This is a genomic window from Novipirellula aureliae (genome assembly GCF_007860185.1).
GTDB lineage: Bacteria > Planctomycetota > Planctomycetia > Pirellulales > Pirellulaceae > Novipirellula_A > Novipirellula_A aureliae.
Map to the genome: position 1 here is coordinate 980,417 of NZ_SJPY01000001.1, position 362,736 is coordinate 1,343,152.

293 protein-coding genes, 1 tRNA gene and 1 pseudogene are annotated in these 362,736 nt (G+C 53.3%); 163 read left to right on the forward strand and 132 right to left on the reverse strand.

All coding sequences use genetic code 11. From position 1 onward, the window contains the following. Nucleotides 1-24: 24 nt before the first annotated feature. The 4 genes from secA to Q31b_RS03700 all read left to right on the forward strand — a co-directional run bounded on the left by secA (nucleotide 25) and on the right by Q31b_RS03700 (nucleotide 7,256). The gene (gene secA, locus Q31b_RS29470) at nucleotides 25-3,741 is read left to right on the forward strand and encodes a preprotein translocase subunit SecA (RefSeq protein WP_146598264.1); all 3,717 of its coding nucleotides are present in this window, start codon (nucleotides 25-27) and stop codon (nucleotides 3,739-3,741) included. 31 nt (nucleotides 3,742-3,772) lie between these two features. After that, nucleotides 3,773-5,104 carry a 3-deoxy-D-manno-octulosonic acid transferase gene (locus Q31b_RS03690; RefSeq protein ID WP_146598265.1) on the forward strand — a complete coding sequence of 444 codons (1,332 nt, stop codon included), beginning with the start codon at nucleotides 3,773-3,775 and terminating at the stop codon, nucleotides 5,102-5,104. A gap of 219 nt (nucleotides 5,105-5,323) precedes the next feature. Further along, the gene (locus Q31b_RS03695; protein ID WP_146598266.1) at nucleotides 5,324-6,448 is read left to right on the forward strand and encodes a serine/threonine-protein kinase; all 1,125 of its coding nucleotides are present in this window, start codon (nucleotides 5,324-5,326) and stop codon (nucleotides 6,446-6,448) included. A gap of 13 nt (nucleotides 6,449-6,461) precedes the next feature. Further along, nucleotides 6,462-7,256, forward strand: a complete 795-nt coding sequence (locus Q31b_RS03700; RefSeq protein WP_146598267.1) for an inositol monophosphatase family protein — start codon at nucleotides 6,462-6,464, stop codon at nucleotides 7,254-7,256. Between the two features lie 334 nt (nucleotides 7,257-7,590). Here the strand turns inward: Q31b_RS03700 and Q31b_RS03705 are convergent, their stop codons facing one another. From Q31b_RS03705 to Q31b_RS03720, 4 genes are all read right to left on the reverse strand, one after another. After that, nucleotides 7,591-9,762 carry an efflux RND transporter permease subunit gene (locus Q31b_RS03705; RefSeq protein WP_146598268.1) on the reverse strand — a complete coding sequence of 724 codons (2,172 nt, stop codon included), beginning with the start codon at nucleotides 9,760-9,762 and terminating at the stop codon, nucleotides 7,591-7,593. 41 nt (nucleotides 9,763-9,803) lie between these two features. Then, nucleotides 9,804-10,607 carry an alpha/beta fold hydrolase gene (locus tag Q31b_RS03710; protein WP_197170855.1) on the reverse strand — a complete coding sequence of 268 codons (804 nt, stop codon included), beginning with the start codon at nucleotides 10,605-10,607 and terminating at the stop codon, nucleotides 9,804-9,806. A 189-nt stretch (nucleotides 10,608-10,796) separates the two neighbouring features. Then, nucleotides 10,797-13,001, reverse strand: coding sequence for a S9 family peptidase (locus Q31b_RS03715; protein ID WP_197170857.1), 2,205 nt, complete (start codon nucleotides 12,999-13,001; stop codon nucleotides 10,797-10,799). Nucleotides 13,002-13,033: 32 nt separating this feature from the next. Further along, nucleotides 13,034-13,384, reverse strand: a complete 351-nt coding sequence (locus Q31b_RS03720) for a hypothetical protein (protein WP_146598271.1) — start codon at nucleotides 13,382-13,384, stop codon at nucleotides 13,034-13,036. Between the two features lie 266 nt (nucleotides 13,385-13,650). Here Q31b_RS03720 and Q31b_RS03725 point away from each other — a divergent pair. Beyond that, nucleotides 13,651-13,734 (forward strand) — tRNA-Leu (locus tag Q31b_RS03725). Nucleotides 13,735-15,708: 1,974 nt separating this feature from the next. Beyond that, nucleotides 15,709-16,503: a polysaccharide lyase family 7 protein gene (locus tag Q31b_RS03730; RefSeq protein ID WP_146598272.1), complete on the forward strand. Its 795-nt coding sequence runs from the start codon at nucleotides 15,709-15,711 to the stop codon at nucleotides 16,501-16,503. A 72-nt stretch (nucleotides 16,504-16,575) separates the two neighbouring features. Here Q31b_RS03730 and Q31b_RS03735 read toward each other — a convergent pair whose 3' ends face one another. Together Q31b_RS03735 and bioD are read right to left on the reverse strand one after the other, a co-directional pair. Next, the gene (locus tag Q31b_RS03735; RefSeq protein WP_146598273.1) at nucleotides 16,576-18,045 is read right to left on the reverse strand and encodes a TonB-dependent receptor; all 1,470 of its coding nucleotides are present in this window, start codon (nucleotides 18,043-18,045) and stop codon (nucleotides 16,576-16,578) included. Between the two features lie 241 nt (nucleotides 18,046-18,286). Continuing rightward, on the reverse strand, nucleotides 18,287-18,976 hold the full coding sequence (bioD, locus tag Q31b_RS03740; protein ID WP_197170859.1) for a dethiobiotin synthase: 690 nt from the start codon (nucleotides 18,974-18,976) through the stop codon (nucleotides 18,287-18,289). A 34-nt stretch (nucleotides 18,977-19,010) separates the two neighbouring features. Here bioD and Q31b_RS03745 point away from each other — a divergent pair, with 34 nt between their 5' ends. Continuing rightward, a complete protein-coding gene (locus tag Q31b_RS03745) occupies nucleotides 19,011-19,898 on the forward strand; it encodes a carbon-nitrogen hydrolase (protein WP_197170861.1) in 888 nt (295 codons plus the stop codon). 98 nt (nucleotides 19,899-19,996) lie between these two features. On the opposite strand, the gene Q31b_RS03750 is transcribed toward Q31b_RS03745, so the two are convergent. Then, nucleotides 19,997-21,061, reverse strand: coding sequence for a sigma-54 interaction domain-containing protein (locus Q31b_RS03750; RefSeq protein WP_146598276.1), 1,065 nt, complete (start codon nucleotides 21,059-21,061; stop codon nucleotides 19,997-19,999). A 230-nt stretch (nucleotides 21,062-21,291) separates the two neighbouring features. Between Q31b_RS03750 and glgB the strand changes: the two genes are divergently transcribed. Continuing rightward, nucleotides 21,292-23,283: a 1,4-alpha-glucan branching protein GlgB gene (glgB, locus tag Q31b_RS03755; protein WP_146598277.1), complete on the forward strand. Its 1,992-nt coding sequence runs from the start codon at nucleotides 21,292-21,294 to the stop codon at nucleotides 23,281-23,283. Between the two features lie 171 nt (nucleotides 23,284-23,454). Here the strand turns inward: glgB and Q31b_RS03760 are convergent, their stop codons facing one another. Further along, nucleotides 23,455-23,715, reverse strand: a complete 261-nt coding sequence (locus Q31b_RS03760) for a DUF4404 family protein (RefSeq protein WP_146598278.1) — start codon at nucleotides 23,713-23,715, stop codon at nucleotides 23,455-23,457. Nucleotides 23,716-23,920: 205 nt separating this feature from the next. On the opposite strand from Q31b_RS03760, the gene Q31b_RS03765 reads away from it, so the two are divergent. Next, on the forward strand, nucleotides 23,921-25,096 hold the full coding sequence (locus Q31b_RS03765; protein ID WP_146598279.1) for an aldose 1-epimerase family protein: 1,176 nt from the start codon (nucleotides 23,921-23,923) through the stop codon (nucleotides 25,094-25,096). 28 nt (nucleotides 25,097-25,124) lie between these two features. On the opposite strand, the gene Q31b_RS03770 is transcribed toward Q31b_RS03765, so the two are convergent. The 4 genes from Q31b_RS03770 to Q31b_RS03785 all read right to left on the reverse strand — a co-directional run bounded on the left by Q31b_RS03770 (nucleotide 25,125) and on the right by Q31b_RS03785 (nucleotide 32,215). Then, nucleotides 25,125-26,480 carry an SAM-dependent methyltransferase gene (locus Q31b_RS03770; protein ID WP_146598280.1) on the reverse strand — a complete coding sequence of 452 codons (1,356 nt, stop codon included), beginning with the start codon at nucleotides 26,478-26,480 and terminating at the stop codon, nucleotides 25,125-25,127. A 77-nt stretch (nucleotides 26,481-26,557) separates the two neighbouring features. Next, nucleotides 26,558-29,275 (reverse strand): bifunctional acetate--CoA ligase family protein/GNAT family N-acetyltransferase, encoded by a 2,718-nt coding sequence (locus tag Q31b_RS03775; protein ID WP_146598281.1) that lies wholly within the window; start codon nucleotides 29,273-29,275, stop codon nucleotides 26,558-26,560. Between the two features lie 136 nt (nucleotides 29,276-29,411). Beyond that, nucleotides 29,412-30,632, reverse strand: a complete 1,221-nt coding sequence (locus Q31b_RS03780; RefSeq protein ID WP_146598282.1) for a molybdopterin molybdotransferase MoeA — start codon at nucleotides 30,630-30,632, stop codon at nucleotides 29,412-29,414. Then, nucleotides 30,629-32,215, reverse strand: a complete 1,587-nt coding sequence (locus Q31b_RS03785; protein WP_146598283.1) for an MBL fold metallo-hydrolase — start codon at nucleotides 32,213-32,215, stop codon at nucleotides 30,629-30,631. The genes Q31b_RS03780 and Q31b_RS03785 overlap by 4 nt, the downstream gene beginning before the upstream one ends. 307 nt (nucleotides 32,216-32,522) lie before the next feature. Between Q31b_RS03785 and Q31b_RS03790 the strand changes: the two genes are divergently transcribed. Together Q31b_RS03790 and Q31b_RS03795 are read left to right on the forward strand one after the other, a co-directional pair. Next, a complete protein-coding gene (locus Q31b_RS03790; protein WP_231617279.1) occupies nucleotides 32,523-33,521 on the forward strand; it encodes an NAD(P)-dependent alcohol dehydrogenase in 999 nt (332 codons plus the stop codon). A gap of 356 nt (nucleotides 33,522-33,877) precedes the next feature. Continuing rightward, nucleotides 33,878-34,168, forward strand: a complete 291-nt coding sequence (locus Q31b_RS03795; protein ID WP_146598284.1) for a hypothetical protein — start codon at nucleotides 33,878-33,880, stop codon at nucleotides 34,166-34,168. A 263-nt stretch (nucleotides 34,169-34,431) separates the two neighbouring features. Here the strand turns inward: Q31b_RS03795 and Q31b_RS28855 are convergent. From Q31b_RS28855 to cobA, 6 genes and pseudogenes are all read right to left on the reverse strand, one after another. Beyond that, nucleotides 34,432-34,758 (reverse strand): annotated as a pseudogene (locus Q31b_RS28855) (transposase); the annotation flags it as partial. 119 nt (nucleotides 34,759-34,877) lie between these two features. After that, nucleotides 34,878-36,218 carry a lipopolysaccharide biosynthesis protein gene (locus Q31b_RS03805; RefSeq protein ID WP_146598286.1) on the reverse strand — a complete coding sequence of 447 codons (1,341 nt, stop codon included), beginning with the start codon at nucleotides 36,216-36,218 and terminating at the stop codon, nucleotides 34,878-34,880. Between the two features lie 298 nt (nucleotides 36,219-36,516). Continuing rightward, on the reverse strand, nucleotides 36,517-37,806 hold the full coding sequence (locus tag Q31b_RS03810; RefSeq protein WP_146598287.1) for an NAD(P)/FAD-dependent oxidoreductase: 1,290 nt from the start codon (nucleotides 37,804-37,806) through the stop codon (nucleotides 36,517-36,519). Continuing rightward, on the reverse strand, nucleotides 37,803-38,837 hold the full coding sequence (locus tag Q31b_RS03815; RefSeq protein ID WP_146598288.1) for a proline racemase family protein: 1,035 nt from the start codon (nucleotides 38,835-38,837) through the stop codon (nucleotides 37,803-37,805). Before Q31b_RS03815 ends, Q31b_RS03810 begins: the two co-directional genes overlap by 4 nt. Nucleotides 38,838-38,948: 111 nt before the next feature. Then, the gene (locus Q31b_RS03820; RefSeq protein WP_197170864.1) at nucleotides 38,949-39,542 is read right to left on the reverse strand and encodes a molybdenum cofactor guanylyltransferase; all 594 of its coding nucleotides are present in this window, start codon (nucleotides 39,540-39,542) and stop codon (nucleotides 38,949-38,951) included. A gap of 92 nt (nucleotides 39,543-39,634) precedes the next feature. Continuing rightward, nucleotides 39,635-41,155, reverse strand: a complete 1,521-nt coding sequence (cobA, locus tag Q31b_RS03825) for a uroporphyrinogen-III C-methyltransferase (RefSeq protein WP_146598290.1) — start codon at nucleotides 41,153-41,155, stop codon at nucleotides 39,635-39,637. 144 nt (nucleotides 41,156-41,299) lie between these two features. Between cobA and rpsT the strand changes: the two genes are divergently transcribed. Next, complete coding sequence (gene rpsT, locus Q31b_RS03830; protein ID WP_146598291.1) at nucleotides 41,300-41,572, forward strand: 30S ribosomal protein S20; 273 nt, start codon at nucleotides 41,300-41,302, stop codon at nucleotides 41,570-41,572. Nucleotides 41,573-41,798: 226 nt separating this feature from the next. Here the strand turns inward: rpsT and Q31b_RS03835 are convergent, their stop codons facing one another. After that, on the reverse strand, nucleotides 41,799-42,836 hold the full coding sequence (locus Q31b_RS03835) for a ferrochelatase (protein ID WP_146598292.1): 1,038 nt from the start codon (nucleotides 42,834-42,836) through the stop codon (nucleotides 41,799-41,801). Nucleotides 42,837-43,088: 252 nt separating this feature from the next. Here Q31b_RS03835 and Q31b_RS03840 point away from each other — a divergent pair, with 252 nt between their 5' ends. Together Q31b_RS03840 and hemB are read left to right on the forward strand one after the other, a co-directional pair. Next, complete coding sequence (locus tag Q31b_RS03840) at nucleotides 43,089-44,699, forward strand: glycine--tRNA ligase (protein ID WP_146598751.1); 1,611 nt, start codon at nucleotides 43,089-43,091, stop codon at nucleotides 44,697-44,699. Between the two features lie 124 nt (nucleotides 44,700-44,823). Further along, nucleotides 44,824-45,828 carry a porphobilinogen synthase gene (hemB, locus tag Q31b_RS03845; protein WP_231617280.1) on the forward strand — a complete coding sequence of 335 codons (1,005 nt, stop codon included), beginning with the start codon at nucleotides 44,824-44,826 and terminating at the stop codon, nucleotides 45,826-45,828. A gap of 126 nt (nucleotides 45,829-45,954) precedes the next feature. Here hemB and Q31b_RS03850 read toward each other — a convergent pair whose 3' ends face one another. The 3 genes from Q31b_RS03850 to tsaD all read right to left on the reverse strand — a co-directional run bounded on the left by Q31b_RS03850 (nucleotide 45,955) and on the right by tsaD (nucleotide 48,616). Beyond that, the gene (locus Q31b_RS03850; RefSeq protein ID WP_146598293.1) at nucleotides 45,955-46,824 is read right to left on the reverse strand and encodes a 1,4-dihydroxy-6-naphthoate synthase; all 870 of its coding nucleotides are present in this window, start codon (nucleotides 46,822-46,824) and stop codon (nucleotides 45,955-45,957) included. A 105-nt stretch (nucleotides 46,825-46,929) separates the two neighbouring features. Continuing rightward, nucleotides 46,930-47,556 carry a futalosine hydrolase gene (locus tag Q31b_RS03855; RefSeq protein ID WP_197170866.1) on the reverse strand — a complete coding sequence of 209 codons (627 nt, stop codon included), beginning with the start codon at nucleotides 47,554-47,556 and terminating at the stop codon, nucleotides 46,930-46,932. A gap of 4 nt (nucleotides 47,557-47,560) precedes the next feature. Continuing rightward, complete coding sequence (gene tsaD / locus Q31b_RS03860) at nucleotides 47,561-48,616, reverse strand: tRNA (adenosine(37)-N6)-threonylcarbamoyltransferase complex transferase subunit TsaD (RefSeq protein WP_146598753.1); 1,056 nt, start codon at nucleotides 48,614-48,616, stop codon at nucleotides 47,561-47,563. 307 nt (nucleotides 48,617-48,923) lie between these two features. Between tsaD and rpmA the strand changes: the two genes are divergently transcribed. The 4 genes from rpmA (at nucleotide 48,924) to Q31b_RS03880 (ending at nucleotide 53,881) form a co-directional block, all read left to right on the forward strand. Further along, nucleotides 48,924-49,169 (forward strand): 50S ribosomal protein L27, encoded by a 246-nt coding sequence (gene rpmA / locus Q31b_RS03865; RefSeq protein ID WP_146598295.1) that lies wholly within the window; start codon nucleotides 48,924-48,926, stop codon nucleotides 49,167-49,169. A gap of 179 nt (nucleotides 49,170-49,348) precedes the next feature. Beyond that, nucleotides 49,349-50,830: an IMP dehydrogenase gene (gene guaB, locus Q31b_RS03870; RefSeq protein ID WP_146598296.1), complete on the forward strand. Its 1,482-nt coding sequence runs from the start codon at nucleotides 49,349-49,351 to the stop codon at nucleotides 50,828-50,830. After that, nucleotides 50,763-52,523 carry a hypothetical protein gene (locus Q31b_RS27860; RefSeq protein WP_197170868.1) on the forward strand — a complete coding sequence of 587 codons (1,761 nt, stop codon included), beginning with the start codon at nucleotides 50,763-50,765 and terminating at the stop codon, nucleotides 52,521-52,523. Before guaB ends, Q31b_RS27860 begins: the two co-directional genes overlap by 68 nt. 377 nt (nucleotides 52,524-52,900) lie before the next feature. Next, a complete protein-coding gene (locus tag Q31b_RS03880) occupies nucleotides 52,901-53,881 on the forward strand; it encodes an SDR family oxidoreductase (RefSeq protein WP_146598297.1) in 981 nt (326 codons plus the stop codon). Here Q31b_RS03880 and Q31b_RS03885 read toward each other — a convergent pair. Beyond that, nucleotides 53,851-54,300: a hypothetical protein gene (locus Q31b_RS03885; RefSeq protein ID WP_146598298.1), complete on the reverse strand. Its 450-nt coding sequence runs from the start codon at nucleotides 54,298-54,300 to the stop codon at nucleotides 53,851-53,853. The genes Q31b_RS03880 and Q31b_RS03885 overlap by 31 nt on opposite strands. Nucleotides 54,301-54,607: 307 nt before the next feature. Here Q31b_RS03885 and Q31b_RS03890 point away from each other — a divergent pair, with 307 nt between their 5' ends. Then, nucleotides 54,608-55,663, forward strand: a complete 1,056-nt coding sequence (locus Q31b_RS03890; RefSeq protein WP_315860379.1) for a prenyltransferase/squalene oxidase repeat-containing protein — start codon at nucleotides 54,608-54,610, stop codon at nucleotides 55,661-55,663. A 9-nt stretch (nucleotides 55,664-55,672) separates the two neighbouring features. Next, nucleotides 55,673-57,547: an adenylate/guanylate cyclase domain-containing protein gene (locus Q31b_RS03895; protein ID WP_146598300.1), complete on the forward strand. Its 1,875-nt coding sequence runs from the start codon at nucleotides 55,673-55,675 to the stop codon at nucleotides 57,545-57,547. 92 nt (nucleotides 57,548-57,639) lie between these two features. Here Q31b_RS03895 and Q31b_RS03900 read toward each other — a convergent pair whose 3' ends face one another. After that, nucleotides 57,640-58,485, reverse strand: coding sequence for a hypothetical protein (locus Q31b_RS03900; protein ID WP_197170870.1), 846 nt, complete (start codon nucleotides 58,483-58,485; stop codon nucleotides 57,640-57,642). 233 nt (nucleotides 58,486-58,718) lie between these two features. On the opposite strand from Q31b_RS03900, the gene Q31b_RS03910 reads away from it, so the two are divergent. Together Q31b_RS03910 and Q31b_RS03915 are read left to right on the forward strand one after the other, a co-directional pair. Further along, nucleotides 58,719-59,516 carry an SMC-Scp complex subunit ScpB gene (locus Q31b_RS03910; RefSeq protein ID WP_146598303.1) on the forward strand — a complete coding sequence of 266 codons (798 nt, stop codon included), beginning with the start codon at nucleotides 58,719-58,721 and terminating at the stop codon, nucleotides 59,514-59,516. A 187-nt stretch (nucleotides 59,517-59,703) separates the two neighbouring features. Then, nucleotides 59,704-60,372 (forward strand): HAD family hydrolase, encoded by a 669-nt coding sequence (locus Q31b_RS03915; RefSeq protein ID WP_146598304.1) that lies wholly within the window; start codon nucleotides 59,704-59,706, stop codon nucleotides 60,370-60,372. Between the two features lie 141 nt (nucleotides 60,373-60,513). Here Q31b_RS03915 and Q31b_RS03920 read toward each other — a convergent pair whose 3' ends face one another. Beyond that, nucleotides 60,514-60,765, reverse strand: coding sequence for a hypothetical protein (locus Q31b_RS03920; protein WP_146598305.1), 252 nt, complete (start codon nucleotides 60,763-60,765; stop codon nucleotides 60,514-60,516). Between the two features lie 119 nt (nucleotides 60,766-60,884). On the opposite strand from Q31b_RS03920, the gene aroH reads away from it, so the two are divergent. From aroH to Q31b_RS03935, 3 genes are all read left to right on the forward strand, one after another. Beyond that, the gene (gene aroH / locus Q31b_RS03925) at nucleotides 60,885-61,331 is read left to right on the forward strand and encodes a chorismate mutase (protein ID WP_146598306.1); all 447 of its coding nucleotides are present in this window, start codon (nucleotides 60,885-60,887) and stop codon (nucleotides 61,329-61,331) included. A 67-nt stretch (nucleotides 61,332-61,398) separates the two neighbouring features. Beyond that, the gene (locus Q31b_RS03930; RefSeq protein WP_146598307.1) at nucleotides 61,399-62,367 is read left to right on the forward strand and encodes a hypothetical protein; all 969 of its coding nucleotides are present in this window, start codon (nucleotides 61,399-61,401) and stop codon (nucleotides 62,365-62,367) included. Between the two features lie 131 nt (nucleotides 62,368-62,498). Next, nucleotides 62,499-64,355 (forward strand): sigma 54-interacting transcriptional regulator, encoded by a 1,857-nt coding sequence (locus Q31b_RS03935; protein WP_449289925.1) that lies wholly within the window; start codon nucleotides 62,499-62,501, stop codon nucleotides 64,353-64,355. Between the two features lie 894 nt (nucleotides 64,356-65,249). Here Q31b_RS03935 and Q31b_RS03940 read toward each other — a convergent pair. Both Q31b_RS03940 and Q31b_RS03945 read right to left on the reverse strand, forming a co-directional pair. Further along, a complete protein-coding gene (locus tag Q31b_RS03940; RefSeq protein ID WP_231617281.1) occupies nucleotides 65,250-68,564 on the reverse strand; it encodes a UTP--glucose-1-phosphate uridylyltransferase in 3,315 nt (1,104 codons plus the stop codon). Continuing rightward, nucleotides 68,561-69,418: a sugar phosphate nucleotidyltransferase gene (locus tag Q31b_RS03945; protein ID WP_146598310.1), complete on the reverse strand. Its 858-nt coding sequence runs from the start codon at nucleotides 69,416-69,418 to the stop codon at nucleotides 68,561-68,563. The genes Q31b_RS03940 and Q31b_RS03945 overlap by 4 nt, the downstream gene beginning before the upstream one ends. 273 nt (nucleotides 69,419-69,691) lie before the next feature. Between Q31b_RS03945 and Q31b_RS03950 the strand changes: the two genes are divergently transcribed. Both Q31b_RS03950 and Q31b_RS03955 read left to right on the forward strand, forming a co-directional pair. Further along, on the forward strand, nucleotides 69,692-70,114 hold the full coding sequence (locus tag Q31b_RS03950; protein WP_231617282.1) for a sulfatase-like hydrolase/transferase: 423 nt from the start codon (nucleotides 69,692-69,694) through the stop codon (nucleotides 70,112-70,114). Nucleotides 70,115-70,141: 27 nt separating this feature from the next. Next, on the forward strand, nucleotides 70,142-72,397 hold the full coding sequence (locus Q31b_RS03955; protein WP_146598312.1) for a sulfatase-like hydrolase/transferase: 2,256 nt from the start codon (nucleotides 70,142-70,144) through the stop codon (nucleotides 72,395-72,397). 66 nt (nucleotides 72,398-72,463) lie between these two features. Here Q31b_RS03955 and Q31b_RS03960 read toward each other — a convergent pair whose 3' ends face one another. The 6 genes from Q31b_RS03960 to Q31b_RS03985 all read right to left on the reverse strand — a co-directional run bounded on the left by Q31b_RS03960 (nucleotide 72,464) and on the right by Q31b_RS03985 (nucleotide 78,029). Further along, nucleotides 72,464-74,830: a hypothetical protein gene (locus Q31b_RS03960; RefSeq protein WP_146598313.1), complete on the reverse strand. Its 2,367-nt coding sequence runs from the start codon at nucleotides 74,828-74,830 to the stop codon at nucleotides 72,464-72,466. A gap of 220 nt (nucleotides 74,831-75,050) precedes the next feature. Beyond that, entirely contained in the window at nucleotides 75,051-75,596 is a 546-nt protein-coding gene (locus Q31b_RS03965) for a carboxypeptidase-like regulatory domain-containing protein (protein ID WP_146598314.1), read from the reverse strand. Continuing rightward, the gene (locus Q31b_RS03970; RefSeq protein ID WP_197170873.1) at nucleotides 75,574-76,230 is read right to left on the reverse strand and encodes a carboxypeptidase-like regulatory domain-containing protein; all 657 of its coding nucleotides are present in this window, start codon (nucleotides 76,228-76,230) and stop codon (nucleotides 75,574-75,576) included. The genes Q31b_RS03965 and Q31b_RS03970 overlap by 23 nt, the downstream gene beginning before the upstream one ends. A 4-nt stretch (nucleotides 76,231-76,234) precedes the next feature. Further along, nucleotides 76,235-76,486 (reverse strand): hypothetical protein, encoded by a 252-nt coding sequence (locus tag Q31b_RS03975; RefSeq protein ID WP_146598316.1) that lies wholly within the window; start codon nucleotides 76,484-76,486, stop codon nucleotides 76,235-76,237. Nucleotides 76,487-76,543: 57 nt separating this feature from the next. Beyond that, nucleotides 76,544-77,638 (reverse strand): M56 family metallopeptidase, encoded by a 1,095-nt coding sequence (locus Q31b_RS03980; protein ID WP_146598317.1) that lies wholly within the window; start codon nucleotides 77,636-77,638, stop codon nucleotides 76,544-76,546. A 4-nt stretch (nucleotides 77,639-77,642) separates the two neighbouring features. Further along, nucleotides 77,643-78,029 carry a BlaI/MecI/CopY family transcriptional regulator gene (locus Q31b_RS03985; RefSeq protein ID WP_146598318.1) on the reverse strand — a complete coding sequence of 129 codons (387 nt, stop codon included), beginning with the start codon at nucleotides 78,027-78,029 and terminating at the stop codon, nucleotides 77,643-77,645. A 688-nt stretch (nucleotides 78,030-78,717) separates the two neighbouring features. On the opposite strand from Q31b_RS03985, the gene Q31b_RS03990 reads away from it, so the two are divergent. From Q31b_RS03990 to Q31b_RS04015, 6 genes are all read left to right on the forward strand, one after another. Continuing rightward, entirely contained in the window at nucleotides 78,718-79,209 is a 492-nt protein-coding gene (locus Q31b_RS03990) for an RNA polymerase sigma factor (RefSeq protein ID WP_261343832.1), read from the forward strand. After that, nucleotides 79,206-80,033, forward strand: coding sequence for a hypothetical protein (locus Q31b_RS03995; protein WP_146598320.1), 828 nt, complete (start codon nucleotides 79,206-79,208; stop codon nucleotides 80,031-80,033). The genes Q31b_RS03990 and Q31b_RS03995 overlap by 4 nt, the downstream gene beginning before the upstream one ends. Further along, a complete protein-coding gene (locus Q31b_RS04000) occupies nucleotides 80,030-81,082 on the forward strand; it encodes a hypothetical protein (RefSeq protein ID WP_146598321.1) in 1,053 nt (350 codons plus the stop codon). The genes Q31b_RS03995 and Q31b_RS04000 overlap by 4 nt, the downstream gene beginning before the upstream one ends. Then, nucleotides 81,079-82,098, forward strand: coding sequence for a CsgG/HfaB family protein (locus tag Q31b_RS04005; protein WP_146598322.1), 1,020 nt, complete (start codon nucleotides 81,079-81,081; stop codon nucleotides 82,096-82,098). The genes Q31b_RS04000 and Q31b_RS04005 overlap by 4 nt, the downstream gene beginning before the upstream one ends. A 39-nt stretch (nucleotides 82,099-82,137) precedes the next feature. Further along, a complete protein-coding gene (locus Q31b_RS04010; RefSeq protein ID WP_146598323.1) occupies nucleotides 82,138-85,212 on the forward strand; it encodes a CsgG/HfaB family protein in 3,075 nt (1,024 codons plus the stop codon). Between the two features lie 495 nt (nucleotides 85,213-85,707). Further along, nucleotides 85,708-86,868 (forward strand): DegT/DnrJ/EryC1/StrS family aminotransferase, encoded by a 1,161-nt coding sequence (locus Q31b_RS04015; RefSeq protein WP_146598324.1) that lies wholly within the window; start codon nucleotides 85,708-85,710, stop codon nucleotides 86,866-86,868. Between the two features lie 478 nt (nucleotides 86,869-87,346). Here Q31b_RS04015 and Q31b_RS04020 read toward each other — a convergent pair whose 3' ends face one another. Then, a complete protein-coding gene (locus tag Q31b_RS04020) occupies nucleotides 87,347-88,678 on the reverse strand; it encodes an MFS transporter (protein ID WP_146598325.1) in 1,332 nt (443 codons plus the stop codon). Nucleotides 88,679-88,918: 240 nt separating this feature from the next. Here Q31b_RS04020 and Q31b_RS04025 point away from each other — a divergent pair, with 240 nt between their 5' ends. Next, a complete protein-coding gene (locus Q31b_RS04025) occupies nucleotides 88,919-90,355 on the forward strand; it encodes a RecQ family ATP-dependent DNA helicase (RefSeq protein ID WP_146598326.1) in 1,437 nt (478 codons plus the stop codon). Here Q31b_RS04025 and Q31b_RS04030 read toward each other — a convergent pair. Together Q31b_RS04030 and Q31b_RS04035 are read right to left on the reverse strand one after the other, a co-directional pair. Further along, entirely contained in the window at nucleotides 90,352-90,564 is a 213-nt protein-coding gene (locus tag Q31b_RS04030) for a hypothetical protein (RefSeq protein ID WP_146598327.1), read from the reverse strand. The genes Q31b_RS04025 and Q31b_RS04030 overlap by 4 nt on opposite strands. Nucleotides 90,565-90,645: 81 nt before the next feature. Beyond that, entirely contained in the window at nucleotides 90,646-93,375 is a 2,730-nt protein-coding gene (locus tag Q31b_RS04035) for a hypothetical protein (protein WP_146598328.1), read from the reverse strand. A gap of 392 nt (nucleotides 93,376-93,767) precedes the next feature. Between Q31b_RS04035 and Q31b_RS04040 the strand changes: the two genes are divergently transcribed. Then, entirely contained in the window at nucleotides 93,768-94,055 is a 288-nt protein-coding gene (locus tag Q31b_RS04040) for a transcriptional regulator (RefSeq protein ID WP_146598329.1), read from the forward strand. 32 nt (nucleotides 94,056-94,087) lie between these two features. Here Q31b_RS04040 and Q31b_RS04045 read toward each other — a convergent pair whose 3' ends face one another. Together Q31b_RS04045 and Q31b_RS04050 are read right to left on the reverse strand one after the other, a co-directional pair. Beyond that, the gene (locus tag Q31b_RS04045) at nucleotides 94,088-94,519 is read right to left on the reverse strand and encodes a hypothetical protein (RefSeq protein ID WP_146598330.1); all 432 of its coding nucleotides are present in this window, start codon (nucleotides 94,517-94,519) and stop codon (nucleotides 94,088-94,090) included. Between the two features lie 38 nt (nucleotides 94,520-94,557). Further along, complete coding sequence (locus tag Q31b_RS04050; protein WP_146598331.1) at nucleotides 94,558-95,694, reverse strand: M24 family metallopeptidase; 1,137 nt, start codon at nucleotides 95,692-95,694, stop codon at nucleotides 94,558-94,560. 400 nt (nucleotides 95,695-96,094) lie between these two features. Here Q31b_RS04050 and trhA point away from each other — a divergent pair, with 400 nt between their 5' ends. The 7 genes from trhA to rimO all read left to right on the forward strand — a co-directional run bounded on the left by trhA (nucleotide 96,095) and on the right by rimO (nucleotide 103,080). Next, nucleotides 96,095-96,754, forward strand: coding sequence for a PAQR family membrane homeostasis protein TrhA (trhA, locus tag Q31b_RS04055; RefSeq protein ID WP_231617284.1), 660 nt, complete (start codon nucleotides 96,095-96,097; stop codon nucleotides 96,752-96,754). An 18-nt stretch (nucleotides 96,755-96,772) separates the two neighbouring features. Beyond that, complete coding sequence (locus tag Q31b_RS04060; RefSeq protein ID WP_197170877.1) at nucleotides 96,773-98,128, forward strand: tetratricopeptide repeat protein; 1,356 nt, start codon at nucleotides 96,773-96,775, stop codon at nucleotides 98,126-98,128. Between the two features lie 226 nt (nucleotides 98,129-98,354). Next, on the forward strand, nucleotides 98,355-99,158 hold the full coding sequence (locus tag Q31b_RS04065; RefSeq protein ID WP_146598333.1) for a hypothetical protein: 804 nt from the start codon (nucleotides 98,355-98,357) through the stop codon (nucleotides 99,156-99,158). Between the two features lie 251 nt (nucleotides 99,159-99,409). Continuing rightward, nucleotides 99,410-100,087 carry a 50S ribosomal protein L1 gene (rplA, locus tag Q31b_RS04070; protein ID WP_146598334.1) on the forward strand — a complete coding sequence of 226 codons (678 nt, stop codon included), beginning with the start codon at nucleotides 99,410-99,412 and terminating at the stop codon, nucleotides 100,085-100,087. A gap of 98 nt (nucleotides 100,088-100,185) precedes the next feature. Then, a complete protein-coding gene (gene rplJ, locus Q31b_RS04075) occupies nucleotides 100,186-100,710 on the forward strand; it encodes a 50S ribosomal protein L10 (protein ID WP_146598335.1) in 525 nt (174 codons plus the stop codon). A gap of 57 nt (nucleotides 100,711-100,767) precedes the next feature. Continuing rightward, nucleotides 100,768-101,181, forward strand: coding sequence for a 50S ribosomal protein L7/L12 (gene rplL, locus Q31b_RS04080; RefSeq protein WP_146598336.1), 414 nt, complete (start codon nucleotides 100,768-100,770; stop codon nucleotides 101,179-101,181). Nucleotides 101,182-101,664: 483 nt separating this feature from the next. Further along, on the forward strand, nucleotides 101,665-103,080 hold the full coding sequence (gene rimO / locus Q31b_RS04085) for a 30S ribosomal protein S12 methylthiotransferase RimO (RefSeq protein WP_146598337.1): 1,416 nt from the start codon (nucleotides 101,665-101,667) through the stop codon (nucleotides 103,078-103,080). Nucleotides 103,081-103,311: 231 nt separating this feature from the next. Here the strand turns inward: rimO and Q31b_RS04090 are convergent, their stop codons facing one another. Further along, nucleotides 103,312-103,515, reverse strand: coding sequence for a hypothetical protein (locus Q31b_RS04090; RefSeq protein WP_146598338.1), 204 nt, complete (start codon nucleotides 103,513-103,515; stop codon nucleotides 103,312-103,314). A gap of 204 nt (nucleotides 103,516-103,719) precedes the next feature. On the opposite strand from Q31b_RS04090, the gene Q31b_RS04095 reads away from it, so the two are divergent. The 5 genes from Q31b_RS04095 (at nucleotide 103,720) to Q31b_RS04115 (ending at nucleotide 108,369) form a co-directional block, all read left to right on the forward strand. Further along, nucleotides 103,720-104,925 carry an aminotransferase class V-fold PLP-dependent enzyme gene (locus Q31b_RS04095; RefSeq protein ID WP_231617285.1) on the forward strand — a complete coding sequence of 402 codons (1,206 nt, stop codon included), beginning with the start codon at nucleotides 103,720-103,722 and terminating at the stop codon, nucleotides 104,923-104,925. A gap of 326 nt (nucleotides 104,926-105,251) precedes the next feature. After that, a complete protein-coding gene (locus tag Q31b_RS04100; protein ID WP_197170879.1) occupies nucleotides 105,252-106,115 on the forward strand; it encodes a 3-keto-disaccharide hydrolase in 864 nt (287 codons plus the stop codon). After that, nucleotides 106,112-106,534 (forward strand): carboxypeptidase-like regulatory domain-containing protein, encoded by a 423-nt coding sequence (locus Q31b_RS04105; RefSeq protein WP_146598340.1) that lies wholly within the window; start codon nucleotides 106,112-106,114, stop codon nucleotides 106,532-106,534. The genes Q31b_RS04100 and Q31b_RS04105 overlap by 4 nt, the downstream gene beginning before the upstream one ends. A 2-nt stretch (nucleotides 106,535-106,536) precedes the next feature. After that, nucleotides 106,537-106,980 (forward strand): YkgJ family cysteine cluster protein, encoded by a 444-nt coding sequence (locus Q31b_RS04110; protein WP_146598341.1) that lies wholly within the window; start codon nucleotides 106,537-106,539, stop codon nucleotides 106,978-106,980. A 432-nt stretch (nucleotides 106,981-107,412) separates the two neighbouring features. After that, on the forward strand, nucleotides 107,413-108,369 hold the full coding sequence (locus tag Q31b_RS04115) for a lysylphosphatidylglycerol synthase domain-containing protein (protein ID WP_146598342.1): 957 nt from the start codon (nucleotides 107,413-107,415) through the stop codon (nucleotides 108,367-108,369). 161 nt (nucleotides 108,370-108,530) lie between these two features. Here Q31b_RS04115 and purL read toward each other — a convergent pair whose 3' ends face one another. From purL to proC, 4 genes are all read right to left on the reverse strand, one after another. Further along, on the reverse strand, nucleotides 108,531-111,473 hold the full coding sequence (gene purL / locus Q31b_RS04120; RefSeq protein WP_146598343.1) for a phosphoribosylformylglycinamidine synthase subunit PurL: 2,943 nt from the start codon (nucleotides 111,471-111,473) through the stop codon (nucleotides 108,531-108,533). A gap of 20 nt (nucleotides 111,474-111,493) precedes the next feature. Continuing rightward, nucleotides 111,494-112,336, reverse strand: coding sequence for a prephenate dehydrogenase (locus Q31b_RS04125; RefSeq protein WP_146598344.1), 843 nt, complete (start codon nucleotides 112,334-112,336; stop codon nucleotides 111,494-111,496). Between the two features lie 153 nt (nucleotides 112,337-112,489). Further along, nucleotides 112,490-112,735 (reverse strand): hypothetical protein, encoded by a 246-nt coding sequence (locus Q31b_RS04130; RefSeq protein WP_146598345.1) that lies wholly within the window; start codon nucleotides 112,733-112,735, stop codon nucleotides 112,490-112,492. A 66-nt stretch (nucleotides 112,736-112,801) separates the two neighbouring features. After that, nucleotides 112,802-113,629, reverse strand: coding sequence for a pyrroline-5-carboxylate reductase (proC, locus tag Q31b_RS04135; RefSeq protein ID WP_146598346.1), 828 nt, complete (start codon nucleotides 113,627-113,629; stop codon nucleotides 112,802-112,804). A 96-nt stretch (nucleotides 113,630-113,725) separates the two neighbouring features. Between proC and argB the strand changes: the two genes are divergently transcribed. From argB to Q31b_RS29560, 6 genes are all read left to right on the forward strand, one after another. Continuing rightward, nucleotides 113,726-114,589: an acetylglutamate kinase gene (gene argB / locus Q31b_RS04140; RefSeq protein ID WP_146598347.1), complete on the forward strand. Its 864-nt coding sequence runs from the start codon at nucleotides 113,726-113,728 to the stop codon at nucleotides 114,587-114,589. Between the two features lie 143 nt (nucleotides 114,590-114,732). After that, nucleotides 114,733-115,914 (forward strand): aminotransferase class III-fold pyridoxal phosphate-dependent enzyme, encoded by a 1,182-nt coding sequence (locus tag Q31b_RS04145; protein WP_197170883.1) that lies wholly within the window; start codon nucleotides 114,733-114,735, stop codon nucleotides 115,912-115,914. Then, nucleotides 115,889-116,824, forward strand: a complete 936-nt coding sequence (gene argF / locus Q31b_RS04150; protein WP_146598349.1) for an ornithine carbamoyltransferase — start codon at nucleotides 115,889-115,891, stop codon at nucleotides 116,822-116,824. The genes Q31b_RS04145 and argF overlap by 26 nt, the downstream gene beginning before the upstream one ends. 951 nt (nucleotides 116,825-117,775) lie before the next feature. Further along, a complete protein-coding gene (locus Q31b_RS04155; RefSeq protein WP_146598350.1) occupies nucleotides 117,776-118,921 on the forward strand; it encodes a DUF1559 family PulG-like putative transporter in 1,146 nt (381 codons plus the stop codon). A 107-nt stretch (nucleotides 118,922-119,028) separates the two neighbouring features. Continuing rightward, nucleotides 119,029-119,271, forward strand: a complete 243-nt coding sequence (locus Q31b_RS04160; RefSeq protein WP_146598351.1) for a hypothetical protein — start codon at nucleotides 119,029-119,031, stop codon at nucleotides 119,269-119,271. Further along, nucleotides 119,268-119,411, forward strand: coding sequence for a type II toxin-antitoxin system RelE/ParE family toxin (locus Q31b_RS29560; RefSeq protein WP_146598352.1), 144 nt, complete (start codon nucleotides 119,268-119,270; stop codon nucleotides 119,409-119,411). Before Q31b_RS04160 ends, Q31b_RS29560 begins: the two co-directional genes overlap by 4 nt. A gap of 20 nt (nucleotides 119,412-119,431) precedes the next feature. On the opposite strand, the gene Q31b_RS04170 is transcribed toward Q31b_RS29560, so the two are convergent. Continuing rightward, the gene (locus Q31b_RS04170; protein ID WP_146598353.1) at nucleotides 119,432-122,395 is read right to left on the reverse strand and encodes a carboxypeptidase regulatory-like domain-containing protein; all 2,964 of its coding nucleotides are present in this window, start codon (nucleotides 122,393-122,395) and stop codon (nucleotides 119,432-119,434) included. Between the two features lie 500 nt (nucleotides 122,396-122,895). Here Q31b_RS04170 and Q31b_RS04175 point away from each other — a divergent pair, with 500 nt between their 5' ends. From Q31b_RS04175 to Q31b_RS04205, 6 genes are all read left to right on the forward strand, one after another. Beyond that, the gene (locus Q31b_RS04175; RefSeq protein WP_146598354.1) at nucleotides 122,896-123,162 is read left to right on the forward strand and encodes an FAD-dependent oxidoreductase; all 267 of its coding nucleotides are present in this window, start codon (nucleotides 122,896-122,898) and stop codon (nucleotides 123,160-123,162) included. Between the two features lie 9 nt (nucleotides 123,163-123,171). Further along, nucleotides 123,172-124,833 carry an alpha/beta hydrolase gene (locus Q31b_RS04180; protein WP_146598355.1) on the forward strand — a complete coding sequence of 554 codons (1,662 nt, stop codon included), beginning with the start codon at nucleotides 123,172-123,174 and terminating at the stop codon, nucleotides 124,831-124,833. A 449-nt stretch (nucleotides 124,834-125,282) separates the two neighbouring features. Continuing rightward, nucleotides 125,283-126,464, forward strand: coding sequence for a DUF2786 domain-containing protein (locus tag Q31b_RS04190; protein ID WP_146598356.1), 1,182 nt, complete (start codon nucleotides 125,283-125,285; stop codon nucleotides 126,462-126,464). Between the two features lie 180 nt (nucleotides 126,465-126,644). Next, complete coding sequence (locus tag Q31b_RS04195) at nucleotides 126,645-127,130, forward strand: ATP-dependent zinc protease family protein (RefSeq protein ID WP_197170888.1); 486 nt, start codon at nucleotides 126,645-126,647, stop codon at nucleotides 127,128-127,130. Further along, nucleotides 127,130-128,335, forward strand: coding sequence for a RimK family alpha-L-glutamate ligase (locus tag Q31b_RS04200; RefSeq protein ID WP_146598357.1), 1,206 nt, complete (start codon nucleotides 127,130-127,132; stop codon nucleotides 128,333-128,335). Before Q31b_RS04195 ends, Q31b_RS04200 begins: the two co-directional genes overlap by 1 nt. A 31-nt stretch (nucleotides 128,336-128,366) precedes the next feature. Continuing rightward, nucleotides 128,367-129,467 carry a succinylglutamate desuccinylase/aspartoacylase family protein gene (locus Q31b_RS04205; RefSeq protein ID WP_146598358.1) on the forward strand — a complete coding sequence of 367 codons (1,101 nt, stop codon included), beginning with the start codon at nucleotides 128,367-128,369 and terminating at the stop codon, nucleotides 129,465-129,467. 149 nt (nucleotides 129,468-129,616) lie between these two features. On the opposite strand, the gene Q31b_RS04210 is transcribed toward Q31b_RS04205, so the two are convergent. Next, complete coding sequence (locus Q31b_RS04210) at nucleotides 129,617-130,384, reverse strand: superoxide dismutase (protein ID WP_449289926.1); 768 nt, start codon at nucleotides 130,382-130,384, stop codon at nucleotides 129,617-129,619. A gap of 400 nt (nucleotides 130,385-130,784) precedes the next feature. Here Q31b_RS04210 and Q31b_RS04215 point away from each other — a divergent pair, with 400 nt between their 5' ends. Beyond that, on the forward strand, nucleotides 130,785-131,150 hold the full coding sequence (locus Q31b_RS04215) for a hypothetical protein (protein WP_146598359.1): 366 nt from the start codon (nucleotides 130,785-130,787) through the stop codon (nucleotides 131,148-131,150). Nucleotides 131,151-131,202: 52 nt separating this feature from the next. Here Q31b_RS04215 and Q31b_RS04220 read toward each other — a convergent pair whose 3' ends face one another. The 14 genes from Q31b_RS04220 to Q31b_RS04285 form a co-directional block, all read right to left on the reverse strand. Beyond that, on the reverse strand, nucleotides 131,203-131,784 hold the full coding sequence (locus Q31b_RS04220; RefSeq protein WP_146598360.1) for a sigma-70 family RNA polymerase sigma factor: 582 nt from the start codon (nucleotides 131,782-131,784) through the stop codon (nucleotides 131,203-131,205). A 66-nt stretch (nucleotides 131,785-131,850) separates the two neighbouring features. Further along, nucleotides 131,851-133,227, reverse strand: coding sequence for an adenosylmethionine--8-amino-7-oxononanoate transaminase (gene bioA, locus Q31b_RS04225; RefSeq protein ID WP_146598361.1), 1,377 nt, complete (start codon nucleotides 133,225-133,227; stop codon nucleotides 131,851-131,853). Nucleotides 133,228-133,494: 267 nt separating this feature from the next. Then, nucleotides 133,495-137,481 carry a hypothetical protein gene (locus tag Q31b_RS04230; RefSeq protein ID WP_146598362.1) on the reverse strand — a complete coding sequence of 1,329 codons (3,987 nt, stop codon included), beginning with the start codon at nucleotides 137,479-137,481 and terminating at the stop codon, nucleotides 133,495-133,497. A gap of 92 nt (nucleotides 137,482-137,573) precedes the next feature. Next, the gene (locus tag Q31b_RS04235) at nucleotides 137,574-138,584 is read right to left on the reverse strand and encodes a hypothetical protein (RefSeq protein WP_146598363.1); all 1,011 of its coding nucleotides are present in this window, start codon (nucleotides 138,582-138,584) and stop codon (nucleotides 137,574-137,576) included. Beyond that, on the reverse strand, nucleotides 138,584-139,603 hold the full coding sequence (locus tag Q31b_RS04240; RefSeq protein ID WP_146598364.1) for a vWA domain-containing protein: 1,020 nt from the start codon (nucleotides 139,601-139,603) through the stop codon (nucleotides 138,584-138,586). The genes Q31b_RS04235 and Q31b_RS04240 overlap by 1 nt, the downstream gene beginning before the upstream one ends. Continuing rightward, entirely contained in the window at nucleotides 139,597-140,553 is a 957-nt protein-coding gene (locus tag Q31b_RS04245; protein WP_197170890.1) for a vWA domain-containing protein, read from the reverse strand. The genes Q31b_RS04240 and Q31b_RS04245 overlap by 7 nt, the downstream gene beginning before the upstream one ends. A gap of 89 nt (nucleotides 140,554-140,642) precedes the next feature. Further along, entirely contained in the window at nucleotides 140,643-141,521 is an 879-nt protein-coding gene (locus tag Q31b_RS04250) for a hypothetical protein (protein WP_146598366.1), read from the reverse strand. Beyond that, nucleotides 141,518-142,408 carry a DUF58 domain-containing protein gene (locus tag Q31b_RS04255; RefSeq protein WP_146598367.1) on the reverse strand — a complete coding sequence of 297 codons (891 nt, stop codon included), beginning with the start codon at nucleotides 142,406-142,408 and terminating at the stop codon, nucleotides 141,518-141,520. Before Q31b_RS04255 ends, Q31b_RS04250 begins: the two co-directional genes overlap by 4 nt. Before the next feature lie 260 nt (nucleotides 142,409-142,668). After that, nucleotides 142,669-143,724: an AAA family ATPase gene (locus Q31b_RS04260; RefSeq protein ID WP_146598368.1), complete on the reverse strand. Its 1,056-nt coding sequence runs from the start codon at nucleotides 143,722-143,724 to the stop codon at nucleotides 142,669-142,671. Between the two features lie 56 nt (nucleotides 143,725-143,780). Beyond that, on the reverse strand, nucleotides 143,781-144,950 hold the full coding sequence (locus tag Q31b_RS04265; protein WP_197170892.1) for a redoxin family protein: 1,170 nt from the start codon (nucleotides 144,948-144,950) through the stop codon (nucleotides 143,781-143,783). A gap of 240 nt (nucleotides 144,951-145,190) precedes the next feature. Further along, nucleotides 145,191-146,126 carry a histone deacetylase family protein gene (locus Q31b_RS04270; RefSeq protein WP_146598370.1) on the reverse strand — a complete coding sequence of 312 codons (936 nt, stop codon included), beginning with the start codon at nucleotides 146,124-146,126 and terminating at the stop codon, nucleotides 145,191-145,193. Nucleotides 146,127-146,140: 14 nt separating this feature from the next. After that, the gene (gene thiD / locus Q31b_RS04275) at nucleotides 146,141-146,917 is read right to left on the reverse strand and encodes a bifunctional hydroxymethylpyrimidine kinase/phosphomethylpyrimidine kinase (protein ID WP_231617286.1); all 777 of its coding nucleotides are present in this window, start codon (nucleotides 146,915-146,917) and stop codon (nucleotides 146,141-146,143) included. A gap of 30 nt (nucleotides 146,918-146,947) precedes the next feature. Then, nucleotides 146,948-147,493 (reverse strand): hypothetical protein, encoded by a 546-nt coding sequence (locus tag Q31b_RS04280; RefSeq protein ID WP_146598372.1) that lies wholly within the window; start codon nucleotides 147,491-147,493, stop codon nucleotides 146,948-146,950. A 79-nt stretch (nucleotides 147,494-147,572) separates the two neighbouring features. Beyond that, entirely contained in the window at nucleotides 147,573-149,150 is a 1,578-nt protein-coding gene (locus Q31b_RS04285) for a SpoIIE family protein phosphatase (protein WP_146598373.1), read from the reverse strand. Between the two features lie 371 nt (nucleotides 149,151-149,521). On the opposite strand from Q31b_RS04285, the gene Q31b_RS27865 reads away from it, so the two are divergent. From Q31b_RS27865 to Q31b_RS04295, 3 genes are all read left to right on the forward strand, one after another. Next, nucleotides 149,522-149,698 carry a hypothetical protein gene (locus tag Q31b_RS27865; protein WP_197170894.1) on the forward strand — a complete coding sequence of 59 codons (177 nt, stop codon included), beginning with the start codon at nucleotides 149,522-149,524 and terminating at the stop codon, nucleotides 149,696-149,698. 73 nt (nucleotides 149,699-149,771) lie between these two features. Further along, nucleotides 149,772-150,299, forward strand: coding sequence for an SET domain-containing protein (locus Q31b_RS04290; RefSeq protein ID WP_146598374.1), 528 nt, complete (start codon nucleotides 149,772-149,774; stop codon nucleotides 150,297-150,299). Between the two features lie 122 nt (nucleotides 150,300-150,421). Continuing rightward, a complete protein-coding gene (locus Q31b_RS04295; RefSeq protein ID WP_146598375.1) occupies nucleotides 150,422-151,183 on the forward strand; it encodes a PIG-L family deacetylase in 762 nt (253 codons plus the stop codon). Here the strand turns inward: Q31b_RS04295 and Q31b_RS04300 are convergent. Together Q31b_RS04300 and Q31b_RS04305 are read right to left on the reverse strand one after the other, a co-directional pair. Next, nucleotides 151,164-152,426, reverse strand: a complete 1,263-nt coding sequence (locus Q31b_RS04300; protein WP_146598376.1) for an aminotransferase class I/II-fold pyridoxal phosphate-dependent enzyme — start codon at nucleotides 152,424-152,426, stop codon at nucleotides 151,164-151,166. The two genes, Q31b_RS04295 and Q31b_RS04300, sit on opposite strands and share 20 nt — an antisense overlap. 116 nt (nucleotides 152,427-152,542) lie before the next feature. Continuing rightward, a complete protein-coding gene (locus tag Q31b_RS04305; protein WP_231617287.1) occupies nucleotides 152,543-154,030 on the reverse strand; it encodes a deoxyribodipyrimidine photolyase in 1,488 nt (495 codons plus the stop codon). A gap of 122 nt (nucleotides 154,031-154,152) precedes the next feature. Between Q31b_RS04305 and Q31b_RS04310 the strand changes: the two genes are divergently transcribed. Next, on the forward strand, nucleotides 154,153-155,424 hold the full coding sequence (locus Q31b_RS04310; RefSeq protein ID WP_146598377.1) for a hypothetical protein: 1,272 nt from the start codon (nucleotides 154,153-154,155) through the stop codon (nucleotides 155,422-155,424). On the opposite strand, the gene Q31b_RS04315 is transcribed toward Q31b_RS04310, so the two are convergent. Both Q31b_RS04315 and Q31b_RS04320 read right to left on the reverse strand, forming a co-directional pair. Next, on the reverse strand, nucleotides 155,421-156,077 hold the full coding sequence (locus tag Q31b_RS04315) for a hypothetical protein (protein ID WP_146598378.1): 657 nt from the start codon (nucleotides 156,075-156,077) through the stop codon (nucleotides 155,421-155,423). The two genes, Q31b_RS04310 and Q31b_RS04315, sit on opposite strands and share 4 nt — an antisense overlap. Before the next feature lie 30 nt (nucleotides 156,078-156,107). Further along, nucleotides 156,108-156,665, reverse strand: coding sequence for a hypothetical protein (locus tag Q31b_RS04320; protein WP_146598379.1), 558 nt, complete (start codon nucleotides 156,663-156,665; stop codon nucleotides 156,108-156,110). A 492-nt stretch (nucleotides 156,666-157,157) separates the two neighbouring features. On the opposite strand from Q31b_RS04320, the gene uvrA reads away from it, so the two are divergent. Next, nucleotides 157,158-159,845, forward strand: coding sequence for an excinuclease ABC subunit UvrA (gene uvrA / locus Q31b_RS04325; RefSeq protein WP_390622299.1), 2,688 nt, complete (start codon nucleotides 157,158-157,160; stop codon nucleotides 159,843-159,845). On the opposite strand, the gene Q31b_RS04330 is transcribed toward uvrA, so the two are convergent. Further along, nucleotides 159,830-160,063, reverse strand: coding sequence for a hypothetical protein (locus Q31b_RS04330; protein WP_146598380.1), 234 nt, complete (start codon nucleotides 160,061-160,063; stop codon nucleotides 159,830-159,832). The two genes, uvrA and Q31b_RS04330, sit on opposite strands and share 16 nt — an antisense overlap. On the opposite strand from Q31b_RS04330, the gene Q31b_RS04335 reads away from it, so the two are divergent. Next, complete coding sequence (locus Q31b_RS04335; RefSeq protein ID WP_146598381.1) at nucleotides 160,062-161,285, forward strand: hypothetical protein; 1,224 nt, start codon at nucleotides 160,062-160,064, stop codon at nucleotides 161,283-161,285. The two genes, Q31b_RS04330 and Q31b_RS04335, sit on opposite strands and share 2 nt — an antisense overlap. A gap of 170 nt (nucleotides 161,286-161,455) precedes the next feature. After that, nucleotides 161,456-161,806, forward strand: a complete 351-nt coding sequence (locus Q31b_RS04340) for a hypothetical protein (protein ID WP_146598382.1) — start codon at nucleotides 161,456-161,458, stop codon at nucleotides 161,804-161,806. Between the two features lie 61 nt (nucleotides 161,807-161,867). Here the strand turns inward: Q31b_RS04340 and Q31b_RS04345 are convergent, their stop codons facing one another. The 3 genes from Q31b_RS04345 to Q31b_RS04355 all read right to left on the reverse strand — a co-directional run bounded on the left by Q31b_RS04345 (nucleotide 161,868) and on the right by Q31b_RS04355 (nucleotide 164,626). Beyond that, the gene (locus tag Q31b_RS04345) at nucleotides 161,868-163,145 is read right to left on the reverse strand and encodes a hypothetical protein (protein ID WP_146598383.1); all 1,278 of its coding nucleotides are present in this window, start codon (nucleotides 163,143-163,145) and stop codon (nucleotides 161,868-161,870) included. Between the two features lie 123 nt (nucleotides 163,146-163,268). Continuing rightward, on the reverse strand, nucleotides 163,269-163,847 hold the full coding sequence (locus Q31b_RS04350; protein ID WP_146598384.1) for a pyroglutamyl-peptidase I: 579 nt from the start codon (nucleotides 163,845-163,847) through the stop codon (nucleotides 163,269-163,271). Nucleotides 163,848-163,951: 104 nt separating this feature from the next. Beyond that, on the reverse strand, nucleotides 163,952-164,626 hold the full coding sequence (locus tag Q31b_RS04355) for a methionine-R-sulfoxide reductase (protein WP_231617288.1): 675 nt from the start codon (nucleotides 164,624-164,626) through the stop codon (nucleotides 163,952-163,954). Between the two features lie 179 nt (nucleotides 164,627-164,805). On the opposite strand from Q31b_RS04355, the gene acs reads away from it, so the two are divergent. Then, nucleotides 164,806-166,797, forward strand: a complete 1,992-nt coding sequence (gene acs / locus Q31b_RS04360) for an acetate--CoA ligase (RefSeq protein ID WP_146598386.1) — start codon at nucleotides 164,806-164,808, stop codon at nucleotides 166,795-166,797. Between the two features lie 127 nt (nucleotides 166,798-166,924). Here the strand turns inward: acs and Q31b_RS04365 are convergent, their stop codons facing one another. From Q31b_RS04365 to sthA, 3 genes are all read right to left on the reverse strand, one after another. Next, complete coding sequence (locus tag Q31b_RS04365; protein ID WP_146598387.1) at nucleotides 166,925-167,416, reverse strand: hypothetical protein; 492 nt, start codon at nucleotides 167,414-167,416, stop codon at nucleotides 166,925-166,927. Between the two features lie 97 nt (nucleotides 167,417-167,513). Beyond that, nucleotides 167,514-167,933, reverse strand: a complete 420-nt coding sequence (locus tag Q31b_RS04370) for a PGPGW domain-containing protein (RefSeq protein WP_146598388.1) — start codon at nucleotides 167,931-167,933, stop codon at nucleotides 167,514-167,516. A gap of 298 nt (nucleotides 167,934-168,231) precedes the next feature. Further along, nucleotides 168,232-169,704: a Si-specific NAD(P)(+) transhydrogenase gene (sthA, locus tag Q31b_RS04375; protein WP_146598389.1), complete on the reverse strand. Its 1,473-nt coding sequence runs from the start codon at nucleotides 169,702-169,704 to the stop codon at nucleotides 168,232-168,234. 62 nt (nucleotides 169,705-169,766) lie between these two features. On the opposite strand from sthA, the gene Q31b_RS04380 reads away from it, so the two are divergent. Continuing rightward, entirely contained in the window at nucleotides 169,767-170,585 is an 819-nt protein-coding gene (locus tag Q31b_RS04380) for a carbon-nitrogen hydrolase family protein (RefSeq protein ID WP_146598390.1), read from the forward strand. A 388-nt stretch (nucleotides 170,586-170,973) separates the two neighbouring features. On the opposite strand, the gene typA is transcribed toward Q31b_RS04380, so the two are convergent. Beyond that, entirely contained in the window at nucleotides 170,974-172,839 is a 1,866-nt protein-coding gene (gene typA / locus Q31b_RS04385) for a translational GTPase TypA (RefSeq protein WP_146598391.1), read from the reverse strand. A 429-nt stretch (nucleotides 172,840-173,268) separates the two neighbouring features. Between typA and Q31b_RS04390 the strand changes: the two genes are divergently transcribed. The 9 genes from Q31b_RS04390 (at nucleotide 173,269) to Q31b_RS04430 (ending at nucleotide 182,154) form a co-directional block, all read left to right on the forward strand. Then, the gene (locus tag Q31b_RS04390; protein ID WP_146598392.1) at nucleotides 173,269-174,615 is read left to right on the forward strand and encodes a Na(+)-translocating NADH-quinone reductase subunit A; all 1,347 of its coding nucleotides are present in this window, start codon (nucleotides 173,269-173,271) and stop codon (nucleotides 174,613-174,615) included. 447 nt (nucleotides 174,616-175,062) lie between these two features. Beyond that, nucleotides 175,063-176,340, forward strand: coding sequence for an NADH:ubiquinone reductase (Na(+)-transporting) subunit B (locus Q31b_RS04395; protein ID WP_146598393.1), 1,278 nt, complete (start codon nucleotides 175,063-175,065; stop codon nucleotides 176,338-176,340). Next, nucleotides 176,327-177,202 (forward strand): Na(+)-translocating NADH-quinone reductase subunit C, encoded by an 876-nt coding sequence (locus tag Q31b_RS04400; RefSeq protein WP_146598394.1) that lies wholly within the window; start codon nucleotides 176,327-176,329, stop codon nucleotides 177,200-177,202. The genes Q31b_RS04395 and Q31b_RS04400 overlap by 14 nt, the downstream gene beginning before the upstream one ends. A gap of 2 nt (nucleotides 177,203-177,204) precedes the next feature. Further along, a complete protein-coding gene (locus tag Q31b_RS04405; protein ID WP_146598395.1) occupies nucleotides 177,205-177,816 on the forward strand; it encodes an NADH:ubiquinone reductase (Na(+)-transporting) subunit D in 612 nt (203 codons plus the stop codon). A 4-nt stretch (nucleotides 177,817-177,820) separates the two neighbouring features. Next, on the forward strand, nucleotides 177,821-178,462 hold the full coding sequence (gene nqrE / locus Q31b_RS04410) for an NADH:ubiquinone reductase (Na(+)-transporting) subunit E (RefSeq protein ID WP_146598396.1): 642 nt from the start codon (nucleotides 177,821-177,823) through the stop codon (nucleotides 178,460-178,462). A gap of 79 nt (nucleotides 178,463-178,541) precedes the next feature. Continuing rightward, the gene (gene nqrF / locus Q31b_RS04415) at nucleotides 178,542-179,765 is read left to right on the forward strand and encodes an NADH:ubiquinone reductase (Na(+)-transporting) subunit F (RefSeq protein WP_146598397.1); all 1,224 of its coding nucleotides are present in this window, start codon (nucleotides 178,542-178,544) and stop codon (nucleotides 179,763-179,765) included. A gap of 2 nt (nucleotides 179,766-179,767) precedes the next feature. Beyond that, the gene (locus tag Q31b_RS04420; RefSeq protein WP_231617289.1) at nucleotides 179,768-181,099 is read left to right on the forward strand and encodes an FAD:protein FMN transferase; all 1,332 of its coding nucleotides are present in this window, start codon (nucleotides 179,768-179,770) and stop codon (nucleotides 181,097-181,099) included. Between the two features lie 105 nt (nucleotides 181,100-181,204). Further along, the gene (ppnP, locus tag Q31b_RS04425; RefSeq protein WP_146598398.1) at nucleotides 181,205-181,483 is read left to right on the forward strand and encodes a pyrimidine/purine nucleoside phosphorylase; all 279 of its coding nucleotides are present in this window, start codon (nucleotides 181,205-181,207) and stop codon (nucleotides 181,481-181,483) included. 152 nt (nucleotides 181,484-181,635) lie between these two features. Further along, nucleotides 181,636-182,154, forward strand: a complete 519-nt coding sequence (locus Q31b_RS04430) for a gamma carbonic anhydrase family protein (protein WP_146598399.1) — start codon at nucleotides 181,636-181,638, stop codon at nucleotides 182,152-182,154. Nucleotides 182,155-182,279: 125 nt separating this feature from the next. Here the strand turns inward: Q31b_RS04430 and Q31b_RS04435 are convergent, their stop codons facing one another. Further along, entirely contained in the window at nucleotides 182,280-183,527 is a 1,248-nt protein-coding gene (locus tag Q31b_RS04435) for an FHA domain-containing protein (protein WP_146598400.1), read from the reverse strand. A gap of 182 nt (nucleotides 183,528-183,709) precedes the next feature. Here Q31b_RS04435 and Q31b_RS04440 point away from each other — a divergent pair, with 182 nt between their 5' ends. The 3 genes from Q31b_RS04440 to Q31b_RS27870 all read left to right on the forward strand — a co-directional run bounded on the left by Q31b_RS04440 (nucleotide 183,710) and on the right by Q31b_RS27870 (nucleotide 189,815). Beyond that, nucleotides 183,710-188,650 carry a vWA domain-containing protein gene (locus Q31b_RS04440; RefSeq protein ID WP_146598401.1) on the forward strand — a complete coding sequence of 1,647 codons (4,941 nt, stop codon included), beginning with the start codon at nucleotides 183,710-183,712 and terminating at the stop codon, nucleotides 188,648-188,650. 359 nt (nucleotides 188,651-189,009) lie between these two features. Continuing rightward, nucleotides 189,010-189,198 (forward strand): hypothetical protein, encoded by a 189-nt coding sequence (locus Q31b_RS04445; protein ID WP_197170896.1) that lies wholly within the window; start codon nucleotides 189,010-189,012, stop codon nucleotides 189,196-189,198. A gap of 452 nt (nucleotides 189,199-189,650) precedes the next feature. Next, on the forward strand, nucleotides 189,651-189,815 hold the full coding sequence (locus Q31b_RS27870; protein ID WP_197170898.1) for a hypothetical protein: 165 nt from the start codon (nucleotides 189,651-189,653) through the stop codon (nucleotides 189,813-189,815). A gap of 68 nt (nucleotides 189,816-189,883) precedes the next feature. Here Q31b_RS27870 and Q31b_RS04450 read toward each other — a convergent pair whose 3' ends face one another. Then, nucleotides 189,884-190,924 carry an acrylyl-CoA reductase family protein gene (locus tag Q31b_RS04450; protein WP_231617290.1) on the reverse strand — a complete coding sequence of 347 codons (1,041 nt, stop codon included), beginning with the start codon at nucleotides 190,922-190,924 and terminating at the stop codon, nucleotides 189,884-189,886. 112 nt (nucleotides 190,925-191,036) lie between these two features. Beyond that, nucleotides 191,037-192,833 (reverse strand): translation elongation factor 4, encoded by a 1,797-nt coding sequence (gene lepA, locus Q31b_RS04455; protein ID WP_146598402.1) that lies wholly within the window; start codon nucleotides 192,831-192,833, stop codon nucleotides 191,037-191,039. A 317-nt stretch (nucleotides 192,834-193,150) separates the two neighbouring features. Here lepA and msrA point away from each other — a divergent pair, with 317 nt between their 5' ends. Next, complete coding sequence (gene msrA, locus Q31b_RS04460) at nucleotides 193,151-193,660, forward strand: peptide-methionine (S)-S-oxide reductase MsrA (protein WP_146598403.1); 510 nt, start codon at nucleotides 193,151-193,153, stop codon at nucleotides 193,658-193,660. Between the two features lie 166 nt (nucleotides 193,661-193,826). On the opposite strand, the gene Q31b_RS04465 is transcribed toward msrA, so the two are convergent. Then, the gene (locus Q31b_RS04465; RefSeq protein ID WP_146598404.1) at nucleotides 193,827-195,218 is read right to left on the reverse strand and encodes a hypothetical protein; all 1,392 of its coding nucleotides are present in this window, start codon (nucleotides 195,216-195,218) and stop codon (nucleotides 193,827-193,829) included. Between the two features lie 296 nt (nucleotides 195,219-195,514). Here Q31b_RS04465 and Q31b_RS04470 point away from each other — a divergent pair, with 296 nt between their 5' ends. Together Q31b_RS04470 and Q31b_RS04475 are read left to right on the forward strand one after the other, a co-directional pair. After that, on the forward strand, nucleotides 195,515-196,480 hold the full coding sequence (locus Q31b_RS04470) for a ferredoxin--NADP reductase (RefSeq protein ID WP_231617291.1): 966 nt from the start codon (nucleotides 195,515-195,517) through the stop codon (nucleotides 196,478-196,480). 129 nt (nucleotides 196,481-196,609) lie between these two features. Continuing rightward, the gene (locus Q31b_RS04475) at nucleotides 196,610-197,896 is read left to right on the forward strand and encodes a glucose-1-phosphate adenylyltransferase (protein WP_146598405.1); all 1,287 of its coding nucleotides are present in this window, start codon (nucleotides 196,610-196,612) and stop codon (nucleotides 197,894-197,896) included. Here the strand turns inward: Q31b_RS04475 and Q31b_RS04480 are convergent. After that, nucleotides 197,886-198,962 carry an acyl-CoA desaturase gene (locus Q31b_RS04480; RefSeq protein WP_146598406.1) on the reverse strand — a complete coding sequence of 359 codons (1,077 nt, stop codon included), beginning with the start codon at nucleotides 198,960-198,962 and terminating at the stop codon, nucleotides 197,886-197,888. The two genes, Q31b_RS04475 and Q31b_RS04480, sit on opposite strands and share 11 nt — an antisense overlap. A 273-nt stretch (nucleotides 198,963-199,235) precedes the next feature. On the opposite strand from Q31b_RS04480, the gene Q31b_RS04485 reads away from it, so the two are divergent. From Q31b_RS04485 to Q31b_RS04495, 3 genes are all read left to right on the forward strand, one after another. Then, on the forward strand, nucleotides 199,236-200,249 hold the full coding sequence (locus Q31b_RS04485) for an AAA family ATPase (protein ID WP_390622306.1): 1,014 nt from the start codon (nucleotides 199,236-199,238) through the stop codon (nucleotides 200,247-200,249). After that, complete coding sequence (locus tag Q31b_RS04490) at nucleotides 200,236-201,594, forward strand: DUF58 domain-containing protein (protein WP_231617292.1); 1,359 nt, start codon at nucleotides 200,236-200,238, stop codon at nucleotides 201,592-201,594. Before Q31b_RS04485 ends, Q31b_RS04490 begins: the two co-directional genes overlap by 14 nt. Nucleotides 201,595-201,677: 83 nt before the next feature. Further along, a complete protein-coding gene (locus tag Q31b_RS04495; RefSeq protein WP_197170900.1) occupies nucleotides 201,678-203,774 on the forward strand; it encodes a transglutaminase-like domain-containing protein in 2,097 nt (698 codons plus the stop codon). 401 nt (nucleotides 203,775-204,175) lie between these two features. On the opposite strand, the gene Q31b_RS27875 is transcribed toward Q31b_RS04495, so the two are convergent. Further along, on the reverse strand, nucleotides 204,176-204,325 hold the full coding sequence (locus Q31b_RS27875) for a hypothetical protein (protein ID WP_197170902.1): 150 nt from the start codon (nucleotides 204,323-204,325) through the stop codon (nucleotides 204,176-204,178). Nucleotides 204,326-204,367: 42 nt separating this feature from the next. Here Q31b_RS27875 and fba point away from each other — a divergent pair, with 42 nt between their 5' ends. Further along, a complete protein-coding gene (fba, locus tag Q31b_RS04500) occupies nucleotides 204,368-205,381 on the forward strand; it encodes a class II fructose-bisphosphate aldolase (RefSeq protein ID WP_146598409.1) in 1,014 nt (337 codons plus the stop codon). Nucleotides 205,382-205,740: 359 nt separating this feature from the next. Further along, the gene (locus Q31b_RS04505; protein WP_146598410.1) at nucleotides 205,741-207,201 is read left to right on the forward strand and encodes a class I adenylate-forming enzyme family protein; all 1,461 of its coding nucleotides are present in this window, start codon (nucleotides 205,741-205,743) and stop codon (nucleotides 207,199-207,201) included. Nucleotides 207,202-207,369: 168 nt separating this feature from the next. On the opposite strand, the gene Q31b_RS04510 is transcribed toward Q31b_RS04505, so the two are convergent. Continuing rightward, the gene (locus Q31b_RS04510; protein WP_146598411.1) at nucleotides 207,370-208,770 is read right to left on the reverse strand and encodes an undecaprenyl-phosphate glucose phosphotransferase; all 1,401 of its coding nucleotides are present in this window, start codon (nucleotides 208,768-208,770) and stop codon (nucleotides 207,370-207,372) included. A gap of 57 nt (nucleotides 208,771-208,827) precedes the next feature. Next, nucleotides 208,828-209,751 (reverse strand): carboxylating nicotinate-nucleotide diphosphorylase, encoded by a 924-nt coding sequence (nadC, locus tag Q31b_RS04515; RefSeq protein ID WP_146598412.1) that lies wholly within the window; start codon nucleotides 209,749-209,751, stop codon nucleotides 208,828-208,830. 457 nt (nucleotides 209,752-210,208) lie between these two features. Between nadC and Q31b_RS27880 the strand changes: the two genes are divergently transcribed. The 3 genes from Q31b_RS27880 to Q31b_RS04525 all read left to right on the forward strand — a co-directional run bounded on the left by Q31b_RS27880 (nucleotide 210,209) and on the right by Q31b_RS04525 (nucleotide 210,930). Next, complete coding sequence (locus Q31b_RS27880; RefSeq protein ID WP_197170904.1) at nucleotides 210,209-210,448, forward strand: ComEA family DNA-binding protein; 240 nt, start codon at nucleotides 210,209-210,211, stop codon at nucleotides 210,446-210,448. 123 nt (nucleotides 210,449-210,571) lie between these two features. Beyond that, nucleotides 210,572-210,748, forward strand: coding sequence for a hypothetical protein (locus Q31b_RS27885; RefSeq protein WP_197170906.1), 177 nt, complete (start codon nucleotides 210,572-210,574; stop codon nucleotides 210,746-210,748). A gap of 14 nt (nucleotides 210,749-210,762) precedes the next feature. Beyond that, nucleotides 210,763-210,930, forward strand: coding sequence for a DUF1328 domain-containing protein (locus tag Q31b_RS04525; protein ID WP_146598414.1), 168 nt, complete (start codon nucleotides 210,763-210,765; stop codon nucleotides 210,928-210,930). A 203-nt stretch (nucleotides 210,931-211,133) separates the two neighbouring features. Here the strand turns inward: Q31b_RS04525 and Q31b_RS04530 are convergent, their stop codons facing one another. Next, nucleotides 211,134-211,601, reverse strand: coding sequence for a DUF4430 domain-containing protein (locus tag Q31b_RS04530; RefSeq protein WP_197170909.1), 468 nt, complete (start codon nucleotides 211,599-211,601; stop codon nucleotides 211,134-211,136). Nucleotides 211,602-211,712: 111 nt separating this feature from the next. Between Q31b_RS04530 and dgt the strand changes: the two genes are divergently transcribed. Next, complete coding sequence (dgt, locus tag Q31b_RS04535; RefSeq protein WP_146598416.1) at nucleotides 211,713-212,855, forward strand: dGTP triphosphohydrolase; 1,143 nt, start codon at nucleotides 211,713-211,715, stop codon at nucleotides 212,853-212,855. A gap of 8 nt (nucleotides 212,856-212,863) precedes the next feature. On the opposite strand, the gene Q31b_RS04540 is transcribed toward dgt, so the two are convergent. Beyond that, on the reverse strand, nucleotides 212,864-214,060 hold the full coding sequence (locus Q31b_RS04540) for a hypothetical protein (protein WP_146598417.1): 1,197 nt from the start codon (nucleotides 214,058-214,060) through the stop codon (nucleotides 212,864-212,866). A gap of 152 nt (nucleotides 214,061-214,212) precedes the next feature. On the opposite strand from Q31b_RS04540, the gene ligA reads away from it, so the two are divergent. Continuing rightward, nucleotides 214,213-216,276 (forward strand): NAD-dependent DNA ligase LigA, encoded by a 2,064-nt coding sequence (gene ligA / locus Q31b_RS04545; RefSeq protein WP_146598418.1) that lies wholly within the window; start codon nucleotides 214,213-214,215, stop codon nucleotides 216,274-216,276. Nucleotides 216,277-216,398: 122 nt separating this feature from the next. Here the strand turns inward: ligA and Q31b_RS04550 are convergent, their stop codons facing one another. The 3 genes from Q31b_RS04550 to Q31b_RS04560 form a co-directional block, all read right to left on the reverse strand. Beyond that, nucleotides 216,399-220,241 (reverse strand): serine/threonine-protein kinase, encoded by a 3,843-nt coding sequence (locus tag Q31b_RS04550; protein WP_146598419.1) that lies wholly within the window; start codon nucleotides 220,239-220,241, stop codon nucleotides 216,399-216,401. Nucleotides 220,242-220,314: 73 nt separating this feature from the next. Then, a complete protein-coding gene (locus Q31b_RS04555) occupies nucleotides 220,315-222,099 on the reverse strand; it encodes a S41 family peptidase (protein WP_146598420.1) in 1,785 nt (594 codons plus the stop codon). 449 nt (nucleotides 222,100-222,548) lie between these two features. Further along, on the reverse strand, nucleotides 222,549-223,265 hold the full coding sequence (locus tag Q31b_RS04560) for a hypothetical protein (RefSeq protein WP_146598421.1): 717 nt from the start codon (nucleotides 223,263-223,265) through the stop codon (nucleotides 222,549-222,551). 37 nt (nucleotides 223,266-223,302) lie between these two features. Between Q31b_RS04560 and Q31b_RS04565 the strand changes: the two genes are divergently transcribed. After that, nucleotides 223,303-225,279 carry an esterase/lipase family protein gene (locus Q31b_RS04565; protein ID WP_231617293.1) on the forward strand — a complete coding sequence of 659 codons (1,977 nt, stop codon included), beginning with the start codon at nucleotides 223,303-223,305 and terminating at the stop codon, nucleotides 225,277-225,279. An 18-nt stretch (nucleotides 225,280-225,297) separates the two neighbouring features. On the opposite strand, the gene csrA is transcribed toward Q31b_RS04565, so the two are convergent. The 3 genes from csrA to prfB form a co-directional block, all read right to left on the reverse strand. After that, nucleotides 225,298-225,825, reverse strand: coding sequence for a carbon storage regulator CsrA (csrA, locus tag Q31b_RS29565; protein WP_146598422.1), 528 nt, complete (start codon nucleotides 225,823-225,825; stop codon nucleotides 225,298-225,300). Between the two features lie 362 nt (nucleotides 225,826-226,187). Continuing rightward, nucleotides 226,188-226,526, reverse strand: coding sequence for a histidine triad nucleotide-binding protein (locus Q31b_RS04575; RefSeq protein ID WP_146598423.1), 339 nt, complete (start codon nucleotides 226,524-226,526; stop codon nucleotides 226,188-226,190). Between the two features lie 33 nt (nucleotides 226,527-226,559). Then, a protein-coding gene (gene prfB, locus Q31b_RS04580) for a peptide chain release factor 2 (protein WP_390622300.1) occupies nucleotides 226,560-227,664 on the reverse strand; the annotation gives its coding sequence in 2 pieces (ribosomal slippage) (nucleotides 226,560-227,594 and nucleotides 227,596-227,664; 1,104 coding nt in all). A gap of 90 nt (nucleotides 227,665-227,754) precedes the next feature. Here prfB and mnmA point away from each other — a divergent pair. The 6 genes from mnmA to Q31b_RS04610 all read left to right on the forward strand — a co-directional run bounded on the left by mnmA (nucleotide 227,755) and on the right by Q31b_RS04610 (nucleotide 239,561). Next, the gene (gene mnmA / locus Q31b_RS04585) at nucleotides 227,755-228,903 is read left to right on the forward strand and encodes a tRNA 2-thiouridine(34) synthase MnmA (protein WP_146598424.1); all 1,149 of its coding nucleotides are present in this window, start codon (nucleotides 227,755-227,757) and stop codon (nucleotides 228,901-228,903) included. Beyond that, nucleotides 228,904-230,805, forward strand: coding sequence for a RecQ family ATP-dependent DNA helicase (locus Q31b_RS04590; RefSeq protein ID WP_146598425.1), 1,902 nt, complete (start codon nucleotides 228,904-228,906; stop codon nucleotides 230,803-230,805). Between the two features lie 448 nt (nucleotides 230,806-231,253). Continuing rightward, complete coding sequence (gene dnaG, locus Q31b_RS04595; protein WP_231617294.1) at nucleotides 231,254-233,263, forward strand: DNA primase; 2,010 nt, start codon at nucleotides 231,254-231,256, stop codon at nucleotides 233,261-233,263. 244 nt (nucleotides 233,264-233,507) lie between these two features. After that, nucleotides 233,508-235,172, forward strand: a complete 1,665-nt coding sequence (locus tag Q31b_RS04600; RefSeq protein ID WP_146598426.1) for a sigma-70 family RNA polymerase sigma factor — start codon at nucleotides 233,508-233,510, stop codon at nucleotides 235,170-235,172. A 4-nt stretch (nucleotides 235,173-235,176) separates the two neighbouring features. After that, nucleotides 235,177-235,665 carry a cell division protein FtsH gene (locus tag Q31b_RS04605; RefSeq protein WP_146598427.1) on the forward strand — a complete coding sequence of 163 codons (489 nt, stop codon included), beginning with the start codon at nucleotides 235,177-235,179 and terminating at the stop codon, nucleotides 235,663-235,665. Between the two features lie 254 nt (nucleotides 235,666-235,919). Next, entirely contained in the window at nucleotides 235,920-239,561 is a 3,642-nt protein-coding gene (locus tag Q31b_RS04610; RefSeq protein ID WP_146598428.1) for a hypothetical protein, read from the forward strand. Between the two features lie 95 nt (nucleotides 239,562-239,656). Here Q31b_RS04610 and Q31b_RS04615 read toward each other — a convergent pair whose 3' ends face one another. From Q31b_RS04615 to Q31b_RS04625, 3 genes are all read right to left on the reverse strand, one after another. Beyond that, nucleotides 239,657-240,178, reverse strand: coding sequence for a hypothetical protein (locus tag Q31b_RS04615; protein ID WP_146598429.1), 522 nt, complete (start codon nucleotides 240,176-240,178; stop codon nucleotides 239,657-239,659). 259 nt (nucleotides 240,179-240,437) lie between these two features. Further along, nucleotides 240,438-240,947: a hypothetical protein gene (locus Q31b_RS04620; protein ID WP_146598430.1), complete on the reverse strand. Its 510-nt coding sequence runs from the start codon at nucleotides 240,945-240,947 to the stop codon at nucleotides 240,438-240,440. After that, nucleotides 240,944-242,290, reverse strand: a complete 1,347-nt coding sequence (locus Q31b_RS04625; RefSeq protein WP_146598431.1) for a redoxin domain-containing protein — start codon at nucleotides 242,288-242,290, stop codon at nucleotides 240,944-240,946. Before Q31b_RS04625 ends, Q31b_RS04620 begins: the two co-directional genes overlap by 4 nt. 323 nt (nucleotides 242,291-242,613) lie before the next feature. On the opposite strand from Q31b_RS04625, the gene Q31b_RS04630 reads away from it, so the two are divergent. The 10 genes from Q31b_RS04630 to Q31b_RS04675 all read left to right on the forward strand — a co-directional run bounded on the left by Q31b_RS04630 (nucleotide 242,614) and on the right by Q31b_RS04675 (nucleotide 255,089). Next, nucleotides 242,614-243,057 (forward strand): helix-turn-helix domain-containing protein, encoded by a 444-nt coding sequence (locus Q31b_RS04630; protein WP_146598432.1) that lies wholly within the window; start codon nucleotides 242,614-242,616, stop codon nucleotides 243,055-243,057. Then, nucleotides 243,054-243,749 (forward strand): IS630 family transposase, encoded by a 696-nt coding sequence (locus Q31b_RS04635; RefSeq protein WP_146598433.1) that lies wholly within the window; start codon nucleotides 243,054-243,056, stop codon nucleotides 243,747-243,749. Before Q31b_RS04630 ends, Q31b_RS04635 begins: the two co-directional genes overlap by 4 nt. A 40-nt stretch (nucleotides 243,750-243,789) precedes the next feature. Further along, nucleotides 243,790-246,066 (forward strand): DUF1592 domain-containing protein, encoded by a 2,277-nt coding sequence (locus Q31b_RS04640; RefSeq protein ID WP_146598434.1) that lies wholly within the window; start codon nucleotides 243,790-243,792, stop codon nucleotides 246,064-246,066. Between the two features lie 84 nt (nucleotides 246,067-246,150). Beyond that, entirely contained in the window at nucleotides 246,151-247,548 is a 1,398-nt protein-coding gene (locus Q31b_RS04645; protein ID WP_146598435.1) for a DUF1552 domain-containing protein, read from the forward strand. A 358-nt stretch (nucleotides 247,549-247,906) separates the two neighbouring features. Next, nucleotides 247,907-248,413: a hypothetical protein gene (locus Q31b_RS04650; protein WP_146598436.1), complete on the forward strand. Its 507-nt coding sequence runs from the start codon at nucleotides 247,907-247,909 to the stop codon at nucleotides 248,411-248,413. A gap of 54 nt (nucleotides 248,414-248,467) precedes the next feature. Continuing rightward, nucleotides 248,468-249,673, forward strand: coding sequence for a DUF58 domain-containing protein (locus Q31b_RS04655; RefSeq protein ID WP_231617295.1), 1,206 nt, complete (start codon nucleotides 248,468-248,470; stop codon nucleotides 249,671-249,673). Further along, entirely contained in the window at nucleotides 249,654-251,873 is a 2,220-nt protein-coding gene (locus Q31b_RS04660) for a DUF3488 and transglutaminase-like domain-containing protein (RefSeq protein WP_146598437.1), read from the forward strand. The genes Q31b_RS04655 and Q31b_RS04660 overlap by 20 nt, the downstream gene beginning before the upstream one ends. Before the next feature lie 8 nt (nucleotides 251,874-251,881). Then, a complete protein-coding gene (locus Q31b_RS04665) occupies nucleotides 251,882-252,811 on the forward strand; it encodes an AAA family ATPase (RefSeq protein ID WP_231617297.1) in 930 nt (309 codons plus the stop codon). Further along, the gene (locus Q31b_RS04670; protein WP_231617298.1) at nucleotides 252,811-253,305 is read left to right on the forward strand and encodes a hypothetical protein; all 495 of its coding nucleotides are present in this window, start codon (nucleotides 252,811-252,813) and stop codon (nucleotides 253,303-253,305) included. Before Q31b_RS04665 ends, Q31b_RS04670 begins: the two co-directional genes overlap by 1 nt. Continuing rightward, on the forward strand, nucleotides 253,302-255,089 hold the full coding sequence (locus Q31b_RS04675; protein ID WP_146598439.1) for a permease: 1,788 nt from the start codon (nucleotides 253,302-253,304) through the stop codon (nucleotides 255,087-255,089). Before Q31b_RS04670 ends, Q31b_RS04675 begins: the two co-directional genes overlap by 4 nt. A 127-nt stretch (nucleotides 255,090-255,216) precedes the next feature. On the opposite strand, the gene Q31b_RS04680 is transcribed toward Q31b_RS04675, so the two are convergent. Beyond that, nucleotides 255,217-255,675: a hypothetical protein gene (locus tag Q31b_RS04680; RefSeq protein ID WP_146598440.1), complete on the reverse strand. Its 459-nt coding sequence runs from the start codon at nucleotides 255,673-255,675 to the stop codon at nucleotides 255,217-255,219. A 949-nt stretch (nucleotides 255,676-256,624) separates the two neighbouring features. Between Q31b_RS04680 and Q31b_RS04685 the strand changes: the two genes are divergently transcribed. After that, the gene (locus Q31b_RS04685; protein ID WP_146598441.1) at nucleotides 256,625-257,413 is read left to right on the forward strand and encodes a transposase; all 789 of its coding nucleotides are present in this window, start codon (nucleotides 256,625-256,627) and stop codon (nucleotides 257,411-257,413) included. Nucleotides 257,414-258,072: 659 nt separating this feature from the next. Here Q31b_RS04685 and Q31b_RS04690 read toward each other — a convergent pair. The 6 genes from Q31b_RS04690 to Q31b_RS04715 all read right to left on the reverse strand — a co-directional run bounded on the left by Q31b_RS04690 (nucleotide 258,073) and on the right by Q31b_RS04715 (nucleotide 266,626). After that, entirely contained in the window at nucleotides 258,073-258,384 is a 312-nt protein-coding gene (locus Q31b_RS04690) for a hypothetical protein (RefSeq protein ID WP_231617299.1), read from the reverse strand. A 52-nt stretch (nucleotides 258,385-258,436) separates the two neighbouring features. After that, on the reverse strand, nucleotides 258,437-261,613 hold the full coding sequence (locus Q31b_RS04695; RefSeq protein ID WP_146598442.1) for an efflux RND transporter permease subunit: 3,177 nt from the start codon (nucleotides 261,611-261,613) through the stop codon (nucleotides 258,437-258,439). Between the two features lie 22 nt (nucleotides 261,614-261,635). Continuing rightward, on the reverse strand, nucleotides 261,636-263,093 hold the full coding sequence (locus tag Q31b_RS04700) for an efflux RND transporter periplasmic adaptor subunit (protein WP_231617300.1): 1,458 nt from the start codon (nucleotides 263,091-263,093) through the stop codon (nucleotides 261,636-261,638). A gap of 43 nt (nucleotides 263,094-263,136) precedes the next feature. Then, nucleotides 263,137-263,832: a potassium channel family protein gene (locus Q31b_RS04705; protein WP_146598443.1), complete on the reverse strand. Its 696-nt coding sequence runs from the start codon at nucleotides 263,830-263,832 to the stop codon at nucleotides 263,137-263,139. Nucleotides 263,833-263,949: 117 nt separating this feature from the next. After that, entirely contained in the window at nucleotides 263,950-265,020 is a 1,071-nt protein-coding gene (locus tag Q31b_RS04710; protein ID WP_146598444.1) for a radical SAM protein, read from the reverse strand. Between the two features lie 592 nt (nucleotides 265,021-265,612). Further along, nucleotides 265,613-266,626: an NAD(P)H-dependent flavin oxidoreductase gene (locus Q31b_RS04715; protein WP_146598445.1), complete on the reverse strand. Its 1,014-nt coding sequence runs from the start codon at nucleotides 266,624-266,626 to the stop codon at nucleotides 265,613-265,615. Between the two features lie 168 nt (nucleotides 266,627-266,794). Between Q31b_RS04715 and Q31b_RS04720 the strand changes: the two genes are divergently transcribed. Next, nucleotides 266,795-267,217 (forward strand): RrF2 family transcriptional regulator, encoded by a 423-nt coding sequence (locus Q31b_RS04720; RefSeq protein WP_146598446.1) that lies wholly within the window; start codon nucleotides 266,795-266,797, stop codon nucleotides 267,215-267,217. Between the two features lie 155 nt (nucleotides 267,218-267,372). Here Q31b_RS04720 and Q31b_RS04725 read toward each other — a convergent pair whose 3' ends face one another. Genes Q31b_RS04725 through ric form a run of 3 tightly spaced genes read right to left on the reverse strand, consistent with a single transcriptional unit; the run spans nucleotide 267,373 to nucleotide 271,299 of the window. Continuing rightward, nucleotides 267,373-269,769: a nitric-oxide reductase large subunit gene (locus Q31b_RS04725; protein WP_146598447.1), complete on the reverse strand. Its 2,397-nt coding sequence runs from the start codon at nucleotides 269,767-269,769 to the stop codon at nucleotides 267,373-267,375. Nucleotides 269,770-269,818: 49 nt separating this feature from the next. Next, the gene (locus Q31b_RS04730; protein WP_231617301.1) at nucleotides 269,819-270,574 is read right to left on the reverse strand and encodes a YwiC-like family protein; all 756 of its coding nucleotides are present in this window, start codon (nucleotides 270,572-270,574) and stop codon (nucleotides 269,819-269,821) included. Next, nucleotides 270,571-271,299, reverse strand: coding sequence for an iron-sulfur cluster repair di-iron protein (gene ric, locus Q31b_RS04735; protein ID WP_146598449.1), 729 nt, complete (start codon nucleotides 271,297-271,299; stop codon nucleotides 270,571-270,573). The genes Q31b_RS04730 and ric overlap by 4 nt, the downstream gene beginning before the upstream one ends. A 603-nt stretch (nucleotides 271,300-271,902) precedes the next feature. Here ric and Q31b_RS04740 point away from each other — a divergent pair. Beyond that, nucleotides 271,903-272,340 (forward strand): RrF2 family transcriptional regulator, encoded by a 438-nt coding sequence (locus Q31b_RS04740; RefSeq protein ID WP_146598450.1) that lies wholly within the window; start codon nucleotides 271,903-271,905, stop codon nucleotides 272,338-272,340. Between the two features lie 32 nt (nucleotides 272,341-272,372). Here Q31b_RS04740 and mobB read toward each other — a convergent pair whose 3' ends face one another. The 9 genes from mobB to Q31b_RS04785 all read right to left on the reverse strand — a co-directional run bounded on the left by mobB (nucleotide 272,373) and on the right by Q31b_RS04785 (nucleotide 284,273). Next, nucleotides 272,373-272,879 carry a molybdopterin-guanine dinucleotide biosynthesis protein B gene (gene mobB, locus Q31b_RS04745; RefSeq protein WP_146598451.1) on the reverse strand — a complete coding sequence of 169 codons (507 nt, stop codon included), beginning with the start codon at nucleotides 272,877-272,879 and terminating at the stop codon, nucleotides 272,373-272,375. An 81-nt stretch (nucleotides 272,880-272,960) separates the two neighbouring features. Then, entirely contained in the window at nucleotides 272,961-274,184 is a 1,224-nt protein-coding gene (locus Q31b_RS04750) for a quinol:cytochrome C oxidoreductase (RefSeq protein ID WP_146598452.1), read from the reverse strand. Between the two features lie 497 nt (nucleotides 274,185-274,681). Then, entirely contained in the window at nucleotides 274,682-275,374 is a 693-nt protein-coding gene (locus Q31b_RS04755; RefSeq protein ID WP_231617302.1) for a transposase, read from the reverse strand. 413 nt (nucleotides 275,375-275,787) lie between these two features. Beyond that, the gene (locus Q31b_RS04760; RefSeq protein WP_146598454.1) at nucleotides 275,788-276,516 is read right to left on the reverse strand and encodes a c-type cytochrome; all 729 of its coding nucleotides are present in this window, start codon (nucleotides 276,514-276,516) and stop codon (nucleotides 275,788-275,790) included. A 3-nt stretch (nucleotides 276,517-276,519) separates the two neighbouring features. Next, nucleotides 276,520-277,089 carry a DUF3341 domain-containing protein gene (locus tag Q31b_RS04765; RefSeq protein ID WP_146598455.1) on the reverse strand — a complete coding sequence of 190 codons (570 nt, stop codon included), beginning with the start codon at nucleotides 277,087-277,089 and terminating at the stop codon, nucleotides 276,520-276,522. A gap of 248 nt (nucleotides 277,090-277,337) precedes the next feature. Beyond that, nucleotides 277,338-278,810, reverse strand: coding sequence for an NrfD/PsrC family molybdoenzyme membrane anchor subunit (nrfD, locus tag Q31b_RS04770; RefSeq protein ID WP_146598456.1), 1,473 nt, complete (start codon nucleotides 278,808-278,810; stop codon nucleotides 277,338-277,340). Continuing rightward, nucleotides 278,807-282,034: a TAT-variant-translocated molybdopterin oxidoreductase gene (locus Q31b_RS04775; RefSeq protein ID WP_146598457.1), complete on the reverse strand. Its 3,228-nt coding sequence runs from the start codon at nucleotides 282,032-282,034 to the stop codon at nucleotides 278,807-278,809. Before Q31b_RS04775 ends, nrfD begins: the two co-directional genes overlap by 4 nt. Next, on the reverse strand, nucleotides 282,022-282,726 hold the full coding sequence (locus tag Q31b_RS04780; protein ID WP_146598458.1) for a cytochrome c3 family protein: 705 nt from the start codon (nucleotides 282,724-282,726) through the stop codon (nucleotides 282,022-282,024). Before Q31b_RS04780 ends, Q31b_RS04775 begins: the two co-directional genes overlap by 13 nt. A 413-nt stretch (nucleotides 282,727-283,139) precedes the next feature. Next, nucleotides 283,140-284,273 carry a c-type cytochrome gene (locus Q31b_RS04785; RefSeq protein WP_146598459.1) on the reverse strand — a complete coding sequence of 378 codons (1,134 nt, stop codon included), beginning with the start codon at nucleotides 284,271-284,273 and terminating at the stop codon, nucleotides 283,140-283,142. Nucleotides 284,274-284,578: 305 nt separating this feature from the next. On the opposite strand from Q31b_RS04785, the gene Q31b_RS27890 reads away from it, so the two are divergent. From Q31b_RS27890 to Q31b_RS04790, 3 genes are all read left to right on the forward strand, one after another. Beyond that, nucleotides 284,579-284,716, forward strand: a complete 138-nt coding sequence (locus Q31b_RS27890; RefSeq protein ID WP_197170913.1) for a hypothetical protein — start codon at nucleotides 284,579-284,581, stop codon at nucleotides 284,714-284,716. Between the two features lie 159 nt (nucleotides 284,717-284,875). After that, nucleotides 284,876-285,034 (forward strand): hypothetical protein, encoded by a 159-nt coding sequence (locus Q31b_RS27895; protein ID WP_197170916.1) that lies wholly within the window; start codon nucleotides 284,876-284,878, stop codon nucleotides 285,032-285,034. A gap of 60 nt (nucleotides 285,035-285,094) precedes the next feature. After that, a complete protein-coding gene (locus Q31b_RS04790; RefSeq protein WP_146598460.1) occupies nucleotides 285,095-285,376 on the forward strand; it encodes a hypothetical protein in 282 nt (93 codons plus the stop codon). Nucleotides 285,377-285,407: 31 nt separating this feature from the next. Here the strand turns inward: Q31b_RS04790 and Q31b_RS04795 are convergent, their stop codons facing one another. Then, nucleotides 285,408-286,208: a PEP-CTERM sorting domain-containing protein gene (locus tag Q31b_RS04795; protein WP_146598461.1), complete on the reverse strand. Its 801-nt coding sequence runs from the start codon at nucleotides 286,206-286,208 to the stop codon at nucleotides 285,408-285,410. Between the two features lie 438 nt (nucleotides 286,209-286,646). Here Q31b_RS04795 and Q31b_RS04800 point away from each other — a divergent pair, with 438 nt between their 5' ends. The 4 genes from Q31b_RS04800 to Q31b_RS04815 all read left to right on the forward strand — a co-directional run bounded on the left by Q31b_RS04800 (nucleotide 286,647) and on the right by Q31b_RS04815 (nucleotide 293,681). Next, on the forward strand, nucleotides 286,647-290,204 hold the full coding sequence (locus Q31b_RS04800) for a molybdopterin-dependent oxidoreductase (protein WP_146598462.1): 3,558 nt from the start codon (nucleotides 286,647-286,649) through the stop codon (nucleotides 290,202-290,204). Nucleotides 290,205-290,671: 467 nt separating this feature from the next. Continuing rightward, entirely contained in the window at nucleotides 290,672-291,799 is a 1,128-nt protein-coding gene (locus tag Q31b_RS04805; RefSeq protein ID WP_146598770.1) for a 4Fe-4S dicluster domain-containing protein, read from the forward strand. Nucleotides 291,800-291,894: 95 nt separating this feature from the next. Next, the gene (locus Q31b_RS04810; protein WP_146598463.1) at nucleotides 291,895-292,929 is read left to right on the forward strand and encodes an ethylbenzene dehydrogenase-related protein; all 1,035 of its coding nucleotides are present in this window, start codon (nucleotides 291,895-291,897) and stop codon (nucleotides 292,927-292,929) included. After that, the gene (locus tag Q31b_RS04815; protein WP_146598464.1) at nucleotides 292,926-293,681 is read left to right on the forward strand and encodes a molecular chaperone TorD family protein; all 756 of its coding nucleotides are present in this window, start codon (nucleotides 292,926-292,928) and stop codon (nucleotides 293,679-293,681) included. The genes Q31b_RS04810 and Q31b_RS04815 overlap by 4 nt, the downstream gene beginning before the upstream one ends. Before the next feature lie 260 nt (nucleotides 293,682-293,941). Here the strand turns inward: Q31b_RS04815 and Q31b_RS04820 are convergent, their stop codons facing one another. Continuing rightward, on the reverse strand, nucleotides 293,942-294,133 hold the full coding sequence (locus Q31b_RS04820) for a DUF542 domain-containing protein (protein ID WP_146598465.1): 192 nt from the start codon (nucleotides 294,131-294,133) through the stop codon (nucleotides 293,942-293,944). A gap of 273 nt (nucleotides 294,134-294,406) precedes the next feature. On the opposite strand from Q31b_RS04820, the gene Q31b_RS04825 reads away from it, so the two are divergent. The 3 genes from Q31b_RS04825 (at nucleotide 294,407) to Q31b_RS04835 (ending at nucleotide 296,002) form a co-directional block, all read left to right on the forward strand. Then, nucleotides 294,407-294,775, forward strand: coding sequence for a putative zinc-binding protein (locus Q31b_RS04825; protein ID WP_146598466.1), 369 nt, complete (start codon nucleotides 294,407-294,409; stop codon nucleotides 294,773-294,775). A gap of 112 nt (nucleotides 294,776-294,887) precedes the next feature. Beyond that, nucleotides 294,888-295,457, forward strand: a complete 570-nt coding sequence (locus Q31b_RS04830; RefSeq protein ID WP_231617303.1) for a c-type heme family protein — start codon at nucleotides 294,888-294,890, stop codon at nucleotides 295,455-295,457. Between the two features lie 2 nt (nucleotides 295,458-295,459). After that, a complete protein-coding gene (locus tag Q31b_RS04835) occupies nucleotides 295,460-296,002 on the forward strand; it encodes a DUF309 domain-containing protein (RefSeq protein ID WP_197170922.1) in 543 nt (180 codons plus the stop codon). A gap of 56 nt (nucleotides 296,003-296,058) precedes the next feature. Here Q31b_RS04835 and Q31b_RS04840 read toward each other — a convergent pair whose 3' ends face one another. The 6 genes from Q31b_RS04840 to sdhB are packed head-to-tail and all read right to left on the reverse strand — an operon-like array spanning nucleotide 296,059 to nucleotide 300,225. Next, a complete protein-coding gene (locus Q31b_RS04840; protein WP_146598467.1) occupies nucleotides 296,059-296,370 on the reverse strand; it encodes a Rieske (2Fe-2S) protein in 312 nt (103 codons plus the stop codon). Nucleotides 296,371-296,384: 14 nt separating this feature from the next. Next, entirely contained in the window at nucleotides 296,385-297,047 is a 663-nt protein-coding gene (locus tag Q31b_RS04845; protein ID WP_146598468.1) for a c-type cytochrome, read from the reverse strand. Then, nucleotides 297,044-297,664 carry a cbb3-type cytochrome c oxidase subunit II gene (locus Q31b_RS04850; RefSeq protein ID WP_197170924.1) on the reverse strand — a complete coding sequence of 207 codons (621 nt, stop codon included), beginning with the start codon at nucleotides 297,662-297,664 and terminating at the stop codon, nucleotides 297,044-297,046. Before Q31b_RS04850 ends, Q31b_RS04845 begins: the two co-directional genes overlap by 4 nt. Beyond that, the gene (locus Q31b_RS04855) at nucleotides 297,661-299,163 is read right to left on the reverse strand and encodes a cbb3-type cytochrome c oxidase subunit I (protein ID WP_146598469.1); all 1,503 of its coding nucleotides are present in this window, start codon (nucleotides 299,161-299,163) and stop codon (nucleotides 297,661-297,663) included. Before Q31b_RS04855 ends, Q31b_RS04850 begins: the two co-directional genes overlap by 4 nt. Further along, nucleotides 299,163-299,333, reverse strand: coding sequence for a hypothetical protein (locus tag Q31b_RS27905; protein ID WP_231617304.1), 171 nt, complete (start codon nucleotides 299,331-299,333; stop codon nucleotides 299,163-299,165). The genes Q31b_RS04855 and Q31b_RS27905 overlap by 1 nt, the downstream gene beginning before the upstream one ends. A gap of 31 nt (nucleotides 299,334-299,364) precedes the next feature. After that, the gene (gene sdhB / locus Q31b_RS04860) at nucleotides 299,365-300,225 is read right to left on the reverse strand and encodes a succinate dehydrogenase iron-sulfur subunit (RefSeq protein ID WP_146598470.1); all 861 of its coding nucleotides are present in this window, start codon (nucleotides 300,223-300,225) and stop codon (nucleotides 299,365-299,367) included. A gap of 197 nt (nucleotides 300,226-300,422) precedes the next feature. Between sdhB and Q31b_RS04865 the strand changes: the two genes are divergently transcribed. The 3 genes from Q31b_RS04865 (at nucleotide 300,423) to Q31b_RS04875 (ending at nucleotide 303,141) form a co-directional block, all read left to right on the forward strand. Further along, a complete protein-coding gene (locus Q31b_RS04865; RefSeq protein WP_146598471.1) occupies nucleotides 300,423-300,746 on the forward strand; it encodes a cupin domain-containing protein in 324 nt (107 codons plus the stop codon). A 320-nt stretch (nucleotides 300,747-301,066) separates the two neighbouring features. Then, on the forward strand, nucleotides 301,067-301,693 hold the full coding sequence (locus Q31b_RS04870; RefSeq protein ID WP_146598472.1) for a transposase: 627 nt from the start codon (nucleotides 301,067-301,069) through the stop codon (nucleotides 301,691-301,693). A gap of 296 nt (nucleotides 301,694-301,989) precedes the next feature. After that, complete coding sequence (locus Q31b_RS04875) at nucleotides 301,990-303,141, forward strand: cytochrome P450 (RefSeq protein ID WP_146598473.1); 1,152 nt, start codon at nucleotides 301,990-301,992, stop codon at nucleotides 303,139-303,141. Here Q31b_RS04875 and Q31b_RS28860 read toward each other — a convergent pair. From Q31b_RS28860 to Q31b_RS27910, 3 genes are all read right to left on the reverse strand, one after another. Continuing rightward, the gene (locus tag Q31b_RS28860; RefSeq protein WP_231617305.1) at nucleotides 303,118-303,456 is read right to left on the reverse strand and encodes a hypothetical protein; all 339 of its coding nucleotides are present in this window, start codon (nucleotides 303,454-303,456) and stop codon (nucleotides 303,118-303,120) included. The genes Q31b_RS04875 and Q31b_RS28860 overlap by 24 nt on opposite strands. Then, nucleotides 303,425-303,634: a hypothetical protein gene (locus tag Q31b_RS28865; protein ID WP_231617306.1), complete on the reverse strand. Its 210-nt coding sequence runs from the start codon at nucleotides 303,632-303,634 to the stop codon at nucleotides 303,425-303,427. Before Q31b_RS28865 ends, Q31b_RS28860 begins: the two co-directional genes overlap by 32 nt. Nucleotides 303,635-303,705: 71 nt before the next feature. Continuing rightward, nucleotides 303,706-303,876 carry a hypothetical protein gene (locus tag Q31b_RS27910; RefSeq protein WP_197170929.1) on the reverse strand — a complete coding sequence of 57 codons (171 nt, stop codon included), beginning with the start codon at nucleotides 303,874-303,876 and terminating at the stop codon, nucleotides 303,706-303,708. A gap of 23 nt (nucleotides 303,877-303,899) precedes the next feature. Here Q31b_RS27910 and Q31b_RS04885 point away from each other — a divergent pair, with 23 nt between their 5' ends. Next, a complete protein-coding gene (locus Q31b_RS04885) occupies nucleotides 303,900-305,180 on the forward strand; it encodes an NAD(P)/FAD-dependent oxidoreductase (protein WP_146598474.1) in 1,281 nt (426 codons plus the stop codon). A gap of 200 nt (nucleotides 305,181-305,380) precedes the next feature. Here the strand turns inward: Q31b_RS04885 and Q31b_RS04890 are convergent, their stop codons facing one another. After that, on the reverse strand, nucleotides 305,381-305,572 hold the full coding sequence (locus Q31b_RS04890; protein ID WP_197170931.1) for a hypothetical protein: 192 nt from the start codon (nucleotides 305,570-305,572) through the stop codon (nucleotides 305,381-305,383). Between the two features lie 251 nt (nucleotides 305,573-305,823). On the opposite strand from Q31b_RS04890, the gene Q31b_RS04895 reads away from it, so the two are divergent. The 5 genes from Q31b_RS04895 (at nucleotide 305,824) to Q31b_RS04915 (ending at nucleotide 310,736) form a co-directional block, all read left to right on the forward strand. Further along, entirely contained in the window at nucleotides 305,824-306,189 is a 366-nt protein-coding gene (locus tag Q31b_RS04895; protein WP_146598475.1) for a hypothetical protein, read from the forward strand. Next, nucleotides 306,186-306,467: a transketolase-like TK C-terminal-containing protein gene (locus tag Q31b_RS04900; protein ID WP_231617307.1), complete on the forward strand. Its 282-nt coding sequence runs from the start codon at nucleotides 306,186-306,188 to the stop codon at nucleotides 306,465-306,467. Before Q31b_RS04895 ends, Q31b_RS04900 begins: the two co-directional genes overlap by 4 nt. Nucleotides 306,468-306,841: 374 nt before the next feature. Further along, complete coding sequence (ovoA, locus tag Q31b_RS04905) at nucleotides 306,842-309,001, forward strand: 5-histidylcysteine sulfoxide synthase (protein WP_146598477.1); 2,160 nt, start codon at nucleotides 306,842-306,844, stop codon at nucleotides 308,999-309,001. A 62-nt stretch (nucleotides 309,002-309,063) separates the two neighbouring features. Continuing rightward, nucleotides 309,064-310,290: an ATP-grasp domain-containing protein gene (locus Q31b_RS04910; RefSeq protein WP_146598478.1), complete on the forward strand. Its 1,227-nt coding sequence runs from the start codon at nucleotides 309,064-309,066 to the stop codon at nucleotides 310,288-310,290. A 227-nt stretch (nucleotides 310,291-310,517) separates the two neighbouring features. Then, on the forward strand, nucleotides 310,518-310,736 hold the full coding sequence (locus tag Q31b_RS04915; protein ID WP_146598479.1) for a hypothetical protein: 219 nt from the start codon (nucleotides 310,518-310,520) through the stop codon (nucleotides 310,734-310,736). A 45-nt stretch (nucleotides 310,737-310,781) separates the two neighbouring features. Here the strand turns inward: Q31b_RS04915 and Q31b_RS04920 are convergent, their stop codons facing one another. After that, nucleotides 310,782-311,450 carry a hypothetical protein gene (locus tag Q31b_RS04920; protein ID WP_146598480.1) on the reverse strand — a complete coding sequence of 223 codons (669 nt, stop codon included), beginning with the start codon at nucleotides 311,448-311,450 and terminating at the stop codon, nucleotides 310,782-310,784. A gap of 159 nt (nucleotides 311,451-311,609) precedes the next feature. Here Q31b_RS04920 and Q31b_RS04925 point away from each other — a divergent pair, with 159 nt between their 5' ends. Beyond that, the gene (locus Q31b_RS04925; protein WP_146598481.1) at nucleotides 311,610-311,987 is read left to right on the forward strand and encodes a DUF488 domain-containing protein; all 378 of its coding nucleotides are present in this window, start codon (nucleotides 311,610-311,612) and stop codon (nucleotides 311,985-311,987) included. A 122-nt stretch (nucleotides 311,988-312,109) separates the two neighbouring features. On the opposite strand, the gene Q31b_RS04930 is transcribed toward Q31b_RS04925, so the two are convergent. Continuing rightward, on the reverse strand, nucleotides 312,110-312,535 hold the full coding sequence (locus Q31b_RS04930) for a YbaN family protein (protein WP_231617308.1): 426 nt from the start codon (nucleotides 312,533-312,535) through the stop codon (nucleotides 312,110-312,112). A gap of 118 nt (nucleotides 312,536-312,653) precedes the next feature. Between Q31b_RS04930 and Q31b_RS04935 the strand changes: the two genes are divergently transcribed. From Q31b_RS04935 to Q31b_RS04995, 13 genes are all read left to right on the forward strand, one after another. After that, entirely contained in the window at nucleotides 312,654-313,394 is a 741-nt protein-coding gene (locus tag Q31b_RS04935; RefSeq protein ID WP_146598483.1) for a DUF542 domain-containing protein, read from the forward strand. A gap of 357 nt (nucleotides 313,395-313,751) precedes the next feature. Then, entirely contained in the window at nucleotides 313,752-314,804 is a 1,053-nt protein-coding gene (locus Q31b_RS04940) for an MFS transporter (protein WP_146598484.1), read from the forward strand. Between the two features lie 84 nt (nucleotides 314,805-314,888). Beyond that, complete coding sequence (locus Q31b_RS04945; RefSeq protein ID WP_146598485.1) at nucleotides 314,889-317,117, forward strand: molybdopterin oxidoreductase family protein; 2,229 nt, start codon at nucleotides 314,889-314,891, stop codon at nucleotides 317,115-317,117. A gap of 31 nt (nucleotides 317,118-317,148) precedes the next feature. Then, nucleotides 317,149-317,442 (forward strand): hypothetical protein, encoded by a 294-nt coding sequence (locus tag Q31b_RS04950; RefSeq protein ID WP_231617309.1) that lies wholly within the window; start codon nucleotides 317,149-317,151, stop codon nucleotides 317,440-317,442. Between the two features lie 89 nt (nucleotides 317,443-317,531). Then, nucleotides 317,532-318,179, forward strand: a complete 648-nt coding sequence (locus Q31b_RS04955; RefSeq protein ID WP_146598486.1) for a 4Fe-4S dicluster domain-containing protein — start codon at nucleotides 317,532-317,534, stop codon at nucleotides 318,177-318,179. Nucleotides 318,180-318,289: 110 nt separating this feature from the next. After that, nucleotides 318,290-318,823, forward strand: coding sequence for a QcrA and Rieske domain-containing protein (locus tag Q31b_RS04960; RefSeq protein WP_146598487.1), 534 nt, complete (start codon nucleotides 318,290-318,292; stop codon nucleotides 318,821-318,823). Continuing rightward, nucleotides 318,820-319,050 carry a DUF6755 family protein gene (locus Q31b_RS04965; protein ID WP_146598488.1) on the forward strand — a complete coding sequence of 77 codons (231 nt, stop codon included), beginning with the start codon at nucleotides 318,820-318,822 and terminating at the stop codon, nucleotides 319,048-319,050. The genes Q31b_RS04960 and Q31b_RS04965 overlap by 4 nt, the downstream gene beginning before the upstream one ends. Continuing rightward, nucleotides 319,047-320,111, forward strand: coding sequence for a tellurite resistance/C4-dicarboxylate transporter family protein (locus tag Q31b_RS04970; RefSeq protein WP_146598489.1), 1,065 nt, complete (start codon nucleotides 319,047-319,049; stop codon nucleotides 320,109-320,111). Before Q31b_RS04965 ends, Q31b_RS04970 begins: the two co-directional genes overlap by 4 nt. A 308-nt stretch (nucleotides 320,112-320,419) precedes the next feature. Further along, nucleotides 320,420-321,448 (forward strand): LssY C-terminal domain-containing protein, encoded by a 1,029-nt coding sequence (locus Q31b_RS04975; protein ID WP_231617310.1) that lies wholly within the window; start codon nucleotides 320,420-320,422, stop codon nucleotides 321,446-321,448. Nucleotides 321,449-321,491: 43 nt separating this feature from the next. Further along, a complete protein-coding gene (locus Q31b_RS04980; RefSeq protein WP_146598490.1) occupies nucleotides 321,492-323,024 on the forward strand; it encodes a hypothetical protein in 1,533 nt (510 codons plus the stop codon). Nucleotides 323,025-323,447: 423 nt separating this feature from the next. Beyond that, a complete protein-coding gene (locus Q31b_RS04985; RefSeq protein ID WP_146598491.1) occupies nucleotides 323,448-324,386 on the forward strand; it encodes a YybH family protein in 939 nt (312 codons plus the stop codon). A gap of 66 nt (nucleotides 324,387-324,452) precedes the next feature. Next, nucleotides 324,453-326,069, forward strand: a complete 1,617-nt coding sequence (locus Q31b_RS29315) for a protocadherin (protein WP_197170933.1) — start codon at nucleotides 324,453-324,455, stop codon at nucleotides 326,067-326,069. Nucleotides 326,070-326,572: 503 nt separating this feature from the next. Continuing rightward, nucleotides 326,573-328,216 (forward strand): alkaline phosphatase, encoded by a 1,644-nt coding sequence (locus Q31b_RS04995; protein WP_146598492.1) that lies wholly within the window; start codon nucleotides 326,573-326,575, stop codon nucleotides 328,214-328,216. Between the two features lie 628 nt (nucleotides 328,217-328,844). On the opposite strand, the gene Q31b_RS28875 is transcribed toward Q31b_RS04995, so the two are convergent. The 4 genes from Q31b_RS28875 to Q31b_RS29320 all read right to left on the reverse strand — a co-directional run bounded on the left by Q31b_RS28875 (nucleotide 328,845) and on the right by Q31b_RS29320 (nucleotide 331,826). Further along, nucleotides 328,845-329,033, reverse strand: a complete 189-nt coding sequence (locus Q31b_RS28875) for a hypothetical protein (protein ID WP_146598493.1) — start codon at nucleotides 329,031-329,033, stop codon at nucleotides 328,845-328,847. Between the two features lie 309 nt (nucleotides 329,034-329,342). Beyond that, on the reverse strand, nucleotides 329,343-330,794 hold the full coding sequence (locus Q31b_RS05005; RefSeq protein ID WP_146598494.1) for a sensor histidine kinase: 1,452 nt from the start codon (nucleotides 330,792-330,794) through the stop codon (nucleotides 329,343-329,345). Beyond that, nucleotides 330,791-331,480: a response regulator transcription factor gene (locus tag Q31b_RS05010; RefSeq protein WP_146598495.1), complete on the reverse strand. Its 690-nt coding sequence runs from the start codon at nucleotides 331,478-331,480 to the stop codon at nucleotides 330,791-330,793. Before Q31b_RS05010 ends, Q31b_RS05005 begins: the two co-directional genes overlap by 4 nt. 217 nt (nucleotides 331,481-331,697) lie before the next feature. After that, entirely contained in the window at nucleotides 331,698-331,826 is a 129-nt protein-coding gene (locus tag Q31b_RS29320) for a hypothetical protein (RefSeq protein ID WP_261343815.1), read from the reverse strand. A 333-nt stretch (nucleotides 331,827-332,159) separates the two neighbouring features. Here Q31b_RS29320 and Q31b_RS05015 point away from each other — a divergent pair, with 333 nt between their 5' ends. The 7 genes from Q31b_RS05015 to Q31b_RS05045 all read left to right on the forward strand — a co-directional run bounded on the left by Q31b_RS05015 (nucleotide 332,160) and on the right by Q31b_RS05045 (nucleotide 342,917). Further along, nucleotides 332,160-333,677: a DUF1254 domain-containing protein gene (locus Q31b_RS05015; RefSeq protein ID WP_146598496.1), complete on the forward strand. Its 1,518-nt coding sequence runs from the start codon at nucleotides 332,160-332,162 to the stop codon at nucleotides 333,675-333,677. Between the two features lie 372 nt (nucleotides 333,678-334,049). Beyond that, on the forward strand, nucleotides 334,050-335,492 hold the full coding sequence (locus tag Q31b_RS05020; RefSeq protein WP_146598497.1) for a DUF1254 domain-containing protein: 1,443 nt from the start codon (nucleotides 334,050-334,052) through the stop codon (nucleotides 335,490-335,492). Nucleotides 335,493-335,586: 94 nt separating this feature from the next. Beyond that, on the forward strand, nucleotides 335,587-336,702 hold the full coding sequence (locus tag Q31b_RS05025; protein ID WP_197170935.1) for a DUF1254 domain-containing protein: 1,116 nt from the start codon (nucleotides 335,587-335,589) through the stop codon (nucleotides 336,700-336,702). A 58-nt stretch (nucleotides 336,703-336,760) separates the two neighbouring features. Next, complete coding sequence (locus tag Q31b_RS05030; protein ID WP_197170937.1) at nucleotides 336,761-338,227, forward strand: DUF1254 domain-containing protein; 1,467 nt, start codon at nucleotides 336,761-336,763, stop codon at nucleotides 338,225-338,227. A gap of 91 nt (nucleotides 338,228-338,318) precedes the next feature. Continuing rightward, nucleotides 338,319-339,362 carry a DUF1214 domain-containing protein gene (locus tag Q31b_RS05035; protein ID WP_197170939.1) on the forward strand — a complete coding sequence of 348 codons (1,044 nt, stop codon included), beginning with the start codon at nucleotides 338,319-338,321 and terminating at the stop codon, nucleotides 339,360-339,362. Between the two features lie 326 nt (nucleotides 339,363-339,688). After that, on the forward strand, nucleotides 339,689-341,197 hold the full coding sequence (locus Q31b_RS05040) for a DUF1254 domain-containing protein (RefSeq protein WP_146598498.1): 1,509 nt from the start codon (nucleotides 339,689-339,691) through the stop codon (nucleotides 341,195-341,197). 103 nt (nucleotides 341,198-341,300) lie between these two features. Beyond that, nucleotides 341,301-342,917 (forward strand): DUF1254 domain-containing protein, encoded by a 1,617-nt coding sequence (locus Q31b_RS05045; protein ID WP_197170941.1) that lies wholly within the window; start codon nucleotides 341,301-341,303, stop codon nucleotides 342,915-342,917. Nucleotides 342,918-343,193: 276 nt separating this feature from the next. Here Q31b_RS05045 and Q31b_RS05050 read toward each other — a convergent pair whose 3' ends face one another. After that, nucleotides 343,194-343,559 (reverse strand): hypothetical protein, encoded by a 366-nt coding sequence (locus Q31b_RS05050; RefSeq protein ID WP_146598499.1) that lies wholly within the window; start codon nucleotides 343,557-343,559, stop codon nucleotides 343,194-343,196. A 465-nt stretch (nucleotides 343,560-344,024) separates the two neighbouring features. Between Q31b_RS05050 and Q31b_RS05055 the strand changes: the two genes are divergently transcribed. The 5 genes from Q31b_RS05055 to Q31b_RS05075 all read left to right on the forward strand — a co-directional run bounded on the left by Q31b_RS05055 (nucleotide 344,025) and on the right by Q31b_RS05075 (nucleotide 350,658). Then, the gene (locus tag Q31b_RS05055; protein ID WP_197170943.1) at nucleotides 344,025-345,362 is read left to right on the forward strand and encodes an APC family permease; all 1,338 of its coding nucleotides are present in this window, start codon (nucleotides 344,025-344,027) and stop codon (nucleotides 345,360-345,362) included. Nucleotides 345,363-345,617: 255 nt separating this feature from the next. Beyond that, nucleotides 345,618-345,830 carry a hypothetical protein gene (locus tag Q31b_RS05060; protein ID WP_146598500.1) on the forward strand — a complete coding sequence of 71 codons (213 nt, stop codon included), beginning with the start codon at nucleotides 345,618-345,620 and terminating at the stop codon, nucleotides 345,828-345,830. 67 nt (nucleotides 345,831-345,897) lie between these two features. Then, nucleotides 345,898-347,574 carry a YiiX/YebB-like N1pC/P60 family cysteine hydrolase gene (locus tag Q31b_RS05065; protein WP_146598501.1) on the forward strand — a complete coding sequence of 559 codons (1,677 nt, stop codon included), beginning with the start codon at nucleotides 345,898-345,900 and terminating at the stop codon, nucleotides 347,572-347,574. 285 nt (nucleotides 347,575-347,859) lie between these two features. Next, on the forward strand, nucleotides 347,860-349,830 hold the full coding sequence (locus Q31b_RS05070) for an esterase/lipase family protein (RefSeq protein ID WP_146598502.1): 1,971 nt from the start codon (nucleotides 347,860-347,862) through the stop codon (nucleotides 349,828-349,830). A 261-nt stretch (nucleotides 349,831-350,091) separates the two neighbouring features. Next, nucleotides 350,092-350,658, forward strand: coding sequence for a hemerythrin domain-containing protein (locus tag Q31b_RS05075; protein WP_146598503.1), 567 nt, complete (start codon nucleotides 350,092-350,094; stop codon nucleotides 350,656-350,658). Nucleotides 350,659-350,680: 22 nt separating this feature from the next. Here Q31b_RS05075 and Q31b_RS05080 read toward each other — a convergent pair whose 3' ends face one another. Both Q31b_RS05080 and hmpA read right to left on the reverse strand, forming a co-directional pair. Beyond that, nucleotides 350,681-352,543, reverse strand: coding sequence for a chloride channel protein (locus Q31b_RS05080; RefSeq protein WP_146598504.1), 1,863 nt, complete (start codon nucleotides 352,541-352,543; stop codon nucleotides 350,681-350,683). 84 nt (nucleotides 352,544-352,627) lie between these two features. Beyond that, nucleotides 352,628-353,869, reverse strand: coding sequence for an NO-inducible flavohemoprotein (gene hmpA, locus Q31b_RS05085; RefSeq protein ID WP_146598505.1), 1,242 nt, complete (start codon nucleotides 353,867-353,869; stop codon nucleotides 352,628-352,630). A 346-nt stretch (nucleotides 353,870-354,215) separates the two neighbouring features. On the opposite strand from hmpA, the gene Q31b_RS29570 reads away from it, so the two are divergent. After that, on the forward strand, nucleotides 354,216-354,317 hold the full coding sequence (locus Q31b_RS29570) for a hypothetical protein (RefSeq protein ID WP_390622307.1): 102 nt from the start codon (nucleotides 354,216-354,218) through the stop codon (nucleotides 354,315-354,317). On the opposite strand, the gene metH is transcribed toward Q31b_RS29570, so the two are convergent. Next, nucleotides 354,271-357,981 carry a methionine synthase gene (gene metH / locus Q31b_RS05095; protein ID WP_146598507.1) on the reverse strand — a complete coding sequence of 1,237 codons (3,711 nt, stop codon included), beginning with the start codon at nucleotides 357,979-357,981 and terminating at the stop codon, nucleotides 354,271-354,273. The genes Q31b_RS29570 and metH overlap by 47 nt on opposite strands. 275 nt (nucleotides 357,982-358,256) lie before the next feature. Here metH and Q31b_RS05100 point away from each other — a divergent pair, with 275 nt between their 5' ends. The 3 genes from Q31b_RS05100 (at nucleotide 358,257) to Q31b_RS05110 (ending at nucleotide 361,473) form a co-directional block, all read left to right on the forward strand. After that, complete coding sequence (locus tag Q31b_RS05100; RefSeq protein ID WP_146598508.1) at nucleotides 358,257-360,053, forward strand: NADPH-dependent assimilatory sulfite reductase hemoprotein subunit; 1,797 nt, start codon at nucleotides 358,257-358,259, stop codon at nucleotides 360,051-360,053. Between the two features lie 73 nt (nucleotides 360,054-360,126). Continuing rightward, the gene (locus Q31b_RS05105) at nucleotides 360,127-360,561 is read left to right on the forward strand and encodes a GyrI-like domain-containing protein (RefSeq protein ID WP_146598509.1); all 435 of its coding nucleotides are present in this window, start codon (nucleotides 360,127-360,129) and stop codon (nucleotides 360,559-360,561) included. A gap of 147 nt (nucleotides 360,562-360,708) precedes the next feature. Then, complete coding sequence (locus tag Q31b_RS05110) at nucleotides 360,709-361,473, forward strand: hypothetical protein (RefSeq protein WP_146598510.1); 765 nt, start codon at nucleotides 360,709-360,711, stop codon at nucleotides 361,471-361,473. Nucleotides 361,474-361,527: 54 nt separating this feature from the next. Here Q31b_RS05110 and Q31b_RS05115 read toward each other — a convergent pair whose 3' ends face one another. Then, on the reverse strand, nucleotides 361,528-362,070 hold the full coding sequence (locus Q31b_RS05115; protein ID WP_146598511.1) for an FKBP-type peptidyl-prolyl cis-trans isomerase: 543 nt from the start codon (nucleotides 362,068-362,070) through the stop codon (nucleotides 361,528-361,530). Nucleotides 362,071-362,736: the final 666 nt, after the last annotated feature.

The following is a 362,736-nucleotide window of genomic DNA, read 5'->3' on the forward strand; positions in this document are numbered from 1 at the left end:
TTATTTATTTAACGACAGAAACTCATGTCAATCTTCGAACAACTGTTTGACGTTCTTGGCGTCATCTTCGGCGGCTTTGCCAAAGGTGCCAATCGCGTCGTGACCGGCATCTTCGGCTCCGCGAACGCTCGAACCGTCGCCCGCCTACAACAACGTGCCTCGCGTATCACCGAGCTCGAGCCGAAATATGAGGCGATGAGCGACGAGGAATTACGCGCTCAGACCGAGATTTTTCGCCAACGACTGCGGGATGGTGAAACCTTGGACGATATCCTCGACCAAGCCTTCGCGGTATGCCGTGAAGGTGGAAAACGGTTCCTGGGGATGAGGCATTATGACGTCCAACTAATCGGTGGAATGGTTTTGCATAATGGTGATATTGCCGAAATGGTCACCGGTGAAGGGAAAACGTTGGTCGCCACGCTACCGGCCTACCTAAATGCGCTTGAGGGCAAAGGCGTGCATGTCGTGACGGTCAACGATTACTTGGCACGTCGTGACATGGAATGGATGGCGCCGCTCTACATGAATTTGGGTCTGACCGTCAATGCTATCCAATCGGGTATGGCCACGGCCGATAAGCAAGCGGCTTACCTGTGCGACATTACTTATGGAACCAACAACGAATTTGGTTTCGATTACTTACGTGACAACATGCGTCCAGCGGCGAAGGGCGACGATCGATATCCGAAAGAAGCTCAGCAGTGCCAAGGGCCGCTCAATTTTGCGATCATTGACGAAGTCGACAACATTCTCATTGACGAAGCACGGACTCCGTTGATCATTAGTGGGCCTGCCGATTTGGATCTCGGGCGTTACGCCGAAGCGGATCGTGTTGCGCGGCAATTGCAAAACGAGACACACTTCAAAGTCGACGAAAAACAGCACAACGTTTCGCTGAACGATGAAGGGGTTCGCGAAGCCGAACGATTGGCGGGGGTCGAAAGTTTTTATACCGCTGGGAATATGGAATGGCCCCACTTGATCGACAATGCATTGAAGGCGCATTACTTGTACAAGCTTGACGTGAACTACGTCATCAAAGATCGCCAAATCATCATTGTCGACGAGTTCACCGGTCGCTTGATGGAAGGTCGCCAATGGAGTGATGGACTGCATCAAGCTGTCGAAGCAAAAGAGGGCGTGCCGATCAAACAAGAGACGCAAACGTTTGCCACCGCGTCGCTGCAGAATATCTTCAAGATGTACAAGAAGTTGTCGGGGATGACTGGTACGGCGATGACCGAAGCGACCGAATTCATGAAGATTTATGGGCTCGACGTCGTTGCGATTCCAACCAACCGTGAAATGGAACGGATCGAACATCCTGACTTGATCTACTTGACCGAAAAGGACAAGTACAAGGCATTGGCTGAAGAGGTCGAACGAAGCAACAAATGGGACGTCATCACCTTGAAGAACGGTGACGAGATTTGGGGCAAAATCCAAAGCGAAAATGATGAAGAGGTCACCTTCCTGCGGAAAGACGAAAAGAAAGCCGAAAAGATCTCCGATGCGAAGATCGTCCGTATCGAACGCGCCGGTCGACCGGTTCTGATCGGGACGGTTAGTATTGAAAAGAGCGAACGCTTGTCGGCCTTGCTCGAACGACGCGGCATCAAACACGACGTCTTGAACGCGAAGAATCACGGGCGTGAAGCAGAGATTGTCGCTCAAGCAGGCCGGGTCAACTCGGTCACAATCGCGACCAATATGGCGGGCCGTGGTACGGATATCGTCCTCGGGGGGAATCCCGAAACGATGGCTTGGGCTCAGCTCCAACACAAGTACCCAACGCGTTTGGAAGTGCCCGATGACGAATGGAATGCTCTCGTCCAAGAGATTGACGATCGTGAAAAGATGAGCGAAGAGGGCGACATCGTCCGAAAGCTTGGCGGTTTGTATGTGCTGGGGACCGAACGCCACGAATCTCGACGTATTGACTTGCAACTTCGCGGTCGCTGTGGACGTCAGGGCGACCCTGGTTCAAGCCGGTTCTATCTGTCTCTCGAAGACGACTTGATGCGGATTTTCGCTGGTGATTTCGTCAAGAGCATGATGGAACGATTGGGAATGCAAGAAGGCGAAGCGATCGAGTCCGCCATGGTGACCCGTCGTATCTCGGCAGCCCAAAAGAAAGTCGAAGAACGTAACTACGAAATCCGTAAAAGCTTGCTCGACTATGACGAAGTCATGGACGAACAGCGTAAACGGGTTTACCGCTACCGCCAAAACTTGCTCGATGGCCATTCCTCTCGCAACATGGTCTTGCAACTGATCCGTGGCCAAATCGATAAACACGTCAGTCTGTTCTTGGATCCCAAGTATGGTGTCGAATCGTTCGCTGCGTTTGCCGGTAACCAACTGAATTGCAAATTGGAAGCTCGCGATTTCGTGAATATGGATTTCGATATGGCCAAGTCCTATTCGGTCGATCAGGCCGAGCGGGCAGCGGAGGTGATGGTCGAAGAAATCGTCGAAGAGAATCTGCCGCAGTCGATGGAGGATGAATGGAATTGGAAAGCGTTGGTCAATTGGGCGAACACTCAATTGGGAACCAATTACCAAGAGCATCAACTCAAGGCATTGGAACGGGACGAATTGGTCAGCGAGTTGATCCTCAAAGCTCACGAACGAATCGCAAAGGTCGACTTGAGCGAAGGGGAACCGCTTCTCGATGCCGATTTTTCTCTCCGTACCCTGTGCGGCTGGATGCGGCACAAGTTTGGAATTGAAACGACGCCGGATGAGTTCCGCGATGCCGAAGATCTACGCAAGGTGTCCGATTCGTTGATGCAGCGAGCCGAACAGGCTTACAACCAGAAGGAAGCGGAATATCCGGTGATTGCCGGCATTTCACGCTTCACGGAAAAACAAGGGGCTCAAGTTTCGCTCGATCGCGAAGGCTTGGTTGCTTGGGTGAGAAGTCGATTCGAGGTCGATCTTAGCCCTGAAGATGTCCGACTCAATCGTGACGACCTGAAAGCCCAACTTGTTGAATTTAGCCGCAAAGCAGGGGATGCAGCCGAAACCAAACACAAATTGGCGGAGACGAAGATCGAAGAAGTCTTCGGTGACGCCGATAAAAACACGACGGCGATCGTTGCAAGTGGAAATAATGGCAACTTGGATGCGTTGGCTGTATGGCTTCAAAAAGAACTCAATCATCATGCCGACAAAAACGATTTGGCTCGAAAGGATCGCGAAGCGATTCGCCTAGTCGTCGATGGTGCTGTCGATGACCGCTTCTATCCCGAAATGCGACGAATGGAACGGCAAATTTTGCTCAGCATTGTCGATGAAGGCTGGAAGAACCATTTGCTGACAATGGACCACTTGCGGAGCAGCGTCGGCTTGAAGGGCTACGCCCAAATGGACCCCAAAGTGGAATACAAACGCGAAGGGATGCGGTTGTTCGATACGATGTGGGAATCGATCGGCGAACGTGTCACCGATCTGATTTTCCGTATGGAATCCTTTAACGAAGATTTCATCCGTAGCACTTGGGTCGAAGCAAAGACGCACCAAGATGATCCAAGATCGGCCAGCAATGCGGGAACGATGCGAGATGCCAATACACCCGCCCAGCAAGCGGCTGAACAGAGCAATCAAGAAGAAACGTCGCGGCCCGACCCGATTCGGCACGCCGAACCTCGAATCGGTCGCAATGACCCATGTCCATGCGGAAGCGGTAAAAAGTACAAATCGTGTTGTTTGAGAAAACGCGATCAAGTTATTTGATTTTATTAGAGATCCTTCGGAAAGGATTCCGATGTTCGCCAATTTGATTTATCTATTCGCGCTGCTGCTCGTTTCGCCGTTGGTTGCGTACCGCATGATTCGGTATGGCCGCTATCGTCGCGGATCACGAGAAAAGCTGTTCGGATTATCGAAAAATGCTGCGTTGTCGCTCAGCAACGGCAAACGCTGCGTTTGGTTGCACGCAGTTAGCGTTGGCGAAGTCAATTTGGCGAAAGGGATCGTCGGTCGTTTGCGAAGTCGCTATCCTGACGACACGATCGTGATTAGCAGCTCAACCGATACAGGGTACGACCTAGCGATCCAGCATTTTGGAGCCGATAAAGTCTTCTTTTGCCCGCTCGATTTTTCTTGGGCGGTTAGCCGGACGATCCAAAATCTGAACCCAAAACTTCTGTTGTTGGCCGAACTCGAACTTTGGCCCAACCTCATTCGAATCGCCAAAAATCACGATTGTCCCGTGATGGTTTTTAACGCGCGATTGAGTGAGAAGAGTGCATCGGGCTACCATCGGTTCGGGCCATTTACCCGGCGGACCTTTGCCCGCTTATCGTGGGTTGGGTGCCAGAACGAACACAATGCAGAACGATTTCGCCGTTGTGGAACTGTAGCGAATCGAATCACGATTACAGGCTCGATCAAATTCGATGATGCGCCCACCTCTCGCGAAACAATGGAAGTGCGTTCAAGAAAAGAATGGGCAAATATCGATCCGTGGCATCGAATTTGGGTCGTCGGCAGCACACAGCCTGGTGAAGAGAAGATGGCCTTGGATGTCTATCAAACGCTCCGCCATGAGCATACCGAATTGCGATTGATCCTGGTTCCAAGGCACCCGGAGCGTTTCGATGCGGTCGCAAAACTGGTCGAGTCGTCTGGGTTGAATGTGCGGCGAAGAAGTGCGGCCAAAATAAGCCACGAAAAAGACTGGAATACCGACACGGTGATCCTCGTTGATACCATCGGTGAGCTGCGACATTGGTGGGGGGTTAGTCAGATCGCGACGGTTGGCGGCAGCTTTGCCGATCGCGGTGGCCAAAACATGCTCGAACCGGCTGGCTACGGCAGTGCGGTTTCGTTCGGTCCCGACACCCGAAATTTTAAAGAAATCGCCAATCAACTAGTCGTCAACGATGCCGCCGTCCGCGTCGCCGATCAAGCCGAACTCACCCAGTTCGTTCGCCGCTGTTTGACCAACATCCCAGCAGCAGAGGAACTCGGCATGAATGCTCAACGACTGATCCACAGCCATCAGGGAGCGTCCAGCAAGACGATCGAGGCGATTGCTGCGGAATTAGATCAAGGCGGCGAAACGAAAATCGAGCAAACGAAAAAATGTGCTTAGTGGTGGGCTGATGGAGACGTCGGGTTGTTTCTCAATCCTCTCGGGGCTTGCAATCGCCCGTAAAAGATTGCCTACATTTCCCTTGGTGACAATCGGTTGCCCAATCGGTTAAGATACCCTTCGAGGCTCCTATTCCTTTCACGGTCGTTTTAGCGGCCCCGTCCTGCTCGTCAGGGCGGTCATTCTTGCGAAAGCGGGTCATGCTTGGGCACCAATCGAATGCACTCTACGACACGATTTGAACCGAATCCGACGATAACGCTACATGGTTCCCCGCATGGAAAAACCGATACGGAATTGGTGCGCCGATACGATGATTTGCTGCAAAAGCGCAAAATAAGCTGGACCGGTCACCACCATTTGCTGCGACTTCTTGGTCGTGGTGGACAGGGTGAAGTCTATTTGACCGAGTATCGCGGCACGGATGGATTTACGGTTCCCGTCGCCATGAAAGTATTTTCACCCGAGCGATATCCCGACAGCCGATCTTATGACGAAGCGATGGCCCGTGTCGCCTCCATCGCTGCTCGCGTGGCTCTGATCCAGCACGATAATTTGCTCGATGTCCAGAACTTTTTCGAGCGGCATCGAATTCGAATCATGATGATGGAATGGGTCGATGGCTACGATTTGCGGCAACTCGTCTCCCCACAATGCTTGGAGTTGCTTGGGCATCATGTTAGCCAACGACGTTGGTCTTATATCAACGAAGTGATTCTAACCGAGGGACCGGTGCAGTCGCGATTCAAAGCGGGGGTCGCGGTCGCGATCGTCCGCGAATGCTTGGCGTCGCTTGCGGCACTGCATCGCGAGAACATTGTTCACGGTGACGTAAAACCATCGAACATTATGCTTAAACGATCCGGCCATACCAAGTTGATCGACATGGGATCGGCATTCGACTACACCGATCCACCTCGCGACTGCGAATGCACACCGATTTACGCGGCTCCCGAAGTCCTCGAAAACAATCAAGTGACTCCCCGAAGTGACCTCGCCAGTGTTGGCTACGTGTTAATTGAACTGCTTAGTGGGACCAGCCCGTTTGCGGGCAAAGAGAGTTTGCGGCAACTTTTGCAAGCCAAACGCGAATTGCCTTCACGATTGCATACGGTCTTACCCGAAGATGTTCTGCGTAACGAATTGCTGATGAATTTTTTGCTTGGCTTGATTGCCCCCGACCCCAACCGTCGTTTCCCCAGCGCCGAAGCGGCAGAGCATGTCGAACAAGGTGCTGCAGCTTTTCATCGTCAATTGATTCGCAGCGACATGGCGACGGAGTACGATAACGATATTCGAGTTTGGCTCGAGGAATTACGACAGCTGGAAAGTTTCGAAGCTTAGGAAGTCAAACGAGATGGATCAACAACACTTGGATGTAGCGATTGCGGCTGCTCGAGCCGCCGCGGTTGAATTGATGGCCCGGCGAGATGACCGCATTGTCCGCGAAAAAGCCCCCAAAGATTTGGTGACCGACGCGGACTTGGCTGCTCAGCAGGCCATTCGCTCGATCCTCTTCGACCGTTTTCCCGAGTATGCTTTTGTTGGTGAAGAAGAAGGCGAGAACGAACCACCCCAAGCGGTTCGCCGCGGTGAAGTCGATGCGCCACCTTGCTGGGTCGTCGATCCGCTTGATGGAACGGTCAACTACGTTCATCGACTACAAAACTTTGCCGTGTCGATTGGTTTGTACGTCGCAGGCAAGATGCGGCTTGGCGTCATCTTTGATCCCGTCTACGACGAGTTGTTTACGGCAATTGATGGCGGCGGAGCGATGGTCAATGGACGCTCGATGAGACCTAGCGGCTGCCGGAAAATTGATGAATCCCTCTATTCCTGCAGTTTCTCCGCAGGCGTTCAGGGGGATGCACCCGAGGTGCAAAGGTTCTTGCGGGTGCTCGAACATTGCCGTGCGCTACGTCGACTTGGGTCCTGCGCGCTCAATATGTGCTACGTCGCCGATGGCCGACTCGATGGGTACTGGGCCACTAGTGTCCAGCCTTGGGACGCTGCGGCAGGAATCGTGATTGCTCGTGAAGCGGGTGCCATCTTGTCTCAGTACGATGGCGCACCGCTCGACGATTGGAACCCAATGTTCTGCCTGAGTGCCTCCGAGGAACTGCAACACTCGATGCTTGAGTTGTTGAAGTAGTTGCCTTTTTTTTAACCGCGCGTACCAAGCAGTTCGCGTTAGTATCGCGAATCTTTGTATCGCGAATCACGCGGTCTGATGAGCACGCGGTTGACCAGTAAAACAACACTTCCAGCAGAACCTCCTTTTGCCGTTCCGTAGGGCCTTTTGGCATGAATTCCATGCACGGTCACCGCCAGGTTTCTGAAGGAATCGATTTTTCATCCACATCGAAAGCCGTCCGGTCTCACCCTGAAATCAAAGATTGATAGGCACTCGTGGTGTATCAAAGCCTCGTTTTCGAGTAGTGGACGAGGTAACGAGTCCCTTTGGATCGCTTCCAACGTCCAAACGGCTAAGGTTGCGAAGCGGGGGCGACTGATTTCTCAAACGGTTTTCCGAGCGGTCCTGCCAAAATCGAGGGTAATAGAACCAAGTCGCCCACCAACGCGGAAAGCAACAAGGCCACCATCAGGCATGAAAAGTGCAAGATCGGCACGAACGAACTGACCGTAAACACCAGCAAGCCGCCCGCACAAATGAACGTCGTGTGCATCATGGCACCGGCACAACGTTCAAATGCATCCTCCAGGGCACTGGATCTCGGTAAACCGTTGTGCAACCCTCGACGGAACCATGTGAGAAAGTGAACGGTGTCGTCAACCGCAATGCCCAAAGCGGCGCTGGCCGTCATCACAGATCCAATTTGAATCGGTACGTTGATCCACTCGAGTCCGCCGAAGACCACGACAGCAGGAAAAAGGTTAGGGATCATCGCCAAAGCCGCTGCGGTGAAACTGCGCAGAACAAATACCAAGACGACCCCGATCACAGCGAATGCGGCTAAGAAGCTTCGAAACAAATCTTGCAACAGTTGACGCTGAGCCTTGTAGATCAGCGGGATCACTCCTGTATACATTCCTCGTGCATTTTCCTTTGCCAATAAGGGGTCAATCCTATTTTTTAGCCGCTCGGCAAAACGCCCATAATCCAAATCGCCAATCGCCTCGGCGCGTACTGTGATCCGCCAAAGCTGCTCCGTTTCAGTCCGTGCAAAAAAGTGAGCCTCCATCAATCGCTTAAGCGTTACAGGGCTATTGATTATTTTTCGCTCCAAAATATCTCGAATGCTACTTCCGCTTGGCAATGCAGATGAAAGATTCACAGCTGACATCGTCACAACCTGTTCTTCGGATGATTGGATCTCGGCTTGTACTTTGGCGACAACGTTCAACTGTTCGGACAATTCTCGTGGATCATCCTTGTCGAAACGGACAAGCACTTCGAGTGGAACCATGGGGCCGATGTTCGATTCAAGCCACTGGTAATCCTGAATGGCATCGCTATCGGGTAGGAATCGATCTTGTAGTTTTACCGTCGATTTGACGTACGGTAGCCCCCAACCGAAAAACGCCATTGCGGTTAAGCATACGATTAAAATCGGCAGGTGTCGCGAATTGACAAAAGCGATATAGCGTGAAGAAGCATTCAAGTGAGCAACGGTGGTTTTGGGATTCGCTTTCGTTGCTTCGTCCGGGTTGATCTTGGGTGGAAACAAATGAAGGGCTGCAGGAAGCATCGTAAACAACACCGTCAAGCTGCTGAGCACTCCGGCGGCGGCATAGAGCCCGAACTCTTGGATCGGTTCGATTTTGCTCATCACCAACGAGATCAAACCAATTGCCGTCGTCGTCGCCGCTAAAACGCAAGGCATGAAGCCATGCGAAATCGCTTTTCTTAAGGGGTCGTTACATTTCGAGTCCAATACGGAATCGCGGTAATAGTTCGCGAGGTGAACCGCCGACGAAATACTGAGGACATAGATCAATGGCGGTAGCATTGTCATCAGCAAATTCATCTTGCTGCCGCTGAGATACAAAATGGCAAGTGCGACGGCGGTGCTGTAGCCCGCGACAACCAAGACGATCATGGCGACGCGCAGACTCTTCATGCGAAGACTCGCAATGACAAACGAGATCAATGCGGAAAAACCTGCGAGTTGAAAGAGCAATCGCCGGCTTTCCCTATCGATCGCGGCTGCGTCGACCGTCGGACCACCAAGCCGCAATTCGCTTCGGTCTAAATCGGTCTCCGATACCGTGACCTGTTCGATTTGCTCAACGGCAGCGACTCGGTCCGCTTGTCCGGCAGCAGACGTTGACAGAACCAGACAAGTCGTTTCGAGGTCGGGACCGACTAAGATACCACGCAGTCGACGAAGTGCGGATGACCGCGACATGCCGTTCGGGGATTCCGTCATCTCCGCCAATACACTTGGCCCACTTAGCACCGTATCGAATAACGGAGACGCTTCAAGCTTTGCAGACACCTCGCTGACACGCGAGTCGTCAATCGTGCAGCCTGGCCAGCTAACAACTGCAATTTCATCGCTGCCAAATTGCTCGCCAAACCAATCGTAGTCGTCGGTTTCCGCAAATGACTTGGGTAACCATTGACGCGGATCGTTCGAGGTGCTGCGCAATGCTGACACCGCAGCGAAAACAATGAATGGCGATGCAAGTGCCAAGAGAAACAGAGTGAGTTGGGCAATCCTTGTCCGTCGCACGTTCACGCAAAGCAACTCGGCAAAAATTCTTCAAGTAACTCAGCGAACTCGGCTGGCTTTTCCCAATTCGGGGCGTGACCACACTGGTCAATGAACTTTAACTGTGACCCTCGGATGAGACGCTGGAATTCTTCGCCAGTCGCCGGAGGAGTGATCTCGTCTTCGCTTCCCCAAATAATAATGGTCGGCAAATCGAGCGACGCTAGCTCACGCTCGACACTACGGTCACGTGTCGCCCTCGATACCCGAAGCAGAAACCTTACATAGTCGCGATCCATCACCGCAGAGTGCCAATGGTCAATCAATGCCTCCGAAACCAAGCTGTGATCGTATAAGATGCCTGTCACCGTTTTTTTTACAAATTCGCGAGTTGGACGCGAACGCAAACCGCGAATGGGGCTGCGTTCAAACAACCCAGCACTACCAGCTAAAACCAAACCTTTTGCATGTCCAGGCTGGCGAAGACATAAATCGATCGCAATCAAGCCACCAAGCGAATTGCCGCACAGCACAAACTGGTCTAGCTCCAAGGTCTTAATCAAATCCTCGATCGTCTCGCTCAAGTCTGCAACGGTTTGCATCCCGTTAAGACGCCGACCCGGTTGCGGGTCAATGGGAAGCTGAGGTGCAATCACCCGGTAGTGGTCCGACAATCGGTCCATCACCTCCGCATAGTGCTCAGGCGTACCGAATAGACCGTGAAGAAACAAAACGGTGTTTGGCCCCGACCCCTGATCAACCAATCGATCAAGATCGACGGAGGGGCGAGAATCACGGTCGTTTTTAGGTTTAGAGCTGAAAATCACGGGCGAACTTTGAATAGAACTCAGTTGGACGAAAATCGCCCATCGAACACGGTCGGTCTAGAATCTTGTCTATGTATTAGCCCACCATTCTATCTACCGAGTCGTAGCCCGTCTAACACCCAAAGGGCAGAAAAATCCACTTTCACTCGCAAGTATCGCAAAAACCACCCATTCGGGCTATCGGTAATGCTATGGTTTTTGACAATGTTGATCGAGCCAATCAAAGAAGACGCGGCCCCAAACAACCCCATTTTGTGGGCTTAAAACCCAATGACCTTCGTCTGGGAAATACAGGAATCGGCTCTCGACGCCTTGCACCTGTGCCGCCGTGAACGCTTCCATGCCCTGAGTGACTGGGACGCGAAAATCTTTCTCGCCATGAATGACCAGGAGCGGCGTTTTCCAATTCCCTGCAAATTTGTGGGGTGAAAACCGCTCGTAATCAGCAGCAACTTGCTCACTCTTCCAATACGGGCCACCTAAATCGTGATTCACAAAGAACAGTTCTTCGGTCGATCCGTACATCGATTCCAAGTTGAAGACACCGCAATGAGCGATCATCGAACAGAAGCGATTTGCACTATTACCCATCAACCAATAAACCGTGTATCCCCCGAAACTGGCCCCGATCGCCGCGACGCGACTCGGGTCAATCTTCGGATCGGCGATCATCGCATCGGTCGACGCCAAGATATCCTGCATCGCCTGCCCGCCCCAGTCTCCGCTAATTTGGTCGTTCCACTCTTGCCCAAATCCTGGCATCCCGCGGCGGTTGACCGCTAACACGACGTACCCCTTGGCAGCCATCATGTGAAAGTTCCAACGGTAAGAGAACCATTGACCGATCTGTCCCTGCGGCCCCCCTTGGCAATACGTCAGCATCGGCCATTGCTTTGCTGGCTCCGACTTTGAATCCGATTCCCCTCGATAGCCTGGTGGCAAGATGACCCAGTTGTGAATCTGCTTTCCATCGGTGGCGGTGAAGAACCGTTCTTCAATCGTCGGCAATTCCAGTTTTGCAAAGATCGTTCCATTCACATCGGTAATCGTTGTGACCTGCTTGGATGTTGGTTCGATGATTCCTAACTCGGTCGGACGTAGCATATTTTCTTGCGCTACAATCACTCGCTCCGATGCAGCGTCTTGCTCGGAACCGCCCGTCGTTCCGATAACCTTAAAGTTGAACCGACCACTTGAAACCGGAGTCAATTGCCGATTGGTTAGGTCGATCGAGAAGACTTGGTGCGTGCCATGCGTTTCACTGTCAAAATAAACTCGCTTGGAATCGGCACTCCATGTCGCGCGGTGCGTGGTTTGGTCGATCCCTTTGGTTAACTCCTCCATCTCGCCACTGTTGCGATCGTAAAGCATGATACGATTCCGGTCCGCTTCGAAGCCGGCCCGCTCCATCGAATGGAAAGCGATAAACCGTCCGTCGGGTGAATAGGCCGGGTCCATATCGTAGCCCGCCATCCCAGGTGTGATGTTTCGGAGCGTCCCGCCATTCGTATCGACCAGAAAAATACTGCTGTCGGTACTTTCCGCTGGATTGTTCACAAGCTTAATTGTCAAAGCGACCTGTTTGCCATCGGGCGAAAAAGTGAACTGCTCGCGGCCGCCGAACGGAGGTAGCGGACAATCCGCCTTTAGCGATGGCATCAAATCAATCGGCTCGGATGCATTGCCCGAATCGTCGATCATCACCGTATGCAGATGGCTGTAGGCGTAATCATGCCAAGCGTTCCAGTGCCGAAACATTAAGGAATCGATAATCCGAGCATCCGCTTTCGGCAGATCTTCAAATATCTCCGTCACCTTTTTATCCATTTTGACGTCGACGGTAAAAGCGATGGCATCGCCGCTCGGCGAAGACTTCAAATTCGCGACCCCATTTTCAACCGATGTCAATTGCTTCGGCTCACCACCACTCGGATCGAGCATCCAAACTTGAGGCTTCGGTTTTTCGTCCTTCCCCTCCTCGGATTCGCCCGCTTTGGATTCGCTACCCTCAGCTTTCTCCGCCTCTTTCCCAGGTGCAATGTAAACCAGCTTGGCACCCGTCGTGTGATCAAGCCAAGCGAGTGACCCGAGTCCCTTGATGTCTTTTAGTAGCGTCTTGGCTTTCGCGGTTTGGAGCGGTGTGTCGAACGCGGTGGCTACCTTTCCGTCTGGCTTTGGCGGCGTTTGGGGAAGCGGTTGCAGCAACAAACTAACCGTGCCTTCGTTTTCCGCTAAATCGTATCGGGTCACCAAGTAGGCAATCGATTTCCCATCGGGCGAAACGGCGGCATCGCCGATCCGAGCTAAATCCCAAAGTCTTTCAGGAGTCAGTGTTTCAGCACGAGCGTTCGTCATGACGACGAGGATCGAAAGTAAAATTGGAAAAGCTCGCATGGGTAAGTTTCTCAGAGTTGTGGTAGGTTTTCTCAACATTCAGCCATTTTATACGCTTGTGACGATCGTTCCCAGTCTCCTACCTGGAAACGCAATGTTTCCAAGGTCCGCCACGGTGCGAGCGGCTCGAGCCAATCGGCGATCCCCAAAGACCCGGCCCAAGAAGTGGCCGCGGCGATGTCACGACTGTCAAAATCGCCCTCCAGCCGATCTTCGATCTTGGCAGCGTTCAGCCCCGCGCCCGGCGAGTCTTCCTGTTGGGACAGATCGCCGGGCTCCGTCACCGAATCGTCCAACCCAGGACTAGCGAATCCAACGGAAATTCCTAGCAGAATCAAGGCGATGCAGGCCAATCGTCGGGGCAGCGAATGGGGGACTCGCATGGTTGTATACCTCCTCAAGGTAGCATAGCCGCAATACCATGGGGCAGGTTTTTAACCCGTCCCCCCCAAAAAAAACAGACAAGATGCAACCCTGCTTCAAGAACAGCAACTGCGGCAATCGCCAATGGAGTGAACGGTAGGATATAGCCCACCGTGTACGAGAAAATACGGGCTTGCAAACAATGGCAAACTAATAGATACTCTGGCCCTGAAATTATCGGCCCGGTTGCTGCAAAGCGAGCGGGACCGTAAATTAGTGAAGAAGAGCCGAAGTGGCGGAATTGGCAGACGCGCTGGATTCAAAATCCAGTTCTCGCAAGGGAGTGAGGGTTCGAGTCCCTCCTTCGGTATCAGTGGTCAGAAATGGCCACGACTGGCCTGGAACGGACAAAATCCGTTCCAGGCTTTTTTTTCGCACTCTCCGATCGATCTGCACGGCGCTGTGTGAAATTGTTCGCGATGTCCACCCAAGGTCATCCGGGGACATGACCGGACACCCCGCGTTGCAACAAATCCTTGTCCTTCTCGGGCTGTCGCGGTGCTCTCTTGCCACTGTTGGCGTAGAGGAAAACACCTGGAACACAACTGTGTAAAGCAATTTTGGCAGCAAAGGGACATTGGCAGTCCAGGGACAGAGCATCATCTCAGGTGATACAGCAACACATCGAACAGAATTCATTGGTATTCTTGTTTGCCTATCGTGTTTGATTATCAACAATCAGGCATGCAAACTCGTGAGATAGGCTCCTTCCCCCGGAATGGCCGCAAGGGGTGCGTACCTTCCTGCTGAGTGCTTAAAGACACGGCTTCGAGAACATTGACTTGCATCTTTTTTTTCTCTACGCCAACGGCGTTACATTGCGCAGCCCAGGGTTAAAGCTGGCAATCGCTTTTGCGATTGACGCTGCAACCCTGGGGAGACTTGCATCGTTTTTTTTTCTACGCCAACGGCGTTACATTCCGCAGCCCAGGGTTAAAGCTGGCAATCGCCTTTGCGATTGACGCTGCAACCCTGGGTAGACACGAAACGCCCACCCCGTGCCCCACCCCGGTTTTGGCGGCGAAGCCGCCGAAACCGGGGTGGGGCACGGAGAGGGGGGGAAACCAAGCAACCCAGGGTTGCGGTTTGCTGCGCTTGCGCTGGCAAAGCCTTAACCCTGGGCTATGTTATGTAACGCCGTTGGCGTAGAGGAAAACACCTGGAACACAACTGCGTAAAGCAATTTTGGCAGCAACGTACGGCAGCAAAGGGACAGAGCATCATCTCAGGTGATACAGCAACACCCGAACAGGATTCATCGGTATTCTTGTTTGCCTATCGGGGGCAGTCCAGGGACAGAGCATCATCTCAGGTGATACAGCAACACCCGGACAGAATTCATTGGTATTCTTGTTTGCCTATTGTGTTTGATTATCAACAATCAGGCATGCAAACTAGTGAGATAGGCTCCTTCCCCCGGAATGGCTGCAATGAGTGCGTACGTTCCTGCTGAGTGCTTGAAAGACACGGTTTCGAGAACACTGACTTGCATCGTTTTTTTTCCTACGCCAACGGCGTTACATTCCGCAGCCCAGGGTTAAAGCTGGCAATCGCCTTTGCGATTGACGCTGCAACCCTGGGTAGACACGAAACGCCCACCCCGTGCCCCACCCCGGTTTTGGCGGCGAAGCCGCCGAAACCGGGGTGGGGCACGGAGAGGGGGGAAAACCAAGCAACCCAGGGTTGCGGTTTGCTGCGCTTGCGCTGGCAAAGCCTTAACCCTGGGCTATGTTATGTAACGCCGTTGGCGTAGAGGAAAACACCTGGAACACAACTGCGTAAAGTAATTTTGGGCAGCAACGTACAAGGTCACGCGCACCTGAATCTTTGCTCTGACACGCTCAATTTCGATCCATACAAAACGATGTGTTTGCGAGTGAGGTGCATCCCATGTTAAAATGCCCGCACTGATTCGAATTGCAGAACTCCCGGCGATCGTGGCATTCCTTGGCGTCACGCATCGCGCGTGCCGGAGGCGCAGCTAGGGGGAGCGTTAGGCCGTATGCTGTTGGATCTCGTCACCGGTTGACCGAGGTTGTGTGGGGCAAACCGCTTGATTCGGCAAGGACAGACCACGGGCCAAATCGTTTCAGGGCCAAATCGGACTCCGGATGTTTCGCATCGTTTGGTCCTGGGGCGACAATTGTCGGTAGGCCAGAAGGTGTCGAGCGGTCGGCAAGCAGTGGCGAAATCAAACCGGGATAGCGGCGAGCGGCTATGAAACATCATCTCGATAAGGCCAATCAGTATTCAACTCGATCAACCCAAATTAGCGAGACAACGAATGGTGAAGTGGAATTTTACTCTTGGTTTTGCGATCGCATCTGTATTTGCGATATCGTCGGCGACCGCTGCTGAGCCGAACCGCCCAATCGATTTGAGCCACTGGAAGTTGACGCTGCCTACCGATGCTTCCAATCAGTATGGCGGTCACGCGGCGGAGGTGTCAGCGGCAAAACTCACCGCCGGATTCCAAGATCCGCATTTTCAAACGGATGCAAAGGGGCATCTGGTTTTCTGGTGTCCCGTCAACGGTGCAACGACCGGAGGGACCAAGTACCCGCGATCCGAGCTTCGCGAAATGCTCGACGTGGACAGCTCGAGAGTGAATTGGCCGATGCCGGGAACTCACGTTCTAGACGCTCGTTGCCGGGTGACACAGGTCCCCAGCAACCCAAAAGTGATCATTGGCCAGATCCACAGCTACACGGGAATGTCCAAGCCGCTGATCAAGCTGCAATACGTCAAGGGCCGCATCGAAGCATTGATAAAGGAGAGCCCGACAAAGGACAAGGATCAAAAGCAAATTTTTGCCGGAGGCGATTTGAACACGGACATCGCTTATCAAATCAAACTTCAGGACGGAGTGCTGTCAATTACCGTCAACGGGGAGACGCAGTCGCAGAACGTTTTGGAGAATGATGCCGATTGGGCGAACCAGACATTCTACTTCAAAGCAGGCGCGTATCCTCAAGACAATGAAGGCGACGAAAGCGAAGGGGCGCGGGTTGCGTTTTCTTCGCTAAAGGTGAGTCACGTTCAAGTGATTGCACGTGATGGATCTAGCCAAGGCCGTTAGGATTACCCGTTTCGATTGGTGCCAACCCCGTGCCAATCCAAACGAGCCATTTTGCTAAAGCACTTGTCAATTTTACGCCAACGAGCCTAGTGGTTTGGAGTGTCTTTCGAGACGCTTCATGACACTGCTTTGTGACGCAGCACTTGACTTGCATCCGAAGAAACCACGGTCCTGAATCACTTCGGCAACCTCTTCTGGAACGTGCTCGGTCCAGCTCGAATCGCCAGCTTGGATCATTCGCAAAACCTCGCGTGAAAATGTTTCGAGATGCAAGGGATTGAAATTGTCCAATTGCTCAATGCATCCTTTTTCTACCAAGTACTGATACAGTTTGCGGATTTCGGGTGCAATTTGCAGATTGTCGACCATGGTCAATTCGCCCGTCTCGCGATTGAGCAGGGGATAGATGTAGAGTTTTAGATCGTTTTTGAACATCCTTCCAAAGGATTCAAGGATACCACCATCCAGCTGCGTGTAGTACTTTTCGTCAAACAATTCGCAAAGCGAACCGGCACCCATCGTGATGCCAATTTTCTTCTTGGTGTACCGTGCCAAGTAGGCTGCCAAGCGGTAGTACTCAAAGTAATCCGAAATCAGGACTGTCATTCCACACGCGGCAAGCGTATCGGCTCTCGCTAAAAAATCTCGCAGATCGATATCGCCGTTGGCTTGCAAATTACGCATCGTGATTTCCGCCAACGTGACAACTTCCTCTTCCTCGACATCCACTTCGTGGGTGAATTTCTCGTGAGCCGCCTCGAGCATATCGAGATTGACGTGGGTGATCGGTCGAAAGCTGCCTCGTTGGACGAGGATGGGCTTTTTGTAAAGAACTTCCGAAGGCTGCATCACTTCACCGCTAGCCGAAAACATCGCCGAATTGCTCAATCCTAATTGGACCAATCGCAAACTCATGACTCGATTGTCAACGTGTCGGAAGGCGATGCCTGAAAACTCGATCATATCGATTTCGATTCGCCGAGTGCTCAGGTCATCGAGTAGCGATTCGATCAACTGGTCCGGTTCGTGATTGAGGAAGAACGCACCGTAGAGCAAATTGACGCCGACAATCCCGAGGGCTTCTTGCTGGAGCGAGTTTTCGGTATCAAGCATTCGTACGTGGATAATGATTTGGCTGTCTTCGTCACGCGGGTGAGCTTGAAAACGAATGCCCATCCATCCATGGCAATCGTTGGTCCCATGAAAATTACGAGCCGAAACGGTGTCGGCGAAAGCAAAGAATGCGGTTGTGTCGCCACGCTTTTCTTTGAGTCGTTCTAGATTCAGGCGGTGCTCGTGGTCGAGCATGTCTTCCATTCGTTGCCGGCAAACGTAGCGCTCGCATTCGCCGTAGATGGCATCACTGACCGACATATCATAGGCCGACATGCTCTTGGCAATCGTCCCGGCTGCCCCCCCGGCACGAAAAAACCAACGCACAACTTCTTGTCCAGCACCAATTTCAGCAAACGAGCCATAACGCCGCGGATCGAGATTAACGGCGAGAGCTTTCTGTGCGGTATTGGCTTGGACGGATGTCATAGAAATTGCCCCAGAGGTCGTTACAAATGAAATGTCTCTGTTAGATATGAGTGACAGACCACTCCGAGGCGGGGAGAAAGACGCCAAGTCGTTCAGGTTTTCTGGATATAAGGCCCTGCAAGCATCATTGCCGGAATGATCGGCCATTTGCTCCGTCTATCCGAGACGTCGTCTCGGTTTCTTGCCGGGTCTGCCGTTGGTTGCCCCAGCCCATTCAAGACGCTGGCAACTCAAGAGGCTTTTACAAGCGGTCGGCCCAAGTGGCGACATCACTCCGGGTTGCTCCGTAGGGAACGCGGCCCAGAACAGGAACGTCGCTATATCTCGAGATCTCCGCTGCGTTTTCGTCAGCCGATGGGTCAAGCGAGTTGCTGACATCGCTCAACACGATTCCGATGGGTGTGATCCCGATCGCCTTTGCGGCGGTACAGGTCGCTAGCGTTTGATGGATCGTACCGAGTCGGTTTGCTGCGACGATGAGGACGTCGATCGTTCCCAGGGAGCGGGCCAATTGCTTGATGAGATCTGCATTGAGAAATCCATCCGCTAGGGGACTAAAGAGGCCACCGGCTCCCTCCACAATCAAGATATCGTACCCTTGCTTCCAAGGATCGACCCCGCTGACGAGCAGCTCCGCATCAACCGTCTTGCCCTCGGCTCGCGCGGCATTGGGTGGAGCAAGCGGTGCTAAAAATTTCTGGGGGCAGACATCTGCCAAAACGCCCGGTTTTCCTGCTGCATTCCAAAGTTTCCGTGCGTCATCGGCGATCCGTTCACCCGCTTCGGCATGGCAATCGCTCGCTACCGGCTTGTAGACTCCAACTTGGCTGCCAGAATATCGGAAGGATTCGGCAACTAAACATCCGACAAACGTTTTGCCGACATCGGTGTCGGTTCCGGCAATCATCAGTCGTTTTGGCGATCGATTCATTTCGTCCACTTTCTTACCATCAGGATTTTTTGTCGTGACACGCAGCGTAAAATTAGGCCTTGTGCAGATGAAAGATGCCGGCACAAAAGCGGCCATGATCGAGAATGCCTCCAAATGGATTCGCGATGCAGCGGGGCGTGGAGCCCAAGTTATCTGTCTACAAGAATTGTTCAACGGGCCTTACCCCTGTCAGAGTGAGGATCATCGCAATTTTGACCTAGCCGAACCGATCCCTGGCGAATCGACCGAAGCGATGTCCAAGTTGGCGGCGGAGCTTGGCGTGGTGATCGTCGTCCCGCTATTCGAACGCCGAGCAGCCGGTTTGTATCACAACACGGTTGTTGTCATGGACGCTGACGGATCGTTGGCAGGCGTTTACCGAAAGATGCATATCCCGGATGACCCATTGTTTTATGAGAAGTTTTACTTTGCGCCTGGCGATTTAGGTTTTCGCCCGATCCAAACGAAGTTCGCCAAACTCGGGGTGGGAATTTGTTGGGATCAATGGTACCCCGAAGCTGCTCGTTTGTTTGCCCTTTCCGGCGCTGAGATTTTGCTCTATCCGACCGCGATTGGTTGGATTGATGAAGAGAAGGACGAGTTCGGTGCGGGGCAGCTTGATGCTTGGCAAACGACAATGCGTGCTCACTCGATCGCGAACGGCTTGTGGTTGGGCGCACCCAACCGCGTCGGAGTCGAAGGTCAGTTAGAGTTTTGGGGGTCCAGTATAATCGTTTCGCCTCGCGGCGAAGTCGTTTGCGAAGGCAGTCAAGAGGAAGGCGTTTTTATCGCCGATTGCTGTCTCGACGAGATCGATCTGGTGCGGACCCATTGGCCGTTTTTACGCGATCGTCGAATCGATGCCTATGGTGGATTGCTCCATCGATACAACGATGAACCGATTCCGTTTCCGAAGCCCTGATCGCCGTAGTCGAAGTTGCCAGACTTTGGGCGGAATTGATTGCGCGGGTCCAGTCTTTGGCGAGATCGGCTACTTCCAAATCAAATGTCGCAGAGCCACTAACTATCGGAATCATCGAGGCCGTAGTCTTTGATTTTTTTGTGCAGCGTATTGCGGTTGATCCCCAGCATCACAGCTGCTTTGGTTTGGACGCCACCGCAAACGGTTAGCACTTGCGAGATCAGCTCCTTCTCGACTCGCTCGACGACTAAGCTGTGCACGCCCCCTTCTTCCAAATTCGCTTCGCCAATGCCGCGCATGACGACGTCGCGGGTCAACGAATCAATGTCTCCGGAAGATCTTTCGACACCGACAGGGACTTCGTTGTTGGTGACGCACAATGGCAATAAGCTAGGTGTCAACTCATCGGTCTCGGCCATCACAACGGAGCGTTCGATGTAGTTTTGCAACTCACGAACGTTACCGGGCCAATGGTAGTCTTGGAGAGCTTCGAGAGTTCCCGGCGCGATGTGCACAACATAACGATCGTTGATTTCGTTGTAGTATTCGAGAAAGAATGAAACGAGCGCGGGGATATCTTCACGGCGTCGGCGGAGCGGTGGGATTTCAATGGGTACGACATTTAATCGCCAATACAAGTCTTCACGAAATCGTTCTTCGTGAACTTCGTTCATCAGATCGCGGTTGCTTGCCGCGATGATGCGGACATCGGTGCTGAGTGTGGTCGTATCACCGACGCGCTCAAATTCTTTTTCTTGCAGCACGCGAAGTAGTTTCACCTGCAAGGTCAGCGTTGTGCTGTTGATTTCGTCCAAAAAAATGGTACCGCCCGCTGCGGCTTCGAAACGACCAGCCCGGTTGGCGACCGCACCGGTAAAAGCTCCGCGAACGTGTCCAAACAATTCGCTTTCCAGCAAACTTTCACTCAATGCACCGCAATTCACTCGCACAAACGGGCCGCCGCTACGGTGACTCAGGCGGTGGATCGCCCCGGCGATCAATTCCTTGCCGACTCCGGTTTCGCCAAGGACCAAGACGGACGCATTGCTGCCAGCGACGCGGCGGGTGATGCGATAAACCTCTTGCATCGCTGGCGAATTGCCGATGATCCCCGCAATGGGAGCGTCGCTGGTGCCGTTAGGGGAGTTACCGAGAATCGCCATGAAATATTCTTGCGTGTCTGCAAACCCTATCTTTCCTAATTAAATCGACTCATCCTCTGCGAACGTCTTGGATCGCCGAATCACTCACAAAAATAGTCTTTAATTACCCATTCGGGTACCCGCCAATGATTTGATTTCTGCTCGCTAATACCTTGCAGTCGTCGTCTAAACAGAAGATAACAAAATGAGCCGTACCAAATTTTGCGCCTCTTCAACAGAGAAATCAGATAATGAAGCCCACTCGCCCAAATGCGTCAAAAGACTCGGTCACCCACAAAGTCGCCTCACCCGAAGCAAAATCATCCGCTGGAAAATCGTCGGGCACCGCGAACGAGGCGAATTGCGAGGCCAAGAACGAACGTTATCATTGGCTTGGTGCCCATTTGGAAACTCGCGACGGCGTCGAAGGGGCTCGTTTCGCAGTATGGGCTCCAAATGCGACTGAGGTCAGTGTGTTGACCGACGGGAACGGTTGGCAGCACGGAAGTGATTGGCTTTCGGGCAGCGATTCGGGCGTCTGGTCCGGTTTTATTCCGGGTGTAGTGGAAGGCACTAGCTACAAATATGGTATCCGAACGAAGCAAGGCGAACTGCTTCACAAAGCAGACCCGTTCGCCTTTTCCGCCGAGCATCCGCCGGCGACCGCGTCGATCATCCACAGCCTTGACAATTATCAGTGGAATGACTCCTCGTGGATGAACGAACGAGCCGAATCCAACTGGCTGACCCGCCCGGTATCCATTTATGAAGTCCATCTCGCTTCATGGAAACGCCCTTGGGATGGACGTCCCTACCACACCTATCGAGAACTTGCTCCGATGCTTGTCGACCATGTCAAGTCGTTGGGGTTCACCCATATCGAATTGATGCCGATCGCCGAGTTTCCATTCGATGGCTCGTGGGGCTATCAAGTAACCGGCTACTTTGCTCCGACGAGCCGTTTTGGATCGCCCGACGATTTCCGTTACTTTGTCGATTATTGTCACCAGCATGGGATTGGTGTCATCATGGATTGGGTTCCCGCTCACTTCCCCTATGACGCGCACGGGCTAGCCCGATTCGACGGGACGGGGCTTTACGAGCATGATGATCCGAAACAAGGATTCCACCCCGATTGGAAAACGCATGTTTTCAATTATGGACGAAACGAGGTGTGTGATTTCTTGCACGCCAATGCGAGATTTTGGCTCAAGGAATACCACATTGATGGACTTCGTGTCGACGCCGTCGCATCGATGTTGTACTTGGACTATTCACGGAAAGATGGTGAGTGGATTCCGAATTGTTTTGGAGGGAACGAAAATTTCGAAGCGATCGACTTTATGAAACAACTCAATACCCATTTGCACGCCGACTTTCCTGGTGTGATGACTTTGGCCGAAGAATCGACCTCTTATGGCGGAGTTTCGCGGCCAGTCTATACCGGTGGCCTTGGCTTCGGTTTCAAATGGGACATGGGTTGGATGCATGACACACTGGAGTACATCAAGCGTGATCCAATCTACCGCAAGTACCATCAAAACGAATTGACATTCCGTTCGGTCTATGCCAACAGCGAAAACTTTGTGTTGCCGCTATCGCATGACGAGGTGGTTCACGGCAAAGGGTCGCTGCTTTCGCGTATGCCGGGTGACGATTGGCAAAAGTTCGCCAATATGCGACTGCTTTATGGATACCAATACACCGTGCCAGGCAAAAAGTTGTTATTTATGGGGTGTGAGTTTGGGCAGCGGGGTGAATGGAATCACCACAGCCAACTCGATTGGAAGCAGCAGGCGGAACCGCTCAACAATGGGCTACAGTTATTCCTCGGCGACTTGAACCGAGTTTATAAGGATTATCCTGCACTGCATGAACTCGATTGCACACCAGGCGGTTTTTCTTGGATCGCTGCGGATGATGCGGCCAAGAGCATCTATACCTACTGCCGCACGTCAAGCGATGGCCAGCAAGTCGTGGTCGTGGTCAACTTTACCCCATCGCCTCATTTTGATTATCGCATTGGGGTACCAGGCAAGGGATCGTACATCGAAATTGTCAATAGTGATTCCGAGCTCTACGGTGGTAGTAACATTGGCAATTTGGGGCTGCGCCAAACGGACGACCAGCCGAGTCACGGACGCCCCTACAGCCTCGAACTAAACATTCCACCCTTGTCAATCGTGATGCTAACGCTCGATTCGGCCGCCGCGACTGAAAAAGCAGACGCCAGCAAAGCGTAGCCAGAATCGACCAACGGAAGACCTAGCATCCACCGCGATGCAACTTGCAAAGATCGTTCCGCTTTCTTGCATCGTTGCTTATGAATGTAGGCTGCAGGAATTACATTGGCGGCTGGACATGGGAGCCAGGTTGAAAACAAACGGGCTTATCGTTAACGACCCCTAGGTAACCTAGATGCCCATTTGCTGGAGCATATCAGCGATCCGGCCAAGGGTGTTTGTCAACAAGGGGTGTGATTCTTCGAAACTTCGCGCTGACTCATGCACTTGTTTGCTAAGCTGAGTTCCCCCTTTCGCTTTGCTTTCAATGACTCGTTCAATTTCCTGCATCGTGTTTCGTAGTCGTTCAACTTGTTCGGGGTCGAGGTGTTCAGCTTCTTCGAGCTCTTGATGAACCGAGCGGAGCGCCTTTAGTAGATCGTCTTGGGGCATAGCTATTTCCTTTTGGTTTGGTTGTCGACAACAAGGCGGTCGGCAAATGTATTTGAGCAGATACTCTATCCTATATGGATTCTATCAGAAATCGGTTCGCCCACCATTTCTTTCAGGCGATCGGGAAGTCACTTCACGAGACCGATTCTTCGGTGTATCCTGACCCTTCAGGAACTGGAAAGAAACGAATAGTGACAAAGCGACGATGGTAAATACAAAATATGCTCGTGTTTTAGACCACCCGGAATCCTCTATTCGTTGGGATCAAGAGTCCCCGTTGACGATGACGGTTGAAACGCGTGAAGGCGAAATTGAAACGCGATATGGTCGATTCGTTGGTGGTCCAGCGGATGGGGTCGAAGTGGTCGAAATCGATACGGGTGTGATGCGAGTCGTGGTGTTGCCAACACGTGGCATGTCGATTTGGAAGATTGAATCAAAAGGAATTCGTTTTGGATTCGACTCCCCCATCGCTGGACCGATTCACCCATCGCTCGTGCCTATCGATGACCCGAGTGGGCTCGGGTTTTTGGAGGGTTTCGATGAGCTGGTCGTACGTTGCGGACTTGAAAGTAACGGAGCCCCGGAGCATGACGAGCATGGGAACTTGGTTTATCCCGTGCATGGACGGATTGCAAACTTGCCTGCCGACGCATTGTCGATCGAATACGATGAAGCGTCGGGACGTTTGGAATTGATCGGTGAAGTGATGGAGGCGCGATGGTTCGCCAAGCGACTTCGTCTAAAGAGCCGATTACGCGTGCGAGCAGGCAGTTACCGCGTCTACCTACTTGACGATGTCACCAATGAATTGTCGAAACCTGCCACGATGCAGCTCCTCTATCACATCAATATCGGTTCGCCCGTTTTAGACGATGGTGCGGTACTCGAAGCTCCCATTGAGGAGCTTGCTCCGAGAGACGAATTGTCAGCGGGCGAAATCGACGAGTGGAACCAATTTGGTGCACCGCAGGACAACTATGTAGAACGGGTCTACTTCACGAAGTTGTGTGTGGACGATTCGAATGAGACGACGACGATGGTTCGCAGTGGCGACGGATCATGCGGATTAGCCGTCACGCACAATGTCAATCATTTACCCTATTTCATTCTTTGGAAAAACACGGCTGCCAAGAGCGATGGGTATGTCGTCGGCATGGAGCCAGCAACGAACTTTCCCAACAAGCGGTCGTTTGAAACCGAGCAAGACCGATTGGTGACGATTGAACCAGGCGAGACAAAGTCGTTTCGATTGTCGTTGTTGCCGCTGATCAATGAGCAAGCGGTCAACAAGACCAGCGAGCGAATCAAGTCGCTCAGTGAAACCTTTGAAGCAACCGTTCACCGGCAACCCAAAGCGGGTTGGTCCGATATGTCTTAGGGCGGCGTGTCGCAATGTCGCTCGAGCATCACGCTACCTTTCGATAGCTCGCTTGATCGGTATCGATGCGATACAAGTGCTCTCGGGTTGGCGGCATCCCCGACAATCCTTTGGATGCCTTTTTCGTCGCGACGACTTGAAAAATCTTGATCGAACCTGCCGTGAAGCCGCCCGAGGCACCGGCCAGATAGGCGACCCATAGTCGGTAACGTTCTTGGCCCACGAGTTCGATCGCCTGTTCCTTATTCGCCGATAGGTTTTTGCACCAAAACCGGGTCGTCAATGCATAATGCTCACGCCATGATTCGACATCGTGGACTTCGAAACCACTTTGTTCCATAAAATCGGTGGTCATCCCGACGGGGGTCAATTCAGAACCTGGAAAAATGTACTTGAGCAAGAACTTTCGTTCGGGTCGGATTTTTGCCGCATGCCGCTTCGACTTTTTCGAACTTCTAGCGATCGCGTGATTGAGTACAACGCCTCGATCGCGAAGCATTGAATTGATCTTGTCGAAATAACGCGGGTAGTTTGCGACGCCGATATGCTCGGACATTCCAATACTGGATATCTTATCATAGGTACCGACATGGTCTGCGTAGTCACAGATCTCGACGCTAACTTGATCGGTTAGCCCGAGTTCGGCGATTTTGGCTTTGGCGTAATCATGTTGCTGCTGCGACAACGTGATGCCATGGGCTTTGACGCCAAAATGTTGGGCTGCATGACAGATCAACCCACCCCAACCGCAGCCGATGTCGAGCATCGTATCGCCGGGTTCCAGCCGCAGTTTACGGCAAATCATATCGAGTTTGTCATGCTGAGCTTGATCGAGCGAGTTGTTCCAGTCACGGAAATAGCCACACGTATAAATCATTTCTTTGCCCAGGAACAATTTATAGAAGTCGTTCCCGACATCGTAGTGAAATTGGATGTAGTCGGTGTTTTTGCGTTTCGATTCGTCGCGTCCGACCATATCGTCGCGGAAACCGGCGTCAAGATCGGCGACTTCCGTCTTCGCAAACAGGAAAGGCAACGTCCGTTTGGCAACCATCCATTTGCCAATTTCTTTTAGCCGTTTTCGGTTGGATCGTTTTGTTTTGAGAGCCTCGGAAAAATCGATCAAATCGCCGCCTTCGAAATCGATATGCCCGGTCGCATAGAGTCGTACGAGGGTTTCGAGCCCCGGTTTTCGCAATAATGCACCGATCACCCCCGGCCCGGATAGACTGATGATAAACTTTCCATCGGCTGCCGCACCTAGGGGAATAACGTCGCCATCCCAAAGTCGCACCGATGCATTCAGATCGAGTGGTTCGGCAACTTCACGGAGAATTTCTTTAATTGAACGAAGTTGCGTTTGCGCTGAAAATAGGTGTCCCATCCGTGGAACCTCCAGAGGTAGGAAAGGTAAGTTTTTCGGGAAGCGGGTCGATCCTACCAAAAACAGTGCAAAATCACTTAGACCAATTTTTTCCGGGCAATCACCACATCTTCGGCGATATTCCGACTTAATTTGAAATCGCGATGCGAAAAGATATCGATCATCCGTTGATTGGCTGGGGACATTTCCGCAACCACACTTTGGATTTTCCAACGTTTGCAGAGTTGTAAGCAATAGTCCGTCAAAATCGCACCGATTCCATGCCCCTGCCATTTGTCGCTGACCAAAACCGCAAACTCGGCTTCACGGTGATCGACGTCAGCGACGAGGCGACCGACGCCCACAAAAACGGGTTTGCCTTCGTGTTGAATCTCCGCTGCGATTGCCAATTCTCGGTCATAGTCGGTAAAGCAAAATCGGGTCGCCATTTCATGCGTGGTCGCTTTGAACATATAGCGAAACCGCATCCGCAGCGTTTCTGGCGAGCAAGACGCCACCAAATCACACCACTGTGGTTCGTCTTCCGGTGCGATCGGACGCAATAGGAGTGGCGTATGATCGGACAGCGTAAATTGCTCACGGAATTCGGACGGGTAAGGCCGTATCGCCAAGTGGGGGTAAAGCGATTGAGACTCTCTGGCCGATCCGTTTCGCGAATCGAGATTCCCTGGATCGCGACGATCGAGAATGATGCGGCAATCGAGAGCCACAGCGTCTTCGGGGGTCACCAGCAACGGGTTGATGTCAAGCTCTTTGATTTGAGGATGATTGGCAACCAAATAGCTAATTCTCATTAGCACTTCGACGAGCCGATCGAGATGGACTGCCGGTTTGCCTCGGAACTCACCGAGCATCGGCCACGCTCGTAGGGATTGAATCATACGGCGAGCGAGTGTTTCGCTCAGCGGAGGCAGTTCAAGCGAACTGTCTTGCATGATCTCAGCCATGGTACCGCCAGCACCGATGAGCAAGACGCTGCCGAAGACCGGGTCGCGCTTGGCTCCGACGATCAGTTCCCGCCCGTTGGGGGATGTGACCATGCTTTGCAGCGTCACTCCTTCGATACACGCATCTGGCCTTCGTTGCTTGGCTTGCAACGTGATCTGACCAAAGGCATCGGCAACGCCTTGAGGGTCGGTCAAATTCAAGATCACGCCACCCACTTCGCTCTTGTGTGTGATTTCTGGTGAAAAGATTTTCATCACGACGGGGTAGCCAATTCGTTTAGCCAATGTGACAGCATCATTGCTGGAACGAGCGACTAACGTTTTGGTGGTTGGCACGTTGTAAGCTTCGAGTAGCGTTTTCGATGCGACTTCGCTGAGTGTGTCGCTGCCTTCGCTGCGCAGTTTTTCGAAGACGGATCGCATTTTCGTTTGGTCCAAGTGAAAACGAACGGGGATCGAACGAGGCGTTTCATACAAAATCTCTCGCCTACGTGCGTACTCGACCAAATACATAAAGGCGGAGACGGCTTTTTCGGGAGTTCGATAGACAGGAAGACCCGCATCGCTCATTAGCTCCATACCCGGTCGAACACGGACGCCTCCCATCCATGCGGCAAGCACCGGTTTGGAAGTTTTCTTTGCTGACGTCAAAACCACTTTGGCTGTCTCTACTGGAGCGGTCATCGCTTGAGGCGAAAGGATGACCAAGAGGCCATCGACGTTGTCGTCCTGGAGTACGATTTCGATCGCGTCCTGGTATCGCTGTGGTGGCGCATCGCCGAGGATGTCGATAGGATTGCCATGGGACCAAGCCGATGGCAGGATCGCAACAAGTTTCTCAAGCGTTTGTTTGGACAGCGTTGCGAGTGTGCCCTGGCGTTGTAGCAGGGCATCGGTCGCCATCACGCCTGGGCCTCCTGCGTTGGTAACAATCGCCAAACGCGGGCCTTTCGTTTCGTTCTTTCGTGCTAGCAGTGCAGCACAATCAAAGAGATCCCCTACTTCAAAAACGCGGACAATCCCTGCTCTCGCAAAGGCGGCCTCATAGACGCTGTCGACTCCCATCATCGCCCCCGTGTGTGACGCGGCAGCTAGAGCCGATTCGGTGAACCGGCCAGCTTTATAGGCAATGATTGGTTTGCTTCGAGTGAATGCTCTCGCTGCGCTCATGAATCTGCGTGCATCCGTGATCGACTCGACGTACAAGATGATCGAATCGGTGTATTGGTCCATTGAGAAATAGTCGATTAAATCGGCCATTCCGACATCGAGCATATTGCCAACGGAGACAAAGTAAGAGAAGCCGATTTTCTTTTCGATTGCCCAATCGAGCACTGCAGTGCAGAGCGCCCCCGATTGAGAAATAAAAGCAATGCGGCCCTTGGGCGGCGAATCGCTGGCGAAGGAGGCGTTCAGTCCTCGATGCGGCGAGATGATTCCAAGACAATTTGGCCCGACGATCCGCATGTTGTCGTAGCGTTTTTTTACCGTCAAGATTTCCTGCTCGAGCTCTTGGCCCCGCTTACCGACTTCGCGGAACCCGGCGGACAGGACAACGATGCCACGAATCCCTGCTTGTCCGCAGCGGTCGATCGCATCGGGGACGTTCGCAGCCGCTATCGCAATTACCGCCAAATCGGGTGTTTGCGGCAAATCGTCAAACGACGAATAACAGCGTACACGCTCAATCTCTTCAAAGCGAGGATTGACCGGAAAAATTTCGCCTTGATAGCCGCCCGCGATTAAATTTTGAATGACCGTGCGTCCGACACTCGATTCACGCGGCGTTGCCCCCACGATTGCAACGTGCCGCGCAGCAAAAATCTTGTCGAGGTTACGAATCGACATAACTATCCTATCATCGCTAGTACAAAAGTGTTCGGTTGACCATTTGCCATTAGAGCGTATGAACCAAAGAAGAACCTAACCGATTCGCGATGGATCCTTCCATGCAGTAACGATCGCGACAGTATGCCGCATGTCTTCACCATGCGAAAAACGGCCACGGGCCCTCACCCGAATGACCAGGAGGGATTTCCACAAAGCCAATGCTTTGGCCTAACGATACGAGGTCGCCCGACCCGAGACTCGGAACCGCTGCGACCACCGCATTCTCCTTACCCTGTTCAAAACTGTTTTCAACATGGCGGACTAACCGCATGACGTGAAGCGGCAGTGACTTGCTTGCCGAATCATGTAGTCGAACTTGCGGTGGATGCTCTCGCCAATCGTTTTGACCCGACATCTTAGCCAGTAGAGGGCGTGCGAAGCGTCTCGCTCCGACCGTCGCGCTGACGGGGTTTCCAGGCAAACCTAGGATCAACTTTCCTGCTCTCGTTGCCGCACCTAGGATTGGCTTCCCCGGGCGGATCGGTAATCCATGAAAGACGATCTCGGCACCGAACCCGGGAATGATCTTTGGCACGTAGTCGTAGTCGCCTTGGGAGACCCCGCCGGTCAGAAACACCGCATCGGATTCAGACAAGCATTTTTCTAAACTTTCAGCAAGCGAGAAACGATCATCTCGGCAATGATGATGATCGATAAACCGGACCGAGGCGATCGATCGCAACATCGATTCGATCGCCGCTGCATTACTATTTCTTAGTTGCCACGGCCTAGGCGATTCCTGTTCGAAACGATCAACTTCGTTCCCCGTTGTAATGAGCGACACACGAACTTGGTCAAATACGTTTGCCGAATAGGATCCAAAATTGACCATTGTGGCGATCGAAGCAGGGGTGACAAGCGATCCAGCAGCCAAGACACAGTCATTCGTCTTGGCATTCTCGCCCGCTCGACGAATATGTTCTCCTGGTGAGGCATTCCTAGCCGAGGAGAGAAACTCGATCGAGTGCTCGTGTTCAATCGTATCTTCTCGTTTCACGACCGCTTCACAGCCGTCGGGTACGACGGCCCCGGTAAAGATCCGGAGCACGGCATTGGGAATCATTGGCGGAGGAGCCTCGCCCGCAACACATTCCCCGGCAATCGGAACGGCAGAGCGTGAACCGAAATCGCTCAGACGAATTGCGTAGCCATCCATTGCCGACACGTCCGCAGCTGGACTGTCTCGATCAGCCAACACGTCACTGGCTAATACACGACCTACCAGCTGGTCCGATTCAAGTTGATGAGTTTCACGGCGTAACAAGCGTTCTGCCAGCGCATCGATCGCACGATTGGGATGATTGAAATCCGTCACTTTTGAAGTGTCTCCGCTAAACGCCGGATAAGATCCTGTTTTTCATGCGCGTTTTTGGCCGCGTTTAGTTTCGCTCCCAGGTCGAGCATGAATTGGGCGTAGTCGTTATTCCAATCCCTGACACGTTGGCTGGCGTCGAGTCGCGGTTGTTGAGCGGCCACAGCGGTCGGTTTTGAGCCAGCGATTAACTTGAAGCGTTGGTCAAATTGAGGCAAGAAGATTTTTTCTTTATCGATACCACGTTCATGGAGTTTCTCTCGCATCACGCTACGAACATCGTCTTCCCCATGATTCAAGAACAGTGCGGTCTTGACGGGGCCACGTTCGACGACCCAATCGAGTAACTCTCCTTGATCGGCGTGAGCGGAATAGTTGCCCAGGCGTCGGATCGCCGCTTCGACCTTATATTCTTTGCCATAGATTCGAACCCGTTTCGCACCGCTCGTAATGATCTGCCCCAACGTTCCTGGAGCCTGGTATCCGACAAACAGAACCGTAGAGTTCTTTTTCCAGATATTGTTTTTGAGGTGATGCTTGATTCGACCCGCAGTACACATGCCGCTGGCCGAGATGATGATCGCTCCCTTGGCAACATGGTTGATCGCCTTGCTCTCTTCGACACTTTCGACGATATGGAAGCGTCGATGGCGAAAAATTTTTGCTTCATCAATCTCAATGTCCTCGAGTTCTTTGGAATGCTTGACAAAGACTTCGGTCACCTTTTTCGCCAATGGTGAATCGAGGTAAACATCGCATTCGGGGATAAGTCCTTGGCTGAGCAATACACCGATGTCGTGGAGTAATTCTTGGCTGCGTTCCACGGCGAAGGATGGGATGACAACATTCCCCCCTCGTTTCAGACCGGCTGTCAATTCCTCTTGCAGCATTTCCCGTCGTCGCTCCAGAGTGTAGTCATCGCGGTCTCGATTGCCGTAGGTGCTTTCGCAAACGACGTAATCAAACCCAGCCGGTGCATCGGGTTCAGGATGAAAAGCCTTCTCGTCTGGCCCAAGATCACCGGAGAACAGCATCCGAATTGCTTGGTCTGAATCGGCATCATCAAGACGCACTTCGATCGATGCCGAGCCGAGCAGGTGGCCAGCGTTCCAAAGCCGGCAGCGGATTGAGGGATCCGGCGCAAACCATTGTTCGTACCCAACTTGCTCCAATTGGGCAAGTGTTTGCTCGGCGTCCGCCAAGGTGTAGATCGGCTCGACTAGGTCTTCGCCCTTTTGTCGTAGCTTGCGATTAAGACGTTCCGTGTTGCTTTCTTGAATGTAAGCGGAATCGCGGAGCATGAATTCAAGCAGATCACAGGTGGCTTCCGTCGCATAGATTTTTCCTGAAAATCCAGACCGAACGAGCTTGGGAAGTAAGCCCGAATGATCGATGTGCGCGTGAGTCAGAAGCAAAAAATCGACTTTGGATGCATCGAATGGGAATGGTTGATAATTGAGCGATTGAGTCGTCTTGGTCCCTTGAAACAATCCGCAATCGACAAGAAACCGTTTATCGCCGCTCTCGATATGGGAGCAAGATCCTGTGACGGTGCCGGCAGCACCACAAAAAGTTAATGACGCCATCTTTTAGATTTGCTCTCACGAGGTCCGAGGAAAATGTATGCTAAATGTTGTATCATAATCGACAGCAGAAGTCGCCAAGACTATCGTCGATTCACCTTGTGGACCAAAACGCTTCTCGTTTTTCCGCTCCGAACACGGCACGCGGATTGCACCCGTCTGCTCAACTGGGTTATCTACCATACACAAGATTTTCGCCCCCATTACATCTCCGACTTTCCCAATGCAGCCCACTCACACCCGTTCTGAAAAACGCCACGCAAAACACCACGCACGAAACGATTCGACTCTTGGATTTGACGACACTGGAATGATGACTTCGAGGGTATTGCCGGAAGAACAGGAAGTTCGTCAAAATTTACCGGTCAACATGCGGGCGATCGTGTACCGAGACTACGGTGGTCCTGAAGTGTTGGAGCTTGCCGAAACCAAAACACCTTTTCCCGATCCAAAGAAAGTCATCATCCGAGTCGAAGCGGCGGGAGTCAATCCAATCGACTATCGACTTCGTGCCGGCCAAGCTCGTTATGTATTGCCAGGCGGCTTCCCGAGAATTCCTGGCTATGACGTCGCAGGAACGATCGTGTTTGCCCCCGGCGAAAGCGGTTTCTACCCCGGCGATCGTGTCATGGCATTCTTGGACAATAAGTATGGTGGCGGTTATGCAGAGTACGCACGGTGTCGATCCAATAGTGTCGCCAAAATCCCCGAAGACATGTCTATCGAACACGCGGCGGCAATTCCTTTGGCGGCCACCACGGCACTCCAATCGCTGCGCGATCACGGAAAACTAAAGGCAAAGGATCGAGTGCTGATCAACGGGGCAAGTGGTGGGGTCGGAGCCTTTGCCGTTCAGATTGCCAAAGCCTACGGAGCACTTGTTACAGGAGTCGCGAGCGGTGCCAATGAATCGTTTGTGATGTCACTCGGTGCCGATGAATTCATCGATTACGAAAAAGTCGATTTCACCCGGGCGGGTCAAGCCTGGGATCTGATCTTTGATGCCGCTGGTAAAAGTGGTTACCTCAAAGCTCGCAACGTGATGACCCAAAAGGGCCGCTTCGTTTCAACCGAGCCGAATTTGTCAGGTGCCATCATGACTATTTTAACCAAATTTTCGTCCAAAGGTGGTGTGATCATGTTGGCAACACCTTCACGTGATGATTTGCGCGAACTCGTGCAGCTGTATACTGACGAGAAGCTGACGGTGACGATCGATCATCTCTTCCCACTCGCGCAAGCAAGCGATGCACACAAGCGGATCGAAAAAGGTGTTGACCGAGGAAAAATTGTCCTGACAACCAAGTAGCAGCGTCTCTCCGAGCCGTTGAACGCACGCATCTTTCACACCACCAACAGTAGCAGCGTCTCTCCGAGCCGTTGAACGCACGCATCTTTCACACCACCAACAGTAGCAGCGTCTCTCCGAGCCGCTGAACGCAACGCATCTATCACACCACCAACAGTAGCAGCGTCTCTCCGAGACGTTGAACGCACGCATCTTTCACACCACCAACGGTAGCAGCGTCTCTCCGAGACGTTGAACGCAACGCATCTTTCACACCACCAACAGTAGCAGCGTCTCTCCGAGACGTTGAACGCTATCCCGGATGATTCATGTGATGGCTCGTCATTTGAGTAACTCATTAAAGCGAAAGGGTTTGTGTGAATCCTTGGAGAAACACTCTGCGAATTAGCCATTTTGGCGTTAGCCGACTGCTGATTTCGTCGCGAAACCCATTGCCACTCTTGCTCGACTCTCTCGATGCCTCGGAGCAAGAAGCAACGCAGATCGAACATCACCATGATGACCGCGAACGGTGTTTCGCCGAAATGATGGCGGCGGCTGTACGCGATACTGGACTCATTCTTCTGCATCTTTGCTCGGTGCCGATGACGGGTCGATTCGTGAATATCATCAAAATCACTTCTCGACCGACGTCGCATTGTTTTTAGGCTCGGAGGGCGATACATCATCGCTATGTGTCGCGCTCCGGGCTATTGGTTCGGTTGTCATCCATTCCGGTGGCTTACCGGCCTGTCGATTTAATCGTTTAACGCTTAGCCGAAGGCGTCAGCTTTTTCATAAGCGGTCGCCTATGGCTTGGCGTTAAACAATAAGTCGAGTCAAACCGATTAAATCGACAGGCCGTCACGCCACCGGCAGCGGATGTTTCGGCCTCCGGCCTCGTGCTTTGTCAATCTTTGATTTTGCCTCGTCAGAAGAATTTGTGGGTAAATTTGGGTTCGGGAAGATCGCCAAGGTTGTGATACAACGCAATTTCGTAGGCGTTTTGAGTCCGAAAGCCATAAGGTTTTCTGGTAATCGGTTTTAGTTTGTTGTTAAATCCCTCGACACCTCCTGATGACAAGGCCTCATCGGCTCGCCTTGCTCATCTTTTGCATCACATGAAAGCGGTCGAGAATGTGGGTCGCATTGGCACTTATTGGGCGATGACTTTCAGGTAAGCCTGCCACATATCACTGCAAACAAATTGAGTTTTCGAACAGCGATCTTTACCAAGGAAACGAAAGAAACGAAGCAACGGATTGGCTTCCAAGCGGACGACGGTTATGAGACGCGTCGGGTGAGCCACCTTTGGGCCAGGTCTTCGGATCAGCATACTGGCCATCATCAGTCCATTCTACTTGGAGCAATGCGTTTTCAGGTCTCGCGGAGGTATGCCCAATCTTGAGCTAAATTCTTGCTGAGTCGGCGCAGTCGGCGCATGGAGAATGCAACGACGCTTGCGGAGAGAGAGAGCAGCGGAATAGTAAAAGCGATCGCTGCTCCGAGAGGGCCATAGGCGGGGAACAGCCACGCCATAAAAGTAAACGTCGCCAAAATATGCAACCCCGCCAAAGTCACGAAGATTTGGTTTTTCCCTGTATACAAAAGGCAACTCGACGTGAACGAGCACACCGTCCAGGCACTCGAACCAATCCCGATGATCAGCATCCACCCATAGCCCACCGTATACCTCTCGCCATACAAATTCAATATTGCAGGCCCGCCCAGAAAGATTGTCAGCAGGTAGACCAGGACGACGGCCCAAACGATTCTCCCCCGGCGAGCCATCAGGACTCGCACATGCCGCCAACGGCACCGTTGAAGATGCTCAGCTAGAATCGGTTGGTAGTACTTGTCGGTCGCCTTGCCGATCAGGGAGACTAAACAGCCAAGCTCGAACGCAGGGGCAAGGTGTGCTACATCGCCTGCTGCGTGCGGCAAGTAACTGGCGATTACCAAAGGCGACCGCCAGATCACGATGATCAATAAGTAGTATTGTAAATAGGAAGAGCTGATTTTGATCCATGACCACCATTGTACGAAAAATCTTGCTATCGATTTCTTTTCGACATGCGATTTCGGTTCCGTTGAAGCTTGGTTTAGCACGTTGGATTGCCAAATGGCCAGGGCGGAAACGACGAGCACCGCTACGGAACCTGACAGGTAACAACCAACCGCACCCATAGGCGACAGCAGGTCTTGGTAGATGCAAGTAATCAACAAACCGAACGTTGTCGCAGGCATCACGATCCGAGCAAGAACGACACCGAACAGCGGATGAAGAAAGGCAAACCACATGTCAATCGCAACGGCAGCCAGAGCAATAAGTGGCATTCCCAAAAATGCCAATCGAAGGGTTAGTGGATGCGGCGAATCGAGTAGGCGAATTGCGATCGGGTATCCTACCGCCGCAATCAACGCACTGAAGATGATAACGCTAAATACGGACAAAGCCACGTAGAGACGAACATGATAGGCTTTGCCTTCGCCTCGGTACGCTGGAATGATTCTTAGAGCATACTTCCCAAAGCCGGTTTCACCGAGACTCGAGAGTAAGCTTAAGGTGGCAACCGCTGTAATGTAATGCTCGAATGCGACTGGCGCAAGCGAATTTGCGACGATCATGGTCGCGCCATAACCGAGCAAAACGCCAATGACATTGATCGAGATCAAAATCAAAGGTATGCGAATACCGATTCCGACATGCCGATTCATTCGGACAATTCATTTCTATTGTTGTTTTATGCGATTCAAAAGACGATGCAGGAACCAATATACTTGCAGCAGTGTCAACACAAGCTCAAAACTCGATGAGATAATCAACATAATGCTGTTCTCTGAATCGCAATCCGCACGGAGTGGGCGATGGTTGCAACGCGTATTGTTCATCGGCGACCGAGGAGGCTGGGGGGGATTTGATGTTGTGGACAATGCGCGTTTTACCCGACCCGCCTTTCCCCGAAACAGACGGACAAGCATCTGACGAAAGCGTAGCGAAGATGTCAGTCGTACGTCAAAATCGATCGGCTCGGTAGGGCTCGACGGCTAGATGCGTTGGTTTGCCCGAGATCATTTCACCGATCAGTTTGCCCGTGGCGGGAGCCATGCTGAGGCCTAGCATGTTATGTCCGGCAGCGATGTAGACGTTCGAGAAACTTGGGCACCGATCAATGACGGGAGTGCTATCGTAGGTCATTGGCCGCCATCCACACCAAGTTTCCGAAAACTCGGTCGGCAATTCGCTCTTCAAGTATCTTCGTGCAACTTCGGTGAGCAAGCGTAGGCGTTTCGGATCGATTCTCGAATCGAAACCGATGAACTCCATCATCGAGCCGAGCCTCAGTTCGGATTGCCAGGGGGTGACCGCCACCTTGTGTTCGGGAAAAATCATTGGCGTTTCAGGGCAAACCTGTGGTCGTGGCATCGTCACCGAATAGCCTTTGCCGGGTTGGATCGGAATCTGGTAACGCAAGATTTTTTCTAGCTGGGGCGTCCATGCACCGGTAGCAATGACGAATTCGTCGGCATCGATTGTTTGAGAGGAAAGCAAAACGCGATCAGCGGCACCATCCTGCTCATTGATTCCGGTCAACGCTTGTTGTTCAACAAATTCCACACCACGTTCGAGTAGTGAGTCCCGCCAAGACTCCAGTAATCGATCGGGACGCAAATGGGCATCGTGTTCAAAGTACCAAGCGCCAACGACGTGTTCCCGAAGCGAAGGTTCGAAGTCCAGCAATTCTGCTTTTGTGAATCGCTTCGCCGGTTCGTTGAAATCGCGTCTTAGCAGTTCGTCCGTTGAAGCGTAAGAATCGAATGCTGATTGGTTCTCGTACACGAACATCAATCCTTGGCGGGTCCATTCACAATTCAAATGGAACGAATCGACAAGCTCTTCGTAAAGCTGCATGGCGGAGGTCAGCAGCGGATGGATCGCACGCCCTGACTGGTTGCAATCGTTTGCATTGCAGCGGAGCGAAAACTTGAGTAACCATTTCCAGAGCGATACGTTCAGGCCAGGGCGAATTCGCATCGGCGAGTTCGGCTTCAGCATAGCCTTGAACGTTTTCGTTAGAGCGCCCGGTTCGGCAAGGGGCAATGCGTGGCTTGGGCTGATGTAGCCGCAATTGCCATGCGAGCATCCGCTTCCGATGCGGCTTTTGTCGACGACGGTGACCCTAAATCCACCAAGGTTCAAGTAGTGAGCACAAGCGATTCCGACCACTCCCCCGCCAATGACGACGACGTGCCGTGATTCGGCCAACGGCTCAGATTGCCGAACCGAATCATCCGAATCGGTCATACAGGGATTCCGTAGCAGAATGGGTCTTCAGGGTCAAGAATCAATTGTGCTTCGGCGGTGACCGAAGCGGTGCCGGTGATGCTAGGGACAATCACGCCGCCCGAGTCGGCGACATCGTCAGCTAACGCCGCGCCACCTTGCACTCCCGTATTACCGAGTTTCTTCAGTTCGGATTCCGTCGGCAGTCGATATCGAGCTTCGAAATGGGTGCCGATGATGCTCTCTTGGTGCCAGAGCTTTCCTGGAGCAAGGAGTCCATCGGCAGCCAAGCACGCCAACTTTGCACTCGTCCCGGTACCGCATGGGGACCGGTCCCATTGCCCGCCAGGGCAGAGCACAAAATTGCGTCCATCGGCAGTTGAGGTTTCGGCGAAGACTTCCACATGGTCAATCGTTTTGCCTTGGTGCCCGGTGATTTTCTGTTCGTCCAAGGCATTGCGAATTGCGCGGGTGTAAGTGAGTAAGTCCTCCAGGTGCTGAGGCCGGATTTGATCCGGCTCGCTGCGAACTAAGAAGAACCAGTTTCCGCCCCAGGCGATATCGCCGACCACGCTACCAAAACCAGGGACTTCAACCGCCACTTCTTTGCGATAGCGATAGCTTGGGACGTTTTGAAACGTCACCCGGCGCAAGTCTTCATCGAGCTTGAATCCAATGGTACCGACCGGCGTTTCGATCTTGTGCTGACCGGGATCGATACGACCAAGATGAGCCAAGGTGACTGCGACACCAATGACTCCATGACCACACATGCCTAGCGAGCCAACATTGTTAAAGAACATCACGCCAGCGACGCAATCGGCGACGGAAGGTTTGCAAAGCAACGCACCAACCATCACGTCATTGCCACGAGGTTCATTGACGATGGCGCTGCGAAAATAATCAAACTCATTCTCAAATCGCTGCTGCCGCTGCAACAGGCTCCCTTTACCCAAATCGGGACCGCCCGAAACGACCAGCCGAGTTGGCTCGCCACCAGTGTGAGAATCAAAAACCGAAATACGCTCGAGGCGTGGGGCTATATCTTTCATTTTCGACTAAAAAGGGAGGCAACCAAGTTGATAAAAACTCGCCCCGACCGCAGCCGCCTGCTACAAATCCAAGATGCGAATTGCACCAACAAAAATCAGCAAAAACGAAGCTTAATCGGCATCTGCTGCTCTGTAAATGGAGGTTTGGTTTGTTTCATGGTCGGCTCTTGTGTTTATATTCTGGCAATCGATGGCGGAAAGTTCAAAGATGCGGTGTGGACGAGTCGAGAACCAGGAAACCAAACCGCGTCGTTCGCTTTCTGCTAACGCACGAAGCGAATCGGCAAAACCGGCCGGATAGATCGCCACCAATGGCTGCAATTGCCCGTCCTCTGCACTCATCGCCACGATTAATTCGCCAGGCGATTTCAGCCACTCCTGACGCAGTCGCATCAGGTGTTTTGACGTCAGGTTTGGCATGTCGACGGGCGTTACCAAGCAACCCGCAAAATGCTCGTCCGCAGCACGGGCAACGGCCGCTGCGATACCAGTCGCAGGTCCTCGAAAGGCAACGGGATCGACAATCGTTGGGCAGGTTGCACCCGGCCGAGCGTAACCGGACAAATAGACATCCTGACTCACTTCCTTGGCTCGATCTACGGCATGGTGGAGGAACGTTTTGCCAGTTGGGTGAATCAGTTCCGCTTTGTCGGTGCCCATTCGCGATGAGCGACCGCCACACAGGACGACGCACAAAAGCTTCATGCGATCCCATTGTTCTGTAAAGGATTGGCTTGTCTTTAGCCTTCCCTTTTGCTCGCAATTGGCGGAGGAAGCGGAGTTGCTTTCGGGCGTTATCATGTCGATGGATGCTCCCGAACCGCCTTGATCAATTGGTCAATCGTATAGGGATCGGCTTCCGCATCGACTTGATAGCCCAGCCGTCGCAGTGCCGCTGACGTAATCGGGCTTAAACTCGCTAGCTTGCTCCGTTTCATCGCGGGCCCGAGCATGCGATGCAAACTCTCCGCCGTGGCACTGCTAGCAATCGTTATCCAATCGATTTGCCCCTCGTTGGCCATTTCGAGAATGTCCGGATCGGGATTGGTGACGTCCGAATGGGAATAGGCAATCGTTTCGTCAACGATCGCTCCGTCCTGCTTGAGCCGCTCTTTGAGCAGATCCCTCCCGCGGCTGGCACGGATCAACAGCGTCCGTTTTCCGCCGACCGAATCCGCCAAAGCATCTGCCAACGATTCTGCGCGGAAATCAGGGGGCGTGATATCCGACTGGAGCGAAAACTCTCTGAGCGCCTGTTCGGTTTGTTTTCCTACACATGCGATCGTGCAGTTACCAAGCCTTCGCATGTCGAAGCCCATTTGAAGAAGTCGCTGCAGAAAGAAGCGAACACCATTTTGGCTACTAAAAACGACGAAGTCTTGCTTGGGCAGGTCGATAATCGCCTGGTCCAAGTCGCGGCATTCGGCCAACGGGGCAATTTCAATCGCAGGCTGAATGAGTACGTTTGCACCCAGATCTCGTAGCGAAGCCGCCATCGTTTCAGCCTGATCGGCAGGCCGTGAAACCAGGATCGTTTTCCCGTAGAGAGGCTGTTGCTCCAACCAATTCGGAGTATCGGCCAGTTCGGCAACCGGTCCAATGATGACGATAACAGGGGGGCGGATTTTCGAAGCTGGGGTCATCCGATCGGCTACTTCGTCGAGCCGACATCGAAAAGTCTGCTGGTCTGGATAGCTGCAGCGTCGGACGATTGCCACGGGCGTGTCGGACGGTTTGCCTGCTTTGATCAGCGAATCGGTCCAGATTTTCGCCGTCGTAACCCCCATATAGATGACAAGAGTTCCAGGAAAACAAGCCAAGGCGTCCCAATCAAGCGCCGATTTCGTTTTGCCGGGCTCTTCGTGTCCTGTCACCAAAGCGACCGCCGAAGCGAGCTTTCGATGGGTGATCGGAATGCCCGCGTAGGAGCCTGCCGCCAACGCCGCCGTGATGCCTGGAACGATCTCGTAGGGGATTTTTGCTGCAGAAAGCGCGTCGACCTCTTCCGCAGTGCGAGCAAAAACCGCTGGATCGCCACCTTTTAACCGAGCAACCCGCCTGCCAACGCGAGCGTGGCGGAGCATTTCTTCAATGATCTCATCTTGGTGCCAAATCCTTTGTTGCCCATGCTTGCCAACGCAAATATGCTCTGCATTGGGGGCGTGTTTCAGTAGCTCAACGCTGCTTAACCCGTCATACAGCACCACGTCACTGCCGCTAAGAAGCTCGGCGCCACGCAACGTGATCAGCCCTGGAGCGCCGGGGCCAGCGCCAATCAGGTAGACTTTTCCGTCTTCGTTCCTTTTATTACCATTCATCTGCCCATTTTTGTCTGAAAAGTTGACTATGGACAGATGGCATCGATGTCGGCATAATGTGGGCCACTGAAAACTTTCTAGAACGACAGTTATTGCAGCCACACCGATCCGTACGAATATTCCGAAGCGAAATTAGAACCGAAGATGCCAAATACCCAAAGTGCCAAGAAACGTCTGCGTCAAAGTGAAAAGTTACGTCTACGCAACCGAGCAACGCGAAGCAACATGCGTTCAACACTGCGTAACGTTCGCGAAGCAGTCAAGGAAGGCGATACCGATAAAATGCAAGCGGCATTTCGTTTGGCAGTCAAGAAACTAGACAAAGCAGCCAGCAAAAACATCATTCATCGCAACGCAGCCGCACGGACCAAGAGCCGTTTGAGCAAATTGGTCAAAGCCGCAGGCTGCAAAGCCTAAGGCGAGGAGCGTCGCAGGTTCGCTCAGCTCTCCGAACGGATGGCTCATGCCGATCGGCTCAAACCCGCTTTCCGCTCAAAAAAACTGTGAGTTCGTAGCGAAACTCGGCGAGAGTTTCGGCGATAGGCGAGAGCCACGATTTAGCTTGTTTTTTTGAAAAACACACACGCACTCGGAGAACAGGGCGATCTGGTCGCCCGCAGGAGGGGCTGCGCACCTATTGGTCTCAACCCTCGGATGGGGGCCGCACTGGATTGTACAAGCAACAATCCACTGGACATACGTCATGTCCCGGCCCGAGTTCGCCGAGTGCCGCTCGCTCGCGGTCGCCATGCAACCGTTCTTCGACCAATAAGCGAATCATCTTAATGAACTTTGGCGATACGCCGGCCGTAGCCGCTCGCGCCATTTTGATATTCTTGGCTTTGCAAAGGTCGGCTGCTTCATGGTCGAGATCGTAGACGACCTCCATGTGATCGCTGACAAAGCCGATCGGCACGACAATCAGTGATTCAATCGACTGATTTTCGCTGGCGGCCTCAATGGAATCGCAAACATCTGGCTCGAGCCAAGGTTGATGAGGTGGTCCCGAACGGCTTTGGTAGACAAGGGACCAGTTCTCGATGCCAGCCATCCCGGCTACCAATCGGCAAGTCTCGGTAAGCTGTTTGACATAATCGGAATTATCGGCCATCAACATCGGGACGCTGTGGGCAGTGAACATCACCGTTGCGGAATTCAGGTCGGTATCAATCAACCTTGCGGCGGCTTTGACATTGTCTGACATCGTTTCGATGAACAGCGGGTGATTAAACCCCATCCGTAGTTTTTCGACCACGGGGGAGTCCTTGCCGACTTCCGCTTGGGCCTCGATCAGATTTTCGCGGTACTGGCGGCATCCACTGTTGCAGCTGAACATGCTGGTGAAAAATGCCAATGTTCGCTTGCATCCATCGTCACGCATTTGGCGAAGCGTATCGGCGAAGTAGGGGTCCCAGTTCCGGTTCCCCCAATAGACGGGCAAATCGACCCCGTTCGCTTTGAATTCCTCCTTGATCGCCGCTAGCAGTTGGCGGTTTTGTTCGTTAATCGGGCTGACGCCACCAAACGCCTGGTAGTGCTCTGCAACCTCCAACATCCGCTCGTGTGGAACCGGTTTTCCACGCAGAACGTTTTCCAAGAAGGGGATCACATCATCGGGGCCTTCTGGGCCGCCGAAGGAAACAAGCATGAATGAATCGTAGGCAGGGTCAGGGGATTGCATGAATACAGGCTGTTGAGGGAATAAATTCGAACGAAGACCGTATGGATCTTGTTAATGATCCTTTGCAGCAGGATCTTTAACAAGATCCACTACGGAAATGCTGTCGCGACAGTGTATCATTGCAGCAAGCGAATCGCATCTTCGCTACTCTCCCCAATCGAGACAAAAAACGATACATTCCTCTTTTCTCGACATCTTTGTCCTCTCCAAGTTCGTTCCCAAAAACTCGTTAAAGAAATCGCCATGAAGTCGATGGATAAAATTGTATCGTTGTGCAAACGACGAGGATTCTTGTTTCAATCAAGCGAAATCTACGGTGGTATTCAGGGTTTTTGGGATTACGGCCCGTTGGGTGTTGAGCTGAAGCGCAATTTAAAAGACGCTTGGTGGCACGATATGATTGGCGGGCACAATGAGTTGGTTGTCCCCGAATCTGCGCCAGGTGCCTTTGAAATGGTCGGTCTCGACTGCACGATCATCATGCATCCGCAAGTTTGGAAAGTCAGCGGCCATTACGACCTCTTTCACGACCACATGGTCGATTGTCGCGAAAGCAAGAAGCGGTACCGCTTCGATCAAGTTCGCGGGCGATATGTAACGTATGCCGATCGTGATCAAACCATTTTTGTCACGACGCTTGCTGATATCGAAACGGAGCTCGATGAGGTTCGTCGCCGCGGCATGAAATTCTTCAAACTACGGAACAAAGACGCTGATAAAATCACGATTGGCGATGAGTCGATCACAATCGACAAGCTCGATTCGACAAAAGAGGTTTTGGCGCCCGATGCAAAGAACCTTGACACGTTGACCGAGCCGCGTGAATTCAACTTAATGTTTAAGACGACGCTCGGGGCTTTGGGGGGCGACGAGGACACGACGTTTTTACGTCCTGAAACCGCGCAGGGGATTTTTGTCAATTTCAAAAATGTGGTTGACAGCAGTCGTGTGAAATTGCCGTTTGGTATTGGCCAAGTCGGAAAAAGCTTCCGCAACGAGATCACTCCACGGAACTTCACGTTCCGATCGCGTGAGTTCGAGCAGATGGAAATCGAATTCTTTTGCCATCCGGATCAATCCCAACAATGGTATCGATATTGGCGTGATCGCAGGTTGGATTGGTACACGAATCTTGGGCTATCGAGCGAGTCGCTGATCATGCGCGAGCATCATCAGGAGGAATTGGCTCACTACAGTGTCGGGACGGCGGACATTGAATATGCGTTTCCATTTTTGCCCGAAGGCGAATATGGCGAGCTTGAGGGGATCGCCCACCGAGGCGACTTTGATCTCCGCAGCCACATGGAAGGCAAACTCAATCCCGCGACCCAGCCGATGCAGGTCGAGCTTGGGGAAAATGGCAAGCCAAAGTATCGCGGCAGCGGTCGCGACATGAGCTACCGTGACGAGGCGACCAACGAAAAGTATATCCCACATGTCATCGAACCCTCTGCGGGGGCTGACCGGGCAGTCTTGGCGTTTCTTTGTGAAGCGTTTACCGAAGACGAAGCTCCCGATGAGAACGGTAAAATGCAAACGCGGACGGTGATGAAGCTGCATCCACGCCTTGCTCCGATCAAAGCGGCTGTCTTCCCGCTGGTCAAGAAGGACGGGATGCCCGAAATTGCTCAAGAAATCTACGGCGAGCTCAAGAAGCACATGAACGTCTTTTACGACGAAAAGGGAGCCGTCGGACGCCGTTATCGTCGCCAAGACGAAGCGGGAACTCCGTTTTGCATTACCGTCGACACCAATTCGTTGGAGGACAAGACGGTTACCATTCGTGACCGTGACACGCTCGAGCAATGGCGAGTCAAGATCGACGACGTCGTCAGCGATCTCTCCAGCCGGATCATGGCATGATGGGGCCAATGCCAATTGCAAAATGAAACAAAAGTGGCTCCCTTGATAGGCATATTTCAAGTTGATTGTTCCATCTGTCGATTGGCAATCTTTTTCAACCTCCCACTTACGACCTCCCGTAAACATGAATCCATTATCCCGTGGCCCGTTTCCCGCGACACGAATGCGGCGCGTCCGCCGAGTTGAATGGTCGCGGCGAATGGTGGCCGAACATCGCTTGAGTACCAATGACTTGATTTGGCCTGTCTTCGTTTTCGATGGCAACGGACGCACGCCGATCCCCAGTATGCCAGGTGTCGATCGGCTAGGAGGTGACCAAATCGAATCGATGGCGGAAATGGCCGTTAGCCTTGGTATCCCGGCGATCGCCTTGTTCCCTGCGACACCGTCTGAACTGAAAACAGAGGATGCCGCGGAAGCGATCAATCCTGGAAACTTGATTTGTCGAAGTGTCCGCAAAGTCAAGGAAGCGGTTGGCGATTCGCTCGGCGTCATATGCGATGTCGCCCTCGATCCTTATAGCAGCACCGGACATGATGGTTTGATACGTGATAACTATGTCGTTAACGATGAAACCGTCGAGGTATTGGCCAAGCAAGCGATCGTGCAAGCGGAAGCCGGATGTGACATTATCGCTCCGAGCGACATGATGGATGGGCGCATTGGCGTGATTCGCGATGCTCTCGACCGTGCCAATTTCAGTCATGTCCAAATCATGTCGTACGCGGCGAAATACGCCAGTGCATTTTATGGACCCTTTCGTGACGCAGTCGGTTCGTCGGGGAACCTTGGCGGTGCTTCGAAGAGTACCTATCAACAAGCTCCGAGCCAAAGTGACGAAGCGCTTCACGAAGTGGCTCTCGATTTGGCGGAGGGAGCCGACAGTGTGATGGTCAAACCGGGGATGCCATACCTCGATATCATCCAGCGGGTGAAGACGACGTTCGGTGTGCCCACATTCGCCTATCAAGTCAGCGGCGAGTACGCGATGCTGGCTGCTGCATCGGAGCAAGGTTGGCTCGACCGCGAACGCGTGGTGATGGAAAGTCTGCTGGGATTCAAGCGTGCTGGGGCGGATGGAATCCTCACCTATTTTGCTCCCGACGCGGCGAAGTGGTTAGGGCAATAGACCGATCTGGCGTGGCGTAGGCTTCCAGCCTGCGATCGTGATCAAACGCAGACTGGAAGCCTACGCCACTCGGGCCGTTTGGAAATCGAAATCGACAATCTCTTTGGCACGGCGCGTGCCAAGGCCCTACGCTGGCTTAAAAACCTCGATCTTTCGAGACGCGATGACTCCCGCTTGTGCCGCTCGCCGCGACAATTCATCGAGCGCTAATCGCCCTTCCGCCCCGAGATCGATTGTCCAATCGTTGACATAAAGATCAACGTGCTGCATCAGTACGCAATCGTCAAACTCTTGAGCGTACTCTCGCATCGTCGGCAACGCTGACTCCGGTGTTTGACGCGCGTATTCAATCGACGATTGAATTACCTGCTGTATTCTTGAAAGCACGTCGAAGGGAAGTGTCCTGCGAGCGACCATGCCACCGAGCGGCAGCGGAGCATGGGTCTTGGCTTCCCAAAGGACGCCGAGATCTTCGACAAGTCCAAGTCCTTGTTGCTGCCAGGTAAAGCGGCCTTCGTGAATACAGACTCCATAGTCGGCCTCGCCACGAAGTAGTTTCGGCATGATATCCGAAAACACACCGTGCTGAATTTCCGCCGTACCGCCATGGAAAATTTTGAACAATAGCGTCGCTGTTGTCTGTTCGCCTGGACATAAAACAACCTGCTTGTCTGCGGCCGAGCGCTCACAGCTCGGCGGCTTGGTATTGTCCGCTGATGCAGAAAGTAGCAATGGACCGACTCCGAAACCCAGCGCTGATCCGCTGGGCAGCACAACGGTTTGGTCCGCCAACAACAGCGCCGCGTGGAAACTGGTCTTGGCAACATCGAACTCGCCACGAAACAAGCCTTCGTTTAACTCTTGAATGTCGAGCAACCGAACTTCAAAATCGAGACCTCGCCAGCTTACAAGTCGATGCATCAGAGCATGGAAAGCGAACGTGTCATTGGGGCAAGTTGAAATCGCGAGTTGGATCTTGCAAGGATTTGATTTCATGTTTTCGCTGCCAGGGGGGCGATGGAATGAATCCCGTTGGCTATGTTTTGGGGCTTCGTCACTAAGGGAAACAGGCAGCAAACGACGAGCTGCCACAAACGCAAACTACCGGAGGTGTTCTAGCAGCATTGCCGCCACCGAATGAAGGGCCGCTTCGATTTGCCACATGGAATGGTCGCGGTTACCGGCTTGGTTTGATATTCCGCGAAAGATCTCCAGTGGCTTACCCGCAATCTGGCAGGCCGCGGCAACCGCAAACCCTTCCATATCCTCAGCGACCGCAGCTGAGTGACGGGTCGATCGGTAATGAGATTCTTCGAGTGAACTTGAGGCCGCTGCGACACTCAACAGTTGCCGATTTGTGTCGGTAGCGAATGTGATGCGGTCGGCAATCCATACGCCTGTGTCGTCGTCGTGATAGTGGTTCCATCCTGCGTCACCCGCCGATTGATGATCGCGTCCGATTCCAATGCCGATTCCGTCGCAAGCCACTTGCCCGAATCGATAGGCTGATCCGATCGCGCATTCGCTCGCCAAGGTTCCTGCGATACCAGCTAAGATCACTTGTTGGGGATCATGTTCAGCGATTAGCTGAGCCGTTCGAGCCGCTGCCGCGATAAGCCCAAACCCACACCGCTCCGTCCGATCGAGTGATCGGGAAACGGGTTCGACGAGTAGCGGATCAAGGATTCGATACTCGAGCTCACTGGGAATCAAGATGAGGTTACGCAAGTCTTTAAAACCCTCGTTGAAGTCCAGGCGTGATATCGAGGCTGAGCGATGCAAATTCACCACGGCGAATTTTCTCTAGTGCAATCGCGCCCATCACCGCATTGTCGGTACACAAATCGGGTGGTGCAACCGAAAGACGAAACCGATCTTCTGACGCAGCCTCTTGCAAACGTTCACGCAAATACAGGTTCGCTGCGACCCCGCCGCCCACGATCAATTGATCACATGCGTACTGTTTGACCGCACGCCTGCATTTCCGCACAATCACATCGACCACGGCTGCTTCGAAGGATGCACACACGTCCGCCTTCACCGTGTCGCTAAGCTCGAGCCTGGAAAAATCTTGTTGTCCTGGCCCGACGATCGCGTAGCGTACCGCAGTCTTCAATCCACTGAAGCTGAAATTGAAATGCTCCTCGTGGATCATCGATCGAGGAAAGGAGTAGGCATGACGGTTGCCCTGGGCTGCCATTTGGGAAACCGCCGGACCGCCCGGGAAGCCGAGGCTCAACATCGCTGCGACTTTATCAAACGCCTCGCCTGCGGCGTCATCAATCGTGCCCCCAAGGTAGTCTAGATCGAGGGGGCTGGTGCAATGATACAGCGACGTATGGCCGCCGCTGACGACCAAGCCGATACAGGGGTAGATCGAACCGGAATGTCCAGGTGATTGTCGGTCGGATGATTGCAGGGCACTTAATTGGCAGGCATACAAGTGAGCGTGCAAGTGATTGATCGCAACGAGCGGTTTTTGCCAAGCGATCGCCAGTGTCTTGGCGGCGATCACCCCGACGAGCAGCGAACCTGCCAAACCGGGGCGATCGGCAACGGCAATCGCATCCAATTCCGAGGGTGACACGCCCGATTCAGAAATGGCCGTATCGACAACCGGCAGGATCCGCTCCAAATGAGCGCGGGCGGCAATCTCGGGGACAACGCCTCCGAATCGCTCGTGCAACGCTTCTTGGGTCGCAATGCACTCGCCGAGCACTTGGCAGTCATCACCGATCACCGCTGCAGCGGTTTCGTCGCAAGTCGATTCGATTGTTAGAATGGGCAAAGGGAGTTGGGAGTTGGGAGTTGGGAGTTGGGAGTTGGGAGTTGGGAGTTGGGAGTTGGGAGTTGGGAGTTGGCTACCATACTGGTTAGCCTTGATTGCGGCAAATGGCCCCGAGCATTCTGTCCAACCGCGTGCCAAGAGGCCTCACGTCTCAATCCGCGATGATGAGGACCCAATGACGAGGAACAAACCCAAAACCGATGCCTTGAAATATATCGGGCGAGTCGCTATCCTGCGGAGCCTCGAAAACAACTCAAGCGGCAATATGCGGCGAAAATCTAGCAAAAAACTCATAAAGGGATCTTAAATGGCACATAAAAAAGGGCAAGGTTCGAGCCGTAATGGTCGCGATTCGAATGCACAACGCCGAGGCGTGAAGAAATTTGGTGGCGAAGCCGTTCGTGCTGGCAACATTCTCATCCGCCAGGTTGGCACTAAGTGGCACCCCGGAAAGGGGGTGGGTCAAGGCAACGACTACACCCTTTACGCACTCGTTGATGGCAAAGTCATGTTCGACCGCGAAGGGCGACGGATTAACGTCGTTTCAGCGTAACGATCGATCTCCCAGAGGATCTTTTACGAGATTCACGATAAAACCCCAGTTGCACCGTTCGTGCGATTGGGTTTTTTCATGCGCCCTACTCGAAATCGCCTCCCTCAGGCATAATTGTGCGCCACTTTTAAAAACGAATAACACGCCCAAAAATCGACTGGAAAATAGGTAAAGCGAAGATGGACAACAAAATTGAAACGCTCGGCGTCACGTTTGATGACGTCCTCCTGCTGCCGCGTTACAGCGAGGTTGTTCCCAACGAGGTCGATGTGACGTCCAATTTGACCAATCGCATCACACTGCAAATCCCCCTGCTTTCCTCGCCGATGGACACGGTCACCGAATCGGAGATGGCAATCGCGCTAGCAAAAGAGGGCGGAATTGGAATTGTTCATAAAAATTTATCGCCCAAGGCTCAGACGCAGCAGGTATTGAAAGTCAAGCGTTCGGCGAACGGCATTATCGTCGATCCGGTGACTTTGCCACCCGAGGAAAAAGTGGGCCGGGCTGCGGAATTAATGGACCAGGCCAACGTTTCGGGCATACCGATTGTCCAGCCTGACCGCACCTTAGCTGGGATCCTGACCCGCCGCGACCTGCGGTTCCTAGAGGACCCAAATCTCCCAGTTTCCGAGGTAATGACTCGCGAGAACTTAGTGACGGCGGTAGGAAATGTGACGCTTGAGGAAGCTGAGAAGATTTTAACGGCAAAAAGGATCGAGAAACTTCTCCTGATTGACGAAGATAGAAGACTGACGGGGTTAATAACGATTCGTGACATCGACATGATGAAACGATTTCCTCGTGCTTGCAAAGACCCGCAGGGTCGATTGCGAGTCGGAGCGGCCATCGGAGTTGGCGATTTTGATCGAGCGGAAAGCTTGATTCGTCAAGGCGTCGATTTGTTGGTTGTCGATTCGGCTCACGGGCACAGCAAGAATGTGATCGAAACCGTCCGAGAGATTAAGCATCAGAAAGGTTGGGACATTGACGTCGTGGCAGGGAATGTGGCCACGGGCGAAGCGACTCGCGAATTGATTGAAGCGGGTGCGGATGCAGTGAAAGTTGGCATCGGCCCTGGTTCGATTTGCACGACACGAGTCATTAGTGGCGTCGGCGTTCCACAGATAACAGCGATTTTGGAAGCGGTGAAAGTCGCCCAAGATCGAAACATTCCTATCATCGCAGACGGCGGCATTCGCTTCAGCGGTGATATTACCAAGGCGATCGCAGCGGGGGCGAGCACGGTGATGATCGGCAGTTTGTTTGCCGGTTTGACCGAAAGCCCTGGAAAGCTGATTTTGTACCAAGGCAGGACGTTCAAGTCGTACCGCGGTATGGGATCGGTCGGGGCGATGGGAGAAGGAAGTAGTGATCGGTATCGGCAAAAAGGCACCCCAACGGACAAGCTTGTCCCCGAAGGTGTCGAAGGCCGCGTGCCGTTCAAAGGTCCACTTAGCGATTACGTCTACCAGTTGGTCGGCGGATTGCGAGCGGGCATGGGTTACGTTGGAACACGGACGATTGAAGAGCTACGTCGGGACGCCCGTTTCATACGCGTTTCGGCTGCCACGGTTAGGGAGAACCATCCGCATGACATTGCGATCACTCAAGAGTCACCGAATTACAGTCCCGATGTACCATCGGGCGAAACGCTTTAGCTTGGTTTGTACGATCTTCGCTGCGAGCTCTGCTACCCTAGCGATGCCGACGGTTGCACCTGCTCAGCAGAGTTACGCTCAGCAGGGTTACGCTCAGCAGAGTTACGCTCAGCAGGGATTTTCCCAACCTCAGCCGGGAACCCTTCGTCCGGTTCCACAAATGGGGCACGAGCAACCAAGTCGAACCGCTGAAAATCGAACGCACGATCCTCAGCGGGACGGTTGGGACCTGAAGTGGCGTAAGAGTTCAAGCGTCACGCCACCGGCAAGTCGCGAATCGGTAGAGCAGCGGTTCGCTCAGGAGGACCCATTCGCAGAAGATTCCCGTCTGCGAGCACAGCCATCAACGGCTCCACAAATTGTCGCCCACGGAACCATGCAAGTCGGTCATCTCCAAGTCGCTGCATCGGAGCCCGACTTGGCTCGGTTGAATTCGCATGCCAGCAACCGTACCGCAAAGACGGCACTCGTCGCTTACCCTCAGGCGGATGGTGGCTTCCAGTTGCCTGCACCCAACCCATCGGCACCGCAGCAAGCTGCTCCCGTGCAAGCGGAAACGCCCGACTTTTTCGAAAATCCGTTTGGAAGTGTTGATCAAGCGACGCCATCGCAGCCTGCCGCACCTCGATCAACGGACGGTGGAGCGAATAATGGGCTTCGCAGCGTGGAGCCGATTGAGCCGTTGCCGCCCCCTTCTTCGCCTGCGTTAAACAGTCCACCCGATCATTCGTTTAGCAAACCTTACGACGGTCCTTCGCTTGGCGACATGCTGCGAGAAGACCCGCCAAAAGCCGAAGAGCCACCACGCCGAGATTTCGACGAGAGCGTCGAGTCGCTTCCCGATCCACGTGGCGAGCGAGTCGAATCGCCATCGGATCGCCCGGGGCCATTTGAAAACCCGTTCAACCGGGATCGCGATGCAGAGGTATCCGAACATGAACGTGTCGAATCGTTGAGTGAGGATTCGATCGGTGATTACCGTGGCGGTCAAGACGAGCTCAAAAAGGATCTTGGATTGACGTGCGAAGAATTTCGCAATCGGATCGCCAGCCAAACCATTGACAAAGTATCGCTTGACATTAGCCCACCGTTCCGGCCAGACGTGATTAGCGAAACCGAATACGAGAAGCTGAAAAGCAAATTCGATGAAAACCAAGACGATCGCCAATGGCGTTCGATCGAAGGTCGCCCGTTGGCAGCGGGCCGCTTGGTCGATTTGGCCTATGAAAAGGCTGTTATCGAAACCGCTTACGGAACGACCGAAGAATTGTCGATCAATCGCCTTAGCGAACCCGACTTGGCATACATTTCCGAAAATTGGGGACTCCCCAAAGAATGCTTGGTCGAACAAGTGGCCTACACGCCTCGCCGTTGGCAAAAGACAACGATGACTTGGAAGGCTTCGAACCTGTGTCACAAGCCGTTGTACTTCGAAGACGTCAATTTGGAACGCTACGGACACACTCGCGGTCCTCTGTGGCAGCCAGTTGTTTCGTCGGCTCACTTCTTTGCCAACATCGCTGTTCTGCCATACAAGATGGGCGTCCACACACCGGGTGAATGCCAGTATGCCCTCGGATATTACCGACCTGGCAATTGTGCTCCCTGGATCAAGCCACCTGTACCAATCAGTTTAAGAGGCGGCTTGACACAAGCCGCCGTGATGACCGGGGCGTTTTGGTTGATTCCGTAGTGCGACTTTGCTGCAAGGTCGCGATCCGCTCTCCGAGCTGATCGCGGCCACCGATTGACGCAGGTATAACTCTTGTGCTCTCGATCCCCTATCGAACATACTTTTCGCTCGCGGGGCGGAGCGACATTTGCCGCAAAACGCGACCTCGTACTTCGTCACGGCTTGATTTTAGGCTTGGCACAAGAGTGGCTGGGGCATCGTGCCCCCGTAAGCTGCGGCTGGTAGCCACAGCCACGAAAGATTCTTATCTTCATGCTTAGTGGCATTCTTAGTGGTGACAAACGGCTAATCCCCAAATCAAATCTGGTTGATGCACTCGTTTTAATCCTTTCAGGGTCAACTTTACCCTTCATCACTCCTGCAATTTTGGCGTATCCATGACGAAATCTCTTGAAAAGCTCCGCGGTCGTTTGTGTTTAGTCACGGGCGGGGCGGGGTTCATCGGCTCGCACCTGGTCGATCTGTTGCGTGGTGCAGGAGCTCGAGTCCGTGTACTCGACAACTTTAGCACCGGATTCGAGGACAATTTGAAGCACACTCAATTGGACAAGGACGTCGAATTGGTTCGCGGCGACGCATCGGATTCTGGCGATGTCTCCATTGCGATGAAGGGTGTCGATTATGTGTTTCACCATGCGGCGATGGCGAGTGTGCCACGAAGTATTCGCGAGCCGGGGTTGTGTCACGCATGGTGTGCAACCAGTACGGTGGAGCTCTTGCAAGCGGCAGCTTCGGGTGGTGCGAAACGATTCGTGTTGGCTTCGACCAGTGCCGCTTATGGTGATTCACCATTTGTTTCGAAACGAGAAACAGACCCGACCGATCCGTTATCGCCATACGCATCGGCAAAGTTAGCGGCGGAAGCCTACTGCAAAGCGTTTGGGCGTAGCTTTGATATCGAAACGGTTGTGCTCCGTTACTTTAACGTCTTCGGTCCTCGCCAAGATCCTCAAAGCGAATACAGCGCTGTGATTCCTCGGTTTGTCGCCAAGATTCTGGCGAATGAAAAGCCGATCATTTACGGGGATGGTCAACAATCGCGTGACTTTGTTTTTGTACGTGATGTTGCCACCGCCAATCTGTTGGCTGCAACCGTTCCTGAAGCAGCGGGTGGAACATTTAATATCGGACGGGGGCAACAAACAACCTTGCTTGAATTGCTAAGTACCCTGCGAGATATATTACAGCAGGGAATCGATCCGGTTCACGAACCCGCTCGCGTGGGCGACGTCCGCGATTCTCTTGCCGACATCAACGTTGCGCGAAACCGGTTGGGATTCGAGCCTGCCGTCGGGATAGAAGAAGGGCTACGGCTTAGTATCGACTATTACCGACAATTGGTCTCGAAAGCCAACTGACGGGCTTTTCGCCGCAATTCACTCTCTCTTTTCTCCGCCGCGAGCTGTTTTTCTTTCAGCTCAGCGGCGATCCCTTGCTGGGTCATTCGGAATTGTCTTTCGCGTTGATCTTGCATCGCAGCGCGATGGTTTAATTGGACTTCGCGAGCATCCAGGTCGGCGGCCCACGCTTGCAAACGTTCAATCAAATCGTCGCTGTGAAGCGAAAGCCATTCTGGGTGTGCTTCGACGTCACACGGTTGGTGGGCTGCTAAAGCCGCCAATTTGACGTTCAACGCTGGCGATCGCATCGCGTTTGCTTGGGTTTCAACGGGCGGCGCGTGGTGGTGAGCCGAATCGATTCGCTGATAGGTGCGGTTCTGGCCCGCCTTTTGCACCATTCTCGGTTTTTCGATGCGGCAAGATCGATAGGAGAGCATGACGACTTAAGGGTCCGAGGAAGAATCCGTAATCCAATGAGTGCGATACCTAATCCATTCGGGATTTTCTGGCTTGCCCCTGCATCGAACCATGACGACTAGGTAAAATGAAGTGCCATCTAGCGACAATGATGTCAATTAACCGGGTAGAGCCGATCACACCGTCTTTTGTTCCTCCAAAAATAGAGTTTTGAATATGAATTGCTTGGTAAAGGTCCCGTCTTGTTCGAGTCTTCTGTATTCGAGTGTTCTGTGTTCGATTTTCGTCTGTTCGAGTTCAGGATTGTCCGCCATTGCCGAGACGCCAATGGATGCGGAGCCCGACAATCGGGCGCTCGATACGCGGATTGATGAGGCGACGGCGAAAGGGATTGAGTTTCTGAAGAGTCGCGGCCAGGCGGATGATGGTTCGTTTAGCGGCGAAACGGGCGTGGCTGTCACGGCTTTGTGCGTCAATGCAATCTTGACGCATCGTCCACAAGCGATCAACGATCCCGCGATTCAAAAGGCCCTCGCCTACATCGAAAAGCGAATCCAAAGTGATGGCGGTATCTATGCGGAGGGGTCGTACTACCGAAATTACGAGACGTCGGTCTCCGTCAGTGCTTTAATTTCCGCCAATCGTGACGGAAAATACGACAGTGTGCTCAAGCGTGCCGAGAGTTTTCTGAAGGGATTGCAGTGGGATGAAAGTGAGGACATTGAACCGTCGGCCCCAGAATACGGGGGTGCTGGTTATGGTAGTCACAAGCGGCCCGACTTGTCCAATACATCGTTTTTTATCGAGGCACTGCATGAACTCGGCAACGGACCCGATGACGAAGCGATCCAAAAGGCGTTGAAGTTTGTTGTTCGCACGCAAAATTTGGCGGATGAGGGGAACGACACGGAATTTGCCAACAAAGTGAACGATGGAGGGTTTTACTACACACCGGCGGCGGGCGGGCAAAGTCAAGCGGGTGAAGCGGTCGGTGGTGGCTTGCGAAGCTACGGGTCGATGACGTACGCAGGGCTAAAGAGTATGATTTATGCTGGATTGACCCCCGATGATCCTCGCGTGCAAGCCGCCATGACGTTCATTCGTGATCACTACACGCTGGAAACGAATCCTGGCATGGGGCACGCGGGTTTGTATTATTATTACCACACCTTTGCGAAAGCACTGGATGCCGCCAACGTTGAAATCATCGACGATGCCGACGGCAATCCAAGAGTTTGGCGCAAAGATTTAGTCGATCAATTGCTTGGCGAACAATTGGCCGATGGGTCATGGGTAAACAATGAAAGTGATCGTTGGATGGAAGGCGATCGTCAACTTGTTACAGCTTATGTTTTATTAGCACTTGCACATTGTCGCCAATAGGTCTCCTCCATGCTCGATCTGATTGCCCAAGGCCCTGCCGCTTCTGATCGCTGGCGACGTCCGCTTCCGGAACCGACATCAGGACGAGAGATTAGTCTGGGGCGGTCCGAGAGCGATTGGATCGTTCCTTGGGATGGAATGATCTCGCGCAAACATGTCAAGCTGCGAACACTAGCCGATAAACAACTTGAAGTCGTTCGCAGTATGTCGGCACGCAATGCCGTTTTTTATCGTGGTCAGCAAAACCAGCGATTTAAGCTAAGCGTGGGCGAGCACTTTGTGATCGGTGAAACCACGTTCACGTTCGCCAATCGGCCTGGAGTGGTAACGCCGGATGGCATCGATCCGAATAACAATGATCCGGCATCGCGTTCACTTTCTGAACACGCCTACAATCATACGGAACTGCGTGAACGGAAGTTTCGTGATGGTGCATCGCGAATCGAGATGCTTACCTTTCTGCCCGACTTGATAACCAGCAGCGAAGCGGATGAGGAATTACTGGTCCGGATGACCAACGTGCTCCTTCAAGCGACACCCTCGGCCACGTCGGTTGCAATTGTTTCGCTCGGAGATTCGTCTCCTGGCGCTTTTGCAAACCGCTCGCCGAATCGTTCCGCTGTCGAGGTCCTGCACTATGACAGCCGCAATCTGAACTTGCGAGATGCTGCCGTCAGTACAAAGTTGGTACAAAACGCGATCACGAAGGGCGAGTCCATCTTGCAAATCTGGTCCCATCCATCCAAACCGATTGATTCGGCGCCCAAGCAGGAGCCCGATCAGGAGATGGGTCAGGAGACCGCTTGGCCAGCCTACACGACTCAGGAAGGTGTCGACTGGGCCTATTGTGTACCGCTTCGATCGGAGGCTTGCCGTGGATGGGGGATTTATGTCAGCGGCGAATTCTTGACAAACCCAGGTCCTGAAGAATTGCAAGACGACTTAAAGTTCGCGGAATTAGTTGGCTCAATGGTTGCCAATCTCCGCCAAAGTCATCGTCTTGAACGGCGCCAAGCCGCGATCCGCCAATTCTTTGCACCTGTCGTCATGGACGCGCTGGCCCGGCGTGTTCCCGACGAGGTTTTAGCTCCACGTGAAACGATGTTGACGGTGATGTTCAGTGATCTACGTGGATTTTCGCGGCGAAGCGAACAGCACGCCGACGCGCTTTTGGAATTGTTGGGGAGAGTCAGCGAATCATTGGGATTGATGACTCGAGCGATTCTCGAAACGGGCGGAGTGATTGGGGACTTTCACGGTGATGCTGCGATGGGATTCTGGGGATGGCCGCTTGAGCAATCTGATCGTGCCCTGAGAGCCGCACGGGCGGCGATGCAAATCCGCCATCAGCACGCATCGAAAGACAACGGCAGCGATTTGCTGCAATACGGCATCGGCATCGCAAGTGGTCCAGCGGTCGCAGGCCAAATCGGCACCGCCGATCAGGTCAAGGTGACCGCTTTTGGGCCAGTCGTAAACTTGGCGAGCCGTTTGGAAGGGTTGACGAAGAGCTTTGGAGTCAACGTGATCGTCGACCAAGCGACGGTCAACGCGTTGGCTGATTCCGCCGAAAGTGATTTCCAATTTCGCCGACTCGCACGCGTCAGGCCAGCGGGATTCTCTCAGGCATTTGACCTGTTTGAGCTCTTGACGCCGTTGGTTGCGAGTGCGGGTCAGAACCGGGCATTTTCCGCAAAGGAACGAATGGAATATGAAAAGTCGCTATTGCTCTTCATTAAGGGCGATTGGGCACAAGCCCAGGTTGGATTGGAGCCTTTGGCGGTTCATGATTCCGCGAGCCGACTATTGCTGCGATTCATTGAGGGACAAAATGCAATCGCCCCCGACGATTGGTCGGGGGCGATCGATATTGGAAAAAATTGATGCTCGTTCTACCGCGTGCCCATCAGGCTGCGGTCTTCACGACGCAAACACGCGGCCCGTTGGGCACGCGGTTTTGCGGAAGAAACTCGCTCTTATTCAGCAGCTTGACGGTTGCCGCGACCGCCACGGGTTTGTTGACCACCCTGGGCGTCAGCACCACGACCGCCACGGGTTTGTTGGCCACCCTGGGCGTCAGTGCCACGATTGCCACGTCCAGCACCTCGCGTTTGCTCAGGCATTTCAAAAGCCGTGCCTTTCATGTCACTAAAGGCCTTTTGTTGCTCGGAGGTCAAGACCTTCATCGCTGCCTCTTCCATCTCTTTGCGGACATTGGCAAACGCTTCTTGCATTGCAGCGCGGTCTCCACGATTCTGCATTGCTTCCTGCATTTTCGTTCGGACATCCGCGTTAACGGTTTCGAGCTTTGTTTTTTGAGCTTCGGTGATCCCGAGCTTGGCTTGGACTTCAGGATTCGACAATGCGGCAACGCCCTGAACTTGAATTGCGATTTGATCGAGACGGGTCATTTGCTCGGGCTGCAATATTTTTTCGAGTTCTCCTCGAATTTTCTTGGTTTGCTCAGCTTGCTGTGCTTGCATCTTTTCGACGTATGCTGCTCTTTCTTCTTCGGTTGCATTACGATCGGGACGTTCTGCCCGGTCACCGGTTTCGATTTCTTGAATTTTTGCGACGTTGTCAGGTGACAACTGGAGTTCTAATTGAACTTCTTCCACTGCCAGCAGGCTCAGCAACTGGTTGGCGCCGCCTCTGGTTCGGCCGCCCATCATCCCAGCAGCTCCGCCGCGACCACCAGTGGCCCCTTGTCCGCCTTGTCCGCCACGGCCGCCGCCGCCACCGCCTTGTGCGCTAGCATCGCTGACAATCAGTGCCATCGTCGCAACGACGAAAAGACTTGCTACGAAATGTGTGAGTTTCATCAACTTGTTTCCTGTTAAGAAGAGATGTGGTATTACCGTCGACATAGTACGGGAGTATTTTTATCAACGACGGCTTGTTGATATGTGACTAAACCTTGCAAATCACCAATGGTTTCGCAAAAGAACTTATATTTCACTTTTTGTTAAGAAACAATCATCTTGTTTCCCAATATGCGTTTCACTAGAAGTCGTGTAAAATAAACTCAAACGGACGAAACGAGGCGAAACGGGCCATGAGCAGTCATTTGAATGGCAAATCCGATCAAGATTCCGATCGGGAAGTGGATTCCGATCGGGAAGTGGATTCCGATCGGGAGAGTGAAGAAGAGCTTTCATTGGACGATCTTGGGGCTGCCTACGCTCGTGCCGCCGCCAAACATGATCCGGACGCATTTGCATCGATTGATCCGGCGAGCGAAGCGTCCGCTACCGACGATGAATTGGCCGACGAACTCGCCGCTCTACCAGATCCATCGTTCGAAGAAGACGAGTTGGTGACGCCCGAAGCGATCATCGAAGGTGCTCTTTTCGTCGGCCATCCTGAGAACAAATCACTCAGCGAGCAGCGACTTGCGTCGCTGATGCGGGAGGTCGCTCCCGAAGAGGTGGTTGCATTGATCGATCAACTCAATGAATCCTACCGTCAAGCGGACCAAGCGTTGCGAATCGTCCGCAGCGACGAGGGATACCGGATGACGATATCGCCCCAACAAGAGAAAATTCGTCGGTCTTTCCTAGGCAAAGTTCGCGAAACAAAATTAACTCAGGGCTTGATCGAGGTCTTGGCGTTGGTTGCCTACCAAAACGGGATCACTGCACAAAAGTTAATGGATCAACGAGGCCGAGATTGTGGGCCGCTGCTCAATCAACTAGTCCGTCGTCAACTGCTAAGCATCGAACGTAAAGCACCATCGGAAGGGGGGAAAGCAATTCCCCATTACTATACAACGGAACGTTTTCTCGTTCTCTTCGAGCTGGAGTCGCTTGACGATTTGCCGCAAGTAGAAGAAGGTCTTAGAGGTGTCACCTAGTTGACAGGGCTATCGCCAATCCTCCCCTGTGCGACGATCCCTGTGCGACGATCGAAAACCCTGTGCGACGATCGAAAGCCGCACTTCAAAACGCGTCTGCGGGGTACGGTCCTTGCTTACGCGTCGGGTTTAGGATGGGCAAATCCTTTGTCCGCAAACCATTTTTTCGAAATCCCCTTGCAGCTTCATGTCAAACAATCCCATTCTTCCGCCGATCCAAGGCGTTGCGCTCGATATGGATGGGCTTTTATTTGATACCGAACGTTTGTACTGGCAGGTAGGTGACGAGATACTCCGACGGCGAGGGTTCCGCTTTGATGAGGAACTGCAAACGCGGATGATGGGCCGCGTTGGCACCGCAGCGATGCAGCAGATGATCGACATGCACAAGCTCGATGACTCACCTGAACGTTTGCTTTTGGAATCGGAAGACCTGTTCGGAGCGCTGCTCGTCAAGGATCTTCAGCCGATGCCAGGTTTAGCCGAGTGGATCGATCTGCTCCAGCGGTCTAAATTGCCTTTTGGGTTGGCCACCAGTAGTCGGCGGATGTTTGTCGACGTGATTTTGGCCCGCTCCGATTGGAGGGGCTCGTTATCGTTTGTCTTGACCGGGGACGATGTCGTCAACGGAAAACCCCATCCCGAGATGTATCAATCGGCGGCTGCAAAGATGGAAATTGCCCCCGCGTCGATGCTGGTCTTAGAAGACAGCGGCAACGGGTGCCGCGCCGCCGTTGCAGCGGGGGCTCAGACCGTGGCGGTACCGAGCGAACATACGAAAACGCAGGACTTTGGTGGAGCGATCTTGATTGCCGAATCGCTACGTGACCCAAGATTACATGCTCTAATCAAGTAGACATTCGTTCTCAGACTTGTTGAACCGCGTGGGCATCGCCCCATGTGTGTCCGTGTCAAGCACTCAGCCCGATGGGCACGCGGTCATGCCACGAAAGGAATGGGGGGCGAGGCAGCGACCAGGGAGCCAGCAAGCACAAAATCAAACATGTTTTTCGAGCAACTTAGCCACTTTGGCTGGGTCGTCGTCCTCCTGCAGTTGCTGAATTTGCTTCGCGGAAATGCCTATTTTCTCCAGATGGCTGGCCAAACGCTTCCAGATTTGGACGCGTTTTTTTCCTTCACTCAAATACAGGTCGGTAACCGCCTCTTGAGCTTTCTGAAGCCCAATGACATCTCGGTTCTGATAGTAATTTTTGATGATTTTTTCTTGGTGACGGCTGTGTTCTGCCATTGCGGTCCTTAAATGGTTATGTTGTTGGGAAAGTTAGCCTCGAATTCATCATCTTAGCGTAACGCGGATGAATTCAAGCCCCGTTCATTTCTATTCTTTATCTCGAAAGTTCGTTGACAATGACCGCATGCCGTGGAGTTCGAGGAGCGACAACCGTTGATATCGATGACCGCCATGAAATTCTCAAGGCGACTCGACAACTACTTGCTCTGATGATTCGTCAAAATGGGATCGATTCGAGTGACCTTGCCAATGCCCAATTTACCGTCACCGAAGACCTGCGAGCCGAGTTCCCGGCACTGGCTGCGCGGCAACTCGGGTGGGTAGAAGTCCCGATGATCTGCGGCTATGAGATCTCCGTCGATGGTTCGCTTGAAAAATGTATACGAGTCATGTTGTTGTGGAATACCGACAAGGAGCAGTCCGAGATCCAGCACGTCTATCTACACAACGCGAAACGCCTGCGTCCTGATCTGGCCGAGTACCCCCCCATCGACTTCGCGGAACTCGAAGAGTGGATCCAAGACCATTTGCAGGAAAACCCCGCGCCGCCTTCGAGTTCGTGAACTGTGAACGTAAAACGGAATTCATTCCGTTCTGCAACCCTCCTTCGATTTTTGAAAGGTATCATTGATGGCATCGGTAGCACGAATTCGTTGGAAAACTGATTCGGCCCTTAGCACGCTTCATGCAGCCCGTTGCGTCGCGATGGGATTCTCGATTACAGAACGGAAACTCGAAGAATCGCTGATTCCTTTCGTTACGGCCATCAACGAGCGACTTCTGTCAGCTTCGGTCGACGTGCCGCAATTTTGGCAAGGTATGGTGCAGGAGACAGTGCGATCGCAATCGCTCGCCAACGATTCGCTTGTGGCTGCTGCCGAAATCGTGCTCACCCACTCGGGGTGCAACGAACTGCAAGTGGACCAAACCGGGCGTGCCATCGTACGCAAAATTGACGATTGCCGGCTGGTGATGACTCAACGGTTTCCTCGATTAGAAGACCAATTAGAACTACGAGCGAGACCGCTCCGAGACCATTGGGATTCGGTGGGGCCTGGCTTGCTCCATCAAATCGCGAAACAGATTTGGCAAGATACCGTTCCAAAAACATGGTGGCCACCGCGGGTCAATGCATTGCTGGTTCAGCCGATGCGCGGTGGTGATGGCGGATTCGATTCGGGCGGATCGAAAATTTGGATCGAAGCGATGTTAACGAATGCCGATCCAAGAATTCCCGAAGTGTTGAGAGTCGCTTGGCTCGTCACGCGTCTTGCCATCGAGCAGCATTTAAGTGAAAAGCCGGTCACGCAGGTTGGTTTGTGCGAGGCTTGGAGTTTTGCAGCCGTAGCGATCACACTCAATGCCGCTGCTGAATTGGAATTGATCGCCGCCAAACCGTTGTCTGGCAAACCGTTGTCTGGCAAACCATTGTCTGCCAGCCCGTTGCCGATTGCCGATGCCGTTTCGCTGTGGCGGATTTCCGATCATTCGAGTCTCGGAAACCTCATTGACCATTGGTGGCAACAATTCGCGTCAAACCCCACACCCTTGCCTGTGGCACTGAAATCACTTGCTCATTCAATCAATCAAGTAAATTAAATCGCAAAATTATTGCTTTTGACGCTGGAAACCTATCTTTCGAAGCTCGTCAATGAGGCCAGGATGTCTTATTATGAGACTTGCGTTTATTCAACCCTGTCGACCGGTCCATTTGAACGATGTCAGCTTTCTTGAAAATTTGCAGTGGCCCCGAAAAGGGACGCCAGTTCTCGCTCGACGAGAATCGACCCATGCATATCGGTCGCGGCAAAAGCTGCGAAATCATGTTGACCGATCCCATTAGCAGCCGCTTTCACGCCGTCGTCTATTTCGATGAAAGCGGTTGGCAATTACGCGATACAAGCAGCCGCAACGGGACGATGGTGAACGGTCAAAAGACGGACCACGCTCGTTTGATCCACACGAATACCGTCACGATTGGATCGACAGAACTTGAACTTATCGAAGAGGATAGCGGGCCGGGCGGCAGCGAGTCCGAAGAAACGAACTTGACGGAAACGTATAGCGTCGAAGATTTCAAGACTGAGAAGAGCTGGCTCGCCGAGGCCGAAGATCCAATCTCGACCGTCGCGGCGACCGGCCATCTGATCGACCTTTATAGCCTAAGCCTGAGTCTACTTCGTTGTCGCGATTCCGATGGAGTCATCGACACACTGCTTGAACTGTTGCGGGATCGAACGGAAGCGGACATCGTCGGTTTGACGTTTGATTCGGGAGACAATCAATTCAAACCGCGCAGAGTCCTGCCCGCTGGTTCCGAAGGATCGGTTATCATCGAAAAGTCTCTGGTGCGACGAATTGTTAGTGATGGTGAAGCAATTTGGATAGGCGATCGGACGTGTGGCCAGAAAAACAGGAGTCGTTCGAAGGGGATCGATTTCGAAGTCGATCGTATCGATGACAATTGGGCTGACATTATCTACGCTCCGCTCGTTTGTGACGGCTCCAACTTAGGTGTTCTACACCTTTACCGCCGAACACCCAAATTTACGCAAGCTCATTTCGAATTAGTCGTGGCTGCTTCAAGACTGTTGGCGGTAGGGCTAAGCCAAGCCTTTGAAAGAGACTCTCTCAAGGCAGAGCGGAAGCGTATCGCCGACCGCAATGCCGACTCCGATGAAATGATTGGTTCAAGTCCCATTATGGTGAAATTGAAGGAACGCATCGGTCGAGTGGCGGCGGCGAGTGGCTCCGTTTTAATTCGTGGCGAGAGCGGGTCCGGTAAAGAGTTGGTCGCCCGAGCCGTCCATCGAGCAAGCCGCCGGGCGAAACGCCCCATGTTGACGGTCAATTGCGCTGCGATTCCCCATGAGCTAATTGAAAGTCAACTGTTTGGGCATCGCAAAGGCTCCTTCACCGGTGCCGACAAAGATCATATTGGATGGTTCCAACAAGCCCACAGTGGCACATTGTTCCTCGATGAAATTGGTGAATTGACGCTGGAAGGGCAAGCGAAATTACTGCGGATTCTTGAAGGACATCCCTTTCTACCCGTCGGTGCGACCGAAGAGGTGTTGGTCGATGTTCGCGTCATCGCAGCAACGAATCGAGACCTGGCCGAGTTCGTGCGTGAGAAACGATTTCGCGAAGATTTGTTTTATCGATTGAGCGTCTTTGAATTATTCGTTCCTCCACTACGAGACCGAGGCGACGATATTGATTCTTTGGTTAGCCATTTTCTGGATCATTTTCGCCGTCAACATGGCCGACCCTCTTTGGCTTTGACCGAAGAGGCTCGCCATCGACTGCTGCAATATGCTTGGCCCGGGAACGTTCGCCAGCTTCGCAACGTGATCGATAGTGCCGTTGTGATGGCCGACGATCCCGCCATCGAAGCATCGGACCTTGGACTTCGTGACGCGGGGCTTAGCCGACTCGATACGCTGCGAATCGACGAATGGGAAAAACGACTTATTCGAAAAGCGATTGAGCGAACGAGTGGCAGTATCCCTGAAGCTGCGAAACTACTTGGTATTAGTCGTGCGACCGCCTATCGAAAGTTAGCCGAGTATGAAATTGAACGTTAATTTAGCGTTAGTCGCTCGCCGTCTCCGTTTGAACAACATGTTCTTTTCGTCTTGCGAAGATTGGGATTCTGTCGGTCGATCTTTGCCTACTCACCTGCCGAGTGGTCGGTAGACGCGGTTTCTGGGGATCCGTGTTTTTGGATGCGGGTAGGAAGATCGAGAACCCTTGCGTGTTGGCACAGCGGGTAATCGCTCAAAAGTTCTTTTAGGCTAGTTCGGTCCCATTCAAATAGATGGCGATCCCTTCCATTTTGCCAACAGGAACCTTTCGGTTCTTGTTGTATTGGGCCGTGAAAGATTGGAACGATCTCTTGGGATCGCCGGCGGACTCAAGAATAGACGTAATCAGGGGAACACCACGAACAAGGTCGAAGATATCTAAGTCGATGCAGCAATATTCGACCTCGTTTCCTCCCCGGCAACCGTTGCGAGCCACCGCCAACGATGTCCGCAATCACGCCGCCATCCAATGCATCAAGGAGCGGATCCTCGTAGCGTTCCCCTCGATCCATCGGGCGAAGCCTTGCGTTCAGTGTTGCGAATGCGGTTAGGGGCATCGATCGAGCTCCAGACGATGCCGCCTTCGTGGACTCCACAAACCCTTTGCAGAATCAATCCACTTTGCGTTCGGAAAACATGCCCCTCGTATAGCAACCGTGCCTTGGGACGTGCGGTGGATAACTTGCGTTTTTGTGTTTCAGAGGGGTTGGCTCAATCGAATAGCTTAGCCGCTGGCATGCTGATATTTTTCCAAACGGATGGGTGTCGGAGTCCAGCTAGTCGTTTGTCTCCCTTCGCTTGTTATTTTCTTTCGCTGTGCTGAAATCATCTACTCTGGGATCTTCTACCAATCGTTTTGTTTGGAGGAGTTCAATGGGGTGACAGGCTTCGCCTTTACCAACAACACAGCGAATCGATGTAAGCGGCGCTGCCGTCTCGCCGCCATGGATCAAGTTGGGCTTGAGCCTTCAGTTGTTGACCGCGTCTTAGCGGGACCGCAAAGAACGCGTTGCTGATTTCGGGCAGTGCGGTCATGTCACCCCAAAGCTTTTCAAACTGAGCCACCGGGAAAACATCTTCCTGGGCGTTGCCCCAGCGTTTTTTTACGTCTTTCAACGTGATGTAAGTCGGTAGCCGGAGAGCCATTTTTCGAACCGCTTGGTCGACTCGTGTTTGATTTGACAAATCCTTTCGCACCAACCCGAACGCTTGAAGCAATCCATCGACATCGATCCATGTATTCATCGAGTTATAGAATGGAAGATCGAACTCGATTTGTTCATTCGGCATCGCTAATCCTTCGACCAAACGGGGGCGACCGTTGACCACCGCAAGTCCACCGCCACGGTCTTCCAACCGTCGTGTAATGACTTCAAAGGTCAGCGTTTTTCTTGCATCGATAAACCGACCTAAGAAACCTGGGTCGATGTTCGCACCAAGTGTATCGATGTTATGAAGCAACAGGTAACGAAGATCCTTGTTGGCTTGTAGCAATTGGTTCAAGACACCGCTACGGAGTAAATTGGGAACTTCATACCAATGGCCGACCGGATGGATACACTGGCTTGGCACGTTGTCCGTATAGTCACTCGCCTCGCCAACGGACTTGGCCCAATCGATCAGCGCCGAACGAGCGCTCTCGCGAACCTTTTGCTGTTGTTCGTCAAGGATCTGCTGTGACGTTTCCTCCCATAAAAATCGCAAATCGCGAACGGTGGGAACCATTCGCAAACCGACACTTCGTCCTGTCGACACCACAAGTTCGTCCCCAAAGCCAAATGAGTCGTGTCGGTCCAAGTACTGCCTGATCGGTTGGTCCGTCAAATGGCTGGTGGTAAACACGTGTGGGATGTGACCACCGTATTTTCGTGTGATCGCTCGATTCTTTGCCAAGTGAACTTCGAGGAAACTACGGTGTCGCCCAGCAAACCGGCAAAAGGGGTGAAGGGCCTTGCAAACGCCTGCACCCTCGGTCCATCGACTACCGACGCCAGCAGCCAAGGTTACCACGGCCACCGAGCCGTTTTGAATCGCTTTTCGACCTAAGTCAATATACTTTTGCTCGACGCCGTCGCGCAAATCAACCACTTGTTTGGGGCGAACGTCCTCGATCATCGTATTGACTGGCAAACGATTTTGAGCCAAACCGATTCGTCCACTCAGCAAATCGGATCGAATTTGTTCGTGTTGGACACGATCAAAACCAATCTCTGATAGAACCATTTGCAACGACGATTCTTGGTGGGCATCGCTCGATACCGATGGCAGCACGCTAGCGAGCAGCAAACTAGCTGTCTGGCGGCCTGAATCGGCATCGCGGCATCGCTCGCTAATGCGTTCAAGTTCACTTCGCGTCCTCCGCGACAACTCACGCAGCGGTGTACGTAGCAGTTCTGGCAAAACCAATGCATAATACCGATCCGGCAACATCGCCGATTCGCCCGTCATCAGCTCCGCAAAGGTTCCTCGGTCGTTGATCGAAAAATCATAGACAACCGGGTCCATCGCAAAGGGAAGCGATGTTGACAGCGTCTTTTTGGTTTCGACCATTGCTTCGCCGAGCCACGCCTGTGCTTCAGGCTTCACTTCGGGGTCAAAAATGAATCCCATTCCGCCGCCGGCCATGCCGCCGAGCATCCAAAAGCCCCAGAACTTATCGCCGTAGCGGTCGCGGCATTGCTCGATCAAGAGATCGGTAAAGCGATTGGTCGCCCACGGAATGATCGTTTGCAGTGGCCCCTCGAAGTTGCGCGTCGTCACATCACCGACTCGCTTGAGGTCGCCGGCTTGGAGCGCGTCGACCACTTCGTCAAGAATCAGCATCGCTTCTTTTCGGCCTTGCCATTCCTTTTCGCTTCTTAAGAGGTAATGCTCCGTGACCATTTCCAAAATCGGGCCGACATTTTGTGCCATTCCGCCGTGAACCAAGACGAGACTTTGTTGGATTTTCTCTCGTGTTTGATCGCTGATCGTCTCGTGATCGAGAACTTGGTGGACCGGCATCAGTCGCCCGCGGCTAATACCGAACTCGGGGTCGCCATCTTCAGCCGTGGTCCCGCAAATCAATTTGATACCAGGCCACACACCGCCGGAATCTTGCCACCCACCACCGCTACCACCAATCCACTCACCCAAGATGGCCCGTGCTGCGACCATTCGTCGATCGTTCTCGTCGAGCGCTCCGACGAGCGCACCAACTTGTCCGGTCGCTCGCATCAAGATTGAAATCAGCGAACCGAGTAAATTGGTTGAAACCGCTAGCCGTGAACCTTTGGGAATGTCGTTGATCTTGCTAACCAATTCCAAGCCGCGACCGGGCCCGAGCATCACGCCAAGCAGATCGGAAATCGATTCGCGACACCCTTCGAGCCCAGGCGGAACGATACCCGAGGCAATCAATGCCGCTTTGAGTAGGCCCAAGTAGTCGCGAGCAAAGTCAAACGTGTCTGAGATCGAGTGCAGCGTCGTCGTCGCACCGAGGTCCACACTGACCAGCCGAATCACCGGTTCATCGATCACACGCAAATAGGTTTCAATCGGCGGTTTGGTTTCGTGGTCGCGACCGCGAACACCGAGATCGACCGAGACATTCAAAACCCGTGCCCCTTCAGGAAAATCCATTCCCAGGAAGAATATATCGCTCCATGCACTATGCGAAAAATCCATTCGCACGGCGGTTGTTTCTTTCAATAACGGCGTGGTCTGACTCGACAGATCGACGGCGGTTAATTCGGGCCGGATTCTCAGTGGATGGTCATCGGGATGACCCACGCGAAACATCCATTGATTTCCGCGTACCGTTCGCACGCTTCGCCGCACTTGATCCGCCAAGGTTTGAAAACCAAGTTGGTGATAAGCGTGCGACAAAGCACTCGCTAAGCCATCACTTGGTCCACCCGATTGCTGGGCTGCTAAGAAAAAATCGATCGCTTCTTTGAAACGGCGAGATAGCAGATGTTCGTAACCCTCAAACGGAATTTGCCCCGATGGGCGTACGGGCAATTGGTCAGGTACGTGATATCGATAGATTGCCGATAAAAAGAAAAGTGCGCGAACTCGCCAATACAGATTACTCTGTTCACGCCGAAAGGTATCAAGCTCCGCTGCATCGTTTAGTAATTCCGCCAGGGTCGCGTTTTTGCATACCGATTCAAGTGACTGGTCGCGTAGGGAGTCGTCTGACGTGATGATCTCGATAAGTCGGTTCACTCGGTGGGTACTCCTTCGGTCCGGCTCGCGAGCAGTTCCACAAGTTCCGTTAGAATTTGATCGCGATCCTTGCCTGACAATCCGATCGCCAACTGGGCATTTAGTAGCCCGTAAGTCAAGCCCAAGTTGTACCGCGATCCATGAACTTGATAGGCCAAGTATCGCTGGCGTGATGACAAAATCTCCATCGCATCGGACAGTGTCGCCTGTTCGGTAGACGGCACCGAAATCAATGATTCGATCGCCGCCATCACTTCACTGGTCAACACGTGCATCCCAAAGAAACCTAGATAATGTCCCGCCCGGAGTCCCGGCGTTACTAATTCTTGTTCGGCGAAAGTGGGGGTCGGCTTTTCGACGACCCGTTCGACTTCGTAAATGTCGCTGCGGCGAGGAACCAGCGGACCGCTGACAATCCCAAAGTAGGGCAATTTATTCTCGCGGGTTGATTGCACGGCGGATACCGAACACTCAAATTCGGCCGCAATTTGAATCAATTGCTTCGCGCAGGGCACCTCGGTCGAACTGAGGTACAAGTGATCGCCAACGAGATGCAAGAACGGATCGTCGCCGACGAAGCCCTTCGCCCGGTAAATCGCATCGGCGTAACCTTTGGGCTCGGGTTGTTCGACAAACAGGATGCTGCCCAGGTGGGTGCCCGCTGCTTGCTCATAAGCTTCTTGGTCACCCGGTCGAATGACCACACAAATCTCTTCGACTCCGGCTGCGAGCGTCTCCGCGACGATCAATTGCAACGCCGTTCTTACTTCGCCACCGCGATCGACGAGTTGTTGTAACGGCAGTGTATTTTGACTGGGGGCCGCCGCGGTAATGACTGCTTTTTGGACCTGCATATCAATTGATTACAAATGGGAAAGTTAGGGCCGGAACGTTCACTAGCTTAACAGAAAAGAACCATCCCGCCATCGGATTACCTGATCGGCATCCAGCAAGCCAGCGTTCGAGGTCCACGACCTTCACGACGACCCGCACAAAATTGACGAGATAGACGAGATAGACGAGATGATGGACACAAAGTATGCTGAGATCAACGAAAGCCACGAACAAAATCAACGGAAGATCAGGTCGTCATGAGTACATGTTAGATACGAGTTGCGACACTCTGTGTGTTACCGTGTGTCGCGTTTCCATCGGCAAGTGATGCCGAATCGCTGGAAGAGGCAGGATATGCGACGGGGCATTTTGGCAAATGGCATCTGGCCGGCAAGGACCGTTCGTTCCCGAGTCATCAGGGCTTTGACGAGACCTACGATTCGTTTGGCAACGGTGAACTTCAAGAAGGCGCGAAAGGCAATAAGAAAGGGCCGCAGGAAGATCCCAAGGGTGTGTTCACGCTTACTCGCAAAGCATGCGACTTCATTGAACGAAACCATTTGGCTGAAACAAACACCGTCAAGCGAGACGAACGGATCGACGATCTATTGGCCTGGTTTGACTCAGCCGATGCACTGCTGCCTGAAAAGGCGAATCCGAAAGATGGCGCAGAGGCTCGTCGGAAAGCGGACCAGAAAGCACGCCTCAAGAATTAGTCCCATCGTAAAGCGAATTCAGTCACCATGAAAACACACTTGCTCTTTCTCGTCCTGGCTCTCGCGACGATGCCGGTCACAAAACTTGTCGCCGCTAAACCCGCGCGTCCGAATATCCTCTATTTCTACGTTGATGATATGGGTTGGGGCTCAATCGGCCCAAATGGTCAAGCGGTGCGCAAGGCCAAAAACTTACCTTATGTGCGAACGCCTAACCTGGATCGACTCGCGAAGCAGGGTGTCAATTTCACTCGCGGCTACGCCTGTCACGTCTGCTCGCCCTCCCGCTCGTCGCAACAATCGGGCTTTCACCAGGGGCATACATTCGCGGATGACAATGATCCCAATAACGCCAGGAAAGCCATGCGTGCTGACGACGTCCTGATTGGCGACGCACTCTCGACTGCCGGTTACGTTACGGGCTATTGGGGCAAGTGGGGCTACGGTGGTTCCAGCGACCGTGTCAATCCAGTGATTCAAAATGTCCAGACTCTTCCAACCTCGCACGGTTACCAGCACGTCCTCGCCGAACTCCACCATGTCCGCGCTCATACGTTCTTTCAGCCGACACTTTGGAGTGCTCCAGCAGGGCCCCGAGCTGTAGGCGGATTGCAGCTCACGCCGAACTCGATGGCTCCCTATCAAAACAACACGGCTTATCCCAACCAGCCGGCTTTGCAAAACCACGCCGACTATCCCAAAACAGCGTACTGCGATGATGCCTACGCCTTTGCTGCTCTCGATTTTGTTCGCAACCAGGGGCAAAACTACAATCTGACCAATCAGCCTTTCTTTGGCTTACTCGCGGTACAGATACCTCATGCGCCTTTCGGAGAAATCTCGGAACTCCCGGACTGGGACAAAGTGTACGCGGCAGACCCGCTCTTCGCATCACTCTCCGATCAAACGCGTCAGTGGGCTGCGATGGTGACACGCATCGACGCTCACTTTGGCAATATTCTTGCCGCGCTCGAAGACCCAAACAACGACGGCGACAAGTCTGACTCCATCGCCGACAACACACTTGTCATCTTTCAGTCCGACAACGGTGGTCCCGGCGGAAAGAATAATGTCGAACTCGACGCAAACGGCGGACTGCGTGGCACCAAAGGCAAGATTCAAGAAGGCGGAATTCGCATCCCGCTTGTAATGCGATGGCCAGCTAGAATCACGGCGGATTCATCGCTGAAGGCAGGCACCGACTGCGACAGGGTCGTTGACATAACAGACTTGTTGCCCACTTTCTGCGAACTTGCCGGCACTGCCGCCCCGCTCGGAATCGACGGCGTGTCGATCGCTCCCACGCTTGTTGGTAGTGGCTACCAGCGGCCTCGCGACTTCATTATTCACGAGGCGAGTAATGGCGAATCGATCATCCGCGGAAAGTACAAGCTCGTTCGCTCGAAGAAATCCCCATACACACTCTACGACCTCGAATCAGATCATACAGAAGCGAACGATATCGCCACCGACCATCCGCAACTCGTCAGCGAGCTCGAATCGTTGCTGCTTGGAGAACGAGTTGCCGAGCCAAAAGGCTTTGCCAACACCTACCATCGCTGGACCGGAGTGGATGGTGCCGATACGTCTGACCCTGATCATTGGTCCGATTACAAGTACACCAATGCTGGGATCACGTACATGAACGACGACGGTGCTCCGCGACTGTCATGGGTCGCATCCATCGAAAACACGAGTCTCGAATCAAGAACCGCTCAGGCTGACACCGACCTGGAATTCCTTGGTCTTGAAATTCGAGGCAACGCCAGCCGAGATGCCAATCAGACGCTCGATCTGGGCCCAAGTGTGAACCTCATCGGTCGAAATGAAATCCGCTTGGCTGGTGGCGCGAGCCTAACGGTAGACAACGGAACCGTTTCGTCGCTCCGCTGGATCGACATTCAGCCCGGCGCCACACTTAGTGGCCATGGTACGATCAACGCCATCGTCTACAACAACGGATCCGTCGCTGTTGACGGCGGCGAGGATTTCGCTCTCCGCTTGAACAGCGACTACTATCAGTTCCCCAGCGCCGAGCTAAGCCTCACGATCACTGGCAAGATGCCCGCATTCAAAGTCGCCGACGAAGCGAAACTCGCCGGAGTACTTGCAGTCGTCAATGCCAGAGGGTTCAAGCCGAAGACCGGAGCGTCTTATACGGTGCTCATCGCCAATCAAGTAACGGGCGAATTCTCAAATCCAGATAGCGAAGTTGTGGCCAGCGATGGTTCTCGCTTCACCATCGGCTATTCGAAATCCAGTGTGACACTCACAGCGAAGTAGCAGAGCTCTTACCGACTTGATATCCCCTTAGCTTCATCGCCTCGACCTCGTAGGCAACGGGTCTGCTCACTCAGCTTTTGCCGAGAGATGCTTGTTGGACTCGAGAACGTAAACCGGCCCGAGTGTGATGAATTGCACCTTGATATCTGGTTTTTTCGAACCCTTGCTTGAGTCTGTGGTCACCGTGTTCGCGCCCTTGTTGACGGTGAACGACATCGTGTGTGCCGGTAGGGTGCGCAGCCTGTTCCAGTTGTTATCATAAACCTGAACGGCATCGCCCCCTTCAAACGTCATGTATTCGCCGGGTTGGATCTCCCCCTCAACGGACAGCATCCCTTTCTTGTTGATCGTTATTTGCGGATTTGCCAGAGTCGAGGAGGTTTCCTCGACGCGGATCACTACCTGCGGTTGCTGCGCGTCATAGGGATTCAACAACTCCATTGTCGTCCCGGCCTTAATCTGCTGGTAACGCGGTATCGCTCCCCATTCCTGGTCGATATGAATGAGAGGATCTTCCCCCGAAGTCCGGCCCATGACGCGGTGGGGCGTATAGATATAGCCGTCCCTAGGGTCCTTGCTGAGCACCACAACATCCTCGCCATGGTAATGATTGCTGCCGGGCCGTCTCTTCATCTTGGTTTGAATGTAGGCGACGTCGGCATCATCATACACCGGCGCAAGCTCGATCCAGTATTTGAAGAGCTCAAGCGCCTCATCGATCAAACCGTACTTCTCGAGAATGTTCATGGTCAGGATGCCGCCGCTCCGGCCCCCCGTAAAGTTGGGTCGGCGACCGCCGAGCACAATCCTGTCCGCCACATCAAAGTGAATATCCAGCATATTGGGTGAGAAATTCCGTTGCTCCTTCGCGGAGCCGCTCCCCATCCCGTGCAGGCGGGGACCAATCCGAATCCCCCAATACCCCGTGGCCATCTTCGCGCGTTCGGCGATACTGAACATCTTTTCAAAATTGGCTGGGATGCCTCCTCCCACTCTGCTGCCCGTCACCGGCTGGTCCACCCGGCTGTACACGTAGTCGGTGTAATCGCGGAGATACCACGGCGCTTCGACCTTTTGACCAGTGCCGTCGAAGTGCAAATGCCCTACGTTCACCTCGTTCAGAAAATCACCGTAGGCATTTAAAACCGCTTCGGCCAAACTGTTGGGTTGACCAAAGTCGTCCGCAAAATGAACGAAACCATAGGAGTGGACCACACCCGCTATCTCAGCTCCGGCACGGTGAGATTTGGGCGTGGTTGCGAATTGCCCGCGTTCACAATCGGAAAAGATCCACACACCGCGATCGGCGTCGATCGTTATCTTATTCGCTTTGATGAGCTCGTTCCCGATACGGAGAAATCCAGAATCTCTTTTCCATACGTAATCTGGACCGGGTTTGAAGAGAAGGGTGGTGTCAGTCGTATCGATCTCTTCCACCAGCGTACCAGTCCCCCAACTCAGCAACCGAGTCTCACAGTAGGTATCCGAAAAGTAGCGTTCGTCATCGTGCCCCAACTGAGGAACAAGACTCTTGAGCTGCAAATGGGCGCCATGCTCGGCCAGGTAGTTGGAGTATTTAAGCAGGTCTTTTTTTCCATTTGGAAAGGCGTCCGCTGCAACACTTTCGTTGGAGAGTTTTCTAAGGGTGTACTCGCCTCGCCAGTCGGTGGAAAACATATAAACCCGATTGGCTCCACAGGGGATGACTAATTTTTCCGTCATCTCGTAGAGCTCCTTCTCATTTTTTGGTGAAATCCCCACCACAACCATCGTTTCAAACTTCTCCACCCAATGCTCCACCCAGGCCATCACATCGGCTTCGGACCACGTCTCCTGACCAGCCGGGCGCACCATGTGGCCGGCCGTCCCCTGGGCCGACCAGATCTCAGCCAAAACCGCATCTCGCTCGGTCCCGCTCAGCCTGCCATCGAAGAGCACCACACTGCCACGCGTCCCGTTAGGGCGCGGCCACCCCCAGAGATAGGGCCAATTCAGTACGGTATTTTTTCTTCTTCGATTATCTGTATTGGCCGTCATTAAATCATTAAGCGTATAAGCTGCGACGTCTGTAGAATTGAGCGTCAAACTCAAACTATAATTTCGGCCCGTTCCGATGCCCTCAGCGTCCAGTAAATGTATCGCCAGATGATTGGGATAGGTGTCGATTTGAAAGATAAAACTCGGCTTCCCGTCCGGATGGGATACCTTGATTGTATTGCCCGAGGTTGCAATCTTACTGAGAATGGTCTTCGTCACGTCCTCGCCATCGGTATAGCTGAGGTTAAACCCGGCGGAAGAACCGGACCGAAGCACATTCTTACCGCCCAGCACCAGTTTCGAGGGTCGTCCGGAAGTATCGAATGTGAGCTCCGATGCGGATAAGACCATTCCCGGCAGAACCAAACACAACAGGCAACAAATCTTTTTCATCATTAAACTGCTATTTATATTCACTATTTGTGTAATGTCTCAAAATCGAATGTTTTTCTAAGCATCCACCAAAATAGGATTGGCAAACTGCTCAGAACGCATCCGCAGGACGTTAAATCTGGCGTGATAACTGATGCTAGAACGAATACCCTGTCGTAGCAATACTCGGCACCCATGAATGTAAAGCTGTTGGGCCAGTTGAGTCATCCAAACCGAGGGACTGCTATTTTGACCGCATCGGGATAACAAGTGGCATTTGACGGTCGCTGCGAAGTCGCATGCCAAACTGTGATGCGCCAGTCAGTTGATAACGAAATTGTGAAGCATCAATATCGAAACCGGGGGCATTCACGCTGACACGGTAAACCTCCGACGGCAAGCCGGTAAAGCTGAATTCACCACGGTTCAGAACACGCGTCTCGCACCAGTCCCAAGCCGGATCGCGGCTCAGCCGCACTTTTACTTCACTAGGTCGTTGTGCGTCCGCAGGGAACGTCACTCGACCGGTCAGCGATAGACCGGCAACCAGCGTCAATTCACCCAATTCTGTCAATCCGCCGGAGTCGGTTGTTTCCAGCGATAGAGTCTTGAGTACAGGTGGATTTTGGATTAACAAATCCTCGCTGCGCGCCTCTTGGTTTGGTTCGCATAGTGTGTAGAGCACGTACTTCTGATTCGGTTGCAAGTCATTGAACTGGAAACTGCCTGTGTGGTCCGTCACAACCACGCTCTCGCCAACGAAGGATTCAACATTTCGATATCGTTGCACGATCCCAACGGATCGGTTCGCGACCATCGAGATCAAAAAGTTGCGAAGGAAAGTCAGCAAAGCCTGGCGACGTAACTTCCAAATCAAGCCCAAGCTTAGCATCCTGGCTGGTGATAACGAAACGACCCTCTGCATCCGTCACGGAAGCTTCATCGACTCCCGGCAAACTTCCCCACCAGCGTTTTTCGCTGGTCTTCGCTCCAGAAGGAGAGACAACTGCACCGGCCAGCGGTTCGCCCTGGTCGTCTAGTACGCGTCCGTTGAGTATCCGGTCGATCGGGAGGTTTGTGGGGATTGGTTCGAGCTTGACATCGAGCTGCGTCGTTTGAGGATCAGTCAATCTTGTCAATTGTGGCCGTCGTCCTGGAGCCATCACCAGCACACGAAACAGCAGACCCGAATCGAGTTCGTTAAATGAAAACCGTCCCTCGGAGTCCGTCGTCGTCGACTTCGCGCAGTCACGGTAGCATGAAGGACAGGTGAGGGCGGCTCCCACTCGGGGCCGCGCCGTGTAGATGTCGACGATGGCGCCCGCAATGGGACTTCCATTCTCATCCTGAACTTTCCCTGTGAGCGCTGCGTTTCTAGGGGCAACGGCAGCGACAGCTAGCATAATTATCATCAAAGCGGACATGTTGTTACTCCTCATCTTCTTGTAGTGATGGATCCAGCACGATACGAATATCCTGCTGATGGAGGTCGACGTCAAGTTTCGCAGGAAAGCGAATGGGGCCGCCTTTGGGGTTCGCGAAATAGGCCATGATCGAGAGCGGTTCATCAGGAAGTTCTTTCAAACTGAATCGACCTTGATGATCGGACTTCGTCCACGGTGGCGGTCCCGATCGTGTCATGCGAGCGAGATGCTGACCACTACGAAGTTGAGCGGTCACCGAAGCACCTTCGACCGGATTGCCATCGGGATCGACAACAACGCCCGCGAACGGTTTTCACTTCCCTTTCATCAGCGGCTTGCTCGTCAATGCTGCTGATCGAGTCGCATCGTCATTTTGGATCGCCGCCGGTTTGTTGAACACTCCTTCATCGGCTCGAGCAGTACTTAGTCGAACAGTACCAACCAACAACGAAGCGATTAGCATAAAGAGCCCGGACAGCAATAAGAATACGCGTGGCGATCGTTCACGCAGGGATTGTTCTGAATTGAGCAACATCTTGATTCTCCGTGAAAGTTGGCTGGGGCGATCATAAAAACCGATGGCACCCGCGATATTTGGGCTGCTCGTGTTTTTGGCAATAGACAAAAGAAGCTCTGAATACTCAATGCGATCAAGAGGATCGCCGGTAACTCCAGCGGCTCGATCATCGGCAACCAAGTCCTGGCAAATTCGCAGTTCGCGGCGGAGTATCCAGAACAGCGGCTGATACCAAAGTAAATACTGCCTCCAACCGAAAACCATCGGGGCCGTAATCTGCGGAGTCACATGTAGGCGCACGGAGTCACCTAGATCACCCGAAATTTGAGTCCAAATATCCAACACCGATGAGCCCGGCGACGGTGCATTCCGACATAGCTTTCGCAAACGAATCGCTCCAACGATCCATTCAAAGATGAAGTAACTTATTGCGAGACCGTGGCTCATCAACAAAATCGTAGCGGTAATCAACCAGACATCGAGTCGGTTTGAAGTCAAACTATCCGGCGGAGCCGCGATTCTCGCAATCTCGTTCACTTCACTTAACGGTTGCGGTGAAATGGTCTCCTCAAGTTGCTCGGTGGGACGCCTCGCGGTGGTGCGTGGCACAGAGACCTGCGGCGGAATGGCCACGTCAGTCGTGCTCGCTACTTTAGTGGCAGCGAGGAGTTCTTGGTCAGTCGAAAAAAGTCCCAGATGCCAGCCTGGCAGCGACGCAAAACAGACCAGCAACGGCACGAAGGTGCTGACAACAAGACTCATCACGATAAAATTAACGCGGTCAACCGGTTGCCCCAGCCGTCCGAGGATCGTTTTGGTCGCGATCAGCAGGATTGTTCCCGCGGTGGCGCACTCGATCCATCCAATCACCAATGGTTGTGAAGAAATCATCGAACTAATCCTTTGCCTTCTTCTTTGCAGATCGGGCTTTCGCGATCAATCTTTCGAGTTCACGCATCTCGTCGGTGGAAACGTCCTCGGCTTGCAGCATATTGAGAACGAGTTTATCGAGCGAGCCATCGAAGACGCGATTCAAAAACCGCGAGCTAACTTGCTCGATCGTGTGTTTGGGAGAATAGTACAGCACTCGCCCCACCGCTCGGTGCTTCACCAATCCCTTTTCGGCCATGATCCGCAGCAGGGTTTGCACGGTGGTAAACGCCGTTTTTTGTTGAGCATTCAATGCCTCATGGACATCTCGCACTTTCGATTCGCCAAGTTCCCAAAGCACCTTCAGGACGTCGAGTTCTCGCTCACTAGGATTCACATCTGCCGATTTCATTTTGCCCTCCCCTTTTGTATAACTAAACTAATAGTTCAGGTGTTTGGCGATGACTGTTAATGCTGGTAGTGAAATTCCCGCGTAAAAGGACCCGTCAGCAGTTGATGTTTTGAAACCTGTGAACAATCACAACTTCTTCTGTATCGATTCCTTGCCCCGCCGTCGACGCGGCTCTTCATACGACATATGCAAGCTTAGGGCGTTAAAAAAACAACTTCCGTATCTGACTTACTTGATAGAGGAAAGTTGTTCGTGAGGGACGCATCGAGAAAAGCCAATTCTTTCAGTTAACGTTATTTCGCGTCCGTCTCGAACAGCCTTCTTCGATCAATGCGGCAGGGGGCTCCTCAGCACATTGAACTACAGAGCCAACTTGACAAAATCTTCATTATTGCACTGTTTTGACCAAAACCAGAATTGACGCGAAAGGAATTGCCAGCCACGCCAGACGTCGGCACCAGCTGGCTAACCTTGGTGGCGATTAGCGAGAAGTGTCAAATTTCGCTCGTTTTTTATCCAAGCAATCCCCGCCGGCAGAGTCTAAGGTAACAAATACGAGAGTTTTCCTAATAGCTAATAGCTCCTGATCCGCTTTCACCCTGCCAGGTTTCCAAGTTTGACCTCGACAGACGAACCACCCGCACTCGAACAGGCAAATTCGGCGCACGATCCGTGCGCCGATGAACTGGTGCGCCGATGTTTGCCTCGAGTGCGAAGAATCGTCTTTTCGATGGTTTTGCACCACCAGGAAGCCGACGATTTGACGCAAGAGATCATGCTCAAGGCGATTCGTAGCCTTGGCGGATTCAAGGGCCAAGCAAGCCTTGCGACTTGGACGACTCGAATTGCACTGAACACGACTTACACGTTTTTGCAGAGACGCCAGCGACGATCGGTTGAACCGCTGCTGAGCGACCCGGCGGACCGATCGACAATTCGTTCGCCTGTCAATGTGATCATCGGGAAAGAACTCGATTACGAGATTCAAAAGTCGCTTAACCAACTGACACCCAAACTAAGAGCCGCGATGGTGTTGACGGCCATCGACGGTTTAACGCCCAATGAAGCGGCCGAAATCGAGCAGTGTTCCGCCTCAGCCATGCACAGCCGAATTCATGAAGCGAGAAAGCATTTGCGAAACGATCTTAAAGAGTATCTGCCCAGCGGTGACAAAAAATGAACGAGAACCAAGTTGATGATGTCGACGTGCTTCTTAACCAATGGGCGGAATTGCAACAGCCATCGGCGGAGCATTTGGAAGCTGTAAGGCAGCGAATCGAGGACGCCTTAAAAAATGATCCGGCGCATGCCATCGTCCTGCCTGCTGCAGAGCCGTCTCGCTGGCGTTCTGCGGCACCGTTGCTTTTGGCGACCGCTGCTGCATTGGTTGCGTTGATTTCGGCAGCCGTTTGGATCGGCCGTGATATCGATTCCAATGTGGGATCTAACCGCACAAAAATAGCGGCTGCCCCCGAGACGGACTCAATCGCCGAACCGATCGAGCGGTTCTCTGACGAACAACGCGAGCAGAAGTGGATTCTGCTTTGTGAGCTGGACCGCCTGTTCGACGGAAAACGTGTTTGGTTTGCTGAAACAGAATCCGATGTCGTGCTCGGGGGTGACGACAGGCCGCTCGCCAGCGATGTGGCGGCGGAGACGACGGTTGCGATGCGCATGGTGTTGGCGAAACGAACCTCCGCGACGAATCCGTGGGAACGAGTTTGGGCTGCGGACGTGATCTCACGATCCGATCAGGTGGTGCGATTTTTGACAGACGATCCGCAGCAACCGACGGCGTCGTTTACGGCATGGGCACACTTGTTGCCGGACGGACTCGTCGCTTGCGACGTGGATTTGAAGTGGGACAACGGAATTTCCGCACAGTTGAGCGACAGCTTATTGCTTTCGCCCAACGACACAACGCCCGGAGCATCCTTAAGCATCGATGGTGTGGAATACCGATTGTTTCATGCGGTTTCATTGTTAAAGGAGCCCCAAACGTGAGAGATTTGTTGCGTTCGATCCACCAACCAATCTGCGTTGCTCTGTTGTCGCTCTCGGCCTTTTGGTGCAATATTGGATGGACCGAAGAGTCGCTCGTGGCGAATCCGAATTCGGACCAAACCAGTTTCTTTTCGGACGAGAATGTCTCGTACCAAATTGATTTCGGAACGGAACAACCGATTGAGGGCGTTATTCAGTGGCAGCTAACGGTTCTGCATCGCACGTTTGGTCGCGGCGACATTCAAATTGATCTGAAGCCAGAGCAACGGAAAAGCGTGACGCTGAACTTCCAGATGCCGCACGTTAAAACGCATGTCATCCAAGAGTCAACGCTGTCACTCCGTCTCGCTCAAGCTGGCAACGGCGATGCGGTCACGATCTTTCAACGCGGTCTATGGGCTTTTCCTCGCGATGCATTCGCGGATCGCAACGCATGGCTCAACCAACTTGACCTGAGGCTTTATGATCCCGTTGGCGATACAGCCAAGGTTCTCGATGAAGCAGAAATCCCGTTCCAAGAGATCCGTTCGATAGCTGCTTTGGCCACGATCGAAAATGGGATCGTGATCATCGGCGAAGGCATCGAGGTGCAAAGTAACTCGGGATTGGCGGAAACACTCTTTTCGCTCTGTGCCGATGGCCAACGAATTCTGTGGTTTAGCCCAGCCAATGGCCACTTTGGAATTCCGGGTATCGGCGACGATTCTGAAAAAAAAAGACCGGACCATTTATTGTTAATGGGGTCTGACAGATTGTGGCAGTTAGACAAGCGGCTCGATACGTTTGCATGGACCGCAGAGGATCATCAAGGGGTTGGTTTGCAACTTGCCGACGAGGGTGGCCGGATCGTGATCAAGTTTGTAGAACCGCCCGATGGTTGGACGTGGCTGGAAGCCACATTCCGTGACACCGATGGACAGCTGATTCTATGCGGGCTGCAGCTGGCTGAAGTTTGGAATGTATCTCCGACGCCACGATACATGCTCGCACGACTGCTCGAGCAATTGGACAACTCTCAAAAACCCGAAGAACAGGAAACGGAAAAATGATCTCCCGGAAATCGATTGTGAAGTCAATATGGACTAGAGGTCTGCTGGGTCTCTTCTCGCTCGTTTGTTTATTGCCAGCCACTGCGCAGGACAAACCGGCAAAAAAGGCTGCGACGCCTATTTACCCCGTTGCTGTGTTTCCGTTTCAGGAACGAGGTCGCGAGGTTAGCGAGGTGGGGAAGCAGGTGACGGATTTGCTATTTGCGAACTTGGTCGTCAACCCCGAACTGTATCTCGTTGAACGCGAGGATTTGGCGAAAATTCTCCAAGAACAAGAATTGAGTGTTTCCGGCGTTGTCAATCCGGCATCCGCGAACAAGGTTGGACAATTGACGGGGGCGAAAATTCTAGTGACTGGCTCGGTACTGGAAGTGAACGGAAAACTTTACCTGGTCGCCAAAGTGATCGGAACAGAAACCAGCCGTGTATTGGGCGCATCGGTAAAAGGAAACGTTGGCGACGACTTGGATAGGCTCGCTGAACAACTCGGCGCCGAAGTAGGTAAGACGATTGTCGACCGAGCGAGCGACTTGGTTGCCCAGACCGTTTCGCGTGAGGATCGAGTCGCTGCTCTTAAGAAAGCGATGGGTGGTGCAAAGTTGCCTTCGGTCTTTATCCGTATCGATGAGCGGCATGTCGGGCAATCGACGATCGATCCGGCTGCGGAAACCGAGATCGCATGGTTCTGTCGAGAACTTGGCTTCGACGTGATCGATTCGGATCGAGGCAGCAAGGCGGATGCAGACGTGCTGATTGTTGGTGAGGGAGTGAGCGAATTTGCGGCGAGCAACGGGAACCTAAAATCAGTGAAGTCGCGATTAGAGGTGAAGGCTCTTGATCGAGAAACGGGTGCCGTCATCGCAATTGATCGTGACGTTGCGATTGCGATTGACCTGACCGAGCAGATCGCGGGCAAAGCGGCACTTCAAGACGCCGCCGCGAGTATCGCGTCACGTCTGCTGCCAAAACTTGCCAGCGACAAAAAGGATGTTCCTAAGCAAAATAGACGGAAATAACTAAAACTCCGACGCGGATACTTTAGAAACACAACGATCATGAACCGTCTTCCGTTTATCTATTTGATCTTCATTGGTGCATTGTTGTGCGGTCGCTTGCCAACGCTGCATGCACAGGACAATGAAACGCAAACGTATCGGTGGGCGATAATTGCTGCGGATGATGAATCACAATCGGTCGCCGACCTCTTGACCGTTCCCCTGTCGACGACCGACCGCGTGCAACTGGTCGAGCGTGATCAAATCCGCAAGGTATTGGACGAGCTAGCTTTGAACGCCAGCGGACTTGTTGCCAGTGGAACTGTTGATCGTGACCATGCGACTCAATTCGGCAAACTCATTCAAGCCGACGCACTGGTGATCATCAATTCGCCACCGGACCCGACCGCAAGTCGGCAAGATCTGCGAGTCAGGCTGATCGACACGCGTACGTCAATTCGTCTGTGGGATGCCCTGTTGCCTCGCCGCAGTATCGACGAAGAGATTCCGGCCATTATGACCGAGTTGCAGTCAGCGAGCGTGAAACTTTCTATTCCTCCCGAATCGATACGAGCCATTGGCATCACACCCATCATTAGTGGTGAGGCAGGGCATTTTTTGAAACCGTATTGTCGAACGCTTACGGCATTGATTGCGGCGGAGTTGTTTCGTGTACCGGAGGTGGTCGTACTCGAGCGAAGCGACCTGCAACGACTCACTGCCGAAAGCCAGCTCAGTGGAATGGAGCTGCAAATGCGAGGAGCGACACAGTTGCTGGAAATCAGTGTGCATCGCAACACAAACGGCGATGGCATCGTCGCTTCGTGTCGAATCTCAACGCCTGGGCACGGAGAATCGGTGGGCACCGAGATCGACATCGCAACTCGCGAAGCCGTCGATGCTCGAAAACCGATCGTCGATTGGGCGATTGAGAACCTAGACGTTGACAAAGGTAATCGCCAATCAGCTTCACCCGAGCAGGAGGCTCTCCGTTTTGATCACCGTGTACGCTGGACTCGCGGCGAGGATGCGGTTGCGTTTGCCGATGCCGCATTGGCGTTGGCACCGAGTCGAAAGCGGTTCGAGACAGCCGTCAACGGTAGAATGAAGCTCGCTGGTGAACATCGAGTCGCAAAACGGACTCTGCCGACGTTAATCGCCTACCAAGACTGGGCGGAACGACGACTGCAGTACCTGCAACAGTATCAACATGAATTTCGAGAGCCGACATATCGACCAATCTATTGGAACTTCGGCAGTCCAAACAAAGCCAGCACCGATGAGGAAAAGCGAATACTGGTTGAGAATAGCGATCTTGTAAAACGCATTCGACGATCCGAATATCAGCATGCTGCCGACAATCCTAGGGCGCGACTACTTGCCGTGCTGCAGTTAATCTATGTCGAACTAGAATGGACGCCTTCCGCATCCGACGGAGCAATGCAGGTACGCGATTTGCTAAATGAGGCGTTTCAATTGCGAGAGTCGGCAGGTGTGCCGCAGGATTTACACGACCCCTATTTCAATGAAATGATCCGCGTTTTGATGGTCGCGATTGCCCGTGTGCATGATCATACGATGAAAAAGAGCGGTCATTTACAAACAAGAGACTTCGACAGCTGGGCAAATGATTTGCTCAGCCTGAATGAAACCTTCGCAAAGGCAGCCATCCTGCGAACACGGACGTTTCACCCCGGCTCCGACGGGAAAAACGCAGCTCGCGAACTCGTGGCGTATCTGGACGAAATTCCGCTGGTCGACACCAAGCATGTTGACCTACCTTTACGTATCGCCGCACTTTCGAAAATTTCAGACGAGGAACTCTTTGCGTTTTTCAAGCGAATGCTTGACCAATCCGAAGCACTTGAGAACCCCAATCGAGTACTGGTGTTCCAAACCAACATCAGCGACCTACTAACGCGATTGACAACCGACCAAGCCACGACGATCGCACGCCGGATGATAGGATTGCTAAAGTTGGAACACGAATCAAACACCATGTTCACGACAACACAGATGCTAGCGTCACTCACTAAGTTTGTGCCAAGAGAAGAATCGCCATTCCAGCCGCTACCAGTGTTTCGTTTAGCCGAGGAGTCGGCGCCATGGCAAAACTATCGAACCGTGCCAATACAACTTGGTCGCTTTGGCAGATTGCCAGCGGCAATTGCGATCGATGGTTCTGCTAGTTCGAATCAAAAAAATGTTTATCTTGTTTGGTCGACGGCTGACAATATGGCGTCAATTCAACGTGTCGGCATTGACACCGGACTAGCCGAACCGTTTGGCCAGGATGTCCCCGGTTTTCGTCGTCACAAGCCGATAAAGATGGTGATCGGAAATGGTGCGGCTTTCTTGGTCGGCAATCGACCGGGGGTGACGATGGTTACGGCCAACTCAGTCAAACATTTCACGGAAGCTGACGGCGCTGCATCCGATCAAATCAAGGAGATCGCTTGGTGCAAAGACAGACTGTTCATTGTTTATGAAGCAGCGTTGGGAAGCTACGATCCGAAAACAGAACGGTTCGAACTACATGTTTCGTCCTCTTCCGTCGCCGCTGGCAACCCACTCGATTCACGCGGCTATTTTCAAATTCGACGAATGCTCACTGACCAAGACGCTGTTTGGCTATCGATCCATGATCGCACTGAACCGAAAGATCGCACTGAACCGAAAGATCGCACTGGCGTTTGGCGGTGCGAACCGTGGAACAACCAATATGAACAAGTCACCCACTATCCGGGCGATCTATCGTTGGGTGACGGCGGGATTTTGATTCACAGCAGCGCTGAGCCGCGTGTTTCTTGGGTCGACGGAGAGTCGTTGAAAGTCACAGCCATGCCCGATTTTGGATTTGCCAGCGCAACGAAGGGGCCTGGTCCGCCGAATTTTGTCAGCCCTTACGTCGGGCAGCCGATGCCGGAATACTCGTATCCCGGACCCCATTTGATCAAGGTTGGCGATCACCTGATCGGCATGAACTGTACTCTGTTCACTCGTGACGGCGAATCGCACAGGCTGGACTGTATGCCATCTTGGATGCATTGGCTTGGGTTGCAACGATTGGGCAAGGGCTTCATCACTCACTACGATTCATCCCGACGAGTTCTTTGGTACGTCGAACCGAAATAGTGATGCCGAGCGACGAACGTAGGCACCCCCTCTGGGCTATCTTCAATCGTCTTTCTTCATTCCATGAACGGTTACCGTTTGTCCCGGATGTTGCTGTATCACTCGAGATGATGGTCTGTCCCTTGTCTCATGTCCCTTGTCTCATGTCCCTTGTCTCATGTCCCTTGTCTCATGTCCCTTGTCTCATGTCCCTTGTCTCATGTCCCTTGTCTCACCCGTTCCTTGGCTCAACTGTTCCTTGGCTCCCCCCTCTGTCCCTTGGCTTCCCCCCTCATAGACATTATTTAAGTATTCATCAAGAGCTATCTCAATAGCCGTTGACAGCGGGTTTGCTCATTTGATAAACCGAGAGCTAGTCAAACCGAGCTTGGTGAGCCGAGCTCGGAAATCTGAGCATGGCGTCTAAATGCGTTTCGAATTCCCGCAAACGAGTTCTTTCGCCGTTCCCGCCGTGTTCTCCTTACCTCACAAGCTCAACCATGGAAGGTTGCTCTTATGGCCGATCCTAGCTCCGGCGTCCCTTTGTTGGACGTCAATCGTGATAACCGTCCTCTTCGGGATGAATTTGTCGAAGCGTTAACTGGAGTTGTCGACAGTGGTCGATTCCTTTTCGGTCCCGACGTGACGTCACTTGAAAGTGAAATTGCTGCCTATTGCCAAGTCGAAAACGCCATCGGATGTGCTTCTGGCAGCGACGCGCTGCTACTGCCTCTGATGGCACTCGGCATCGGGCCTGGCGACGAGGTAATCGTGCCAAGTTTTACCTTTTTCGCTTCGGTAAGCTGCATCACTCGACTCGGTGCAACACCGATTTTTGCCGATATTTGTCCTGATACGTTCAATGTTGATCCCGAATCGATTCGCGGATTGATCACAGACCGCACTCGCGCGATTATCCCCGTTCACCTGTTCGGTCAATGTGCCCAGATCGATCGGATCTGTCAAATTGCGGGCGATGACGATATACCTGTGATTGAAGATGCCGCCCAAGCGATTGGTGCAGCTTATCATTCTCGCCCCGCCGGAAGCTGGGGGGACGTTGGCTGTTTTAGCTTTTATCCAACCAAGAACCTTGGCGGGATGGGCGACGGTGGCATGATGACGACCACCAGCGCGGGCATGGCCGATCGGCTCCGCTTGTTCGCAGGACACGGCATGCGACCTCGCTACTACCATCAAGTCGTTGGTATCAACAGTCGTCTGGATACCTTTCAAGCTGCGGTACTTCGTGTCAAGCTACGTCATCTTGCCGACGCGGTTCACAACCGTCAAGCCAATGCCGATCGTTACACCCGGTTGCTGATGGAAGCAAACTTGGTGGCTGCCGATCAGGTGGTCGTACCAGCGGTCGACAAGAATGCGTTCCACGTTTGGAACCAGTATTCGATTCGAATTGGCGAAGGTCGCCGAGATGCCCTCAAGGCTTATCTGTCCGAGCGTGGGATCGGAAGTGAAATCTATTATCCGGTTCCGATGCACCAACAAGAGTGTTTTAATTACTTAGGGGTCGATCCGTCGACAATGGTTGAAACCGAACGGGCAAGTCGCGAGATTTTGAACCTGCCGATCTTTCCCTCCTTGACCGAATCGGAACAACACCAGGTCGTCAAAGCGATCAAAGGTTTTTATGCGGCTGGTGCGAAAGCCGCCGCATAGTCGCGGCACGCTTCGCGAATGCAACCGATATTCCCGATGGGGGAACTCTCTGCGAGTTCCTCTAGTGGACGGATCTGGCATCGCCCCCCTCGAGGTACATCAAGGTCTCGTTTTCGGGTCGTGGACGAGATAGAGTAGCCGCGTCTCTCCGAGACGCGAGGTACGTCAAGGTCCCGTTTTCGGGTCGTGGACGAGGTAGAGTAGCCGCGTCTCTCCGAGACGCGAGGTGCATCAAGGTCCCGTTTCGGGTCGTGGACGAGATAGAGTAGCCGCGTCTCTCCGAGACGCGAGGTGCATCAAGGTCCCGTTTTTGGGTCGTGGACGAGATAGAGTAGCCGCGTCTCTCCGAGACGCGAGGTGCATCAAGGTCCCGTTTCGGGTCGTGGACGAGGTGCCGAATCCTCTTGGACCGCTGTGCAGTCAGGGACTCGTAACCTCGTCCCCTACGACCAACGCTGATTTTTTATCTGACAAAGCACTAGCCGATCCAACGCTGCTCGGCGGTCACTCGGAAACGCGATCCGAAATAGATCGTTGTGGCACTGAGGCAGACGACTCCGACCGTCGCGAAGAGGGCAGGAAACCCATAGCGTTGGCCAAGCATCCCGAGCACCGGTGCTCCGATAATCGTTCCAAGGTCCAACATCATGAGTGCCAGAGTCGATCCGGTACCATGTGCGGAGGACGGAAAGCGAGCGAGCGTTAGCGAGACCATCGTATGGAACATCATCGAATGCCCCACGCCTCCGAGTAATGCGGGAACAACCAACATGGTCGCCCGCTGGGGTGTCACCAGGGCAAAGGCAAACATCCCAAGCGACATAAACAGGGAACCGACAATCAATACTTTTGCGGGTCCAATCAAGTCGGGTAGTCGGCGAAAACCAACGCGAACGGTAATTGCGACTCCCGCATAACACCAAAAATACAATCCGATCACCGAAACGCCGTCAATGCGCAGCGCTGCGGTATCAATAAAACTAGCGACAAAGATCATCGGTGCAGTGACGCAGATTCCAAAGGCAAAGTCGACAAGCAGAATGGTACCGGGCCAATAGCGAAATACGGTCGTAGCAAACTCACTCAACCGCGCCGGTCGCCGGTCACCCACACTGTTGGGAGCATGCAAAAAGAACAGCATTCCGGCGGGGATCAGATTGGCGACCGTTGCTGCGGAGAACAGCATTACGAAGTCAAAACGAACCCGATGATCGCTGCCAAGAAACAGATCCCCGAGAGCGGGCCCGAGCAGCATCCCCATAAACCCCCCAACGCCCAGAATGCCGATCGCTTCGGTTCGCCGATTCGCAGGCGCGGTCTGTGATACGAAAGTCAATCCACTGGCAAACACGATCGCGGCCCCCAATACGACGCCGCCTCGTAAAAGATAAATGGCTGGGCCGATTTCATCGACCAACAAGTTGCCGAGCGAGCTGAGAGCAAACACCAGATAGCCGACCGCCCACATTGCTCGAGCCCCAATCCGATTGATCCACTGAGCCATCCACGGGCGCAGAATCAACCCCATCAACGCCGCGGTTCCCATGATCAATCCCACTTGGCGAAGATCGCCGCCGAGAAATTCGATCCAGCGGGCGTAGTGGGCCATCAACGTGTTTGCCAGTACAAAACTCGTTTGACTGGCGACCGCCAGCAAAAAATCGCGGTCATAGAGACGCGTTTGCCCGGCAACGGAGACCCCGGCAACGGAGCCCCCGGCAACGGAGGGGGGGGCTGGAGGGCTAACCGCAGCTTGACACGGCGACTGTGAGCACAAGGGCTGCGAACGACGGGATAAAGTGGATGACATAAGAGCCAGGGACGATCAATCGAGGGGTTCAAGGGGGACGAAAAGAATAGCGGCAAATTGGCCGACTTGCACGATGGCTACTCGGCAGCTACCAAATAGTGGAAGGGGCGGGGGGAGTGGATCTTGTGAAAGATCCCCGTCCCTCAAGATCGTTAGCAAGATCCACTACCCCAAAACGGCACTCTAACCAACCCCCCTTTTTCGCTTCGCTTGTCTTCGACCGCAAACGCTTTGAGCTTCATGACATCGCCTTCTCCTCTTGATCTCCTTCGTCGCCATTTCGGCCACGATTCCTTTCGCCCTGACCAGCAAGCGATCATCGAACACGTGCTTTGTGGGAGGCATGCGATGGTGGTGATGCCGACCGGGATGGGGAAGTCACTCTGTTACCAAATCCCTGCTTTAACGATTCCTCCTGACAACCCTCATCGCGAGCTGGTATTGGTCTTGTCGCCATTGGTGGCCTTGATGCACGACCAAGTTTCGTCGCTTCAGAGAAAGGGGGTCGATGCGGCCTACATCAATTCGTCCCTCGACCGCTCAAGCCGCAACGACCGCTACCGTGAAGTCGCTGAGGGAAAGTACCGACTGCTTTATGTAACCCCCGAGCGTTTTCGCAAGGCGGAGTTTCGTGAAGCAATCGGCAAACGGTGCGTCAAGTTGTTGGCGATCGACGAAGCTCATTGCATCAGCCAATGGGGGCATGATTTTCGGCCCGATTATTCTCGCGTGATGGAGATCCGCGATAGGGTTGAGCATCCTCCGACGATCGCGTTAACCGCCACAGCGACGGCGGATTGCCGAAGTGATATCTATCGCCAAATTGGGATCGATGAATCCGACATTCGATTGTTTTATCAAGGTATTGAACGGCCGAATCTGACACTTGACGTGCAAAGCGTCCTCGGCGATTCCGAAAAACTTGAAGCGATGATGGAGTGTTTAAATGACCCCGCTTACTCCGGCGGCAGCGTCATCGTTTACTTTTGCTTGATCAAGACATTAGGCCGGTTTAGCGACGACCTAAGACGACTCGGCATCGATCATGATTGTTATCACGGCGATTTGTCGAGCCAAGACCGCAGACGAGTTCAAAATCGATTCCTGTTCGAAGACGGCGACATCGTCTTGGCAACGAATGCGTTTGGCATGGGGATAGACAAAGGGGACATTCGGATTGTCATTCATGCCGAAACCCCAGGATCGATCGAATCGTACTACCAGGAAGTCGGACGTGCCGGACGCGACAATCAACCGAGTCGTTGTTTGTGGCTCTATGACCAACAGGATTTGATGACTCAGATGCAGTTTATTGAATGGTCGAATCCAGACGCCGCGTTTTACGGTCGTTTGTACGACACCCTGGTTGAGCACAATGAATCGTGCCGAGCGTTCGGGTTGGAATGGCTTCGCGGTCGTCTTCAGCGACTTAGTCGTCACGATCACCGGCTCGCCACCGCGATGGCAATCCTTGATCGTCTGGACGTGGTCGCCGGTCCCCAGCCGCCCGAGTGCTTTGAGGTTACAGGGGCGTTACCGAACCAGCTAAAAAGTGACGAGGTACTTTCCGAGAAGAAACGCCGAGACCAGCAGCGGCTCTATGCGATGGTGCAATTTGCTGCAGCAAGCGGAGACCGGAAGGCGTTTTTGGCACGGTACTTCGAAGGAACGCACTAGCCCGGCGGATCGATCTGATACAACACGACGAGCAAAATGTCGCTGGCGGCAAACGTATTGAGCGGGCCTGCCGATGCATGGGGCGAAGACGCGAGGTTGCCCGTGATCGAGATGACCTTGGCACCGCTTTTTCGCATCCAGCGATTGATTTGCTGCTCCAAGTCGGCTAACTCGGTGTCAACGCTTTTGAAGATTTTTACTTGTTGCATTTTATTCCGCAGGGATGTTTTTCAGGGACAAAGGAGGCTCGAAACCCGTTTTATTGGCCAGCCCGTTCATCATACCGCCGGTCAATCAGGCTGCCAAACACGAAGTTCTACTTCGTCAATCATCGCTTCACCATCGCCCATCAGTTCGAACATCACACTGACTTCCGTCTCATCGATCGCCTGCCGGTACAAGCGAATCGGTGTCCAGGTTGGTCGGCCGCGAACGAGCACGCCCATCTCTTGGCCGCCTACGGTATCGTAAACGAGGACACCTTGATGAGCCCCGCCGAAGCCGATGGTACGAACGAGAGCATCAATACGAATGGCGGTATTCGCAGCCACTCGCACGGCGGGGCTGCGGACCTGCAGCACGGTTCCTTCAAATCCGCCGGAAAGCGGTTCATCGACGAGTGATACCGTGCGAGCGGTCAATGCCCCTGGTCCCTCATACGAACCTCGGTCAGCGAACAAAACTTCGCTACGGGCTTTGTCTTCGAATCGTTTTCCAAACGTCCAGCGATCTGCGGCAATCATATCACGGCTATCGAGCGATCCGGTCGTCAAATAATTGTGGCTCCATCCACGGTCACGCATCAATGGATACCAAACCGCTTGGACCTCGGCAGCCCCACAATCAATTGGTGGACAACTCGTCGGGCGGGGCCAATCGGGCATTAGTATTTCGCTCAATTGCCATTCACTACGAAGCGCCCAGGCGTCGGCACGGCGAGCCATTCGAATGCTCGCGTCGGCATCGCCTGCTCGGTAGAGCGGTTCCGCATCGGCAAGCGTCTTTTGGGCGACCGCGATCAAATCGCTTGGCGGCGGACGACTGGTTACCCTCGAAACGACCGTCGTTTGCCATTGGTCTTTCGTGCGGCGGACCAAATCGCCAGCCAGCTGCCAGCGATCAAGGGCTGCTTGTTTTGCGAACCGCGATGCGGATCGACTTAGATTTGCTCCGATGGCCGGATCGCTGCTAACGACAATCACCTCCGCCGCATCGGGCGAAACGATTTCAATCCGCGTTCCGGTGGTCGTTGTTTCAGGTGTTAACCGCTCGGCAGAGAAATGAGTCATGCGCCAAAACGTTTTGGTTGCATCACTTGGCGAAAGCTTCAATTCGATCGATTGACCATCTCCCGCTAGGACCTCGCTGCCGCGCATCGTTGATGATGTCAGAACCAGCACCTCCACACCATTCTTGGTCAATCGTGAACAGTGATAAGAGGCACCAGAGATTGCGATGGGTGGCGATGACGTTGCACCGGCAATCCACGGTTCGAGCATTGCAATCATGCGGTTGACGTAGCTGAGAGCCATCGAACGTTGGTTCTCAATTTCGGAGCCCGCGACCAGGGAACGTGTGGATCGATAGAGGATTGCGGAAGGAGCGGATTGTAGACTTCGCATCGCTTGCAGCCACATCGAGTGCCAGCGAAATCCGTTTGGCCGCGGTGCTCCGATCGAATCGGCAATCGACTCGGTTTGCCGCATCACAACTTCGGGTGACATGCTCATCACAGCGGCTGCGATCTGCATCTGGTCTCCCACCCGCTTTCGAAGACTTGCAAACTGTTCGACTTCTTCCGCGTCGGTGACCCCGCGCAATCGGATGGGCAGGTCATAAACGATGCCGTCAAGTGATTTTGCATAGCGAGGAAAGCTTTCCGACGGTGCGGCGATAAGCGGCCTCCGCCAAGCTGCCGGGAAAGCTCGCAGTCGCTGCGTCGCCGCCTCCACGTTTTCGACTTGTAACGAATCCAAGGCTTCGCCATGACCGAGATACCAGCCAGCAATCGGTTGCAGTAGCGGCGTTAACGCCGGATCGGGGGCCGTCGGTGGCGGACAATAGAGCGCAACGCGAGCATGAATTGCTTCGCTGAGGATCTCGGAGTTGGGCGGACGCGACAACAAGACCGCATCAAAGCCGAGCGAGCGGACCCATGACAATGGTTCGCCGTTGTGTTGGAGGATGCGTGTTACACGGCCAAACGGAAACGCGTTGCTTGGTCCGTCGCCAATCGAGGAATCGAGATTGCTAGAAAGGTCATCGATTCCGTTTTCCAATTGTCGGCGGGTTTGAATTCGATCCGATGCCGATACAATTTTTGTGGGCGATACTTCGCTCACGCTGACCAATCCGTCGACTCGCAATTCGTCGATCCGCAGCGACCGCAAACCGGCACCCATGTAGGCGTCAACAATCACCGCATCGACGTAAGGATCTTTCAAATTGGCGGCTGAGCCATATTTTTGGCGGAGCGAGAACTCCTTTGTCATCAGCGGAGCCTCGATCATGCCGACACCGATCGAAGCGAAACGACCGGGATCTTTGTAACTCGTGCCAAACACCACCACGGAAACCGCTTGGCGAGAATGATCTTCACGCAAATATGGAAAACGGACACGGAATCCAATTCGTGCTCCGGCCATGGCACTCATCACGGAAACGTTTGCCGTCAATCCATCGATCGGTAGGACAGGTTCAATCGGATAAGCAAGCAAAATCTCGCTACCGTGCTTGGCATCCACTGTCAGAATTTCACAAGGGCGTCCGTCCACTCCGCCATCCACCAGATGCTTGTGTTCGACGACGCGTGCGTCGCAATCGGAACTGTCCAAGTGCCAACGGGGGGGATAAGCATCAAGCGAATCGTAGATTTGGGCCGACGTTGTTGCGGGCTGGAAAAACGAGAGGCAAAGCAGCGTTATGATCGTAAAAAGCGTACTCGAGGCCGTAGAACGTACCGCTTGCCAAGTCCGAGCGACCGGCGGTATTTCGGTTAGGCTTTGATTCGCAGCAGACATTTATCGTTGACCTAGGGGATCGATTACGAAACAATCACATGCTCAGTCGTTGCTCGTGGAGTGAATCGCTCCTACACTGGCAAACTGCAGCGAGCGTGCGGTAAATGCGACGTTGTGTTGAAAAAAATCCACAACCGGTCGCCAGCCGCCTCAGTAGCACGTAACACCTTTGCATACCAAGATTTAGATCGCCAAAGCTAGGCGAATTTGTGTTCTTTTTTGCAACATTGCCTTTTGACAATCTCGATAAGGTTTCTGTCGTAACGTCTTGTCTGCAAACAGTTTGCGTTATCTACAACCAACTCCGCCAAGGAATCGGCACCTCAAATGCAATGGATGGCAAACAACGAAAATCGAACAACTTGCTGTTTTTTCCTCGGAGTAGACCCACGATGCCAAAGACCATCAAAAACGCTGACACGACCAACGAGCAAACCCCGGTTGAGCTTCAAGAAATGGCCGAAGCAATCAACGCGTTGCCCGCACGTTACCGCGACGCCGTCACGCCAGCTTTGACGCGGGTGATTGAGTGCAGCACTCGTCGTCGCCGAATTTTGAATTTGGTTCAAGAAGCATTGTCGCAATTGCGACTCGACATGAAGTACTTGATTTTTGATCTCGAAGCGACACGCCGCGAACGAGACAGCTATCGCGAGCAGCTTGAAGAACAAGGTGAGTAAAAGCGTGGGACAGGCTTCTAGCCTGTCGTCCCTCACAACCAGGCTGGAAGCCTGTTCCACAACAAACAGACGTGGGACAGGCTTCTAGCCTGTCGTCCCTCACAAACAGGCTGGAAGCCTGTTCCACAGTCAACAGACGTGGGACAGGCTTCTAGCCTGTCGTCCATCACAAACAGGCTGGAAGCCTGTTCCACAGTCAACAGGCTGGAAGCCTGTTCTACGGCCAACAGGCTGGAAGCCTGTTCCACAGTCAACAGGCTGGAAGCCTGTTCCACGGCCAACAGGCTGGAAGCCTGTTCCACAGTCAACAGGCTGGAAGCCTGTTCCACAGTCAACAGGCTGGAAGCCTGTTCCACAGTCAACAGGCTGGAAGCCTGTTCCACGGCCAACAGGCTGGAAGCCTGTTCCACAGTCAACAGGCTGGAAGCCTGTTCTACGGCTAACAGGCTGGAAGCCTGTTCCACGGCTAACAGGCTGGAAGCCTGTTCTATGGCAAGCCGTCTTAGGACCAATCGAGCCCGTAGGGCAAGCGATTTAAATTCTTGGACTCGGTTTCGCCGGCGACCAGCATATCCTCGACACGGACTCCGCCGTCGATTCGTCCGTAGAGGCCTGGTTCGATTGTAAAGACTTCTCCCTCTAGCATTTCACCACCTCCCTCATCGAGCAGGATCGGTTCGTGTACATCGAGCCCGATGCCGTGTCCGGTACCATGTTGGATGCTCGGCGCGTCGGTCAACGTACCACGTGATATCGGGTAGCCATGTTCGATCAGTACCGCTTCGGACGCTTGATGCACTTCGCTGGCTAGATTGCCAGCGACCAACTTTTTGTCGGCAGCTTGTTTTGCCGCGATGACGGCGGCATGCATCGCCTTGACTGTGTCGGAAGCTTCGCCATGCACAACCGTCCGCGTGCAGTCTCCGTTGTAACGAGTCGAATCGTCTCGCGGGTACAAGTCGACAATGACCGGGTGGCCTGTCGAAAGCGGCCCGGTACCGGAGTGATGGCAGTCGGCAACATGGGGAGCCGTGGCGATGATCGCACCGTGAGTCATGCTAAATCCACGCTGTAGAAATTCGATCGCGGCAAATCGCTTCATGTTTTCACTGGTCAGTACTTCACCATCGACGGTTAGAAAACCGTCGGCATTTGCATTTGCTCGAGCGATACGGCGAAGCATTATCTCCATCACCTCTTCGGTCGTCGCCTGAGCTTTGGCTAACGCCTCGATTTCCTGGTCGCTTTTTGATCGCCGATCGATCACGCCGAGCTCTTCGTCGTAAGCCAGTTCCATCTCGGCTTGTTGTAGGTGCCAAGCAAACAGGTAGGGCAACGACCGATCGGTCACGACTCGCTCAATTTTCTTGGACCGTAGCAGTTGGACGACCGCCTGAGCGGTTGCGGTTTCGCGATCGGCACTTAGGCCCAGTGGCGCGGGATGTTCGGCTGGACAAGTCACGTGGTCGGTATGGCCGGCTTGGCGAACTCGGTCCATTTCCAAGTCACGGACCAACGCCGTGGTATGCCCCTGAATGTCAACCCAAGCCGCGGGATCGCCAAGCGGAACTTGGATACGCCGAAACAGAGATGCGTTTTTGTCAGGATAGCCAGCGAGCAATATCGCAGTCGTGTTCATCAAAGCCTCAGGGTCGATCGTTAAATGGAGTAAGTGTTGGAGTCAAGTCTTTAACCGATTCGCACGTCGCAAGGAATCGTCTGAAGGCTGCACTCCAAGCTTTGTGACGATTGATGATGTCGGAACCATCTTAGCAGAATATCCCCATCAGGGCATAGATCCCGCGCAAACGGACGAAAGCTGCAAATGGGTAAAGAGCTATCGCAGTCAATCAGAATGTCGCCATCTAGCCAATTTTGCGGAGCTCCTTTTTAGGCGTCTTGCCTTGTCCTATACTAAGGTGCTGAAAAATAAGTGGCGTAAGCTTCCTGCTTGCGAATTATCAGAACCCACGACTTGCGAATATTAGGTCACGCAAACGGAAAGCTAGCGCCACATGACGCGGGAGACACCAGGAAAAGTGAGTGCAATTACAAATCCACCCATGTTCAACGGCGGAGACGCTCCGGTCAAATGGGACCAGGAATGGGCCAATGCGTTTACACACGGACTTGCAGCAATCGTGTCGATCGTGGGCCTGTTTTTCTTGGTGGCAAAAGCGGGAAGCGTCGATGTCGGATTGGCGATCGCCTGTACCGCTTACATGTCAGGTGTGATAGGAACATTTATTTGCTCCACATTGTCGCACACGATTCTTCGGCAACCGCTGCTCGATACGCTTCGGGCATGGGATCAAGCGATGATCTATGTGATGATTTCGGGAACCTACACACCGATCGTTTACGTTTGTGCCGCCGATAGCGTCCGGATTCCGCTGTTGGTCGCGATTTGGATTGCCGCAGGAGTAGGTTTTTTCCACAAGGTTCTGGCTCGCCACCGAGTCAACTCGATTGGGACGTTATCCTATCTTATGTTAGGATGGCTGCCGGCAATCCCGCTTATCGGTCAAGTTCCCGGCGCAGTCATTGCGGCGATGTTTTTGGGCGGCGTGCTATACTCGCTGGGTACCATCCTGCTGGTCAACGATGGCAGAATCCGTTATCTGCACGCTGGATGGCACATCAGCGTGATGTTGGCCGCAGCGGTTCATTTCTTCGGCATCTATCTTTATCTAATCTGAATGATTGGCGGCAAATTGATGAACAAAAGCAAGGCGGACCGATCCGTCAAACGCAATCTCGTTCGCTGGCTCATCGCAATGCTTTGCTTTTTGCTGCTGCTGCCTGATGCGGTCGAAACCCGCTCCGCTTGCGCCGACATTTTGACCGACATGCCTGCCGACGGCGGCTTGGCGGTCGATCAGGCATTCTTGAAGGAAGCTCAAATCTATGTCCGCGAAAACGAGATCGAAAAAGCTCGTGAATCGCTCAAACGGTACGCCGAAAAGAAACCTGATTCGCCGCATCCTGAAATCATCTTAAGCCAATTGCTTGCGGGGGCCGGTCGCGGTGCGGAAGCGGGTGAGGTGATCGAGTCGTTAGCAGCTGAAAATCCAGACCGGATGGATGTCCGGCTATTCTTTGCTCGAAATGCCATCGCTCAATCGCGGTGGTACGACGGTTGGACCCATTTGCAAATGGCGGCGGCAGCCAAGAAATCAGAGCGATGGAGCGAGGAGTACAAGTCGCAATTAGACGACGACCGAATGCGGTTGCTGGCGGCCTATCACGAGGATCGCGGCCAATTGGAAAAAGCGGATGCAATCTACGAATCGCTTGCTCGAAAACCTGACGTTTCCGCTGATGCGCTAACGGCATTCGGTCGCGTTCGTTTCCGCTTGGACGACAAGGTAATGGCAAGAAAAGCGTTCGATAGAGCATTCGAGCTCGACCCGACTCGCGAGGTCCCCGCCTTGTCGATGGCCCTGCTCTACGATCTAGAAAAAAAGTCAAATGAAGCCGAAAGACAGTTTCGCTCCGCAATCAATCATCCCAATCAAAAAGGAGCCGAAAGAGCAAAAATCGGTTTCGCACGGTGGTTGCTCTGGAACAACCGACCCGCTGATATTCTCGACGTGCTCGCCGGTCCGTTTGAGAGCGCCGAAGCCAACGGGGAGCGGCTCGTGCTACAAGCGATGGCGAAAAGAATGAATGGCGATTTTTCGGGAGCGATTGAAATCCTCTCGCCTATTCACCAGCAAAACCCGACACAACTCACGGTGGGCAACGAAATGGCGCTTGCGATGATTGAGTCGAAAGACGAACGGCTGCGAAGTCGAGCTCTTCAAATCGCCCAGCTCATGGTCCGAAACAACCCGAACCGTACCGATTGCTGGGCAACCCTTGGCTGGGTCCAATTTCGACTCGGCGACATCACGTCAGCCAAGGATAGCTTTTCACGAGCGGTTTCCGGCGGCGGGATCTCTCGTGATACCGCCTGGCATTTGTCCCAGCTTCAAAGCCAGCTTGGAAACCAAGAACAAGCTGAACAACTACTCGAAAGTGCCAAGGTATCCAAGGGCCCCTTCTTTTCGGAGGCCCTCATCAAGGACTAGCTTGCGGTTTCATTATGAAAGACATGTGACATCATAATGACGTCACCCTGGGTTTCCTTCTGGTTGCGTGATAGTGTCGGAAATACCGTGAAACACGTCGTAAAACAGAGGCGGCTTGCTGTCATTGCCGTATTGGCACACCCGATGCAATTACTGACGAGGTAGAGATGGCTCATTCTCAGAGCCCTCCAATCAACCTCCTCCTGCAGTAAAAAGAAGAGCAGCCATGAAACGACGATTCACAAAGAGCCTTGCATTCGGATTCGCCACCATATTTGCTGGCGTGATGTTCACGAGCACCGCGAGTGCAAGTTCTCGCGGCCCGCTCTACGAAGCATCAGACAATTATCGCGATGCGGTATGCGACTTTGAGGGGCACGTGCTTCGCCTGCGGTATATCGAGCGAGAAGACCGGCGATTGGTCGATCAATTAGAGGATGCAACGAGTCGATTGCGGTCGGATGCAAGGCGTGCGAGTGATTTGGACCTGCGAGCTCTTGAGCGTTTGAACGGCACCTGGGCAGAAATCGAAAGTCTGCACCACACGGTCGAGATCGCATTGTTCGACCAGCCCAGCTATCCGTGCAACCCAACGCTCGAAGCATGTTGGGCTCGCGTCGACATGGCCCACCGTCAATTCGGCTTGGTTCTCGGAAGGGCCAACGCGATTGCGGCGGAGCAGCAGGCATCGATGCACAATCACGCCATTTCACGTTTATCGATTTCGCCGCCAGTCGCCGCTCCGATTCATTATGAAAGTTATCGTCAAAGAGTGGCTCCGATTCCCAGCTATCGTAGCCCATCGTCTCCAACGCCCACTGATCGTTTTCGTAGCACACCAATTCGTAGCACACCGAGCTCTGGGTTCGACCATTCACGCAACCAAGTGTCTCCCTATGGTGAAGCAAGTTTGGGCCAAGAACGCTACATTGGGCGGCAAACCTATCGCCAACCGGGTCTCCAGCGAATCGAATCGCGAGACGTGGGCGCGGCATTGGTTGGAGCGTTATTATCGCGAGTGTTGCAGTAGTCCGAAAGAAATCTTGGAAAAAGTGGGGTGAAAAGGCGTGTTTGCCGTTGACGATTCGGGATCAATTCGCGACATTTCCGCTTCGCAATCGAATTGATTGCGACCAACAAGTGGGAGAGCTTGCCGCTGAACATCAGCAAAACGCCTATACTTCTTCATTCGACGGTTGAATGGAAGAGAATTGGGTGTGATGTTTCGGGCCAGGTGAGTCTCGCCAAACCACCCGACAACACATTAAGTCGTGACAAAAAATGGGAAAAAAATCTAAGCGCTATCGCGCCGCACTTGAGAAGCAACCATCGAAAGCATTGCCTTTGGGCGAAGCGGTCGAAGTCCTCAAGAAATACGATTCAACAAAATTTGACCAAACCGTCGAAGTTCACATGCGTTTGGGTGTCGATCCAAACCAGGCGGACCAGATCATTCGCGGTAGTTTGGTATTGCCAAACGGTATCGGCAAGACTCAGCGAGTCGTTGTTTTCGCTAAGGGCGATGCAGCCAAGGTTGCTGAGGAAGCGGGTGCGGACGAAGTTGGCCAAGAGGATCTGGCAAAAAAGATCAAAGATGGTTGGACCGATTTCGATGTCTGTATTGCTGCCCCCGACATGATGGGCTTGGTCGGACCGCTCGGTCGCGTCCTCGGACCTCGCGGGTTGATGCCTAGTCCTCGAGCCGGCACCGTCACGCCAGACGTTGGCAAAGTTGTCGGCGAGTACAAAGCGGGGAAGGTCGAATTCCGAAACGACAAGGGTGGTAATGTCCACGCCATGGTCGGTAAGATGAGCTTCGATTCAACCAAGCTAACCGAGAACATCTCTGCATTCCTTGAGTTTGTCAACGGAATGAAACCACAATCGGTCAAGGGTACCTATGTTAAAGGCGTTGCGATTTGTGCAACGATGAGCCCCAGTGTGAGGATCGCGTTCTAAGTCGGCTTGCGGATGACGCAAGTTGTTTGTTTTCACCGCATGTCTACAAGTTAGAATGCTCACAATCGCAATCGACCGCACCAAAGTGAACCAAAACGATGAGTAAATTTGTAAAAGAGTTGGTAACTCGCGATATCAAACGTCAACTCGACGGTGTCGAAGACGCTGTGGTTGTCAGTTATGTCGGGATGGATGCCAACACCACCAACGAACTTCGTGGCGAGCTTGATGCGAAGAACATTCGCATGATGATTGTCAAAAATTCGCTCGCACGTCGAGCAACTGAAGGATCTTCACTGCATCCGGCTTTCGAAGGGTCATCGGGTCAAACGGCTGTTTGCTGGGGAGCAAGTGACTTTGTTTCCCTCGTCAAAGAGTTGGTTCGACTTGACAAGGACAGTGAGAAGTATGAAAAATTCATCGCCGCTGGCGGTGTCATGGATGGCGAACGGCTAGACGCTGACAAGTTGAAGGAAGTCAGCAAGTGGCCAAGCCGTGAAGAGCAAATCTCGATGCTTGTGGGTCAAATCCTGGCACCGGGAGCCAACTTGTCGGCTGCACTACTTGGGCCTGGTAAGAAGCTTAACAGTCAAATTAAGAAAATTTCAGAAGGCGACGAGTAGTTGCTCTTTTGTTAGTCGTTCCGTAACAAATCACCAACTGTTTTTGAGGTATTAGAAATGTCCGAAGAAGGCACTGCAGTCGCAGAATTTAGCGCCGAAGCGAAAGAAATGGGCGATAAGATCGCCGAAATGACCCTAAAGCAAGCCAAAGAGCTTAGCGATTACTTGAAGGACGTGCACGGCATCGAGCCTGCCGCAGGCGGGGGCGTGATGGTCGCTGCTGCTGGTGGTGATGGTGGCGCAGCAGCAGTCGAAGAGCAAACCGAATTCGATGTCGTTTTGACTGGCTTCGGCGACAAGAAGCTGAACGTCGTCAAGGTCGTCAAGAATTTGACCGGTGCTTCACTGATGGAAGCCAAGAAGATGGTCGAAAGCTGCCCAGCTACCTTGAAGGAAGGCGTTTCCAAAGAAGATGCCGAAAAGGTCAAGGCCGAAGTCGAAGAAGCCGGCGGTTCGGTAGAACTCAAGTAGTTCCGCTTTCAAGCTTATTGATATATCAATCGAAAAAACCTTGCTACCGTTGTAGCAAGGTTTTTTTGTGGGCGCAGGATAGGTTTGTAGCGACGAAACGTCGAGTCGCCTCACGCCCGGCGGCATGCGGCTTTTTAACTCCTGCTAAGTCAATAACTTAACAACCTCTCCCAAACGCAGAGGTCGTGCCGCTTTTCAGTGCAACATGGCTAACAACATACAACCTCCCTCGCGAACGCCTGAAGGGCGTCCCTTGACCTCCCCCGGCTGTGCCGGGAGAGGTATAACTAGCATAAACACTTGTGAAACAAACACTTCATTGCCGCACGACCTCTTCGCCGGGAGAGGTAAACCAATGAAAATGCTCCTTTAACACTAGCTGCAATTCGCTTTGTCCGCTTAAATCTGAGTACAAGTCACTCGTTTATTTCGCATTTTTTCCTGTTTCACGAATCCTCTTTTCTCACAGCATCACCCAACCTTATGCAGCTTCCCATTATCTCGGACACTCCGACCCGTTCGCCTTCGCATTCGATTGGTAATGATCCGAACGCTCGAGGCCGGTACGCCGTCATTAGCCTTGGATGCCCAAAAAACCTGGTCGATACCGAGCAAATGCTTGGACGACTTGACGAGGATGGCTACAACATGGTCGGTTCAGTCGACGATGCTGACTTTGTCGTCATCAATACTTGCGGGTTCATTGATTCGGCTCGCGAGGAATCGCTTGGGGCGATCGACGAGATGTTGGACCTTAAGCGTCAGGGCAAGATTCGCAACGTGATTGTCACTGGATGTTTGGCCGAGCGCCAGCAGGGCAAGCTACTTGAAGCCCGTCCCGAAATCGACGCAATGATCGGCGTGTTTGGACGCAACGAGATCGTCTCGGTCATCGATCGATTGCAATCGGGTATCGAAGAACAGCAGAAAGTGTTCCGCCCCGCCCCGATCAAGCCGCTCAGTGATGCCGTCCGCAGTGCCGTTACGCCTCGACACTTTGCTTACTTAAAAATCAGTGAGGGCTGCGATCGGTTGTGCACCTTTTGTGCGATCCCCAAGATGCGAGGCAAGCACTACAGCAAACCGATCGAGCAGGTCATCGACGAAGCAAAGCGGCTAGGCGACAGTGGTGTGAAAGAGATTGTCGTCGTTGCTCAAGACACGACCTATTATGGAAAAGATCTCTATGGCGAACCTCGCTTGACGCAGTTGCTTACCGAACTCGATAAGATCGATTCGGTGGGTTGGATTCGTTTGATGTACTTTTATCCGATGTATATCGACGATGCCTTGGTCGACACCTTGGCAGGCGCCGAGCGGATATTGCCCTATATCGACATGCCACTGCAGCACGCCAGCGATAAGATGCTCAAGCGGATGGCCCGCAAGACGACTCGTTCGTTACAGGAGGATATCCTTGGTCAATTCCGATCGCGGATCAAGAACGCTGTCATGCGAACGACCATGATTGCCGGTTTCCCTGGAGAAACGGAAGAGGATTTTGCCGAACTGATGGACTTTGCTGAGCAACAGCGGTTTGAACACTTGGGCGTCTTTACTTATTCGATTGAAGAGGACACCCCGGCGGCGAAGTTACCCGATCGCGTCCCCAAGGAGGTTGCCGATCGCCGGCAAGGTGAATTAATGGCCTTGCAACAAGGGATTGCCTTTGAGTGGAACCAAAGCCGTGTGGGGACAATAGAAGATGTGATCATCGATTCGCCGTTGCCGGATGAGCCAGGTGTATGGATCGGACGCACCCGAGCCGAGGCTCCCGATATCGATGGTATTGTCTACGTGACCGCATCGGATGAAGAGCAATCGATCAAAGTTGGCGATATGTTGAAGTCGGAAATCGTTGCTGCCGAAGGGTATGACTTGGTTGCCGTGGCGCTATAGTTCCGTTCCCAGGGTTGGCGGCGTGGTCTGACGGCTGACGCCACGCCCATGGCGAAGACACCTTGCGGAAAAAAAAGCATGATTTCGACGAAGCTCCCTATCCTTTCTTGACCAGAGAGCGGTTGTGGTCGATGTAGGAAGTCCCGATCGCTATACAGCGGTGGCGTCACGACAGGTCGTGTGGAAGATGCGTTATGAGCCGCACAGGGCAATCTTGATGGCGACGGCGGGCTAGCGTTGTTCGCGATAAGTCTTCCAGCTCATATAGACCATGATCCCACCTACGATTGCGAAGGTAATGTCCATCAGTAGACTGGCAGCGCCAAGTGGAGCGAAGTCCTGCATCCCCAAAATGCCCATCGCGGCATCGGCTAAAAACAGGACTAGGACCAAAATCGACGCAACAAGGCTGGTCAAACAGAGAGCCTTGGGCATCGAAAACCTCGCGTTTTAGAATAAGAAGTGAAAGTCAACGGTGTAAATCTAACGTGAAGAACTTGAGAGTATAGTTGCTAGGCGTCTCGTTCCCCAGACCCAGCCGTGATAGCTTTTGACAACTTTTCGTAACAAATTCCGGTTGTAGGGGTCGGGACGAAGCAATAGTCTATTCGGATTGAGTCGCAAGAGCAAAACGAGCTTATGGAAAATATCAAAAATTGGCAAAATGGTGTTGAAAACGATCCTTGGCAGTGGTGGCGAGGACTGATGCCGATCACCGAATCGTTCGCCTATTTCGACCATGGTGCGGTCGGAGCGTTGAGTTTTCCAGCGGTTTTGGCAATCGAAAACTACGCTCGGCAAGCGTCGACGCTTGGCGATACCGTGTGGCCCGAGTGGGCTGCAGCAAATGAGGGGCTGCGAAAAAATACCGCATCTTTAATGAATTGTCACGAAGATGCGGTCTGTTTGATCCCCAATACGTCGACCGGTATCAACTATGTCGCCGAGGGTTGGGATTGGAAACCGGGAGACAACGTGGTCATCCCCGAAGGCGAATTCCCCAGCAACCTGTTCCCCTGGAAAAACCAAGAAGCAAAAGGGGTTGAACTTCGCATCGTTCCGCGGCGAAAATTGCCCAGTGGCGAAGCGGGGGAAGTGCGGATTGCCGACTTGGTCGAGGCGATGGATGAATCAACAAAGATGGTGGCCGCGAGCTGGGTGGGTTATGCGACCGGTTACCGATTGGATATCGACGAGTTGGTTCGTGCAGCCCACAATCGCGGTGTATTGGTGTTCCTCGATGCAATTCAAGGATTAGGAGTCTACCCGCTCGATTTAGCAAAAACGCCCGTCGATTTCCTCGCGGCTGATGGCCATAAGTGGCTGCTCGGCCCCGAGGGCGCAGGCGTCGCGATGATTCGCACGGAGCATTTGCCGAAGCTTCGCCTTCGCAATATTGGATGGGGAAGCGTTCGGAATTCGTGCGATTTTTCCGCCCCTACGATGGACTTGAAAGACGAAGCCGCACGCTACGAATCCGGGTCTGCCAACATGGTCGGGCTCGCCGCGCTTTCGGCAAGCATGCAGATCTTCTTGCTAGTCCAAAAGCATCACGGACGTGACGCAATCGAAAAGCGTGTCGTTTCGCTTACCGATGAGTTAGACCAAATGCTAAAGGCGTTGGGAGTGACCACATCGATTGCCGATCAACGATCCAACCGAAGCGGTATATTGAATTTCAGCTTGGCGGGGGTCGAGCCGACCACGATTCGCAGTCGCGGTCTCGAGCGAAACGTGGTCCTGAGTTGCCGAGGCACGGGAGTGAGGGCAAGCGTCCATGCGTACAATAACCGAGACGATATGAACCGTCTCGTCGATCTGGTCAAGGCATGCCTGCCTAGGTAGCGGAAAAGTGTGATAGGTTCATTGCAGAAGATTGGGGGGAGGCTGAATCGATTTCCCCAACGAGAAATTGTCATCTGCCGCTTGCCGAAGAATCTTGGCTAACGGCCTGCTGATTTAATCGGTTTGACTCGACTTATCGTTTAACGCCAAGCCGTAGGCGACCGCTTATGGAAAAGCTGACGCCTTCGGCTAAGCGTTAAACGATTAAATCAGCAGGCCGCTAACGGCCAAACGGCCAACAGGAGACTATTTGTTATGCGGGCGTTCTCATAGTAGAATCAACGCTCCTCCGTTCTTTCGCTCTCCCTGCCATGCAATCAAAACCAATGAACACCCTTCTTCGCTTCGCTATATTGCCCGTCGGCCTCATCGTGTTTGGGTTGACGGCGTTTGCTCAATCGCCTGACCGAAGCCAATCTGTTGCCGCATCGCAGCCGACTGGAGAGTGGATATCGTTATTCAATGGCAAAGACCTCAGCGGTTGGATTCCGAAAATTCGCTTTTTCAAACTTGGCGAGAATCATGCGAATACTTTCCGCGTCGAAGATGGGCTGCTAAAAGTTCGCTATGACGGCTACGAAGCGTTCGACCAAAAGTTCGGGCATCTCTTTTATGAAAAACCCTTTTCGAACTATCGGTTTCGAGTCGAATATCGGTTTGTCGGAGACCAATGCAAAGATGGCCCAGGCTGGGCGACTCGCAACAGCGGGGTAATGATTCATGGCGAAGCACCTGAAAAGATGGAGATCGATCAACGTTTTCCTGTTTCGATCGAAGTCCAGCTGCTTGGCGGCAACGGAACCGATGATCGAACGACCGCGAACCTTTGCACTCCTGGAACCAACGTTGTCAAAGATGGGAAGCTTTATAAACCCCATATATTTAATTCGACTTCAAAAACCTACCATGGCGAGCAATGGGTGACGGTTGAAATCGAAGTTCATGGAAACCGTTTGATTAAACACCTCATCGATGGTGAGACCGTTCTCGAGTACACTCAGCCTCAACTCGATCCCAGCGATCCGATGTTCGAACACTTGAAAAACGATCCGCAAACTCCGAAAGACTTGATGCTTCATGGTGGCTCCATCTCGCTGCAATCCGAAAGCCATCCCATTGACTTTCGCAAAGTCGAAATCATGATTCTCGACGAAGTTGATTCGGCTGCTGACAGTACGGTCGCTGAATGAGCTTATTCAAATCGTTTGTCCTGATTTGGCTTGCCATTCTGAGCAGCTTCTGTCTCGGATGCTCAGGTGCAAGCTCTGACAAAACACTTGTTCCTGTTTCGGGGGTTGTCCATGTCGACGATGAACCGGCAAGCGGGGTCACGGTAACGGTGCATCCCCTGTCCGGCAGCGGTGCGGTGTCATCGGCAACGACACTCGATGACGGCAGCTTTCAAATCTCCACTTACGAACTGAATGACGGGGTACCACCGGGCGTCTACAAGGCGACGTTTGCATGGGGGCAATTTGACCTCATGTCCCGAACGCAAGTGGGGGATCGACTGGACGGTCGCTACGCTTCTGCAGACGATTCCACCATTGAGTGGACGATCGATGGAGGGTCCCCTGTCGATGTCGGTATCATCAAATTAAGGAAATAGAGTTGGCAAAGAAACATTCGAAAGCGAAGAAGGAAACGGACAAGTGGTACCAAGACGGACTGCGATTCGAATGCACTCAGTGCGGCGATTGTTGCAGCGGAGCACCTGGTTTCGTTTGGGTCGAGGAAGACGAGATCGATGCGATGGCCGATTCGATGGATCTCGACATCGATTCGTTTGAGTATCGGTTTGTCCGCCAAGTTGGCCGCAACAAAAGCCTGAAAGAGTACCCTGATGGCGATTGCATTCTGCTCGATCCCGATACCCGAAAATGCAGTGTCTATGACGCTCGCCCCACTCAATGTCGAACGTGGCCGTTTTGGGATAGCAACCTAGCGACTAAGCAGGAGTGGAAAGAGACCTGCAAGGTGTGCCCGGGATCAGGAACAGGCAAATTGATTTCGTTCGAGGAAATTGAGATCCAAAGGAAAAAGAAATCCGTGTGATTTTGGAACCGTTGGAGAGATTGGTTCGGCGTCGCAATGCTGGCGTGGGCTGGGACAAGTAAGAGTCCAGCAAAGGCACTTAAAACGACAATCCACATCCGTCCATCATCAACCTTTGGCCCCGCCGAGGCAACACAGATGCTACCACCAGCAAACACGAGGGTTGCAAGCAAAAGCAAGCGTCTCGATCGCTGGAGTCGCATCCGTTTGCCGCTGTTGATCATGGTTGCTCGTTGGGTGCCGAGTCTTCGCTGCACCCTAATGAATTTAACGAGGATTATGCTAAACGTCAGGGGCTTGCCGAACGATGCGAAGACGGGACAATTGGCCTTGAGAAAGATCCTCTTCCACCTGGATCTTTAACAAGATCCACTACCAAGGCAGACTTTCTCGCTCCTTCCTCCGTAACCATACTGACCCGCTAAATCCACCTTGTCAAAGTCGAAACTCCGCAGAATCGCCGGCCCCACTTTGGCAGTGGTACTATTCGCTTTGGCGATGAAGTTGTTGTGGCGGGAGGCACAAGAGGTTACTTGGGATCAATTTGTTTCCGGCTTCACGGGTGTGCCCGCGGTTTATTTAGCAATTGCCGCTTTTCTGATTGCCCTCAATTACGGGTTGTTGATCACCTATGACTTGTTGGCACTTCGTTACGTGTGTCGTTCGTTGCCGCTCAGGCGAGTCGCGTTGGTGTCGTTTCTTGGTTTTACGCTAGGCAATAATCTAGGGACCTTTATGGCGGGTGCTCCGATCCGGTTTCGCTTCTACACCCGTTGGGGGCTGACACCGCGACAAATCGTGGTATTGATTTCGATTTGTGGGCTGACGTTTTGGAGCGGTTTATGGATTTTGGGCGGCACCGTGCTAGCGTTTGTTCCGATCGAATTGCCCGTCGAATTGGCTGAGAAGTTGCCTTTGGGCACGAGGACGTTAGGCGTTGTGTTGCTAATGTTGGCGTTTGGTTATGCGGCCGTTTGCGGATTGTGGCGAAAACCTTGGCCGATTGGTGAACTTCATCTTCGGCCCCCTGAACTTGGTTTGATGTCAGTGCAAACTTCGGTCGCGGCAGTCGATCTGCTGATTTCGGCAACCGCACTTTACTTGGTGTTACCGGTGGATGCGAACGTTCCGTTTGCCCAGGTCTTGGCAGCCTACTTGTGCGCCATTGCGGTCTCTTTGTTGACGCAGGTCCCCGGCGGATTGGGGGTCTTGGAGGTGATCCTCGTCAAGCTACTCAAGGGGACCGTCGGCGATTCCGTGCTGGCGTCCGTCTTGATCTTTCGCATTCTTTATTACGTTTTGCCGCTGCTGATTGGCATGATCGCGTTGGTTGCCCACGAAATCTACGGTGGTGCTGTCGAAGCCCGCGAAGCGAAGAAGGAACCTTAGGGCGGCTTTGCCACCTTCACCCCCCACAAACTTCGGAGGTCGTGCCGTTTTCAAATGCTCCCTCGCTCCGTTTGAAGCTGCTGAAGTAGTCGCATTGTTTTCAGGTCGGAGGCGGTTCATAGAACGGTCGAAAGTCTTGACGACCGCTACCTTGAGCTTGCTTACCAATTCAGTGGCGTCAGCCATGCTTGCTTGGCTTCGGCTAAATCAGCATCGAGGATGGCCTGTCCTTCCGATTGAACGACTAACCGCTCGGATTGGTCGATGGTGCCCAAGCGAGCGACGTGGACGGAGGCGTCGGCAAAGGCCGTTTCAAACTTCTCCGCAAACTCGGCGGGGACTTCGCAGAGGAATCGGGTATTCGATTCGCTAAACAGCGCTTCGGTCGCCGACAATCCCGTTTGAATCAGCGTCTCAATATTCAAGTTCATTCCCAAACCGCCCGCCATGGCCATCTCGGTCGCAGCGACCGCTAAGCCGCCTTCACTTAGATCGTGACACGATCGGACGAGTCGTTGTTTGATCACATCGTGCATCGTCTCAAACGTTTTCTTCGCTAGCGGTTGATCGACGGTGGGAACTTGGCCGCCACGAATACCGAGTGTCATCAATAGGTGCGAACCGCCTAGTTCCGACTTCGTTTCGCCCACTAAGAACACAATATTTCCTGCCGCCTTGGCGTCCATCGTAACGGCCGTCGAAACGTCCTCCATTTGCCCCATGGCGCTGATCAGCAAACTGGGCGGAATGGCAATCGTTTGACGGTTTCCATCGGCATCGTTGAAGCTAAATTCGTTATTCAAACTATCTTTCCCGCTGACGAATGGTGTCCCTAAAACGGTCGCCATGTCTTGGCAAGCGATGGCAGCGCGGACGAGTGAACCGAGTGTTTCGCTGCGGTCGGTGTAGCCCCAGCAGAAATTATCGAGAATCGCGATCTTGCGAGGATCGGCACCGACGGCAACCGCGTTTCGCATCGCTTCATCGATCGCCGACGTTGCCATATGGTAAGTATCGAAATCGCCGTAGTGCGGATTCATACCGCATGACATGACCAATCCACGGCGACTTTCGTGCCTTGGCTTCACAACGGCTGCATCGCTCGGGCCGTCACAAAGAGGGCCGACGAGCGGTTTGACGACGCTGCCGCCTTGGACCTCATGATCGTATTGGCGGATGATCCAATGCTTGCTCGCAACGTTCCACTCGGCCATGATCTTTAGCAGCACCTCGCCGTGGCCTTGCGCATCCAAATCCGGCAAAGTCACTGGCTCGGTCGCGGCCGGATGATAGACCGCATCGCGGATGATGGGCGGACGGCCGTCATGCATGAACTCCATCGACAAATCGCCAACGACGTTGCCATGGTAGGTTAATTGCAAACGTCCGGTTGGTGTAAAGCGACCTAAAACCGCCGCTTCCACTCCTTCGCTTTCGCATAGCTGACGCAGTTCATCCCACGATTCGGGTGGCACTGAAAAGACCATTCGCTCTTGAGCTTCGGAGATCCAAATTTCGGTATAGGACAAACCTTCGTACTTCAGCGGTGCCTTATCGAGCCAAACTTCGGCACCAATCTTTTCACCCATCTCGCCAACCGCACTCGAAAAACCGCCTGCTCCACAATCCGTAACCGCCGTAAACAATCCTCGGTCGCGAGCTTGGATGAGAACGTCGAGCACCATCTTCTCGGTGATCGCGTTGCCGATCTGCACGGCACCGCCAGACAGCGATTCGGATTCGCTCGTTAATTCGGCGCTACTAAACGTTGCACCATGAATTCCATCCCGGCCCGTTCGTCCGCCAATCGTGACAATCAAATCGTTTGGCATTACCTCTTTCTCTTCCATGCCGACCGGAATCATTCCGACGTTGCCGCAGTAGACCAGGGGGTTGCCGAGATAGCGAGGATCGAAATAGACCGCTCCGTTTACCGTTGGAATCCCCATTCGGTTTCCGTAATCACGAACACCCGACACGACTCCCTTCATCACGCGACGAGGATGCAGAACTCCGGGTGGTAGCGTGGTGGGATCGGTATCGGGTGGTGCGAAGCAAAACACATCCGTGTTGCAAACGGGCTTGGCCCCCATTCCTGTTCCCATCGGGTCACGAATCACGCCACCGAGACCCGTGTTCGCTCCGCCGTAAGGCTCCAGTGCAGACGGATGATTATGCGTTTCGACTTTGAAGCAAACATGGTAGTCCTCGTCGAAGGTGACCACACCCGCGTTATCTTTAAAAACACTGACGCACCAATCATCGCCGCCGAGCGTTTTACGGATCGTTTGCGTTGCGGCAAAGATCGTTTCCTTTAGCATGTTGTCGTATTGCCGCTCGTCCGCTTCCGGTGTGCCGTCGGTACCAGGGCCTCGGTAGTGAATGCGGCCAGCCAACGTTTTGTGGCTACAATGTTCGGACCAGGTCTGGGCAATCGTCTCAAGTTCGATGTCGGTGGGATCGCGACCGATCGAAACAAAGTGATCGCGAATCGTTTCCATTTCGACTAGCGTTAGGTAGAGTTGCCCTTCACGCGAAAGCCGCTCAAGCTCGTCACCCATGAGCTCTCGAATGGGAACGGTAATGAGATCGAAATCGTGCGTTTGACCAACATCCAATTGGTCCATTTCGAGGGGGCCGACGACGACTTGCTCGATCGAGTCGTTTGACAATGCGCGGCGACAAATGGAATCGAGTACCGGTTCGTCGACATCGCTGAGCCAGTACTTTCGCAGGGTTCGGACGGCATGAACGTTGAAGCCGATATCCTTTGCAGCCGCAATCGTACTCTCGGCAACCGGGTCCATCACGCCTGGCTTTGGCAGGACATTGACAAGCGTCATGTTTTCGCCAGGTGGTTCACAAAGCGTGTCTTCGCCAGCGATTGCGACGACCGACCGCTCGGTCACATCATCGGCCAACAAGCTTGTCGCCAATTCGACCGCTTGTTCGTAATCAAGATCGCCTTGCACCAGAAAACCACGTGCGAAGTCGATCTTCAACGTATCGTGTAAACCAAGCTCGTGAATCTCTTCTTGCGTTCGCAACGCTTCGCGATCGAGTTGTCCGTCAGCGGGGTATATATCAATTTGCCAGAGGGGCATCGTTGTCATTCCTAGAAGAGTTAAATGTTATCGCGAATCGTTTTTGCTTCATCGAGCCAACGCAGGAGCGCTGCGTCATCATTTTCAATCAGCATTCGTCTGCAATCGTTGATTGAGTCCACCAATTTCGCAAGCTGTTGTTCGATCGCCGAGCGATTCTCTTTGCAAATGGCCAACCACATACCGGGGTCACCCGCAGCAACACGTGTGATGTCGCACCAACCGCTGCCGATGAAGTCGGCTGAATCCTGATTCACCAACCTCGCAACCGCAGACGAAGCCAAGTGGGGCACATGACTGACTGCCGCCATGACGAGGTCATGTTCGTCAGGTCGAAGCAGCGAGGTGCGGCTACCGGTGAGCTGCCAGAACGTTTCGGCTTTTTTGACAAATTCAGCTGGAGTTTTTTCGCTCGGTGTCAGAATGGTGACCTTGCCATCAAACAGTGTCTCGATGGCATGATCGGCCCCCGTTTTTTCGCTGCCCGCGACCGGGTGGGCGGCGACAAACTTACCGGTTGCCAAAGCATTATTGATGACCGCATCGACAATCCCCTGCTTGGTACTGCCGACATCGGTAATCAAGCACTCGGGGGGCGAGTCGGCGGCTGCACCCTGAACGAAGTCAGCAATGCGGTCGACCGGGGTCGCTACGACGACCACATCGGCATCGCGGCAACCTTCCGAGAGCGAATCGGTGGCCGAGTCGAGAATGCCGGAATCGACCAGCCAATGCCGTTTTTCGGGGTTGCGAACGACGCCAACGACATGCATGTCTGCAACACGACGGCGAATCGATTTTGCCACGCTCGCCCCCAGCAGACCGACGCCCACGATCGCGATTCGAGATGGCCAAACTTGCATGGCGGAATTAGTCGTCAAGGAAAATGGAAATCGGTTGTTTATAGAGCGAGAGTGTAGCCTTTGTACCGCTTTTAGGAAACGTGGTGAGAGTCCAGGCTTTAGCCGATTCAAGCGGCACAGCAAATCGCCTCAAGGTTGGGCGGCAACGATACCCTACCACCCAGGCTCTTCGCCGCGTTCCTCGCCGCGAGGATCGCTGCACCAGCGGGTCAAGGCTTGGACGACTTCGTCGCGTTCGATCGCGTTGGTCCACAAGGAATCGTCAACATCGAGCCGGATTTCATAATCGCCTTCGTGCATGCAATCGGGCTCACCGCAGAAATGTGGTACATCACTGGCCCAAACAATGCGGTAAAGGGGCACGTATTTGTCGTCTACTTTAACGATAGGTGAATCCATCAATTTATCGGGATTAGAGTAAAAAAGTCGCCACGGACCACAGGCTGGGAAGCCTACGCCACGCCCCTAATGTAGCTCTTTGCTGCGGCGTGCGGCAGTAGCGACGGCATCGATCAAGGCGGCCCTTAGTCCATTTTGTTCAAGGACTTGCAAAGCGGCAATGGTTGTCCCCGCAGGACTGGCCACTGCGTCTTTCAGCTCGGCCGGGTGACGTCCCGTTTCCGCGATCATTTTCGCGGTGCCCAATACCGTTTGGGTTGCTAATTTCAAGGCCAAATCGCGAGGCAGCCCGGCCAAAACGCCTCCGTCTGCCATCGCTTCGACGATCAAGCAAACGTACGCCGGGCCGGAGCCACTCACCGCCGTTAACGCATCCATTTGCGAATCCTCGATCTCGACCGCTAAACCGACGCTGCCAAGCGCGGTCTCGATCCACTGTTTATCGCTGGGTAAAACGTCTTTTGCGGCGCAAAAACCAGCGGCACCCGCACCGACGAGACTCGGCGTATTGGGCATGACGCGTACAACTCTTTGATGCCCAACCAATCCACAGAGCTTTTCAAGCGTAATCCCGGCGGCAATTGAAACGACCAATTTGCCGTCCCAAAAGCCGGCTGGCTGCTTAGCGACCTTTGCCACCAAGTACGGTTTGACGGCAAATAGCACGATGTCGCTGTCGACCGACGCTGCTTCCAAAGTATCGCGAACGGCAACCGCAGGCCGGTTTTCTTGCCACCACGCTTGGCTCGCCTGCCCAGGATCAATGACTCGAATGTCATTTTCCTGGATGACGTCCCTGTCGAGCATCCCACCGATCAGCGCTCGGCCCATTTGTCCGCCGCCGATGAGTGTCAAAGTCGACAACGACTGATTACGGGTTGGTTTTTCTTGCATTAGTTTTCCTGATAGTAGCGTGATGTCAATTGACCCTCTAGCGTACCGCCTCTAAATTGATCGGTTTTTCCGTTCCCCATTTCTGGAGATTTTCGCATGGAAGAAGCGATTGCCAAGGCGAATACCCTCATCGAAGCGATGGGGTGGATCCGTCAATTCCGAGGCACGACAACGGTCATCAAGATCGGTGGCAGTGTTTTGGACGACGAACTAGCGCTCATGCACATTCTACTCGACGTCATCTTCATGGAGTCAGTAGGGATGCGTCCCGTGTTGTTACACGGTGGCGGCAAAGCGATCAACCGTGCTTTGGCAGAATCAGGGATCGAGCCAAACTTCAAACGAGGGCGCCGCGTCACCGACGAACCAACCCTCCAAGTCGTCGAGAAGGTACTGGCGGGCGATTTGAACATCGCGATCACCAAAGAAATTGAACGTCTCGGTGGCCGAGCGATCAACTTGTCGTTCCTCACCACCAATGTCCTGTTTGGCCAGAAATTGCCAACGCCCGAAGACGAAGACCTCGGCTATGTCGGCGAAGTCACTCGCGTCGACCGCAATGTGATTGAAGGCTTGACGTACACGGACCAGGTCCCCGTCATGCCCTCGATGTGCGAAGGGGAGGATGGCCAGCACTACAATGTCAACGCGGATACCGCGGCGATGGCTGTCGCTCAAGCACTCGGAGCCGAGAAACTTATCTTTTTGTCAGACGTCAATGGGGTTCGCCGCGATAAAGAGGATCCCGATACCATCATCCATTCGCTGTCCTCGGACGAGGCCAGGAACTTAATCAAGACGGGCGTGATCGATTCAGGAATGATTCCCAAAGTCGAAGCCTGCTTAGAGACACTCGGTCGTGGTGTCAAAAAAGTGCATATCATCGACGGGCGTCTACGCCATTCCTTGCTTTTGGAAATTTATACCACGAGTGGAGTGGGCACCGAGATCCACCAATAGCGTGGCACAGGCTTCTTGCCTGTGCTGCCGGAAAAGACACAAACTAGAAGTTTTCCTGAAACCCACAGGCTAGAAGGTTGCCAGAACCACAGGCTAAGAAGCCTGTGCCACTGTTCAAGATGCCCTCAACCAGAAAGTATGTCATGCAAGAATTACCGAAGGGTCTACATCGAACCTTGCGGGACGGTTCGCGGATCACCGACGCCGTCGCGGGTCGCGCTTCGGTGCTTGGCTTTGGCAACGAAACAATCAGCGAAGCAATTCGTCAAACGGCGTCGGGGTACCTCGGCGATGCATGCGATCTTTCGTTGCTCGAAGGCGTCCACCGAGAGATCGACGGTGAAGATCTGCGTTTGCTCGAATCCGTTCAATCGCTGCTCGAAACAAGCGGCGAATCGTCTGCCTTCCAGCCCGAGTCGGTTTCGCTATATCCATCTGCCGACGAAGGGGTCGAATCGATGATCACGATCGCCCGAACCCAATCGGACGATTCACGCTATCGCACGATCACGCTGGCTCGAAGCGATCATGGCCGTACGGGGATGTGTCGATCGGCCAGCGGTCGCCCTGAACTGCAAGCGAAGTTTGGCCCGATGATGGCAGGCTTTGACCATGTCGAACCTGGCGACGTGGCGGGCTTGAAATCAGTGATCGACGAATCCACAGCCGCAATCATGTTGTCACCAATCGATTTCACGGATGCTGCGAAACCAATCGATGCGGATTATTTGCTCGAAGTTCGCCAATTGTGTGACGAGTATGATTTGATGCTATTATTCGACGAATCAAGATTATGCATCGGAGCGAGCGGTTGGCTGTTAACTTTCCAATCGATCGCCAACATTGCTGCCGATGCCGTTGCCCTCTCCGCTGGCCTGTTCGGGGGGTTGCCAGGTGGGATGCTATTGGCGTCGCCTCGTTTTACAATGGAACGTCTGAACGGTGTAAACCGATATCCGCTGCAAGCCAATGTCGCCGCCGCCACGCTGTCAGCATTGAACGAGCATTTGTCGGCCGTCTCAACGAAGGAAGAAGCCGCCGCCTTGGCTGTAGCGATTGCCGAAAAGGTGGCTCCGTACGAGTTCATTCGTGACATCAACGCATCAGGGATGACGATTGGAATCGAAACCGATTTGCCTGCCGAATCGCTCGTCGATGCCGCTGCAAAGAACCAATTGCGGTTCGTGGCTGCGGGTGAAACTTCGGTGATGCTACAATTACCTTTACGAATCGAGCCGAGTGAGCGCGACGCCCTGCTCGATCGACTTGCTGAAACCATGAACACAATGGAGCAAAGCCATGCAACATCTACTGACTCTGTTTGAACTCGAACCGCACGACTTGGTTCGCATTCTCGACACATCGCTCTCGTTGAAAAACCGTCTACAAGTTGGCGACCGACCACCGATCTTGGAACGGCGTGTTCTTGCTTTGCTGTTTCAGAAACCAAGTTTGCGAACAAGGGTTAGCTTCGAAACGGGCATGGCTCAGCTCGGCGGTTCAAGTTTGTTCCTAGGTGAAGAAGTTGGCTGGGGGAAACGGGAATCAACCTCCGATTTTACTCAAGTGCTCGGCCAATTCGTCGATGCAGTGGTCTGTCGAGCTAAGCGACATGAGCACGTTGAAGCTCTCGCGAAGTTCAACGCGATGCCGATCATCAATGGCTTGACCGATCTTTGTCATCCTTGCCAAGCAATGGCCGACGTGCTGACCATGAAAGAAGCCTTTGGTGAGACCAAGGGAAGGCACTTGGTCTTCGTGGGTGATGGCAACAATGTGGCCCAGTCGTTGGCGCTGATTTCCGCAATGCTGGAAATGCGATTCACATTGGCATGTCCGGAGGGCTACGAAATGGATTCGGATTGGCTCGGTCAAGTAGCCAAGCGTTATCCAAATGCGCAAATCGAAACGGTCAACGATCCGAACAAGGCGGTTGCCGATGCCGATGCAATCTACACCGACGTTTGGACGAGTATGGGCCAGGAGGCCGAGATGGCAGCACGCCGAGAAGCGTTTGCGCCCTATCAAGTCAACAAGTCATTAATGGCCGACGCACCGTCGCACACGCGAGTGCTACACTGTTTGCCAGCGGTCCGAGGCGAAGAGATTACCAACGACGTGATTGATTCGGAGCAAAGCGTCGTCATCAACCAAGCCGGCAATCGCATGCACGCCCAAAAGGGTTTGTTGGTATGGCTATTGAATCGCGAATGGATCGACCTCAACGTCGGCTAAGATGTCGGTTCGTTTCACTTCGTGCCCAGCGGGATTCACACAAACAAACGCAACAATCGGAGATCGGAAATTGCAAAACACAAAGTAGCTCCGTTATCCGTAATCGCCGCTACAGCCGTTTTTGCTTTTGCCGCCGGATGGTTTGCACGAGGAGCATACTTCGAGTCCGCAGTTGACGCCGAAGCACGTAAGATTGTTCGCGAAGTCGAGGGGACTTTCGTTCCTGAACTTGACGCAATTGTTGGCGGAGCCGATGCCAAGGCGAGATAGGACGAAATCGAAGGTGAAAGCGAGCATGACACCCAGCGCCGAATTGACTTCTTTCGCCGCTTGCGTGATGATCCAAATAGTGCAAATCGATGGCCGGCGGACGACAACGCTAGAAGCAAAATGGAATAGTCATTGACATTGGCTGGGGTGCTCAGAATTCGGTTTTGTTACTGTCGCCGTGAGCATTCGTTTTGTTCCACAGTTGCCTCTCTCCCTATTTAGAATTCGTGCAACTATTACGTTTAGCTGAACAACTTCACCACCGCTCCCAAGCGAAGAGATCGTACCGCTTTTAAGTCCAACATGGCTAACAACATACAACCTCCCTCAAGCGAAGCTTGGGGGAGGTCGAACGGGCGTATGCCTCGTTCGGGAGGGGGGGGTACGCGATCTGCTTCGTGCAAGTGCCGCACCGGCCCCCTCCCTCGCGAACGCCTTAAGGGCGTCGCTCGACCTCCCCCGGGCTGCGCCGGGGGAGGTGTAAAACCGCCCAAGCTATGATCGCCTCAACACCAAGCTTTTGAGCACCCTAGGCTGGATCGACGGACGGAAGACCCGGCATCCGCAGTTCAGCCAATCGCAAACATCTTTACGGTTTCTTGCCGGGTCGGCGACGCTTCTGCGACTTGAAGACAGCCTACCACTAACCTGCTAAAATGTTTTTCTACGGAGGCTGCTGAAGTGAAGAAACGTTTTGCTTTAACTCGGGTCGAACTGCTCGTCCTGCTTGGCTCGGGTATCATCATCTTGGGGTTGTTGATTCCAGCGGTGTCTACTGACCACCACGGTACTCACAGGCGCAACCAATGCAGCACCCAACTCAAGAACTTTGCGTTGGCTGCGATTCAGTATGAGAATACGAAAGGGCAGCTTCCTGGCTACTTGGAAGATTTTGGTACGTTCACTGGTTCGACCGATCCAGTGTATCCAGACGTTGCACCCGAGTCACTTCACCCCCATCGAAAGATTGGCACGGTGTTTGTTGCCTTACTACCTTGGCTTGATGCCCAACCAACTTACGAACGTTGGACCGAAGATCGATATCCGGTCGTGCATTATGGCGATGGTTCGTGGTTGAGTACCCCGAGTGGTTTTGTAGCTGAAGCGGCTCCCAATCTTGCGATTCTCCAATGCCCAAGCGATCCACTTAATGACGAAGATTACGGTCGCAACAGTTACATTTCCAACAATGGAATGCATCACCGATCAAAGGATGGAGCAGACCAATGGACGCTGCGACGCAGTGATGGTAGCGAAGTGACAATCGACTTTGCTCGCTCGATGTCAATTGCCAATGGCGTTTTCAATAACAAATTCGCTGGCTTAGATGCGGACGGCAAGCCAGTCGCGATTGGACCAGCGGTCCGGCTTGATGACTTTAAGGATGGTATGAGCAACACGATCCTGTTTAGTGAAAGCTTGCAAGCAGGGCCTTGGCATCAAGCAGGGTTTGCAACTGCGGATGATTTGCGAGTCGAGGTCCCTGAGTCAGAAGTCCGCTATCCACCCGAGGCCCGATTTACCCAGGGCATGGTGTGGCATTATGAAGACGACGAAAAAATTGACGGGGCTAGTGCTCTTCTGCCAATTCACCGAATCGATGGCGGCGATCCGTTCACGACCACAATGAATCGCCAAAACGCAGGCGACTTGGCCCGCCCCTCATCCGCTCATGTGGACGGAGTCAATGCCTCAATGGCCGATGGTGGCACACGATTCATTTCAAACTCGATCGACTACCGAGTCTACCAAGCCTTGCTGACGCCACGAGGAATCAAGAGCGACGTACCCAAGCAAGATTATGTTTTGGATGGGGAAGATATGTAGAGGTCTATTCGTTGCCAATGGATCGGATTAGCCTATGATGGAGGTGCGTCGAAGACCGCATATTGGACGCGTGAGCGTGGTGTCAAACGATAATGCCGGAGAAATGCATGAGTATTCAATTACCGCCAAGTGAGCAGAGTGCCGCAGAGCAATTAGTGGCCCTTGGAAAATTCGCGTCGGTTGAAGAAGTGGTTGTTGAAGGCGTTCGTCGATTGGTCAGCAGCGAACAGTTGCGAGAGCAGGTGCAAGCAGGAATTGAACAAGCGAACCAGGGGGACTTGGTCGACCACGACACGTTATTCGCAAAACTACGCGACCTAGCGACTGCAAGTAATGCTGATGCCGAATGAGAAAGCCGTTCTATACCACGTCTGCATCGGAAGACTTGGCAGGAATTCTTGCATTCATCGCCCGTGACAAGCCGCAGGCAGCGGTTGATTGGGTTGCTAAAATTGAGGCAAAGTGTAGAGCGATTGCGAATGCTCCCTGACCCAACCTACGACTGCGACCCTACGACTTCAATTTTTCGACGAAGGCTTCTACTTCTTCTTCTGTCATCCGTTGGCGTGTTTCATTTATCATCTTGAAAAAGTGTTTTTGACCTGATTCGCTTGATGGGTAGCCAACGTTGTCGCCAGATTCGGACTCATTGGACGTGATCAATTTTTCGCCCTCGGTGTCAAGAATCGCAAGCCAGGGGATACCGCCCTCGGCACCGTCACGAATCTCTTTCATCAATTCACGTGCTCCCCCCAAGCGATGGTCCATTTTGACCAAGATGTAGTCTTTCTCCCACTCTCGGTTGGCATTCAAAAACCGGGTCAGCAATTGACAAGGTCCACACCATGTCGCGGTTTCTTGGACAATCAATCGCTTGTCCTCTTCGCCCGCTTTCCGCAGCGCATCCTTTAAAACCGTACGAGCATCTGGCATTTCGGGTTTGTGATTGCGAAGTGATTCGAGCAACTTTTCTTTGGATAACTCACCGTCGATGCACAGAGCATGTGAGTCCAGAACGTCGACCTTCTTGCCATCTGCATCCAAGACCACCAACAAAAAGTTAGCTCGCTCGTCATCGATTGATTCTTCAATTTCTTCGGCCAATGCGTTTGCCGACTCTTTTCGTTCTTCGTCCGTTGGAATTGCCATGACTCGGAACTCGTCGCGAAGATCGCGAAAATCGCTATCTTCAAAACGGATTTCCATCAAACGATTGATCCTCGGATCTTCAGGTTTACCGAAGACGATTAACAGGTGTTGATTCACCAGCTTGATCGATTTTTCAGACCGCTGAAGTCGTTCGATCGGTGTGCCTTTGACCTCAAACGCTTGAGTCGTCCGCTGCTCGAGCGTTAATGGGACGTAAGGCTTCGGTGCGGGTGGCGTTTGTACGTCACCGAGGTCTTTCGACTCGCCCGCCTCCACCGAGAAATCGGGCAACGCCCAATAATAGCCGTCGTCCGTTCGGCCGAGGTTGACCGAATAATCGCGTCCACCGACGAGGCCATCGATTTCGAAATTGCCATCGACATCCGTTATCACCCTGCCACCGAATCGAGTGCTCCAAGTATTTCCTTTCACACTCGGCACATCGATGCCGTAGTTGATTTCCTGGTTCGGCCAAGGCTCCTTCGTCTCATCAGTGAACAATTGGCCTGTCACCGATCCGGTGGGTTTCAATTGGACATCAAGCTGCATTTGGTCGGGTGTGACAATGCTGATCGCCCCAAGATCCTGATCGCGATTGGTCACATGGACGTAGGTTGAGTCGCTGGAGCGCAGAACGCGGAACTTGCCTTCGTCGTTCGTCGTCGCAGTCCAATCTTTACCGCTGAAATTCTGTGACACACCCGCCAGCTTTGCATTCGCGATTGGTTCGCCAGTTTCCTCCTCGGTCACCATCCCTGTCAATTCGACCGTTTTCTGAATGACTGTCGTTATGTTGATTTTCAATTCAGACTGACCCGCGATTTCAAAAGTTTTGCTTTCCCCTCTGTGTGGCGGACGAATGTCGAATTGGCCATCGCCGAGCGAAACTTCGAATTGGCCATCCGCATTCGTCATTTCACTAAACACGGTCATCGGCCTAACCCAACGTCGTGAATTCTCGGGATTGGCGAGTTCGACACCATCAAGTGAATGTAAGTCCGTGCCATATTGGTAGACGACTACTCTTTCGTTCGGAAGCAACTCGCCACTCTGTTCTTCGGTTAACGTTCCGAAAACTCTGGTCGCATCACGCAGCACGAAATCCTTGTTCTCGATCGATTCATTAGCACGAACGGCGAAACCGGTATGCGGAGCGGAAGCGAATTGGTCATCTTTCGCAACGACCAAATAGACCTGCTCGGGAGCAACCTTTAGTTCGTAGCTGCCCTCCTCGTCGGTTGATGTCGTTGCACGACAGTCGTCCATCGTGTACCCAGCTCCTGTTGCGACGATGTTGATACCCTTGACAGGATTGCCGTCGGTATCGGTAACTTGGCCACGAATGGGCACGAGACGCTCGAGTTTGATTGTTGTTGTTCCATCGCCGGCCGACGGATCGTAAGTGCCTCGCGAACGAACAAAGTCATCGGTATTCGGCCAGATTTGCAGGATTGATTCTTGCCACGATGGAATCCAGTTGAAAACGACCTCACCATCATCGTCGGTATCTTGGGCAAAGTTTTCGGTGAAATAGCTAAGGTTCAAGTAATTCGCTTCGCTCTTTTTTTGTAGCAGCCAAACGTAAGTCGAAACGTTAGCGATCGGCTCCCCACTGTCATCGACCACTCGAACTTTCAGAGGCGACGTTCCTTCGAGCGTGAGTGTTTCGCTAGCGTCACTCGGAAACTCTGGAATTTCTGCCAAAGCATCCGCTTGCTGCAATCGCGAAAGCGAATAGACGCGGTAGTCCAGGCCAACATTATCTTTCCAAGCGACAATGGATTCGATTCGCTCGGTCTCGGGATAGCGAAACTCGGCGACGCCCGATTCGTCGCTACGGATGTCCGACAATGTACTGGGCCAATTCAATTGGACTGCGACCGATGCGTCCTCGATCGGTTTGCCGCTGGCGTCAACTACCTGAACGCGTCCTGTTCTCGCTTGGATAAGTTGTATTTCGATGCCTTCCGTCTTTACCGTTTCTTCGGCACCGCTGAAGCGATCGACCGATAGTTGTTCACCGTCAGCACTTTGGCTGCGGATGACAACTGCTGGCAGAGCCGCTTTGATCACTTCGATCGACGTGCTGAAGTTGCCATCGTCTTCCGTACTGACCTTTGTATCCAGTTTCCCAAACGGCAAGCCAAAATGAACGTTGGCATTGGCTGCGGGTGTCCCGTCGACGGAAACGACCGTCCCTGAAACGGGAACTAAGATCGTTGCAGGCTGTTTCGCAGACGAGTCAGCCGTGACGTTGGATGCGACAATGAAGCTGAGGGAAATGTTCGCGACCAGAATTGCCAGCGTTTGAATTGGCGTTTTCATGTTCTTGACCAAGTAACGATGTTGGGATGGTATCGAGCCCGTAAGTGTAACACTCGACTTATTGTAACGCAGGGTCGGGGTCGGTAGGCAACCCGCGTACAATGTCTTTCAGCAGCAGAATTTGATAGACTGACGGGCTGTCCAAAGAAGAGAACGATGAGTGAAACGATCTCCAGCTCCAGCGAAGGAGATCTGGTCTTGTACGGAGTTAGAGCGCAGTTTTCGTCCCGATAGCGACGACAGGAAAACACCGATATCCCTGAAGCATGCCGGAAACCGCGATGACAACCGGTCCTCCTGCCATCCCTTCAGGACTTCAATGGCAACGGATTTCTCGCCCCCCGGACTTGCGTCCGGGGCTTGACCCTAGCCTGGCTTCGCCACTGCCCGACTTGACCGCTACTACGTTAGCGTTTACACCAACGAGGTTGATTTTGTGCCTTTGCCTGAGACCTCATTGATGCTGAACGATTCTTCCACGAACAACTCTTTCATGGGCGATGTTGACATCACAATTGGTTTCTTGGTTTGGCGACGAGGTTATCGATTGGCGGCGTCTAAACGTTTATCATGTTCCTTCTGGGTTACCGAAGTTATCGCTTGATCCGGTTGAGCAAGAGAAGCGGAAAGCCGCAAGCTGGAAGCTAACGCTGCATCCGAATGTTTGGGTGTGTGGGGACCATTGTGAAACGGCTAGCACCCAAGGGGCGATGCATAGCGGTTTGAGGGTGGCCGAGAAAATTCAAGAATCAGTATCTCGTACTTAGAGTAAATAGATGAACGGAATCCGAACTCAGTTAAGATCGTGGTCCAGGCGTTATTGGAACTCCTTTTCATTCGTCGGCCTCGTTTTTGCAACGTTGTTTTTCGCTGGCTCGGTGACCCCTTCGCTGTTGCCACGCCCGTACGTGGTGCAAGGCATCCTGTCAGGGTTTTCGCTAGCGATTGGCTATGGGGTCGGCGTTTTCTTTGTCTGGCTTTGGCAATTTCTAGAGCTTCGTCAACCTACGAACAAGTTGAATACATGGTCGAAGCGAGTGACGACGGTGATCGTGTCGATCGTGTTTGTCTTGTTCATTCGCCAGAGCACTGCGTGGCAGAACTCGATCCGCGAGTTGATGGAGATGCCGCCCGTGGAAACGGCGGATCCCTATCGGTTCTTTGTCATTGCACTTGTTGTTGCTGTTTTGCTCGTCGCCGTTGCGAGATCGTTGATACTGGCTGGCCAGGTGTTGTCTCGACGTCTCGGGCGTTACATCCCACGTCGAATCTCGATCGCGCTCAGCACACTGGTGGTTTTGACGATCGCCATTCTGGTCTCGAACGGTTTAATTGCGAAAGGTTTACTAAGGTCCGCCGATCAATTCTTTTCGAAGCTTGACGAGGTGACCGATGACGGGATCGAACAACCGTCGGATTCGCTGATCTGCGGTAGTCCCGATTCTTTGGTTTCTTGGGATATCATTGGTCGTCGCGGAAAGGAATTCATTGTCGCTGGACCGACCCAGGAATCGATCTCCGAATTCACGGGGAAAGACGCCAAACGTCCCGTTCGAGTTTATGTCGGCATGAGCACGGGCTTAGAGGATGCGGACAAAGCGAAAATGGCATTGGCCGAGTTGAAACGTGTTGGCGGTTTTGATCGCCAGGTGTTAATCATTGCGACGCCAACCGGTACGGGGTGGCTCGATGAAGGTGCGGTTGATCCGATTGAGTATTTGCATAATGGGGATACCGCGATCGTCGCGACTCAGTATTCTTACCTGCCGAGTTGGATGACGATTTTGGTCGAACCGATGCGGGCACGCCGTTCAGCAACGCTGTTGTTTAACGAGATCTATGACTATTGGACAACGCTCCCCGCAGAGGAACGACCTGAATTGTACCTGTTCGGTTTGTCGCTGGGGTCGTTCGGTAGCGAAGGATCGGCTGAGTTAATCTCAACGTTCGAGGACCCGATACAGGGTGCGGTCCGCAGTGGTCCACCGTTCCCGAGCGGTGAATGGGCATCGATTGTTGCAGCACGCCAAGAAGGCACGCCGATTTGGATGCCGAAGTATCGCGATTCCTCGATGATTCGCTTTACGGCACAACAGAATCATTTGGAAACCGACGATCGTTGGGGGCCGATTCGAGACGTCTATATCCAATATGCAAGTGATCCGATGGTCTGGTTCTCGCCCCGCTTGGCTTGGCAACGCCCGGAATGGTTAGATCATCCGCGCGGTCCCGATGTGTCCCCAGACCTACGTTGGTATCCGATCGTCACTTTTTTGCAGGTAGGTTTTGACCTACCGATGGCGACGAGTGTGCCGATTGGCTATGGCCATAACTACAGCCCATCAAATTACATTGATGCTTGGTTCGCTGTGACGCAGCCCGATGATTGGACCGATCAAGAACTAATGCGTCTGAAAAAGCATTTCATGCCTGAATAAGCCGTCTTTGTTAGCCACGGTTCGCATGGAAAATTACAGAACCTTGGCGAGTTCCAGAAACCTTAAGTTCCGTCCCTTTTTCTTCACCCTCCCAAACGCAGTGGTCGTGCGGTTGTTTGTTCAGCCAAGTCAATAGCTCAATCACCTCCCCCCAAACGGAGTTTGAGGGAGGTCGAACGCGGCCTAAAGCCGCCGTTCGCGAGGGGGCCTACCCGATATGAATCCTGCAGGCCCCCTCCCTCGCGAATGCCTAAATGGCATCGCTCGACCTCCCCCGGCTGCGCCGGGAGAGGTACAACATACGGAGACACTTTTGAAACAAGCACCTCTTTCAACCGGACGCAACAATGGCTTGAAGTCGCGAAAACCCGAAAGTCTTGACGATTCCCCCTATGGCAATAAACTGGGGCAAGAAGGGATGAACCGTAACTCGATTCAAAGCAGGGCAGATGGAATTTATTTGGAACGATGGAGGCCGCTCGAGTTCGGGGTATGTCGGGTTGGCGGGCGATTGTGTCACGCGATCGATCGCCATCGCGACGGGACTTAGCTATCGGGATGTTTATCGCGATCTTGGAGTCGTTTCCAATAAAACGCCTCGCAATGGAGTCGTCACCGTTCACTCGTCGGAGTACTTGGCAAAGCTGGGATGGAATTACACGCCGGCTGACGGACGAGAGTTTTCGAGTTCTTGGTTGCCCAAGGGGGTGGTTATCGTTCATTTAGCAATGCCGAAGCAGCGAGCGTCGGGTCACTTTTGCACAATGGTCGATCACATCATTTACGATACGTGGAACCCCAGCGAAGAGGAGGAGTATTGCGTGGTCGGCTATTGGATGCACCCGAGCCACGATCGCGAGACAACGGCGCCGATACGGTCATCGAATCGGAAGCCTGACGCCGAACAAGAGATGACGCAAAAAGAGTTCGATAAAGTTCTTCACCGTTTGCGAGCTCTCGACAATACCGCCAACAACAATGCAAGCACCGACGGCGAAAAGCGCAACGCGTTGCGAATGATGCAAAACTTGATGCTTCGACACAACTTGTCGCGTGAAGATATCACAGACGAGGATAATATCGATAGCGTTTGCTTTACTCGGATGGCATGTCCAGTAAACGGGCGGCGTGCTTGCCAATGGGAAAAAAGTTTGGCTTGTTATCTGACGCGCGAGATCTTTCCGATGGCGATGTGCTACTACGGGACAAAAGGCCATCGGACGATGCTGTGGTTCTACGGGCCTCGCGATGACGTCCAAAACTGCATCGCGTTATACCGTGAATTGCTGTTGACGATTGCGACGTCAGCCAGACTGCGATACGGCGGGCATTCTCGTGGGAGCGGAGCGTCGTATGCGGAAGGCTATGTACATGGTTTACCAGGCTATGAGTCACCATCGGACCCCGCCGAGGAACAAGTGGTTAGCGAAACGGCACTCATTCATGCCCGTACGTTAGCGGTTCACAAAGCGGCTCGCGATTGGTTGAAACTTGAATGCGGCGTCTCCCTAGCGAGTGGTCGTGGCTACGGCCGCAGCCAACACGATCCCGCTGCCGCCAGTGTCGGGAAGCAACACGGCTCGAAACATGATATTACAGCAAACGGCACGAGAAAGCGAATTGCGAATTAAAATCGGTTTCGTTGTGAAGATTGACTCTATCCGAAAAACGCAGGTATCGTAGGGGATCGCGCAGAACCCCTTGCGTTAGGATCTTTAACAAGATCCACTACCCGATACGTTAAACCACGTTGAGCCACGAGTGTTTCATCTTTAGACCTGCCTTTGCTTGAGAATAGGGAGTTAATTGACGTGCATCATTCGACGAATCCAGCTGATCCGTCGCACCTAGGGCAATCGGTAATCGGTTGGAGGGAGTGGGTTTCACTACCTGATTTGGCGATTCGACACGTGAAAGCAAAGATTGACACGGGCGCCAGGTCGTCATGTTTGCACGCATTCAATATCGAGGCATTTACTCGTGGTGGGATTTCGATGGTCCGTTTCGAAGTTCATCCGAACCAGCGATCGGAATTGCCTGTTATCGCTTGTGAAGCCCCCATTCACGATATCCGCCGGGTACGCAGCAGTAGCGGGATTGCGACGAAACGATTTGTCATTTTAACGAAAGTTCATTGGCTTGACGCGACTTGGGAAGTCGACTTGACTTTGGCCGATCGATCATTAATGGGATTCCGCATGTTGATTGGACGTGAAGCGGTTCGCGGACGCGTGTTGGTAGACCCCAGCCAATCGTATATTGGCGGACGACCTCGAAAGAAAAAAAAGAAAAACTGATGAAGCTTGGAATCCTCTCCTGCAGCCCCAATTGCTATAGCACACGCCGTTTGAGAGAGGCGGCCGAAGGACGGGGGCATGATGTCAAGGTGCTCAACACGTTGCGTTTTTCGATCGATCTGAAACAAGGCGAACCCGATCTCTATTTTCGATCCAAACTGCTGAGCGATTACGATGCGGTAATTCCCCGGATCGGTGCGTCGATTACCTATTATGGCACCGCAGTGGTCCGCCAATTCGAGCAAATGGACGTGTTTACGACCAATTCGTCTGCTGGAATTACCAATTCACGAGACAAACTTCGTTGTTTGCAAATATTGAGTCGGCATCATATCGGGATTCCTCAAACGGCCTTCGTTCGCGAAAAACGTGACGTGCTGCCAGCGATTGAGCGAGTTGGCGGGACGCCGATCATCATCAAATTGCTCGAAGGCACGCAAGGCGTTGGCGTCATTTTGGCTGAATCGGTAAAGACCGCCGAAGCGATTATCGAAACCTTGCAAAGCACACGGCAAAACGTACTGGTGCAAAAATTTGTTGCCGAAAGTCGTGGCCGCGATATTCGTGCCTTTGTCGTCGGTGATCGTGTGATCGCGGCGATGAGGCGTGTTGCCGAAGGTGGCGAATTTCGCAGTAACGTGCACCGTGGTGGACGAACCGAATCCGTGATTCTCGACGAAGAATACTGCGAGACCGCCGTTCGCTCCGCGCAAATCATGGGACTACGCGTTGCTGGCGTCGATATGCTCGAGGGCAAAGATGGACCGCAGGTGATGGAGGTCAATTCCTCGCCCGGACTTGAGGGCATTGAGAACTGTACCCAGCTCGATATCGCGGGAGCGATCGTGGATTATATTGCTGCTCAAGTTGATTTTTCGGAAATCGACGTGAGACAACGGTTGACGGTTAGCCGCGGTTATGGAGTGACCGAAATCCATATTCCCGAAGGCTCCGAAATTATCGGTAAAACGATTGATGAATCAGGATTGCACGAACGCGACATCAATGTGTTGACACTTTACCGTGGCACCACCGTGATCCCCAATCCACGCTTGAAACGGACGCTCGAACCAGGTGACCGACTGCTTTGCTTTGGAAAACTCGAGGCAATGCGGGGCATGATTCCCGAAAAAACACGACGCAAACGACGTCCAAAAGTCAAACAACTCGATACCGAAATTGGTGCGGAAGGAGTCGATCTTTGATCGGCCTCTCCCCCCCCCAGGATGACAACGAATGGCCAAACGTGAAAAAGCAACGATCGATCATTGGCAAGGACAAGAGGTTCCGATTGGGCAAAGTACCGATGTGAAGTTGGCCGTCAGCGAGAGCTATACCGGTATTTCACTGAAAATCCCAATCCGAATCATTCGCTCGCAAAACGAAGGACCGACCGTCTTTATCACCGCGGCATTGCATGGTGACGAACTAAACGGCACCGGCGCGATCCGGCAATTGCTTTGCGACGAAACGTTGTCGCTAAAGTGTGGCAATCTGATCCTGGTCCCCATTTTGAACCTATTGGCATTTGATCGCCATAGCCGCTATCTGCCCGATCGACGTGATTTGAATCGCTGCTTCCCCGGCTCTGAGTCAGGTTCGTTGGCATCTCGAATTGCTAGCCAGATATTTTCCGAGATCATTGGTCGTTCCGATTACGGCATCGATCTTCATACCGCGTCGGTACGACGGACCAACTATCCGAACGTGCGCGCCGACTTGAGAAACCCTGAAGCGAAACGGTTGGCGTTCAGCTTTGGCACCGAGGTGATCCTCGATGCTTCGGGACCGCTCGGCTCACTGCGCCGTGAAGCCTGTCATGTCGGTTGCCCGACAATCGTGCTCGAGGGTGGCGAAGTCTGGAAGGTCGAACCACGAATCGTCGAAACCGCCGTTCGAGGAATCAAGAACGTGCTGGTGAAACTGGAAATGATCGACGGCGAAATGGATCGACCCGAACGACAAGTTGTCATCACTCGGTCTCAATGGATTCGCGCCGATCGAGGTGGCTTTCTACAATTCCATGTGCACCCGGGGCAAATCGTCGAAACCAACCAACCGCTCGCAACCAATACCGATCTACTTGGACGCGAACAAAGTGTCTTGCTGGCACCCTATGAAGGGGTTGTGATAGGAATGACCACGCTGCCCGCGATTAGCCCCGGGGAACCGGTTTGTCACATCGGGAAATTCCAAAAATCGACCGCTGGAGAAGAATTGTTGGAATCACGTTCCGATTCCGACAATAGTCTCGAAGAACGATTGGTGGAACACTTGGCCTCCAACGTGATGGTTACCGAGCGAGAGCCGGAAGGCGACTCCCCCGCACAACCGTAGGACAGCGGGTTGTCGCTTCGCTCGACAAGCGAATAGCGCCTTCAGCCGGAAAACGCCTTCCGTCTGAGCAGGGGGGGGGAAATTGCTCCAAGCCAATCGATGGACGCGCTCAGCTCCGAGAGCTGAGCGACATCGCGGCGTTCACAACGTTAAGCCTTATTCATGTACGCTGCGACTTGGTCCCAATTGACCAACTTCCAAAACGCTTCGATGTATTCAGTGCGACGGTTTTGGTACTTCAAATAGTAAGCATGCTCCCACACATCCAATCCCAAAAGGGGAGTCATGCCCATCGAGAGGGGGCTATCTTGGTTGGGAGTGCTAAGCACTTTCAATCCCTCGCCGTCTTTGGCCAACCAAGCCCAACCGCTACCGAACTGAGTTGCCCCGGCGGTGCTAAACGCTGTCTTGAAGTTATCGAACGAGCCGAACGCCGAATCGATTGCTTCCGCTAATGCACCACTCGGCTTTGATTCGTCCGCGGATGGTTTCATGATCGTCCAAAATAGAGAGTGGTTTGCATGCCCACCGCCGTTGTTCCGGACCGATGTACGAGCCGATTCGGGTAATTGGTCCAAATTGGATAAAAGCTGATCAAGGGTCATCTTCGACAAAGTCGGGTCCGATTCGACGGCTGCATTCAATTTGTTAACGTAACCTTGATGATGCTTGGTATGGTGAATCGTCATCGTTTCGGTGTCGATGACCGGATTGAGAGCATCGTAAGCATACGGCAATGGGGGGAGCGAAAACGGAGCACTCGTGCCAAGCGCTTCCTGACCTACCGCTGTTTTCTCGGTCGATAATCCGAACGAAGCACTGGCGGCGATCGCCGACGAGGTCGCCAAAAAACCGCGGCGAGTAAAGAAGTTGTTCATCGTTGCCTTATCTTGTGTGAAAATGTCTTTTTTGGACATGGTTAAGCCTTAATCAGGTTGGTAATGGAAGCATACGAACTGTTGACATTGTAGCAAATCGTCAATCCGGCTGTAGGGCTATTCGCATTGTAAGACAATGGGTGTGATCAATAGGATGACACTCTGTGTGGTGTCGGGAGCGATGTTCCCCTCTACCAAACGGCGTCCCCAATTTCCTGTTTTTCGCGTAAGTTGTTTTCAGGAAAGACTTTAAGGTGATATATGTGCCGCGATTCTTGTTGGGGGCGAGCCCAAAGTTTCATGCGTTGTTTCATGGTATGGACTTAGCAACTTAGAACACCTGTCGCCAGCAAAGGCGACCTTCTGATCGGCAAGCATGCTGGTCGGAATGCACGTTTTCGCTTTCCAAGCACACACTCTACTCGAAGGACAATTCACGATGTTTAAGCTAGTAAAATGGGTCGCTGCTCCGGCGGTCGTTGCTGCCATGACGTTTGTATCCGATGCGCCAACCGCTGAAGCGGGTTACGGTAGCTTTGGTCGCGGCGGTGGCATCTCGATCAGCGTTGGGGGAGTCAGGGGAGTCAGCAGTTACCGCGGCGGCTACGGTTATGGCAGTGGTTACAGCAGCCCGTACAACCGATACCGAGCGGGACTTCATAGCGGGCAGGGGTATCACGGAGGGGGACACTATGGTGGTGGACAATTCCGCTATCACCCAACCGAGGTGATTCGGCACCGCAACCACTTCCATGTGCAACCGGGGCACTACGATTATTACCGCAGCCCAGGTTGTCGGTACTAGCACGTGCCCGCTCCGGTGGCGACTTGCACTCTAAAACACGGGTATGAAGAAGTCAGGCATGAAGTTGCTCGCGGAGCGACTTCATGCCACGGTGTAGCAATCCGGCGACCGCACCGGTTGATTTGTCAAGCGAAGCGGCAACTTCGCTGAGTTTCAAACCTTCGAGATAGTGCATTCGAACAGCATCGCGCTGTGTCTCGGGCAGCCGCTCGATCGCGGCTGCGATTTGCAGAAGATTTTCACCGAGTGCGACATTTTGACTCGGCGTTGGAACATCCCCAGCCAGAATCCCTTCGAGACGCATCGATGACTTCGCCAATCGCTGCTCGATCGACTGTTCTCTGCGAACGTCTCGTTTGTCGCGATGCATATCGCGATCAAGATGGGAAAGACATCTGGCCAATATCTGTCTCAGCCAGCCTCGGAATTCCGCATCACTTGATCCGCGAAACTGGTCAATGGCTTGGACCGCCTGCATCATGGTTTGCTGGACAATATCGGAAGCCCCGACTTTGGCTTGCAAGGCTCGTCGCATTTGAACGCGAGCCAACATTCGTAGATAGGGTTCATATTTGGCAATGATTGCGGGATCGCTAACGTCAATTGGATCGTTGTTGGAAATTGAATCGCTCATTTCGTCTCGTCACCTTGCTCCGAGTTTATTCCGAAAGGGGGCTGCCCCCCTGGACCACTACCCCTCTTATCCCTTTTCCGTCACGTCGGCAATCGCTTGACAAACGATCTTTCCCACATGCTCTAATTCTTCGTCGGTTGCAGCCAACGGCGGCATCACGATCACCACATCACCGAGCGGCCGAATCCAAACGCCCAAGTCGGTTGCCCGTTTGCACACTCTAGCTCCGACTAATTCCGCGGCGTCAAACGGCGTTTTCTTATCGCGGTCTTGGACGAGTTCGATGCCGACCATCATTCCGCGTCCGCGAATATCACCGACGTGTTGATTCTGATGGAGATTCGTAAACTCGCCACGAAGTTGCTGCGTCTTTGCTGCTAGAGCATGGATCAGATTGGTTTCTTCGAACAAGTCGATCGATGCAATTGCGGCGGCGGCGGCTAAGGGGTTGCCACCAAAGGTGTGGCCATGAAAAAACTGCTTCGATTCAGAAGTCTTTGCCAAGAAGGCTTCAAAAAGATGAGGGCGGGCAACCGTCGCTGCCATCGGCAGATAGCCGCCCGTTAAACCCTTCCCTAAGCACAAGATATCAGGCGTTACCGATTCATGCTCACAAGCAAATAATTTTCCCGTACGTCCAAACCCAGTCGCAACCTCGTCACAAATCAAAAGCACGTCGTAATCGTCGCAGAGCTTTCTCACTCGAGACAAGAAGCCGTGCGGATGCGTGATCATTCCCGCCGCACCTTGGACGAGCGGCTCCATGACAACGGCGGCGATTGTTTCGTGATGCCGTTTCAACAGCTGCTCGACTTCATCCGCATAGGCATCGCAAGCGGTTTCGGGTGTCACGCCGGGGGGCAAGCGATAACTGCATGGCAACGGCCCTCGAATCGGACGAAACACAATCGGAGCGAACAGTTGATGAAAATACTTAATGCCTCCGAGCGAAACCGCACCGGTTGTATCTCCATGATAGGCGAGTGACAGCGCCAAGTACTGAGTTTTATTCGGCCTCGGATGCTGTCGCTGATGCCAGTACTGGAGTGCCATTTTCAAGGCCGCTTCGACCGACGACGATCCATCACTACTAAAAAAGACGTGCCCCAGATCGCCGGGCGTGATCTCGACAATTTTCTCGGCCAATTTTTCGGTCACATCGGCGGACATGCCCAACGTGGTGATATGAGCGACGCGGTGCAACTGTTCTTCAATCGCAGCATTGATTTTGGGATGGCGGTGCCCGTGGACGTTGCACCACAAACTCGACACGCCATCAAATACTCGGTCGCCTGACGTCGTCGTTAACCAACACCCTTCCGCTTCGGCAATCACCAATTTTTCGTACTCCGACATTTGGGTGAAGCCCTGCCAATGAGCTGAACCGGTCAGTGTGTCGAATCGTGAGACATTCTTTTCGGGGTAGGCGGTTTGCGGAGACATAGTCCTAAGTGGGGTTTGCAGTGAAAGTCGCAATTTAGACGGTCGCTAGTACGTGCTTAGCCAGTTAGCTTATAAACGATTGCTGAATTTTCTTCTAGTGCTTTGTCACCGTATGATTTTAGGCTTGGCCGAATCGTGGCCGGGGCATCATGCCCCAGTATGCGGCGGCTGGAAGCCACAGCCACGAAAGATTCTTACCCTGATTCTTCGTTGAGACAAAGCTCGTCGGCGTCCCTTGAAAGAAACGCTTTGGCTCATTTACATTTCCTACTTTGACGCTCGCTTGGCCCACTGTTCGACGGTTCCTCTTAGCGAATTGCCATGGTTCTTCGCATCAAGGGCGGCACCGTTGGCGAAATATCTTTGTTGCAGCGCATCAATATCGGCGCGCAGTTTCGACAGATCGCTGGCGGGCCATTCAGAGGCTTGCGATTGTTCGATCCGCCGCAGCATCCACGCCGCTCCGGTCGGAGTCAATGTCTCTGGGATTGAGAATCCATTTGTTTCAGACGAAATCTGCGAGCCATCGCGTCGCGACCACCATGCAACCATTGCTGCAAGCAGCAGCAGCGTCAAGAAACCAACGCCCCACGCGAAACCCGATACGCCAGACGACTGGAAGCTCAGAGTCCGTTCGTCGACGGAAACAAGATCGTAATCGTCATAGGTGAAACGCGTGATGGAGGCTGGCTTGATCGATGCCGTTTCACCCTCTGGGACTGCCGAGGAAACCAACGTTGGAGCTGCGTTCTCTTGGAGGATGGGAAAGTCGAAGCGATCAGGTTTCGGGGTCGCAACGGAATTCTCTGGCTCAAAGGTCACCACCCATTTTCGCATTGTGCCGAGCCGAAACAAACCATCGGAATCAGGGTCCAAATTGGGCATCGATTCCTGATTGAATGCGTAACGGCTCTTTGCCGAGGCTGTTTTCTGCTCGGGTTGAGAACGGTAGGACTGATTGACAAGCATGGGTTCCGCAACCAATTGGGCAGCATCTGGTTTATAGCCAGGCAACGCGGTTTCTAATCCATCCAGTAACCGATCGACATCAGGCAACACGCCAGTTGCTCGAGCGACAATCTCGAGTTGGACCGGCTTCTCTTTGTTGCCTTCGGCAATCGCTCTAGCATCAAGTGTTTGCTCGATCACCAGATCGGCAACCGGACGTGCGACGGGCTCACTCGACGCATCGACCAGGACCGTATTCGATAAAATTGGCAACACAATCGGTCCGGTGGAATCGTTGAAGTGCATATCCATTTGGATCGCTGGCAAGCGGTCGACACTGGGGTCGGTGGCCCGCAAAACGATGTAGGCCATCGGTTTTTCCTGCCATCCTGTTTCGCCTTCCATTCGGATCGGCACCGCTGGATTCATCGGTTGAAAAAAGCCGATACCGAGCAGTTCGACTTTGCCGCCAAACGATTCTTCGATGCTTTTGCGCAATCGTTCTTGATAGTTGATTCTCTTGTATTGACCGGCACTGAACTCGGCAAAGCTGTCCATCAAATAGCGTGCAAAACCGCCTGACGAACGATCGATCGATGCCGTGTGTTGCAAGGTTAGAATGGCCCCAAATGGCTCGGTCCCGACACAGTCGCTACCATCGATCGCCAGCCGAAGATGAATCTCATCTTTGACCAATTCGTTGTATAGATTGAGCGTCCGTTGGATGGGGGCACCCGCTGGGTGATCGCCAACGACACGAGCTGCTGCTTGCAGGAGTCGCGGCTTAACCTCGGGTTTGGTTTGCGGCAATCCGGCCATGACGTTGCGAGCGAACTCGCCGATGTGATAATTCGATTGCTGAGGTGACATTTTCAAAAAGTCAGCACGAATACGATCGATTTGGTCAGCATTCTCAAGTCCCTCGGTCATCAAGTCTTCAAGGGTTAAGGCTCCCAAATCACTCGCTCCGAGGGCCAGGCTGAACCAGACGTTGTAGATTTGCATATTGGGACGAACGCGGCCATCGGCAAGCGCATTTCGGTAGCGTGACGTGGCATCGGCAAATGACCCAAAAACCAATTTCCGTGCTGCATGATACGCCGCCGCATCTTGTTCTCGCTCACCACGGAATTGCATCCGGTCAAAGCGAAGGGCCGCCTTCAGAATTGCAGATTGCCAAGCGTCCTGTTCATTTTCGCTGTTGGCGACCGCGGTATCGGCTAACGCCGTGGCGAGGTCGTATCCATCTTCGACAATCTTTCTTAATTCGGACTCCGTGCGTTCGAAACCTGCGTCTTCCTGAGCTTTGCGACTCCGCCAATCGCCGCTGAGTCCTTGCTGCATCGTCGACGCAAGCCGTACAGCAACGGGGGCGCTGATTTGGTCAATTGGCCCAAGGATCTTTTGGATGGTTTCACGTTCATAGGCTTGTGTGGGTCCATAGCAAGCCGTCAGCGCCGTCACGACACCTGGAAGTCGCCGACCATCGATACCGATGGAAGCAAGCACATCAAGCAGCTCTGACAAGCGGTCCAAGTTGCGTTGTTGCCAACCGCGAGTGACTGGCGTCGAAGGTCGTACCGAGCGACTGTAGGAATAGAAGAACGCATTGTTCGTTGGCCGTCGGCTCATCCTAGCTTGCATCCGCTTGACCCACAGATCCAAAAAGCTATTGGCCAACTCTTCACTCATCGCTGGCTGACGTTTAACGCCTTGTTCTAACAGTTCGATCGCAAGATCGGTTTCGTCTGCAATCAATGCGACTCCGATGAATGCGTTGTAGGCGCGTCCAACCAAACTAGGCTCAATTTTTTGCCGCCACGCTTCATTGGGCATCGACCGCAGGAGTAGCGCCGCCACTTCGGAAACACCATTCTTTTGGGCATCTGTCTTGATCGCGTCTTCGGCGCGAGAAAGCAGACCGATTGTTAGCATCCGTAACGGAATGGTAAGCTGATCTAGTTGTAGATTGCGTTGTTCGAGCAACGTATCGACGGCTTCTTTCATTGTTAAAATTGCTTGAGCACGTACCGCTTCCGACAACTTTTCGTCTTCCAGTTTTAGGGCTTTCAGCGCAACCGCTTGCAACCCGGCAGGAGCGAGCGATGGGTTGGCAAACAAACTGCGCAGCCAGGTTAGTCCAGGTCCCGGAGGCACACGTGGTAACAGGTCGACCGCTTGATTGAGGCACTCGCTTCGAACGGACGATTCGGCTTCCTCGAGCAGTGCGATTTCGCCCAATAACGACCAAGCGGTTTCGACCATCCGGTCACTTTCGGCACCAGTTGTTTCGCTTGAGCGGGCCATTTGGTATTCGGCGTGGCCAAGCATCACGGCTGCGTTCTTTTCATTTCGGGCGGTTTCCAGCGATGGCATAAATTCGAATGCCTCGATCGGCAATCCCGCCGCCAACAACAACCGCACGGTACGATCACGCTGAGCATCCGTTTTTGTTCCAAACCAAGTCGTTCCTTCGCGAAATCGCTCGACCAATGGACGGGTGCTCGTCTTTTTTGCCGACGCCTTCAAGAGACCAGCCAACGCATCAACCTGCCAATCGGTTGGCTCGGCGGGCGCGGCTTCGGACAGCCCCAAAACGTCTTCGGGGATCAGTTCTGACTCAAGGTGATTTGTGCCTTGGATCAGAGCCGAATACATGCCTTCGGCCTCGCTGCCAGCGCGCAAAATCAAGAGGGCTTTGACGGCATCCCACTCGCCCGCCATCGCGTGCCGGTGAAACCAATTGACGATTTCCGCGTCATCCGCATCCTCCGCAGGTAATGATGCCATCTCCAAGCCAATCTCCGCGCGAGCACGAAGGACCGCTTCGGGGCGTCTGACAAAATTGAACCCTCGCATCGCTCGGACAAGTTGTCGGCGACGGGTGCTTGACGACTGCGGTTTGACACCGTCCAGCATCCAAGGGTTCAAGTCAATGCCGAGATCTTTGTAGTAGGCGACCATCGCACGTCGTTCATTTTCCGGAAGCGTTTTAAGCGTGTCAATGATCTGCTGCGTGTCGGCATCCGGTTTGGAAACGGGCTTACTTCCAGCGGGACTCGATGTCGCTGGATTCGTTTGTACCGTCTCCGTCTCCGCCTCCTTGGACTCCTCGGACGACGCAGCCATTCCCGCCTCCTTCACGACGATTTGTTCCGCCTTGATCGTCTGCGTCGCCCCATTTTGCACAACGACACGAATGCCTTTGGGCATTGGTGGGTTTTGAGCGGTGGCCGCAGATTGAGACACAATGCACATCGACAAACATGCCGCCGCCAATAGCGTAGCGGTGCGGTTGGTAGTCACTGAATGGATAGATTGATTCATAATTAAGCGGTTGGTGGCAATTGGGTTTTGACTGCGAACGTTCCTGACGAATGAATGGAATGGAATGGGCGTCACCATCCGGATCCCATAGGGCCAGCCATTCCGGCTCCATTCATGGGGGGGCCTTCTGTATTGGGTGGACCTTTTCCAGGGTTGTTTCCTGGCTTGCCCTCCCCGGGGGCACCGTCACCGGGACGACGAGCAAGCGGTGCGGTTCGAGGCAGCGGGACTCCTTCGAGTTGATCAGAAACACTTTGTTCAAGGTTAAGGACCTGTTCGAGATTGCGTTGCATTTGCGAACCGCGATCGAGCGAAGGCAATGCGACCAAATTCGCATCCGACGGCGAGGCTTCGGATGACGCCAGGTATCGGTAGTGCTGGCGTGCCGCATCGGAAACCGGCCGCCATACCTCGGGCGGCCGACCTTCTTCACGAAGCAATCTTGCGCCGACGTACTGAGCTGCCGCCAACTCCTCGCGAATTGCATCGGTCGGCAACGTATGCCCAGTCGGGGACGTATGCCCAGTCGGCTTCGTTCGACCGTTCATCGTCCGTTCCACCATGCGAAGCTCTAGCAGTGCTTGGAGTTGCTCGATACCGTTAAACACTTGGCCCGCACGAACCATCGCCCGCGCTTCGGCCCAACGAAGTGACTCCAGTAGCTGTCGGTCCGTCGCGGGTATTTCGATTCCACGACTGCTCGTTGAGGAGGCTTCTTTCAAAAGCGTTTCGGTTGCCTGTCCATATAGGTCGGCTGCTTGTTGCCAAAGATCGCCCGCTCGGTCGTAGGCCGCATCTTGCCGAGCGGTCGCATCCACCACGGATCGAGCCAGTGGATGGTCGCTCTGGGTCTGCCAATCGATACCTGCGGCAAACGACGCACGCCGAGCATCAAGCAAATCCAAGTGCAGCTCATAGGCCGCTTCTTGAGCAGCGGTCGCCGATGCCGATTGCGCTTGCGCCTTTCGGATCAACGTAGCTGCTTTGTCTCGAGCCAACCAGGTTTGGCCAGGACCATAATGGTAGGCCAACACAAACACCGGCAGAACAAGCCATAGTAACCAAAGTAGCGAGCGACGCATTAAATTGCCTCTCCTGGAAATTCGACTCGTCCATGACTCGGATGGCGACTGGATTTTGACAAACCCCACAAAGAGAGTGCTGGCAACAACATCGCTAACAACAGAGCTCCGAAACAAAACGCGACAACCGCCGCTTCACGGAGCCCCACACGATCGGACACTCGTGGTTGGATGATCGACAACCGACTCAATAATTCACTTGGCAAATGTCGAGTATTGGCATCAAAGTAGGTTCCTCTCAGTTGGCTGGCCAACTCCCGCAGCGACTGCGAATCCTGTCGTGACGGATGCCCCGCAATCGTTATGGCCTGGGCGGTTTGACCAAGACCAATCACCAAGCAATCGGAAATGGATGGTGGGATCGCACGAATGGGGGTCTTATCGGTACTGTCGCCATCGCTAAGCACGACCAACAACGTCGAGCCGGCAGGCCATTGGCGGGCATAGTCGATCGCCTCGGCAATACTCGTCGATAGCTGGGTAGGCCCCGGTTCAAAAGCGCTAAACACCGGCAAACCATCAAACAAATTCTGCACGACCGCTTTGTCGAAGGTCTGCTCGACAATTGGAACGGCTCTTGTGTAGACGCCGAATACCGTAATGCGTGTGTTTTCGGCGTCCAAACGATCCAGTACCGCTTGCATGACTTCACCACCGCGCACAATACGCTGCTGCTGTTGATTCGAATCGATTTTTCGCACCCCCGCATCCTTTAGAAACATGCTCGGTGAGGAGTCCAGGCAAACCAATACATGTTTGGAGGCCTCCGGTGCTGGTTCGAGATCCGCAAAGCTTGAAGGCAGCAGCAACAGAATCATCGATCCCCAAGCCATCATTCCCATCGACAGGACTCGCAAGAGTGGCACAACACGAGCCCAGGCAGCAGGACGCCGTGTTGGCCCGAATGCCAATCGTGCCACACGTTCGATCCGCCGCAACTGCAACCATTCAGCCATCGAGACGACAGCGACAACGACCAATGCGGCTACCGCTGCGGTCGTTAAGGGATTGTCTACCATGGTGTGTACCTCCACTTCAACAAGCTTATGGCATAAAGCAACAACCCGATTGCGGCGATGAAAACGAACGGTTCAAAGTAGTCGACCGGCACCGATGCGGTCGGTTGAAAACGTGCTGGCTGCATTTGGTCAATGTGGCTGAAGATCATCCGCAAACCATCCGAATTCGTCGCCAAAAAAGCGTCGCCGCCCGTTTCGCGGGCAATGGTAGACACTGCCGATGGGATCGCGTCGTTACCGATATGAATGTGATACATCGTGATCCCAACGTCATTCAATTGCCGAGAAACGTCGTCAATCTGCTCTTGGCCATTTAAGTCGCTACTCATTCCGTCCGACACCAAGATCAACAGCCGATCGGTCGGCGCGGGCTTGGCAAAACCAGTCGTGGCTCCACTGCTTTTCATCGAAGCTGGTCGAAACAATTGCTCTGCCGCTTGTTGTTGCTTCCATTGGTCAGCGTTTTGTGGGCCTTCATTGACGCCGTCGAGACGCATCCCCTCGCGTTGCATATTTCCCGCGCAGTACTGAAGTGCCGAGCCGATCATCGTTCCTCCCATCCCTGTTGGTTGGTTCCTAGGATTGGCAAAGGATAGTGCATTGCGAATCGCCTGAAGATCTTTTGTCAAAGGAACCCATCGCATTGGCCATGACCCAAAAAGTGTCAAGCCCATTGCGTCACCTTCTCGGGCATGGGTAAACGACTCGATCGCATCGGCTGCGACCTCGTACCGACTCTGACCTTCGAGGCTGATCCCCATGCTACCCGAAACATCCATGCAAACGGTGATGTGGGTTGCCACTCGATCTTGCTCCGGTACTCGCAGCACTTGTGGTCGCGCAATCAACACCACCGCAACCGCCATCAACAATGCCGGAAACAACTCGGATCCACGAAGTAGCATCGCCAACCAAGGACGTGAGGTATGCGTTTGATGATCAAACGGCATCCGCAATCCTAAGCTTTGACGACGGATCGACCAAAAGCCGAGTGCAAGCGGGATGGCCAAGAGCATCAAATAATTTGGATGGGCAAACGTCAAACCGCACCTCCAAGAGCTTCGCTCTCTTGATAAGGAGCTAACAAACTTTCGATCGCATCCGCATCCAAATCGATACGAGCCGATTCGTCCGCATGGAGCCATCCCTCTAAGGTTCTCAGCAAGTGCCCCGCTTCGTGGTGACGACGCAGTACGGGCAAAGCACCGACAACCGAATCAGAAAGTCCCAACCGCTGCCGCCAATACGCATACAACAATAGTTCCAACTGACCTTGCTGCTGAACGGTCAATTCACCTCGGCTAGCCTGTTGGATAAGCGGGCGAAGTCGATCGGAGAGGGTCGGTTTGTATTGCACGATCGATGGCGACTCCGGTCGACGTGACCACCATCGGGAAAGAACCCATACGACAGGAACGCAAGCCCACAAGAGAGCGAACGTCAGCAAGATCGCGCGGTAGCCACGGGGTGCCCGCAAAATAGGATCGTCGATCTCATACAGACTCGTCCCACGATCAGGCGGCAAATCAGATACCACCTTCACCGGCATCGTGGGCAAAGCGTCGGCGTCAGTCAGTGGCGAGCCGTCGTGTTTTACGACCAAGCGTGACAAATCGTAGTCGCCTGCCACAGTCCCGAAAAACCAAAGTGTGTAATCATGTGGTTGATCAGGTTGACGATCGCGATTGAGTGGATCCACTCGTTCAACGCGAACGAGGACTTCCGCGTCCATTTTTTGATTCGGCATCGCTTGCAACGTGCCACTAGGATGCGAAAACGCCAGTCGTCCTGTTAGCCCACGCTTGACGGTCAGGAGTGCATCGTCAGCCGCGATTGCATCCGCAGGGGGAATCGTCAATAGAATCGCCAACAGGATGTGCAATCGAACGAACCAACGAATTAGCAAACGGCATCTCATCGTTGGCCTCGCATTCGCGTCGCGCGAGTCGATAAGAATTGTCTAAGTGGCGAGATCATCGGTCGGTTTGTCAGCAGTTTTAGATAGCTAACATCTGCACCTGCTAAGTCTCGTTCGATCGTGCAATCTTGACGCCATCGTTGTCGCCCGTCACCCAAGAAACCTTGTCCCGATTCCGCTTCGCCGCCACGGAAGTATCCGCCGTCCAGGCCGCCACGTTCTGCGGGATCTTCCAAATGCAGTACCACAACGTCATGTTGATGGCCCAGTTGCCGCAGCGCAAAAATCGCATCGGGATCATGCAAATCACTAAACACAAACAACAAACTGCGCCGGCTCAATTGGGCTGACAAGGCATTCAAACGCTCGCCAAGTTCGGTGGATTCATGGATGTCGTGGGCTCGCAGTGGTTCGAGATCTCGCCACAACTTGTCAGGAGATAAACTAGGGGAACGATCTTGTTGGGAACGGCCGTGACGTGCTCCCGCGCTCAGCACGCAAACAGGACTCAAACGCCGCACGGCGACCAATCCAATCGCTGCTGCCGCCCAAACCGCCAAAGCGTGTTTGCTCAAAGAGGTAGAAGAAACGCTCATCGAACCTGACGTATCGACGATCAAATAGATGGCGACTCGCTTGAGTGTCTCGTGTTGTTTGATGTATGCCACGGGCATTCGGGCGCTTAGCTTCCAATCAATTTGGCGAACCGGGTCACCCGGTTCATACGGTCGCGATTGAGCATACTCTAACCCCGACCCAACAAACAGCGAATCGTCTGTCCCAAACGCAATGTCATCCGCGATTCGACGCACCACCAACTCGAAGTTAGCTCGCGACAAAATGTCAGGGTTAGGAAGCGATTGGTTCAAGTAATTCGATGAATTCATGCAATTGGCATTCGAGTATTATCCGTGGCACAGGCTTCTAGCCTGTGATTTTCTCCTTCCAGGCTTCAAGCCTATGATTTTCTCCATCCAGGCTTCAATCCTATGATTTTCTCCATCCAGGCTTCAAACCTGTGATTTTCTCCATCCAGGCTTCAAGCCTATGATTTTCTCCATCCAGGCTTCAAGCCTATGATTTTCTCCATCCAGGCTTTAAGCCTATGATTTTCTCTTCACAGGCTAGAAGCCTGTGCCACGTGTTTCTACAGCATCTCGCCGAGTAATTGATCGAGCACGGATTGTGGCGTTCGCCCGTCGGCGATTGCTTCATAGCTAAGTCTTACCCGGTGTAAAATCACATCTTCCGCTAACGTGAACAGATCCTCTGGAATCACATAGCTGCGACCGTAGATAAACGCTCGTGCTCTGGAAGCGTTCACGAGACTCAGTGCGGCCCTCGGGCTACAGCCGAGCACAATGTCTTTGTGAGACCGCGTTGCGCCCACTAACTTGATGCAATCGTCAACAAAAACGTCGCTGACGTGAACCGTTTGAACCTCGGTCATCGCTTCGGTCAAATCCCTGACACTTAGCGTATGCTCGTCTCCAATCGCATCAAACATTGACTGCGGAACCGCACCGTCACCTTGCCGCTCGAGCTTTAGTTTTAACGCCCGCTTGACCACTTCGGTTTCTTCGCTCGGCGTTGGATATCGCAAGCGGTGGCACATCATGAATCGATCCAATTGTGCTTCAGGTAACTCAAACGTCCCTGCCTGCTCGACCGGATTTTGGGTAGCGATGACTAAAAAGGGCGCAGGCAATGCGTGCGTCTCATCCCCGATTGACACTCGACGTTCCTGCATCGCTTCGAGCAAAGCGGACTGTACTTTTGGTGAGGCACGGTTGATTTCATCGGCCAATAACAAGTTGGTAAAAACCGGTCCCTTATGGATATGGAACTGGCCCGATTTCTGGTCCAAAATCTCGGAACCCAAAATGTCGGATGGCAACAAGTCGATCGTGAATTGAACGCGTTTAAACTGTAAATCGATCGCTTTGCCGACCGCTTGCACCAACAAGGTCTTGGCAATTCCCGGAACGCCTTCGAGCAACAGGTGGCCACCTGTTAATAACGCAATCAAAACGCGTTCAACCACTTCACTTTGTCCGACCACCGTATGGCCCACTTGCTCGATCACTGAGCGTGCGAACGGCGCACTCGCGGGCGATTCGTCTGGTGCCCATTCACTTGATACACGTTCGTTCGATAGAGCAGGGCTAGAATTAGGTGCTGGCTTGGCGGAGGTGTCTGTCATGTTGGAAACTGTTATTAGGAATAGAAGGCGATGCTAGATTGCTGTCTTTGTGAGTGCTACTGTGATCTTTCCGCCAACAATCGATCCAATGCGTTGCTGAGTTTTTCTATCTTCAAACCTGTCGCTCGGATGCGACCATCGCGATCGATCACCAAGGTTACCGGTGCAACTCGGACGTGGTAACTCTGTGCCGTTTTACCAGCTTCGCGTGGTTTCGTGATCGACTCTGGCTTCGCCTGATCAAGAACGGAAGCCTCATCGCCCCCCGCTTCCTCTATTGGTTGATCGAGCACCAACGGGACGGACAAGTCAATCTCCGCGGCAAACGCTCTCACTGAATCCCAATCGCTTTCTTGGTCACAAACAACGGCAAAGTCGACTCCTTGCGGAGCATACTTGCCTGCTGTGTCGTTTAGTGATTTCAATTGTGCATCTGTGATCGCCAATCCAGGCCGGGTAAAGTGCAAGACTCGAACAACTCCCGTCGGCCGTTCTTCTTCAAACGCCTCCAACTCGTCCGATTGCTCGACATCGTCGGGATTCCACCATGAACGTCCTCGAATGGGTTTGGCAGGTTGCCCGAGTTGATCTTGCCAAGTCGGCATCCGCAGCGACCCGTTGTAAAACCAATCGCTGTCCAAACCAGGCAGCGATGTTGCCCAAGAAGTCGGCCCCGACTCTTCCACCAACTTCGAGACGATCGATTTGACGTGGGACGGTTGAACCCCTGCGGCACGAACGGTGCCACTGCGGTCAATGATCACATAGGTGGGGTAGGCATTGACCCCATAGGCATCGGTGGTTTCGCCACTATCTAAGGCCACGGCGTAATTGATCTGGCGATCCTTGACCATTTGATCCGCTTTGTTCCAACCCGATGCTGCCGAATGCATTCCGATAAAGACAAGCTCGTCTGGATAGGATTCAACCAATTCAATGTTTTTGGGAATCGATGCCACGCAAGGGCCGCACCAAGTCGCCCAGAAATCGATGACGACCACCTTGCCGCGGCAATCACTTAGCGTCGTTTCGTCACCAATCCAGGTATCGGTCGACCACTCAATCGCCGCAGAACCTTCCAAGTTGGATCGCAAGGTTTCTTGACCACTAAAATACCAATCGTCAGGAAACTCCGCTTCCGCCGCTTTGCCTGGCGTGGTATTCGCGATGAATAAAAACGAAAGCAACAAGCAAAGACCAGCAGGTATTCGACATTGGATCAGCATTATAAGAACCGCGAGTTGTGGGCAGAGAGGAACAGAATGGAAATACAGGCAGGCCAACCGCGTCAACCTGCCCATCGTAATAGTAGGCTCGACAGCAAACAAGGCTTTTAAAATTTCGTTTGCCAAAGGAGGCAGGGACGACCAACGGTAGTCCCGGAATCCACCCCTTACCAAATTGTAAACGGCGTCTTGGCTTCTTGCCGGGGCTACGTCGCCAAAGGACAGCCCACTCCATCGATATCAAGCTTTCTGCACGAGCTCTTCGACATGTTGGCCGACGCACTCCGCAAGGACAAGTGGATTGTAGCCACCTTCGAGAACACTGACGACTCGACCTTCCGCGTACTTTTGTGCAATCCGTATGACCTCATCGGTGATCGTGGCGAAATCCTCGCTTTCGAGCCCCAGCGACCCAACGGGATCGAGTCGGTGGCTGTCAAACCCAGCGCTGACCAGAACCAGTTGTGGCGACATGCGTTTCGCAAATCCGCCGAGTGACAAAGCAAACGTTTCCAATTGCTCCTTTCGCGAGGTCCCGAACTCGATCGGCACATTCCGGGTCGCCCCCCCACCTGCACCTGCGCCGATTTCGTCCTTCAAGCCTGTATGCGGGTAGAATGGGGAACGATGAATCGAAAAGAAGCCGACGCGGGGGTCTTCCCAAAAAATGGCTTGTGTGCCGTTTCCATGATGGACGTCAAAATCAACGATCAAAACGCGTTCAAGCCCCAAAATCTCGGTCGCCACTTTGGCAGCGACGGCAACATGGTTGAACAAACAAAAACCCATGCCTTTGTCAGCTAACGCGTGATGTCCGGGTGGTCGCGACAGGCAAAACGCGCTCGTATCTTCGCCTCGAACGACCCGCTCCACCGCATCGACGACCGCCCCGGTCGCTTGCAACGCCACGTCATAGGAGCGACTCGAAACGATGGTGTCGGGATCGACTTGTCCACCACCCGCAAGAGCCAGTTGGCGTATCGATTCGATATATTCGACGTGGTGAACCCGTTCCAGACGCTCCGATGTCACCGGCTGCCAAGAGGGACGTTTACAGAGTTGGTCGAGTGAAACGAAGTGCAGGTAGCGAATGACCGGCATCAACCGTGCCGCACATTCAGGGTGATCGCCGGTTTCATGTTCTTGGAAAACCGGATCCGAATAGAGGAGTGTCACGAGCGGATTCCTGTTCAAATTGGCGAATGAAAGTCGACAGGACGAATGCCGTTTCCAACGCCGGAACCACTTTGAATCGCGGTGCTAATGAAACGTTTTGCGGATTCAATGGCTTTGGTAAGCGTCAACCCGTTGGCCAGGTTTGCGGTAATGGCGGCCGATAGGACACAGCCGGTTCCATGCGTATGTACCGTGTCGATCCGCTCAGCTTCAAAAAGTGAAAAACGCTTGCCATCATACAACACATCCACCGCCTGGTCATTCATTCCGCCTCCCTTGACGAGAACATTTCTTGCTCCCATTGCGAAAATCGTCGAGGCAGCTTGCATCATTTGGTCAATCGTCACAACGTTTTGATCGGTTAATCGAGCCGCTTCCAACCGATTCGGCGTTAGCAAAAAAGCTTTGGGAATGAGCTGGTCTCGAAGGGAGGAGATTGCCTTTTTATCGATCAAGGATGCGCCGTGCTTACTAATCATGACGGGATCGACGACCAGCGGAAACACAAAGTCAGCAGCCCGAGCGGCGACCGCATCAATGATTGCCGCACTGCCAAGAGCCCCTGTTTTCGCCGCGGTTGGCGGCAGATCCGAGACGACCGCATCGAGCTGTGCGGTTACGAAATCGATGTCGATCGTTTGCACTGCGGAAACCGCGTGCGTGTTCTGCACCGTCAACAGCGTAACAATGCTGGTTCCATAGACACCGTGCTGATGAAACGTCTTCAGGTCGGCTTGTAATCCCGCACCGCCGGATGGATCCGATCCGGCGATCGTCATAGCGATTGGCAAAACTTGGCCTCAGACGTTTCGTGTTGTAAACTAAGAAACCAGCAAATGATTCCCGCTGTCACCCTCTTCCCATTCGCGGCGGACCTCTCGAAGACCGTAGGCACACAATTCAAATTGCTCACTCAATCGCATCAGTAAATCGGACGAAGGGCGATCATCGCCTCCTTCGATCTGCGCTGCGATTTGATAAGCGCGTTTGCCTTGTTTGCAGTAGTCAACAAAACCGTCACGCGACTGGTCGGGTTTTATCCGCCGCAGACTTTCAGGGTACATACCGGACCAGAACAATGTAAAGTCCCCGATATGACGATGGACTTCACGGCGAGCGAGTCCAACACGACGATCCGCTTCGACAACCATTTGGAAGACTTCGGTTGCGGGTGTGCCGTTCGGTTTGCGAACGCGGTGCAAAGCTTCCGTTCGTACAAAGCGAAGCATTAGCTCGCTCAGATAGTCGACGAGCTGGACGTCGGCAACGCCCAACTTGGACAAGAAAATACACTCGTTCAAACCGGCCAAGAAACGCTCGATCGTCGAGCGTTCCTGAGGCGATCTCTCGTTTGAATCTTGCTTCATCACTGCCTCCACAACAAAGGGTTACTATCCACAACTACTGTGAATCGACGGCAGAGTCAATAGAAATTTTTAACAAACGTTATTTTTGCCGAAGCAGTGTCATCGCAGCCCGTTCATGTTTTAACGGTCGGTCGGCGATGTTCCGGCGAATGGCCGCCAGCGGATTTGTGTCGCCCATCGTCATGCTCGTCCGTAGCGAATCCCCCAGCAACGATTGCGTTGCACCGTCCAATAGCATGCCGCGATTGACGCACAGCAATGTTTCCGAAGGTAGTACCGAAAAACGACCACACATTGGATGCGCATCGATCGATGTCCCCAGCGGTTCGCTCGATCCATCAACGAGCGGACGGTATCCATACCGGCTACTAATCATCGCGGTGAGGTTGCCCGCCGACGCATAGCTACCGTCCCCTGATTCTGGGTCGAAGTGAAAGTAGATCATCGACATCAATTGATCACCGCTATTGGTCTGCCAAAGCGTATCGGCGATTCGGCTGAGCATTTGCTTTGGATTGTGACGATAGTTGCTATGGGCCGTTAGTGCGGAACGAGCAACGACGCTGCCGATCGAACCACGTAAATCCGACTCGATGGCTTCCGCCATCGCCAACATGATCGTACCATCGGGTAAAATGTCCCAAGAGTGCCAACCCGTTGCAACGGAGTTTGGTGATTCCAGCATCCCGTCGACCTTCCAACCGTCGGCGATTCGATTCCCTACTGGCAAACTGAGGTGCTGCCACTCGGCCAGATCTTGAATCGAGTTCGTTGCCAACTGGGCCGCTTTGGGACTGGCAAATTCGCTTGCTGCAGCGGTCGAGATTTCGGTTGCGATTGCCTTGGCAGCCAATCGTGCGACCGCGGATTCCGCCGCTGTGAAGGTCACGCCTTCTTCACTGAACAACCAAAGCGTGCCGATCGGAACGGAGTCATTGAGGATGGCTGCACAGATACCACCAACAAAGCTCTCCGGACGATTCCATGTGTCGATGTCACCAGCCAAAAAGTCGTCGACTGTGACAACGCCCTGCACCATCGCTTCCAAATCGCCGCGGCTCCCTTGCAAAGGTCTTGCCAGCTGCTCTAAACGCTCGAGCGTGATTCCGCAACTGGCTCGAGCGGTCAGGCGTTCCGTGTTGTCGTCGAGCAGATAGATGACGGCGACATCGCAGCGTGTCGCTGCGATAGCGTCAAGCAGAATCCCTTCCATCCGATCGGCCAACGCACCACGTCCTGCGACAGTCGGTAGAATCGCAGCGCGGGCAGCCAACTCCATCTCTTGGTTGCGAAGCGTTTCCCGAAGACGGATGAGCTCCTCCGACATTCGCATGGCAGCTTCGGCTAAACGTTTTGCATCCGGTTTTGCGATCGAAGCGGTTCGATCGTTGGGATAGGTGAGGCAGTCGGAATTGACGCTGGGCAACAAGCTAATGGTAGCGTCAATTTTTCGCTTTGACCTATCGATTCGCCAACCGGTCGAGTCGCCGAAGACCTGCCAAAACCTCTCGATCGGTTCCGACCGATTGGCATGCTCGGCGAGCCGAGTTTTCGCAGGGTTGCCGCCCCGCTGCTTGACAGCCTGATCGGATTGGCCAGTACGCGTCGTCGCTGGCCCATGATGAATACGCAGATAGCTTGGGTTGTTTTTAGTCACGCTCGTTCAATGCTCGTGTTTCAAGGAAAGGATCGCTAGTTCGCTTTTTGCCTAAAGCCGGGAGGGGGGGAGAGGCGATCCGTGCCAGAGCAAGCGGTCGTGGGCGGACCAAGCGGGCTATTGCATCCGAATCCATCGTCGATGCTAAGAACGTCATCGGCGGCTCCGTACGCTTTCGCTAACAGGAATGAGCGACAAAGTCACGGAATTTTACCACGGTGCTAGAATGTCGATTACAATCGGTGCTGTCCGCACGACCACACCATTTGCCAGTCTCGACTGCAGCGAAAGTCGTCAAGACTTTCGGTCTTCAACCGACGGAGCTCTTGACGTGTCTTCGCGACGGGGAAGTCACTTTTTTGAGTAACAAAATGAAAGACAAAAAAAAGAAGAAAGAGATCTGCAAATGGGATCGCGATGAAATTGAATCCTCGATCGATTTCCTGCTCGAGCAAGCTCGAAATGCGAACTATGCGTGCAAGAAATGCGGCCGCGTCGCCGAGACAAAGGCGCTGCTCTGCAAACCTCTTAGCGAAAACAAGGCATAGCGATTTTTTACGAGCAAGGTATAAATAGTTATTCAACAAGCCCATTCTACTTTCTCCAACTTGACTTACACCCATGTCATTGATCATTCCCCTTTCAGCCCGGCGCCGTAAAAAACTGCAAGCCAAACTCGACCAGGATTACGACTACCGGAATTATGAAGATGACGACATCATCGTCAAAAGCGGCGGTCCCGCTGGCCGCGGCGTGTTTGCTCAGAGGCAATTCACGCCAGGCGAGTTGATCGTCGAAATCAAGGGCCAAGTGCATCGAAAGTCCGCTTATGAAGGCTCCACCTATGTGATGGACCTCAGCGAAAAATGGCTTTTGGAACCGGCGATTCCGGGTGCGTTCGTCAACCATTCCTGCAACCCGAATGCCGAGCTGATCGTCGCGACGAAGAAGTCGATGGCTCTGATCGCGATTTGCAACATTGAAGAAGGTTCGCAAATCACGTTTGATTATGGATGGATGGCCGCCGATTGGATCCCAAAATGCCATTGCGGTGCCCCCAATTGCCGTGGCTGGGTCGTCGATCAAGATGAGGTCGAGAAAATGAAAAAGTTCGAGAAGAAAAAAAAGAAGAAAAAGAAATCTCGCTAGTCGTTGCCGATCCCACCCTCCCGGCAATGCTGGGGAGGCTAAAGTGCCGGTGCGATCAGCCAAACGTGCCAGCAAATTAACAGCAAATAAACTCTTGCTAGATCGAAAGAAGAAGAGGGACAATGAATTCGAAGGATCTTCCCGAACCACTCGATTTGATAGCGGTCGGCGCTCATCCCGATGATGTCGAAATCGCTTGCGGTGGCACGCTGGCGAAATTGGTCAGCAAAGGCTACCGGGTCGGAATCATCGACTTGACCGATGGTGAACCAACCCCAAATTCCCCTGGCCCGGATGTGCGGTTGCGCGAAGCGGATGAGGCGGCTAAAACGCTAGGTGTTCACAAACGAATCCAGCTCGATTTGCCCAATCGCCGGCTATTTGATTGCTTTGAAACTCGCGTTGCATTGGCGGCCGAGTTCCGTCGCTATCGACCAAAGTTAGTGATCGGTTTCGGTGAAAAAACACCGATGGCATCGCCTGATCATTGGCAAGCGATGCAGATTACCGATGCCGCCGTCTTCTATAGCCGCTTGTCGAAATGGGATGACCACTTCCCAAACTTGCCCGTGCATTTGATTCGACGCCAATTGTACTATCGACTCGCCGTCGATCCGGACACGATTACAGGCAACCCGTATCACCAAATTGTTGACATTAGCGATACGATCGAACAAAAGATTGAATCCATATTGTGCTACAAAACCCAATTCGAGCACAAACCGAATATCGTCACGCGGGTACGTGCTGCTGCGACGGTAACAGGTGCCGCAGCTGGCGTGACAGCTGGCGAATCGTTCGCAGCTGCGAAACCGTTCGCCGTTGACGATTTGATGATCACACTGGCGATCGGCAAAGCGGGCATCAACCAAGGCATTTGCTGATCTGCCGAACCGCTTGCCGAAGTCGTTGTTCGTTTTCTACCAAGGACATTCGCAGAAAACCCTCGCCACCTTGCCCAAAGCCGCTACCGGGACTGACCGCGACGTTACCTTCTTCGAGTAGTTTTAAGGCAAAATCCATCGTGCTCATTGAACTGGCCCACGGTTCAGGGACTTTGGCCCAAACGAACATGCCTGCTTTGGGCGGTGTCACATCCCAGCCCAATCGCCTTAGGCCACTGACCAAAACGTCTCGACGCCCTTGGTAAATCCTCGATTGTTTTTCAACGTTCGTATCGGTTTCTCGAAGCGCCACGATCGCTGCAATTTGAACCGCTGCGAACATTCCGTAATCGTAGTAGCCTTTGACCGTCCCAAGACCTCGAATCATTTCGGAATTGCCAGCACAGAAACCGACTCGCCAACCGGCCATATTGTACCCTTTGCTCATCGTCGTAAATTCGACACCGACATCCTTCGCCCCTTTGGCTGCTAAGAAACTCGGTGGACGATAGCCATCAAACGCAACGTCCGCGTACGCGAAGTCGTGAATCACCATGAACCCGTACTTCTTTGCCAGCCGGACGACCTCGACAAAAAACTCAGGTTCAATCACCGCCGAAGATGGGTTGTGGGGATAATTGACAATCAACACCTTGGGGGTCGGCGCCATGTGTTCACACGTGTAGGCCACATTGCGCAAGAACATTTCAGAATCGGCGACATCGAGCGCAACGACGTTACCAGCGGCCAGAATGACGCCGTACATATGAACGGGAAAGTAGGGCGACGGGATGATTGCCGTATCGCCTGGCCCCATCAAAGCCAAACACATGTGCGAAAACCCCTCCTTACTGCCCAAGCATGACATCACTTCGGTATCGGGGTCGAGCCGCACTCCATACAACCGGTAATATTTGCTAGCAACCTCTCGTCGCAGATTTGAAATGCCATTCGATTTGCTGTAGCCATGGTTACCAGGATCAGCAGCTGCGTCAGCCAATTTTTGAATGACGGAAGGATCAGGTGGATCGGACGGGTTGCCCATGCCCAAATCGATCACATCATCCCCGGCTCGTCGTTTTTGATAAAGCGAATTGTTGATTCGACCAAACATATAGGGAGGCAAACGATCGACCCGCGTTGCAAATTTGACTTCAAAAGGCTGCGGGACAGGGTCCGTTGTCGGCGGCCCGATCGCAGGAGCATCAATATTGGGAAGATCGGAATCAAAAGGTTGATTCATGGCAAAACCGCAAGAGAAAGGATAGAAAGGTCTTTAGTTTTCGTTTTCGAATGTGTGACCATTGTCGACCAGAGACCGACAATCGCCCAGGGGGTTATCCGAGACAATTCTTCTGCCTACGTGAACAAATCTTTGGGTGGATTTTTGGCGAATCGCTTTAAATACTCGTCCATTCGTAATTTGCGTTTAGCACTTTTGCTCGTCATGTAGCGGACGTTTCCGAAAACCGGTCTCTCTGGTCCCCAGGCTCGGTCAAAGCGGCCCAGGACCCAGAAAATGCCGTTGTAGGAATTTGGGTCGCGTCCGTCGAGTCCATACTTATTGTTTATCTCGATCATGATTCGCAATGCATCGCTCGGTGATTCCGACCAGTGCAGAATTTTTTTGCCCCACAGCATTCGCATGTAATTGTGCATCACCCCAGTGCGAACGATCTCACGCTGAGCGGCATTCCAAATGGGATCGTCCGTCTCGGCACGCTCAAATTGTTCGAGACGGTAGATCACAGGCCGCTTATCGGGTTTGTGTTTCATTAACGAATTGAATGCCCACTCCGGTAGCGTTTCCAACCTGTCGTATCCGTCTGGATCACGAAAGGTTCGATTGAACCCCATTTCACGCCAAGTCAACACTTGATCCAAGAACGCTTCCGCCGGTTCACTGGTGTTCCAAAACCCGTGGTTTTTGCCATTTGCGGCCGATGCTTTGTCGGGGGTCCAGTCTTGATTCTCTAACGTTTCGAGAACGATCTCATGGGCCGAGATGTGCCCAAAATGCAAGTGGGGACTGAGGCCGCTCGTCACATTTTCATTAGGATGGTTTCGATCGACGTCGTAGCGTTGCATATCGTGTTTGATAAAGTGCGTTAACCGTTTGGCGGCTGCTTTCGAGCCGCCTTCGATTTTATCGCATGGTGATACCGAATGATCGATCGGTATCGAATCAAGTCCGCCCACGCTGAGCAGCTTTTCGAGATCGGCAGCGGGCCAACGTTTCAAAATCGATGCTGGCAGCGATTGGAGAACGGGAAGCTTGCTCCGAAGCAGCGGATCGGTTTTCGGTATTTCCAGCAGCGCGTCAAAGATGTTTTTTTGCATCCAGCGGCGGTAGCTGTGAGCGACGGTGAACGTACGGTCGGGTCGGCGAAGCGGCATGACGCAGTTGCCGTCGATCAGTTCCAACCTGGCAGGAATCTGGTCTTTGACGGCATCGATCATTGTCGGCAGGAAAAAGCAGGGGTACTCATCTGCAATGACGCTACACGCCTTTTTGGCCAACTGGTGTAGCAGCGGAGTCCCTGCACCTGGCTTGGGCTCGACATAGGGATAGTAGGTCACCGGTTTGTCCGCCAGTGCTTCGGCATTGGCTCGCATCCCTGCAATGGCGAAATGATGCATTCGATCATTCGCCCATTTGTAGCGCACACGAAGCGGTTCGAAAATCAATAGTGGCTTATTGAGTTGTTTTGCGAGGTCCACCGCGTGCTGGAGTGCAAAATTGTATCGCGTTCGCCTGGCAGCGATCATCCAATACAAGACGTAATCACCCTCGATGCGAACTGGATGTTGGTTTGCAAGGGAATGGCGAATTGGAGGAATAAACATGCGACGGTGAAATTTGGAGGTTTGCCAGAAATATCGGATCTTGTGGTACAATGAGTGCGTTCGATCGAATCTCCATCTTCGACTTCCTTTTCTGGAAGACCCATTACCTAAAGGTATGCGAAATGATGATGACAGCAACGCGGCATTGGCTACTTGGTCCCTTGCTTTGTACGGGACTGGCAAGCGCTGGCTGGACTCAGACGTTTGAAGCGGTGATGCCCGACGGAAATGTCACCGCGAAGATGGAGGTTCACGAGGGGAGATTGTTGATTCGACAGCAAAACGGCCCATCGTTTCTCTACGAGCGGGAACCGCAGTTCGATTCGGTTGACGGAAGTTTCATCGGCTACTTCCATCCAAAACTCAATCGAGTGCTGCGAATGCCGAGGTCCGGCAACGGTTCGATGATGATGGCAGACTTGGACGACGTGCATCCACGTTACCAAGCATCCAACTTTGTGACGAGGCCGGTTGCAGTCGCAAGTCCGCCCGATCGTCTACGCGAAGAGGGGGCCGCACATCTCGGGCAAGCTCTCCAGCGTCGACCAAATCAAGGTTTCCGCCCCGGTGCCGGGAATCGGCCCAACAATCAGCCTAGGCAAGGTGACGGAAAATGGCACGCCCAACCTCCCCACTTTGCACGCGGACAGGGTCGAGCGTATCGACATCAAAACGGGTACGGTCATCACGGCTTTGTTCCGATTTACACACCCAATGTCTATTGGCTGAATCCGTTACCAGGGTTTTGGCCCGGCGGTAGTTTTTACAGCAGCAACGTTTACGGTCATGGGTACTACGGTGGCTTCTTTTCAGGAACCGTGCTGAATGTTGGCAATGTGTACGCCAATCCGTCCCCGATGTTCTCACCACGATTCGCCCCTCAGTCGGTTGTCGTGGACACTCGCGTTGTTCCTGGGACGCCACTTCCGCCAGTCAAGCTGGGGCTTCGCAACGGCAGTGACCGTGAGTTGATCGTCACCATTCTCGACACCAAAGCAGGGGGGCAGCCGCATCAAATCCGCATCCCTGCGGGGGGAGTCTCGGAGCAAACCTTTGAAAGAGATTCCACCGATAAGCGGATTCAAACCTATGAAACGATTTTGCCAAATGGTGAGTACGACGAGCATCAAGTGACGACTCTCTTGCCGCCCGCCGTTCGCTATGAACTCGTCGTCCACACTCGCCAAATCCAATCGATCGCCATCGATCGAACTGGCAAGAGTCCAAACGTGATCGAGGACGTTAACTACCAAGGCAAAGGGGTCGGGCGATTCACGTTGCCGCCCGGCGATCAGTTACGATCCGCAACGATTGACGTTTATCGAGTGGCTCGAAGCCGCAACCAACCACCGGGAATGATCGAACCGCTTCTCGACCCAACCATGTTTGACTAGCCATCGATATACTCCACCACGATTGGCTTTCTCAAATAACGGTAAGCCCAAGTGATTAATCCAACCTTGACCAAAGCCCATGCCAAGAAGAAAACGATCCCAACCACGGCGGCGATGGAAGTAAATTGGGCCACCATTTCGCCACCGCCTTGTTTTTCTGCAAGCTTTCGCATGTAGGCTTCGTTGATCGGAGCGATCTGTAATTGCATCAACCCATAGACGGCGTTTCGCAAACACTCAAACACGATCGCGAAGAGCAATGTTCGTCTCATCAACACACGGCTCCATCGCTTCCGCAAAATCAGCCCCACGCCACCCGAAAGGTACAGAACTGCGAGCAAGAGTCCTGTCACACCTATTAGCACGCTGGGAATCAAGAACCTTGCCATCACCGCGTTGATGTCTTGCTGCATTTCAGCCTGCGCTTCTTCGAATGGCCCACCTTGATTCATCATCGTCATCAGCTTGTCACCGACTAAAAGCTGTATGCCGATCATCAACGAACCGAACAAGCCAACGACTCCGGCCAAGATTGCCAATACCGAAATGACGGTCACACCCGTTGGGCGGACGACTGCGGTGTCAGGTGATCCAGCCATCCGTGCTTGAACGTAAGGATTGCCCGAGGGTGATGCGTTTGCAGGATCGTTCATGGTACGATTTCACTTGGTGGATCGTTCGATTTAGGGTATCGAATAAAAGGCTCGTTGAATCTCATGTGGCGAATGGCCTTCTTCGGCAAAGCCGAATGCAATCACCACGGGGCGATTGAATAGGACAATCATACCGTAAATCGAAAGTGCGATTTGCGTTGGTAGACAATAACAAGTCAACATCGTCACCATTCCGACGCAAAGCATCACGATACTCATCACTCGACCGCGAAAACGCAAGGTCCGCACTCCGCAGATGATCGTGAAAACCGCGATTGCGATCATCACCAAACCAGCGATCACGCCAAGTACCAGGAACCAAGTATCCGCTTCAGGTGGCATCGCATTCGCGTTTCCACTCTGTGCCGCGTCGGCTCGTATTTCACGAAACACCATTGGCATTAGCGATGCATAAAACGTGATCGCCCCGCCCATTAGCAGAATAAAAACCCCTTGAACGATCATGAGCACGCCGAGGATTTGGACTTGCCCCACCAGTCCCCGCGAATGCAAATTCGCTATATCGATCGTCCCATCGCCAGGGATTCTCGGTGGTTGCACCGTCGGCGAGTACGGATTCGTAGGCATGGAATCTGAAAAAGGATTATCCGATGACATGTTGGTGACTCGCGGTTTAGTCGACGTATTGCTAAAGTTTGTGACGAGTGCTTCGTCAAAATATAACTTTAGCGTTGCTTTTTTTGTGGCTGTGGCTGTGGCTGTGGCTGTGGCTGTGGCTTCCAGTCGCAGAATGGGGGCTGGAGGCCCCCGTCACGTTGTACCGCACCCTAAAGTTAAATCTGGACAAAGGACGAGTCGTTTTGTGTTTTTTTGTTAAACCGTGTGCCCATCGTGCCGCACGCGGCCTGCTGATTTAATCGGTTTGACTCGACTTATTGTTTAACGCCAAGCCATAGGCGACCGCTTATGGAAAAGCTGACGCCTTCGGCTAAGCGTTAAACGATTAAATCAGCAGGCCGCACGCGGAGTATTGCAAAACGTGTGGGCGTTGCCCACACGACTCAATGGCTAATCCTACCGTAAAGATCTATCACCTACCATCAACAGGACACCCCATCTTTGTCTAAGGTCGCCAGCAACCGGAAACAGCGAAAGTCGGCGAGAGCGAAAACTCGCTCTGCCGCTAACACGATCCAAATTCGCGGCGCACGTGAGCATAACCTGCAAAATGTTGATGTCGACATCGCTCACGACAAGTTGACCGTTATCACTGGCGTTTCAGGGAGCGGCAAAAGCTCATTGGCTTTTGACACGCTCTTTGCTGAGGGACAACGGCAATACATCGACAGTTTATCCGCTTACGCTCGGCAATTTCTCGATCAGATCCCACGTCCTGATGTCGATTCGATTAGCGGTTTGGCTCCGACTTTGGCGATTGATCAAAAACCCGGCTCCTCACACGGACGCAGCACCGTCGCCACGATCAGTGAAATCTACGACTTTCTACGTCTCCTTTACGCTCGTGTCGGCACACCGCATTGTAGCCATTGTCAATCGACCATTGCTCGGCAATCCCCCGACGCCGTCGTCGAATCATTGGCATCGCTGCCCGATGGAACCAAAGTCGTCATGATGGCACCGATGGTACGCGGGCGCCGTGGAGTTCACCGCGAAGTGTTCGATTCGATACGCCAAGCGGGTCTACTAAGAGTGCGAACCGACGGAGAGACCTACTTGCTCGATGATGTCCCCGATCTCGCACCTCGCAAAAATCATACAATCGAAGCGGTCGTCGATCGGTTGGTGATCCGCCACCCCCAATCGATCCGTTCCTCTGAAACGACGACTGCCGAGTCCAAGCAACTTGACTCCAAACGCATTGACTCCAAACGCATTGACTCCAAACGCATTGACCCACGACTGCGTGAAAGTGTCCTCTTGGCTCTGCGACTCGGCAACGGATTGGCCTCTTCCTTAATCCAAAAGCCCGCAAGCACAGGCGAACCGAGCGAGTGGACCGAATCCATTTTCAGCACGGCGATGGCGTGTATTGAATGCGGGGCAAGCTTTGAGGAAATCGAACCGCGAACCTTCAGTTTTAACAGCCCCTACGGAGCTTGTCCAACGTGCGACGGACTCGGGCGAATCGATCAATCCGACCAGACGATTGTTTGTCCTGATTGTCATGGTGGACGCCTGCGTAAAGAAGCCTTGAGCGTCACCATTGACGGCGTCCCGATCAACGAACTCGCCTCGATGCCCCTACACGACGCAGCCGATTGGTTCGCAAAAATCGGTGACTCACTCAGCGAAGTTCAATCCGCAATCGCAGCTCCGATCACCAGGGAAGTTCTCAAGCGTTTGTCATTTTTGAGCCGCGTCGGTGTCGATTATCTAACGCTCGATCGGTCCGCCAGTTCACTCAGTGGTGGTGAGTTGCAGCGGGTTCGCTTGGCGACCAGTATCGGCAGCGGATTGGTTGGCGTGTGTTATGTATTGGACGAACCATCGATTGGCCTTCACCCCGCCGACCACGATCGGCTAATCGATTGCATCCTCGATTTGCGAGATCAGGGCAACACGGTGATTGTCGTCGAGCACGATGAAGCGACCATGCGGGCGGCGGACGACTTGATCGACATGGGAGAAGGAGCGGGAAAGAACGGCGGTAAGATTATCAGTCATGGAAAACCAAAGCGGGTTGAAAAAGACCCGAATAGTTTAACCGGACACTATCTCGCCGGACGGAAACGCATTCCGATCCCAGCTGAACGACGCAAGCCAAAACGATCGCAATGGCTGACGCTATCCGATGTGCAAACCCATAATCTAAAAAAAGTGACCGCAAGATTTCCGCTCGGGTTATTGGTCGGTATTAGCGGTGTATCGGGCAGTGGTAAAAGTTCGCTCGTCAACGATACACTCGCTCCTGCCCTGGCAGCTCATCTTGGTTTGCAAGCGGATGCACCGGGGCCGTTTACGAAAATGACAGGCGCCGAACAGATCGATAAGATGATCGTGATCGATCAGTCACCTATCGGCCGAAGCCCACGAAGTTGTCCCGCAACCTACAGTGGCGTTCTCGACGAAATCCGCAAGGTTTTCGCAAAGACTCGCGAGGCAAAAACTCGCGGGTTTACCACCAGCCGGTTCTCGTTCAATGCGGCGGCAGGTCGCTGCGAGCTTTGTAAAGGCCTGGGGGTCGAACGAATCGAAATGAACTTTTTGAGTGACTTGTTTGTTACTTGCACACGCTGTGGTGGCAAACGATTCAATCGACAAACGCTGCAAGTCCGCTTTAAGGGAGCTTCGATTGCAGACGTGTTGGCGATGAGCATTGACGATGCCGCATCGTTCTTTGAGAACGTGCCACGAATCGAGCGGCAACTTCACTCGCTACAATCGGTTGGACTTGGCTACGTCCATCTGGGACAATCGAGCACAACGCTTAGTGGTGGCGAAGCCCAGCGGATCAAACTGGGGACCGAACTCGCGCGAGTATCCACGGGGCGAACATTGTACTTGCTCGATGAACCAACGACGGGACTTCATTTTCAAGACATCGAGCGATTGGTAAATGTACTCAATCAACTCGTCGATGCGGGCAACACGGTCCTCGTTATCGAGCACCAATTCGACTTGCTGGCAGCCTGTGATTGGATCATCGACCTGGGACCTACCGGTGGAGTGGAAGGAGGCCAGATTGTTGGCACGGGATCGCCGGAGCAACTCGCCAATGATCCGACCACGGCCACTGGCAAATACCTCCAACAAACGCTTGGTCGATTTTCTCACACTTCGTCCTGATCGTCCGCTGGTCGACTTCCGATCGACTCGGACTCACTGTCAATCTTGGGCGGATCAATGACGGATTCGATGCCTTGAGAGAAGCCTTGATAGATTTCGCGGACAAATCCAATGTCCGTATGCGGATACGCCGGCGCGGATACGTCGGCGCGGATACGCGGGCGCGGATACCAAGGTGGCTTATCTTCGTAGCATGGAGATGCTAGATTGCAATTCATGAGTGCCTCCAATCTCGAACCGAAACCCGAACGCGCTCTGATCGAGATTGGGGTCATCGTTGCCGGGCCCCTCGACTTCGTCGATTCACGAGCAATCAAGTTGGCGGTGGAACAAGCCGACGATCGGCTGAGCGAACTGTTTCCCGAATTTCACTTTGATTTCTTTGAAAACCGACGTCCTGAATTGATGGGAGCTGGACGAGTCGAACCGAGCTTGCTGCTACGTCAAGCGGTGGAGGAGCGTGATGCCAAGCATTGGGATTTTGCGTTTGTATTGACAGCCGCCGAGTTGATCGGCAACTACTCACCCTATTGTTTCGCCGCCCTCAGTCGTCCACTTGATGCGGCGGTGATCTCGATGTCGTTGATTGATCCACAAGCCTTGGGGGTCGAAGTCAATTCGACGGAACGAATTGAGCGAATTGCCCGCCGCTTGAGCCGGCTGATGCTACATAGCCTTGGCCATTTATCAGGGCTTCCCAAAAGCGATCATCCAAATGATTTACTATACCACCCGCCCAATGCAGCCGCTCTCGATTTGATGGCGGGTCTCGATTCAGAGAACTTGGAGCGGCAACGCAGCGCATTGGCTGAAATCGCTGACCAGCGTCTCGAAGAACGTTTTGGCAAACGGAAGCTAGGTGCGGTCAACTTTATCCTGCGAGCCGTTTGGATTAATCGACGCGAAATCTACCAAGCCGTCTTTGCGGCGCGTCCATGGGAATTTCCAAAACGACTGAGCCGTTTAACGATCGCGTCGTTTTCAACGCTGGCAATTTTGCTGCTAACCGCGGAGGCCTGGGATTTGGCATTGGCCCAAGGAACGGTCCGTGTCATGGCGTTGGTCGCCGTTTCACTGGTCGCGACCACGGCCTACGTCGTCGCCCGCCAACAATTGCTCATTCGCCGTGGCACTCGCCGTACCGAACAATCCGTGATGACCAGTGCATCGGCAATCGGCACCGTTTTCGTCGGCATGTTGACAACTTGGTTGACGTTGGTTGTCGTTGGTTTGTGCTTGGCACACTTGCTCTTTCCGTCTCAGTTAATTGCGACCTGGGCCGCGTCAAGTTTTGAACAACCGCGAGAACTTGGTTCGACGACCCGCCCCCAAATGGCATTCTTCTGTTCCTCGCTGGCCCTTCTTATTGGTTCGCTCGGTGCCAGTTTCGAATCGCAATATTACTTTCGCCATATCATCTTCGTCGATGAAGAGATTTAGGTCGGGCCGTAGCCAACCTCGCCAGAGATGGGACGCCATCCAATACACCGACCCAATCTCTGCGAGATCGGCCTCTGGCGAGATCGGCAGACGATAGAGCATGGCACGAGGTTTGCACCTCAGCACCCGCGTCGCTGAACCATCAAACGCTTTCCCCACTCGAGGATCGAATGACTCCAACCAATCCCCAAATCGAAAAACAGCTCAATGAACTGGCCAATCTATGTTGTGAAACGCTCGATGGAGACGAGGCGGGACTGAACGCACGTAGCAAGCCGATCCTCAAGGCTTTGCTGATGAGCGGCTACGTTCGCAAACAAGGAAATAACCTGCGATCCGAAGTCGAATCGAGAGCGAAATCTCGATGCCGTGATGCCGCGATGCACCGCGGCGGTGCCCTGTCGGGAATTACCAGGAAACTACAACAACAATTCGATGACTTGGTGCGATTCGAATCTCAACAGCCAACCGATCAGACCGACGCAAAGGCTGCCAATATCAGTTCAGCGACCGACGCATAAGGTCGTCAAGAAAACAGCTGCACCTTTTTGACTTCTTCGATCAATGCAATGGAAACCGAAACTACTGTTTCGAATACTTCCGATTGAACAATTCAGGGTCAAACGGGTTGCCAACTTGAGGTAGTCGTGCGGGCTGTCGTTGCGGAGCGTCCAGGGAGTTTCCGACCGCGCCTTCAGTTTCCTCCTCCCGCTGCATCTGCGACCCTTCCCGCTGTATCTGCGAATTGTCTTCACCCGATGCGTCAACTCGAGAGGTGTCGAGTTCCATGGTATTGCCAAGATCTGCGAATTGGCCTAACGACTGAGCATCCATCTCGGCAATCTCTTGAACTTCACTGCGCAAATGCTGGGTCGTCCTTCCGACGGACGCGATCCATTTTTGCAGGGCATCTGCGGTCGTCTTGCGGCGATTCGCTGCGGCGTGAGGATCGATCTCCGTTTGCTCGTCGCCATGAGCGACCGCAGCTTTTGTCAATATCGTACTCTCCGATGGCGAAGCCAGGTCAACCTGTGCAAGCGTCGCTTTCAGGTTCTCCTTGGTCATGCGGGCGGTCGCACGTTGCCCCGTCGCAGGCGTCGTCAGACGCCAAGTTCCACCGGATGACGCGTTCCAATGGTTGTGGCATTGACCACAATGGCTGATCAGTAAAGGTTGTACGTAGCGAGCAAAATCCGATAGTCCAGTCGATGATTCAACCACGGCATCGTACACGTTTGAAGCATGCGTCGATGTGGATCTCTCGGCCGCAGGTTGTTGAATTTCAGCCGGGACCACTTCCTTGGCGTTGGTTACCGCGTTCTGCGTTTGCTTGGCCGTGTCACGCAAGCGTTTCTCTAAACGCTGAGCTTCCCGATGCTCTGGCGCAACGGCGTACACTTCGATGAGTTCAAGTGCTGCGAGATCAAATAATTCGTATCGCAGACACCAGCGAATGTCTTCGATGCGAGCCTGTAGCAGCGTTTGCTGATCATACTTTGATCGTTGGTTCACACGATACGTGTAGAGATCGCGAACGGAAGCGGCCCAACAGGCGACATCGGTTCGAGACAACCTGATCTCGGAGTGGTCCTCGCGAGCGATGACAACAAACTCGCCGAGCTGACTCGCGGTTCCGAAAAGAACATTTCCGTTCTTCAGCAGTACGCACGGTTGAGGCCGATTCGGCTCGGGTGTTTCAGGTTCCGTCGCTTCGGTCTGGCCCGACTTCGAAATACCCTGCTGCGAAATTTGCGGCCCTTGCAACTTTTGCTTTTCTTCCGGCTCGAAATTCGTCTTCGCGTTGACAATACGCAGCACCGACGGTTCGCCACAAAAGGCGACGCCGAAAAGGCATATCATTATCAGCAATCCAAAAGGAATGGTTGCTCGTCGAAAAAGTCGGTTGCACATAGCACTGGACATACCAGCAATCGATCGAGCAAGTCAACCTCGTTCGCCAACACTCAATCACCGGTCGCCGGGCTAGCTTGATCGAAGTTTCTCGATCATTAACGCCAATGCCGCGCTAACCATTTGTGTGCTCATGCTAGCCAATTTTCCGCTATCTTTTGCCGCTTGGGACGGCGCCAGCGGTAGATGAACAAATACGCTTTTTGTCTTCATCCCGAAGGTGGACGCGTAATGCTGGCTCAAATACAAGGCAGCATTACAGAGATAAGTTCCGGCATGATGTGAAACTTCGCACGGAATGCCAGCATCGACGAGCGTTTTTTGGCTCTCGTCCAGTGGCAGCGCCGATCGGTAGGCGGCAGGTGAATTGGCTAGCAATTCGGTACCATCACTACGGATATTCAAACCGATCGCTTCGAGTTTAATGAGAGTTGATCCGGGCGATTGGCCAAGATGGATCGCTAAATCGTAGTTTTCCTGCAGATCCGCTCGAAGTTTTTGGCTCATCTCCGTCAACTCGACTGGATAGCGGCGTGTGACCAATTCAGCTGACCCGTCGTACCAACGTGTCAATTCGATCAAGGCCATCCAACTACTGTTTTCAGGCCATCGATCGTAAGGTTCAAATGCCGTTAGCAGTACGCGAGTCACAAATAGAATCCAATGGGAAGCCTAACGGCAAGAAATGAGAAGTTTCCCAAGCATAGCTCAAAAAAAAGGGAAGGCTAGATTTTTGTTGCACGCTCGCCTTTGGCTCATTTGGTTTTGAGCTCGGTGGCCGTTTTCGATTTCTCCACTACTGCTTTTGCTGGATTGACGATCATCGGTGGCAGCTCCTTCCCTTCGGGAACAAACCGCATCGAAATCGAGTTGACGCAGTGCCGAGTGTTTTTCGGGGTGAACCGTTCTCCTTCGAACACGTGGCCCAGGTGGCCCTCACAATTGTGGCATACGATCTCAATTCGACGTCCATCCGCGTCCAAATGTCGATCGACTCGGCCATCGATTTCATCGTCAAAACTAGGCCAACCACAATGACTCTCAAATTTGGTATCCGATGTGTACAGCGGTGCATTGCATTGTCGGCAAATATAGGTTCCCGGATCCTTTTGGGTTGTATATTCACCGATCCCCGGTCGCTCGGTACCTTTACCGAGGATGACGCGAGCTTCCGCCCTGGTCAAAGTGTTGTATTTAGGTTTCTTTGCAGTGCTCATTCGGGAACCTTGTCGTTGGGTTACTGTTACTGATCGTTGGGTTGTTTGTTGTCGCACCGTATTTTTAGCGGGTGCCTGTGACGTTTGATCCGTGGCAACGCTAGCATTCTCGCCAGCTGGTAAAACCGTATCGGGCGAATCGGCAAACGAGAAGTTACTCAGCAGCATCGATGGGCTGCACAGCAGAGCCAAAAGGAAGTTGTGATATCGCAATAGATTGCTCCTGTTTCGGGTTTTCAAGTGATGGGATCAGCCGGCAAGAGATTGTCGGCTTGAGCCGCTCTGATATATTCTAGCGGCTTCATCAAGTCCCATGCCAATGGATGCACAAATTCAGGTAGAATTGGAGGGGACAAAGCTATTATTTTCTCGACTCTTAGGAAATTTAATCAATGACGGACGCGAATTCCGGACAAATGGGTGCTGGTCAAACGGATTCTGGCCAAATCGACAACGTACTCATCGAAGATCGATTGTTCCTGCCGCCTGCCGAGTTTACCAAAAAAGCAGTCTTTTCGACACAACAGCAGTACGAGGAGATGTACGAGCGGGCGAAGAACGAGCCAGATGGGTTCTGGAAGGAAGAGGCGGAGGAGCATTTGCATTGGTTTGAACCCTTTGGCGAAGTGTGCCAATGGAACGCACGGCATGTCCAGTGGTTCGTTGGCGGAAAAACAAATGCGAGCTACAATTGTTTGGACCGAAACATTGATGCGGGGCGTGGCGATCGAACGGCGATCATCTGGGAAGGCGAGCCCGGCGATGAGCGAACCTTGACCTACAACGAGCTTCGCCACGAGGTCTGCAAATGCGCCGCTGGCCTCAAGCAACTTGGCGTTTCGGCTGGCGATGTCGTTAGTATCTACATGCCGATGACGCCTGAGTTGGCGATTGCCATGTTGGCGTGTGCCCGGATCGGTGCCATTCACTCCGTTATCTTCGCTGGATTTAGTGCGGAATCGATTGCAGACCGCAACAACGATGCCAATGCCAAGCTGATGATTACCGCCGACGGACTGTACCGACGCGGTAAGGTTTTGCCGCTCAAGCAAACCGTCGATGAAGCCCTGGCAAAGTCGCCTACCGTTGAGCACTGTTTAGTCCTCCGCCGTGTCAACGACGAGAGCGTCTCCATGACCGAACCACGGGACGTTTGGTGGCACGATGTCGTCGATCCCCAGTCGGGTGAGCTGGCCGCGACCCCGCTCGACAGCGAAGCACCGCTGTTCATCCTCTACACCTCGGGTAGTACCGGAAAACCGAAAGGCATTCTACACACCACCGCTGGCTACAACCTATGGGCTAAGCGAACGTTCGAATGGGTCTTCGATCATCGCGACGACGATATCTATTGGTGTACCGCCGATTGCGGGTGGATTACTGGCCATAGCTATATCGTGTACGGACCCTTGTCCGCAGGAGCGACCTGCCTGATGTACGAGGGAGCACCCAACTATCCTGCCGAGGATCGATTCTGGGATCTAGTCGAAAAGCACAAAGTCACGATTCTTTACACAGCGCCAACGGCCGTTCGAGCGTTCATCAAGTGGGGGGACCAACATGTCGATAAGCATGACCTGTCGAGTCTGCGGTTACTCGGCAGCGTTGGCGAGGGTATCAACCCCGAGGCGTGGATGTGGTATCACAAGAAGATCGGTGCCGAGCGGTGTCCAATCGTCGACACTTGGTGGCAAACGGAAACGGGCGGTATCATGATGAGTCCGCTGCCTGGGATCACGGCAACCAAGCCCGGCTCCTGCACCCGTCCGCTACCAGGTGTCGTGCCGATCATCGTGGATGAAACGGGCTCCGAGGTACACGACCATCACGGTGGCATGCTGTGTATCGACAAACCTTGGCCAGGAATGCTGCGAGGAATCTGGGGCGACGAACAACGCTTCATCCAGCAGTACTGGGCCAGTGTTCCGGGCAAGTACCTGACAGGCGACAATGCGCGGCGAGACAAGGATGGGTACTACTGGATCATGGGCCGCATCGACGATGTGATCAATGTCTCGGGGCATCGGCTTAGCACGATCGAGGTCGAAAGCGCCTTGGTCAGTCATGAAGCGGTTTGTGAAGCGGCCGTCGTCGGACGCCCGGACGAGTTGAAAGGACAAGCGATTGCAGCATTCGTCAGTGTCCGCGACCGGGAACCGAACGACGAACTGCGCCAGGAGCTATTGATGCACGTCCGCAAACAGATTGGAGCACTAGCTCAACCCGATGATTTGCGGTTTACGGCAACACTTCCGAAAACACGAAGTGGTAAAATCATGCGGCGTCTTTTAAGAGACATCGCCTCAGGCAAAGAGATCGCAGGGGATACATCAACACTCGAGGATTTATCGGTCCTCGCAAAGCTTCGCGAAGAAGAGAGCTAAGCAAAATCGTTCCATGCAGTTTGGGACTCTGTGGCGAAACCACGGTGGGTTTTGCCCCAGACACCCGTCCGAATGGCGTGAATGCTTTCGTGGTGAAAGTCGTGAAGGGACGACCGAAATGCTGGTCTTACTCGCTAGCAACAAACCGTCCAAGATCGATCTCGGGATAGCCGTCGTAAAAACGGCGTATCCAATGGCGGCCAGCCCAATCTTCGAGATGCGGTTGCCAACCACATCGACGCAGAAACCGGTCGCTAATCGAACCGTTGCTGATGTGTGCGACAATTGCCAATGCGCCACGAAGCCGAGCGATTTCGCTGAGAATCTCTAGCGATCCGATAAACGATTGGTATCCAGCACTCTTGCCCGCATGCACATAATCGAGAGTCAAAAAGGCAGGCATCCCGAGCGGCTGATGATAGTCAAGATAACATGTGTCATTGCGCATGCGGCCATGCTTTGCCTGCCACCAAACCTTGGCGATCGAAGGACGTGATGCCATCAAACGATGCTCGACACTCACCAATCGTCCGGATTGCATACGAATACGCCCACAACGCCAACGGCGAAGTTGGTTTGCACCGGTTGTCAGGTTCGTAACGGTTCCAATAGTTAGCATCAGAGAACAGACAGTATCTTGCGGTAGGTATCAGACGATTCATCTAAAACCTAGCACACAGAAATCCCCGTAGCGAAACTCGCCAAGCGTTTCAGAGTCACCGAGAGTTGGACCTGAACTCCGGTTGTCCGGCTTTCCGGCGGATCCAATTCATGGATGCCATGACTGGTTTTTGGCGTACGATCAAACGTTCAATTTGATACTTGCCGGGAAAGTCCATGAGCGATAGGCCGATCAGAATGCTCAAGATTCCTTGGCCGGGTAGAACGAGCATTGCGATTCCCATAAACACAAACACGATGCCACTAAAATTTTTCAATATCATCCAGCCATAGTAGAGTCCAGGCCCATGAGGGGCGAATCGTGACCGATGACGCCTTGAATGCAGAAAATAGTCCACTGGCAAGCGAACGATGATTGCCGGAATGGCCATTAGTGACGCAAGGAACATCACGACCGAAACCGCGACCATCCACCAAACCCATTGGTCATGAAGCAGTGCTATGGAGGCGGTCATCGTCAGCCAATAAAGAGGAAGTGGATCTACCGACCACCCAAGAAAATCAAACGCTATAGCGAAGTCTAATCAACAATCCGCAACCCGAGTTCAAAAAAATGCGATCGGCTTTTCTTGAGTGTTGCGGTTGTCATTGTGGGACGACATTTCGCGTCTCGGAGAGACACGGTAGCTGTTTGAGGAAGGGATTTCGCGTCTCGGAGAGACGCGGCTACTGTTTGTAGAAGGGGGTTCGCGTCTCGGAGAGACGCGGTGGCTGTTTGAGGAAGGGATTTCGCGTCTCGGAGAGACGCGGCTACTAGAATAATCGGTTCATTCCGTTGAGGGCGGCAACTCGGTACGCTTCCGCCATCGTGGGATAGTTGAACGTTGTCTCGGTGAAGTACTCTAATGTGTTTCGGCCGTTGGGCTGATTCATGACCGCTTGACCAATATGAATGATCTCCGATGCGTTGACACCAAAACAATGCACGCCAAGAATTTCCAGGGTATCGCGGTGGAACAGGATCTTGAGCATCCCTGTGGTCTCGCCCGTAATCTGGGCCCGGGCGAGTGAGCGGAATAGGCTGTGCCCAACCTCGTATGGCACTTTCGCTGCCGTCAACTCACGCTCGGTCTTGCCAACGGAACTAATCTCGGGACTGGTGTAGATCCCTGTGGGAATATCGTCGACTCGCAAATTGCCATCGACTTGACCGAGCATGTGCATTGCTGCCGCACGGCCTTGCGTATACGCGGCGCTGGCGAGCGATGGGAAACCAATCACATCGCCAACGGCATAGATATGAGGCACCGAGGTTTGGAATTGTTCGTCAACCTCGATTTGGCCGCGAGAATTCGCTTCGAGCGGAATGTTATCGAGCCCGAGCTTGTCGGTGTTGCCCGTCCGTCCATTGGCCCAAAGAAAGACATCGGTTTTCACTCGTTTGCCACTTTCGAGATGCAACACAACACCATCCTCACAGCCTTCCACTCGTCGCATCGTTTCGTTGTGTCGAATGATCACGCCTTGATCGCGAAGGTGATACGAAAGGGCATCGGTGATCTCATCGTCGAGAAACTCCAGTAACTTCTCGCGAGTATTGACCAAGTTGACCTTGATCCCCAAATTGCGAAACATCGAGGCGTATTCGGTACCAATCACCCCCGCGCCATAGACCGCCATGCTCTGTGGTCGTTCCTTGAGCATGAGTACCGAGTCACTGTCGAAAATGCGAGGATGATTGAAGTCGACCCCGTCAGGATGAAAAGGACGCGACCCCGTGGCGATGACAAAATGCTTTGCCCTGAGCGGTTCGCAACCGTCGACCGAGATCGTTTGCTTGTCCAAAAAGCGGGCTTCGCCACGTAATACCGGCACCCCATTGCGTTCGTAAAACGATTGACGCATCGAGACTTGTTTGCCGATGATGGTTTGCGTACCCTGGCGCAATTGTTCGAGCGTAGGGCTGACGTTCACGCCCATTTGGCGGAATGTCGGATTCTGCAGCGCCTTCATCGTCGATGTGATACAGTAGCGAAGAGCTTTGCTGGGAATGGTCCCCCAGTGAGTGCAACCGCCGCCGATTTGCGTATAACGTTCAGCGATGGCGACTCGCATTCCACCTTTGGCGGCTTGCATCGCGGCGCCTTCGCCTCCTGGGCCCGATCCCAGGACGATCAAGTCGAAATCGAACTTTTTGGGCCTCGATGCGTTTTGGAGCGTCTCGTTTTGGCTAGCCCCGTTTTCATTGTCTTCCAATTGTTTATCTTTCTTTTGCGAATCGTTCATTTGCAGAGGACTATCCCTTTAACCTGTCCGGTTTTACTTCCTATCATCAGGCTTGTTTTACGATGTTGATCGCTTGTGTCCAGACGGATATCGCATTTGCCGATTTTGATGAAAACAAAAAACGAGTTTTTCGTGCGATCGAAGAGGCTGGGAAACAGAACGCCGATTTAGTGGTAATGCCTGAGTGTATGCTGTGCGGCTATGCCTATGAAAGCCGTCGATCGGCATTGGAGCAGGCAATCACGGACGAAAACGATGCATTCAAGCAGATCGCCGAGGCAGCCCAAAAAGCGAATCTGCACATCACACTCGGTTTTCTAGAGAAACAAGGCGACCAACTTTTCAATGCATCGGTATTGGTCGGGGCAAGCGGTGTGGTCGGCAAATACCGCAAGATCCATCTGCCACATCTCGGTGTCGACCGCTTCGTCGATCGCGGCGATATCCCCTATACCGTTTACCAAGCCGACGATGTGAGAATCGGCATGGCGATTTGCTACGACAGTTCTTTCCCAGAACCGATGCGGGTGCTCGGCTTGGCCGGCGCCGACGTGATTGCGCTGGGGACCAATTGGCCGGTGACGGCCATGCGGACCGCTGAAGTCGTTCCGCCTGCCCGTAGTATGGAGAACCATTTGTTCTTTGTTGCCGCCAATCGAATCGGTAGCGAGGGCGGATTCGATTTTTGTGGACTTAGCACTATCTGCGGCCCCGATGGTGTCGTGCTCGCTCGCAGCGATAACGATCGCCCAGTGATTTTGTATGCCGACATCGATCCCGAGGAAGCGAGAAACAAGACGATCGAGCGGACGGCCGGAACACACGTGATCGACCGCTTCAAAGATCGACGACCCGAATTCTACGGTCCCATTGGCAAGTAGGCCCAATGGAGAGAAGGCTGAGCCGGGGGGCTCAAAATCGGGTTTTCAGTGCAAATCCGTTATGCATTTTGATGCTGGCTTCCTCGCGATAGCGACGACAGAGTCTGATGGGCAGGCAAAACCCGGAGCGATGAACACCAGTCGTCGCTTTGCGACTCACCGGCCCAACCGAATTTTGAAACCTGGGAACTGCGCCCCAGTCTTGTGCCCATCGTCCCTGTCGGGACGAAAGCTTGCTGTCTAGGTGAAAATGGATTGACGCAGATTTTGTTCCAGATCTCTTTTCTGCGCCAAAGGCGTATTTGACGAATGCAGGAACGGAAAGGAGATAGCCTCAAGCGGCTCAAAAGCGGCGTTTTTGAGCCGCTTGAGAACCAGCTTATCAACGCTAGCGGTTGCGACCGAGGCGGCGGCGGGCCGATTCGGTTAAGACGATCTTTCTCAAGCGAATGCTTTCTGGCGTAACCTCGACGATTTCGTCTTCTTCGATATACTCGAGAGCCGCTTCGAGCGACAGATCTCGCGGGGGTTTCAGGATCACGTTGTCGTCGCTACCGGCAGCACGAATGTTGGTTAGCTTCTTCTCTCGGCAAGCATTGACGATCATATCGTTGTCTCGAGCGTTCTCGCCGACGATCATGCCCTCGTAAACTTCGACACCAGGGGGCACAAACATTTCGCTGCGGTCTTGCAGTAAGAACATTGCATGCGGCATCGTTTTGCCGGAGGTCATCGAAACCAAAACCCCGTTGGCTCGCTTGGGCAAGTCACCTTCCACTTCTCGATAGCTTTCGAAGCGATGGTGAATGATCGCGGTTCCTCGCGTGGCATTGAGCAGTCGCGTCCTCAACCCGATTAAACCTCGAGAGGGGATCAGGAATCGCAACAAACTGTACTCGCCACGTTGGGCGATTTCTTCAATTTGCCCTCGGCGGTTACCGACCAATTCCATCACGGGACCCATCGACTCGGTTGGTACTTCGACTCGCAGGGTCTCAAACGGCTCGTGTTGCTTGCCATCGATTTCGCGAAAGATCACGCGAGGTTTCCCGACACTCAGCTCGAAACCTTCACGGCGCATCGTTTCAATGAGGATGGCTAAGTGCAGTACGCCTCGCCCTTTGACCGCGTACGCCTCGGTGCCTTCGACCATCTCGACCCGTAGAGCGACGTTTCGTTCGAGCTCCTTTTCGAGTCGCCCTTTGAGTTGACGCGTCGTCACGTATTTGCCTTCGCGGCCAACCATCGGTGATGTGTTGACGCTAAAAACCATTTCCAGGGTCGGCTCGTCGACCGTTAGACGCGGCAACGCTTCGCCGACATCGACGGCGGTGATCGTGTCACCGATCTCTACCTTTGCCAATCCTTCGATGGCAACAATGTCACCGGCACCTGCTGATTCGGCAGCGGTCCGTCCCAGTTTATCAAACACGTAAAGGTTCGCAATCTTTTGTTTCGTGACGCCCGATTTTTGATGCAAATCGATTGTTTGCCCCGCCTTGATGCTGCCGCCCGAAATCCGGCCGATCGCGATTCGCCCGACATACTCACTCCAATCAAGCGTCGTAACCATCATTTGTAGCGGTGAATCCGTATCCACTTCTGGCCCTGGAAGGGCATCGACCAGCAAATCCAATAGAGGGCGCATGTCGGTCGTCGGCTTGGCTGGATCGAGCGTCGCGTAGCCTTCCTTGCTGCTAGCGAAAACGAAAGCGGCCTGGTCGAGTTGCTCTTCGCCGCCGAGTTCAGCGAGCAGCTCCAACGCCTCGTCGAGCGCCTCGTGAGGCCGCCCGTCGGGACGATCGACTTTATTGACAACCACGATCGGACGACAGCCTGCTTGCAGTGCTTTTTCAAGGACGAAGCGAGTCTGAGGCATTGGCCCCTCGGCAGCATCGACAAGCACGAGTGCTCCGTCAGCCATTTTGACGACCCGCTCGACCTCGCCACCAAAATCAGCGTGACCGGGCGTGTCGATTAAATTGATTTTCACACCGCGATACTCAATTGCGATGTTCTTGGACAAAATCGTGATCCCTCGTTCACGCTCGAGATCGTTCGAATCGAGAATCTGCTCTCCTCGCAATTCCGTATCGCGAAATTGTCCACTTTGTCGAAGCAGGCAATCGACGGTGGTGGTTTTGCCATGATCGACGTGGGCGATGATGACCACGTTGCGAATATCGTTTCGTCGCACAGGTTCTTGCAGTGAGTGATTGGTTTCGTCGGCGGCCGCGAGAATAGATGATGTCATCGAGAAGGTGGGTGGTTTGTATTTGGTATGAAAGAATGGTTACCCACCTATCAAACCCGCTAGGCACGATTTAGTCGAGATGAAAAGTTCGCGTTTTAATGTCACGCCCCCTTGCAACCGGCTACGGGGGCGACGATCATCTTTACCCTAATTCAAAAATAGAATTTTTTGAAGCTCCCTACTTCGCCGTTGCCAGCGTTGCTATGGTATGCCATAGTTTGGCGAAGCAGAAAACGGCCCTATTTGAATCTCCATCTTGTAACCACCCCCGCTTCAAGTCGTTTTTAGTGGGGTCTTTAGACCATCTCAGTTTGTGAATTTTTTCACAATCTCGAGTGTGCGGTCGGTTGCGGAGGAGCGTTTTTGTTTCCGACGGATGATGCTTTCGACAAAGGCATTCGAACTTTTTCAAATCGATCTTCAATACCTATGACAACGATTAAACAAGGGCTGGATCTGCCGATTGCAGGTGCTCCCGAGCAGCATATTGACGGGGCCAAGCACGTCAGCCGAGTTGCACTTTTGGGCGACGATTACATCGGCATGAAACCCACCATGCTGGTCGCCGAAGGGGACACGGTCCGGCAAGGCCAAGCAGTCTTTGAAGACAAGAAGAACCCTGGTGTTTTGTTCACGGCTCCTGCGTCGGGTAAGGTTGCCGCGGTCAATCGTGGAGCCAAGCGACGTTTTGAGTCGTTGGTGATCGATGTTGAGGGCGATGAGCGGACCGAATTCAACGATGCGAAGGGTGTCGACCCGCTGAGCCTTGATCGCGAAGCGGTCGAGAAGCATTTGTTGGCGAGCGGCCTTTGGACTGCGATTCGTACTCGGCCATTTGGCAGGGTTCCAGCCCCCGGTAGTTTGCCCCACTCGATTTTCGTTCAAGCGATTGACACCTCGCCACTTTCAGCTGACCCTGCCGTTGCGATCGCAAATCGCAAAGACCCGTTCACGCTTGGTTTGGCAGCGTTGACGAAGCTAACCGAAGGAAAGGTTTTTTTGTGTAAGGCCGAAGGTGCAGAGATTCCTGGTTCGGGCATCGATCGCGTCCAGGTCGAATCCTTTGCTGGCCCGCATCCTGCTGGTTTGGTTGGCACACACATTCATTTTCTTGACCCCGTCGGACCGAACAAGACGGTTTGGTATATCAATTACCAGGACGTTTGTGCAATCGGCAGCCTGTTTCAAACTGGTTTGCTCGACACCAGGCGTGTCATTTCGATCGCGGGACCGATGGTCAAGCAGCCAAGGCTTTTGGAGACTCAGTTGGGCGTCGAAATTGCCCCGCTAATCGAAGGCGAATTGAGTTCGGACGATCCTTCGCGAGTGATTTCCGGTTCGGTGCTATACGGACGCAAGTGCGAAGGGAACGTTGGCTTCTTGGGGCGATACCACAATCAAATCTCGGTGATTGCCGAAGGGTATGAGCGAGAGTTTTTAGGTTGGCAAATGCCAGGATTTGACAAGTTTTCGACGACTCGCGTCTACGCGTCAGCCGCCACGCCACATAAAAAATTCAAGCTTACGTCATCCACTCACGGCAGCGTGCGTGCGATGGTGCCGCTGGGGACTTACGAAAAAGTAATGCCCCTCGACATTTTGGCGACTCAATTGTTGCGTTCACTTATCTACCGCGACACCGATGAAGCTCAGCAATTGGGCGTCTTGGAACTAGAGGAGGAAGATTTATCGCTCTGCACGTTCGTGTGTCCCGGGAAGTACGACTACGGCTCACTCATCCGTGAAAGTTTGGCAACGATTGAGCGAGAAGGATAGTATCGGCATCTCCTCCAAGACGCTCAGGAAAAAACAGTAGCAGCGTCTCTCCGAGACGCTGAAGACACAGAAACAGTACCAGCATCTCTCCGAGACGCTAAAGACACAGAAACAGCAGCAGCATCTCACCGAGACGCTAAACACAGAAACGGTAGCAGCATCTCTCCGAGACGCTGGAGGCATAGAAGCAGTAGCAGCGTCTCTCCGAGACGCTGAAGACATAGAAACAGCAGCAGCATCTCTCCGAGACGCTGAAGACACAGAAACAGTAGCAGCGTCTCTCCGAGACGCTGAAGACATAGAAACAGCAGCAGCGTCTCTCCGAGACGCTGGAAACCCCGCGTCTCGGAGAGACGCGTCTACGAGACACTAAGCAAGACGCGGCTACGATACGCGGTTGACTATCACAATGTTTACTACGAACAATCCCATTGGTGGGAAAAACTTATGAAAGCACTTCGCTACGCTCTCGACAAAGTCCATCCTTGGTTCGCCAAAGGGGCTCCGTTAGAAAAGGCGTATCCTGTCTTTGAAGCACTCGACACGTTCTTGTACACGCCAGGCGACGTTACGACTGGGTCCACACACGTTCGCGACGCGATTGACCTGAAGCGAATGATGACGACCGTCGTTGTGGCTCTGATTCCGGTCACGCTCTTTGGTATGTGGAACGTTGGTTATCTGGCCAACAGTGCCTATCAGGAAATGACAGCGGTCGGGATGGACGCTTCGGGTTCTTGGCAGTACTGGGTACACGAAACTCTCGGTTTTGGGCACGATCCAGGCAACTTTCTCGATAATTTCCTACTGGGGGCGATCCATTTTATACCCGTCTATGCCGTTTGCATGTTTGTCGGCGGGCATATCGAAATGGTATTTAGCGTGCTTCGCGGTCACGAGATCAACGAAGGGTTTCTCGTGACTGGATTACTGTTTCCGCTGATCCTTCCACCGACGATTCCGCTTTGGCAAGTCGCCTTGGGAATCGCCTTTGGCGTTATTGTAGCCAAGGAGGTATTTGGCGGCACGGGCCGAAACTTCTTGAATGTTGCCCTCACTGCTAGAGCGTTTTTGTATTTCGCTTATGCCGCTGAAATCAGTGGTGAGAAGGTTTGGACCGCCGTCGATGGATTCAGTGGTGCGACAGCTCTGGGGCAAATGGCAAGTGCGGCGCCGAGCGATACAATCGCCAATCCCGCCGTGGCTTCGCTCGGATCAATCTCCTACGTTTGGGGTGAGACAGGTGCGATCACTTGGATGGATGCATTTTTGGGGACGGTTCAAGGCTGCTTTGGTGAAACGAGCACTTTGCTTTGCATCGTCGGTGCCGCCATTTTGATTGCAGCAGGAGTCGGGTCATGGAAGGTGATGTCAGGTGTTGTGCTAGGTGCGATCGGAACGTCGCTTTTGTTCAATGCAATCGGTTCGGAAACCAATCCCATGTTAGGCGTCCCATTCTATTGGCACTTGGTTGTCGGTGGCTTGGCGTTCGGTTTGGTCTTTATGGCAACCGATCCGGTAAGTGCTTCGATGACAGAGAAGGGCAAATGGATCTACGGTGTTTTGATCGGGTTCATGACGATTCTAATTCGAGTCATCAATCCAGCGTTCCCCGAAGGGATTATGTTGGCGATCTTGTTTGGTAATGTGTTCGCCCCCTTGATTGATTATTCAGTTGTTTACTTCAACGTTCGTCGGAGGAACCTACGCTATGCTACAACGTAATTCGACTCTTTACACAATTGTCGTTGCCACCATTCTATGCGTGGTTTGTTCGTTCATGGTCAGTGCCGCTGCCGTTGTGCTGCGACCCTACCAGGAAGCCAACAAGCGGCTCGATCGTCAGCGAAACATTCTCGATGCGGCCGGGTTGGCGATCGGTGAGTTTGGCTTGCCTGCGAGTGAATTGACCCGAAAGCAAGTTGACGAACTGTATGATCGCGTCAGCGAAAAGCTGGTTGACTTGGAAACGGGTGAATACAACACCGACTTGGATCCGAAGACCTACGACCCGCGTGAAGCGATCGACAATAAAGATCAAAGCATCGCGATCGAAGACGTCAAATACAACCCTGGCGAGCGACGTCGTGAAAAGGTCGCTCGCGTTTACTTCGTGAAGAAACCTGGCAGTGAAAAGATCGATCAGGTTGTTTTGCCAATCTATGGCAAAGGTTTGTGGTCGACCCTTTATGGATTCATGGCACTCAAGAGCGACCTAACAACGATTAGTGGATTGACATTCTACGAGCATGGTGAAACGCCTGGTCTTGGTGGCGAGGTGGATAACCAAAACTGGAAACAGCAATGGAATGGTCAAAAGTTGTACAACGAAAAAGGGGAGCCTGCGGCATTTGTCTACAAGGGTGCGGCTCCTCCCGACAACCCCTACGCCGTCGATGGGCTTTCGGGGGCAACGATTACATCTAACGGCGTCACGAATTTGATGCGTTATTGGGCGAGTGACGATGGGTATGGTCATTTCCTTGACAAGTTGGCTGGTGAACTTTCGAGTGAGTCCGATTCGGATCAAGTGGATTCCTCGACTTCCGCTCAAGTGGACAACGACATTCCAAACGGAGACGCATAACGATGGCAACAATCAAAGCGAAAGAGGCCCTGTTTGGGCCGGTGATCGACAACAATCCGATCGCTCTTCAAATTCTGGGAATCTGTAGTGCACTTGCGGTCACGACGAAGATGGAAACATCGGTCGTCATGGCGATTGCCGTGATTGCGGTAACCGCGTTTAGCAATTTAGCTGTCAGCGCGATTCGGCATTACATTCCCAGCAGCATCCGAATCATCGTCCAAATGACCGTGATTGCATCGTTGGTGATCGTCGTTGATCAAATACTCAAAGCATTCTTGTTTGACATTAGCAAACAGCTTTCCGTTTTTGTCGGGTTGATCATTACGAACTGCATCGTGATGGGACGAGCCGAAGGGTTTGCGATGAAGAACGGCCCCGGGATCAGTTTCCTCGATGGGATTGGCAATGGTTTGGGGTATGGTTTTGTTCTTTTGTTCGTCGCTTTCTTTCGAGAACTCTTCGGTGCCGGATCGCTATTTGGTGTTCGGATCATGCCCGAGTTTTACGAACCCAACAATTTGATGTTACTGCCGCCTAGCGCGTTTTTCTTGATCGGCTTTTTGATTTGGGCGATTCGCACCATCAAGCCAGAACAAATTGAAGAGGCTTAATTCGATGGAACATTACTTTAGCATTTTGATGAAGGCGATCTTTGTCGAGAATCTTGCGTTGGCCTTCTTTCTCGGCATGTGTACCTTCTTGGCGGTAAGCAAGAATGTTAAAACCGCGCTTGGACTTGGAGTCGCGGTCGTTGCGATCTTAACGATTACGGTTCCGGCAAACCAATTGATCTACTCGCTACTGCTCAAAAAGGGAGCGCTCGGCTGGGTCAATGAAACGTTTGGCGTTGCCACTGCGACCATGGACTTTTCCACCGTCGACTTGACGTTTTTAGGGTTTATTAGCTACATCGGCGTGATCGCGGCAATGGTTCAAATCCTAGAAATGACGCTCGATAAATTTTTTCCACCACTCTACAACGCACTCGGGATCTTCCTGCCATTGATCACCGTCAATTGTGCAATCCTCGGTGCTTCGTTGTTCATGGAACAGCGAAAGTACGACTTTGTTGATAGTTGTGTCTATGGATTCGGTTGTGGAATCGGTTGGGCGATCGCGATCGCCGCATTGGCAGGGATTCGCGAGAAGATGAAGTACAGTGATGTGCCACCACCCCTGCGTGGACTAGGGATCACGTTTATTACCGTCGGCTTGATGGCGTTGGCCTTCATGTCGTTTGGCGGGATTCAATTGTAGAGAAGCGATGCAGCGATGTGGTGCAAACCCTGCTGAGAATTAACCATTACCTTTTTGTTTTCGGACGAATTTAACAAAGATGAATACCATCTTACTTGGCGTCGCGATGTTCACAGTCGTCGTGCTCGCGTTAGTTTTGATTATCCTTGCGGCGAAGAGCCAATTAGTCGCTTCGGGACCCGTCAAGATCTTGATCAATCATGAGAAAGAGATAGAAGTGCCGGCGGGTGGGAAATTGCTCGGAGCGCTTGCAGATGCAGGCGTCTTCGTCTCGAGCGCTTGCGGCGGCGGCGGTACTTGCGCCCAATGTAAAGTAAAGGTCGAATCGGGCGGCGGCGATATCCTGGCCACCGAAAAAGGTCATATCAACAAGAAGGAAGCCGCCGAAGGCGAACGACTCAGTTGCCAAGTGGCGGTCAAACAAGACATGGTCGTCGAGGTGCCTGCCGAAGCGTTTGATACCAAAAAATGGGAATGCACCGTCCGTAGCAACAATAACGTTGCAACGTTCATCAAGGAGTTCGTGCTAGAACTTCCCGAAGGTGAAGAGGTTGATTTCCGAGCGGGCGGTTATATTCAAATCGAGTGCCCACCACACGAAGTCCACTATAAAGATTTTGTCATCGAAGATCGCTTTCGCGAAGATTGGGACAAATTCGATGTCTGGCGTTACGTGTCGAAGGTCGATGAACCCGTCGTACGTGCGTACTCGATGGCCAACTACCCCGGCGAAAAAGGCATCATTATGCTCAATGTGCGTGTGGCATCACCACCGCCTCGAGCACCCGAAGGTACTCCACCTGGAAAAATGAGTAGTTGGATCTTTAGTTTGAAGCCTGGCGACAAGGCTACCATTAGCGGGCCCTACGGAGAGTTCTTTATCAAGGATACCGACGCCGAAATGGTTTACATCGGTGGGGGTGCCGGAATGGCTCCGCTGCGAAGTCACATCTTTGAACTGTTCAAGCGAAAGAAGACCAACCGAAAGGTCTCGTATTGGTACGGTGGTCGATCTAGCCGCGAACTGTTTTATGTCGATCATTTCCGTGAAATTGAGAAAGAGTTCCCGAACTTCCAATTCAATATCGCCCTTTCCGAACCCCTTCCGGAAGACAATTGGTCGGGGTATCAAGGCTTCATTCACCAAGTCTTGCTTGAAAACTACTTGTCCAAACATCCGGCTCCCGAAGACATCGAGTACTACATTTGTGGACCGCCGATGATGAACCAAGCGGTCTTCAAAATGCTTGATGACCTTGGTGTGGAACCTGAAAACATCGCCTATGACGATTTCGGCGGCTAAACATGTTATGCAAAACCATTCGCCAAACGGTCCTGGTAACGCTTTGTCTTTGTAGCGTCGCGGTCCCGATTGGCGAATTGCATGCCGGTGATGCGGAGATACTTGAACTTCGCGGACCGACGATGGGGACGACCTACATGGTCAAAATCTACGATCCCCCGGCGTTCAAAGAACCGATCGCTGAAGAAATCGATGCGGAACTCCGTCTGGTCAATGACCAGATGTCGACCTACTTGAAGTCGTCCGAGCTGAGTCGTTTTAACGACTCCGATTCAACGGATTGGTTTGAGGTCAGCCGCGACACGGCGCTCGTGGTGCAGATGGCTTTGGAAGTTGCCGAAGCGACTGGCGGAGCGTTCGATCCGACGGTCGGACCACTTGTCAATGCGTGGAGTTTTGGGCCAGACCCCAAGACACAGGAGGTTCCATCGGAACAAAAGCTTGCCGAGCTGCGCAAATTGGTCGGTTACAAGAACCTCTCCGTGCGAACCGATCCGCCCGCTCTAAAGAAGTTGATCCCGAGTTTGCGAGTCGATTTGTCAGCAATCGCCAAGGGGCATGGCGTCGACCGTGTTGTCGAACTGCTCGCACAAGCGGACGCGAAAAATGTCTTTGTCGAAATCGGGGGAGAAGTCCGCACGGTCGGCAGGAAGGGGGATGATCGATGGAAAGTTGGTATCCAGAATCCTGAAACCCGCTTTGTAACGACTGGACAAACATCTGCGATGCCTCCATCGATCGCTGCAGCTCATCCGCTAACCAATCAAGCGATGGCGACCTCGGGCGATTACCAGAACTACTTTGAAGTGGATGGAAAACGTTATTCTCATACAATCGACCCCAGAACGGGTCGACCTGTCGAACATGGTCTAGCGTCCGTCTCCGTCATCTCGGATACTTGTATGAAAGCGGATGCTTGGGCAACCGCGATCGATGTCCTCGGCATGAAGGACGGACTTCGCGCAGCCCAAGAACAATCACTCGACGTTTTTTTGATTTCACGAAACGAATCGGGAATTGTGAAAGTTGGTACGGGGGCGCTCAAGCAGTATGCGGAAGGAAAATCGCTAGATGAAGTGACTGTCACGCAGCAAGACATTCCTTGGCTGACCCGGTTCATGCCAACCTTGGTGGTTACGATAATAGGCTTCACGGTCTTCTTGATCGCCATGGCGATCGGCGTGCTGCTCGGCGGAAAGCGAATCAGCGGATCGTGTGGCGGTTTGGCGGGGAAAGAGAATCCGGACGGCAGTATCCGTTGCTCGATGTGCGGAACTCCATCCGAGGGCTGCAAAGAATTACGCGAAAAAATGCAGAACAGTACATCCAAATAATGGTTTCGTCGCGAGAGTTGCCAAGACTTTCGGCAGCAAGCAGGAACGGAAGTACAGGCAGAACATCACAACACGGAATTCCAGAAAGCGAATATGGGTACGGCGATGAAAGTAAACGAATACTTCGACGGCAACGTCAAATCGATTGGTTTTGAAAACAGGGAAGGCCGAGCCACGAGCGGCGTGATGGCGGTTGGGCAGTATGAGTTTGGCACCAGCGAGAACGAGCGAGTAAAAGTCGTTTCGGGTGAGTTGATTGTCAAACTGCCGGGCCAAAGTGAGTATGTGGCCTATCCATCGGGAAGTGAATTCCAGGTAGCCGCGGATGAGAAATTCCAATTAAAGGTCGAACAGCCGACCGCGTATTTGTGTTTTTATAGCTAGTGCTTCAACCAGATTAAAATTTAGGGTTGGTCGTAGTGGACGAGGCTACGAGTCCCTTACGGCACAGCGGTCCAAAAGGACTCGTTACCTCGTCCACCACCTTTGATTTCAAGGCAGACAATTTCTATCCCTCTCCATTCGATTTGTACAACATGAGCATCATTAAATCCGTCCGTGGTTTTACCCCTCAATTTGGTGACAATTGTTTTCTTGCCGACAATGCGGTCGTTGTCGGGGATGTCGTCATGGGCAATGAGTGCTCGGTTTGGTTCGGGGCGGTCGTTCGCGGCGATGTCAATTCGATTCGAATTGGCAACAAAGTCAACATTCAAGATGGGGCGGTTCTACATACGTTGTATCAAAAGTCGGTCATCGAGATTGATGATAATGTTTCGATCGGGCACAACGTCTGTGTTCATGGTGCGAAGATCGAAAAGAATTGTTTGATTGGAATCGGTTCCGTGGTTCTCGATCATGTCGTCGTCGGTGAAGGCTCCATCATTGGTGCAGGATCGGTCGTGTTGCAAGGCACTCAGATTGAGCCTGGCAGTTTGTATGCGGGTACCCCGGCGAAACGCATCAAGGATGTCGATCCTGAACAGGCGAAAGAGATGATCGAACGAATTGCAAACAACTATGTCTTTTATTCAAGTTGGTACAAAGAATCGTAAAACGTCTTCGCCGGTAGTGGATCTTGTTAAAGATGCCCCAGCGCCGGGACCTTTGGCCCGATCAACGACGCATGGATGAGAATGCAAATAGAGTCAAAAGACTCAAGGTTCCGAGCGTCCGACAATTAAGACTTATCGACCTGGACCGGGATTTGGCACTGAGTTAAAAAAGCTTCGAGCCTATCGTTCCCAAACAATCTCCATCCGCCCGGTGATTGGTTACACTGGAGCAGAATGGTTTCACACGGTTCGGCGATCTCCGCAGCAAACTCTGGTTTGCCATTGTTCAAAACCGTATCGAGAACGCTTGGCCAACAGAGGCCGACAAAAGAACTCGATTTTCCCGTGTCCGTCTTGGCGGTTCCCATCAATCGTTGATAGTGCTCGAGAAGAGGGAACACGGGGACTTGGGAAAACAGGACGATCATCCCGTTGGATCCCCATCCATTTTGAACCCATTCGACTCGCTGCTGAGGATCGACAATGGGTACCATCCGTGGCGAAACCTCGGCGGCAACAGCAGGCGGGATGTTCGCCAACAAGTAATCGGGCATCGTCTCGTCGACGGCTTCGGTAGCAGCAAGCTGAGTGCGTCCAAAGTCGACGATGAACGTCGTCGGGCATGCGAACGCTAATCGTTCGACGATCATTGACGGATCAGCCCATGCCGAAAGTTGGGTGGCACACATCAATCCCGACGGGCAACGGTGAAGTTGCAGTTCCAAGTGCCCCAGCGGGGGAGATGGCTTCTTTTTTATTTTTGGAATTTCAGGGACGTTCGTATCTGAAATGTCCGTTCTCGGAACCTCAAACGCGGGTGGTGACGTAGCGGGTTCGGTCGCTCGGGTTTCAAACTCTGAAAATTCGTCCTCCGGAACGGTATCCTGGTTGGAGAGCGTTTTTGGGGGAGTTGTCTCGGCAGGGGCGGTAGGTGGCGATTGCCACTCGGGCAGATCGGCTGGAGCTAAATCGGCTGGAGCTAGATCGGCTGGGGGAAGCGGTATCTCTGCCGCAGCGGAATGAGGATCATGATCGGTCGTGATTGGGGATGGGACGATCGGATGGGTGGCATAGGAGGAGTCGAACTGGAACGCGAATACAAATTGGCCTGCCCGGATGCGATCACCATCGTTGAGCACGATTGATCGAATCGGTTCGTCGTTCATCCACGTGCCGTTAGTCGATTGCAAATCCTCGATGACGCACGCATCGCCCTCGATCGAGACGTGAAAGTGCCGCGACGACAAACTAGGATCTTCACCGAGAATCACATCGGCGCGTTCGGTTCGTCCAAAAACCATCGTTTCGCCTGGCCTCAGCAGCCAACGGGCGCCCGGTCGTGGGCCTGACTCGACAATGATGACAACCCGCAATGTATTCTCCTTGTGAAATAGGACGACGTCGTATTATAATCAAACTGCAGTGTGGCGGGGGGCGATCAATCCGCTCGAGTTGTCGGGGCGATTCTTTACGCCACGCAAAATAGGCTTGAGCAGAACCGAATCGCGATATCGGCTTACTTGATCTATGTTAGCGAAAAAAGGCACGAGTAACGATGCGGGGTAATCATTCACGCGAAGAACGCAGCGGATGGCGGAAATCGACTCGAAAGTCAGCAGCCCCGATCGCCAACGCGGGTGGTTTCGGATCGCGAGGTCGTGATCGTCGGCAGCTTGTCTTTCGAGTCAGTGCGTTGGCGACGCTGGCAATCGGGCTGGTCGTTATCTTCATTGTTTATCTGCTTCGGCAACCCGACCGCGACGTTCCGCTGATCGCCATTGCGGTTTCCCAATCAGCACCTCGCAACGATTCGGACCCGCTGTCGGCTCCGCCGAATCCGTTTGCATACGAAGACGTTGAGTTGTTTAACAAGTGGTTCAATGCTGACTCCAACCAACACGTTTTGTTTCACGGTCGAGTCGCTGAGCATACTGGCCCGATGGAGCGATCCACGGGAGACGAAAAAACGCTCGTCAATAAAGTGACGCGAGCTATTGCAACGGCCGTCCCAGGTGGCCCAGGCGATGACATGATCGCGGTGTTCCTAACCGCTCATGGCTTGGTCCATGAAAACATACCCTACTTTTTAGTCGGCGACAGCGTTCCCGACGATCCATCGACTTGGGTTTCCGTTAAGTCGCTACTCGATGGAATCGATCAAGAGCTGAAACAACATTCGACGCCAGATTGTCGAGTCATTCTGTTTATCGACGCAATGCGTGGTGGCGATATCTGGGAATGGGGTAAGTTCGATGACTCGTTCACACGAAGATGTCGTGAAGTGACCGAGGATGCAAAAGTCGATCGAATTGCTGTGTTCCTCTCCAGCGATAAGGGCGAGCGAAGTTGGTGGAATCCCGGTCGTGGATCGAGTTTATTTGCGGGAGCGATCATTCAGGCATTTACTGGGAAAGGGGACTTGAACGATGACGGATATGTTACGGTCGGCGAGATTGCCGAAAAACTTCGCTCGCAAGTTTCGACCGAAGCGGAAGTGATTTGGTCAGCTTCTCAGCATCCGTTGTTACTCGGCGAAGCAGCGAGATCATGGAAAGTGATCCAGCAGCCTCGAGAACTGCCTTCCCCCGTGATCGATCCCGTCGATACCGATCGCTTGGCTAAGACGTTTGATCGCATCGATCGTTTATGGCAACGTCACAATCAACTCGAAAAACACTCGCATCCTCCATTGGCGACCAATCCGGTCGCGTGGTCCGTATTGGAGAAGCACTTGGCGAGACTCGATCAATTGGCGTTGTCGGGTAAGCATTACATGAGTGAACAAGAGGACTTGCTCGGCAGTTGCGATAAAGTGCTCAGCGAATTTGAAAGCGGCTCACCCGCTGCACCGAGCCCAATCGATTTACCCGAACTTCGCTTGGTCGACTACTTCCATGACCCGATGCCAATCAGCGAAGCTCAACGCGAATTCTACAATGCTTGGGCAAAAGAACCTCTCGCCCAGAAAATTCAAGTTCCCGAGGGGGTGGATGAAGAGAGCATCATCCGACTTCTATGGCCTTGGCTTGAAGAGCGATCGTTCCAGCCCGAAGCGATGCAAGCTGCGGTCCAATTGATCGACAAGTCAAAGGTTGCCGAGAATACTCCTGCCCGGTTTTTGGAAACGCATCTAATCCGACTGATGACTGCAGATGATCTTTCAGGCGTTGAACCTGACGTTGCGAAGTGGGTGGCCGAGACGAATCGTGCCAGCCGTGATGCCATCTTGACGCCCGATCTACGTGCCTACTTTTGGATTCGTCAACCTTCGATACAGGCGGATCTGCTTCGCATGAATGACGTTGATCGCGTCTTCTCACCAGGTGCGAATAAAGGGGCCGGTGATCGACTTGAACGAATGCGAGGCAGTCAATATGCAGAACTCGTCCGCCAAGGGGAATCGGTTTCAATGGCGTATCGCCTGAGGGATCAAATGCTGCACGAGATTCCGCGTCTATCGCAAACGTTGCTTTCGGATGTTGGTGCGTTTCTCGACGAAGAAAAAGCAAGCCGATCGATCCCGTTGATCGTAAACGCCACCCGTGAAGCGAATTGCTTGGCTGCGAAATTGCGTCTCGCCGAAATCGGTAGCTTGACGAACCCCTCGACCGCCGTTTCCGATGTCGTCATCCAGACCGAGCAAGCGTCAAAAGCCTTTGAAAAATTACGCGGCCGATTGGACGAACGAGTACGGTCCGTTTCACAGAATGTCGCTGGTGACGAACGAGGACTTCGGCAATCGGTGGCACTGCTCCATGGGGCCGCTGTCAATCATGCAGACCAACGCCGTAGCATCCACACTCGAATCCTCGAAATGGTCAAGCCACTAAGCGTTCGCTCAAGCGAGTTGGTTGTGACCGCTGGCAGCGAATCCGCGAAGAATGGCGATCACTCGGGACAGGCGATCGAAACCGATGAACTCGACCGCGTCGTGATGATTGAAAAGACCCATCCGTGGGTTTATTGGCTGAATCAATGTCAACAGTGGACTTGTGACGATCAACTGCCTCCAACCAGCGACAAGAATACGCTCGCAAGAGCCAGCGCCGTCAGCGACACTTCGCTCGTCGAGCAGGGTGGCGTCGTTCGCGAGACCTCTCGTCGATTGACCACCGACAATTACCTTCCGACTCTCGAGCAGCCCGAGATCTTGACGAATGAGGGCAAAAGTATCGCCGCCGTACGGCAATCGGTTGATGACTTGGATGCGCGTTTAAGATCGCAAACGTTCTTGTTGACTTACCGAAACCAGAATGTGCAACGAGCTGGACAAGCTCGCTTTGATCTCGATGTTCGCTTGTTTACGCTCGAACACGCAGCACGCACACTGAATGAATTTTGGTGTGAAGCAAGACCAAGCGAATTTGCTTTTTGCGTCTCTGCTGCGACTCGGCTTCTACAATCGGGAGGATTCCGCTTGACGCATCGCATCGATAACGTTGATTTGGACGATCGCGTCCGAAACTGTGAAAAATCGATCGATGATCGCTCAACGCTTAAGGCCAAACCGATTGGTGAGTTTGCCAATGGGGCATTGTTGAATCTAGTGAGTGACAAGCCAGTCGACTTTGAATTCGAATGCCCAGCCGTTTTACCGAGCGGTAGCATTAGCATTCGTACTCGGGCGCAGTCTCCGCTATTGGCGAATGAACCATCCAAGGGCGGGCCGTTGTCGACGTCAATCGTCGTCCCGAGTGACATGCAACCTGAGGATGATTTTTTCGAAGTGAAGAGCTTCTTCCGAGGGTTAAGGCGAAACGGTGGAATGTCACTCCGACACATGGGGCAAGCTCAAACGGTCGTATACGAGTTACCTCGATATGACGCTCCAAAAGCCTTCGTCAAAACCGATCCGAAAGCAGCCGAAAGGATTGTGTTTGTGTTCGATTGCTCGTTATCGATGAACAAGTCGTCGGGCAATATGTCTCGGCTCGATGATGCAAGAGAATCCTTAAAAGCTTTTCTGAAAGTCTTGAATGCGCGTCGTGCTAATGTCGGGCTGATCCTATTTGGAAACCGCTATGGATGGGTTCAAGACGAAGATGATCGCTTAGTCAAAGACGCGGCGGCAAGCGGACGCAAATATAAAACCGTGACGATCCGTAATCGGATGCTTGTCCCCCTACCGTCCCTAGCGCTGACGGATACCGATGCTAGACATCACCCCGACACCGACGTCCAGGTCGTTTCGGAGCTATCGCAAATGGATAATGCTCACCTTAATGGATTGATTGGACAACTCAACAATACCAACGCAATCGGTGTCACACCCACCTACTTGGCAATCGACCAAGCCTATGACGTGATCGGTCGTGACCCGGGACACATCATCGTCCTGACCGACGGAAAACCGTTCCTGACCGGCGGACGCCCTTCGCCCGATCGAGCTCGCGCTATCGCAAAATTTCAACAAAGATCGAATAGTGTTCGATTGAGCATCGTGAGTTTCGCGAATACTGACAAACAGCTCGATTTGCGCAGCGACTTCAAGGGGTGTGTGGTCAACGCAAAAGACGGGCGAGAATTGTCCGATTTGCTGGAAAAAACGTTGGCCGAAACGGGGGTGGTTTGGAAAAAGGACAATGAAGCCGCCAGCGACCGAGTCGAGCTGGGGCGAACCGTCGCGATTAAGCGTTGGCCGCCAAGCAACTCGAAAACACTGCCCGGTCAATTGGTTCGCCAGCCACTGCGATATGATGTCCAAGCGACAAGCGGTACAAAGGAACCTGCAAATGCGGCCGTGCGGGTCACAGGAGGCGAGGCGTTTCAATTCGAAGTCCAAGGTGAACAACTAGAGCATATCCCCTTTCCTCGCCATCAACATGTTTTCGAAGAACTAGCGATTGAGGATCAAAGTAGCCGCTTTACCGTCCTGGCATTGCCGCCTGACTTGTCAAACAATCGTGAGTTGACACTCAGGCTAGTCGTCGAAAACGAAAACCGATCGGCCTTTACTCCTCGCCCAAGTGATGTGTGGATTGATTTGGTTGGCTACAATTCGCGAACATCCGAAAAAGCCACGTATTCGATCAGCGTAGCAGAGTTTGAACTGAATCAGCCCGTGCCCGTACTGATATGCCGCGTCCGCGATTGGCCACTCTGGGCAACACGTGTCCAAATCGATCTGGCACTGCGTTTTGCTGACCCCGAAGCACCTCGTAGTTCTCTATCGCTTGATCGAGCCGGTAGCTTTTCGCTTGCGGAAGTAAAGGATGTCTCGTTCCGCGTTACCAGATCAAGGGGCCAGACACAGCGTTTTACAATCACTGAAACGCATTCACCTGGGGTTGCGACTGAGCGGTTGCGGATCCAGAGCGACCCGATGCCCGACGAACTCGAAACGCGATACTACCCCAATGATGGAATCGTTGTTCGCGATTTTAGCTATTCACAAACGCCAGACGATTTGCAAGTCTTCGTAACCGAGAAAGACAAGATTATCGAAGGGGCAACCGTCCGAGCAAGAGGAAGCATCGCGGTCAGCCGAGGACGCTAACTCGCTCGTCTATCTATCAAGAACTTGAAACCTAGATAGTGGAAGATTTTGAGTGAATCGATAGGGAAGTTGCAAAGCAATAATCCACTACTTACTATTTCGGCCTGATCAAATTTCGGCCTGATCAAACAATACGCCCCCAAAACCGGTTGATATGGCCCTCGCCGTTGACGCAAATGAAAGTATTGTCCAGCCGGCAGTTGAGATAGGGCCAGTCTTGGCCAACAACAGCAAAGCACCATGTCAGTACGATTTCCTAGATGCCAAGTATCTGTCATGCCTTCCGCATGTATTGCCTCAGCTGAATCTGGAGTTTGCCGCTGATCGGATTATTCGATTGTCCGAAGGAGGGCTTTACGATGACACGATCTCGACGAACATTTGCCGCCCATGAAAAAGCCGCGGTTGTGAAGCGATACTTGGTCGACAATGTTCCCGTTTCCGACCTCTGCGACGCTCCTTGGGCTACAACCCATGCAAATCTACTAATGGCAGAAGCAGCTCTTTGGCAACGCGAAAGACAAAAAGATCGAGGCCCTCGAAGCTAAGATCCAGCTCAAAAACGAAGTCGTCGCTGAACTTCTTCAGGAGCACGTTCAGCTAAAAAAAGGGCTCTAACCCGGATGATTCATGGGCTTGCAAATTGTTTTGCTAACGTCTACGCCTTCAAGCGTTTACGTTCATTGCTCGAAAAACAGTCTGCGTATTAGCCGTTTTGGCGTTAGCGGGCTGTCGATTTAATCGGTTTGACTCGACTGATTGTTTAACGCCAAGCCATAGGCGACCGCTTATGGAAAAGCTGTCGCCTTCGGCTAGGCGTTAAACGATTAAATCGACAGGCCGCTATCGCCAAAACGGCTAATGAATAATCCGGGCTAAGCAAGTTACTCCTCAGCAGAGCCAGGCCGGAGGCCGAAACATCCTTGCCGGTGAGCGTGAGCCACCGGGATGGCGATTAACGCTGCTTTGCTCGGTCGAAGGTCGGCCACGGATTTCACGAATGGACACGAATTACCGCGAGGTTCCCGGAATGGTGTTCATTCGTTCGATTCGTGGCTTGTTTCTTGATGCTTTCGTGGCTGATGAATGCCGCGTTGTTTGCTACGTTGGAGGTCGTTCGCTCGATCTTGCTTGCCGCTGCCAATGCCTAGCTTCCACCGCATAAGCCTGGTTCCAATTCTCCGGTTCTCTGACGCGTGGATGCAGGCACTGAAGTGTGGGGGCCGTGACAACCTATATTTCGACGACGATACGGCCCGAGACACCGCCTGCTAGAATTCGCTCAACCCATGCAGGCATCTGGTCCAATGATGCTAGCGTGGCTAGCGATTCAAGGCCATCGAGTTTCCAATCGCCCGATAGTTTTTCCCACACGATTTTTCGTTTTGGCATCGGGCACATCGCTGAATCAATTCCGGCCAGCGTAATCCCACGAAGAATAAACGGATGAACGGTCGTGTTGAGTTCCGCGCCTCCGGTCACGCCCATTGCCGCTACACAACCACGATAGGAAATCATCTTCAAAACGGTTGCCAACATCGATCCACCGACCGTGTCGATTGCACCAGCATACTTGCCACTTAGCAGCGGTCGTTTACTGTCGTCAATAAAGTCGCTGCGGTTGAGCACTTCGCTGACACCACGATCGATGAGCGATTGATGGTGATCTTTCTTGCCAGTCACCGCTGCGATCTTAAAACCAAGTTTCCGAAGGATCTCGATCGAAACACTTGCGACACCACCCGTAGCACCGGTGACAAGAATGGTTCCTGATTCAGGCGTGACTTCATGGTTCAAGAGTGCCATGACCGACTGCGCAGCCGTGAAGCCTGCGGTTCCGAGCGTCATCGCCTCGGTAGGAGAGAGAGTATTGGGCAATGGCAATACCCACGACGCGGGGACATCGATGAACTCAGCCCAGCCGCCGAAGTGGCCAACGCCGAGGTCATTGCCGGTAACGATAACTTGATCGCCAACCGAGAACGTTGCATCGTCGCTCGCAATGACCTCTCCGACCGAGTCGATCCCAGGGATGTGAGGAAACTTACGGACGATTCCTGGGTTACCTGTCGCCGCCATCGCATCTTTGAAATTCAGTGAAGACAATTGCACGCGGATGCGAACGCGGGGTATCGTTTCGCCTGGCTTCGATTTCGCGGCGCAGTAGGCTGCCGCCGCATCGTCTAAAACAGAAATCGGCTTTGATGTCACGCCCGCTATCAGATTGCCTTGGTCGTCCTTGTCGACGAAGTAACATCGCATTTGGTCACTCATGTCATTTTCCTTTTGTCGTTGTTGTGTTGATGTTCGTTAAATCACGTGGGCAACGCCCCGCGAGTCACCGGTAGAAACATGCGACCCGACGGGCACGCGGTCAAACGGAAACTCAATCCTTATCGGCCCGCAGCACGGAGATGAAGGCCTTTTGAGGGATGTTGACCGTTCCAAATTGTTTCATCTTGGCCTTGCCCTTTTTCTGTTTATCAAGCAACTTGTTCTTTCGCGTCACATCGCCACCGTAAAGCTTTGCGGTGACATCTTTTCGGAACGGTTGAATGGTTGCTCGCGCAATGATCGTGCCACCAATTGCGCCTTGGATTGGGATTTTGAACTGGTGACGCGGAATCGCTTCGGCAAGTTGTTCACAATAGTGCAAAGCACGCGCTCGTGATTTCTCGCGGTGGACGAGGTACGACAACGCGTCGACCGGTTCTTTATTGACCAAAATATCGACCTTCACCACATCGGTTTTGCGGTATTCAATTGGCTCATAGTCAAACGATCCGTAGCCGCGAGTGATCATTTTTAGTTTGCCATAAAAATCAAAGAGGACTTCACCGAGTGGCATCTCACTGCTGACTTCCACTCGTCCGGCAGACAAGTAGTTCATCGTCGGATTCTCCGAACGATGTTCCCGACAGAGTTCCATCACGGGACCGACATATTCTTCGGGAGTCAAGATCGAAGCCTTAATGTAGGGCTCACTCGCGGAATCAATATTCGTCGGATCCGGCCAATAGGTAGGGTTGTCCACTTCGATTGTTGAGCCATCTTTTAAGTTGAGCTTGTACTTGACCGAAGGAGCTGAGATGACCAACCCCAAATCGAACTCTCGCTGCAAGCGTTCTTGAATGACATCCAAATGGAGTAGTCCTAAAAAGCCACAGCGAAACCCGAACCCGAGTGCCGCCGAACTGTCTTTCTCGTAGGTCAATGCAGCATCGTTGATCGCCAACTTGTCGAGTGCTTTGGTTAGGTCGCCGTACTCGTCGGTGCTCATCGGATAGACCGAGGAAAAAACGACCTGTTTGGCGGGTTGATAGCCAGGGATCGGCTCCGAAGCGGGGCGATCGACGAGCGTAATCGTATCACCGATTTCGATATCTTGAACACTCTTTACACCCGCTACGATATAGCCCACCTCGCCGACGCTAAGCTGTTTTTTCGGTTTCAATTTGAATTGGTTGTAGCCAAGCTCATCGATCTTGTAGTCTTTTTCGGCGTGCATGAAGTGAATCGTTTGCCCTGTCTTGAGCGTTCCTTCCATTACCCGGCACTGCAAAATAACGCCTCGGTATTTGTCGAAATGCGCATCGAAAACCAATGCCTTTAGCGGAGCATTTGGGTCGCCTTGCGGGGGCGGAAGATGTTTGACAATGCCGGCGAGCACATCCTCGATACCGACACCTGTTTTTGCAGAGACGGGAATGGCGACAAAGGGGTCAAGTCCCAAGTCCTCATCAATCTCCTCGCGAACCCGGTCAACGTCAGCCGCTGGTAGGTCAATCTTGTTAATGACTGGCAACAACGCCAAGTCGTACTCTAACGCCAGATACAGATTTGCCACCGTTTGTGCTTCGACACCTTGCGAGGCATCGATGACGATCAAAGCACCTTCGCAAGCCATCAACGAGCGGCGAACTTCATGCGAAAAGTCGACGTGGCCAGGAGTGTCGATCAGGTTCAACAAGTATTCTTGACCATCCGGTGCGGTGTAGTCAAGCGTGATCGTATTGCTCTTGATGGTGATCCCCCGTTCTCGTTCGATATCCATCGAATCGAGCATCTGGTCATGGAACTCTCGCAGCGAAACACCACCACAAGCCTGGATTAAACGATCAGCCAATGTTGACTTTCCGTGGTCGATATGGGCGATAATGCAAAAGTTGCGAATCGGTTTCATGCAATATAATCTTTGAGAACTGGGGTCACCTGGAGCGTTTATCGTAGTAAACTACCGATGATTTTGACAGGGACCGTAGGCTAGTGCTTTGTCACAACTTGATTTTTGGCTTGGCAAAAGAGTGGCCGGGGCCTCTTGCCCCCGAAAGCTGCGACTGCAAGCCACTGCGACGAAAGACCGTAACCCTAAATTCTTAGTTGTGACAAAGCACTCGTTGAGGCTTTCGTTGAGCCGCACGCCCCTCGGGACGCGTGTGATGTCGGGCATCGCAAGGCGTTGCCCATGCGGTTTGATACAAATGGACAGGAGAATCGAGAATGTCACAAAGAGCTGTATTAGCAGGCGGATGTTTTTGGGGAATGCAAGATTTGATTCGAAAAATGCCTGGAATCGAGAGCACTCGCGTTGGCTACACGGGGGGCGAAATTCCCAACGCAACCTATCGCAACCATGGAAATCATGCCGAAGGCATTGAGATCCTCTTCGATCCTGAGATCATTTCCTATCGAGAATTACTGGAGTTTTTCTTTCAAATCCACGATCCCACCACTCCAAATCGTCAAGGCAACGACCGCGGGGCATCCTATCGTTCCGCAATTTATTACGTGGATGAACAGCAGAGGCAAATTGCGATCGATACGATTGCGGATGTGAACGCGTCTGGGATTTGGCCGGGGGAAGTGGTCACCGAAGTCGAACCGGTCGGCGATTTCTGGGAAGCGGAACCCGAACACCAAGACTATTTAGAACGAATTCCAAATGGGTACACGTGTCACTTTGTGCGGCCCAATTGGGTTTTGCCAAGACGGTCTGCTAGACGTTGGTAAGTCGCCTCGCCGTTTGGTGTCCTTTCGTCGCCTTGGCCGCCCTGCTCTCCGAACGGATACCCTCTTCGCCTGGGGAGCGAAGGTTGGCCTGGGCTAAGCGGAGGGCACTATCCGCTCGGAGAGCTACCCGACGTTGCGACGATGCTGCGACAAACGTCAATCGCGACTAATAAAAATCGCGGTCTCGGTCTGATCGCGAAGCTTCGGGAAACCAGTCTTTCAGGATCGGAACCGATCGTAAAAATGGTATCAGTATGCCTCCGACCGAAGTAACTCCTGTCAATTGCTGGTCGAGCGCCTGGTGGAATTCGGCTTTCGATTCGATCGTACTCAACCGTTCAATTTTGGGCTGAACAAACAGGCTCAGCCCGCTGAGTGCCGAATTGTTTAGCATCGCCATTATCCCCGATTGATCACTGATCGACTTTTCGAGCGATTCCATTCGCGTCGCCCAATTTTCAGCCAGTTCCTTTTCGACCCAATATCCATCAACCAACTGGTACGTGGCCGTCTGCTGGTTTTCGTTGAGCGATCGAGTAACAATCATTTCTTTGGCCCCTTCGGGCTCCGCCTCACCCGATTGATTGCTATTCTCATCTGGGTCCATCGGTTCGTCCATTTCATACTCATACATATCGTCATCGTCCATTTCGTCATAGCCATAAGGCGAATTGCTCCTCGCTGCTCCTAATTGGTAACTCGGTTGCACAGGCTGCATCACCTCCGCGACCTGTTTCCAATAGGGAGCCAACTTCGCGTCACGGGCGACCAACCAATCGCGAAACGGTTCGCTACGAAGCGATTCGATATCGAGTGTATCGGGTGAGAACGCCGTTTTGAGTAGACCTGCGGAAGCTAACAAAAGATCTCGAAAGTAGGATTCCGTGGAATCATCGAGCGACTTGACTCGAGGATGACTAAGCAGATAGTTTTGATGAGACAGAACGAAATCGCCGAGCGAATACAGCGGAGCAAAGTTCGACGGAATGGCCGCAGGATCCATTTTCTCCGCCGCCGCTTTGACAAGCGAATCGATGTCCTTTCGATACTTTGGCGGAAAGGAATCGTATGCTGCAAGGAGTGCGTGGCCGCTGGCCGCTTGAGTTTCATAGTGCTGCAACGCAGTGATGGCATCCGCACCACTCCCTAGCGGTTCATACGCGGGTGCCGCAGGTGGCGAAGGAATCGGATCGGGAGCGGGCGCATTGGCTTGTTCCACTTGCCCTTTGAGTTGAACGATTCGCTCTTGTAACTGACTCGCTTTGTTGTTTCCTAACTTTTGTGCTTGAATACGGCTATCGCTTCGCAGATTCGTCAATTCGACCGAGACACGGCGTCCGTCACCGAGCAATAGGATCGCGTTGTCCTCCCAAATGCCGAGCAGTTCGGCCTCGACTTGATAGTTGCCCCGTAGCCCAACCCACGTTTCCGCTTGGGCACGGCTAGCATGGAGTGCAACCGATAGAAAAATGAAGAGAAAGCCCCAAACGATCGTCGCGATCGAAGGAGTACGTTGACTTGGTAGACTTCGGATGAAAATAATTCTCGGGTTGGACATTGTTAAAGCAGCAAGAATGAAGGGTGAAGATAGGCGGGAAAAAACCAAGCTACGGTAGTTTTTCGTGTCATTAGGCAACACGGGCTACCTAGAAAACGATTATATTAGAGATCGCCCTGCTTTGCTTGAGGCATCTGCAGCGAACGATAGTTTATTTTTTTGGGCCTCTGTCGTGGCTGGGGGCATCCAGCCCCGGCAGACAGCTTAAGCAAGGGGGGGGAGAGAAACCCCAGCCGCACCGAAGCGTCGCGCCCAGTTATTACGATCCCCATTTGGCATGCTGCAAGGAGCAAATTTTGAGTGAGATTGTTGAAACGGTACCGTTTGATGCTAAACGAATCGGCGAATTAAAAAACAAATACTACAACGCGACGGTTGTTCACCGCATCGATACCCATCCCGATCTCGCTCGATTCCGAATCCGGCCTGACAAGCCGTTTCCGCCCTTCGAGCCAGGCCAATTCGTCTCCTTGGGGATCGGGAATTGGGAAAATCGCGTCGAAGATACGCAAGAGGAAGCGTTAACCGAAAAGGATTGGGCCAAGTGTATTCAGCGGGCCTATTCGATCTCTTGCCCAATGCTCGATGAGCACGGCAATCTCGCGACCGTCAATGACGTCGACTACTTGGAATTCTACGTCACGCTTGTCCGGCACGCCGATCCCGGCCAGCCGCCTCCGGTCGTGACGCCCCGGTTGTTTGGCTGTGGCATTGGCGACCGCTTGATGATTGGCAAAAAAATCGTCGGTCACTACACGATCGGCAGCATTAACCCCGATGATACGATTCTAATGCTCAGCACTGGAACGGGCGAAGCGCCGCATAACGCAATGGCTGCTCATTTGTTGTCCAACAACCACCGCGGGCGGATTGTCAATGCGACATCGGTTCGCAATCGTATCGACTTGGCCTATACCGCAGAGCACGCGAGGTTGATGGACCAGTATTCCCAATATTGTTACCTACCGTTCTCAACACGTGATCCCGAGAACATCGACGCCAACCATCCTGGCTATGTTGGCAAGCAATATTTGCAAGAGCTTTTTGTCTCAGGCAAGTTGGCCGAAATGGCGGACGATCCACTCGATCCAAAGAACACGCATGTCTTTCTATGTGGCAATCCTGCGATGATCGGCTACGTGCCGCCGGGAGCGGAGCCACCCTCGGCAACTGGCATGCTACCCCTGTTAAAAGAAGCTGGATTCAAAGACGATCACGATTATGAGGGGCCCGGTTCGATTCGTTTTGAAAAGTATTGGTGACCGATTGCCGCACTTACTTTTCACTGTCCTTTAGACCCGGTACAACGTCAGGATAACAACCGTAATACAAATGAACGGACGATACCGTCCATCTCTAACATTTCAACCACTTAGGCGAGCAACGCGATCATGAATCTTAACAAAACTATCGCACTTATTCTTGGCGGCGGGCGAGGAACTCGATTATTTCCGCTGACCAAAATTCGTGCCAAGCCTGCTGTGCCTCTGGCCGCAAAGTATCGTTTGATCGATATCCCCATCAGTAATTGCATCAACAGCAATCTGAACCGCGTGTACGTGCTGACTCAGTTTCTTTCCGAAAGCCTGCACCGACACCTTCGGCAAACCTATCACTTCGATCATTTTAGTGGCGGTTTTGTCGAGTTGCTGGCGGCGCAGCAAACGGTCGAAGAGGGAACCGATTGGTATCAGGGCACCGCCGATGCCGTTCGCAAAAACTTGGTCCACCTCGAAGAGGATTGGATCGAGCATGTATTGATTCTATCGGGTGACCAATTGTACCGAATGGACTTCCGCGAAATGATGCAAACCCACATCGATTCGGGGGCGGACGCTACGATTGCCGGGATCCCCGTTTCGCGAAAAGATGCCTCCGCCTTGGGCATCATGCAAGTTGACAATGAAGGCCAAGTTCGCGGCTTTGTCGAAAAACCACAAACCGATGAAGAATTGGCGACCGTTCGCATGGACCCCGCTTGGATCGATGCGCATGGTATTCCCAGCCACGGTCGAGATTGCTTGGCAAGCATGGGACTCTACATTTTCAATAAAGACGTGATGGTCGATCTGCTCAAGAACACCGAGCATGAGGATTACGGAAAAGGCATTTTTCCCGAAGCGATCAAGTCGCACAAAGTGCAATTGCACCTGTTCGATGGTTACTGGGAAGACATTGGAACGATCCGTGCGTTTTACGAAGCGAACCTTGGATTGGCAGGCAAAAACCCACCGTTTGATCTTCGCAACAAAGATGCTCCGATCTACAGTCGACCACGCTACCTGCCTCCGACCTTGATGGGCAAAACAACGATCCACAACAGCTTGATTGCGGATGGATGTAAGATCGGTGACAACGTCACGATTGAGAATAGTGTAATCGGGCTGCGGACGGTGATCGGTGATAACGTCACGATCAAGGATTCCGTCGTGATGGGAGCCGATGAAATCGAAAAGGATCTCAGTTTGCTACCCCCCGGTATGCTGCCAACCGGGATCGGCAGCAATAGTTACATCAGCGGTGCGATCTTGGACAAGAATTGTCGGATCGGCGAAAACGTTCGCATCACCAACGAAGCGGACCAAGACCATCAAGGCGAAGACACTCCGCTACAGATTCGTGATGGCATTTCGATCGTGATCAAGAATGCCCAAATCGAAAATGGGTTTAAGGCGTAGCGGGTTTCTCCTGCTTCCCATTCTTCTCGCTGGCAGTTCGGTAGTCGACCACATCCCAAACCAATCCGGTTGCTCTTAGTAGCCGGATCGCTTGCCACGTGATGTCGAATTCCCACCACTTATGACCATGTTTGGCCATTCTCGGGTAAGCGTGGTGGTTGTTGTGCCAACCTTCGCCATAAGCAACGATCGCGACCAACCAATTGTTCCGGCTGTCGTCGCTCGTCTCATAATTCTTGTAGCCCCAAATGTGCGATGCGCTATTGACCATCCAAGTTGCATGAAGGACTAACACAAGTCGTACGAACATCCCCCAAACGACAAGCGATGTACCGAGTTGGACGCCCTCCAAGGCATAGCCGATTCCGAACAGGATAAAACCTGTGAGAATGTGTAGCGGCAAAAACATGACGTCCAAAATTCGCATTCCGCGTTGCTTATACAAATCGGGGACCCATCGTTTCAGGTACGCTGCTCGGTTGCCGTTATGGGTATGGAAGGCGAGCCAAAAGACGTGCGACCACCATCCGCCATCATGCGGCGAATGCGGGTCACCTTCTTGGTCGCTATGCGCATGATGTTTACGGTGGTCCGCAACCCAATCGAGCGGTGACCCTTCGCCCGCCAACGTTCCAATGGTGGCAAACGTGTAACGCACCCAGGGATACGTTTTCATCCCCGTATGCGTTAGCAACCGGTGGTAGCCCAAGCAGATCCCCAAGCTGCCGGTGACCCAGTGCAAAAAGAACATGGTCGCGATACCTGCCCACGAAAAGGTGTAAGAAAACGTGAACGGAACACTCAAGACGACCAAATGAGCGACGGTCAACCAGCCGATTGCCCAAGGACTCAAATTGTTCCAGCGGCGGCGGTCGGCAGCATTTGCATTGGTGTTCGTTTGCTTCGCAGCCGATGGGGCATCGCTGGCATTCTCCACTCCAGCACGGATCGTGTCACGACTTGTTGGCTTTTCAAATTTCGAAGCCTTGCCGGCAGTCTTGCTAGCAAATCGCTTGGATTTCTTAGGACGATTTTGTTTTGTAGGTGGCTGAATGACCGAAGCCATAAGGGTCTCCCGAACGATGTTTCATAGTAAAAAGGGGAACGGATAGTTTCATTCAAGCTCGATTCTAGCGATGACGGCAATCGCTTCTGTCACACCCCGACCCAGGTTTTGTAACGAAAACGTAAAACTTGGCGATTGTCGTTGAGGCTTGATTTTTCCGCTCAGGCCACATCCTTTGGCGATTTCGTTTAAAATGCGAATCTTGCGGTTTAGCGAGAAAAGAGACGTCACCGCGTTGCCAAGCGGCTAATACAAAACATTGAAACGCCCGCGATCAGGAATCTTGTGCCAACCACTCCACCACCTCCGGCTAGAAACCGTACCCCAACCGAGACCTCAGCCGCCGCGGTGGGGGAATTGGCAAAACGAGTGATCGGCAATGTCGAATTGGCGATCGTCGGCAAACGTAAGCAGTTGGTGTTGTCATTGGTGGCCTGGCTTAGCGGTGGCCATCTTCTGCTCGAAGATGTTCCTGGCGTCGCAAAAACGATGCTCGCCCGCGCTCTGGCTCGAAGCTTGGGATGCCATTTCAAGCGAGTGCAATGCACGCCTGATCTGTTGCCAAGTGATGTCACAGGCACTTCGATTTTCAATCAGAAGACGAGCGAGTTCGAATTCCGAGCGGGGCCCGTCTTTACTCAAATCCTGTTGGCCGACGAAATCAATCGAGCCACGCCACGAACGCAGGCGTCGCTTTTAGAAGCGATGGCCGAATCTTGCGTCACGGTCGATGGGACGACGCATTCGTTGGCCAAACCGTTCCTGGTCATCGCCACTCAAAATCCCGTCGACCATGAGGGAACGTTCCCGCTTCCCGAAGCCCAGTTGGACCGATTTATGATGCGGTTCACTCTTGGCTATCCGTCGATGCAAGAGGAACTTCGGATGTTGGAATTGCTCAAGGATGTCCATCCGATCGACCAGCTTCAAGCGGTTGCCAAAGCCGAAGAATTTGTGATGGCCCAATCCGAGATTCGCAAGGTCCACGTCGACCCGAGAGTGCGAGAGTACTTGTTGCAAATTGTTCATCAAACCCGTATGCACAACGACTTAACGCTCGGTGGTAGTCCTCGGGCAACGATCGCATTGTTTCGTTGTTCGCAAGCAATGGCGGCGATACGTGGGCGAGCCTTTGTCTTGCCAGACGACGTGAAACGAATTGTGGCTCCGGTGATGAACCACCGTTTGATCGTGCGTCCGGAAAGTCGGTTGCGAAAGGTAACCGCCGAGAACGTGCTCGAAGAAATCGTCAGCGACATAGCGGTGCCAACCATTGACGCATCCTAAACCAACCATCGAGACTTCATCGGAACGGTTCTCTAAGTTCACGCTCGTCGCCAGCATTTCAGCATTGCTTCTGTTGGGAATGTTGTTCGGCGCTTCGCTTTGGTTGCTGGTCGGAATGGCAACGGCGCTGCTCGTGTTTGCCAATTACTACCTGGCGATCCTGTGGACACGGTCGGTCGTTGCGACACGTCGCGGTGGTGATTGCGAACTCAAGATCGGATCGACTGTATGCATTGAAATCAAACTCAGCAATCGCAGCCGGCTACCGGTGCTATGGGTATTGGTAGAAGATCTATTGCCACGGCGGGCTTTGATGTTCAATCCGCCAGCGCTTGGCGTTGACGGCACTCGAATTCAAGTGATGTTCTTATGGGGGAACCAAACAAAGCACTTGAAGTATGAAATGCAGCTCAATCGTCGTGGCTACTTTCAAATTGGGCCGACGGTTTTAGAAACGGGTGATTTGATGGGTTTGTATCGCCGCTACCGGGTTGGTACCGATCCTCAATACATCACCGTGCTGCCAAACATCATCCCATTGGCTGCTTATGAAATAGGATCGCGCCGACCGATTGGCGAGATAAAGATGCGGGCGAATGTGATGGACGATCCGACCCGACTTCGTGGCATCCGACGTTGGCAACCAGGCGATCCGATGCGCAGCGTTCATTGGGCAGCTACGGCACGAACGGGCACGCTGCATAGCAAAATCTATGAGCCATCCTCAATCGCGGGAGCGACGTTGATCCTGGACCTCCACACGACCAGCAATCCGCAGCAGCATGAGCCGGTCCGCAGCGACTTGGCCATCACAGCAGCAGCTTCGATTGCACACGCATTGCACGACCTGGGTGAACCGTGTGGGTTAGCCACCAACGGGCGAGACGCAGCGGACCGAATTCGCAGCGAAGGTTGGGTAGGCGATTACCGCGTTCGAGGGCAAGCGAGCGAAGCGACGTCGATGCTGGAAAAGAGTGACCGGCTGAGGCCTATCGTCAAGATGGCATCACGAGACACCGCAAACCTGCGTGAAATCGTTTCGACACTTGCTCGTCTCGAACGCAGCGATGGACTCACTCTGTCAGAATTGCTCATCGAATCCGAATCAAGGTTGTCGAGCGAAACCACCATGTTGATACTGCTTCAGCAGTGTGCTCCTGAATCACTTGCAGCGATTCTAGGTTTATCGCGTCGTGGTTGGGCGGTTGCGGTCATGATCAACACGTATGATATCAATGATTACTCCGCAATCGCGGGCCCACTTATCGCGGCTCGCATCCCGACGTTTTATTTATCGTCCGCCGAATCGATTGCCGAAGTATGCCGGCAATCGATATTACGTTAGAATGGCTGCGAATCCCACGTGATTCGCCATTAGCCTATAATTCGAGTAAACGTCCGTTTCACTGGAAAGTAAGAGTATCGACGATGATGTCGCGTTACGGTTGGACCCTCATTGTTCTGATCATGCTGCTTTGCGGTTTTTCGGCGCAAACTTTCGATTCATGGCCAACCGTTTTGGTGCTAATCGCTTTGGCATTGTTGGTGGTTGCTACCAGAAGAGTCGGCGGGCAACCGGCTTCGACACTTTTTCGACGGCTGCTGGTGATGCTTTTGGGCACGATCGTGGCCGTGATCGTTTCATCGACCCGGGTGACACCCTATCTTCGTCAGGATGCCGTCAATTTCCTGTCGGCGGGCGCAGACTTGGTTTGCCATGCTGCCCTTACGCTCATCCTGTTCGTATGGTCGATCCGAAATGCTTCGGGGCACCCCATCATGCTGGGGTTTGGGTTGCTCGTCGTTTTGATGTGCTCGATTGCGGGTGGGGGGAGCCAAACCATTAACGGCCAAATCACCGTCGCATTTTGTACATGTGTAGGTTATCTGTTTGCTTCCCAAGCAATTCTAGGACCTCGGTTCGAAAATAAGAAAAGCCATACCGAGCCAACCGATGGAGCACGTCCATCAAAGCTTGGTTGGAGCCGCGCATCTTTTCTGCTTTCAACCTTGACCGTTTCAGCCATTCTGACATGCACCGGTTTGCTCGGACAAGCGACGGGACGATCGCTCGGGGATATCCAAAAGGCCGTACACGCTTCGCTAAAAGATTCTTTGGATCAGGCGATCGATAAGTTTGCGATTTCAGGGACGAGGTATGTTTACGGTGCAACGATCGGTTCGGTAAAAAAACGGATCGTCGATAATACCAACGAGGTTGCTCTGCGTGTTTGGGCCGATTCGACCCCCGGTTATCTTCGTGGCAACGTTTTCGATTTTTACGAGCGGCGCCTTTGGCGCACCACTTCGGGACGCCGTTATAGCGGGGAATGGAATTCACCGTTGATGCGAGACACGGTGCTTGAACCTGATCAAGTAGGCACTTCAGCATTGAAGAGCAGTTCGCAAATCGAACTCAACCGGTTCTATCTCCGAGGCGAACCTCGACGCAAAACCACCACATCGATTGAGATTCGAAATATTCCCCTGAAAGGGACGACTATCTTTACACCACTATCAACCGAGTGGATTGAGGGGAATAGCAGCAGCATCACATTGTCGCATCAACAAGCGGTGTTGCATGGCGTTAACGTGACCGCTCCTTACGTTCTTGGAATAGCACGCGAGCCAGCTTCCGAAAAACTGGAGGGCCTGCGAAAAAATGCTTTGTTATTCGTCTCTCCAACCGAAAAGGAAGTACTCGATCCGATTGCAAAATTCATTTGTGATGGATCAGAAACGGCACCCCAAAAAGCAAGGCAAATCGAACAGTTCTTTCATCGCAACTTCAGTTATTCCTTAGAGGTGCCGAGTGCGCCGTTGTCTCAAGATCCAATCATTCATTTTGTCGAAAATCAATATCCAGCGCACTGTGAGTATTTCGCATCAGCAACATGTTTGCTTCTACGCTGTGTCGGTGTGCCAACTCGATATGTTACAGGCTACGTTGTCGATGAACGCGAACCAGATGACCGCTACTGGATCGCTCGAAATGGTTCCGCTCATGCTTGGGTTGAAGCTTATGACGCGGATTCTCAAACATGGTTCTCGGTCGAATCGACGCCTGGACGAAGCTATCAATCAATTGGATCCACGGCACCCACTGACGCATTGGTTGCCAATCAATGGGAAGATGACTTTGTTTCCGACAGCAATGGTTCTAACTGGATCTTGGCCTTCATCGCGACGATTCGCACGTCGGATCCCATCGGGTTCATCTTCAAACTCGCTCAAGCACCACTATTCTTGCTCATCTGTTTCCTCTTTTGGCGGCGTTATCGCTACTACCAAGGGGCATCGGGGAGCGAAGTCGATCGATACAGCTACAAGCTGCTGAAGAGGATGGATCGAAGAATGAAACGCGTTTCTCTCGTGCGAGAGCATGCCGAAACGATGCACCAGTTCGCCGACCGAATGGAGCGAAGATATGTGAATGAGCCCAAGGAGACACAAGTTTGGGTTCAATCTACAGCCGATTGGTATCGAAAATTCGCCGAAGCTCGCTATCAAGGCATCCGCCCTTAGCTGGGAGGTACTGCAAAAAGTTGGTGCCAGTTTCGTTTCTTAGCGATCCTTTGGCCGACCCGCTTCGCGATGCCGCCAGTAGGAAGGTACGCACCCATTGCGTCCATTCCGGGGGAAGGAGCCTATCTCACGAGTTTGCATGCCTGATTGTTGATAATCAAACACGATAGGCAAACAAGAATCCCGATGAATTCTGTTCGGGTGTTGCTGTATCACCTGCAATGATGCTCTGTCCCTTGGCTGTGTCTGTCCCTTGGCTGTGTCTCTCACCTGCAATGATGCTCTGTCCCTTGGCTGTGTCTGTCCCTTGGCTGTGTCTCGGTTGGGTGGACGTCGCAAAGCTTTAAGGCGTCGTCACGGGCACTGATTCTACCCTAGCGAAGCGTGTCAAAGTTCGTGCTTTAGGTGGTCGATAGGAACCATGATCGGCGACATTGGTCGTCACTTTTCGCATTCTCGTCAAATCGAATGCCCACTTGTTTGGTGAAACCTGGAACGGTCCATATTGTCGCACCTTGCGGGTTTTCCAAAGACGGGGATAATTCATTCATTCACCCGTTTACCCTCCTTCAGGATAGTTAGGTAATTTCAACATGGCCTTAGTTCCCCTTCGCGTTGTCCTCGACCACGCAGCTGAAAACAACTACGGCGTTGCAGCATTCAACGTCAACAATATGGAACAGATCCAAGCGATCATGGAGGCGGCGAAAGAGACCGATTCGCCAGTGATCGTCCAAGCATCTCGCGGCGCACGATCTTATACTCAAGATAACTATTTGCGTCACTTGATGTTGGCTGCGTCCGAGCTTTATCCGCAGATTCCAACGGTCATGCACCAAGATCACGGCAACAGCCCCGAAACCTGCGCGTCGGCAATCGACAACGGTTTCACTAGTGTAATGATGGACGGCTCGCTCGAAGCGGACGGCAAGACTCCCGCTAGCTACGACTACAACGTCAAGGTAACAGCGGAAGTCGTCAAGCTGGCTCACGCTCGCGGCGTCAGTGTCGAAGGCGAACTCGGATGCCTAGGATCGCTAGAATCAGGCGGTGGCGAACAAGAGGATGGGCATGGTGCCGAAGGCGTCTTGAGCCACGATCAATTGTTGACCGATCCCGACGAAGCGAAGCGATTTGTCGAAGAAACAGGCGTCGATGCGCTGGCTGTCGCGATTGGAACCAGTCACGGTGCGTACAAGTTCACCAAGAAACCAACCGGCGAAGTCTTGGCGATGAGCCGCATCGAAGAGATCCACGCCAAGATTCCTAATACTCACTTGGTCATGCACGGCAGCAGCAGCGTGCCGCAAGAACTTCAAGACATCATCAACAAGTATGGTGGTCAAATGAAGCAAACCTACGGTGTGCCTGTCGAGGAGATCCAACGCGGTATCAAGAGTGGTGTTCGTAAGATCAACGTTGATACCGATTGCCGCATGGCGATCACCGGAGCGATCCGCAAGGTGTTTGCCGAGGATCCAGCCGCGTTTGACCCACGCGCCTACTTGAAGCCCGCTCGCGAAGCGATGAAAGCCGTTTGCGTAGCTCGCATGACTTCATTCGGTCAAGCCGGCAACGGCGAGAAGCTTCGCAAAGCTCTTGGCTAGGGCACGTTACCAAAGCTCAGGGCTATCGCATTTATTGGATGGATAAGTGATGGGGCCGTGACTTCGGCTATCCGAGTACGGAGGACGGGCTGTCGATTTAATCGGTTTGACTCGACTTGTCGTTTAACGCCAAGCCGTAGGCGACCGCTTATGGAAAAGCTGACGCCTTCGGCTAAGCGTTAAACGATTAAATCGACAGCCCGGTGAACCACCGGCCCACAAATGTGCGTACTTACTTGCCCTGAGAGGTTGTGACTTGTTTAACGCCAAGCCATAGGCGACCGCTTATGGAAAAGCTGACGCCTTCGGCTAAGCGTTAAACGATTAAATCGACAGCCCGTCACGCCACCGGCAAAGACGTGGCTGCCTCCGGCCTGTTAAGCAGGAACAAAGACATCATCCTCTTCGACTCATTCGAAAACCACGTCAAACGTCGTCCTACCTCGACTGCTTTGGTCGTTGATGATGCCGGTCGCGCCGAATCATTTACCTGGTCGGAGCTAGCCAGTCTTGTCGATCGTACCGCCGGTTATTTAAAGAAGCGACTGGTCACATACACGTCTGAAAAGACGTACGTTGGTTACCGAAGTGGCAACACGCTCGATGACATTCTGTTAACGCTTTCGTGCGCGAAAATCGGTGCGGTCAACGTACCGCTCAACCAATATGCCGGTGACAAAATGGTGGAAGCATGTTGGGATCGGATCGATGGACTGTGGATTGAAACAATCAGGGAAAGCCAACCCCCGTGGCGATCCTTCATCGACTCTGTTTCATCCGATCCGCCCGCACGCGTTGATCCCTTTGAACCGGCATTGATTCTTTGGACCAGTGGCACAAGCGGAACAACAAAGGGCGTTGTCCTATCGCATGCATCGCTAAAAAGTAACGCAGCTGCAAAACTAGCCGCCGTCCCACAAACTTGCGACGACGTTCGCTTGACATGTCTGTCGCTCGCGCACGCTTACGCACGAACATGCGATCTTGGGACTTGGCTCTTGTCGGGCTGCACATTGGCACTGACTTATGGTTTTGATGGCTGGAACCGTCTGGCGCCAATTGTCAAACCGACGATTGCAAACGTTGTCCCTTCAATCGCTGAGCGATTACTAGGCTTAGAAGCGACTACCGCTGGGCTGGAACGTTTGCGAGTTCTTGGTGTTGGTGGCGCAGGCTTGTCCGAGCAAGCGTTTGAAGCGTGGAAATCGAGAGGGGTTGTTGTGACTCAAGGCTACGGATGCAGCGAGACCGCTCCAGTGATTTGCAGTGCAACTCCCAATGATGCTCGGGCAAATTTGGTTGGCAAACCGGTACAAGGTTGGCAAACCGATATCCGTGACGGGCGATTGTTTGTCAAAGGGGAGCATTTGATGATCGGCTACTTTAATGATCCCGAGGCAACCAAGGCGAAAATCGACCCCGACGGTTGGTTCGATACAGGCGATCTTGTCGAAGTGGATGATCTGTCGCAGCAATATCGAATCCTAGGTCGGACCGATGAAGTGATCGTTTTGCCCAACGGGCACAAAATCTTTCCGACGACAATCGAACGGCTCGTCAACGCGTTGGCGAACGTCGAACATTCAATGCTGCGCTACGATGATGGTCGACTGCAGCTTTGGCTTGATTTGAAATGCGAATCCGATTTTGACTTGCAGTTGCAAATTGAAAACACATTACAGAGCCAACCACATTGGGCTCGGCCTCGATCGATCGATCAATTCAGCATCCCATTGAGCATTGATGAAGGTGAACTCACCCCAAAAGGAACGTTGTGTCGCAGCCGGATTGAAAAGAATCGCTTTCGCCATCATCGATAAGGCGGGTGATCCTGCAATTTCGCTTATCTTTTCAAGCTGGCCGTGTCCACCGACTGGATCGAATCAACCTTCGCTGTCCACGCCAAAGACGGTTAGTGCTCGGAGTGCAAAGCGACAAATATCAATAAACGGCGTGATCGGAGAATCTTTGAGGGGCAACCAGCACGCCTAGTAGGCTTCGGGTTGTCCCCAGACAACCCGCACGGTTTTTAGTAGAATCTTTATGTCTAACCACAGCGACCAGCTGCGGATATATCGATGATCCCAGTCGACGCGTTGTTCCATTTTTTCGATCGTGTCGGTCTCGCCTCGGCAACCGTTCACCTGGGCGAGACCTGTAATACCTGGTTTGACTTTGTGACGAAGCATGTAGCCGCGAATCCGGCTTCGGTACTGCTCGTTATGAGCGGACGCGTGCGGTCGGGGGCCAACCAATGACATCGAGCCTTCGATCACATTGAACAATTGCGGTAGTTCATCCAAGCTGGTTCGCCGCAGTATCCCGCCGATTCGTGTCACTCGAGGATCGTTTTTGGTCGCTTGTTTCACGACCGGGCCGTTGTCGCAAGTCCGCATGCTGCGGAACTTCCAAACCAGAATTTCGCGTCCATCGAGACCGTAGCGTTTTTGCCGAAAGAAAACGGGGCCAGCCGACGTCGCTTTGACCACCGCGGCAATTAGCATCATCGGGATTGCCGCGACGACAAGTCCTGCAGTCGCTAGCACGACATCGGTGACTCGCTTCATGACTCCATCGACGCCAAACAGTGGGTTTTCGAAGACGCTAACCGCTGGGATTCCTCCCATGCTGGTCCAGCGTGAATGCAAAAGCTCAAACACAAAAAAATCGGGAACGATGTAAACCGAGACCGTCGAATCGCTCAATTGATTTAGCAGGTTTCGGATTCGTTCTTCGGCACGCATGGGGAGCGTGATGAAGATCGTGTCGATTTCGCCGGCGCGAGCCAGTTTGACCATCTCGGTCAAATTGCCTGTCAGCGGTGTCGTATCCCTACGAGTCGACTCGAATCGCTTCTCGATCCGATCATCAAAAAAGCCTTTTAGCTGAAAACCCAACGAAGGGTCTTGCTCAACATTTTCAGCCATTTGTAGGCCGAGTTCGTTGAGTCCCGCGATTGCAATTTTCCGGGTACCGACTCCTTGGCGAAGCAATCCTTGTTGGACGATTCGTAAACACATGCGGAGTAGTCCGACGAGAGCGGGGGCCGAGACAATCCATGCTAACATTACCGAGCGAGCAAATTCTTGGCTGTAGCGTGTCGCAAATCCGAGTAGCGCGAGGACCAGAATGGTGACGCTCCAGGTTGCCGCAATGCTCGATATTTCGTTGTTAGCGGAACCCGCATGGTTTCTTCGGTACAACCCCGTCAACTGGCCTGTCAATAAAAATACAACGACCGCGATCAATCCCATCGCTTTCGCTGCATCGTCCACGTAGCCTCGAGCAACCCATTTGACGGCCACCAAAGACACGAAAACAGCAGCAGCGTCAAGAGTCGGATGTATGAGATCCCAGCAACGGCGGTGATGATTGATTGGAAGTTGCATGAGCTGAGTTCAAAGGTGTACTTGGTGCGAAGAATCTAACCACACCCTGAACTTAGCTTAGTGTTCACCAATCCAATCCAATCCAAGGTCTAAAGAAGTCGCTTGGTGCGTCAATGCTCCGCAGCTGATTCGTTCTACACCCGTCGTAGCGATTTCAGCGATTGTGTCGAGGCGTACGTTGCCCGATGCTTCCAATTCGATGCGGACGTTGGCGGCATCGCGAATCGCAACCGCCTCACGCAATTCGTCCACAGAAAAGTTGTCAAGCAAGACGATATCGGGTCCCGTTTTGATCACGTCTCGAAATTGGTCAAGCGAATCGACTTCGATTTCGATAATCTCGGGAGCCACCAAATGTTCGACCCTCGCCCCCCGCCATGCGATCGCTTTTTCCGCTCCTTCACGAGCCGACAAGGGGTGACTCGATTCGCCAGCTAATGCCAAGTGGTTGTCTTTGATCAAAAATCCGTCGTACAAACCGCTGCGGTGATTGTGGCCACCGCCGCAGTGGACGGCATACTTTTCAAGTAACCGCCATCCGGGCGTGGTTTTACGAGTGTCGTACAAGCGAGCTTTGCTTGAACCGATCGCCTCAACGTAAGACCGGGTCAATGTTGCGATGCCGCACAACCGGTTGAGAATGTTAAGCAAGGTTCGCTCACATGTCACCAAGTCACGGGCATTTCCGCTTAACCGAGCGATCGGACGACCCGGTAAAAGCTCCGATGTATCCAACTGCAAACACTCAGCCTCGAGATCGGCATCAAACTCGTCCACAATCCAAGCCACGGTTGCCAATCCCGCGCAAACACCGATCTCTCGCGGTACAACCTCGCAAATACCCCTTCGATCGGGATCGATCAAGCAAACCGTCGTCCAATCGACCGAACGACGAAGGTCTTCGGCAATCGATAACCGAACCAAGGCGCGAAGATCATTTTCGAGGAGTGAGTTTGCCGTAACGGTCGTGTAATCAGTCATCAATCGTGCAACCCAAAGCAAGGTAGATGTCGTGTTTTGCTGGCAAAACACTGTTGTTTTTTCAAGGAAACTGCGATCCGTCACCGGGCAAACGGTTGATCGGATCGTTCGCTCGCCATGATAATGCACTGAAACGTTTACTCATACGCCACTGTTCGAGGCACTGCCTCGAAATGTAACGCAAGTCGCCAAGTCTTTCGCCCGCCGGAGGCTTTTGTCGAGGCAGCATCGATCGTCCTGACGGCTTCCGCTACGACCAAGCAGCATCGGGCAAAATCGAAATCGAAATGGAACGTGATTCATGGCTGATTTTTCACAAGCCCATCGCGACGCATCCCCGCTTGCTCAATCAAGAGTCCAATGGACTTTGGTGACTGGGATTTCTTTGGCTTTTGTGATTTTGAGTTTCGCGTTGATAACCCTCCCGACGAATGCCCCCCGCGTTTCATTTCCTAGCATGACTTCTCGATCGATCGTGCTGGACTTGAATATCGCCAAGTCTCATGAATTGGCTTTGCTGCCGAGCATTGGTCCCATCTTGGCGGAGCGAATCGTTGAGGATCGAGAACATCATGGGCGTTTCGATTCCGTCGATGATCTGAAACGCGTACCAGGGATTGGCCCCAAGAAGTTAGTGGCGATCGCTGACTACTGCCGCGTCACGCCAATCGACCGAATTGCCTTGAGCAGACATTGAAGGCCAACAGGAATTGGAAGTTTGGAAGCCAATTTGCTTTGTTGCCGCTCAGGTACTCGCTTTTGCAAGTACCTTTGATCGCGAACAAGCGGTCTTGCCAATTCGCAGCATGAATTTTACTCGATGCGTAAAACGCTGATTTCCATTGCAAAACATCAAACGTTTCGATGGCAAATCCGTATCGAACCGCCCATGCTGAACGATTTGGCATACCAATCGCTACGTCTATCGATCAGTCGCGACAATTTGGACGCGATTCGCAGTCGATGCGATGTTTGCACCTGCGTCACACTCTTTTAGACTTGGAGAAAACCATGTTAGGTTGGGCTGTCACTTTTTTGATTATCGCATTGATTGCTGGCGTCTTGGGATTCGGCGTCGTAGCGGGGACCGCAGCAACGATTGCGAAAATATTGTTCTTCGTATTTTTGGTGCTGTTCGTGATCGGATTGGTCATGGGCCGCCGCGGCCCCGTGGTCTAAGGCCCCGTGGTCTAAGGGCCCGTGGTCTAAGGACCTGTTGTCCACGTATACGGCAATGTCGCTCCGCTCTCCGATCCGTCAGCGTCGTTTAATCGGTTGGGGCTGATTGGTGGAAGTAACGATTGCTTTCCATGTGGAAACGCTTTCAGGTCGGAGATCAGAGCGACAATCACCAGGCTTAGAACGGAATAAGCCCCGTTCTACTATTCCGTCTCTCCCTCGGCGACCTCTTCACCATTGTCGGCTTCGACGGTCTCATTGTACGAGCCGTAAGTCCACGTCAAAGTCGCTGGGGGGACGATCATCGTGCTTCCGATTCCTTGCTTTGCAAAATCGCCATTCACTTTAAATGTCCAGCCTTCGTTGGAACCCGTTTCAATCCCGTCGATCGAATGGACGAACGCGGTCATCCCGGAGCCTTCGATTACAACCGGTATCTCATCTACCGCCCGCATGACTGATTCGACCGTTGCACCCGGTGCAATTTCTGTTCGTTCGAATTCTTTCTCGCCTCGTTCCGATTGGATAATGATGGTCACGGATCCAGCGTCCGCAGAAACCTCCTGATCCACCGTGTTAACCGTCGTTTCGACGTTTGAGGCGCCGCAACCGCCGAACGCTACGGCGACGATGCAGAATAGGGGGTAGAGTTGTGATCGATCGACATTCATTGGTAAATTCCATTGAGTGGTGTTGGGGTGGCTGTTTGAAAAAAAGTCGTTTTCACCGTTTTGACTTTGCCCCATTTGACTTGGCACAGATCAATCGATCAAGATACCGGTATGAAATCAACTCGCCTTTACGACCAACGCGAACATTTGCTGTTAGCCAGTTATGCAATGCATAGTTGCGACAGTGAAGGTCGGAAACATCCTGAACCACGGCACCCTTACCGTGGCCCGTTTGCACGCGACCGTGATCGGATTTTGCATAGTAGTGCGTTTCGCCGATTGAGCGGTAAAATGCAGGTTTTTACTGGTGAAATGGGTATTTACCATCGAACCCGTTTGACTCATTCGTTCGAGGTCGCATCCGTTGCTCGCACGATGGCCCGCGTGCTGCGACTGAACGAAGATTTGACCGAAGCCCTCGCTCTGATGCATGATATTGGCCATCCTCCCTTTGGGCATTGTGGCGAGGATGTGCTTTGTGAACGGATGGCGTCCGCAGGAGGATTTTCTCACAACAGGTTTGCATTGGTAATCGTTGAAGAGTTGGAACAACGCTACAGCGAGTTCCAGGGACTGAATTTGTCGCATGAGACGTTGGCGGGCCAAGACGTTCGCGCTCATAAGAGCGAAGCTGCCGTAGGGCGGGCGCCACTACTCGAGGTCCAGTTGGTCGATGCTGCGGATTCGATTGCCTATGACGCCCACGACGTCGATGATGCACTGCAAATGGGATTGTTGACCGTCGATGAACTGAGCGAATTGGCAATCGTTCGGCGGGCGATGGAAGGTATCCGTGGTCGACACGGAATGTTGCCGATACGTGAGCTAAGGCAAGCGTTGGTCCACGAATTGATCGATCTTCAGGTCAGTGAACTATTGCAAATTGCCGTTCAGCAAATGCAGATCTATGAGGGACGCAATTACCAAGACATCCAACACCTTGGCGTTCGATTTCATCATGGCAACGTCCTGCAGAAAGAGCGTCGCGAGTTGGAATCCTTCTTGTTTGAGGCTGTTTATCGGCATCCGAGATTGATTCCGGTACGCGAATCCGCAGCCCAACGATTAAATGAATTGTTCGATATCTTGATGGCTGATCCGAGTCGGCTGCCGTTGCGGTTTCGAGTTCGCCAACAAAGGATGCCTACTGAAAAAGTGGTCGGAGAATACTTGGCGGGTATGACGGACGCCTTTTGTGACCAACAACATTGCTATGCGACAACAACGCCACGCGGCCCATTGGCGGATTGGTAAGCGTTTGTCTAATTTGGCAGCGATAACATCGCGGCGGTATAACCAAGTACATCGTTGTGCGTGCGGCAGTAGTCGAGAATCGTCTCGGTCGCCCGCTCTCGCTGTTCCGCTGAATCAATGTGATTGCGAAGCTCCAATAGACGTGGGATGAGCCGCTGAGAGGGGACATCCGATGGTACCAAATCAACCGCAACTTGGATCGCTGTTGCGGATTGTCCGCAGCGATCGAGTAAGTCGATGTAGGTTTCGATGCCAGCTGTCCCGTGCTTCTTCGTATCGAGTGTTCGAGCTTTACGTTCGAATAGTTTCAAGCCCGCTTCACGGTTGTTTCCTAGCAGGACGGAGTAGTAGGCCGAATAGGCAGGGTAAAAGTCGACAAACGGTTCATCACCTGGGTACTGGTACGTCGCGGCTAAGCGGCGACCGTATTGGCAAAGCTCAAATGCTCTTTGCTGTTCCTGAGGGTCGTCAAGAATCGAAGCGATTCGTATGGTCGACGCAAGGTGAGTCGTGTCAAGATGGTAGTGGTCCTGATCAAATAGTGAAGGACACGCGGTTATCATTTGTAACAGTGTTTCGTGCTCCGTAGCACGAGCGTCCGCGTTCGAACGCGAGCGGCGGGTGATATCGGCTCGGACCAGGTCGACCAATTCATCGTAAAGATGATTGAGGAGCACGGAGGCTGCTGCTTGCTGATTGCGTTTGCCTTGCGAAGCGATCGCTTGTTCATACAAGGTGATGCTATTGCAAGTTCCTTGGAACTTCACGACGGCTGCAAAACCGCGTCCAACATCGAGTCCCTCGTTGACGAGAACTTGAACCATCGCGTCAAGGTTCTCTTCGGTAATCGCGATTTCCGCGATCCGTTTGCGTCCCATTTCTTTATCACCCGTGGGCCGCAGGTACATCCACCCTTCGGCGACTTTTCCTTCTGCGAACAACATGTCACTGACTTCCCGGCAAGCATCGAGCAGCCCCATTTCCAATTGATGTTCAATTTCTTCTGGTCGAGATTGGTCGTGTTCCGAGGTCGTGAGTGGTAAGTTCAAGCGTCCGCGAATTTGCATTTTCAAGGCTTCGAACAACTCCATCGGCTGGCTTGTTTCTCGGAAATGAGCGACCATCTCCGAAAGCACTTTTGCTTTGTCGTCGCGAGTTTTGCAAAGCCGTTCAAAGATTGTGGAGGATGGATTGGGTTCAATCATGATCAAATGGAAAAAACGTGGTTCATGGCATAATGGAGTACATTGTAACAACCAGTGTTCATTTTGTACGATAAGGACGAGACGCAATCGACTCAGCACAATCGAAGCGTATCCATTTCAACCAACAAGTGATTTTCGAAGGACCAAAGCTAGTGAGTGATGCGGCTAGAAAGCGAGTGGAAAACCTTCGCAGTGAGATTCGGCGGCTTGATCATCTGTACTATGTCGAAGCCAAGCCAGCGGTGACCGATCTCGAGTACGATCGCTTGCTCGAAGAATTGAAACAACTCGAAACGGAAAATCCGGAGCTATTGTCACCGGATTCGCCGACGCAGCGAGTTGGGGACGCTCCGGTGGAACATCTCGTTCAAGTGCCTCATGTCGTGCCCATGTTGTCGATCGATAACACCTACAGCCGCGAAGAGCTAAAGGCGTATTTTGATCGGACCGAGAAAACGCTCGGGGGGCCGACCGAATGGGTGATGGAGTACAAAATTGATGGAGTCGCAGCGTCCATTCGCTACGAAGAGGGGGGGATGGTGATGGCGTTAACTCGCGGCAACGGGAAAGTTGGTGACGATATCACGCATAACATTCGCACGATTCGTGATTTGCCGCTGCGTCTCGTCGGCGAGAAAGTCCCGGATGTCTTGGAAGTACGTGGTGAAGTTTACATGACTAATTCCGACTTGGCCGATTTGAACGTCCGTCAGACCAACGCGGGCAACGAACCGTTCAAAAACACTCGCAACGTGACCGCCGGTACGATTCGGCTGCTCGATCCTGCGATTGCGGCCCAGCGGAATCTACGTTTCTTTTGCCACGGCGTCGGCGAAACAAAGGGGTTCTCTGCTGAAAACCATATCGATTTTTTGAAAGAGGTTGGAGAGCTTGGCATCCCGCCGACACCGGGTGTTCAACTGCTTCAAAATTCAGCACAGGCACTCAAAGCGGTTGCTGCTCTAGAAGAATCGATGCCCGATCTGCCATTCGAGGTCGACGGCATCGTCTTTAAAGTCAATCGCTTTGATCTCAGAAATGAGTTGGGGATTCGTAGCAAGAGTCCACGCTGGTTGATCGCTTACAAATTTGAACGCTACGAAGCCACCACAACGCTCGAATCGATCAGCGTGCAGGTTGGCAAGACCGGGGCGATCACGCCCGTTGCTCATTTGCAGCCGGTGGAAATCGCAGAAACGACGGTGTCACGTGCGTCGCTTCACAATGCGGATGAAATTGAACGATTGGATGTTCGTGTCGGCGATGTCGTGGTTGTCGAGAAAGCAGGTAAGATCATTCCCAAAGTCGTCCGCGTCGAAAAGCATGAGCGAAAAAGTGAGCTAGCTCCGTTCAAGTTTCCAACGCATTGTCCCGTCTGTGAAACCAAGTTGGTTCGAGATGATGGGGGCGTCTATATCCGCTGCCCGAATCCGAGCTGTCCCGCCCAGCTTCGCCAGCGATTGATCTATTTTGGCAGCCGTACGGGAATGGATATCGATGGGTTAGGTGAAGAGTTTGTCGACTTGCTAATCCAGCGAAAAGTGGTCGCCAGTTTTGCCGATTTGTATCGCTTGACGGCTGAGCAGATTGCAAACTTGAATTGGACTCGTAAACGAAAAGGGAAAGATGGCAAGATGATCGATGTCCAAGTTGGCCAGAAAAACGCGGCTAATTTGATCGCAGGCATCGAGGCGAGCCGCTCGAGAGGCCTGGCGAGAGTCTTGTCGTCGATATCGATTCGCCACGTCGGACCGCGAGTGGCTCAGTTGATTACAAAAGCCTATCCGACGATTGACGAGCTGCAGCAAGCGTCGCCCGAGGACTTGGCAGCGATTCATGAGATCGGTGATGCGATCGCGCAAAGTGTCCACGAATTTTTGCACAGCGATTATGGATCGACGACGCTGAAAGAACTTGCTGCCGCCGGTGTCGATCTCACTCAGCCGATCGATGCAAATGAAGCAGAGAAAGGACCGCTTTCAGGCAAAACGTTTGTCGTGACCGGAACGCTCGCTCATTACAAACGTGATGAGATCAAAAGGTTGATCGAAAGGTTAGGAGGCCGAGCATCAAGTAGTATCAGCAAGAACACGGATTACTTGGTCGCTGGCGACAAGGCCGGCAGCAAATTAGAAAAAGCCAAGAAGCTAGGGGTCGAAGTTCTCAGCGAGGAAGCGTTTAAAACGTTGGCGGAAGGGGAATCGCATGACGACTGATTTGGACACCTTTTCTAAACCATTCGCCCAATGGGCCGCGCGGTGTGATCTACCGAACGCAGGCAGTGTTGCCACACGTGGTGCAACCGTTTTATCGTATAGCTACCAACGGTTTCCAATACCTAACCCGGTAGCTCGATCGTATACAATCTGGCAAACCGATCGGGGCGTTTAATGCCGTGGCGGACCATTCGCTCGTGAAGCAGCCCCGGGGATTCACCGCCCTCTAGAATCGTCAAAGCGTCTTGTGCCGCCAATTGGAAAGGGCGAAGCTGCTCAGCGGTCGAGATTTCAATCGCATCGGAAAACCGATCCTTCGCACGCGTCCGATCGGATACGGTCTGTGCCGTTAATGCCGATAGAAGACCAGCGTACAAGGAGCTGACGGCATCGCAGTAAGGGTTATGCTCGCGACTCAGTTTGCGAAGATAGTAGCGAGTTTTTCGGATTGGGTTTTGGTCGATCGCATGGTCTCTCGCGTTCTCTCGAAGCCGATGAAGACAAATCAGTGCACCGGTTAGCGAGACGCTAGCTCGGATGAGTTGCACCCTCGAAAAGGGGAGACGTTTGAGATCGCGTTCCATCGAACGAAACGTATCCCAGGCCGAGTCAAAATGACCTAAATAGACTTGCAAATGAATCGATGCCAGCCATTCCGCAAAATCAAACAATTGAATGCCGACGTTGGACGCAACCGTCTTCGCATTCTCTTTTCGAATCTGTTCGCATTCCTTCACTTGATCGCGTGCCAGCCATGCGGATGCCCCCAGCCCTCCACTAAAGGACATCCATTCAAACAAGTCGTTACGTTGCTTGGCATCTTCTTCCAGTTCGGCCGACAGCTTTAGCATGGAACTCCAACGACCCAAATTCCACAGCGCCCAACTCTCTTGCCATCGAGTATGGGCGATTTCGAAGCGAACCGGTTTTGTTTGGGATCGATAGTGCTGCATACAGATTTCGAGCGAACTTTGAACCTGCTTCCAACGCATCGCAAAGCTGTGGGAGTGAACCGTAGCGGCCCAGACGTCGCCGAGCACTTTCCTGTCTCCGCATGCAATGGCACGTGGCAATAATTGTTGCAAAGACATTTCAGACCGTATCCGCGTTCGACCACGATCATAGCAACCGAACACTGCCTCGCCTGCTTCTGCCATTATCTTTTGCGATTCGCTTCCATACCGAGACGCATAGATAGTACCAGCCAAGTTCAATTCGGCAGCATGAAGGTTGTCAAACATCGACAGCGCTCGAGCGACTTCCAAACAGAAGTCGATGCGTTTGTGGGCACGAGTGTCTTCGCCTACACGCAGGGCTATGGAATACTTCTGTATGGTTTTCTCAAATTTGTAGCTGCTCGCTACGGCAAGTAACCGAAGTTTGCTAAGCCAATCTGGCTTGGAAACAGGCAAGCCAAGCAATCGGCACAGTCCACCCAGTTGGTCCCTCGCAACATCAAAATGTCCGCTTCGCATTAGCAGCGTCGTCGCAGCGATTTTATGTTCGACGCTTTCGTCTATTTCAACCTCAGAGGCTAGTATTTGGAAATAGTGGGCCGCTTCGGCAGGCCGGTCGGCTTCAGCAAACTTGATAGCCGCTTGGCGGATTTTCTCAAGCCGCTCGGGACCACTCATGAAAGGGATCACTCGCGCATACCAACGCGCGGCTTCGGTCTGTGCAACATACCGTTCCGCGATCGCCGCCGCTTTGATCGCATAGGGGACTGCTTCGTGGGGAAGGTCGGCATTGAAAAAGTGGCCGGCAATCCTCGCAGCCAACTGGTCATCGTCATTTTGATTTGATAAATATTCAGCCCATGCTCGATGACAAGCTTGTTTCGACTCCGCTTCCATCGCGTGTAACAATCCTTCGGCTACACCGTCATGAATGATTGAAATGCATTCTGCTCCGGTTGCATCATCCTGAACCAATCGCTGCTGAGCCAATTCCGATACGATCTGATCAAGCTTGGATTCGCGAGGTGCGAGTTCGACAAGTTGAGCCATCGAGACGGCTTGGCCTGCGGTCACGATTAACGCGAGCACGGATTTTGCGTCGGCGCTAAGTCGAGCAAAACGTTTTCGCCAAAGCTGCGAAAGGTCTGGCGTGACGCCTGTTTCGACGGAGAGAGATTCGTCACCATTCTCAGCGATTGTGAGTGCATCGTGAAAGGCACCGCCAGGCCGGAATTCTTCGCTGAAGTCAATCAAACAGAACGGGTTGCCGGCGGCCGCGTCCACGATTTGTTGAATCAGTTTCTCGCTGATCGTCAGACGGCATCTTCGTGCGGCATTGGTCAAAATCAACCTCGCTGCATCTTCGGAAAGCTCGCTTAACGTCAAACGAACATCAGGCGGTATACGTTGTCGATCGGCATCGGGCCGGGAGATAGTGATGATGCCAAGCGAACCACCGCTGGCAGTTTGCAAACGGTCCAAAATGTTCAAACTATCATGATCCGCCCACTGCGAATCATCAATGATGAGGATCAACGGCCCCACGATGCGAAGTTGCTCGCTCAAACGTAGTCCAGCCTCGAGAGCATCGAGACGCCGCGAATCCTTGTGGGCTGGATCGACCGACATACTCGCTTGGACCACATTGTTGAGCACGGGGAAGGCGCTATGCAGAATTTCGGTGCTGACCGGGTCCACTTCCATCACCTCTCGATCACTTCTCATATAGCGAGTCGCGATCGCATCACAAATCTGATCAAACGCTTGTAGCGGATGGTTTTCGCCACGACGACATTTCGCTCGAAAAACTTGTCCCCAGCGTTTTGATTTTATGTAATGTTCGACTTCATCGATAAGCCTCGTTTTTCCAATTCCCGATGCCCCTTCGACATGCAAACGCCCGGCACCCCCTTCGAAGATGGAGTCGACCCAGCTGTAACAAATCTGCAACTCATCGTCGCGGCCCATAATCGAGCTTTCCATCCATAGAGCGGACGGAGTCGCCAGGGATCCCAAACGTGCCAACTCAATCGCGCTGGGGCGGTCTCCCGGATCTGACGCAAGCATTTCTTGGCAGGCTTCTCGAAGCGTGCCCGGAACATTCGATGAGAGGTCCTCGAAAAATTCACTGATTTTTTCTTCGTCGGCTTGGCGGTTTGCGGATGATCGCTGAATCGACGACTCAGCCTCTTCGTCATCGCGTTGACTTTCGCGATCGAGTAAGTGAAGTGTTTCCAAGACGACAAGTCCGAGGCTGAAAATGTCGCTGGCGGGTAGATAAAACTGATCCCAAAGTGTCTCGGGTGCAAAATAATGTCTTGGCCCCACCAAATAGTCCCGAAAACCTTTCGGATCGCTGTCTAAATCAATCGTTCCGACCAATCCGTAGTCGATCACGCGGCCATGACCATTCGCATCGACCATGAGGTTCTGGGGTTTGATATCGCGGTGAACCAAACCATGTGAATGCATTACCGCTAAGGCTGCGGCATATTGACGCGTCAGGTCAAGAAGCTTCTGGTAGGCAGCTTCAATTGGATCTGTCGAACGATCCGACAAGGGAACAGACGGTTCTTCTCGTAGCGATCGTAGCAGCGATTTTCGCCAACGATCAAAGGTCAAACCTTCAATTTCTTCCATCGAAAAAGCGGTGTAGCGATCCAGTTGGTAGATGCGATCGACGTGCATCAATCCAGGGTGTCGTAGCGAGATCATGCGACGAAAACCGAGTTTGTTTCGGATCAAATCTTCATATTTGGCGGGTAAAAGCAACTTCAGTGCACAATGCCGTTGCGTACTTTGGTCGAACGCACGGTAGACGAAACCGCTTGATCCCTTGCCGAGAAACTGCCCTAAAACAAACGACCCCAGTTTGTCGCCCTCTTTCCAAGGCGGCTCACCGGTTTCGGACCGCATATCGGATTGATACGTCTCATTATCACCCTGTCCACGGATTTTCGTATCCGAGGAAGGATGAAGCGGAAAGAGTTGATTGTGTTCGTCTCGCATGGCTATGCTTGACTATGTTCAATTGGAACCCAGATTTCAAGCCACGTGAGGCCAGTTATAACAAAAAGGCGTCCTAGGGACGGCGGCTTACCCAGTTTCGCTGAGAGTCTTGAGGCTCGATATTGAGATTGGCATTGACGTTGCCGTTAGCCAATTTTAGGACCGCTTGTTGAAGCACAGCGTCCTCTTGGTCGGTCGTCATTTGACCGCTGCTGTTGGGCCGAGCTGCAACGTAGGTTGACTCGACGGGCACACTTGGATCGACGCCATGTTGGCTAATCGCCTTGCCGCTCGGCGAATAGAATTTGGCGGTCGTCAAACAGAGGCCGAATTTCGCAGCCTGCATTCGAAAGATGCCTTGAACGCTGCCCTTTCCATAGCTGGTTTCGCCGACGACTTCGCCTCGCCCGCTGTCCGCAATCGCTCCAGCGAAAATTTCGCTCGCACTCGCACTATCCCGGTCGATCAATACAGCCATCGGGATATTCCAGGTATTCGCTCGGTGGGCGGTGTAATCGAAGTTTTCACGAACGTTACGACCTCGGGTCGTAACGATGCGACCGTTTCCGAGGAAACGGTCGGCTACTTCAACAGCAGCTGACAGCAACCCCCCCGGATTCCCGCGAACATCGATGATTAGCGACTGCATTCCTTGACGATGTAGATCCCATAACGCTTGCTCGACGTCGCGAGTCGTTGTTTTTTGGAAGTTGGTCAAACGCAGGTAGCCAACTTTGTTTTGGAGATCGACGAGATGGACGTTCTCGACACATGGAACCTCGACACGTCGACGCTCGACCGTCAGGTCCCGGGTCGTCCCATTCGCGCTGGTCAAACGGATTGAAACGAACGAGTTTTCTGGCCCTCGCAGTAGATCGGCTGCATAGTTCGAATCACCGTTGGTCGTTTCGCAATCATCAACGCGGACGATCCTGTCACCCGCAACGATCCCAGCTTGCTCAGCCGGTCCGCCTGGAATCACCGAAACGATCTGCAGGTAATCGGTTTCCGCTTTCAATTCGATGCCCAGACCAACAAAGTTTCCTTCGATATTCGAGAACATCTCGTCAAGTTGGTTGCCTGACAACAAACGTGTGTAGGGATCGAGGGTAGAGACAGCACCCCCAACGTATTCCAGAATCGTGGCTGTCGGTGAGAGTCCAATGCGTTCTTTCGCAATCCCCGCGACGTAGGCCACATTGGCACGCAAATCAAAACGAGTTGAGGTGCTGCGGTTCGTTAATTCATGATGCACGTTTTGCCGAAAATGCTCCACTGCATTCGGGTCCGCCTTCTGCAGCAAATGGGATGCGAATCGATCTTCGGTCAAGGCAACTTCGAGCGCGGCGGTCCCATGCAACATCACGCGGCCCCAATCGACATCATCCACGTAGTGGGTTTGTAGATTGGCAAGGATCTCGGAGTACAGATCCAATGCTTGCTCGGTCGACAATTGATCAATCGAACTCACAAAACTGCTGTCTTGATATCGACGGTTGACGTCATAGTGCAGTTTGGCGATCACCATGCGCTGATACAGCATCGCATTTTCGGGATACTTCTTGATCGCCTTTTCGTAGTGACGGACTGCGTCAGCCCACAAATGAGATTGCTCGAACTCGAGGCCTATGGTGAGCAGCTCATCGTCGCTGTGGATCGGTGCCAGACTCGTCGGTTCGGATTCGTTTTCCGAACTCGAGTGAGCGGCCTCGGTTTTGGGCGAGATCCACGAAGGGCCCTGTGCCGACACTCGGCATACACAACCCAACAGCGAAGCGAGCGTCAATGAACCTGCGACTGCGATGCGAAGACAGCACCGACGCGACAAGCGGCCAGAGATCTGATTGATCCAATCCATGCGTGCAAAATCCAAAAGCGTCAACCAGCGGAGGTCCCGCAGCCGTCAAGGGAGGTGACGGTCGCTTGAAGCTGCGAGCCAGACGCTGAGAGCAGGCAGCTGAGGAAATATAGGTCACGAAAAGTGCCGGGTCAAAAAATGGCATGGGTGAAAATTCCGGAAATTTAAACCAAACCCACTCGCTGGTATTGTCGCAAGTAGGTCGATAGGATCGTTCCGGTCCTGCGGCTAACTAGGCTTGAAAAAAACGCCGCATATTCTTGTCTTATGGTCGCGTTTAATGCTTTCGCATCTCTCCAAAGTTTCACAAGAATGTTTCACACGGGCCAAATTACCTTTCATGCATCCGCTGCAATAAAACCGATTTTGCAATCGTTGTGGCTTCCACGCTAACAATAGGCATTGTCCAGCTACGGGACAATGAATATTCAAGCGAAATGGTCAGAAAATCAGGTTGACATGCGAGGCCAATTCTTTCTACCGTCAGACTCGGTTTTTCTATGAATTTTTACCATCGGATCGCACCGTCTATTTCGACGACCAAACTGCATGACGCATCGCGTTTTACCGGACGGATCTGTCGCCATTGACACGCCAAAGCGTGGCAATGCAGGACGATATGTGATCCATGTGTTTCGCCGAGTGGCTGTTGGGCTTGCGGAGGATCCTCGTGCTTCAGGATCTTTAACAAGATCCACTACGTTTGGATGTGCTTTAGGATCTTTAACAAGATCCACTACGATTGGATGTGCTTCAGGATCTTTAACAAGATCCACTACGATTGGATGTGCTTCAGGATCTTTAACAAGATCCACTACGTTTGGATGTGCTTTAGGATCTTTAACAAGATCCACTACGTTTGGATGTGCTTCAGGATCTTTAACAAGATCCACTACGATTGGATGTGCGTCAGGACCTTTGACAAGATCCACTACGATTGGATGTGCTTCAGGATCTTTAACAAGATCCACTACGATTGGATGTGCTTCAGGATCTTTAACAAGATCCACTACGTTTGGATGTGCTTCAGGATCTTTAACAAGATCCACTACGATTGGATGTGCTTCAGGACCTTTGACAAGATCCACTACGATTGGATGTGCTTCAGGATCTTTAACAAGATCCACTACGTTTGGATGTGCTTCAGGATCTTTAACAAGATCCACTACGATTGGATGTCTTCGGTGTCTGTTCATTCTGGCGTTGCTACTCGCCATTCCTCTCGGTTCGGGTTGCACCTCGCCTCGCTACTTGGCAAACCGGAAAATACGCGAAAACCCTCTTGCCGGCACTCTCAAACTGGTTGGCTTTAAAGGCCCACAAATCAGCGAACGAACCTGGAGCACGCTCACTCGATTTGGGCTCGACGATCAATACACTTCCGACCACAACAAGTGCTTTGTCAGTATCCGAAAAACAATCAACGCAAATCCAGACCCTGAATTGGTCTACGCTCTCAGTGAGCTGTCGTACGTTGAAGGCAAGAAAGCCGAACGCAGTGGCAATTTGACCGATGCACTTAGCCACTACGGAGTCGCGCTCACCAATAGCTACGACTATTTGTTTAGCGACGATTTACAAACCACGCGAAATGCATTCGATCCTCAGTTTCGGTCCGCTTGTGATTTGTACAACGAATCGCTCGAGGATACACTTCGTATCCTCTGCTCCGAACATCACATCGAACCAGGCAGCACCTACACGATTAAGACCCCCGGTCGGGAGTTTGTCGTGCGAACCGAGATGCACGGAAAATGGAAACCCGAGGAATTTGATCGCTACGAGTTCGTAAGCGACTTTGACATTCAAACACTCCGCAATCGGCACACCACTTACGGACTTGGAGTGCCACTCATTGCGGTTCGCAAAACATTCTCGAAGGACAATCCAAAAGAACGCTTTTATCCGGATGGACTTAGCTATGCCGTTTCGGCAATGATGCGCTGCGTCCCAAGCAGGGACAATACCCGGCCCGGTGAATCACCGACCTGTGTTTTGGAGTTTTTTGATCCCCTGCAAGCCAATCAAATCGAAATTGCTAATCAGTGGGTTCCACTCGAAACCGATCTGACCACTCCTTTGGCGTTCTACTTAGACAGTCCCGAGTTTCGCAAACGCAACCAGGCGACTGAAGGCTTGCTCGATCCCGACGGCTCACAACAACGGCGCGGGATCTATATGCTCGAACCGTACGACCCCAATCGGATTCCCGTCTTGATGGTACACGGCTTGTGGTCGAGTCCGCTGACGTGGATGGATATGTTCAATGATCTACGAAGTTTTCCTGAAATACGCGAGCGATACCAGTTTTGGTTCTATCTTTATCCGACGGGCCAGCCGTTTTGGATAAGTGCTGCGCAACTTCGCAGCGACCTGCTCGCAACGCGTAAGGCGTTTGACGCGGGGCACCGTGACCATGCGATCGACCAAATGGTCCTCGTTGGCCACAGTATGGGCGGATTGGTAAGTCGCATGCAAACCATGGAAAGCGGTGATGATTTTTGGAATATCGTTAGTGACAAGCCGTCGGAGAAGTTAAAAGGGTCCGACCAAGACCGCGTGAAGCTGGTCAGTACCCTGTTTTTCCAGCCCAATCAATCGGTGCGTCGCGTCATTACCATTGGCACTCCCCACCGGGGTAGCGACTTTGCGAACGACTACACTCGCTGGTTGGCACGAAAGTTCATCAAACTACCGCAGATGTTTGTTTCTACCGGCCAGCGTTTAACTCGCGAAAACCCTGGCTTCTTCCGAGACACTGAATTGTTGACCACTGCGAATGCGATCGATTCTCTCTCACCTGAATCGCCGATCTTTCCCGTCATGATGCGGGCCAAAAAGTCAGAGAATGTCAAGTTTCATAACATCGTTGGCGTGATTGAAAAGCCTGGCATCTTTGCGTCGCGAACAAGTCGGGGTGACGGAGTTGTCGAATATGAAAGTGCTCATATGGAGGATGTGGAAAGTGAGTTGGTTGTCGATTCCGAACACACAACCATTCACATGACGGGCAAGACCATCTTTGAAGTTCGCCGCGTTTTACTCGAGCACCTAAGGCAGTTGGATGCCGAGGATCGAGTTGCCATTCGTCAAAATGCCGAAGCTTATCGGGCCCACGCCGCGTCGCCGGATCGTGCAGACGATACGTCGGTGGAGTCGGTGGAGATGATCACCCGATAACCCATTGCAAAAACGAGCCTATTGCAAAAACGCCGCCAAAGGTGCTCGCCCGTTACGGATCTTAACACGCTCTAGCGAAACGTGCGGTGCAGTCAGGTTGCTGAAACGGTTGATGGGTTCGCGGCGACGTGGGCTTACGGAGAGGCCATCCGCTTGAATGCCATCCGCTTGAATGCCAGTGGACTGCGAACCAGCCTTGCTGCGATTCGGTATCAATACAGGGTGTGCGAAGGCCTGTTCACGCTCGCTGATTTGAGCTGCTTCGTTTTCACGTTTCATCGACTCAAGATCGAGCTCGTTTTCTCCGATCAAAGTCGTATCCAGCGTCGACGTGCGTTCTCGGCTTTCCAATGCTTTGGAACCGCGTCCCTTTTTGCTCGTTGCACCCTTGTCGTGATGTGCTTCCAACTCCGAACGCAACACTCGTACGTCCCGCGGAGCGTCGATGCCCAGACGCACCTTGCCACCTTCAACCCGGATGAGGGTAATGGTGATGTCGTCGCCGATTTGAATCGATTCGTTTAGTTTGCGTGATAGAACTAACATGGCAGGCTCCTTTGCCCAATTGGACTTCGTCGATAGATAAGATTTTTCACACAGCCGTTTGCGGCTTACGATCGATAGGTAATGCACAACCCGTGCCAAACAACACTTCTCTTTTTGGGGATGCTCGTAAGTCTTTGGCGGAAAACGACTTGCGGCGATTTTGCAGGTTGGGATCGCCAGCGGTTATCGATCACGGATGGAACGAATTACAAAGAGCTTGTAGTTTTGGGAACGGCTTATGTTCTGCGGAGTTTCGGCGCATAGGGACAAAAAAACCCGCAAATCACCTGGTCCAGCTCAACGGGGGCGAGTTTCGGCGAATTGCAAGCTTTAAAGTCGTTCGTTCAACGCAACGTTTGGCTTTAGCCGGGTGGCCAAGTCATTTGCCGTCCGCCGAGCAGATGAAAGTGAAGATGCGGTACCTCTTGGCCCCCGTCGTCTTTGCAGTTAACGACGACCCGGTAGCCTCCGCTTAGACCTTCCTGCTGGGCGACCTTCGCTGCAACGAGGATACAGCGTCCAACCATTTGCTCATCCTCGTCGCTCAAATCGTCGAGCGAGATGATCTCGCGTTTGGGGATCACCAAGACATGGACGGGTGCTTGGGGCGAAATATCGCGAAACGCCAAACAGAGTTCGTCTTCGTAAACGATGTCAGCCGGGATTTCGCGATCGATGATTTTCGTGAAAATGGATGGCATGATTTTTCTCTTGCTTTTCCGTTAAAAAAAACTTTACGACGATTTCCCAGCACGCAAGCGTAGGAACGCGTCCAAGAAGCCTTGTAGTTCGCTGCCGTCCATGACGCTGTTAAAACTGCCTACGTAGTGGCCCGTCCGCGCGTCCTTGACGCGTTGATCCGGATGCAAAAAGTAATTTCGAATTTGGCTACCGAAACCTGTTCTTGCTTGAGTCGCGTACTTGTCGGCGACTTCTGCTTCGCGACGTTCCTCTTCAATTCGAGCCATTTTCGCGCGCAACATCTTCCAGGCCGTAGCCCGATTTTGATGTTGGCTCCGTTCGTTTTGACAAGTGACGACCGTGTTGGTTGGAATGTGAGTCAAACGAATTGCACTGTCGGTTTTGTTGACGTGTTGCCCTCCAGCACCACCGGCACGATAGCGGTCTTCACGCACATCTTTTTCATCGATGTCGATCTCGATCGAGTCATCGATCTCGGGCGAAACGCTGACGGCTGCAAAACTGGTTTGACGTTTACTTTCACTGTTAAAGGGACTGATGCGTACTAGGCGGTGCATCCCCTCTTCGCCCTTTAAGTATCCGTAAGCCATCGGCCCACGAACCGCGATCGAAGCGTTGTTGATACCCGCTTCTTCGTTTTCTTGTCGATCCAATAACTCGATCTTAAATTCCTCGCCTACCGCCCAGGCGGAATACATGCGCAATAGCATGTCGGCCCAGTCATTGGCGTCGGTGCCGCCATCGCGAGCATTGATGGTGACAATCGCACCCGCATGGTCATTCGGGCCGTTGAGCAGCGCCTTTAGCTCCAATTGATCCAGTTTTGTTTCGAGCCGCGATATTTCGCCAGCCACCTCGCCAGCGATCGATTCGTCCTCGTCCGCCATTTCAATCAATGCGGCTAAGTCCTCAACAGAGGTGGACAAATCGTTCAAAGGGCCGACAATAGACTTCAAGCTCTTTAACTGTGCGACCGTCTTCTGAGCCGATTCGTTATCGTCCCAAAAAGTGGGTTGCCCCATTTGCGTTTCGATTTCCTTGATATCATTTTTTTTGCCAGCGTGGTCAAAGAGAGTCTCCTAGTTGGACCAGACGCTCGCGAATCTTCTTGCTACGTTGAATTAGTTCAGCATCCATTGGATTGGTGGACTCCGGAATATAGTGGGTTAGGGCGAAAACGAATATCATCACACTCCAATATCATATCGACGACGAGAGAAAAAAAACATGGCACGCGTGGTTCTAGCAATGAGCGGTGGCGTCGACAGCAGCGTGGCGGCTCATCTGCTGTTGGAAGCCGGCCATGAGTGCGTTGGCGTCTTTATGCGGCACGGTGAAGAATCGGCAAAGGTTTGCAAGGTGGACGCTGGTAATGCTGAGACGACGAACGCTTCCTCGTTGCCCGTTTTGTCGGGACTTCCACAAGGGCGAGCGGATCATAAACAAGGATGCTGTACAGCGTCGGATGCTGCCGACGCTCGGCGAGTCGCCTCGAAAATGGGCATTCCGTTTTACGCTCTCGATTTGCAGGAAGATTTCCGCCGCATCGTTGACTATTTTGTCGACGACTATCTAAACGGGCGAACACCGAACCCCTGTGTTAAATGCAATCACTGGATCAAATTCGGCAAATTGTTCGATTACGCTGATTCCGTCAACGCTGACTTTGTCGCGACAGGCCACTATGCTCGGCTTCTTGATGGAGCGGATGGCCCGCAGTTGCATCGCGGCCTTGATTCGAGCAAGGATCAATCGTACGCGTTATTTGGAATCGGCCACCAGCGTCTGCGGCGAATGATGCTGCCGGTTGGCGGTTTTGCGAAAACCGAAATCCGTGAAATGGCTGCTGGATTGGGGATGGGGGTGGCCGGCAAGAAAGACAGCCAAGAGATTTGCTTTGTGACCCAAGGCCACCACAGCGATTTTGTGAAAGGACGCCGCCCCGAAATGGTGGGTGCGACCGCTGGCGAAATTGTTACCGTCGATGGTAAGACCGTCGGAACTCACAATGGTTACGAAGCCTTCACGGTCGGCCAACGAAAGGGGTTGGGCGTGGCGATGGGGACACCTCATTTTGTTGTCCGCATTGAAACCGATACACAGCGCGTGGTGATCGGTCCGCCCGAAGCTCTTGACCGCAGCGGTTTCACCGCGATCGATACGAATTGGTTGGTCGATCCAAAAACGATCTCCGAACAGGTCGGGATCCAAATTCGTTACAACGGTTCGCTACTTGCAGGACGAGTGATTTTAGATCACGACAACTTGAGCCGCTTTGAAGTGGAATTCGATACTCCGCAGCGAGCGGTTGCACCGGGACAGGCGGCGGTATTGTACGATGGTGATCGTGTCCTCGGTGGTGGGTGGATCGAATAGTTGGACGCCAAGGAGGTTCTACAACAGCGGTTTGGGCTCCGATCGTTCCGGCGCGGTCAGAAATCCGTAATCACCCGGCTGCTCAACGGAAGGAATGTTGCTGCGGTTTTTCCGACTGGCGGTGGCAAGAGTTTGTGTTACCAATTGCCGAGCCAGCTACTGCCCGGCACCACCGTGGTGGTGTCACCGTTGATCGCCCTGATGAAAGATCAATGCGACGCGTTGCAGTCGCGAGGCATCTCGGCGGCCCGCTTCGATTCCAATATGTCGACCAGCGAATTCCGTATGGCAATGAAAGGGATTCGCTGTGGTGAAACCAAGATAATGTATGTTGCACCGGAGCGATTCTTCAACGAACGTTTCATCGCTTCTCTTGGCACTCTGCGGATCTCGTTGTTTGCGATTGACGAGGCCCATTGCATCAGCCAGTGGGGACACAACTTCCGGCCCGACTATTTGAAGCTAGCGAAAGTCGCCGAATCGTTTTCGGCGGAGCGAGTGTTGGCTTTGACAGCGACTGCCACGGAAAAGGTGCTGCAAGATATTCGCTCGTCCTTCAAAATCCGAAAACCGGATGCGATCCGTGCTCCGTTCTATCGTTCGAACTTGCACCTGCGCAGTGTCATTCTAGAGAAACAGGATCAATACGCTCATTTGCTAAAACAGCTTCGTCATCGCAAGCCTGGCTCGACTTTAATTTACGTGACGACTCAACGATCGGCCGAGGAGATTGCTGAGCGATTGACCGAGGACGGTATCGCGTCGACCGCATACCACGCGGGACTTGAAACCGAACGTCGGATGGAGATTCAAAACAGCTTTATTGAAAGTAAAGCGGGAGTGGTTGTCGCGACGATCGCCTTTGGTATGGGGATCGACAAGTCTAATATCCGTTATGTCTATCATTTCAATCCACCGAAATCGCTCGAAGCGTATGCTCAGGAAGTCGGCCGGGCTGGTCGGGACGGCAAGGTTTCCTTGTGCGAAATGATGGTCGTTCCCGAAGACCGTATCGTACTCGATAATTTTACTTATGGTGATACGGTTGAGCGGCGTCCTATCGAGCAATTGATTGAACGATTGAGCGGTTTGCCCGATTCCTTTTTCGTATCGCATTATCGTTTGTCCTATGAAACCGATATTCGCTTGTCCGTCCTGCGCACACTGATTACCTACTTGGAGCTTGAGGGGTATTTAGAAGCGACCTCGCCGCGATACGAAAGCTACAAAGTGCAACCACAGCTGGCACTCGAGCAGATCTTGGCAAAAGTACCTGGTCCGAATCGCGATTTTTCGGAAGCCTTGCTGTCGATGCTAACGAAAGGTCGGACTTGGTTCTTGTTGAACGTCACATTGGCGACGAAGCGGCTAGGCGTTGACCGCAACAAGATCATTGAAACGATTGAATCGATGTCAGAAAAGGGATGGCTGGAAGTAAAGGTCGGCGATTTGAACCATGGATACCGCTGGCTCAAGCGGATCAAGAGACCGAAAGGTTTGGCCGAACGATTGGCGTCGCACATGCTGGAAAGAGAGACGCTGGAAGTCCGGCGACTCGATCAAGTGCTCTCACTCGCCAAAGCGGATGCTTGCCAGGCTCAAGCATTATCAAAGCATTTTGGGGAAACCACCTTGGCGTGTGGTCATTGCAGTTACTGCCAAAACGAAGGCCCGTTCGAAATGCCGCCGCCTGTGCTCCGATCGATTGGACGCGGTGTCAAATTGGCGATTGCCGAACTGATCGAAAAATATCCCGAGCAGTTATCGACACCACGTGATCAAGCTAGGTTTCTTTGTGGTTTATCGTCTCCGCAAATGGTCCGCAAACGAATGACTCGTGAGGCCTACTACGGGATCTGCAGCGAAATGCCCTTCGCTGATGTCTTGTCGGAATTGTCGTAGGTTGGGTCTGGCCTGCTCAAAAGCTACCGTTGACGGGCTTGGCGGTCTCGCTGGAATTCATGGAAGAATTTTTTCGAAGTTCGAAGTTTCGCTCAAGAAATTTGATCTTGACGCCGACGGGGCAAATTTGAATACTCTCGGATAGCGTGCAACAGGCCTCGTGGTTCATCGGCCTTGGCATGATTCATCGCGGGATTGGGTAAGCGTTTCGGCCTACGCCGAAAGTCTTGACGATTTCCGCCACCAGTTGTACGCTGCAATGGATTGCGAAGATCGAAATTTGCCCGGTCGCGACGTTGTTTTTCGTAAGAATGACAGTTCATTAAGCTGTATCTTATTTATCAATGTGGTGGCAACCGTGATTTACCTTGTCGGTAGATTCCGGCGTGGGTTGACCGATCGAGACCGTCTTTCGCAAAGACGATTCCTATGATGGGAGACTAGTCGCTTGTCCATACCTGCGGACTTCGACCTGAAAGAGCGAGTGCGAGCGAGTGTTGACATTGTTGACGTCATCGGCTCGACGCTGGAGTTGCATCCTGCTGGACGCAATTTCGTTGCTCGTTGCCCCTGGCACAACGACCGCCGTCCTTCGTTAACCATCAATCAGGAGCGGCAAAGCTGGAAGTGTTGGGTGTGCGATATCGGTGGCGATATATTCAGCTATGTGATGCAGCGTGACGGAGTCGATTTCCCTACGGCACTGCGCAGTTTGGCCGAACAGGCGGGCATCGAAATGGATGATTTCCGGGGTGGAAAGAAATCCAAGCCGGGCAGCCCCGATGATCGAGCGACACTGCTTTCGGCCATGAGGTTGGTTGCCGATGCATACTATGAACAACTTGAAAATGGAACGAGTGACGATGCAAAACTCGCTCGTGACTACTTAGCCGATCGCGGTATCGACAATGAGAATCGCGAGCGTTTTCGAATTGGCTTCGCGCCCGAATCGTGGACCTTTGCAGTCGACTTGTTGGCGAAGAACAACTTCTCAGGTGAAGTAGCCGAAGCGGCTGGGTTAGCAATCCCTCGAAACAACGGTGGTTTCTACGACCGCTTCCGTGGCCGCTTGATGTTTCCAATTCATGATCTACAAGATCGACCGATTTCACTGGGCGGACGGGTGATCCCAGCGCTACTCGAAAAACGTGGCACCGATGCAGGTGGCGCAAAGTACATCAACGGTCCCGAGACGATGTTGTTTCGAAAGTCGCACCAGCTTTACGGTCTGCAACTCGCTCGCGAAGCAATTCGTCGTAGCGGTGAAGCGTTGGTGATGGAAGGCTACACCGATGTCGTTGCTGCCCGCCAAGCGGGAGTCGAAACGTCGGTCGCGGTATTGGGCACGGCGCTTGGTGAACAACACGTCAAACTACTCAAGCGTTTTTCCCAGCGAGTTGTTTTGGTGCTCGATGGCGATACCGCTGGGCAAACGCGTGCGGACCAGGTGCTTGATTTGTTCGTCCGTGCGGATGTCGATTTGCGAGTGTTGACATTGCCTGAAGGCAGTGATCCGGCCGACTTCCTCGGCTCGAAAGGTCGCGAAGCCTTCGACGCTCTCGTCGCCGCTGCCCCGGACGCCCTCGAACACAAAATGCTGCGATTGACCGATGGTGTTGATCTTACCAATGATACCCACCGAGTCACCCAAGCGATCGAGTCGTTGCTAGAGATCGTGGCTCAAGTGCCTCAAAATTCGACGGGTGCCACCAATTTGAAGGTCGACCAGCTGATGTTGCGGATGGCGCGAACCTTTGGCATCACAAACGATCGTTTGAACCAACGGCTTGAACAAATTCGACGTGCAAATTCTGAAAAACAACAACGCACGCAGCAAACCAAAGCGTTCATCGCCAAAGCGAAACAAGAACGTCAAGAACCTGGAAAACCTCTGCTCGATCCGAACGACGCATTCGCTCAAGCCGGTGACTTGGAATCCGAATACGGTATCTCTTCCCACGGTGACTTTTTACCGACAGCGATGGTTGCCGAAGCGGCCCCCGATCGACCTGTCCCGCTTAGCGGTATCGACCGTGAATTGTTTGAAACGCTGATCGAATCCCCTGCGTTGGCAGCGATTGCGATTGAAACGATCGACCCCGATTGGCTTGAGTCTTATACAGCAAAGATGTTATTGACGGCCTATCAAGACCTCGACCTAGAAGGCCGTGATTTGGATGTCGACACGTTACTACTCGTGCTTGAAAACGAGACACTCAAAAACGAAGTTGTGACGCTTGAAGAACGCGTTCGCCGACGCCAAGGCCACTCGACGCAAACACCCGAAGAGCGATATGCCACAGTGATTCTTTGCTATCATCAAAAGCAAAAAGCTCAAGAAAAAATTCAACAAATTGCCAAACTCGAATCTTTGCTCTTGGCAGAAGACGAAGAGGAGGCTCTATTGAAAGAGTTGTTCGACACCGAGCGGACTCGCCACAACATCGAAGCAAACTAAAGTATCACTTTTTCTTACGTCACTTTTCCCTACAGGAGCAATCGACTCGAGAACTTAAGCAAGCCCTTCTACGACGCATCACCGTCCCATTAAGAACCGACATAGGATTTGTTGGTGAATTGATTGGAACCCGCCGGTGGTAAATGGAACACAGGATTTGGTCCATTGATCGTAGCTTTCGAAAAACGATTTTTCACTGACTCAATGGCACCAGGATTCGGTGTCGCAAACACGAGGTTTACCAATGCTTCAAACTCAAGTAGCCGATCAAAATCTATCGCAACTCATCGCCCGCGGATCCAAAGACGGATTTCTAACTTATGATGAGGTCAACGCGTATCTTCCCGACGAAGACGTCAACCCAGAGAAGCTCGAACGATTGATGGTGGCGATAGAGCGTCACGGCATTCAATTGGTCGAAGTAAGTGAGAAGAAGGAGATCCTCTCAAGCGGCAGTAAGTCGATTCCCCGTATTTCGGAAAGTGCGTTCGGTGACGAAGACGCACCGCTAGTTGCGACCGAAGCGCCGCGTGCCAGCGACGATCCCATTCGGATGTACCTTAGCCAAATGGCCGAGATTCCGTTGTTGACACGCGAACAGGAGATCTCGCTTGCCAAAAAGATTGAGATCACGCGTCGCCAATACCGCCGATCACTACTTGAATCTGACTACGCCTTGCGAAGCACGGTTGAAGTGCTACACCGTGTTCACGAAGGCGAACTTCCATTTGACCGTACGATCAAAGTCTCTTTGACCGAACGATTGACGAAAGAGCAAATCTTGGCTCGGATGCCACACAACTTGCGAACGATCGACAAGTTGATTGAAAGCAACAAAGCGGACTTCGACCAAATGGTTCGCAAGAGTGTCTCGCCGCGATTGAAAGCAGAGCTTCGTCGACGATTTATCAGCAACCGACGCAAGTGTTTGCAATTGGTGGAAGAGCTAAGCCTAAGAAGTCGCCGTGTCACACCACTGCTTGGCCAGCTTGAAAAGATCTCGCAGCGAATGAATTACATCCGAGAACGATTGGCGGAACTTGGTCAAGATGCCGTCAGCCGAGATGAAGCGTCGGATTTACGTCAAGAGCTTCGCGAGCTGATGATTGTCACACAGGAAAGCCCGCGCAGCTTGCACAACCGCATGCTCAAAACACGCCGTTTCTTTGACGAGTACGAAGCGACCAAGCGAAAGTTGAGTAGCGGCAATTTGCGATTGGTCGTTTCGATCGCCAAAAAGTATCGTAACCGCGGTTTGTCATTCTTGGATTTGATTCAAGAAGGCAACACAGGGTTGATGCGAGCGGTTGATAAGTATGAATACCGCCGTGGTTTTAAATTTAGTACCTACGCGACTTGGTGGATTCGCCAAGCGATCACACGAGCGATTGCGGACCAAGCACGCACAATCCGCATTCCCGTTCACATGATCGATGTGCTGAGCAAACTTCGCCAAGCGCAAAAACGATTGACTCAAGAGCTTCGCCGCGAGCCCAGCTATGAAGAGATTGCCGAAGCGACCGACGTTTCGATGGAAGAAGTCCGACGCGTCATGGACATCGGTCGTCATCCTGTAAGCTTAGATCGTCCGGTTGGCGAAGGCGAAGACAGTAGCTTTGGCGAATTTATCCAAGACAACGACAGCGACAACCCGGTGAAGGTTGCCGCCAGTGGTATCCTTCGTGGCAAGATCGATGAGCTACTCAAAACGTTGACTTTCCGTGAACGAGAAATCATTCGTTTGCGATACGGCTTGGTCGATGGGTATAGTTACACGCTCGAGGAGTGCGGACGAATCTTCAAGGTAACTCGTGAGCGAGTTCGTCAAATTGAAGCCAAGGCCGTCGCAAAACTGCAAAGCCCATCGCGTGCTGATCGCTTGGCGGAATTTTTGAAGACCGCTGCGTAACCGTATGGACGACGACGAAACGCTAACGGCTTACCATGAAGCGGGGCATGTGGTTGTCGGCTACTTGCTTGGGGCAAGAATTGACGAAGTGCGACTCGGTAGCATGATCGAAGATTGCTTGCCAAATCGGTTTGGCGATTGCATGATCAATTGGGGCCGCATCAACGACCGTTGTTGTTGGCAACTGCAACGCGAGGTTATGACCATTTTGGCAGGTCCTGTGGCCGAGATGATCTACATCGCTGAACGGCTCCATCCGGCCCATCATGGACCATGGAAATCAGATTGGCAGCAAGCCGCCGAACGATCGGCCGAGTCCTTTTCAGATCCCGAGAAGCAGACCCGATTCCTCGAAGCCGTTATCGTAACGCTTCACGAAAAGATGTCGGGTGAATCGTTTTGGGCCGCCGTGGCAGCCATTTCGGATGAGCTATTGGCCCATGAATCGCTCGAGCATGAGCAAATCGCTGAAACCGTTTCGTATTGGCTGTAGGCGATCTTGAAGGAGGCTGCGGTAAGTCGCGGCGCGATGCTGGCCGGGCAAGAAACCAGGAAGTGGTTCTCGCCAATTGGTAAATCGCAAATGTCGTGTTTCTCATTGGTCGACGCAGCCTACGTCCATCGTCCTGCATCACCCCGTTGGCAGTTGGCAAATGCACCCCAAATTCATCTTGGGGAGATTGGCCGATTTTGGTTAGACTACCCTGACCCCTCAATCGGTATACTCTCTGTGGCAAGGATGCTCTCGTGAAGCCCAATAACTTGATGCTCGACCGGATTGAACGAGATCAGCAGAAACTTACGCGTTCGCGCCGTGAAGAGCGAAGCCGCCGACGTCGCATTGCCGTGCTGTTTTCTCTTCTTGCGATTGGCTTCTCTGCCCTGGCCGCCCCCAGTCTCATTTGCCATTCCCCAATCGGCCGGTCGATTTTAACCGATAGGGTCGCTGAGTTCGGATTCGATGCGACTGCCGAATCGATGCGACTGGGGTGGATTACTCCGCTTCGGATCAACCAATTGACACTCCAAGGGCAGCAGGCGGGCAGCGAATTGTCGATCGATCAGGTTGATACGGAATTGACGATTTTAGATTTGATGGGGGATGCGGCAGCGAACTTCGGCGTGGTTTCGCTGCGCGGTGTGAACCTGAAAATCGCTCTGCAAGATGGTCGATGCAGCATCGAAGAGGATCTGAACAAGTGGATGCAGCAACCCCGTAGCGGCACCGCGACGACGGGAACGGTGAATGTTCACGAATTAGCGGTTTTCGTCAGCGATACGGTGACCAGCGAAACTTGGCAGTTTGCTCAAGCGAACACGACAGTCGACCTGTTGCCCGACTCGGTGCGCAGCGATTTTTCAGGTGTCTTGTCTCAACCGCGTGGCAATTCGGGCTCGTTACAAGGTGAAACCGAATTCGGACTCGGGCAGGCCAAGTCGCAGTGGCGTTTGAGTTTGTCGAGTGATGCATTACCACTTTCGGTCGTCTCGCTCGCCCGTCGTCGGTTCCCTGAATTAGCAGCGCAAATTCCATCGGTACTTCGAGGCGATGCGACGGGCACGATCGAGATCGTTGGGTCAGAGAACGGTAACCTCGACGCGACGACACGCCAGTTCGAAATTCGAAATTTAGAAGCAGCCAATCCTCAGCTCAGCGAAAAACTTTGGACCAACCAATTGGCGGTTCTTGATGGACGATTGCGGCTTGTCGACCGACGGATTATGGGTGACGGTTTGGTTGCCGTGACCGACTTTGCCAAAGTCAAGCTGGATGGTGAGTTGTCCCGTTCGTTGACCTGGACGGGAGCCAACGATAATCCGCTAAGTTGGCTCAACGCGTTAGAAGGAGTCGCCACGGCGGAACTCGATCTCGCTCGCTTCGATCACGCGATGCCAGGCATTTTGCCCCTTCGCAGCAATGCCTCTTTGGTCTCGGGCACACTTTCGGCAGTCATTGAATCCTTGCCATCACGCGACCGAAGAAGACGAAGACTCAGTATTCAAAGTGATTCGCTACGCGCTCGTTCGGACGGGCAGGCCGTTACGATCACACCAATTGAATTGACCGCAATCGTTTCAAGTACTCCGTCGGAAATGAACGCGGAACGATTTGATCTGAAAAGTGACTTTGCGACCGCCACCGGCCAAGGGGATCTAGAGCAAGGTGCGGCGGATATTCAAGTGGATTTTGGGCGACTCGCTCGAATGCTGCGTCCGATCATGAACGTGTCAGATTCCAATCTCTCAGGGAAAGCTAGCGGAAAAATACGATGGAGTGCATCGGGGCAAGACGATTGGCAATTGACGGGGTCAGCCGATGCGATGAACTTGTTAGTGGTGCTACCGAATGGCAAACGTTTGAGCCATCCTTCGTTGCGGCTTGATGTCGATGCGATCGGAACCTGGGATGGCAAACAGCTTGACACCCTAAAAATTGCCGATGCCAAATTATCGAGTACCGGATTTCAATTGCGTGCGGAACTCGTCCAAGCGGTTCCCGGCATCAATGCTGAGACGTCGCTGCCGATTCGGATGCAAGGAGAAGGGCGACTCGAAGAGTTGGCGGGAACCTTCACCCCTTGGCTGCCGAGTGATTTGCACGAACTCGACGGTGGCTTCCATCTCAATGCGCGTGGCGAGGTGTCGACAAGCGGTGGGCGGTTGACGAGTTTGCAATGTGAATTGAGTGAACCGCGATTGGCTTATGGCTCACGCTATTTTTCGCAGCCTGATTTGAAGCTGCAATTCGACGGTGAACTCGATCCAATCCATTCGGCGCTTCGTTTTCAATCGATGACGATGATGGTTGGGACGGCATTTTCAGCAGCCATCCAGGGTGAGATCACACCGGAACGAACGGATCTGGAAATCGCTTGGCGCGCGGTCTTGGAACGGGTGCAAGGAAGTGTCAAGACACGCCTTGCTGCGAGTCCTTTCGATCGATTTGCAAGTCAACGGCCGGCTCAGTCAGCTGGCGCCCAGATCGCTCAGGTCGGCTACCAATCGGGGCAAACCATCGAAAGCGATGACTGGATTGTCATGGGCGACTGTGATGGACGGTTTGTGATCACGAGTCGTGAAAAAGGCTATGCGATTGAAACCGAATTGACTGGCAAGAAGGTCGCGCTCGTCCAACCCGCCGCCGCGAGTGCTGCATCACAACGAATGGGACCGATGCCAACACGACCCGGCGACGTTAGCCGACCCCTATCGGGCTCTCGATCGCGAGTCGTCTGGGCGGAGCCAAACCTAAAGGTTAATGGCACATTGATACTTGACCAGACCTCGGGCGAAGTGGTCACCGACTCCTTGAAACTCGCTTGCGACTGGTTCGCCACATCGTTGACCGGACACATGACCTGGAATGCTGAGCAGGGGCAATTGGCAGTCAAAGGACCGGCAAGAATCAAGATGGACGAAGTTGCCACAAGATTAACTCAGTTGACGGGGACCTCCATTCGAGCGGAGGGAATTCAAGAGACCCCGATTGAACTGAAAGTTTTCCGTAAACCCGATGAACAAATCGGCATCAGCGTCATTGGCAATCTCGGGTGGGAAGCTGCCGCAGTTGCAGGAGTCGAAATGGGGCGTGCGGTTATCCCTGTTCGGTTGACCGAAACGACCGTCTATGTCTCGCCATCGACCATCCCTGTTGGAGACGGACGATTGAATTTGGCTGGCGACGTAAACTATCGGCCTGGCCCCTTGTGGATGCGGATCGAACCAGGGCGTGTCGCTGAATCGATCACTGTGACCCCTGAAATGACAAATCGCTGGCTCAAGTATCTCGCGCCCCTCGCTTCGGAAGCGACTCGTATCAGCGGAACGATGGGAGCCGAGCTTGATGAAGCCATTGTGATCTTTGATGAGTTGGAAAAAAGTCGAGTTGTCGGGCGTTTGAACATCGATACGGTGCAAATGAACGCCGGTCCGATGGGCAACCAAATGATCGGGGGACTACACCAACTCAAAGCGCTTGCCAGTAGCATGACGCCACAAGCTCCTCAAACGAATTCAACAACCCTGATCACGATGCCTGCACAAACGGTTGACTTCATGGTCGATTCTGGCATCGTAAGCCACCGTCGATTGTTTCTGGATATCGACCGTGCAAACGTGATTACTAGCGGCAATGTCTCTTTGGACGGCCGTTTGGATATGGTCGCTCAAGTGCCTCTCGATTCGCGTTGGCTGGGGAGTGACTTGCAAGGTTTGGCAGGACAGTCCGTGTCGCTCCCTATAGATGGGACCCTCTCGCGACCAAGCCTCGATTCGTCAGGCGTGCGACGAGTGATGACTCAGCTTGGCACGCAAACGATTCAAAACACCGCCGAAAACTATCTGCAAAAGCAACTCAACAAGAGTATCGACAAAATCTTCAAATGGTGAATGCTTGCAAAATGGCTAATCCGCTCTCGACCTCCCCCAAACGCCGTTTGCTGGAGGTGGTTAAGTTGTTGACTTCGCTGGAGTGAATAGCTGCACTATTTCTTAGGCCGTTTATAGATCCCCTCGGCGGTGATGTCGATCATTTTCGTTGCTTCGAGGAAGACCGCATCCCCTTTGACCACGACTGCGTCGCCGTTTTGAATTTGCAGCAAGTCGGCGGCGCCTTGCTTCACCACATTGCCTTGATCGTCGACGAAGCGAACCATCACCTGCGGCGCATTGGCGAGTTCGCGTTTGCAGAATGGACACGTACTGGCGTGGTCAGGGTCACCCCCAGCGTGGTCTTCGTTCGGAAGTTGGGTCATCAAGAACGTCGCTTCACCGGGGACAAATGCGACGTCGGGCGAGTCCGCTGTGCCGACTCGCCCCGCGATCACCACTGGCATCGACTCGGTTTCGGAGCTCTCGAAAGCTTCTTGCACCTCCGTGGGGGTCAATGCGTCCGCTGGTTCAGCAGCCAATAAGAACTTCGATGCTGCCGAATCGACATCGGCGAGCGAATCTGGTTTCGGGGTGCAGCCAACGAATGAAACACTGATGACCGCAGCAACAAACAAGGCGTTACCTGTAGTGGATCTTGTTAAAGATCCTAAATAGCAAGTTAATTTGTGGTACATATCTCTCACACTTCTCGATGAACGTGTTTGATGCATTTGGATGAAGTCCCGATTGGGGAACGGCAGCGAGTCGCAACAAACGCTTCATTTGCCGGGTTGCCGTCGCCCTGTTAGGACTCGTTGTGATTCCGATTCCTCCTGTCCGGGGGCTGATCGTCCCCGGCGTAGAGCTTTCTTCCCTATCGGGACATTCCACGGTCTATTTCAGTTGGCTCAATGTAGAGATCGCGGAATCGATCTTGTCGCTGTGGACGCTGTAGTCAACTGGTTCATCGTCGTGAATCAATCCATCGATCGATCCGAATGAGTCAAACAGTTGTTCGATCGCCTCATTGGCAGCCGTTTTCTGATTCTCATCAAGATCCGAATTCTCCACTTGTTTTTGCAAGTGCTCCAGAAGATGGCCGACTTCGTGGAGCGGTCCGTGAGCCGCATCGATGTCGTCGTTGACGAGTCCATCGCGGATATTGTCGCGCATGGTTTCGAGCATCAGCACCGCATCGGGCAGACGGTTTGGCATCTCGCTATTCTCGAGAAACACTAAGTCGTCAGCATCAAGTCCCAAATCGCTGGCAACGATTTCGTTCTCCGATTCGGTCGAGTTTTCAGGCTCGCGGTCGCTACCACAACCACTTAATCCACCCGTCAAACAGACGGTTAAACAGATTGTGAGAAAATTTGTTGGTTGAAAGGATCGTAACCGGTTCATTCTGCGTCCTCCGTCTGGGTTTCGAGTTCAGCGTTGGCATCCGAATCTTCTTCAGGTTCCGCCGTCAATTCATCGAGGAATTTCTGAAGTCTCACTCGGCCACGCTCGTCCTCCACTAACTCAATCGCTTGTTTTTGGGTTTCGATCGCCAAGGCAACGTTGCCAAGTGCATTGTGTAGGTGAGCAGCCGTATCGAGAAGGTACGGTTTAAAGCTCTCTTGTCTGGTGTTGTCGAGTGCGTTGGCCGCTTTATTCACTCGGTCGAGGACGGCATTCAAGAAGTCATCGTCATCGAAGTCGGGACTTTCCGCCATTCGGTAAACCGACCATCCAACCGAGTTGGCCAATGTGGCGTCGGACGGTTCAGCATCGAGCAATTCGAGCACGTAGGTTTTCGCTTCATCACGCATCGAATCTTCGCCGAGTAGTAGTTGGATCTTCAACCGTTGCATTCGACTGATGGAAGCTTCATGCGTCCCCGTTTCGAGGTAGTGGTTGATCTTCGCCAATGCATTTTCCGTCTCCTGCTTCCGCAACAGCGACACCACTTCGTAGTAGACTTTTCCACCCAATTGTTCTTCGATGAACTCCTTGCCGAACGCTTCGCGATCCCAGGAATCATTGACAACCGCTTCGAGCACATTGTCCATCCTCATCGGGTGACCGATCCATTCGATTTTGGAATCTTTGCCGACGATAAAGGCACAAGGGATCCCGTTTTGTCCAGCCGCTTTCATGTAATCGTCGGAGGTTGATCGGTCTGGATCCGTTGTCAGACAGTAGCTACTTGTCAGTTCTTCATAGGTAACGGGTCGCGTTTTGTCTTCTTCATCGCCCTCTTCTTCATCGCCCTCTTCGTCAACCTCCTCACGTGGCACCCTCATCCCCGGTACTTCTCGTTTGAAGAACTTGTCAATGGTTGCAATGGGTTCGCTGCTGACGCTAACGATTTGGACGCCTTGATCGGCATACTTCTTTTGCAATTCGACGATGTGTGGCATGGAGGCGATACAGGGACCGCACCATGTGGCCCAGAATTCGACCACATAGACTTTTCCCGTCTCGAATTCGGTAACCTGCCCGAACTGACCCTCGCCATCATGAATCCAGTGTTCGACATCAAGCGCTGGAGCGTCTGAACCGATCGTTAGCAGCTTGGTCTCTTGCTCCACGTCATCGGATGCGTCATCGGATGGCGTTGCTTTTTCAGGCGTGGCCATCGGGGCAGATGCCGATTGGCTACTTTCCTCTGATTCTTTCTCCTGCGCGGAGACGCCGGTAGCGAGCAAACAAATCGCTAAAAAGGTAAATGTAAACAGAAAACCATTGTTGTATTTTCGCATAATGTCTCAATTTCTCCAATTTCTGAGGTGGGGGGAAGCAATTAGCCGCAATCGGCCAAGAGATCATCCTAGTAGTGAGTGATTCTAGCAAGTTCGCCAAGGAAATGTGCGACGAGTGCTTTTTTACAACCAAGAATTAGGGCAAGAATCTTTCGTGGCTGTGGCACCCCGTCGCAGCTTACTGGGGCAAGATACCCCAGCCACGATGCTGCCAAGCCCAAAATCAAGCTGTGATAAAGCGACTAGTGCTGCGTTACATCTAGGAATTAGGATTGGCTCAGATCTTTGTTTGAGTCATACTATTGGGAACACGGAGGTATCCCATGCAGAAAAAGTATATCGTTCGGTTGAGCGATCAGGAACGTATTGAGCTCAAACAAGTCATCAAAAAGCTTAGCGGAACGAGCCAAAAGGTTAAGCGTGCCCAAATCCTTCTGAAGGCGGATGCGGACGGTCCCGCTTGGACGGATGCTCGCATCGCCGATGCTTTTGGCTGCCGCACCAAAACGGTCGAGAATATTCGCCAGCGGCTAGTGGAAAGTGGATTTCGCGAAACACTCGACGGTAAGAAGCGACAAGCACCGCCCACACCTAAAATTCTCGATGGTGAGCAAGAAGCTCGGATCATCGCAACACGTTTGGGGCCGCCTCCAAAAGGCTACGCCAATTGGTCGCTTCGGTTACTCGCTCGCAAAGTTGTTGAGCTGAAGATCGTCGATACAGTCAGCTATGCGACGCTCTGCCGAACGCTTAAAAAAACGGCATGAACAATCGCAAAATGCAGTATTGGGTGATTCCTCCAGAAGCCGACGCCGAGTTTGTCGCGCACATGGAAGATGTACTCGAAATATACGCAAAACCCTACGATCCGAACATTCCGGTGATTTGCATGGATGAACAGCCCGTGCAATTGGTCAAAGACGTCAAAGCACCGATCGCGGCAACCAAGTCGAAACCCAAACGTGTTGACTACGAGTATGAGCGGGCTGGCGTTGCCAACGTGTTTATGTTTACCGAACCACTCTCGGGATGGCGTGAAGTCACGATTCGTGAAAAGAAAACGAAGGTCGATTGGGCGATCGCAATGGCTGAGTTGCTCGAAGGTCGGTATGCAGAGTGTAAGAAGGTGATTGTAGTATGTGACAATCTCAATACGCACACGATGGGCGCGTTTTACGAGGTCTTTGAGCCCGAACGAGCTCGTGCAATGGTTCGTCGGATTGAGTTTCATTACACACCGAAGCATGGCAGTTGGCTCAACATCGCAGAAAACGAACTCAGTAGCATGACTCGCCAGTGCGTTTCGGGTCGTCGCATTGGCGATATTGAGATGCTACGCGAAGAAACCTCTGCCTGGGCCAGCGATGTAAATGAAACCCAACGCGGAGTCGATTGGCAAATGAAAATCGACGAAGCGAGGACAAAGCTGCTTTCCGTCTATCCTAAAATTAAGATGTAACGCAGCACTAGAGGTTTCCTCGGCCGTAAGTAAAGGAGAGATGCCTCCCAAGGACGGGCCTGAACTTCCGGACGAAGATCGCAAACGAATCGTCGAGTGGCTCTCTGCAGAGGTTCAGAAGGCTTCACAGGTGCAGCGTGACCAGCAAGGTTTTTCTTCCTTTCGCCGAATGACCCGTTACGAGTACAACTACGCGTTGCAGGATCTACTGGGGCTTGAATTGGACTTTGCCAAAGACCTTCCACCCGACCCCATCGCACACGACGGTTTCATGAACAGCTCCGAATTGCTTCAGATGACCGGCAAGCAGTATGCGGAATACTTGGATCGGAATCGGCAGGCACTCGATCGGGTCACGGTCAGCGGTAAACGTCCCGAAGCGTTGTACTGGGGTGTTTCAGCAAAGCAAGCATCAGCACGAAAGGCCGCCGAACTTGAGGAGGCGGATGATCGGACCAGGACAAGGGCAACAAGGACGGGTACGAAGGGTGCTCATTACAAGAACACGGAAACGGGTCAGACCGTGCCAGCCACCTGGTCCTACGTGGGTGCCGTCAACGCCTGGACCCCCACAACCACTGCCCCCGAAGTGCCGGAGCTATCCGAGGTCATCGCTGTGCTCCCCGCCAATCAGGGGATGGTGATCGAGCTTGGCAACCGATTGCCGGACAAGGGGATATTGCGAGTACGTCTCCGTGCGTCGCGAGCTTCGGATGAAGCCGATGTCGCTCCCCGGTTGGCCCTGGAGTTCGGTTGGCAAGGAGACAAGGACCAGAAAGCTGCGTTCAGGATCAGCAGCAGCGACCTCGTCATTGACGGGTCTGCCGAACGGCCGAAGTTCTATCAGTGGGATATCCGATTGGGTGAAATCCAACCTCGCAATCCCGTGCGTCGTACCGAGGAATTGGGGGTGACCGATCGAACCAATCCCTCCGAATACCTACGACTGTTCAATACTTCTACCGATCAATCCGCAGACATTCAATTGGATTACGTCGAGGTGTCGGCGCCCGTCTACGATCAATGGCCGCCAGCAACGCATTCGGCAATTTTCATCGACAGCGAGAACCGCGACGACGAAACCGCGTATGCACGGGACATCGTGTCTCGATTCATGCGACGCGCATGGCGACGCGACGTCAGCGAGTCAGAAGTGAATTTGCAAATGGAGTTGTTTGCCCACATTCGCCCTCTATGTGAAAACTTCGAGCAGGCCGTGGTTGAGACCCTAGCCGCGGTGTTGTCATCTCCACGATTCTTGTATCTGGTTCAGTCCGATCGGTCCGATTTAGAAAGTCAGCGCAAACTCAATGACTTCGAATTGGCAACTCGCCTTTCGATGTTTCTTTGGTGCAGCACGCCGGATGACGAGTTGCTTGACCTTGCTTCCGCAGGGCGACTGAGCGATTCCGAGCAGCTTATGCATCAGACGCGACGCATGCTGGACGACCCAAAGCACAAGCGTTTTTCGACTCATTTCGTACAGCAATGGTTGAACATGGCGCCGCTTGAGTTTGTGAGGTTCGATAGGAGAACCTATCCGGAGTACGACGACAGCTTGAAGCAAGCGATGGAGCAAGAGCCACTGGCGTTATTCGAGGAGATTTTACAGAACGATCGCAGTGTGATCGATTTTATCCACTGTGATTATGCCGTGGTCAACGGGCGGCTTGCCGAGCACTACGGCATCCGTGACGTCGGGGGTGATGAATTTCAGAAGGTGTCGCTGAAACCGGAAGACAAACGCGGTGGCGTTCTGACTCAGGCTGCGATATTAGCAATGAATTCCGATGGTACGGATTCGCATCCACTCAAACGTGGCATCTGGTTGTTGGAGAGCATTTTGAATGACCCTCCGCCGCCACCACCTCCGGCCGTTCCCGAAATCGACATTGCCGATCCCGAGATTATGAAGATGACCCTCAAGCAACGGATGGAAGATCATCGTAGTCAGCCGGCCTGCTATTCTTGCCATGTAAAGATCGATCCATGGGGGATCGCATTTGAAAACTATGATGCCCTGGGGAATTGGCGATTGGAGAGTCGCGGAAAGGAGATCGATGCGTCGAGCCTCTTGTACGACGAGCATGAACTTGATGGAGTCGACGGAGTAAAACGCTACCTGCTTGCCAATCGCCAAGATCAGTTCACGCGGGCAATCGTTCACAAGATAGCCACCTTCGCGCTGGGTCGGCCGCTGAACTTCACTGATCGGGCGAGCATCGAACGACTGACGTCTCAGTTAAGAAACCAAGGCGACGGATTACAAACGTTGATTCAATTGCTGGTACAAAGCGATTTGTTTCAGAAGTCGTAGACCTGTTGATCGAATCCCAATAAGAACGCGTAAACAAGTGACGTCACCTTCCTGTTTCCTCATTCAGTATCCCTAGGATTTGCCATGAACCTCCATTCTCTTGACCGTCGTCGTTTTCTTCGCGGCGTCAGTGGTTTCGCCCTTGCACTTCCAGCCTTTGAAACCTTTTCAGCGGTTGCCAGTGGTGCGGAGGCATCCGCAAGTCCTCGACGGCTCGCCTGTTTCTACTTACCCAACGGCGTTCCAATGCCTCGCCAGGACGATCCGGCGTACCAGGATTGGTCGTGGTTTCCTCACGGCGAGGGGAGAGATTTCAAATTGAGTAAATGCCTTGATCCGCTAGAGCCGCTTCGCGATGACTTGACGATCATCTCGGGCTTGTCCCACCCAGCGTCACGCAATAATCATGGCCACCACAATGCCGACCAATTCCTCACGGGGGCCGCGATTGGTGGAGGCGGTCACTATCAAAATTCCATTTCCATCGACCAAGTCTATGCGGCTCATATTGAAGCGAAAACCCGATTCTCGTCACTCGTCATGTCGACCGACGGAGGCACCGGGCCGCAGCGCAAGGCCCATACGATCTCATTCAATCGCGAAGGTCGTCCGATTCCAGCCGAGAATAAGCCGAAACGGATTTTTGACATGCTATTTGAAAAGAAAGACGGCAATGCGGCGCGGCGGCTGGCACTCAGTCAAAGTGTACTCGATCATCTTATGGAAGATGCGCGTTCTTTGCGAAGGGAACTATCGAAACAGGATCAGGAGACCTTTGAGGAATTTCTTGGGTCCGTGCGAGACACGGAGATCAACGTAGCAAAGTCAGCAAGGTGGATGAATCTTCCCCTTCCAGAAATCGACGTGGATCATCTGAATCTTGAGATTACTCCGAACGATCCACGAGAGTACGTTCAAACGATGTACGAACTAATCTATTTGGCGTTCAAGACCGATTCGACGCGGGTGGCGACCTATCAGTTCGGCAAGGAAGTCAGCAAAGGAATCAGCGACTATCTCGCTCGGGCCGTCGGGCTTCCTTTGACGCACAGACTCTCGCATGAAACGAAAAAGCCCAACGGTTGGAAGAACTTTGGTACCTTCTGCCGATTCATCAGTGAAGAGTTTGGCCGCTTTGCCGGCAGGTTGAAAGCGACTCCCGAGCCGGGCGGTGAAGGGAACATGCTCGATCACACGTTGCTCCTGTTCGGATCCGCGTCGAGCGCCTTCCATCTTTCTCGCAACTATCCGTTGATCTTGGCCGGCGGTAAATCGATGGGATTCGAGCACGGGAAATTCCTCAACTTAGCCGGAGACAACGTCTTCCGCGGGAGCTGGATCAAAGGGCAGCCGGAGCCCTATAAAATGGGTTTAGATACCGATGATCAACCCCTGGCGAACCTCTACGTCACGATGTTGCAACGATTAGGTGTAGAGACCGACTCATTCGCTGACAGCACAGGCACGATTTCCGAGGTTTGAGGATACCATGGCAGGGCAAAAAGGATCTTCCGTTAGGATTCGCAACCCAACGGGTGGCTTGTCAGGTCAGAATCGCCCCCTCCATCAAACAGTGGTAAGCTCGAATGGCGTGGACTAAAGAAAAACTGAGTTTCACCGTGGCTGTTTTCCTGCTTCCGTCCGGCTTGTCCGGGCGGAGCAACAAGTGGCCGCTACCTTGAACGTCTTTCGGTGATGGATCGAAGGAAATTTCCACGAGTTGAACCAAATCGATTGACACCACGTACCACCAATTGATAGAACCTTTGGTCGGGCTCGCGTTTTTCACCTAAGATAGATGTCTTGGGCCGATTTCGTCATTTACCGTTGGAACCCCCTTTTGAAGTCGTCTCGAATCCTGACCGTTTACCTGTCTCTGGCAGCTTTGCTGTTTGGCAACGTCGCAGGCTGGGTTCACGTAGGTTGCTCGGCCCATCCAGGTTGCTCGGGCCATCCGACGGGATGCTGTCGGGCGAAGTTGGACGATGCCTGCGAGACTTTCGAGGATGATTCTTGTCAGCATTCATGCTGTCACCACGATCACGCTGACGCTTGCCATTCGGAAACGCTGGCCCATTCGGACGAATCGGCCTCCACGGACTGGCAAACCGGTGCAAACAAGCAATCCAGCGATCCCGATTCGGAAGCCCCCGTCGATCATCACGACTCGGATCGCTGTTCGATCTGCCAAAACTTCTTTGCGTCGCGGCATGCCGTTGCGCTCGCCAGCGATGTCGCATGGGTACAACTGTTGACGGGTGGTCTTGAGGTCGTCTTGGTTGACGACCTATTTGTTCCGAACCATCGTTCGAGCATCCACTCGGTACGGGGACCGCCGAGCGTTTGACGCTCGAGCCGTTTCATTCTCTCCGTTTTCTTCTCGTACCGAAGGTATGCACCCATGGCGATCGTCCATGAGGCGTCCAAACAGGCGGGTTGGTTGTCTCGCATGATGACAACCGACTTTTGCCCTTGGGCGAATCGTTTTGTTTATTGGTTAAAGGAACCGATTGGCTGGTTCGTTCTAGCGACCGCAATCAGCATTTTGATTGGTTTGTACTTCAATCCGATCGGCTGGACGGTGGCCGCATCGCTGACCGGCCTTTTAGCGGTTGGCGTAGCGTGGCCATTGGTGGCGATTCACGTCACGACATGTCAGTTGCGACCGAGAAATGACTGTATTCATGAGGACGACGGGTGTCAGATGCTCGCCTCGGTTCGCAATCGAGTTCCCATTCCCGTTTGGGGATTGGTCGTCGAAGGTTATCTGGATTGCGAAGGTGACGATGCACTGCCGACCGTCGGCTTGGCATGCGTGCCGCCGCTGTGTGTTAGCGATTTTGGAATCAAGGCCAACCCGTCGCTGCGTGGTCGCTATCCGATCCAAGCACCGCTGATCTCTTGTTCGTTTCCGTTTGGAATTTGGACGGCACGGCGGAAATTGACGACGACGCAATCGCTGACGGTGTGGCCGAAGGTATTTCCGGTGGCGGGCTCTTGCCCGATCGTTGGTCAGGCCAACGCTGAACATGGTGATGGATCCCGAGGCGGTAGGAGCGGCGATTTTGTCGGCGTGCGAGCATACCGGCAAGGCGATTCGGCCAAGCATATCAACTGGGTGGCGTCGGCCCGAGTCGATTCGTTGGTGGTGACCGAACGCGGAGGCCCGCAGTGCGTTGAGCTCGATGTGTTCGTGGATACGTCCTGCCGAGGCAGGCGAAATCAGCTAGCGGATCGTATACGTATCGCAGCGAGCGTGTTGATCCATCTACATCAGTCGAACGTTCCGATGCGAGTAACGATTGGTTCGCGGGCATTGCGATTGGCAACGGGAAGCAAGGGACGCCGACAGATTCTCGATGCGATGGCGGATGTCCCCGCCGATGGATGGGATGAACCCGTTGAGCGTACCGCAATCAGTAATCGTGCGGTGATCGAGTTTTCGTCGGATGATGCGGGGCACGAAATCATCCGCATACGCGACCCACGCGGCGGACGACGGGCTGGCGGCCGTTTGACGACAAAACAAATTCGTTCGGGAGAAGCCTTAGCAGATCAGGTGCGTGAGTTTTGGACGGAGGTGCGAGATGCCGATGTCGCCGCGTAAACGAAACGAAACGATTCTGTTGGCCATCCTATCGATCGTCTCGGTCATTCCCCTGCGACTCTTTGTTGAATCACGAGGTTGGTTCTTGGCAGAGATGGGAATGTTGCTGGTATTGCTTGGCGTAGCAGAAGTCGTCAGGATTTTCGGCCCCAAGTTGGGCAGGTTGGTACGTTTGACGCGTCCCGCTGCCGGGTTGCTCGCCATCACTCCGATCCTGTTCGCCATCGTAGCTCGCGCATGCGGTTCGCCGGTTGCGTTTGAAATGTCAGCACTAACCGCATTCGGAGCCACATCGCTAGCGATTGCGATAGCCGCTACCAGTGATCGCACTCGAGCGATGTCGCTTGTCATCAGCGGATTTCTGGTGTTGTTTTCGACCTCGATTTCGGATGACGCCCGCGCCATTTGGTTGGCCATCATTTGGATGACGGTTTGCGTCTGGCACTTGGTCGCCAATCATTGGGAACGACTCGACCTGTGTTTGCCTGATTCGGTACGACCGACCGTTGGCGTACGACCAGCCAGCGTTTTGTTTGCGGTCGCGTTGTGCATTGTCGGTGGGCTTGTGGTTCGCGATCGTTTTGGCCAATCCAATCGTCTGGCCTTTGGAATCATGCCCACCAGCGGCGGATCGAAATGGTCCGACCCGGCGGCTCGGTCGGGTATCGGAACCGGTGACGCAGCGATCGCGGCCAAGGACCATGCGGAATCCTTTGGGGCGGTTGAGTCTGATATTTTTTTGGAGTCGACGGAGTCGACTCTGTTTGACATGTTCAACGACACGATCGGCGAACCGAAAAAGAAGAACAAATGGGAACGCCGCCAAGCAATAGGCAACGAGAACGCCAATACGATGCACGAGCGGGTTGCCAAGAGCGAGAAGGGGGGATCGTCATTCAGCACTGACCGAATGCCGCCGAAAAAGCACCATCATTTCAAAGACACAGTCGAAGACGCGGTTGTTCAATGGGACGGCCCAACGGGAATCCGTTTAGCGATGGAGCGTTTCGATACGTTTGACGGCGTGAATTGGACCAACTCGGCGAAACTCGCAGATGACGAATTGGAACGCAGTGAGATCGACGATCACGTTTGGTTCTTCGATCGCAAGCTAAAATCCGCCGCGTTTGAAAGCACAAATGCGGTCGAGGTCAATCGGATGAAGGTACTGCGACTCAACACGACTCGCCTTCCCGCCCCGATGTTGACCGCCGGCCTGCACATCAAGGACGTTGATCGACAAGATTTCTTCGGGATTGACAATGACGGATCGCTATATATGCCCGGCCGTGAACGGGTTCCGCCATTGACGGTCGTGAGCTTGGCTTCATTACAAGTGATGGAAGATGAACTACTAACGCTCACGGCGAACGACGATGGCTCTCCACGTGCCGCTTCGGGGCGACGGCCTGGGGGAGAGGGGCTCACCGCCTATGAACAACTAAAATCGATCGTTGAGGACCTTCGCACCAACTTCACGTTTGATCGAACCACCTCAACCAACACGGATGATCCGGTTGCGGAGTTTCTTCACACTCGTCGCGGTGGCGATCATTTGTTTGCGACCCTCGCAGCACGAAAGGCCCGCGAAATCGGATTGCAATCACGGATCGTCACTGGTTTTTACGTGCGGCCAAATTCGTTCGACATCGCTGCCGGCCACGCTTCGGTAACGCCGGACGACGTGCATGTTTGGACCGAGATCCGACTCGACGACGGGCGTTGGTTCGAGATTGAGCCGACACCCGGCTACCGCGAACCGATCTACGCGCCGTCGACGTGGTTGCTCGCCAAACGTTTTGCTGCCGCCCACTGGATGCATGGTTTGGCGATCATCGGCTTCATCACCTTGCTATTCGTCACCCGGTTGGTTTGGATCGAAGGGTTGCTAACGGTGGGCTGGTTGTTTACATGGCCGCTCGGTCGCCAACAACAGCTTCGTATCGCGATGCATATCGTTCAAATGCGAGCGAAGCTGATCGGCAAGCAGCGTCCGCTTGGCACTCCCCAACGAGATTGGATGGAGTCACTGGTTGCGTCCGACATTCAGCTTCGTGATCGAGTGCGAGAGTTTTGCAACGACGCCGATCGAAGCATATTTGGCGGCAGTGGTGCGATCGACCGCGGACGTTTAAATGGCGTCGTCCGTGGTTTGAATACACGGAAATTGATACAAGTTCACAACGAGGTGCCCGTATGAGCGTGGTGATGGAAAACGAAACACAAGCCGTGCTGAGTTGTCTGCGTGAACAACTTGGCCGCGTTCTTTTAGGAAAATCCGAACAGATCGAATTGGTAATCGCCTGTTTGCTCGCCCAAGGGCATTTGTTGCTGGACGATCTACCAGGAACCGGCAAAACGACGCTGGCGAAGGCGCTCGCGGAATGTTTGGGCGGACGACTAGCACGCGTTCAATGCACCCCAGATCTATTGCCGACCGATGTGACGGGATTCAATCTGTTCAACCAGAAGACCCGCGAGTTCGAGTTTCATGCTGGCCCGGTATTCGCAGACGTTTTGCTGGCCGACGAATTGAACCGAACGACGCCGCGAACGCAAAGTGCATTGCTAGAAGCGATGGCAGAGCGGCAAGTCACGATCGATGCGGTTCCGCATCGACTATCGGAAACCTTCTTTGTCATCGCGACCCAGAACCCGATCGACTCGCACGGAGCGTACCCATTGCCCGAAGCCCAGTTGGATCGGTTTACGATCAAGCTACAAATCGGCTATCCCGATCGCCAAGCACAACTCGGCATCTTGGAAAACGCTTCGAAGGGGGACCGTGACGATGATTTGCCGCACAGCGTTTTATCGCTGGCGGATTTGCGGAAGATGCAACAACAAGTGCAGACGATCAGCGTGCACGAGCGGGTTCGTGAGTACTTGGTGGATCTGGTCGAAGCGACGCGACACGATGCGTCGGTTCAACTGGGTGTCAGCCCAAGGGGCATGTTGCATTGGCAACGAATCGCTCAAGCGTGGGCTGTGCTGCAAGGCCGTGAATTTGTCACGCCCAGTGACGTGGCCAAGGTAGCGTATCCGGTATTATCGGTTCGTTTGCTGACGACGACCGACGATGTCGATTCAGCGATTGAACGGATCATGAAGCAAGTGCCTGCTCCGGAGTACAAGTAATGGATGTTTTGCTTTGCGGAAGTCGTCGAGATTTTCGGAAAAATGGCAAGTCTTCAACGTCGAAACTCTTGACGAGTTCCGCGACGATGTTGTTGGGGATTGTCATTGGCTGTGGGTCGCAAGACTCCGCGCCGAAGACGTCGTTGTTTGCAGATGACCACACGGTCGCCGAACATTGGCCCGAGGATCTTCCCGACGCTGCCGCGAAACTCCGTGAGCGTCTGGCTTTGTCGGAAATTAACAAGTTGACACGCAAAGAAATCGATGATTTGGTCGGCTGGACGGCGGAAATCGCTGCCGACACGAACCTTTCTGAAGCGGACTGGCTTCCTCTCCATCACGCGACGCAGTCATTGATGACAAAGCTCCGTGCCACGGAAGACGGCCTGAACAGAGACGAAGCATCGCAAATTGAAGCGTTGTGCCAATTGATCGATGATGCGGTGCGGAGAATCCCTGAACACCCCCCCAGCCTGAAGGTGACGTCGCCATGAATCAATCCGTTTCCGTGATGTTGCTTGGTGGGCTGATTCGCGTGCTGCAGGGTTTCGCTGCAGCCGCGCCAACATTGCTTGTCGGTTTACTGATCGCGTCGATTCTTCGTTACTACTTGGGCGGTGTGGGTACGCGACGATTGTTTGGTGGCGAGAGTCTTCGTTCGCTGCCACAGTCCTGGTTGGTCGGCATGTTACTGCCGGTTTGCTCGATCGGCGTGCTGCCAATCCTGTTTGAAATGCGACGAGCGAAAGTCAGACCCGGTGCAATGTCAGCGTTCGCGCTGTCGGCTCCGTTGTTTAACCCGCTGTCGCTGCTGTACGGCCTCACCCTCAGCCGACCGTTGGTGATCATCCTGTTTGCGCTGGGGTCATTGGTGGTCGTGACGGCACTGGGTCTGTTTTGGGACGCGTTTTCCAAGTGGCGGAGACTTCCAGCCTGCGATGATAATGACAGGCTAGAAGCCTATCCCACAGGTGATGACAGGCTAGAAGCCTATCCCACAGGTGATGACAGGCTAGAAGCCTATCCCACAGATGATGACAGGCTAGAAGCCTATCCCACAGGTGATGACAGGCTAGAAGCCTATCCCACAGATGATGACAGGCTAGAAGCCTATCCCACAGGTGATGACAGGCTAGAAGCCTATCCCACAGGTGACCATTTGATTGGACTCCGCCGCGTCTTTGCGACCATCGTCCACCTCGCTCGCGAGGCGACAGGAACAAGCATGCTCATTGCCTTGGTCGCCTTGTCGGGTTTGGCGTTACTCGCCGCAATATTGCCCTATGGTGCGATGCAGCATGAAGTCGAACGAGACGACGTGTGGGCACCGCTGAAGATGTTGTGCGTCGCGGTGCCAGTCTATGCGACGCCGATGTTGGCAATGAGTCAAATGGGCATGATGTTCCAGCACGCCAATTCGCCCGGCGCTTCATTCACGCTATTGATATTGGGTGCGGGGATGAACCTTGCGACGCCACTTTGGTTCGGACGCCATTTCGGGTGGAAAGCAGCAGCGTCATGGGTGGCATCGTTGCTCGTCATCGTGCTGGGAATCTCTTATGCGATCAACAAACCACTCGTTCCGCCGGGCGTCGAACCGGCTGGGCACACGCACGCGTTCGACATCTATACAAACCCACTGACCGCGTCTCACTCGTTCGGTCTGCAATCGGTTGTCGACACGGTTGCCAAAGATCTCGACATCCGTGCGGTCGCGTCCTTGATTGCGTTGGCCATCATTTTAACAATGGGCATGCTGTTTCGCATGCTCAAGATTGACGAGGCATCGCTGATCAAGAACGCCAAAGCGGAATCGTTCGCGTCATCGCTGCGCAACAACGATGCAACACCACGTCGTGGTCTAGATATCGTTGTCCCGCCAAATGTAATCGGTGCTACGATGTTGGCAGGTTTAGTCGCGCTGAGTATCGTCGCGTGCTATGCGTATTATCCGTCTCCCCGTGAGTGTTTGGCAGAAATCAGCACGGCACGTACAGAGTGTCTATCGGCGGCCAATAGCGGGCAGGTCGATCATGCATTGTATTGGCTGCCGGTCTGGGAAGATTGGAGCCGGCGTCTAGAAGTTGGCACGTTCCTTCGCACCGGTCAGGTTCGCCCTTATCAGCGTATGCAAGGCTATCTGATTCGAAAAAAACTAGAGAACCTGGAACATGAACTAGAGCACGATCCGTTTGAACCACACGAGACGAAGCAGGTGGTTCAGGATATTATGGCGACAAACTCCCGCTGGACGAGTTCGTTTCGACCGCCCGAGTGAATTCGTAGCGTTGGTCGATTCCGAGGGTTCCACCATCACATGCCAGCATCATCGATCCGCTCGGAGAGCAGAGCTGTGCTCGCATCCAACGTGGCGAGAACCGATGTAGAGTTTGTCTACGGTGTGGTCAGAGTCCCGAGAGTTGTCGGTTGTAATCAAACTGTAAATCGGGATGGACTCTCTCGATCGCCTTGTCAATCTTCTTGAGCTGTGCCGCGTACATGTTCTCGCTCACGCGGCAACCGCCAAAACGGATTCGCATGTCCTTGATCCGCCGGCAAAAGTGAATCCTCACCTGTAGCTCGGTTTCCTTATCACCGGAAAACCGCAGCGATTTGTCCATCCAGCGAATCACTTTGCGAAGCGTCTTTTTATGAATCTTTCCAGAGGTGTTCAAGTGCAGGTCGATTTCGTCACACAATTCATCCGCGTAACCGATCTCATCATGCGATTTCATTAACAAGTAGGTCAACAACTCTTTGCTTTCGACTTTGAACTTGGCCAACCGAACACAGACATCGAGCAGATCTTCGCGATCGAGCTTTGCAAGTTCCTTCTTCAATTGACTAATCGTGGCGGCTTTCATGATGTTTCAAAAGTTGGCTAACGCATTGAAAATGATAACGGGAGAATTGTGCCACATCGTACCCCGCCATGACAAAGTTTGGAAATGCGTCTGCTCTTGCGAGGAGTGGGAATCACCATGAACTTCGTCAGAACGCCCCTATTTTAGGTAGTTTGTGGTAACATCTCCGCTGAACGCCGTTTTCAAGATAACGCGAAGTGGCTGCGCAGACCATGATCGACCGCATTGCCATTTCCGGATACCGTTCGATCACTGTACAGCTCGGGCAATGGAACGTGATGACGGGGGAACAGGTCGGGAAAGTCAAATCGATATCGTGCTGAATCGGTTCGTCGGGCGGGGCCGAAGAAGAGTGGTAAGGATCCGGTGAGTTTGCGGTTGTGGCTGACCCCATATAATCGCGGCGCGGTGCGTAGGCACGAGCAGTGACTCGTTGGCTCCGCCGGGGCAAGCCCGTAGCGGAGGCCTAAAGATCTGGAAGGAGGAAAGATTGGCATCATTGGTAGCTGCCACTTGAACGCTCCGACCGGGACAAGCCCGGCGGAAGCGAGGAACACAACTGGCCGCTACTGCTCCGATGATAAACTCACCAACACTTCCGTCCGGGCTTGCCCCGGCGGAGCAGACAAGTGCCGGCTACTGCTCCGATGATAAACTCACCAACGCTTCCGACCGGGCTTGCCCCGGCGGAGCAGACAAGTGCCAGCTACTGCTCCGATGATAAACTCACCAACACTTCCGACCGGGCTTGCCCCGGCGGAGCAGACAAGTGCCAGCCACTGCTCCGATGATAAACTCACCAACACTTCCGTCCGGGCTTGCCCCGGCGGAGCAGACAAGTGCCGGCTACTTTCGCTAGAATGAAGAGAAATAGAAAACCTCTCCATCCTCACGATCTCCGCTACGGGCTTGTCCCGGCGGGATCAACGACTTGGATTGACGCGAAATCATGGAACCAATCTACACTGCCGACAACACAACCAATGCGTATCAACTCAATTGGTCGCTCGCGCTGTTCGGGAAATCTGAGTTGCCCAAGCAATCTGCTTGGCTCGAAGAGCTGCAACTCGCAACGGCAGTCGATGGTGTACGAATTCTCTCAAGTCATGTTCGATCTGGAAATACGCTTCAGTTCCTTGTCAGCACTCGTCCCGCGTCGTCACCTTCGGATATCGTTCGCAGTGTCAAAGGCCGCTTTCAGTATTTGATACGTGGTCGCATCCCAAAGGCGTTCCGACGCAACTATCATATCCAAAGCACGGGCGAAGCGAACTCAAGCGTCCTGGATCAATATGTCGCTGGACAAACGACCAAGCATCCTATGGCCGACGACGACACACAAGCTCGCCTACAAGCAATCCAGTTCCATAACCATTCGGTCGATCTCTCGAAACTTACCATTGGCACTTACGGGCAATTCCTGAATTCATTGCAGATCATTGTGGAGAATACGGGAGGCTGGAATGAGGTGCGTCATGCCCAGTTAGAGCGAGTGCGAAATGTGATCATTCGTGCTTGTGAGAAGAAAGAGTGGCAGTTGTCGCGCATTGGATTACTGAGCAACCATGTGCATGTGTTGCTCGGTGCCAGCGTGACAAAATCACCACAATCGGTTGCGTTATCGCTGATGAATAACATTGCATACGTGTACGACATGAAACCGATCTTGAAGTTCAGTTACTATGTAGGAACGTTTGGTGGTTATGATCGCGGCGCGGTGCGTAGGCACGAGCAGTGACTCGTTGGCTCCGCCGGGGCAAGCCCGTAGCGGAGGCCTAAAGATCTGGAAGGAGGAAAGATTGGCATCATTGGCAGCTGCCACTTGAACGCTCCGACCGGGACAAGCCCGGCGGAAGCGAGGAACACAACTGGCCGCTACCGATCCTACCATAAACTCCCAACCGCTTCTGTTCGGGCTTGCCCCGAATGGCGTGTACTGAAGGAATTCTGAAACGTGAAAAACCCTTCCGTCGAGCTTGTCTCGGCGGAGGAAACAAGTGGCGGCTACAAACCGCATGCCCGAAAAGAAATTCGCCCCACCTCTACGAATCGCCGGAGGTGATTCGTGGGGGTGGGGCGAGCGTGGAATTTTGCGTTCATGGTAGCTGCCACCCGTTGCTCCGCCCGGACAGACCGCCCGGACAAGCCGGACGGAAGCAGGAAAAACACCCCTGTGATACTCACTCCATTTTTCTTAAGTCCACGTCATTCGGGACAAGCCCGGCGGAGCAAGCAAATCGATCTGCACGACGATGATATTCTGTAGACATTGGATAAAGCGAGAGTGCTAGAGAATACACTCGAATTCTCATCCTCCGATGTCGTACCAGAACGACTGTTGATCGAACTGGCCAGCATCCTAGGTCGAACTGCCGAGAGAGCCGTGGCGCTGACCACTCACCAGCCGATACTGATCGAGACGCCACCACCATACCGCGGGTAATCATAACCGCGATAATACGATCCGTAGTAACTACCATAACGACGGACGTTAACGGATACCGGTGATGGGTAGTAAACCGGGGGGCGATAGTATTTCACGACCGGCGCGACATAGACTCGCTGTACAACGACAGGGGCAGGAGCGTGATACGCATGGCGTGCTTGGCGACGAGCGTAGCCGCGTCCACCGAAGGCGTCAGCGTCGGGTGCGGAAAAAGCAAGAGAAGTCGCGACAGCGACGACGGCAAGCAAAATCATCTTCAACATTTCGGAATCTCCAAAGGTTTGGGTTTCGTCCATCCGCGTTACAGCCGAGCCCTTACTCGGCCGCGTCATCCGTCTCATCGATCAATTCCCCGGCGGCCGGCGTTTCGATTGCAGGTGAAACCGCGGGCTGCTTCGTTCGCCACTCCGCTAGTCGTTGGAACACAACGAAGAAAGAGGGGACAAACAAAAGTGAAAACAGTGTCGCGGCGATCATCCCACCAACGACGGCATTTCCGACGGATTGTCGACTCGCAGCACCTGCGCCCGTCGCAATCAAGAGCGGGAGAAAACCAAGGATCGACGAAAACGCTGTCATCAGAATCGCGCGAAAACGAAGGGTCGCGGCGTTGTAGGCCGAGTCACCTATGGAAACACCTTTCCGTCTCTCTTCACTGGCAAACTCTACAATCAAAATCGCGTTCTTACTTGCCAAGGCGACAAGCAGTACCACGCCAATCTGAGTGTAGGTGTCGTTCGGCATGCCACGTACAACGAGTGCGAATACGACGCCAAGCACTGCCAACGGCACCACGGCGATCACCGCAGCGGGGCTCGTCCAACTTTCGTATTGTGCAGCCAGAACCAAGAAGACGGCGACAATGGCTAACAGGAATATCGTCGCCTGTCCACTGCCAGCCAGCTTCTCTTGAAACGAGATCCCGGTCCAGGCGTATCCGAACCCAGGTGACATCCGAGAATCCGCCATTTGCTCCATCAGATTCAATGCCTCGCCGGAACTCGTGCCCGGCGCAGCCGAACCGTTGATCGCAGCACTCGGATACAGATTAAAACGACGCACCACGGAGGGGCCAAAATTCTCTTTCACATCGACAATCGCGCCAAGCGGAATCATTTGTCCGGCATTGTCGCGAACGTCAAGTTTTTCAATGTCGCTAGCCGATCCGCGAAATTCGGCTTCGGCTTGGACGCGAACTTGATAGGAGCGATTGTTGTAGGTGAAATCATTGACATACGCCGATCCGAGATAAGCTTGCAAGGTTCCGAACACCGTTTCCAACGGTACGTTCAAGTTCTTCGCTTTGACACGATCGACGTCGACGAACAACTGCGGAGCGTTCGCTCGAAACGCAGAGTTGAGACCCGCCAAACCCGTTTGGCCATTCCCCGCTTCGACGAGATCTTCAGCCGTCGCTTGCAGTGCCGCGTAACCGCCGCCACCCTGGTCAAGCACTTCCATTTGAAAGCCGCCAGCCGCACCGAGGCCGTCGATCGGCGGCGGCGCAAACGCGAACACGACACCGCCTTGAATTTGACTGAATCGCTCTTTCAAATGGTCCAAAATCGCCGGCAAGCTCTCCTCAGGATCGGTTCGCTCGTCCCAGGGATCCAGAATAAGGATCGAGAAACCAAGATTCGAACCGGCATAACCACCGAGTAGCGAGTATCCAGCGATCGAAACGTTATCCGCCACCCCTGGGATGTCGCTGTAGATCGCTTCCACTTGTCGCATCACCGCTTGCGTCCGCTCGCTCGAGGCGGCATCGGGCAGTTGTACATTGACAAACAAATAACCTTGGTCTTCATCCGGCACGAATCCGGTTGGCAAGGCGTTAAAAGTAACGCCGGTCGTACCGACCAATGCAACGTATGCGACCATGACGATCAACACGAGGCGTACGAACCAGCGGATCACAAAACCGTAGGCCGAAGTCGCTCCGTCGAATCCTCGGTTAAACCATCGAAAGCCCACAAAGCTGGATTCCTTCGGTGCTCGAAGCAGAAGTCCACACAACGCGGGGCTGAGCGTGAGCGCATTGAGCGTGCTGATTAGAACCGCACCGGAGATCGTCAAAGAGAATTGCTGGAAGAGTTGGCCTGTGATTCCGCCCATGAACGCGCTGGGCACAAACACAGCAAGCAACACCAGAGTCGTCGCGATCACGGGACCTGTGATTTCCGACATCGCTTTGACGGCCGCCTCCTTGGGCTGCAAACCATCGGCCAAATGGCGTGTTGTATTTTCCACCACGACGATCGCATCATCCACGACGATCCCGATTGCCAACACAATCCCGAACAGCGACAGCATGTTGATCGAAAAACCAATCATGTTCATGATCGCAAAGGTACCGATTAGCGAGACAGGGATCGCGACAACGGGGATGATCGTCGCACGCCAATCCTGCAAGAAGATGTAAATAACCAGCACCACCAACAGGACGGCGATCGCAAGCGTGTTGTAAACCTCTGCGATCGATGCCTCCACGAACAGGGTCGTATCGAATCCGACCGTGTACTGCACTCCCTCGGGCCAATTGTTGCTCGTGTTCAGCTCTTCCATCTTTTCACGCACCAATGCTGCGGTGGTTAGCGCGTTGGCTTCGGGAAGCTGATAGATTGCGATGGATGCCGAAGGTTCCCCATTGAAACGCGAATCAAACGTATAATCTTTCCCACCCAACTGGACACGCCCGACATCCTTCACACGCAACGCCCGCCCATCACTGGCCGTCGCGATGATAATGTCTTCAAACTCTTCTTTGGCCACCAATCGCCCGCGTGCACTAACGGTCAACTGATACGCGGTTCCGGACGGAGCGGGCGGTGCGCCGATCTTTCCGGCGGCAACCTGTACGTTTTGTTCACGGATCGCAGTGACAACATCGGCGGTCGTCAAACTCCTTTGCTTCAGTTTGCGTGGATCGAGCCAAATCCGCATGCTGTAGTCACCGGCACCAAAGACGCGGACTTCACCGACGCCGTTCACACGGCTCAGTTCGTCCTTGACCGTCAGCGCGTAATTGCTCAGGAAGAGGTCATCGAGATCACCCGCGGGCGCAGTCAACGAGATAAACTGCAAAATTTGCGTCGATTGCTTTTTGGTCGTGATCCCCTGCGAACGAACTTCCGCAGGTAATTGCGCTTCAGCAATGGCGACTCGGTTTTGTACCAGCACCGACGCGATGTCGATATCCGTTCCCACATCAAACGTCACGGTCAAATTATAGCTGCCGTCGTCCGAGCTGTTCGACGACATGTAGATCATGTCTTCGACGCCGTTGACTTGCTGCTCGATGGGAGTCGCCACCGTATCGGCGATCGTGCGGGCATCACCGCCAGGATAAACGGCGCTGACGCTGACGGTCGGCGGCGCAATGGGCGGGAACTTAGCAACTGGCAGCGAGCCGAACGAAACGAAGCCGGCGAGCACGATAATAATCGAGATCACCGAGGCGAAAATCGGACGGTAAATAAAGAAGCGTGACATCAGGCGATTGCTTTCTTTCGATTCATTCGACTTCGGAAGGACTCGTCGCACTGCTGCCAGTTGCAACTTCAGGCGTAGGATCAGATGGCGAGAATCCTCGCATCAACGTTTGCTCGTCGAGCTCAAGTTTTTTGTCGATCGGATTGACCTCCAGGCCAGGTCTCGCTCGTTGGAGCCCGTCAATGACGACGCGTGAGTCGAGGGTCAATCCCTTTTCAATCACTGCCCAGCCACTGATCGTCTTGGCTACCGTGACCATGACACGCTCCACCTTTCGCTCAGCATTCACAATCAAAACGTATTGGCCTCGTTGGTCACGAAGGACCGCGTACTCTGGAATCAACATTGCCTCGACCGATTTGCCGGTCGGCACTCGGACCAAGACAAATAAACCGGGCAGCAACAAGTCGTCAGGATTGTCGAATTGGGCGCGAAGTCGCAGGGTCCCAGTACTTGCATCCACCCCTTCCTGGTCAATATATTCCAGCACGCCTTCGAATGGGAAGCCTTCATCCGTTTCCCGTTTTAAGAAGACCTTGGCTGTGCTCCAATTGGACTCAGCGACTTTCTCGCCAAGCTTTAACTCCGCTCTTCTTTTGCTCATAAATCGTAACATGTCACGATCACTGACGCTAAAGTTTGCAAACACATGGCTACGGTTAACCACCGCGGAAAGTTTTTGCCCATTATCAACAAGATTACCTTGTTTGATATCGGTTGTAGAGATCCGCCCGCTGATCGGCGATTTGACGGTGGTGTAGTCGAGATCCAACTGTGCTTGAGCAAGTTTGGCAATACTTTGCCCCTTGGCGGCGTTCGCTGCCTGCACGTTTGCTTTGGCGGACTCCAACGCGGCCAACGCAGACTCATTCTCTGCGACCGCGGTATCCAGCTCGGCCTCCGACCCAGCGTTCTGGCTGAGCAGGCTCTTGGCGCGATCAAGGTCCTGCACCGTTTTCTTGACTTCCGCCTCTGCCGTTCTCACGAGTGCGTTGGCAACGCTGATAGCGGCCTCGGCAGCGGCCACCTCGGCCGACGCTGAATTCACGGATGCCTGATACTGCGTCGATTCGATTTGGTACAGAACGTCACCGACGGCCACTTCCTGGCCCGGTTCAAACGCAATCGCTTCGACAAATCCCCGCACACGAGCCCGCACGTCCGCTTCATCGACGGCCTCGATGACACCGTTTTGTTCCAAGAAAGGAGTGATCGATTGCTGCACCGGTTGCGACACCGTCACCTCAGGCGGTGGTGGCGGATCGTACTCATTTTCCGAGGACGTACACCCAACCACACTCAACAGACCATACAGAATCAGCAAGCGGGTGGCCGTTTTCGATTTCAATATTCCCATCGTTCCGTGCCCCGTCAATTTGGTTGTAAGTGATCGCGTCGAAGTGTTGTCGTTTTGGGAAGACCATTTGCTACTGCTTCGGTAATTGAGCAAAAACGGTGATTCGCGTAAAGGAGGCGTCAAACGGTGATCCATCCGATGCCCAGACGGGGGCATGTCACCAGCACTATTTTTGCTCCGCAATATGCAACCCGACGAGTTTGGCCACAACGATGGCTAAGTACAGTTGACCAACCATCGCCTCAAGCGTGGCGAGAGTGCGTGCCGGTCGAGTGATGGGAATGATGTCGCCGTAGCCAAGTGAAGTAAGTGTTACGTTACTAAAATAGATCAGGTTGCTTACCGTGTCCTGATGGATGCCCACGCTATCCGAGAAGGGCGATAATGCAAAAGCCCCCGGTTGAAAGGTTTCCAATAGTGAGAAGACAAATGCAAAAAATAGTCCAATAACAAAATAGATACATGCGGCACCAACAATCCGATTCAAATCAGCGGGCCCCTTCCGAAAAACACTCTCCGCAAGCGATAGGATCAACAGCAGAAAAACGACGACATAGCATGAATCGGTTGCAGCGATCAACAAGACGGAATGATGGAAATCCGCATAGGACGCAAGAAGGAATCCAATCCCGCCGATGGTGAGCGCCGAGATCATCCGGATTTTCGAACTGGAAAGTGTGCGAATTGCCGAGATCACGACCACCAGAAACAATAGATTGAACAGGCCTCGCTGAATGCCACTTTCAGAAGATAAGAAACTTTGGCTCAGTTGCAACAGAACCATTGTCACCAACAAATCGAGATGACTTAGACGCAGGGCCCAGCCCAATGCAGATCGGTCGTGTCGGTTTGCAGAAGTCATAGCGATGAAAACCTAAAGGATATTTATGATTACGCCCGGTTAACACGCCGCGATGTCGGTCATTAACCATTCCTCAGTGGAGTTAATTCCATTCCCGATAAGAACGTCTCGCCAGTCTCACGCTGGCGGCCGGTACCTACAAAGCGGATCTTCCGCCAGTGGATCGCCAGTGGCCGCGTAAGCGCGACCGCGTGAGCCACCACACAGATCCTTCAAGTCACACGCGCCACAGCGACCGCCGAACGCCGATGTGTCGCGTAGGCTGGTGAACAATTCCGATTCGCGATAGATGGTGAGTGGGTCGCTCTCACGAACCGATCCGGCACTGATCGGAAGAAAGCCAGAGGGCATGATGTCGCCTCGGTAGGAAATGAACATGATCCCGTTGCCATCTCGCATCCCCGCGCCAGGCACACGTGGTGGACCGTCGCCGGCCTGCCGCTTAGCAAGCACGCGGCGGTATTGGGGCGCTTCGGTGGTCGCGATCATGAAGTTGGACTTAGGGCCCATCTCGATCAGCCATTCGAATAATTCCTCGGCCTGTTCAGGCTCGATTTGTCGGAGCAACTCACCACGCCCCGTGGTCACCAAAAAGAACAAGCTCCAGCGTTTGGGTTTCATTTGACCGAGACACTCGTGAATCGCGGGCATGTCGCTCAGCGTATCCGCCGTGACCAACGTGTTGACTTGCATGGGGATCTTCGCCTCAGCGATATGCTCGGCTGCTTCCAACGTCCGAGCGAAGCATCCAGGAATACCACGTAGGTCATCGTGGCGTTTCGCGTTGGAGCCATCGAGACTGAGCGACATTGCCCCCACACCATGTTCCTTGAGCTGAAACACCGCCTCGCGAGTCAGCTTCGGCGTCACGCTCGGCGCCACATCAACGTGAAGCTTCAAGGACTTCGCATAATCCATGATCTCAAAGAAGTCGGGTCGCTCTAGTGGATCGCCTCCGGTCAGCACCACCACCGGTTTGGCCTCCGCCAGGGCACGCAGCACCTTGAAGGCTTCGTCCTTGGTGAGCTCGTCCGGCAATCGTTCTTTGATTGCCTCCGCCCGGCAATGCTTGCAGGCAAGCCCACAAGCCCGCGTCAATTCCCAATAGACGCGGCGCGGAGCCTTGGTGTAGCGGTAGCCCGGCTCGGACGCAAGGGCAGCATGGGGGTGTTGATGCGGATGTGACATGAGCTCTTCCTATAAAGTTTGCAATGAAAATAGATCACGCGGCGCCGGATCGCGATCGAAAGACTGCATGGTGCCAGATTTTCCTTGAGAACAGACCTACATTCTAGTCGCCAGGCCAGATTTTTGCTCCACGGACAGGAACACTGGCCAATGCCAAAATCACGCTGGCGAAACGCAGAGTCTACTATCAATCCACCAATCTCCCCAGCTCTCCAATCAAGTAATCTGGAGTTTTTCGCAAACAACTTACGGGCAAACTTACGGGCGCACCACTTACGGGCGCACCACTTACGGGCAACCTTACGGGCAACCTTACGGGCATACGACCCGGCCATCTCCTGACCGGGCTGTCGATTTAATCGGTTTGACTCGACTGATTATTTAACGACAAGCCATAGGCGACCGCTTATGGAAAAGCTGACGCCTTCGGCTAAGCGTTAAACGATTAAATCGACAGCCCGCTAACGCCAAAACGGCTAATACGCAGACTGTTTTTCGAGCAATGAACGTAAACGCTTTAAGGCGTAGACGTTAGCAAAACAATTTGCAAGCCCATGAATCATCCGGGCTAGGCCGAAGGTTTTGTAAAGCGTCACTGCAAAAATGACGTCATACGATCGAGTCCTTCGCTTGCTTCCGCTATGATTCGATTGATCACATCAGCGGCTGTCTCGATCGCTGTGATTTCACCAGTGATTTGTCCCGCATAGAAAGCCAATTTTTCCAGCTCGCCGGTCATTGAGCGAAGCGGTGAATCAGTGCTAAACAGATAAATCGGTCTGCCTTCCTCTTCCGCAATCTGCTCGCGTTGAATTTCGTCCGCATCATTGCCAAAGACACGATCGCCGATCTGACGGGTGACCTCCGTCTTGATCACTCGCACCGGCGAGTGCGGGGGCCAATTGATCGCGAAAGCATCGGTGTGAATCGTGTCGGTGGATTGTGCCTGGACGATTTTCTGTTTATGTATCGGGTGCGCAAACGACTCTCGTGTTGCCACGAAGGCCGTTCCGCAGTGGATGCCTTGTGCCCCGAGTGCCATTGCTGCCACCAAACTTGCCCCGCTGGCAAAACCTCCTGAACCGACAACGGGAATGGAAACGGCGCTAGCCACCTGAGGCAATAGGACTAGCGACGTGACCGAATCGTGAATGTGCCCTCCCGCTTCGACGCCTTGCGCGATGATCGCATCCGCTCCGGCTGCTTCGGCCTTGATCGCTTGCTCAACGCTGCCCACTTGGTATACGACTTTACAATCGGCATCCTGGGCTCGCTTCACCGCATCGGGCACAACATCCCAAAAGTAAATCAACGTGTCGACACCGGCCTCAATACACGCATCGAGTTCGCTCACGAACAAGTTCGCATCGGTTGCAGCCGGAATCAAGTTGACGCCGAACGGCTTGTCGGTTCGGCGGCGAAGTTCGGCTATCTCTCGAGCGATCAATGCAGGCGATTCACGGACCATCCCCAGACAACCGAATCCGCCTGCTTCGCAAACCGCTGCCGCAAGCTCCGCACGAGCGACACCGCCCATGCCTGCTTGGAGGATCGGATAACAACAGCCGAGAAGGTCACAAAGTGGCGTGTGAAATGATTGGTTCATGATCTGTTTCGTTGGAAGCTAGCGGTAGACGACGGCGGAACGATGAGAGCAATCATCGGCTAAAGCCTCGACCCTTACGTTCCTGCTCTTGCCTCGTGCACATAAAGGTATAGAATAGAGATAGAATGTCAATATCCTGAGTTCTTTTCCCCTACTTCGCCAGAATCAATGCTATCAAAAACTGCTGAATATGCATTGCGTGCGGTCACTTGTATGGGCAGTCGGGCCGGTTGCCCCGCGTCGGCAGACGTCATGGCCGAAGAAACCAAAGTGCCACGCCGCTACCTACACCGAGTCCTACAAGATCTTGCGGCTGCAGGACTCGTGCGGTCACGTAGCGGCCCAGGTGGCGGTTACGAACTGGACATCAACGCTAGCGATATTACGATTTTGGATGTGGTCAATGCGGTCGCGCCGCTTGAACGCATCGCAACTTGTCCGCTTGGACTGAAATCCCATACCTCACTCTGTCCGTTACATGCTGAGTTGGACCGTGCCTATGAGCAAACAGAAGTGGCATTCGCAGGGGTCACGATCGGGCAGCTTCTCAAATCAACCAGCCCGATCACACCACTGCGTGAAGTGAAGTAGCATGAGCTCCGATGCACTCCAGCGTCGTTGGAGTCGAGATGTCGGCCGCATACAAGGCATCCATTACATAGCATCCATTTCATACAATCGTGGGCCTCACTTCGACAGCGTGGCCCACTTTGCATTTCGTCAAGGATCGTCGGCAAGCCGATCGTCTACGTTGCAGTCACCCATTCGGGCTCTTGCTTCGCTCGCTCGAACAATGGTTCCTCATCATCGGTTGTGGACCAACCTGTCTTTAGGCCTAACACGAACCAAGTCAGCCCGAAGATGCCAACGGCGAACAGCGTATCGCCGACGATTCGCAGCCATCGCAAGGTATCCATCAGATCCGTCTGCAGAAAATCAGCGCTGCGAGCGTACCAGAAACCGTACTCGACACTGGCCCAAGTCTGCATCAATCCGACTGGCAGCACCGAGATCAAAACCATCAACGCTAGACCGAAGTTGATTGCCCAGAAGCTGATTGCCAAAATGCCTGTCTTCCAACGCTTGTGGCTAGCCAATCCTTTCAAGCAAAACAGCGTCAAACCAATTCCCAGCATCCCGTAGACGCCGAACAACGCCGTGTGCCCGTGAACGGGCGTCGTGTTCAAGCCTTGCATGTAGTACAGCGCAATCGGTGGGTTGATCAGGAAGCCGAACAATCCGGCACCGACCAAATTCCAAAACGAAACCGCAACGAAGAAATAGATAGGCCATTTGTAGGCCGTTACCCATGGCTTCGCCCGAGTCAGCGTCAGGTTCTCGTAGGCTTCAAATCCGATCAACACAAGTGGAACAACTTCTAACGCACTGAACATCGCCCCGAGTGCTAAGACCGGCGTGGGAGTACCAGTGAAGTACAAGTGGTGGAACGTCCCAATGATCCCACCGAACAGGAAGATGGTGCTGGAGAACAACACTGCGGCGGTCGCCGTGGTGGTTTTCAGTAGTCCCATTCGCGTGAACAGAAATGCGATCACAACGGTTGCAAAAACTTCAAAGAAGCCTTCGACCCACAAGTGCACCACCCACCATCGCCAATATTCGGCAATCGCCAGATTCGTTTGTCGGTGCCACATGATTCCGGAGGCGTAAAAGACTGCGATCGCGGTGGACGCGACTAGAAACATTGCCAACAAATGCTTGTGTTCGCCAGGCTGCTTGAACGCAGGCCATAGGGCTCGAACCATCAAGCCAAGCCACAAGAACAAGCCAACAAGAAGGAACAACTGCCAAAACCGGCCGAGGTCAACGTATTCGTAGCCTTGATGGCCGAACCAGAAGTTCATCGTCAAGCCCATTTGCTGACGAGTTCCATACCAAGTACCGAACAGCGACCCGACGACGATGACCAATAGTGCCACAAACAGGAAATTCACTCCAGCGCGTTGAAATTTTGGTTCATGCCCCGATACCGCTGGCGCGATAAACAAGCCGGTTGCCAGCCACGCGGTCGCGATCCAGAAGATCGCCAACTGAGTGTGCCAAGTTCGCGTGACACTGTAAGGCAGGTAGTCAGCCAGTGGGATACCGTAGAACCCCTCCCCTTCGACACCATAGTGAGCCGTCACAGCACCGAGCCCTACTTGAACCAATATCAATGCGATCACAACCCAAAAGTATTTTAGAGTTGCCTTCATCGATGGAGTGGGTGAAAGTGCCAGCAACGGGTCGCGTGGTGGCAGGTCCGTATGTTCTTCTTCATTCGATTTCAGCACCGCATAGTACCAAGCCAGCAGCCCCACTCCGGCAAGGAGCAGCACGAAACTGAGAACGGACCAGACGACCACCGCACCGCTGGGGGCGTTCGCGACGAGGCGTTCGGCAGGCCAGTTGTTCGTATAGGTAACGGGCGCGGATGGTTCTGCGGCAAGTTTGTCAACCGCACCCGAGATCACCTGCCCCTCCTCCGCTGGCCTTTCCGTCGTGCAAACCCAAGCGGTCCAAAAGAAAAACGCATTCATCAACTCTTGCCGCTCGGGATCACGGATCGTGTTTTTCGGCATCGCATAAGCCGAACGTAACTCGGACGGTGTCATCCCGCCATCCGCAATAAATTGGACATCTTCTGGGAACTCTTCCGCATCACCGAAGAGTGCCGCATAGTATCGCGACATGGCGTCGGCGGCGCGTGCTCGGTCAGGCGAGATCACGATCTGTTTCGAATCTACGTTATACGTGTTCGTCCGCATCTCGCGTTTGAGCCGGTCGTCGAGCGTCGCTTTGCCCGCTGCATCCAACTCCGAATACGGCTTGCTGTATTCCGTTTCGGACCAAGCATTGAGCAACCAAACACATTCGCGGTGCAACCAATCGGCAGACCAATCTGGAGCGACGTAAGCACCATGCCCCCAGATGCTGCCGAGCTGTTGGCCGCCGATCGATTGCCACACGTTTTGTCCATCAAGGATTTGCTGTCCTTCCCATACGACTTTGCCATCCGTCGTTACGACTTCGTCTGGAACCGGCGGAGCGAGCCGATAGAGCTCAGCACCGTAATAACCGAGAACGATGAACGAGAGGACGACCACGGTCCAAAAACCGATCCATAGCTTCTTGTATTGCATGTTTTGTATTCTTGTTCTGTAATTTGAGATTGTTGGAGTCGAGGGAGGGTTAAGGGATAACGACAACCACCGAGATCGCTGTCAAAACGGTAGCCCCAACGAGGCTCCAACCAATTTGTTTGAGCCGCTTCGCCGGTGGAGGCTGAATCATCAGATACCAACTCGCCAAGACCATCGGGATCACTGGCAGGACCCAATCGTTCGCGTCCATCCACCACACAAACATCGAAAGTGGAAACACAGAGATCGCTGTTAACCCGGTCCAATGGAGCATTCGATTCCTATGCTTTTGGAATGCAATCACACTACGAACCGCTAACGTCGTTGCAGCGAATCCAAGCAACCAAACCACCCACGTTTTGAGGGCATCCCCCGTCCCCATTCCCCCGGCAAGTAAGATGGGAACACAAGGTGCTGAGAGCCCAATCACGCCAGCGGTTTGTCCAAGCGGCGTTCGATGCCTACCGGCAAATGCGACTCCAAAACTGAGCGTTGCGAGAACAACGCACCCAATCAGCGCAACACGAACCGCGACATTGCCGGATATCAGCGAAGCAACTCCACTTGCTATGCAGATCACAGTCAACGTGAGCAAATAGCGAGACGCTGTCGTTGCAGACCGTCTCGCTCGCTGTCCACGATGACCGATCATCACCAATAACGGCTCGTGCGCTAGAAAACCAGCGACCGAGGCCGCCGCGACAAAAACGCCTACCCAACTCACCCCCACGGCTGCAAAAGAGGTCAGGACCGGGATGATCAAAATCGCATAGGCACCATGTTCCTTAGGCTGATGTTCGATCACGACCATCCACCTTGCGATTCTAGTTGAACCGCTTTTGGAAACAGTACGTTATTTTCCTTGTGAATGTGCTGGTGCATGTCCTGCTCTAATTCGGCAAGACCGCTCAACAACGCACGATACGTGTTGCAAGCCCACTCGGGCGGCATGAACTCGTCCGTGACTTCACGCATCGTTGCCAGTTCATCGCCAGCATGATCATGCTCGAGCTCCATTTGGCGAATCGGATTTGCCACACTACCACAATGGAATCCCTGTGGGGCATCGGCGACTTCAAGTTGCCGGACCATGGGAAACAAGATTCGCTCCTCCTTCATCAGGTGCGGCTCAACCTCGGCACAAAAGGCAAGAAACGCTTTGCGCAGTCGATGCAATCGCTCGTCCTTTTCGCCATGCACGCGAGCAACCTTTTCCGTCATCCAATCGAGTCGTGGAATCTCCTTTTTAAGATAAGCGTGATGCGTGTTTTCGATATGGTCCGCTAATTCCGTCAACGTCATCGCATCCGCATCAACAAGTTCGTCGCTACGACCGGAAACTTGATCACAGGTCTTCAAGCTCTCGCAAACTTCATCCAGATTAACGTCCTTTTTCTCACACGCCTGACGCAGTGAGATCTTACCGCCGCAGCAGTAATCGACTCCCATCTGCTCAAACACCCTCGATCGCTGTGGTCGCTGACGCACGAGTTCGCCAACCGACGTATCTTCAAAACGGATCGTCACCATCGTTCTGTTCCCATTAACAACGCCAAAATTGGCTCCACTGGCATGGCCATCCATGCGTCAAAAGAGAGGAACCAATATCCTGCACCTAAAGGTACATCTCTTGAACATGCACGTCAAGGTGCAGAATAGGTTGTCGTCAAAAATTTTGTCGAAATGGATGCGAGGTGAAAGAGCATGACTCGGTGGGATCCTGGGCGGTTAGCCCCGAATGGCGTGGACTTAAGAAAAACCGAGTGAGTTTCACAGGGGAGTTTTTCTGGCTTCCGTCCGGCTTGTCCGGGCAGAGCAACAGGTGGCAGCTACCATGAACCCAAAATCCTACGCTCGCTCCCCCTCTACGAATCGCCCGAGGCGATTGGTAGGGGGGGAGCGAAGTTCTTTCGGGCGTGCGGTTTGTAGCCGCCACTTGCTTCCTCCGCCGAGACAAGCTCGACGGAAAGAGGTTTCACGTCCCAGAATTCCTTCAGTCCACGCCATTCCGTTCAGCCCCAGTGGGTCCAAAGAAAGACCGAGGCAGAAAGTCTCCGTCGCATTTGACAAATGGTGTATACTTTGTTAACCAAGAAACAGTTGTCGTCATTTCTACAATTTGCATTGCCCCCGATGATTAACCAGAAGACTTCGCAGAATGCGATCTCCGCGATGAGCCGTTTAGCGGAACTGTATGCCGTGAGGCCCACTTGCACATTGTCATCACGCGAGATTGCCGAAAGTCGGAATTTGCCGACGCCGATTGTCGCAAAGATTTTGACCATCCTTTCGCGAGCAGGCTACGTAACCGGTTCGCCTGGCCCCGGCGGCGGTTACCGATTAGCCAAAAAACCGTCCGCGATCACGCTCAAAGAAGTGATGGTGCTGTTCGAGCGTGAATCCGAATCGATGTGCCCATTCGGCCCTGGCTGGTGCGGTAATAAAGAACCCTGCCCGCTACACGACACAATCGTCGACATGGAAAAACGAGCCCAGAAATTCTTAACCAAGACGACTTTTGCCGCGTTCGTCAAGGGAGCGCCGAGCGTGCCGATTACCAGTTGTCAATAGATCCCGTTGCAAATCGATATAGTCAAACGAAATCACGTTTGCGACTTTGCGAGCGAGAGTACTTTTTCTGCAAGCGATTCGATGTTGGTTCGCGTCCAAGTCGGGATTCGAACGTCGATCGAGTCGTCGGTGACGACTGCGGTGATGGCGGGCGCAACCGTCGCGTAGGGGGCTTCGCTAATACCAGCCCGCCAAACTTCGATCTTGACTGCATCGGTTTGCAGATCCCCTTCGACGAGGACCAAGTCACAACCGGCGAACATCGGTGCAAGCGAATCGTAGCGTGATGCGTCGCGTGATACTGGATCGTCGGCAGCTTGGAAGACGGCAGTCATGCCGGGCGACAGGATGCCGACAACGGATGAACCAGCTTGGCGATGTTGATGTGAATCTTTGCCGGGCGCGTCGAGCTCATGAGAATGATGCGTGTGCTTGATCGTGCCCACACGATAGCCTTGTTCGCTGAGCAGGCGGACCAACTCTACGATCAAGGTCGTCTTGCCGCTATTTTTCCGGCCAACAATGTGTACTCGTTTCATAAGTATTGTGGCTGGGGCTTCTAACCCCAATCGGTTTCCTTTCCTATTTCTGCTGCGGCTAAAAACCACCGCCCCGTTTCATCAATAGGCCGCCGTGACCGCAATCGACGCGCCGAGACGTGGATCTCCAATGGGGAGAAGTGAGGTTCGCGTCGCGATCAAGGACGCACCGATCAAGTAGGTGCAACTGACAAACAATAGTGTTCCAAGTTCAGGCAGACCGATCGTAAAGTGTGGGCCTAGCTCAGGCATGACGAGCCAATAGAGGTCAAAGTAGTGCATCACGAGTAGCCATACAGTCCAGAAGATCATCGCATGCTTGTTGCTCTTGACATGCCGTGACAGGATGCCGAAGAACGGAATGATGAAATGACCGAACAGTAGGAACACGAGCAGTCGTCCCCAACTGTTGCCAAAACCTTCCGCCATGGAAGCTCCGCGAACAACAAACCACCGCGTGGTTTCAGGCATGTTGGCGTACCAAAGCAACATGTATTGGCTAAAAGCGATATAGCCCCAAAAGAAAACGAAGGCGAAAAGCAACCGGCCCAAGTCTCGTCGATGTTCGTCGGAGATAATCGGCGTCAGGATTCCATACTTTTCAAGTAACAGGACGGACAACAGTAGGATCGAAAAACCGCCGACCGCACAACCGGCAAAGTAATAGACGCCAAAGATCGTGCTGTACCAATGCGGATCGAGTGACATCAAGAAGTCGAACGAAGCGTAGGTCAGCGTGATGCCAAAGACAAACATCGCTGGCCCCGCCCACCATTCCATTTGTCTGGTATCATCCTCGCCACCCGCTAGATCGTGGTGACGCGATCGATGGAAATAAAACCATGCAATCCATGCCCAGACCGCAAAGAAGACAGCCGCGCGAAGAAGAAAAAGACCGGGATGGAGCCAGTTTTGCTTGCTTTGGGTTAGTTCATCGACGTTTGCGGTTGCCCAAGGGTATAGGGAGGCGCTGTTACCGAGGACTGAAAACGCGAGCGGCACGAAAAGGACCGCGACCGTAATGACGTTGAGTGCAAAGATTTCAGCGGGGCGACGGACCAACACGCCCCAACCGGCTCGCGTCAAGTGTTGGACCAGGACAAAGAACAAGGAGCCGAGCGAAAGACTCAGTGCGAACGCAAAGGCAACCAGGTACGACAACATGACCCGGTGGGCACCGCCAGTGTAAAGCATTGAAGCGGTGACCGACAACAGAGCACCAGCGACGGCTCCACCACACAAAATCAGAATCACGGTACGAGGGATGGAAAGATAAACAGGTTCGATAGTGGTTTGTTTTGTCATGGTTGTTATGTCCGTGGCTGGGACTTCTAGCCCCAGCCGTTTCAATTCGTGCCCGAGGCTCCCAGCCCCAGCCATTTCAATTCGTACCTGAGGCTCCCAGCCCCAGCCATTTCAATTCGTAACTGGGGCTTCTAGCCCCAGCCGTTCCAATTCGTGCCCGAGGCTCCCAGCCCCAGCCATTTCAATTCGTGCCCGAGGCTCCCAGCCCCAGCCATTTCAATTCGTGCCTGAGGCTCCCAGCCCCAGCCATTTCAATTCGTGACTGGGGCTTCTAGCCCCAGCCGCATCAATTCGTGACTGGGGCTCCCAGCCCCAGCCGTTCCAATTCGTACCTGAGGCTCCCAGCCCCAGCCGTTTCAATTCGTGCCTAATGCTCCCAGCCCCAGCCGTTTCAATTCGTGCCCGAGGCTCCCAGCCCCAGCCGTTCCAATTCGTGACTGGGGCTTCTAGCCCCAGCCGTGATAAGTGCTTGCTGCGGCCGGAAGCCACAGTCACGTTTACAGTTGAAGATCGTACTCGGCCGTATGCAACAAATACTGTCCGTCCGGCAGTCTCGCTTTATCGGGATTCACACGGATGTAATTCTGAATTCGTAATAGCTCCTCACCATCACGCACAATATGATCGTGAGTCTCGCTCATCCACAACGTACCTTTGGTTTTCAACCGCGCATGTATTTGGTTCGATGTGTAGCTCTTGATTGAATGCAGAACATCCTCCAGTTCATAACCTGGATACGGCGTCATAAGTGCATGAACATGATTTGGCATCACCACTGCGTCGCCACACTCAAGCCTTTCCGTGTGGAAATGCAATAGTGCCTTCATAACAATCTCTGCAAGCTGATTATCGCGAAGCACACAACTACCATGTGCCTCATCGAGCGTTTGAAACAGTTTGGAAACAAAGTAACGTTCAAAAAGTTTTCGATCATTTCGTGACAACCGCCTAAATGTCCCGATCCAGTTGTCGTCATTCACTTCGATGTCGCGAGTCCGCAGCCATTGCTCTCGTTCGCATCTCCACGCTTCCAAGACGCCTTCAGGAACCGAATCTGCTAACCGGAATGTCACGAAATAGGTACACCCATCTTGGCGCCAATGAGGTAAAAAACCATTGTAGTAAATTCGCACCTCACCCCATTCATCAAACGGCTGAAAGGATAGTCGTTCGTTGTGATGGAATGGCATAAATGACACCTCGGTGTACGCGTGACTGGGGCTTCTAGCCCCAGTGCTGCGGCTAGAAGCCACAGACACTTTCATTCTTTCTCGCTGCGGCTGGAAGCCACAGCCACTTTCATTCTATCTCGCTGCGGCTGGAAGCCACAGACACTTTCATTCTTTCTCGCTGCGGCTGGAAGCCACAGACACTTTTATTCTATCTCGCTGCGGCTGGAAGCCACAGACACTTTCATTCTATCTCGCTGCGGCTGGAAGCCACAGACACTTTTATTCTTTCTCGCTGCGGCTGGAAGCCACAGACACTTTCATTCTATCTCGCTGCGGCTGGAAGCCACAGACACTTTCATTCTTTCTCGCTGCGGCTGGAAGCCACAGACACTTTCATTCTATCTCGCTGCGGCTAGAAGCCACAGACACTTTTATTCTATCTCGCTGCGGCTGGAAGCCACAGACACGACAGGTGATTCCGCTTGTAACTCTCTCAAGTATGCAACGATTGCCCAACGGTCTCGCGCGGGAATCTGAGAACCGTAACGGGGCATATTCCTGACTCCATCACGTATCGCTTGAAAAATTTGGCCGTCGGCTCGGTCGCGTATCTCTTGTGTCATTAAGTTTGTTGCTGGAACCCATTTCGTTTCCTTCAACTCAATCGCTCTTAGATTCACTAACCCATCGCCCGTTCCAGATGCACCGTGGCATACAGCACAAAAGATCTGATACCGCTGGTACCCTCGGTCGACCAACGATTGTTCTTCGACAAGCTGCGATGGCAACGACGTAAAATAAGTGATCGCTCCTGAATCATCTTTCGTAAATCCATCAAAAAAGTGCGGATCGTGCTGCAAATGGCCTCGCGCAACGGTGCCTTCCACGGGTTGTCGCATCGCCCGCCCATCGACAAACCATGGATGTGACGACTGAGCTGCGAACTTGGCCTGTTTGTCCATATCTTGAAAGATATGCACTCGTGGACTGCGGCTTTTCGTCGTGCGGATGTATCCAATCCACGCTAATGGAATCCAGGTGCCAATCACTGCCAGAAGCAGTGCCACGACCATCCACCAGGGCGGACGCCGCAGACGAAGCTCCTTTGCCAATCGCCCTGGCGTTGGAATCGGGAATTTCTCTTCTTGATAGGTCGGCATCGTCTAATCCTCTATTACCACTTCGATCGCGGTCGGGCCGAGGGACTCGAGAAACGCTTTCGTCTTTTCTAACTCGAAATGCTTGTCTTCCGCTTCAATCACAATAAAGAACCGATCCGACGTGGCACGCAAGAACCGACGACTCTTGCTGAGCGGGTTGTAAAGCATCGGCAGCTTGTTCAGCCCCAACATCCCCAACACCGTACCAATCGCAGCGAACAGCACAGTGGTCTCGAAGATGATTGGAATGTTCGCAGGTAAACTGAAGGTTGGCTTACCGCTAATCATAAACTCATAGCCTTGTACACTCGGCGATAAACCCGGGACCGTCGTTGCGTTCATCCACCAACACATCAGTAGTCCGAAGACTGCGCCTGCAAGACCGTGGACCAGTGTGATCCACGGCAGAATCGTTGGCGGTAAACCCATCGATTTATTGATCCCATGAATCGGCATCGGGCTATGCACGTCCCAGATCATGTAGTCCGCGTCACGAACTTTCTCGGCAGCCCGCATGATCGTGGCAACCGAGTCGAACTCGGCGATTAGGGCGTAGGGTTTCTGTTCACTCATTTGTTTGTTTCCGTGGCTGGGGCTTCTAGCCCCAGTCGCTTTCTTTTTCGCTGCGGCTGGAAGCCACAGACACGTTTTTTTTTCGCTGCGGCTAGAAGCCACAGACACGTTTCTTTTTCGCTGCGGCTGGAAGCCACAGACACGTTTCTTTTTCACTGCGGCTGGAAGCCACAGACACGTTTCTTTTTCGCTGCGGCTAGAAGCCACAGACACGTTTCTTTTTCGCTGCGGCTTGAAGCCACAGACACTTAGGTAAACCAATGTCCTCGTCTCAATTCTTCGGGGGTGTCCGGGTCCGGTTGGTAATCGAACCGAACACCATGCTCTTCGCCATGCGCTTGCGGCATCACCGTTTTGACTTCCGCCATCGCCACCATGGGTAAGTAGCGGCAGAACAATAGGAACAGCGTGAAAAACAAGCCGAAGCTGCCCAGCAACATGAGCAGGTCAACCCAGGTCGGCGAGAACATCGCCCAGCTAGACGGCAGGAAATCGCGATGCAACGATGTGACAACGATCACGAATCGCTCGAACCACATGCCGATGTTGACTAGAACCGCGACCAGGAAAATCATCCACACTCGCTGGCGTATCCAGCTAAACCATAACGCTTGCGGTGCAACAACATTGCAACAAACCATCAGCCAAAACGCCCACCAATACGGTCCCATCGGCCGGTTCATGAACACGAATTGCTCGTAGTGATGCTTGCTGTACCACGCCGTGAAAAATTCGACGGAGTAGGCATAAGCCACAATCATCCCGGTCCCCAACATCACCTTGGCCATGTTCTCGATATGCCGATGCGTGATCAAATTTCGCAATCCGAACCACTCGCGCGCTGGAATCGAAAGCACCAACACCATCGCGAAACCGCCGAACACAGCACCGGCGACGAAGTAAGGCGGGAAGATCGTTGTGTGCCAACCGGGAAGCTGCGACGTTGCAAAGTCGAACGAAACCACACTATGGACGCTCAACACCAGCGGTGTCGCCAGAGCAGCCAAGAGCAAATAGGCTTTCTCGAATCTCAACCAGTGACGGTTCGATCCGTTCCAGCCCAACGCGAATATACCGTAAGCGACCTGTGCGAAACGATTTTTGGCTCGGTCACGCAGTGTCGCCAAATCGGGGATCATCCCCATATACCAGAACATCAGCGAAACGGTCGCGTAAGTGCTAACGGCGAAGACGTCCCACAATAGCGGACTGCGAGCTTGAGGCCACATGCCCAGTTCATTCGGATAAGGAGCCAACCAGTAGGCGAGCCAGATTCGTCCAACATGGATTCCAGGAAAAAGGCCCGCACAACAAACGGCAAAGATCGTCATCGCCTCCGCAAACCGGTTGATCCCAGTACGCCAATTTTGCCGCAGCAGAAATAAAATCGCAGAGATCAGCGTTCCAGCATGCCCAATACCAACCCAGAAAACGAAGTTGACGATCGGGAACCCCCAACTGACGGCATTGTTATTGCCCCACACGCCGACGCCAGTGGTTAGTAGGTAGCCAACCGTGACGATCAGGATTGAGAGTAGGGCGAGTGAACAAGCGAAGGCGACATACCACATTTGCGGAGTGCGGCGCAGGGCGAGTTCAGTAACCGTGTCAGTGACCGAGGTAAAATCGTTGTCGCCAAGCACCAGCGGAACCCGTTCGCTGGGGTTGTTCGGTTGCAGTTCCCATTGGGAAAGGGAGGCGGTGTCGGTCGTGGTGCTCATGGTGTTTCTCCGTGGCTGTGGCTTCCAGCCGCAGTTCGTTCACTGAAACTGGGGCTCGAAGCCCCAGTCACGGGTCGATTCCTTACTTTGGCCAAATAGGTTGTCCTCGCTCCCAAATTCAACTCTTCCAATATCTCGTAGTTGCGAACGTTCTCTTTCGCCTTCGACACCTCCGATTGTGGATCGTTCAAATCTCCGAACACGATCGCTTCGGTAGGACAAGTTGCTTGGCAGGCTGTCTTCACTTCGCCGTCGGCAACCAAATCCGAATCCCGCATCCCTTGTGCATTATCGTTCTTCGCATGAATCCTTGCGTCCACAATCCTCTGGACACAGAACGTACATTTTTCCATCACGCCGCGCATTCGAACCGTCACTTCGGGGTTATGCACCATCTTTTTCAGCGGCGATATCTCCACGACTTGCTGTTGATCGGGGATCTGCAGCCACGGCTTGGCTGGCGTTCGTGGGTCCGAAGCTTGATAGTCAAAATAGTTGAATCGCCGTGTTTTGAAGGGACAATTGTTTGCACAATAGCGAGTCCCGATGCAGCGGTTGTAAATCATCGAATTGAGTCCTTCGCTATCATGCACCGTCGCGGCCACGGGACACACTTGCTCACAAGGTGCGTTTTCGCAGTGTGCACACGCCATCGGCAAATGCACCACCTCCGGCTGCTGCGCATCGCCCTTGAAGTAGCGGTCGATTCGCAACCAGTGCATCTCGCGGTTCACAGCCACATTCGCTTTGCCGACAACGGGAATATTGTTCTCCGCCTGACAAGCCACCACACAACCACTGCATCCGATGCAGGCGTTCAGGTCAATCGCCATGCCCCATTTGTGAGGTGAATCGAAGCCATGGGGCAGATCGTAAAGCGGTGCCTCGTGAACGGCATGTGCATCGCCATGTACCGCATGACGATCACGTTGAAAGTCTGCCAAGAGCGCTTCGTGAACGATCATCCCCGGTTTGCCCTTCGGCCCGATCCGCTTTTGCAATGCCGCTTCACCGACCGCGTCCAGCAAATGATGCACTTGCGTGGACACCAATTGGTATTGCTGGCCTGTCTTTGTGACTTCACAATCCGTCGCGGTGTAGCTTGAATCGCTGGTGCGAATTGGGTAAACATCAACGCCAACACCGTTTCCGATATGCCCGGCTCGCGTTCGCCCGTAGCCAAGCGGCAAGGTGATGCAACCAATAGCCTGCCCCGGCATGATGTATGCCGCGATTTCGATTTGTGTATCCTGGTTCGCGATTCGAATCACGTCACCTGTTACAACGCCCAATGATTCCGCATCCGTTTGGCTGATCAGTGCGGCGTTGTCCCAGGTCAGTTTCGTGAGTGGTTCCGGTAGTTCTTGCAGCCAAGCGTTGTTGGCGAATCGACCGTCGAGAGTTTTTGAATCGGCGACAAAACGAATCTCGTAGCTGTGGCTTCCAGCCACAGTGTCCCTTGACTTTCCCATCGGCGGTTGGAAGCCACCACCACGGAGCTGCGGACTCACCGCTACAAATTGACTCCCCTTCTTCACCCCAGCGTGCAGTGCCGTTTCCCAATCGCGATCACTTGCACCGCTGAACAATTCGTCAAACGTGCCCCGCACCAACTTCCTACCATCGGGACGGGGTTGGCCCAGCATCATGGCCATCAACTCGATCGCTGATTTCCCATCAAACAAAGGCAATATCAACGGTTGCTGTAACGTATACGTTCCATCCCAAGCACGACCATCACCCCAGCTTTCCAAGAAATGAGCAGCCGGTAAATGCCAAGAACAAACAGCCGAGGTTTCGTTGTCATGCAAACTCAAGTGAATCGACGTCAATGGGCGTGATTCAGTCGATGTCAAATCTAGCGTTGCATCAGCAGGCAAGTCATAGACCGGATTGCCGCCGAGGATGACCAGAGTGTGGATAACGTTGCCTTGCAACTGTTCGCTAAGCGACTTGATGGAACCGGCTTCACTAGCCAAGTGCTCCTCGGTATACGAAATACAATTCCCAACGGACCCGAGTTTTTCGTTAATCGCGTAGACCAACTGATGCGCAGCGGCACTCTGGGATGCCCCGATCGCGATGACGCCCGACGGACCCGCTCTATGAATATCCAGAGCCGCCTGTTCGAGAACGGCTGTTTCCTCTTTGCTCAAGCCGCCCGGCTTTTCCGATAGGATGTCAAAACGGTAGGCCAGATAAGCGACGCTCTTTTCGATCAGCGATGGCTTCATCGGCAAGCGAACGTCGGCGACCGAGCCTGTGACCGACATAGTCGGTTCGACGACGATAAGCCGGTTCATTCTTCCTTGATCGACCGAGCGACGACCAGCGGCCCAGTCGCGGGCGAGTTTCAAACTCGCCGGATGACTGCCAAGTAGATCCGCGTCGAACGACAGAATCACGTCCGCTTTTTGCAACTCGTACTGACATCGCAACACTTGCCCATAGGCACCCCTGCAACCCGCAAATTCGTTGTCGCGAGCGAGCGGTTGGTATTCGAATACCTTCGCCTTCGGCATCGTCTGTTGCAGCTCGCCCATCAGCCGTTTCATGGTTGGACTGGCGGTCGGCTGAACCAGCAACGCCAAGCCTTCGCCTTGTGACATTTTGAGCGATTGGAAATGGGGCATCGCGAAAGCGCTGAAGTCTTGCCAAGTCTTTGTGGCTGTGGCTTCCAGCCGCAGTGCTGGGGCTGGAAGCCCCAACCACTTAACATGCCGACTACGATCGGGATCGTAACACTCAAGTACGCTTGCTTGTGCAAATGCACTCGCGGCCCCGAGAGAAAACGGATGATCGGGGTTGCCTTCGATCTTGATCGGTCGCCCGTCGTAGCTCTTGGCCAAAATTCCGGTCGAAACACCGTCTAGTTCAATCGCGGTCGCATAGTACTCAGCGACTCCCGGTGTGAAGCCTTCGGGACGCGAGGTGTGAGGTCGCACTTCTTCGGTTGGCCAGCGGCGACATCCGGCGCTGGTGATGCCTGCTAGCGCGAATGAGGCTCCCAATAGCCGCATGAACTGACGTCGGTCGGTCTTCGCGATCGCTTGTGCGAGACTCGGGAATTCCTCATCGATGTATTGCTGGACCTCGGGCGACTCCGCCAAGTGTTCGAGGCTGCGCCAATACTCGGGGCCTTTCGTGACTGGGGCTTCTAACCCCTGTGCTTTTCGTTCGCTGCGGCTGGAAGCCATAGCCACGGGCTGTGTTATCGGTGACATGTGGTACAGCTCGTCATGAATGGAGGGGACTGAACGTGATACTCAGAAGCAAGCTCTTTGCCCAACTCGGCCGATGTCTTTCCGGTCGCACTGACTGCATCCCAGTTCATGTTGGTCACTTCGCTAAGCGGCCGAATGTTCGGCTCGGGATTGCGATGGCATCCCAAACACCAAGTCATCGAAAGTGGTTGAACTTGCTCGACCTCTTCCATCTCATTGATCTGGCCATGACACGTCACACAGGCGACTCCCTTATTGACGTGTGCGGAATGATTGAAGTAGACAAAATCAGGCAGATCATGCACTTTGGTCCAGGAAACCGGAGTCGCCTTTTCAAAACTGTCTCGCATCGGCTTCAGCAATTCACTTTCGGATTTGATCGACGCGTGACAGTTCAAGCAGGTTTGCGTTGGAGGGATAGCTGCAAAGGATGCGGTTTCGACGGTGCTGTGACAATAGCGGCAATCCATTTGCATTTTGCCGACGTGAATGGCATGTGAAAACGCGATCGGCTGTTTCGGTTGATAGCCCACAGAGCGTGTTTCGGGCGAGATCAGCAGTGTGAATAGTAGCGGCACGTAGGTCAACAATCCGATCGCGACAATCAATGTCGTCGGAAATAGATAGTTCGCCCACCGTGGAAAATGGAAACGATCGCCTTCGATCGGGTCACCTTCGGATGCTTCAACCATGATGCCTTGCCTTTCCCAACATAACCGGAGCATCCAGCCCCAGCCGAACTTGTTACCTACTGCGGCTGGAAGCCACAGACACGATTTTTGTGACTGGGGCTTCTAGCCCCAGCATTTAAATATCGCTGCGGCTGGAAGCCACAGACACGATTGGTGTGACTGGGGCTTCTAGCCCCAGTATTTAAATGTCACTGCGGCTGGAAGCCACAGACACGATTGTTGTGACTGGGGCTTCTAGCCCCAGTATTTAAATATCGCTGCGGCTGGAAGCCACAGACACGATTGGTGTGACTGGGGCTTCTAGCCCCAGTATTTAATATCGCTGCGGCTGGAAGCCACAGACACGATTGGTGTGACTGGGGCTTCTAGCCCCAGCATTTACATGTCACTGCGGCTGGAAGCCACAGCCACGACTACAAACGCATAAATCCGAACACAAACACAACCAACCACGCCCCGGTTGCCACGATCCAACCCCAGGCAGCAAAATCCCACCACGGCCGTTCGCCCGTCACGGAGTTCTCTTTCGCAGAACTACCCAGCAGCCTTCGCAACAACACATTGCTCGATGCGACCATCACTCCAAAAAGCAACAGCCCGTGAATCCCTGTCAGTCCAAGCGATAGCGACTGTAGCAGCAATTGACGCCGCAATTTACTTTGCAGTGCAAACGACTTCGCATCGCCAACATCACTGCGATTATCAAGATCAATCATCCCCGCTGGCGGCGCCGGTCCCGCGGGAACAACCCACTTCGCCAACGGAGCCGGCGGCGCATTCGGGTCTCCGGTTGCCGCCGCTGGCGCGCCACCTTTCTGCACTTCTCGAATGAACGCCACCAAATGAACAATTTTATCGTCGCCCAAGAATGGGTTGCCGCCACGAGCCGGCATGACCTTTTTTGATTGATTGTTTGGGTCGGTCGCCGCTCGGCCCAAACGAATCACACCCGCTACGGCGGCGTCATCGGCCGTCGCGATAAACTCGCTACCACGAAGCGATGGAGCGAGATTGGCGATCCCGTCACCGGTGGGCCCATGGCAAGTGATGCAGGTCGTCGAAAAGATCTTCTGGCCTTCTTCTGCGTTACCTTCCGTCGTCGCCACGGGAACCACCGCATCGAATGATCCAGCATCGCCCGTGTTTCGCTTCGAAACATCCATCACAATCGGCCCGGTCGCAAAAGCTCGAGCGAACAACACCGTATGGATGCCCAACGCGATCAAACCACAGCCAATCACGATCGAAAAATGGCTGTATAAAGCAGTCGCATTGGAATGCCGAAATGCGATCCGCGACCAATACAGATTCAAGACAGCCCAACTCATCGCCACCACGGAAATGATTGCCCAGCCACGATCCAATGCCCGGCCAACCACGTCGGCTTCCGCACCGGCATACGCGGAATAAACAACAACGAGCAACCCCAACAACGTGCAGAACAGCAACAGCAACGCGGCGATCGGCGCGAACAACCAATCGGTCATCGCAAGTCGACCGCTGGTGAAACCCGTCGTAGGGTCCGTGCTAGCTGCGCTGCCACTCATCAAATCCGACTCAATTCATACGATTTTGCAAAAGCCAAAACAGCGACCTTGTCGCTTGATTCACGATATGTTAGTCTTTAATTCGCTGTTGTGCAACAGGCCTTGCGAGATTTTTCGTGGCTGTGGCTTCCAGCCGCAGTTCTGGCTTTCGTTGCAACTCCAATGCACGTGCGGCAGCAAAACCGTTGCAAGCATGGCTTCCAGCCGCAGTTCTGGCTTTCCATGCACCCTCGCTGTTCATGCACTGCGGCTGGAAGCCACAGACACGATGAACGGGCCGAGGCCGAGCAAGAGAGACCATAAGAATGAACACAACCAACCGCAATTTAGTCATCGGGCTTGCTGGATTGATGATCCTGCTAATCAGCATCCTGATCTACTCGCAAGTCAACGCATCGCACAACTACGACCTCGGCAGCTTCCAGCAGCAAGCGGAACAGTAGCCTTGGCGTTAGCCACGGTTCATACAACCAATCACGGAACCGTGGCAAACGCCAAAACGGCCAATGATTATTTCGGGCTAGCGCCGTGAATGCCGTTGGACGCTTACATTTGGAACATGGATTCAGACGGCAGTTGACGCGAGCCAACAAACGGGGCTGATGAGGGAGTTACCCAAGGCTCCAGGCTCGTCGGATCAAGTGACGATCGATCACGATGTGGTCGTAGCGATCGGTTCGGACACGAGAGTTGAATTACATATTGCACGCAAACAACTGGCCATCAACAGCGCGAACCCGCAGGTGGGCTGCGGCATCTAAATCGGCACATTGCAGATCGACAATATCGACACGGATCGGAGGGACCTCGACTCCAACGGCGTGAGCACGATCCTCGATCGACAGCAGTGGGACGGAGGTCGTATGTCAGGGATTGACTGGACCACAGCGACTGGCGCTACATTCGACATCCGATCGTCGCAAACGAAAGAGTTCGGTGGTCATCTGGACAATGCCGGTATGGTCAACCAAACTGCGTCACATTCGACTCTTGGTAGCACATCGGTTGCAAACCTATCGACGTCAACATGGAAGTTGACTCGAGCCTCAACTTCGTTAACGCGTTGTCCGCTGATCGGGCAAGCGGCAAGAGCGGGTCATTGAATTGCAAATGCCAACACTGAGAACCCTGCCTTTACGAACGCCGCCGACGCCGCAACATTCCGATGGCTCCGACGCAAAGCAAAGCGGCCAGCGAAGCCGGTTCCGGAACCGAAGAAACCGTGATCGTGCGATCTTGGGAGGTGTACCAATAGAAAATTTCGCCCAACAGCCTTTGATCTCCGACCAAGTTTGATTCCAGCCCATCGGCTTGGACAACATTCGAGTAGCCGAACCGGAACTCCGTCTCGGTGAACCCTGGATCAAGTGTCACACTAAACCCATTATGCAGACCGCCATTTTCGAAGTTTGCATCAGCGTTTTGAGCGTTGAGATAGTACCTACTCAGATAACCGTCTGGATCAATCGTCGAAGCATCCAGCACAGGAAAGAAAGCTTGCCCTGACAACACGGTAGCGTCTTGTACCGGACTAACGATCAGAGGTGCCGACGCAATCGGAAAGCTGGTGGGCAGTGTCAGAAAGTCAAAATACAGCGTCTCGGACGGCTTATCAGCGAACTCGACGAAGATCTCCCACGTTCCCTCGACTGCCGTGACTAAGTCGGCGTAGGAACCGAAGGATCCCCCAAAGTTACCACCTGAAGGCGCAATGACCGCGACGCTTTGAACTTGTTCTGACGCGTCAAAATAATCATACGCACTCCAAGAGTAAAGCGTTCCACTTGGTTGCTCGCGTGCTGTGAGTTCAATGCTCACGGCCGCAGAAGCGCCGCGTGATTGAGCAACCATAAGCAATGCAACCATCGCCCACACGATAACCGACTTGATAGTAGGTGTTGTTTTGGTTGCCAGCGTTTTTTCAAAGTCAAGCACTCTATCTCCAAGGACCGGGGCACAAAAGTGGGGCTACACCTATGGCGCCCACGACGTCCCAATGTAACGCCTGCCAAACCCTCCGTACAGGGGAGAGCGGCAGGGGTAGAAGGGGAGGGGGCGGTTGAGTGCTCGCGCCCGCGTACCCCATCGTCGTTTGCTGGGCGACGATCGTTTGGTACATAACGACCGCGGAAGCACATTGCTGGGAATCGCGGTTCAATCGGTTTCCAATCACATTTTTTCTGCAAAAGTCGCTTGACGGACCATCTCGCTGTGCTCTAATCTCACTATTCACGAATTCCGTGTCTTGATTTCGTGTTTGCCGAATTGGCTTGGTCTTTCGTGGCTGTGGCTTCCAGCCGCAGTGATGTTGATAGCAGATCTGCGGCTGGAAGCCCCAGCCACGTTGAGTCCTGGGAACCGGAGAGGATCATCATGTCGGATTGTTTCGAGAACACTGGGCCTGATTACACTGGGCCTGATTACACTGGGCCTGATCACGCCGATCAAACGCAGCCCACTGCTGGCAAGGCGAGTCGCCGTGCGTTTCTGTTTCGATTGACTCTTGCCGGGGCTACCGCGGCGACGGTGAACCAATGGGCGCACGGGGCGGTTCAAAATATCGAGCCGTTGACGGTTGAGAATCCGCTGGGCAGCTACCCGAATCGCGATTGGGAACAACTCTATCGCGATCTCTATAAGTCGGACTCTTCGTTCGTCTTCTTGTGCGCCCCCAATGACACGCACAACTGTCTTCTAAACGCACACATCAAGAACGGTGTGGTGACGCGGATCAGCCCCACGTTTGGATTCTCGAAAGCGACCGACCTGCAAGGCAATCGGTCGAGTCAGCGTTGGGACCCACGCGTGTGCCAAAAAGGTCTGGCATTGGTTCGCCGCTTCTACGGTGACCGTCGCTGTAAGAAGCCAATGGTCCGCAAGGGGTTCAAGGAATGGGTGGACGCAGGTTTTCCTCGTGATCCGGAATCCGGTGCTGTTGACGCGGATCGCTACCTGAATCGTGGTCGGGATCCATGGATTCCCGTTTCTTGGGATGAGGCGTTCAAGTATTCCGCTCAAGCGATGACGAATATCGCGGAAACCTATTCGGGTGACGATGGGCAAAAGCGGTTGCTGGCACAAGGCTACGATCCGCTGATGGTCGAGGCGACCGATGGGGCTGGCACGCAAACGCTAAAATTCCGTGGCGGTATGGCTGCTCTTGGTGCGACTCGGATTTTCGCCCAGTACCGGATGGCCAATTCGATGGCACTGTTGGACCACAAGGTTCGCGGCGTTGAGCCGGATGACGCGATTGGCGGTCGCGGTTGGGACAACTATTCGTGGCATACCGATTTGCCGCCTGGACATCCGATGGTTACCGGTCAACAAACCGTCGACTTTGATCTTTGCAATGTTGAAAAATCCAACTTGATTCTCGTTTGGGGGATGAACTGGGTCTGCACCAAGATGCCCGACGCTCATTGGTTGACCGAAGCCCGAATGAAAGGCTCGAAAGTCGTCGTGATTGCGGCTGAGTATTCAGCGACGACGTGCAAAGCGGACGAGGCGTTCATCGTACGACCGGGAACGACGCCAGCTCTTGCACTCGGGTTGGCTCAAGTCGTGATGGAAGAAAACCTGTTCGACGAACAGTATGTGATGAGTCACACCGATTTGCCACTGCTTGTGCGGATGGACAACGGCAAGATGCTACAAGCCGCCGAGGTGTTCCCTGACTACAAGTCGGTGGAGCTAAGCAACGGGGTGGTGGTCACGAAGCCAGGGGAGAAATCGCCGAAGCCTTATGCACAGCCGTCACAGATCATGACGAGCGAGCGCCGCGAAGAGTGGGGCGACTATGTGTTGTGGGACTCGGCCAAGCAGGCTCCGGCGGGTACCAACCGTGACTTGGTCGGCAAGTTCTTTACCGAAACGGGTGTCAAGCCGACGTTGACGGGCACGTTTGATGTCAAGTTGGTCGATGGTTCAACAATCCAGTGCCGGACGGTTTACGATGTGACCAAGGAGATGTTGGACGGTTCGTATACACCTGAGAAAGTGGAGAAGTTGACGTGGGCTCCAGCGGATGCGATACGCTCGTTGGCGAAAGAGATTGCAGCAAACCCTGAGAAAACGTCGTTTTGCTTGGGGATGGGGCCGAACCAGTATTTCAATAGCGACCTGAAAGACCGTGCGGTGTTCCTGATCGCTGCGTTGACTCGCAATGTCGGGTTCGTTGGCGGCAACGTCGGCTCGTACGCAGGCAATTATCGAGCGGCGTTCTTTAGCGGACTTGGTCAATACATTGCCGAAAACCCGTTCGAACCGCAACTTGATTCAGCGAAGCCGGTAACCAACCTAAAGAAGTACTTTCGTGGCGAGTCGGTACATTACTTCAATCATGGGGACTCCATTCTGCGTTACGGAAAGGCCGTGTTGACTGGCAAAACACACATGCCGACGCCGTCGAAGTCGATTCACGTGTCGAACTCAAACTCGTTGATCGGGAACGCCAAGGGGCATTACGAGACCGTGATGAACACGATTCGCAAGGTCGAGTACATCGGCGTAAACGAATGGTGGTGGACGGCAAGTTGCGAGTACGCAGACGTGGTTTTCCCAGTCGATAGCTGGGCCGAGATGAAGTATCCGGATATGACAATCAGTGTCACGAATCCTTTTTTGTACATCTTCCCTGCCACGCCGCTGCCGCGCATCCATGACACTCGTGGCGATATCGAAGTGGCCGCTGGCTTGTGCAATGCGATTGGCGATTTGGTCGGCGAACCGCGAATGAAGGACTACTGGCAATTCATCCATGACGGCACTTCACGGCCTTACTTGCAACGTATCCTCGATCATTCGAACATGACACGCGGCTACAAGATCGAGAACCTCGAGGCGAAAGCGAACGATGGAATCCCTACGATCATGGAAACACGGACGTATCCGAAGATCGGCGGTTGGGAACAGTCCGTCGAAAGCAAGCCTTGGTACACTCGCACCGGACGCTTGGAATTTTATCGCGACGAACCCGAGTTCATCGACAGTGGCGAGAACATCATTGTGCATCGCGAACCGATCGACTCGACTCACTATGAACCGAATGTGATCGTGGCCGAGTCCCACCCGCTGCTGCGACCGAAGACGCCAGAGGACTACGGTGCGTTACGAGACGACTTGTCCGGTGATGCTCGCCAGGCACGGCATGTAATACGCTCAGTGGACGAACTATTGCAGACGGAGCATCCGCTAAAGAAATATGGTTACGAGTTCGTCTTCCACACGCCTAAGTATCGTCATGGTGCTCACACGACGCCGACGGATGTTGACATCATCGCGGTTTGGTTTGGCCCCTTCGGTGACATGAACCGCGAAGATCGCCGGATGCCGATGGTGGGTGAAATGTATATCGACATGCATCCGCTGGACGCGAAAGGATTGGGCATTGAAGAAGGCGATTATGTTTGGATCGACGCGGACCCAAAAGATCGTCCCTTCCATGGTTGGGAGAAGCGACCGGATGCTTATGAGGTGGCACGCTTGATGGCTCGTGCTCGGTACTACCCTGGGACACCTCGGGGAGTGACTCGCATGTGGCATAACGCTCATGGCGCTTCGTTTGGAACGGTGAAAGGACAGAAAGAGAATGCCAACGGGTTGGCTCAATCACCGACGACGAAGTACAAGGCATTGTTTCGACACGGCAGTCACCAGAGTTGTACTCGCGGGTTTATCAAGCCAACTTGGATGACCGACACATTGAACGTGAAAGAAATGTTGACGCAAGACATGGCGAAAGGATTTGTGCCAGACGTGCACTGTCCAACGGGCGCGCCGCGGGAAGCGATGGTGCGTATTACGAGAGCAGAACCAGGCGGCGTCGGCGGAAAAGGCTTGTGGCGTCCCGCATCGCTCGGCTTACGCCCAACGTACGAAAGCGATTTGCTCAAGCAGTTTATTGCGGGTGAATTTTGCAAGAAAGCTTAACGTGGCGGTGGCTTCTAGCCGCAGCGACTTTGAAATAACTCGTTTAACGCCATGCCGATAGGCGACCGGGTTTTGCGGCGTTCGCCTACGCCTGCGGCTCATCGTTAAACAAAGAAACTTCCGGCTGGGGCTAGAAGCCCCAGTCACGATGATTCCAACCAAGGAACCCACGACGATGGTCAAACGATTCAACTGGCATATCGGTCGCGAACAAGAATACCCCTACGACGCTCCGCCTTCAAAGCGTTTGCTCAAGCAGTTTATTGCGGGTGAATTTTGCAAGAAAGCTTAACGTGGCGGTGGCTTCTAGCCGCAGCGACTTTGACATAACTCGTTTAACGCCAAGCCGATAGGCGACCGGGTTTTGCGGCGTTCGCCTACGCCTGCGGCTCATCGTTAAACAAAGAAACTTCCGGCTGGGGCTAGAAGCCCCAGTCACGATGACTCCAACCAAGGAAACCACGACGATGGTCAAACGATTCAACTGGCATATCGGTCGCGAACAAGAATACCCCTACGACGCTCCGCCTCCAAAGAAGCAAGTCGCTTATGTCTTCGACACCAACAAGTGTATCGAGTGCCAAACCTGCACCGTTGCCTGCAAAACAGCCTGGACCAGCGGCAAGGGTGAAGAGACGATTTTCTGGAACAACGTCGAAACGAAACCGTACGGTGGCTACCCGCAAGGCTGGGATCATCGGCTGATGGACAAGTGCGGTCCCGCGACCTGGGACGGCAAGAAACTATACTCGATCACGATCTTTGAGAAAGACGGTGAAGGCACGCCTCCCGCTGGGCACATGCCATCCGAGCGTGACTACGCATCACCAAACCTGGGCGAAGATGAACTGTCGAAAATGATCGATCTCGGCTCTCACTTCGACGGCACGCACGAAGGATGGATGTTCTATCTGGCTCGAATTTGCAATCACTGCGACTCCCCCGCTTGCTTAGCGGCTTGCCCTCGTAAAGCCATCTACAAGAGAGAAGAAGACGGCATCGTATTGGTCGACCAAGAGCGGTGTCGTGGGTATCAGGAATGCGTGCAAGCGTGTCCGTATAAGAAAGTTTTTTACAACGTCATTAACCGAGCGAGTGAAAAATGCATTGGATGCTTTCCACGCGTCGAACAGGGTGATGTGGCGCTGTGCGTTGAGTCGTGCATCGGAAAGATTCGGTTGCATGGCTTTTTGACCACCCAAGAGAAACCGCGAGAAGACAACCCGCTGGACTACATCATCAAGATTCGCAAGTTAGCGTTGCCGTGTTATCCACAATTTGGAACGGGACCAAACGTGTTCTACATCCCTCCTGTGCATGTGCCTGATCCATTCTTGGAGCAGTTGTTTGGACCTGGGGTGGAAGAGGCTAAAGAGATGTACCGCAACTTGAAGGATGACAAACAGCTGCTAGGTGCGTTGATGTTGTTCGGAGCGAGTCCACGGATCATCGAGCGTTATGAAGTCCAAGGCGACGAAGCGGTCGGCTGGGACGTTGATGGAAAGGAGGTCGTGCGAGTGCCGTTTACCGAGCCAACGTACTACCGCAAACATTATGACGAAAAGAACGATGCGTATCGGCACAACACCGCGTGATTTGTTGTGACTGGGGCTTCGAGCTCCAGTTATTGTTGATTTACTGCGGCTAGAAGCCACAGCCACCCTCCTGAGCCCCCCTTTTTCAAAATATCATGAATCGCACTCAAGATAACAATCGCATGCTGATCGGCGTCATCGGTGGCGCGGTATTGATTCTGCTCACCATGATCGCGTCGCTGTTCATCGCCACTCGGCGGCCCGTCGTGGTGGTGGTCCCCTCCGCAGACGATGGCTCGCGCGCCGCATCGGCAACGGCTGCCGCATCGGCAAGCGGTGCGGTAGCGGCAAGCGGTGCGGTAGCGGCCACGACAGCTGCGGAAGATCCTCCGGCAGAAGTGAAGATCACAAAAGTCGACTTGGCCCCATCGATCGACAATCCACTCGACCCGTTCTGGGACAAGATCGCTGCTTCGGACGTTGCCATGCTGCCGCAGCAAGTCGCTCAACCGATGCTGGCGGCCGGCAGCGTTTCGTCAGTGAAAGTACAGGCGGTTCACGATGCAAACCGCTACGTCTGGCGTGTCAGCTGGGACAAGGCCGAGATTGCCGAGCGGAGTGATGTCGGCCAATTTTCCGACGCCGTCGCGATGCAGTTCCCGCTCACCGAGGGAGCTCCCTACACGATGGGCGGCCCCAAAATGCCGGTGCGAATGTTGCACTGGAAAGCAACCTGGCAAAAGGACATTGACGAAGGTTTTCAAGACTTGGCACAAATCCAACCAAACGCGGATGTCGACTTGTACTGGTTCTCCAAGGGCAAGAATCCCAACAGCGTAACCGAAGGTTTGAACAACCCCGAGGCCAGGCAATACATGGTCGCCGCAGCCGCGGGCAACCCGATGTCCGACTGGAATCGCAAAAGCCCGATTGAAGAATTGACTGCCCACGGCTTCGGTAGTGCCACGCATGTTGCTGACACCCCAAGTCAAGGCCGTGGGGCCTGGAAAGAGGGTCGCTGGTATGTAGTCATTGACCGACCTATCAATAGCACCGACCCGCTTGTTGTCCGGTTCAATGAGAACCCTCAACAGCAACTAATTGCCTTCGCCGTTTGGGATGGAACCGCCAACAATCGTGGTGGACGCAAGAATATTACCAATTGGGTACCTATGAGGATTGATCCGTGAAAATTGACTCTGTCAAACTTGCGGCGCAAGCCGACTTGGTACTAATAACGGTGGAGATGTTGCAGTCGCCATTGCTTGCCGACGCCGCTGAATCGCCTTGGTACGAATTACCCAGTCCGCTACTCGACGATTTATTGCAAGTTGCCCTCGGCCGTACAGCAGACAATCCGGAGGAACCCGCAAAACGCCCAAGTCCGCGAGCGGCGTTTGCGGATGTGGTTCGCTGTGGGCGTAAACTTGAGAAAAGTGCATGGTGCGATGAATATTCGCGATTGTTTGACGGTGCTGTCGCTTGCCCTTTGAACCAAGCATCGTACATCCGCCGAGACAAAGGCAAAATCCTCGGCGACTTGTGTGGATTCTACCGAGCGTTCGGATTCCAAAGCGGCTCAAAACACGGCGAACGCCCCGATCATCTACTTTGTCAACTCGAGTTTGTTGCGATGCTATTGGCACTCGCGTCAAGAGCACCCGATGAAGCGAGCTACGAGATCGTTACCGAAGCGCTTGGCAAGTACACCTGCGATCACGTTCACGATTGGTTGCCGGCGGCATGTTGGATGATGTGCGAAGAGACTCAGTTGGAGTACTTCGCCGCCGTCGCACAGTGGGTCACGGTTTTGTGGCATTCACTGACCGAGCTACACAACTGGCCAATCGATCCGTTACCCGAAGGCCATCTGAAACCGATCGTCGATCCCGAGGACCCCTACGAATGTGGGGCCCCAGATTTACATCAGATCCAAACCTAGTGCTGCGTCAATATCAACAATTAAGGTTGGTCGCAGTGGACGAGACCTTGACGCAACACGAGACTCCAACGAACGGTTTGTCACAGCATGATTTTAGGCTTGGCAAGATAGTGGCTGGGGCACCTTGCCCCAGTAAGCTGCAACTGGAAGCTGCAACTGAAACTGCGACTGGAAGCTACCCTAGTAAGCTGCGGCGGGAAGCCACGGCCACGAAAGGTTCTTACCCTCATTCTTCGTTGTGACAAAGCGTTCTTCTTCGATCACCTCCTGTCTTCGATCACCTCACGAAGCCGCTGCAAGACAGCTTCGACGTCAAGCCCATTTTGGAAGCAGACATACTCTAGCGACTTTCCCCCGCAGCTTACATCAAGCCCAAGTTCGCTAAACACTCCCGTCGTCTCGGGGTGCTCGATGATCCAATCGGGGATCGTTGTACTTTGATCGCAGTCCATGTTTGGATTGTAGCGAGTAGACCATGAGAAAAAAAGGACAAACATACACATTGACATGCAGGTTCGACATCTCTACATTCGGGTATCGAAACACAACACGTCTACCTGGACGGTGATTGGGGCACACTCGTGGTGTTGGCTCGTCGCCTGCCAGCACTCTGGGCGATCTATCGCTTGAGGTGACTTTCACAAGGGATCTAGACTTTCGCCGACTTCTGCCATGGGAAGAATCTTCGTGAATCGGCAAAAGCCTCGCTTCTGCAATACAAACCGATGCCCAACACAATTCCAATTCTGTTCGCCTGTTCCGGATGCTCCAACGCGGGCCAATTAGCCAATAGCATTGCGGTGGAACTCGATCGCAGAGGTGTCGCCGAGATGTCCTGTTTGGCTGGCGTCGGCGCTGCAAAACCATTGTTTCTGAAGAAGCTTAGCGAGCGTGAAGTGTGGGTGATCGACGGCTGTCCGATCCATTGCTCACTCGGCGTATTCGATCAGGTTCGAGAGCACGTTGATGTCCATATTCGGCTGTATGATTTTGGGATCAAGAAGAAAGCGGATGCACCAACCGGCGAAGACTTTGACGCATTGGTTGAAGAGGTGCTTCAGCACGTCGCCCGACAGAAGGTTGGCAGCCTTTAGGCGTGGTATCGCTGCAAACAGTGCACGACGAAAAAGCGCTCGTCTTGGCTCATCCGCTTCGTTTAAAAATAGATGTGCTGGCGAAGGAGTGTGCTGGCGAAGGAGAACTGTTTTGCGAGAATTCAATATGATTGGTTTGCGATGGGGATTGTGGGTATTTGTCAGTGGTGTTTCGCTATTCGCGATCAGCGAAGATCCGCCACAAAGTCCTGCCGTGGCCCCCAGTCCCCCAACTTCTCAAACAGAAGCCAAGGTTCGAGCGAGATTGTTATTCGAGACGATCAATGGATCGCTACAGGTAATGCACCGTGATTTTTTCGACGACGACAATGCCTTTGCGATTCCGTCACGGTCACTCGAAGATGTCTTCATCGAATTGAATAAGAGCCAAGGGGTGAAAGTCAAGTGGCTAACCGTCAACGCGGATACATTGAATATCGATCACGATGCAGAGACGGAGTTTGAACATGCGGCAGTCAAAACGTTGTCAACAGGAGAGAAAACCTATGAGTCCATCGACGAGAGCACATACCATTACGCCGGAGCAATTCAACTAAGGTCGGAGTGTTTGAAATGCCATGTGCGCCGGCGTAGCAGCAATGAGGCTCGAATCTCGGCACTGACCATTGCGATCCCTGTAACCGAAATGATTGAAACACCGAAAACTCAGGATCAGCATTGACGATGTATGATCCCGCGGGGCTGCCACCGATGCCATCACGCCGCACGACAACCCCGTTCCCAGCCTACAGCTATGTTCCCAACCAGTTCCCGCATCCAAGAAGCAATCCAGCAGGTCACAGCTTTGGTAAGCCGGAACCGAACGTGAATGCTGAGGACAAAACGGCGATACGAGAACTACACGACCGGGCGGTTGACTTATTCAATCATGGCTACTACTGGGAATCCCATGAAGCTTGGGAAGCGATCTGGCACGCCTTTGGCCGCACTTCACCAACCGCCGTCCTGTGCAAAGGGCTGATCAAACTAGCTGCCGCTGGCGTGAAGGCTCGTCAAAGGAGTTGGGCGGGAGTGGAGAGGCACGCAGCTCGCGCCAGTGAATTGCTTCGTGTAGCAGGTGACTCAAAGTGCCTTGATCCTGCAATCCGATTAGACGTATCCTTCACGGAACTGATTCAGCAATGCAGCATCTTGGTATCCCATCCTGATGGAGCGGTCCAAAGGAGAAACAGCAATGTTGTCCGTGTGATACCAATGGTGCTGTAGTGTGTTAAGGGAGACGGATTGGCATTCGAATCGGACAGGTTGCTGCGTGGGCGATGTCAATCGATATCGACCATCACATCATCGCCGTCGATTGTCACCGGATAGGTTTGTACGTCGCGAGTTCCCGGGGCACAGAGCAACTTCCCGGTGGGGATTTCAAACTCGGCTGCATGCCACGGACAAATCACGACACATCCCCGCACTGCACCTTCGCTAAGCGGTGCCCCCTGATGGGGACACGCATCATCGATCGCATAGAACACTCCGTCAATGTTAAAGAGAGCCAGTAGCAGACCGTCAGCGTCTACCAAGATTCCCCTGCCCGGCGGGACGGACGAAGTGGTCGCAACTTTGATTGGATTACTCATGGGCGCGTTCTCCACTACTCTAAATCGGATCGGGTCATGGCGTTTTTTCGAAACGAGTTTGAATCCCGTACCGACTTGATTACTTCGGGACTCACGCTCGAAGATTCGTTTCCCCAACTCGATCGGACATACGTCAGCACTGCAGCCAGCGAACGATCATCCAGGTGAGACCAGGGAGGCATCGTCCCATTGTACGGTTGGCCGGACACTTCGATCGGTCCCGTCAATCCATACAGCACAATTTTTGCTAAAACCTCTTCATCACCGTTCACGATATCGCTTCCCGCCAACGGCGGGAACTGATTCGCAACACCTTGTCCATTGGCTTGATGACACGCGGCACAATTGTTGTACACACGTTTGCCCATCAAAATCGGATCAATTTTTGTGGTTGGTTTATCAGTTGCTAAAAGGCTGGATGACGCATAGGCATTGGGACCTTCGTATCGGTCGACGGCAAAGTCGGCACTGAAACGGCCAAGATACCAACCACCCCACATCAGCAACGAAAACGATGCGAGTATGAGCCAGATGGGAATCGGCTGAGAACCTTCTCGAGGCTCCGTCTTTTCGCGGTACACGACCGCATGCATTTCTTCAACATCTGGCTCGGTACCATGTTCTTGTTCGTAAGCGTCGATCGATCGGAGATCACGTGGTTGGTCATGATTTTTCATTGCAGATCGTCAAGCGATAGTTCTTGTTTCAGTGACTTTAAGTAGGCGACCAGTTGCTTGGCCTCTTCGTTCGGAATGATCCACTTCGGAGATCCTTGCCCACCACCGGGAAGTTCAATCGCTCCGATATCGGGAACGGAATCCTGATCAGACTCGGTGAATAAAAACTTGAACGGCGGCATGACGGAACCTTTCGAGGTGATCTGTGGATCATACAGATGAAGAAAATGCCATTGCTCGCTTGGCTGCCGCATCCCAATGTTCGATAAATCAGGGCCCGTTCGCATTGTTCCCGTGAATGGAGGGCGTTGTAAAATGTAGTCAAGCGGAACGCTCCGTCGTTGCCCCCAACCGCGTTCTAAATCCGCACCGAATCCCTCGGGCCGCACCTGCTGGCTGTGACAATAGATACATCCCAGCCCACGGTACAAATCCCGACCCGGTTTCTCGCGCCAATCATCAAGCGGGCGAGGGTAGATAACCTTGCTGCCATCGGGCGTGGTCGCTTCGACCGCGACGAACGAATCCATCTGCCAATCTGGGATTAAGACCAAGCCAAATAACGATGCTGTAACGGTGGCCAGAGCGATCATAATGATCGCAGGAAAATGATTCACGACTGAACCTCAGCACGAGAAAAAGGAAGCCAGCGAAAGCGTGTCGTATTGAACAACGTCGGGACGGATGCGGAAGCACCGCGGTGACGCAACATCTTCCAAACCGAGATTGCAAAGGCAATATGCCCGACCGTCATCAACGTCCCCGCCACACTCCGCGACCAGAGATAGGGAATCGTTCGTGAAACGATCTCCAAAAATGGGATATCAGGATTGTTCATTGCGAATCCTTGTTCGATTCCCGCCCACGTCAAACCAACCCAATACATCGTCATCCCCATCGCGGTTCCCCAAAAGTGGACCTTGATCAACTTCGCACTCGGCCACTCACATTCCACTAATCGGGGCATCACATAGTACATCGAACCGAACGAGACCATCGTGAAGAAGGAGTAAACGCCCAAATGAGCGTGAGCGATCGTGTAGTGCGTGAAATGGGTCACTTCGTTGATCGCGCGGATGCTTTGCAGCGATCCTTGAAAACTAACGGCCGTATACGACATCGCTCCGAACACGATAAACCGCAGCGTTGGACTTGACTTCAACACATGGAAATTCCCCACCATCGTCATGTGGTGGTTGATCGCTACCGTGGTCACGGGAATGAACATCATCAAACTGCCAACGACGCCAACCGTCACAACCCAAACCGGAAGCGGGCCACCGATCAAATGATGAGTACCGGCCCAATTGTAAAAGATCGCCAGTGTCCAAAAACCAAGAATCGAAAAATGGTAACTATGAATCGGGCGGCCAATCACTTTGGGGATAAAGTAGTATGCCGAAGCCAAACCAATCGGGGTCAACCATAAGCCCAATACATTGTGCGCGAACCACCAATTCGTCGCCATCTTTGCGATACCCGTTGAAGCAGGCGTTTGAATGAGAATGGTGGCGCCGAGATAGAGGAACGGGAACCACATCGTCGATCCGAACAAATACCATAGCGAAATATACAGATGCTTGGTCTTTCGCGCCGCCAACATTTTCCATGCAGCAACGAAGATCACCAGGAACGCCATTGCAATGGGCGCTGCCGCCCAGGCGGGAAATTCCATCCATTCCACACCAGTGCTGTTCCCTCGCAGGATCTCGAATGTGCCCAGGGCGACGAGAAAATTCCAATAGAGAGCCATCAGGTAAAGTCCTTCTCGCCAGGCGAGCTGTGTCTTGCAAAGCCGAGCAAACAACCACAGCATGGTGCCAATCCCGCTCATGGATGCCCAGCCGTAGATCATCGTACTGAGATGCGCCGGACGAACACGTCCGAACGTCAGCCAAGCGGAATCCGCAAGAAACCCAGGCGTATGGAGCTTGATCGAAGAGACCAATGCCAACAACGACCCCAACAGCAGCCAAAAGACAGCGCTGCCATACCACAACAAAACGACCTGCCGACACGACTGATCGATCAGCCAACGCTCACTCGGCAGGACATCGACAACCTCAGGTTCGACCACCCCAAGCTCGGTTGTTTTCGTTGATGCTGTCTCATTCATTAAATTTTGCCGTCTTTGCAGTCTGTATTCTGAGGAAACGAATCGGTAACCTTCCCGATCGGCTCGTCCGCATCGAAAATCGACATCGCATCTCCTTTGATGTTGCTAAACTTTCCCGTCTGGATGGCCCAAACCAAAGCGACGAGGGAGCTGGTTCCTAGCACACCCATGAAAATCCAAATTGCAAAGATGACGGCCACGTTACGATGCCCCCTCAAAAAACTTCTTGATCATCTGAATCGTTGCGGCCCGACCGGCCCGAGCCCAAGAAGACATCAAGGGGATCCCCTTCGGACAAACCGCTTGGCAATTGCCTGCTTTGCCACAGTTCTGAATCCCCCCCGGTGCAATCAGCTTTTCAATTCGATCTTCGTCCGTCATTTTCCCGGTTGGGTGCGAATTCATCAGCACAACTTGACTCATCGCCGCCGCTCCAATGAAGCTCTGGTCCAACACATTGTCACGGCGAGTTTGGTATTCTTCATCGGTTTCCTGGTCGCGGCGTTCAACCGATGCCTTTGTGTACTGTGGACATGCTTCTAGACAACAACCGCAACTCATACATTGGCTAAGTGGATAGGCTTTCTGTTGCTCCTTTGGTGATTGCAAGGGACCTCGTCCCCTATCGCCGTAGGTGTCCACCGGAATCCAACACTCCAATTTCTGTAGCGCCCGAAACACCCGGTGTCGATCCACAAACAGATCACGAACCACAGGAAACTTGCTCATTGGACAAAGCTCAATCACGTCACGTCGTTCATCCAACAACGAATCAACCAGTGCGGAACATGCCTGTCGGACGCGACCGTTGATCAACATCGTGCAAGAACCACAAACCTCTTCAAGACAGTTGGCGTCATAGGCAACCGGAGTCGTCCGCTCGCCCGTCGCGGTCGTCGGGTTCGTCGCAATTCGTTGCAAAACCGCCGTGATATTCAGCCCCGGCTCATAGGCCAGCCGAAACGTTTGCCAATAGCTGGGACGATCAGGATGATCCTGACGCAAAATGCAAACCTCGAACTCTAGCGGGCGTGACGCATTTGACGATCGCGATCTTTTCATAGCAGAATCCTGTAAATCGAGTATCGGGCTGAAGCAACCAAGCCCGCTTGCCGGTTCTGCACGCCTGCGTGTAGAATAGGCATAAGGCAATGGAAAGGCAAGTGTCTGTTTCTTCCAGCCGCGGTTCGTCGTTGGATAGGTTGCGGCTGGAAGACACTGCCACATCAAAATAGCTCTCTCTCAAAAAGGTAAATTGAATGGCGATTCATCATGCACAAGCAGGCGAGGTTGTGTCCGTCCAACCGTTAGCCGGTGCATTGGCCCAGACGAAGACGACAACGCTCGTGAAGAGCGAGCATCTCGAAGTCCTTCGCTTGGTGTTACCGGCTGGCAAAGAGATTGCTGAGCATCAAGCGAAGGGCGACGTTACGATCCATTGTCTGGAAGGACGCGTGACGTTTGACGTAGGCGGCAAGTCGATCGAAATCAGCCAAGGTGAGCTATTTTATTTACACGCAAAAGAGCCCCACAGCGTGCGTTCCATCGAGGATTCGTCATTGTTAGTGACGTTTTCACTGTAATCGTGGCCGGGGATTCGAGGCCCAGTTGTCGATTGAATCGTTTAACGCCAAGCCGATAGGCGACCGCGTTTTCACTGTAATTGTGGCCGGGGATTCTAGGCCCAGTTGTCGATTGAATCGTTTAACGCCAAGCCGATAGGCGACCGCGTTTTCACTGTAATTGTGGCCGGGGATTCTAGGCCCAGTTGTCAATTGAATCGTTTAACGCCAAGCCGATAGGCGACCGCGTTTTCAGCCATACCGACGCCTATCCTCAATCATCGAACGACTTTCGTCGGCCTTGATCGCGGATAAACTGTCGTTATGGGGAGGACTTCCGTATGGTTCATGGATATCACATCGTCTTGCCGATGTATGGATTCTGGTTACCAAACGATCCGCAAGGTTCTTGGTCGGACTTTGTTCGCCGCTGGGAGTTGGTTCGGTTTGGTCATGCAACGAAATCGATCCACCGCCGCGAGATTGAGGAATTGACGCCGCAGGAAATCGTTGATCGAAATGCTGCGAGGGCGAGTTTGGCATATCCGGCGGTTTCAGTATCAGGCGAACAGGCTCTGAGCATTGCCAACGGTTTCGCAAAGCACTGCGTCAAGAACAACTACACCATTTGGGCGTGTGCGATTCTTCCCGAGCACACTCACATGGTCATCGCCCGCCATACATTTAAGGTCGAGCAGATGGCAAATTTGTTGAAAGGTGCAGCCACGCGGCGGATCATTGCAGACGACAGGCATCCGCTGCAATCCTTTGCCAAACCAGGATCGCGACCACCCCAGATGTGGGCAACGCATCTTTGGAAAACCTTTTTGGACAGCGAGCCTGCGATTGAGGAAGCAATTGCCTATGTCTGGGACAATCCGATGAAAGAAGACAAACCCAAGCAAACATGGAAGTTCGTTACGCCGTTTGCGGGACTCGGTGTCGGTGGTTGGGTCACCTATCACTAGCCGACTCGTTTAACGCCAAGCCGATAGGCGACCGCGTTTACCGAAAAGCCGACGCCTATCGGCTAGGCGTTAAACGAAAGCCGACGCCTATCGGCTAGGCGTTAAACGAAGAGCCGACGCCTATTGGCTAAGCGTTAAACGAAAAGCCGACGCCTATCGGCTAGGCGTTAAACGAAGAGCCGACGCCTAGCCGATAGGCGTTAAACGAAAGCTAACGCCTATTGGCTGGCGTTAAACGATTTATATTGCTGCGACTTTCGGGCCACAGTTACGTTTTATTCAAAAGGAAACATTAAATGACACGGCAACCGGATTGGAATCCGAAATCAACCGAAGTACTTTACGACCAACGCGCGGCCTACGACAAGATGCGAAAAACGTGTCCGGTCGCCTATAGCGAGATGCTGGGTTGGTCGCTGTTTCGACATCAGGATATCCGTCGCGTGCTGGACGACCACGAGACGTTCAGCAGCAATGTGTCGCGGCATATTTCAGTACCCAACGGCATGGACCCGCCGGAACATACAAAGTTCCGCAAACTCATCGAACCCTTGTTTCGCCCCGAACCCATGGCGGCTTTCGAGCCCAAATGTCGTGCGATTACCGGTACGTTGTTCGACTCGCTCTTGGCCCGCACCAATGTCGAGTTCCTGTTCGAATTTGCTCGCCCGTTTGCCGTGCGGACCCAGTGCGAATCGGTCGGTTGGCACGAAAGCATGTATGAGCCGCTGCGGGATTGGACACGAAAGAACCAAGAGGCCACTTTCGCACAAAACCGCAACGAGATGAAACGGATCGCCGAGGAGTTCGAAGGTTTTGTCGCAGAGTTACTCGATCAGCGTCGGCGGAACCCCACGACCGATGAGCACGACGTGATCACCAGTCTACTGGAGGCCCGAGTCGATGATCGACCACTTCGCAATGAGGAAATTGTTAGCATTTTGCGGAACTGGACAGTTGGCGAAATCGGGACCATCTCCGCTGCGATCGGGATTTTAGCTCACGCGCTGGCGACCCATCTCGACGTTCAAGAGAGACTTCGCGAGCAGCCGGATTTGATCCCTTCCGCGATTGAAGAAATCCTGCGGGCTCACGGGCCGCTGGTTGCCAATCGTCGCGTGACGACATGCCCAGTGACAATGGGTGGTCGCAAAATCGAGGCGGGTGAGCGGATTTCAATGAACTGGATTTCCGCAAACCGCGATGAGCGGGTATTTGACGATGCCGATCAGATCCGTTTGGATCGTGATCCGTCGGCCAATCTATTGTGGGGTGCAGGGATTCACGGTTGCCCCGGAGCACCATTGGCGCGATTGGAAATGCGAGTTGCAATCGAAGAGTTACTCAAGCGAACGACGCAAATCAAGCTGAACGAAAGGTATCCGGCAACCTTAGCAACGTTTCCCGCCAGTGGTTTTGCAACGTTACCGGTCACGCTGCGGCGTTGAACAGCGTGGCTGTGGCTTCCAGCCGCAGTCCGAAACGGTGTGCTTCGGTGACTCCATCGATACCGCCGCCGATGACGGACGACTACTCGTTGGAAACGAGAGAAGGATGACACGGTGAGGATTCATGAAAGGTTGCAGTCGGGCTTGGACGTGCAAGCGAGCGAACGCAGCCTCGCACTCATCCGCATTCAGACGCTCCATCTCCGTCGCTCGACCGACAGGAATTAGAAAGAAGACCGACCACAACGCGATGTCGAGTTCACCGAACCGCTCGCCCATCGTTTCAATCTGATCGACGTTGGCTGGCGTTGGCATCGTGCGTGGCCGCATCTGTACCATCGACGCTAATCGCCATCCGTGAAATGCCTGCATCACGAAGCCGACGAATCGATTCGCGATTCACCAGCGGCGTTGCACTCGGGGTGATCGAAACGTCGATGCCAGCGTCGACCGCGTATTCGATCCGTTCGTAGATTGTCTTGAACTCGCGCAATCATACCGAAAAATCCAATGGTGAATGAATATCGTCCACGTACCTTACCATAACGTGCACCTTTGCGTATATTATAGGATGTAGTAGGAATTCTGCGGCGAAATGTCACCCATGCGTTCTTCCTGTTCTGCGGTCGTCTGTCCACCAAGAGTTGTTTTGCTTGCGACGGACAACACGACAATCAACATCAAGGGCAGCCCCAGACATACTGGACAATCGGCTGCTTGGTTGTGGTCCCTCACATCTATTCAATTGGATCCATTTCATGACGCATCGAGTTGTCATCATAGGCGGTGGATTTGGCGGACTGCATGCCGCGAAAAAGCTCAAGGATCCGGCGATTGCTGTGACGCTGATCGATCGTCGCAACTTCCATTTGTTCCAGCCGCTTCTTTACCAAGTCGCCACTGGCGGGTTGTCGCCTGCGAACATTGCATCGCCGTTAAGGGCGATCCTGCGAAAGCAGAAGAATGTCGACATCGTTCTCGGTGAAGCGATCGATATCGACTGCGTCCAAAAACAAGTGGTTCTTCGCGATCGCCGGATATCGTACGACTCGTTAATTGTTGCCAGCGGCGCACACCACGACTACTTTGGGCATCCCCAGTGGGAACCTTTTGCGCCTGGCCTAAAGACGGTCGAGGATGCGACAGAAATCCGTAGGCGAATTTTGTCGGCACTTGAAACCGCAGAATTGTCAACCGACGATGATCTGATCGCACGCTGTTTGACGTTTGTGGTCGTGGGCGGTGGCCCGACGGGTGTCGAGTTAGCTGGCGCACTGGGCGAATTAACCCGGCGAACCTTGAGAGACAACTTTCGACGCATCGACGCCAGTAGTGCGAAGATTCTGCTAATCGAGGGCGAAGATCGAGTTTTACCAATGTACTCGCCCGATTTATCCGAAACCGCAAAACAATCACTACAGCGTTTAGGCGTCAGCGTGCTATGCAATGCGAGAGTAACCGAGGTGAACGCGAAGGGAGTCCAAGTCCAGTTTGCTGATGCAACCCAAGAGATTCCCGCGAAAACGGTGTTGTGGGGCGCCGGCGTGCGAGCATCGAGACTCGGCAAAGTGATCGCTGAATCGACGAACGCTCAACTCGATCGTAGCGGTCGTGTGATTGTAGAAAGCGATTGTACGATCTCAGACCATCGAGAAATGTTTGTCATCGGCGACTTGGCTGCATTTGAAGACGAACGAAGGAACCAGCTTCCAGGCGTCGCACCGGTGGCGATTCAGCAAGGCAGGTACGTTGCCGGCCTGATCCGAGACCGGTTAAACGGAAAAGCGACAAAACCGTTCGTTTATCGAGATCACGGAAAAATGTCGACGATTGGCCGAGCGGCGGCCGTAGCCGAAATCGGCTCTTGGCACCTCACCGGTTTCGTTGCTTGGGTGGCTTGGTTGCTCGTCCATCTGATGCAGCTCGTCGGGTTCGAGAACCGCGTGCTTGTTCTTATTCAATGGGCGGGAAACTACTTCACGCGAAACCGAGCGGCGCGGTTGATTACTCAAACGGAGAACGCAGGGGGCAACGATTGAAAAAGTTGAAATGAAAACTGCAAAATGCAAATTGTGTTTGCGATTGTCCAACATCTATCTATTTGTAGTTCTCCGTTCTCAATTTCCAATGATCGAACCCATCCGCAATGCTTCCATCAGCCCACGGCAGGGAGCAAAACATAGCAAAACATCACGGAATTATTCCCGTACGCCTGCATCGACGAGTGCGCGACTGATTCTCAACGATTCTTCGATTCATTGCGACGATACGTTCGATGCTCCGATGTATCAATTGTCGTGAAGCCGCGATCGATCAAGTCATCCAGCATAGCGAAAGACGCTTGTTCATTGAGTGTCCAGCCAAAGACACAGCCACCGAACACGATTGGCGAGATTTGCAAATCGGTCTTTCCAAGTTGTTTCGTTTTCATGAAATTTCCTTTTTGTTAATCGCATCATCAGGGATCAGTCGGCATAACTCGTTTAACGTCTAGCCGAAGGCATCGACTCTTCCGTAAACGGTCGCCTACAGCTTGTCGTTAAACGATAAGCCGAGACGGAACGATTCAATCGACATCCTCCCTAGGGAGGATGAAGTTGTTTGTCGCCGCCATTGCATCCTGCATGCCGACGCATAGAATGGAAGTGTCGCCCATTTCCTTGATGATGGAAGGAGTCAGCCATGAGCATTGCGTACGATTTACCGACCGCAACGAAGCTCGATCCTGCCGAGCTGAACGATTGGTATGCGTCGCTCGATAGTGTTGCAGCGCGTTCTAATTCTGTGTGTATACCTGAACTACTTTCCGCGTTGCAGTCGCGGTCAAAGAGCTATGGCACTGGAATACCTAGCCCGATAACGACGCCCTATGTCAATACAATTCCGGTCGATCAGCAGGCCGCCTATCCTGGCGATCTTCCGCTCGAAAAACGGGTTCGCAACTTGATCCGCTGGAACGCGATGCTCTGGCGGTCGATCGCGACAATGCTTTGCATCCGGATCGGCCAAAACGCCAAAGCTATCTCGAAGAGATGCTTGATGGAATGAATGGCCCGGTGATTGCAGTGACCGACTACATCAAACGGGTGCCTGATCAAATTCCTCAATGGGTGCCGGGCCAGTACATAATGCTGGGGACCGATGGTTTCGGACGCAGTGATACTCGGGAAGCGCTGCGACGCCACTTCGAGGTGGATGCAGAGCATATCGCTTACGCTGCCCTGAGAGCGTTTTCCAAGTCGTTTGATTTTGAGCCAGCAAGACTTTCCAGCGCGATGGACATACTAAACATTGATCCGCAAAGCATCGACCCAGCGCCAGCATAGGAAGAGTACGTGGCTGTGGCTTCCAGCCGCAGTTGCCATGGGGAAGAGGACGGCGGCTAGAAGCCACAGTCACGTTTAGAGAACACTAGCAAACCAACCACCTAACACGAGGCTAGACGATGTTGACGAACGTACAACTAATCAAAAAACACGTCATCGCTACTCGTCGGCATGAAGGTCAACGAGGACAACATCCGTAGCGAAGAGTTTTCGGGTTATTGAGAACGATGCCCCTGCTTTGTTTAACGATGAGCCGCAGGCGTAGGCGGATGCCGCAAAACGCGGTCGCCTATCGGCTTGGCGTTAAACGAGTAATGACAAAACGCGGTCGCCTATCGGCTTGGCGTTAAACGAGTTATGACAAGGAACCAAACATGAATTTGCAAACAGACGTATGTGTGACGACGAGGTCGGGGGACAGCGCACCGGTGGTTACCAAGACTCCGCTCCTCGATGTGGGCGACGTCGAACCCAAACGCCAGGAAATCCTGGACTACTTTCATCACACGTTCACGTTGTATGAAAGTCTGTTCGAGTGTCTGGCCAGTGAGGAGGCTTTTTACACTCGTGCCAATCGTTTGCGGCATCCGTTGATCTTCTACTATGGTCATACGGCAGTCTTTTTTATCAACAAATTAAACGTCGCAAACTGGATCACTACGCGGATTGATCCTCGGCTTGAATCCAGTTTGGCGGTCGGCGTGGATGAAATGTCTTGGGACGATCTGAACGAAGACCATTTCGACTGGCCTCGTCCCACACAGGTCAAGGCTTATCGGGACAAAACGCGTGACACTGTAGATCGCTTCATCCGCCAGTGCGATTTCGAAATGCCGATCGACTGGAACAGTCCACTATGGATCATTTTGATGGGGATCGAACACGAACGTATCCACTTAGAAACGTCTTCGGTCTTGATTCGCGAGCTGCCGATCGATCTGGTACACGACCACCCAGTTTGGGGCAACGTTTGTCGCAGGTCGGGAGCGGCTCCTAAGAATCGGTTGATTCCTGTGCGCGGCGGCGTGCTGGAATTGGGAAAAGCGAAATCGAACCCAATCTACGGCTGGGATGTCGAGTACGGCTTCGACCGCCAAGAAGTCCAACCGTTCGCCGCATCCCAATACCTTGTTTCCAATCAAGAATTTCGTGATTTTATCGAATCGGGCGGGTATCAGAAGCAACGGTATTGGACTCCCGAAGGCAAACGCTGGCTAGAATTCAGCCAGGCAACGCATCCTGTTTATTGGATCAAAAACGATGGTGGATTTCGATATCGGTCGATGTTGAGAGTGATTGATATGCCGTGGAACTGGCCCGCCGAAATCAACTACCTGGAAGCGAAAGCCTTCTGCAATTGGAAATCGGAAGTCACCGGGCTGGGTCTTCGGATGCCGACCGAAGCGGAATGGTATCAGCTAAGGAACGAGCTTGAAACCGATCAACCTTATTGGGATCGTGCGCCGGGGAATATCAACTTGGAATTTGAAATGTCCTGTTGTCCCGTCGACCGTCATCAATTCCAAGACGGATTCTGTGACATCATCGGAAACGTCTGGCAGTGGACCGAGACTCCGATTGATGGCTACGACGGATATGAAGTCCACCGAGCCTACGACGATTTCTCGACCCCGACGTTTGACGGCATGCACAACGTCTTCAAGGGCGGGGCGTGGATATCGACCGGTAACGAAGCAACGAAAGGCGCTCGTTTTGCGTTCCGGCGGCACTTCTTCCAATCCGCTGGACTGCGCTATGTCGAAGCGGAGCCATTACCGGAAATTGAGTTAAACGTGTATGAAACCGATCAAATGATCTCCAAGTATCTCGACGCACACTACGGCGAACCAAATCTCGGGGTTAAGAATTTCCCCGTGGCCTGTGTTCAGCACATCCGCCCACTCGTTAACGGTCGTCAGACCCAGCGGGCATTGGATATCGGCTGCGCGAGCGGCCGCGCGTCGTTCGAGCTAGCGACGGTTTTCGATCATGTCGATGCCGTTGATTTTTCGGCTCGGCTCATTGAGGCACCGGCGAATCTACAGAGGTTGGGGAGACAACGATACGTTGTCTGTGACGAAGGAGAATTGTCTCTCTATCGCGAGATACGGTTAGACGACTTAGTTAGATATGAAGAAATCAAAGATCGAGTGACCTTCATGCAAGGCGATGCGTGTAACCTGCCGGAGAAGTTCAATGATTACGATCTCGTTTTCGCTGGTAACTTGTTGGAACGACTTTATGATCCTGCTCAGTTTTTGGAACGGATTAAAATTCGAATTCGAGTGGGTGGTTTGCTCGTGTTAGCATCAACCTATACGTGGCAGGAAGCCTACACGCCGCGCGATAAATGGCTCGGTGGATTCAAAGCCGCGACTGGCGAAAACTATCACACCTTGCAAGGGATTTCCGAGCTGCTTGAGCCGCAATTTCAGATGCTTGGCGAACCAACGGAGATTCCGTTTGTGATTCGAGAATCAGCACGTAAATATCAATATGGCGTTTCAGAATTGAGCGTGTGGCACCGACTCTAGGCAGCTTAAACGCTGTTTGAGTGACGGTTATTCGATCATCTTTTGTGTTGCAATCGCATCCTATGCCACCTATTTATCAACAATCCGATCTCGCATTCTTGTCCGAACTCTATGCTCAGGACGCACCGGATGCCGTGTTGTTTGCGGAGTATCCGTCGTCCAACAGTGTTGAAACCCAATTTCAGAATCGTTCGAAGTACATCATTCACGACCCATTTCCGCCGCCGACTCGGGCGTTGATCAAGGTGCTCGGGCCGCATCATTTGATGTGCGGTTGGGGGCGAGGGTTGGCCGTGGCTTCGGAATTTCCTCCGCCGCCGCGATTGATTGAGCATTGGCGGAGCATCTTTGGCGACAAGGGATGTCCGATTTGGCAACCCGGCCCGCTTGTAAACGAGGGGGTGATGCCGAGTGAATTCGACGCGTCGGCTGCCTACATCACGCTTTTTCCTCACGAGTCATTGTCTCCGCTACAACAGGTCATCGATCCCGCTACGAACTATTCGCTTCATTCAAAGGAGGTGATTGCCGAGATCGATTGCCCCCAGGCGGCTGTCCTTGAGCATGTTGTGCCTCCCTGCATTGTCAAACTTAGCCACGGGTATGCCGGGCTTGGCAATTTTTGCATTTCAGGTCCAGATGATGAAGCGGAGATGCAGCGGCGACTAAAACAATATTGGCCGGGGGCGAACTTGGTGATCAATGAGAGGATCGAGAACATTACTGGCGATTTCGGCGTCCAGTTCTACTTGAGCAAAGATGGCTCGATGGTTTGGTTGGGGCTGACCGAGCAACACTTCGACACGAACAAAAAATGGTGCGGCGGCACATTTTCCGCCGACTTGCAAGTCCAGCTTTTTAATTCTCTGTGCCAGATCGTACGGCCCGTTGGCGACTCTCTTCACGCTTCAGGCTATTTCGGTCTGGTGGGAATTGACGTATTGAGAGATGCAATGAATTGTTTTTACCTCGTTGATGTGAACCCTAGGTTAACAGGCATTACTCCCTTCTTAATGGCATCAAGAATTTTTGCGCGAACGGGGCGATTCAACGAGGGGCTCTATCAAGCGAGTTTTCGGTTTCCCGGGTCGATGGATCAGCTCTTTGATGCCGCCAACCGCCTGGACGATGCGCGTGTGCTGGTATTGAGCGGGCTGGAACTCGCAACCGACACCAAGAACGTTACAACGACATGTCACTTGTCGGTTAGCTCGGATTCCCAAGTCCGCAATCAGCAGATACTCAGCGGTTTAGCAGACGACCGATTATCGCGTGCAAGGCAGAGCTAAGGGGCATCGACTTGAATGCGATTGGAGGGATCATCGAGTTAAATCAAATGGATTCAGAAATGAAGGAGTGGGATGACGGACACCCTATCAGAAAGGTCAATGCGGTCGGATCCTGGTCGGACGGGAGGATCACTCGCTGGAAGTAATCCGCATCGGGTTAGAGCAACTTGATCCGCGACACGCGACGTTTCTGACGTCGAGTCCCGTCATTAGCGAGGAGTTCACTCGTGCTAAAGGTTGCCGATGCGAAAGCGCTCCGTCGTTTCAAGACGCATTGGCAAGACGCATTGGGATGTGTGCTAACCTCGGATCACATGCTTGGCGAACGGCTGCACCGCCTCGAAGGTTGCAGCGCAGCGGGATCGATCCAGAGGTTGGCCAAACGGCTACGCGCATTGGAAGAGACAAAAGATCGACAAGTCGCCAACTTTACACGCATGGATTGAGCCCTCCGCTAGACGCGATGGCGTGGGGGCGTTTCCAGTCGTCTCTTAAGCGATTCGTTGTGCGGGCTCTTGTCCAAATCCCTGATCCAGAAGTTCTCTGCGAATTTCATCAAATAGCGATTGTTGCAAATTCTTTGACTTTCCCCAATCGTACCATTGGGCCGAGATCGTCGAAGCCATTGAGACCCGGACCAATGCGTTCTCTTTTTCCAGCAAGATATTCATCCGCCCACGGTTGGTGATCAATCCGGCAGGAATATCCGAGATCAGCAAGCACTGCGTTTCACCCTGTTGGACCTCGGCAATGGCGAGGGATTTGATCGCCAAACTGCTGAGAACGGCAAGCATCACTCGACCGGTCGGTGCATCGCACAGAGCCTCGGATTGGTAATCGGTCTTGATCCCCAACTTATCGTAGATGGGAAGAATCGCCGTCGTCAGTTTCCCAAGCGAGAAACCAATGGGGGAAACGGCATCAAAAATGCTCAAGAGATCTTCGCCCGAGAGTCCTCTCATTCCGCAGGGACGGATGGCCCCAAGTCGACTACGAACGTCAGGATGAGCGATGATGGTCTCATAGTCAATGGAATCGGTCCAGTGAATCGATGCCGTGTTTGTCTCGTTCGCTACCGAACGGCGAGACGCCAATTGATCCTGCCCACACGCCGGACAAAAAGCCACCGCGCCAGCCGCACCGCACTGAAAACAATACATGGATTCTCCTCAAAATCAAACCGGAAGGTCTCAGAGTGATCGATACCCGATCCATGCTGCTTCAAGCAAGCCCAGATTGCCCAAGCCCAGATTGCCCAAGCCCAGATTGCCGGTCACCCAATGCGTACCCCGATATCTGCAGCCTACAATGGAAGAAAAATGAGTGGAAAAGAACGAACGATTGAAATCACCAGAGCTTACGTTTGCCCTGAGTCAGACAACGCCTATCGAGTACTCGTCGATCGACTTTGGCCGCGCGGTGTGAAAAAAGAATCGTTGAAGTTGGACCAATGGGCAAAGCGACTCGCGCCGAGCGACAAGCTACGAAAATGGTTCGCCCATGATCCCGAGAAGTGGGCAGAGTTCCGGAAGCTTTTCCTTAAGGAATTGTCGGGAAACAAAGACGAAGCCTACGAATTGTTGCGGGCGGCTGGCGACAAAGCGATCCTACTGATCTATGCGGCCAAGGACGAAGAGCACAACAATGCCGTTGTGTTGAAGGAATATTTGGGCAGACTCAGCCCACCCGATGTCTGAATGGAAAGAGATAATATGGGAACAGCAAACTGAGAGATAGAATCGAGTCGCTGGAAAACAAAACTCAAGCCGCTGGCCCCGTTCCCATCCACTACTCCCACGTTGCAGCGTGCCGGTGGCAGCTAGCTGCAGCCACGTTTTCGATGGATCGTTGGCAGGCGAACGACCACGGCAATCCCAACGATCGACAAAACGAAAATGACGGCTTTGACGCTGACGTGCAAATCGCCGAAAATAATCGTGTAGCCAACAAGCAGAGCAACCAATAAGTAAGCAAGCACCTTGATGTGATAATGGACTCCCTGCTTCTCATGCCAATCTCGTAGTGGCTTGCCAACCACTGGCCATGCCAAGGCTTTTGCGTGCAGACGGGGCGACACCCGAATCAAGAAATAGCACATCAGCAAAAGAAACGGCGTCGTCGGAATGCCCGGTAAAACGACGCCGACCATTCCTAGTCCGAAGAACACGGCCGCCGAAGACCACGGCCGCCGAAGAACACGCCACTGAGGCCCGTGCCCATCAACACGACACGATATTCGAATCAACCGCAAACTCGCCCTTGCCAACTGAACCATGAACCCCTAACATACACAAACAGGTGCAGGTTCAACAAGTCGCCTTGGTTCCACATTATTGATCTTGAGTTCGAGGAGAGCGTGGAAGATGAAACCGTCTGAATCCCATTACACGAAACGAGTTGGCCAGTGGGTTGCCGAGCATCCGCAGACGGCGGATGTGTTTGAGATGCTACGGATTGATTACTGCTGCGATGGTGACAAGACCCTCGAGCAAGCAAGTTGGGAACATGGGCTGGAATTGCTACGTGTCCATTCGTTGCTGCAGCGGACCATTGCTGAAATCGAGGACGCCTCCGTTGACGATTGGCTTCATGCCTCGTTGAGTGGATTGTGTGACCATATCGAACAGAAACATCACGCTTATTTGAAGAACACGCTTCCTACATTGACGAGCCTGATTGCAGAAGTGGTTGAGGTTTATGGTGATGCGCACGCAGAGCTTGGTGAACTGCAAGATTATTTTGTTGGCTGGCGTAGCGAGATACTAAACGTCATGGCCATGGAGGAACGAGATTTGTTCCCAGCGATCCGCCAGTTGGATGAGGCGACGTTTACGGGAGAAAGGTTCGGTCGGGGCGACGACTTCCGTCAACTCTCGGTGCCGATTCGGCGAGTCATTTACGATCACGAGGACATTGGCCAATCGCTTCGCAGCGCACGGGTGGTGGCGGCGGACTATAAGCCTCCGAGTGATGCAGGCCAAACCTACCGACAGATGTTAGGTTTGCTTCGTCGCGTTGAGACCGACACACGTCATCACGTTCACAAAGAGAATTACATATTATTTCCGCGAGTTCTGGACTTGGTAACACAGTCAGCGGCATAAGTTTCGGAACAAAGTAGCACAGGCTTCCAGCCTGCGTTCGTGGCACACGCTTCCAGCCTGCGTTCGTAGCACAGGCTTCCAGCCTGTGTTCGTGGCACAGGCTTCCAGCCTGTGTACGTGACACAGGCTTCCAGCCTGCGTTCGTGGCACAGGCTTCCAGCCTGTGTTCGTGGCACAGGCTTCCAGCCTGTGTTCGTAGCACAGGCTTCCAGCCTGCGTTCGTAGCACAGGCTTCCAGCCTGCGTTCGTAGCACAGGCTTCCAGCCTGCGTTCGTGGCACAGGCTTCCAGCCTGTGTTTTAGCAACCACAGGCTAGAAGCCTGTGCCACGAGCAGCAACCAACTTTAGGATTTTCCATTGAAAGCGTTTTCCATTCACCGAGAAGCGATGAAAGCTGGTCTGCACGGCGTTGTCGCGATTGTGATATTGGCCGTGCTGATTCTTATCGGCTCGCGCAATCTCTCGCACTTCGATGCGGCTCTGGTAGGCTACACCTTTGCGACGTTATTCGCCGCATTCGGCATCACCTATCGTTATTCGATGTGGTTACAGCGACCGCCAACCGCGATGTATTGGCGGCGTGGCTGGCAAGCATTCTTTCGTAAGCGTGCAGGACGTCGTAATTTGGTTCTGTGGTTGCGACGAGTCTGTGAAGATTTTGCTGCGAACTTGTTTATTTTCCGCCGCGGCTTCTTTCGCTGGGCGGCGCACTTTTTGATTATGTGGGGCTGCATCCTCGCGGCAGCGATTACATTCCCGCTTGTCTTTGGTTGGGTTCATTTCGAATTCGCTGGCGATGGTTTTGATACCTATCGCGCGAACGTGTTTGGATTTCCGACCATGTCGTTCCAGATCGATTCTCTACTGGGCTTCATGATATTTCATGGATTGGTTTGGGCGTCCTTCCTTGTCATCGCAGGCGTGATGTTGGCGATGCGCCGGCGGATGCGAGGGCGAGATGCGTTGGCCATCCAACGGTTCGGTGAAGATTTCCTACCGTTGATCATGTTGTTCGCTGTCAGCGTGACTGGCTTGATGCTCGTCGTCAGCTATTCATGGATGCACGGTTTTGCTTACGAGTTTTTGTCAATCACACATGCCGTCACCGTCATCTTCACCTTGCTTTGGATGCCATTCGGGAAGTTTTTTCACTTGTTTCAACGGCCCGCTCAACTGGGCGTCGCATTTTACAAGGATGCGGGGAAGAGTGGTGAGCAGGCGATCTGTCTGCGGTGTGATCAACCGTTTGCATCGAAAATGCATGTGGAGGATTTGATTCAAGTGGAGGAGCAATTGGGCTATTGTTACGAGATGTCGGATGGCCCCGCAGATCATTACCAGCGGATCTGTCCGCGCTGTCGCCGCGTCTCGCTGGCGCTTGCGCAGGGTATCGCATGGAACAAAGCATAGCGTGGCTGTGGCTTCCAGTCGCAGTCGCATAACTACATCAGAAACGGTGGCTAGAAGCCACAGCCACAACAGAATTAAAAAAACATGGCACCACAACCAAAATCGACGGTCGAAATGATCGAGCAGTTCGGCCCGCATTTGGCTCGTGCCTCCGGTACGCGTCTCGATCGCGGCGTTGACCCGGACAAGACGGTGAAAACGCATTGCTGCTTTTGCGGCCAGCAGTGTGGTATCCAACTGAAAGTCAAAGACAATCAGGTGATCGGTTTTGAACCGTGGACGGACTTTCCATTCAACAAAGGCATGCTCTGCCCCAAAGGTGTCAAACGCTATCTACAAGGATCGCATCCCGATCGTCTGCTCAATGCTCTCGTGCGAGATCCACAAGCCGATGGAGGCTTTCGCGCGATGGAGTACAACGATGCAATTCGCAAGACCGCCGATGCGATCGCACATCTTCAGCGCGAACACGGCAACGACTCGATCGCCATGCTCAGTGGCGCGAGTTTGACAACGGAGAAAACGTATTTGATGGGCAAGTTCGCGCGTGTTTGCCTGAAGACACCCTACATTGATTACAACGGTAGGTTGTGCATGGTCAGCGCGGGATCCGGCAACAAGAAAGCGTTCGGAATCGACCGAGCGGCAAACCCTTGGTCGGATATCGTGGGAGCCGAAGTGGTTTGGATCAGCGGTGCGAATGTGGGCGAGTGTGCGCCGATTACGACGAACTATGTTTGGCAAGCTCGAGAGCAAGGAGCCAAGATTATCGTAGTGGATCCTCGCATCACGCCGATCGCAAGAACGTGTGACCTGTTCTTGCCGATCAAGCCGGGACGCGATATTGCATTGTTCAATGGTGTGTTGCAACTGATGATCGAAAACGATTGGCTCGATCACCCGTTTATTGAACAACATACAGTGGGATTCGAAGCGTTGGCGGAGTCGGTTCATTCATGGACCCCCGCAAAAACCGCCGAGGTTACGGGCATCGCGGAACGTTCGATCCGGCAAGCGGCTGAGTGGTGGGGCACGGCGAGCACCAGTTTTTTGATGCACGCTCGAGGGATCGAACATCACAGTCACGGTGTTCAAAACGTGCTCGGCGCGATCAATATCGTCTTGGCTTCAGGACGTATTGGGCGAGAGAATTGCGGTTATGCAACCATCACAGGACAAGCAAACGGCCAAGGTGGTCGCGAACATGGCCAAAAATGTGACCAATTGCCCGGTGCACGTGATTTAGCAAACCCAGAGCACCGCGCACATGTGGCCAATGTGTGGGGCGTTGACGCCGATCAGTTGCCGCAGCCAGGCGTGGACGCTTACGAACTGTTTCGCAAAATCGAGGCTGGTGAGATTCGGGGTCTAATCTCGCTCTGCTTCAACCCACTCGTTTCATTGCCAGACAATAACTTTGTCCGCCGAATGCTCGACAAACTCGATTTTTTTGTCGCCATCGATTTCTTTTTGAATGATACCGCTCGCCACGCTGACATCGTTTTGCCTGGATCACTTCAAGAAGAAGACGAAGGAACCGTCACACAGATCGAAGGCAAGGTGATCAAGATCAACCAAGCGGTCGATCCACCAGGCGATGCGAAACAGGATTGGCGAATCATACAAGACATCGCCGCCGCTCTTGGTCGCACACATGGTTTTCAATTCCAAAGCTCGCGAGAAATATTTGACGAATTACGGCGTGCCAGTCGCGGTGGTGTCGCTGATTACTACGGGATCACTTGGGAGAAGATTGAAGAGCAATATGGTGTCTGCTGGCCATGCCCGAGCGAGGATCACCCAGGCACTCCGAGACTGTTTGAACCGGGTACCCCCAACCCGATCGCTGGCGACAAAGGACCATACTATTTTCCAGATGGAAAAGCCCGATTCAATGTGTCCCCTTACACGCCGCCGACCGAGGATGTGGATGCAGATTATCCGGTCATTCTAACGACCGGTCGAGTGGTCAGCCAATTCCTCTCTGGCACGCAAACCCGGCGGATTGGACCTTTGGTGGACCAGTATCCTGAACCGCGTGTCGAGATACATCCTCAATTGGCCGAGCGGTTGGGAATCGTCGAAGGTGACTGGACAACGATCACATCGCGGAGGGGCGAGATGACATTGAAAGCACAAGTTGTTAAGACGATTCGGCCAGATACGGTTTTCATTCCCTATCACTGGGCAGGTGCGAAGAGCGCCAACCAGTTGACGATCGCTGCGCAAGATCCAATTTCAAAGATTCCAGAATATAAAGTCTGCGCCGTTCGATTAAGGAAAGCGGATGCCGCGCCGGTGGCGGAAAATTGAAGCTTGAAAAAGTTAAAATGAGAATTGCAAAATGCAAAATGATCGTAAAGCGGTGCGACGAGGCGAAGATTTAGAAAATCGACGACTGGAGTTTGCCGCTCGGGTCGGCAAAAGGGTCGATGCTTTGCCGGACACGCCTCTCGGACGCCACAGCGCGAGCCAATTGGTGTGTCGTGGTACGTCACCTGCACCGAATGACGCAGAAGCGATGCGCAGCAGAGAGCAAGCGAGATTTTCGTCGGCAAGTCAATCGTCACTGCAAAAACAACCTAGCAAACCCCAAACCGCCAAATCCGGAGCGTTCATAACCCATTCCTCATTTTAAATTTTTCAATTCTTCCGCCCCAATCATCCATCCTCTTCATTGCTAGTGTCTCTTCATCCAACCCCGTTCCCAGACCAATAAGCATCTCCATGCCAGTTCCAGAGAACAAGTTTTTCTTCATCGATCCCAACCGCTGCATCGGATGCCAGGCCTGTGTCCAGGCATGTTCGGAATGCGACACGCACAAGGGGCATTCGATGATTCACCTGGAGTATGTCGATCGCTATGAGTCGCCGCAGACATTACCGGTGGTGTGCATGCATTGTGATTCGCCGACTTGTGCGGAAGTATGTCCTGCCGATGCGATCAAGCGGACCGAAGATGGTGTCGTCCAATCGGCTCGCAAACCTCGCTGCATCGCCTGCAGTAATTGTGTTCTGGCGTGCCCGTTCGGCGTTCCCAAAATGGAGACATCGATGGAGCTGATGATGAAATGCGACATGTGTTATGACCGAACATCGGAAGGCAAAAAGCCGATGTGTGCAACGGTCTGCCCCAGTGGTGCGTTGCACTTTGGCACGATGGATGAAATCGAAGAACTTCGCCCCCAATCACGCCCTGTCAACGAATTCCATTTTGGCGCTCAAACGATTCACACAAAGGTTCGAATGATGGTCCCGAAGAACTCCCGCCTGACGCACTTAGATGTCGTTGACGGAATGCATGGCAGTGATGAACCGGACGAACCCGACATGATGATGGACGGAGTTCTATTTGAGCTGCCAATCGTCTCGTAGGTTTTGGTTGGAGTATCGGTTCCAGCCGATTCCAAGTTTCCAATCACTACCCACCGTCATCGCCTAAAGTCAAGACTCCAACGTATCCCTAACCTTTAAACATCCTACTGATGAACAACGAACCTCTACATCGATTCCCGGACGGTCGTAGCGAAGCCGAGCAACCCAAATGGCGGCAAGATTTCCCAATTGATGTCGAAGCCGATGAATACGGTGCTCGCCGTGACTTCACCAAGTTTATGGTATTGACTAGCTTTGCCTTTGCCTTCGGCCAATTTTGGATCGTGTTGCAAAGCCTGTTTCGCGTGAAGAAAACGGAGGAAAAGCAGATTGCAATGGTTGACGACATGAAGGTGGGACAAGCGAAGACGTTCCATTATCCCACGGATCGTGACCCTTGTCTGCTGATTCGTCAAACGGCCGAAACATTCGTCGCGTACTCGAATCAATGCACTCATCTGATGTGTCCGGTTCGACCGGACGTGAAAAACGACCGTCTACATTGCCCCTGCCATGAAGGTTACTTTGAAGCCAGCACGGGTCGTCCGCTCGCGGGTCCGCCACGTCGCCCTCTTCCCAAGATCCAGTTGCGTATCGCCGACGGGATTGTTTATGCGACCGCAGTGGAGCTAAGAACATCATGACCGACCGTTCACAAACTCGGCGACAACGATTATCGATTGTCTACGGCATTCTTTGCATCGTTTTGCTTTTAGTCATCATGCAGCTGTGGCTACTCACGGCGACCATGAACGCATGGTTGGGGGGGAACGAGGAAATTGTCTGGCCCGCTGCGATCGCCAGCACCGTCTGTCTCGGGTTGAACCTAGGCTTGATGCGATACCTGGTCGCACTGGATTCCAATACATGACCAACTCAAACGACCGACTCTCGGCGAACAAGACCGCAATCGCGGACTTGAATCCAGCCTACTTTGCTTTGGTGATGGCGACCGGCATCGTTTCGATCGCTAGTCATTTGATGGGGCATCTCACAATTGCGATTGTATTGTTATGGATCAACACGATCGCATTTGCAATCCTGTGGGCCCTCACTCTGTTTCGACTTGCGATCTTTCCTCGCAAATTCTTTGCCGATCTCGTCGATCATCGTCGCGGGGTTGGCTTTTTTACATCCGTCGCTGGGACCTGTGTGCTGGGTAGCCAGTATCTCTTAGTGATGCAATCTCGTAGCGTTGCGGTCGTACTCTGGATAATAGGGATCACATTATGGTTCGTACTGACCTACACAATCTTTACAAGCTATGTGATCAAAGAAGTGAAACCTACGCTGGCCGATGGGATTCACGGGGGCTGGTTGGTTGCTGTCGTTGCGACGCAATCCGTATCGTTACTTGGTTCGACACTAGCAGAGGGATTTGGTTCCTACCAACCGCAGACATTGTTCTTTGCACTAACGATGTGGTTAGGCGGTGGGATGCTTTACATCTGGATCATCTCATTGATATTTTTTCGATACGCTTTTCTGCCCATGAAGGCGTCGGACCTGTCACCGCCCTATTGGATCAACATGGGAGCGATGGCGATTTCAACACTGGCAGGCGTAATGTTGGTATCCGCCGTCGAGGGCTCGTCGCTGCTGAGCGATATCGAACCATTCTTAAAAGGATTCACCCTATTCTTTTGGGCGACGGCGACATGGTGGATTCCAATGTTGCTCACCCTCGGCGTCTGGCGGCACATTTACAAGCGTTATCAACTCCGGTATGACCCACAATACTGGGGCCTTGTGTTCCCGCTCGGCATGTACACGACATGCACCTACCGCATGATGACCGTGTTCGAACTGCCGTACCTGTCGTTTATCACAGCCGTGTTTTTATGGATCGCGCTGGTGGTGTGGTCGATTACGTTTATCGGGATGTTTTGTCACCTGTTTCGAGCTGCCAATTTGCCGATTGAGCAAAATTAGTTCCCATGCGCTGTTCCTGGCTGTTCTCCCGGAACAACGCCTTCGGAAGAACTGCCCAAGCTATAGAAAAGCTTGAACGAATCGAAGTTCTTCGGAGTGTTGTCGACAGCCAACCCGCCTCTTTGCGTGGTTCTCCGCTTGGCGCTGACAGAGCGAGCGACAAGCGTTTTTTGGTTTCTGCTGACGTCTTGCTTGTTTTTGGGTTTCCTGCGTGACATAATGAGGGCACCTTGGTAACCAGGCTGAGGGAGAAATACACGGATCGGGCGTACGGAGCTTGAGGTGATTCGATTCTCCAACGAGGTCGTGTGAAAACGTTGAGCGAATCGACCTGCCGTCAAGATCTCTGCCGTCAAGATCTCTGCCGTCAAGATCAACGCCAAGCGTTCAGTAGGACCAAGAAAAACAGCGGGCGATGTGACACCGCCTCGCGGCGTCGCACGCGTCAACCCGCAGTCGGTCTCCGCGCCCCGATCGGTGCAACTCGATCGATCGCACCAAACACTTCACTTTGCAACCAAAATCCACCGTTCCACCCAGGCCATCTCTTTGCGCGCGAAGTAAATCAAATCACCATGGAATCGAGTAAGAAAAGTGTCTCTCATCCAAGCCGCTTCGGTCGCAGCAATCGGCTGGTGGAGGCCTTTGCAGTGTTTTTGATGTTTTGGCTGATAGCGGCATATGGGGTTGTTCCTTGGCTATCGAAGAACTATCCTGGACACCATTCGGTAGCGGAGGCTCGTCCGCGGATCACGCGAACAAGCGATGGTCACCCAGGCGACCCGTTGAATGTCGCTTTGACTGGTAGCGAAACGGATTTGCAGGAAATCATGAATGCGGCCAACTGGTATCCTGCGGCTGCACTAGGCTTGAAGAGCGACTTGAAGATTGCGGCAGACACCGTGCTCTCGCGCCCTGACGATTCCGCTCCCGTCAGCAGCTTGTATTTGTTCGGTCGCAAAGAAGACCTGGCCTTTGAACAACCGGTCGGTGACAATCCGCGACACCGGCACCATGTTCGTTTTTGGAAGACAGGAAAAGTCAATCAAGAAGGACGATCGACATGGATTGGTTCTGCGGTTTATGACAAGCGAGTTGGACTAAGTCGCACGACCGGCCAGATAACTCACGTCACGGCTGCCGACATCGATGTTGAACGCGATTATCTTTTCAAGTGTTTGGAGCAAACCGGTGACCTCGCGGAGCATTCAAGCGAACCTGGTTTTCATCAACAGCGTGAAGGAGTCAACGGCGGTGGCGACCCCTGGTATACCGATGGAGCACTCTGGACCGGAGTGATCCAAATGAACACACTCGACTTATCTTCTGAACAATGAAAGCGTTCAGATTTACTCCCCTTTCACCCCTGAGTTGCCTACGATGAATCGTTCATTATCCGCCTTCCTGCTGATCCTTGTCGCAGGGTTGACGAGCCTCCCCGCTTGTCAGGCCCAATTTGAGAACTTGCTACAACATCTACCGGAGGACGCCAATACGCTGATGTTGTTCAACATGGAGGAGATCATGGCAACGCCCTTAGCAGCGTCGCAGAATTGGAAGAACGGCGAAGCTGCAAAATATTCATCGGGACTGATGATCGTGCCTCCCCAAACATTGCATCTGGCAATGGCTGCACAAATGGATATTGAATTGATGCAACCCCATTGGCATGCTTCGGTGATGGATCTTAGCGAAGAACCCTCCATGTTGACGGTGACCGAGCGTCATGGTGGCAACGTTGATACGATCAGTGGCCAAGACGCAGCGGTACTTCCCAACAATACCTATGTCGTCAAATTCGGAAAGTTCATTGCCGGAACCATGTACCCCGCCGACCGACAGCAGACCGCACGCTGGGTCGATAGCGTGTTTGCAACGAGCGGGCGAAAGCCACTTTCGCCCTACCTGGCCGAAGCAGAAGGCTATGCGGACCAAAAAAAGGTGCCGATTGTTTTGGCGATGGACCTCAAAAATGTTTTGTCGGCCAAGTTCATTCGGCATCGACTTGACCTAATGAAATCGTTAAAGGGCACGCAAGTTGACCTGGACAAATTGGCCGAGGCACTGTCGAGTGTCCGTGGAATCACGTTGGGAATTGAAATTACCGACCGAATCACCGGCGGGATCAAGGTCGATTTTGATGGAGACGTCAGCTTGATGAAAGACGTCGCAAAACCGTTGCTGTTGGAATCACTCGGTAACCATGGCGCCATGATTAACGAGCTCAACGACTGGAAAGTGTCGGTCAGTCGCAATGAGATATTGCTGCAAGGATCATTCCAGTCCAGTGGTATCCAGCGAGTCTTTAGCTTGTTCGATGCCCCCCCTGGAATGCAGTCATTGTCACAAACCTCCTCGCCTGGAGACGCGAAATCAGGTAAAGATCTAACGGCCAGAGCGACTCAGCAATACTTCAAGTCGATTCAATTGTTGATTTCCGACTTGCAGCATGAGGACCAGGAACATCAATCAAGCACTCCGGGACTCGAGGCGATGTGGTATGCACGATATGCCGCCAAGATCGATGCGTTGCCGATTCTTCACGTCGATCCAGAAATGGTGACGTTCGCGACTCAAGTTTCCGCTGCTCTGCGTCAATCGCAAACCGCGATGCGGACAGCGGGTGTACAAACGGCGACGCGAATTACGAGCATGCAGGGTGCACAAGTCTATAACTACCAATATGCAGCAGGCGCTGCAGAGAATTACGGCATTTTTGGCGGTGGTTATGCCTATCGGTACCAGGCCAATCCGCGTGCATCGCTCAGGCAGGATGGTGCGCAAGTGGCTCAGATCGAAGCACAAGAGACCAGTCGTGGTTATGAAACGGCCAACAAGATCATGCAAGAAATCGCTGTTTCAACGACGCAGATTCGTCGCAAGATGACCGAGAAATATCAGATCGAGTTCTGATCCTTCTCCCGAAACGCCACCATTGATCATCCTTCCCAACGGCAACTTGGGAAGTGGGGATGGTCGCGAGCGTTGTTCGGGATGGAACTACGGTAGGCGTTGTTGCGCGGGGACAAGTTGAGGGCAGATTCTCCCCAAAAAAACATCGATTATGCCCGGTTTTTTAATTCCCCAGCTTCGTCGGCAGGATATAGTTAGCAGAAATCCCCCAGAGCAGTGCGTTGTTTTATTGGACAGATTTTTTTCCATCCATGATCACCGCACTTGAGGTCGTCTTGCGAAGCTCTTGGTAGCGACGCTTTGGTAGCGATGCTTTGGTAGCGATGCGAAAGTCTTGGCGACTTCGGCTACACCGCGCGGCGGAGACCGTGATTTTAATGCAGGGACGCGATCATCTAATCAAGCTAATTGAAAGAATGCACCATGCGATCGTTGATCTTTGCTGCCCTTGCCCTGACGGTGGCGATGGCTTCTTCGGGTTTGGCCCAACAAACCCAACCGGGTTCAGTTACAAATACCGCTGGACCGCCCACCGAAACCTCTCCCGAGCTTGATGCGATTCGAGCCCAATCGAAAGCGTTTATCGAAGCATTTGGCAAGCATGACGCCAAGGCGGTTGCCTCGTTGTGGACGGAGAACGCTGAATACATTGACGATTCAGGGACGATGTATGAGGGCCGGGACGCGATCGAACAGGTGTACGCGGGGATTTTTGCAGAAAATCCGAACGCCAAAATCCGCATGGTGATCGATTCACTACGTTTGCTCAGTGACTCCGTCGCGATCGAAGACGGACGGGCGCTGGTCGACCCGGCGCCTGAGGGCGGTATCGGGGTCAGCAAATACACAGTGGTCCATGTAAAGACAAACGGTCAATGGGAAATGGCGTCGGTGCGAGATCGCTGGGTAGAGACAATCGCATCACGCGAAAGCACCGGAGATCTCGGCTGGTTAATCGGGACCTGGGAAGCGGAGGAGCATGGCGTGCGGATGGAATCGGTATTCCGCTGGGTCGCCAATGGAATGTTCGTTGAGCGGACCCATACGACGACGCAAGTGGATGGGACGAAAAGCTCGGGAGTGCAACTGATCGGCTGGAATCCGGCCGAAGGTCATGTGCAGTCTTGGACGTTCAGCCCCGACGGTGGGCATGCGGTCGGGGTTTGGTCGATGACGCCGGTGGGTTGGATCTCTGAAACGAGGGGTGTGACCGGCGATGGCATAACGACAACATCGGTCAACCAACTCAGACGTCTTGATGACAATGCCTACGTATGGCAGTCGACTCAACGAACCGCTGGCGACGTGGCACTTCCCGATACCGACGAAGTGGTGATTAAACGCGTTCCATCAAGTAAATAACCGATCCGGCCGCAACCGATCGACTAATCAAAAACCAAAAAGACCAGCCTCAAAAAGAACGTATTCATGACTAGAAAATCAATCCTTAGCGTTTTAACCATCAGTTTATTACTTTGTCTTCCACTTGACGATTGCTGGGGCCGCGGCCGCGGCGGATTCAGCGGCGGTGCCTCGCGTAGCATCGGTGGCGGATTCGGCGGCGGCGCTAGCCGCAGTATCGGTAGCGGATTCAGTGGCGGTGCTAGCCGCAGCATCGGTAGTAGCGGTTTGAGCCGTGACCTGAGTGGTGGATTAGGCGGCGGAGGTGGCCGAAGCATGAGTGGCGGACTTAACCAGAGTGGCCTTGGTGGCCTTGGTGGCGGTGGTGGCGGTGGTTTCGGTGGTGCGGGTCACAACATCGGCGCCGGTGGCGGTATCAACCAAGGCGGCTTTGGGGGTGGGCTCAGTGAGAACCGGCTTGGCTCTGGCGGTTTAGGCGGCGGTTTAGGCGGCGGACTTGGTCAAGGTCTTGGTGGTCAATCCGCAACCAGAAACCAGTATTCCAAACCGAACCGTAGTCAGCTTGACGGCTTTCTGGGGATGCCGTCGGACGGCGGCCTAGGCAGTCTTGGAAGCTCGCGAAATCGAACAGGCGATAACTTCGATATCACCCATGGGACGGCGGAAGGATCCCGCGGTGGTCAAGCAGCAGGCGTCTCGGTGACCGGGCCGCGCGGTAACACGAGAGCCGGCGCCGTGGGCGTCGGGGCGGACGGTGGCGTTGCCAAAGTTGGCGGTGTCCAAGGTGCCGATGGTGTCCAGGCGGCACGTGGTGCGGCAGTGGGTCCGAATGGTGGTGTCGCAGCAGCCAGCGGAGTTCGCGGACCTGAGGGGGCAGCAGCAACACGTCGTGCAGCGGTGACGCCAGACGGCCGAGTGGCGGCGGGTGGTGCAGTGCGTGGTGCCAATGGCGCTGCGGCTGCCAGAGGTGTGGTTGCAGGCCCAGCCGGTGCGGCCGCAGGTTTCGCTCGGGTGACGCCATCAGGTCGCTACACCAGCGCCGCAGCCGTACGCAGCAATTACAACCACTGGGACCTTTATGGCCCTCGCTGGCACACCAATCATCCGGGTGCTTGGTTTGCCGCAGGCTGGACCGCCAACACCATGTGGCGAGCCGCGACGTGGAACTCGGTGGACGCGTGGATCGGCTATCCCGTCGCTCAGCCAATCTACTACGACTATGGCACCACCATCGTTTACGATAACGGCAATGTTTCGATGAACGGCGAAGACGTCGGAACGCCCCAAGAGTACTTTGAACAAGCAAGCGCTATCGCTCAGGCTGGAGCGCAAGCCGAGGCACCCGAGGACGGTGAGTGGTTGCCGCTTGGCGTTTTTGCCTTGACCAAAACCAACGCTAAAGAATCAGACGTGACCATCCAATTGGCCGTCAACAAAGCTGGTGTTATTCGCGGCAACTATACGGACACGGCAAATGGCAAGACGCAAACCGTTCAAGGCTCGATCGACAAGAAAACGCAGCGAGTCGCGTTCTCGATCGGTGATAATAAGTCGGACTTGATTGAGACAGGACTCTACAATCTCACCAAGGACGAAGCTCCAGCCCTGATCCATATCGGTCAGGACAAAACCGAACAGTGGCTACTGGTTCGGCTCAAAAACGATAATGCCGCAGTCGGTTAGCTTCAACACGGCTAGCTTCAGCACAGCTAGCTTCAGCAAACCTATCCGACCTTCATCCAACGACTGCCAGCAAAACGAGACAACGCCTTTCCATCGAACGATGCCGCGCGGTGCACCGTGATCGTGTTTGTCTCGATTGGCAAGTGGGCAGGAAAGCCTACCTTTCCCGCCCACGCCGTCTACGTTGACATCCGATCGATCGATGCAAGACTCGATCAATAAGCCGGCGAAGTCAACAAACTGACCCGAGCCGGTAAACTTTGCGGGTCGAGGTTGGAAGCCACAGCCACATTTTTTGGCGAAGTCGCTTTTCACCATCGAAACTTCAAAACTTTCGCTTGGGTTTAGGGTTAAAGGCTATGCGGTGCTGCCCAACAGAGGAAAATCCTCCCCCCTACTACCTTTTGATTTCGATACGATTATCATGAGTAACTCACGTGACCGCACGATGCGTTCGCTCACACAGAATCCCACCAACCCACCACTGAAACGAAGCATACTAGATGAATCTTAAACCTGGTTTCACAATTCGCATATCCGTCTTCGCTTTCGTACTGGCCGCAAACGCTTGCCAGCACGTGCCCGTTCAGGCCGCCGATCCCATTGCGAAGATGCAAGTCGATGCGGTAACAACTCGGCAAGCCGACTGGGGCTATTGGGGACCGAACCCGAAGACGTATTCGAGCTGGAAGACGCACAGCAACCGCTTGATCCCCGTTTACACGTTTGGAATTGACCTAAACGCGGTCAGCGGTGAAAACAGTTTGTATCGCGATGCCGCGGCAATCGAAAAACTTTATGGCTTCCTGCCTGACAAGACGCACAACCCCGAAGCCGAATACTTTGACCAGACGGACGTTTACCGACTGCAAAAGTCGGCTGTTGAATCAGGCAAGAAACGTGTGATTCTATTTGTGTTCGACGGCATGGATTGGGACACGACGCGAATTGCTGCCATCGCAAATTCTGGCAAGGATTATAGTGAAGGACGGGGCGAAGGGCTCCACTTTTTGGATTATCGAGGTACGACGACGGACTATGGATATTGCGTCACCAGCCCTCGTGTCGACGGCACGTCAGTCAGTGTCGACAAGCAAACCGTTATCAACCCTGAAGGAAAAGTTCGTGGAGGCTACGACGCCAAGTTAGGCGGCAACTCGCCATGGGAACCTCCCACCGATGCCGATTACCTGATCGGAAAGAGCAAGCAGACCAAACATGCTTACGCGGAATCTTCTGCCACCGCGACATCGTTGACTTGCGGGATCAAGACCTACAACGACGCAATGAATGTGGACTTCGTAGGTCGTGAAGCGATGCCGATCGCCAGGACGCTGCAACAAGATGGCTTTGCTATCGGTGTTGTGAGCAGCGTTCCGATCAGCCATGCAACGCCGGGATGTGCCTACGCCAACAACGTACACCGAAGCGACTATCAGGATTTAACGCGTGACTTGGTCGGACGTCCTTCCATTTATCATCCCGGTGGCTTGCCAGGCGTCGACGTGCTGATCGGCGGCGGTTGGGGAATCAATCCGAAAAAAGATGGGGGACAAGGCAAAAACTTTGTTCCTGGCAACAAGTACATCGCCGCAGACGACTTGGCAGCGATCGACGTTGAGAACGGTGGCAAATATGTCGTCGCTCAGCGTACCGATGGCATGGCTGGTCCAGAGGTTCTCAGCACAGCCGTGCAACAGGCAATAAAGGATCAGAATCGCCTGTTCGGTTTCTTCGGCGCTCAAGGGGGCCACTTGCCCTATCAGACTGCCGACGGAAATTACGATCCGGTCGTCAGTTACGGAAATGCCAAGCCCGCGAAGGCCGAGGCCTACAGTGAAGCGGATTTGCACGAGAATGTCAAACTTGATGAGATGGCTGTGGCCGCGCTCAATGTTCTCGATGCTCGCAGCGACCAATGGTGGTTGATGATTGAAGCCGGCGAAGTCGACTGGGCCAATCATTCCAATAATATCGACAACTCCATCGGCGCGGTCCTCAGCGGGGACGAAGCATTCGCGGCCGTGGTGGCATGGATCGAACAGAATGGCGGTTGGAACGATACCGCATTGATTCTCACCGCCGATCACGGTCACTACTTTAATCTCAACCGCCCCGAAGCGTTCATGCAAGCAGCAAGCGAATAGCGAACCTGACGTTGAGCAAAACGTTCTCTTCGATCCAATGACACCTCTGCTGCAAATAACCAAACTCACCCAAGTTTGGCGTGTTCCAGCATTTCGTCCGATTGCAGCTGGCGGCTAGTCGCCAGCTTGGTCAGCGATGATCTTGGCGCTCATTGGATCGACATCACTTTCCCGCAGATGGGATCGACTGTCAATTCATAGGCAATGTCGTTCATAGGCAATGTCGTTCTGACGAATCTTCAACCTCCCAATTTCATCAACCCACAGGCCGGAGGCCGAAATGACCCACAGGCCGGAGGCATCGAGGGGTTCGAGCAAGAGTGGCAATGGGTATCGCGACGAAATCGGCAGCCGGCTAACGCCAAAACGGCTAATTCGCAGAGTGTTTCTCCGAGGATTCACACTAACGCTTTCGCTCTAACGAGTTACTCAAATGACGAGCCATCACATGAAGCATCCGGGCTAGGGGTAAGTGATTTTTCCAATCTCATGACGGATAAAATCGGGCAAGTCAATTGGTTCGTGGTTTGATTAACGCCACGGGTGTCCTAAGCGATCTAGGGGAAGGCTCCGTGAGTCGAACATAAAAGAAAACTCATCTTGCCGGCAATTCGTGACACGGAATCGTTCACTCGTGTTGCTCCTCTTCAACAAGACGTATGACATCGTGAAGTGTCATTGACATCGGATCCATCGTCCGAGGATCGCAAGGTTGAGTGAACCGAGCTTGGGCAAATAGATTGAATAGTCGACGCATGATTTCTTCCTTCATATCAAAGTGTTCTATCGAATCGACGCTACGAATCGGTCGAGACATCGGCAGTGTGCTGATGTCAGAAAGAAGTATCGCCTTGCGCACTAAACCACCGATGAACTCTTGATAAAATCTGATTTATCAGGCCTTCTTCAATGGCTCCAGCGAAGAATTCGTGGGTTGATTCTTCAATCCCAAGTACAGAAAGGTAGGTTTTTCAGGCATCGCAGGGCCAAAAGAATGTTTTTGGGTTCATCAACAATCTGACGTTCCAAAATAAACCTCGGCAAAACAAGATGTTTCACCGAGGCCAAGCGAGACCTACTTCCCGGCCTAACCCAACTAGCCAAACTCTGGCGAATTCGCCGAAGCTCAAACCGTGTTCTCGTTGGCAGCGTGATGGATAAACTCAGTGGGCAACCGCAACGTAAAGCAGCTTCCGCGACCAGGTGTACTTGTCACTTGCAACGTACCGCCAAGCGTGTCGGCGATGCGACGGGCGATGGCTAATCCGAGGCCGTTACCGGCAACTCCCTTGCTACGAGCCTCGCTGGATCGAAAGAAAGACTCGAACAGATGCTGTTGATCCGCCTCGGAGATGCCATTGCCTGTGTCCGTGACGCGCACGATCGCGTGCCCTTCGTCACTCACTACATCAATCGTGATCGGACTTCCGGGAGGACTATACTTCATCGCGTTGGACACCAGGTTGTCAATGATTCGTGCCAACAATGTTGACGTGGCCCGCACCGCGATCGACCGGTCGATCTGGTTCTGCAGTCTTAGGTCGGCTGCCCGCGGTAGACTCGACCAAGCCGAAGCATATTCGTCAAACCACACGCCCAACTGGATCGGTTGCAGCCGCGGAATGGCGGTATCGCCTTCGCTTCGCGCCAAAAACAAAAGTGCTTCCACGATCTCTTGAAGCGATAGCGCTTTGGTGCGCAGCAGTTGCAAGGTCGAAGTATAGTCTGCTTCACTTCGTGGGCGCCGAAGCGTCACGTCAATCTGTCCGAGCAACACTGTAATAGGCGATCTTAGCTCGTGTGCCGCGTCCCCGGCGAACCGTCGTTGCTGCTCGAAGGCAGCCTGTTGGCGGTCAAGCAATTGATTGAAGGTCGCCCCCAGTTCGGCCAGTTCATCACCGGAGTCTTGCACGACTAACCGAGACTGGAAATCCGAACCAGCAATCGACTGGGCCTGACTCGCCATCGAGGTAACCGGCTTGAGGGCCTGACGCACCATCCAGTATCCCAGTGCAGCGGCAACGCACCAGGCAGCCAGAGGCAGCACCGTGACAAGGAAAGTCAACCTGGACATGATCGAATCTCGCTTTGCAGTGTTGCGACCGACGACGACAATCAATTCATCAAACTCATCGAGTTCTCGTTCCGTTGCAAGTGGCTTCGGTGCTGTCAAACGTTGATACAAAACCATGCGTTGATCCGTTGAATCGACAGGATCCATCAGCGTACCGCTCGATTCATTTGTCCCGGCTAATTGCATCGCCAGTTCCGTCAACTTCCGATCCGCATTCCGAGACTTTTCGACGACCAGATTGCGGTCGCCGACAACGATCCAATTGACTTCGCCAAATTGGTCGAGCGAACCAAAGAAGACAGCGTGTTCCAACGGTTGCCATTTGACTTCGGTCTCTTCGATTTCCGCTGCTGCGACCAAAGAGTTAAGAACTCCATGCAATTCATGTTCGAATTGGTACACGACTTGTCGTCGCGTCACGGAATAAAACACCAATGAATAAACGGTCAGTGCAATCGCCAGTGTCAGCAGAAAATAGGCAGAGACACGAGTCGTAAGTTTCATTCGTGACTCGTGTCTTGAGACTCCAGGATGTACCCTTGGCCTCGGCGTGTTTGAATCACACGCGGGCCAAATGCTTCCAGTTTCCGACGCAAATCCTTAACGTGAACTTCGAGGGTGTTGGAAAGCCCGTCAAAATTCTCATCCCAGACCGTACTGTAAATCCGCGTTCGCGAAAGCACTCGGCCGGGATTCCGCACAAACATCGCTAAGAGTGACAATTCCTTCGCGGTCAGGTCCAGCGATTCTCCCGCACGAGTGGCCCGTTGCTGAGCGAGATCAATACGGATGTCGCGGTATTCGATCGACATGCTGTCGGCTTGATTTTGTCGTCGCAACAAAACGCGAACGCGGGCTAGAAGTTCCTCGAAGGCGAACGGCTTTGTCAAATAGTCGTCGGCCCCGGCGTCAAGTCCCGTCACTCGCTCGTTGACGCCATCGCGTGCCGTCAGAAATAGCACAGGCGTCACTCGATTCCTCTGCCGGAAACGCTGCAGTATGTGAATACCGTCTTCCCCCGGCAACCACCAATCCAAGATGACGAGATCCCAAGTCTCCGACTGCAACCGCAACCACGCATGACGGCCATCTTTGGCCAACTCTGCCGTGTAGCCCTCTTCGTTCAAGCCGCGGACGAGGAAATCGGATATTCCTGGGTCATCTTCAACGACTAGAAGGCGAACACTCATCGAAACGATTCTCGGCGAACGTGGTTCAAGTGAAAAATGCAACACTCGCATTATGACAACTTCGCATGAACCGCCAATGAGCGGTCAATAAAGAAATCTTCATACAATCTTCATGCCCTGCGACGGTGGGAACGCTCATTCCATTCGAGGACGCCGTCGAGCGAGCTGCATGCCTTTCTCTGACGACACCTATCTGACGACACCTATCTGACGTCACCTACCTGACGACACGCTGAGCGGACCGCATCTTGCACCGAGTACGTCCCGAGCCAACCAAACATGCCCCCAGGATCACGCCAGCAGTAATCATGGCGGACACCTGAACGAGCGCAACAAGATTGTCCATCGTTTTTCTCCAGCAGATTGGAAAGAAATCAAAAGGTCTGCTAGGAGTATCGCAGTGGGACATAATGGAGGGCTGAGGCGAGATTAAAATTTTGCTTATCTTGCTAGGATCGTGTTCTAAGTCGTCAAAAAACAGTGTTTTCGTTGACGATCGCCGAGAGCGAGCATAAAAAAGCATGAGTGTTTTTCAACTTTGCTTTCCGCCCGGAGTAAAACAACTGCTATACTTCATCTGATCACCTTTGCGAAGCGGATCAGGACAAACGATGTGAATCCATACAAAGGCCCAACCGAGCAGCGGTACGATATCCGACATCCAATGAAAACAAATCCAATGAACGACTCAGCCGAACACAAGCTCTGGACATCCGTCCTTGTCGCCGCAGTGGCCTTAGCAAGCAGCGGTTCCGTTTTTGCCCAAGTCTCTCAGGAAACCCTCGAATCGATCGCCATTCCGGATAAGGTCGAGACACCGATTGGAACATTGGAGTTCTTCGACGGCGTGCCAAACGACGCTACCGTCGACAAGCTCTACGACAATCTCGACCGCATGCGGGCTGTCGAGGTCTATCTCAACAACCAGGGCGCAGCCTCTCTTAATGCCATGCGGAAAGGCAATGCAGAAATTGGTGCGGATGCGTCCAACAAGGTCACGATCACCGAACAACTCCTTCAACCCGCATCACTGTACCTTACGGGCAACACCTCGACCTTGTACGCCCTGACTTACCTCGATCTAAAAACCGAGGGTCCGCTGGTCGTGGAGCTCCCGCCCGGCATGCTGGGATTCCTTGATGACGCTTGGTTCCGCTTCATCGGTAACCTCGGTGTGATCGGACCGGACAAGGGGAAAGGCGGCAAGTATTTGCTGCTTCCCCCGGACTACAGTGGTGACGAGCCCGAGGGCTATTTCATCGTCAAGCTCCCCACCTACAACAACCTAATGTTCCTACGTGGCTCGATTGCGAAGGGACTGGCGCCAGCCCTAGAGAATATCAAATCGAAGCTGCGGATCTATCCACTCGCGAAGGCAGCGAACCCACCTGCCACCGAGTTCATTAACATGTCGGGTAAGAGCTACAGCACGATCGTCACGCGAGACTTGAGTTTCTTCGAGGACCTCAATGCGCTGGTGCAGGTTGAACCCCTCGATGCAATCGGAACGGAGATGCGAGGCCAATTGGCAGCGATCGGCATCGTGAAGGGTAAGCCCTTTCGCCCCGATGCCCGCATGAAGAAGCTGCTAAATGAAGCCGCGAATCTTGGCAACGCCACCGCCCGGGCCATCACGTACCAGCCACGTATCGACGGCGTCTTCATCTACCCCGACACCAACAGTGCTTGGACGACGGCCTACGCCAATAAGAACACCTCCTTCGAAGCGGATGGCGCGATGGGTCTGGACGCGCGACCGCTGTTCTACTTCAACGCGACCGGCGTGACGCCCGCCATGGCAACGAGTCATCCAGGAGCTGGATCCGACTACGCGTTGGCTTATCTGGATGCGAATAAGAACGCCTTCGATGGTTCGAAAACCTACAAACTCCATCTGCCACCAAACGTTCCGATCAATAATTTCTGGGCTGTCACGATCTACGACACGCAGACACGTTCCTTGTTGCAGACCAGTCAGACCTTTCCGACCGTCGGCAGCCAGAGCGAAGGATTCCAGAAAAACGAGGACGGCTCCTACGACGTCTATTTTGGACCGAAGGCACCGGCCGGGAAGGAAAACAACTGGCTTGAAACCATCCCGGGCAAGAGTTGGTTCACGATCCTGCGGATGTACGGCCCACTCGAGCCATGGATAGAGAAAACCTGGCGTCCTAGCGAGATCGAGCTTGTGAAATAATCGACACTTCTCGTTGAACGCCACCACGAATCCAGCGGCCCCCAATGGACTTGCCCCATTGGAGCCAACGATTGACTGCTAATAGACAACACCTTCGTCGGGTAAGACCCCAGCGGGCTTGTCCCGTTTGGTGAATCAGTCTCGCTCACCAAACGGGACAAGCCCGCCCAGGTCGATCGTGTGACTAGCATGAGTGTTTAGCTAATAATAATCGTTCGCTCCAACGACGCAAGGTCGTTGGGGGCGGGAGTTTGTTGGTGGTGTTCACCGAGTAGTGTCAAATAATCCAAGACCCTGGCCGTCCCACTTTGGAGCGTGCTGCAAACTCGGGTTCAAAAGCGTTACAACAACAAGCAACAATAAGCAAACACAATGAAAACAAGCACCATCGCCTTCGCTGCGATCGCAGCCGTCACACTCCTGTTCACCGCGAGTGACCAAAAGGGTGCGAAGGGCGCCGACTTATCGGCGCCTCCATCGCCCGAGCAAACCCAAGCCATCGCTGAGGAAGGCTTCGTTTACGGTCTGCCGATCGTGATGAACTACGCCGTGATGTATGAATACGCTGTTGACAAGGGCGGTAGCCAATTCAAGGCCCCGTTCAATCAGCTCAAGAACGAGCCACGCGTTTACACCTACAAGGACACGGCGGTCATCACGCCCAATAGCGACACGCCCTATTCCTTCACTTGGCTCGACCTGCGAGCCGAGCCGATCGTCCTGACCGTGCCTGCGGTCGAAAAGGAACGCTACTATGCCGTCATGATGTGCGACGGTAATACTTACAACTATGGCTACATTGGCAGCCGCGCCACCGGCAACGATCCCGGCAGCTACATGGTTGTTGGTCCTGATTGGAAGGGTGAAAAGCCAGAAGGCATCAAGAAAGTTTTCACTTCCACCACTCCCTTCTCCCTTGTTGCTTACCGCACCCAGCTCTTCGACCCTGCAGACATGCCGAACGTGATCAAGGTCCAGAACGGCTACCAAGTGGAGCCGCTTTCCGTCTTCCTCAAGCAACCCGCACCTGCCGCCGCCCCAGCGATCGACTTCAGCCCGGCGACCACCGAAGGCATCAAGGAGAACTTCTGGAGCTACCTCGACACCGCGCTCAAGTACGTTCCCGAAACGGCCATGGACAAAGAGATCCGCGCCAAGCTCGCGACCATCGGTATCGGACCGAACAAGACCTTCAACATGAAGGACCTATCGCCAGAGCACCAAAAAGCGATCATCGTGGGCATGAAGGCTGGTGACGAAAAAATCAGCACTTACTTGGCCTCGGGGATGACCGACGTCAATGGTTGGCAGATTGGATCGCTTCCGGGGGACGAAGCTCACTATAAGGGTGACTGGCTGATGCGTTCCGGCACCGCGAAAGCAGGGCTCTATGGCAACAGCGCCGCCGAGGCCGTTTACCCACTGACCCGCGTGGATGGCAAGGGTGAGACACTCGACTGCAGTAAAAACAACTACACCATCACCTTCCCCGAAGGCCAATACCCGCCCGTGAACGCGTTCTGGTCGGTCACCATGTATGATGGCAAGTCCCAGTATCTGATCGAAAACCCGATCAACCGCTACCTCATCAACTCACCGATGATTCCCAACATGAAAAAGGGCGAAGACGGATCACTCACCCTCTACATCCAAAAAGACAACCCCGGTGGCGAGCTGGAAGCGAACTGGCTTCCCGCACCCAACGACACAGTCTATCTCGTGATGCGGCTCTATTGGCCGACGACCGAAGCTCCGTCCGTTCTTCCTCCAGGCAAAGGCAGTTGGCAACCACCTGGGATCGTGAAGGCAGAATAGTCGCCCCGTCGATTCCGAACCACGCGGGCCGAACCATGCGGGCCGGCCCGCGCATTCAGTCGCGAAAATCCTCGCTACCGAACCCATTCCAATCATGAAATCAAAACATCACCCCGCCAACCTGGCTCTGGTCCTTAGCCTTGCGGCCGCGACCATCGTTCACGCGGAAACTCCGCCAAAGATAAAGATGACGACACCGATCCCAGAGTCGATCACGACGCCCGCCAAGATCGAAAGCCGGATCGGCACCCTCGAGTTTCCGCAGGGCTATGCGACTGACAACACGGCCGAGACGCTCTATGAGTATCTGGAATTCATGCATGGCGTGGAAGCTTTCCTCTACGCCTTGCCGGGTGCATCGGTTCACGCGTTTGGCAGAGGTATCAAGAGCGAGGGCGGAGACAACCAGACGGTTTTGATCTTCGAGCAACTTCTGGATTCCAGGTCACTGTTTCTCACCGCCAACACCGAGAGCATCTACAACGCGATGTGGCTGGACTTGAAGGACGGCCCGCTGGTGATCGAGTCGCCCCCCGATATCCTGGGCATCGTCAACGACCACTGGTTCCGCTACGTCGGTGACATCGGAAACGCCGGGCCGGACAAGGGCAAGGGCAAGGGCAAGGGCGGGAAGTATCTGCTGCTGCCACCCGGCTACAAGGGCGAGGTGCCCGAGGGCTACTTCGTGTTCCGATCCCCCACGTTCCAGAACCTGTATTTCTGGCGCGGATTCATCAAGGACGGCAGCACCGCGACTGCGGTCGAGAACGCCAAGAGGTTCGCCAAGGTCCACCCACTGGCCGCCGCCAAGAACCCGCCGCCGATGAAGTTTATCGATGTTTCCGGCAAGGCTTTTTGGTCCTTCGTCGCGTATGACACCCCGTCCCGCTCGATGCTGCAGACGGACCAGCAGTTCCCGAGCATAGGTAGCAAAAACAAAGACATCGTCATCAATGCCGATGGCACGGTGATGTCTGGTTCGGCCCAACAGCCCCCAAGGGGCATGAAAACAATTCGGTCCAGACCGTTCCCGGCAGGGGTTGGAGTGTGCTGCTGCGTCTGTATGGACCCAAGAAAAGCTGGTTCGACAAGACCTGGAAGCCGGGTGAGTTCGAACTCGTGGAATAGACTACCTAAACTTTTGACCCCGAACCTTCACAAGAAGCACTCGCACCCAACGGCAAAAATGAGTCAAATAAAGAATACCTAAAGAACATCTACTCTGACACACACCTACTCTGATACACTTTGAAAAGACGGTCAAGATCATGAAAACCACCAGAGCTCGATTCATTCAGATGGCTCTCGCGGGCCTCATCACCAGCACGGCTTTTATGGGCTGTGAGAAAAAAGCAGCCAACACCGATACGGCCACCGGCGAAAAACCCGACAAAGAAGTAGTCCTCCCCGCGCTCACCACCGAGGAAGCCCGCGCGATCGCCAAGGAAGCCGCCATCTACGGCTTCCCGGTGATCGATAACTACCGCATCAACTACGATTACTATTTCAAGCCGGGCACCCCCGAATACAAAGGACCACCAAACACACTCATTAACGTCCCGCGTGTTTACACCCCGGCTGACACCGCAGTGCAGACTCCCAATTCGGACACGCCCTATTCCTGGATGGGTGCGGATCTCCGCGCTGAGCCAATCGTGCTGACCGTTCCCGAAATCCCCAAGGACCGGTATTTCAGTATCCAGTTCGTCGACGCCTATACCTACAATTTTGCCTATGCGGGCAGCCGCGCCACGGGCAACGGCGGAGGCAATTTCCTGCTCGCCGGGCCGAACTGGAAAGGCGAGAAGCCGCCTGGTATCACCGAGGTGATCCAGTCTGACACCGAGTTGAATACGGTCATTTACCGGACTCAACTTTTCGATCCGGCGGACATCGACAACGTGAAAAAGATCCAGTCGGAATACAAGGTGCAGCCATTGAGCCAATTCCTCGGCAAGCCCGCCCCCGCCGCCGCACCAAAGATCGACTACATGGTGCCCTGCACTCCCGAGGAGGAGAAGAAATCACTGAAACAGTTCGAGGTCTTGAATTTCGTCCTGCAATTCTGCCCGACCGTCCCGTCCGAGGTCGAGCTGATGGAGCGTTTCGCCAAGCTCGGCATCGGGGCAGGCAAAACCTTCGATGCTGCCACGTTCTCGCCGGAGGTGCAAAAAGCGATCGAGGAAGGTATTGGCGATGCATGGATTGAATTTGACGGACTGGTCAAACAATTCGATGAAGGTAAGGTCACATCCGGCGATGTCTTCGGCACCCGGAAGTATTTGAAGGGAAACTACCTCTATCGCCTAGCTGGTGCCGCTCTCGGCATCTACGGCAATTCGAAAGAGGAAGCGATGTATCCGGTCCTACGGATCGATGCGGAAGGCAAGCCGCTGACGGGAGCCAACAACTACACCCTCCATTTCCCCAATGGCCAACTCCCGCCCGTCCACGCATTCTGGTCGGCCACCATGTATGAGCTTCCCCAGAGCCTGCTCGTCGCCAATCCGATCGACCGCTACCTCATCAACTCGCCGATGCTTCCCGAACTCAAGAAGGATGCCGATAGTGGCCTCACCCTCTACATCCAGAACGAATCTCCTGGTAAGGAACTGGAATCCAACTGGTTACCAGCACCCAAAGGGTCGTTTGCTGTCTACATGCGACTCTACTGGCCGAAAGAGGCCGCTATCGATGGCTCATGGAAAGCGCCGAAACTTGAAAAAGTGAAGTAATCCCACTTCGATTCTGAACCACTTGGGTCGGACCAGTCGCTCCGGCCCGCCTAATTTGCAACCAACCACAATGAGAAATTCAATCAATCCAATGACCATGAAACGAAACGTCATCACCTTAACACTCACCGCCGTACTCAGCATCACGAGCGTCTACGCACAAACCCATTCAACCGGAGGATCCAAGACGCCTATCGTTGTCAATGTCGACAATTTTAACAAAGCTCAAACGGACCTTGAGTTTGAAGGAATTCTGAAGTTGTCGGGGATCAATCAAGTCCATAGCAATCGGACGCCCACCCCGATCGACAAGCAAAATGTCATTCGCATGAACCGGGACACGCTATACAGTATCGGCGTGATCAACATTTCCAAAGGCGCGACGGTCACCCTTCCCGATAGTGGCAAGCGATACATGTCATTGATGGTCATCAACAATGACGGGTATGTGAATGAAGTCTATTACGGTGCCGGATCGCATGAATTGACGATGGAGAAATTTGAAACACCCTACGTCGGTATCGTCATTCGGACCCTTGCCAACCCGGAAGATCCCGCCGATTTGGCGATCGCTCACAAACTGCAGGACCAAATTCAGATTGAGGCGGGATCCGACGAACCCTTTGTTTTGCCGAACTATGACAAAGCCAGCTATAAAGCGACACTTGATGCGATCCTTGAATTGGCCAAGGGACTGAAACGCTACACCCAGACTTTCGGCTCCAAAGCCGACGTCAATCCAGTTCACTTCATGATCGGCACTGCATCCGCCTGGGGCGGCCTGCCGGACAAGGACGCTCAGTATATCAATGTCCAACCGAATCTTCCGGTCGGCGAATACGAGATCACAGTCAAGGACGTCCCGGTCAAGGGCTTTTGGTCCATCAGCCTCTACAACGAAGAGGGATACTTCCAACAAAACAAGTACAACGCCTACAGCCTCAACAGTCTGACCGCTAAACCCAATAGCGACGGTTCCTACACCATCCGTTTTGGCGGGGATCCTGATACGACCGAGAATTGTCTGCCGATCATGAAAGGTTGGAACTACGCCGTTCGAATGTATGAACCGAGCCAGGCGATCATCGACGGCACCTGGACATTCCCGGGCCCGCCGACGAAGCGAAGCAAGTGATCTACCTAATCACCAAAAGATAAAAAACGTTTCAAATTTTATTTTGGTAGCGGTTCTTTGTTCAAGATCCGCTACCAACAGGATCTTTAACAAGATCCACTTCAATTTGCGGATCTTGTTCAAGATCCGCTACCAACAGGATCTTTAACAAGATCCACTACAATTTGTGGATCTTGCTCAAGATCCGCTACCAACAGGATCTTTAACAAGATCCACTACAATTTGCGGATCTTGCTCAAGATCCGCTACCAACAGGATCTTTAACAAGATCCACTACAATTTGCGGCTTCGCCGCCTTAAGACTCGTCACCAACTAAATAAATATCATGAAATCAAAAATCATCACCCTTACCCTCCTAGGCACGCTCACCGTGGCGACAGCGCACGGACAGAGCGACCCAGCGAGGGAAGCTGCGAAAACGATGGCGGCTTCCATCCCAGACAAAGTCCAGACGGTCGCTGGCGAGCTGGAATTCTTCGATGGTGTGCCAATTGGCGACACAAACGATCTCGTCTATGACTACCTGACCCGCTCGCGGGCGCTCGGAGTCTACCTCGACAATGTCGGTGCGGTATCGATCTACAGCGTCCTTGCCGGGATGGCCGAGCAAGGTGCCGACGCACCGAACAAGATCGCCATCTGGGAACAGTTGATGGATTCCCGGACGCCGGTCATCACCTCGAATACCTCGACGATGTACGCCTACGCTCCCACGGATCTGGCAAACGATGGCCCTACCGTCATCGAGATCCCGCCGGGCATGCTCGGCTTCCTCGACGATGCCTGGCAGCGATTCGTCGGCAACATGGGTGTCACGGGACCGGACAAGGGCAAGGGCGGTAAATACCTCGTCATCCCTCCCGGCTATGAGGGCGATATCCCGGACGGCTACTTCCTGCTAAAACCGCCGACCAACCGGAACTTCCTCTTTCTGCGTGGTTCCATCAAGGATGGCCTCGAGGCAGCCGTTGAGAACTTCAAATCGGGACTGAAAGTTTATCCGTTGAAGGATGCCGCCAATCCGGCACCGACAGAACTCGTCAACATGTCCGGCCGCTCGTTCAGCACGATCTTCCCGAGTACCCTGGAATACTATGAGATATTGAACAACATCGTTCAGGCCGAACCCATCGATGCGGTCGGTCCCGAAGTGCGTGGATACATGGCCAGTATCGGTATTGTCAAAGGACAGCCCTTCAATCCTGACGAGCGGATGAAGAAGTTGCTAACCGAGGCGGCCTTGCTTGGAAATGCCGCAGGGCGTTCCATTACATACGACACACGAATCTCTGGGGTGAAGATCTATCCCGATACGAATAGCAATTGGGTGACCGCTTATGCGAACAAAAACACCTCCTTTCAAGCAGACGGCGCGATGAATCTCGATGCTCGTGTGCTCTTCTACTACAATGCGGGTGGCGTGACCCCCGCGATGGCAACACCTCACGTGGGACAAGGCTCCGATTACGCATTGGGAGTGTTGGACAACCGCGATCAGCCTTTCGATGGAGCGAAGACCTACAAGCTGCATTTGCCCCCGAACGTGCCGGTCAATGATTTCTGGGCGGTCACGATCTACGACACTCAGACCCGTTGCCAGCTCCAAACTAGCCAGCTTTTTCCCACCGTCGGCAGCCTTACCAAGGGGATGAAGAAGAATCAAGACGGTTCCTACGACGTCTACTTCGGGCCGAAAGCACCCGAGGGCAAGGAAGGCAACTGGCTTGCCACCAACCCCGGCAAAAGCTGGTTCTGCATCCTTCGCATGTACGGACCGCTCGAGCCTTGGATCGAAAAAACCTGGCGTCCCGGCGAAATTGAACCCCTGAACTAGACCCAGGATTCGACTTTGCACCACCGACCTTGGTCTTCCTCGAAGAACCAATCGCTCACTACCATTTCACACTAATTTCACCCTTCAATAGGTCAGAGAATCAATGAAAACCCGCGTATTTACCCTCACTTTCCTCACAGCCATCATGATGACGATCAACGTCTCTGGCCAAGAAGGCGGGACCATCCCCCAATCCATCCTGACACCGGACGTGGTCGAGACCGACCTCGGCAAGTTGACGTTCAAGGATGGCGCGCCGACCGAACATACCGCCAACGCGGTCGCCGACATGCTGCTCTTCACCAACGGCCTGAATGTCTATAACAACAGCTTCCGCGGGGCTTCCGCATTGGGAATCCAGAAAGGCTTCGCCAGCATCGGTGCTGGCTTCAACGAGGTTGTCATCTTTTCGGACCTGATGGACGCCGCCTCCATCTTCCTGACGGCAAACGCTGACACCGTTTACTATCTTTCCGTGGTCGACCTCAGCAAGGGTCCGATGGTGATCGAGCAGCCGCCCAAGGGCGTAGGCACCATCAACGATATGTGGTTCTCTTGGATCATCGACATCGGTTTTCCCGGTCCCGATCGCGGCGAAGGCGGCAAGTACCTGATCGTCCCACCCGGCTACGAGGGCTCGCTTCCCGACAGCGGTTTCCATGTCGCCCATTCCAAAACTAACCGAGTGCTCTATGCGTCTCGCGCCTACCTGGTCAACAATGACCCGAAGCCTGCGGTAGAGATGATCAAGCAAAACATGAAGATCTATCCGTTCACGCCGGGCGGGTACGGCACCAGTATTGCTACTGCCCTCGAGGGCGGTTTGCGACTCGGCAAGAACCCGCCAGTACCAGCGACCAAGTTCATCGAGGCCAGCGGCAAGGCTTTCAATACCGTCCCACCGAGCGACTTCGGCTTCTTTGAGATAATCAATGAGAATGTTCAGAACGAACCGGCGACCAGCTACGACGTCGAACTCGCCGGCCAACTTGCCGCTATCGGCATCGTCCACGGCAAGCCCTTCAATCCGGACGCCAAGACCAAACGCGTTCTTACCGATGCCGCCAAATTTGGCAATGCCAGCGGCCGCGTCCTCAACTGGCGCTATTCCGGCATGCACCCCGACTGGAGCTACTACGAAGGCTCGAACTGGGGCAACATGCTCTGGGAAGGTGGCTACAACTTCGAAACGCCACCGCCGATGCTCACCAAGGAAGGCATGTTCAAACCGAACCCGCCGACCGGCGCGCGCACCTTGGATTCACGCACCGCGTTCTACTTCGGCTACACGCTGGACTCTCCCGGCATGATCATGCGGTTGCCTCGCGTCGGTTCGCAGTATCTGATGTCCTTCCTGGATTCACAGGGCACGCCTTTCGATGGTGCCCAGACCTACAAGGTCACTCTGCCCAAGGGGATCCCAGCCGCCGCATTCTGGTCCTTCACTGTCTATGACAACCAGTCGCGGTCCATGCTCGCCACGCCACAGAAATATCCGCGTGCCGGCAGCCAGACCTATCCGTCGCCAGCCGCGAAAGCCAACGCTGACGGTTCCACAACGATCTACTTCAGCCCGAAACAGCCGGAAGGCGTCGAACGTGGGAATTGGATTCAAACCATGCCGAACAAGGGCTGGTTCACCATCCTCCGCCTCTACAGCCCGCTCGAGTCATTCTTCACCAAAGAATGGCAACCGACGGAGATCGAGTTGGTGAAATAGGTTTCATGGATCCGACGCGCGTGTCGTTTCACAGCAAACGGCACACGCGTTCATTGGAGAAACCAAGCATCGGGATTTATTAACCGAAGAGACCAGAGGGAACCGAGAAGACGAGCTTTCTACCTGTCCCGTTGCAGTCGCTCCGCTACCTCGGATTCCTTCTGTTCGATTTCTTTTTCCCCACGACACAACGTGTCCTTGCCACCTAGTCAAGTTTGCTTGCTCCTAGGAATGCTAATCATAGAATCACGCTCATCAGCCTGTATGGGCATCGACCTAGCGAGCGTGGTCACGGCACAGCAAGCTCTGCCATTCTCGCCCCAACCGTCTGCAGAACGACCGGGGCTGCTTAAAAACCGGGGCTGCCGATTCGCGGCGGCCGGTGGGTTGAGTGTTCCATTCGCAATTTCGCGGCGTCTTCCAGCTTGGGAACATTTCCCAGAGCGATGGTGCGGATGCCCGAAGTCCGCACTTCCAAGTCTTGGCGACAAACCCAGCCTCGTCACAAATCGCGTACAGGTGAAGCACCTCGGCACCCGATTCGCGGTTGGAAATTGAAAAAGAAGAGACAGACAATCCGATTCCAACGGCTGATTGATTCCCGGAAATCGTCGGATGAACCGCTTTGCACAGCATTGCCATGGCTCAGGGTCATGCAACCTTGAAATTCCGTCAGCGCTGGATATAACATCCGAACCAAATCAATCCCCCCTCAACAACGCAATACGCTCTCATGGACAAAAACGTACTGATACACCTTGGCGGTTTTATCGTCATATTGCTTGCGCTCAACTATTTCTTTCATCTGCATATTTCGATCATAGGCAGTTTGGTTCTGACGTTGGGACTTTCTTTTGTCAGTAGTTTGTTTCAGCGATGATTCTCGACACACATCGTGTGAACTCTGAATGAACCCCCTGAACCACAACCCTGAAACCAATCGATGAAGTGTGTTTTGGGCCAGCACGTGGAACGTCTTCGAGTTGCAAGTCTTGATCGTTGGATTGGAACGGCATTTCAACGACTGGAAGTGGATCACGCCGTCATTTGCGATCAAGAATTTTCCTCGCCTCGGCAGGCTCAAAATCAAAACCGAAAGAAGCACGCGTGACTGAAACCAATTCTGAACCGGGAAATAACGAATCGAAGCTTGGCGCACTGTCGACGCTTTCCATCGGCATCGGTGGGATGGTCGGTGGCGGCATTTTTGCCGTGACCGGACTGACGATTCAGGTCACCCGTGGTGGCGCGCCGATTGCCTTTCTGATCGCGGGAATCGTGGCGTTACTCACCAGCTACTCCTACTTAAAGTTGACGCTCCGTTTCCCGGGCGAAGGGGGCACGGTTGATTTCCTGAATCGGGGGTTCGGAAGCGGTATCGTCACAGGGTCAGCCAACATCTTGCTGGTCATGAGTTATGTCGTGCTGGTCGCCGTTTATGCCTATGCCTTTGGAAGCTATGGCGCGAGTTTTTTCCCAGAGGCTGATCGGCCGTTCTGGAGTCACGTGCTGACCAGTGGCGTGATTGTCGGTTTGGTCATTTTGAATATTCTCGCGTCGAACCTGGTGATTCGATCCGAGAATGCATTTAACGCCATCAAGATGCTGCTGTTGACTGTTTTTATCGTGGCAGGATTGCTGACGCCGATGGATTGGACTCGGCTCAGCCCTGATAACTTTGTGGCGGCACCGAGTCTGATTGCCGGTGCGATGCTGATTTTTTTGAACTACGAGGGATTCGAACTGATTGCCAACGCGTCCAAGGATGTGGCCAATCCGAAGCGGACGCTACCGATAGCCTATATCGGCGGAGTCCTAGTTGTGATCGCGATTTACATGCTGATTGTGATTGTCGTGGTCGGGCATTTGAGTTTCGGGGAAGTGGCGAAAGACAGCGACACGGCTTTGTCGGTCGCAGCGGAGGATGTGATGGGCAGAACCGGTTTTATCGCAATTGCCGTGGCCGCCTTGTTGGCAACCAGTTCAGCAATCAATGCCACATTCTTCAGTACTGGGAAACTGGCATACATCATCGCAAAGACGGGTGAATTGCCAACCGAATTGGAGCGATCTTTTCGTAGCCAACATTTTGAAGGAACTCTGATCACGGCGGCGCTGGCTCTTGTCGTGGCTAATTTGGTTCCGCTCGAAGCGATCGCCACCATGGGCAGTGCCGGATTCTTGCTGATCTTCATGATGGTCAATATTGCCAACATTCGCCTGGCACGCGAAACCAACAGCCACGCCTGGTTGTCGGGTCTAGCGGCATTGAGTACTGCCATTGCCCTGATCCTACTGTGTATCAAAGTCGACGAAAATCCCGCGACTCGCAACCACTTGTGGATCTTGGTGGGGATGATCGTCGGTTCGTTTGCGATTGAGATCGTGTATCGAAAATTCACCGGGCGACAGGTTCAATTGAACGAGGAAAAAGTCAGGACTTAGCCGCTGGGCGGCACCTCAGGCGGCGTCCAGGTAGAGGACGAAGAAAATACAGCCGATCAGTATGCTCCAAAAAGCGCCGCACCACGTCCCGCCGCAGGTACCTTGTCCATGCACCGTTCTGGGCGTATTCTTGCCCTCGAACTAGGTCACCGTTGCAACATTCAATACCACAATGGTAGATGTCATGACAAAATTCCGTTCGAGTAAAAACAGCATCAACTAAAGTCAACATTTCACAAAGGAAAACGCCTTCGCATGTCGCATTCAAAGAAACCACACGACGGTCACGACCATCAGAACGCTGAGCATGTCAGGTCGGTCAAAAGCAAAAAGATCCATCACGACTGGCGATTCTGGACCGCGATAGTGTTGATGTTGTTGGCGATGGTCGGTTATGTGTTATCTTTAGACGAGTCGGTTCGGCCCGACGGCGCGGCCGACCTTGAAGTACCGATGACGGCAGATTGATCCTCACGACGGATGTCGGCGTTTGTTCAGAATAATGTCATTGTTCGTTCAGGATAGATAGTTGCCCATGTCACGCAGAAGCGAAAAACGTTCAGGACTTGGTAAGCGGCTAGCGGTCGTCATTGCCATGGGATTGTTCTGCTATGCCATCGTTGCCTACTTGATCATCCCGTTTGGCTGGGAAAGGTACGGCGACAAGCACCCTCCATTCGATGACAACCCGAGAATCGCGCAAACGAGCGATGGGCATCCTGGCGATGCGAAGCTGACAGTAACCGAGAGTTTATTGCAGGCGGATTTGCGCGTCTTGAGGTCGAGCTCTACGCAGTTGGAACAGACCGTCGCAGAGTTCCAGACCTTGGCCAGAACCGCACCGTGGCGTGCGAACGGTTTTTTGGATGCTGCCCAACAAGATCAAATCGAAGGCTTGTTTTTTCGATTCTTAGTTTGCCGTCACGCGTTATGGAATTTGGCGAATTATCATAAGGATGACGACGTCCGTTACGCGAGCGATGAAGCGAGGGCAAAGTATACGGCAGTTGCGTTGGACGCCGGATTTTGCCTTGCTCTTGCCGATGCCTCGCTCGTCAGCGCCTTTCAAGGTGATGCTGTTGCGATCGATAAGTTGAACGAGAGGTTCTACCGATCCGAAATACCGGCACGCACCTACGATCGCTTGTTACTGGGGGTAACCAGTGAAGAACGGGTCAAGGCCTTGGACAACGCGCTGCTCCTGTACGATACCGAACGGCGGCAACAGGATTCTTCATTGACCCGAGTCTGCGAGCAGAATTCGATTTACAATGATCTGTTCAACCACACCAAGTCGACCGCTGAACAAGCAAATGAACGGATTCAGAAATTGGTCGACACGGAATCTCGGATCGCGCCTGAACTTGATAACGAACTGCGGCATACGCGAGTTGCCGAATTGCTTCGAGACGCGGAGACCGAAAGCAGTGGGCTGCTCACCACCGCCCGGGCACATCTGTTTAAGGGAATCAGTCGCATCAAAAATCCTGAAGCGCGGTTGATTAAGTTTTCAGTCGATCAGAAACGCGAAGTGTACGAACGGCTTGAACCCGGCGACATCATCCTAACCTACACGGCGGGATATATCAGCGACATTTTCATTCCTGGCGCGTTCAAGCATGCAATTACTTACGTGGGATCACCCCAAGATCGTCAGACGTCAGGCCTGTCCGCGGATCAACTGGGATGGTTACCTGAATTGGAGCGGCGAGACCTGCTTCAATCCGTTCTCCAAGAATCCCTGCCATCTGGACAGCCGACGGATGTGATCGAAGCGGTCGGTGAAGGAGTCATCTTCAACCATTTGGGCCATATCATGGATACCCATATCAATCGCATGCTTGTGCTGCGGCCGCAGATCAACCGTCAGCAAAGGAAGGAATCGCTAGCCAATGTGTTTCTATTTCTTGGGGACGAGTACGATTTCAAGTTCGACTTCGCGGATGCGTCGAAACAGGTCTGTACCGAGGTTGTTTATCGCGCCCTCGATGGGAAAGGGCCGATCGATTTTACGTTGGTTCCACGAGCGGGTCATGAAACACTGAGTGCCGACGACATCGCGAACAACTATCTCAACAGTCCCGGAGCATCGTTTGAGTTTGTCTTGTTTGCTGAAGAGACAACCGGCTCACCACAACATCTGGCCAAAATCGTTCTTGGAGATGCGGGGAAGAGCCGCTTAAAGGAACTGATGGACGAAACAAAGGATTGAGACAAAGCATTGACGGCAGCCGACAATCTTATCTGGACCATGAATGCTGCAAGACGCAAAGCCGTTGTTAAGTTGTGGATGAAATTCTAATCGTTTCGACCGTTTCAATTGGAATCTTTTAGGCAAAGGTGCGATTCGCTACCGGCGACAGACGATGACCATTGCATGAGGAGCAACCGGTACCGGGATTGACCTAGGCTCCATCATCGATCGCAGTCGCGGTTTCGTTCACACAATCGATCAGGGAGGATCGCCTAAACCCATTCCTCCAAGCACGGGTCGATCATGCATTCCCGCCGCGTCGTCCGAGCATTCCTTTTCCTGGCCCTGCTGTTGCCGGTATCGGGATGTCGCTGCGCGCGATCGGATAAACTGCAACCGCCTCCGATCGCCAAAGCGGCTTCGGCTGCCTGCTGGTACGATTGGTGGCTTCCATCAAATCGTCATTGCACGGACGGCATCGATGATTTTGAAGCCATCCGTCTGCAGGTCTCGATTAACCCAACGGCTGGCTCCGCAGCGGTTTTGGGAGAAAAAGCCTATGCCCTTGCCGAAAGCCTGCACGCCGACGGCGACGATCGCGCGATTGACTACTGGGCACGCAGTATCGCCTGGATGGACGACGCATTGAGATACCATGGCGGCGGTCGCTGCCACTCGATTGGTGGGACACATTGCGGCAGCGACGACGATCCAATGGTCAGGGCATCGCAGATCCGGCAAAGTGCGATGACTCGAATTCTCACTTGTGGCCAAGCATACGGGCGGCTGGATCCCGCCTCTCATTTGCTGATCAATGGATGGTCGCAGACATTCCGTATTCCGATCACCCATCAGGGATTCGCGTGGGATCGGAATGATTTCGATCGTGTGCTCGTTTTCAATCCCCCCCTCGGCGCGCTCGGCAATGTCTGTGGACGAGGAGTTCCGATGGTGGTGTTAACACCAGACAAATCGCGTGAGCAATCACCGAAATCGATCTGTGATTGCGTCGACGTGGACGGTCAAACCGCGACCGGATGCCATCGCTTTTTGAAATCCCGGACCCCGTTTGCCGCAACCGCACTGATCCATCTTCCGGTCTCACTATTCGAAGATTCAACTTCAAGTGACAACGAATTATGCGACGGCGCCGATGTCCCCTCCGTTACATTTGTCAATTCGCTTGCAATCGATCCAAACGAGCCAAACGATCGGTGCAATACGATTGCCCAGAGTCCGGCCATGCCGCTAATGTACGCTCGGGAAGCTAGTCAATACAATCCAATCGCTGCATTCGTAAGTGGTGACAACGGTGTCGATCGACCCGAGCTTCGCTTTCTCGAGCCCTATCAAGCTGACAAGATTCCGCTCATTTTGGTACATGGGCTGATCTCCGATCCAGCGACGTTTTTAAAAATGGCGGATGCCGTTCGGGCGGATCCGTTGCTGAGGACGCGTTACCAGATCTGGGTATTTCGATATCCGACGGGCGACGATTTTTTGGAATCGGCGGCCGTATTACGCGAGCAGCTTGCCATCGCGTTTGCTTGTCACGGCGATCGTGCCGGGGAGGGCGATCGTGTTGGAGGGGGCGATCATGCCGAAAGAAATCTCGCTCAAAACCGGGCCGTGATCGTCGGCCACAGCCTGGGCGGGTTGCTGTCGAAGCTGCAGGTTACCGATAGCGGAGACCGTTTGTGGCAATCCATCGCCGACGCGCCGCTAGAACAGTTGCGAGGTCCGCCCAATACCATCGCCAATCTCCGACGGTCGTTTTTCTGCAATGCCAACCCCAATATTGGACGAGTCATTTACATTGCTACGCCGCACCAAGGGTCTCCTTGGGCATCGCGTTGCATCGGACGATTGGCATCGTCCTTGGTGGACGCCAGGAAGAAAGAAAATCAAGATTATCGGGAAATTTTCGCAAACAACCCAGGCATATTCTCGGGTGCCTTTTCCGACGCATCGCCCACCAGCATCGACCTGTTGCGTCCGAGTAGCCGATTGCTCCAATCGCTCGCTTCAACACCATCGTCTCCGGATGTCGCAGTCAATTCAATTATCGGTGATCATTGTCGGTTGCCCCGATCCGGCCCCTCCGACGGTGTGGTTGCGGTCGACAGCGCTTATCGCAGCGAAGCGGAATCGACCACGATCGTCGACGCAACCCATACATCGATCCTGCGTTCTGCCGATGCCCAACAGGAACTACGAAGAATCCTGAGATTGCATCTGTCGATGCCGACCGTCATCGCTGAATCAAGCCGTTGACAAAAGAAGGCACGCTCTTTCCGAACACGTTAGAATACGATGAGATTTTGAACAACTTCGTCCAGGCCGATTCGACCGCAGAAGACAACCTCACCGAAGGGTTCCAAGAGGAGATCGACAAGGCCATCCCATCCTTTTGGCTTTTTCTGTTAAGCCACCTTTGTTCTACACGGTAGGTTAAATTGTAACGGTGGCTTCCAGCCGTAGTCGTTTTTCTCGCTGCGACCGGTAGCCACAGCCAGGTACTTTAGGAGACTAGATATGACCGTGCAAATCAATGCGAAACCACTTGCGGATTTCGACCGACCGATCGACATGTTGGTCGATTGCCACCGACGGATTGAGCATTTTCTTGGCGTGATTGTCCGAGTGCTCGAACGCTATGCGAGCCAACCGCTCGATTCCGAAGCTCGCCAAGCACTCGCCGCGGCGTTGCAGTATTTTAAAATCTCCGCCCCCAAACATACGGCCGATGAGGAACAATCGCTGTTCCCTCGGATGCAGTCGGTAGGCGCAATCACACCAAAGACAAACGAATTGCTTGAGCAGTTGCGACAAGACCACCAAACCGCTGACGAACTCCAGGGACGAATCGATCGAATCCTGGAGCAGTGGTTGGCTTCAGACGATTCACTGCCCGCTGATTCGCTTGCGACACTACGCGCGGATCTGGCGGAATTGAAGAACCACTATGCGGCCCACATCCATATGGAAGAAGAACAGATTTTCCCATCGGCAGCAAAGGCACTCAGCGAAAATCAGCTTCGTGAAATGGGGACCGAAATGCGTTCTCGGCGTGGACTCGGAAACGATCGTCACGGCAAATGACAAGTGAACATCTTGCCTGTCGCTAACTCTTTCGGCGGCGGAGCCTTGGCATGCAGACGGTAGGCGACTCTTTCGCTGACTCGTCCATCCGTTGACGATAGCCACCAAGCAGATCGCTGCGTGTAAGGATCCCGACCAATCGAGCAGGCTTTTCTCGCGTCACGATCGGCAGGCGTCCGACGGCGTGATTGATCATGTGGTCAGCCGCCTGACGGGCCATGCAGTCGTCATAAACAAAACGAGGCGGTTGCGTTAGTATGTCTCGCAATCGCCCCTCTGCGTCGACGGCGGAATTAAACAGATCGCGCCGTGTTACAATACCGATGAGTGTTCCGCATTCATTCACGACCGGATATCCTTGATGTCGCGATTCCACGGAATCGGCGTTGAACCAATGACGGACATCCGAGATGGTTTGCTCCGCCTTGAGCGTCACGACCTCTTTGGTGGCGATCTCGATGGCAGAGATTTGCTGCAACGGGTCGGCAACGAACTCTTGTGGCGCGCGAACACCGCGCCGTGAAATTTTTTCGGTCATGATCGAATTCTTTGTGAGCAGTGTCGCCACGATGTAGCTGGTCGCACAACCGCCCAGCAATGGCAATAGGCCATGCGTTTGATGGGTCGTTTCGAAAGCGAACACGGCGGAGGCCAACCATGCTCGTGATGCGCCGGCAAAGATAGCAGCCATTCCGACGAGGGCCGCGACGCGGACATCAATCCCTGCGAAGGGCATCCCCAAGATAGCCGCCGTGCCGACCAAATGCCCAATGCCTCCGCCGATCGTAAACATCGGCGCCAATGTCCCGCCCGATGTCCCGCTGCCTAATGCGATGGACCACGAGATAAATTTCATACTGCACAAGAACAGGATGGCCGACGTCGTCAATTCATCGGAGAGAATTGCAGAGATATTGTCATAACCCACACCTAATGTATGGGGTGCGAAGTAGCCGACGACACCAACCACGATCGCGCCGAGCGCGGGCCACCACATCCAGTGAATCGGTAATCGCTCGAAGCCGTCTTCGATCGCGTAGACGGCCCAGCTGACAACCGCTGCGACAATGCCCATCGCACAGCCTAGCAGCAGATAGAATATCAATGCAGCCAGCGTTGCAGGTGCGATGTCGGTCATGGGAAACGCCGGTTCACCGCCCTCCATCATGATTCGCATTCCTGCTGCCGCTGTCGTGCCGATTGCCACAGGGATCATTGATCGCGGTCGAAATTCAAACAGCAATAGCTCGATCGCCAACAAGACTGCGGAAACGGGACTGCCAAAGGTCGCGGCCATTCCCGATGCAGCCCCGACGGCCAGAAGCGTTTTACGTTCGGTCGGAGCGGTGTGAAGAAATTGGCCGAGCAACGACCCCAAAGCGCCCCCCGTAGCGATAATCGGACCTTCGGCACCAAAAGGACCGCCCGTGCCGATTGAAATCGCTGACGACAGTGGTTTGAGTAGCGTTACGCGGGCGGGAATACGGCTGCGGTTGGTCAGTACTTGCTCCATCGCTTCCGGGATGCCGTGGCCGCGAATCGCTTTAGAACCATAGCGAGCCATAAAGCCGATCACGATCGCACCCATGATGGGAACGAAAACGACGTACCATCCCAATTGATTGTCCGCAGGGCTGACGTCGCCCAATGACCATCGGCCGTAGAAAGCGACGTTGGTAATCAGAGCAATTAGTTTCATCAGCGCGACGGCGATCAACGCCGCGGTCACGCCAATCATCAAGGCCAAGCCAGACAACCAAACGACTCGGCGGTCAACCAACATTGGTTCAACTGGCGCAGCATCCGCTAGGCTCTCCAATGCCGGAGAGATCGGCATTGGGTCGGGCGCCGGCACATTTGATGTCACTTCATCTGGCTGGGTCATTCAAGTTCCTGTTGAAATCGCGTGGCCTAGGCTTCCAGCCTGGGTTGGGTTGAAATCCCCGGCTAGAAGCCACAACCACATAAGCTACACCGGACATTCTGTCGCCGCGATGTCCTGTTTTGGACCGAAGAACTCATAGCGGACTCGCGTCTCATCCACTCCGAGTTCTTGCAAGCAAGCGTGGACATTCTGCATAAACAACTTCGGGCCACAGAAGTAGAAGTCCGCTTCCGTGTAGGGCGTCCATTGATGAAGTAGTTCCGTCGTTACGTACCCGACTCCATCACACTTGCTTTCCTCAACGTCCCCGGCGAGTGGTGCGTCATACAAAACTTTGGTATGCATGTTTGGTCCGATCGATGCCAAGGTGCTGACTTCATCGGCGAATGCATGCACGGCACTGTTTCGCGCCGCTTGTAGGAAATAGAGTGATGCCTCAGGGTTTGCATGAATGATCGACTTGGCCATCGACAACAGAGGCGTGACCCCGATACCACCAGCTAGGAACACGATCGGACGTTCGCCCGCTTCGTCAGGGTCCACCGTAAACTCTCCGCATGGCGGACCGACGCTCAATCGATGGCCCGGTTCAATGTGATCATGTAAATGACTCGACACCAGTCCATCGGGCGCGTCCAATGCGAGCCGCGATTCACGCTTAACACTGATGCGGAAATGCTGCACTCCAGGACGCTCGGACAAACTGTAGTTCCGAGGTGATGTAGGTGTCGTCGGATGGTCAATGTGGACCGTGATGTATTGACCAGGACGGAATGGAGGCAACGGCCCATTGTCTTCGGGACGCAGATAGAATGACACCACCTCGTCGCTCTCGGCGACTTTGCGATCGACACGGAAAGAACGAACACCGTTCCATCCTCCAAGTGCAGACTCTTGTTCCTCATAGATTGCCTGCTCGCGACCAATGAAAATATCTGCCAAAAACTGATAAGCCTCCGCCACCGCTTCGATAATCTCGTCCGTCGCCGCGTCACCCATCACGTCCTCAATCGCGGCCACCAAGTGCTTGCCCACGATTGGGTAGTGCTCCGGCTTGATTCCTAAAGAGCAATGCTTTTGGGCGATCAATTCAACCGCTGGCATTAATACGGCGGGATTGTCGATATGGATAAAGTAAGCACAGATCGCACCGGCCAATGCACTTTGCTGGCCGCCAGTGTGCTGGTGCGATTGGTTAAAGAACGCTTTGACTTCGGGGTTCCCCTCGAACATCAGCGTATAAAACCGCGTCGTGATCGTTTCCGCGTTCGCGGCTACCAACGGCGTGATTTCTTTGACGATTCGTATTGTTTTGTCGCTCAGCATGTCGTTTCTATCCTGTATTTTGGCTGCCAAGGTCGGCAGAATTTCGTTCGGTTGGGAAGGTGAGAAAACCAGACTCACTCGAGCCCGGCTACCAAAAAGGCATTACCTACACCAAACGGTATACTATTCAGAGCGGACGGCAAGGTGTCCATGGAAGGTTGTTTGATTTTCTGGCTGAGAAATGTGACTGCCACTGGGCTAGCGCTTCGTCAAAAGATAACTTTTCGGGTTGCGTTTTTTGTGGCGGTGGCTTCCAGCGGCAGCACGGGGTCTGGAAGCTACAGTCACGTGAATACCGCGCCTTGAAGTTTAATCTGGACAATGCACTAGCTTGGCACGGGCTAGCTTGGCACGGGCTAGCTTGGCACGGGCTAGCTTGGTGCGGGCTAGCTTGGTGCGGGCTAGCTTGGTACGGATTCGTTTGGTACATAGGCCAAGTTGGGGCTAAGCCAACGTTCAACGTCTTGAAGCGGCAGGCCCTTTCGTTTTGCATAGGCTTCGATCTGATCTTTACTCATTCGATCGACGGTGAAATAGCGTGCTTCGGGGTGTCCGAAATACAACCCGCTGACACTGGCGCCGGGCGTCATCGCGAAACTGCTGGTTAGTTCGATGCCCGTGTTCTTCTCCGCATCGAGCAGGTCAAACAACGTTCGTTTTTCGGTATGATCGGGGCATGCCGGGTAGCCTGCTGCGGGCCGAATCCCCCGGTATTTCTCATCGATCAAGTCATCCTTCGACAATCCTTCGGTCTTTCCGAACCCCCACTCCACTCTCGCCCGTTCATGCAACATTTCAGCGAGTGCTTCGGCACAGCGGTCGGCGATCGCCTGAACCAAAATTGCCCGATAATCATCGAGTTCCGCTTTGAACTTCATCGCGAGTTCATCCGCACCAATGCCAGCCGTACAGGCGAATCCGCCGATGTAGTCCTGACGGCTGCTATCCATGGGAGCGATGTAGTCCGCCAACGATCGGTAATCCTTTTGTCCTTTGCGTTGCCATTGTTGACGAAGAAAATGCAGTCGAGCGAGTTCGCTGGATCGTGATTCATCCGAATACAAAATGACATCGTCACCGTCACTCGCAGCCGGCCAAAACCCGTACACCGCATTTGCGCTGATGGACCGATCCGCGATAACCCGATCGAGCAACCGGTTCGCATCGTCGTACAATTCCTTCGCTTGCGGCCCGACAACCTTGTCCTTGAAAATTTTCGGGTACTTGCCCTTCAATTCCCAAGTCATGAAGAAAGGCGACCAATCGATATACTGCCGGATTTCGGTGAGTGGCACATCGTGAAGAACGTGCACCCCCGTCCCGGCTGGCTTATCGATTGGGACATTTGACCAATCGGTTGCAAAACGCTTCTCACATGCCTCGGCGTAGGGAACTAAAGTCTGTTTACGGTCTCGAAAACTGGCGACAAGCTTCTTTTGTGTCTTTACGTTTTCGGCGACAAAAGCATCACGGCCGTCGCTTAGCAGACGCTCGACCACATTCACACTGCGACTGGCGTCAAGCACATGAATCACCGGCCCCTGATAGCCTGGTGCAATCTTAACGGCAGTGTGTTTTGCACTCGTCGTTGCACCGCCGATCAAAAGTGGCATCGTCCTACCGGTGCGCTGCATTTCTTTCGCCACATGCGCCATCTCATCGAGCGAGGGCGTGATCAACCCACTGAGGCCGATCATATCGACACTTTGCTTGGCCGCTTCTTCGAGGATTCTCTCACACGACACCATCACTCCCAAGTCGATCACTTCGTAGTTGTTGCACTGCAACACCACCGAGACGATGTTCTTACCAATGTCATGGACGTCACCTTTGACCGTAGCAATAAGAAATTTCCCGCGTGCCGGATCGTCTTGCACACCTGCGACGGCTTTTTCTTCGTCCATGAACGGTTCCAGATAGGCAACCGCTTTCTTCATGACTCGCGCGGACTTGACAACTTGTGGGAGGAACATTTTCCCGGCGCCAAACAAGTCACCAACCACCTTCATACCGTCCATCAAAGGGCCTTCGATCACTTGGATACAGCGATCGAAAAACAGGCGAGCTTCCTCCGTATCCTCGACAATGTACTTGTCGATCCCTTTGACCAGTGCATGTTTCATCCGCTCAGAGACGGGGGCATCACGCCATGCCAAATCTTCGCCCGACCTTCTTTTTCCGTCCCCTTTCACGGTTTCCGCGAACTCCAACATGCGTTCGGTCGCATCCGAGCGGCGATTGAGCAGCACATCCTCGACCCGTTCGAGCAACTCTTTGGGGACTTGTTCGTAGACCTCCAATTGCCCCGCGTTCACAATCCCCATATCGAGTCCCGCCTTGACGGCATGGAACAGGAACGCGCTGTGGATCGCCTCACGAACGGGGTCGTTCCCACGGAAACTGAAGCTGATATTGCTGACTCCACCACTGGTTTTCGCACCGGGGCATTCCTGCTTGATCCGTCGCACCGCGTTAATAAAATCGACGGCATAGTTATTGTGTTCATCCATCCCCGTGGCGATCGTCAGGATATTTGGATCAAAAATGATGTCTTCGGCTGGAAAATCCAGCTCCGTGGTCAGTAAGTCATAGGCGCGCTTGCAAATCCGCACCTTGCTGTCTTCATCCGCTGCTTGGCCTTCTTCGTCGAATGCCATCACCACGGCAGCGGCACCATATTGGCGGACCAAACGAGCGCGTCTGAGAAACTCGGTCTCGCCATCTTTCAAGGAAATCGAGTTCACGATCGCCTTGCCTTGAACGTTGCGAAGTCCCGCCTCGAGAACCTCCCATTTACTGCTATCGATCATCACGGGTACTGCCGCCGTAACGTGATCGCCGGCAATCAAACGCAGGAACCGCGTCATCGCTTCGACGCCATCGAGCATCCCTTCGTCGAAGTTGACATCGATGATCGTCGCACCGTTTTCGACCTGTTCCCGGGCCACCTCAACCGCCTCTTCATACTTCTCGTCGCGAATCAAGCGAGCAAACTTTTTGCTGCCCATCACGTTCGTCCGTTCGCCAACCATCGTGAATGGGATTTCGGGCCGCATCACCATTGGCAATTGGCCTGACAGTCGCGTGTAGACAGGACCGATCGAATCCTGTTTCGGCTTGAGTCCCTTGATTCGCTGAGCGATCGCATCGATATGTTCGGGAGTCGTACCACAACAGCCACCGAGAACGTTGACCCAGCCGTTGTCGGCATACTCTCCCACCTTGTCAGCCATCGCCTTGGGGCTGAGTTCAAACTCACCCATCTCATTCGGCAATCCCGCGTTGGGGTGACAAGAGACCGGGATCTCAGCAACCCGACCGAGTTCTTCGATATGAGCACGCATCACATCAGGGCCAAGGGCACAGTTCATACCGACCGAAAGTAGCGGAAAATGATTGATGGCGATCCAAAATGCTTCGACACTTTGCGCACTCACAAACGTCCTTCCCCCATCGCCAAATGTGCCGCTGGCCATTACGGGAACCTGCCGTCCACCGCTGTCGAAATAGTCTTGAATGGCAAACAGGCACGCCTTCAAGTTAAGCGTATCGATGGCAGTTTCCGGCATCAAAATATCAACGCCAGCGGCCACCAACGATGCGACTTGCGTGCGATAACTATCGACCATTTGTTCAAACGTCGCGCCGCGATGTGCAGGATCGTTTTCGGTACTAATGGCCAATTGTTTTGTCGTCGGGCCGATCGAACCGGCGACAAAACGAGGCTGATGTGGCGTCCGCTCGGTCCACTCATCGGTCGCCCGCCGGGCGCAGACAACGGCAGCACGATTGATCTCGTCAACCAATTCCGCTGGCAAACCAAACTCGACCATTCCAATGGGCGAGGCACCAAAGGAATTGGTTTCGACGATGTCACTTCCGGCGGCAAGATAGGCTCGATGGATCTCGGTGATCTGATCGGGATGCGTCAGACAAAGAATATCCGAAAAATTTCGAAGGTCTTTGTCATGTTCGGCAAAACGCTCGCCGCGAACCGCTTTTTCATCCAGCCTTAAACGCTGTATCATCGTGCCCATGGCACCATCGAGCAGCAAAATTCGCTCGCGGATGAGTTCGTTCAAGAGGGTCGATGGTGGGGTGGATCGGGGCATAAAGCAGCGTCGTTCTCTTTGGTATTGAAATATGGCAGTGGCACTGGCGGTGACCGTCGTCGTGGGGGCACAGAGCCGCAGCAACGCAAACAAGACTGCGGCTGAAGGCCACTGCCCCGACGTTCTCACCAATGGCCACCCGCCACGAAACTCGAACCGCCTGGACACGGTGCACCTAAAGGTGTAGTATCGAGACACCCTTTGTCAAGAGCCCTTGGCGATTAGACCTACGAACCCAATAGACCTACGAACCCAATTTTGGATAACCATAAAATATGACGACGAGTGATTCCCCCGAAAACAAGATAAAAAAATCAAAGGTTGAACGGATCAAGGAAGCGAGCCTTGGATTGCGTGGAAACATTGCCGCAGAACTTGCCGATCCGACGACCGACTGTGTGCCGGACGAAACAACGAAACTACTTAAGTTTCATGGCACCTATCAGCAAGATGACCGCGACCTTCGTAAGTCGCGGCGTAAGGAAGGGCTGGGGAAAGCTTACTCGTTCATGGTCCGTAATCGAATTCCTGGTGGCAAAATTACCGCCGCGCAGTTCCTGGGTGAACTCGATATCGCCGACGAACTTGGTAATGGGACGATCCGCATCACGACTCGCCAAAGCATCCAATTGCATGGTGTCGTGAAGGACAATCTATGGGGCGTCATCCATCGTATCAACGAGATAAAGCTATCGACGCAATCCGCTTGCGGCGACGTCACCCGCAACGTCTGTTGCTGCCCCGCCCCGCTACGACAAAATGGTCTTCGCGATCAACTACAGCAGCTTGCCGACGAAATTGCCGTTCATGTGCGTCCCAAGACAGGGGCCTATCACGAGATTTGGATCAAGGACCGAGAAACCGGAGAACGAGAACAGGTCGTCGGCCCGCCGCCCGAGGCGGAACCAGACCCGATCTACGGAAAGGCCTACTTGCCGCGAAAGTTTAAGATCGGCTTGGCACTCTGCGATGATAATTGCATTGATGTCTACGATAATGATCTCGGTTTATTAGGTATTGCCGAAGGTGATCGTTTAGTCGGGTTCAACGTCTTGGTCGGCGGTGGAATGGGCACGACGCCGAGCAAGGCGAATTGCTTTCCAGCGCTTGCCAAGCGATTAGCCTTCATCAAACCCGAACACTTGTTGCCGATCATTACGGCTGTCATCATGGTCCAGCGAGACTTTGGCAATCGTGCGGATCGAAGCCAGGCCCGTTTGAAGTACACGATTCACGACATGGGATTAGCCGCCTTCAAGGAAAAAGTGGAATCGTATTTGTCGGAAGCAGAGTCAATCTGTGGCGTTCCCGATGGGACACTGCCACGACCGCTGCCTGATCCCCACAGCGACGATGTGACGGCCCACAATGATCATTTAGGGTGGCACGAACAAGGAGATGGAAAATGGTTCCTTGGCTTGCCAATCGAAAATGGCCGAGTGAAAGATGACGGTAATCTACGCCTGAAGTCAGCTTTCCGTGTCCTCTTTGCAGGTCACGTTAGCAATGCGAGGTTGACGACGGACCAGAATATTTTGCTTTGTGATCTCGAACAAGGCCAGCGTTCAACGATCGAGCACATCCTTGCTGAACATGGCGTGGACACGATTGACAACATCAGCAACGCGAGACGGTTCTCGTTCGCGTGCCCCGCGCTACCGACTTGTGGTTTGGCAGTCACCGAGAGCGAGCGAGCGTTGCCGGGAATCATTGACGAGTTAGAAACGGAACTGAGCCAACTAGGACTTGCGAAGGAACAGTTTACGATTCGCATGACGGGTTGCCCCAACGGTTGTGCGAGACCTTACAACGCCGAACTCGGTTTGGTTGGGCGAAGTGTTGATGGGAAATCCGGGGAAGGACGTTACACGGTCTTTTTGGGCGGAAGCTTACTCGGCACGCGGATGAACGAGGTCTTCAAAGATCAAGTGCCACGCAGTGAAATTGTGCCAACCCTGCGTCCTGTCCTTGTTCACTTCCATCAAAACCGCGAAGCGGATGAGAGCTTCGGTGATTTCTGTCACCGAATCGGCATGGAAGCTCTAGGGAAATTGTCTCCGTCAAGTCCCTGAGACTTCCGTCCACTTTCGAGATGGCAAGCAACTGGAGCTAGAAGACCCAGCCACATTTTAAACGAGAGCAAAAATGAAACCGGAACGACTCACTGCGCGAACACTAATGGGAATCGAGACACGCGCATCGAATGATTCGCCACAGACGATTGGTGAGACGTGGCAACGATTTATGGCCGAACGACTGGCTGACGATATACCGTCGAGAGCCGACGATTGTCTCATCGCCGCCTACTACGATTACGAAGGTGATCACACCAAACCGTATACGTTCTTCGTCGGCTGTGAAGTCGTTGACGTCGCATGTGCTCCCGACGGTTTCGTTTTGAAGGAGATCCCGGCCAACGATTACGTTCCATTCCCCGCGCGTGGTGACATGCCGCAAGCACTGATCGAGACATGGCAACGGATCTGGGCTTCCGACTTACAACGCAATTACAACATCGATTTTGAGCTCCACAATCCCGCGATGCCTGATGAAGTGATGGTCTATGTTGGCGTCCAGTAATTGCGGCCTGCTCCCCGCACGCGATGGCGGACAAGCTTAAGCTTGGATCAGGGTGAAGCCATTGGTCGAGAGGTGGCAGCCAAACTTGCCGTCTTGCCAAAGAAACTCCTCTTGCGTCGTACTGCGGCAATAAGCTAGGAAGCAAAAATGGCAGAATCTCGTAACCATGCATCGCAAAAAACGACAATCGATCGAATACCAAACGGTCTGATTGTGTTGGTATTTGTAGCCTTCTTGTTAAAGGGCCCCGTCGGCGCGCTGGATGCATTTTGGCAATACACGAAATCATTATTGACGTCATTCGCCGGTGGTGAAGATCTGCTGATCGAAGTGCTTTGCCAAACGATCCCTCTGACGCTGTCTATCGCAATCATTGCATATTTGTTCCGCGGCGGTTGGCTCCATTTTCGATCCTCCACGGCCGTCTCGATTTGCAGTATCGTCATTGTCGTCGCCACATGGTTCGGCGGCCAACTTCGGCGAAGCATTGAGAATGACGATGTCGCGATGCCACCTAGAATGAGCAATCGTAGTCTCACTGCCGTTTCGTTGCGAGAACTCAGTGTCAAACGTGACGATTTTCGCGAATACTCAAACGGCGAGAGCATCTCATTGGGCGAGGCCCTAAAGGTTATCACGGATAATCGTTCGATGAATCAAAAAAATGAACCGAGCCGGCAAGGAGCAGTGCCGCGTGTCAGCCTGTTTCCCGAGTCTGGCGGAATTCTAGGCACGACAGCTCGAGCGTTGAATCAGGTTTTGGGGTATTTCGTTTCCTATGGCCCACGACTATTTCTCGCAGCGGTGGTTCTGGGAATCTATATCGGATGCCGGCTCCATTCGCTCTGGGAAGAATGCGGATTCCATGCACCATGGAAGCCAGAATCCATCGAGCAGATCAAGGCAGGCTAGTGCTTTGTCAATCTTGAATGTTGGGGTAGTGGATTCACGTGGTACGTGATTCGATCAGGCCTCATCGACATTCACGAGTTCGACGATGAAGTGAAGATTCGAGTGAGCAGGAATGGAACCGGGGGAACCGTGTTCGCCGTATCCGAGCCTTGAAGGCACCCAAAGTTCAATCATTCCGCCCTCGCCAACGAGTTGCATTCCTTCGGTCCAACCAGCGATGACATTTTGCAAGGGGAAGGTTGTCGGCTCACCTCGCTCATAGGAGCTATCGAATACCTTTCCACTATTGAGCCAGCCGCGATAGTGGACGGTCACCGTGCTGGAGGCCGTCGGTTTCTTGCCGTCGGAATTTCGCAGAATCCGATACTTTAGTCCTGATTCGGTTGCCGAAAACTCCGGCGTGGCACCCGAATCCATTGCCCCCGTTCCGGCCTGAAGCTCAGGCTTGTCGACGAAGGTGAGTGGTTTCCATTGTGGTTTTGCGGTATCAGGGGTTACCAACTCGGACGAAATTTCCGGGCTGGGCTTCGCTGTGGAGCGACACCCCACAACCAGAAATACGAGGCTAAATAGGCACCAAGGCAACCAATTCTTCATTGCAGTTCCAACGCTCCAGTCTCGTACCCGCATCCATCCAATACACCCGTCGGAAGCAAACCGTGCCTCCATTGTTCGGCACAGAGCCTAACGAATATGGACACATCTTGAAAGTCCATCCTTGATCGCTCGTTGCTGTCGTCAATTTTGCTGGGGGGAACGAAACGAGAAGGAACAGCATCGTGGCGAAGGATCATCCTTTGTTAAATGGGTGTTTCCGAAGAATGAGCGGGGCAGCGTACTGAGACTGGCGGTTTTTCAAGGCATCGCAGGGCAGTAAGAATTTGATTCCTGGTTTTGCAGTTTGGACGGAAGTGCTCTAGAGACAATTGAGTTCCGCGTTCATTTGCGTTGGCAACCAGATGCTCGTCGCAGCCTGCGAGGAATCAATTTGAATGACAGGCTGGAAGCCTATCCCACGAGTGTGTGGCTTTTGAGCAGAGTGGCGTAGGCTTCTAGCCTGCGAGGAATGAACTTGAATGACAGGCTGGAAGCCTATCCCACGGGTGTGTGACTTTTGAGCAGAGTGGCGTAGGCTTCTAGTGCTGCGTTACATCTTAATTTTAGGATAGACGGAAAGCAGCTTTGTCCTCGCTTCGTCGATTTTCATTTGCCAATCGACTCCGCGTTGGGTTTCATTTACATCGCTGGCCCAGGCAGAGGTTT

Coding starts and splice junctions, on each gene's coding strand:
- Q31b_RS27895 (WP_197170916.1), top strand. CDS start 284,876: ATGAGGGAGTTACCCAAGGCTCCAGGCTCGTCGGATCAAGTGACGATC.
- aroH (WP_146598306.1), top strand. CDS start 60,885: ATGACCGCATGCCGTGGAGTTCGAGGAGCGACAACCGTTGATATCGAT.
- Q31b_RS04555 (WP_146598420.1), bottom strand. CDS start 222,099: ATGGATTGGATCAATCAGATCTCTGGCCGCTTGTCGCGTCGGTGCTGT.
- Q31b_RS04670 (WP_231617298.1), top strand. CDS start 252,811: ATGGATGTTTTGCTTTGCGGAAGTCGTCGAGATTTTCGGAAAAATGGC.
- Q31b_RS05010 (WP_146598495.1), bottom strand. CDS start 331,480: ATGAGTGTTCGCCTTCTAGTCGTTGAAGATGACCCAGGAATATCCGAT.
- Q31b_RS04380 (WP_146598390.1), top strand. CDS start 169,767: ATGTTGATCGCTTGTGTCCAGACGGATATCGCATTTGCCGATTTTGAT.
- Q31b_RS04300 (WP_146598376.1), bottom strand. CDS start 152,426: ATGAATCAACCTTTTGATTCCGATCTTCCCAATATTGATGCTCCTGCG.
- mobB (WP_146598451.1), bottom strand. CDS start 272,879: ATGAAACGAGTACACATTGTTGGCCGGAAAAATAGCGGCAAGACGACC.
- guaB (WP_146598296.1), top strand. CDS start 49,349: ATGGACAACAAAATTGAAACGCTCGGCGTCACGTTTGATGACGTCCTC.
- Q31b_RS04805 (WP_146598770.1), top strand. CDS start 290,672: ATGGTCAAACGATTCAACTGGCATATCGGTCGCGAACAAGAATACCCC.
- Q31b_RS03850 (WP_146598293.1), bottom strand. CDS start 46,824: ATGAAATCAAATCCTTGCAAGATCCAACTCGCGATTTCAACTTGCCCC.
- Q31b_RS04755 (WP_231617302.1), bottom strand. CDS start 275,374: ATGCCATTCCATCACAACGAACGACTATCCTTTCAGCCGTTTGATGAA.
- glgB (WP_146598277.1), top strand. CDS start 21,292: ATGAAGCCCACTCGCCCAAATGCGTCAAAAGACTCGGTCACCCACAAA.
- Q31b_RS04390 (WP_146598392.1), top strand. CDS start 173,269: ATGACAACGATTAAACAAGGGCTGGATCTGCCGATTGCAGGTGCTCCC.
- Q31b_RS04445 (WP_197170896.1), top strand. CDS start 189,010: ATGACACGATCTCGACGAACATTTGCCGCCCATGAAAAAGCCGCGGTT.
- Q31b_RS04760 (WP_146598454.1), bottom strand. CDS start 276,516: ATGCCGACCTATCAAGAAGAGAAATTCCCGATTCCAACGCCAGGGCGA.
- Q31b_RS04510 (WP_146598411.1), bottom strand. CDS start 208,770: ATGCAACTTCCAATCAATCATCACCGCCGTTGCTGGGATCTCATACAT.
- Q31b_RS04060 (WP_197170877.1), top strand. CDS start 96,773: ATGAACAAAAGCAAGGCGGACCGATCCGTCAAACGCAATCTCGTTCGC.
- Q31b_RS04430 (WP_146598399.1), top strand. CDS start 181,636: ATGAGCATCATTAAATCCGTCCGTGGTTTTACCCCTCAATTTGGTGAC.
- Q31b_RS03885 (WP_146598298.1), bottom strand. CDS start 54,300: ATGCTCTCCTATCGATCTTGCCGCATCGAAAAACCGAGAATGGTGCAA.
- Q31b_RS04260 (WP_146598368.1), bottom strand. CDS start 143,724: ATGACAGACACCTCCGCCAAGCCAGCACCTAATTCTAGCCCTGCTCTA.
- Q31b_RS04825 (WP_146598466.1), top strand. CDS start 294,407: ATGCCCAACACAATTCCAATTCTGTTCGCCTGTTCCGGATGCTCCAAC.
- Q31b_RS04335 (WP_146598381.1), top strand. CDS start 160,062: ATGAGTGCCTCCAATCTCGAACCGAAACCCGAACGCGCTCTGATCGAG.
- sdhB (WP_146598470.1), bottom strand. CDS start 300,225: ATGAAAAGATCGCGATCGTCAAATGCGTCACGCCCGCTAGAGTTCGAG.
- Q31b_RS03880 (WP_146598297.1), top strand. CDS start 52,901: ATGACGAAATCTCTTGAAAAGCTCCGCGGTCGTTTGTGTTTAGTCACG.
- Q31b_RS04955 (WP_146598486.1), top strand. CDS start 317,532: ATGCCAGTTCCAGAGAACAAGTTTTTCTTCATCGATCCCAACCGCTGC.
- Q31b_RS04160 (WP_146598351.1), top strand. CDS start 119,029: ATGAGTATTCAATTACCGCCAAGTGAGCAGAGTGCCGCAGAGCAATTA.
- Q31b_RS03955 (WP_146598312.1), top strand. CDS start 70,142: ATGAAAACACACTTGCTCTTTCTCGTCCTGGCTCTCGCGACGATGCCG.
- ppnP (WP_146598398.1), top strand. CDS start 181,205: ATGAAAGTAAACGAATACTTCGACGGCAACGTCAAATCGATTGGTTTT.
- Q31b_RS03920 (WP_146598305.1), bottom strand. CDS start 60,765: ATGGCAGAACACAGCCGTCACCAAGAAAAAATCATCAAAAATTACTAT.
- Q31b_RS03915 (WP_146598304.1), top strand. CDS start 59,704: ATGTCAAACAATCCCATTCTTCCGCCGATCCAAGGCGTTGCGCTCGAT.
- Q31b_RS04015 (WP_146598324.1), top strand. CDS start 85,708: ATGGCCGATCCTAGCTCCGGCGTCCCTTTGTTGGACGTCAATCGTGAT.
- Q31b_RS04475 (WP_146598405.1), top strand. CDS start 196,610: ATGAATCTTAACAAAACTATCGCACTTATTCTTGGCGGCGGGCGAGGA.
- Q31b_RS04885 (WP_146598474.1), top strand. CDS start 303,900: ATGACGCATCGAGTTGTCATCATAGGCGGTGGATTTGGCGGACTGCAT.
- ric (WP_146598449.1), bottom strand. CDS start 271,299: ATGGTGACGATCCGTTTTGAAGATACGTCGGTTGGCGAACTCGTGCGT.
- metH (WP_146598507.1), bottom strand. CDS start 357,981: ATGCCCCGATCCACCCCACCATCGACCCTCTTGAACGAACTCATCCGC.
- Q31b_RS04725 (WP_146598447.1), bottom strand. CDS start 269,769: ATGCAATACAAGAAGCTATGGATCGGTTTTTGGACCGTGGTCGTCCTC.
- purL (WP_146598343.1), bottom strand. CDS start 111,473: ATGCCCCTCTGGCAAATTGATATATACCCCGCTGACGGACAACTCGAT.
- Q31b_RS03980 (WP_146598317.1), bottom strand. CDS start 77,638: ATGATTTCTTCACAACCATTGGTGATTGGATGGATCGAGTGCGCCACC.
- Q31b_RS04875 (WP_146598473.1), top strand. CDS start 301,990: ATGACACGGCAACCGGATTGGAATCCGAAATCAACCGAAGTACTTTAC.
- Q31b_RS04255 (WP_146598367.1), bottom strand. CDS start 142,408: ATGAATTCATCGAATTACTTGAACCAATCGCTTCCTAACCCTGACATT.
- Q31b_RS05065 (WP_146598501.1), top strand. CDS start 345,898: ATGTCACGCAGAAGCGAAAAACGTTCAGGACTTGGTAAGCGGCTAGCG.
- Q31b_RS04600 (WP_146598426.1), top strand. CDS start 233,508: ATGCTTCAAACTCAAGTAGCCGATCAAAATCTATCGCAACTCATCGCC.
- Q31b_RS04720 (WP_146598446.1), top strand. CDS start 266,795: ATGCTATCAAAAACTGCTGAATATGCATTGCGTGCGGTCACTTGTATG.
- Q31b_RS04370 (WP_146598388.1), bottom strand. CDS start 167,933: ATGACCGCCTCCATAGCACTGCTTCATGACCAATGGGTTTGGTGGATG.
- Q31b_RS04620 (WP_146598430.1), bottom strand. CDS start 240,947: ATGAACCGGTTACGATCCTTTCAACCAACAAATTTTCTCACAATCTGT.
- hmpA (WP_146598505.1), bottom strand. CDS start 353,869: ATGCTGAGCGACAAAACAATACGAATCGTCAAAGAAATCACGCCGTTG.
- Q31b_RS29315 (WP_197170933.1), top strand. CDS start 324,453: ATGACTAGAAAATCAATCCTTAGCGTTTTAACCATCAGTTTATTACTT.
- Q31b_RS03835 (WP_146598292.1), bottom strand. CDS start 42,836: ATGCAATCCCCTGACCCTGCCTACGATTCATTCATGCTTGTTTCCTTC.
- Q31b_RS04705 (WP_146598443.1), bottom strand. CDS start 263,832: ATGACTTCTGCAAACCGACACGACCGATCTGCATTGGGCTGGGCCCTG.
- Q31b_RS03945 (WP_146598310.1), bottom strand. CDS start 69,418: ATGCAGGTCCAAAAAGCAGTCATTACCGCGGCGGCCCCCAGTCAAAAT.
- Q31b_RS04655 (WP_231617295.1), top strand. CDS start 248,468: ATGGCGATCGTCCATGAGGCGTCCAAACAGGCGGGTTGGTTGTCTCGC.
- Q31b_RS05070 (WP_146598502.1), top strand. CDS start 347,860: ATGCATTCCCGCCGCGTCGTCCGAGCATTCCTTTTCCTGGCCCTGCTG.
- Q31b_RS04105 (WP_146598340.1), top strand. CDS start 106,112: ATGAGCTTATTCAAATCGTTTGTCCTGATTTGGCTTGCCATTCTGAGC.
- Q31b_RS04785 (WP_146598459.1), bottom strand. CDS start 284,273: ATGAGTGGCAGCGCAGCTAGCACGGACCCTACGACGGGTTTCACCAGC.
- Q31b_RS03750 (WP_146598276.1), bottom strand. CDS start 21,061: ATGGCGATTCTCGGTAACTCCCCTAACGGCACCAGCGACGCTCCCATT.
- Q31b_RS04840 (WP_146598467.1), bottom strand. CDS start 296,370: ATGAGTAATCCAATCAAAGTTGCGACCACTTCGTCCGTCCCGCCGGGC.
- Q31b_RS04970 (WP_146598489.1), top strand. CDS start 319,047: ATGACCAACTCAAACGACCGACTCTCGGCGAACAAGACCGCAATCGCG.
- Q31b_RS03810 (WP_146598287.1), bottom strand. CDS start 37,806: ATGACCGATTCGGATGATTCGGTTCGGCAATCTGAGCCGTTGGCCGAA.
- Q31b_RS04690 (WP_231617299.1), bottom strand. CDS start 258,384: ATGTTGAAGATGATTTTGCTTGCCGTCGTCGCTGTCGCGACTTCTCTT.
- Q31b_RS03775 (WP_146598281.1), bottom strand. CDS start 29,275: ATGTCGATTCGTAACCTCGACAAGATTTTTGCTGCGCGGCACGTTGCA.
- Q31b_RS04540 (WP_146598417.1), bottom strand. CDS start 214,060: ATGATTGAACCCAATCCATCCTCCACAATCTTTGAACGGCTTTGCAAA.
- Q31b_RS27875 (WP_197170902.1), bottom strand. CDS start 204,325: ATGAATGAATTATCCCCGTCTTTGGAAAACCCGCAAGGTGCGACAATA.
- Q31b_RS04345 (WP_146598383.1), bottom strand. CDS start 163,145: ATGATATGCCTTTTCGGCGTCGCCTTTTGTGGCGAACCGTCGGTGCTG.
- Q31b_RS04675 (WP_146598439.1), top strand. CDS start 253,302: ATGAATCAATCCGTTTCCGTGATGTTGCTTGGTGGGCTGATTCGCGTG.
- Q31b_RS03895 (WP_146598300.1), top strand. CDS start 55,673: ATGCTCGATCTGATTGCCCAAGGCCCTGCCGCTTCTGATCGCTGGCGA.
- fba (WP_146598409.1), top strand. CDS start 204,368: ATGGCCTTAGTTCCCCTTCGCGTTGTCCTCGACCACGCAGCTGAAAAC.
- Q31b_RS04635 (WP_146598433.1), top strand. CDS start 243,054: ATGAACAATCGCAAAATGCAGTATTGGGTGATTCCTCCAGAAGCCGAC.
- Q31b_RS04920 (WP_146598480.1), bottom strand. CDS start 311,450: ATGTATTGTTTTCAGTGCGGTGCGGCTGGCGCGGTGGCTTTTTGTCCG.
- Q31b_RS04710 (WP_146598444.1), bottom strand. CDS start 265,020: ATGTCACATCCGCATCAACACCCCCATGCTGCCCTTGCGTCCGAGCCG.
- Q31b_RS04265 (WP_197170892.1), bottom strand. CDS start 144,950: ATGCTGATCCAATGTCGAATACCTGCTGGTCTTTGCTTGTTGCTTTCG.
- nrfD (WP_146598456.1), bottom strand. CDS start 278,810: ATGAGCACCACGACCGACACCGCCTCCCTTTCCCAATGGGAACTGCAA.
- Q31b_RS04205 (WP_146598358.1), top strand. CDS start 128,367: ATGGCCAAACGTGAAAAAGCAACGATCGATCATTGGCAAGGACAAGAG.
- typA (WP_146598391.1), bottom strand. CDS start 172,839: ATGACATCATCTATTCTCGCGGCCGCCGACGAAACCAATCACTCACTG.
- Q31b_RS04945 (WP_146598485.1), top strand. CDS start 314,889: ATGGCACCACAACCAAAATCGACGGTCGAAATGATCGAGCAGTTCGGC.
- Q31b_RS04715 (WP_146598445.1), bottom strand. CDS start 266,626: ATGAACCAATCATTTCACACGCCACTTTGTGACCTTCTCGGCTGTTGT.
- Q31b_RS04250 (WP_146598366.1), bottom strand. CDS start 141,521: ATGAGATGCCGTTTGCTAATTCGTTGGTTCGTTCGATTGCACATCCTG.
- Q31b_RS04820 (WP_146598465.1), bottom strand. CDS start 294,133: ATGGACTGCGATCAAAGTACAACGATCCCCGATTGGATCATCGAGCAC.
- Q31b_RS05050 (WP_146598499.1), bottom strand. CDS start 343,559: ATGGCAATGCTGTGCAAAGCGGTTCATCCGACGATTTCCGGGAATCAA.
- Q31b_RS04525 (WP_146598414.1), top strand. CDS start 210,763: ATGTTAGGTTGGGCTGTCACTTTTTTGATTATCGCATTGATTGCTGGC.
- Q31b_RS27880 (WP_197170904.1), top strand. CDS start 210,209: ATGACTTCTCGATCGATCGTGCTGGACTTGAATATCGCCAAGTCTCAT.
- Q31b_RS03690 (WP_146598265.1), top strand. CDS start 3,773: ATGTTCGCCAATTTGATTTATCTATTCGCGCTGCTGCTCGTTTCGCCG.
- Q31b_RS04010 (WP_146598323.1), top strand. CDS start 82,138: ATGAACCGTCTTCCGTTTATCTATTTGATCTTCATTGGTGCATTGTTG.
- bioD (WP_197170859.1), bottom strand. CDS start 18,976: ATGAATCGATCGCCAAAACGACTGATGATTGCCGGAACCGACACCGAT.
- Q31b_RS04640 (WP_146598434.1), top strand. CDS start 243,790: ATGCCTCCCAAGGACGGGCCTGAACTTCCGGACGAAGATCGCAAACGA.
- Q31b_RS04100 (WP_197170879.1), top strand. CDS start 105,252: ATGAACACCCTTCTTCGCTTCGCTATATTGCCCGTCGGCCTCATCGTG.
- Q31b_RS04895 (WP_146598475.1), top strand. CDS start 305,824: ATGAGCATTGCGTACGATTTACCGACCGCAACGAAGCTCGATCCTGCC.
- Q31b_RS04680 (WP_146598440.1), bottom strand. CDS start 255,675: ATGAAAGCCGCCACGATTAGTCAATTGAAGAAGGAACTTGCAAAGCTC.
- Q31b_RS04965 (WP_146598488.1), top strand. CDS start 318,820: ATGACCGACCGTTCACAAACTCGGCGACAACGATTATCGATTGTCTAC.
- Q31b_RS03910 (WP_146598303.1), top strand. CDS start 58,719: ATGAGCAGTCATTTGAATGGCAAATCCGATCAAGATTCCGATCGGGAA.
- lepA (WP_146598402.1), bottom strand. CDS start 192,833: ATGAAACCGATTCGCAACTTTTGCATTATCGCCCATATCGACCACGGA.
- argF (WP_146598349.1), top strand. CDS start 115,889: ATGCAACATCTACTGACTCTGTTTGAACTCGAACCGCACGACTTGGTT.
- Q31b_RS03805 (WP_146598286.1), bottom strand. CDS start 36,218: ATGAATCGGCATGTCGGAATCGGTATTCGCATACCTTTGATTTTGATC.
- Q31b_RS04025 (WP_146598326.1), top strand. CDS start 88,919: ATGACATCGCCTTCTCCTCTTGATCTCCTTCGTCGCCATTTCGGCCAC.
- Q31b_RS04630 (WP_146598432.1), top strand. CDS start 242,614: ATGCAGAAAAAGTATATCGTTCGGTTGAGCGATCAGGAACGTATTGAG.
- Q31b_RS04290 (WP_146598374.1), top strand. CDS start 149,772: ATGTCATTGATCATTCCCCTTTCAGCCCGGCGCCGTAAAAAACTGCAA.
- Q31b_RS03770 (WP_146598280.1), bottom strand. CDS start 26,480: ATGGGACACCTATTTTCAGCGCAAACGCAACTTCGTTCAATTAAAGAA.
- Q31b_RS04065 (WP_146598333.1), top strand. CDS start 98,355: ATGAAACGACGATTCACAAAGAGCCTTGCATTCGGATTCGCCACCATA.
- Q31b_RS04740 (WP_146598450.1), top strand. CDS start 271,903: ATGATTAACCAGAAGACTTCGCAGAATGCGATCTCCGCGATGAGCCGT.
- Q31b_RS04095 (WP_231617285.1), top strand. CDS start 103,720: ATGGAAAATATCAAAAATTGGCAAAATGGTGTTGAAAACGATCCTTGG.
- Q31b_RS04030 (WP_146598327.1), bottom strand. CDS start 90,564: ATGCAACAAGTAAAAATCTTCAAAAGCGTTGACACCGAGTTAGCCGAC.
- Q31b_RS04405 (WP_146598395.1), top strand. CDS start 177,205: ATGGCAACAATCAAAGCGAAAGAGGCCCTGTTTGGGCCGGTGATCGAC.
- Q31b_RS04190 (WP_146598356.1), top strand. CDS start 125,283: ATGGAATTTATTTGGAACGATGGAGGCCGCTCGAGTTCGGGGTATGTC.
- Q31b_RS04125 (WP_146598344.1), bottom strand. CDS start 112,336: ATGCAAGTTTGGCCATCTCGAATCGCGATCGTGGGCGTCGGTCTGCTG.
- nadC (WP_146598412.1), bottom strand. CDS start 209,751: ATGACTGATTACACGACCGTTACGGCAAACTCACTCCTCGAAAATGAT.
- Q31b_RS04995 (WP_146598492.1), top strand. CDS start 326,573: ATGAATCTTAAACCTGGTTTCACAATTCGCATATCCGTCTTCGCTTTC.
- rpsT (WP_146598291.1), top strand. CDS start 41,300: ATGCCAAATACCCAAAGTGCCAAGAAACGTCTGCGTCAAAGTGAAAAG.
- Q31b_RS04900 (WP_231617307.1), top strand. CDS start 306,186: ATGAATGGCCCGGTGATTGCAGTGACCGACTACATCAAACGGGTGCCT.
- Q31b_RS04800 (WP_146598462.1), top strand. CDS start 286,647: ATGTCGGATTGTTTCGAGAACACTGGGCCTGATTACACTGGGCCTGAT.
- Q31b_RS04145 (WP_197170883.1), top strand. CDS start 114,733: ATGCAAGAATTACCGAAGGGTCTACATCGAACCTTGCGGGACGGTTCG.
- Q31b_RS04855 (WP_146598469.1), bottom strand. CDS start 299,163: ATGAATGAGACAGCATCAACGAAAACAACCGAGCTTGGGGTGGTCGAA.
- Q31b_RS04400 (WP_146598394.1), top strand. CDS start 176,327: ATGCTACAACGTAATTCGACTCTTTACACAATTGTCGTTGCCACCATT.
- Q31b_RS27885 (WP_197170906.1), top strand. CDS start 210,572: ATGCGTAAAACGCTGATTTCCATTGCAAAACATCAAACGTTTCGATGG.
- Q31b_RS04280 (WP_146598372.1), bottom strand. CDS start 147,493: ATGAAGCAAGATTCAAACGAGAGATCGCCTCAGGAACGCTCGACGATC.
- hemB (WP_231617280.1), top strand. CDS start 44,824: ATGAATCCATTATCCCGTGGCCCGTTTCCCGCGACACGAATGCGGCGC.
- Q31b_RS05025 (WP_197170935.1), top strand. CDS start 335,587: ATGAAATCAAAACATCACCCCGCCAACCTGGCTCTGGTCCTTAGCCTT.
- Q31b_RS04235 (WP_146598363.1), bottom strand. CDS start 138,584: ATGCGTCGCTCGCTACTTTGGTTACTATGGCTTGTTCTGCCGGTGTTT.
- Q31b_RS03890 (WP_315860379.1), top strand. CDS start 54,608: ATGGATGCGGAGCCCGACAATCGGGCGCTCGATACGCGGATTGATGAG.
- Q31b_RS03695 (WP_146598266.1), top strand. CDS start 5,324: ATGCACTCTACGACACGATTTGAACCGAATCCGACGATAACGCTACAT.
- Q31b_RS04200 (WP_146598357.1), top strand. CDS start 127,130: ATGAAGCTTGGAATCCTCTCCTGCAGCCCCAATTGCTATAGCACACGC.
- Q31b_RS04340 (WP_146598382.1), top strand. CDS start 161,456: ATGACTCCAACCAATCCCCAAATCGAAAAACAGCTCAATGAACTGGCC.
- Q31b_RS04950 (WP_231617309.1), top strand. CDS start 317,149: ATGCAAAATGATCGTAAAGCGGTGCGACGAGGCGAAGATTTAGAAAAT.
- Q31b_RS05035 (WP_197170939.1), top strand. CDS start 338,319: ATGACCATGAAACGAAACGTCATCACCTTAACACTCACCGCCGTACTC.
- Q31b_RS27865 (WP_197170894.1), top strand. CDS start 149,522: ATGAAAGACAAAAAAAAGAAGAAAGAGATCTGCAAATGGGATCGCGAT.
- Q31b_RS04440 (WP_146598401.1), top strand. CDS start 183,710: ATGCGGGGTAATCATTCACGCGAAGAACGCAGCGGATGGCGGAAATCG.
- Q31b_RS03700 (WP_146598267.1), top strand. CDS start 6,462: ATGGATCAACAACACTTGGATGTAGCGATTGCGGCTGCTCGAGCCGCC.
- Q31b_RS04890 (WP_197170931.1), bottom strand. CDS start 305,572: ATGAAAACGAAACAACTTGGAAAGACCGATTTGCAAATCTCGCCAATC.
- Q31b_RS05115 (WP_146598511.1), bottom strand. CDS start 362,070: ATGAAGAATTGGTTGCCTTGGTGCCTATTTAGCCTCGTATTTCTGGTT.
- Q31b_RS03815 (WP_146598288.1), bottom strand. CDS start 38,837: ATGAAAGATATAGCCCCACGCCTCGAGCGTATTTCGGTTTTTGATTCT.
- Q31b_RS04695 (WP_146598442.1), bottom strand. CDS start 261,613: ATGTCACGCTTCTTTATTTACCGTCCGATTTTCGCCTCGGTGATCTCG.
- acs (WP_146598386.1), top strand. CDS start 164,806: ATGACGGACGCGAATTCCGGACAAATGGGTGCTGGTCAAACGGATTCT.
- Q31b_RS04575 (WP_146598423.1), bottom strand. CDS start 226,526: ATGCCATCCATTTTCACGAAAATCATCGATCGCGAAATCCCGGCTGAC.
- rplJ (WP_146598335.1), top strand. CDS start 100,186: ATGAGTAAATTTGTAAAAGAGTTGGTAACTCGCGATATCAAACGTCAA.
- Q31b_RS04925 (WP_146598481.1), top strand. CDS start 311,610: ATGAGTGGAAAAGAACGAACGATTGAAATCACCAGAGCTTACGTTTGC.
- rplA (WP_146598334.1), top strand. CDS start 99,410: ATGGGAAAAAAATCTAAGCGCTATCGCGCCGCACTTGAGAAGCAACCA.
- Q31b_RS04960 (WP_146598487.1), top strand. CDS start 318,290: ATGAACAACGAACCTCTACATCGATTCCCGGACGGTCGTAGCGAAGCC.
- rimO (WP_146598337.1), top strand. CDS start 101,665: ATGCAGCTTCCCATTATCTCGGACACTCCGACCCGTTCGCCTTCGCAT.
- Q31b_RS04035 (WP_146598328.1), bottom strand. CDS start 93,375: ATGTCTGCTGCGAATCAAAGCCTAACCGAAATACCGCCGGTCGCTCGG.
- Q31b_RS05045 (WP_197170941.1), top strand. CDS start 341,301: ATGAAAACCCGCGTATTTACCCTCACTTTCCTCACAGCCATCATGATG.
- proC (WP_146598346.1), bottom strand. CDS start 113,629: ATGCAAGAAAAACCAACCCGTAATCAGTCGTTGTCGACTTTGACACTC.
- Q31b_RS03730 (WP_146598272.1), top strand. CDS start 15,709: ATGGTGAAGTGGAATTTTACTCTTGGTTTTGCGATCGCATCTGTATTT.
- Q31b_RS05030 (WP_197170937.1), top strand. CDS start 336,761: ATGAAAACCACCAGAGCTCGATTCATTCAGATGGCTCTCGCGGGCCTC.
- csrA (WP_146598422.1), bottom strand. CDS start 225,825: ATGTTAGTTCTATCACGCAAACTAAACGAATCGATTCAAATCGGCGAC.
- Q31b_RS04330 (WP_146598380.1), bottom strand. CDS start 160,063: ATGAATTGCAATCTAGCATCTCCATGCTACGAAGATAAGCCACCTTGG.
- Q31b_RS03765 (WP_146598279.1), top strand. CDS start 23,921: ATGGTAAATACAAAATATGCTCGTGTTTTAGACCACCCGGAATCCTCT.
- Q31b_RS04845 (WP_146598468.1), bottom strand. CDS start 297,047: ATGAAAAATCATGACCAACCACGTGATCTCCGATCGATCGACGCTTAC.
- Q31b_RS04305 (WP_231617287.1), bottom strand. CDS start 154,030: ATGTTTATTCCTCCAATTCGCCATTCCCTTGCAAACCAACATCCAGTT.
- Q31b_RS04775 (WP_146598457.1), bottom strand. CDS start 282,034: ATGTCACCGATAACACAGCCCGTGGCTATGGCTTCCAGCCGCAGCGAA.
- Q31b_RS04660 (WP_146598437.1), top strand. CDS start 249,654: ATGCCGATGTCGCCGCGTAAACGAAACGAAACGATTCTGTTGGCCATC.
- Q31b_RS05005 (WP_146598494.1), bottom strand. CDS start 330,794: ATGAAACTTACGACTCGTGTCTCTGCCTATTTTCTGCTGACACTGGCG.
- Q31b_RS03820 (WP_197170864.1), bottom strand. CDS start 39,542: ATGAAGCTTTTGTGCGTCGTCCTGTGTGGCGGTCGCTCATCGCGAATG.
- Q31b_RS04550 (WP_146598419.1), bottom strand. CDS start 220,241: ATGCGAGACGAACACAATCAACTCTTTCCGCTTCATCCTTCCTCGGAT.
- Q31b_RS29560 (WP_146598352.1), top strand. CDS start 119,268: ATGAGAAAGCCGTTCTATACCACGTCTGCATCGGAAGACTTGGCAGGA.
- mnmA (WP_146598424.1), top strand. CDS start 227,755: ATGGCACGCGTGGTTCTAGCAATGAGCGGTGGCGTCGACAGCAGCGTG.
- Q31b_RS05105 (WP_146598509.1), top strand. CDS start 360,127: ATGAAACCGGAACGACTCACTGCGCGAACACTAATGGGAATCGAGACA.
- Q31b_RS03790 (WP_231617279.1), top strand. CDS start 32,523: ATGATGACTTCGAGGGTATTGCCGGAAGAACAGGAAGTTCGTCAAAAT.
- Q31b_RS05040 (WP_146598498.1), top strand. CDS start 339,689: ATGAAATCAAAAATCATCACCCTTACCCTCCTAGGCACGCTCACCGTG.
- Q31b_RS29320 (WP_261343815.1), bottom strand. CDS start 331,826: ATGGACAATCTTGTTGCGCTCGTTCAGGTGTCCGCCATGATTACTGCT.
- Q31b_RS04040 (WP_146598329.1), top strand. CDS start 93,768: ATGCCAAAGACCATCAAAAACGCTGACACGACCAACGAGCAAACCCCG.
- sthA (WP_146598389.1), bottom strand. CDS start 169,704: ATGAACGATTCGCAAAAGAAAGATAAACAATTGGAAGACAATGAAAAC.
- Q31b_RS03760 (WP_146598278.1), bottom strand. CDS start 23,715: ATGCCCCAAGACGATCTACTAAAGGCGCTCCGCTCGGTTCATCAAGAG.
- Q31b_RS03720 (WP_146598271.1), bottom strand. CDS start 13,384: ATGCGAGTCCCCCATTCGCTGCCCCGACGATTGGCCTGCATCGCCTTG.
- Q31b_RS04170 (WP_146598353.1), bottom strand. CDS start 122,395: ATGAAAACGCCAATTCAAACGCTGGCAATTCTGGTCGCGAACATTTCC.
- Q31b_RS04665 (WP_231617297.1), top strand. CDS start 251,882: ATGGAAAACGAAACACAAGCCGTGCTGAGTTGTCTGCGTGAACAACTT.
- Q31b_RS04020 (WP_146598325.1), bottom strand. CDS start 88,678: ATGTCATCCACTTTATCCCGTCGTTCGCAGCCCTTGTGCTCACAGTCG.
- Q31b_RS04315 (WP_146598378.1), bottom strand. CDS start 156,077: ATGAACGATCCTGCAAACGCATCACCCTCGGGCAATCCTTACGTTCAA.
- Q31b_RS04625 (WP_146598431.1), bottom strand. CDS start 242,290: ATGCGAAAATACAACAATGGTTTTCTGTTTACATTTACCTTTTTAGCG.
- Q31b_RS05075 (WP_146598503.1), top strand. CDS start 350,092: ATGACCGTGCAAATCAATGCGAAACCACTTGCGGATTTCGACCGACCG.
- dgt (WP_146598416.1), top strand. CDS start 211,713: ATGAAATCAACTCGCCTTTACGACCAACGCGAACATTTGCTGTTAGCC.
- Q31b_RS04450 (WP_231617290.1), bottom strand. CDS start 190,924: ATGAGTGACCAAATGCGATGTTACTTCGTCGACAAGGACGACCAAGGC.
- Q31b_RS05015 (WP_146598496.1), top strand. CDS start 332,160: ATGAACGACTCAGCCGAACACAAGCTCTGGACATCCGTCCTTGTCGCC.
- Q31b_RS04180 (WP_146598355.1), top strand. CDS start 123,172: ATGAACGGAATCCGAACTCAGTTAAGATCGTGGTCCAGGCGTTATTGG.
- Q31b_RS04215 (WP_146598359.1), top strand. CDS start 130,785: ATGTTTAAGCTAGTAAAATGGGTCGCTGCTCCGGCGGTCGTTGCTGCC.
- Q31b_RS04130 (WP_146598345.1), bottom strand. CDS start 112,735: ATGGATTCACCTATCGTTAAAGTAGACGACAAATACGTGCCCCTTTAC.
- Q31b_RS04835 (WP_197170922.1), top strand. CDS start 295,460: ATGTATGATCCCGCGGGGCTGCCACCGATGCCATCACGCCGCACGACA.
- Q31b_RS04050 (WP_146598331.1), bottom strand. CDS start 95,694: ATGAACACGACTGCGATATTGCTCGCTGGCTATCCTGACAAAAACGCA.
- Q31b_RS03995 (WP_146598320.1), top strand. CDS start 79,206: ATGAACGAGAACCAAGTTGATGATGTCGACGTGCTTCTTAACCAATGG.
- rplL (WP_146598336.1), top strand. CDS start 100,768: ATGTCCGAAGAAGGCACTGCAGTCGCAGAATTTAGCGCCGAAGCGAAA.
- Q31b_RS03715 (WP_197170857.1), bottom strand. CDS start 13,001: ATGCGAGCTTTTCCAATTTTACTTTCGATCCTCGTCGTCATGACGAAC.
- Q31b_RS04910 (WP_146598478.1), top strand. CDS start 309,064: ATGCCACCTATTTATCAACAATCCGATCTCGCATTCTTGTCCGAACTC.
- Q31b_RS04865 (WP_146598471.1), top strand. CDS start 300,423: ATGGCGATTCATCATGCACAAGCAGGCGAGGTTGTGTCCGTCCAACCG.
- Q31b_RS04220 (WP_146598360.1), bottom strand. CDS start 131,784: ATGAGCGATTCAATTTCCAACAACGATCCAATTGACGTTAGCGATCCC.
- Q31b_RS04495 (WP_197170900.1), top strand. CDS start 201,678: ATGATGTCGCGTTACGGTTGGACCCTCATTGTTCTGATCATGCTGCTT.
- Q31b_RS04935 (WP_146598483.1), top strand. CDS start 312,654: ATGAAACCGTCTGAATCCCATTACACGAAACGAGTTGGCCAGTGGGTT.
- Q31b_RS27905 (WP_231617304.1), bottom strand. CDS start 299,333: ATGGGTGTGCTAGGAACCAGCTCCCTCGTCGCTTTGGTTTGGGCCATC.
- Q31b_RS03960 (WP_146598313.1), bottom strand. CDS start 74,830: ATGATGAAAAAGATTTGTTGCCTGTTGTGTTTGGTTCTGCCGGGAATG.
- msrA (WP_146598403.1), top strand. CDS start 193,151: ATGTCACAAAGAGCTGTATTAGCAGGCGGATGTTTTTGGGGAATGCAA.
- Q31b_RS04310 (WP_146598377.1), top strand. CDS start 154,153: ATGATGATGACAGCAACGCGGCATTGGCTACTTGGTCCCTTGCTTTGT.
- Q31b_RS03970 (WP_197170873.1), bottom strand. CDS start 76,230: ATGTCCGCTTTGATGATAATTATGCTAGCTGTCGCTGCCGTTGCCCCT.
- nqrF (WP_146598397.1), top strand. CDS start 178,542: ATGAATACCATCTTACTTGGCGTCGCGATGTTCACAGTCGTCGTGCTC.
- secA (WP_146598264.1), top strand. CDS start 25: ATGTCAATCTTCGAACAACTGTTTGACGTTCTTGGCGTCATCTTCGGC.
- Q31b_RS03900 (WP_197170870.1), bottom strand. CDS start 58,485: ATGAAACTCACACATTTCGTAGCAAGTCTTTTCGTCGTTGCGACGATG.
- Q31b_RS03930 (WP_146598307.1), top strand. CDS start 61,399: ATGGCATCGGTAGCACGAATTCGTTGGAAAACTGATTCGGCCCTTAGC.
- Q31b_RS27870 (WP_197170898.1), top strand. CDS start 189,651: ATGGACACGAATTACCGCGAGGTTCCCGGAATGGTGTTCATTCGTTCG.
- Q31b_RS04420 (WP_231617289.1), top strand. CDS start 179,768: ATGTTATGCAAAACCATTCGCCAAACGGTCCTGGTAACGCTTTGTCTT.
- Q31b_RS04750 (WP_146598452.1), bottom strand. CDS start 274,184: ATGACAAAACAAACCACTATCGAACCTGTTTATCTTTCCATCCCTCGT.
- Q31b_RS04465 (WP_146598404.1), bottom strand. CDS start 195,218: ATGTCCAACCCGAGAATTATTTTCATCCGAAGTCTACCAAGTCAACGT.
- Q31b_RS03785 (WP_146598283.1), bottom strand. CDS start 32,215: ATGGCGTCATTAACTTTTTGTGGTGCTGCCGGCACCGTCACAGGATCT.
- Q31b_RS04175 (WP_146598354.1), top strand. CDS start 122,896: ATGTTGACATCACAATTGGTTTCTTGGTTTGGCGACGAGGTTATCGAT.
- Q31b_RS04765 (WP_146598455.1), bottom strand. CDS start 277,089: ATGAGTGAACAGAAACCCTACGCCCTAATCGCCGAGTTCGACTCGGTT.
- Q31b_RS04480 (WP_146598406.1), bottom strand. CDS start 198,962: ATGGCTTCGGTCATTCAGCCACCTACAAAACAAAATCGTCCTAAGAAA.
- Q31b_RS05080 (WP_146598504.1), bottom strand. CDS start 352,543: ATGACCCAGCCAGATGAAGTGACATCAAATGTGCCGGCGCCCGACCCA.
- Q31b_RS28860 (WP_231617305.1), bottom strand. CDS start 303,456: ATGCCAACGCCAGCCAACGTCGATCAGATTGAAACGATGGGCGAGCGG.
- Q31b_RS04685 (WP_146598441.1), top strand. CDS start 256,625: ATGGAACCAATCTACACTGCCGACAACACAACCAATGCGTATCAACTC.
- Q31b_RS04395 (WP_146598393.1), top strand. CDS start 175,063: ATGAAAGCACTTCGCTACGCTCTCGACAAAGTCCATCCTTGGTTCGCC.
- cobA (WP_146598290.1), bottom strand. CDS start 41,155: ATGAATGGTAATAAAAGGAACGAAGACGGAAAAGTCTACCTGATTGGC.
- ovoA (WP_146598477.1), top strand. CDS start 306,842: ATGAATTTGCAAACAGACGTATGTGTGACGACGAGGTCGGGGGACAGC.
- Q31b_RS04980 (WP_146598490.1), top strand. CDS start 321,492: ATGAATCGTTCATTATCCGCCTTCCTGCTGATCCTTGTCGCAGGGTTG.
- Q31b_RS04780 (WP_146598458.1), bottom strand. CDS start 282,726: ATGGTTGAAGCATCCGAAGGTGACCCGATCGAAGGCGATCGTTTCCAT.
- Q31b_RS28875 (WP_146598493.1), bottom strand. CDS start 329,033: ATGTCTCGACCGATTCGTAGCGTCGATTCGATAGAACACTTTGATATG.
- Q31b_RS04320 (WP_146598379.1), bottom strand. CDS start 156,665: ATGCCTACGAATCCGTACTCGCCGACGGTGCAACCACCGAGAATCCCT.
- Q31b_RS04985 (WP_146598491.1), top strand. CDS start 323,448: ATGCGATCGTTGATCTTTGCTGCCCTTGCCCTGACGGTGGCGATGGCT.
- Q31b_RS27890 (WP_197170913.1), top strand. CDS start 284,579: ATGAACACAACCAACCGCAATTTAGTCATCGGGCTTGCTGGATTGATG.
- Q31b_RS04090 (WP_146598338.1), bottom strand. CDS start 103,515: ATGCCCAAGGCTCTCTGTTTGACCAGCCTTGTTGCGTCGATTTTGGTC.
- Q31b_RS04210 (WP_449289926.1), bottom strand. CDS start 130,384: ATGTCCAAAAAAGACATTTTCACACAAGATAAGGCAACGATGAACAAC.
- Q31b_RS04810 (WP_146598463.1), top strand. CDS start 291,895: ATGAATCGCACTCAAGATAACAATCGCATGCTGATCGGCGTCATCGGT.
- Q31b_RS05060 (WP_146598500.1), top strand. CDS start 345,618: ATGTCGCATTCAAAGAAACCACACGACGGTCACGACCATCAGAACGCT.
- bioA (WP_146598361.1), bottom strand. CDS start 133,227: ATGTCTCCGCAAACCGCCTACCCCGAAAAGAATGTCTCACGATTCGAC.
- Q31b_RS04245 (WP_197170890.1), bottom strand. CDS start 140,553: ATGCCGTTTGATCATCAAACGCATACCTCACGTCCTTGGTTGGCGATG.
- nqrE (WP_146598396.1), top strand. CDS start 177,821: ATGGAACATTACTTTAGCATTTTGATGAAGGCGATCTTTGTCGAGAAT.
- Q31b_RS04870 (WP_146598472.1), top strand. CDS start 301,067: ATGGTTCATGGATATCACATCGTCTTGCCGATGTATGGATTCTGGTTA.
- Q31b_RS04005 (WP_146598322.1), top strand. CDS start 81,079: ATGATCTCCCGGAAATCGATTGTGAAGTCAATATGGACTAGAGGTCTG.
- Q31b_RS04530 (WP_197170909.1), bottom strand. CDS start 211,601: ATGAATGTCGATCGATCACAACTCTACCCCCTATTCTGCATCGTCGCC.
- Q31b_RS05100 (WP_146598508.1), top strand. CDS start 358,257: ATGACGACGAGTGATTCCCCCGAAAACAAGATAAAAAAATCAAAGGTT.
- Q31b_RS04295 (WP_146598375.1), top strand. CDS start 150,422: ATGAATTCGAAGGATCTTCCCGAACCACTCGATTTGATAGCGGTCGGC.
- Q31b_RS03985 (WP_146598318.1), bottom strand. CDS start 78,029: ATGAAATCGGCAGATGTGAATCCTAGTGAGCGAGAACTCGACGTCCTG.
- Q31b_RS05110 (WP_146598510.1), top strand. CDS start 360,709: ATGGCAGAATCTCGTAACCATGCATCGCAAAAAACGACAATCGATCGA.
- Q31b_RS04240 (WP_146598364.1), bottom strand. CDS start 139,603: ATGGTAGACAATCCCTTAACGACCGCAGCGGTAGCCGCATTGGTCGTT.
- Q31b_RS04645 (WP_146598435.1), top strand. CDS start 246,151: ATGAACCTCCATTCTCTTGACCGTCGTCGTTTTCTTCGCGGCGTCAGT.
- Q31b_RS04365 (WP_146598387.1), bottom strand. CDS start 167,416: ATGCTAACTATTGGAACCGTTACGAACCTGACAACCGGTGCAAACCAA.
- Q31b_RS05020 (WP_146598497.1), top strand. CDS start 334,050: ATGAAAACAAGCACCATCGCCTTCGCTGCGATCGCAGCCGTCACACTC.
- Q31b_RS04605 (WP_146598427.1), top strand. CDS start 235,177: ATGGACGACGACGAAACGCTAACGGCTTACCATGAAGCGGGGCATGTG.
- argB (WP_146598347.1), top strand. CDS start 113,726: ATGGAAGAAGCGATTGCCAAGGCGAATACCCTCATCGAAGCGATGGGG.
- Q31b_RS03735 (WP_146598273.1), bottom strand. CDS start 18,045: ATGACATCCGTCCAAGCCAATACCGCACAGAAAGCTCTCGCCGTTAAT.
- rpmA (WP_146598295.1), top strand. CDS start 48,924: ATGGCACATAAAAAAGGGCAAGGTTCGAGCCGTAATGGTCGCGATTCG.
- Q31b_RS27860 (WP_197170868.1), top strand. CDS start 50,763: ATGACATTGCGATCACTCAAGAGTCACCGAATTACAGTCCCGATGTAC.
- Q31b_RS03840 (WP_146598751.1), top strand. CDS start 43,089: ATGGATAAAATTGTATCGTTGTGCAAACGACGAGGATTCTTGTTTCAA.